414 protein-coding genes, 1 tRNA gene and 6 pseudogenes (2 of these 421 cut by a window edge) are annotated in these 451,932 nt (G+C 67.3%); 198 read left to right on the forward strand and 223 right to left on the reverse strand.

All coding sequences use genetic code 11. From position 1 onward, the window contains the following. On the forward strand, positions 1–72 hold the 3' end of the coding sequence (locus AB4850_RS29950) for a DEAD/DEAH box helicase (protein WP_414443028.1). 1,419 nt of this gene lie to the left of the window's left edge; 72 of the gene's 1,491 nt are visible here — the last part of the coding sequence; its start codon lies off the left edge, out of view; the stop codon is at positions 70–72. A gap of 170 nt (positions 73–242) precedes the next feature. On the opposite strand, the gene AB4850_RS29955 is transcribed toward AB4850_RS29950, so the two are convergent. The 3 genes from AB4850_RS29955 to AB4850_RS29965 form a co-directional block, all read right to left on the reverse strand. Continuing rightward, positions 243–791 (reverse strand): hypothetical protein, encoded by a 549-nt coding sequence (locus AB4850_RS29955; protein WP_414443029.1) that lies wholly within the window; start codon positions 789–791, stop codon positions 243–245. Positions 792–840: 49 nt separating this feature from the next. After that, positions 841–1,668: a ferritin-like domain-containing protein gene (locus tag AB4850_RS29960; RefSeq protein ID WP_414443030.1), complete on the reverse strand. Its 828-nt coding sequence runs from the start codon at positions 1,666–1,668 to the stop codon at positions 841–843. A gap of 343 nt (positions 1,669–2,011) precedes the next feature. Next, a complete protein-coding gene (locus AB4850_RS29965) occupies positions 2,012–3,652 on the reverse strand; it encodes a gamma-glutamyltransferase family protein (RefSeq protein ID WP_414443031.1) in 1,641 nt (546 codons plus the stop codon). 193 nt (positions 3,653–3,845) lie between these two features. Between AB4850_RS29965 and AB4850_RS29970 the strand changes: the two genes are divergently transcribed. Then, positions 3,846–4,628 carry a DeoR/GlpR family DNA-binding transcription regulator gene (locus AB4850_RS29970; RefSeq protein WP_414443032.1) on the forward strand — a complete coding sequence of 261 codons (783 nt, stop codon included), beginning with the start codon at positions 3,846–3,848 and terminating at the stop codon, positions 4,626–4,628. A gap of 361 nt (positions 4,629–4,989) precedes the next feature. Further along, positions 4,990–5,187, forward strand: coding sequence for a phage tail assembly chaperone (locus AB4850_RS29975; RefSeq protein WP_013699317.1), 198 nt, complete (start codon positions 4,990–4,992; stop codon positions 5,185–5,187). A 141-nt stretch (positions 5,188–5,328) separates the two neighbouring features. On the opposite strand, the gene AB4850_RS29980 is transcribed toward AB4850_RS29975, so the two are convergent. After that, complete coding sequence (locus tag AB4850_RS29980) at positions 5,329–5,700, reverse strand: hypothetical protein (RefSeq protein WP_414443033.1); 372 nt, start codon at positions 5,698–5,700, stop codon at positions 5,329–5,331. Between the two features lie 151 nt (positions 5,701–5,851). On the opposite strand from AB4850_RS29980, the gene glpD reads away from it, so the two are divergent. The 3 genes from glpD to AB4850_RS29995 all read left to right on the forward strand — a co-directional run bounded on the left by glpD (position 5,852) and on the right by AB4850_RS29995 (position 9,872). Then, on the forward strand, positions 5,852–7,402 hold the full coding sequence (glpD, locus tag AB4850_RS29985) for a glycerol-3-phosphate dehydrogenase (RefSeq protein ID WP_414445656.1): 1,551 nt from the start codon (positions 5,852–5,854) through the stop codon (positions 7,400–7,402). 126 nt (positions 7,403–7,528) lie between these two features. Then, positions 7,529–9,031 (forward strand): glycerol kinase GlpK, encoded by a 1,503-nt coding sequence (glpK, locus tag AB4850_RS29990; RefSeq protein ID WP_414445657.1) that lies wholly within the window; start codon positions 7,529–7,531, stop codon positions 9,029–9,031. A 124-nt stretch (positions 9,032–9,155) separates the two neighbouring features. After that, positions 9,156–9,872 (forward strand): MIP/aquaporin family protein, encoded by a 717-nt coding sequence (locus AB4850_RS29995; RefSeq protein WP_414443034.1) that lies wholly within the window; start codon positions 9,156–9,158, stop codon positions 9,870–9,872. Between the two features lie 271 nt (positions 9,873–10,143). On the opposite strand, the gene AB4850_RS30000 is transcribed toward AB4850_RS29995, so the two are convergent. Beyond that, positions 10,144–10,812, reverse strand: coding sequence for a helix-turn-helix domain-containing protein (locus AB4850_RS30000; RefSeq protein WP_414443035.1), 669 nt, complete (start codon positions 10,810–10,812; stop codon positions 10,144–10,146). 513 nt (positions 10,813–11,325) lie between these two features. Here AB4850_RS30000 and miaB point away from each other — a divergent pair. From miaB to lnt, 6 genes are all read left to right on the forward strand, one after another. After that, a complete protein-coding gene (miaB, locus tag AB4850_RS30005) occupies positions 11,326–12,699 on the forward strand; it encodes a tRNA (N6-isopentenyl adenosine(37)-C2)-methylthiotransferase MiaB (RefSeq protein ID WP_414443036.1) in 1,374 nt (457 codons plus the stop codon). Between the two features lie 34 nt (positions 12,700–12,733). Further along, positions 12,734–13,783, forward strand: coding sequence for a PhoH family protein (locus AB4850_RS30010; protein WP_414443037.1), 1,050 nt, complete (start codon positions 12,734–12,736; stop codon positions 13,781–13,783). Positions 13,784–14,034: 251 nt separating this feature from the next. After that, positions 14,035–14,826 carry an rRNA maturation RNase YbeY gene (ybeY, locus tag AB4850_RS30015; protein ID WP_414443038.1) on the forward strand — a complete coding sequence of 264 codons (792 nt, stop codon included), beginning with the start codon at positions 14,035–14,037 and terminating at the stop codon, positions 14,824–14,826. A 108-nt stretch (positions 14,827–14,934) separates the two neighbouring features. Beyond that, positions 14,935–15,492 carry a gamma-glutamylcyclotransferase gene (locus AB4850_RS30020; RefSeq protein WP_414445658.1) on the forward strand — a complete coding sequence of 186 codons (558 nt, stop codon included), beginning with the start codon at positions 14,935–14,937 and terminating at the stop codon, positions 15,490–15,492. Positions 15,493–15,679: 187 nt separating this feature from the next. Next, on the forward strand, positions 15,680–16,564 hold the full coding sequence (locus tag AB4850_RS30025) for an HlyC/CorC family transporter (protein ID WP_414443039.1): 885 nt from the start codon (positions 15,680–15,682) through the stop codon (positions 16,562–16,564). 37 nt (positions 16,565–16,601) lie between these two features. Further along, complete coding sequence (lnt, locus tag AB4850_RS30030) at positions 16,602–18,230, forward strand: apolipoprotein N-acyltransferase (RefSeq protein ID WP_414443040.1); 1,629 nt, start codon at positions 16,602–16,604, stop codon at positions 18,228–18,230. Between the two features lie 37 nt (positions 18,231–18,267). Here the strand turns inward: lnt and AB4850_RS30035 are convergent, their stop codons facing one another. Beyond that, the gene (locus AB4850_RS30035) at positions 18,268–19,944 is read right to left on the reverse strand and encodes a tetratricopeptide repeat protein (RefSeq protein ID WP_414443041.1); all 1,677 of its coding nucleotides are present in this window, start codon (positions 19,942–19,944) and stop codon (positions 18,268–18,270) included. A gap of 363 nt (positions 19,945–20,307) precedes the next feature. Here AB4850_RS30035 and glyQ point away from each other — a divergent pair, with 363 nt between their 5' ends. The 5 genes from glyQ to AB4850_RS30060 all read left to right on the forward strand — a co-directional run bounded on the left by glyQ (position 20,308) and on the right by AB4850_RS30060 (position 25,758). After that, complete coding sequence (gene glyQ / locus AB4850_RS30040; protein ID WP_414443042.1) at positions 20,308–21,312, forward strand: glycine--tRNA ligase subunit alpha; 1,005 nt, start codon at positions 20,308–20,310, stop codon at positions 21,310–21,312. A 16-nt stretch (positions 21,313–21,328) separates the two neighbouring features. Beyond that, positions 21,329–23,428 (forward strand): glycine--tRNA ligase subunit beta, encoded by a 2,100-nt coding sequence (gene glyS, locus AB4850_RS30045; protein ID WP_414443043.1) that lies wholly within the window; start codon positions 21,329–21,331, stop codon positions 23,426–23,428. A 37-nt stretch (positions 23,429–23,465) separates the two neighbouring features. After that, positions 23,466–24,020 carry a D-glycero-beta-D-manno-heptose 1,7-bisphosphate 7-phosphatase gene (gmhB, locus tag AB4850_RS30050; RefSeq protein ID WP_414443044.1) on the forward strand — a complete coding sequence of 185 codons (555 nt, stop codon included), beginning with the start codon at positions 23,466–23,468 and terminating at the stop codon, positions 24,018–24,020. 70 nt (positions 24,021–24,090) lie between these two features. Further along, a complete protein-coding gene (locus AB4850_RS30055; RefSeq protein ID WP_414443045.1) occupies positions 24,091–24,870 on the forward strand; it encodes a lysophospholipid acyltransferase family protein in 780 nt (259 codons plus the stop codon). 45 nt (positions 24,871–24,915) lie between these two features. Then, positions 24,916–25,758, forward strand: a complete 843-nt coding sequence (locus AB4850_RS30060; protein WP_414443046.1) for a M48 family metallopeptidase — start codon at positions 24,916–24,918, stop codon at positions 25,756–25,758. Positions 25,759–25,839: 81 nt separating this feature from the next. Here AB4850_RS30060 and gloA read toward each other — a convergent pair whose 3' ends face one another. From gloA to AB4850_RS30085, 5 genes are all read right to left on the reverse strand, one after another. Further along, complete coding sequence (gloA, locus tag AB4850_RS30065) at positions 25,840–26,241, reverse strand: lactoylglutathione lyase (protein WP_414443047.1); 402 nt, start codon at positions 26,239–26,241, stop codon at positions 25,840–25,842. An 86-nt stretch (positions 26,242–26,327) separates the two neighbouring features. Continuing rightward, a complete protein-coding gene (rsmA, locus tag AB4850_RS30070) occupies positions 26,328–27,149 on the reverse strand; it encodes a 16S rRNA (adenine(1518)-N(6)/adenine(1519)-N(6))-dimethyltransferase RsmA (RefSeq protein ID WP_414443048.1) in 822 nt (273 codons plus the stop codon). Positions 27,150–27,186: 37 nt separating this feature from the next. Then, the gene (pdxA, locus tag AB4850_RS30075) at positions 27,187–28,170 is read right to left on the reverse strand and encodes a 4-hydroxythreonine-4-phosphate dehydrogenase PdxA (protein WP_414443049.1); all 984 of its coding nucleotides are present in this window, start codon (positions 28,168–28,170) and stop codon (positions 27,187–27,189) included. 11 nt (positions 28,171–28,181) lie between these two features. After that, entirely contained in the window at positions 28,182–29,537 is a 1,356-nt protein-coding gene (locus tag AB4850_RS30080; protein WP_414443050.1) for a peptidylprolyl isomerase, read from the reverse strand. A gap of 58 nt (positions 29,538–29,595) precedes the next feature. Beyond that, positions 29,596–31,956 carry an LPS-assembly protein LptD gene (locus AB4850_RS30085; protein WP_414443051.1) on the reverse strand — a complete coding sequence of 787 codons (2,361 nt, stop codon included), beginning with the start codon at positions 31,954–31,956 and terminating at the stop codon, positions 29,596–29,598. A 237-nt stretch (positions 31,957–32,193) separates the two neighbouring features. Here AB4850_RS30085 and AB4850_RS30090 point away from each other — a divergent pair, with 237 nt between their 5' ends. Together AB4850_RS30090 and murU are read left to right on the forward strand one after the other, a co-directional pair. Next, positions 32,194–33,261 carry an aminoglycoside phosphotransferase family protein gene (locus AB4850_RS30090; RefSeq protein ID WP_414443052.1) on the forward strand — a complete coding sequence of 356 codons (1,068 nt, stop codon included), beginning with the start codon at positions 32,194–32,196 and terminating at the stop codon, positions 33,259–33,261. A gap of 49 nt (positions 33,262–33,310) precedes the next feature. Further along, positions 33,311–34,057, forward strand: coding sequence for an N-acetylmuramate alpha-1-phosphate uridylyltransferase MurU (gene murU / locus AB4850_RS30095; protein ID WP_414443053.1), 747 nt, complete (start codon positions 33,311–33,313; stop codon positions 34,055–34,057). A 4-nt stretch (positions 34,058–34,061) separates the two neighbouring features. Here the strand turns inward: murU and AB4850_RS30100 are convergent, their stop codons facing one another. Next, entirely contained in the window at positions 34,062–35,930 is a 1,869-nt protein-coding gene (locus tag AB4850_RS30100; protein WP_414443054.1) for an ABCB family ABC transporter ATP-binding protein/permease, read from the reverse strand. Between the two features lie 146 nt (positions 35,931–36,076). Here AB4850_RS30100 and AB4850_RS30105 point away from each other — a divergent pair, with 146 nt between their 5' ends. After that, positions 36,077–36,475, forward strand: coding sequence for an acyl-CoA thioesterase (locus AB4850_RS30105; RefSeq protein ID WP_414443055.1), 399 nt, complete (start codon positions 36,077–36,079; stop codon positions 36,473–36,475). 27 nt (positions 36,476–36,502) lie between these two features. Here the strand turns inward: AB4850_RS30105 and AB4850_RS30110 are convergent, their stop codons facing one another. Beyond that, the gene (locus AB4850_RS30110) at positions 36,503–37,210 is read right to left on the reverse strand and encodes a nitrate reductase associated protein (protein WP_414443056.1); all 708 of its coding nucleotides are present in this window, start codon (positions 37,208–37,210) and stop codon (positions 36,503–36,505) included. On the opposite strand from AB4850_RS30110, the gene fdhD reads away from it, so the two are divergent. Beyond that, complete coding sequence (gene fdhD / locus AB4850_RS30115) at positions 37,201–38,028, forward strand: formate dehydrogenase accessory sulfurtransferase FdhD (RefSeq protein WP_414443057.1); 828 nt, start codon at positions 37,201–37,203, stop codon at positions 38,026–38,028. The genes AB4850_RS30110 and fdhD overlap by 10 nt on opposite strands. A 61-nt stretch (positions 38,029–38,089) precedes the next feature. On the opposite strand, the gene AB4850_RS30120 is transcribed toward fdhD, so the two are convergent. From AB4850_RS30120 to AB4850_RS30155, 8 genes are all read right to left on the reverse strand, one after another. Beyond that, complete coding sequence (locus AB4850_RS30120) at positions 38,090–38,857, reverse strand: enoyl-CoA hydratase (RefSeq protein WP_414443058.1); 768 nt, start codon at positions 38,855–38,857, stop codon at positions 38,090–38,092. A gap of 100 nt (positions 38,858–38,957) precedes the next feature. Continuing rightward, positions 38,958–40,157: an acetyl-CoA C-acyltransferase gene (locus tag AB4850_RS30125; RefSeq protein WP_414443059.1), complete on the reverse strand. Its 1,200-nt coding sequence runs from the start codon at positions 40,155–40,157 to the stop codon at positions 38,958–38,960. A 19-nt stretch (positions 40,158–40,176) separates the two neighbouring features. After that, positions 40,177–42,612, reverse strand: coding sequence for a 3-hydroxyacyl-CoA dehydrogenase/enoyl-CoA hydratase family protein (locus AB4850_RS30130; RefSeq protein WP_414443060.1), 2,436 nt, complete (start codon positions 42,610–42,612; stop codon positions 40,177–40,179). Between the two features lie 127 nt (positions 42,613–42,739). Then, entirely contained in the window at positions 42,740–44,527 is a 1,788-nt protein-coding gene (locus tag AB4850_RS30135; protein WP_414443061.1) for an acyl-CoA dehydrogenase C-terminal domain-containing protein, read from the reverse strand. Positions 44,528–44,582: 55 nt separating this feature from the next. Continuing rightward, positions 44,583–45,182, reverse strand: a complete 600-nt coding sequence (locus tag AB4850_RS30140; RefSeq protein ID WP_414443062.1) for a TetR/AcrR family transcriptional regulator — start codon at positions 45,180–45,182, stop codon at positions 44,583–44,585. A gap of 250 nt (positions 45,183–45,432) precedes the next feature. Continuing rightward, the gene (gene clsB / locus AB4850_RS30145) at positions 45,433–46,707 is read right to left on the reverse strand and encodes a cardiolipin synthase ClsB (protein WP_414443063.1); all 1,275 of its coding nucleotides are present in this window, start codon (positions 46,705–46,707) and stop codon (positions 45,433–45,435) included. After that, positions 46,704–47,180, reverse strand: a complete 477-nt coding sequence (gene nudB, locus AB4850_RS30150) for a dihydroneopterin triphosphate diphosphatase (RefSeq protein ID WP_414443064.1) — start codon at positions 47,178–47,180, stop codon at positions 46,704–46,706. The genes clsB and nudB overlap by 4 nt, the downstream gene beginning before the upstream one ends. 274 nt (positions 47,181–47,454) lie before the next feature. Beyond that, a complete protein-coding gene (locus AB4850_RS30155; RefSeq protein WP_414443065.1) occupies positions 47,455–48,393 on the reverse strand; it encodes an AEC family transporter in 939 nt (312 codons plus the stop codon). A gap of 154 nt (positions 48,394–48,547) precedes the next feature. On the opposite strand from AB4850_RS30155, the gene AB4850_RS30160 reads away from it, so the two are divergent. Continuing rightward, positions 48,548–49,417, forward strand: a complete 870-nt coding sequence (locus AB4850_RS30160; RefSeq protein ID WP_414443066.1) for a LysR family transcriptional regulator — start codon at positions 48,548–48,550, stop codon at positions 49,415–49,417. A gap of 126 nt (positions 49,418–49,543) precedes the next feature. Here the strand turns inward: AB4850_RS30160 and aspS are convergent, their stop codons facing one another. From aspS to AB4850_RS30210, 10 genes are all read right to left on the reverse strand, one after another. Then, positions 49,544–51,346 carry an aspartate--tRNA ligase gene (aspS, locus tag AB4850_RS30165; protein WP_414443067.1) on the reverse strand — a complete coding sequence of 601 codons (1,803 nt, stop codon included), beginning with the start codon at positions 51,344–51,346 and terminating at the stop codon, positions 49,544–49,546. Positions 51,347–51,398: 52 nt separating this feature from the next. Then, on the reverse strand, positions 51,399–52,049 hold the full coding sequence (locus AB4850_RS30170) for a DUF502 domain-containing protein (RefSeq protein WP_414443068.1): 651 nt from the start codon (positions 52,047–52,049) through the stop codon (positions 51,399–51,401). Between the two features lie 67 nt (positions 52,050–52,116). Continuing rightward, positions 52,117–52,482 (reverse strand): FmdB family zinc ribbon protein, encoded by a 366-nt coding sequence (locus AB4850_RS30175; protein WP_414443069.1) that lies wholly within the window; start codon positions 52,480–52,482, stop codon positions 52,117–52,119. 99 nt (positions 52,483–52,581) lie between these two features. Further along, positions 52,582–54,159, reverse strand: a complete 1,578-nt coding sequence (gene ubiB, locus AB4850_RS30180) for a ubiquinone biosynthesis regulatory protein kinase UbiB (protein ID WP_414443070.1) — start codon at positions 54,157–54,159, stop codon at positions 52,582–52,584. A gap of 13 nt (positions 54,160–54,172) precedes the next feature. Next, positions 54,173–54,817 (reverse strand): SCP2 domain-containing protein, encoded by a 645-nt coding sequence (locus AB4850_RS30185; RefSeq protein WP_414443071.1) that lies wholly within the window; start codon positions 54,815–54,817, stop codon positions 54,173–54,175. Between the two features lie 122 nt (positions 54,818–54,939). After that, entirely contained in the window at positions 54,940–55,971 is a 1,032-nt protein-coding gene (locus tag AB4850_RS30190) for a TIM44-like domain-containing protein (RefSeq protein WP_414443072.1), read from the reverse strand. A 42-nt stretch (positions 55,972–56,013) separates the two neighbouring features. Next, complete coding sequence (ubiE, locus tag AB4850_RS30195; protein ID WP_414443073.1) at positions 56,014–56,745, reverse strand: bifunctional demethylmenaquinone methyltransferase/2-methoxy-6-polyprenyl-1,4-benzoquinol methylase UbiE; 732 nt, start codon at positions 56,743–56,745, stop codon at positions 56,014–56,016. Positions 56,746–56,811: 66 nt separating this feature from the next. Then, the gene (locus AB4850_RS30200; protein WP_414443074.1) at positions 56,812–57,225 is read right to left on the reverse strand and encodes a gamma-butyrobetaine hydroxylase-like domain-containing protein; all 414 of its coding nucleotides are present in this window, start codon (positions 57,223–57,225) and stop codon (positions 56,812–56,814) included. Beyond that, positions 57,222–57,665 carry an HIT family protein gene (locus AB4850_RS30205; protein ID WP_414443075.1) on the reverse strand — a complete coding sequence of 148 codons (444 nt, stop codon included), beginning with the start codon at positions 57,663–57,665 and terminating at the stop codon, positions 57,222–57,224. Before AB4850_RS30205 ends, AB4850_RS30200 begins: the two co-directional genes overlap by 4 nt. A gap of 32 nt (positions 57,666–57,697) precedes the next feature. Next, a complete protein-coding gene (locus tag AB4850_RS30210) occupies positions 57,698–61,732 on the reverse strand; it encodes a DUF3683 domain-containing protein (RefSeq protein ID WP_414443076.1) in 4,035 nt (1,344 codons plus the stop codon). Positions 61,733–62,216: 484 nt separating this feature from the next. Between AB4850_RS30210 and ilvA the strand changes: the two genes are divergently transcribed. Next, positions 62,217–63,740 carry a threonine ammonia-lyase, biosynthetic gene (gene ilvA, locus AB4850_RS30215; RefSeq protein ID WP_414443077.1) on the forward strand — a complete coding sequence of 508 codons (1,524 nt, stop codon included), beginning with the start codon at positions 62,217–62,219 and terminating at the stop codon, positions 63,738–63,740. A gap of 17 nt (positions 63,741–63,757) precedes the next feature. Beyond that, the gene (gene queF / locus AB4850_RS30220; protein WP_414443078.1) at positions 63,758–64,582 is read left to right on the forward strand and encodes an NADPH-dependent 7-cyano-7-deazaguanine reductase QueF; all 825 of its coding nucleotides are present in this window, start codon (positions 63,758–63,760) and stop codon (positions 64,580–64,582) included. Between the two features lie 74 nt (positions 64,583–64,656). Here queF and AB4850_RS30225 read toward each other — a convergent pair whose 3' ends face one another. From AB4850_RS30225 to AB4850_RS30240, 4 genes and pseudogenes are all read right to left on the reverse strand, one after another. After that, a complete protein-coding gene (locus AB4850_RS30225) occupies positions 64,657–65,043 on the reverse strand; it encodes a RidA family protein (protein ID WP_414443079.1) in 387 nt (128 codons plus the stop codon). 139 nt (positions 65,044–65,182) lie between these two features. Then, positions 65,183–66,658, reverse strand: a complete 1,476-nt coding sequence (locus tag AB4850_RS30230) for an N-acyl-D-amino-acid deacylase family protein (protein WP_414443080.1) — start codon at positions 66,656–66,658, stop codon at positions 65,183–65,185. Between the two features lies 1 nt (position 66,659). Next, positions 66,660–66,887 (reverse strand): annotated as a pseudogene (locus AB4850_RS30235) (transcriptional regulator); the annotation flags it as partial. A gap of 2 nt (positions 66,888–66,889) precedes the next feature. Then, positions 66,890–67,879 (reverse strand): MurR/RpiR family transcriptional regulator, encoded by a 990-nt coding sequence (locus AB4850_RS30240; RefSeq protein ID WP_414443081.1) that lies wholly within the window; start codon positions 67,877–67,879, stop codon positions 66,890–66,892. A gap of 119 nt (positions 67,880–67,998) precedes the next feature. Between AB4850_RS30240 and AB4850_RS30245 the strand changes: the two genes are divergently transcribed. Beyond that, a complete protein-coding gene (locus tag AB4850_RS30245; RefSeq protein ID WP_414443082.1) occupies positions 67,999–69,279 on the forward strand; it encodes an amino acid deaminase in 1,281 nt (426 codons plus the stop codon). 124 nt (positions 69,280–69,403) lie between these two features. Continuing rightward, entirely contained in the window at positions 69,404–69,985 is a 582-nt protein-coding gene (locus AB4850_RS30250) for a DJ-1/PfpI family protein (protein WP_414443083.1), read from the forward strand. Between the two features lie 64 nt (positions 69,986–70,049). Here the strand turns inward: AB4850_RS30250 and AB4850_RS30255 are convergent, their stop codons facing one another. Together AB4850_RS30255 and AB4850_RS30260 are read right to left on the reverse strand one after the other, a co-directional pair. Further along, a complete protein-coding gene (locus AB4850_RS30255; RefSeq protein ID WP_414443084.1) occupies positions 70,050–70,556 on the reverse strand; it encodes a MarR family winged helix-turn-helix transcriptional regulator in 507 nt (168 codons plus the stop codon). A 50-nt stretch (positions 70,557–70,606) separates the two neighbouring features. After that, on the reverse strand, positions 70,607–72,202 hold the full coding sequence (locus AB4850_RS30260; protein WP_414443085.1) for an MFS transporter: 1,596 nt from the start codon (positions 72,200–72,202) through the stop codon (positions 70,607–70,609). A 115-nt stretch (positions 72,203–72,317) separates the two neighbouring features. Between AB4850_RS30260 and AB4850_RS30265 the strand changes: the two genes are divergently transcribed. Next, positions 72,318–73,202, forward strand: a complete 885-nt coding sequence (locus tag AB4850_RS30265; RefSeq protein WP_414443086.1) for an EcsC family protein — start codon at positions 72,318–72,320, stop codon at positions 73,200–73,202. Here AB4850_RS30265 and AB4850_RS30270 read toward each other — a convergent pair. After that, positions 73,184–74,146: an alpha/beta hydrolase gene (locus AB4850_RS30270; protein WP_414443087.1), complete on the reverse strand. Its 963-nt coding sequence runs from the start codon at positions 74,144–74,146 to the stop codon at positions 73,184–73,186. The two genes, AB4850_RS30265 and AB4850_RS30270, sit on opposite strands and share 19 nt — an antisense overlap. Before the next feature lie 55 nt (positions 74,147–74,201). Next, entirely contained in the window at positions 74,202–74,636 is a 435-nt protein-coding gene (locus AB4850_RS30275; protein ID WP_414443088.1) for a CHRD domain-containing protein, read from the reverse strand. 417 nt (positions 74,637–75,053) lie between these two features. Between AB4850_RS30275 and AB4850_RS30280 the strand changes: the two genes are divergently transcribed. After that, on the forward strand, positions 75,054–76,358 hold the full coding sequence (locus AB4850_RS30280; protein ID WP_414443089.1) for an NAD(P)/FAD-dependent oxidoreductase: 1,305 nt from the start codon (positions 75,054–75,056) through the stop codon (positions 76,356–76,358). A gap of 54 nt (positions 76,359–76,412) precedes the next feature. Here the strand turns inward: AB4850_RS30280 and AB4850_RS30285 are convergent, their stop codons facing one another. The 8 genes from AB4850_RS30285 to AB4850_RS30320 form a co-directional block, all read right to left on the reverse strand. After that, a complete protein-coding gene (locus tag AB4850_RS30285; RefSeq protein ID WP_414443090.1) occupies positions 76,413–77,972 on the reverse strand; it encodes a DHA2 family efflux MFS transporter permease subunit in 1,560 nt (519 codons plus the stop codon). 35 nt (positions 77,973–78,007) lie between these two features. Further along, a complete protein-coding gene (locus tag AB4850_RS30290) occupies positions 78,008–79,237 on the reverse strand; it encodes an EmrA/EmrK family multidrug efflux transporter periplasmic adaptor subunit (protein WP_414443091.1) in 1,230 nt (409 codons plus the stop codon). A 91-nt stretch (positions 79,238–79,328) separates the two neighbouring features. Continuing rightward, positions 79,329–80,858: an efflux transporter outer membrane subunit gene (locus AB4850_RS30295; protein ID WP_414443092.1), complete on the reverse strand. Its 1,530-nt coding sequence runs from the start codon at positions 80,856–80,858 to the stop codon at positions 79,329–79,331. Positions 80,859–80,981: 123 nt separating this feature from the next. Further along, positions 80,982–81,449, reverse strand: coding sequence for a MarR family winged helix-turn-helix transcriptional regulator (locus tag AB4850_RS30300; protein WP_414443093.1), 468 nt, complete (start codon positions 81,447–81,449; stop codon positions 80,982–80,984). Then, positions 81,446–81,850 (reverse strand): MarR family winged helix-turn-helix transcriptional regulator, encoded by a 405-nt coding sequence (locus AB4850_RS30305; RefSeq protein WP_414443094.1) that lies wholly within the window; start codon positions 81,848–81,850, stop codon positions 81,446–81,448. Before AB4850_RS30305 ends, AB4850_RS30300 begins: the two co-directional genes overlap by 4 nt. Before the next feature lie 212 nt (positions 81,851–82,062). Further along, entirely contained in the window at positions 82,063–82,977 is a 915-nt protein-coding gene (locus AB4850_RS30310) for a LysR family transcriptional regulator (RefSeq protein WP_414443095.1), read from the reverse strand. 338 nt (positions 82,978–83,315) lie between these two features. Continuing rightward, complete coding sequence (locus tag AB4850_RS30315; protein ID WP_414443096.1) at positions 83,316–84,650, reverse strand: MFS transporter; 1,335 nt, start codon at positions 84,648–84,650, stop codon at positions 83,316–83,318. Positions 84,651–84,686: 36 nt separating this feature from the next. Further along, positions 84,687–85,571, reverse strand: a complete 885-nt coding sequence (locus AB4850_RS30320) for an isocitrate lyase/PEP mutase family protein (RefSeq protein ID WP_414443097.1) — start codon at positions 85,569–85,571, stop codon at positions 84,687–84,689. 227 nt (positions 85,572–85,798) lie between these two features. Between AB4850_RS30320 and prpR the strand changes: the two genes are divergently transcribed. Continuing rightward, on the forward strand, positions 85,799–87,766 hold the full coding sequence (prpR, locus tag AB4850_RS30325; protein ID WP_414443098.1) for a propionate catabolism operon regulatory protein PrpR: 1,968 nt from the start codon (positions 85,799–85,801) through the stop codon (positions 87,764–87,766). 86 nt (positions 87,767–87,852) lie between these two features. Here prpR and AB4850_RS30330 read toward each other — a convergent pair whose 3' ends face one another. Beyond that, a complete protein-coding gene (locus tag AB4850_RS30330) occupies positions 87,853–88,437 on the reverse strand; it encodes a single-stranded DNA-binding protein (protein ID WP_414443099.1) in 585 nt (194 codons plus the stop codon). A 79-nt stretch (positions 88,438–88,516) separates the two neighbouring features. Then, positions 88,517–89,707, reverse strand: coding sequence for an MFS transporter (locus tag AB4850_RS30335; protein ID WP_414443100.1), 1,191 nt, complete (start codon positions 89,705–89,707; stop codon positions 88,517–88,519). A gap of 227 nt (positions 89,708–89,934) precedes the next feature. Between AB4850_RS30335 and uvrA the strand changes: the two genes are divergently transcribed. Together uvrA and AB4850_RS30345 are read left to right on the forward strand one after the other, a co-directional pair. Continuing rightward, positions 89,935–92,805 carry an excinuclease ABC subunit UvrA gene (gene uvrA, locus AB4850_RS30340; protein WP_414443101.1) on the forward strand — a complete coding sequence of 957 codons (2,871 nt, stop codon included), beginning with the start codon at positions 89,935–89,937 and terminating at the stop codon, positions 92,803–92,805. A 179-nt stretch (positions 92,806–92,984) separates the two neighbouring features. Further along, positions 92,985–94,070, forward strand: a complete 1,086-nt coding sequence (locus tag AB4850_RS30345) for an AI-2E family transporter (RefSeq protein ID WP_414443102.1) — start codon at positions 92,985–92,987, stop codon at positions 94,068–94,070. Between the two features lie 55 nt (positions 94,071–94,125). Here the strand turns inward: AB4850_RS30345 and purU are convergent, their stop codons facing one another. The 5 genes from purU to AB4850_RS30370 all read right to left on the reverse strand — a co-directional run bounded on the left by purU (position 94,126) and on the right by AB4850_RS30370 (position 99,373). Then, positions 94,126–95,007, reverse strand: coding sequence for a formyltetrahydrofolate deformylase (gene purU, locus AB4850_RS30350; protein ID WP_414443103.1), 882 nt, complete (start codon positions 95,005–95,007; stop codon positions 94,126–94,128). A gap of 118 nt (positions 95,008–95,125) precedes the next feature. Then, positions 95,126–95,977: a DUF4743 domain-containing protein gene (locus AB4850_RS30355; protein WP_414443104.1), complete on the reverse strand. Its 852-nt coding sequence runs from the start codon at positions 95,975–95,977 to the stop codon at positions 95,126–95,128. A 9-nt stretch (positions 95,978–95,986) separates the two neighbouring features. Continuing rightward, positions 95,987–96,601 carry a LysE family translocator gene (locus AB4850_RS30360; RefSeq protein ID WP_414443105.1) on the reverse strand — a complete coding sequence of 205 codons (615 nt, stop codon included), beginning with the start codon at positions 96,599–96,601 and terminating at the stop codon, positions 95,987–95,989. Positions 96,602–96,684: 83 nt separating this feature from the next. Further along, the gene (locus tag AB4850_RS30365) at positions 96,685–97,251 is read right to left on the reverse strand and encodes an adenine phosphoribosyltransferase (RefSeq protein WP_414443106.1); all 567 of its coding nucleotides are present in this window, start codon (positions 97,249–97,251) and stop codon (positions 96,685–96,687) included. A gap of 118 nt (positions 97,252–97,369) precedes the next feature. Further along, positions 97,370–99,373, reverse strand: a complete 2,004-nt coding sequence (locus tag AB4850_RS30370; RefSeq protein WP_414443107.1) for a monovalent cation:proton antiporter-2 (CPA2) family protein — start codon at positions 99,371–99,373, stop codon at positions 97,370–97,372. 150 nt (positions 99,374–99,523) lie between these two features. Here AB4850_RS30370 and kdsD point away from each other — a divergent pair, with 150 nt between their 5' ends. The 11 genes and pseudogenes from kdsD (at position 99,524) to AB4850_RS30425 (ending at position 108,776) form a co-directional block, all read left to right on the forward strand. Next, complete coding sequence (kdsD, locus tag AB4850_RS30375; RefSeq protein ID WP_414443108.1) at positions 99,524–100,507, forward strand: arabinose 5-phosphate isomerase KdsD; 984 nt, start codon at positions 99,524–99,526, stop codon at positions 100,505–100,507. After that, the gene (locus tag AB4850_RS30380; RefSeq protein ID WP_414443109.1) at positions 100,507–101,046 is read left to right on the forward strand and encodes a KdsC family phosphatase; all 540 of its coding nucleotides are present in this window, start codon (positions 100,507–100,509) and stop codon (positions 101,044–101,046) included. Before kdsD ends, AB4850_RS30380 begins: the two co-directional genes overlap by 1 nt. Positions 101,047–101,049: 3 nt before the next feature. Then, entirely contained in the window at positions 101,050–101,664 is a 615-nt protein-coding gene (gene lptC, locus AB4850_RS30385; RefSeq protein WP_414443110.1) for an LPS export ABC transporter periplasmic protein LptC, read from the forward strand. 18 nt (positions 101,665–101,682) lie between these two features. Continuing rightward, the gene (lptA, locus tag AB4850_RS30390; RefSeq protein ID WP_414443111.1) at positions 101,683–102,354 is read left to right on the forward strand and encodes a lipopolysaccharide transport periplasmic protein LptA; all 672 of its coding nucleotides are present in this window, start codon (positions 101,683–101,685) and stop codon (positions 102,352–102,354) included. After that, positions 102,351–103,127: an LPS export ABC transporter ATP-binding protein gene (gene lptB, locus AB4850_RS30395; protein WP_414443112.1), complete on the forward strand. Its 777-nt coding sequence runs from the start codon at positions 102,351–102,353 to the stop codon at positions 103,125–103,127. Before lptA ends, lptB begins: the two co-directional genes overlap by 4 nt. Before the next feature lie 198 nt (positions 103,128–103,325). Next, complete coding sequence (locus AB4850_RS30400; protein ID WP_414443113.1) at positions 103,326–104,840, forward strand: RNA polymerase factor sigma-54; 1,515 nt, start codon at positions 103,326–103,328, stop codon at positions 104,838–104,840. Positions 104,841–104,993: 153 nt separating this feature from the next. Continuing rightward, the gene (gene hpf / locus AB4850_RS30405) at positions 104,994–105,359 is read left to right on the forward strand and encodes a ribosome hibernation-promoting factor, HPF/YfiA family (RefSeq protein ID WP_414443114.1); all 366 of its coding nucleotides are present in this window, start codon (positions 104,994–104,996) and stop codon (positions 105,357–105,359) included. A 126-nt stretch (positions 105,360–105,485) separates the two neighbouring features. Beyond that, positions 105,486–106,042, forward strand: a pseudogene (locus AB4850_RS30410) (PTS sugar transporter subunit IIA). 128 nt (positions 106,043–106,170) lie between these two features. Continuing rightward, the gene (gene hprK / locus AB4850_RS30415; RefSeq protein WP_013699410.1) at positions 106,171–107,139 is read left to right on the forward strand and encodes an HPr(Ser) kinase/phosphatase; all 969 of its coding nucleotides are present in this window, start codon (positions 106,171–106,173) and stop codon (positions 107,137–107,139) included. 73 nt (positions 107,140–107,212) lie between these two features. Beyond that, positions 107,213–108,106 carry an RNase adapter RapZ gene (gene rapZ, locus AB4850_RS30420; RefSeq protein WP_414443115.1) on the forward strand — a complete coding sequence of 298 codons (894 nt, stop codon included), beginning with the start codon at positions 107,213–107,215 and terminating at the stop codon, positions 108,104–108,106. 34 nt (positions 108,107–108,140) lie between these two features. Then, the gene (locus AB4850_RS30425) at positions 108,141–108,776 is read left to right on the forward strand and encodes an LON peptidase substrate-binding domain-containing protein (RefSeq protein ID WP_414445659.1); all 636 of its coding nucleotides are present in this window, start codon (positions 108,141–108,143) and stop codon (positions 108,774–108,776) included. 39 nt (positions 108,777–108,815) lie between these two features. Here AB4850_RS30425 and mutY read toward each other — a convergent pair whose 3' ends face one another. After that, complete coding sequence (gene mutY, locus AB4850_RS30430) at positions 108,816–109,913, reverse strand: A/G-specific adenine glycosylase (RefSeq protein ID WP_414443116.1); 1,098 nt, start codon at positions 109,911–109,913, stop codon at positions 108,816–108,818. 7 nt (positions 109,914–109,920) lie between these two features. Further along, complete coding sequence (mutM, locus tag AB4850_RS30435; RefSeq protein WP_414443117.1) at positions 109,921–110,748, reverse strand: bifunctional DNA-formamidopyrimidine glycosylase/DNA-(apurinic or apyrimidinic site) lyase; 828 nt, start codon at positions 110,746–110,748, stop codon at positions 109,921–109,923. 88 nt (positions 110,749–110,836) lie between these two features. Between mutM and AB4850_RS30440 the strand changes: the two genes are divergently transcribed. The 8 genes from AB4850_RS30440 to hisC all read left to right on the forward strand — a co-directional run bounded on the left by AB4850_RS30440 (position 110,837) and on the right by hisC (position 118,020). Beyond that, positions 110,837–112,699 carry a tetratricopeptide repeat protein gene (locus AB4850_RS30440; protein ID WP_414443118.1) on the forward strand — a complete coding sequence of 621 codons (1,863 nt, stop codon included), beginning with the start codon at positions 110,837–110,839 and terminating at the stop codon, positions 112,697–112,699. Between the two features lie 8 nt (positions 112,700–112,707). Further along, positions 112,708–113,334, forward strand: coding sequence for a lipoprotein insertase outer membrane protein LolB (gene lolB / locus AB4850_RS30445; RefSeq protein WP_414445660.1), 627 nt, complete (start codon positions 112,708–112,710; stop codon positions 113,332–113,334). Between the two features lie 32 nt (positions 113,335–113,366). Further along, a complete protein-coding gene (gene ispE, locus AB4850_RS30450) occupies positions 113,367–114,245 on the forward strand; it encodes a 4-(cytidine 5'-diphospho)-2-C-methyl-D-erythritol kinase (RefSeq protein WP_414443119.1) in 879 nt (292 codons plus the stop codon). A 52-nt stretch (positions 114,246–114,297) separates the two neighbouring features. Further along, positions 114,298–114,374 (forward strand) — tRNA-Gln (locus AB4850_RS30455). Between the two features lie 45 nt (positions 114,375–114,419). Then, positions 114,420–115,376, forward strand: coding sequence for a ribose-phosphate pyrophosphokinase (locus AB4850_RS30460; RefSeq protein WP_414445661.1), 957 nt, complete (start codon positions 114,420–114,422; stop codon positions 115,374–115,376). Between the two features lie 185 nt (positions 115,377–115,561). Further along, entirely contained in the window at positions 115,562–116,176 is a 615-nt protein-coding gene (locus AB4850_RS30465; RefSeq protein ID WP_414443120.1) for a 50S ribosomal protein L25/general stress protein Ctc, read from the forward strand. An 86-nt stretch (positions 116,177–116,262) separates the two neighbouring features. After that, complete coding sequence (pth, locus tag AB4850_RS30470; protein WP_414443121.1) at positions 116,263–116,868, forward strand: aminoacyl-tRNA hydrolase; 606 nt, start codon at positions 116,263–116,265, stop codon at positions 116,866–116,868. Between the two features lie 84 nt (positions 116,869–116,952). Beyond that, positions 116,953–118,020, forward strand: a complete 1,068-nt coding sequence (hisC, locus tag AB4850_RS30475; RefSeq protein ID WP_414443122.1) for a histidinol-phosphate transaminase — start codon at positions 116,953–116,955, stop codon at positions 118,018–118,020. A gap of 134 nt (positions 118,021–118,154) precedes the next feature. On the opposite strand, the gene AB4850_RS30480 is transcribed toward hisC, so the two are convergent. The 3 genes from AB4850_RS30480 to rsmD form a co-directional block, all read right to left on the reverse strand. Continuing rightward, positions 118,155–118,424, reverse strand: a complete 270-nt coding sequence (locus AB4850_RS30480; protein ID WP_414443123.1) for a YfhL family 4Fe-4S dicluster ferredoxin — start codon at positions 118,422–118,424, stop codon at positions 118,155–118,157. Between the two features lie 65 nt (positions 118,425–118,489). Next, entirely contained in the window at positions 118,490–118,990 is a 501-nt protein-coding gene (coaD, locus tag AB4850_RS30485) for a pantetheine-phosphate adenylyltransferase (protein ID WP_414443124.1), read from the reverse strand. A 111-nt stretch (positions 118,991–119,101) separates the two neighbouring features. Next, positions 119,102–119,716, reverse strand: a complete 615-nt coding sequence (gene rsmD / locus AB4850_RS30490) for a 16S rRNA (guanine(966)-N(2))-methyltransferase RsmD (RefSeq protein ID WP_414443125.1) — start codon at positions 119,714–119,716, stop codon at positions 119,102–119,104. Between the two features lie 178 nt (positions 119,717–119,894). Between rsmD and ftsY the strand changes: the two genes are divergently transcribed. Continuing rightward, positions 119,895–121,118 (forward strand): signal recognition particle-docking protein FtsY, encoded by a 1,224-nt coding sequence (gene ftsY, locus AB4850_RS30495; RefSeq protein ID WP_414443126.1) that lies wholly within the window; start codon positions 119,895–119,897, stop codon positions 121,116–121,118. 62 nt (positions 121,119–121,180) lie between these two features. Here ftsY and maiA read toward each other — a convergent pair whose 3' ends face one another. After that, the gene (gene maiA, locus AB4850_RS30500) at positions 121,181–121,825 is read right to left on the reverse strand and encodes a maleylacetoacetate isomerase (RefSeq protein WP_414443127.1); all 645 of its coding nucleotides are present in this window, start codon (positions 121,823–121,825) and stop codon (positions 121,181–121,183) included. Between the two features lie 175 nt (positions 121,826–122,000). Here maiA and ybiB point away from each other — a divergent pair, with 175 nt between their 5' ends. Both ybiB and leuA read left to right on the forward strand, forming a co-directional pair. Continuing rightward, positions 122,001–122,981 carry a DNA-binding protein YbiB gene (ybiB, locus tag AB4850_RS30505; protein ID WP_414443128.1) on the forward strand — a complete coding sequence of 327 codons (981 nt, stop codon included), beginning with the start codon at positions 122,001–122,003 and terminating at the stop codon, positions 122,979–122,981. 481 nt (positions 122,982–123,462) lie between these two features. Beyond that, positions 123,463–125,115: a 2-isopropylmalate synthase gene (gene leuA / locus AB4850_RS30510; protein ID WP_414443129.1), complete on the forward strand. Its 1,653-nt coding sequence runs from the start codon at positions 123,463–123,465 to the stop codon at positions 125,113–125,115. Positions 125,116–125,303: 188 nt separating this feature from the next. On the opposite strand, the gene AB4850_RS30515 is transcribed toward leuA, so the two are convergent. Next, on the reverse strand, positions 125,304–125,690 hold the full coding sequence (locus tag AB4850_RS30515) for a nuclear transport factor 2 family protein (protein WP_414443130.1): 387 nt from the start codon (positions 125,688–125,690) through the stop codon (positions 125,304–125,306). Between the two features lie 39 nt (positions 125,691–125,729). Beyond that, positions 125,730–126,302, reverse strand: a complete 573-nt coding sequence (locus AB4850_RS30520) for an acyloxyacyl hydrolase (RefSeq protein WP_414443131.1) — start codon at positions 126,300–126,302, stop codon at positions 125,730–125,732. A 365-nt stretch (positions 126,303–126,667) separates the two neighbouring features. Between AB4850_RS30520 and rpoH the strand changes: the two genes are divergently transcribed. From rpoH to cydX, 5 genes are all read left to right on the forward strand, one after another. Continuing rightward, a complete protein-coding gene (rpoH, locus tag AB4850_RS30525; protein ID WP_414443132.1) occupies positions 126,668–127,603 on the forward strand; it encodes an RNA polymerase sigma factor RpoH in 936 nt (311 codons plus the stop codon). A gap of 361 nt (positions 127,604–127,964) precedes the next feature. Beyond that, the gene (cydP, locus tag AB4850_RS30530) at positions 127,965–128,234 is read left to right on the forward strand and encodes a cytochrome oxidase putative small subunit CydP (RefSeq protein WP_414443133.1); all 270 of its coding nucleotides are present in this window, start codon (positions 127,965–127,967) and stop codon (positions 128,232–128,234) included. Continuing rightward, positions 128,224–129,798 carry a cytochrome ubiquinol oxidase subunit I gene (locus AB4850_RS30535; RefSeq protein WP_414443134.1) on the forward strand — a complete coding sequence of 525 codons (1,575 nt, stop codon included), beginning with the start codon at positions 128,224–128,226 and terminating at the stop codon, positions 129,796–129,798. Before cydP ends, AB4850_RS30535 begins: the two co-directional genes overlap by 11 nt. Before the next feature lie 37 nt (positions 129,799–129,835). After that, positions 129,836–130,972 (forward strand): cytochrome d ubiquinol oxidase subunit II, encoded by a 1,137-nt coding sequence (gene cydB, locus AB4850_RS30540; RefSeq protein WP_414443135.1) that lies wholly within the window; start codon positions 129,836–129,838, stop codon positions 130,970–130,972. Between the two features lie 28 nt (positions 130,973–131,000). After that, positions 131,001–131,120: a cytochrome bd-I oxidase subunit CydX gene (gene cydX, locus AB4850_RS30545; protein WP_414443136.1), complete on the forward strand. Its 120-nt coding sequence runs from the start codon at positions 131,001–131,003 to the stop codon at positions 131,118–131,120. Positions 131,121–131,231: 111 nt separating this feature from the next. Here the strand turns inward: cydX and nagE are convergent, their stop codons facing one another. From nagE to nagA, 4 genes are all read right to left on the reverse strand, one after another. Continuing rightward, positions 131,232–133,037 (reverse strand): N-acetylglucosamine-specific PTS transporter subunit IIBC, encoded by a 1,806-nt coding sequence (gene nagE, locus AB4850_RS30550; protein ID WP_414443137.1) that lies wholly within the window; start codon positions 133,035–133,037, stop codon positions 131,232–131,234. Between the two features lie 84 nt (positions 133,038–133,121). Continuing rightward, a complete protein-coding gene (ptsP, locus tag AB4850_RS30555) occupies positions 133,122–135,707 on the reverse strand; it encodes a phosphoenolpyruvate--protein phosphotransferase (protein WP_414443138.1) in 2,586 nt (861 codons plus the stop codon). Between the two features lie 15 nt (positions 135,708–135,722). Next, positions 135,723–136,730, reverse strand: a complete 1,008-nt coding sequence (locus tag AB4850_RS30560) for an SIS domain-containing protein (protein ID WP_414445662.1) — start codon at positions 136,728–136,730, stop codon at positions 135,723–135,725. Beyond that, positions 136,723–137,826, reverse strand: coding sequence for an N-acetylglucosamine-6-phosphate deacetylase (nagA, locus tag AB4850_RS30565; RefSeq protein ID WP_414445663.1), 1,104 nt, complete (start codon positions 137,824–137,826; stop codon positions 136,723–136,725). Before nagA ends, AB4850_RS30560 begins: the two co-directional genes overlap by 8 nt. Positions 137,827–138,353: 527 nt before the next feature. Between nagA and AB4850_RS30570 the strand changes: the two genes are divergently transcribed. Continuing rightward, positions 138,354–139,142: an IclR family transcriptional regulator gene (locus tag AB4850_RS30570; RefSeq protein WP_414443139.1), complete on the forward strand. Its 789-nt coding sequence runs from the start codon at positions 138,354–138,356 to the stop codon at positions 139,140–139,142. A gap of 61 nt (positions 139,143–139,203) precedes the next feature. Further along, a complete protein-coding gene (locus AB4850_RS30575; RefSeq protein WP_414443140.1) occupies positions 139,204–140,451 on the forward strand; it encodes an MFS transporter in 1,248 nt (415 codons plus the stop codon). 28 nt (positions 140,452–140,479) lie between these two features. On the opposite strand, the gene AB4850_RS30580 is transcribed toward AB4850_RS30575, so the two are convergent. The 4 genes from AB4850_RS30580 to AB4850_RS30595 form a co-directional block, all read right to left on the reverse strand. After that, complete coding sequence (locus AB4850_RS30580) at positions 140,480–143,692, reverse strand: error-prone DNA polymerase (RefSeq protein ID WP_414443141.1); 3,213 nt, start codon at positions 143,690–143,692, stop codon at positions 140,480–140,482. A 4-nt stretch (positions 143,693–143,696) separates the two neighbouring features. After that, positions 143,697–145,178: a Y-family DNA polymerase gene (locus AB4850_RS30585; RefSeq protein WP_414443142.1), complete on the reverse strand. Its 1,482-nt coding sequence runs from the start codon at positions 145,176–145,178 to the stop codon at positions 143,697–143,699. Further along, complete coding sequence (gene imuA / locus AB4850_RS30590) at positions 145,108–145,824, reverse strand: translesion DNA synthesis-associated protein ImuA (protein WP_414443143.1); 717 nt, start codon at positions 145,822–145,824, stop codon at positions 145,108–145,110. Before imuA ends, AB4850_RS30585 begins: the two co-directional genes overlap by 71 nt. A 202-nt stretch (positions 145,825–146,026) precedes the next feature. Next, positions 146,027–146,842, reverse strand: a complete 816-nt coding sequence (locus tag AB4850_RS30595; protein WP_414445664.1) for a MetQ/NlpA family ABC transporter substrate-binding protein — start codon at positions 146,840–146,842, stop codon at positions 146,027–146,029. A 272-nt stretch (positions 146,843–147,114) separates the two neighbouring features. Between AB4850_RS30595 and AB4850_RS30600 the strand changes: the two genes are divergently transcribed. Beyond that, on the forward strand, positions 147,115–147,405 hold the full coding sequence (locus AB4850_RS30600; protein WP_414443144.1) for a YciI family protein: 291 nt from the start codon (positions 147,115–147,117) through the stop codon (positions 147,403–147,405). A 25-nt stretch (positions 147,406–147,430) separates the two neighbouring features. On the opposite strand, the gene AB4850_RS30605 is transcribed toward AB4850_RS30600, so the two are convergent. Genes AB4850_RS30605 through AB4850_RS30625 form a run of 5 tightly spaced genes read right to left on the reverse strand, consistent with a single transcriptional unit; the run spans position 147,431 to position 151,561 of the window. Beyond that, positions 147,431–148,057, reverse strand: coding sequence for an SCO family protein (locus tag AB4850_RS30605; protein WP_414443145.1), 627 nt, complete (start codon positions 148,055–148,057; stop codon positions 147,431–147,433). Positions 148,058–148,064: 7 nt separating this feature from the next. Further along, entirely contained in the window at positions 148,065–148,967 is a 903-nt protein-coding gene (cyoE, locus tag AB4850_RS30610) for a heme o synthase (RefSeq protein ID WP_414443146.1), read from the reverse strand. 15 nt (positions 148,968–148,982) lie between these two features. Continuing rightward, complete coding sequence (locus AB4850_RS30615; RefSeq protein WP_414443147.1) at positions 148,983–150,092, reverse strand: COX15/CtaA family protein; 1,110 nt, start codon at positions 150,090–150,092, stop codon at positions 148,983–148,985. A gap of 37 nt (positions 150,093–150,129) precedes the next feature. Beyond that, on the reverse strand, positions 150,130–150,789 hold the full coding sequence (locus tag AB4850_RS30620) for an SCO family protein (RefSeq protein ID WP_414443148.1): 660 nt from the start codon (positions 150,787–150,789) through the stop codon (positions 150,130–150,132). A 46-nt stretch (positions 150,790–150,835) separates the two neighbouring features. Further along, positions 150,836–151,561: an SURF1 family protein gene (locus tag AB4850_RS30625; RefSeq protein ID WP_414443149.1), complete on the reverse strand. Its 726-nt coding sequence runs from the start codon at positions 151,559–151,561 to the stop codon at positions 150,836–150,838. Between the two features lie 87 nt (positions 151,562–151,648). Here AB4850_RS30625 and AB4850_RS30630 point away from each other — a divergent pair, with 87 nt between their 5' ends. Next, the gene (locus AB4850_RS30630) at positions 151,649–151,858 is read left to right on the forward strand and encodes a twin transmembrane helix small protein (RefSeq protein WP_206129766.1); all 210 of its coding nucleotides are present in this window, start codon (positions 151,649–151,651) and stop codon (positions 151,856–151,858) included. Between the two features lie 24 nt (positions 151,859–151,882). On the opposite strand, the gene AB4850_RS30635 is transcribed toward AB4850_RS30630, so the two are convergent. From AB4850_RS30635 to AB4850_RS30670, 8 genes are all read right to left on the reverse strand, one after another. After that, positions 151,883–152,743, reverse strand: coding sequence for a cytochrome c oxidase subunit 3 (locus tag AB4850_RS30635; RefSeq protein WP_414443150.1), 861 nt, complete (start codon positions 152,741–152,743; stop codon positions 151,883–151,885). An 85-nt stretch (positions 152,744–152,828) separates the two neighbouring features. After that, positions 152,829–153,017, reverse strand: coding sequence for a DUF2970 domain-containing protein (locus AB4850_RS30640; protein ID WP_414443151.1), 189 nt, complete (start codon positions 153,015–153,017; stop codon positions 152,829–152,831). A 44-nt stretch (positions 153,018–153,061) separates the two neighbouring features. Further along, a complete protein-coding gene (locus AB4850_RS30645) occupies positions 153,062–153,643 on the reverse strand; it encodes a cytochrome c oxidase assembly protein (protein WP_414443152.1) in 582 nt (193 codons plus the stop codon). A 36-nt stretch (positions 153,644–153,679) separates the two neighbouring features. Then, positions 153,680–153,820, reverse strand: coding sequence for a cytochrome oxidase small assembly protein (locus tag AB4850_RS30650; protein WP_414445665.1), 141 nt, complete (start codon positions 153,818–153,820; stop codon positions 153,680–153,682). A 57-nt stretch (positions 153,821–153,877) separates the two neighbouring features. After that, on the reverse strand, positions 153,878–155,485 hold the full coding sequence (gene ctaD, locus AB4850_RS30655; protein ID WP_414443153.1) for a cytochrome c oxidase subunit I: 1,608 nt from the start codon (positions 155,483–155,485) through the stop codon (positions 153,878–153,880). Positions 155,486–155,539: 54 nt separating this feature from the next. Further along, entirely contained in the window at positions 155,540–157,165 is a 1,626-nt protein-coding gene (gene coxB / locus AB4850_RS30660; protein WP_414443154.1) for a cytochrome c oxidase subunit II, read from the reverse strand. 44 nt (positions 157,166–157,209) lie between these two features. Then, positions 157,210–157,686 (reverse strand): DUF2244 domain-containing protein, encoded by a 477-nt coding sequence (locus AB4850_RS30665; protein ID WP_414443155.1) that lies wholly within the window; start codon positions 157,684–157,686, stop codon positions 157,210–157,212. A 235-nt stretch (positions 157,687–157,921) separates the two neighbouring features. Further along, positions 157,922–158,884: a methyltransferase domain-containing protein gene (locus AB4850_RS30670; protein ID WP_414443156.1), complete on the reverse strand. Its 963-nt coding sequence runs from the start codon at positions 158,882–158,884 to the stop codon at positions 157,922–157,924. An 82-nt stretch (positions 158,885–158,966) separates the two neighbouring features. On the opposite strand from AB4850_RS30670, the gene AB4850_RS30675 reads away from it, so the two are divergent. Beyond that, positions 158,967–159,764 (forward strand): ComF family protein, encoded by a 798-nt coding sequence (locus AB4850_RS30675; protein ID WP_414443157.1) that lies wholly within the window; start codon positions 158,967–158,969, stop codon positions 159,762–159,764. An 82-nt stretch (positions 159,765–159,846) separates the two neighbouring features. Then, positions 159,847–160,317, forward strand: a complete 471-nt coding sequence (trmL, locus tag AB4850_RS30680; RefSeq protein ID WP_206129623.1) for a tRNA (uridine(34)/cytosine(34)/5-carboxymethylaminomethyluridine(34)-2'-O)-methyltransferase TrmL — start codon at positions 159,847–159,849, stop codon at positions 160,315–160,317. 37 nt (positions 160,318–160,354) lie between these two features. Here trmL and AB4850_RS30685 read toward each other — a convergent pair whose 3' ends face one another. The 5 genes from AB4850_RS30685 to AB4850_RS30705 form a co-directional block, all read right to left on the reverse strand. Beyond that, the gene (locus tag AB4850_RS30685) at positions 160,355–160,876 is read right to left on the reverse strand and encodes an O-acetyl-ADP-ribose deacetylase (RefSeq protein WP_414443158.1); all 522 of its coding nucleotides are present in this window, start codon (positions 160,874–160,876) and stop codon (positions 160,355–160,357) included. A 278-nt stretch (positions 160,877–161,154) separates the two neighbouring features. Next, positions 161,155–162,153: an NAD(P)H-dependent glycerol-3-phosphate dehydrogenase gene (locus AB4850_RS30690; RefSeq protein ID WP_414443159.1), complete on the reverse strand. Its 999-nt coding sequence runs from the start codon at positions 162,151–162,153 to the stop codon at positions 161,155–161,157. Positions 162,154–162,181: 28 nt separating this feature from the next. Beyond that, complete coding sequence (secB, locus tag AB4850_RS30695; protein WP_414443160.1) at positions 162,182–162,652, reverse strand: protein-export chaperone SecB; 471 nt, start codon at positions 162,650–162,652, stop codon at positions 162,182–162,184. 119 nt (positions 162,653–162,771) lie between these two features. Then, the gene (grxC, locus tag AB4850_RS30700; RefSeq protein WP_414443161.1) at positions 162,772–163,032 is read right to left on the reverse strand and encodes a glutaredoxin 3; all 261 of its coding nucleotides are present in this window, start codon (positions 163,030–163,032) and stop codon (positions 162,772–162,774) included. Further along, positions 163,029–163,451, reverse strand: a complete 423-nt coding sequence (locus AB4850_RS30705; protein WP_414445666.1) for a rhodanese-like domain-containing protein — start codon at positions 163,449–163,451, stop codon at positions 163,029–163,031. The genes grxC and AB4850_RS30705 overlap by 4 nt, the downstream gene beginning before the upstream one ends. Positions 163,452–163,588: 137 nt before the next feature. Between AB4850_RS30705 and gpmA the strand changes: the two genes are divergently transcribed. The 3 genes from gpmA to AB4850_RS30720 all read left to right on the forward strand — a co-directional run bounded on the left by gpmA (position 163,589) and on the right by AB4850_RS30720 (position 167,083). Continuing rightward, positions 163,589–164,335, forward strand: a complete 747-nt coding sequence (gene gpmA / locus AB4850_RS30710) for a 2,3-diphosphoglycerate-dependent phosphoglycerate mutase (protein WP_414443162.1) — start codon at positions 163,589–163,591, stop codon at positions 164,333–164,335. Between the two features lie 272 nt (positions 164,336–164,607). Further along, positions 164,608–166,167, forward strand: a complete 1,560-nt coding sequence (locus tag AB4850_RS30715; protein WP_414443163.1) for a S41 family peptidase — start codon at positions 164,608–164,610, stop codon at positions 166,165–166,167. 163 nt (positions 166,168–166,330) lie between these two features. Beyond that, on the forward strand, positions 166,331–167,083 hold the full coding sequence (locus AB4850_RS30720; RefSeq protein WP_414443164.1) for a HesA/MoeB/ThiF family protein: 753 nt from the start codon (positions 166,331–166,333) through the stop codon (positions 167,081–167,083). A 76-nt stretch (positions 167,084–167,159) separates the two neighbouring features. Here AB4850_RS30720 and ptsP (AB4850_RS30725) read toward each other — a convergent pair whose 3' ends face one another. The 7 genes from ptsP (AB4850_RS30725) to AB4850_RS30755 all read right to left on the reverse strand — a co-directional run bounded on the left by ptsP (AB4850_RS30725) (position 167,160) and on the right by AB4850_RS30755 (position 174,585). Further along, positions 167,160–168,983 (reverse strand): phosphoenolpyruvate--protein phosphotransferase, encoded by a 1,824-nt coding sequence (gene ptsP / locus AB4850_RS30725; RefSeq protein ID WP_414443165.1) that lies wholly within the window; start codon positions 168,981–168,983, stop codon positions 167,160–167,162. Positions 168,984–169,138: 155 nt separating this feature from the next. After that, positions 169,139–169,408, reverse strand: coding sequence for an HPr family phosphocarrier protein (locus tag AB4850_RS30730; RefSeq protein WP_414443166.1), 270 nt, complete (start codon positions 169,406–169,408; stop codon positions 169,139–169,141). A gap of 80 nt (positions 169,409–169,488) precedes the next feature. Continuing rightward, a complete protein-coding gene (locus tag AB4850_RS30735) occupies positions 169,489–169,959 on the reverse strand; it encodes a PTS sugar transporter subunit IIA (protein WP_414443167.1) in 471 nt (156 codons plus the stop codon). A gap of 176 nt (positions 169,960–170,135) precedes the next feature. Then, positions 170,136–171,092 carry a glutathione synthase gene (gene gshB / locus AB4850_RS30740; RefSeq protein ID WP_414443168.1) on the reverse strand — a complete coding sequence of 319 codons (957 nt, stop codon included), beginning with the start codon at positions 171,090–171,092 and terminating at the stop codon, positions 170,136–170,138. Between the two features lie 41 nt (positions 171,093–171,133). After that, on the reverse strand, positions 171,134–172,423 hold the full coding sequence (gshA, locus tag AB4850_RS30745) for a glutamate--cysteine ligase (RefSeq protein ID WP_414443169.1): 1,290 nt from the start codon (positions 172,421–172,423) through the stop codon (positions 171,134–171,136). A 286-nt stretch (positions 172,424–172,709) separates the two neighbouring features. Continuing rightward, positions 172,710–174,209: an ammonium transporter gene (locus AB4850_RS30750; RefSeq protein ID WP_414443170.1), complete on the reverse strand. Its 1,500-nt coding sequence runs from the start codon at positions 174,207–174,209 to the stop codon at positions 172,710–172,712. Positions 174,210–174,246: 37 nt separating this feature from the next. Next, the gene (locus AB4850_RS30755) at positions 174,247–174,585 is read right to left on the reverse strand and encodes a P-II family nitrogen regulator (protein WP_006398175.1); all 339 of its coding nucleotides are present in this window, start codon (positions 174,583–174,585) and stop codon (positions 174,247–174,249) included. Positions 174,586–174,943: 358 nt separating this feature from the next. Between AB4850_RS30755 and AB4850_RS30760 the strand changes: the two genes are divergently transcribed. Together AB4850_RS30760 and AB4850_RS30765 are read left to right on the forward strand one after the other, a co-directional pair. Next, positions 174,944–175,201 carry an accessory factor UbiK family protein gene (locus AB4850_RS30760; RefSeq protein ID WP_206131574.1) on the forward strand — a complete coding sequence of 86 codons (258 nt, stop codon included), beginning with the start codon at positions 174,944–174,946 and terminating at the stop codon, positions 175,199–175,201. Between the two features lie 128 nt (positions 175,202–175,329). Beyond that, positions 175,330–176,880, forward strand: a complete 1,551-nt coding sequence (locus AB4850_RS30765) for a YifB family Mg chelatase-like AAA ATPase (protein WP_414443171.1) — start codon at positions 175,330–175,332, stop codon at positions 176,878–176,880. Positions 176,881–177,197: 317 nt separating this feature from the next. On the opposite strand, the gene AB4850_RS30770 is transcribed toward AB4850_RS30765, so the two are convergent. After that, positions 177,198–177,794: a hypothetical protein gene (locus tag AB4850_RS30770; protein ID WP_414443172.1), complete on the reverse strand. Its 597-nt coding sequence runs from the start codon at positions 177,792–177,794 to the stop codon at positions 177,198–177,200. Between the two features lie 283 nt (positions 177,795–178,077). Between AB4850_RS30770 and AB4850_RS30775 the strand changes: the two genes are divergently transcribed. Continuing rightward, on the forward strand, positions 178,078–178,614 hold the full coding sequence (locus AB4850_RS30775; protein WP_414443173.1) for a TlpA disulfide reductase family protein: 537 nt from the start codon (positions 178,078–178,080) through the stop codon (positions 178,612–178,614). Between the two features lie 107 nt (positions 178,615–178,721). On the opposite strand, the gene AB4850_RS30780 is transcribed toward AB4850_RS30775, so the two are convergent. From AB4850_RS30780 to AB4850_RS30815, 8 genes are all read right to left on the reverse strand, one after another. Continuing rightward, positions 178,722–180,086 carry a sigma-54-dependent transcriptional regulator gene (locus tag AB4850_RS30780; protein ID WP_414443174.1) on the reverse strand — a complete coding sequence of 455 codons (1,365 nt, stop codon included), beginning with the start codon at positions 180,084–180,086 and terminating at the stop codon, positions 178,722–178,724. Positions 180,087–180,128: 42 nt separating this feature from the next. Beyond that, entirely contained in the window at positions 180,129–182,165 is a 2,037-nt protein-coding gene (locus AB4850_RS30785; RefSeq protein ID WP_414443175.1) for a sensor histidine kinase, read from the reverse strand. A 1-nt stretch (position 182,166) separates the two neighbouring features. Continuing rightward, the gene (locus tag AB4850_RS30790) at positions 182,167–183,453 is read right to left on the reverse strand and encodes a dicarboxylate/amino acid:cation symporter (protein WP_414443176.1); all 1,287 of its coding nucleotides are present in this window, start codon (positions 183,451–183,453) and stop codon (positions 182,167–182,169) included. Between the two features lie 387 nt (positions 183,454–183,840). Next, positions 183,841–184,230 carry a type II toxin-antitoxin system RelE/ParE family toxin gene (locus AB4850_RS30795; protein WP_414443177.1) on the reverse strand — a complete coding sequence of 130 codons (390 nt, stop codon included), beginning with the start codon at positions 184,228–184,230 and terminating at the stop codon, positions 183,841–183,843. 7 nt (positions 184,231–184,237) lie between these two features. Continuing rightward, entirely contained in the window at positions 184,238–184,546 is a 309-nt protein-coding gene (locus AB4850_RS30800; RefSeq protein WP_414443178.1) for a type II toxin-antitoxin system Phd/YefM family antitoxin, read from the reverse strand. Between the two features lie 108 nt (positions 184,547–184,654). After that, positions 184,655–185,800: an acyl-CoA dehydrogenase family protein gene (locus AB4850_RS30805; RefSeq protein ID WP_414443179.1), complete on the reverse strand. Its 1,146-nt coding sequence runs from the start codon at positions 185,798–185,800 to the stop codon at positions 184,655–184,657. A gap of 16 nt (positions 185,801–185,816) precedes the next feature. Then, positions 185,817–187,019: an acyl-CoA dehydrogenase family protein gene (locus AB4850_RS30810; protein ID WP_414443180.1), complete on the reverse strand. Its 1,203-nt coding sequence runs from the start codon at positions 187,017–187,019 to the stop codon at positions 185,817–185,819. A gap of 57 nt (positions 187,020–187,076) precedes the next feature. Next, entirely contained in the window at positions 187,077–189,224 is a 2,148-nt protein-coding gene (locus AB4850_RS30815; RefSeq protein WP_414443181.1) for a 3-hydroxyacyl-CoA dehydrogenase NAD-binding domain-containing protein, read from the reverse strand. A gap of 149 nt (positions 189,225–189,373) precedes the next feature. On the opposite strand from AB4850_RS30815, the gene AB4850_RS30820 reads away from it, so the two are divergent. Both AB4850_RS30820 and AB4850_RS30825 read left to right on the forward strand, forming a co-directional pair. Then, positions 189,374–190,279 (forward strand): LysR family transcriptional regulator, encoded by a 906-nt coding sequence (locus tag AB4850_RS30820; RefSeq protein ID WP_414443182.1) that lies wholly within the window; start codon positions 189,374–189,376, stop codon positions 190,277–190,279. Between the two features lie 180 nt (positions 190,280–190,459). Continuing rightward, positions 190,460–192,490, forward strand: coding sequence for a gamma-glutamyltransferase family protein (locus tag AB4850_RS30825; protein WP_414443183.1), 2,031 nt, complete (start codon positions 190,460–190,462; stop codon positions 192,488–192,490). A gap of 50 nt (positions 192,491–192,540) precedes the next feature. On the opposite strand, the gene AB4850_RS30830 is transcribed toward AB4850_RS30825, so the two are convergent. The 6 genes from AB4850_RS30830 to AB4850_RS30855 all read right to left on the reverse strand — a co-directional run bounded on the left by AB4850_RS30830 (position 192,541) and on the right by AB4850_RS30855 (position 197,732). Next, positions 192,541–193,518: an ABC transporter permease gene (locus AB4850_RS30830; RefSeq protein ID WP_414443184.1), complete on the reverse strand. Its 978-nt coding sequence runs from the start codon at positions 193,516–193,518 to the stop codon at positions 192,541–192,543. Then, on the reverse strand, positions 193,515–194,312 hold the full coding sequence (locus AB4850_RS30835; RefSeq protein ID WP_414443185.1) for a taurine ABC transporter ATP-binding protein: 798 nt from the start codon (positions 194,310–194,312) through the stop codon (positions 193,515–193,517). The genes AB4850_RS30830 and AB4850_RS30835 overlap by 4 nt, the downstream gene beginning before the upstream one ends. A gap of 24 nt (positions 194,313–194,336) precedes the next feature. Continuing rightward, positions 194,337–195,371 (reverse strand): taurine ABC transporter substrate-binding protein, encoded by a 1,035-nt coding sequence (gene tauA, locus AB4850_RS30840; protein WP_414443186.1) that lies wholly within the window; start codon positions 195,369–195,371, stop codon positions 194,337–194,339. 218 nt (positions 195,372–195,589) lie between these two features. Continuing rightward, positions 195,590–196,573, reverse strand: coding sequence for a lipoyl synthase (lipA, locus tag AB4850_RS30845; protein ID WP_414443187.1), 984 nt, complete (start codon positions 196,571–196,573; stop codon positions 195,590–195,592). Continuing rightward, positions 196,566–197,321, reverse strand: a complete 756-nt coding sequence (gene lipB / locus AB4850_RS30850; RefSeq protein WP_414443188.1) for a lipoyl(octanoyl) transferase LipB — start codon at positions 197,319–197,321, stop codon at positions 196,566–196,568. Before lipB ends, lipA begins: the two co-directional genes overlap by 8 nt. A gap of 84 nt (positions 197,322–197,405) precedes the next feature. Next, positions 197,406–197,732, reverse strand: a complete 327-nt coding sequence (locus AB4850_RS30855; protein WP_414443189.1) for a DUF2917 domain-containing protein — start codon at positions 197,730–197,732, stop codon at positions 197,406–197,408. A gap of 101 nt (positions 197,733–197,833) precedes the next feature. Between AB4850_RS30855 and AB4850_RS30860 the strand changes: the two genes are divergently transcribed. Continuing rightward, entirely contained in the window at positions 197,834–198,862 is a 1,029-nt protein-coding gene (locus AB4850_RS30860; RefSeq protein ID WP_414443190.1) for a transcriptional regulator GcvA, read from the forward strand. A gap of 74 nt (positions 198,863–198,936) precedes the next feature. Here AB4850_RS30860 and AB4850_RS30865 read toward each other — a convergent pair whose 3' ends face one another. The 10 genes from AB4850_RS30865 to AB4850_RS30910 all read right to left on the reverse strand — a co-directional run bounded on the left by AB4850_RS30865 (position 198,937) and on the right by AB4850_RS30910 (position 208,247). Beyond that, complete coding sequence (locus tag AB4850_RS30865; RefSeq protein WP_414443191.1) at positions 198,937–199,248, reverse strand: YbeD family protein; 312 nt, start codon at positions 199,246–199,248, stop codon at positions 198,937–198,939. A gap of 33 nt (positions 199,249–199,281) precedes the next feature. Continuing rightward, the gene (locus AB4850_RS30870) at positions 199,282–200,190 is read right to left on the reverse strand and encodes a D-amino acid aminotransferase (RefSeq protein WP_414443192.1); all 909 of its coding nucleotides are present in this window, start codon (positions 200,188–200,190) and stop codon (positions 199,282–199,284) included. A 205-nt stretch (positions 200,191–200,395) separates the two neighbouring features. Beyond that, on the reverse strand, positions 200,396–201,703 hold the full coding sequence (locus AB4850_RS30875; RefSeq protein ID WP_414443193.1) for a D-alanyl-D-alanine carboxypeptidase family protein: 1,308 nt from the start codon (positions 201,701–201,703) through the stop codon (positions 200,396–200,398). A 342-nt stretch (positions 201,704–202,045) separates the two neighbouring features. Then, the gene (locus tag AB4850_RS30880; RefSeq protein WP_414443194.1) at positions 202,046–202,678 is read right to left on the reverse strand and encodes an alpha/beta hydrolase; all 633 of its coding nucleotides are present in this window, start codon (positions 202,676–202,678) and stop codon (positions 202,046–202,048) included. A gap of 34 nt (positions 202,679–202,712) precedes the next feature. Next, complete coding sequence (locus AB4850_RS30885) at positions 202,713–203,033, reverse strand: (2Fe-2S) ferredoxin domain-containing protein (RefSeq protein WP_414443195.1); 321 nt, start codon at positions 203,031–203,033, stop codon at positions 202,713–202,715. A 106-nt stretch (positions 203,034–203,139) separates the two neighbouring features. Beyond that, entirely contained in the window at positions 203,140–204,336 is a 1,197-nt protein-coding gene (locus AB4850_RS30890; RefSeq protein WP_414443196.1) for a VanZ family protein, read from the reverse strand. Between the two features lie 40 nt (positions 204,337–204,376). Next, a complete protein-coding gene (locus AB4850_RS30895; RefSeq protein WP_414443197.1) occupies positions 204,377–205,006 on the reverse strand; it encodes an ABC-type transport auxiliary lipoprotein family protein in 630 nt (209 codons plus the stop codon). A gap of 193 nt (positions 205,007–205,199) precedes the next feature. Next, the gene (locus AB4850_RS30900; RefSeq protein WP_414443198.1) at positions 205,200–206,147 is read right to left on the reverse strand and encodes an MlaD family protein; all 948 of its coding nucleotides are present in this window, start codon (positions 206,145–206,147) and stop codon (positions 205,200–205,202) included. Positions 206,148–206,163: 16 nt separating this feature from the next. Next, positions 206,164–207,087 (reverse strand): ABC transporter ATP-binding protein, encoded by a 924-nt coding sequence (locus AB4850_RS30905; RefSeq protein WP_414443199.1) that lies wholly within the window; start codon positions 207,085–207,087, stop codon positions 206,164–206,166. Beyond that, positions 207,087–208,247, reverse strand: coding sequence for an MlaE family ABC transporter permease (locus AB4850_RS30910; RefSeq protein WP_414443200.1), 1,161 nt, complete (start codon positions 208,245–208,247; stop codon positions 207,087–207,089). The genes AB4850_RS30905 and AB4850_RS30910 overlap by 1 nt, the downstream gene beginning before the upstream one ends. A gap of 335 nt (positions 208,248–208,582) precedes the next feature. Here AB4850_RS30910 and AB4850_RS30915 point away from each other — a divergent pair, with 335 nt between their 5' ends. The 4 genes from AB4850_RS30915 to AB4850_RS30930 all read left to right on the forward strand — a co-directional run bounded on the left by AB4850_RS30915 (position 208,583) and on the right by AB4850_RS30930 (position 211,691). Then, complete coding sequence (locus AB4850_RS30915; RefSeq protein ID WP_414443201.1) at positions 208,583–209,149, forward strand: hypothetical protein; 567 nt, start codon at positions 208,583–208,585, stop codon at positions 209,147–209,149. A 210-nt stretch (positions 209,150–209,359) separates the two neighbouring features. Continuing rightward, positions 209,360–210,301, forward strand: a complete 942-nt coding sequence (locus tag AB4850_RS30920; RefSeq protein ID WP_414443202.1) for a biotin--[acetyl-CoA-carboxylase] ligase — start codon at positions 209,360–209,362, stop codon at positions 210,299–210,301. After that, positions 210,298–211,158: a type III pantothenate kinase gene (locus AB4850_RS30925; protein ID WP_414443203.1), complete on the forward strand. Its 861-nt coding sequence runs from the start codon at positions 210,298–210,300 to the stop codon at positions 211,156–211,158. Before AB4850_RS30920 ends, AB4850_RS30925 begins: the two co-directional genes overlap by 4 nt. A 167-nt stretch (positions 211,159–211,325) precedes the next feature. After that, positions 211,326–211,691 carry a hypothetical protein gene (locus AB4850_RS30930; RefSeq protein ID WP_414443204.1) on the forward strand — a complete coding sequence of 122 codons (366 nt, stop codon included), beginning with the start codon at positions 211,326–211,328 and terminating at the stop codon, positions 211,689–211,691. 19 nt (positions 211,692–211,710) lie between these two features. On the opposite strand, the gene rfaE2 is transcribed toward AB4850_RS30930, so the two are convergent. From rfaE2 to AB4850_RS30955, 5 genes are all read right to left on the reverse strand, one after another. Further along, positions 211,711–212,196 (reverse strand): D-glycero-beta-D-manno-heptose 1-phosphate adenylyltransferase, encoded by a 486-nt coding sequence (gene rfaE2 / locus AB4850_RS30935; RefSeq protein ID WP_414443205.1) that lies wholly within the window; start codon positions 212,194–212,196, stop codon positions 211,711–211,713. Positions 212,197–212,287: 91 nt separating this feature from the next. Beyond that, on the reverse strand, positions 212,288–213,157 hold the full coding sequence (locus tag AB4850_RS30940; RefSeq protein ID WP_414445667.1) for a ferritin-like domain-containing protein: 870 nt from the start codon (positions 213,155–213,157) through the stop codon (positions 212,288–212,290). A 400-nt stretch (positions 213,158–213,557) separates the two neighbouring features. Continuing rightward, positions 213,558–214,841 carry a patatin-like phospholipase family protein gene (locus tag AB4850_RS30945; RefSeq protein ID WP_414443206.1) on the reverse strand — a complete coding sequence of 428 codons (1,284 nt, stop codon included), beginning with the start codon at positions 214,839–214,841 and terminating at the stop codon, positions 213,558–213,560. Between the two features lie 30 nt (positions 214,842–214,871). Then, a complete protein-coding gene (locus tag AB4850_RS30950) occupies positions 214,872–215,705 on the reverse strand; it encodes a PhaM family polyhydroxyalkanoate granule multifunctional regulatory protein (RefSeq protein ID WP_414443207.1) in 834 nt (277 codons plus the stop codon). Positions 215,706–215,842: 137 nt separating this feature from the next. Beyond that, on the reverse strand, positions 215,843–216,835 hold the full coding sequence (locus AB4850_RS30955; protein ID WP_414443208.1) for a fumarylacetoacetate hydrolase family protein: 993 nt from the start codon (positions 216,833–216,835) through the stop codon (positions 215,843–215,845). Between the two features lie 148 nt (positions 216,836–216,983). Here AB4850_RS30955 and AB4850_RS30960 point away from each other — a divergent pair, with 148 nt between their 5' ends. From AB4850_RS30960 to metH, 7 genes are all read left to right on the forward strand, one after another. After that, positions 216,984–217,814 (forward strand): IclR family transcriptional regulator, encoded by an 831-nt coding sequence (locus AB4850_RS30960; protein ID WP_414443209.1) that lies wholly within the window; start codon positions 216,984–216,986, stop codon positions 217,812–217,814. Between the two features lie 182 nt (positions 217,815–217,996). After that, a complete protein-coding gene (locus tag AB4850_RS30965; RefSeq protein ID WP_414443210.1) occupies positions 217,997–219,280 on the forward strand; it encodes a DUF3108 domain-containing protein in 1,284 nt (427 codons plus the stop codon). 240 nt (positions 219,281–219,520) lie between these two features. Continuing rightward, positions 219,521–219,778, forward strand: coding sequence for a DUF3567 domain-containing protein (locus tag AB4850_RS30970; protein ID WP_206127732.1), 258 nt, complete (start codon positions 219,521–219,523; stop codon positions 219,776–219,778). A gap of 214 nt (positions 219,779–219,992) precedes the next feature. Then, positions 219,993–221,063, forward strand: coding sequence for a homocysteine S-methyltransferase family protein (locus AB4850_RS30975; RefSeq protein ID WP_414443211.1), 1,071 nt, complete (start codon positions 219,993–219,995; stop codon positions 221,061–221,063). A 24-nt stretch (positions 221,064–221,087) separates the two neighbouring features. Then, positions 221,088–222,185 carry an AAA family ATPase gene (locus AB4850_RS30980; protein WP_414443212.1) on the forward strand — a complete coding sequence of 366 codons (1,098 nt, stop codon included), beginning with the start codon at positions 221,088–221,090 and terminating at the stop codon, positions 222,183–222,185. Beyond that, complete coding sequence (locus AB4850_RS30985; protein WP_414443213.1) at positions 222,185–222,856, forward strand: DUF4276 family protein; 672 nt, start codon at positions 222,185–222,187, stop codon at positions 222,854–222,856. Before AB4850_RS30980 ends, AB4850_RS30985 begins: the two co-directional genes overlap by 1 nt. 52 nt (positions 222,857–222,908) lie before the next feature. Further along, positions 222,909–225,626, forward strand: a complete 2,718-nt coding sequence (metH, locus tag AB4850_RS30990) for a methionine synthase (RefSeq protein WP_414443214.1) — start codon at positions 222,909–222,911, stop codon at positions 225,624–225,626. Between the two features lie 119 nt (positions 225,627–225,745). On the opposite strand, the gene AB4850_RS30995 is transcribed toward metH, so the two are convergent. Beyond that, positions 225,746–226,069, reverse strand: coding sequence for a DUF1840 domain-containing protein (locus AB4850_RS30995; protein ID WP_414443215.1), 324 nt, complete (start codon positions 226,067–226,069; stop codon positions 225,746–225,748). Positions 226,070–226,269: 200 nt separating this feature from the next. Here AB4850_RS30995 and argS point away from each other — a divergent pair, with 200 nt between their 5' ends. The 5 genes from argS (at position 226,270) to AB4850_RS31020 (ending at position 232,281) form a co-directional block, all read left to right on the forward strand. Next, the gene (argS, locus tag AB4850_RS31000; RefSeq protein WP_414443216.1) at positions 226,270–228,054 is read left to right on the forward strand and encodes an arginine--tRNA ligase; all 1,785 of its coding nucleotides are present in this window, start codon (positions 226,270–226,272) and stop codon (positions 228,052–228,054) included. 87 nt (positions 228,055–228,141) lie between these two features. Then, on the forward strand, positions 228,142–228,942 hold the full coding sequence (locus tag AB4850_RS31005; RefSeq protein WP_414443217.1) for an SPOR domain-containing protein: 801 nt from the start codon (positions 228,142–228,144) through the stop codon (positions 228,940–228,942). Between the two features lie 54 nt (positions 228,943–228,996). Beyond that, the gene (locus tag AB4850_RS31010) at positions 228,997–229,638 is read left to right on the forward strand and encodes a thiol:disulfide interchange protein DsbA/DsbL (RefSeq protein WP_414443218.1); all 642 of its coding nucleotides are present in this window, start codon (positions 228,997–228,999) and stop codon (positions 229,636–229,638) included. A gap of 28 nt (positions 229,639–229,666) precedes the next feature. Beyond that, on the forward strand, positions 229,667–230,440 hold the full coding sequence (locus AB4850_RS31015) for an SDR family oxidoreductase (protein WP_414443219.1): 774 nt from the start codon (positions 229,667–229,669) through the stop codon (positions 230,438–230,440). A 251-nt stretch (positions 230,441–230,691) separates the two neighbouring features. Continuing rightward, the gene (locus tag AB4850_RS31020; protein ID WP_414443220.1) at positions 230,692–232,281 is read left to right on the forward strand and encodes an ABC transporter substrate-binding protein; all 1,590 of its coding nucleotides are present in this window, start codon (positions 230,692–230,694) and stop codon (positions 232,279–232,281) included. A gap of 53 nt (positions 232,282–232,334) precedes the next feature. On the opposite strand, the gene AB4850_RS31025 is transcribed toward AB4850_RS31020, so the two are convergent. Then, positions 232,335–233,423 (reverse strand): MBL fold metallo-hydrolase, encoded by a 1,089-nt coding sequence (locus tag AB4850_RS31025; RefSeq protein ID WP_414443221.1) that lies wholly within the window; start codon positions 233,421–233,423, stop codon positions 232,335–232,337. Positions 233,424–233,728: 305 nt separating this feature from the next. Between AB4850_RS31025 and aceK the strand changes: the two genes are divergently transcribed. The 10 genes from aceK to bioB all read left to right on the forward strand — a co-directional run bounded on the left by aceK (position 233,729) and on the right by bioB (position 245,071). Then, on the forward strand, positions 233,729–235,528 hold the full coding sequence (gene aceK / locus AB4850_RS31030) for a bifunctional isocitrate dehydrogenase kinase/phosphatase (protein WP_414443222.1): 1,800 nt from the start codon (positions 233,729–233,731) through the stop codon (positions 235,526–235,528). A 41-nt stretch (positions 235,529–235,569) separates the two neighbouring features. Then, on the forward strand, positions 235,570–236,346 hold the full coding sequence (gene can, locus AB4850_RS31035; protein ID WP_414443223.1) for a carbonate dehydratase: 777 nt from the start codon (positions 235,570–235,572) through the stop codon (positions 236,344–236,346). Continuing rightward, entirely contained in the window at positions 236,333–237,526 is a 1,194-nt protein-coding gene (locus AB4850_RS31040; RefSeq protein ID WP_414443224.1) for an acetyl-CoA C-acetyltransferase, read from the forward strand. The genes can and AB4850_RS31040 overlap by 14 nt, the downstream gene beginning before the upstream one ends. A gap of 55 nt (positions 237,527–237,581) precedes the next feature. Continuing rightward, positions 237,582–238,259 carry an SDR family oxidoreductase gene (locus AB4850_RS31045; RefSeq protein WP_414443225.1) on the forward strand — a complete coding sequence of 226 codons (678 nt, stop codon included), beginning with the start codon at positions 237,582–237,584 and terminating at the stop codon, positions 238,257–238,259. Next, on the forward strand, positions 238,253–238,684 hold the full coding sequence (locus AB4850_RS31050; RefSeq protein WP_414443226.1) for a YchJ family protein: 432 nt from the start codon (positions 238,253–238,255) through the stop codon (positions 238,682–238,684). The genes AB4850_RS31045 and AB4850_RS31050 overlap by 7 nt, the downstream gene beginning before the upstream one ends. A 117-nt stretch (positions 238,685–238,801) precedes the next feature. Then, positions 238,802–240,097, forward strand: a complete 1,296-nt coding sequence (locus AB4850_RS31055) for a dienelactone hydrolase family protein (RefSeq protein WP_414443227.1) — start codon at positions 238,802–238,804, stop codon at positions 240,095–240,097. Between the two features lie 528 nt (positions 240,098–240,625). Further along, the gene (bioA, locus tag AB4850_RS31060; RefSeq protein WP_414443228.1) at positions 240,626–241,969 is read left to right on the forward strand and encodes an adenosylmethionine--8-amino-7-oxononanoate transaminase; all 1,344 of its coding nucleotides are present in this window, start codon (positions 240,626–240,628) and stop codon (positions 241,967–241,969) included. 67 nt (positions 241,970–242,036) lie between these two features. Then, complete coding sequence (bioF, locus tag AB4850_RS31065; protein ID WP_414443229.1) at positions 242,037–243,242, forward strand: 8-amino-7-oxononanoate synthase; 1,206 nt, start codon at positions 242,037–242,039, stop codon at positions 243,240–243,242. Next, positions 243,239–243,955, forward strand: coding sequence for a dethiobiotin synthase (bioD, locus tag AB4850_RS31070; protein WP_414443230.1), 717 nt, complete (start codon positions 243,239–243,241; stop codon positions 243,953–243,955). Before bioF ends, bioD begins: the two co-directional genes overlap by 4 nt. A gap of 36 nt (positions 243,956–243,991) precedes the next feature. Then, positions 243,992–245,071, forward strand: coding sequence for a biotin synthase BioB (bioB, locus tag AB4850_RS31075; protein ID WP_414443231.1), 1,080 nt, complete (start codon positions 243,992–243,994; stop codon positions 245,069–245,071). Between the two features lie 95 nt (positions 245,072–245,166). On the opposite strand, the gene AB4850_RS31080 is transcribed toward bioB, so the two are convergent. The 7 genes from AB4850_RS31080 to AB4850_RS31110 all read right to left on the reverse strand — a co-directional run bounded on the left by AB4850_RS31080 (position 245,167) and on the right by AB4850_RS31110 (position 250,471). Beyond that, on the reverse strand, positions 245,167–245,490 hold the full coding sequence (locus AB4850_RS31080; protein WP_414443232.1) for a hypothetical protein: 324 nt from the start codon (positions 245,488–245,490) through the stop codon (positions 245,167–245,169). Beyond that, positions 245,487–245,873, reverse strand: coding sequence for a hypothetical protein (locus tag AB4850_RS31085; protein ID WP_414443233.1), 387 nt, complete (start codon positions 245,871–245,873; stop codon positions 245,487–245,489). The genes AB4850_RS31080 and AB4850_RS31085 overlap by 4 nt, the downstream gene beginning before the upstream one ends. A 4-nt stretch (positions 245,874–245,877) precedes the next feature. Continuing rightward, positions 245,878–246,645, reverse strand: coding sequence for a hypothetical protein (locus AB4850_RS31090; protein ID WP_414443234.1), 768 nt, complete (start codon positions 246,643–246,645; stop codon positions 245,878–245,880). Positions 246,646–246,655: 10 nt separating this feature from the next. Continuing rightward, the gene (locus tag AB4850_RS31095; RefSeq protein ID WP_414443235.1) at positions 246,656–247,324 is read right to left on the reverse strand and encodes a M35 family metallo-endopeptidase; all 669 of its coding nucleotides are present in this window, start codon (positions 247,322–247,324) and stop codon (positions 246,656–246,658) included. A gap of 94 nt (positions 247,325–247,418) precedes the next feature. Further along, positions 247,419–247,940 carry a PAAR domain-containing protein gene (locus AB4850_RS31100; protein ID WP_414443236.1) on the reverse strand — a complete coding sequence of 174 codons (522 nt, stop codon included), beginning with the start codon at positions 247,938–247,940 and terminating at the stop codon, positions 247,419–247,421. Positions 247,941–248,375: 435 nt separating this feature from the next. Next, entirely contained in the window at positions 248,376–249,086 is a 711-nt protein-coding gene (locus tag AB4850_RS31105; RefSeq protein ID WP_414443237.1) for a copper homeostasis protein CutC, read from the reverse strand. Between the two features lie 80 nt (positions 249,087–249,166). Beyond that, positions 249,167–250,471: an EAL domain-containing protein gene (locus AB4850_RS31110; protein WP_414443238.1), complete on the reverse strand. Its 1,305-nt coding sequence runs from the start codon at positions 250,469–250,471 to the stop codon at positions 249,167–249,169. 278 nt (positions 250,472–250,749) lie between these two features. Between AB4850_RS31110 and AB4850_RS31115 the strand changes: the two genes are divergently transcribed. After that, on the forward strand, positions 250,750–252,429 hold the full coding sequence (locus AB4850_RS31115) for a Na+/H+ antiporter (protein ID WP_414443239.1): 1,680 nt from the start codon (positions 250,750–250,752) through the stop codon (positions 252,427–252,429). Between the two features lie 57 nt (positions 252,430–252,486). Here the strand turns inward: AB4850_RS31115 and AB4850_RS31120 are convergent, their stop codons facing one another. Both AB4850_RS31120 and AB4850_RS31125 read right to left on the reverse strand, forming a co-directional pair. Then, positions 252,487–256,095 carry an indolepyruvate ferredoxin oxidoreductase family protein gene (locus AB4850_RS31120; protein ID WP_414443240.1) on the reverse strand — a complete coding sequence of 1,203 codons (3,609 nt, stop codon included), beginning with the start codon at positions 256,093–256,095 and terminating at the stop codon, positions 252,487–252,489. A gap of 297 nt (positions 256,096–256,392) precedes the next feature. Beyond that, positions 256,393–257,412, reverse strand: coding sequence for a sulfate ABC transporter substrate-binding protein (locus AB4850_RS31125; RefSeq protein WP_414443241.1), 1,020 nt, complete (start codon positions 257,410–257,412; stop codon positions 256,393–256,395). 125 nt (positions 257,413–257,537) lie between these two features. On the opposite strand from AB4850_RS31125, the gene AB4850_RS31130 reads away from it, so the two are divergent. Together AB4850_RS31130 and dapA are read left to right on the forward strand one after the other, a co-directional pair. Beyond that, the gene (locus AB4850_RS31130) at positions 257,538–257,741 is read left to right on the forward strand and encodes a hypothetical protein (protein ID WP_414443242.1); all 204 of its coding nucleotides are present in this window, start codon (positions 257,538–257,540) and stop codon (positions 257,739–257,741) included. Positions 257,742–257,868: 127 nt separating this feature from the next. Further along, positions 257,869–258,774 (forward strand): 4-hydroxy-tetrahydrodipicolinate synthase, encoded by a 906-nt coding sequence (gene dapA / locus AB4850_RS31135; protein ID WP_414443243.1) that lies wholly within the window; start codon positions 257,869–257,871, stop codon positions 258,772–258,774. 68 nt (positions 258,775–258,842) lie between these two features. Here the strand turns inward: dapA and AB4850_RS31140 are convergent, their stop codons facing one another. After that, positions 258,843–259,802, reverse strand: coding sequence for a LysR substrate-binding domain-containing protein (locus AB4850_RS31140; protein WP_414443244.1), 960 nt, complete (start codon positions 259,800–259,802; stop codon positions 258,843–258,845). Positions 259,803–259,897: 95 nt separating this feature from the next. Here AB4850_RS31140 and AB4850_RS31145 point away from each other — a divergent pair, with 95 nt between their 5' ends. Both AB4850_RS31145 and AB4850_RS31150 read left to right on the forward strand, forming a co-directional pair. After that, entirely contained in the window at positions 259,898–261,214 is a 1,317-nt protein-coding gene (locus AB4850_RS31145; protein WP_414443245.1) for an MFS transporter, read from the forward strand. Positions 261,215–261,341: 127 nt separating this feature from the next. Next, on the forward strand, positions 261,342–261,770 hold the full coding sequence (locus AB4850_RS31150; protein ID WP_414443246.1) for a hypothetical protein: 429 nt from the start codon (positions 261,342–261,344) through the stop codon (positions 261,768–261,770). Between the two features lie 45 nt (positions 261,771–261,815). Here AB4850_RS31150 and AB4850_RS31155 read toward each other — a convergent pair whose 3' ends face one another. The 3 genes from AB4850_RS31155 to AB4850_RS31165 all read right to left on the reverse strand — a co-directional run bounded on the left by AB4850_RS31155 (position 261,816) and on the right by AB4850_RS31165 (position 264,366). Beyond that, on the reverse strand, positions 261,816–262,757 hold the full coding sequence (locus AB4850_RS31155; protein WP_414445668.1) for a nucleotidyl transferase AbiEii/AbiGii toxin family protein: 942 nt from the start codon (positions 262,755–262,757) through the stop codon (positions 261,816–261,818). After that, entirely contained in the window at positions 262,757–263,488 is a 732-nt protein-coding gene (locus tag AB4850_RS31160) for a type IV toxin-antitoxin system AbiEi family antitoxin domain-containing protein (RefSeq protein WP_414443247.1), read from the reverse strand. Before AB4850_RS31160 ends, AB4850_RS31155 begins: the two co-directional genes overlap by 1 nt. A gap of 233 nt (positions 263,489–263,721) precedes the next feature. Further along, positions 263,722–264,366: an RBBP9/YdeN family alpha/beta hydrolase gene (locus tag AB4850_RS31165; RefSeq protein WP_414443248.1), complete on the reverse strand. Its 645-nt coding sequence runs from the start codon at positions 264,364–264,366 to the stop codon at positions 263,722–263,724. Positions 264,367–264,582: 216 nt separating this feature from the next. On the opposite strand from AB4850_RS31165, the gene AB4850_RS31170 reads away from it, so the two are divergent. From AB4850_RS31170 to AB4850_RS31185, 4 genes are all read left to right on the forward strand, one after another. Continuing rightward, positions 264,583–265,539, forward strand: a complete 957-nt coding sequence (locus tag AB4850_RS31170; RefSeq protein ID WP_414443249.1) for a 2-hydroxyacid dehydrogenase — start codon at positions 264,583–264,585, stop codon at positions 265,537–265,539. Positions 265,540–265,637: 98 nt separating this feature from the next. Further along, positions 265,638–266,564 carry a hydroxymethylglutaryl-CoA lyase gene (locus AB4850_RS31175; protein WP_414443250.1) on the forward strand — a complete coding sequence of 309 codons (927 nt, stop codon included), beginning with the start codon at positions 265,638–265,640 and terminating at the stop codon, positions 266,562–266,564. Between the two features lie 39 nt (positions 266,565–266,603). Beyond that, the gene (locus AB4850_RS31180; protein WP_414443251.1) at positions 266,604–267,110 is read left to right on the forward strand and encodes a YbaK/EbsC family protein; all 507 of its coding nucleotides are present in this window, start codon (positions 266,604–266,606) and stop codon (positions 267,108–267,110) included. Then, positions 267,107–267,310: a DUF1289 domain-containing protein gene (locus tag AB4850_RS31185; RefSeq protein WP_414443252.1), complete on the forward strand. Its 204-nt coding sequence runs from the start codon at positions 267,107–267,109 to the stop codon at positions 267,308–267,310. The genes AB4850_RS31180 and AB4850_RS31185 overlap by 4 nt, the downstream gene beginning before the upstream one ends. 269 nt (positions 267,311–267,579) lie before the next feature. Here AB4850_RS31185 and AB4850_RS31190 read toward each other — a convergent pair whose 3' ends face one another. Further along, a complete protein-coding gene (locus AB4850_RS31190) occupies positions 267,580–268,476 on the reverse strand; it encodes an alpha/beta fold hydrolase (protein WP_414443253.1) in 897 nt (298 codons plus the stop codon). A 290-nt stretch (positions 268,477–268,766) separates the two neighbouring features. On the opposite strand from AB4850_RS31190, the gene AB4850_RS31195 reads away from it, so the two are divergent. Beyond that, on the forward strand, positions 268,767–269,726 hold the full coding sequence (locus AB4850_RS31195; protein WP_414443254.1) for an NAD(P)H-dependent flavin oxidoreductase: 960 nt from the start codon (positions 268,767–268,769) through the stop codon (positions 269,724–269,726). A 105-nt stretch (positions 269,727–269,831) separates the two neighbouring features. On the opposite strand, the gene AB4850_RS31200 is transcribed toward AB4850_RS31195, so the two are convergent. From AB4850_RS31200 to AB4850_RS31210, 3 genes are all read right to left on the reverse strand, one after another. Then, positions 269,832–270,800 carry a LysR family transcriptional regulator gene (locus AB4850_RS31200; RefSeq protein WP_414443255.1) on the reverse strand — a complete coding sequence of 323 codons (969 nt, stop codon included), beginning with the start codon at positions 270,798–270,800 and terminating at the stop codon, positions 269,832–269,834. Positions 270,801–270,981: 181 nt separating this feature from the next. After that, positions 270,982–272,058, reverse strand: a complete 1,077-nt coding sequence (locus AB4850_RS31205; RefSeq protein WP_414443256.1) for a porin — start codon at positions 272,056–272,058, stop codon at positions 270,982–270,984. Positions 272,059–272,424: 366 nt separating this feature from the next. Next, positions 272,425–272,949, reverse strand: a complete 525-nt coding sequence (locus tag AB4850_RS31210; RefSeq protein WP_414443257.1) for a peptide-binding protein — start codon at positions 272,947–272,949, stop codon at positions 272,425–272,427. Between the two features lie 394 nt (positions 272,950–273,343). Between AB4850_RS31210 and AB4850_RS31215 the strand changes: the two genes are divergently transcribed. The 6 genes from AB4850_RS31215 to AB4850_RS31240 all read left to right on the forward strand — a co-directional run bounded on the left by AB4850_RS31215 (position 273,344) and on the right by AB4850_RS31240 (position 280,409). Then, positions 273,344–274,345: a bile acid:sodium symporter family protein gene (locus AB4850_RS31215; RefSeq protein WP_414443258.1), complete on the forward strand. Its 1,002-nt coding sequence runs from the start codon at positions 273,344–273,346 to the stop codon at positions 274,343–274,345. Positions 274,346–274,584: 239 nt separating this feature from the next. Then, on the forward strand, positions 274,585–276,438 hold the full coding sequence (locus tag AB4850_RS31220) for an EAL domain-containing protein (RefSeq protein WP_414443259.1): 1,854 nt from the start codon (positions 274,585–274,587) through the stop codon (positions 276,436–276,438). Between the two features lie 306 nt (positions 276,439–276,744). Then, positions 276,745–277,782, forward strand: a complete 1,038-nt coding sequence (locus AB4850_RS31225; RefSeq protein WP_414443260.1) for a LacI family DNA-binding transcriptional regulator — start codon at positions 276,745–276,747, stop codon at positions 277,780–277,782. Beyond that, the gene (locus tag AB4850_RS31230; RefSeq protein WP_414443261.1) at positions 277,779–279,059 is read left to right on the forward strand and encodes an AGE family epimerase/isomerase; all 1,281 of its coding nucleotides are present in this window, start codon (positions 277,779–277,781) and stop codon (positions 279,057–279,059) included. The genes AB4850_RS31225 and AB4850_RS31230 overlap by 4 nt, the downstream gene beginning before the upstream one ends. After that, on the forward strand, positions 279,056–279,964 hold the full coding sequence (locus AB4850_RS31235; RefSeq protein WP_414443262.1) for a carbohydrate kinase family protein: 909 nt from the start codon (positions 279,056–279,058) through the stop codon (positions 279,962–279,964). The genes AB4850_RS31230 and AB4850_RS31235 overlap by 4 nt, the downstream gene beginning before the upstream one ends. A 223-nt stretch (positions 279,965–280,187) precedes the next feature. Then, the gene (locus tag AB4850_RS31240; RefSeq protein ID WP_414443263.1) at positions 280,188–280,409 is read left to right on the forward strand and encodes a hypothetical protein; all 222 of its coding nucleotides are present in this window, start codon (positions 280,188–280,190) and stop codon (positions 280,407–280,409) included. Between the two features lie 42 nt (positions 280,410–280,451). Here the strand turns inward: AB4850_RS31240 and AB4850_RS31245 are convergent, their stop codons facing one another. Together AB4850_RS31245 and AB4850_RS31250 are read right to left on the reverse strand one after the other, a co-directional pair. Continuing rightward, a complete protein-coding gene (locus AB4850_RS31245) occupies positions 280,452–280,646 on the reverse strand; it encodes a DUF2905 domain-containing protein (RefSeq protein WP_414443264.1) in 195 nt (64 codons plus the stop codon). 8 nt (positions 280,647–280,654) lie between these two features. Beyond that, the gene (locus AB4850_RS31250; RefSeq protein WP_414443265.1) at positions 280,655–281,845 is read right to left on the reverse strand and encodes a class I SAM-dependent methyltransferase; all 1,191 of its coding nucleotides are present in this window, start codon (positions 281,843–281,845) and stop codon (positions 280,655–280,657) included. Between the two features lie 13 nt (positions 281,846–281,858). Here AB4850_RS31250 and AB4850_RS31255 point away from each other — a divergent pair, with 13 nt between their 5' ends. The 6 genes from AB4850_RS31255 to AB4850_RS31280 all read left to right on the forward strand — a co-directional run bounded on the left by AB4850_RS31255 (position 281,859) and on the right by AB4850_RS31280 (position 287,948). Continuing rightward, positions 281,859–282,641: an SDR family NAD(P)-dependent oxidoreductase gene (locus tag AB4850_RS31255; protein ID WP_414443266.1), complete on the forward strand. Its 783-nt coding sequence runs from the start codon at positions 281,859–281,861 to the stop codon at positions 282,639–282,641. A gap of 60 nt (positions 282,642–282,701) precedes the next feature. Continuing rightward, the gene (locus AB4850_RS31260) at positions 282,702–283,106 is read left to right on the forward strand and encodes a dihydroneopterin aldolase (protein WP_414443267.1); all 405 of its coding nucleotides are present in this window, start codon (positions 282,702–282,704) and stop codon (positions 283,104–283,106) included. Further along, a complete protein-coding gene (ttcA, locus tag AB4850_RS31265) occupies positions 283,103–284,080 on the forward strand; it encodes a tRNA 2-thiocytidine(32) synthetase TtcA (protein WP_414443268.1) in 978 nt (325 codons plus the stop codon). Before AB4850_RS31260 ends, ttcA begins: the two co-directional genes overlap by 4 nt. A 132-nt stretch (positions 284,081–284,212) precedes the next feature. After that, complete coding sequence (gene glmU, locus AB4850_RS31270; protein WP_414443269.1) at positions 284,213–285,574, forward strand: bifunctional UDP-N-acetylglucosamine diphosphorylase/glucosamine-1-phosphate N-acetyltransferase GlmU; 1,362 nt, start codon at positions 284,213–284,215, stop codon at positions 285,572–285,574. Positions 285,575–285,666: 92 nt separating this feature from the next. After that, complete coding sequence (gene glmS / locus AB4850_RS31275; RefSeq protein ID WP_414443270.1) at positions 285,667–287,484, forward strand: glutamine--fructose-6-phosphate transaminase (isomerizing); 1,818 nt, start codon at positions 285,667–285,669, stop codon at positions 287,482–287,484. 125 nt (positions 287,485–287,609) lie between these two features. Beyond that, positions 287,610–287,948, forward strand: coding sequence for an antibiotic biosynthesis monooxygenase family protein (locus AB4850_RS31280; protein WP_414443271.1), 339 nt, complete (start codon positions 287,610–287,612; stop codon positions 287,946–287,948). A gap of 30 nt (positions 287,949–287,978) precedes the next feature. Here the strand turns inward: AB4850_RS31280 and AB4850_RS31285 are convergent, their stop codons facing one another. Then, positions 287,979–288,377: a RidA family protein gene (locus AB4850_RS31285; protein ID WP_414443272.1), complete on the reverse strand. Its 399-nt coding sequence runs from the start codon at positions 288,375–288,377 to the stop codon at positions 287,979–287,981. Between the two features lie 115 nt (positions 288,378–288,492). On the opposite strand from AB4850_RS31285, the gene AB4850_RS31290 reads away from it, so the two are divergent. Continuing rightward, positions 288,493–289,431 carry a LysR substrate-binding domain-containing protein gene (locus AB4850_RS31290; protein WP_414443273.1) on the forward strand — a complete coding sequence of 313 codons (939 nt, stop codon included), beginning with the start codon at positions 288,493–288,495 and terminating at the stop codon, positions 289,429–289,431. 21 nt (positions 289,432–289,452) lie between these two features. Here the strand turns inward: AB4850_RS31290 and AB4850_RS31295 are convergent, their stop codons facing one another. Genes AB4850_RS31295 through AB4850_RS31305 form a run of 3 tightly spaced genes read right to left on the reverse strand, consistent with a single transcriptional unit; the run spans position 289,453 to position 292,324 of the window. Next, positions 289,453–290,445 carry an NAD(P)H-quinone oxidoreductase gene (locus AB4850_RS31295; RefSeq protein WP_414443274.1) on the reverse strand — a complete coding sequence of 331 codons (993 nt, stop codon included), beginning with the start codon at positions 290,443–290,445 and terminating at the stop codon, positions 289,453–289,455. A 35-nt stretch (positions 290,446–290,480) separates the two neighbouring features. After that, complete coding sequence (locus tag AB4850_RS31300; protein WP_414443275.1) at positions 290,481–290,828, reverse strand: carboxymuconolactone decarboxylase family protein; 348 nt, start codon at positions 290,826–290,828, stop codon at positions 290,481–290,483. A 53-nt stretch (positions 290,829–290,881) separates the two neighbouring features. After that, the gene (locus AB4850_RS31305; protein ID WP_414443276.1) at positions 290,882–292,324 is read right to left on the reverse strand and encodes an NAD-dependent succinate-semialdehyde dehydrogenase; all 1,443 of its coding nucleotides are present in this window, start codon (positions 292,322–292,324) and stop codon (positions 290,882–290,884) included. Between AB4850_RS31305 and AB4850_RS31310 the strand changes: the two genes are divergently transcribed. Then, a complete protein-coding gene (locus AB4850_RS31310; protein WP_414443277.1) occupies positions 292,323–292,532 on the forward strand; it encodes a hypothetical protein in 210 nt (69 codons plus the stop codon). The genes AB4850_RS31305 and AB4850_RS31310 overlap by 2 nt on opposite strands. 94 nt (positions 292,533–292,626) lie before the next feature. Further along, on the forward strand, positions 292,627–293,571 hold the full coding sequence (locus AB4850_RS31315; protein ID WP_414443278.1) for a LysR family transcriptional regulator: 945 nt from the start codon (positions 292,627–292,629) through the stop codon (positions 293,569–293,571). Positions 293,572–293,583: 12 nt separating this feature from the next. On the opposite strand, the gene AB4850_RS31320 is transcribed toward AB4850_RS31315, so the two are convergent. Continuing rightward, entirely contained in the window at positions 293,584–294,375 is a 792-nt protein-coding gene (locus AB4850_RS31320) for an AraC family transcriptional regulator (protein WP_414443279.1), read from the reverse strand. 91 nt (positions 294,376–294,466) lie between these two features. Between AB4850_RS31320 and AB4850_RS31325 the strand changes: the two genes are divergently transcribed. Next, on the forward strand, positions 294,467–295,438 hold the full coding sequence (locus AB4850_RS31325; RefSeq protein WP_414443280.1) for a DMT family transporter: 972 nt from the start codon (positions 294,467–294,469) through the stop codon (positions 295,436–295,438). 19 nt (positions 295,439–295,457) lie between these two features. Here the strand turns inward: AB4850_RS31325 and AB4850_RS31330 are convergent, their stop codons facing one another. Both AB4850_RS31330 and AB4850_RS31335 read right to left on the reverse strand, forming a co-directional pair. Beyond that, on the reverse strand, positions 295,458–295,937 hold the full coding sequence (locus AB4850_RS31330) for a DMT family transporter (protein WP_414443281.1): 480 nt from the start codon (positions 295,935–295,937) through the stop codon (positions 295,458–295,460). Continuing rightward, a complete protein-coding gene (locus AB4850_RS31335) occupies positions 295,934–296,374 on the reverse strand; it encodes a DMT family transporter (RefSeq protein ID WP_414443282.1) in 441 nt (146 codons plus the stop codon). The genes AB4850_RS31330 and AB4850_RS31335 overlap by 4 nt, the downstream gene beginning before the upstream one ends. A gap of 159 nt (positions 296,375–296,533) precedes the next feature. Between AB4850_RS31335 and AB4850_RS31340 the strand changes: the two genes are divergently transcribed. Beyond that, entirely contained in the window at positions 296,534–297,427 is an 894-nt protein-coding gene (locus AB4850_RS31340) for a LysR substrate-binding domain-containing protein (protein WP_414443283.1), read from the forward strand. Positions 297,428–297,435: 8 nt separating this feature from the next. Here the strand turns inward: AB4850_RS31340 and AB4850_RS31345 are convergent, their stop codons facing one another. After that, entirely contained in the window at positions 297,436–298,113 is a 678-nt protein-coding gene (locus AB4850_RS31345; RefSeq protein WP_414443284.1) for a TetR/AcrR family transcriptional regulator, read from the reverse strand. A 112-nt stretch (positions 298,114–298,225) separates the two neighbouring features. Here AB4850_RS31345 and AB4850_RS31350 point away from each other — a divergent pair, with 112 nt between their 5' ends. Together AB4850_RS31350 and AB4850_RS31355 are read left to right on the forward strand one after the other, a co-directional pair. Continuing rightward, positions 298,226–299,518, forward strand: a complete 1,293-nt coding sequence (locus tag AB4850_RS31350; RefSeq protein WP_414443285.1) for an NAD(P)/FAD-dependent oxidoreductase — start codon at positions 298,226–298,228, stop codon at positions 299,516–299,518. A 134-nt stretch (positions 299,519–299,652) separates the two neighbouring features. Next, entirely contained in the window at positions 299,653–300,789 is a 1,137-nt protein-coding gene (locus AB4850_RS31355; protein ID WP_414443286.1) for an alpha/beta fold hydrolase, read from the forward strand. Between the two features lie 179 nt (positions 300,790–300,968). On the opposite strand, the gene AB4850_RS31360 is transcribed toward AB4850_RS31355, so the two are convergent. The 3 genes from AB4850_RS31360 to AB4850_RS31370 all read right to left on the reverse strand — a co-directional run bounded on the left by AB4850_RS31360 (position 300,969) and on the right by AB4850_RS31370 (position 304,566). Next, positions 300,969–301,874 carry a proline dehydrogenase family protein gene (locus AB4850_RS31360; protein ID WP_414443287.1) on the reverse strand — a complete coding sequence of 302 codons (906 nt, stop codon included), beginning with the start codon at positions 301,872–301,874 and terminating at the stop codon, positions 300,969–300,971. Positions 301,875–302,156: 282 nt separating this feature from the next. After that, positions 302,157–303,695, reverse strand: a complete 1,539-nt coding sequence (locus AB4850_RS31365) for an amino acid permease (protein ID WP_414443288.1) — start codon at positions 303,693–303,695, stop codon at positions 302,157–302,159. A gap of 70 nt (positions 303,696–303,765) precedes the next feature. After that, positions 303,766–304,566, reverse strand: a complete 801-nt coding sequence (locus AB4850_RS31370) for an SDR family NAD(P)-dependent oxidoreductase (RefSeq protein WP_414443289.1) — start codon at positions 304,564–304,566, stop codon at positions 303,766–303,768. Between the two features lie 200 nt (positions 304,567–304,766). Between AB4850_RS31370 and AB4850_RS31375 the strand changes: the two genes are divergently transcribed. Further along, the gene (locus AB4850_RS31375; RefSeq protein ID WP_414443290.1) at positions 304,767–305,753 is read left to right on the forward strand and encodes a helix-turn-helix domain-containing protein; all 987 of its coding nucleotides are present in this window, start codon (positions 304,767–304,769) and stop codon (positions 305,751–305,753) included. Positions 305,754–305,879: 126 nt separating this feature from the next. Then, positions 305,880–306,341 carry an N-acetyltransferase family protein gene (locus tag AB4850_RS31380; protein WP_414443291.1) on the forward strand — a complete coding sequence of 154 codons (462 nt, stop codon included), beginning with the start codon at positions 305,880–305,882 and terminating at the stop codon, positions 306,339–306,341. A gap of 152 nt (positions 306,342–306,493) precedes the next feature. Here AB4850_RS31380 and AB4850_RS31385 read toward each other — a convergent pair whose 3' ends face one another. After that, positions 306,494–306,919: a helix-turn-helix domain-containing protein gene (locus AB4850_RS31385; protein WP_414443292.1), complete on the reverse strand. Its 426-nt coding sequence runs from the start codon at positions 306,917–306,919 to the stop codon at positions 306,494–306,496. Further along, complete coding sequence (locus AB4850_RS31390; RefSeq protein ID WP_414443293.1) at positions 306,916–307,215, reverse strand: type II toxin-antitoxin system HigB family toxin; 300 nt, start codon at positions 307,213–307,215, stop codon at positions 306,916–306,918. Before AB4850_RS31390 ends, AB4850_RS31385 begins: the two co-directional genes overlap by 4 nt. 526 nt (positions 307,216–307,741) lie before the next feature. Between AB4850_RS31390 and AB4850_RS31395 the strand changes: the two genes are divergently transcribed. Next, entirely contained in the window at positions 307,742–308,290 is a 549-nt protein-coding gene (locus AB4850_RS31395; RefSeq protein WP_414443294.1) for a hypothetical protein, read from the forward strand. A 119-nt stretch (positions 308,291–308,409) separates the two neighbouring features. Continuing rightward, positions 308,410–309,072, forward strand: coding sequence for a GntR family transcriptional regulator (locus tag AB4850_RS31400; RefSeq protein WP_414443295.1), 663 nt, complete (start codon positions 308,410–308,412; stop codon positions 309,070–309,072). Between the two features lie 76 nt (positions 309,073–309,148). On the opposite strand, the gene AB4850_RS31405 is transcribed toward AB4850_RS31400, so the two are convergent. From AB4850_RS31405 to argG, 8 genes are all read right to left on the reverse strand, one after another. Continuing rightward, positions 309,149–310,462, reverse strand: a complete 1,314-nt coding sequence (locus tag AB4850_RS31405; RefSeq protein ID WP_414443296.1) for an MFS transporter — start codon at positions 310,460–310,462, stop codon at positions 309,149–309,151. Positions 310,463–310,556: 94 nt separating this feature from the next. Next, positions 310,557–311,399, reverse strand: coding sequence for a class II aldolase/adducin family protein (locus tag AB4850_RS31410; RefSeq protein WP_414443297.1), 843 nt, complete (start codon positions 311,397–311,399; stop codon positions 310,557–310,559). Between the two features lie 147 nt (positions 311,400–311,546). Then, positions 311,547–312,584, reverse strand: a complete 1,038-nt coding sequence (locus AB4850_RS31415) for a PDR/VanB family oxidoreductase (protein WP_414443298.1) — start codon at positions 312,582–312,584, stop codon at positions 311,547–311,549. 73 nt (positions 312,585–312,657) lie between these two features. Then, positions 312,658–314,202: a Rieske 2Fe-2S domain-containing protein gene (locus AB4850_RS31420; protein ID WP_414443299.1), complete on the reverse strand. Its 1,545-nt coding sequence runs from the start codon at positions 314,200–314,202 to the stop codon at positions 312,658–312,660. Positions 314,203–314,599: 397 nt separating this feature from the next. Then, positions 314,600–314,971 carry a DUF779 domain-containing protein gene (locus tag AB4850_RS31425; RefSeq protein WP_414443300.1) on the reverse strand — a complete coding sequence of 124 codons (372 nt, stop codon included), beginning with the start codon at positions 314,969–314,971 and terminating at the stop codon, positions 314,600–314,602. A 106-nt stretch (positions 314,972–315,077) separates the two neighbouring features. Further along, on the reverse strand, positions 315,078–315,536 hold the full coding sequence (locus tag AB4850_RS31430) for a MarR family winged helix-turn-helix transcriptional regulator (protein WP_414443301.1): 459 nt from the start codon (positions 315,534–315,536) through the stop codon (positions 315,078–315,080). A gap of 256 nt (positions 315,537–315,792) precedes the next feature. Beyond that, positions 315,793–316,344, reverse strand: coding sequence for a hypothetical protein (locus AB4850_RS31435; RefSeq protein ID WP_414443302.1), 552 nt, complete (start codon positions 316,342–316,344; stop codon positions 315,793–315,795). A gap of 146 nt (positions 316,345–316,490) precedes the next feature. Then, the gene (gene argG / locus AB4850_RS31440) at positions 316,491–317,843 is read right to left on the reverse strand and encodes an argininosuccinate synthase (RefSeq protein ID WP_414443303.1); all 1,353 of its coding nucleotides are present in this window, start codon (positions 317,841–317,843) and stop codon (positions 316,491–316,493) included. Positions 317,844–318,180: 337 nt separating this feature from the next. Between argG and AB4850_RS31445 the strand changes: the two genes are divergently transcribed. From AB4850_RS31445 to AB4850_RS31495, 11 genes are all read left to right on the forward strand, one after another. Beyond that, positions 318,181–318,555: a hypothetical protein gene (locus tag AB4850_RS31445; RefSeq protein WP_414443304.1), complete on the forward strand. Its 375-nt coding sequence runs from the start codon at positions 318,181–318,183 to the stop codon at positions 318,553–318,555. Between the two features lie 116 nt (positions 318,556–318,671). After that, a complete protein-coding gene (locus tag AB4850_RS31450) occupies positions 318,672–319,595 on the forward strand; it encodes a LysR family transcriptional regulator (protein WP_414443305.1) in 924 nt (307 codons plus the stop codon). 10 nt (positions 319,596–319,605) lie between these two features. After that, on the forward strand, positions 319,606–320,280 hold the full coding sequence (locus tag AB4850_RS31455) for a response regulator transcription factor (RefSeq protein WP_414443306.1): 675 nt from the start codon (positions 319,606–319,608) through the stop codon (positions 320,278–320,280). A gap of 316 nt (positions 320,281–320,596) precedes the next feature. Next, on the forward strand, positions 320,597–323,842 hold the full coding sequence (locus tag AB4850_RS31460; protein ID WP_414443307.1) for an efflux RND transporter permease subunit: 3,246 nt from the start codon (positions 320,597–320,599) through the stop codon (positions 323,840–323,842). Continuing rightward, positions 323,832–325,022 carry an efflux RND transporter periplasmic adaptor subunit gene (locus AB4850_RS31465; protein WP_414443308.1) on the forward strand — a complete coding sequence of 397 codons (1,191 nt, stop codon included), beginning with the start codon at positions 323,832–323,834 and terminating at the stop codon, positions 325,020–325,022. Before AB4850_RS31460 ends, AB4850_RS31465 begins: the two co-directional genes overlap by 11 nt. Then, positions 325,015–326,583, forward strand: coding sequence for an efflux transporter outer membrane subunit (locus AB4850_RS31470; RefSeq protein ID WP_414443309.1), 1,569 nt, complete (start codon positions 325,015–325,017; stop codon positions 326,581–326,583). Before AB4850_RS31465 ends, AB4850_RS31470 begins: the two co-directional genes overlap by 8 nt. 164 nt (positions 326,584–326,747) lie before the next feature. Next, positions 326,748–327,191, forward strand: a complete 444-nt coding sequence (locus AB4850_RS31475; protein WP_414443310.1) for a DoxX family membrane protein — start codon at positions 326,748–326,750, stop codon at positions 327,189–327,191. Beyond that, entirely contained in the window at positions 327,188–328,111 is a 924-nt protein-coding gene (locus tag AB4850_RS31480; RefSeq protein WP_414443311.1) for an alpha/beta hydrolase family protein, read from the forward strand. The genes AB4850_RS31475 and AB4850_RS31480 overlap by 4 nt, the downstream gene beginning before the upstream one ends. A 46-nt stretch (positions 328,112–328,157) precedes the next feature. Continuing rightward, positions 328,158–329,024, forward strand: a complete 867-nt coding sequence (locus AB4850_RS31485) for an alpha/beta hydrolase (RefSeq protein WP_414443312.1) — start codon at positions 328,158–328,160, stop codon at positions 329,022–329,024. A 229-nt stretch (positions 329,025–329,253) separates the two neighbouring features. Next, positions 329,254–329,649: a MarR family winged helix-turn-helix transcriptional regulator gene (locus AB4850_RS31490; RefSeq protein WP_414443313.1), complete on the forward strand. Its 396-nt coding sequence runs from the start codon at positions 329,254–329,256 to the stop codon at positions 329,647–329,649. A 74-nt stretch (positions 329,650–329,723) separates the two neighbouring features. Continuing rightward, positions 329,724–331,031, forward strand: coding sequence for a chloride channel protein (locus AB4850_RS31495; protein WP_414443314.1), 1,308 nt, complete (start codon positions 329,724–329,726; stop codon positions 331,029–331,031). A 241-nt stretch (positions 331,032–331,272) separates the two neighbouring features. Here AB4850_RS31495 and AB4850_RS31500 read toward each other — a convergent pair whose 3' ends face one another. Next, complete coding sequence (locus AB4850_RS31500) at positions 331,273–332,448, reverse strand: porin (RefSeq protein WP_414443315.1); 1,176 nt, start codon at positions 332,446–332,448, stop codon at positions 331,273–331,275. Positions 332,449–332,778: 330 nt separating this feature from the next. On the opposite strand from AB4850_RS31500, the gene AB4850_RS31505 reads away from it, so the two are divergent. Continuing rightward, a complete protein-coding gene (locus tag AB4850_RS31505; protein WP_414443316.1) occupies positions 332,779–333,078 on the forward strand; it encodes a hypothetical protein in 300 nt (99 codons plus the stop codon). A gap of 130 nt (positions 333,079–333,208) precedes the next feature. Then, positions 333,209–333,364 (forward strand): hypothetical protein, encoded by a 156-nt coding sequence (locus AB4850_RS31510; RefSeq protein ID WP_414443317.1) that lies wholly within the window; start codon positions 333,209–333,211, stop codon positions 333,362–333,364. Positions 333,365–333,456: 92 nt separating this feature from the next. Here AB4850_RS31510 and AB4850_RS31515 read toward each other — a convergent pair whose 3' ends face one another. From AB4850_RS31515 to AB4850_RS31530, 4 genes are all read right to left on the reverse strand, one after another. Continuing rightward, positions 333,457–334,149 (reverse strand): response regulator transcription factor, encoded by a 693-nt coding sequence (locus AB4850_RS31515; RefSeq protein ID WP_414443318.1) that lies wholly within the window; start codon positions 334,147–334,149, stop codon positions 333,457–333,459. Between the two features lie 64 nt (positions 334,150–334,213). Beyond that, a complete protein-coding gene (locus AB4850_RS31520; protein ID WP_414445669.1) occupies positions 334,214–335,527 on the reverse strand; it encodes a sensor histidine kinase in 1,314 nt (437 codons plus the stop codon). Positions 335,528–335,627: 100 nt separating this feature from the next. Then, positions 335,628–336,305: a response regulator transcription factor gene (locus AB4850_RS31525; RefSeq protein ID WP_414443319.1), complete on the reverse strand. Its 678-nt coding sequence runs from the start codon at positions 336,303–336,305 to the stop codon at positions 335,628–335,630. Between the two features lie 273 nt (positions 336,306–336,578). Continuing rightward, positions 336,579–336,821, reverse strand: a complete 243-nt coding sequence (locus tag AB4850_RS31530; protein WP_414443320.1) for a hypothetical protein — start codon at positions 336,819–336,821, stop codon at positions 336,579–336,581. A gap of 335 nt (positions 336,822–337,156) precedes the next feature. Here AB4850_RS31530 and AB4850_RS31535 point away from each other — a divergent pair, with 335 nt between their 5' ends. Beyond that, positions 337,157–337,459: a DUF4148 domain-containing protein gene (locus AB4850_RS31535; protein WP_414443321.1), complete on the forward strand. Its 303-nt coding sequence runs from the start codon at positions 337,157–337,159 to the stop codon at positions 337,457–337,459. Further along, complete coding sequence (locus tag AB4850_RS31540; RefSeq protein WP_414443322.1) at positions 337,456–337,788, forward strand: DUF4148 domain-containing protein; 333 nt, start codon at positions 337,456–337,458, stop codon at positions 337,786–337,788. Before AB4850_RS31535 ends, AB4850_RS31540 begins: the two co-directional genes overlap by 4 nt. Positions 337,789–337,936: 148 nt before the next feature. Here the strand turns inward: AB4850_RS31540 and gor are convergent, their stop codons facing one another. Both gor and AB4850_RS31550 read right to left on the reverse strand, forming a co-directional pair. Beyond that, complete coding sequence (gor, locus tag AB4850_RS31545) at positions 337,937–339,298, reverse strand: glutathione-disulfide reductase (RefSeq protein ID WP_414443323.1); 1,362 nt, start codon at positions 339,296–339,298, stop codon at positions 337,937–337,939. Between the two features lie 257 nt (positions 339,299–339,555). After that, positions 339,556–340,680, reverse strand: a complete 1,125-nt coding sequence (locus AB4850_RS31550; protein WP_414443324.1) for a porin — start codon at positions 340,678–340,680, stop codon at positions 339,556–339,558. Between the two features lie 248 nt (positions 340,681–340,928). On the opposite strand from AB4850_RS31550, the pseudogene AB4850_RS31555 reads away from it, so the two are divergent. The 4 genes and pseudogenes from AB4850_RS31555 to AB4850_RS31570 all read left to right on the forward strand — a co-directional run. Continuing rightward, positions 340,929–341,012 (forward strand): annotated as a pseudogene (locus tag AB4850_RS31555) (IS5/IS1182 family transposase); the annotation flags it as partial. Between the two features lie 299 nt (positions 341,013–341,311). Continuing rightward, a pseudogene (locus AB4850_RS31560) lies at positions 341,312–341,510 on the forward strand (hypothetical protein); the annotation flags it as partial. Between the two features lie 163 nt (positions 341,511–341,673). After that, complete coding sequence (locus AB4850_RS31565) at positions 341,674–343,590, forward strand: phospholipase D-like domain-containing protein (protein ID WP_414443325.1); 1,917 nt, start codon at positions 341,674–341,676, stop codon at positions 343,588–343,590. A 62-nt stretch (positions 343,591–343,652) separates the two neighbouring features. Continuing rightward, positions 343,653–344,948 carry an IS701 family transposase gene (locus AB4850_RS31570; RefSeq protein WP_414442002.1) on the forward strand — a complete coding sequence of 432 codons (1,296 nt, stop codon included), beginning with the start codon at positions 343,653–343,655 and terminating at the stop codon, positions 344,946–344,948. A gap of 124 nt (positions 344,949–345,072) precedes the next feature. On the opposite strand, the gene AB4850_RS31575 is transcribed toward AB4850_RS31570, so the two are convergent. Beyond that, a protein-coding gene (locus AB4850_RS31575; protein WP_414440148.1) for an IS5 family transposase occupies positions 345,073–345,884 on the reverse strand; the annotation gives its coding sequence in 2 pieces (ribosomal slippage) (positions 345,073–345,545 and positions 345,545–345,884; 813 coding nt in all). A gap of 93 nt (positions 345,885–345,977) precedes the next feature. Here AB4850_RS31575 and AB4850_RS31580 point away from each other — a divergent pair. The 3 genes from AB4850_RS31580 (at position 345,978) to AB4850_RS31590 (ending at position 350,051) form a co-directional block, all read left to right on the forward strand. After that, positions 345,978–347,285 (forward strand): sel1 repeat family protein, encoded by a 1,308-nt coding sequence (locus AB4850_RS31580; protein WP_414443326.1) that lies wholly within the window; start codon positions 345,978–345,980, stop codon positions 347,283–347,285. 75 nt (positions 347,286–347,360) lie between these two features. Continuing rightward, positions 347,361–348,668, forward strand: coding sequence for a sel1 repeat family protein (locus AB4850_RS31585; protein ID WP_414443327.1), 1,308 nt, complete (start codon positions 347,361–347,363; stop codon positions 348,666–348,668). A 75-nt stretch (positions 348,669–348,743) separates the two neighbouring features. Next, positions 348,744–350,051 carry a sel1 repeat family protein gene (locus tag AB4850_RS31590; protein WP_414443328.1) on the forward strand — a complete coding sequence of 436 codons (1,308 nt, stop codon included), beginning with the start codon at positions 348,744–348,746 and terminating at the stop codon, positions 350,049–350,051. 227 nt (positions 350,052–350,278) lie between these two features. On the opposite strand, the gene AB4850_RS31595 is transcribed toward AB4850_RS31590, so the two are convergent. From AB4850_RS31595 to AB4850_RS31605, 3 genes are all read right to left on the reverse strand, one after another. Then, positions 350,279–350,638 (reverse strand): glyoxalase superfamily protein, encoded by a 360-nt coding sequence (locus tag AB4850_RS31595; RefSeq protein ID WP_414443329.1) that lies wholly within the window; start codon positions 350,636–350,638, stop codon positions 350,279–350,281. Positions 350,639–350,819: 181 nt separating this feature from the next. Further along, positions 350,820–351,347, reverse strand: a complete 528-nt coding sequence (locus tag AB4850_RS31600; RefSeq protein WP_414443330.1) for a chromate transporter — start codon at positions 351,345–351,347, stop codon at positions 350,820–350,822. Continuing rightward, the gene (locus tag AB4850_RS31605) at positions 351,344–351,949 is read right to left on the reverse strand and encodes a chromate transporter (protein ID WP_414443331.1); all 606 of its coding nucleotides are present in this window, start codon (positions 351,947–351,949) and stop codon (positions 351,344–351,346) included. The genes AB4850_RS31600 and AB4850_RS31605 overlap by 4 nt, the downstream gene beginning before the upstream one ends. 103 nt (positions 351,950–352,052) lie before the next feature. On the opposite strand from AB4850_RS31605, the gene AB4850_RS31610 reads away from it, so the two are divergent. Then, the gene (locus tag AB4850_RS31610; RefSeq protein WP_414443332.1) at positions 352,053–352,931 is read left to right on the forward strand and encodes a transcriptional regulator GcvA; all 879 of its coding nucleotides are present in this window, start codon (positions 352,053–352,055) and stop codon (positions 352,929–352,931) included. A gap of 33 nt (positions 352,932–352,964) precedes the next feature. Here AB4850_RS31610 and AB4850_RS31615 read toward each other — a convergent pair whose 3' ends face one another. From AB4850_RS31615 to flgB, 13 genes are all read right to left on the reverse strand, one after another. After that, entirely contained in the window at positions 352,965–354,269 is a 1,305-nt protein-coding gene (locus AB4850_RS31615) for a solute carrier family 23 protein (RefSeq protein ID WP_414443333.1), read from the reverse strand. 248 nt (positions 354,270–354,517) lie between these two features. Further along, positions 354,518–355,747, reverse strand: a complete 1,230-nt coding sequence (flgL, locus tag AB4850_RS31620; protein ID WP_414443334.1) for a flagellar hook-associated protein FlgL — start codon at positions 355,745–355,747, stop codon at positions 354,518–354,520. A gap of 14 nt (positions 355,748–355,761) precedes the next feature. Then, complete coding sequence (gene flgK / locus AB4850_RS31625; protein ID WP_414443335.1) at positions 355,762–357,753, reverse strand: flagellar hook-associated protein FlgK; 1,992 nt, start codon at positions 357,751–357,753, stop codon at positions 355,762–355,764. A gap of 121 nt (positions 357,754–357,874) precedes the next feature. Further along, positions 357,875–358,627 (reverse strand): flagellar brake protein, encoded by a 753-nt coding sequence (locus AB4850_RS31630; RefSeq protein WP_414443336.1) that lies wholly within the window; start codon positions 358,625–358,627, stop codon positions 357,875–357,877. Positions 358,628–358,926: 299 nt separating this feature from the next. Further along, entirely contained in the window at positions 358,927–359,916 is a 990-nt protein-coding gene (flgJ, locus tag AB4850_RS31635) for a flagellar assembly peptidoglycan hydrolase FlgJ (protein ID WP_414443337.1), read from the reverse strand. Beyond that, positions 359,916–361,121, reverse strand: a complete 1,206-nt coding sequence (locus AB4850_RS31640; RefSeq protein ID WP_414443338.1) for a flagellar basal body P-ring protein FlgI — start codon at positions 361,119–361,121, stop codon at positions 359,916–359,918. Before AB4850_RS31640 ends, flgJ begins: the two co-directional genes overlap by 1 nt. A gap of 5 nt (positions 361,122–361,126) precedes the next feature. After that, positions 361,127–361,801: a flagellar basal body L-ring protein FlgH gene (gene flgH, locus AB4850_RS31645; protein WP_414443339.1), complete on the reverse strand. Its 675-nt coding sequence runs from the start codon at positions 361,799–361,801 to the stop codon at positions 361,127–361,129. An 18-nt stretch (positions 361,802–361,819) separates the two neighbouring features. Further along, positions 361,820–362,608, reverse strand: coding sequence for a flagellar basal-body rod protein FlgG (gene flgG, locus AB4850_RS31650; RefSeq protein WP_414443340.1), 789 nt, complete (start codon positions 362,606–362,608; stop codon positions 361,820–361,822). Between the two features lie 25 nt (positions 362,609–362,633). After that, positions 362,634–363,386 (reverse strand): flagellar basal-body rod protein FlgF, encoded by a 753-nt coding sequence (flgF, locus tag AB4850_RS31655; protein ID WP_414443341.1) that lies wholly within the window; start codon positions 363,384–363,386, stop codon positions 362,634–362,636. Positions 363,387–363,417: 31 nt separating this feature from the next. Then, a complete protein-coding gene (gene flgE, locus AB4850_RS31660; protein ID WP_414443342.1) occupies positions 363,418–364,665 on the reverse strand; it encodes a flagellar hook protein FlgE in 1,248 nt (415 codons plus the stop codon). A 35-nt stretch (positions 364,666–364,700) separates the two neighbouring features. After that, positions 364,701–365,468, reverse strand: coding sequence for a flagellar hook assembly protein FlgD (locus tag AB4850_RS31665; protein ID WP_414443343.1), 768 nt, complete (start codon positions 365,466–365,468; stop codon positions 364,701–364,703). Positions 365,469–365,542: 74 nt separating this feature from the next. Further along, positions 365,543–365,968, reverse strand: coding sequence for a flagellar basal body rod protein FlgC (flgC, locus tag AB4850_RS31670; RefSeq protein WP_414443344.1), 426 nt, complete (start codon positions 365,966–365,968; stop codon positions 365,543–365,545). 46 nt (positions 365,969–366,014) lie between these two features. Beyond that, on the reverse strand, positions 366,015–366,503 hold the full coding sequence (flgB, locus tag AB4850_RS31675; RefSeq protein WP_414443345.1) for a flagellar basal body rod protein FlgB: 489 nt from the start codon (positions 366,501–366,503) through the stop codon (positions 366,015–366,017). A 215-nt stretch (positions 366,504–366,718) separates the two neighbouring features. Here flgB and flgA point away from each other — a divergent pair, with 215 nt between their 5' ends. The 3 genes from flgA (at position 366,719) to AB4850_RS31690 (ending at position 369,175) form a co-directional block, all read left to right on the forward strand. After that, entirely contained in the window at positions 366,719–368,203 is a 1,485-nt protein-coding gene (flgA, locus tag AB4850_RS31680) for a flagellar basal body P-ring formation chaperone FlgA (RefSeq protein ID WP_414443346.1), read from the forward strand. 129 nt (positions 368,204–368,332) lie between these two features. Beyond that, the gene (gene flgM, locus AB4850_RS31685) at positions 368,333–368,665 is read left to right on the forward strand and encodes a flagellar biosynthesis anti-sigma factor FlgM (RefSeq protein WP_414443347.1); all 333 of its coding nucleotides are present in this window, start codon (positions 368,333–368,335) and stop codon (positions 368,663–368,665) included. Positions 368,666–368,734: 69 nt separating this feature from the next. Beyond that, on the forward strand, positions 368,735–369,175 hold the full coding sequence (locus AB4850_RS31690; protein WP_414443348.1) for a flagella synthesis protein FlgN: 441 nt from the start codon (positions 368,735–368,737) through the stop codon (positions 369,173–369,175). Positions 369,176–369,287: 112 nt separating this feature from the next. Here the strand turns inward: AB4850_RS31690 and AB4850_RS31695 are convergent, their stop codons facing one another. The 4 genes from AB4850_RS31695 to AB4850_RS31710 form a co-directional block, all read right to left on the reverse strand. After that, the gene (locus AB4850_RS31695) at positions 369,288–370,535 is read right to left on the reverse strand and encodes a multifunctional CCA addition/repair protein (RefSeq protein WP_414443349.1); all 1,248 of its coding nucleotides are present in this window, start codon (positions 370,533–370,535) and stop codon (positions 369,288–369,290) included. A gap of 58 nt (positions 370,536–370,593) precedes the next feature. After that, positions 370,594–371,223, reverse strand: a complete 630-nt coding sequence (locus tag AB4850_RS31700) for a glutathione S-transferase family protein (protein ID WP_414443350.1) — start codon at positions 371,221–371,223, stop codon at positions 370,594–370,596. Positions 371,224–371,398: 175 nt separating this feature from the next. Next, entirely contained in the window at positions 371,399–372,364 is a 966-nt protein-coding gene (locus AB4850_RS31705) for a complex I NDUFA9 subunit family protein (RefSeq protein WP_414443351.1), read from the reverse strand. Positions 372,365–372,495: 131 nt separating this feature from the next. Continuing rightward, positions 372,496–374,448: a transglycosylase SLT domain-containing protein gene (locus AB4850_RS31710; protein ID WP_414443352.1), complete on the reverse strand. Its 1,953-nt coding sequence runs from the start codon at positions 374,446–374,448 to the stop codon at positions 372,496–372,498. A gap of 20 nt (positions 374,449–374,468) precedes the next feature. On the opposite strand from AB4850_RS31710, the gene AB4850_RS31715 reads away from it, so the two are divergent. After that, entirely contained in the window at positions 374,469–375,071 is a 603-nt protein-coding gene (locus tag AB4850_RS31715) for a 5-formyltetrahydrofolate cyclo-ligase (protein ID WP_414443353.1), read from the forward strand. Positions 375,072–375,129: 58 nt separating this feature from the next. On the opposite strand, the gene AB4850_RS31720 is transcribed toward AB4850_RS31715, so the two are convergent. Next, positions 375,130–375,666, reverse strand: a complete 537-nt coding sequence (locus AB4850_RS31720; protein ID WP_414443354.1) for a winged helix DNA-binding protein — start codon at positions 375,664–375,666, stop codon at positions 375,130–375,132. 134 nt (positions 375,667–375,800) lie between these two features. On the opposite strand from AB4850_RS31720, the gene pxpB reads away from it, so the two are divergent. The 3 genes from pxpB to pxpA are packed head-to-tail and all read left to right on the forward strand — an operon-like array spanning position 375,801 to position 378,354. Beyond that, on the forward strand, positions 375,801–376,457 hold the full coding sequence (pxpB, locus tag AB4850_RS31725; RefSeq protein WP_414443355.1) for a 5-oxoprolinase subunit PxpB: 657 nt from the start codon (positions 375,801–375,803) through the stop codon (positions 376,455–376,457). After that, entirely contained in the window at positions 376,454–377,569 is a 1,116-nt protein-coding gene (locus AB4850_RS31730; RefSeq protein WP_414443356.1) for a biotin-dependent carboxyltransferase family protein, read from the forward strand. The genes pxpB and AB4850_RS31730 overlap by 4 nt, the downstream gene beginning before the upstream one ends. Before the next feature lie 32 nt (positions 377,570–377,601). Then, positions 377,602–378,354 carry a 5-oxoprolinase subunit PxpA gene (gene pxpA / locus AB4850_RS31735; RefSeq protein WP_414443357.1) on the forward strand — a complete coding sequence of 251 codons (753 nt, stop codon included), beginning with the start codon at positions 377,602–377,604 and terminating at the stop codon, positions 378,352–378,354. Between the two features lie 481 nt (positions 378,355–378,835). Here pxpA and AB4850_RS31740 read toward each other — a convergent pair whose 3' ends face one another. The 9 genes from AB4850_RS31740 to AB4850_RS31780 form a co-directional block, all read right to left on the reverse strand. Then, on the reverse strand, positions 378,836–379,984 hold the full coding sequence (locus tag AB4850_RS31740) for a TraB/GumN family protein (protein ID WP_414443358.1): 1,149 nt from the start codon (positions 379,982–379,984) through the stop codon (positions 378,836–378,838). After that, positions 379,977–380,993: a peptide ABC transporter ATP-binding protein gene (locus AB4850_RS31745; RefSeq protein WP_414443359.1), complete on the reverse strand. Its 1,017-nt coding sequence runs from the start codon at positions 380,991–380,993 to the stop codon at positions 379,977–379,979. Before AB4850_RS31745 ends, AB4850_RS31740 begins: the two co-directional genes overlap by 8 nt. After that, positions 380,990–381,985, reverse strand: coding sequence for an ABC transporter ATP-binding protein (locus AB4850_RS31750; protein ID WP_414443360.1), 996 nt, complete (start codon positions 381,983–381,985; stop codon positions 380,990–380,992). Before AB4850_RS31750 ends, AB4850_RS31745 begins: the two co-directional genes overlap by 4 nt. Positions 381,986–381,987: 2 nt before the next feature. Further along, a complete protein-coding gene (locus AB4850_RS31755; RefSeq protein WP_414443361.1) occupies positions 381,988–382,899 on the reverse strand; it encodes an ABC transporter permease subunit in 912 nt (303 codons plus the stop codon). A gap of 4 nt (positions 382,900–382,903) precedes the next feature. Next, the gene (locus tag AB4850_RS31760; protein ID WP_414443362.1) at positions 382,904–383,914 is read right to left on the reverse strand and encodes an ABC transporter permease subunit; all 1,011 of its coding nucleotides are present in this window, start codon (positions 383,912–383,914) and stop codon (positions 382,904–382,906) included. A 118-nt stretch (positions 383,915–384,032) separates the two neighbouring features. Continuing rightward, positions 384,033–385,649, reverse strand: a complete 1,617-nt coding sequence (locus AB4850_RS31765) for an ABC transporter substrate-binding protein (protein ID WP_414443363.1) — start codon at positions 385,647–385,649, stop codon at positions 384,033–384,035. Between the two features lie 289 nt (positions 385,650–385,938). Further along, the gene (locus AB4850_RS31770; protein ID WP_414443364.1) at positions 385,939–387,252 is read right to left on the reverse strand and encodes an MFS transporter; all 1,314 of its coding nucleotides are present in this window, start codon (positions 387,250–387,252) and stop codon (positions 385,939–385,941) included. A 180-nt stretch (positions 387,253–387,432) separates the two neighbouring features. Further along, positions 387,433–387,741 carry a high-potential iron-sulfur protein gene (locus tag AB4850_RS31775; RefSeq protein WP_414443365.1) on the reverse strand — a complete coding sequence of 103 codons (309 nt, stop codon included), beginning with the start codon at positions 387,739–387,741 and terminating at the stop codon, positions 387,433–387,435. Between the two features lie 206 nt (positions 387,742–387,947). Next, positions 387,948–388,928 (reverse strand): AAA family ATPase, encoded by a 981-nt coding sequence (locus AB4850_RS31780; protein WP_414443366.1) that lies wholly within the window; start codon positions 388,926–388,928, stop codon positions 387,948–387,950. 372 nt (positions 388,929–389,300) lie between these two features. Between AB4850_RS31780 and AB4850_RS31785 the strand changes: the two genes are divergently transcribed. The 6 genes from AB4850_RS31785 (at position 389,301) to AB4850_RS31810 (ending at position 395,261) form a co-directional block, all read left to right on the forward strand. Further along, a complete protein-coding gene (locus AB4850_RS31785; protein WP_414445670.1) occupies positions 389,301–389,864 on the forward strand; it encodes a hypothetical protein in 564 nt (187 codons plus the stop codon). 3 nt (positions 389,865–389,867) lie between these two features. Next, positions 389,868–390,677 (forward strand): endonuclease/exonuclease/phosphatase family protein, encoded by an 810-nt coding sequence (locus AB4850_RS31790; RefSeq protein ID WP_414443367.1) that lies wholly within the window; start codon positions 389,868–389,870, stop codon positions 390,675–390,677. Between the two features lie 266 nt (positions 390,678–390,943). Further along, positions 390,944–391,714 carry a ferredoxin--NADP reductase gene (locus tag AB4850_RS31795; protein ID WP_414445671.1) on the forward strand — a complete coding sequence of 257 codons (771 nt, stop codon included), beginning with the start codon at positions 390,944–390,946 and terminating at the stop codon, positions 391,712–391,714. Positions 391,715–392,141: 427 nt separating this feature from the next. Continuing rightward, positions 392,142–392,981, forward strand: coding sequence for a sensor histidine kinase (locus tag AB4850_RS31800; RefSeq protein WP_414443368.1), 840 nt, complete (start codon positions 392,142–392,144; stop codon positions 392,979–392,981). Positions 392,982–392,990: 9 nt separating this feature from the next. After that, positions 392,991–393,653, forward strand: coding sequence for a response regulator transcription factor RqpR (rqpR, locus tag AB4850_RS31805; protein ID WP_414443369.1), 663 nt, complete (start codon positions 392,991–392,993; stop codon positions 393,651–393,653). 204 nt (positions 393,654–393,857) lie between these two features. Continuing rightward, complete coding sequence (locus AB4850_RS31810) at positions 393,858–395,261, forward strand: amino acid permease (RefSeq protein ID WP_414443370.1); 1,404 nt, start codon at positions 393,858–393,860, stop codon at positions 395,259–395,261. An 86-nt stretch (positions 395,262–395,347) separates the two neighbouring features. Here the strand turns inward: AB4850_RS31810 and AB4850_RS31815 are convergent, their stop codons facing one another. Beyond that, on the reverse strand, positions 395,348–396,079 hold the full coding sequence (locus AB4850_RS31815) for a PepSY-associated TM helix domain-containing protein (protein ID WP_414443371.1): 732 nt from the start codon (positions 396,077–396,079) through the stop codon (positions 395,348–395,350). A gap of 366 nt (positions 396,080–396,445) precedes the next feature. Between AB4850_RS31815 and AB4850_RS31820 the strand changes: the two genes are divergently transcribed. After that, positions 396,446–398,071, forward strand: a complete 1,626-nt coding sequence (locus AB4850_RS31820) for a rhomboid family intramembrane serine protease (RefSeq protein ID WP_414443372.1) — start codon at positions 396,446–396,448, stop codon at positions 398,069–398,071. 320 nt (positions 398,072–398,391) lie between these two features. On the opposite strand, the gene AB4850_RS31825 is transcribed toward AB4850_RS31820, so the two are convergent. The 5 genes from AB4850_RS31825 to fliE all read right to left on the reverse strand — a co-directional run bounded on the left by AB4850_RS31825 (position 398,392) and on the right by fliE (position 401,514). Continuing rightward, entirely contained in the window at positions 398,392–398,724 is a 333-nt protein-coding gene (locus tag AB4850_RS31825) for an EscU/YscU/HrcU family type III secretion system export apparatus switch protein (RefSeq protein ID WP_414443373.1), read from the reverse strand. Next, complete coding sequence (locus AB4850_RS31830; RefSeq protein ID WP_414443374.1) at positions 398,721–400,202, reverse strand: flagellar hook-length control protein FliK; 1,482 nt, start codon at positions 400,200–400,202, stop codon at positions 398,721–398,723. Before AB4850_RS31830 ends, AB4850_RS31825 begins: the two co-directional genes overlap by 4 nt. Before the next feature lie 58 nt (positions 400,203–400,260). After that, a complete protein-coding gene (locus AB4850_RS31835) occupies positions 400,261–400,593 on the reverse strand; it encodes a flagellar protein FliT (protein WP_414443375.1) in 333 nt (110 codons plus the stop codon). Then, on the reverse strand, positions 400,590–401,027 hold the full coding sequence (gene fliS, locus AB4850_RS31840; protein WP_414443376.1) for a flagellar export chaperone FliS: 438 nt from the start codon (positions 401,025–401,027) through the stop codon (positions 400,590–400,592). Before fliS ends, AB4850_RS31835 begins: the two co-directional genes overlap by 4 nt. Positions 401,028–401,172: 145 nt before the next feature. Beyond that, complete coding sequence (fliE, locus tag AB4850_RS31845) at positions 401,173–401,514, reverse strand: flagellar hook-basal body complex protein FliE (protein ID WP_414443377.1); 342 nt, start codon at positions 401,512–401,514, stop codon at positions 401,173–401,175. 289 nt (positions 401,515–401,803) lie between these two features. Here fliE and fliF point away from each other — a divergent pair, with 289 nt between their 5' ends. Genes fliF through AB4850_RS31875 form a run of 6 tightly spaced genes read left to right on the forward strand, consistent with a single transcriptional unit; the run spans position 401,804 to position 408,672 of the window. After that, positions 401,804–403,600, forward strand: coding sequence for a flagellar basal-body MS-ring/collar protein FliF (gene fliF, locus AB4850_RS31850; protein ID WP_414443378.1), 1,797 nt, complete (start codon positions 401,804–401,806; stop codon positions 403,598–403,600). Further along, complete coding sequence (gene fliG / locus AB4850_RS31855; RefSeq protein ID WP_414443379.1) at positions 403,590–404,585, forward strand: flagellar motor switch protein FliG; 996 nt, start codon at positions 403,590–403,592, stop codon at positions 404,583–404,585. Before fliF ends, fliG begins: the two co-directional genes overlap by 11 nt. Further along, positions 404,578–405,261 (forward strand): flagellar assembly protein FliH, encoded by a 684-nt coding sequence (gene fliH / locus AB4850_RS31860; RefSeq protein WP_414443380.1) that lies wholly within the window; start codon positions 404,578–404,580, stop codon positions 405,259–405,261. The genes fliG and fliH overlap by 8 nt, the downstream gene beginning before the upstream one ends. Before the next feature lie 7 nt (positions 405,262–405,268). Next, entirely contained in the window at positions 405,269–406,738 is a 1,470-nt protein-coding gene (fliI, locus tag AB4850_RS31865) for a flagellar protein export ATPase FliI (protein WP_414443381.1), read from the forward strand. Between the two features lie 2 nt (positions 406,739–406,740). Next, the gene (gene fliJ, locus AB4850_RS31870) at positions 406,741–407,202 is read left to right on the forward strand and encodes a flagellar export protein FliJ (RefSeq protein WP_414443382.1); all 462 of its coding nucleotides are present in this window, start codon (positions 406,741–406,743) and stop codon (positions 407,200–407,202) included. Positions 407,203–407,220: 18 nt separating this feature from the next. Beyond that, positions 407,221–408,672: a flagellar hook-length control protein FliK gene (locus tag AB4850_RS31875; RefSeq protein WP_414443383.1), complete on the forward strand. Its 1,452-nt coding sequence runs from the start codon at positions 407,221–407,223 to the stop codon at positions 408,670–408,672. A gap of 10 nt (positions 408,673–408,682) precedes the next feature. On the opposite strand, the gene AB4850_RS31880 is transcribed toward AB4850_RS31875, so the two are convergent. Then, the gene (locus AB4850_RS31880) at positions 408,683–410,335 is read right to left on the reverse strand and encodes a GMC family oxidoreductase (RefSeq protein ID WP_414443384.1); all 1,653 of its coding nucleotides are present in this window, start codon (positions 410,333–410,335) and stop codon (positions 408,683–408,685) included. A 218-nt stretch (positions 410,336–410,553) separates the two neighbouring features. Between AB4850_RS31880 and AB4850_RS31885 the strand changes: the two genes are divergently transcribed. Together AB4850_RS31885 and AB4850_RS31890 are read left to right on the forward strand one after the other, a co-directional pair. Then, entirely contained in the window at positions 410,554–412,230 is a 1,677-nt protein-coding gene (locus tag AB4850_RS31885; protein ID WP_414443385.1) for an isovaleryl-CoA dehydrogenase, read from the forward strand. Positions 412,231–412,271: 41 nt separating this feature from the next. Next, positions 412,272–413,690 (forward strand): coniferyl aldehyde dehydrogenase, encoded by a 1,419-nt coding sequence (locus AB4850_RS31890; protein ID WP_414443386.1) that lies wholly within the window; start codon positions 412,272–412,274, stop codon positions 413,688–413,690. A 64-nt stretch (positions 413,691–413,754) separates the two neighbouring features. Here the strand turns inward: AB4850_RS31890 and AB4850_RS31895 are convergent, their stop codons facing one another. Next, the gene (locus AB4850_RS31895) at positions 413,755–414,786 is read right to left on the reverse strand and encodes a serine/threonine protein kinase (RefSeq protein WP_414443387.1); all 1,032 of its coding nucleotides are present in this window, start codon (positions 414,784–414,786) and stop codon (positions 413,755–413,757) included. A gap of 39 nt (positions 414,787–414,825) precedes the next feature. Beyond that, positions 414,826–415,038, reverse strand: a complete 213-nt coding sequence (locus AB4850_RS31900; RefSeq protein WP_414443388.1) for a hypothetical protein — start codon at positions 415,036–415,038, stop codon at positions 414,826–414,828. 383 nt (positions 415,039–415,421) lie between these two features. On the opposite strand from AB4850_RS31900, the gene AB4850_RS31905 reads away from it, so the two are divergent. The 4 genes from AB4850_RS31905 to AB4850_RS31920 all read left to right on the forward strand — a co-directional run bounded on the left by AB4850_RS31905 (position 415,422) and on the right by AB4850_RS31920 (position 418,684). Then, the gene (locus AB4850_RS31905) at positions 415,422–416,693 is read left to right on the forward strand and encodes an MFS transporter (RefSeq protein WP_414443389.1); all 1,272 of its coding nucleotides are present in this window, start codon (positions 415,422–415,424) and stop codon (positions 416,691–416,693) included. 373 nt (positions 416,694–417,066) lie between these two features. Further along, the gene (locus AB4850_RS31910; protein WP_414443390.1) at positions 417,067–417,984 is read left to right on the forward strand and encodes a DMT family transporter; all 918 of its coding nucleotides are present in this window, start codon (positions 417,067–417,069) and stop codon (positions 417,982–417,984) included. A gap of 139 nt (positions 417,985–418,123) precedes the next feature. After that, on the forward strand, positions 418,124–418,312 hold the full coding sequence (locus tag AB4850_RS31915) for a hypothetical protein (RefSeq protein ID WP_414445672.1): 189 nt from the start codon (positions 418,124–418,126) through the stop codon (positions 418,310–418,312). A gap of 165 nt (positions 418,313–418,477) precedes the next feature. Further along, positions 418,478–418,684, forward strand: coding sequence for a DUF3185 family protein (locus AB4850_RS31920; protein ID WP_414443391.1), 207 nt, complete (start codon positions 418,478–418,480; stop codon positions 418,682–418,684). A gap of 93 nt (positions 418,685–418,777) precedes the next feature. Here the strand turns inward: AB4850_RS31920 and AB4850_RS31925 are convergent, their stop codons facing one another. Continuing rightward, complete coding sequence (locus AB4850_RS31925; protein WP_414443392.1) at positions 418,778–419,548, reverse strand: phytanoyl-CoA dioxygenase family protein; 771 nt, start codon at positions 419,546–419,548, stop codon at positions 418,778–418,780. A 363-nt stretch (positions 419,549–419,911) separates the two neighbouring features. Here AB4850_RS31925 and AB4850_RS31930 point away from each other — a divergent pair, with 363 nt between their 5' ends. Then, positions 419,912–420,271, forward strand: coding sequence for a hypothetical protein (locus AB4850_RS31930; protein WP_414443393.1), 360 nt, complete (start codon positions 419,912–419,914; stop codon positions 420,269–420,271). Between the two features lie 276 nt (positions 420,272–420,547). On the opposite strand, the gene metK is transcribed toward AB4850_RS31930, so the two are convergent. Then, positions 420,548–421,738 carry a methionine adenosyltransferase gene (gene metK, locus AB4850_RS31935; protein WP_414443394.1) on the reverse strand — a complete coding sequence of 397 codons (1,191 nt, stop codon included), beginning with the start codon at positions 421,736–421,738 and terminating at the stop codon, positions 420,548–420,550. Between the two features lie 261 nt (positions 421,739–421,999). Here metK and AB4850_RS31940 point away from each other — a divergent pair, with 261 nt between their 5' ends. Beyond that, a complete protein-coding gene (locus tag AB4850_RS31940) occupies positions 422,000–422,890 on the forward strand; it encodes a lipid A biosynthesis lauroyl acyltransferase (RefSeq protein ID WP_414443395.1) in 891 nt (296 codons plus the stop codon). Here AB4850_RS31940 and AB4850_RS31945 read toward each other — a convergent pair. Continuing rightward, positions 422,884–424,143: a LysR family transcriptional regulator gene (locus AB4850_RS31945; protein WP_414443396.1), complete on the reverse strand. Its 1,260-nt coding sequence runs from the start codon at positions 424,141–424,143 to the stop codon at positions 422,884–422,886. The genes AB4850_RS31940 and AB4850_RS31945 overlap by 7 nt on opposite strands. Before the next feature lie 217 nt (positions 424,144–424,360). Here AB4850_RS31945 and AB4850_RS31950 point away from each other — a divergent pair. The 4 genes and pseudogenes from AB4850_RS31950 to AB4850_RS31965 all read left to right on the forward strand — a co-directional run. Continuing rightward, positions 424,361–425,140 (forward strand): annotated as a pseudogene (locus AB4850_RS31950) (amidohydrolase family protein); the annotation flags it as partial. Between the two features lie 37 nt (positions 425,141–425,177). Then, a complete protein-coding gene (locus AB4850_RS31955; RefSeq protein WP_414443397.1) occupies positions 425,178–426,089 on the forward strand; it encodes a hypothetical protein in 912 nt (303 codons plus the stop codon). 91 nt (positions 426,090–426,180) lie between these two features. Further along, positions 426,181–427,539: a C4-dicarboxylate transporter DctA gene (dctA, locus tag AB4850_RS31960; protein ID WP_414445673.1), complete on the forward strand. Its 1,359-nt coding sequence runs from the start codon at positions 426,181–426,183 to the stop codon at positions 427,537–427,539. A gap of 140 nt (positions 427,540–427,679) precedes the next feature. Further along, on the forward strand, positions 427,680–428,720 hold the full coding sequence (locus tag AB4850_RS31965) for a porin (protein ID WP_414443398.1): 1,041 nt from the start codon (positions 427,680–427,682) through the stop codon (positions 428,718–428,720). Between the two features lie 27 nt (positions 428,721–428,747). On the opposite strand, the gene AB4850_RS31970 is transcribed toward AB4850_RS31965, so the two are convergent. Then, positions 428,748–429,050, reverse strand: coding sequence for a HigA family addiction module antitoxin (locus AB4850_RS31970; RefSeq protein WP_414443399.1), 303 nt, complete (start codon positions 429,048–429,050; stop codon positions 428,748–428,750). Between the two features lie 361 nt (positions 429,051–429,411). Between AB4850_RS31970 and dapF the strand changes: the two genes are divergently transcribed. The 8 genes and pseudogenes from dapF (at position 429,412) to hslU (ending at position 437,850) form a co-directional block, all read left to right on the forward strand. After that, complete coding sequence (gene dapF, locus AB4850_RS31975) at positions 429,412–430,278, forward strand: diaminopimelate epimerase (RefSeq protein WP_414443400.1); 867 nt, start codon at positions 429,412–429,414, stop codon at positions 430,276–430,278. A gap of 69 nt (positions 430,279–430,347) precedes the next feature. Continuing rightward, complete coding sequence (locus AB4850_RS31980; RefSeq protein WP_414443401.1) at positions 430,348–431,058, forward strand: DUF484 family protein; 711 nt, start codon at positions 430,348–430,350, stop codon at positions 431,056–431,058. 11 nt (positions 431,059–431,069) lie between these two features. After that, positions 431,070–431,990: a tyrosine recombinase XerC gene (gene xerC / locus AB4850_RS31985; protein WP_414443402.1), complete on the forward strand. Its 921-nt coding sequence runs from the start codon at positions 431,070–431,072 to the stop codon at positions 431,988–431,990. A gap of 188 nt (positions 431,991–432,178) precedes the next feature. Beyond that, entirely contained in the window at positions 432,179–433,435 is a 1,257-nt protein-coding gene (locus AB4850_RS31990) for a class I SAM-dependent rRNA methyltransferase (RefSeq protein WP_414443403.1), read from the forward strand. Positions 433,436–433,598: 163 nt separating this feature from the next. Continuing rightward, positions 433,599–434,702: pseudogene (locus tag AB4850_RS31995) on the forward strand (CobW family GTP-binding protein); the annotation flags it as partial. Between the two features lie 554 nt (positions 434,703–435,256). Continuing rightward, positions 435,257–435,673 carry an RNA polymerase-binding protein DksA gene (gene dksA / locus AB4850_RS32000; RefSeq protein WP_414443404.1) on the forward strand — a complete coding sequence of 139 codons (417 nt, stop codon included), beginning with the start codon at positions 435,257–435,259 and terminating at the stop codon, positions 435,671–435,673. 282 nt (positions 435,674–435,955) lie between these two features. Further along, on the forward strand, positions 435,956–436,492 hold the full coding sequence (hslV, locus tag AB4850_RS32005) for an ATP-dependent protease subunit HslV (protein WP_013699714.1): 537 nt from the start codon (positions 435,956–435,958) through the stop codon (positions 436,490–436,492). 14 nt (positions 436,493–436,506) lie between these two features. Next, positions 436,507–437,850 carry an ATP-dependent protease ATPase subunit HslU gene (gene hslU, locus AB4850_RS32010; protein WP_414443405.1) on the forward strand — a complete coding sequence of 448 codons (1,344 nt, stop codon included), beginning with the start codon at positions 436,507–436,509 and terminating at the stop codon, positions 437,848–437,850. A gap of 91 nt (positions 437,851–437,941) precedes the next feature. Here hslU and AB4850_RS32015 read toward each other — a convergent pair whose 3' ends face one another. From AB4850_RS32015 to AB4850_RS32025, 3 genes are read right to left on the reverse strand one after another with little or no spacing between them, the layout of a single operon-like run. Then, complete coding sequence (locus AB4850_RS32015; protein WP_414443406.1) at positions 437,942–438,484, reverse strand: response regulator transcription factor; 543 nt, start codon at positions 438,482–438,484, stop codon at positions 437,942–437,944. A 28-nt stretch (positions 438,485–438,512) separates the two neighbouring features. Continuing rightward, complete coding sequence (locus AB4850_RS32020) at positions 438,513–439,796, reverse strand: ATP-binding protein (RefSeq protein ID WP_414443407.1); 1,284 nt, start codon at positions 439,794–439,796, stop codon at positions 438,513–438,515. A 12-nt stretch (positions 439,797–439,808) separates the two neighbouring features. Further along, positions 439,809–440,066, reverse strand: coding sequence for a hypothetical protein (locus tag AB4850_RS32025; RefSeq protein ID WP_414443408.1), 258 nt, complete (start codon positions 440,064–440,066; stop codon positions 439,809–439,811). A 249-nt stretch (positions 440,067–440,315) separates the two neighbouring features. On the opposite strand from AB4850_RS32025, the gene argB reads away from it, so the two are divergent. The 3 genes from argB to slmA are packed head-to-tail and all read left to right on the forward strand — an operon-like array spanning position 440,316 to position 442,713. Then, positions 440,316–441,215 carry an acetylglutamate kinase gene (argB, locus tag AB4850_RS32030; protein ID WP_414443409.1) on the forward strand — a complete coding sequence of 300 codons (900 nt, stop codon included), beginning with the start codon at positions 440,316–440,318 and terminating at the stop codon, positions 441,213–441,215. Beyond that, complete coding sequence (locus tag AB4850_RS32035; RefSeq protein ID WP_414443410.1) at positions 441,212–442,039, forward strand: pyrimidine 5'-nucleotidase; 828 nt, start codon at positions 441,212–441,214, stop codon at positions 442,037–442,039. Before argB ends, AB4850_RS32035 begins: the two co-directional genes overlap by 4 nt. Continuing rightward, positions 442,006–442,713 (forward strand): nucleoid occlusion factor SlmA, encoded by a 708-nt coding sequence (gene slmA, locus AB4850_RS32040; RefSeq protein WP_414443411.1) that lies wholly within the window; start codon positions 442,006–442,008, stop codon positions 442,711–442,713. Before AB4850_RS32035 ends, slmA begins: the two co-directional genes overlap by 34 nt. 78 nt (positions 442,714–442,791) lie before the next feature. Here slmA and AB4850_RS32045 read toward each other — a convergent pair whose 3' ends face one another. Both AB4850_RS32045 and AB4850_RS32050 read right to left on the reverse strand, forming a co-directional pair. After that, positions 442,792–447,441, reverse strand: a complete 4,650-nt coding sequence (locus tag AB4850_RS32045) for an Ig-like domain-containing protein (protein ID WP_414443412.1) — start codon at positions 447,439–447,441, stop codon at positions 442,792–442,794. Positions 447,442–447,828: 387 nt separating this feature from the next. Next, positions 447,829–451,932, reverse strand: the 3' portion of a protein-coding gene (locus AB4850_RS32050) for an Ig-like domain-containing protein (RefSeq protein WP_414443413.1). 159 nt of this gene lie beyond the right edge of the window; only the last 4,104 of its 4,263 coding nucleotides appear in the window; its start codon lies off the right edge, out of view — the gene reads right to left on this strand; the stop codon is at positions 447,829–447,831.

The following is a 451,932-nucleotide window of genomic DNA, read 5'->3' on the forward strand; positions in this document are numbered from 1 at the left end:
GGCAGCGGCAACGGCAACGCCGGGCACGCCAACCGCAGCCGCACCTCGCGCAGCGGTTCGCGCGGCAACTGATCGGCGCCAAGCCGCGTCACGCGGCAGTGCACGGCGGCGCTACGCAAGCCGCGCCGCCGTGTGCCGTCAGGCTGTTTCTGTTTCGATAGCAGGAAGTGACGGGCGGGAAGCCGAACGGCACGAGCGCCAGGCTCGTGCCGCTTCCCGTCCACTAGGCCGTTAGCCGAGCGTCAACGCGGCGCGGCGGCCGCAATCAGCCGGATCTGCTCGATCTGGCGCGCCCAGCGCGCGACCACGGCGTCGCGCTTTTCATCGAGTTCGAACGTAATGCCCGAAGTCAGCCGCGCATAGCCGACGCGCTGCGCGTCGCCGCTGGCGAGCGTCGCGCGGAAGCAGGCCAGGCCCGCCACGCCGGTGCCGTCGTCGGCCGGGCGCTCGCCCGTCGCGCCGGCCGGTTCGACGCGCAGCCGTGCCTGGTAAAACGCGCCGTCGGCCACGAAACTCAGCACCGCAGCGCGCTCGCGCACCAGCAATTGCGCACCGCGCGAACTCGGCCACAGTGCGAGATACAGCGAACCGGCATCGGGCGCGTACAGCTCGCCGACGCTCAACAACGTGGTGCGTGCATCGGGCGGCTCGACCTCCCGATCGACGATCACCAGCGAGGCCGTGAACGGCAGCTTGCCGTCGAGCGCCGTGCCGTCGAACAGCGCGAGGCAGGCGGGCGGCCAGGCGTCGAACGTCCAGCGATCGAGCGCGGCGCGATCGGCCGCGCTCATGGCGGGCTCCGAAGGAAGGGCGCGAGCGCGCCCGGGACCAGGGCGGGGATCAACGGAAGAACACGTGCTGGGTCAGCTTGGTCAGCGGATATTGCAAGCCGGGCTGAATGCGCGACGGCAGATCGAGCGGCTTGAGCAGCATCTTCACGCACATGTCGGCCGACAGATGGCGGCGCACCAGCCGGTTGACGCGCACCACGCGCTCGCGGTTGTAGGCCGTATCGCGCACCTTCTCGGGATAGCGGATCGCGAACACGTGGCGCAGCGCGATCTCGGAATCCTCGTTGCGAATTTCGAGCAGGCGGCGCAGCAGCGCGCCGAGCACGGCCATCCGGCCATTGCCCTCGACCGCGTTGTACTTCTTGAAATACTTGAGGAAGTGCTTGTAGTGGCGAACTTCGTCCGAACGGATGTTGTTGGTGATTTCCTTCAGCACCGGCTCGTCCGAGCATTCGTTGATCGCGCGGTAGAGCGTGGCGGTGCCGGTTTCGACCACGCAGCGCGCCACCATCTCCAGCGCGCGCGTTTTCTCGAACGCTTCGAGCGAGCAGGTTTTCGAGTATTCGTCGAAGAAATTGTGGAACGCGAGATCCCAGTCGAACTCGGGCCACACGTAGCCTATATAGGCCTTCAACGCGCGGCCGTGCTGCAGCTCCTCGTGTTCCCACTGCTCGTTGAGCCAGTCGGCTACTTCGGGGTCCTCACCGAAAAATTGGCTCAAATTGCTCGTGTAGAGATCGGAGCCGCTCTCGATGAACGACGCCGCGCACAGCAGCAGCAGCAAGTCTTCATTGGCGGCGGCCTTCGTGCGGTCGATCCGCGTGAGGTCGATGTCTTCGATGCGCCAGGGCATCACATGCTTCGTTTCGGCCAGCATCGTAGCGCTCCCAAGCACTTTGCCCGATGGCGCGGCCGGCTGCGGCACGGCGGCGAAGCCGGCCCAGTGGCCGCACGGCCTATCGGACAAAGCGGATATGAATGAATTATTTCGATCTGGATCCGCTTATCTTAGCCGGAACTTCTCGAATGTGCCTTCAGTCACAGACCTCTCCCGCGACACGCAGTTCCGCGCTGCCTATTGCGCCGCATCAGGCAATTAATTCGAAAGTCGCTTGCAATTCAATTCGAATCTGCGAAAGCGCGTGATGGCGCGGTATTTTGGCGTCCTCTCCATGTTGGCGGGCACCTGCGACGCGCATCGCCGGTGCCCGCGCCGACCGTCAGAACCCGGCAGCCAGGCCGTCGCGGCGGCTGTCGCTGGCGGCCACGTAGCCGCGCTCGGGATCGTCGGCGTCGAGACGCCAGATGAACTGGCCCGAGCCGAAATCCATATACGGATCGTCGATCGACTGCATGCGGTGACCGCGCGCCTGAAGCCCGGCCGCCACCTCGCGGTCGAGCGTGGCCTCCAGGTCGAGCGTGAAAGCGCGGTTGACCTTCCAGCGCGGCGCGCAACAGGCGGCCTGCGGCTGCTGGCCGTAGGCGAGCATCCGCACGATGGTCTGCAAGTGCCCTTGCGGCTGCATGTCGCCGCCCATCACGCCGAAGCTCATGACGGCTTCCTGGCGGCCATCGCGCTCGCGCGTGAGGAACGCCGGAATGATCGTATGAAACGGCCGCTTGCCGCCCGCCACCACGTTCGGCGAGGCCGGGTCCATCGAGAAGCCGCAGCCGCGGTTCTGCAACGCGATGCCGTGGCCCGGCACCACCAGCCCCGAGCCGAAGCCCATGTAGTTCGACTGGATGAAGCTGATCATCATGCCGCGCTCGTCGGCCGCCGACAGGTAGATCGTGCCGCCCGAGCGCGGCATGCCCGGCGCGAAGTGCGTGGCGCGGGCCGGATCGATCAGCTTGGCGCGCTCGGCCAGGTAGGCGTCGTCGAGCATCTGCTCGGGCGTCACGTCCATCGAGCGCGGATCGGCCACGTAGCGGTAGACGTCGGCGAAGGCCAGCTTCATCGCCTCGATCTGCAGATGCTGCGATTCGACCGAATCCACCGGCATCGATTCGATATCGAAGCGCTCGACGATCCCCAGCGCGATCAGCGCCGCGATGCCCTGCCCGTTCGGCGGGATTTCATGAACCGTGTGGCCGCGAAACGACTTGCCGATCGGCTCGACCCATTCGGGGCGGTAGGCGCGCAGATCCTCGGCCGTCATCGCGCCGCCGGTGTCGCGCGCGAACGCGGCCAGCGCCTCGCCCGGCGCGCCCTCGTAGAACGCGCGCGCGCCTTCGCGGGCCAGCGTCCTCAGCGTGTGCGCGTGGCCGGCCAGCACCACGCGCTCGCCCACCTCGGGTGCCCGGCCGTGCGGCAGGAAGGTGTCGGCGAAGCCCGGCTGGTCGCGCAGCGCGGGCACCGCGGCGGCCCACTTGGCGGCGACGATCGAGGCCACCGAATGGCCGCGTTCGGCCAGCTCGATGGCCGGCTCCAGCAGGTCGGCGAACGGCAGCGAGCCGAAGCGAGCGTGCAGCGCCTCCCAGCCGGCGATCACGCCCGGCACCGTGACGGTGTCCCAGCCGCGCTGCGGCTGGCGCGCCAGGCCGTTGGCGTCCTCGCCATGGCGGCGGCGGAAATAGTCGGGGTTCCACGCGGCCGGCGCCACGCCCGAGGCGTTCAGGCCGTGCAGCTTCGCGCCGTCCCAGACCAGCGCGAACGCATCGCCGCCGAGCCCGCACGACACCGGCTCGACCACCGTGATCGCGGCGGCGGCGGCGATCGCCGCATCGACGGCGTTGCCGCCCTTCCAGAGCATCCGCAGCCCGGCCTGGGCGGCCAGCGGGTGCGAGGTCGAGACGACATTGCGCGCGAACACGGGCTGTCGGACGGACGGATAGGGGTTCTGCCAGTTGAAGCGGGTCATGCAACGGCTCCTGGAGAAAAAGGGAAAAGCGGGGCTCGGCGCGCCAGTGCAACCATCGGCCGCGCGCGCAAACTGCCATTCCAACGCGAATGCGCGCGCGGGGCAAGCCGGCACGCCCGTATCGCGAAAACGAAATGTTCGTTCGCGTGCTTGCTTACAATGGACATCCGTTTCACTTGCCTTCGAACGAACCATGACGACCCGCGACCCGCGCCTTTCGCTCAATGCCCGCCAGCAGGAACTGCTCGACTGGGTGCAACGCGACGGCTTCGTGACCGTCGATGATCTGGCCAACCATTTCGACGTCACGCCGCAAACCATCCGCCGCGACGTCAACTGGCTCGCCGATCTGAACCTGCTGCGCCGCTACCACGGCGGCGCGAGCCTGCCGACCAGCTCCGAGAACGTCTCCTACAGCGCGCGGCAGCGCATGTTCCACGACGAGAAACGGCGCATCGCGGCGCTCGCGGCCTCGCATATCCCCGATCAGGCCTCGCTGTTCATCAACCTCGGCACCACCACCGAGGAAGTCGCGCGCGCGCTGAACCGCCATCGCGGCCTGCGCGTGATCACCAACAACCTGAACGTCGCGAGCATGATGAGCGGCTATCCGGAGTGCGAGGTGCTGATCACGGGCGGCATCGTGCGGCCGTGGGACAAGGGCATCGTCGGCGAGCTGGCGATCGATTTCATCCGTCAGTTCAAGGTGGACTACGCGATCATCGGCACCTCGGCGATCGAAACCGACGGCACGATGCGCGATTTCGACACGCGCGAGGTGCGCGTGGCCGAGGCGATCATCCAGCACGCGCGCACCGTGTATCTGGTGACGGATCATTCGAAGTTCGGCCGCCCGGCGCTGGTCCGGCAGGGCCATCTGTCGCAGGTGCATGCGCTGTTCACCGACAAGCCGCTGCCCGAGGACATGACCGAGACGATCGCCGCGGCCGGCACGCAGGTGTACGTGGCCGATTGAGCCGAGCCGTTGCGCCGCCCGGGGGGCGCTCGCATCGCGCGTGCCCTCACCTGGCAGGCCTCGCCGATGCGTTGCCCCACCGCCCCGAAATCCCCCGCCCTGTGCTGCATCGCAGCGCAAACTTCAAGTGAAATCAAGAAGTTGCCGCGTCGAGCCGGCCGTTGGAATTGTGACGAATTGTCAATCGAATTATTTTTGGGGCCGCATTTGGGGTTCCCGAAACCGTTGACTACACTCCCAATCCCCGGCGTTCATGCACCGCGAACGCTGTCGTGAGCATTTCCCCCCGAGCCTTCCCTGCTGGGTAACGCGCCCCGGATGCTGTCCGGCCGTGAGAAGTACGGTTTGTCTGGAGAGAACGATGCTGAGTCCGCATGAATTCGCCACCCTGTTGCTCGTCAAGGACGCGCCCGATCAGGCCGAAATGGAACGCGACGAACTGGACGCGCTGCTGGAGCAGCAACTGGTTCGGCTGGAGGCCCTCGGTTCGGGCCGCCGCTACTGCGTGACCGAGAGCGGCGACGCCGCGCTCAGGTCGATCAAGGTCCGCTATTCCTGAACGCCACACCGGTTCCGCCAACATCGCGGCCGCCGTCTCCGGACGACGGCCGTTTTCGTTGCGGCGCTCGTTTTCAGGTTCGTTTTCATTCGAGCGCAGGCGCGCCGCGTGGGCGGCCCGATGCACGCCCGCGCCCGGCCCTCAGCCGCCGCGCAGCGTCGGATCGGCCTTCGAGCGCCAGGTGACGGCCTGCGCGCGCATCGTGTTCAGATAGTCGATCCAGCCAGTGCGCGCCGCCGCGTCGGGCTGCGCGCCGAGCGCCGCGTGATGCGTGGCCAGCCCGTTCGAAAACGCGCAGAAATCCGCCTCGCTCAAGCGGCCGTGCCGCTTCGCCACCCAGGCGTCGCCCAGCGCCGAATAGACGGATGCATTATCGCGGCCGTAATCGTGCGGCTCGCCGCAGGCCCGTTGCAGCGTGTCGAAGCTCGGCTGCGCGCCCCAGCCGCCGGGCAGCAACGCCGTCGAGCAGCCCGCGAGCAGCGCCAGCGCGCCGGCCACCATGATCTGACGCATGTTTCCTCCTCGGTGAAGACAATCCCGCCAGTATCGTCCGGGATGAAGTCGCGCGCTACCGACCCTCTTAAACGAACTTTACTTTTTCGCTTTTGTTCATTAAATTTCGAATTCGAAAATATCGAGTTCGACTATGGGACAAAGGGCAGCAGTGACCGAACAGACGCACTACGACGTACTCGTGATCGGCGGCGGCATCAACGGCGCGGGCATCGCGCGCGACGCGGCCGGGCGCGGCTGGTCGGTACTTCTTTGCGAACAGGACGACCTCGCCTCGCACACGTCCTCGTCCAGCACCAAGCTGATCCACGGCGGCCTGCGCTATCTCGAATACAAGGAATTCGGGCTGGTGCGCAAGGCGCTGCAGGAGCGCGAAACGCTGCTGCGCGCCGCGCCCCACATCATGTGGCCGCTGCGCTTCGTCATGCCCCACATGCCGAACCTGCGCCCGGCCTGGCTGATCCGCGTCGGCCTGTTCCTCTACGATCACCTCGCCCGCCGCGAACTGCTGCCCGGCTCGCACGGCATCACGATGGCCCGTCACGCGGCCGGCGGCCCGCTGATCGATTCGATCAAGCGCGGCTTCGTCTATTCCGACGGCTGGGTGGACGACGCCCGCCTCGTGGTGCTCAACGCGATGGACGCACGCGAGCGCGGCGCCACCATCCTGACGCGCACCCGGCTGATCTCGGCCGAACGCGCCGACGGCGAATGGCTCGCGCGCCTGCAACGCGCCGACGGCTCGAGCTTCGAGGTGCGCGCCCGCGCGATCGCCAACGCGGCCGGCCCGTGGGTGGGCTCGGTGCTGCACGGCGCGCTCGGCCGCGACGCGCGGCACAGCGTGCGGCTCGTCAAGGGCAGCCATATCATCACCAAGCGCCTGTTCGAGCACGATCACGCCTACATCTTCCAGAACCCGGACAAGCGGATCATCTTCGCGATTCCGTACGAACACGATTTCACGCTGATCGGCACGACCGACGTGGAATACCACGACGATCCGTCGAAGGTGGCGATCGACGGCGACGAGACGCAATACCTGTGCGACTCGATCAACCGCTATTTCAAGCAGAAGATCTCGCCGGCCGACGTGCACTGGACCTACTCCGGCGTGCGCCCGCTGCTCGAGGATGAAAACGCCGACAACCCGTCGGCCGTCACGCGCGACTACCGGCTCGAGATGGACCCGGGCCGGGGCGCGCCGCTGCTGTCGGTGTTCGGCGGCAAGATCACCACCTTCCGCAAGCTGGCCGAGGATGCGGCCGGCCTGCTCGGCGAAGCGCTCGGCTCGCCCGCGCCGGCCTGGACAGCAGGCCAGCCGCTGCCGGGCGGCGACATCGCCGACGCGCGCTTCGCGCCGTTCGCCGATGCGTTCGCGCAGCGCCATGCCTGGCTGCCGGCCGCGCTCGCGCGCCGTTACGCACGCGCCTACGGCACCCGCGCCGAACGCGTGGTGGCCGGCGCCCGATCGGTCGACGGGCTGGGCGCGGCGATCGCGCCGGGCCTGTACGAAGCGGAACTGCGTTACCTGCGCGATCACGAATGGGCGACCTGCGCCGAGGACGTGCTCTGGCGCCGCTCGAAGCTGGGGCTGCATGTCGCGCCCGGCACGCTCGACGCGGTCACGGCGGCGGTGGCGGCCTGGTTCACGGCCACCCGCGCGCTGGCCGCCGAACCGGCGCAGGTCCGCCCGGTTCACTGACGCACCGGCAACACCGAAGGCAGCAACGCGCGGCGCGCCAACCAGCCGCCGCGCGGGATCGACCGCAGCACGCGCCGCGACGAGGCCGGCGCGAAACAAAATTACTGACGAATGGAGATGAGACAGATGCAGGATCAATACATCCTCGCACTCGATCAAGGCACGACCAGCTCGCGCGCGATGCTGTTCGATCGCCAGGGCAACATCAAGTCGATTGCCCAGAAGGAGTTCGAGCAAATCTATCCGCAGCCCGGCTGGGTCGAGCACGACCCGCGCGAAATCTGGTCGACGCAGGCCGGCGTGGCCGCCGAGGCCGTCACGCGCGCCGGCCTGAACGGCACGTCGATCGCCGCGATCGGCATCACCAACCAGCGCGAGACGACCATCGTCTGGGATCGCGAGACAGGCCAGCCGGTCTACAACGCGATCGTCTGGCAGGACCGCCGCACCGCCGATTTCTGCGATTCGCTGAAGAAGGACGGCCTGGAGGCGATGGTGCGCACCAAGACCGGCCTGCCGATCGATTCGTACTTCTCCGGCACCAAGATCCGCTGGATTCTCGACAACGTCGAAGGCGCGCGCGAGAAGGCGAAGCAAGGCAAGCTCGCGTTCGGCACGGTCGACAGCTGGCTGGTGTGGAACTTCACGAAGGGCGAGCTGCATGTGACCGACGTGACCAACGCGTCGCGCACCATGCTGTTCAACATCCACACGCGCGAATGGGACGACGAGCTGCTGGCCGCGCTCGACATCCCGCGCAGCATGCTGCCCGAGGTCAAGGCGTCGTCGGAAGTCTACGGTCATACCAAGACCACCGTGTTCGCCTCCAAGCTGCCGCTGGCCGGCATCGCGGGCGATCAGCACGCGGCCCTGTTCGGCCAGATGTGCACCAGCTCGGGGATGGTGAAGAACACCTACGGCACCGGCTGCTTCCTGATGATGAACACCGGCGAGAAGCCGATCGAATCGAAGAACAACCTGGTCACCACGATCGCCTGGCAGATCGGCGATCAGGTCAACTACGCGCTCGAAGGCAGCATCTTCATCGCCGGCGCGGTGGTGCAGTGGCTGCGCGACGGGCTCGGCATCATCAAGTCCGCCACCGAGATCGAAAAGCTCGCGGCCAGCGTGCCGCACACCGATGGCGTGTATCTCGTGCCGGCGTTCGCCGGCCTCGGCGCGCCGCACTGGAACGCCCGTGCGCGCGGCTCGCTGTTCGGCGTCACGCGCGGCACCACCGATGCGCATCTGGCACGCGCCGCGCTCGACGCGATCGCCTACCAGTCGCTCGACGTGCTGGCCGCCATGGAAGCCGATTCGGGCCTCAGCATCGGCGAGCTGCGCGTGGACGGCGGCGCGAGCGCCAACAACCTGCTGATGCAGTTCCAGGCCGACCTGCTCGGCGTGGACGCGGTGCGCCCGCAGATCACCGAAACCACCGCGCTCGGCGCCGCCTACCTGGCGGGCCTGGCGACCGGCTACTGGGAGAACCTCGACGCGGTGCGCAGCCAGTGGCAGCTCGACCGGCGCTTCTCGCCGTCGATGCCCGCCGATCAGGTGAGCACCGCGCTGGCCGGCTGGCAGCGTGCGGTGCGCGCCGCCAAGACCTGGGCCGACGACAGGCGGTAAACTGCGCGCCCGCCGCCGCGTGCACCCGGCCCGCGCGGCGGGCGATACAAGCAGCCACCCTTCATAACGAGCAGGCGGACCGTGCAACGCGCGAGTCCGCCGCATTGGTAGAGAGACACTCGACATGTCACCTTATATTGCGGAGTTCATCGGCACGGCGATCCTCGTGCTGCTCGGCAACGGCGCCGTTGCCAACGTGCTCCTCGCGAAGACCAAGGGCCGCGGCGCGGACCTGATCGTCATCGTGATGGGCTGGGCGATGGCGGTGTTCGTCGCCGTCTACGTCACCGCGAAGTTCAGCGGCGCGCACCTCAACCCGATCGTCACCATCAGCCTCGCGCTGGCGGGCAAGTTCGCCTGGTCGAAGGTGGCCGGCTACGTGGCCGCGCAGATGCTCGGCGGGATGGCGGGCGCGCTGCTGGTCTGGCTCGCCTATCGGCAGCACTTCGCCAAGGAGGTCGATCCCGATCTCAAGCTCGCGGTGTTCTGCACCGCGCCGGCGATCCGCAGCGTCGCGCACAACGTGCTGACCGAGGCGATCTGCACGTTCGTGCTGATTCTCGGCGTGCTGTATCTGGCCGCGCCGCAAGTGGGGCTCGGCGCGCTCGACGCGTTGCCGGTGGGCTTGCTGGTGCTCGGCATCGGCATCTCGCTGGGCGGCCCGACCGGCTATGCGATGAGCCCGGCGCGCGATCTGTCGCCGCGCATCATGCACGCGCTGCTGCCGATTCCGGGCAAGCGCGACAGCGACTGGCGCTATGCGTGGATTCCGGTGCTCGGGCCGCTGGCCGGCGGAGCGGCGGCGGCCTGGCTGTATCTGGCGCTGCATCAGACGCACTGAGCGCCCGGTTCGCGGCGCGGGCGGGGGCATCGGTCGGCCCCCGCCGCGAACCTGCCTTGTTTGGCTTTCTTCGCTTCTTCGCTTTCAGCACCCGCCTTCGGCGTTCCGCCTCGGCCGCCTGCTTCAGGCGATTTCCTCGCTTCATCTCCGCGCCCAAAAACGACAACGCCGCCGCGCCGGTTGCCCGGCTGGCGGCGGCGTGCCCCGCACGTCGAGATCGAACGGCATGCGGCCGAAGCGCGATGCGCGTCGGCCACATGCAAAAACGCGCTTACTGCGGCAGATCCCAGCGCGGCGGCGTTTCCGCGTTGATCGTCACGCGAAACGCGCGCGCTTCCGAATCGCCGGGATTGCGCAGCGTGTAGGGCTGGTCGGCGTCGAACACGATCGCGTCGCCGGTCGCCAGCAACTGGCGACGGTCGTTGACGGCCACTTCGAGCGTGCCTTCGCTCACCACCAGGTTGATCGAGGTGCCTGGCGCGCGGCGCACGCCGGTTTCGGTATGCAGCGGCGCGACGCGCAGCTCGTGGAATTCCGCCGTGGCCGGCTCGCCTTCCGGATAGAGCGCTCGCGACGAGAAACGGCCGTTCGAGCCGATCACGCGCACCGCGCGCTCGGCCGGCAGATGCTCGAAGCCGAGCACCGCGTGACGGCGCAGGAACGCGGCCACCGACACCTTCAGCGCCGCCGCCACCTTGCAGAGCACCTTGATGGACGGCACGCTGCGGGCCGATTCGATCTGCGCGAGCATCGCCCGCGACACGCCGGACAGGCGTGCCAGCGCATCCAGCGACAGTTGCCGCTCGGCACGCAGCCGGGCCAGATTGACGCCGACCTGGCGCTCCAGCGCGTCGAACGATTCCTGCGGGGCGCCAGGCGCCGGCGTGGCCGCACGATCGGCGGCTTCGCGGTCGCGCACCAGCGCGAGGGATGAATGCATGGTTAGCCTCCAGCGCGCAGGATGCGCGCAGCGAACTTGATTGGAGGCAAGACTAGCATCGGGGTTGGGGGCGGCAAACGAAGTTATCTTCACACTGTTATCAGCATCGCAGAGGAATCGTCAGTGCCGGCAAGCCGTATGCGGCCGGCTTGGCCGGCCGATCGTGCCGCCCGGGTTCCATCGTCGTAACAGGGCCGGATCGCGCTTCGCCCGCCGCCGCCAACCGCCGCCAGCCGCCGCCGGTTACCGCCAGCCGTCGCGTCGGCGCAACCGCGCCGCCGCCGCACGGCGCGCACCTGCGACGGCCCGGAATTCCAAAAGCTATAATGGAAAGCTTTCCCCGACGGTAGATCCACCGGCGCCCGAGGCGCCTGCCGCGGCCGCCCGCCGCCTCGCCCTTGCCGCCTGCCGCGCCTCACGCGCCGCCCGGGCAACAGGCGGCGGCCCGGAGCCGACCGTCCCGACTCACCCGCATTGACGCCCCCAGGTCAACCACTGCGAACGGCGAACCCCATGACGAAAAAAATCTACATCAAGACGTTCGGCTGCCAAATGAACGAGTACGACTCGGACAAGATGGCCGACGTGCTCAACGCCTCCGAAGGCCTCGTGAAAACCGACCGGCCCGAAGACGCCGACGTGATCCTGTTCAACACCTGCTCGGTGCGCGAGAAGGCGCAGGAAAAGGTGTTCTCGGATCTCGGCCGGGTGCGCGAGCTCAAGGAAGCGAACCCGAACCTGATCATCGGCGTGGGCGGCTGCGTCGCCAGCCAGGAAGGCGAGGCGATCGTGGCGCGCGCGCCGTACGTGGACGTGGTGTTCGGCCCGCAAACCCTGCACCGCCTGCCGCAGATGATCGACGCGCGCCGCGCGAGCGGCCGCTCGCAGGTCGACATCACGTTCCCCGAAATCGAGAAATTCGACCACCTGCCGCCGGCGCGCGTCGATGGCCCGAGCGCGTTCGTATCGATCATGGAAGGCTGCAGCAAGTACTGCAGCTACTGCGTGGTGCCCTACACGCGCGGCGACGAAGTCTCGCGCCCGCTCGACGACGTGCTGACCGAAATCGCCGGCCTGGCCGACCAGGGCGTGCGCGAAGTCACGCTGCTCGGCCAGAACGTCAACGCCTACCGCGGCGCGCTCACCCAGGGCTCGCTCGACATTGCCGATTTCGCCACGCTGATCGAATACGTGGCCGACCTGCCCGGCATCGAGCGAATCCGCTACACCACCTCGCATCCGAAGGAATTCACGCAGCGCCTGCTCGACGTGTACGCACGCGTGCCGAAGCTCGTCAATCACCTGCACCTGCCCGTGCAGCATGGCTCCGACCGCATCCTGATGGGGATGAAGCGCGGCTACACGGTGCTCGAATACAAATCGCTGATCCGCAAGCTGCGCGCGATCCGGCCCGATCTGTCGCTGTCGACCGACATCATCATCGGCTTCCCCGGCGAAACCGAGGACGATTTCGAGAAGACCATGCAGCTCGTGCACGACATGAGCTACGACACCAGCTTCTCGTTCATCTACAGCCCGCGCCCCGGCACGCCGGCCGCCAATCTGCACGACGACACGCCGCGCGAGGTCAAGCTCAAACGCCTGCAACATCTGCAGGCCACCATCGAGGAGAACGTCGCGCGGATCAGCGCGTCGATGGTCGGGCGGGTCGAGCGGATTCTCGTCGAAGGGCCGTCGCGCAAGGATCCGAACGAGCTGGCCGGCCGTACCGAGAACAACCGCGTGGTGAATTTCCCCGCGCCGGTCGCCTCGCATCCGCGCCTGATCGGCCAGATGATCGACGTGCGGATCAACCACGCGTACCCGCATTCGCTGCGCGGCGAGCTCGTGCTCGCCCACGACGAAGCCAGCCGCGCCACCCACTGAACCGAGCGCCCAACCGAAGGAAGCCCACGCTACCTTGAAGCCGACCCAAGCCCTGGAATTCACCGCCCCGCGCGATGACAACGCGCGCCTCGCCAACCTTTGCGGCCCGCTGGACGAAAACCTGCGCCAGATCGAGCAGGCGCTCGACGTGACGCTGCAGCGGCGCGGCCACCGGATCTCGATCCGCGGCCGCGGCGCGAAGCTCGCGCTCGCCGCGCTCGAGAACTTCTACAACCGCGCGCGCGATCCGCTGTCGCTCGACGACATCCAGCTCGCGCTGGTCGAGACGCGCCACCTCGGCAACGGCGCGGCGGACAGCGCGCCGGACGTGCGCTTTCGCGGCGATCCCGACCGTCCGTTCGACGACGCGCCCGCGCTGGCCGCCGATGCCGACGCCCCCGGCGAGGAGCCGACGCCCAAGCTCTACACGCGCCGCGCCGACCTGCGCGGCCGCACCCCGGCGCAACGCGAGTACCTGAAGCAGATCCTCGCGCACGACGTGACGTTCGGCGTCGGGCCGGCTGGCACCGGCAAGACCTACCTGGCCGTGGCCTGCGCCGTCGACGCGCTGGAGCGCGACCAGGTCAAGCGCATCGTGCTGACGCGTCCCGCCGTCGAGGCCGGCGAACGGCTGGGCTTCCTGCCCGGCGATCTGTCGCAGAAAATCGATCCGTACCTGCGCCCGCTCTACGACGCGCTCTACGATCTGCTCGGTTTCGACAAGACGGCCAAGATGTTCGAGCGCCAGATGATCGAAATCGCGCCGCTGGCCTACATGCGCGGCCGGACGCTGAACCACGCGTTCATCATCCTCGACGAGGCGCAGAACACCACGCCCGAGCAGATGAAGATGTTCCTGACGCGGATCGGCTTCGGCTCGAAGGCCGTCGTCACCGGCGACACCACCCAGATCGACCTGCCGCGCGGCCACAAGAGCGGCCTGGTCGAAGCGCAGCAGGTGCTGACGCAGGTGCGCGGGATCGCGCTCACGCGCTTCACCAGCGTCGACGTGGTGCGTCACCCGCTGGTCGCGCGAATCGTCGAGGCCTACGACGAGTTCCACGCCCAGCACAAGGACGCCTGAGCGACCTGGGCACGCCTGCCGCCGGCGCCCCGGCAGCGGGCGAGCCGCGTGATGCGCATGAGGCAGGCAGCCGCGCGTCGGTCCGCCGCGGCCCTCCCGGCGCGGCCTTGCCACCACGAGCTCGCGCGCGCCACCCAGGCCCGCGCGAGCGCTGCGAAAGCGCAAAAACGCACCCTCCGGCACGCGCCGCGCCGGCCAAAACGCCTGGCCGTTTGGTGTATCCTCGTGCGGTTGCCCTCGACGCCGTACACATGAAATCCTCTCGCAAAGCCAACCCAGCCTCCCACCCGAGCGCGCCGCGCGTATCGCTGTTCGACGAGCGCGGCAAGGTCAAGACGGTCGACGCGCAAGCCCTGCGCATCGATTTCCCCGACGGCCGTTCGCTGATGTTCGATCTGTCCGGCAGTTCCGGCGAAGCCTCGGTCGCGATCGTCGCGCAGCACGCGGACATCTCGCAGCGCGCCATCCTGACGCTGCGCCCCGAGCACTACGACAGCCTGACGCTGTCGGTCGGCGCCGAAGCCGCACCGGAAGGCGATGACGATGACGATGACGGCGATTCGGACGACGAATCCGAGCCGGCGGGCGAGCCCGAGCTGGAACTGGTGGTGCAGTACGGCGACGAAATCACGGCGCAGGTGCGCAAGACCTTGCCCAAGCGCAAGCTGATCGCCGAATGGCTCGCCACCACGCTGTCCTCGGACGCCCAGCTCACGGTGCGCTTCGTCGGTGAAAAGGAAGGCCGCGAGCTGAACGGCGGCTACCGCAAGAAGGATTACCCCACCAACGTGCTGACCTTCGCCTACGAGCAGGCGCCCGACGGCACGACCATCGGCGATCTGGTGCTGTGCTGCCCGGTGGTCGAGAAGGAAGCGGCCGAGCAGAACAAGCCGCTGCAATCGCATTACGCCCATCTGCTGGTGCACGGCGCGCTGCATGCGCAGGGCTACGATCATGAACGCAGCGAGGAAGACGCGGCCGAAATGGAAGCGCTCGAAATCGACATGCTGGCCAAGCTCGGTTTCGCGAATCCCTACGAATAAGCGCGCCACCCGTCACCTCTTTCGAATCCGGCCGTGAGCACACCGATCCCCGTTCCCTCTGCGTATCCGCCGCCGATCGGCAACGGCAGGCTGCTGACCGACGACGAGATGGCCGTTTCGCTCGACGCGTCGTTGAGCGACTGGGACCGCCGCTCCGATCTTTGGCTGTTCGGCTATGGCTCGCTGATCTGGAATCCGGGCCTGCCGGTGGCCGAGCAGTTGCACGGCCGCGTGCACGGCTACCATCGCGGGCTGTATCTGTGGTCGCGCGTCAATCGCGGCTCGGCCGAACGGCCCGGGCTCGTGCTGGCGCTCGATCGCGGCGGCTCGTGCAGCGGCGTGGCGTTCCGCATCGCCGGCCCCACCGCCATGCCGCATCTCGAAACGCTCTGGAAACGCGAAATGCCGATGGGCTCGTACCGGCCCGCCTGGCTGCCGTGCACGCTCGCCAGCGGTGAGCGCGTGCGCGCGCTGGCATTCGTGATGCGCCGCGACGCGCCCACCTACACCGGCAAGCTGACCGACGAGGTGGTGCGCGCCGTGTTCGCTTGCGCCGAAGGCCGCTACGGCACCACGCTCGATTACGTCACCCGCACCGTGGCCGCGTTGCGCGAAAGCGGCATCCCCGACCGCTCGCTCGAATCGCTGCTGGCCCGCTGCGCCTGAGCCGGGTCGCTCTTTTCACGGCATTTTTTCCCGGGATGGGCGCTGCGCCGATTCCGGGTTAGGATGGGTCCGCGCCGCCAGGCAGGCCGTCGCGTCGGCCATTTGGCCGACACGGAAGCGCCGTGGCCTTGGTGTATCCTTGCCAACTCCGTGACAACGCGCCTGCGGTCCGCCCGGGCGCACCACCATGAACGATTCGTATCCCAGTCGAAAGTCCACCGACAAACCTCCCGAAAAGCGCTCGCTGCTGGAGCGCCTGACCGATTTCATCTCGCCCGAGCCCGAATCCCGCGGCGAGCTGCTCGAAATCCTGCAGGACGCGCACGAGCGCAACCTGATCGACGCCGATTCGCTGTCGATGATCGAAGGCGTGTTCCAGGTCTCCGACCTCTGCGCGCGCGACATCATGGTGCCCCGCGCCCAGATGGACGCCCTCAACATCGCCGACAAGCCCGAGGATTTCATCCCGTTCGTGCTTGAAAAGGCCCACTCGCGCTACCCGGTCTACGAAGAAAACCGCGACAACGTGATCGGCGTGCTGCTCGCGAAAGACCTGCTGCGCTTTTACGCGGAAGACGAATTCGACGTGCGCGGCATGCTGCGCCCGGCCGTGTTCATCCCGGAATCGAAGCGTCTGAACGTGCTGCTCCACGATTTCCGCGTGAACCGCAACCACCTCGCGATCGTGGTCGACGAATACGGCGGCGTGGCCGGCCTGATCACCATCGAGGACGTGCTGGAGCAGATCGTCGGCGACATCGAGGACGAATACGACTTCGACGAGGAAGCCGGCAACATCATCTCGGCGCCCGACGGCCGCTTCCGCGTGCGCGCGCTCACCGAGATCGCCCAGTTCAACGAACACTTCGGCACCGATTTCTCCGATGAGGAAGTCGACACCATCGGCGGGCTGATCACCCATCACTTCGGCCGCGTGCCGCATCGCGGCGAAAAGCTGCGGCTCGACAAGCTGATCTTCGAGATCCAGCGCGGCGATGCGCGCCAGATCCACGTGCTGCTGGTGCGCCGCGATCCGCTCGCCGGCCGCCGCAACGAATCGGCCGACGACTGATCGTCCCGCCGCCCCGTCAACACCCCTGCTCGACCCCATGGCCGAATCGTTCACGCCCCGCGCGCCGCGCGCCGCCACCTTCGCGGCGGACCGCCGCGCGCTGCCCCGTTGGCATTTCCCGGCGGCCCTGCTGGCCGGCGCGGCCAACACGCTGAGCTTCGCGCCCACGCCGCACGGCGGCTGGCTGCAACTGCTGGTGTTCGTGTGGTTCTTTGCGCAGCTCGCGCGCACCGGCACGCGCTGGCAGGCCACGCTGACCGGCGCGGCGTTCGGCTTCGGCAACTTCCTGACCGGCATCTGGTGGCTCTATATCAGCATGCACGTGTATGGCGAGATGGCGGCCTGGATCGCGGGCGGCGCGCTCGCGCTGTTCTGCTTGTACCTGTGCGTGTATCCGGCGCTGTCCGCGCTGATCTGGGCGCTTGCCTCGGGCCGGGGCGCGGGCCGCACGTTCGCTCCGAGCTGGCACGGCGCGTTGGCGTTCGCCAGCGCCTGGGCGCTCGGCGAATGGGCGCGCGGCACCGTGTTCACCGGTTTTCCGTGGCTCGCGAGCGGCTATGCGCAGGTCGATGGCCCGTTCGCCGGCTATGCGCCGGTGGCCGGCGTGTATGGCGTGGGCTGGGTGCTCGCGCTGTTCGCGGCGCTGGTGGTCAACGTGATCGTCAGCGCGCGCCGCGGGCGCGGCACGGCCTTGAGCGGCCCGCTCGCGCCGGCCACGCTGGCCGTGGCGCTGGTCGCGATCGGCCTGCTGCTGCCGATGGTGCCGTGGACCAAGCCCGAGAATCAACCGCTGCACGTGCGTCTGCTGCAAGGCAACGTCAAGCAGGACGTCAAGTTCGAGCAGGCCGGCATCGACGCCGCCATCAAGATGTACACGAAGATGATCACCGAGCGGCCGGCCGACCTGGTGGTCACGCCCGAAACGGCGATCGCGGTGATGATCCAGGATCTGCCACTGCCGTTCGCCAAGGCGGTGCGCAGCTTCGTCGACAAGACCGGCACCTCGGTGCTGTTCGGTGCGGTGGGCGACACGATCCTGCCCGACGGCAGCGTCGTCGACTACACCAACAGCCTGTACGGCGTGACGCCCGGCTCGATGGACATCTACCACTACGACAAGCACCACCTGGTGCCGTTCGGCGAGTTCATCCCGTGGGGCTTCCACTGGTTCGTCAACCTGATGAAGATGCCGCTCGGCGATTTCGCGCGCGGCGCGCTGGTGCAGAAGCCGTTCCTGGTCCACAACCAGCCGGTGATGGCCGACATCTGCTACGAGGATCTGTTCGGCGAGGGCATTGCCGCGACCGTGCGCGAAAACGCGCCGTCGCCAGGCATCCTCGTGAACGTGACCAACCTCGCCTGGTTCGGCGACACCATCGCACTCGACCAGCATCTGCAGATCGCGCGGATGCGCTCGCTCGAAACGGGCCGGCCGATGCTGCGCGCGACCAACACCGGCATGACGGCCGCGATCGACGCGCACGGCCGCGTGCTCGACCAGCTCAAGCCGTTCACGATCGGCGCGATCGACGTCACCGTGGAAGGCACTCAGGGCATCACGCCGTTCGTCGCGAACGGCAATGCCATCGTGCTGGGCGTGGCGCTCGTGCTGCTGGTGCTCGCCTTCGCGATCGGGCCGCGCCTGCGCCGCGGCGCGCGCGGCTGAACGCACGCGTAGCCGCCGCCACCAACCCGCTCACGCGTCAGCGGCCCTCATCGGCCGCATCCGACCACGCGCTGCCGGCCCCGGCCAGCGCGCGCAGGTCCTGCGCGACCGCGTCGAGCACCGGCGCCCATTGCAGGAACGCCGGCTGGCGATACAGCGTGGCCGACGGATAGAGCGGGCTGTCGCGCCGCTCCAGTTGCCACACCCAATGCGGATTCACGTCGAGCAGCACCCAGGTCGCCTGCCCCACCGCGCCGCTCAGGTGCGCCATCGACGTGCAGCATGTGATCACCAGATCGAGCGCGCCGACGTAGGCAGCCGTGTCGTCGAAATTCCGCCATTCGGCGCTGTGATCGACGATCGGCAAACCCGCCGCACGCGCCGCCTCCACCTCCGCGCCGAGGCCCGGCTGCAGCGAATGAAACGTCACGCCCTCGACGCCCGCGAACGCGGCCGCGTAACGCTCGATGCCAACGCGCCGGAACGGATTGCGCTGATGCGACGGGCTGCCCGTCCACGCGAGGCCGACGCGCAGCCGCTCGCCGGGCGCCGCCTCGGCCTCGAAGCGGGTGCGCCATGCATCGACGGCGCCCGGGTCGGCCGTCAGATACGGCACGTTGGCGCCGGCCGCCGCGTCGGGCAGGCCGAGTTGCCAGGGCACGCTGCCGATCGGCAGCTGGTAGTCGGCGGCGGGCAGATGCTCGATCGCGCCGTCGTTGCTGTACAGCTCGACATGCTGGCCGAGGCTGCGCGAGAGCAGCGCGCCCATCTGTGCGAACGAATTCCACACCAGCCGCCCGCCCTCGCGATGCACGCGCGCGGCCAGCAGCGGAATCGTGCGCGCCAGTTGCAGCAGGTCGCCCATGCCCTGTTCGCCCCACACCAGCAAGGTCTTGCCGGCCAGCGATTCGCCATGCCAGCGCGGCGCGGCCATGGCCGGGCGCGTGCCGCGCAGCTCGCTCGAACCGTGCCAGCGCGATTCGTGGCCGAACCAGCCGTCGGCGAAATTGCCGCGCACGAGCTGGATGATGCCGAGATTGAAGCGGAAGGTTTCGTCGTCGGGCGACAGCGCCAGCGCGCGCTGCGCGCAGCGCTCGGCGTCGTCCCAGCGCTGCGCTTCCTTGTAGGCGCACGACGCGTTGTTCTGGGCCAGCGCGCTGTCCGGCGCCAGTTCGAGCGCGCGTTCGGCCGCGGCCACCGAGCGTTCGAGGTCGTAACGCGCGCGGTAGGACACCACCAGGTTGATCCAGGCCTGCTCGTCGCGCGGGTTCGCCGCGACGGCCTGCTCCAGCAAGGCCAGCTCCTCGGCCGGATCGCCGCCCGTGATGCGCACCGCGATCGCCAGGTTGTTGCGCAGCGACGGCCAGTCGGGCATCAGTTCGAGCACACGCCGGTACGGCACGATCGCCTCGGCGTGACGGCCGCCCATCTGCAGCGCATAGCCGCAATTGAACGCCAGTGCGGCCACCTCCGGCTCGATGCGCCACACGCAGGCCGCGAACTCGGCCGCATCGCCGTAGCGCTGCTGTTCGAGCAGCGTGACGGTGAGCCGCGCGAGCGATTCGTAATCGAGCGCATGCAGCCGCGAGGCCGCGTCGAGCCAGAAGGCGCGCGCCTCGGTGCGGCCGGATTCGGTCGCCGCCACGGCTTCGCGGAGGAATTCGAGCAAGGACGGATAGAGCGGGAACTGCGGATCGACGGGCGGTCTGAACATGGCGGGCATGGGGGCCGGGCATCGGCGGACAGGGCAATGGAATGCATCTTACCGCGCTGTTATGCCGCATCGACAGCGACGTGCGCGACGCCTGCCCGCTGTATCGCGCATGCGCTCGCGACACGCTCACGAGGCACGCTCGCCGCCTCGCGCGAACGCGTCGCGCATCCGTGCGGCGCACCGCCATACCCCGCAAGATTCGCGCCTCGACACGCGTGCCGGCCGTTCCGGCGTCACGGTCGCGCCGATCCGGTAAAATTACGCGTTTTACGCCCATCCAAGCCGCGCACCGGACTGGAGCGCCGGTCCGAGTCGCCTCGCGCCAGCCCCCGTCGGAACGCCCAGCGCCTACGAAGGCCCCTCATGCTCACGTTTCAACAAATCATCCTGACGCTCCAGTCCTACTGGGACAAACAGGGTTGTGCCCTGCTCCAGCCCATCGACATGGAAGTCGGCGCAGGCACCTCGCACGTTCACACGTTCCTGCGCGCGATCGGCCCCGAGCCGTGGCGCGCCGCCTACGTGCAACCGTCGCGCCGCCCGAAGGACGGCCGCTACGGCGCGAACCCGAACCGCCTGCAGCACTACTACCAGTATCAGGTGGTCATGAAGCCGGCCCCGGAGAACATCCTCGATCTCTACCTCGGCTCGCTCGAAGCGCTCGGCTTCGACCTGAAGCAGAACGACGTGCGCTTCGTCGAGGACGACTGGGAGAACCCCACGCTCGGCGCCTGGGGCCTCGGCTGGGAAGTCTGGCTGAACGGCATGGAAGTCACGCAGTTCACGTATTTCCAGCAGGCCGGCGGCCTCGATTGCAAGCCGGTGCTCGGCGAGATCACGTACGGGCTCGAACGCCTCGCGATGTATCTGCAGAAGGTGGAAAACGTCTACGACCTGATCTGGACGGAGTGGGAAGAACTCGGCCCGAACGGCCCGGAACTGCGCCGCCTGACCTACGGCGACGTGTATCACCAGAACGAAGTCGAGCAATCGACCTACAACTTCGAGCACGCCAACGTCGATCTGCTGTTCACGTTCTTCAACAGCTACGAAGCCGAAGCGAAACGGATGATCGAGGCGAAGCTCGCGCTGCCCGCCTACGAACTCGTGCTGAAGGCCGGCCACACGTTCAACCTGCTCGACGCACGCGGCGCGATCTCGGTCACCGAGCGCGCGGCCTACATCGGCCGAATTCGCGCGCTGTCCCGGCTCGTGGCGCAGTCCTACTACGAATCGCGCGAGGCGCTCGGCTTCCCGATGATCGGCAATCCGGTGCGCGGCGTGCCGGGCCTCGCCACGGCCGCCGACGCGGCCCAGCCGGGCTGGGTTCCGCCCCTGAAGGCCGAACGCAAGATCGACAAGGACTGACGAGATTCCTCCCACCATGACGCACACCCATACCGCTCCCCTCCTCGTCGAACTGCTGACCGAGGAACTGCCGCCGAAGGCGCTCGCCCGCCTCGGCGACGCCTTTGCCGAAGGCCTCGCGCAGCGCCTCGCCGCGCGCGACCTGACCGACGGCGAACCCGTGTTCGAACGCTACGCCACGCCGCGCCGCCTGGCCGTGGTGATCCGCAACGTGCGCGCCGTCGCGCCGGATCGCCAGGTTCGCGAGAAAGTGCTGCCCGTGTCGGTCGCACTCGACGCCGAAGGCAAGCCCACCCCGCCGCTCGCGAAGAAGCTCGCGGCGCTCGGCCACCCCGACCTCGCCATCGATTCGCTCGAACGCGCCCAGGACGGCAAGGCCGAAGCGTTCTTCATCAACTACTCGGCGCCCGGCGCGCAACTGGCCGACGGCCTGCAGGCCGCGCTCGACGACACGCTCGCCAAGCTGCCGATCCCGAAGGTGATGACGTATCAACGCCCGGACGGCACCGACGTGCGCTTCGTGCGCCCGGTGCTGCGCCTGACCGTGCTGCACGACACGCAGGTCGTGCCGGTCACCGCGTTCGGCATCGACGCCGGCGACACCACGCTCGGCCACCGCTTCCTGTCGACGGGCGCCGTGGCGATCCGCTCGGCCGAAACCTATGCCGATACGCTGCGCGAGAAAGGCCGCGTGATCGCGCACTTCGTCGACCGCCGCGAATCGATCCGCACGGCGCTCGCCGCCCATGCCGAAAGCGACACGGTGGTGATGCCCGAAGCGCTGCTCGACGAGGTCAACGCGCTGGTCGAATGGCCGGTGGTGTATGCCTGCAACTTCGAGGACGAATTCCTGGACGTGCCTCAGGAATGCCTGATCCTGACGATGCAGACCAACCAGAAGTATTTCGCGCTGACCGATGCCGCCGGCAAGCTGCGCTCGCGCTTCCTGATCGTCTCGAACATCGAGACGCCCACGCCGGGCGACATCGTCGAAGGCAACGAGCGCGTGGTGCGCCCGCGCCTGGCCGATGCGAAGTTCTTCTTCGAGACCGATAAAAAGACCCGCCTCGCCGATCGCGTGCCGCGCCTGGCCAACGTCGTCTATCACAACAAGCTCGGCTCGCAGCTCGCGCGCGTCGAGCGGATCGAATCGATCGCCGCGCAGATCGCGCCGGCCGTCGGCGCCGATGCCGCACTCGCGCAACGCGCCGCGCGCCTGGCCAAGGCCGACCTGCTGACCGACATGGTGGGCGAGTTCCCCGAGCTGCAAGGCACGATGGGCACCTACTACGCGCGCCACGACGGCGAGCCGGACGAAGTCGCCGTCGCCTGCACCGAGCATTACCAGCCTCGCTTCTCCGGCGACACGCTGCCGGCCGCGCCGGTCAGCACGGCGGTTGCGCTGGCCGACAAGCTCGAAACGATCGTCGGCATCTGGGGCATCGGCCTCGCGCCCACGGGCGAGAAGGACCCGTTCGCGCTGCGCCGTCACGCGCTCGGCGTGCTGCGCCTGCTGCTCGAAAAGCAGTTGCCGCTCGACCTCGTCGAACTGCTGCGCACGGCCTACGCGAGCTTCGCCGGCATCGACGGCGTGGCCGATTCGACCGCCGCGATCTACGCGTTCTTCCTCGATCGCCTGCGCGGCATCCTGCGCGAGCGCGGCTACTCGACGGGCGAGATCGAAGCCGTGCTCGGCCTCGAACCGACGCGCGTCGACGACCTGATCGCCCGCCTCGATGCGGTGCGCGAGTTCACGCGTCTAACCGAGGCGGAAGCGCTCGCCGCTGCCAACAAGCGGATCTCGAACATCCTGAAGAAGTCGGAAGGCGGCGCGCCGGGCGAAGTTCAACCGGCCCTGCTGGCCGAGCCGGCCGAACAGGCGCTCGCCGCGCAACTGGCGGAAGTCACGCCGCGCGTGCAGTCGCAACTGGCCGCGCGCGACTACACGGGCGCGCTGTCGGCGCTCGCCGCGCTGCGCGCCCCGGTCGATACCTTCTTCAACGACGTGATGGTCAACGCCGAGGATCCCGCGCTGCGCGCGAACCGCCTCGCGCTGCTGTCGGCGCTGCATCAGCAGATGAACTGCGTCGCCGACATCTCGAAGCTCGCCGCGTAAGCGGCGCGCCCCACGTCACGCGCGCCAGGAGAACGTCATGCCCCACCGCAAGCTCGTCGTCCTCGACCGGGACGGCGTCATCAACGTCGATTCGGATGCGTTCATCAAGACGCCCGACGAGTGGATCGCGCTGCCCGGCAGCCTCGAAGCGATCGCACGGCTCAACCACGCGGGCTACCGCGTGGTGGTCGCCACCAACCAGTCGGGCATCGGCCGCGGGCTGTTCGACATGGCGGCGCTCAACGCCATGCATCTGAAGATGCACAAGGCTGCCGCCACGGTCGGCGCGCGCATCGACGCGGTGTTCTACTGCCCGCACACGGCCAACGACAACTGCGATTGCCGCAAGCCGAAGCCGGGCATGATGACGATGATCTCGGAGCGCTTCGAGATCGACGCGGACGAAACGCCGATCGTCGGCGATTCGCTGCGCGACCTGCAAGCCGGCGTCGCGGTCGGCTTCCGGCCGCATCTGGTGCTCACGGGCAAGGGCCGCAAGACGCTCGCGGCCGGCAACCTCCCCGAGGGCACGCGCGTGCACGACGACCTGCGCGCGTTCGCGCTCGATTTCCTGTCACGGGAGCCGGGCTGATCTGACGGCGCGCCACCCGTTCCACCGTTTCCGTCGTTTCCGCTGTTTCGCCTACGTCCGAACCAAGCCGATGCTCATCATCCGTTCCCTGTTGCTGTTTCTCTATCTCGTGCTGTACACGGTGCCGTATGCGACCGCGTGCTTCATCGCGTTCCCGTTCCTGCGCCCCGACGCACGCTACTGGATGGCGGCCGGCTGGTGCCGTTCGACGCTCTTCGTGGTGCGCGTGCTGAACGGCATCCGCTACCGCATCGAAGGCATGGAAAACCTGCCGGACGGCCCCGCCGTGCTGCTCTCGAAGCATCAATCGGCCTGGGAAACGCTGGCCTTCCCGGCGCTGATGCCGCGCCCGCTCTGCTACGTGTTCAAGCGCGAGCTGCTCTACGTGCCGTTCTTCGGCTGGGCGCTCGGCCTGCTGCACATGGTCAACATCAACCGCAAGGAAGGCAAGTACGCTTTCGACTCGGTGATCCGCCAGGGCAAGAAGCGGCTCTCGGAAGGCGCCTGGGTGATCATGTTCCCCGAAGGCACGCGCACGCCCACCGGCCGCCAGGGCAAATACAAGACGGGCGGTGCCCGCTTCGCGGTGGGCGCAGGTGCCCCGGTCGTGCCGATCGCCCACAACGCAGGACGCGTCTGGCCACGCAATTCGTTCACCAAGTATCCGGGTATAGTCACGGTGTCGATCGGCAAGCCGATCGATTCGCGCGGCCTGAGCCCCGACGAGTTGAACACGCGCGTCGAGCAATGGATCGAAGCGGAAATGCGCCGCATCGATCCCGAAGCCTACCGCCACGAAAGCGGTGGCGCGGACGGTGGTACACCTCCGGCACACGCCGCACGATCCTGATTCAAGGTTTCATTCATATTGCGTACTGCCAAACGAATCGATCTGATGCCCAAGCGTCCCAGGCCGCGGCCCGCCGTGGTCGCACTCGATCATCACCAACTCGATCTGCCGCTGTTCGACGGCCCGCCGCCCTCGCCGTCCGCATCGCCGTCGCCGGAGCGCGACCGCTCGCTGCGCAAGCTGACGCTCGACGGGCGCGTGCTCGAATACCGGTTGCGGCGCTCCGCGCGCCGCACGATCGGCTTTGCGATCGACGGCAGCGGCCTCACCATCACGGCGCCGCGCTGGGTCACGCTGGCCGACGTCGAGGCGGCGATCGCCGAGAAGCGCCGCTGGATCTTCGCCAAGCTGGCCGAATGGCAAACCCGCATCGAGCAACGCGCGCTGCCGCAGATCGACTGGAAGGACGGCGCGCGCCTTCCGTACCTCGGCAAGCCGGTGGAAATCGCCCTGGCCTCGGCCGACGGCACGCTCACCTACCATGCCGAACGCGCGGTGCTCGCGCTGGGGCTGCCCGTGCATGCCGACGCGCAACAGATCAAGGATCGCGTGCAGGGCTGGCTGCAGGGTGAAGCGAAGCGCGTGTTCGGCGAGCGGCTCGTGGTGTACGCCGAAAAGCTCGGCGTCCGCTACAGCGCCTACGCGCTGTCGTCGGCCTCCACGCGCTGGGGCAGTTGTTCGAGCGACGGCAAGATCCGCCTGAACTGGCGGCTCGTGCACTTCCCGATCTCGATCATCGATTACGTGGTGGCGCACGAGCTTTCGCATCTGCGCGAGATGAACCACAGCCCGGCGTTCTGGCAGACGGTCGAATCGATCTTCCCGGAATTCCGCGAGGCGCGGCACACGCTCAAGAACCATCCGCCCGAGTTGCTGCCGGCGCTATAAGCACCCGCTCACGCACCCCACAACGAAAAAGCGCCCCGCGGGGCGCTTTTTTCATCGGCAACTCAACTGCCGGCCAACCGTTCAGTCGCGCGAGCCGCGCGTGCCGGCCTGGATGAACTCGATCTTGTAGCCGTCCGGATCTTCGACGAAGGCGATCACGGTCTTGCCGTGCTTCATCGGGCCGGCCTCGCGCGTGACCTTGCCGCCCTGCGCCTTGATGGCGTCGCAGGCAGCGTAGGCATCGTCGACTTCGAGGGCGATGTGGCCGTAGCCGGTGCCGAGCTCGTACGACGAGGTATCCCAGTTATGGGTCAGCTCGAGCACCGTGCCCGTGGTTTCGTCCTCGTAACCGACGAAGGCCAGCGTGAACTTGCCTTCCGGGTAGTCGTGGCGGCGCAGCAGCTTCATTCCGAGCAGTTCCGTATAGAACTTGATCGAGCGGTCGAGATCGCCGACGCGCAGCATGGTGTGCAGCATTCGCATGATGAGGGACTCCGTGGGGACTGTTTTTTGGGAACGGCCGAATTTACCAGACCCGGCCGATGTTCGCCGGGCGCGCCGCGAACACCTTATGCGCGCGCAGCCGCCACGCGTTGCGCCAGATCGACGTATTCGGCCACGCCGACATCCTCGGCGCGACGCGCCAGATCGAAACCGAGCGCATCGAAATCCACCGTGTCGCGATACCCATGCAGCGTGTTGCGCAACATCTTGCGGCGCTGCGAGAACGCGGCCGTGACCACCTCGCCGAGCACCTCGACATCGACCGGCGCGATTTCGTGCGGCGCGTACGGAATCATCCGCACGATCGCCGAATCGACCTTCGGCGGCGGCTGGAACGACTCGGGCGGCACGTCGAGCATCTTGTCCATCACGTAGCGGTATTGCAGCATCACGGACAGGCGGCTGAACGCCTTCGAGCCCGGCTCGGCCACCATCCGCTCGACCACCTCGTTCTGCAACATGAAGTGCTGATCGACGACGCGTTCGGCAAACGTCATCAGATGGAACAGCAGCGGGCTGGAGATGTTGTACGGCAGGTTGCCGATGATGCGCAGCGTGGGCTTGTCGCCGGGCAGCGCCAGCGCGCCGAAGTCGAACGCCAGCGCATCGCCGGCGTGCAGTTCGAGCAGCTCGCCGAAGCGCTGCTTGAGGCGGCCGATCAGGTCACGATCGAGTTCGACCGCATGCAGCGGCGATTCGGCGGTGGCGAGGCATTCGATCACGGGGCCGGTGAGTGCACCGAGGCCCGGCCCGATTTCGACCATGCGCTCGCCTCGCACGGGACGAATCGTCCTGACGATCGAATCGATCACGCCGTGATCGACGAGAAAGTTCTGCCCGAAGCGCTTGCGCGCGAAGTGTCCCTGGTGCTGTCTGCTGTTCGACATCGAAAACGAAAAAAACGAAAAAGGTGTGACGGCTGCTTCAGCCGGCGCGACGGTGACGTGCCATCGCCACGGCGGTATCGAGCGCGGCGATCAGGCTGCCGCAATCGGCGCGGCCGGTGCCGGCCAGGTCGAGCGCGGTGCCGTGATCGACCGAGGTCCGCACGATCGGCAGGCCGAGCGTGACGTTGATGCCTTCGCCGAACGTCGCGTACTTCAGGACCGGCAGGCCCTGGTCATGAAACATCGCGAGCACGCAATCGGCGTGTTCGAGATGGCGTGGCTGGAACAAGGTGTCGGCCGGATACGGGCCGCGCGCATCGATGCCGCGCGCCTGGGCCTGCGCGAGCGCCGGCGAGATCACGTCGATTTCCTCGCGGCCCAGATAGCCGTTCTCGCCCGCGTGCGGGTTCAGGCCGGTCACGAGGATGCGAGGCGCGGCGAGGCCGAAATGACGGCGCAGGTCGCGATCGATGATGGCCAGCGTGTCGACCAGCCCGTCGATGGTGAGCGCGGCGGATACGTCCTTGAGCGGCAGGTGTGTGGTGGCCAGCGCGACGCGCAACGGCCGTTCGCCGGTGCCCGCCAGCATCATGACGACGCGCGCGGTGCCGGTGCGTTCGGCCAGGTATTCGGTATGGCCGGTAAACGGCACGCCGGCATCGTTGATGGTGCTTTTCTGCAGCGGCGCGGTGACGATCGCGTCGTACTCGCCGGCCGTGGCGCCGTCGATCGCGGCGTCGAGCAGGCCGAGCACATACGGGCCGTTGGCCGCATCGAGCCGGCCTGCCTGCGACGGCACGGCCAGCGGCCGATGCACGATGTCGACGCCGCCGCCGAGCACCGCCGGATCGACGCCCGCGGCCTGCGCGCGCTCGGCGAACAGGGCCGCGTCGCACAACACCGCGAAACGCGCATCGGGCCAGCGAGTGGCCGCTTCCGTCAGCGCCCGCGCGCACAGCTCGGGACCGACGCCGGCCGGCTCGCCGGTGGTGATCGCGATGCGCAGCGGGGCGTCGGACATGGCGGTACGGCTCAGTTCGCCAGCGGCGCGTTCTTGATCTGCACGTAGGACGAATCGCGCAGCTCGCGCAGCCAGTCGGCATACGCCTGCTCGGCCTTGCGCTGGCCGATCGCCTGACGGGCGATGTCCATCTGCTTCTGCACCGAGCCTTCCGCGTCGCGGCGGCCCAGCACCTGGATCAAGTGGTAACCGTATTCGCTGCGCACCGGCTGGCTGACCTGGCCGTCCTGAAGCTGGTTCATGGCGCGTTCGAATTCCGGCACCGTCTCGCCCGGGCTGATCCAGCCGAGGTCGCCGCCTTGCGAGGCCGAGCCGTCTTGCGAATAGGTGCGCGCGAAGTTGGCGAAATCGCCGCCGGCCTCGACCTGGTTACGGATGTCGATCAGTTGCTGGCGCGCCTGGGCTTCGGACTTGCCGTCGCCGACGCGCAGCAGGATGTGGCGCACGTGGGTTTGCACGATCTTCGGCGACGCGCCCGCGGTGCCCGCCGCCGGGCGACGGTCGACCAGACGCACGATTTCGAAGCCGTCCGGCACGCGGATCAGGGCCGGATTGACCTGGCCGGGACGCAGTTGCGCGACGGCCTGCACGACGTCGGCCGGCAGCGCGCTTTGCGACTTGAAGCCGAGATCGCCGCCCGTCTTCGCGTCCTTCGCTTCCGAATCGCTCTTGGCGAGCTTCTCGAAGTTCGTGCCCGAGGCGAGCGCCTGCTTGAGCAGCGCGTCGGCCTTCTTCTGGGCGGTGTCGATCTGCGCTTCCGGCGCGTTCTGCGGCGCGGCGACGAAGATATGCTCGAGCCGCACGTCCTGCTGCGAACCGGCGTTCGGGCCACGCTGGCTGGCGATGTAGGCCGCCACTTCGGAATCGGTCACGGTGATCTTGCTGTCGACTTCCTTCTCGCGCAGGCGCGACAGCAGCAGTTCGTTGCGCGCATCGCCGACGAACGTGCTCCAGGGCACGCCGAGCTTCTCGAGCTGGGCCTGGTACTGGTCGAGCGTCATGTTGTTGGCCGCGGCGAGCCGTTGCAGCGTGCTTTGCACGGTCGCATCGGTCACGGTGATGCCGTCTTCCTTCGCCTTCTGCAACTGGATGCGCTCCACCACCATCTGGTTCAGCACCTGCGAGCGCAGCTCGTCCATCGGCGGCACCGGCGAGTTCTGCTGTTGCAGGCGGCGCGAAATCAGGCTGACGCGCTGATCGAGCTCGCGGCCCGTGATCACGCCGTCGTTGACGACCGCCACGACTTCGTCGGCCAGCGTCGCGCCTTTCGCGCCGAGCGCCTGCGCGGCCGCCGGGGTGACGGACAGCAGCGACATGACGGCGACCAGACCGGACACGATTGCTGCGAAGCGAAGGGATTTCTTCATTGCCACGGAAACTCCATTGAAAGCAGGCTGGGCTCGCGCCGCAGCGGATGCGGACGCTTTAGTCATAGTTGCTGAATCGGGCCAGCGGCGGCGCCTGCGGCGGCAGCGGCGTGTAGCCCGGGACGCCTTCCTTGAAGGCGGCGACGAGGCCGTTGTCGACGCTCGTGAGCCCCTTGAGCGTCAGTTGGGCCATGAAGCGCGTCGCGGAGTTCTGCTGCCCCGACGTGTTCACGCCGTTCGCGATGCGCTGGATGCCGACGCCGAGCGCCCAGCAGTCGGCATCGTACTGGAAGCCAAGTAGACCGTCGACCACGCGCTTGCTGGCCAGATCGTAGTTGAACCGGCCGACCGCGTAGAGGCGGCGCGTGAGCGGCCATTGGCCCGAGATCAGCACCTGGTTGATCGGCTCGTTGTCCAGCGTGGTGTTGGCGCGCGTGTAGCGATAGGCAACGTTGATCACGCGGCGCTCGGCCGGGCTCCAGCCGAAGCCCACGCTCGATTTCACGAGCTGGTTGTTGTCCGCGTTGTACTGGAACGCCGTTTCCGACGCGAAATTCGCGCCCAGCTTGATCGACGCGCCGACGATCAGGTCCGAATGGCGGGCCTGGGTGGCGGCCTGGGTCTGGCCGAGCGTGACGCGCTGATCGGTGAAGTAGTACTGCTGGGCGATCACGAAGCGCGCGCGCTCGTCGCCCGTGGCCGGGTTCAGGAAACGCGTGGTGATCGCGGCCGTCAGGCGGTTTTCGTCGGCGATCCGGTCGTTGCCGACGAACGTGTTCGTCGTGAAGATCTCGGCAAGCCCGAAATCCGATTCGGCCGTGTCGAACAGCGGCGCGTTGAGCTGGTTGCGGTACGGCGTGTAGACGTAGAACAGGCGCGGTTCGAGCGTCTGGATGAAGTCCTGCCCGAACAGCCGCACCGAACGGTCGAACACCAGCCCGCTGTCGAGCGAGAGCGTCGGAATCGAGTAGGTGAAGCGCTTCGGCTGGCCCGGAATGCCGCCCGTCGTGGTGGTCAGGTCGTAGGATGCGATGTGCATCTGCGCCTTCGGCACGAAGAAGTAGCCGGGGCCGTAGACGCCGTACGACACGTACGGGTTGAACATCACGCGGTCGCCTTCCGGCTGATCCGCGGTGGTGATGCGGAACCGCGAGTAATCGGCTTCCGCGCCGAAATCGAAGCCGCCGACGTCGTACTTCGTGTACTTGACGTTCAACTGCGGCTCGCGGCCGTACGGCGCGATCGACGGCGGCAGCGTCTGCCAGTGCTGATAGCGCGCCAGCACGGCCCACGGGCCGTTGTTATACGTCAGGCCCGCTTCCTGTTGATACAGGGTTTGCGTGCCGTTGGCGAACTGGTTCGTCGAACCGAGGTCTTCCGGATAGGTGCTGTCCGAGACCTTGTTGTAGTAGATGTAGCCGCCGAAACCGCCGCCGAAGTTCTGCTGGTGCTGCCAGTAGATCGCGTAGCGGTTACGGTGCGTCAGGTGGTCGTCGGGCAGGTACTCGCCCGTCAGCGAGCCGGCGTAGTTCGGCGACAGATAGCGGAACTCGGCGCGCGTGAAGAAGCCGCGCTTGGAAATGAGCTCCGGCGTCAGCGTCAGGTCGCGGTTCGGCGCGATGTTGAAGTAATACGGCGTGGCCAGCTCGAAGCCGTTGGTCGAGCTCACCGAAACCGTGGGCGGCAGGAAGCCGCTACGCCGCTCGCCCGACAGCGGGAACGTCAGCCACGGGCTGGCGAAGATCGGCACGCCCTGGAAGAACAGCACGCCGTCGCGCGCCACGCCTTCGTCGGCACCGGTGTCGAATTCGAAACGGCTGCCCTTGATGTACCAGGCCGGGTTGTCGCAGTTGCAGGCCGAATAGGTGGCGTCGGTCAGCACCGAGCGCTCGCTGTCGAGCAACTCGCCCTTGGCCGCGCTGCCCGAGCCGCCGGAGCTCGTGAAGCGGTACTTCGGCGTGCTCATGGTGCCCTGGTTCGCCTCGACCTTCAGGTGCGCTTCCGGGCCGTAGAACGTCGATCCGTTGCCCGACACCGTGACCTTGCCGTAGGCATCGGCCATGTCGGTGTCCTGATCGTAGTGCAGCGCGTCGGCCTTCACGATGGTCGTGCCGCGCCGCAGCTCGGCCGAACCCTTGGCGGCGAGATCCTGATCGGTGGTGCCGTTCGTGTGGTCGGCCAGCACGAAGCCGGCCGGCTTGCTGCCGGTGCGCAGCGGATGCTCCTCGAGCTGCGGCACGAGGCGCAAATCCCACGGCGACGCGCCGAGCGGCTGCGGCACCGCGGCCGAACCCACGAGCTGCGCCTGCGCGACCACGGGCACGAAGCCCGGTACGGCGAGCAGGGCAACCGCGAGGCGCCGTTTGCGCGTCGCGGGCTCGCTGCGGGTGACAAACGGGAAAATCGGTTTAGGCGGCATCGATATCGGGCGAGTCGGCCCCGGAGGACCCCTGCGTTCGCACGTCGAGCCCCCCGCGCAATCGAACCGTGACTGCGTCGGACGCACACGAAGGGGGCGATCGGCGGGCAGCTCGACGGGCCGCAGGCGGGCTGCGGCCCCGCAACCGGCGGGGGATTGACACGGGACGCGTCAAAAAAGTCGTGGGGTATTATATGGCAAGACGTTCCCCCCTCCCCCGAGTTTCCGTTTCGTTCGATGACGCTCCCTTCCACCGCCCCCGCCTCGCCCACTCCCGACAGCACCGACCCGCGCCGCGACCAACTGCTCGCCTGGCTGGCCGGCTTCGGCAGCCGTTACGCGCTGGATCTCGCCACGCTCGCGCCAGCCTCGGCCGATGCGAGCTTCCGGCGCTATTTCCGGCTCGCGAGCGGCACGGCGGCCGGCGGCACGGTCATCGCGGTCGACGCGCCGCCGCCCGAGAAATGCCGCGAGTTCGTGCAGATCGCCGGCCTGCTCGAGGCGGCCGGCCTGCACGCGCCCCGGGTGCTCGAACACGATTTCGAGGCGGGCTTCATGCTGGTCACCGATCTCGGCACGGCCACCTACATCGGCGCGCTCGACCCCGCCGACACCGCCGCCGCGAAGCCGCTGCTGCGCGACGCGCTCGACGCGCTGATCCGCTGGCAGCTTGCCTCGCGCGAGGGCGTGCTGCCGGCCTTCGACGAGGCGTTCCTGCGCCGCGAGATGGAACTGATGCCGGAATGGTTCGTCGGCCGCCATCTGGGCAAGACGCTCGACGAGCGCCAGCGCGGCGTGCTCGACCGCACCTTCGCGCTGCTGGTGGCGAACGGCTTGTCGCAGCCGCAAGGCTTCATGCTGCGCGACTTCATGCCGCGCAACCTGATGATCGCCGAGCCGAATCCCGGCGTGCTCGATTTCCAGGATGCCGTGTGGGGGCCGCTGTCGTACGACGTCGTCTCGCTGCTGCGCGACGCGTTCATCAGTTGGGACGAGGAATTCGAGCTCGACTGCTTCGTCTACTACTGGGAACGCGCCCGCAAGGCCGGCCTGCCGGTCGATGCCGATTTCGGCGAGTTCTACCGCCAGCTCGAATGGACGGGCCTGCAGCGCCACATCAAGGTGCTCGGGCTGTTCCCGCGCATCCACTATCGCGACGGCAAGCCGCACTACCTCGACGATCTGCCGCGCTTCCTCGGCTATGCGCGCAAGGTTGCGCAGCGCTACCGGCCGCTCGCGCCGTTCGCGAAGCTGCTCGACGAACTCGAGGGGCAGGCGTCCGTCGAAGTCGGCTATACGTTCTGACGCGCATCCCGCTTCCGCTTCCCGCTCCAGCCTTCCAGCCCTTGCCCCGATGACCGTCAAGCTCGATACCGCGATGATCTTCGCCGCCGGACGCGGCGAACGGATGCGCCCGCTCACCGACCACTGCCCGAAACCGCTGCTCGAAGCCGGCGGCAAACCGCTGATCGTCTGGCAGATCGAGCGGCTCGCCGCGGCCGGCTTCACCACCATCGTGATCAACCACGCCTGGCTCGGCGAACAGATCGAGGCCGCGCTCGGCGACGGCTCGCGCTGGGGCGTGCAACTGCGCTATTCGCCCGAAGGCGAGGCGCTGGAGACGGCCGGCGGCATCGCCCAGGCGCGGCCGCTGCTCGACGGGCCGTCGCCGATCTTCGTGGCCGTCAGCGGCGACGTGTTCTGTGAATTCGATTACGCCTCGCTGCGCGAGCGCGCCGCCGCGATGGCCGCGCTCGACGCGCCGGGCCTGCACCTGGTGATGGTGCCGAATCCGGTCTTCCATCCGCACGGCGATTTCGCGCTCGACGGCCACGGCCGGCTGTCGCTCGACGCCGCCGATGCCGCCGATACCGACGCAACGCGCTTCACGTTCGGCAATATCGGGCTCTACGACCTGCGCATGTTCGCCGACCTGCCGCCCGGTACGCGCCGCGCGCTGACGCCCTATTACCGCGACACCATCGCCGCCGGCCGCGCGACCGGCGAGCGCTACGACGGCCTGTGGGAGAACGTCGGCACGCCGGCGCAGCTCGCCGAACTCGACGCGCGGCTGCGCGGTCGCGACCACCCCACCGCCTGAGCCCTCAGGCCCCGGGCACCTCGGGCGCCACCTCGCGCTGCTGCTGTTGCAGCGCCCACATCTGCGCATAGTGGCCGCCCGCGCGCACCAGTTCGTCGTGCGTGCCGCGCTCCACGATCCGCCCGCGATCCATCACGATGATCTGTGCGGCGTGCACCACGGTCGACAGCCGGTGCGCGATCACGAGCGTCGTGCGATGCCGCGCGATCTGCTCCAGCTCCTGCTGGATCGCGCGCTCCGAGCGCGAATCGAGCGCCGAGGTGGCCTCGTCGAACACCAGCACCGGCGGGTTCTTGAGGATCGTGCGCGCGATCGCCACGCGCTGCTTCTCGCCGCCCGAGAGCTTCAGGCCGCGCTCGCCGACGGTCGTGTCATAGCCGTTCGGCAGCCCTTCCACGAACGCATGGATGTGCGCGGCGCGCGCGGCCGCGATCACCTCCTCGCGCGTCGCCTCGGGCCGGCCGTAGGCGATGTTGTAGTGGATCGTGTCGTTGAACAGCACGGTGTCCTGCGGCACGATGCCGATCGAGGCGCGCAGCGACGCCTGCGTGACATCGCGCAGGTCCTGCCCGTCGATCGTGATCGCGCCGCCGGGGCCGCGCGGCAGATCGTAGAAGCGGAACAGCAGGCGCGACAGCGTCGACTTGCCCGAGCCGCTGTGACCGACCACGGCCGTGGTCGTGCCGGCCGCGATCGTGAAGCTGACATCGTGGAGGATCTGCCGCGCCGGCTCGTACGAGAAGTTGACATGCTCGAAGCGCACCGCCGCGCCACTCACCGCCAGCGCCGGCGCATCCGGCGCATCGGCCACTTCCTGCGGCGCGGACAGCAGCCCGAACATGCGATCCATGTCGGTCAGGCTCTGCTTCAGTTCGCGATAGACAATGCCGAGGAAATTCAGCGGGATGTAGAGCTGCAGCATGAACGTGTTGATCAGCACCAGATCGCCGAGCGTCAGGTGCCCGGCCAGCACGCCCTGCGTGGCGCGCCAGAGGATCAGCACGAGGCCCACGCCGATGATCGCCTGCTGCCCGAAATTGAGCAGCGACAGCGAGCGCTGCGAACGGATCGCGGCCTGCCGATAGCGTTGCAGGTTCTCGTCGTAGCGCCGCGCTTCCCATTCCTCGTTGCTGAAGTACTTGACCGTCTCGTAGTTGATCAGCGAATCGATCGCGCGCGAACTGGCTCGCGAATCGAGCTCGTTCATGGTGCGGCGATAGTGCGTGCGCCATTCCGTGACCTTGATCGTGAACACCACGTAGCCGGCCAGCGCACCGAGCGTGATGATCGCGTACCACGCGTCGTATTTCACGACGAAGAAGCCGAGCACCAGCCCGACCTCGATCAGCGTCGGCAGGATGCTGTAGAGCGAATAGGAAATCAGTTGCTGGATGCCGCGCGTGCCGCGTTCGATGTCGCGCGACATGCCGCCCGTCTGCCGGTCGAGGTGAAAGCGCAGCGACAGCCCGTGCAGATGCCGGAACACCTGCAACGCAAGCTGGCGCACCGCGCTCTCGGTCACCTTGGCGAACAGCATCTCGCGCAGCTCGGTAAACAGCGAGGTGGACAGCCGCACCAGCGCATACGCCACCACCAGCAGGCCGATGCCGCCCGCCAGCACGATCGGCGCCGACTGTTCGGCACGGCCGAGCGCCTGCAGATGCTGGACCGGCGCGAGGCCGTCGACGATCCGCTTCATGACGATCGGCACGCCGAGGTTGGCCAGCTTCGCGCCGATCAGACAGGACAGCGCGAGCAGCACCCGCCCCTTGTAGGTGGTCAGGTAGGGCAGCAGCGAGCGGATCGTCTGCCAGTCGTTGCGCGGCCCGGTGGCGGCCGGCGCAGGTTCGGAGGAAGCGGGGAAGCGACGCATGGGGGGGACGGTGCGCATGCCGTCGGCGCAAGGCCGGACACGCGCTTTCTCGTACAATTTCGGAAGCCTGCATTGTCGCAGAAGCCGATTCGCGTCGCTGCCCTCCGGTCGCGTCGCGCCGGCCATCACCGAGTGGAACCCCCGTCATGACCGAATCGTCGCCGCAACTCCCGCAACAGCAGCCCGCGCTGCGCGTCGTCCCGCAACCGTCCGAGGCGAACGTCCACGGCGACGTGTTCGGCGGCTGGATCATGTCGCAGGTCGACATCGCCGGCTCGATCCCGGCCAGCCGCCGCGCCAACGGCCGGGTGGCGACGGTGGCGGTCAATTCCTTCGTGTTCAAGCAGCCGGTGTTCGTCGGCGATCTGGTCAGCTTCTACGCGCAGATCGTCAAGACCGGCAACACCTCGATCACGATCGGCGTGGAAGTGTATGCGCAGCGCATGGGGCTGGCCGGCGAGGTGGTAAAGGTGACCGAGGCCACGCTGACCTACGTGGCGACCGATTCGGAGCGCCGCCCGCGCGCGTTGCCGCCGGTCGCCTGAGCTGGCTGCCGATCGCCGGCTGCCGGCTCAGGCCGGCGCCAGCGCGAACTCGCGCATGGCCGGGATGAAATCGTGGTTGAGCTTCGGCTTGCGCGACAGCTTGGCCAGCACGTAGCGCTCGAAGGCCCCAAGCGCGGCCCATTGCGCCGGCGACGGCGCGGGCAGGCAGGCCAGCGCGCACTGTGCAACCAGCGCCGAAGGCACTGCCGCCCGATTCGCCCAGCCGGGCGCGGGCTCCGGCTCGAACGTTTCGGCGGCCTCGACGCCCTGCGCGTGCAACAGCCCCGCGAGTGCCTCGCCGAAGCCCATGTCGAGCTCGGACTTGAGCTCGGACTCGGGCTCGGGCTCGGGATTTTCCCTGTCGGGAGCCATGTCCGGACCGGCGCCGGCCGCCACCGGGAAACGGGCCAGCCGCTTGCGCGCGTCGAGCGGCAGCCGCTGCCACTGATCGAGCGAGATCCGCAGCCCGCAACGATCCAGGTGAAAGCGCACGATCATCGGGATGAACGTGAAATCCTCCGACGAATCGATCTCGAAGCCGAACAGCAACGGCGCGTCGCTCAGTTCCATGCGTATTCCGGTAGTGAAAGGCCGAGTGGCGGGCGACGGGATTCGCCGCGATCCGGTATTGTAGAACCCGTCCGCGCGGCCGCGCTTGCCCGTGCATGCGTCGTGCCGGCACACCATGAATCTGCAGAACCCGCTGCCCCCCGCTGGAGCCTCCGTTGAACCCATCCCTCGAATCCCTCGAACCGAACGGCGCCGTCGAAGTCGCGATCTCGCGCTACCGCGGCGGCGAGATCGCCGGCACCGCCGATCACGTCGGCCAGGAATGGCCCGTCGCGCTGGTGTACAACGGCATCTCGCACGCGGTGATGATGTGCACGCCGCGCGACCTGGAAGCGTTCGCGGTGGGCTTCTCGATCTCGGAAGGGATCGTCTCGCGCGGCGCCGACATCAAGGATATCGAAGTGACGCTGCGCACCGACGCGGCCATTCCCCACGCGGAAATCCAGCTCGACGTGATTCAGCAGGCGTTTCTCGCGCTGAAGGACCGGCGCCGGGCGCTGGCCGGGCGCACCGGTTGCGGCGTATGCGGCGTCGAGAGCATCGACCTGCTCGACCTGGCCCCCGAACGCGTGCCCGTGACCGGCTTTCTCGATCGCCTGGCGCCCGACGCGCTGGCGCAGGCGGCACGCGCGCTGCCCGAGCATCAGGCGCTGACCAAACTGACGGGTGGCCTGCACGCGGCCGCCTGGTGCGACGCCACGGGCGCGATCCGCTGCGCGTTCGAGGATGTCGGCCGCCACAACGCGCTCGACAAGCTGATCGGCCATCTGGTGCTCGCGCGCGCCGATCTGACCGACGGCTTCGTGTTCCTGTCGAGCCGCGCCAGCTACGAGCTGGTGCGCAAGGCCGCGCGCGTCGGCATTCCGCTGGTGGCGACGATTTCGGCGCCGTCGTCGCTGGCGATCGCGATCGCGCGGGAAGCGGGCCTGCGGCTCGTCAGCTTCTGCCGCGAATCGGGCTACGTGGATTACGGCACGGCCTGATGTCACGCGCGGGTACGAGCCGGCCAATCATGGCCGGGCCGTACCCGCGCCTCCAACGCCTTCAGTCGAACTGACGGAAATCGGGCTTGCGCTTCTCGAAGAACGCGCTGATCGCCTCGCGCGCTTCCGGCCCGCGCAGCATCTCGCCGAAATGGCGCGCTTCCTCGTCCATGCGCTGCGCCACCTCGATCGCGCTGCCGGTGCGCTTGATCAGCGCCTTGGTCACGCGCAACGACGAAGCCGGCAACGCCGCCAGCTTCGCAGCCTGCCGCGCCGCGAACGCGTCGAGTTCGGCGGCCGGCAGCACGCGATTGACGATGCCGATGCGGTGCGCTTCGAGCGAGTCGAACGGCTCGCCGAGCATCAGCTTCTCGGCGGCGATCTGGTGGCCCGTCAGGCGTGTCAGCAGCAGGCTCGATGCCGCTTCCGGGCACAGCCCCAACTGCGTGAACGGCAGCGACAGCTTGGCCGTATCGGCCGCGTACACCAGATCGCAATGCAGCAGCATCGTCACGCCCACGCCCACCGCGATGCCCGGCACCGCCGCGACGATCGGCTTGGCCGCCGTGCTGATCCGGTCCAGGAACTGGAACACCGGCGCGTCGGGTGTGTTCGGCGGCGACTTCATGAAATCCTCGAGGTCGTTGCCGGCGCTGAAATTGCCGTCGCTGCCACGAATCAGGATCACGCGTACCGCGCTGTCGTCCTGCGCGCCGGCCAGCGCATCGGCCATCGCCTGATACATCGCCGCCGTGATCGCGTTCTTCTTCGCGGGGCGCGCGATCGTGATCGTCAGGACGCCGTCCGCGACGTCGGTCTGGATATCCATCTCACCGTCTCCTCGTATCTCGTGCGTAAAAATCTCGTGCGTAAAAAAGCGGTGCGCGAGCGTTTGCCCGCGCACCGCCGTGATCGGCTGCGAAGCCCGCTTACAGCCGTTCGATGATGCCGGCGGCGCCCATGCCGGTGCCGACGCACATCGTGACCATCCCGTACTTCAGGTTGCGGCGGCGCAGCGCGTGCACCACGGTGGCCGCGCGGATCGCGCCGGTCGCGCCGAGCGGGTGGCCCAGTGCGATCGCGCCGCCCATCGGGTTGACCTTCGACGGATCGAGGCCCAGGTCGCGGATCACGGCCAGCGATTGCGCCGCGAACGCCTCGTTCAGTTCGATCCAGTCGAGATCGTCCTGCTTGAGGCCGGCGGCCTTCAGCGCGGCCGGAATCGCTTCCTTAGGGCCGATGCCCATGATTTCCGGCGGCACGCCGCGCACCGCGAAGCTGACGAAGCGCGCCAGCGGCGTCAGGTTGAATTCCTTGAGCACCTTCTCCGACACGACGATCAGCGCACCGGCGCCGTCCGACGTCTGCGAGCTGTTGCCGGCCGTGACCGAGCCCTTGTTGGCGAACACGGTGCGCAGCTTGGCCAGGCCCTCCGGCGAGGTGTCGGCGCGCGGGCCTTCGTCGAGCTTGAGCTCGCGCGTCAGCACGTCGATTTCACCGGTGGAGAGGTTCGGGAAACGCTCGGTGATCAGGTACGGCGCGATCTCGTCGCCGAACTCGCCGGCCTGCTGCGCGGCGAACGCCTTGCGGTGCGATTCGACCGAGAACGCGTCCTGATCCTCGCGGCTCACCTTCCACTGCTCGGCCACGCGCTCGGCCGTCAGGCCCATGCCGTAGGCGATGCCGACATCCTCATTGCGATCGAAGATGTGCGGCGACAGCGACGGCTTGTTGCCCATCATCGGCACCATGCTCATCGATTCGCAGCCGCCCGCGATCAGCGCGTCGGATTCGCCCACGCGAATCCGGTCTGCCGCCATCGCCAACGCGGTGATGCCCGATGCGCAGAAGCGGTTGACGGTCACGCCGCCGACCGTGTTCGGCAGGCCGGCCAGCAACGCGCCCATGCGCGCCACGTTCAGGCCCTGCTCGGCTTCGGGGATAGCGCAGCCGATGATGGCATCCTCGATCAGCTTGGTATCGAGGCCGGGCACCTGGGCGACGGCCGCCTTGATCGCATGCACCAGCAACTCGTCGGGGCGCGTGTTCTTGAACGCGCCGCGCGGGGCCTTGCCGATCGGCGTGCGGCTCGCGGCGACGATGTAGGCGTCTTGCAGTTGTTTGCTCATTTGAAGCTCCTTAGGTCGCTCAGTTACGCACCGGCTTGCCGGTCTGCAACATGCCCATGATCCGTTCCTGCGTCTTCTGCGTGCCGAGCAGTTCGACGAAGGCGCGGCGCTCCAGCGCGAGCAGCCACTCCTCGTCCACCGTGCTGCCGGCTTCGACGTCGCCGCCGCACACCGCTTCCGCGATGCGGCTGGCGATGCGGTAGTCGTGCTCGCTGATGAAGCGGCCGTCGCGCATGTTGACGAGCTGCGCCTTGATGGTCGAGATCGCCGAGCGGCCCGCCACCGGAATTTCACGGGCCTTCAGCGGCGCGCGGTAGCCGGCATCGGCCAGCGCGCGCGCTTCCTTGCGCGCCACGTCGAGCAGTTCGAACACGTTGAGCACGATGGTGTCCGACGGCTTCACGTAGCCCATCGCACGCGCATCGTGCGCCGAGGCCGACACCTTCGCCATCGCCGCGTTCTCGAACGACTTGGTGACGAACTTCAGGATGTCGGTGGTGGCACCGGCCGCCGTGGCGGCTTCGGCCGCGCGCAGCGCCGCTTCCTTGAGGCCGCCGCCGGCCGGCACCAGGCCCACGCCCACTTCCACCAGGCCGACGTAGCTCTCGACGTGCACCACGCGCTTGGCGCTGTGCAGCATCAGTTCGCAACCGCCGCCGAGCGCGATGCCCGACACGGCCGCCACCACCGGCACGTTCGCGTACTTCACGCGCAGCATGCCTTCCTGGAACTTCTTGACGAACGGCTCGATGCCCTTCGCGCCGCCCATCATGAACGCGGGCATCGCCTCCTCGAGATTCGCACCGGCGGAGAACGGGCCGCCCGGCGTGCCGAGCTTCAGCGAGGTCGGCTGCCAGATCACCACGGCCTTGTAGTCCTTCTCGGCCAGCTCGATCGCCTGCACCAGCCCGTCGATCACGCCCGGGCCGATGGTGTTCATCTTCGACTTGAACGAGACGATCACCACGTCGTCCTGGCCGGCGCGCTCGTCCACCCAGGCACGCACCGAATCGGTTTCGATCAGCGTCTTGCCCCACGTCTTCGGATCGCGTCCGGCCTCGCCGATCAGCGGTGCGCGGAACACCTGGCGCTCATACACGGGCAGCGTCGAGCGCGGCACGAATTTGCCGGCGGCCGGCGACCACGAGCCTTCGTCGGTATGCACGCCGCCCTTCTCGGCCACTGCGCCTTCGAGCACCCACGACGGCAGCGGCACGTTGGCGAGCGCCTTGCCGGCCGCGATGTCTTCCTGCACCCATTCGGCGATCTGCTTCCAGCCCGCCGCCTGCCAGCCTTCGAACGGGCCTTCGCTCCAGCCGAAGCCCCAGCGGATCGCGAGGTCGACGTCGCGCGCGTTGTCGGCGATCGATTCGAGGTGGTAACCGATGTAATGGAACACGTCGCGGAACACCGACCACAGGAACTGCGCCTGCGGATGCGTGGACTCGCGCAGCAGCTTCAGGCGCTCGGCCGGCGGGCGCTTGAGGATGCGGCCCACGGTTTCGTCGGCCTTTGCGCCGCCGTCCACGTAGCTGCCCGATTTCGGATCGAGCACCTTGATCGCCTTGCCTTCCTTCTTGTAGAAGCCCGCGCCCGTCTTCTGACCGAGCGCGCCCTGCTTGACCAGCTCGGCGAGCACCGGCGGGGTTTCGTACACGGGGAAGAACGGATCGTCGGCGAGGTTGTCCTGCATCGTCTTGATGACGTGCGCCATCGTGTCGAGGCCCACCACGTCGGCAGTGCGGAACGTGGCCGACTTGGCGCGGCCCAGGCGCGCGCCGGTCAGGTCGTCCACTTCGTCGAAGCGCAGGCCGAACTTGGCGGCCTCGGTGATCACCGCCAGGATCGAGAAGATGCCGACGCGGTTCGCGATGAAGTTCGGCGTGTCCTTGGCGTGCACCACGCCCTTGCCGACCACGCTGGTCAGGAAGGTTTCGAGCTGGTCGAGGATCTCGGGCCGCGTGTGGGCGGTCGGGATCAGTTCGACGAGGTGCATGTAGCGCGGCGGATTGAAGAAGTGCACGCCGCAGAAGCGGGCCTTCAACTCGTCGGCAAAACCATCCGACAGCGCCGTGATCGACAGGCCCGAGGTGTTCGACGCGAAGATCGCGTTCGGCCCGATATGCGGCGCGACCTTCTTGTAGAGGTCGTGCTTCCAGTCCATGCGCTCGGCGATGGCCTCGATCACGAGGTCGCACTCGGCGAGCTTGGCGATGTCGTCTTCGTAGTTGGCCGGTTCGAGGTATTTCGCGTCGTCCTTCACACCGAACGGCGCGGGCGACAGCTTCTTGAGATTCTCGATCGCCTTCAGCGCGATGCCGTTCTTCGGGCCTTCCTTGGCCGGCAGATCGAACAGCAGCACCGGGACGCGCGCGTTGACGAGATGCGCGGCGATCTGCGCGCCCATCACGCCGGCGCCGAGCACGGCGACCTTGCGAATGATGAAATTGCTCACGGGATTCCTCCGGATGGAAACGCGCGTCGTGCCCGGCGGGCTGGGAGTCGGACGACGCGGCGTATGAGAGTGCGAGGTGTGCCCATGGCGGCAGCGCATGACTTGCGCCGCCGCCATGGGCCGGGCATCAGAACAGCGCTTCGTCGACTTCCATCAGCGTCTTCGAGCCGGCGCGCGCGGCGCGGATCGTGGCTGCCGTTTCGGGCAACAGACGCGCGAAGTAGAAGCGCGCGGTGGCCAGCTTCGACTTGTAGAACGGATCGCCCGATGCTTCCTTGTCGAGCGCGAGACGCGCCATGCGCGCCCAGAAGTACGAGAACACCAGATGGCCGGCCGTACGCAGGTAGGGCACCGCGGCGGCGCCGACTTCGTCGGGGTTCTGCATCGCCTTCATGCCGATTTCCATGGTGAGCTTCTGCAGCTTTTCACCGATGTCGGCGAGCGGATTGACGAACTCGGCCATTTCCGGCTTGACGCCTTCGGCTTCGACGAACTCGGCGACGATCGCACCGAACTTCTTCAGCTTCGCGCCCATGTCGCCGAGCACCTTGCGGCCCAGCAAGTCGAGCGCCTGAATCGAGTTGGTGCCTTCGTAGATCATGTTGATGCGGGCGTCGCGCACGTACTGCTCCATGCCCCACTCGGCGATGAAGCCGTGGCCGCCGTAGATCTGCATGCCGTGGTTGGTGCACTCGAACGCGTTGTCGGTCAGGAACGCCTTGATGATCGGCGTGAGCAGCGCGACCAGATCGGCGGCTTCCTTGCGGGCCGCTTCGTCGCCGTGCGACAGTTCCTTGTCGATCTGCAGCGCCGACCAGTACGTGAAGGCGCGCGCGCCTTCGGCGTAGGCCTTCTGCGTGAGCAGCATGCGGCGCACGTCCGGGTGGACGATGATCGGATCGGCCGCCTTCTCGGGCGCCTTCGGGCCGGTCAGCGAACGCATCTGCAGGCGTTCCTTCGCGTAGGTCAGCGAGTTCTGATAGGCGATTTCGGTCAGGCCCAGGCCCTGCATGCCCACGCCGAGGCGCGCCGCGTTCATCATCACGAACATCGCGTTGAGGCCCTTGTTCGGCTCGCCGACGAGCCAGCCCTTCGCGTTGTCGAGGTTCATCACGCAGGTGGCGTTGCCGTGGATGCCCATCTTGTGCTCGATCGAGCCGCACTTGATGCCGTTGCGCTCGCCCGGTTCGCCCGACGCATCGGGGATGAACTTCGGCACGATGAACAACGAAATGCCCTTGGTGCCCTGCGGGGCGTCCGGCAGGCGCGCCAGCACGAGGTGGACGATGTTCTTCGACATGTCGTGCTCGCCGCTCGAAATGAAGATTTTCGTGCCGGAGATCACGTAGGCGCCGTCGCTGGTGGGTTCGGCCTTCGAGCGCAGGATGCCGAGATCGGTGCCGCAATGCGGCTCGGTCAGGCACATCGTGCCGGTCCATTCGCCCGAGACGAGTTTCGGCAGGTATTGCTGCTGGAGTTCGGGGGCGCCGTGCGCATGCAGGCATTCGTAGGCGCCGTGCGACAGGCCGGGGTACATGGTCCAGGCCTGGTTCGCGGAGTTCATCATTTCGTAGAGCGCGTTGTTCACGAACGCCGGCAGGCCCTGGCCGCCGTAGTCCGGATCGCAGCCGAGCGCGGGCCAGCCCGCCTCGATGTACTGCGCGTACGCTTCCTTGAAGCCGGTCGGCGTCTTGACCACGCCGTCGCCTTCATATTTGCAGCCTTCGCGGTCGCCCACCTGGTTGAGCGGGAACAGCACCTCGGCGCAGAACTTGCCGGCCTCTTCGAGCACCTGATTGATGGTGTCCGCGTCGAGATCCGCGTGTTTCGGCATCTGCTTCAGTTCGGCTTCGACGTTCAGCAACTCGTGCAGCACGAATTGCATGTCGCGCAGCGGGGCAACGTACTGTCCCATGACTCTCTCCAAAGATAGGGCAATGGCTCGAGCCTCGCGCGGCGTCACTGCGCCGCTACCGGCTCTCGCTCTGATACGAAACGATCGTCTTTTCCAGCGCGGCCCAGGTCAGGCGAACACCGTCCGGCAGATGCAGGAAACGGGCGTCGTGATGCAGGCCGAGCGTGAAGCTGTACAACTCGAAGAGCATCACGTCCGGATCGGTATCCGGGCGCAGATGGCCTTCGTCCTTCGCCTGCGAAATCGCGCGCAGCAGCGCCGCACGCCAGGCCGTCACGCTCGCGATCAGTTGCTCGCGCACCAGGCTGTCCGGCCGGTCGTCGTACTCCACCGCGCCGCTGATGTAGATGCATCCGGTCGTCACTTCCTGGATGCGCTTCTCGATCCAGCGGGCCAGCATCGCACGCAAACGCGGCAGGCCACGCGGCTCGCGCAGGCTCGGAAAGAACACCTCGCTCTCGAAGCGGCGGTGATACTCGCGCACGACCTCCACCTGCAGGTCCTCGCGCGATCCGAAATGCGCGAACACGCCGCTCTTGCTCATCTGCATGCGCTCGGCCAACAGGCCGATCGTCAGACCTTCCAGCCCGTCACGGCTGGCGAGGTCCAAAGCTGCTTCGAGTATCGCGGCACGCGTCTGTTCGCCTTTTCGCATAAGCTTGATGTCTAAACCGTTCACGGGTGATCCAGAAAATCGAACGGCCGTACTATTATTGAGTGCGGCCGTCGTTCAAACAAGGAATTAATTAGAAACCGGTGTCTAACCGCCCCGCTATTGTTGTCAGGTTCGGGCGGAACCGGAAGCAGGGCTTGTCCGCCCCTGCCGGAGGCTTGCCGACGCCCGCACTGTAAGCCGCCCGTCACGCAACGAACGGGCCTGGCGGCGGCGCGATGGCCGGCGGCGGCTAGTCGTAGCTGCCCACCGTCAGCAGCTTCATCGACCAGCGGTACGCGTTGTACGCCAGCCAGTTCAACATCCGCTCGCCCACCGGGCGCGCCGCAAATCGGGCCGGATCGATTTCACGACCGTCGGCAAAGGCCGCATCGATCGCCTCGCGCAGCGCGCGGATCTCGTCGTCGTGCTTCACCAGCACCACGTTCGCTTCGTTGTTGAGCATCAGGCTCAATGCATCGAGATTCGACGAACCGACCGTGGCCCAGTTGTCGTCGACCACCGCCACCTTGCCGTGCAGCATGGTCTTGTCGTACTCGGCCACTCGCACGCCGGCGCGCAACAACGCATGATAAAGGAACGGCACCGCGGTATCGAGCGCGGCAAATTCCTTGCGCCCAATCAGCACGCGCACCTCGATGCCGCGCCGCGCGGCGTTGGTCAGCGCCCGCCGCAGCTTGCGGCCGGGCATGAAATACGGGTTCGCCAGCACCACCGATTGCCGCGCACGGCCGATCGCGGCGAGGTAGGCCTTCTCGATCGCGCGCCGGTTCAGCACGTTGTCGCGCGCCACGAACGCGACGCTCGGCTCGGTGATATGGCGCAGCGCCCCCGCCTTGATCCAGCGGTGGCTGCGCATCCAGCGCCGGAAGCGGGCCGCGAACGCCTCGCTGGTCACCACCGGCGGCGCGTATTGCGCGTAGCGCTTGTGGCCCATCCGCACGCGGTACCACTGCACCTCGAACGCGGCGCGGATGTCGGCCACGGCCGGCCCGGCCAGTTCCACGGCGAAATCCCAGCGCGCGAACGGCAACGTCTCGCCGTTCTGGTCGAAGTCGTCGACGATGTTGATGCCGCCGCAGAACACGTAGGCATCGTCGACGCAGGCCAGCTTGCGGTGCGTCCGCGAGAAGCCGAAGCGGCCGAACAGGTAACGGTTGTAGATCCGGTGCTCGATGCCGGCCTCGGCCCATTGCTCGAACAGCGGCAGGCGCGCCGTGCCGATGCCGTCGGTGATCACGCGCACGTGCACGCCGCGCGCGGCGGCGCGCAGCAGCGCGTCGGACACCAGGCGACCGGCAGGATCGTCGCAAAAGATATAGGTTTCGAGCAATACCGACTGCGAGGCGGCATCGATACGGCGCACCAGCAGCGGGAAAAATTCTGCGCCGCCCGTGCAGAGCGTGACGGTGTTGCCGGACGAGAACGCGAGCCGCGACGACGAGCCGCGCTCCTGCAGGAACAGGTCCCGCAACTGGGCCAGACGCAGCCGTTGGCTGCCGCTCATGCCTCGCGCGCCGCGAGGCGCTCGGGCAACTGCAGGATCGCTTCGGCGTTGGACGGCGAGTAGCAGCGCTCGGCCGCCTCGCGATACGGCAGCCAGACGTAGTCGGTGTGCTCGCGCGGCGACAGCGTGACGGCAATCCCGGCCGGCACTTCGAGGCTGAACCAGTGCTCGGTGTTGCGCGTGACGCCCGGCGCGTAGCGGTGGAGATAGTGCGGATAGATCGCGTAGTCGATCTGGTGGCGCCAATCGTAGAGCGCCTCGGCCGGCACGGCGGCGCTGCCGACCACGATGCCCGTCTCCTCGCCTACCTCTCGCGCGGCGGTGGCGCCGAGCGGCTCGTCGAGCCAGTCTTTCGCGCCCGTCACCGACTGCCAGAAACCGGGTTGATCGGCGCGCTTGATGATCAGCACGTCGAGCGCGGCGGTGTGGATCACGACCAGAACGGATTCGGGGATTTTCGGCGGCTTCGTCATGACTTGCGGGGCTTCGGCCAACGCGCGTCGAGTACGGGCGGCGGCCAGGCGGGGCTTCGGAACCGGCAGACTGTACCGCAAAACGGTGGCCGGCGCGTGTCGAAGGCGCCCGGCGCGACGGCCAGGCGCCGTCGTATCGCACGGGCGGCGGGGCTGACCGGGAGGCATCGGCAAGCCGCCGACGTGACGCGCCGTATCCGCTTGCGTGGCCGGTCAGACGTCCGTTTCTTCGCCCGGCTGATGCATTCGCTTATGCGCTCGCTTATGCACCGGTTTATGCGCGCGGCACGACCGTCAGCAGCACCGTCAGCGTGACGATCGATGCGATCGTCGAGAACAGGATCGTGCGCGAGGTCACCTGCGGCTCGCGCCGATAAAACTCGGCCAACATGAACGGCCCGGTGCCGGTCGGCAGCGCCGCCAGCACCACCGACATCGACACCAGCACCGGCGGCAGATCGAACACGCGCGCGGCGAGCCACCAGGTCAGCGCCGGCTGCCCCACCAGCTTGATCACGGTCAGCAGCAAGGCGTCGGGCAGCACGCCGTGCGCCGGCCGCTTCTCGGCGAGGAACAGCCCGAGGCTCACCAGCGCGCACGGGCTGGCCGCGCCGCCGAGCAGCTTGAGGAACGTCTCGACGCTGGCCGGCGGCACGACATGCGCGGCCGACACGAGCGCGCCGACGATCGGCGACACGATCAGCGGGTTGCGACCGAGCGAACCGAGCACCTTCAGCGCGAGCCGGTGCGGCGCGCGCTCGCTTTGCAGGCCCACCTCGATCAGCACGATCGCGAAGCCGAACAACACGCAGGCAACGATGATCGTGGCGATCGTGGTCGGCATCAGGCTGGCCGGACCGAACACCAGCAGGCACAGAGGAAAACCGATGTAGCCGGTGTTCGGATAGGCAGCCGCGATCGCGTCGACGCTGGCGTCGGCGAGCGGCCGGCCGCGCCAGAGCCGCACCGCCAGCACCACGAGGAACAAAGCCGCGCAGGCAATCGAGAACGCGGCGATGAAGCGTGGCTGGTCGAGCTGCGCCCAGGTCGCATGCGCCATCACGTCGAACAGCAGCGCCGGCAGCGCGAGCCAGACGACGAAGCGGTTCAATTCCGACGCGGCGGTCGGGCCGAGCAGGCCACGCCGACGGCACAGGAAGCCGGCGAGAATCAACGCAAAGATGGGAAGCAGGATGGGCAGCGTGGCGAACACGGCAAGACTCGACGAGAAAAACGAAAACTGGCCGGCACACAACGCGACACGGGCACACGACGGCGCCCGGCGGGCCGGAAAGCCGCGAGGGTAACTCGCCAACTTGATACAATCCAATGCGATTTTTAGGTCGATTCCATACCTTTTTTGCATCGTGATCGATATCAAGCCGCTTCGTTACTTCGTCGTGCTCGCCGAAACCGGCCATTTCGGCCGCGCCGCGACACGGCTGAACCTGTCTCAGCCACCGCTGTCGCGCCAGATCGCGGCGCTCGAAGCCTCGCTCGGCGTCACGCTGGTCGAGCGCGGGCCGCGCGGCGTTACGCTGACGCCGGCCGGCGAGCGCTTCCGCGACGACGCGAAGGCGATCCTCGCGTCGATCGAGCGCGCCGCGCATCACGCGCGTGCCGCAGCCTCGGGCGCGGCCGGCAAGCTGACGATCGGCTTCACGATGTGCGCCGCCTACAGCGTGGTGCCGCGCTACGCGCGCGAATTCGGCGCGGCCTGGCCCGAGGTGGCGCTGCACCTGCGCGAAACCGTCTCGAACGATCTGGCCGAACAGGTGCTGAACGGTCATATCGACGCCGCCATCCTGTTCCCCGGCTCGCCGCTCGCGGGCCTCGAACGGCGCACGGTGGTGACCGAACCGCTGTGCGTCGCGCTGTCGCGCGACCATCCGCGCGCCCGGGCGCGCAAGCTGCGGATCGCCGAACTCGCCGACGAGCCGTTCGTGGCGGCCGTCGAGATCGTGTCGCCCACGCTGCGCGCGGCGATCGTCGATCACTGCCGGCAACTGGGCGGCTTCGAGCCGAACATCCGCCTCGAGGTTCAGTTGCAGCAGACCGTGCTGGGGCTGGTGGACGAAGGCGTGGGCGTGGCGCTGGTGCCTGCCTCGATGCAGCGCGCGCAATGGGCCGGCGTGGTGTTTCGCCCGCTGGTCGATGCGCCGACCATCGAGCAGGCACTGGTGTGGTCGCCGTCGAACCGCAACCCGTGTCTGGCGCGCTTTCTCGCGCTCGCCTGAGCGCCCGCGCCCGGCTCGCAGCAATCGACAAGGACAATCGGCGGCAGCAGTAAAAAACCCCTGCCGGCGTTACCACCGGCAGGGGTTTTTGTCTTGCGGCGCCGCGCTTCACGCGGCGCACGGCACTCAGGCCTTCGGCTGTTCCGGCTGGCGCAGACGGATATGCAGTTCCTTCAGTTGACGCTCGTCGACCGGGCTCGGCGCCTGCGTCAGCAGATCCTGCGCGCGCTGGGTCTTCGGGAATGCGATCACGTCACGGATCGAATCGGCGCCGGCCATCATCGTGACGATGCGGTCCAGGCCGAACGCGATACCGCCATGCGGCGGCGCGCCGTATTGCAGCGCGTCGAGCAGGAAGCCGAACTTCGCCTGCGCTTCTTCCGGGCCGATCTTCAGTGCGCGGAACACCTTGCTCTGCACCGCTTCCTGGAAGATCCGCACCGAACCGCCGCCGATTTCCCAGCCGTTCAGCACCATGTCGTAGGCCTTCGCCAGGCAGCGGCCCGGGTCGGTTTCGAGGTATTCGAGGTGCTCGTCCTTCGGGCTCGTGAACGGGTGGTGAGCGGCCACGTAGCGCGCATCGTCCTCGTCGTACTCGAACATCGGGAAATCGACCACCCACAGCGGTTTCCAGCCTGATTCGAGGAGGCCGTTGGCCTTGCCGAATTCCGAATGGCCGATCTTCAGGCGCAGCGCGCCGAGGCTGTCGTTGACGACCTTCGCGCGGTCGGCCGCAAAGAAGATGATGTCGCCGTCCTGCGCGCCGGTGCGCTCGAGGATCGCGGCGATCGAGGCGTCGTGCAGGTTCTTGACGATCGGGCTTTGCAGGCCGTCGCGGCCCTTGGCCTTTTCATTGACCTTGATCCAGGCCAGGCCCTTCGCGCCGTAGATGCGCACGAATTCGGTGTAGCCGTCGATGTCGCCGCGCGTCAGTTCGCTGCCCTTCGGCACGCGCAGCGCCGCGACGCGGCCGTCCTTCGTGTTGGCCGGTGCGCTGAACACCTTGAAGTCGACGTCCTTCATCGCGTCGGTCAGCTCGGTGAATTCGAGCTTCACGCGCAGGTCAGGCTTGTCCGAGCCGAAACGCGCCATCGCTTCCGAATACGGCATGACCGGGAACGTGGCGGCCAGTTCGGCGCCGATCGTCGTCTTGAAGACGTGACGGATCATTTCCTCGAACAGATCGCGGATTTCCTGCTCGCCGAGGAACGAGGTTTCGCAGTCGATCTGCGTGAACTCGGGCTGGCGGTCGGCACGGAGGTCTTCGTCGCGGAAGCACTTGGTGATCTGGTAGTAACGATCGAAGTTCGCAACCATCAGCAACTGCTTGAACAACTGCGGCGACTGCGGCAGCGCGAAGAACTGGCCGGCGTTGGTACGCGACGGCACCAGGTAGTCGCGCGCGCCTTCCGGCGTGCTCTTGGTCAGCATCGGCGTTTCGATGTCGATGAAGCCTTGCGCATCGAGGTACTTGCGCACTTCGATCGCCACGCGGTAGCGCAGGCGCAGGTTGTTCTGCATGTGCGGGCGGCGCAGGTCGAGCACGCGATGCGTCAGGCGCGTGGTTTCCGACAGGTTGTCGTCGTCGAGCTGGAACGGGGGCGTGATCGACGGGTTCAGCACCGTCAGTTCCTGGCACAGCACCTCGATCTTGCCGCTCTTGAGGCCGGCGTTGATCGTGCCGTCCGGACGGCCGCGCACGAGGCCCTTGATCTGAATACAGAACTCGTTGCGCACGCCTTCGGCCGCCGCGAACATCTCCGCGCGATCCGGATCGCACACCACCTGCACGAGGCCTTCGCGATCGCGCAGGTCGATGAAGATCACACCGCCGTGATCGCGGCGGCGATGCACCCAGCCGCACAGCGACACGGTTTGACCCAGCAGGTGTTCGGTCACGAGACCGCAGTATTCAGTTCGCATCGACATGATGTTTGCTTTCGTTCGGTTTGATCAACGGGGCGCAACGCGCGCCCAGGCATTACAGCGGAGGTTCGACGGGCGGACGCGCGGGTGCGGGCACGGGCACCGCCGGCGCGACGACACCCATCGAGACGATGTACTTCAGCGCGGCGTCGACCGACATGTCGAGTTCGACGACTTCGCTTTTCGGCACCATCAGGAAGAAGCCGGACGTGGGGTTCGGCGTGGTCGGCACGTAGACGCTCACGTACTCTTCCTTCAGGTGATTGACCACGTCGCCGCCCGGCGCACCGGTCAGAAACGCGATCGTGTAGGAGCCGCGCCGCGGGTACTCGATCAGCAGCGCCTTGCGGAACGCATTGCCGCTGCTCGACAGCAGCGTGTCCGACACCTGCTTGACGCTGGTGTAGATCGGCCCGACCACCGGGATGTGACGCACCACGGCGTTCCACCAGGTGACGAGCTTCTGGCCGATGAAGTTCTGCGTGGCCAGACCGACGACGAAGATGAACGCCAGCGTCAGCACCGCGCCGATGCCCGGCAGGTGGAAGCCGAGCAGACGCTCGGGTTGCCACGATTCCGGCAGCAGCAGCAGCGTCTGATCCATGATGCCGATCACCGACCCGAGCACCCACAGCGTGATCGCGAGCGGGACGAGAACCAGCAGGCCGGTCAGGAATACGGTTTTGAGGGTCGTCTTCTTCATCATCTGCCGTCAGGTAAAGCGCGCCGCTGCCGGCACGAACTGGCCGCCACCCGGGCCGGGCGGCGGATGATCAGGTGTCGCTGGAGGCAGCCGGCGCGGCGCTGGCCGGGGCCGCGCTCGCGGCCCCGGAGGGCGCTGCAGCGGCGGGCGCCGCTGCAGGAGCCGCCGCGCCGTCGGCCGGCTTGGCCGCCTCGCCGCTGCCCGACGACTCGCCGCTTGCCGCGCCGGCAGCCGGCGCGCTGGCGCCGCCCGAGCCGCCCCGGAAGTCGGTCACGTACCAGCCCGAACCCTTCAATTGGAAGCCGGCGGCCGTGACCTGCTTGCGGAAAGCATCCTTCCCGCACTCAGGGCACACGGACAACGGCGCGTCGCTCATCTTCTGGAGCACGTCCTTCGCGAAACCGCACGCATCGCAACGGTAGGCGTAAATCGGCATGATCTTTTCCCGCGGAAACTAGAAACGTCTTGCAAAACCTTGAATTATATCCGAAAGCCCGGATCGCTCCGTGGCATCGGACGCCGTGCCGGCCGCGCGTCAGGCGCCGGCCGCCAGCAGAATCAGCACGCGTGCAGCGATCGCGCCGACGCCCACTGCGATGCCGAACACGAGCAGCGCCTGCAACAGCCGGTTGGTGCGCTTCTGCTCGAGCAGGATCTGCTGCATCAGTTCGTCATTGGCCGAGCGCGGCGAATCGTGCCGCTCGGACAGCGCGTGATGGATCAGGCGCGGCAATTGCGGCAGCGTCTTGCTCCACTGCGGCGCCTCGACCTTGAAGCGCTCGTACCAGCCGCGCAGCCCGATCTGCTCGGTCATCCAGCGCTCCAGATACGGCTTCGCAGTCTTCCAGAGATCGAGTTCCGGGTCCAGCGAGCGGCCCAGGCCCTCGACGTTCAGCATGGTTTTCTGCAGCAGCACCAATTGCGGCTGGATCTCGACGTTGAAGCGGCGCGAGGTGGAGAACAGGCGCATCAGCACCTGGCCGAGCGAGATGTCCTTCAGCGCGCGATCGAAATACGGCTCGCAGACGGCGCGAATCGCGCTTTCCAGCTCCTCGACGCGCGTATTGGGCGGCACCCAGCCCGATTCGAGATGCAACGTGGCGACACGGTGATAGTCGCGCTTGAAGAACGCGAGGAAATTCTGCGCGAGATAGTTCTTGTCGAAATCGGACAGCGCGCCGACGATGCCGAAATCGAGCGCGATGTACCGGCCGAGCTGCTTCGGATCGAGGCTCACGAAGATGTTGCCCGGGTGCATGTCGGCGTGGAAAAAGCCGTCGCGGAACACCTGCGTGAAGAAGATCTCCACGCCTTCGCGCGCCAGCTTCGGAATATCGACGCCGGCCGCGCGCAGCACCTCGACCTGGCTGATCGGCACGCCGTTCATGCGCTCCATCACGAGCACCGAGTTCGAGCTGTAATCCCAGAACATCTCGGGCACCAGCAGCAGGTCGAGCCCGGCGAAATTGCGGCGCAACTGGCTGCCGTTGGCGGCCTCGCGCATCAGGTCGAGTTCGTCGTGCAAATACTTGTCGAATTCGGCCACCACCTCGCGCGGCTTGAGGCGCCGGCCATCGGGCCAGAGCCGCTCGGCCCAGATCGCGATGTCGCGCAGCAGCGCCATGTCGGAATCGATCACCGGCAGCATGTTCGGCCGCAGCACCTTGACAGCCACTTCCTTGCCGGCGTGCTCGCCTTCCTTCAGCTTGGCGAAATGGACCTGGGCGATCGACGCGCTCGCGATCGGCACCGGATCGAATTCGTCGAACACCGCGCTGATCGGCGCGCCGAGCGATTTCTCGACCAGCGACATGGCCAGCGCCGAATCGAACGGCGGCACCTGATCCTGCAGCCGCGCCAGCTCGATCGCGAAATCGGGCGGCAGCAGGTCGCGCCGCGTGGACAGCACCTGTCCGAACTTGACGAAGATCGGCCCGAGGCTTTCGAGCGCGTGTCGCAGGCGCACCGCGGGCGGGTCGGAGAAGCGGCGGCCGATGGTGGTGATGCGCAACAGCAGCTTGACGCGGCGATCGTCGATGCGCGACAGCATGACCTCGTCGAGACCGAAACGGATCAGCGTGTAGACGATTTTGATGAAACGAAAAATGCGCATGCGTGACGGTCCTTCAGTGCGCGCCGCGCGAGCTGTTGCCCGCCCGTGCGCCCAATCCTTGTTCGAGTCGTTCGACCCGCTTCTCGACACGGGCCAGCGCATCGCGGGCCCGCGCCAGTTCGGCATCGAATTCGGTCAGCGCGGCACGCCGCACGACCTGGGGATCCTCGTCGAGGAAATATTCGGTCAGCGAGCCGAGCAGATTGCGGCCGGTACGGCGGGCCTGATCGGCCGCCGAGCGCACCAGCGTGGCGATCCGGTAGGCGGCCGCGTCGCCCACCACGCGCGCGAGATCTTCTTCGGGCTCCCAACGCAGATGTTCGGCGAGCTTGGCCAGTTGCGTGGCGAATTCGGCATCGCCTTCGAGCTTGACGTGCTTCATGACGGCGGCTTGGCCGCCCTGCACGAAGGCCGTGACAGCATCGAACGGCGAGCGCTGCGCGCCACCGAGCGCGATCGAAACATCGACCTGCGGCGCCTCGTGCGCCTCGACGGCCGCGAAATACCCGTCGGGCTGCACCAGCAGCACGAGCGTGACGGGGGAAAATTCAAGTCTGGCGGTTTTCCCTGCGTAGGGAATCAGGCGATCGCGCGCCCAGGATTCGCGGGCGAGCAGATGGTTGACAGCAGCAGCGACAGACTTGGCGGCAAAGGTCATCGGACTGAGTAAAAAAACCCGCGCAGGCAGGGTGCCCACGCGGGTTTCTATTGTAACGTCGGATCGGCTCTGCCCCGCTCCAGCTTCGCGCCGGATCGAGCGAAGCCGGGAATCCGCGGCGCTCAGTGCAGGTTGATCTGCTGGATACCGGCCAACAGCCAGCCTTCGTTGCCCGATTTCGTCAGGTTCCACACTTCCTCGAACGGCTCCGGACCGGCGTTGGCCGATTCGCGAATCAGGCCGTGGAAGCGCACGCTGGCTTCGGACTGGCTGCCGTTCTGCTCGGCACTGAGCAATTCGGCATCGAGCTGCACCACATCCGTCTGGTTCTTGCCCGCACCGCGCGAGGACAGATCGACCTTCACCTCGGCGAACATTTCCGGCGTGGTGAATTCGCGGATGTCGGCCATGTTGCCTTCGTCCCAGGCCGCCTGCAGGCGAATGAAGTAGACCTTGGCATTGCGCACGAACGCTTCGGTGTCGAAACCGGCCGGCACCGACGGTGCCGCCATCGCGCCCGCTGCCGCGCCTGCCGACGCACCGCCGAACACGCCGGCCGCCTCGTTCGCATAGCTGCTCGACGAAGCCGGTTGCGGCTGTGCCGAATAGCTCGGGCTCGCTTGGCCGCCGCTCGCATTCGAGGAACCGGTGTCGTAGCCACCGCGGTTCATCGACGAACCCGCGCCCGCGTAGGCCGGTTCCGGCTTGCGGTTGCGATTCATGATCTTGCGCACGATCCAGATACCGATGAAGGCGAGCAGCGCGATGATGATCACGTTCGCCATCATGCTGGCGAACGCGCCGCCCAGGCCGAAGTGCGACAGCAGCGCCGCGATGCCGAGGCCGGCGGCCAGGCCGGCGATCGGCCCGAGCCAGCGCGAGCGGTTCGGCTGCGCGGCCGGAGCCGGCTGCGCGCCGCGCTGGGCCGGCGCGGCCTGTTGCATCGGCTGCTGCGCCGGCGGCGTGGCCTGACGTTGCTGGACCATCTGGGATTGGCGACCCATGCTGCGCCCGCCGCCCATCCGCCGGGCTTCGGCATCGAGCGACGCGAATGTGCCGGCCATCAGCAGGCCGACCATGAACAGCGTGCCGATCCGTCGTGCCCACGGCCCCGGCTGCTTGCTGCGGTTGTTGAACGAACGGGAATCAGACATCACCATCTCCAGATTGAAAGACAATTGTATGGATAGAACCCCTTAATACTTGGTTCCCAGGTGTAACGCTACCACGCCACCTGACAAATTGTAATATTTGACAGCATCGAGGCCGGCCTGTTCCATCATCGTCTTCAGGGTGTCTTGATCCGGGTGCATCCGGATAGATTCAGCAAGATACCGGTAACTTTCAGCATCTTTCGCGAACTTGTCGCCAAGCCACGGTAATACTTTGAAAGAATACACGTCATAGGCTTTTTTCAACGGCTCCCAGACTTTCGAGAATTCCAGCACCATCACGCGGCCGCCCGGCTTCGCCACACGGCGCATCTCGGCCAGCGCGGCGTCCTTGTGCGTCATGTTGCGCAACCCGAAGGCGACCGTCACCAGATCGAAGTGGTTGTCCGGAAACGGAATTTTCTCGGCGTCGCACAGCAACGACGGCGTCACCACGCCCTTGTCGAGCAGGCGGTCGCGGCCCACGCGCAGCATCGATTCGTTGATGTCGGTATGCCAGACTTCGCCGGTCGGGCCGGCCGCCTTCGCGAACGCCTTGGTCAGGTCACCCGTGCCGGCGGCGATATCGAGCACCTTGTGGCCGGGGCGCACGTTCGCCTGCGCGATCGTGAACGCCTTCCAGGCGCGGTGCATGCCGGCCGACATCAGGTCGTTCATCAGGTCGTAGTTGCTCGCGACCGAGTGGAACACCCCCGCCACCTTTTTCGCCTTGTCGCCCTCGTCGACGGTTTCGAAGCCGAAATGGGTTTTGCTCATCGCGTGAATCCTCTGGAAATGGCAAGACGGCGCCGGATGCGGCGCCGTCGGTTCAGTCGGTGATGGTCAGTGGCAGTGGCCGCGCGAGGCGCCTGCCTGCGGCATCGGGGCATCGCGTTCGACGCCCGCCGCCTGCAACTTGTCGAAATACTCGCGCCAGAGCGCGTCCTGGTGCGTGGCCAGCTCGTACAGCAGATCCCACGAATAGATGCCGGTGGAATGGCCGTCCGAGAAGGTCGGCTGCAACGCGTAGTTGCCCACGCCTTCGAGCGCCGTGATCGTCACGGTGCGCTTGCCGGTTTGCAGCGTTTCCTGGCCGGGGCCGTGCCCGCGCACTTCCGCCGACGGCGAAAACACGCGCATCAATTCGAATGGGATGCGGTAGCTGTCGCCATTCGGATACTGCAATTCGAGCACGCGCGATACCGCGTGCACGACGACGCCGGACGGTACCGGCGTGGTCGGCGTCAAGCCGCTCATGAATCCCTCGCGTTCAAAACCTGTTCGATTTCCTCGTGCACCGCATTGTGCAGCAGCGTGGCCTGCGCCGTGCGCAAGCGCAGCAGCGCGTCCGACACCGAGCGCTGGCGCGGCGCCCACACCGGCTGCGGAAAGTGCGCATCGTTCGAGAAGCGCGGAATCACGTGCCAGTGCTGGTGCGGCACCTGATTGCCGAGGCTCGCCAGATTGACCTTGGTGGGCTGCATCACACGCCGCACCGCGCGCTCGACCGCCGCAACCACGAGCATCAGGTGTGCGCGCTCGGCCGCGGTGAGATCGGAGAACTCGGCGACATGCGCGTGCCAGATCACACGGCAAAACCCGGGGTAATCGGTTTCGCCGGACGCCAGCACGACGCGCAGCGCATCGTCCTTCCACAACAGCTCGCCGCCGTCTTCCCGGCAGAATACGCAATCCATCGTCAGTTCCTTGCTGATCGGACGCCCCGACTTTACACCAGGACCCGCTCGATGCCGCCGTTGTTCGCGTGGCTCACGTAGTCGGCCATCCAGTTCTCGCCGAGCACGTTGCGGGCGATTTCGACGACGATGTAATCGGATTCGATGTTGGCGTCCTCGTTGTAGCGCGACAGGCCTTGCAGGCACGACGGGCAGCTGGTCAGGATCTTGACCTGCGTCTCGCCGGCCGGCGCAGGCGCCGCGGCAGCGGCGCTCACGTCGTCGCCCGACACCACCGGGATGTTGCGCAGGCGCGCCGCACCCTTGCGGATCTCTTCTTCCTTGCGGAAACGGATCTGCGTCGAAATGTCCGGCCGCGTCACGGCCAGCGTGCCCGATTCGCCGCAGCAGCGGTCGTTCTTGGTGATCGTGTAGCCGTCGTTCTCGGCGCCCATCAATTCGTTGACGAGCTTGACCGGGTCCATCGTCTTGATCGGCGTATGGCACGGGTCGTGATACATGTAGCGCGTGCCGGCCACGCCTTCGAGCTTCATGCCCTTTTCGAGCAGGAATTCGTGGATGTCGATGATCCGGCAGCCCGGGAAGATCTTCTCGAATTCATAGCCGGCCAACTGGTCGTAGCAGGTGCCGCACGACACCACCACCGTCTTGATGTCGAGGTAGTTCAGCGTGTTGGCCATGCGGTGGAACAGCACGCGGTTGTCGGTGACGATCTGCTCGGCCTTGTCGTACTGGCCCGAACCGCGCTGCGGATAGCCGCAGCACAGGTAGCCCGGCGGCAGCACGGTCTGCACGCCCGTTTCCCACAGCATCGCCTGCGTGGCCAGGCCAACCTGCGAGAACAGCCGCTCGGAACCGCAGCCCGGGAAGTAGAACACCGCTTCCGAATCGACCGTGGTGGTCTTGGGGTTGCGGATGATCGGCACGATCTTGTTGTCTTCGATGTCGAGCAACGCGCGCGCCGTCTTCTTCGGCAGGTTGCCCGGCATCTTCTTGTTCACGAAGTGGATCACCTGCTCCACCATCGGCGGCTTGCCGGTGGTGGCGGGCGGGCGCGCCGTCTGCTTCTTCGTGACCTTCTTGAGCACGTCGTTGGCGAAGCGCTGCGCCTTGTAGCCGACGCCCATCATCACGCCGCGCGCGGCGTTGATGGTTTGCGGATTGGTGGCGTTCAGGAAGAACATGCCGGCGGCCTGGCCCGGATTGAACTTCTTTTTGCCCATCTTGCGCAGCAGGTTGCGCATGTTCATCGTCACGTCGCCGAAGTCGATCTTGACCGGGCACGGCGTGACGCACTTGTGGCAGACCGTGCAGTGGTCGGCCACGTCGTTGAACTCGTCCCAGTGCTTGATCGACACGCCGCGGCGCGTCTGCTCCTCGTACAGGAACGCCTCGACCAGCAGCGAGGTGGCGAGGATCTTGTTGCGCGGGCTGTAGAGCAGGTTCGCGCGCGGCACGTGGGTCGCGCACACCGGCTTGCACTTGCCGCAGCGCAAGCAATCCTTGACCGATTCGGCGATCGCGCCGATGTCGGACTGCTGCATGATCAGCGATTCATAGCCCATCAGCCCGAAGCTCGGCGTGTACGCGTTGCGCAGATCCGCGCCCTGCATCAGCTTGCCCTTGTTGAAGCGGTCGTGCGGATCGACGCGCTGCTTGTAGGCGCGGAAATCCTTCAGCTCGTCGTCGGTCAGGAATTCGAGCTTGGTGATGCCGATGCCGTGCTCGCCGGAAATCACGCCGTCGAGCGAGCGCGCGATGTCCATGATGCGCGCGACCGCCGCATGGGCGTCCTGCAGCATCTCGTAATTATCCGAGTTGACCGGCAGGTTGGTGTGGACGTTGCCGTCGCCCGCGTGCATGTGCAGCGCGACGAACACGCGCCCGCGCAGCACGCGCTTGTGGATCGCCTGCGCTTCGTCGAGGATCGGCTTGAACGCGCCGCCGTTGAAGATGTTGCGCAGTTCGGCGCGCAGCTCCTGCTTCCACGACACGCGCACGGTGCGATCCTGCGTGACGTGGAACACGTTGGCGTCGGGCTGGGCGTCGGCGCGCGCGGCGAAGGTGTCGCCAAGCTTTTCATAACCCAGTTGCACGAGGTAGTGCTGGGCCTCGCGCAGCGGCATGTCGAGCCGGTCGCGCAGGAATTCCCAGCGCGAGCGCACCTGCTTGAACAGGTCGAGCGCCTGTTGCACGCGATCCTCGAGCAGTTCGGCGCTGGGGATCTCGTTGGCGTCGTCGCTCTTGCCGAGCGGCAGGTCGCCGGTACGGAAGAGCGCTTCGAGCGCATCGAGAATTTGCAGCTTGTTCTTCAGCGACAGCTCGATGTTGATGCGCTCGATCGCATCGGTGTACTCGCCCATGCGGTTGAGCGGGATCACCACGTCTTCGTTGATCTTGAACGCGTTGGTGTGCTTCGCGATCGCGGCGGTACGGCTGCGGTCGAGCCAGAAGCGCTTGCGCGCCTCGGCGCTGACGGCCACGAAGCCCTCGCCGCTCTTGCCGTTGGCCATGCGAACCACCTCCGAGGTGGCGGCCGCCACCGCGTCGGCGTCGTCGCCGACGATGTCGCCGATCAGCACCATCTTCGGGAACGCGTTGCGCTTGCTCTTGGTGGCGTAGCCGACCGCGCGCAGGTAGCGTTCGTCGAGATGCTCCAGGCCGGCCAGGATCGCGCCGCCCTGCTTCGACGTTTCGAACAGGTAATCCTTGATTTCGACGATGCTCGGAATCGCTTCGCGCGCCTGGCCGAAGAATTCGAGGCAGACCGTGCGCGTATGGGCCGGCATCTTGTGCAATATCCAGCGCGCCGACGTGATCAGGCCGTCGCAGCCTTCCTTCTGCACGCCCGGCAGGCCGGCCAGGAATTTGTCGGTGACGTCCTTGCCGAGGCCTTCCTTGCGGAAGCGCTTGCCTTCGATCTCAAGCATTTCGCTGCGCAGCAGCTTCTCGCCCGGCGCATACGCGCCGTCGAACCACTTCAGTTCGAAGCGGGCCACGGCGATGTCGTGGATCTTGCCCTGGTTGTGATCGTGGCGCGTGACTTCGAGCCAGTTGCCGTCCGGGTCGACCATCCGCCACCAGGCCAGGTTGTCGAGCGCGGTGCCCCACAGCACGGCCTTCTTGCCACCGGCGTTCATCGCGACGTTGCCGCCGACGCAGGATGCATCGAGCGAGGTCGGATCGACCGCGAACACGTAGCCGGCCGCCTCGGCTGCCTCGGTCACGCGACGCGTGACGACGCCGGCACCCGAGAAGATGGTGGCCACCTTGTGCGCGACGCCCGGCAGTTCGGTCTGCTCGACCGCACCCAGTTGTTCGAGCTTTTCGGTGTTGATCACGGCCGAGAACGGCGTGAGCGGCACGGCCCCGCCCGTGTAGCCGGTGCCGCCCCCGCGCGGGATCACGGTCAGGCCGAGTTCGAAGCAGGCCTTCACCATCCCGGCGATTTCGGCTTCGGTGTCGGGCGTGAGGATCACGAACGGATATTCGACGCGCCAATCGGTGGCGTCGGTCACGTGGGAAACGCGCGCGAGGCCGTCGAAGCGGATGTTGTCCTTCTGCGTGCAGCGGCCCAGCGCCTTGGTGGCGCGGCGGCGCAGGTCGGCCATCTGCTCGAACTCGCGCGCGAACGCGTCGACCGCGCCGCGCGCGGCGACCGTCAGCATCGCGACGCGCGAGGCACGCTCGCGGGCCGCTTCGTCGCCGTGCTCGGACAGGTCGGCCTGACGGCGCTTGTCGATCTCGGCCAGGCGGTGGCCGAGCGCGTCGATCAGCATCTGGCGGCGCTTCGGGTTGTCGAGCAGGTCGTCCTGCAGGTAAGGATTGCGGCGCACCACCCAGATGTCGCCGAGCACTTCGTACAGCATCCGCGCCGAGCGGCCGGTGCGGCGCTCGCCGCGCAGGTCGGCGAGCGCCGACCAGGCGTCCTCGCCGAGCAGGCGGATGACGATCTCACGGTCGGAGAACGACGTGTAGTTGTACGGGATTTCGCGCAGACGCGGCGTCAGGTCGGCTGCGACGGCGATTGCCGCGCCATGCGGATCGAAAACTTGTGGTGCGTTCATGTTCGGACGAGTCGGAGGGCCGGCCGTGCGGTCTGGGCACGGCTGAGGCATGCGCGTGGAGCGCGGATCTGGGGAAAATCTTCTGTTACCAGGCTAGCAACTATGCGCGGGGCCCGTGCCAAGCGTCTGTACGCTAGGCCCCGGCCGGCCGATACCTGGCGGCACTCGGAGCCATCAGCACGATCGCGCGCAGTGCGCGTGCCGAGCCGCCGAGGGACAGGCTGCCCGCGGAGACGGCTTCAAATGGGCGGTCCGATACTGCCTTTTCATCTTCCGATCCTTGATTCAAAACGGAATTCTAACCCATGATCGGCGCGAGCGTGGACGCCCGAATCGGCCGCAATTCCCGGCCCGGCGGCGCGGGCCGGGAATTGCCCACCCGTCCGGTCGGTCGTGAGGCTCACAGGCCCGCCCGAGCGGGGTTGGGGCTAAAATCCCGACTTTCCCCGCTTTTGCCGCGCCGGCCGATACCCGCGCGACCGTCATGGCTGCTCACGACTACCTGAAGAAAATCCTCACCGCCCGCGTCTACGACGTGGCGGTCGAAACCGCTCTCGAACCGGCCCGCAACCTGTCCGCCCGCGTGCACAACCGCGTATTCCTCAAGCGCGAGGACAACCAGCCGGTGTTCTCGTTCAAGCTGCGCGGCGCCTACAACCGCATGGCGCATCTGTCGACCGAAGCGCGCGAGCGCGGCGTGATCACGGCCTCGGCCGGCAATCATGCGCAGGGCGTGGCGTTTTCGGCGGCCCGGCTCGGCGTGAAGGCCGTGATCGTGGTGCCGGTCACCACCCCGCAGGTCAAGGTCGATGCGGTGCGCGCCCACGGCGGCGCGACCGTCGAGGTGATCCAGTTCGGCGAATCGTACAGCGACGCCTACGCGCACGCCGTGCAGGTGCAGAACGAACGCGGCCTGACCTTCGTGCACCCGTTCGACGATCCGTATGTGATCGCCGGCCAGGGCACGGTGGCGATGGAAGTGCTGCGCCAGCATCAGGGGCCGATCCACGCGATCTTCGTGCCGATCGGCGGCGGCGGTCTGGCGGCCGGCGTTGCCGCTTACGTGAAGGCGATCCGTCCCGAAATCCGCGTGATCGGCGTGCAGACCGACGATTCCTGCGCGATGGCGCAGTCGATCCGCGCCGGCGAGCGCGTGACGCTAGCCGAAGTCGGCCTGTTCTCGGACGGCACGGCGGTCAAGCTGGTCGGCGAGGAAACGTTCCGGCTGTGCCGCGAACTGCTAGACGACGTGATCACCGTGGATACCGACGCGCTGTGCGCCGCGATCAAGGACGTGTTCCAGGACACCCGCAGCGTGCTGGAGCCGGCCGGCGCGCTGGCCGTGGCGGGCGCCAAGCGCTATGCCGAGCAGGCCGGCATCGAAGGCGAAACGCTGGTGGCGATCACCTCGGGCGCGAACATGAACTTCGACCGCATGCGCTTCGTGGCCGAACGCGCCGAGGTGGGCGAGGCGCGCGAAGCGGTGTTCGCCGTGACGATTCCCGAAGAACGCGGCAGCTTCCGGCGCTTTTGCGAGCTGGTGGGCGAGCGCAGCGTGACCGAATTCAATTACCGGATTGCCGACGCACGCTCGGCGCACATTTTCGTGGGCGTGCAGACGCGCCGCCGCGGCGAATCGGCCGAGATCGCCGCCAACTTCGACGCGCACGGCTTCGTCACCGCCGACCTGACCGGCGACGAACTGTCGAAGGACCACATCCGCTACATGGTCGGCGGCCGTTCGCCGCTGTCGCACGACGAGCGGCTGTTCCGCTTCGAATTCCCCGAGCGGCCGGGCGCGCTGATGAAGTTCCTGTCGGCGATGGCGCCGAACTGGAACATCAGCCTGTTCCATTATCGCAACCAGGGCGCCGACACCAGCTCGATCCTGGTCGGCCTGCAGGTGCCGGCCGCCGATCACGAAGCGTTCGACCGCTTCCTGGCCACGCTCGGCTATCCCTCCCACGAAGAAACCGCGAACCCGGCCTACCGGCTGTTCCTGGCCTGACCGCCGCGAGACGATCGATGACTCCCGAACACTCCCCCCTCGGCAAGGCTTCGGCCTACACCACCGCCTACGACGCCTCGCTGCTGTTTCCGATCCCGCGTGCCGGCGCGCGCGAGCAGATCGGCATCGGCGCGGCGCTGCCGTTCTTCGGCACCGACATCTGGAACGCCTACGAACTGTCGTGGGTCAACGCGCGCGGCAAGCCGCAGATCGCCGTGGCCACGTTCTACGTGCCGGCCGAATCGCCGAACATCGTCGAATCGAAATCGTTCAAGCTCTACCTCGGCTCGTTCGCGCAAACGGCGTTCGACTCGGTCGACGCCGTGCGCGACACGCTCAAGCGCGACGTGTCGGCCGCCTGCGGCGCGACCGTGTCGGTGCAACTGGCCTCGCCGTCGGCGTTCGCCAAGCTGAAGCTCGAGGAACTCGACGGCCAGTCGCTCGACCGCCTCGATCTCGATACCGACATCTACCATCCGGACCCGTCGCTGCTGTCGGCCTCGCACGACGAATCGCCGGTGGAGGAAACGCTGGTATCGGACCTGCTCAAGTCGAACTGCCCGGTCACGGGCCAGCCCGACTGGGGCAGCGTGCAGGTGCATTACGTGGGCGCGCCGATCGATCAGGCCGGGCTGCTGCGCTACCTGATCTCGTTCCGCAATCACACCGGCTTTCACGAGCAATGCGTCGAGCGGATCTTCGTCGACATCCTGCGCGAATGCCGCCCGGTGAAGCTGGCCGTGTACGCGCGCTACACGCGCCGCGGCGGCCTCGACATCAACCCGTTCCGCACCAACTTCAACCAGCCGATGCCCGACAATGCGCGCACCGCGCGCCAGTAAGCGAGCCCCCATACAAAACGCGGCGGCGCGAGCCTTCGAGGCCCGCGCCGCCGCGTTTTCTCATGCTGCCCGGCTTACTTGAAGGGCGGCTTGTAGGCGATGCAATCCACCTCGACCTTGCAGTCGATGACCATGCTCGACTGCACGCAGGCGCGTGCCGGCGGATGCTCGCCGAAGTACGAGATGAACACCTTGTTGAACGACGCGAAATCGCGCGCGTCGTCGAGCCACACGCCGCAGCGCACGACGTGTTCGAGGCCGTAGCCCGCTTCCTTGAGGATCGCGATCACGTTCTCGATCGTCTGCTTCGACTGCGTGACGATGCCGCCTTCCACCACCTCGCCGTTGACCATCGGCGTCTGGCCCGACACGTACAGCCAGCCGTCGGCCTCCACCGCCTTCGCGAACGGCATCACCTGGCCGCCGGTTCCCTTCGCATCGCCCACACCGTAACGCTTCATCGTTTTCTCCTTCGGTTTGCTGGTTCGGGCCGCGCGTTCGCCGCGCGGCCGGTTCGCCCGGCGCACGCAACGCGCCGGCCATTTCGGTTCGGCCGGGCGCCGCCCGCTGGCAGCGGCGCGCCCGGCCGGATTCGGTGGTTCAGAACGCCGCGTCGCTGAGCGCGCGCGTGCCGCGCTTCACGAAGCGGCCGGCGCGCGCGCCGGTGGGCGCGCCATCGCGCCAGGACAGCACGCCGTTGACCCACACGGCGTCGATGCCGCGCGCCGGTTGCTGCGGCGCTTCGAACGAGGCGACGTCGATCACGGTCACCGGATCGAACAGCACCAGATCGGCGTGATAGCCGATCTGCACCTCGCCGCGCTTGTCGAGACCGAGGCGGCGCGCCGCCAGCGAGGTCATCTTGCGCACCGCTTCCTCCAGCGGCAGCAGCTTCTCGTCGCGCGCGTAATGGCCGAGCACGCGCGGGAATGCGCCCCAGAGCCGCGGATGCGGCAGCGGATCGTTGGGCAGGCCGTCGGAGCCGACCATCGTCGACGGATGCGACAGGATCCGGCGCACATCGTCCTCGGACATGTTGTGATACACCGCGCCGGCCGGCTGCAGGCGGCGCGCCGCGTCCTGCTCGGGGATGCCCCATTCGGCGGCGATCGCGGCGATCTTCTTGCCGGCCATTTCGGGATGCGGCTCGGACCAGGTGATGGTGATCTCGATGTCGCCGGTGACCTGCTTGAGGTCGAGCGTCGACGAGCTGCGGCTGTACGGATAGCAGTCGCAGCCGACCGGCTGGATGCGGCGCGCCCGGTCGAGCGAGGCCAGCACCTCGGCGCTGCGCCCCCAGTTCGACGGCCCGGCGCACTTCAGATGCGAAATCACCACCGGCACGCGCGCATGGCGGCCGACGCGATACGCCTCCTCCATCGCGTCGAGGATCGCGTCGAATTCGGTGCGCATGTGCGTGGTGTACAGCGCGCCGGCCAGCGCGAGCGGCTCGGCCAGCGCCATGACTTCCTCCACCGGCGCGGCGAACGCCGAGCCGTAAGCGAGGCCCGAACTCAGGCCGAGCGCGCCGTTCAGCAGCGCCTCCTCGAGCTGCACGCGCATCGCGGCGATTTCCTCGCCGCTGGCCGCGCGGTCGAGCCGGTCCATCTGATTGTTGCGCAGCGCCGTGTGGCCCACCAGCGCGGCCACGTTGACGGCCGGCTGCGCCTGGTCGACGGCCTCGGCATAGGCCGCGAAGGTCGGATATCGAAACGCCTCGCGATCGCCGAGCAGGTTCATCGGATCGGGCGGATCGCCGCGCAGCGCCACCGGCGACGCGCTGATCCCGCAATTGCCGACCACCACCGTCGTCACGCCCTGCGAGATCTTCGGCAGCATCTGCGGCGCGCGGATCACGTGCGTGTCGTCGTGCGTGTGGACGTCGACGAAGCCCGGCGCGAGCACGCGGCCGTTCGCTTCGATCACGTCCTCGGCCAGCCAGCTCGACAAATTGCCGATCGCCACGATGCGGCCGTCGCGGATCGCCACGTCGCGCTGCGCGGGCGGCGCGCCGGTGCCGTCGATCAGCACGGCATCGACGATCAGCGTATCCGCGAGTTCGGGATGGGAATGCATGTCAGTCTCCGAGGGGTTGTCGGTCTCCGCCGCCACGATGCACGTCGAGCGCGTGCTTCATGCGGCGCAGCGTCTCGCGGCAGCCGTCGCCGAGCCGCAGCGCGACCTCGGTGACGAGCACGTCGAGCGCCATCATCATCGCGTAACGCGAGGTGGACGGCTTGAAGATGAAATCGGTTTCGAACGCGACCACCGGGATCAGGTCGTCGGCCAGTTGCGCGAGCGGCGAGGTCAGTCTCCGAGGGGTTGTCGGTCTCCGCCGCCACGATGCACGTCGAGCGCGTGCTTCATGCGGCGCAGCGTCTCGCGGCAGCCGTCGCCGAGCCGCAGCGCGACCTCGGTGACGAGCACGTCGAGCGCCATCATCATCGCGTAACGCGAGGTGGACGGCTTGAAGATGAAATCGGTTTCGAACGCGACCACCGGGATCAGGTCGTCGGCCAGTTGCGCGAGCGGCGAGGCCGGCGCGGTCAACGCCACGATGCGCGCGCCATAGCGCTTGGCCAGCGCGCAGCTTTCGAGCAGCTCGGGCACGCGGCCGGTGACCGACAGCGCCACCACCACGCAGGCCTCGTCGACCGTGCTGGCCACCATGCGCTGCAGCAGCGCGTCCTGGTAGCTGGCGACGGGGCGGCCGAAGCGCACCAGCCGAAAGCGCAGTTCGTCGGCCAGCGCCGTGGAGCCGCCGCCCTGCCCGAACACGTAGATCATCCGTGCGCGCGCCAGCGCCTCGGACGGCGCGTCGAACGCGGTTTGCCGCAGCAGCGCGTGATGATGTTCGAGCGTCACGCGCACGTCGTCGTACACGCGCGAGACGCCCGAGGCCGGCAGGCCGTCGCGCGCGTCGGCGGCGTCGCCCTCGCCGGGAGGCGCAAGGAAACGCCGGCCCACCGCGGCAGCCTGCGCGAGCCGCAGCTTCAGTTCGCGCACGTCGCGACAGCCGACTGCCTTGGCGAACCGCGTGACGGTGGCCACGCTGACCTCGGCCTGCGCGGCGATCTCGCCGATGCTGGCATGCGCGGCGGCGGTCAGGTCGTCGAGGATGCGCGCGGCCACCTTGCGTTCGGCGTCGCGCAGCGCGGGCGCGCACTCGGCGATCCGTGCCACGATATCGAACGCGAGCTGGGCCGTGGCCGGCACGGCGGGTTCGGCCGCGAGGGGCTCGGCGGCATGGTGCGGCGCAGCGAAATCGCGGGCGTCGTGGCGCGAATCGGCATTCATCGGTTCAATGGCAGAATGGGTTCGTGTTAGTAAATAACATCACCGGGCGGATGCTACTTTCTGTACTATCCTGCCGTCAACTTCGATACAAACATGACGAGACGATGGAGCACTCGAAGATGAAAGTTACAAACTATCAGGAAGCCACGATCCAACCGACCGGTAAGGGCCTGGGCCGCGTGCCGAGCGCGAGCGTGCAGTTGTCGGACGCCGCGCGGCTCGAATGGAACCTGCTCGAGGAAGACGTCAGCCTGCCGGCGGCGGTGCTGTACGCCGATCTCGTCGAGCACAACCTGAAGTGGATGCAGGCGTTCGTGGCCGAATACGGCGTGAAGCTGGCCCCGCACGGCAAGACCACCATGGCGCCGCAACTGTTCCGCCGCCAGATCGAGACGGGCGCCTGGGGCATCACGCTGGCCACCGCGCATCAGACGCGCGCCGCGTATCACGGCGGCATCGACCGCGTGCTGATGGCCAATCAACTGGTCGGCAAGCACAACATGGCGATCATCGCCGAGCTGCTGTCGGACCCCGATTTCGAATTCTTCTGCATCGTCGATTCGGCCGAGAACGTCGAACAGTTGGGCCGCTTCTTCGCCGCCGCCAACCGGCCGCTGCAGGTGCTGCTCGAACTCGGCGTGCCGGGCGGGCGCACCGGCGTGCGCGACGCCGCGCAGCGCACGGCCGTGCTCGAGGCGATCGCGCGCCATGCCGACACCATCAAGCTGGCCGGCATCGAGGTGTACGAAGGGGTGCTCAAGGAAGAAGGCGAGGTGCGCGCGTTCCTGCAGGACGCGGTGGCGCTCGCACGCGGCTTCGCGGCGGAAGGCCGTTTCGCGCGCTCGCCGGCTGTGCTGTCGGGCGCGGGTTCGGCCTGGTACGACGTGGTGGCCGACGAATTCGCGCAGGCCCAGGCCGACGGCGTGATCGACGTGGTGCTGCGCCCGGGCTGCTACCTGACGCACGACGTCGGCATCTACCGCAAGGCGCAGAACGACATCCTCGCGCGCAACCCGGTGGCCAAGCGGATGGGCGAGGCGCTCAAGCCGGCGCTGCAACTGTGGGCCTACGTGCAGTCGATTCCCGAGCCGGATCGCGCGATCGTCGCGCTCGGCAAGCGCGACGCGGCGTTCGACGCGGGCTACCCGGAGCCGGCGCGCCACTACCGCCCCGGCACCGAGGCCGCGCCGCGCGCCGTGACGCCGGCCGACGGCTGGGAAGTGACGGGCATGATGGACCAGCACGCCTACCTGAAGATCGCGCCGGGCGCGGACGTGAAGGTGGGCGACATGATCGCGTTCGACATCTCGCATCCGTGCCTGACGTTCGACAAATGGCGGCAGATCCTGGTGGTCGACGGCGATTACCGCGTGACCGACGTGATCGAAACGTACTTCTGAGCCCCGCCCGGCTGCCCCGGCGCCCGCACTCGCATTGAGCGCGCGCCAGGGTGGCGGCCCGTCACGACGCCGCCCCGGCGCGAGGCGTACACTGCCCGCTCGTCTTCAACTCGCGGAGCAGATGATGGCAGCCAAGCAGATCCTCTTCCTCACCGGCGATTTCGCCGAAGACTACGAAACCATGGTGCCGTTCCAGGCGCTGCAGGCCGTCGGCCATACCGTGCATGCGGTGTGCCCCGGCAAGCGCGCCGGCGACAAGATCAAGACGGCGATCCACGATTTCGAGGGCGACCAGACCTACACGGAAAAGCCCGGTCACCACTTCACGCTGAACGCGAGCTTCGACGAGGTCGATGCGGCGCGCTACGACGCCATCGCGATCGCGGGCGGCCGTGCGCCCGAATATCTGCGTCTCGATCCCAAGGTGATTGCGCTGGTGCGCGCGTTCGTCGAAGCGGGCAAGCCCGTGGCGGCGATCTGCCATGCGGCGCAACTGCTGGCGGCCGCCGACGTGATCCGCGGCAAGAAGATTTCGGCCTATCCGGCCTGCGCGCCCGAAGTGCGGATGGCGGGCGGCGAATACGCCGACATTCCGGTCGATGCGGCCGTGACCGACGCGCCGTTCGTCACCGCGCCGGCCTGGCCCGCCCACCCGGCGTGGCTCGCGCAATTCCTCAAGCTGCTGGGCACGCGCATCGAGCTTTGACACGGCGGGGTGGAATGCGGCGTGCTCTGCACCGTCGCGCCTCGCACCTCGCACCTCGCCCAACTCAAGCCGCCGGATTCGCTCCGGGTGCGGCCGGCACGGTGCCGGACTCCGGCGCATCGGCCTGCCCTACCCCCGGCGCGGCGCCCACTTCCGCAATCCGCGCCTCCAGCATCGCCAGCGCGCCCGACAGCGCATTGAGCGCCTCGTCGGGCAGCGCCGACATCGTTTCGTCGAGAAACGCCACGCGGCGCGGCATGCATTCGTCGAACACGGCGCGCCCGTCCGCCGTCAACGTGACGTTGGTCACGCGGTTGTCGCGCGGGTCCGGCGCGCGCGCGATCCAGCCGAGCGCCTCCATCGATTTCAATTGACGCGTCAGCGCGCCCGGATCGGTGCGCACCAGCTCGACGAGCCGCTTCTGCGAGGCCATGCCGTTTTCGTTATGCAGCGCGATCAGAATCCGCCAGCGCGGCATCGGCTGGCCGACATGCGCCTCGAAGGCGGACAGGAACGCGCGATAGGTGCGGCCGAATTGTTGAAGAATCGCGACGCGGTCTTGAGCTTCCATGTATCGAACGACAGTAACGGTGGATTCGGTTGATTCGTCGACCCCGCCGCTCATTCGGCGACGACGGTCGGTTCGATCTTGCTGCGCAGCCGGATCGGCGGCACGCGGCAACTCTGCCAGACGGACAGCACGGCCACCACGGCGGCGACCGCGATGCCGAGATGGATGGCCCCGACCAGCGAGGTGCGCGCGGTTTCGAGCAGCAGCGGGCCAGGGTGGCCCTGCTGCACGAGTTCGGCCACCACGCGCGTTTGCGCGGCGCGATCGATCAGGATCTGCGGGTCGGACAGTTGCCCGAACCACTGCATCGCGCGATCGCTGCCGAGCGCATCGCGCACGCCGCCGGCGTACATCTGATTGACCAGCGTGCCGGTCAGCGCGGTGCCGATCATACCGCCAACCATGCGCAGCGATTGCAGCAGCGCGGTGGCGATGCCCAGATGCTCGCGCCCGGCTGTCTGCTGCGCGAACACGGTCAGGTTCGGCAGCACGAAGCCCAGGCCGATCCCGCCCGCCACCATGACCGCCAGCAGCAGCCCCTGCGGCGTGGTGTGCGACGACAGCGCCACGCCCGCACAGGCCACCGCGAGCAGAGCGAAGCCGGCCGGCAGCATCGCGTTCGGGTTCGGAATGCGCGTGACGATGCGGCCGTTGAGAATGCTGCCGATCGTGATGAACACCACCAGCGGCGTGATCACCACGCCGGCCGCCTTCGGCGACATGCCGAAGCCGCCCTGGAACAGCAGCGGCGCGAAGAACAGCAGCGAGAACATCGAGAAGCCCGCCAGGATCGCCAGCGAGAACAGCATCGCGAGCGAGCGGTTCGCGAACATGTCGAGCGGCAGCAGCGCGTGCGGGCAGCGCTTTTCCCAGCGCCACAAAGCGAAGCCACCGGCCACCGCGATCAGCAGCAGCACCGCCGGCCAGCCGAAAAAGCCGCGCTTGGGCAGCCATTCGACGAACAGTTGCAGCGAACCGAGCACCACCGCGATCAGCAGCGCGCCGGGCCAGTCGAGCCGCATCTTGCCCTCGTGCTTGGCGTGACGCAGGTGCGGCAGGTAGCGGATCACGAAATACAGCGACAGCAGCCCGAACGGCAGGTTCACGTAGAACACCGAGCGCCAGCCCCAGAACTGCGTGAGGAAGCCGCCGAGCGACGGGCCGATCGCGTTGGCGATGCCGAACGCCGTGCTCATCAGCACCTGCCAGCGCAGCCGCACCATCGAATCGGGGAACAGGTCGGGCACGCAGGCGAACGCGGTGCCCACCAGCATGCCGCCGCCGATGCCCTGCAACACGCGTGCGAACACCAGGAAGGTCATGCTGCCGGCCATCCCGCACAGCATTGAGGCCGCCGTGAACACCACGATCGAGGCGATCACGAACGGCTTGCGGCCGTAGTAATCGCCGAGCCGGCCGAAGATCGGCACGGTGATCACCGAGGTCAGCAGGTAGGAGGTGGCGACCCAGGCGTACAGATCGAAGCCGCGCAACTCGGCGACGATGGTCGGCAAGGCGGTGCCCACCACGGTCTGGTCGAAGGCGACCAGCATCGTGACGAACGACACGCCCAGCATGGCTAGCAGGGATTCGCGGAAGGGCAGGACTTGCCCGCTCGAATGGTGGGCTCGGGTATGGACGGCCATCTTTTGCTCACGCAACGTTTGATGAGTCAACAATTTCGAGATACTACCATGCATGCGGTAGGCTACGCAGACGCAGATGGCCCCGCGAACGCATCAGGCACCCCGTTGGAGGGATATGGAACCGATTTTTCACCCTGTCGATTCGACACTGTCGCCCGAGGATCTCGACACGCTGCGGCGCGCGAAACTGGCGCTCGAAAGCCCGTCGCTGACGATGAAGCTGACCAGCGTGGTGGGTGCGCCGATCGAGAAGATGATCGCGCGGCTGCCCGGCTTCGCCACCGACAAGATCAACGACGCGACCGAGCTGGCGCTGCGCAAGTGCCTGCAACTGGCGCTGCGCACGCTCGGCAGGTCGAGTGGCGTGGCAAGCATCGGGGAAACGTCCGACAAGCCCAGCAATTTCCTGCACAAGCTGGCCGTGGCCACCACCGGGGCGGCGGGCGGCGCGTTCGGGCTGTTCGCGCTGCCGGTGGAGCTGCCTGTCACCACCACGCTGATGTTCCGCTCGATCTGCGACATTGCGCGCAGCGAGGGCGAGGATCTGGCCTCGATCGACACGCAGTTGCAGTGTCTGGCCGTGCTCGGCATGGGCGGCGGCTTCGCGAACGCCGGTACGGCGGCTGGCAGGCAAGGCGGCGAGGTGGATCCGGACGCCGAGCGCGACGCCGATTTCGGCTATTTCGTGCTGCGCGGCGCGCTGGCGCAGGCGGTGTCGAAGGCGTCGTCGGAGATCGCCTCGAAGGGCTTCGCGACGCATGGCTCGGCCGCGCTGCTGCGGCTCGTGCAAGTGATCGCCTCGCGCTTCTCGGCGCAGGTCACCGAGCAGATCGCCGCCAAGTCGATCCCGGCGCTGGGCGCGGTGCTCGGCGCGACCGTCAACACGCTGTTCATGGATCACTTCCAGCAGGCGGCGCACGGCCACTTCGCGGTACGCCGGCTCGAACGCAAGTACGGACTGCCGGCGGTGGAGGCCGCCTATCAGGCGATCGCGACCTGAACCTGCTGCGGGCGGCGCGACGTCACGCGGCGCACGAACGCGGCCGCGTCGTCGAGCGCGCGGCCCGACTCGGGTACGTACGGCACGGCCATCTGCCAGACGTGCGGCATGCGCGGCCACACCTGCAGCTCGACCTCGACGCCGGCCGCCTGCGCACGCTCGGCGAAGCGGCGCGAATCGTCGAGCAGCACTTCGGTGCTGCCGGCCTGGATCAGCAGCGGCGGCAACCCGGCCGCGTCGGCGTAGAGCGGCGATACATAAGGATCGGTGGCGCTGGCGTCGCCCACATACAGGCGCGCGGCACGGCCCAGCGCGGCGCCCGCGAACATCGGATCGGCACCGTCGTTGGTCACCAGCGTCGCGCCGGTTGCCGCCAGGTCGGTCCACGGCGAGAACAGCACCGCGCCGGCCGGCAACGGCGCGCCGCGATCGCGCAACGCCACCAGCAGCGCCAGCGCGAGGCCGCCGCCGGCCGAGTCGCCGGCCACCACGATCGAGGCCGGATCGATGCCCGAGTCGAGCAGCGCCGTGTAAGCCGCCAGCGCATCGTCATGCGCGGCCGGAAACGGATGCTCGGGCGCGAGCCGGTAGTCGGACGAGAAGGTGCGCGCGTTGGCCCGCGAGGCCAGCGCGAACACGAGCGGGCGGTGCGTGGCCGGCGTGCAGAAGTAATAGCCGCCGCCGTGGAAATACAGCAGCGTCGGTGATGAAGCCGAGGCCGCCGTGCCCACCGGTTCGAGCCATTCGCCGCGCAACGGGTCGCGCGGCGCACCGCCTTGCGCATAGCATTCGCGCAGCCGCCAACCGGCCGGCACGCGCGTGGGGAACGGCCGCCGACGCTCGGCCAGATCGCGCGCATGCGCCACGTCGATCACGGGCGACAGCGTCTTCGGCCGCACCCGCCGACGCAATATCCAGCACGCCAGTTCGGACTGCCAGCTCATCGGTTCTCCTTGCTGTGTGGTGGGGGCTTGCTTGAGCAATTTCGCGTGCCGGCGTTCAGCTCGCCGGCTCGATCTGCCCGCGGATTTCGCCCGTCGGATGCGCCTGGGTGTGGATGTTGAAGTACCACTTGCCGGCCATCAGCTCGGTCACCTGGCGGTCGTCGAGCATGGCCGAGCCCTTGATCGGGCTCGCGAGCGCCTCTTTCGCGATCGGCACCTGCACGCCGGCGTTCTGGCCGACCGGCGCGGGGCCGTGGAAATGCGCGGCGGTCGCCGGGCCGCTCAGGCCGCCGTAGGTCACGGTCCAGACCAGCGTGTGGGTGCTGGTGTCGAAGCTGGCATCGAGCGTGCCCGAGCCGCGCGTGGCGGTGGGCGGCACTTCGCTCGACGGCTGCAGGTTGGCGACGAGCTTCGCCGTCTCCGCATGAGCCGCCACGCTGGCCAGCGCGCCGAGCAGCATGCCGGTCGTCAGGAAACGCAGGATTTGCATGGGATCTCCAGGTCGTGGATGTCGCGTGCCGCACCGGCCCCGCTGCTGCGATGGTAGACGATCGCCGGGCCGCGCGGCGAACGCCCGATGCGTCGCGATACCGAAGGCCGTTCGCGCATCGTACGCCACACGCCGATCGTTGCAGGCGGGATGGCCTTCGGGGCGATGTGCAGGATGCCTGACGAGATGCGACGACGGCATTAGCGCCGATACGGCGTGCGGTGAGCGCCGCTTTTACGTCTGCGCCCGGCATCCGTGCGTTCCGCCCGCGCACGTTTGAAATCCTCGCCCGGCCCGCATGCCGAGCCGCACATGGTCAGGAACCGCATCGCGACTCGCTACCGACCTGATCCAGTCCCCCACCCCGACAATCGGCCAGATTGCCGGACGCCGCGTCGCGTGAGACGATCCCCACCCATGACACCGACCTTCCTCCAGCATGCGGACACGCTCGCGCGTGATTCGTACTACGAAGCCACCGCCACCCGCCCGGCCGCCGACGATCCTGTGCTCGACAGCACGCTCGACGCCGACGTGTGCGTGATCGGCGCGGGCTTCTCGGGCCTGTCGGTCGCGCTCGATTGCCGCGCGGCGGGCCTGAGCGTCGTGGTGCTCGACGCCTACCGCCCGGGCTGGGGCGCCTCCGGCCGCAACGGCGGGCAGGTGATCGGCGGCTTCGCGAACGACCACGAAATCGTACGCCAGCTCGGCGACGACGGCGCACGCGCCGCATGGCGGCTCTCGTTCGACGGCGTCGAGTTGATCGCCGAGCGGATCGCCCGCTACGGCATCTCGTGCGACTTCACGCGCGGCTACCTGACGCTCGCCACCAAGCCGCGCCGCGTGCCCGAACTGCGCGCCTGGATGGACGCCGCGACGCAGCGCTGGGGCCACCCCGCCCTCACCTGGCTCGACACCGACGCGATCCGCGCGCGCGTCGCCTCGCGCCTCTATCTGGCCGGCGTGCACGATCCGCTGTCGGGCCACCTGCATCCGCTCAAGTACTGCCTGGGCCTCGCCGACGCGGCGCGCCGCGAGGGCGCGCAACTGTTCGCGCATTCGGCCGTCACCGGCGTCGTGCGCGGCGAACGGCCGGTGGTGCGCACCCGTTCGGGCGAGGTGCGCTGCCGCTTCGTGGTGTCATGCGTCAACGCCGGCCCCGGCGGCTTCCTGCCCGAGCCGATCGAGGCGCGCATCGGCCCGGTGCCGTCCTACCTCATCGCCACCGAGCCGCTCGGCGCGGCACGCGCCGATGCCCTGATGCCGGGCCGCGAGGCCGCCTGCGACAACAACGTGTTCCTCGACTATTACCGGCTGTCGGCCGATCACCGGATGGTGTTCGGCGGCCGCGCCACCTCGGCCGGTGCGGCGCCCGAGCAGCTCTCGGCGTCGATCCGCGCGCGCATGATCGAAGTGTTCCCGCAACTGGCCGACGCGCGCATCGATTACCGCTGGGGCGGCTTCGTCGACGTCACGCGCAACCGCGCGCCCGACATCGGCGCGCTCGATCCGAACTACTTCTATCTGCAGGGCTTCAGCGGCCACGGCGTGGCGCTGACGGGCATCGCAGGCCGCGCCGTGGCGCGCGCGATCGCCGGCGAACGCACGATGTTCGACCTGTTCGCGCGGCTGCGGCACCGGCGCTTTCCGGGCGGCCCGGCGTGGCGGCAGCCGGCGCTCGAACTTGGCATGCTCTGGCATTCGGTGCTGGAACGCTTCTGAAACGACCACGGCCCGCAGCCGAAACGCTGCGGGCCGTTTTTCATGCCGTGACGCTCAGTGCGCGCCGCCGCCATCCGCCGCCGGTGCGCCCTTGGCCTGGCGTACCGGCTTGGTGATCCAGATCAGCGGAATGATCAGGATGAAGATCACCGACGAGATGAAGAACACGTCGTTGAGCCCCATCACCAGGGCCTGCCCGTCCACCGACAGATTGAACAGCGCATGCGCCGTGTCGCTGCCCACATGCAGCGACGACTGCATCGAATCGATCGACTGGTTGTAGATCGGATTGGTCGCGTTGGCCTGCTCGGTCAGCCGCTCGTGATGCAGCACCGTGCGGTTGTTCCAGAGGTTGCCGATCAGCGAGGTGCCCACCGCGCCGCAGAACATCCGCGCGAAATTCGACAGGCCGGCCGCCGCCGGGATCTTCTCGGGCGGCAGCCCCGACAGGATGATCGACGTGAGCGGCACGAAGAACAACGCCATCGGAATGCCCTGCAGCAGCGTGGGCAGCACGAGGTCCCAATTCGACACGTCGGTGTAGAAGCGCGTGCGCATGAAGAACACGCCCGCGAACAGCACGAAGGCCATCGTCGCGATCACGCGCGCGTCGCTCTTGGGCAGGATGCGCCCGATGAACGGCGTCAGCACGATCGCGAACACGCCGAGCGGCGCGGTGGTCAGCCCCGAATCCACGGCGCGGTAGCCGAGCGATTCCTGCATCCACTGCGGCAGCACCACCAGCGTGCCGAAGAACATCGCATAGGCCACCGACAGCGCCACGGTGCCGCCCGCGAAATTGCGCTGCTTGAACAGCCGCAGATCCACCACCGGGTTCTTCGCAGTCAGCTCCCAGATCACGAAGAACGCGAAGCCGATCGCCGCGACCACCCCGAGCCCGACGATGAACGGCGAACCGAACCAGTCGAGATCCTTGCCCTTGTCGAGCATCACCTGCAGCGAGCCGACCCAGACGATCAGCGCGATCAGCCCGACCGTGTCGATCGGCAGCTTGCGCGTGACCGATTCGCGATCGCGGAAGATCGACCAGGTGACCGCCGCCGCGAAGATGCCGACCGGGATGTTGATGTAGAAGATCCACGACCAGTTGTAGTCGTAGGTGATCCAGCCGCCGAGCGACGGCCCGGCGATCGGCCCGACCAGCGTGGTCATGCCCCACAGCGCGAGCGCCGTGGACGATTTCTGCTTGGGCCACGCGCCGAGCAGCAGCGCCTGCGAGAGCGGCGCGAGCGGCCCCGCCACGGCGCCCTGCAAGATTCGCGCGCCGAGCAGGAACGGCAGGTTCGGAGCCAGCCCGCACAGCCACGAGGACAGCACGAACAACAGGATCGCGGTGACGAACAGGCGTACCTGGCCGAAGCGCTGCACGAGCCAGCCGGTCAGGGGAATCGACACGGCGTTGGCCGCCGCGAAGATCGTGATCACCCACGTGCCTTCATCGACGGACACGCCGAGGTCGCCCGAAATGGTCGGGATCGCGACGTTCGCGATCGACGAATCGAGCACGTTCATGAACATCGCGAGCGACACGGCCACGGTGCCGAGCGCGAGCTTGCCGCCTGTCAGCGGACCGGGAGAGGAAGGAGCATTCATCGAGTCGTCCGGTGGTTGCCGTCAGCCATCCCGCCTCAGGCGAGCGGCTTGCGGTGCGCCGTGGCGGCGGCCGCGGCCGGCGCAGCCGCCGGGCGGCCCGGGCCGCCGGCCGCGTTCTCCGCGATGATACGGGCGATTTCGGCATTGGCCTCGTCGCCGTACTTCGCGAACACGTCGGTCTGGTAGACGGTGTTCTGCACGCCGCCCAACTGGCCGCCGCTCTCGTCCTGGATGTTCACGTCGACCTGCATCGACAGGCCGATGCGCAGCGGATGCTGTTCGAGCTCCTTGGGATCGAGCGCGACACGCACCGGCAGGCGCTGTACCACCTTGATCCAGTTGCCCGTGGCGTTCTGCGCGGGCAGCAGCGAGAACGCCGAGCCGGTGCCGGCCGAGAAGCCCACCACCTTGCCGTGATACTTGACCGACGAGCCGTACACGTCGGCCGTCACCTCGACCGGCTGGCCGATGCGCATGTGCGTCAGTTGCACTTCCTTGAAGTTCGCGTCCACCCAGATCTGGCCGAGCGGCACCACCGACATCAGCGGCGTGCCGGGCGAGACGCGCTGGCCGACCTGCACCGAGCGCTTCGCCACGTAGCCCGTGACCGGCGCCGGCAGCGTGTTGCGCGCGTTCGCCAGATAGGCGTCGCGCACGCGCGCGGCGGCGGCCAGCACGTCCGGATGGTTGCTGACGGTGGTGTTGGCGGTCAGCGCCACGTTCGCCGCGAGCTGCTGCTTGGTGGCGTCGAGCGAAGCCTGCGCGGCTTTCACGGCGTCGCGGGCGTGCGAGATTTCTTCCTGCGAGACGGCGCCCGTCTGCGCGACCGCGACGCGGCGGCGCAGGTCGTCCTGCGCCTTCGACAGATCGGATTCGCGCTGCGTGACCTGGGCGCGGAACTGGTCGTCATCGGCGTACATGCCGCGCACGCGGCGCACCGTCTGCGCGAGGTTCGCCTCGGCCGATTGCAGCGAGATCGCCGCGTCGGCCGGATCGAGCTTGACGAGCGGCTCGCCTTGACTGATCGATTGCGTGTCGTCGGCGTTGACCGCGATCACGGTGCCGGTGACCTGCGGCGTGATCTGCACGATGTTGCCGTTCACGTAGGCGTCGTCGGTGTCTTCATGGAAGCGCGCGACCAGGAAGTAGTAAAGGCCGTAGGCGACAGCGGCGATCACGACCACGACGGCGAGCAGCGCCATCATCCGCTTGCGCTTGCCGTTCTGCGCGGCGGGCGCCGCGGCTTGTTGCTGGGGTTCGCTCATCGCGAGGTTCTCCGTCTGCGCCCGTCACGCCGCGCTGCGGCGCGACGGGCTCTGCTTGTCGATTCGAATTGGAACTGGAACTGCGGGAAACTCAGCCGGCGGCCGGGGCCGATGCTGCCGTGACGGGCGCGGCGGCGGGGGCCGGGGCCGACGCCGCATCCGGCGCGGCGAGCGGCGAACCGCTTGCGTCGAAGCCGCCGCCCAGCGCGCTGATCAGGCCGATCTGCATGTCGCGGCGGCGCATCACGAGGTTCGTGACGGTCTGCTCGGCGCTCAGGCGGTTGACGTCGGCACTGAGCACCAGCAACTGCGGCGCGAGGCCGGCCTTGTAGCGCACCACGGCGAGATCGTAGGCGCGCGCCGAGGCGTCCAGCGCGCGCTGCGCATCGCCCATCTGCCGGTCGATCGAGCGGATCGTCGCCACCTGCGTGGCCACGTCGTTGAGCGCGCCGATCAGCGTCTGGTTGTAGTTCGCGACGTTCAGATCGAAATCGGCGTAGCGCCCTTTCAACTGCGCGCGCAAGGCGCCGGCATCGAAGATCGGCAGGTGCACGGCCGGCCCGAACTGCGCCTGGCGGCTCGCGAATTTCAAGAACTGGCCCCAGCCGAACGCATCGAAACCGAAGCCCGCCGCGAGATTCACGTCGGGGAAGAATTCGGCCTTCGCCTCCTTCACGTCGTGCATCGCCGCTTCCACCTGCCAGCGCGCGGCCACCAGGTCGGGCCGGCGCGCCACCAGGTCGGCCGGAATGTTGCCGGGCAGATCGACCGCCCCGCCCGGCTTCAGCACCGGCACGGCGATCTTCAGGCCGCGGTCCGGGCCCTTGCCGAGCAGCGCCGCCAGTTGATAGCGGGTGACGGTGATCTGGCCGTCGAGATCGGACAGCGAGGATTGGCTGGTCGCCACGTTGCCGCGCGCGGTCTGCCGCTCGACGTTGGTGTCGAGGCCCGCGCCCACGCGCCCTTCGGTGATCTTGCCGACCGTCTGGCGGTTGTCGATCTCGCGCTGGGCGATGTCGCGCAGTGCATAGAGCTGCGCGAGCTGGTTGTAGCTGCGCGCGACCGACACGGCGAGCGTCACGCGCGCCTGCTGGAATTCGGCCTGCGCCGCCCGCTGCTGCGACACCGCCGAGCGCAGCCGCTGACGGTTCTTGCCCCACAGGTCAAGCTCCCACGTCGCGCTCGCCAGCACGTTGTTCTCGCTGTACCAGCTGCCGCCATAGGGCGGCGGATACAGGCCGTTGCCCGAATACAGTTCGCGCGTCCAGGAATAGCTGCCCTCGACCTTCGGCATCAGCGCCGCGCGCGACGTCTCGATATACGACGACGCCTTGGCCAGCCGCGCCTGTGCCTGCGCGATAGTCGGGTTGCCGTCGAGCGCCTCGGCGATCAGTTGCGGCAGTTGCGGATCGCCGAACTGCTGCGCCCAATCGAGCGTCGGCCATTGGCCGCCCTCGGCGGGCAGGCTCTGGGTCGCTTCGAGTTGCGAGGCCGGCTCGATCTGCTTGTCGCTGTGGATGCCGATGTAGTTGGCGCAACCGGCCAGGGCGAACGCGGCAACGGCCGACAGCGCCGCCGCGCGGATCGCGCGCAGCGGCATCGGCTTGGCCCGCGCGCTCATCGTGCGGCTCCGCGGCGCACCGTCGTGCCTGTAACGAGTTTCATAAGAACAGCTCCCCTGGATTGATGGACTAGACAACTAATAGGACGCACGACGAGGACCCAATACGCACCGCGCGCAAGCTCAAACGCCGTTTTCGAGGATGCGGTGCAGCATCCGCTTCAACGAGCCGACTTCCTCGGGCACCAGGCCCACGAGCGCTTCGTCGATCACGCCGGCATAGAGCGCCGGCATCGCCTCGGCGAGCGCGCGGCCCGTTTCGGTCGGCACCAGCCGCACGATGCGTCGATCGTCGCGATCGCGCTCCCGGGTCAGCAGCCCGCGCACTTCGACGCGGTCGAGCACGCGCGTGATCGCGCTGGCGTCCACGCAGCAGTCGCGGGCGAGATCGGCGGCCGTCTCGCAACGGCCGGCGGCCAGCAGGTACAGCATCTTGCCCTGCACGCCCGTCACGCCGAGTTCGGCCTGCGCGCGCTGGTTGATTCGCAGCGCGAGGCGCGCGTGGGTTTGCGTGAGCAGGTAGCCGAGGCTCGCGCCGAATTCGTCGGCCGGCACGGTCAGCGCCTGCGGCGGCAATTGCAACGGTTTCATGCAGGCGCTCCCCCGGGCACGCATTCGCGTGCTGCGGCAAACAGTTCGACATCGAGCGCCTGCGCGCGCCGCAAGCCGAACCGGCTCTCGAACACGGCCTGCGCGGCACGCCAATGACGCATCGCGTCGCCCAGCTTGCGCTGCCCTTCGAGCGTCAGCGCAAACCGCTGCCGACGCGCGCCCTCGCTCGGCGCCTGAACGATCAACGCCGCGCCCAGCAACGGTTTCAGCGTGCGAACCAGCGTCGTGCGGTCGGTTGCCGTGGCGCGCGCCAGCTCCGCCATCGTGGTGCTCACCGAATCGCCGAGCGAGCGGAGGATGCAGAACTGCGAAAGCGTGACGCCGGCTTGCGACAGATACAGCTCGTAAAACCGCGAGACATGTCGCGCGGCCTGACGCATCGCAAAACAATGGTCTGTTTCGGAAGATTCTCTGTGCATGCGCACAGACTAGAGATGAGGGGCCGGGTCAGCAATGCCATGGAAAGCAATCAATTATCACTGTCGCGACAAGAATCGACCCGGCAAGCATTTAATACGTTCACGACGCTCGCGGCCCCGAGGCACGCCATTTGATCCGGATGAATTTGGGCGAAACGCCCGCCTGGAAAGGCTCAGCGCGGGACGGGCGGCGACGCGGTTTCGAAGAACGCGACCGTATGCTCGATGAAGCTGCGGACTTTGGCCGGCATCAATGTACGGGAACTGTAAGCAAGCCGGATCTCTGCGCCCATGTCGACCAGCGAATAGTCCGGCAGCACCGGCACCAGCCGGCCCGCCTCGCGGTCGGCCGCCACCACCGAACTGGGCAGCATGCCGATCCCGAAACCTTGCAGCACCATGCCGAGATTGAACGGCGCGTTGTTCGATTCGATCTCATAGCGGAACGGCACCGTCAGCGTCTCGCCGTCGACGCCGAAGCGCAGCTCGGGCTTGCGTATCGAGGTGGAGAACGCCACCACCAGGTGGTCGGCGATCTGCGACGGGTGGGTGGGCGCCGAATGGCGCGCCAGGTAATCGGGCGAGGCCACCAGTTCGAACGGGATCAGCTCCATCAGGCGCGTGACGACGGTGTCCGAGGTCAGCATGAACGGCAGCAGCAGGCCGATGTCGTAGCCTTCCGCAACCAGATCGACCGGCCGTTCGGCCAGCGTCACGTCGATGTTCACCTTCGGATACTTGAGCTTGTAGCTGGCGATCAGCGGCTGCAGCCGGTGCATGGTCGCCGTTGCGTGCGAGATCACGCGCAGCACGCCGGTGGGCTCGCGTGCCTGCGTGGATGCGCCCTCTTCCAGCGCATCGAGATCGGCGATCACGCGCACGCAACCTTCGTAGAACTGCTCGGCCGCTTCGGTCAGCGAGATCTGCCGCGTGGTGCGATTGAACAGGCGAACGCCGAGCCGTTTCTCGAGCGCGGCGATCGCACGCGACACGACCGGGGTGGACAGGCCGAGCATGTCGGCGGCACGGGTAAAGCCGCGCGCCTCGACGACCGAACAGAAGATACGCAGGCTATCGATATATTCCATGACGACGTTTCCGGGTAGCGTGCGCGATTCGACACGGCTCGCGCAGGATCGCCACGCGGTAGTGTCGCTGCGTCCAGGGCGGACGGCAGAGCGGCATTTTATCGTTTCCCGACCGGAGCCGCCGGGCCTCGAATCGGGAGGGCAGCATGCCCTGCCCGTGATGACGGATCAGAGTCGAAAATATTGTGATGGAGAACGAAACAACATCGGCGTGACGCCGCACGTCCGTACGGCACCACGAGCTTGTTTCGGAGACCGATGCAATCACGCCGGTCTTCCGGCGCGCCCAAACGATGCGGCAAACCGGCCCGGCGCTCGGATGCCCATTCGGTTTGCCCTCAGGCAGCGGCCTGCCTGACACGCGTTTCCGGCATGCGCAAATAGACGATCAACGAGATCGCCGCGCAGGCCGTCACGTACCAGTAGAAGTACTGTTCGTGGCCGCTCGCCTTGAACCGCAGCGCGACGAATTCCGTGGTGCCGCCGAGGATCGCCGTGGTCAGCGCGTACGGCAGGCCCACCGCGAGCGCACGAATCCGCACCGGGAACAGCTCGGTTTTCGCCAGCATGTGCACGGACGTGAAGCCGCTCAACATCACGAGCCCCGCGAACGACAGCAGGAATGCGATCAGCGCGCTGTGCGTGTGACTCAGCGCCGTAAACAGCGGCACCGAGAACAGCGTCGTCGACAGGCCGAAGCAGATCAGCACGGCGCGCCGCCCGAACACATCGGATGCAAGCCCGAACAGCGGCTGCAACGGCATGTAGAGCAGCAGCGCGGCGGCCGACACCAGCGTGGAGGTTTCCTTCGTCAGGCCCACCGTGTTCACGAGGTATTTCTGCATGTACACGGTGAACGTGTAGAAGCCCACCGTGCCGCCGATCGTGATGCCGATCGCCAGCAGGATCTGCGGCCAATGATCGAGCAACTGCCGCGCCACCGACGGGCCGCCCTCGCGCGCGGCGCGGCGGAACGCATCCGATTCGGTCACGTTGCGGCGCATGTACAGCGCAAACAAGGCGAGCGCGCCGCCGATCAGGAACGGCACGCGCCAGCCCCAGCGTTCGATCTGCGCGCCGCTCATCAGCAGGTTCTGCATGACGAGCATCAGCGCGAGCGCCACCAGTTGCCCCGCCACCACGCTGACCTGCAGGAAGCCCAGATAGAAGCCGCGCCGGTTCGGCGGCGCGATTTCGCTGAGGTACGTGGCGCTGGTGCCGTATTCGCCGCCCATGCTGAGGCCTTGCAACAGCCGCGCCGCGATCAGCACGAGCGGCGCGAGCACGCCGATCGTCGCGTAATCGGGCGTCACGGCGATCATCAGCGAACCCACGCACATCGCCGTCACCGACCAGGTCAGCGCCTTCTTGCGCCCGTGCCGGTCGGCATACAGCCCGACCAGCCAGCTTCCCAGCGGCCGCGCCACGTAGCCCACCGCCGCGATCGCCGCGGTATTCATCAGTTGTACTGTCGGCTTGTCGCTCGGGAAGAACGCCTTCGCGAAGTAAATCGAAAAGATGCTGTACGCGAGAAAGTCGTACCACTCGATCAGGTTGCCGGCCAGGCCGCCGACGATCGAGCGGATCGTCGGGGCCGGCGCCGATGCGGCCGCTGTCGCGTGCGCCGCCGTACCGGGCGCAGCGCCGATCTCAAGATCCCGCAGGTTCGTCATGTTGTCTCCTCTTATATGTGCTCCGGATCGTCGAGTTCAGCCCTTCGGGGCGTACTCGCGATCGAGCTGGTCGTAGAACGGCTTGTTGACGAGGCGCTGGCGCTCGGCGAACGGCGCGACGATCGACGGATCCTCGTCGAGCCGGCCGTTGGCGCTCAACTGGCCGAGCGCGCGCTGCATGCCGACCAGCGCGCCTTGCAGCGCCGCGTTCGCGTACAGCACGAGCGCGTAGCCGAGGCCGGCCAGCGTGTCGCGCGACTGCACCGGCGTCTTGCCGCCGATCACGATGTTGATGAGCTGCGGAGCGTCGATCAGCTTCGGCAAGCGCTCGATGTCCTCCAGCCGCTCGGTCGCCTCGATGAACAGGATGTCCGCGCCGGCCTCGATCAGCGCGTGGCCGCGCTCGATGGCGTCCTCGATGCCGTGCACGGCCGCCGCGTCGGTGCGCGCCATGATCAGCAGGTTGGCGTCGTCGCGCGCATCCACCGCCGCGCGGATCTTGCCGACCATCTCGCTGCGGCCGATCACTTCCTTGTTGTTGAAATGGCCGCACTTCTTCGGCATCACCTGATCCTCGAACTGGATCGCGTCCGCGCCGCTGCGCTCCAGCGTGCGAACCGTGTGACGCACGTTCAGCGCGTTGCCGAAGCCCGTGTCGGCATCGACGATCAGCGGCAGGTCGACCGCATCGCGCACCCGCGCGGTGTGTTCGGCGATGTCGCTCAGGCCGATGAAGCCGAGGTCCGGCAGGCCGAACGACATGTTGGTGACGCCCGCGCCCGTCAGGTACAGCGCCTCGAAACCGGCATCCTCGATGACGCGCGCGCTCATCGCGTTGAAGGCGCCCGGCACGAGCAGGCCGCGGCGTTCGTTGACCTTGGTGCGGAACGCGGCGCGTCGCACGTTTGCGGAGGAGGACATGGCAAGTTCCTGATGATGAAGGTGGGTTGGTCCGGCCTGTGATTGCGAAAAACGTGCCAATGGCGTGTTTCGGCGTGGAGCACGGCGGGAAGCGACCTGGCGGGGCCTGACGGCAGCGAATGGCGACCGGATTTCGCTCGATGCGTTTCATGGCAAAATCCGCGAAACGTTTTCGAGCGCATCGAAACGTTTCACGAACGTTCCACCTTCATTTCGCCGTCACGCCCATGTCCTCGCCCAATTCGCCCCCGCGCCAGGGCCGACCGGCCATCGCGCTCGTCAGCATCAGCCGCCTGCAGCATCTGTTCGCGACCGTCGCGCCGCGCTACGACGATCAGGCGCGCCTGATCTATATCCGCGAGGGCTATGGCAACGCCGTCGCGGCCTTGCAGCCGGCCATCGAGGCCGGCACGGTGGATGTCGTGCTGGCCGCCGGCTCGAACGGCGCGTATCTGCGCGACAACCTGAACGTGCCGGTGGTGGTCGTGCGCGTGAACGGCTTCGACGTGCTCGCGGCCATCACGCACGCCAACGCCACCTGGCCCGGCGAAGCGATCGGGCTGGTGCTGCACGAGAGCATGTCGCACGAGTTGGCCGACCTCGGCGCGTGGCTCAAGCTGCGCCTGACGCAGCGCGCCTACCGCACCGTCGACGAGGTGCGCACCGCCGTCGAAACGCTGGCCGCGTCGGGCTGCCGCGTGATCATCGGGCCGGGCATGGCCTGCGATCTGGCGCAGGCGGCCGGCCTCGAAAGCGTGTTCCTGTACTCGCTCGGCGCGGTGGGCGAGGCGTTCGAGCGCTCGGTCGAACTGGCGCGCGTGAGCCGTCAGAAGGAATCGAAGCGGGTACGCCTGAACACCATCGTTTCGCACCTGCGCGACGGCGTGGCCGCGTTCGACGATGCCGGGCAGCTCGAAGCCGTGAACCCGGCGATGCTCCACTTGCTGAACCTCGATCGCGGCAGCGACGTGGCCGCGCAGCTCGAACGCGCGGTCGGCCCGCTGCTGCGCGAGGTGGCCAGCAGCGACGCGCCCGTCGACGAGCGGATCCAGCAGATCGGCGGACGTTCGCTGATCGTCGGCGGCGTGCCGATCGTCGAGCAGGGCGTGCGCTCGGGAACGGTCGTGACGGTGCAGGACGCGCTCGTCGCGCAGCGCATCGACCGCTCGCTGCGCACGACCCAGCGCCCGCGCCATCTGGTGGCCCGCTACGAGCTGGGCGACCTGGTGGGCGAATCGGCCGCCATGACGCGCGTGCGCCGGCTCGCGACGATCAGCGCCCGGCACGACGCCACGGTTCTGTTGACCGGGGAAAGCGGCACCGGCAAGGAGCTGGTCGCGCAGGGCATCCACAACGCAAGCTCGCGGCGCGGCAATCCGTTCGTCGCGTTCAACTGCGCCGCGCTGCCCGACGGGTTGATCGAGAGCGAGCTGTTCGGCCACGAGGAAGGCGCGTTCACCGGCGCGCGACGCGGCGGCAAGCCGGGCCTGATCGAGACGGCTCACACCGGCACGCTGTTCCTCGACGAGATCGGCGAGATGCCGGCCGCGCTGCAAAGCCGGCTGCTGCGCGTGTTGCAGGAGCGCGAAGTGATGAAGCTCGGTGCGAGCCGCGCGACGCCGGTGGATATCCGCGTGATCGCCGCGACCCACCGCGATTTGCGCGCGATGGTGGCGGAGGGGAGCTTCAGGGCCGATCTGTATTTCCGGCTCAACCTGCTGAATATCGCGCTGCCGGCGCTGCGCGAGCGGCGGGAGGATATCGCGGCGCTCGCGCGGCACCTGTTGCGGGCGACGGCCGCGCGTTACGCGTTGGCGCCGGGCTCGGTCGAGCGCGTGCTCGCGTGGTTCGCGCCGTATTTCGTGCGTTACGCGTGGCCGGGGAACGTGCGGGAGCTGGAGAACCTGCTGGCGCGGGCGGCGCTGTTTGCCGAGGGGGATGAAGGGGATGCGTCGATGTCGGCGTTGTTGGCCGAGATTTTTCCGGAGTTCGGGGCGGAGGATGGGCCGTTATCGCCGGAGCATGAAGAGGACGCGACGCGCGACGGGGTTCAGGCTCGGCCAGCGCCGGTCACGCGCGAGGACATCGAGCAGGCGCTCGCGGCGCATGGCGGCAATCGCGCCGCGGCGAGCCGGGCGCTCGGGATCGGACGCACGACGCTGTGGCGGATCTTGAAGGCACCGTCGTCGGCTTGAGGAAGGTGCAGCGACGTCACGGCAGGCAATAAAAAAAGCCTCGATGCGCAATCGAGGCCTTTCTACAACAGATGGCGAGTTGCCGATCAGAACGGGATATCGTCGTCCATCTCGTCGAAACCGCCGCCCGACGGCGGCTGGCTCTGACGGCTCGAACCACCACCGCCACCACCGCCGCTGCTGCGCGCACCGCCACCACCACCGGATGCACGGCCACCGCCACCGCCGCGCTCCATGTCGCCGCCGCGGCTGCCGCCACCACTGCCACCGCCATAACCGCCACCACCACCGCCGCCGTAGCCATCGTCACCACCACCGCCGCCACCACCCGCGCCGCCACGGCCGCCGAGCATCTGCATCTGGTCCGCGACGATTTCGGTGGAGTAGCGATCCTGGCCGTCCTGACCTTGCCACTTGCGGGTACGCAGGCGTCCTTCGATGTACACCGCCGAGCCCTTCTTCAGGTACTCGTTGACGATCTCGGCCAGACGGCCGAAGAACGCCACGCGATGCCACTCGGTCACTTCCTTGAATTCGTTGCTTGCCTTGTCCTTGTAGCGATCGGTGGTGGCAAGACGAATGTTCGCCACGGCATCGCCGCTCGGCAGGTAACGCACTTCGGGGTCGGCGCCGAGGTTGCCGACGAGAATGACCTTGTTGACGGATGCCATGTATTTCTCCAAAAGATTCGAAACCGGCCGGCGCGAAACCCACGCGGCGGCCGGCGAAACAGGCGCCGCGCGACGCCCGTCAGGCCTTGCGCGGCGGCTGTTTCATGCTGGCGGCGATTATAAGCCAGACCGCAACCAGGGCAGAGCACGTATAGAACACCTCGTTCGCCCCGCCCGTCTTCAGCAGCCAGCCGCCCACCACGCCGCCCAGCGCCAGGCCGATCGATTGCGTGGTGTTGTAGACGCCGGTGGCCGCGCCCTTGCGCGAACCCGGTGCGAGCTTGGACACGAGCGAAGGCTGCGAGGCCTCGAGAATGTTGAAGCCGAGGAAGTACACGAACAGCACCGCCGCGACGATCACTATCGTATGCGGGGTCGAGCCGAGCAACAACTGGCCGATCAGGATAGACGCGATGCCGCCGAGCAGCACCGGCTTCATCTTGCCGCGCTTCTCGGCCACGATGATGGCCGGCACCATCGCCACGAAGGCCAGCCCCATCACCGGCAGGTAAACCTGCCAGTGCGAGGCCACCGGCAGCCCGGCGTCGACCAGCAGGCGCGGCACGACGAGGAACAGCGCGGTTTGCGTGGCATGCAGCACCAGCACGCCGAAATTCAGGCGCAGCAGCTCGGTGTTGCGCAGCACCTCGGCGAACGGCGCCTTCACGTGCACCGGCGGCTGAGGCGCGTCGGGCACCACCCAGAACACCACGCCGATCGCCAGCAGCGAGAGCACGCCGACGATCGTAAACAGCCCGTTCATGCCGACCCAATGGAACACGATCGGCGCACCCACGATCGCCACCGCGAACGACACGCCGATCGAGCCGCCGACCATCGCCATCGCCTTGGTGCGGTTGCGCTCCGAGGTCAGATCGGCGATGAACGCCAGCACCGCCGACGATACCGCCCCCATTCCCTGCACGACCCGGCCGACGATGATCCACGTGATGTCGTGGGCAAACGCGGCGATGAACGCGCCGAGCGCGAATACCAGCAGGCCGAACGCGATCACCGGCTTGCGGCCGAAACGGTCGGATGCCCAGCCGTAAAGGATGTAGAACATCGATTGCGTGACGCCGTAGGCGCCGAGCGCGAGGCCGACGAGCAGCACGTTGTCGCCGCCGGGGATGGTTTTCGCGTAGACGGAAAACACCGGCATGATCATGAACAGGCCCAGCATGCGCAGCGCGAAGATCGCGGCAAGCGAGGCGGTCGCGCGCATTTCGGGCGCGCTCATGCGAGCGGAGGAAGCGGACGGATTGGACATCGGGGGAAGCGGGTCGATTTGAGCGGGCATCCGCCCGATAGGCGGGCGGCGGGGATAAGGCCGGCTCCGAGTCGCGCCGCCAGGTTGCCTCGCCTGCGCCGCAAGCTGCGCAGCGCGTGCTCCGAAACACCTGCGCGGCAGGCGAAACGAGAGCCGGGAGCCCGAAACGACGGTCTCGAAAAGCCGTTATAGTAGCAGGTTTGGTTTCCTCCTCTTTCGCCAGGTTCATGGAACAGATCCGTATCCGTGGGGCACGCACCCACAACCTGAAGAACGTCAATCTCGACCTGCCCCGCCACAAGCTGGTGGTCATCACGGGGCTGTCGGGATCGGGCAAATCGTCGTTGGCGTTCGACACCCTTTATGCGGAAGGGCAGCGGCGCTACGTCGAAAGCCTGTCCGCCTACGCGCGGCAGTTTCTTCAGTTGATGGAGAAGCCCGACGTCGACCTGATCGAGGGTTTGTCCCCGGCGATTTCGATCGAGCAGAAGGCGACGTCGCACAACCCGCGTTCGACCGTCGGCACCGTCACGGAAATCCACGACTACCTGCGACTTTTGTACGCACGCGTCGGTACGCCCTACTGCCCCGATCACGAGATCCCGTTGCAGGCGCAAAGCGTCTCGCAGATGGTCGATGCGGCGCTGGCGTTGCCGGAAGACACCAAGCTGATGATCCTCGCGCCGGTGGTCGCCAACCGCAAGGGCGAGCACGCGGAGCTGTTCGAGGAGATGCAGGCCCACGGTTTCGTGCGGTTCCGGGTGCGCTCGGGCGGCGGCACGGCCAACGAGGGCGTGGCGAAGATCTACGAGGTCGAATCGCTGCCGAAGCTCAAGAAGAACGACAAGCACACCATCGACGTGGTGGTCGACCGCCTGAAGGTGCGCCCGGACATGAAGCAGCGTCTGGCCGAATCGTTCGAAACGGCGCTGCGCCTGGCCGACGGCCGCGCGATCGCGCTCGAGATGGATACCGATCACGAACACCTGTTCAGCTCGAAGTTCGCCTGCCCGATCTGCTCGTATTCGCTGCAGGAACTCGAGCCGCGCCTGTTCTCGTTCAACAACCCGATGGGCGCCTGCCCGGAATGCGACGGCCTCGGCCAGATCACGTTCTTCGACCCGAAGCGGGTGGTGGCGCATCCGTCGCTGTCGCTGGCCGCCGGCGCGGTCAAGGGCTGGGACCGGCGCAACCAGTTCTACTTCCAGATGCTGCAAAGCCTGGCGGCGTTCTACGAGTTCGATATCGACGCTGCCTTCGAGGATCTGCCCGAAAAGGTGCGCAAGATCCTGCTGTACGGCTCGGGCAAGCAGGAAATCCCGTTCTCGTACATCAACGAGCGCGGTCGCACGACGATCCGCGAGCATGTGTTCGAGGGGATCATCCCGAACCTGGAGCGCCGCTACCGCGAGACCGATTCGGCCGCGGTGCGCGAGGAACTGGCCAAATACCAGAACAACCAGCCGTGCCCGGCCTGCGACGGCACGCGCCTGCGCCGCGAGGCACGCTTCGTGCGCATCGGCTCGGGCGAGCAGGCGCGCGGCATCTTCGAAGTGAGCGGCTGGCCGCTGCGCGACACGCTCGGCTATTTCGACGGCCTCAAGCTCGACGGTTCGAAGGCCGAGATCGCCGACAAGGTCATCAAGGAAATCGTCGCGCGGCTCACCTTCCTCAATAATGTGGGCCTCGATTACCTGTCGCTCGAACGCAGCGCCGAAACGCTGTCGGGCGGCGAGGCGCAGCGCATCCGGCTGGCCTCGCAAATCGGCTCCGGCCTCACGGGCGTCATGTACGTGCTCGACGAGCCGTCGATCGGCCTGCACCAGCGCGACAACGATCGCCTGATCGCCACGCTCAAGCACCTGCGCGATCTCGGCAACTCGGTGATCGTGGTGGAGCACGACGAGGACATGATCCGCACGGCCGATTACGTGGTCGACATGGGGCCGGGCGCCGGCGAGCACGGCGGCGTGGTGATCGCCGAAGGCACGCCGAAGCAGGTGCAGGCCAACCCGGCCTCGCTGACGGGCCAGTATCTGGCCGGCAAGAAGTTCATCGAATACTCCGACGAGCGCATGGCGCCCGACGAGGACCGCATGCTGCGGATCGGCGACGCGCACGGCAACAACCTCAAGCACGTCTCGCTCGACCTGCCGGTGGGCCTGCTGACCTGCATCACCGGCGTGTCCGGTTCGGGCAAGTCCACGCTGATCAACGACACGCTCTATCAGGCCGTCGCGCGCCACCTGTACGGCTCGTCGGCCGAGCCGGCGCCGTACGAATCGATCGAGGGCCTCGAGCATTTCGACAAGGTCATCAACGTCGATCAATCGCCGATCGGCCGCACGCCGCGCTCGAACCCGGCCACCTACACGGGCCTGTTCACGCCGATCCGCGAGCTGTTCTCGGGCGTGCCGGCCTCGAAGGAGCGCGGCTACGATCCGGGCCGCTTCTCGTTCAACGTCAAGGGCGGGCGCTGCGAGGCCTGCCAGGGCGACGGCGTGCTGAAGGTCGAGATGCACTTCCTGCCCGATGTCTACGTGCCGTGCGATGTCTGCCACGGCAAGCGCTACAACCGCGAAACGCTCGAAGTGCTGTACAAGGGCAAGAACATCAGCGAAGTGCTCGACATGACGGTCGAGCACGCCTACACGTTCTTCAACGCGGTGCCGGTGGTGGCGCGCAAGCTCAAGACCCTGCTCGACGTGGGCCTGGGCTACATCCGGCTCGGCCAATCGGCCACCACGCTGTCGGGCGGCGAGGCGCAGCGCGTCAAGCTTTCGCTGGAGCTGTCCAAGCGCGACACCGGCCGCACGCTCTACATCCTCGACGAGCCGACCACCGGCCTGCACTTCCACGACATCGCGCTGCTGCTCGAGGTGATCCACCGGCTGCGCGACCAGGGCAACACGGTCGTCATCATCGAGCACAACCTCGACGTCATCAAAACCTCCGACTGGGTCATCGACCTCGGGCCGGAGGGCGGCGCGGGCGGCGGGCAGATCATCGCCCAGGGCACGCCCGAGCAGGTCGCGAAAACCAAGGCCAGCTTCACCGGCAAATACCTCGCGCCGCTGCTCAAGCGCCCGAAGCAATAAATTCGCGGTCCCCACCGCCGCCGTGGCCTCTCCGGCCCGGCGGCACGTTCATTGCTCCCCTGTTCCCGGTATCCGCAGCGGCATTTTCCGCCGTCAATCGTTGCTATACTCGCGCGATGCGGGCGGCGTGCGTCTTGTCCACGAGCGCGCGAACCGTACCGACCGAAACAGGAACCGTCATGGAGAAGCACACCGAGTCGACGCGCGACGCCCCGTCACGCGAGCCTCATCTGCGCAGTGTCAGGCTGACGAGCGACTTCAGCCTGCCGAAGCTGTCGGCGATCGAGATCGGCAGCTACCTCCTCGCCGCACTGGGCCTGTTCCTGGTGCTCCATCTGAAGCTGCTGTCGGGCCTGCTGGCCGGGCTGCTGGTCTACCAACTCGTCCACACCATCGCACCGGCCATCGAGCGTCACATGTCGAGCGGGCGCGCGCGCTGGCTCGCCGTGGTGCTGCTGTCGGTGGTGATCGTCGGCGGGCTGGCCGGGCTCACGGCCGCGATCATCGAGCACGTCGAGCACACGGTGCCGAACCTGCAGGGCCTGATGGGCCAGATGATGCAGATGGTCGACCAGGCGCGCGGGCGCGTGCCGGGCTGGGTCGCGAACGTGCTGCCGGTGGATGCCGAGCAAATGAAGGTGAAGGCCACCGGCCTGATGTCGAAGCACATGGACCAGCTCCAGCAAGGCGGCAAGAGCGCCGCGCGGATCTTCGGCCATGTGCTGTTCGGCATGATCATCGGCGCGATGATCGCGATCGGCGTGGATCGCAACAAGGCGCGCCGCCCGCTTTCCACGGCGCTGCTGACGCGCGCCGGGCTGTTCGCCGATTCGTTCCGCCGCATCGTGTTCGCGCAAATCAAGATCTCGGCGATCAACGCCGCATTCACCGCCATTTATCTGCTGGCCGTGCTGCCAGTCGTGCACGTGAAGATGCCGCTGTCCAAAACATTGGTGCTGATCACGTTCATGGTCGGGCTGCTGCCGGTGATCGGCAACCTGATCTCGAACACGATGATCGTGGCGGTGTCGCTGTCGGTGGGCGTGGGCACGGCGATCGCGTCGCTTGCGTTCCTGATCGTGATCCACAAGCTCGAGTACTTCCTGAACGCGCGCATCATCGGCGGCCAGATCGAATCGCGCGCATGGGAATTGCTGCTGGCGATGCTCGTGATGGAAGCGGCGTTCGGCGTGCCGGGCGTGATTGCCGCGCCGATCTTCTATGCCTATATCAAGCGCGAGCTGTCGACGCTGCGCCTGATCTGACGAAGCGAGGGCGGCGCGTACCGCCCTCGCGCCCTCGTTGGTTCAACTCTCCGAATTAACGGAACACCACCGTCTTGGTGCCATTCAGCAGAATCCGGTGCTCGACGTGCCACTTCACGGCACGCGCGAGCGTCACGCATTCCACGTCGCGGCCGATCGCCGTCAGTTGCTCGGGCGTCATGCTGTGGTCCACGCGTTCGACTTCCTGCTCGATGATCGGGCCTTCGTCGAGGTCGGTGGTCACGTAGTGCGCGGTCGCGCCGATCAGCTTCACGCCGCGATCGAAGGCCTGGTAATACGGCTTCGCGCCCTTGAAGCTCGGCAGGAACGAGTGATGGATGTTGATCGCGCGGCCGGCGAGCTGCTCGCACATGTTCGGCGACAGGATCTGCATGTAGCGCGCCAGCACCACCAGGTCGGCCGAATGCTCGCCGATCACGTCCAGCACGCGCGCTTCCTGCGCGGCCTTGGCCTCGGCCGAAGCGCCGGCCATCAGCGGGAAGTGATGGAACGGCACGTCGTAGCTGGCCGCCAGTTGATAGAAATCCTTGTGATTCGACACGATCGCCACGATATCGATCGGCAACTGGCCGGTGCGATAGCGGAACAGCAGGTCGTTCAGGCAATGGCCGATCTTCGACACCAGGATCACGACGCGCGGCTTGGCCCGTGCGTCATGCATTTCCCAGCGCATCTCGAAGCGCTCGGCGAGCGGCGCGAAATCGGTGCGCAGCGTGTCGAGCGTGGCGTCGACATCGCTGCCGGTGGCCTGGTCGAAATGCACGCGCATGAAGAATTCGCTGGTGCGGCTGTCGCCGAACTGCGCGGAATCGACGATATTGGTATCGCGTTCGAACAGGAAGCCGGATACGGCGTGCACGATGCCGTGCTTGTCGGGGCACGACAGTTTCAGGATAAAGCTATGGTCGGTCGACATGACCGCACCTCCATCGTTTGAAGCGGTTGAATCCATGCAGCGCCCGCAGCAAGGTGCGGGCGCCGGTTGTTTCGGTGTGCGAGGCCTGAAGCCTGTGCTGCGCAGTGCCGCGCCGGCTTCAGGCCTCGCGCGGCGGCGCGAACAGCGCATCGATGCCGGGCACGGCATCGGCGGCCAGCGCGCGATGGCGCAGCAGGCTGTCGAGGATCGCGAGGCTCGCGTCCATCGTCGCCTCGCCGGCCGTGAGCCAGCCGATCACCTCGGCCGCATCGGCCAGCCGGTGCTCGGCCACTTCGCCGTCCTGGTTGCGCGGCACGAAATCGTGCGGCAGCGGCAGGTCGTAGACGAAGATCTGCTCGGCCTGAGTGCCCTCGGGAATCTCGCAGAGCACATGCACGGTGCGGCCCGCGATCGCGCGGGCGGCCAGCGCGGCTTCGATGCCGGCTTCTTCCCAGCACTCCTTGGCCAGCGTGTCCTCGACGCCGAGGCCCCAGCCGATGCCGCCCGCCACCACGTTGTCGAGCATGCCCGGATCGGTCGCCTTGGTGTCGCTGCGCCGCCCGATCCACATCCGCAGCGGCTGCGCGGGTGCGTATTCTACGATGCCGTTCAGGTGCACCGCGTAGGTCAGCGTGCCGAAGAAGCGCGACGCGGCGCGCTCGATATAGGCAGCCGGCGGCGCGTCGAAGTGATTGCGGATCGCGTAGATCTCGTTGCGCCAGCCGGGAATCCGACCTTCGGCAGCCAGCGCGCCGATCACGCTGGCGAGCGCCATGCTGCGCGTGTCGGGCGTATCGAGCGCGGCCGCGAGCGCGACGCGCGAAGCGTCGATCTCGAACACGTCGGGCCAGCGGCGCAGCGCGTCGAGGTCGCGGCGGCGAATCCAGCCGAAGCGTTCGCCGGCGATCACGAACGGCACATGCGCGGCTGCATCGAAGCGGCGCGCGGCGGCAATGCAGGAAAACGTCATGGCAGCGGCTCAGTCCTTGAACGCGATGCGCAGGCCGAGCCCGATGAACGTTGCGCCCGCCAGCCGGTCGAGCCAGACACCCGCACGCGGCCGGCGCTTGAGCCAGGCACCGAGCAGCCCCGCGCACAAGCCGAACACCGAGAACACCACCGCCGCCTGCGCCATGAACAGCAGGCCCAGCTCGAACATCTGCAGCGACACCGGCTGCGCGCCGCCCACATCGACGAACTGCGGCAGGAACACCACGAAGAACAGCGTCACTTTCGGGTTCAGCATGTTGCCGATCACGCTCTGCCGGAAGATCGTCAGCAGCGGCTGCGGCGCGCGCGCGTCGGCCGTGGCCAGGCCCTGGCTGCGCAGCGCCTTGATGCCGATCCAGATCAGGTAGGCCGCGCCCGCGAACTTCAGAATGTGGAAGGCCACCGGCGACGAACGCAGCAGCGCCGCCACGCCGAACGCGGCGAGCGTGGTGTGGAACATCACGCCGGCCGCAAAGCCGAGCGCCGACACGAGGCCGGCGGCGCGGCCCTGCGAGATGCCGCGCGCGAGCACCTGAAGGTTGTCGGGGCCGGGCGCGACCGTGATCGCGACCGAGGTGGCGAGGAACAGCAGGAAGTTCGGCATGACCGGGCTAGCTCGCTGGAAGATATCGGGAAAATCGGAAATCGGGGAAAGGAAACACCGTGTTACCGGCGCTCGGGTCACGTTCAGTGGCCCGGAAACTCCGTCACCGTATAGAGCGGCAGGCCGGCGCCGCGCAGCAGCGCCGAGCCGCCGAGGTCGGGCAGATCGATGATCGCCGCACCCTCCACCACCGTCGCGCCGAGCCGCTCGAGCAGCTTCTTGCCGGCCATCATGGTGCCGCCCGTCGCGATCAGGTCGTCGACGATGATCACGCGGTCGCCCGGCTGGCAGGCATCTTCGTGGATCTCGACCGTCGCGCTGCCGTATTCGAGCTCGTACGATTCGGATTGGGTCTTGTACGGCAGCTTGCCGACCTTGCGGATCGGCACGAAGCCGATGTTCAGCTCGTAGGCGACGATCGGCGCGATGATGAAACCGCGCGCGTCCAGCCCGGCCACGTAATCGAGCTTGGCGCCCACGTAGCGCTCCACCAGCAGGTCGATCAGCACGCGCAGCGCCTTCGCGCTCTGCAGGATCGGGGTGATGTCGCGAAACTGCACGCCCGGCTGCGGCCAGTCCGACACCGTGCGCACATGGCGGCGGACGAACTCGGCGGGATCGGGCGACACGCCCGACGGCTGGTGGCTCATGAACTTCTCCGAAACAACGGCGGGCGAAAGCGCGCGCCGTTCAGGCAAATTGGATTGAGTGAATCGAGGGCCGGACCGATGGAGGACAACGCACCGGCAGCGCGCCGATCCGGCAGGCTCAGGCGGCCTGACCACCCTCCCGGCGCGTGCGCGACAGCCGTTCCTCGGCCATCGACAGCGCTTCCGGCAAGCCGCGCAGCACGAGAATGTCGGCCGCGCGCAGTTTGGTGTCCGGGTCCGGCTCCACACCGCGAATGCCGTGCCGCCGGATCGCCGTTACCTCCAACCCGAGCGCATACAGCCCGATCTCCTCGAGGGAGCGGCCGACCGCATCCGAGCGCGCATCGACCGGCACCGATTGTAGCCGCACCTGCTCGTGGTCGTCGTCGTCCGCGTCGTCGGCGCCGCGGAAATAGCCGCGCAGCAGGCTGTAGCGCGCATCGCGCATTTCTTCCACCCGGCGCACCACCCGCCGCATCGGCACGCCCATCAGCACCAGCGTGTGCGACGCCAGCATCAGGCTGCCCTCGACGATCTCCGGGATCACCTCGGTCGCGCCCGAGGCGAGCAGCTTTTCAAGGTCGGCGTCGTCCACCGTGCGCACGATCGCCGGCAGCGTCGGTTCGAGTTCATGGACGTGATGCAGCACGCGCAGCGCGGACGGCGTGTTCGCATAGGTGATCGCCACCGCCGCCGCGCGGTGGATACCGGCCGCGAGCAGCGATTCGCGCCGCGCCGCGTCGCCGAACACCACCGATTCGCCGGCCGCGGCGGCGGCGGCCACGCGGTCGGGGTCCAGATCGAGCGCGACGTAGGCGAGGCCTTCCTGTTCGAGCATCCGCGCCAGGTTCTGGCCCGCCCGGCCGTAGCCGCAGATGATCACATGGCCTTGCTGCTTGAGGCTTTGCGTGGCGATGCGGGTCATTTGCAGCGATTGCTGCATCCATTCCGTCGACGACACGCGCATCACGATCCGGTCCGCGTTCTGGATCAGGAACGGCGCGGCCAGCATCGACAGCAGCATCGAGGCGAGGATCGCCTGCAGCAGCGTCGAATCGACCAGATGGCGGTCGAGGATCAGATTCAGCATCACGAAACCGAACTCGCCGGCCTGCGCGAGCCCGAGCCCGGTGCGGATCGCCACGCCCGGCGTGGCGCCGAACAGCCGCGCGAGCCCGGTGATGGTGGCCGCCTTCAGCAGCACCTGGCCGGCGAAGAACCCCAGCACCAGGAACGGATGCTCCCAGATCACGCGCGGGTCGAGCAGCATCCCGGTGGTTACGAAGAACAGGCCGAGCAGCACGTCGCGGAACGGCTTGATGTCCTCTTCCACCTGATGGCGGTACGGCGTTTCGGAAATCAGCATGCCGGCGATGAACGCGCCGAGCGCGAGCGACAGCCCGAATTTGTCCGTGATGAACGCCGCGCCGAGCGTGACGAGCAACAGGTTCAGCACGAACAGTTCCTGCGAGCGGCGTCGGGCGACCACGTTGAACCAGCGCGTCATGAATTTCTGGCCGACGAACAGCAGCAGCGTGAGCGCCACCACGATCTTGACCGCCGCCAGGCCCAGCGTGACCGCCAGATCCTTCGACGATTCGCCGCCGAACGCCGAAATCACGATCAGCAGCGGCACCACGGCCAGATCCTGGAACAGCAGCACGCCGAAGATGTTGCGGCCGTGCTCGGTCTCGATTTCGAGCCGTTCGGCCAGCATCTTCGAGACGATCGCCGTCGACGACATCGCCAGCGCGCCGCCGAGCGCGATGCTGCCCTGCCACGTGATATGAACCCAATGCTCGAACGCGAAACCGAGCAGCACCGCCACCGCGAGCGTGACCACCACCTGCGCCAGCCCCAGCCCGAACACCAGCCGCTGCATCGCGCGCAGCTTGGCCAGCGAGAATTCCAGGCCGATCGAGAACATCAGGAACACCACGCCGAATTCGGCCAGATGCTCGGCCCGCTCCAGATCGCCGGCAAAACCGAGCGCGTGCGGGCCGACAACGATGCCCACGGTCAGATAACCGAGCATCGGCGGCAGGTTCAGCGAGCGGAACACGACGACCCCCACCACTGAAGCCAGCAGCAGCAGGAGCGTCATTTCGAGCGGGGAAATCACGTGCGAAGGATCCTCGTTCGTCAGGGCGTCGCGACAGGCGAACGCGGGTGGGGCCGCCAAGGGCAGCTCGATGGGCGAGGACAGGACTCCGTCGGGAGCGCGGCTCCAGCACCCGGCGCGGCGAACAAACGCCTTTGTTATACTCCGCGCATGATAGCGAAAATCAATGATGACCGGGCGCTTGCGCTCGCCCGCGACGTGCTCGACATCGAGGCGGATGCGGTACGCGCATTGCGTGACCAGCTCGACGGAGAATTCGTCGGCGCCGTCGGCCTGCTGCTGAATTGTCGCGGCCGCGTGGTCGTGTCCGGCATCGGCAAATCCGGGCATATCGCCCGCAAGATCGCCGCCACGCTGGCCAGCACCGGCACCCCGGCGTTCTTTGTCCATCCGGCCGAAGCGAGCCATGGCGACCTCGGCATGGTAACCGCCGATGATGTCTTCATCGCGATTTCGAATTCGGGCGAATCGCAGGAGCTCGTCGCGATCCTGCCGCTGATCAAGCGGCTCGGCGCCAAGCTGATCGCCATGACGGGCCGGCCGCAATCGAGCCTCGGCCAGTTGTCGGACATCCATCTGTATGCCGGCGTCGAGAAGGAAGCGTGCTCGCTGAACCTCGCGCCCACCGCCAGCACCACCGCCGCGCTCGCACTCGGCGACGCGCTCGCCGTGGTCGTGCTCGACGCGCGCGGCTTCGGCCCCAACGATTTCGCGCGCTCGCACCCGGGCGGCTCGCTGGGCCGGCGCCTGCTGACCCACGTGCGCGACGTGATGCGTACCGGCGACGAAGTGCCGATCGTGCGGCTCGACGCGACACTGTCCGACGCGCTGTTCCAGATCACCGCCAAGCGGATGGGGATGACCGTGGTGGTCGACCAGCACGACCATGTCGCCGGCATCTTCACCGACGGCGACCTGCGCCGCGTGCTCGAACGCGACGGCGATTTCCGCCGCCTGCCGATCGGCGACGTGATGACCCGCCACCCGCGCACCATCGCCCCCGACCATCTGGCGGTCGAAGCCGTGGAACTGATGGAGCGCCACCGAATCAATCAGATGCTGGTGACCGATCCCGACGGCGTGCTGATCGGCGCGCTCAACATGCACGATTTGTTCTCCAATAAGGTGATCTGATGTCCGCTGCTTCCGCCACGGCCGCCGAACGCGCGGGCCGCGTCAAGCTGATGATTTTCGACGTCGACGGCGTGCTGACCGACGGCGGCCTGCACTTCACGGCCGCCGGCGACACCATGAAGTCGTTCAATTCTCAGGATGGCCACGGCCTGAAACTGCTGCGCGAGGCCGGCATCGACACGGCCATCATCACCGGCCGCCGTTCGGAGATCGTCGCCGTGCGCGCCAAGGAACTGCGCATCAGCCATCTGTACCAGGGCGTCGAGCACAAGCTGACGGCGTTCGCCGAGTTGCTGCAGGCCACCGGCGTTTCGTCGGACGAATGCGGTTACATGGGCGATGACTGGCCCGACCTCGGCGTGATGACGCGCTGCGGCTTCGTGGCCGCGCCGGCCAACGCGCATCCGGACGTGCTCGCGCGCGCGCACTTCGTGTCCACCACCGGCGGCGGCTATGGCGCCGCACGTGAAGTGGTCGACACCATCCTGCGCGCCCAGGGCCGCTACGACGCGCTGCTCGCCGCCGCGCTGGGAGCCTGATTCATGTCGCAGCGGCTGCACCTGAGCTCGTTCCTGCCGATCGCGGCGCTCGCCGTGCTGGCGGCCGTCACCTACTGGCTGCTGCAGGCCACGCTGCCGCCGCCAGGCGAGAGCGTCGCGCGTCCGAGAACGCACACGCCCGATTACTTCGCCGACAACTTCTCGGTCACCGAGCTCGATCAATCGGGCGCGACGCAATACCGGCTGACGGCCGTCAAGCTGGTGCACTACGAAGACGACGAGACCAGCCTGCTCACCGCGCCGGCCATGCGCGCGTTCCAGCCCGGCAAGCCGGTGGTCACGGCCACGGCGCAGCGCGGCACGGTCAACGGCGATGTCTCTGTCGTCGATCTGTACGACAACGCGAAGATCCTGCGCGCGGCCGGCGCCGGCGACCCGCCGATGGAAGCCGATTCCCAACATTTCCGGGTGCTGGTCAACGACGATGTGATCGAGACCGAAAAGCCGGTTAAACTTCAGCGCGGTTTGTCGATCGCCAACGCGACCAACGGCATGAAGTACAACAATGTCACCCGGGTCATCGACCTTTACGGCAACGTCCGCGGCACGATCGCCGCGTCCGACTCCGCCGGCGGCCATTCCGGCCAATCCAAGTAACCCAGCTTGCGTGACTGCATGAACGAATCGTTCCCTTGTTTTTCCTCCGGCAGCGCGCGCCGCGCTGTCCGCGCAGGGCTCGCCGCGGCGCTCGTCGCGCTGACGCTCCCGGGCGTCGCGCCGCTCGCGCACGCGGAAAAAGCGGACCAGAACAAACCGATCCAGGTCGAGGCCGACAACCTCACCTATGACGACCTCAAGCAGGTCACCGTCGCCACCGGCAACGTCGTGATCACCAAGGGCACGATCCTGATCAAGGGCGATCGCGTCGAGGTTCGCCAGGATCCGCAGGGCTATCAGTACGCCACGGCCACCATGGCCGCCGGCAACAAGAAGCATGCATCCTTCCGCCAGAAGCGCGAAGGCCTCGACGAGTACATCGACGGCGACGCCGAGCGCATCGATTACGACGGCAAGCAGGACCTGACCACGCTCACGCGCAATGCCACCGTGCGCCGCCTGCAAGGCCTGACCACCGTGGGCGATACGGTCCACGGCAGCGTCATCACGTATGACGGCCAGCGCGACTTCTACACCGCCAAGGGCGGCAGCGACGTCGCCGCGCCGGGCAACCCCACCGGCCGCGTGCGCGCGATGCTGTCGCCGAAGAACGGCGGCCCGGCACCGCTGAACGGCGCCAGCGCCACGCTCGTGCCGTCGAACACCATGCAGGGAGAGTCGAACCCGTGACCGCCCTGCCGAACCGCCAGCCCGCCGGCACCACGAGCTCGCTCGTGGTCCGCAACCTGAAGAAGCGCTATGGCTCGCGCACCGTCGTCAAGGATGTCTCGCTCGACGTGAAAAGCGGCGAAGTGGTCGGCCTGCTCGGCCCGAACGGCGCCGGCAAGACCACCTCGTTCTACATGATCGTCGGCCTGGTGCCGCTCGACGCCGGCGACATCTCGCTGAACGGCAGCCCGATCAGCCTGCTGCCGATCCACAAGCGCGCCTCGCTGGGCCTCTCGTACCTGCCGCAGGAAGCCTCGGTGTTCCGCAAGCTGACCGTCGAGGAGAACATCCGCGCCGTGCTCGAACTGCAGCACGGCGACAACGGCAAGCTGCTGTCGAAGGACGAGATCGCCTCGCGCACCGAAGCGCTGCTCGACGAACTGCAGATCGCCCACTTGCGCGAGAACCCGGCGCTGTCGCTGTCGGGCGGCGAGCGCCGCCGCGTGGAAATCGCCCGTGCGCTGGCCAGCAACCCGAGCTTCATCCTGCTCGACGAGCCGTTCGCCGGCGTCGACCCGATCGCGGTGCTGGAAATCCAGAAGATCGTCAAATTCCTGAAGCAGCGAAACATCGGCGTGCTGATCACCGATCACAACGTCCGCGAAACGCTCGGCATTTGCGACCACGCCTACATCATCAGCGACGGCTCCGTGCTCGCATCCGGCGCGCCGCAGGACATCATCGAGAACGAGAACGTCCGCCGCGTCTACCTCGGCGAGCATTTCCGCATGTAAGCGGGCGCCGCGGCGCCGCCCGGCGCGCGGCCACCCACCAAGCACCCCGCCGGTCCGGGCGCGGCGCGATCGGCCGCGCGTCGCGGCCATGCGCCCGCACGACGGTGCGCGGGCGCACCACTCGCGATCTTCGTGTCATCCCGCCTCCCGCAACGCGCCGCCTACGTGGCAAACTTCAGGTAACGATTCCTTTTTGCCATGAAAGCCAGCCTCCAACTTCGCCTGTCGCAGCACCTCGCGCTTACGCCCCAGCTTCAGCAGTCGATCCGGCTGCTGCAGCTGTCGACGCTCGAATTGCAGCAGGAAGTCGCGATGGCCATCGCCCAGAACCCGCTGCTCGAGAACGACGAGTGGCTCGCGAGCCCGCTGCGCGTGGGTGCCGACGGCACGCTGATCCCGCAGGCGCCGCCGTCCTCGGCACCCGAGCCGATGCACGGCAACGGCTCGTCGAGCAGCAGCAGTTCGGATTCATCGAGCGAGCGATCGGACCGCGACGAGCGTAACGGCGACGATTACGACTCCTATGGATCCGACGGCGGCGATTCGAGCCAGTGGAACCTGGAAGATTACGGCCGCTCGTCGAGCGCCTCCGATGACGACGATCTCCCGCCGCTGCAGGTGCAGGAAGCCACGACCTCGCTGCGCGAGCATCTTTCGTCGCAGTTGCGCGTCACGCAGGCCGGCCCGCGCGACCGCGCGCTGGTCATGTTCCTGATCGAATCGCTGGACGACGACGGCTATCTCGGCGCGGCGCTCGACGAGGTCATGACCGACCTGCCCGAAGAACTCGAAGTGGATGTGGACGAACTGGGCGCCGCGCTCGCACTGCTGCACAGCTTCGATCCGGCCGGCGTCGGCGCGCGCTCGGCATCCGAATGCCTGCGCCTGCAACTGCTGCGGCTCGATCCGTCCCCCACGCGCTCGCTGTCGCTCGACATCGTCTCGCAGCATCTCGAACTGCTGGCCGCGCGCGACTTCACGCGGCTGCGCAAGCACCTGAAGGCCAACGACGACGAGCTGCGCGACGCGCATGCGCTGATCCGCTCGCTCGAACCGTTCCCGGGCGCCGCCTACGGCAAGTCTGAAGCCGACTACGTGGTGCCCGACATCATGGTCCGCAAGAGCGGCCAGAACTGGATCGCGGAGCTCAATCCGGAGGTGGTGCCGAAGCTGCGCATCAATCATCTGTACGCCAACATCCTGCGCAACAGCCGAGGCGATCCGAGCACCGGATCGCTGAAGCAGCAGCTCCAGGAAGCACGCTGGCTGATCAAGAATATCCAGCAGCGTTTCGAGACGATTTTGCGTGTCGCGCAGGCCATCGTGGAGCGTCAGAAGAACTTTTTTACGCACGGCGAAATTGCCATGCGCCCCTTGGTTTTGCGGGAAATAGCTGATACGCTGGGCCTACACGAGTCGACTGTCTCCCGTGTGACAACCGGCAAATACATGCTGACCCCGTTCGGTACTCTTGAATTTAAGTACTTCTTCGGGTCGCATGTTTCGACAGACACGGGGGGCGCTGCCTCTTCCACGGCAATCCGCGCCCTCATCAAGCAACTGATAGGAGCCGAAGACCAGAAATCTCCTCTATCGGACAGCCGAATAGCCGAACTGCTGGCGGAACAAGGGTTCGTGGTAGCGCGTCGTACGGTTGCGAAATATCGCGAAGCCCTCAAGATCCCGGCAGTCAATCTGCGCAAGTCTCTGTAGCCCGCTGCTTGCGGCGGGCGTTTTCCGGCCGCCGCGCTGTCGAAGGCATAGTCCGCCCAAGGCCAGCTCCGTCATCATCCGATCCCACGGAGATCGCCCTGCCGGCAGGCATAGCCTCTACATGCACCGGGGTCATCTGCATGGAGAAACACTATGAACTTGAAGATCAGCGGACACCATCTCGACTTGACGCCTGCCATTCGCGAGTACGTAATCACCAAGCTCGACAGGGTGTTACGGCATAGCGATCAGGTGATCGATGGCACTGTGATCCTCTCGGTCGACAACCATAAGGAAAAGGACAGGCAGCAGCGCGCAGAAATCAATCTGCATCTGAAGGGCAAGGATATCTTCGTCGAAAGCGCCAACGGCAGCCTGTATGCGGCGATCGATCTGTTGATCGACAAGCTCGACCGCCAGGTGGTCAAGCACATGGAACGTCTGCAGACTCACGCACACGAACCGATCAAGCATCAGCATCAACCGGTACTCGATCAGATCGAGTTGCCGCCGCAGTAAATCCGGCGCCTCGCGCGCCAGCAAAACCGCCCGTTCCGACGGGCGGTTTTTTTGTTCCACGCCTTGTCGGTATCACGTACGAACCGGATCGATCACGCCACACCAGGCGAACGTCCGTGCTCTATAATGTTCGGGTTATTACCGGGATGTGCCGGCAACCCGCTTCCCGACAGGGAACGTTCGTTTACCGCCGCGAGGAGACCCCAGGCCACCCCCTGCCTGTCAACATGAATCGCCTAGCCAAAATCCTGCCACTGGAGAACGTCGTCATCGACCTCTCCGTCACCAGCAAGAAACGCGTGTTCGAACAAGCCGGTCTGATCTTCGAAAATCAGAACGGCATCGGCCGCAGCATCGTCACCGACAACCTGTTCGCGCGTGAGCGTCTTGGCTCGACTGGCCTCGGCGAAGGCGTCGCCATTCCACATGGCCGCATCAAGGGTCTCAAGCATCCGCTCGCCGGCTTCGTCCGGCTGGCCGAGGCGATTCCCTTCGAAGCGCCGGATGGTCAGCCCGTCTCGCTCCTGATCTTCCTGCTGGTGCCCGAACAGGCCACCCAGCAGCACCTCGAGATCCTGTCCGAAATCGCGCAACTGCTGTCCGATCGCGAGGCCCGCGAACGCCTGCACACCGAACCGGATCGTAACGAGTTGCATCGTCTCCTCACTCAATGGCAACCTTGAGCTGATTCGGGCGGAAGGCTTCCCCGCGACGGGTGGCGCGTACCGCCCGGCCCTGCCGCCCGCAGCCGGTCCGGCGCCGCAGAGCGTCCGGCTTATTGGCGCACCGGCCATTTGGAGTGACGCACGCAATGGATACGTCCAGCATCAACGCCCAGAGCATCTTCGACGACAACGCAGCCATGCTCAAACTGAGCTGGCTGACGGGGCATGAAGGCTGGGAGCGCGGGTTTTCGGCCGAGACGGTCGGCAACGCCACTTCGAGCGCCGATCTCGTCGGCCACTTGAACCTGATCCACCCGAACCGGATCCAGGTGCTCGGTGAAGCGGAAATCGAGTACTACCAACGACAAACCGACGAAGACCGCTCGCGCCACATGGCCGAGCTGATCGCGCTCGAACCGCCGTTCCTGGTGGTCGCGGGCGGTGCCGCAGCACCGCCGGAGCTGGTGCTGCGCTGCACCCGCTCGTCCACCCCGCTGTTCACCACGCCGATGTCGGCCGCCGCCGTGATCGACAGCCTGCGCCTCTACATGTCGCGCATTCTCGCGCCGCGTGCCACGCTGCACGGCGTGTTCCTCGACATCCTCGGCATGGGCGTGCTGCTGACCGGCGATTCGGGCCTCGGCAAGAGCGAACTCGGCCTCGAACTGATCAGCCGCGGCCACGGCCTGGTGGCCGACGACGCCGTCGATTTCGTGCGACTCGGCCCCGATTTCGTCGAAGGCCGCTGTCCGCCGCTGCTGCAAAACCTGCTCGAAGTGCGCGGCCTCGGCCTGCTCGACATCAAGACGATCTTCGGCGAAACCGCCGTGCGCCGGAAAATGAAGCTGAAGCTGATCGTCCAGTTGGTCCGTCGCCCCGACGGCGAATTCCAGCGCCTGCCGCTCGAAAGCCAGACCGTCGACGTGCTCGGCCTGCCGATCAGCAAGGTCACGATCCAGGTGGCGGCCGGCCGCAACCTCGCCGTGCTGGTCGAAGCCGCGGTGCGCAACACGATCCTGCAACTGCGCGGCATCGATACGCTGCGCGATTTCATGGATCGCCAGCGTCTCGCCATGCAGGATCCCGACAGCCAATTCCCCGGCAAGCTCGTCTGACCGGCGCCGGCGCCACGCCCTAACGGGCCGGCGCGCCGGTGCTATGATGCATCGTCTGGTTTTTCGCCTCCCCATGCGCATCGTCCTCATCACCGGCATTTCCGGCTCCGGCAAATCCGTCGCGCTCAATGCGCTCGAGGATTCGGGCTACTACTGCGTCGACAATCTGCCGCCGCGCGTGCTGCCCGAACTCGTGCGCCATGTCAGCGACGACGGCCAGCAGCGGCTCGCGGTCGCCATCGACGCGCGTTCGAGCGCCTCGCTCGACGACATGCCGAACCTGATCCGCGAGCTGTCGCAACACCACGACGTGCGCGTGCTGTTCCTCAACGCCAGCACCCAGGCGCTGATCCAGCGCTTCTCCGAAACGCGCCGCCGCCATCCGCTGTCCGGTTCCCCTTCGCACGACGCCGATGTCGGCGTGATGTCCTCGCTGGCCGAGGCGATCGAACGCGAGCGCGAACTGGTTTCGCCGCTGGCCGGCTTCGGTCACGAGATCGACACCAGCAACCTGCGCGCGAACGTGTTGCGCACCTGGGTCAAGCGCTTCATCGAGCAGCCCGACGGCGATCTGGTGGTGATGTTCGAATCGTTCGGCTTCAAGCGCGGCGTGCCACTCGACGGCGATTTCATGTTCGACGTGCGCGCGCTGCCGAACCCTTACTACGACCGCGAACTGCGGCCGCTGACCGGGCTCGATCAGCCGGTCATTGCGTTCCTCGATGCGCTGCCGATCGTGCACCAGATGATCGACGACATCGAAAGCTTCATCGTCAAATGGCTGCCGCACTTCCGCGACGACAACCGCAGTTATCTGACGGTCGCGATCGGTTGCACGGGTGGCCAGCATCGCTCGGTGTTCATTGCGGAGACGCTCGCCGCGCGTCTGTCGCGGCAGGCGAACGTGATAGTGCGGCATCGTGACGCACCGGTGGATGCCGAAGCGTCATCGCGGCTCGTCAAGTAGACCGTCGAGCCGCTCCTCGCCAGGGGTGCCCGCCATGTCCTCGCTTTCGACCCAACTCGTCGATTTGCCGTTGTTCCCATTGCATACCGTGCTGTTCCCGGGCGGCCTGCTGCCGCTGAAGGTGTTCGAGGCGCGCTACGTCGACATGGCGCGCGGGTGCCTGCGCGACAACGTCCCGTTCGGCGTCTGCCTGCTCAAGAGCGGCCCCGAGGTCGCACAGGACGACCAGGTGGCGGTACCCGAAGCCGTCGGCTGCATGGCCGAAATCGTCGAATGCGATACCGGCGAATTCGGCATGCTGTTTTTGCGCACCGTCGGCACGCGGCGCTTCGCGCTGCTCTCGCACCGCGTCGAATCGAACGGATTGCTGGTGGGTATCGTCGACCCGCTGCCCGAGGATCGCCCGCTCGACGGCGAACAGGCGATCGCCCAGTTCGGCGCATGCGCGGAGGTGCTCGAACGGATCATCGCGGCGCTGCGCAACGTGAAAAACGCCGCGCTGCCGTTCCTTGAGCCGTTCCATTTCGACGACCCGACCTGGGTGTCGAATCGTCTCGCCGAAGTGTTGCCGCTCGAGTTGCGGACGCGGCAGAAGCTGATGGAGCTTCCCGACGCGGCCGCGCGCATCGACGCCGTGCATCAGGTACTCAAGCGCCACGACTGGCTATAAATGCGCGGTGCAACGGCACCGCGTACCGCACGCCCCTTCTCAGATCAGCGGCCCGCTCAGGGCGTCGAGCAGCTTGCGCACGGGCGCCGGCACGCCGTAGGCATCGAGCCGCGCGAGCGGCACCCACTCGGTATCGGCCTCGGCCGCGGCGGACTGCGTGCCCACCTCGGCAATGCGCGGTTCGATCTCGAGCCGGAAATGCGTGAAGGTGTGCACGAACGGCGCCAGCGCGCTGACGGTTTCGCCGCCGAATTCACGCACGCGTTGCAGTGCCGCCGCATCGCCATCGGCTTCGGGCAGGCTCCACAAGCCGCCCCAGATGCCGCTCGGCGGGCGTCGCTCCAGCAGCACCGCATCGCCGTCGCGCAGCACCAGCATCCAGGTGCGGCGCGTGGGCACCGCCTTCTTGGGACGCGCGGCCGGCAGCTCGCGCTGGCGGCCCGTCACGTTCGCGACGCAATCGGCCGCATACGGGCAGCGTCGGCATTCGGGCTTGCCGCGCCCGCACAGCGTCGCGCCGAGATCCATCAGGCCCTGCGTGTAGGCGCTGATGCCGGCGTCATCCTCGTCGCGCGGGAACAGGCGTTCGGCCAGCCCCCACATCTCGTTCTCGATGCGCTTCTCGCCCGGAAAGCCTTCCACGCCGAACACGCGCGCGAGCACGCGCTTGACGTTGCCGTCGAGGATCGGCGCGCGCGCGCCGAACGCAAACGACGCGATCGCGGCGGCCGTCGAACGGCCGATGCCGGGCAACTCGGCGAGCGCATCCGGCGACGACGGAAACTGACCGCCATGCTGCTCGACCACCACCTGCGCGCAGCGATGCAGATTGCGCGCGCGCGTGTAGTAGCCGAGGCCGGCCCATAGCGCCATCACGTCGTCCGACGGTGCGGCCGCGAGCGCGGCGACATCCGGAAAGCGGTCGAGAAAGCGCAGGTAGTACGGGATGACGGTCGACACCTGGGTCTGCTGCAGCATGATTTCCGACAGCCAGATCCGGTACGGATCGCGCGTGTTCTGCCAGGGCAGGTCGTGGCGGCCATGGTCGCGCTGCCAGGCGATGAGGCGGCCCGCGAAGCCGGCTTCGAGCGGGGTGGCCGGCGCAATCGGCGCCGGACGGGTGCGTGGGGGTTTCAAATTCGTTTCAACGCTGACAATTCGGACAGAAGTAGGTCGACCGCTGGCCCTGCACGATCTGGCGGATCGGCGTGCCGCACACGCGGCACGGTTCACCCGCACGATCATAGACAAAGCAGTCGAGCTGGAAGTAGCCGCTTTCGCCGTTGCTGCCGACGAAATCGCGCAAGGTGCTGCCGCCGCGCTCGATCGCATCGGCGAGCGTGGTGCGCACCGCCTCGGCCAGCCGCTCGTAGCGCGGCAACGACACTTTACCGGCGGCCGTGGTCGGACGGATGCCGGCGCGAAACAGGCTCTCCGACGCATAGATGTTGCCGACCCCGACCACGATGTCGCCGGCCAGCAGCGCCTGCTTCACCGAAACGGTACGCCCGCGCGTGCGCCGGTACAGCAGCGCGGGCGTGAAGGTCGGCGAGAACGGCTCGACGCCGAGCGTCGTCAGCAGGTGATGCTCGTGGATGTCGCCCTGCTCGCGCGGGTGCCAGAGCACGGCGCCGAAGCGGCGCGGGTCGCGAAAGCGCAGCACGCATTCGTCGAAGATCCAGTCGATGTGATCGTGCTTGGCGGCGGCGGGCGGCTCCCCGCCCGGCAGCACGCGCAGCGTGCCCGTCATGCCGAGATGGACGATGAACCAGCCGGCATCCACCTCGAACAGCAGGTACTTGCCGCGCCGCTCGACGCGCAGCACTTCGCGCGATTCGAGCGCGGCGGCAAGATTTTCGGGGACGGGCCAGCGCAGCATCGCGGTGCGCACGTCGACGCGCTTGACGCGTCGACCGGCGACGAAAGGTTCGATTCCGCGACGTGTAACCTCGACTTCCGGCAACTCTGGCATGGTTTTGTGGTCTGTGTGTGGCTAATGGCGATCGTGCGCGTATTGTAGCGAGCGCGTTACAATCGTCCGAAACCTCGAACGGATTTCCATGACCTTGTCCTCGACGCTGTCTTCGAAGCGCTCCGCCGCCCGTGCGCGCCGCGCGTTCGCCTTCCCGGTCCGCCGCGCACTCGGCGCCGCGCTGCTCGCCGCATGGGCGTTCGGCGCGCTGCCTGCCCACGCACAGACGCCGGCATCGGGCGCTACCGCCGCATCGCCAGCCGCAGCAACCGATGACGATTCCGCATCGCAGAGCGCGTTCTCGCCTGGCTTCCCGGACGAAAAGAAGGATCTGCCCGGCCTCCAGCTGACGGCGCAAATCGTCTATCAGGTGCTGGCCGCCGAGGTCGCACTGCAACGCTCCCAGCCCGCTCCTGCATACCAGACCTACCTCGCGCTCTCGCGCGACACGAAGGACCCGCGCATGGCGCAGCGTGCGACGGAAATCGCGCTGGCCGCGCAAAGCCCGTCCGACGCGCTGGCCGCGGCTAATCTGTGGCGCGAGTATGCACCCGATTCGAACCGCGCGGCGCAGGTCGATGCCGCGCTGCTCGTGCTGTCCGGCAAGCCCACCGACGCCGAGCCGCTGCTCGCGCGCGAGCTGGCCCGCACCAACGGCGACAACCGCGGCGATGCGATCCTCGCGCTGCAAGCGCTGATCTCGCGCGGCCCGAACCGCACCGATGGCCTGACGGTCCTGCAGGATCTGCTCAAGAACGACCTGATCCGCCCCGAGGCCCGCCTCGCGATCGCGCGCCAGCAACTGGCGACCGACGACAAGGCCGGCGCCGTCACCTCGCTGAAGCAGGCGCTCGAACTGAAGGCCGACTACCTGCCGGCCGCGCTGATGCTCGCGCAAATGGGCCCGCAGGAGCGCGCGATCGGTGTGGCCTCGTTCGAGAAATTCGTCCAGCAGAACCCGAAGTCGCGCGAGGGCCGCCTCGCGCTGGCGCAGCTCTATCTCGCCGACAACCGCCTCGACGATGCACAAAAGCAGTTCGAGACGATGCACCGCAACGATCCGAAGGAGCCGGCGCCGCTGATGGCGCTCTCGCTGATCAAGATCCAGGAAAAGCAGTACGGCGATGCGCAGAAATACCTGAAGCAATACATCGACGTCGCGCAGAAGCGGCCCGACGCCGATGTCGGCCAGGCCTATGTTTATCTGGCGCAGTTGTCGGTCGAGCAGAACGACAACGCGCAGGCCTCGCAGTGGCTCGACAAGATCGATCCGGCCAGCCCGCACTACATCCCCGCGCAAGTCACGCGCGCGCAGATCCTCGCCAAGCAGGGCAAGGTCGACGACGCGCGCAAGGTGCTGGCGAGCCTGCAAATCAGCGATCCGCGCGATGCGGCCGTGATCGCGCGCACCGACGCCTCGCTGCTGTTCACGGCCAAGCGTTACCGCGAAGCCGCCGACCGCCTCGCGCAAGCCGTCGATGCGTTCCCGGACGATCCCGACCTGCGCTACGACTACGCCATGGCCAATGAAAAAATCGGCCAGTACACCACGATGGAACAGCAGTTGCGCCTGCTGATGCGCATGCAGCCGGACAACCCGCAGGCCTACAACGCGCTCGGCTATTCGCTGGCCGACCGCAACCAGCGCCTGCCGGAAGCGAACCAACTGGTCGAAAAGGCCGTCGCGCTGGCGCCGAAGGATGCGTTCATCATGGACAGCCTCGGCTGGGTCAAGTACCGGATGGGCGATAACGCCGCTGCCGAGAAAATCCTCACGCAGGCCTACACGCTGCAGCCGAATGCCGAAATCGGCGCCCACCTCGGTGAAGTGCTCTGGAAGAGCGGCCAGCAGGACAAGGCCCGCGACGCCTGGCGCGCCGCGCAAAAGCTCGAACCGGACAACGAGACGCTGCTCAACACGCTCAAGCGTTTCGAGGTGAACGGGCTGTGAGCGTATCGATTCGCATGAAGGCGCCGTTCGCGCCGGCTTTCCGCCATGCCGCTGCCGTGCTCGCCACGGGCGCCCTGCTCGCCGGCTGCGCGACGCAGCCGGCCGGCCCCGCGGCCACCGGCTCGACCACGTCCCCCACCGCCGACGCGATCACGACGCAGGCCGCGCACGCGTACACGGGCCGATTCGCGGTTCGCTACGACGACCGGCTCGGCAAGGAACAGAACGCCTACGGCAATTTCAACTGGCAGGAAACCGGCAACGTCATCACGCTCGAGTTGCGCAGCCCGCTGGGCCAGACGCTCGCCGTGGTGCGCTCGTCGCCGCAGCGCGCCTCGCTCGAAATGCCGGGCCGCGCGCCGCGCTTCGCGGGCGATGTCGGCCAGTTGATGCAGGACACGCTCGGCTTCGCGCTGCCGCTCGACGGCCTGCGCTACTGGATGTTGCCGCAGCCGGCGCCCGGTTCGCCGGCCGACGTCCAGCGCGAGGATGCCACCCGCCTGAAGCAGATCCGCCAGGACGGCTGGACCATCGACTATCTGGCCTATGCCGATGCGCCGGCCACCGGCGTCAAGCGGCTGAACCTGACGCGTGCGGAACCGCCGCTCGATATCAAGCTCGTGCTCGACCGCTGATTCCCGTTCTTTTGCCAAGAAGTCCCGCCAGCATGACCGATACTCCCCGCGCCCTGCGCGACTGCCTCGCCCCGGCGAAGCTGAACCTGTTCCTGCACATCACCGGCCGCCGCCCGGACGGCTATCACGCGCTGCAAACCGTGTTTCAGTTGCTCGACTGGGGCGACACGCTGCACTACACGCTGCGCGAGGATGGCGTGGTCCATCGCGTCACCGAGGTCGATGGCGTGCCCGAGGCGAACGACCTCGTGGTGCGCGCCGCGCGCCTGTTGCAAGCGCATACGGGCACGTCGCTCGGCGTCGACATCGAAATCGACAAGGTGCTGCCGATGGGCGCCGGCCTCGGCGGCGGCAGTTCGGACGCTGCTACCACGCTGCTGGCGCTGAACCGCCTCTGGCAACTCGATCTGCCGCGCGCCGAACTGCAGGCGCTGGCGGTCAAGCTCGGTGCCGACGTGCCGTTCTTCGTATTTGGGAAAAATGCGTTCGCGGAGGGTATCGGCGAGGCGCTGGAGCAGGTAGAATTGCCGCCTCGCTGGTTTCTGGTTGTGACGCCTCGCGCTCATGTACCGACCGCTGAAATATTTTCAGATGAGTCGTTGACAAGAGATTCGAAACCCATCACAATTACGGACTTTCTTGCACAGCAAACCAGCAAGGGTTGGCCAGATAGCTTCGGCCAAAACGACATGCAGGCAGTTGTGACAAAGAAGTACGCGGAAGTTGCAAAGGTAGTCAAAGCGTTGTATGATTTGACCCCTTCGCGGATGACCGGCTCTGGAGCCAGTGTCTTCGCGGCGTTCGGCAGCAAGGAGCAGGCGAAAGCAGCACAAGCCTCGCTACCCGCTGACTGGAACAGCGCAGTTACCGGAAGTTTGGGTGAACATCCACTCTTTGCTTTCGCGTCATAAGTTTTGCTGCATCGGATGTCCTACACTTCCGGTGAAGCTCATAGTTGAGTGTAGGGGAGTCGCCAAGTTGGTCAAGGCACCGGATTTTGATTCCGGCATGCGAGGGTTCGAGTCCTTCCTCCCCTGCCAAGTTTTCCTCAGTTATTCCCGCCCCCAGCCCGAAGCAGGTTCATGATGAGCAGCCATGACGGCCTGATGGTTTTCACTGGCAACGCGAACCCCGCGCTTGCGCAGAAAGTCGTCGACAAACTCGGTATCCCTCTTGGCAAGGCCATGGTCAGCCGTTTTTCCGACGGTGAAATCCAGGTCGAAATCCAGGAAAACGTGCGCGGCAAGGACATCTTCGTCCTGCAATCCACCTGCGCGCCGACGAACGATAACCTGATGGAACTGATGATCATGGTCGATGCGCTCAAGCGCGCATCCGCCGGCCGGATCACCGCTGCCATCCCCTACTTCGGTTATGCGCGTCAAGATCGCCGCCCGCGTTCGGCGCGCGTCGCGATCTCGGCGAAGATCGTCGCGAACATGCTGGAAATCGCCGGCGTCGAGCGGATCATCACGATGGATCTGCACGCCGACCAGATCCAGGGCTTCTTCGACATTCCGGTCGACAATATTTATGCCACGCCGATCCTGTTGGGCGACCTGCACAAGCAGAATCACCCGGATCTGCTGGTGGTATCGCCGGACGTCGGCGGCGTGGTCCGTGCCCGCGCACTGGCCAAGCAACTGAACTGCGATCTCGCGATCATCGACAAGCGTCGTCCGAAGGCGAACATCGCCGAAGTGATGAATATCATCGGTGAAGTCGAAGGTCGCACCTGCGTGATCATGGACGACATGGTCGATACGGCCGGCACGCTCTGCAAGGCAGCACAAGTGCTGAAGGAACGCGGCGCGAAGCGCGTGTTCGCCTACGCCACGCACCCGGTGTTGTCGGGTGGCGCGGCAGCGCGTATCGATGCGTCGGAACTCGACGAACTCGTCGTGACCGACACCATCCCGTTGAGCGCGGAATCGCTCGGCAGCAAGAAGATCCGCGCCCTGTCGAGCGCCGATCTGCTGGCCGAAACCTTCGCGCGCATCCGCCGCGGCGATTCGGTGATGTCGCTGTTCGCCGAGTCCTGATCCCGGCTCGGATCTCATCGGGCCTGCCCCGGCGGCGATCCGCACGAATTCGGTAGTTCGCGAAAAGCGAAGCGTCCGCGCTTCGCTTTTTGCACAATCGGCCCGGTAGGACGAAACCCGGGCCGCGTCTTTGGGCCGCAAGGCCTGTTCAAACTGCCTGGTCGCGGGCAGCAATGGAGAATCACATGAAAGTTGTCGCTTTCGAGCGTACTCTGCAAGGTACGGGTGCGAGCCGCCGCCTGCGTAACACCGGCAAGACCACGGGTATCGTGTACGGCGGTGAAGCAGCCCCCCAAATGATCGAACTCGATCACAACGCCCTGTGGCACGCCCTGAAGAAGGAAACGTTCCACGCTTCGATCCTCGAGCTCGAAGTGGCAGGCAAGACGGAAAGCGTCCTGCTGCGCGACGTGCAATACCACCCGTTCCGCCAGCTCGTTCTGCACGTCGATTTCCAACGCGTCGACGCAAAGAAGAAGCTGCACACGAAGGTGCCGGTCCACTTCCTGAACGCAGAAACCAGCCCGGCAGTGAAGCTGTCGAGCGCGGTCATCTCGCACGTCATCGCTGAACTGGACATCGAGTGCCTGCCGTCGGCCCTGCCGGAATTCGTCGAAGTCGATCTGTCGAAGCTGGAAGCCGGCCAATCGATCCACGCGAAGGACATCGCCCTGCCGAACGGCGTGGCGCTGGTCGCTCACCTCGACGCAGAAAACCCGGTGGTCGCAACCGCGACGATCCCGGCTGCTGTCGTGTCGGACGAAGCCGCTGCTGGCGAAGGCGAAACGCCGGCTGCCTAAGCCCGCTTTCGCACCGTTTCGTAACGGTAGAAGCAACCCGCCGCGGCCTGCCCGGCGGGTTTTTTCATTTTTGCGGCTCACACATCATGATCAAACTGATCGTCGGCCTCGGCAATCCGGGCGCCGAATACACGGCGACGCGCCACAACGCGGGCTTCTGGCTCGTCGATCAACTCGCGCGCGAAGCGGGCGCCACGCTGCGCGACGAACGGCGCTTCCACGGCCATTACGCCAAGGCCCGGCTCTACGGCGAGGAAATCCACCTGCTCGAGCCGCAGACCTACATGAACCGCTCCGGCCAGTCGGTCGTGGCGGTCGCGCAATTCTTCAAGATCCTGCCCGACGAGATCCTCGTCGCGCACGACGAACTCGATCTGCCGCCCGGTTCGGTGAAATTCAAGCTCGGCGGCGGCAGCGGCGGCCACAACGGCCTGAAGGATATTTCCGCGCACCTGTCCTCGCAGCAATACTGGCGGCTGCGGATCGGCATCGGCCATCCGCGCGACCTGATTCCCGAGGGCGCCCGTGCCGGCGCCAAGCCCGACGTGGCGAACTTCGTGCTGAAGCCGCCGCGCCGCGAGGAACAGGACGTCATCGATGCATCGATGGAGCGCGCGCTCGCCGTGATGTCGATCTTCGCCAAGGGCGAAACCGAGCGCGCCGTGATGCAGCTGCATCGCAACAGCGCCTGAACCCCCTTAGCAAGTCCGGTCACGCCGATGCGCCCGAGGCGCGCGGCGTGCGTTAAGCTGCACGTTTTCAGTCAGGAGTCCGTGGTGAGCCGTTATTGGAGCAATATCGTTCAGCAGCTCGTGCCCTACGTGCCGGGCGAACAGCCGGCGCTGGCGAACCCCGTCAAGCTGAACACCAACGAGAACCCGTATCCGCCGTCGCCGCGCGTCCTCTCCGCGATCGCGCGCGAACTGGGTGCCGACGGCGAATCGCTGCGCCGCTATCCCGATCCGCTCGCGCGCAACCTGCGCGAAACCGTCGCCGCGCATCACGGGCTGACGCCGGATCAGGTGTTCGTCGGCAACGGCTCCGACGAAGTGCTCGCGCATACGTTCCAGGCCCTGCTCCAGCACGACCGCCCGATCCGTTTCCCGGACATCACCTACAGCTTCTATCCGACCTACGCGCGCCTGTACGGCGTCGAGTACGAAGCCGTGCCGCTGGCCGACGATTTCTCGATCCGCGTCGAGGATTACCTCGGCGGCAACGGCGGCGTGCTGTTCCCGAACCCGAACGCCCCGACCGGCCGCGCGTTGCCGCTGGCCGAGGTCGAGCGGATCGTCGCGGGCAACCCCGACGCGGTGGTGGTGGTGGACGAAGCCTATGTCGATTTCGGCGCCGAATCGGCAATCTCGCTGATCGCGCGCCATCCGAACCTGCTCGTGGTGCATACGGCATCGAAGGCGCGCTCGCTCGCCGGCATGCGCGTGGGCTTCGCGTTCGGCGATGCGGCGCTGATCGAGGCGCTCAATCGCGTCAAGGACAGCTTCAATTCCTATCCGCTCGACCGGCTCGCCCAAGTGGCGGCGCAGGCGGCATACGAGGATCGCGAGTACTTCGATGCGACCTGCGCGCGCGTGATCGACAGCCGCTCGCGACTGACGGCCGCGCTGACGAGCCTCGGCTTCGAGATCGTGCCGTCGGCGGCGAACTTCGTGTTCGCGCGCCATCCGGGCCACGACGCGGGCCAGCTCGCCGCCGCGCTGAAGACGCGCGAGATCTTCGTGCGCCACTTCCGGCTGCCGCGCATCGATCAATATCTGCGCATCACGGTCGGTACCGACGCGGAATGCGAGACGCTGGTCGCCGCGTTGCGCGAACTGATCGGCTGAATACGAGGCGCAAGCGGGCACAGCGCGTTATCCACGCACAGGCACAGCGGGCGCCTGTGCGCCCGTTTTGCCGCGTTCGAATCGTCTGGAAAGTATCGAAGAAAAGCGTGAAGCCGGCATCGGCCGGCTTCACGTCAGGATGCGCCGTTCTCGCCCGTGGCGGCGGTCAGCGCATGGTATTTCACCATCAACTGATCCTGCGTTTCCGCATGCTGCGGATCGCGCGGAATGCACTCGACAGGGCAGACCTGCTGGCACTGCGGTTCGTCGAAGTGGCCGACACATTCGGTGCACTTGCCCGGATCGATCACGTAGATGTCCGGACCCATCGAAATCGCGCCGTTCGGGCACTCGGGCTCGCACACGTCGCAATTGATGCACTCGTCGGTAATCATCAAAGCCATACTGGTCTCGCTTCCGCCGGCATCGCGCCGGCACATGCTGCTGGGCCGGCAACGACGCTCTCGCGTCAGGCCGCCGGCCCCTGGCCCATCGCGGCCACTTTTTCCGTCAGCCATTTCTCGACCGACGGGAACACGAACTTGCTGACGTCGCCGCCCAGTTGCGCGATCTCGCGCACGATCGTGCCCGAGATGAACTGATACTGGTCGGACGGCGTCATGAACATGGTTTCGACATCGGGCAACAGATAGCGGTTCATGCCGGCCATCTGGAACTCGTACTCGAAATCGGACACGGCGCGCAGGCCCCTGACGATCACGCGCGCATTGTTGGTACGCACGAAATCCTTGAGCAGCCCGGTAAAGCCCATCACCTTCACGTTCGGATAATGCCCGAGCACTTCGTTCGCGATCTTCAGGCGCTCTTCGAGCGAGAAAAACGGCTTTTTCGCCCGGCTGTCGGCCACGCCGACGACCAGCGTATCAAAAATGCTCGATGCGCGCCGCACGAGATCCTCGTGCCCGCGCGTCAGCGGATCGAACGTACCCGGGTACACGGCGACTACCATGTCGCTCCTCCTGTGAACTTTCAATAGGGGCCGCAGCAATAGCGATCTCGCGCCGCCGCCATCCTGGGCACACGTCGCCGAACCCGCGCGGCGCCTCGTTTGGAACGCGCATTATTCATCATTTTCGCGTTGCAGCAAATGATAGTGGACGGCGCCGGCCTTGCCGTCGCGCTCGACCCGCCAGCCCGCCAGCGCTTCGTGCCCGGCCGGATCGAGCGGCTCGCCCGCTTCGACGTAAAGAAAACCACCGGGAGCGACGAGCTTGACGGCGAGCGCGAGCGCGCGTTCGAACAACGCGGCATCGTCGAACGGCGGATCGAGGAACACCACGTCGAACGCGCCCGGCGTGAGGCCGGCCGCGAGGCGCAGCGCATCGGCTTCGGCCACTTCCACCGTACGCGCCGCCAGCTTCTCGCGGGTCGCGCGCAGTTGCTCGGCCGCGCGCGAATTGCGCTCGACCATGACCACGCTGGCCGCGCCGCGCGAGGCGGCCTCGAAGCCGAGCGCGCCGGTGCCGGCGAACAGGTCGAGGCAGCGGCGGCCGTCCATGTCCTGGCCAAGCCAGTTGAACAGCGTTTCGCGCACGCGGTCGGGCGTCGGGCGCAGGCCGTCGAGATCGAGCACCGGCAACGGCGTGCGTTTCCACTCTCCGCCAATGATGCGGACCGCGTGCGGCTTGCCGCGATTGGCGCTGGAGGACGAGCGGGCGGAGGACGGACGGGGCATACGAAACCGGCTGAAACGGGTAATCGGGGCGGGCCGCTGGCCCGGAACAGGCGCACGTTACCACAGCCGGCCGCGCGCCTCGCCGCTGCCCGCGCGGCGCGCCTGATAAAATCACGCGTTTCGAGCCACCGGCCGAGGCCGGGCCTCCCCGCTCCCCTTTCCCCCAAGCCAGCAGACCATGTTCAGCTTCTTCAAACGATTGATCGGCTCGAAGGCCGACGACGCGTCACAAGACGCGCCGGCCGACGAGCAGACCGGCGCCGACGCCCCGGCCGTCGAGGCCGCGCCCGACGCGCCGCGGCCTGCCGAGTCGCGTGCCGACGCAACACCGGCCACGCCCGCCATGCCGGCCGCTCCGGCGCCTGTCGTGGCCCAGCCGGCCGCCCCGGTGGCTCTGGCGCCGCAAGTCGCGCCGCCCGCGGCGAGCACGCCTACGGCCCCCGCACCGCGCGCCGACAACACCGCAGTCGAAATCGTCCCGCCGCCAGCGCCCGAACCGGCCGCCAAGAAATCGTGGATCGCGCGGCTGCGCTCGGGCCTTTCCAAGACGAGCTCGAACCTGACGAACGTGTTCGTCAGCACCAAGATCGACGAAGACCTCTACGAGGAACTCGAAACCGCGCTGCTGATGTCCGACGCCGGCGTGGACGCCACCGAATACCTGCTCGGCGCGCTGCGCGAGCGCGTCAAGGCACAGCGCCTGACCGATCCGCAGCAGGTCAAGGCGGCGCTGCGCACGCTGCTCGTCGAATTGCTCCAGCCGCTCGAGAAATCCCTGATGCTCGGCCGCGCGCAACCGCTCGTGATGATGATCGCGGGCGTCAACGGCGCGGGCAAGACCACCAGCATCGGCAAGCTGGCCAAGCATCTGCAGAGCTTCGATCAATCGGTGCTGCTGGCCGCCGGCGACACGTTCCGCGCCGCCGCACGCGAGCAGCTCGCGATCTGGGGCGAGCGCAACAACGTCACGGTGGTGCAGCAGGAAAGCGGCGATCCGGCCGCGGTGATCTTCGATGCGGTGGGCGCCGCCCGCGCGCGCAAGATCGACGTGGTGATGGCCGATACGGCCGGCCGCCTGCCGACGCAGTTGCATCTGATGGAAGAACTGCGCAAGGTCAAGCGCGTGGTCGGCAAGGCGCAGGCCGACGCACCGCACGAGGTGCTGCTCGTGATCGACGCGAACACGGGCCAGAACGCGCTCGCACAGGTCAAGGCCTTCGACGACGCACTCGGCCTGACGGGCCTGATCGTCACCAAGCTCGACGGCACCGCGAAGGGCGGCATCCTGGCCGCGATCGCGCGCCAGCGGCCGGTGCCGGTGTACTTCATCGGCGTCGGCGAGAAGGTGGAGGACCTGCAACCGTTCAGCGCCGAGGAATTCGCGGACGCGCTGCTCGGCTGATTCCGCGCCGGCAGGTTGTGCCCCCACGAGGACGCCCCGACGTCCTCGTGGCCGTTTACGCGTTACTCGGCGTCCGGCTGCACGTCGGGCGCGGCCGCACGGAATGCGTCGAGCGTCATCGCGTGCGCGTGGATGCGCACGAGCGTCGGATACGGCGCCAGATCGACCTCGAAGCGCTGCGCGTTGTAGATCTGCGGGATCAGGCATAGATCGGCCAGCGTCGGCGTATCGCCATACGACAGCTTGCCGGTGCGCGGATCGCCGGCCAGCCGCGCTTCCAGCGCCGTGAAGCCCTGCTCGATCCAGTGGCGATACCACGCGTTCTTCGCGTCGTCGGGCACCCCGAGCGTCCGCTTCAGGTAGCGCAGCACGCGCAGGTTGTCGAGCGGATGGATCTCGCAGGCGATCTGCAAGGCGATCGCCCGCACATGCGCGCGGTCGGCCGGCGAGCGCGGCAGCAGCGGCGGCTCGGGCACCGTCTCGTCGAGATATTCGATGATCGCGAGCGACTGCTGCAGCGTCGTGTCGCCGTCGACCAGCGTGGGCACCAGCGCATCGGGATTGAGCGCGCGGTACGCGCCCTGCAACTGCTCGCCGCCGCCGCGCAGCATGTGCACGGGGTGATAGTCGAACGGCAGCCCCTTCAGGTGCAGCGCGATGCGCACGCGATACGACGCGGAACTGCGGAAATAGCTGTACAGCTTCATCGGTTGCTCCTCCCGGATGCGATCCGTCATTGTGCCGGCGCGGCGCCCGCCGCCGTGCAAGCCGCCGCCGCGCGTTTGCCAGAATGCCGCAAATGCGGTATTCAGTGGGCTTCCCGCCTACCCGGGCCGGCGCGCGCCAATGCCGCGACGCGCCGCCCCCAGCCGCCAAGCCTCGATGACCGACGTCCGCCCCCATTCCGCTCCGACCGAACCGTTTCCGTGCGCCCGCTTCATCAAGGAGATCGGCCGCGGCCCGCACGGCGCCCGCGCGCTGTCGACCGACGACACGTTCGCGCTCTACCAGGCGATGCTCGACGGCCGCGTGTCTGACGTCGAACTCGGCGCGGTGCTGATCGCGTATCGGCTCAAGGGCGAATCGGCCGACGAACTGGCCGCGATGCTGGCCGCCGCACATGCGTCGTTCGCGCCGCTCGCCGTGCAGTCGGGCGCCTACCGGCCGGTGTCGATTCCGAGCTACAACGGCGCGCGCAAGCAGCCGAACCTGGTGCCGCTGCTCGCGCTGCTGCTGGCGCGCGAGGGCGTGCCGGTGCTGGTGCACGGCGTGAGCGTCGATCCGGGCCGCGTGACGAGCGCCGAAATTTTCTCCGAACTGGCGATGCCGGCGGCCGCCACGCCCGCCGAGGCCGAACGCGATCTGGCCGAGCGCCGCACCGCGTTCATGCCGCTCGACGCGCTCGCGCCGAAACTCGCGCGCCTGCTCGGGCTGCGCCGCGTGCTCGGCGTGCGCAATTCCACGCATACGCTGGTCAAGCTGTTGCAACCGTTCGCGCCGCTCGGGCTGCGGCTCGTCAACTACACGCACCCGCCGTATCGCGACAGCCTCGCGCAGTTGTTCCGCGAGCACCCCGACGCGGCCGCGGGCGGCGCGCTGCTGGCGCGCGGCACCGAAGGCGAGGCGGTGGCCGATACGCGGCGCCAGGTGCAGGTCGACTGGCTGCACGACGGGGTGTGCGACACGCTGATCGAACCGGAACGCTCGTCGCCCGATGCCCCGGCCGTCGATCTGCCCGAATCGAAGGACGCGGCGACCACCGCGGCCTGGACGCGCGCCGTGCTGAACGGCGAGACTCCGGTGCCGGACGCACTCGCACGGCAAATCGACACGATCCTGCGCGTCGCTCGCATCGCCGGCTGAACGGTCGCCCGGCTGCGGCCGGTGCGCTGGCGGCCCAGCCCGCTCGGGCCCGACCGCCGCCGAGCCAAGCCGCGTCGGTCGGCCGTCTGTCCGAATCGCACGGCTATTCGACCGATTCTCGACAACCCGCCGCCACACCACCGATTGACAACGCGAAACGACTTCGAATACAGTTGCTGCCATGCGTTGCTTTCCGAACCCCCTCCGAATTACTTCCGGCCGCCTAGCGCGGTCGCTATCGCTACGACTAGCGTAAAGCTGTCGTAGCGCCGTGCATCCCGCACGGTCCCCCCTGAGCAGTTCTCGCAGCACCTTCTCGCCGTACCTAACCCTGTAGTCGTCAGCCGTCGTTCGTCCATCCGTCGAATGGCCGCGAAGATCCGCCGCACCGTCACGCGACCTCGCGTACCCGTGCGCAGGCAGCGTCACCGAATCCGTTGCCGCCCCTCTTCGCTCGCGACTGAATCGCCTTGAGGCCAAGATGAAGCGCAATCCCGCAGACAAATACCGCCCGTTCGAACCCGTCCGCCTGAACGGCCGCAAGTGGCCGAGCCGCACGATCGAACGTGCGCCGATCTGGATGAGCACCGATCTGCGCGACGGCAACCAATCGCTGATCGAGCCGATGAGCATCGAACAGAAGCTCGAATTCTTCGAGATGCTGGTGGCGATCGGGTTCAAGGAGATCGAAGTGGGGTTCCCGTCGGCCTCGCAGACGGATTACGACTTCGTGCGCAAGCTCATCGACGAGAAGCGGATTCCGGACGACGTGACGATCGAGGTGCTGGTGCAGTCTCGCGAGGATCTGATCGTTCGCACGTTCGAGGCGCTCGACGGCGTGCAGCGCGCGATCGTCCATCTCTACAACGCCACCTCCCCGTCGTTCCGCAAGATCGTGTTCGGCTTGTCGAAGGACGACGTCAAGGCGCTCGCCGTGAACGGCACGCGCATGATCAAGGAACAGGCGCAGGCCCGCCCCGGCACGCACTGGACCTACCAGTATTCCCCCGAAACCTTCAGCATGACCGAGCTGACCTTCGTGCGCGAAGTGTGCGACGCCGTCGCGCAAACCTGGCGGCCGACGCGCGATCACAAGATGATCGTGAACCTCCCGGCCACCGTCGAGGCCGCCACGCCGAACGTGTTCGCCGACCAGATCGAATGGATGGACCGCAACCTCGGCTACCGCGACAGCATCGTGTTGTCGGTGCATCCCCACAACGACCGCGGCACGGCCGTTGCCGCCGCCGAATTGGCCTTGCTGGCCGGCGCGGATCGCATCGAGGGCTGCCTGTTCGGCAACGGCGAGCGCACCGGCAATGTCGACCTCGTCACGCTCGCGCTGAACCTCTACACGCAAGGCATCGACCCGGGCCTCGACTTCTCCGATATCGACGCGGTGCGCCGCGTGGTCGAGCGCTGCAACCAGTTGCCGGTGCATCCGCGCCATCCGTATGCCGGCGACCTCGTGTTCACTGCCTTCTCGGGCTCGCACCAGGACGCGATCCGCAAGGGCTTCGCGCAGCAGCAACCCGACGCAATCTGGGAAGTGCCGTACTTGCCGATCGACCCGGCCGATCTCGGCCGCAGCTACGACGCCGTGATCCGCGTCAACAGCCAGTCCGGCAAGGGCGGCGCCACCTACCTGCTCGAACGCGGCATGGGCTTCACGCCGCCGCGCCGCGTGCAGATCGAATTCAGCCACGCCGTGCAGACGGTGGCCGACCAGTCCGGCGAGGAAGTGACCGGCGACGCGATCTGCGCGCTGTTCCATCGCGAATATTTCGAAACCACCGGGCCGGCCGCGCGCGTCGGCGGCACGATGAGCTGGGAGCGGCACGAGATTGCGGCCGGCGGCCCGATCGCGAGCGACGCGACGGCCGAAGCGGTGGTGGCCCATGCCGCGGCCGCCTTCGCCGGCGCGGCGGGCGCCGCGATCGAAGTGGCTTCGGTCGAGACGGTACGCGCTGCCGACGGGCGCACGGCCGTGTTCGTCGGCATCAGGATGGGCGATGCCGCCATGCGCTACGGCGTAGGCGCGCACGAGGAGCCGGTGGTCGCGGCGATCGACGCGGTGGCCAGCGCGATCAACCGCTCCGACTGGCACTGCTCGGATCACCGCGCCGCGGCCTGATTTCACGGGCCGACTCGCGCCCCGAATACGGCAGGCCGACCGGCCGCACACGGTCGGCACGCAATGCGCAACCGACATGCAGGCCGGGCGATCCCCGGCAGGCAGGAATGGAAAGGCGGCCCGACAGGCCGCCTCGATGAAACCGCAGGGATGCGACGAGCATCCGCGTCACCCGCGAACGGCGGGATCTAGGTTTCGGTTGCGCAGCGCGTTGCGTGCCAGGCGAGCAAGCGCCATTGGCCGCTTTCCCGGGCCTGCAGCGAGGTGTAGGCGATCGGAAACACGATCCCGCCGTTGTTCGCCTCGAGCTCCACGATCACCCGCCCGGTCACGACGAACGCGTCGCCGCCCACCGGCATCACCTCCTGCGACTGCACCTCGATCTGGCGATAGCGGCGGCGTCCGGCCAGGATCGCGTCGATGAACTGCTGTTTCGACTCGCGCTTGCCGTTGGTGTGCACGTAATAGACGTTGTCCGACAGCAGGACGTCGAGCGCCTCGCCGTCGCCGTCGACCATCGCTCGAAACCGGTCGCGCTCGAGCGTCCGGATCGCCTCCATCTGCTGCTCCACCATCGCCGCACTCCCCGGCCTCGCGCCCGTGGCGCATGCCACTCAGAAGTTGTACTGCAAGTAGATTTGGCTGAAATTTATACCAGGATTCGGTTCTTTGATACTGGCGTTTGATTCGTGCTGGAAACGGAAGCCTGCCAGGTATTGCTGACGGGAGCCGAACTGCGCACCGACGCCCACCATGTCGGCGAACTGGAACGCCGACGACATCGTGTAATCGGTGGCAATCGTCGGATGAGTCAGCAGCCGCACGCCCACACCACCCTCGATGAACGGCCGCACGTAGCCAGTGCGTTTGATGAAGCGGACCACCGGCGTGAAGCCGAATTCGCCGATGTTGCCGTGCACGGTGTGATCGCCGCCGTAATGCCAGTAGGACACATGGCCTTCGGCCACGAAGGTGAAGTGCCAATCGCCGACCTGCCACCACGACCAGCCCGGGTCCCACACCACGCCAAGATCGACCTTCTTCATGTCGTGATCGGCGATGCCGCCTCCCAGTTGGACACCCCAGCGGTCGGCCATGGCCGAGGTCGAACCACCCGCCAGTACGACTGCCAGCGCCACGCTTGGCAGCCATCGTCCCGTTCCGGGACTGTTCTTCTTGTTCTGCATTCGCCACTCCAGATTCCGGGGTTGAATGGAGCATCGGCAACGCATCACGCCGCCGACTCAAAAAACGAAGTGCATCTTAGGGTAAAGGGGATTTCTTATCGGCATCGTCCTTCGAAATAATTTTCTTCAAAAATAACAAGAATCAAAATTACATCCCAAAAGTTCCATGAATCATCGCCAATTTGAATCAGCAGCAACCCTGACAGGAACGGTGTACTATCAATATGGATTTTTTGATAGACATCCCGGAACTCGAATGGCCCTGTCGCCTCTAAGTGTTTAGCACTCACTTGGCGAGAGTGCTAAGATGAGCTTGGTGGAATCGCCTAGTAACGGGGAATGTCCCTGATTCCAAAGGAGTTTAAGTGAGCAACGCTCTGACCCTTCCGAATATTTTTGGCTCGGCGCCTGCGAAAGCCTCATCGGCAGGTTCGCTGGCGCTCGCGTCCCAATCGATGCTGCCGGGCCAACTCGGCAATATCGACGCCTATATCCAGGCGGCCAACCGGATTCCGATGCTGACGCTCGAAGAAGAGCGTCAATACGCCACGGAATTCCGTGACCAGAACAACCTCGATTCGGCTCGCCGGCTGGTGCTGTCGCACCTGCGGCTGGTCGTGTCGATCGCGCGCAACTATCTGGGCTACGGGCTGCCGCACGGCGACCTGATCCAGGAAGGCAACATCGGCCTGATGAAGGCCGTGAAGCGCTTCGATCCGACTCAGAACGTCCGCCTCGTTTCGTACGCGATCCACTGGATCAAGGCCGAGATCCACGAGTACATCCTGCGCAACTGGCGCATGGTGAAGGTCGCCACGACCAAGGCGCAACGCAAGCTGTTCTTCAACCTGCGCAGCCACAAGAAGGGCTTGCAGGCGATGACGCCCGAGGAAATCGAAGGCCTCGCGCAAGAGCTGAACGTCAAGCGCGAAGAAGTGGCCGAGATGGAAACGCGTCTGTCGGGCGGCGACATCGCGCTCGAAGGGCAGGTGGACGACGGCGAGGAATCGTTCGCCCCGATCGCCTATCTGGCCGATTCGCATAACGAACCGACGGCCGTGATCGCCGCGCGCCAGCGCGACCGTCTGCAGACGGATGGCATCTCGGAAGCGCTCGAATCGCTCGACGCGCGCAGCCGCCGCATCATCGAGGCGCGCTGGCTCCATGTTGACGACGACGGTTCGGGCGGCTCGACGCTGCACGATCTCGCCGCCGAGTTCGGCGTGTCGGCCGAACGCATCCGCCAGATCGAAGCCAGCGCAATGAAGAAAATGCGCGCCGCACTCGCCGAATACGCGTAACGCCCAAGGCACGCTGCCCGGCCTCGTTTGATCGAGCCCGCTGTCGCAAGACAGCGGGTTTTTTGTTTTGGGCTGCACGACAGCGCCGCCATCCCCGCTCCGTTTTTCCTGACGCTCGTCGGGTGCCATCCTATAACTAGAAATATTTGGCATTCCATAGGATTGTTTCGAATCAGATTCGCGATTCAGAGCAAGCCTTGCGGCACATCAAATACAAATCGCCATTTCGCGACCGTCCGCCGCAGATTAAATCGCAATTATCGCAGCGCACAATTTTAAAATTTTAATGTCCTTCCGCGTGCGCCAAACGGCGTGACGAACGATACCCAACCGGCCTATCCAGGGCGCTGCTCAACCGATCATGTCGCTGCTTCTCACTCCCAAGCCCACACCGCGCGATGCCCCGCGCACGCTGCGCACACGCCTCGTCGCCTGGGCCAAGGGGCCGACGCTCGTGCGCGACCTGTCGGCCGTGCTGGCCATCAAGCTGGTTCTTCTGATGGCGCTCAAGTACGCCTTCTTCAATCACCCGCAGGCGGATCACATGCAATTGCCGCCGGCCGTCGTCGCCGCACGCCTGCTCGGGCCAACCACCCCTGATTCCCCCAAGGGAGACCACCATGATCAGTAGCGAAGTCGTCGATCTGTCACGACTGCAGTTCGGCATCACAGCGCTCTACCATTTCCTGTTCGTTCCACTCACGCTCGGCATGTCCTGGCTGCTCGTGATCATGGAAACCGTCTACGTCATGACGGGCAAGCAGGTCTACAAGGACATGACGCAGTTCTGGGGCAAGCTGTTCGGCATCAATTTCGCGATGGGCGTGACCACCGGCATCACGCTCGAATTCCAGTTCGGCACGAACTGGTCGTACTACTCGCACTACGTCGGCGACATCTTCGGCGTGCCGCTCGCGGTCGAAGGGATGATGGCCTTCTTCCTCGAATCCACGTTCGTCGGACTGTTCTTCTTCGGCTGGAACAAGCTGTCGAAGGTCAAGCACCTGATGGTCACGTTCCTCGTGGCGGTCGGCTCGAACCTGTCGGCGCTGTGGATCCTCGTCGCGAACGGCTGGATGAACAACCCGGTCGGCGCGCAGTTCAACTACCAGACCATGCGCATGGAGCTGTCGAGCCTGGCCGACGTGCTGTTCAATCCGGTCGCGCAGGTCAAGTTCGTGCATACGGTGTCGGCCGGTTACGTCACGGCGTCGATGTTCGTGCTGGGCGTGTCCGCGTGGTATCTGCTGCGCCGCCGCGACACGGCCTTCGCGTTGCGCTCGTTCGCGGTGGCCGCCGGCTTCGGGCTGGCTTCCACGCTGTGCGTGATCGTGCTCGGCGACGAATCGGGCTATACCACCGGCGAAGTGCAGCAGGTCAAGCTGGCCGCGATCGAATCGGAATGGGAGACGACCCAGGCACCGGCCGCACTCACGTTGTTCGGGATTCCGAACCAACAGACGCAGCGCACCGATTACGCGATCCGCATTCCCTATGTGCTCGGGCTGATGGCCACCCGCTCGATCGATCAACCGGTAGTGGGCCTCAATGATCTGATCAAGCGCAGCGAGGATCACATCCGCAGCGGCATGATCGCCTACGCTGCCCTGCAGAAGCTGAAGGCCGGCGACACCAGCGAGGCCACGCGCGCCAGCTTCGACGCGCACAAAACCTACCTCGGCTACGGGCTGATGCTCAAGCAGTTCACGAGCAACGTCACAGATGCCACGCCGCAGCAGATCGCCGAGGCGGCGAAGAAAACCATCCCGCCCGTCGCGCCGGTGTTCTTCTCGTTCCGGCTGATGGTGCTGCTCGGCGTGATGATGCTCGTCACCTTCGTGCTGGCGTTCTGGTTCTGCGCGCGGCGCGAACTGCTGAAGCCGCAGCGCCGCTGGTTCCTGCGCTGGGCCGTCTGGGCGATTCCGCTGCCGTGGCTGGCCGCGGAGTTCGGCTGGGTGGTGGCCGAAGTCGGGCGCCAGCCGTGGACCATCGCCGGCATCCTGCCGACGCATCTGTCCTCATCGAGCCTGACGCCCACCGACCTCTACCTGAGCATCGCCGGTTTCGTCCTGTTCTACACGGCGTTGTTCGTGATCGAGATCACGTTGATGTTCAAGTACGCGCGCCTCGGCCCGTCGTCGCTGCACACCGGCCGTTACCACCACGAGCAACGGCACACGGCCCCGGCCGCCTGATGCGCGCCCTCTCACCGAAACCGAACAAGGAATCGTCATGGATTACGCAACCCTGAAGGTGATCTGGTGGGTGCTGATCGGCACGCTGCTGATCGGCTTCGCCCTCACCGACGGCTTCGACATGGGCGCCACCGCGTTGCTGCCGTTCCTCGGCAAGACCGACGACGAGCGCCGCATCGTCATCAACACCGTCGGCGCGACCTGGGAAGGCAATCAGACGTGGCTGATCACGGCCGGCGGTGCGATGTTCGCGGCCTGGCCGATGGTGTATGCCGCGTCGTTCTCGGGCTTCTACTTCGCGATGCTGCTGGTGCTGTTCGCGCTGTTCTTCCGGCCGGTCGGCTTCGATTACCGCAGCAAGCGCAGCGATCCGCGCTGGCGCGCGGGCTGGGACTGGGGCCTGTTCATCGGCGGCTTCGTGCCGGCGCTGGTGTTCGGCGTGGCGTTCGGCAACCTCCTGCAAGGCGTGCCGTTCTCGTTCGACAGCGACCTGCGCGTGACCTACACGGGCAGCTTCTGGGCGCTGCTGAACCCGTTCGCGCTGTTGTGCGGGCTGGTATCGCTGACGATGCTGGTCGCGCACGGCGCAGCGTTCATCCGCATGAAAACCGACGGCATCATCGCGCGCCGTGCAGCACGGGCGCTGCGCATCGCGGCCATCGTCGCGATCGTGTTGTTCGCGCTGGCCGGCGCGCTGATCTGCACGTCGATCGGCGGCTATCAGATCACACAGGCAGCGCCGTTCGATACCGTGGCCAACCCGCTGCTCAAGCAGGTCGCGGCCGGCCACGGCCTCTGGCTCACCAACTATCACACCTACCCGTGGATGACGATCGCGCCGGCCATCGCGTTCCTCGGCGGCGTGCTGGCCGCCCTGCTCGCCTGCTCGCGCTTCGAGAAAACGGCGTTCATGTCCACCAGCCTGCTGATCATCGGCGTGATCCTGACGGCCGGCTTCTCGATGTTCCCGTTCATCATGCCGTCGTCGCTCGATCCGCGCAGCAGCCTGACCGTCTGGGATTCGACCTCGAGCCACCTGACGCTCGGCGTGATGCTGGGGGCCGTGATCGTGTTCCTGCCGCTGATCCTGCTTTACACGAGCTGGGTCTATCGCGTGCTGCGCGGCAAGATCACGACGCAGGTGATCAAGGACAACAACCATTCGATGTACTGACCGAAACGCTCTCTACCGGAGATACGACATGTGGTATTTCACCTGGATCCTCGGCATCGGCGTCGCGCTGTCGTTCGGCGTGATCAATGCGATGTGGCTCGAATCGCACGAAGCCCACGAGGCGCATGAGAAGGGCGGCGATCGCTGATCGCGGTGCCTCTCACTCGCCGACCGCGCATCGCTTGAACGATGTGCGGCCGTGAAAACGCAGAAGGCGCCCGAGGGCGCCTTCTGTCATGACACGCTGCTAAAAAAGCGCTCAGGCCGGCTGTACCGCAGGGCCGCCGGTGCCTTGCGACGGCAGACGCGTCGACAGTTGCTGCGCGTAGCGCGAGGCGGCCGTACCACAGACGATGTGGAACGTATCGGTGGACACCCAGGCCACGTCGACGCTCGACAAACGTTCGCGATCGACGGCCGACGGGTCGCGCACCACCACGCGCAGCCGCGTCGCGGCCACCGTTTCGAGCGACAGCACGTTGGTCGCGCCGCCGAACACGGCCAGCCAGCGCATCGGATCGGGGTCGAGCGGGCCGGGCTCGCTGGCCGGCGCCGCTGCGGCGGGCGCCGCCACCACGGCCGGCGTCGGCGCAACGGCCGCGGCCGCGCCGCCGCCTGTTGCATTGGCGATCGCGGTGCGGATCTCGTCGGCGATCAGGTCCGCTTCCGGCCCGATGATCACCTGCACGCTGCTGCCGCCACGCTTGAGCACGCCGCGCGCGCCGATCGACTTCAGGCCGGCTTCCGACACCTGCTCGGGATCGACCACCGACAGACGCAGGCGCGTCGTGCAGGCATCGACGACCGACAAATTGGATGCCCCGCCAAGCGCCGCGATATAGCGCACCGCACGCGGCGCCGAGCTCGGCGCAAGCGCCGCGCCAGCCGGTGCGACTCCCGTTGCCCCGCCTGCCGCAGCCGGCACGCCCACCACCGGCACATCGGCCGTGGCCGGCTCGCGGCCCGGCGTCGCCATGTTGAACTTGCGGATGAAGAAGCGGAACAGCCCGTAGTACGCCACCGCATAGGCCACGCCGAGCGGAATCGCAATCCAGCCCTTCGTCGACAGCCCGTAGTTCAGCACGTAGTCGATCGCACCGGCCGAGAACGTGAAGCCGAGCTTCACGCCGAGCAACTGGCAGATCGCGAGCGACAGGCCCGTCAGCAGCGCGTGGATCACGTACAGCACCGGCGCGAGGAACATGAAGCTGAATTCGATCGGCTCGGTCACGCCCGTCAGGAACGAGGTCAGCGCCATCGAGAACAGCAGGCCACCCACCATCGCGCGACGCTCCTTCGGCGCTTCATGGAACATCGCCAGGCAGGCAGCCGGCAGGCCGAACATCATGATCGGGAAGAAGCCCGCCATGAAGCCGCCTGCGGTCGGGTCGCCGGCGAAAAAGCGGTGCAGGTCGCCCGTCACCGCCGCGCCGCCGCCCGGCGGCGTGAAGCTGCCGAACACGAACCAGGCCAGCGAGTTGATGATGTGGTGCAGGCCCGTGACCAGCAGCAGCCGGTTCAGGAAGCCGTAGACGAACGCGCCGATCGCGCCGGCCGTGGTCAGCCAGTGGCCGGCGGCGTCGATCACGTTCTGGATCGGCCCCCAGATATAGCCGAACACGATCCCGAGCACCACGCAGGCCAGCCCCGTGACAATCGGCACGAAGCGCTTGCCCCCGAAGAACGCGAGGTAATCGGGCAGCTTGATGTCCTTGTAGCGGTTGTAGAGCAGCCCCGCCACCACGCCGGCGATGATGCCCGACAGCACGCCCATGTTCAGCTTCGGGTCGATGTCCTTCATGATCGCGGTTTCGATCAGGTAACCGATCGCGCCCGCGAGCGCCGCCACGCCGTTGTTGTCCCGCGCAAAGCCCACCGCCACGCCGATCGCGAACAACAGCGGCAGGTTGTCGAACACCGTGCCGCCGGCGTCGGCGATCATCTTGATGTTGAGCACGTCCGACTGCCCGAGCCGCAGCAGGATGCCCGCTACGGGCAGCACCGCGATCGGCAGCATCAGCGCCCGGCCCAGGCTCTGTATTTTCAGAAACGGGTTCCCGTCCATTCAGACCTCCAAATCATCTCGTCTTTCGTTGTTGATGTATGTATTGCGAAGGGAACTACGGCGCGAATCGGGCTTCGGCAAGCGTCAATCCTGAGGCCAGATTTCGCGACTGGCCGCCCGCACCGCCTGCGCGGAGTTGAGCGACAACAGATCCTGGGCGCGCTGGCGGCACAGCGCGTAGTCGAGGCCGCGCACGCGCGCCTTGATGCCCGGCACCGAGACCGGATCGACCGACAGCTCGGTCACGCCGAGGCCGACGAGGATCGGCACCGCGGCCGGGTCACCGCCGAGCGCGCCGCACACGCCCACCCACTTGCCATGCTTCTCGGCACCGCGCACCGTCGCATCGACGAGCCGCAGCACGGCCGGATGCAAGCCGTCGGCGAGCGCGGCCAGATCGGCCTGGCAGCGGTCCATCGCCAGCGTGTACTGGGTCAGATCGTTGGTGCCGATCGACAGGAAATCCGCGTGCTGCGCGAGCTGGTCGGCCAGCAGCGCGGCCGACGGCACCTCGATCATCACGCCCACCTCGATCGGATCGGTGCGGCCCATGGCGCGCGCGAAGCCGTCGATACGCTCGCGAATCCGCACCAGCTCGACGGCGTCGGTCACCATCGGCAGCAGGATGCGCACCGCGCCGAGCGGCTGCACGGCAAGCAGGCCGCGCAACTGGTCGTCGAGCAGATCGGGGCGCACCTGGGCGAGCCGGATGCCGCGCAGGCCCAGCGCCGGGTTCGGCTCGGGCGGCAGCGTCAGGTAATCGACGTCCTTGTCCGCGCCGACGTCGAGCGTGCGGATGATCGCCGTGCGGCCCTGCAGCGCGTCGACGATCGACTGGTAGCTGTCGCGATGCTCGTCGGTGGTCGGAGCCGTCTGGCGGTGGATGAACATCAGCTCGGTGCGCAGCAGGCCGATCGCGTCGGCGCCGTTCTCGACGGCCGTTTTCGCGTCGTCGAGCGTGGCGATGTTGGCGGCCACCTCGATATGACGCGCATCGGTCGTGCTCGCGGCCTCGCCCGACTGGCGGCGGTTCACCTCGCGCACGCCGGCCAGGCGCTGGCGTTCGAGACGGGCGCGCTCGACGTCGAGCGCGGTGGGCGCATATTCGAGGCGGCCGGCGGTGGCGTCGACCACCACTTGGGTGCGATCGGGAATCGCGAACAGCGCATCGCCCACGGCGACCAGCGCGGGAATGCCGAGCTGGCGCGCGATGATCGCCGCGTGCGAGGTCGCGCCGCCGCGCGCCATCACGAGCGCGGTCACGCGCTGGCGATCGAGCGAGGACAGATCGGATGGCGTGAATTCCTCGGCGGCCAGCACGGCCTCGTCGGGCAATTCGCGCGCGGCGGTGCCGGCGGTCAGGCCGAGCGCGCGCAGCACGCGCTTCTCGATGTCGCGCAGGTCGGTGGCGCGTTCGGCCAGCAACGGATCGTCGAGGCCGCCGAGCACGGCGATCTGCGCACGGATCGTTTCGCGCCAGGCGAAGCCCGCGCTCTTGCCGAGGCTGATCTGGTCGCGGGCGGCGTCGATCAGCGCCGGGTCCTCCAGCAGCACGCGATGCACCGCGAAGATGCCCGCCTCGCCCACCGCGCCGCGCTGCGAGGCGCTGCGCACGGTGTGTTCGAGTTCGGCGTCGATGGCCGCGAGCGCGCTGTCGAGCAGGCGGCTTTCGGCGGCCGGCGTGCCGCTCGCCCGCTCGGGCGGCGTCAGGTCGGCTTCGTCCCAGCGCACCAGTTGGCCGACGGCGATACCGGGCCCGGCGCACACGCCGGCCAGCGTATTCGGATCGAGCGGCGTGCCGGGCGCGCGCGCGGCCATCTTCGGCGCCGGAAAGGCCTGACGCGCCGGGCGCGCCTCGACCTCGCCGTGCGCGGCGCGCAGCAGTTCCTCGGCGATCGCGTCGACAGCCTGCGCCGCCTGCGAGCCGATGCCCACCAGTTCGATCACGGCGCCCTCGCCCGCGCCGAGCGCGAGCAGGCCGACCACGCTTTCGATCGCGGCCCGGCGCTCGCCGAAATGCACATGCACGCGCGCATCGAGCCCGCGCGCCGCTTCACGCGCCCGCGCCGCCGGCCGTGCATGCAGGCCGCCCGCATGCGCGAGCGTGATCTGACGGCGTGCTTCCATCGCATCGGCCACGTCGCGCGCGGCCGCCGCCACTTCGGTCGACTTCGCGCGCAAGGTCAGCAGCGGCGTCTCGCCGGCCTTGACCACGCCGCGGCCCGCGCGCTCGACGATCTCGAACGCCTCGGCGTTCGCCACGGCGATCACCGAGACGAGGCTCGGCGCGGCCTGCGCCACGAAATCCTGATCGAACTCGACCAGCAAGTCGCCGGCCCGCACGCGCGCGCCCGCCTCGACCTTCGGCGTGAAGCCGCGCCCGCTCAGCTCGACCGTGTCGATGCCGATGTGCAGCAGCACTTCCGCGCCCTCGACGGTGGTGATGGTGACAGCGTGCCCCGTGCGCGCGAGATGCGTGACGATGCCCTCGCACGGCGCGACGAGCCGGCCGTCGAGCGGATCGATGCCGATCCCGTCGCCGAACATGCCGCCCGAGAACACCGGGTCCGGCACATCGGCAAGCGGCACGACCGGCCCGGTCAGCGGCGACAACAACACGAACTGGTCAGGGGATAGCTTTTTCAACTGGGATTCCTCGGCACGTCTCATCGTTCGTCTCGCGGTTCAATGCGTTTCGGTAACTTTGTTCAGATGGCGCGGCGCATCGGGGTCGCGCCCGCGCGCCACGGCAAGCTGCGCGGCCATCACGTAGAAGGACAGAATCGCGGCCACCGGATCGAGCGCCACGTGGGCCGCGCGTTCGAGCGGCAGCGTCGCATCGGGCGTGCCGTGCGGCGCGGCGAGCAGCACGCGGGCGCCGCGGGCGCGCATGTCGGCGGCCAGCGTCAGCAGGCCGGCCTGCTCGGGGCCGGGCGGGGCGAACACCAGCAGCGGATAGTCGCGGTCGATCAGCTCCATCGGGCCATGACGCACCTCGGCGCTCGAGAACGCCTCGGCCTGGATGCCCGAGGTTTCCTTGAGCTTGAGCGCGGCTTCCTGCGCGATCGCGAGGCCCAGGCCGCGGCCGATCACGATCATGCGTTCGGCGTCGCGCAACTCGTCCACCGCGGCGCTCCAGTCGAGCGCGCCGGCCTTGGCCAACGTGTCGGGCAACGCGCGCAGGCCCGTCATCAGCGCCGCGTCGCGCTGCCAGAGCGCGACGATCTGCGCCGACAGCGACAGCATCGCGATATAGCTCTTGGTGGCGGCCACCGACAATTCAGGGCCGGCGGCCACCGGCAGCGCGTGTTCGCACGCATCGGCCAGCGGCGACGGCAGCACGTTGACGGCGGCCACCGTGCGGGCGCCGGCGTCGCGCAGCGCGGCCATCGTATTGACGAGATCGGGGCTCTTGCCCGATTGGGAAAACGCGATCGCGAGCTGGTCGCGCACGCGCAGCGGCGCCTGCTGGAGCGTGGCCACCGACATCGGCAGCGATGCGACCGGCACGCCGAGGCGGCTCATGGTCAGGCTCGCGAAATAGCTGGCCGCGTGATCGGAGCTGCCGCGCGCGACGGTCAGCGCGACTTGCGGCGGCGTATCGAGCAGGCGCCCGACCAGCGCCTCGACGGCGGACTGGTCGGCCAGTTGGGTGGCCACCACCTCGGACGCCTGGCGCGCCTCTTCAAGCATATTCGACAATCGATTCTCCTTCGACGTAGGTTGCGCTCAGGTTCAGGTCGCGGTCGAACACCGCGACGTCGGCCCATGCACCGCGTGCGAGACGGCCGCGATCTTCGAGACCGAGGTAGTCCGCCGCGTAGCGCGACATGCGGTTCGACACGTCGGCCATCGGCAGCCCGAGCGAGACGAGATTGCGGAACGCCTGGTCCATCGTCAGCGTGCTGCCGGCCAGCGTTCCGTCGGCCAGGCGCACGCCGCCCAGGCATTTGGTGACGTGCTGGCTGCCGAGGCGGTATTCGCCGTCGGGCATGCCGGTGGCCGAGGTGCTGTCGGTGACGACGTACAGGCGCGGGATCGCGCGCAGCGCCGCGCGGATCGCGCCCGGGTGGACGTGCAGCAGGTCGGGGATGATCTCCGCGTATTCGGCATGGGCGAGCGCCGCGCCGACCAGGCCCGGGTTGCGGTGATGCAGCGGCGACATCGCGTTGAACAGGTGCGTGAAGCCGCAGGCGCCGTGCTTGAGCGCGGCCACGCCGTCCTCGTAGGTGGCGAGCGAATGGCCAAGCTGCACGCGCACGCCGCGCGCGGCCATCTCCGAGATGATCTCGATGTGGCCGGCAATTTCCGGCGCGAGCGTGACCACGCGGATCGGCGCGATCGACAGATAGCGCAGCACTTCGTCGAGCGCCGCCGAGACGGCCGCGTCGGGCTGCGCGCCGAGCTTGCCGGGGTTGATGTACGGGCCTTCGAGGTGCACGCCGAGCACGCGGGCCGCGCCCGGCGTGCGGTTGCGGGCGCGCTCGCCCAGTTGCGCGACGACGTTCATCAGTTCGTCGCGCGGGGCGGTCATGGTGGTGGCCAGCAGGCTGGTGGTGCCGAAGCGCGCGTGGGTCCGGCCGATCTTCTCGATCGCGTCGCCGCCTTCCATCACGTCGGCGCCGCCGCCGCCGTGCACGTGCAGGTCGATGAAGCCCGGCACGATATAGGGCGCATCGTTGGTGGTCGGATCGACAGGCCGGCCCGTCAGCGACGTGATCCGGCCGTTGCCGAATTCGATCGTGCCTTGGCGCCAGCCCTCGGGTGTCAGGATATTTCCGGTCAGCATCGCGTTCACTTGATTTCCGGTATGGCGGTTGCGAGAGGAAGCCGGCCGGCGGATCAGACGGACTTGGCATCTGACCTCGATCGCGGCGGCGGTGCTTGACGGGACCGTGCGGCGCGGCAGGCCGCTATCCCGTTTAAAGCGAGCCGATTATATAACCAAACTAATACCAGTCAATTTAGTGGGCTCCGCGCCCTGGATTCGCCGAAAAACCTTGCCACGAGCGTGTTTTAGTCGACTCATGGCGTTGTTTACTTAAGATTTTTTGGATCGGGATTTACCCCAATCCGTTCTCTGACGCTTTACGTACCGATTGGCAAACGAACGCCTTTCAAGGCCAACTAATACCAATATAGAACCAGTTTCCGATCTGGTATCGAACCTACGCAAGGCACACCGCATGGCCCCGGGGCGCGATCACGCATCGGGGCCGTCTTTCCACTGACCATTGCACATCCCGGGGCGTTTCGATAATCTGTTCTATCTGCTAAGTGATTGTTCTATCAGATAGAATTTCTGGAAACCCGATTATGGTCAGGGCGCGTGAAGCCACCCAATCTCCGCTCGGCGTCACGCCGAGCGGCATCGACGTGCTGGATCGCGCCGCCTCGATCCTGTTCGCGTTCCGGCGCGACGAAGCGCCCCTGACATTGACCGAGATCGCCGCCCGCACCGGGCTCTACAAGAGCACCGCGCTGCGGCTGCTCGGCGCGCTTTGCCATCACCGGCTGCTGATGCGCCTCGACGACGGGCGCTACCGGGTCGGCCCCGCCACGCTGGGCCTCGCGGCGATCTACGAATCCACGCTCGACCTGGCCGACGTGCTGATGCCGCTGATGCGGCGGCTCAACGAGGAAACCGGCGAATCGGTGTCGTTCCACGTGCGTGACGGCGAGCAGCGCGTCTGCCTGTATCGCATCAGCTCGCGGCACGTGCTGCGCGCCGAGGTCCAGCCCGGCGACATCCTGCCGCTCGAACGCGGCGCGAGCGGGCGCGTGCTGCTGGCGTTCGCGGGCGCGGCCGGCGAGCCGTACGACACGGTGCGCCAGTCCTTCCACTACAAGTCGGCCGGCGAGCGCGACCCCGAAACGGCCGGCATCTCGGTGCCGGTGTTCGGCGCGGCGCACGGCCTGACCGGCGCGCTCGGGCTGGTCGGCCCGATCAGCCGCCTGAACGACGCGGCCATGACGCGCTACCTGCCACTGCTGCTCGGCTATGCGGCGCAGGCCACGAACCGGCTCGGCGGCGACGACGGCCCATTGCTGGCCGCCGCGCAACGCCACGCCGGCACGCAGGACACCCCCGACACGCCGACCTGACGACGGCCGCCGCGCGGCCCGCAATGCCCGCCCCCATACGGATGACGAGGAAACCGACACGATGCCTTCATGGTTAAGAGAACTAAGCAAATCGGAGAAGCGCACCTTCTGGGCCTGTTTCAGCGGCTGGGGGCTCGACGCGATGGATACCCAGATGTACGCGCTGACGATCCCGACGCTGATCGCCCTATGGGGCATGACGCGCGGGCAGGCCGGCATTCTCGGCACCACGGTGCTGATCATGGCGTCGCTCGGCGGCTGGATCGCCGGCGTGCTGTCCGACCGCTACGGGCGCGTGCGCATTCTGCAGATCACCATCGCCTGGTTTTCGCTGTTCACGTTCCTGTCGGCCTTCACCGATTCGTTCTGGCAACTGCTGATCACGCGCAGCCTGCAGGGCATCGGCTTCGGCGGCGAATGGGCGGTGGGCGCGGTGCTGATCAGCGAGACGATCAACCCGAAGCTGCGCGGGCGCGTGGTCGGCGCGCTGCAGGCCGGCTGGGCGATCGGCTATGGCATCGCGGTGCTGCTGACCACGCTGCTGTTCAACACGCTGGCGCCGAACCTGGCGTGGCGCTTGCTGTTCGCGCTCGGCGTGGTGCCGGCGGTGCTGGTGCTGTGGATTCGCCGCAATATCGAGGACGCGCCGGTGTTCGTGCGCGAACAGGGCGGCGCGGCCGGCACCGCGCCGGCCGCGAAGGTCGGCATCTGGGATATCTTCCGCGGGCCGAGCCGCGCCACCACGATCAAGGCGATCCTGCTGACGTTCGGCATCTACGGCGGCAACTACGTGATGATCACCTGGCTGCCGGCCTATCTGAAGATCGTGCTGAACCTGTCGATCAACAACATCGGCGGCTATCTGGCGATCAACATCCTCGGCTCGTTCGCGGGGGCGTTCCTGAACGGCTGGATGGCCGACGCGTTCGGCCGCCGCAAGACCTTCATGATCATCGCGTGCCTGCAGGCGGTGGCGGTCGGCGTCTACACGATGGCGCCGATCAATCTCGCCGCCACGCTGGTGCTCGGCTTCGTGCTCGGCACGCTGCAATCGGGCACCGCCGCCGGCACCGGCGCGTTCCTTGCGGAGCTGTTCCCGACGCGCATTCGCGGCGCGGCGCAGGGGCTGTGCGGCAACGCCGGGCGCGCGATCGGCGCAGTGATGCCGACGCTGGTCGGCGTGGTCAGCCTGCGCACGGGGCTCGGGGCCGCGATGGGCGTGTGCGCCGGCTGCGCCTACCTGATCGTGGTGCTGGCCGCCTGGGTGCTGCCCGAGACGCGCGGGCGCGATCTGGCCACCGTCGAATGATCGGGATTGCAAACTAAAACGGCGCGGCTCAGTGGAATTCGCGGCTCGATGTCCGCAGCCCGCCGAGCAGCGGCGTCAGGTCCTCAAGATACTGGGCGATCAGGTGCCGCACCTCGTTCTCCGCTTGCCACACGCCGTACACGGCCAGCAGCTTCGCATCGAGCACCTCGCGGCGCTGCCGCTCGATCAGTTCGCGCCGCACGATCACGTTGACGCTGCCGGTTTCGTCCTCCAGCGTGACGAACAGCGTGCCCTTCGCCGTGCCCGGCATCTGCCGCGCGGTGACGATGCCGCAGGCGCGCGCGAGCCGCTTGTTGCGGTGCACGCTCAACTCTTCGGCCGACGCCAGCCGCCGCGCGCGCAATGCATCGCGCAGCAACGCCACCGGATGACGGTTCAGCGTCAGGCCGGTGGTGCGGTAGTCGGCCAGGATGTCGTCGGCTTCCGACGGCGCGCCCAGTTCGGGCCGCACCGGCTCGTCGATCGGCGCGGCCGCCAGCAGGTCGCGCGACGGCGCAGCCGCCACCGCCTGCCAGAGCGCATCGCGCCGGTTGCCGGCCAGCGTCGCGAACGCGTTCGCGGCGGCCAGCGCTTCGAGATCGCGACGCTCCATCCGCGCGCGACGCGCGAGGTCATCAACGCTGTCGAACGCTCGCACGGCACGCGCCGCCTCGATGCGTAGCGCGGCCTCCTTGCTCAAGCCCGCCACCAGCGACAAGCCGAGCCGCACCGCCGGGCGGCCCAGCGGCGGCGGCTCGCCGGGCAGGGCTTCGAGCGAGGCGTCCCGGTTGCTGGCCGTCACGTCGATGGGCCGCACCGTGACGCCGTGGCGCTTGGCGTCCTGCACCAGTTGCGCGGGCGGATAGAAGCCCATCGGCTGGCTGTTCAGCAACGCGGCCAGGAAGATCGCCGGCTCGTGGCATTTGAGCCAACTGCTCGCGTAGACGAGAATCGCGAAGCTCGCCGCGTGGCTCTCCGGGAAACCGTACTCACCGAAGCCCTTGATCTGCTCGAAGATCCGCTCGGCGAAATCGCGCGGATAGCCGCGCGCGTTCATGCCGTCCACGATGCGTGCGTAATAGTGTTCGAGCCCGCCCTTGCGCTTCCAGGCTGCCATCGCGCGCCTGAGCTGGTCGGCCTCGCCCGGCGTGAAGCCGGCCGCGATGATCGCGATCTGCATCACCTGTTCCTGGAAGATCGGCACGCCCATCGTGCGTTCCAGCGCGGGCTTCAGATCATCCTTCGGATAACTGACTTCCTCGAGGCCTTGCCGCCGCCGCAGGTAAGGGTGCACGGCCCCGCCCTGAATCGGCCCCGGCCGCACGATCGCCACCTCGATCACGAGATCGTAGTATTCCTTCGGCCGCAGCCGGGGCAGCATCGACATCTGCGCGCGCGACTCGATCTGGAACACGCCCACCGTATCGGCGTTCGAGATCATGTCGTAGGTCGGCTGGTCGGGCTCGGGAATATCGTCGATCCCGATTCGCTCGCCGCGCCACGCCTGGATGAAATCGAACGCGCGCCGCAGCGCGGTCAGCATGCCGAGCGCGAGCACGTCCACCTTCATCAGCCCGAGCGCTTCGAGATCGTCCTTGTCCCACTGGATCACGCGCCGCCCTTCCATCGCCGCGTTCTCGATCGGCACGAGCCGCGTGAGCTTGCCGCGGCTGATCACGAAGCCGCCCGAATGCTGCGACAGATGGCGCGGAAAACCGAGCAGCCGCGAGGCCAGCTCCGCCCACGCCCGGATGATCGGCACCTCGGGATCGAGCCCGACCGACGCGAAGCGCGCGAGCAGGTCGTCGCGGCCGTCGAACCAGCGGTGCTCCTTCGCCACGCGCTCGACCAGCATCGGATCGACGCCGAGCGCCTTGCCCGTTTCGCGCAGCGCGCCGCGCGGCCGGTAGGTGGAGACGGCCGCCGCCAGCGCGGCGCGATCCTCGCCGTATTTTTCGTAGATGTACTGAATGACCTCCTCGCGGCGCTCGTGCTCGAAGTCGACGTCGATATCGGGCGGCTCGTTGCGCTCGCGGCTGATGAAGCGCTCGAACAGCATGGTGCTGCGCTTGGGATCGACTTCGGTGATGCCCAGGCAATAACAGACCACCGAGTTCGCGGCCGAGCCCCGCCCTTGGCAAAGAATCTGCTGCTCACGCGCGAATTTGACGACATCGTAGACAGTCAAAAAATACGGCTCGTAGGTCTTTTCGGCAATCAGACGGAGTTCATAGCGAATGCGCTTGCGCACCACTTTCGGCACGCCGTTCGGAAAGCGCTCGACCGGATAGCGTTTATTTGCACCCCGCCACGTTTCCTGCGCCAGATACCTGGTCGGCGTCATGCCCTCCGGCACGATCTCGAGCGGATATTCGTATTTCAACTCCTTCATGTCGAAGCGGCAGGCCTCGACGATCCGGCAGGTTTCCGCCACCGCTTCGGATGGAAACAGTCGCGCGATCCGGTTGCGCGCGCGCAGGTGCTGCTCGGCATTCGATGCGAGCGCGTAGCCGCATTCGCCGACCGGCCGGCCGATGCGGATCGCCGTCATGGTGTCCTGCAGGGGCTTGCACGAACGCGCGTGCATGATCACGTCGCCGAGCGCGACGAGCGGCATCGCGCGCTGCGCGGCAGCGGCCTCGATCGTCTCGCGGTGCACGCCGTCGAGCGCGCGCCCAAGCTGCACCAGCCCGAGCCGCGCCTGCGCGCCGAACACACGCGCGCACCACGCTAGCTGCGCGTCGAGCACATCGGCGCGCACCGGATACTCGGGCACCAGGATCGCGAAGCAATCGGGCACGCCGCGCAGGTGCGCAAACGGCGGCGGCGGCGCGGCCAGCATGCGCGGCGTCAGCGTGTAGCTGCCCTTCTTCGGCGATTCCATGCGCCGCCATGAAATCAGCTCGGCCAGGTTGCCGTAGCCCTCGCGGTTGCGCGCGAGCAGCACCAGCCCGAACGCACCCGGGCCGGGGTCGCCGCCCGGCGCGACCACATCGGCCGTCACCTCGAAATACGCGCCGATCACGAGCGGCAGGCCGAGCGCCTTGGCGGCGACGTGCATGCGCGGCGCGCCGGCCAGCGAGCATTCGTCGGTGATGGCGATGCCGCGATAGCCGAGCTTCAGCGCGCGTTCGACCAGCTCGTCGGCCGACGACGCGCCGGTCAGGAACGAGAAATTCGAGCGGCAGAACAGCTCCGCGTAGTCTGGCAGGGGCAGGGGCAGCGCGGCCGAGGTCGCCATCGCGTCACCCGAACAGGCCGTGCAGGAACCAGCGCAGCTCGCCGCCCTCTTTGGCCTTGTAGATCCAGTAGCAGGCGCCGTCCGCGTCCTGCGCGACGTGATAGTCGCGCTCGACGTTGCTGCCGTCGAACCAGCCGCCCTCGATGCGCTCGTGCGTCGACATCAGGCGCAGCGGCCCGCGATAGCAGGGCCGGTTCTCGCGCATCGCCAGCGCCACCGGTTCGGCCAGCAGCCAGGCCGGGCGCGGTGCGGCGGCCGGCGCGTCGGGCATGGCGGGCGCACCGCCGCGCCTGGCCGGCATGTGCAGCGGCAGCCAGCGGTTCGCCGCTTCGGGCCGGTAATCGGCCGACGGCGCGGCGCGCAACACGTTGTCCGCGCCGAGCCGCGCGCCCAGCAGTTCGACCAGCCGCGCACGTTCCTCGTGCGTGCGGCCCGGCTCGGGAAACAGATCGACGGGCGGCGGCGCGACCGCCTCGACGCGCGTCGCCACGAGCCGCACCGCGATCACCGCGGCCGGCAGCGCGATGCGTGCCAGCCGCTCGCCGAGCACGCGCAGGCAGTGGGTTTCGTCGCGCGTCGGTTCGGCGAACGCCAGCGCGATCGCGGTGGGCGGCACGGCGGCGCGGCCGCGCTCGTGATCGAGATCGAGGCGCAGCGCCGACAGCGACAACTGCCGCGCGGACAGCCAGCCGCCGAGCTGCGCGACGAGCCGGCGCGCGACGAACAGCACCGCCTCGGCATGCTCGACGCGCTCGGGCAGTTCGAGCCGCACATCGAATTCGGGGGGAATCGGCAGCCACGCGAACGGCTCGGGCAGCTCGCCATAGGCGCGATCGAGCGCGGCCAGCAGTTCGGGGCCGCAGCGGCGTTGCAGGCCCGCGCGCGGCAACCTGCGCAGGTCGGCCAGCACCGTGCAGCCGAGCCCGTCGAACCAGCCGGCATACGGGCGCGCGGCCGGCATCAGCACGCACGGCAGCGCATCGAGCACGCGTTGCAGCGACGCATGGCGCGCCACCCGCCGGCGTGTGCCGCCGCGCCGCCAGGCACGCGCCATCAGCCATGCACCGCGGCCGGTGGGCGCGGCGCTCACACGCGCCGCATAACCGAGCGCCGCGAGCGAGGCGCGCACCTGGCGGCACAGCGACGGCAGGCCGCCGAACAGGCGCAGGCTCGGGCCGACATCGACGATCAGCGTCGCTTCCTCGTCGAGCGCGACCGACGGCGAGAAGCGCAGCAGCGCGAGCGCGACCGCGCGCAACGCGTCGGCCTCGCGGGCCGGATCGCGCTCCACCATGCGCGTGTCGGGCGCGAGCGTCAGCACGCCGCCGCGCTTCATGCCGGCACGCACGCCGCGCGCACGCGCCTTCGCATCGGCCAGCAGCACCACGCCCTGTTCGAGCACGGCGCGGCCGGCCTCATCCGCGAACGTCGGCGCGCACACGTCGAGCGACAGGCGCGGCAGATGGATGCCGAGCAAGACGCGCATAACGTCCCTCCACGATCGGCGACGGCAGCGCCAGTTCGAGCGGTGCGGCGCTGGCCGGCCCGCGGCGCTTGACGATCTCGACCGTCACGCCCGCCGGCGAAGGCTGCACCGCCAGCCGCAGCACGGCCGGCGACGGCTGCCGCGCGGCCGCGAGCGGGCGCAGCATGACGAACAGCGTGTCGCCCGCGCGCGCGGCCGCCAGATGCAGGCGGCGCAGCACGTCGGCCGGCGCGGCCTCCATCTGCCAGAACAGCAGCGCGCCACAGCATCCGGCCTTCAGCGTTTGTTCGGCTGTCCACAGGGCGTCGCGCCGATTGCCTGTGCGCAACCACAGCAGGGCATCGAGCGGCACGCCGAGCGCGGCGAGCGCCGCCGCGTGCGGCGGATGCGGCGGCGCGACCAGGGCCAGCGGCCGCCGCTCGGCCACCGTGCCGGCCAGCCCCGGCGCGAGCAGACGCATCTCGCCGCAGCCCGCATGCGGCACCAGCAGCTCGACGAGCGCGCCGACCGGCCAGCCGCCTCCCGGCAGCTCGGCCGACAGCGCCGGATAGCCGGTGCCGACCGTGCGCGCGCCGCCCCGGGCGAGCTGGGAGCCGCGCCAGAGCGAAGGATGCAGCGATTCGAGGGGAACGGAGGCGGACGACATTGGGCAGACGGGCAGGCGGTGTGAAGCCGACAATAACTGTATGTTTATACAGTATATGAGAAGCCGTCCGGCGAAGCATGATTTTCGAGAAACAATTTCAGGGGCCGGAAGCGGTATCGAAAGTGGTATCGCCAGCCGGCGCCGTAAACGACGAAAGGCCCCGAAGGGCCTCCCGGTCAAACCAGGGAAATGCGGCGGTCGCTCAGAACGACGGCACCATCGAACCCTTGAATTCCTTGAGGATATAGGCGCGCACTTCCGGCGACTGGTAAGCCGCGACGAGCTTCTTCACCCACGGCTGGTTCTTGTCCTGCGCGCGCACGGCGATCAGGTTCGCGTACGGGCTGGTCAGCGATTCGAGCGCGATCGCATCCTTGGTCGGTTGCAGGTTCGCGGCGATCGCGTAGTTCGTGTTGATCACAGCCGCATCCACATCGCCGAGCACGCGCGGCAGTTGCGCCGCGTCGAGTTCGGTCAGCTTCAGCTTCTTCGGGTTGCTCGTCACGTCGAGCACCGTCGCGTTGTTGCCGCCCGTGGCCGCACCGGCCTTCAGCTTGATCACGCCTTGCGATTGCAGCAGCAGCAGCGCGCGGTTCTCGTTCGACGGATCGTTCGGCACCGCGACCTTCGCGCCTTCCGGCAGGTCCTTCAGCGATTTGAACTTCTTCGAATAGACGCCGATCGGCGAGATGTAGGTCAGGCCCGCGCTGACGAGCTTGTAGCCGCGCTGCTTCACCTGGCTGTCGAGGTAGGGCTGGTGCTGGAAGCTGTTGGCGTCGAGATCGCCCGAATCGAGCGCCGCGTTCGGCTGCACGTAGTCGTTGAATTCGATGACCTTCACGTTCAGGCCTTGCTTCTCCTTCGCGACTTTCTGCACGACTTGCCAGACCTGCGCATCGGGGCCTGCGACCGTGCCGACCTTGATCACCTTGTCCTGCGCCTGCGCGCCGAACGACACACTCAGGGCCGCGCTGGCGGCGACGGCGGATACCACTTTCAGGAGATTGCGACGCTTCATCATTTGTTGTTCTCGCTTGCTGTATTGCTGTTGCTTTACCGGATATGAGCAGCGCGGCTCGTGGCCGCCCGCCCGTCAAGGATGCGAATGGTGTCACAGGATTCGCGCCAAGTGAAATACATCCCGCTCATATGGGTATGCCTGGCGGCGCGAATCCATGCTGCGAATCACCGCAGCAAATCGACGCGCGACGCACGAGCCGCGAAGCGGCTGTGCTACAAAGCAGATCGGCGCGGCGCACAGGCCGCCGCCCTCCCCGGACAGGACCCCGAATGTACGTCATCGATTTCCACTACACGGCCTCGCGCGATCGCATCGACGCGGCGCTCGACCGGCATCGCGCCCATCTGCAGATCCATTTCGACAGCGGCGTGTTCATCGCCTCGGGGCCGAAGGTGCCGCGCGACGGCGGCGTGATTCTCGCGGCGCGCATCGAACGCGAGCGGCTCGACGCGATCCTCGCCGAAGATCCGTTCGTACTGGAGGGGCTCGTGACCTACACCGTCACCGAATTCAAGACCACCCGCGTGGCGGCGGGGCTGAACCTGCCGGCACTGCCCTGAGCGCACGCCGGCTGCCGCCGCGTACTCAGCCGAGCAGCAGCTTCAGGTCGTGCACCCACGGCCCCGCGCCCTGCCCGTCCCGCACGAACAGGCGCAGCTTGCCGTCGGGATCGAACACGTAACTGGCCGCGGTGTGGTCCATCGTGTAGCTGCCGGGCGTCTTGCCCGGCGACTTCGCGTAATAGATGCGGAACGCCTTCGCGACCTGCTTCAGTTGCGTATCGTCGGCCGGCCGCAGCGCAACGAACGACGGGTCGAACGCGGCAACGTACTGCGCGAGCAGCGCGGCCGTATCGCGCTCCGGATCGACGCTCACGAGCAGCACCTGCACGCGTCTGGCATCGGGCCCAAGCGTCTGCATCGCCTGTGCGAGGTCGGCCATCGTGGTCGGGCAGATATCGGGGCAATGCGTGTAGCCGAACACCAGCACCACCGCGCGGCCCTTGAAATCGGCCAGCGTGCGCATCTTGCCGGCCGTATCCGGCAACGCGAAATCCTTGCCGAACTGCGTATTGCCGGTGATGTCGAGATTCTGGAAGGCGGGTTGCGGCTGGCAACCCGCGAGGCCGGCAGCCACGCCACCCGCCAGCAGGCAGGTTGCGGCGGCGGCAAGCAGGCGGCGCCGCCGCGCGAAGCGGGAAGGCGACGTCACGTGGCGCTCAGAAACCGAGAGCCGGACGCGCGTAATGGTCGATCAGCAGCGCCGCGAACAGCAGCGACAGATACACGATCGAATAGCGGAAGGCGCGGCGCGCGAGTTCGTCGGAGTAATCGACGTAGACCTTCCACGCATAGGCGAGGAACACCGCGCCGAGCACCACCGCGCTGGCCAGATAGACCACGCCGCTCATGCCCGAGATGAACGGCATCATCGTCACGACGAACAGGATCACCGTGTAAAGCAGGATATGCAGGCGCGTGAACTTCGAGCCGTGCGTGACCGGCAGCATCGGCAGGCCCGATTGTTCGTAATCCTTGACGCGATAGAGCGCGAGCACCCAGAAGTGCGGCGGCGTCCAGACGAAGATGATCAGCACGAGGATCCAAGCGTCGCCGGGGACGCTGCCCGTGACGGCGGCCCAGCCGAGCGCCGGCGGCATCGCGCCCGAGGCGCCGCCGATCACGATGTTCTGCGGCGTGGCCGGCTTGAGCAGCAGCGTGTAGATGACCGCGTAGCCGACGAACGTGGCGATCGTCAGCCACATCGTCAGTGCATTGGTGAACGTGTAGAGCGTCCAGGCACCGGCGCCGCCGAGCACGGCGGAGAACGCGAGGATCTGCGGCGAGGTGATCTCGCCGCGCGCCGACGGCCGCCAGGCGGTGCGACGCATCTTCGCGTCGATCTTCTGCTCGACGAGGCAATTGATGGCGAACGCGCCGCCGGCCAGCAGCCAGATGCCGATGGTGCCGCCGATCAGCACGCGCAACGGCACCATGCCGGGCGTGGCGAGGAACATCCCGATGACCGCGCAAAACACGGCAAGCTGGGTGACACGCGGCTTCGTCAGCGCGAAATACTGAGACAGGCGGCTGCCGGGGGACTGGGAAAGCGAGGATTCCATGGGCGCTTGGCGTCGTCAGGCGCGCGCGATGTCGCGCGTGGGGAGCGCGACGCGGCTGGAGCGACTTGAAAGGATTCGAAAGTTTAACATGATCAGCAACAGCAACAGGATCGCGGCCCCGCCGTTGTGGGCGACGGCGACGGGCAGCGGCCACTGCAGCACGATATTGGTCAGCCCCGTCACGAACTGGATCGCGACCACCAGCAGCACGCCGTCGGCGGGCCGCCGCAGCGACGCATAGCGGCGCATGCGCCACGCGAACGCCACCAGGAACGCGATCACGACGAACGCGAACGTGCGGTGGGTCCAGTGGATCGCCACCAGTGCGTCCTGCGTGATCGCCTCGCCGTTGCCGGCCATGCCGAGCGCGCGCCACAGATGGAAGCCGTGCGCGAAATCCATCGGCGGGACCCACTGGCCGTTGCAGGTCGGGAAATCGGTACAGGCGAGCACCGCGTAATTGGTGCTGACCCAGCCGCCCAGCGCGATCTGCACGACCAGCAGCAGCAGCGCCGCGAGCGCCGCGGCGCGATGGCGGCCCGCTTCCGGGTCGTACGCCGGCAGCGGCGTCATGCGCGCCGCGAGCCAGCCGAGCGAACCGAGCAGGGTCAGGCCGAGCAGCAGGTGGATCGTCACGATCACGGGTTGCAGCTTCATCGTTACCGTCCAGGCGCCGAACGCGCCCTGCACGAGGATCAGCAACAGCAGGCCGGTGGGCCACCACGGCGACACCGACAACGGCCGGCGCCGCGCGCGCGCCACCCAGGCGATCAGCACCTGGGCGATGATCAGCACGCCGATCGCCATCGCGAAATAGCGGTGAATCATCTCGATCCAGGCCTTCGACATGCTGACCGGCCCCGACGGCATCGCCAGATGCGCGGCCGAGATCGCCGCGTGCGCAATGAACGGCGACGAGGTGCCGTAGCAGCCGGGCCAGTCGGGGCAGCCGAGGCCCGAATCGGTCAGGCGCGTAAAGCCGCCGAACATCACGAGATCGAGCGTGAAGAAGGTCGTCATCCAGACGAGCTTGCGGAACTTGTCGTCGTCGGCCTTCACCCACACATAGGACAGGGGCAGAAGCGCGATCATCAGGCCGATCAGGCCGAGTTGCAGTAGGTACATCCAGAATTCTCGTTGCGCCGCGCAGCGTGGCCCGGCCTCAACCGATGCTCGACCACTTGAGCAGCTTCGTCACGTCGTTCTTGATCTTGCTGGGGTCGGGATCCTTCGGGAACCGCATCATCAGGTTGCCGCTCGGGTCGACCAGATAGATGTGATCCGTGGCGAGCGTGCCGGCATCGGCGGGCAGCCAGGCCTCGACCGCGGCGGGATCGACGACGAAGCGCCGCGTGTCCGGATAGGCCGACAGGAGCTTCGCGTCGACGGGCACGGCATCGCTGCGCAGCCAGACCGGGACGATCCGCTGCCGCTCGCCGCCTTGCGTCGCGCGCACCTGCCGCATGAAGTACAGTTTCCGGGCGCACGCATCATCGCACAAACCACCGTTTTCCATCACCAGCAGCCAGACGCCGCGCAGCGACGCGAGCGGCACCGTGCGGCCGGTTTCGTCGGTCGCCGTCAGGCCGGCCGGGATCGGCCGCTGCGGCGAGATCAGCGTGCCGTAGTTGGTGGAACCGCCACGGGGCTTGACGACGTAGTACGTGAAATAGGATGCGATGACCGGCGCGGCGCAGATCAGGAACAGCGCGAGCAGCACCCAGCGGCCGCGCCGCCACGAGCCATTCTGCGACGATGTGCCGCGCCCGGCTTGGGCCGGCGCCGGGCGGGAAGACGGGGTCGACACGGCATCGTTCTCCATACGAATCTCATTCGAAGTGCGACGCGACGCGCCGCCCGGTTCTGCTTCAGGTATCTCGAGCCACGCCCGAGGCGGTCTTGCGGGCCGCACGCCGCGCGGCATACAGGCCCGCCACGGCGGCAGCCGCCGCCATCGCCCACCACTGCACCATGTAGCCGTAGTTGCGGCCGACGTCCTGCGTCGGCTGCGGCCAGTCGCGCACCAGGCCGTCGTCGCCGTGGCTGGTCTGCTGGATCACGTAAGGCAGCAACGGCAGCCCCGTCTCGCGCGCGAACTCGGCAACGTCGAGGTTCTGCCGGATCGGCTGATGCGCGGCCGAGCCGCCGCTGCCGAGCTCGAACGCGCGCGACGCGTCGGCGCGCGCGATGCCCTCGATCGTCACCTCGCCCGGCGGTGTCGCGAACGGCGCGATCGTCGTGCGTTCGGCCAGATTGCGCGGCAACCAGCCACGGTTGACGAGCACGTAGGCGCCGTCGGCAAGCCGCATCGGCATCACCACATAGAAGCCGGGCTGATCGCGGTACGCGCGATTGTCGAGAAACACGGCGTCGGCCGCAATCAGGCGCCCGGTCGCACGCACGCGATGAAACTCCACCGCCTGCAGCGTCACCGGCGCATCGCCCGCGACGAACGGCGCCGCATGTTCATAACGCGTCACGTTCGCTTCCAGCGCTTCCTTCTGATGCGCACGATCGCGTTGCCAGAAGCCGAGCCGCACGGTCAGCGCAATCACCGCGAGAATCAGCAGCGCGGGCAGCCAATGCAGCTTCATCTTCGGACTCCAGAACATTCGCATCCGCTGGAGCGAAGTGCGATAATCGTCCGGTCGTCGACGAACCACCGGTCAACGGTAAGTGCCATGCACATCCTCGTTCCCATCGCGTTTGCGCTGATTCTCGCAAGCCTCGCGTCAGCCCTCTATTTCATGATGCACGACCGTGGCCACACCAAGCGCATGGTCTGGTCGCTTGCCACGCGCGTCGGGCTGTCGATCTCGCTGTTCCTGTTCATCCTGTTCGCGAACTGGATGGGCTGGATTCACTCGACCGGCATCCCGATGGGCCGCTGAAGCCGGCCCGCCCACGCCTCGCGCTTACGACAGCCAGTACACCACCACGTACAGGCCGAGCCACACCACGTCCACGAAGTGCCAGTACCACGCTGCGCCTTCGAACGCGAAGTGGTGATCGGCCGTGAAGTGCCCGCGCAGCATCCGCACCAGCACCACCGTCAGCATCGTGCCGCCGAGGAACACGTGGAAGCCGTGGAAGCCCGTCAGCAGGAAGAACGTCGAACCGTAAACCCCCGAGGCCAGCGTCAGATTCAGCTCGTGGTACGCATGAAAATATTCGAAGCCCTGCAGAAACAGGAACGAGACGCCGAGCACGATGGTGGCGGCCAGCCAGGCGATCGCCTTGCGGCGGTGATCCTCGCGCAGCGCGTGGTGCGACACCGTCAGCGTCGCGCCCGAGGTCAGCAGCAGCGCGGTATTGATGGTCGGCACCGGCCACGGCCCCATGGTGCGGAAGTGCCCGGCCAGCGCGGCCGGCCCCTCGTTCGGCCATACCGCACTGAAGTCCGGCCAGATCAGCCGGTAATCGAGGCTGCCGAGCTGATGCATCGCGATCTCGCGTGCATAGAACAGCGCGCCGAAGAACGCGCCGAAGAACATCACCTCGGAGAAGATGAACCAGCTCATGCTCCAGCGATACGACTTGTCGACGCGCTGGCCGTACATGCCGCCCTCCGATTCGGAGATCGCATCGCCGAACCAGTGATAGAGCACGAACAGCACCCACAGCAGGCCGAGCACCACCGTGATCGGCGCCCATCCGTGGCCGTTGATCCAGAGCGCCAGCGAACCGAGCATGACGAGCAGGCCGAGCGCCGCGCTGATCGGATATTGCGACGGATGCGGCACGAAATAGTAAGGGCTTTCGTTATGAGCGCTCATGCTTGATTCTCCACTTCAGTCCAGTTGAGTCCGGATCACCCGGACCGCCGCGCGAGCGCAACGCCTCGCACCGTTGTTCCTGCCGCTACCCCACCACCGCCCGCACGATCAGCAGCAACACGCCAATGAACAGCGCAGCCGCGACCAGTGCGACCAGCAGCACATGCAGCGGATTCAGCGATTGCGCGTCCGCCTCCAGATCGCTGCGCTTGCGCACGCCGAAGAACGACCACAACACCGCCTTGAACGTCTTGCCGATCGAGCCTTGCGTCATGACCTCTCCCGCCTGCATTGCATTCGCCGTGCAGCCCTGCCGCGTCACGCGCCCGGGCTGGCCTGCACGGCCGCCACCGGCGCCGGCTTGTTCAGTTCGAAAAACGTGTAGGACAACGTGATGGTTTTCACATCCTTCGGCAGCGCCTTGTCGATCACGAACACCACCGGCATCTTGCGCGACTCGTTGGCCTTCAGCGTCTGCTGCGTGAAGCAGAAGCACTCGATCTTCTTGAAGTACTCGGTCGCCTGCTTCGGCGCGTAGCTCGGGATCGCCTGCGCGACGACCGGCCGGTCCTGCCCGTTGGTGACTTCGTACACCACCGTCATCACCTCGCCCGGATGCACGTCGAGGCTGCGCTGCTCGGGCCGGAAGCCGAGCGGCCCGCGCGCGTTCGCATCGAGCTCGACCGACACCGTGCGACTCAGGTCGACCTGCGTGTTGCGCGCCTCGCGCGCGCTGACATCGCGCTGCACGAGATTGTTGATGCCGGTCGCCTGACAGATCGCGCGATAGATCGGCACGAGCGCAAAGCCGAAACCGAACATCAGCGCCGCCACGATCACGAGCTTGATCAGCATCGTGCGGTTGAACAGGCTGTCGGCCTCGGCGATCGATTTCGACATGGTGAGGAATCCTCTCTGTCTGGGCCGGCGTCTACATCATGAGGTCGAAGCGATCCACTGATTGGCGACGGCGGCAATGAAGAATACGGCGACCACGGCAAGCAAAATCAGGCCGAGGCGCTTGTTGCCCGCGCGGATCTGCGCGGGTGTGCGTGCTTGTGAAGAGTGGCGGGTCATCGGCTCGGGCGGGTGGTGGGCGCCGCCGCCCGGGCCGGGCGACCAGCGCATGGTGCGTCAGTCGACCGTCGGCGGGTGCTCGAAGGTATGGAACGGTGCCGGGCTCGGGACCGTCCATTCCAGGCCGGTCGCTCCATCCCACGGCTTGTCGCCGGCTCGCTCCAGTTCGCCCCCGCCGCGATAGGCGGGCAGCACCACCGCAAACAGGAAGTACACCTGAGCAAGACCGAAGCCGAACGCGCCGATCGTCGCCACCTGGTTGAAATCGGTGAACTGCGCCGGGTAATCGGCGTAGCGGCGCGGCATGCCGGCCAGGCCGACGAAGTGCATCGGGAAGAACGTGACGTTGAAGAAGATCATCGTCGCCCAGAAGTGGATCTTGCCGCGCATCTCGTTGTACATCCAGCCGGTCCATTTCGGCGACCAGTAGTACCAGCCCGAGAACAGCGCGAACAGCGAGCCGGCCACCAGCACGTAGTGGAAATGCGCCACCACGAAATAGGTGCCGTGATACTGGATGTCGAGCGGCGCCATCGCGAGCATCAGGCCCGTCAGGCCGCCGAACGTGAACACGAACAGGAAGCCGATCGAGAACAGCATGGGCGTCTCGAAGCTCAGCGAACCGCGCCACATGGTGGCGACCCAGTTGAACACCTTCACGCCGGTCGGCACTGCGATCAGCATCGTCGCGTACATGAAGAACAACTGGCCCGTGACCGGCATGCCGGTGGCGAACATGTGGTGCGCCCACACCATGAACGAGAGAATCGCGATCGAGGAGGTGGCGTACACCATCGAGCTGTAGCCGAACAGCGGCTTGCGCGAGAACGCCGGGATCACCTGCGAGACGATCCCGAACGCCGGCAGGATCATGATGTAGACCTCGGGATGCCCGAAGAACCAGAAGATGTGCTGGTACATCACCGGATCGCCGCCGCCGGCCGCGTTGAAGAACGAGGTGCCGAAGTGACGGTCGAACAGCACCATCGTGATCGCACCCGCCAGCACCGGCATCACGGCGATCAGCAGGTAGGCCGTGATCAGCCAGGTCCACGCGAACATCGGCATCTTCATCAGCGTCATGCCGGGCGCGCGCATGTTGAGGATGGTCACGACGATGTTGATGCCGCCCATGATCGACGAGGCGCCCATCAGGTGCACCGCGAAGATGGCGAAATCCATGCCCGGCCCCATCTGCGTCGACAGCGGCGCGTAGAGCGTCCAGCCGGCCGCCGTGGCACCGCCCGGCGCGAAGAACGAACCGACCAGCAGCACCGCCGCCACCGGCAGCAGCCAGAAGCTGAAGTTGTTCATGCGCGCGAAGGCCATGTCCGACGCACCGATCTGCAGCGGGATCATCCAGTTCGCGAAGCCGACGAACGCCGGCATGATCGCACCGAACACCATGATCAGGCCGTGCATGGTGGTGAGCTGGTTGAAGAATTCGGGGCGCATGATCTGCAGGCCCGGCTCGAACAGCTCGGCGCGGATGCCGAGCGCCATCACGCCGCCCGACAGGAACATCACGAACGAGAACAGCAGATACAGCGTGCCGATGTCCTTGTGATTCGTCGCGAACAGCCAGCGGCGCCAACCATGCGGCAGCGCGTGCGCATGCTCGTCGTGCGCGTGGTCTGCGGGTACGTCGTGTCCAATGCTAGACATGGATGTCTCCTAATTCGTATTCCGATGCCGTCGGTCAGGACGACGAACGGTGGCTCAGGCGGCCGGTGCGATCTGTACCCGTCGCGCTTGTCTGGCGTCGGCACCACCCGTGATCGCTTGCGGCTTTTGCAGCACGATGCGGCTCTCGGCCACGCCCGCGGCCTTGAGGGCGTCGCGCACGGCTTGCGCGCGGCGCTTGGCGAGATCGGCATTGGCAGCCGCCGACCCCGTCTTGTCCGTGTAACCCGACAACGTAAGCTTCGCATCGGCGTGCGCGCTCGCATATTGCGCCGCCGCATCGATCACGGCCTTGGCGTCGCCCGGCAGGTCGCTCTTGCCGGTGTCGAAATAGATCGCGGCGGGCAGCGCGGCGGTTTGCGCCGCATCCGCCGCACCGGCATCCGACGCGCCCGTTGCCGCCGCAGCCTGCACCGATGCTTCGGATGCCGATGCATTCGCGGCCGGCGCGTTGCCGGCGGCCGGTGCCGCGCCGCCTTCGGGCATCTTGCCGTTGCGCGCGTCGGTCACCTGCTTCGGCTGCAGCGCGTCGCCCATGTGGTTGCCCCAGGCATTGCGTTCGTAGGTGATCACCGAGGCCAGATCGACATCGGACAGCGACGCCCAGCTCGGCATCGCGCCCTTGCCGTGCAGCACGATGTCGAGGTGCCCGGCGATCGGGCCGGTGGCGATCTTGCTGCCGTCGATGGCCGGGAACGCACCGAGGCCCTTGCCGTTCGGCTGGTGGCAGGCCGCGCAATTGGCCTTGTAGACGTCCTCACCGTGCGCCATCAGCTCGGCGCTGGTCCAGACCTTGTTCGGATCGAGCGTCGCGGCAGCGGCCTTGGCCTTTTCGTCCTTGACCCATTTGTCGTAATCGTCCGCCGACACGACCTTCACGACCACCGGCATGTAGGCGTGTTCCTTGCCGCACAGCTCGGTGCAGGAGCCGCGATAGGTGCCGATCTTGTCGGCCTTGAACCAGGCGTCGCGCACGAAGCCCGGGATCGCGTCCTGCTTGACGCCGAACGCCGGCACGGACCATGAATGGACCACGTCGTTGGCCGTGGTGATGATGCGGATCTTTTTGTCGACGGGCACCACGAGCGGGTTGTCGACTTCCTGCAGGTAGGTATCGCTGATCGGCTGCTGGCCGTTCACTTCGCTGCGCGGGGTGGTCAGCGTCGACACGAAGCTGATGCCCTCGCCCGGCCCCTTCACGTAGTCGTAGCCCCACTTCCACTGATAGCCCGTGACCTTGACGGTCAGATCGGCGTTGGTGGTGTCCTTCATGGCGACCACGGCCTTGGTGGCCGGCAGCGCCATCAGCACGACGATCACGAACGGCACGATCGTCCAGATGATTTCGACGGTGGTGCTTTCGTGGAAATTCGCGGCCTTGTGGCCGCGCGATTTGCGGTGTGCGAAAACCGAATAGAACATCACGCCGAACACGCCGACGAAGATCACCGTGCAAAGAATCAGCATCATGGTGTGCAGGTCGTACAGTTCCTGCGCGATCTTCGTGACGGGGGGCTGGAGATTGATCTCGTTGACGCGCGGCCCACCGGGGCTGTCGCCGACGGCCAGGGCAGTGCCGGACGCGAGTAACCCGCCTACCGCCAGCAAACCAATGAGGGCGCGATTGATTGTTTTCATGATTTCCTTACCCAAAATTGTCATTCCTACCCTCCCCCCACCGCCCACGATGCTGGCGGCCGCCCCGATCAGCCGCATCGCCTCAACGACGCATGCAACTCACGAGCGAACTGGGCTCGCCGATATTGAGCGAGATACTGCCCGACCACGACGCTCTGCCCGCGCGACACGACCCTGACCGGATCGCGCGGCGACGCCCCCGGTTCGACCCGCACCCAGCACGGGTTGAACTCGAAGCGCGTCAGCTGCTCGGCGCTCATCCGCTCGATCAGCAGACGATGCGGAAACAACCTGATGCGTTCGTAATCGACTGCGTGACGCGCATAGATGGCGAATGCCGCGCCGACTGCCAACAACTCCGCGCCGGTGAACGGCAGCACGAGCCAGGCGCCGCGCCACCACAACAGCACGGCGATCGCGAGCGAGAACACGGCCAGCGACACGTAACACGCCACGAACTGGCGCGGCGAAACCGAACAATTGCGCTTGATGAGCCAATCCATCAAAACTGTTTCGGTGTCCGAGATACCTGTCGTTCCACTCATCGCTGCCTCTCGCGATCGGCATCGAAGCTGGCCCGAAACGGGCCTGCAGCCCTGTATTGCGGGGCGTTTACAGAATGGCAAACTGACGCATTATAGGCGTGAAAAACCGCATCTACAAGCAAGCCCCCGGCGCCGCCAAACCCATGCTGGACAAGCGTTTCAAGCATTTTAGGAGACTTTTTGGCGTCGTTTTCGAGCGCTAATTTCCGGCATAACGAAACCCCTCTTTACCGCATTAAATATTCTTGCGAGGGCCGCGTCCGATATCTTCCAGGCGCACGATTCCATGACCTTCCGCCGTCATGCGCGGCGTGGCTTTCCAGGCGTGTCCGTAGATCACTTCAAAGCTCAAGGCGATGGTGCCGTCGTCGCGCCGACGCGCTTCGAGCGCATCGACCAACGCACGATAGGCGCGTGCCGGCAGGCGTTCGCCCGCGCCGCGCGCGAACGGGTAAGCGCCCCAGCGCCGCACGTCGGCCAACAGCGAGGCGGCCGATTTGTAGGTGATCGTCAACGCTTCCTGATCCATCACGGGAATCTCGAAACCGCTTTCGACCAGCATGTCGCCGAGATCGTGCATGTCGACGAAGTCGATCACGTGTGGGCGCGGCGCGCAATCGGTAACGGCCTCAGCATCGGCATAGGCGGCACGCAATTCGCGCAGCGTATCGGGGCCGAGCGTGCTGAACATCAGCAGGCCACCCACACGCAGCACGCGTTGCCATTCGGGAAATACGAGGTCCGGGCGCGAGTGCCAGTGCAGCGCGAGATTCGACCAGACGAAATCGAACGCACTGCCCGCGAACGGCAACGCCGCGAAATCGGCTTGCGCGAGGCGCGGCCCGCGCTGGCCGAGCGCCTTCGACAGCGAGGCCGGGAGGAAACGCCGCCAGCTCGTATCGGCCGATTCCTGCGAGGCCGCACGCGCGAGCATCGCCGTGGATAGATCGACGCCATAGACAGGTGCCTCGGGAAATCGCGCGCGCAGCAGCGGCAGATCGTTGCCGACGCCGCAGCCCGCATCGAGCACGCCCGACGGATTCACCTTGATGTAGTCGAGACGTTCGCCCATGCGTTGGGCAATTTCTCGTGGCAGGAATGCAACCGCGTCGAAGGCGGCGGCACGGCGATCGAAGATCCGCTGCAGATGCCGGGGATCATTGGCCGGACGGCCGGAGGGTGCGGAAACGGAGGACATGTCGGGCAAACTGGCGAAGTGCGCGAAGTATACTCGCTCGCCTCGCGTGCTTCAGTACGAGCGGCCCGCGTGGAGAAACCCGATGAACATCACCGCCGTATTGCGCCGCAGCATGTCGGCCGGGCTCGCTGGGGCGCTGCGCATGGCTTGCCGACGCGCGATTGCCGTTGCGCTGCCGAATCTGTGTGCGTTGTGCGGCAATTCGTCACGCAACGTACTGTGCGAAGCCTGCGACGCGGCGTACTGGAACGAGTCGCGCCTGCGCTGTACCCAATGCGCGTTGCCGCTTGCTGCGCGGCAACCGCATCGGCGACGCGCGCCGGGCGGGCATCGCACCGATTACCGTTGCGACCGCTGCCGCGCCGCACCACCGCCGTTCGATACAACGCTCGCGCTGGCAGACTATCGCGCGCCGCTCGATACGCTGGTGCTCGATCTGAAGTTCCGCGCGCGGCTCGCCGTCGGTACGCTGTTCGGCGAGCGGCTCGCGTGCATGGCCGCCGATGCGCCGGCCGGCGACCCGCGGCCCGACGTGATCGTGCCCGCGCCGCTGTCGCGGCAACGGCTAGTCGAGCGCGGCTACAACCAGGCCTGGGCGATCGCACAGCCGCTCGCACGCGCTCTCGGCGTGCCGGCCGATGCACGGCTCGTGGCGCGCGCCGTGCACACCGCGCCGCAATCGCGGCTCGACGAAGCGGCGCGGCGCGCCAACGTCGCGCGTGCGTTCGTCGTTGCGGGCGAGGTGCGCGGGCTGCATGTAGGCGTCGTCGACGACGTCATGACATCGGGCGCCACGCTCGACGCGCTGGCCGCAAGGCTGAAGGCAGCGGGCGCGCGGCGCGTGACGAACTACGTCGCGCTGCGCACCGCGAAGGATTAGCGGGGCCGAAGCAGCTTGGGCAAGCGCCGGCCTCGCGCTGCAGAACCCCATCGCATCAAGCATCAACGAACTGGAAACGAACATGTTCAACGTCGTACTCGTCGAACCCGAAATCCCGCCGAACACCGGCAACGTGATCCGCCTGTGCGCGAATACCGGCGCGCGGCTGCATCTGATCGAGCCGCTCGGCTTCCCGCTCGACGACGCGAAGCTGCGTCGCGCCGGGCTCGATTATCACGAATACGCGCAGATGAACGTGCATCGCGACTGGGACGCGTTCCTCGACAAGGAAACGCCCGACCCGGCGCGCCTGTTCGCGTTCACCACGCGCGGCTCGGGCCGCTTCCACGATCACGCGTTCACGCCCGGCGACTGGTTCGTGTTCGGTGCGGAAACGCGCGGCCTCAGCGAGGCGCTGCTGGCGCGCTTTCCGAACGAGCAGCGCGTGCGTCTGCCGATGCGGCCCGGCAATCGCAGCCTCAATCTGTCGAATACGGTGGCGGTGGTGGTGTTCGAAGCGTGGCGCCAGGCCGGCTTCGAAGGCGGCGAGTAATTCGCCTGCCTCACGCGTTCACTTCACGCGCTTGCCGTCAGAGCCGCGCCAGTTCGGCGTTGTAGTGGTCGAGCATGTCGTCGCTGAAGCAGGCGAACACGATGCGCGTGAAGCCCGCCCCGGGCAGCATCGACACCACCGTGCTGACGGCGATCGCCGTGGCCACCTCGGGCGGAAACCGGTACGCGCCGCAACTGATCGCCGGGAAGGCCAGCGACGCGCAGCCGGCCGCGGCCGCCACTTCGAGCGAGCGCCGGTAGCACGCGGCAAGCTGCTCGGCCTCGCCCGACATCCCGCCGTGCCACACCGGGCCGACCGCATGAATCACATGTCGCGCCGGCAGCCGATAGCCATGCGTGAGCTTCGCGTCACCCGTCGCGCAGCCGCCCAGCGTCTGGCATTCGGCCAGCAGTTCGGGGCCGGCCGCGCGATGGATCGCGCCGTCCACGCCGCTGCCGCCGAGCAGCGATTCGTTCGCCGCGTTGACGATCGCGTCGACCGTCAGCGTGGTGATGTCGACGACACGCGCTTCGATGCGCGTCGAACCGATCGTGAGCATGCAAGCCTCCCATCGGGGGCAATCTCGATAAGGCAAGCGTAGGCGCGATGACGGCGCGACGCCAGAAACCGAACCGTTTGTTGCGCTTTACGCAGGCGGCAACATGGCAGTTCCGGTCGGAACACAGCAGCGCATTGCGCGACATTCAACGCCGATCGGCGTTCAATCAGGAAAATTGACGGAGATTCATCGGACATCTCCCATCCGATGATGGCAACCGGCCAGGCCTCGTTCAAGCCCGTTCCAGCGCACCGGGCGGCGCTTGCGGCCGCCCGAATTCATTCGGCCTTGGCGTCGCGGCGCAGCAGCCCGCTGACGGCATCGCGCGCGGCGACACCCTCGAACAGCACACTGCAGACCGCTTCGGTGATCGGCATGTCGATCGACTGCGCACGCGCCAGCGCCAGCACCGCGCGGGCGCAGCGCACGCCTTCGGCCACGTGGCCGAGCGCGGCGAGGATTTCGTCGAGCGACAAGCCGGCCGCCAGTTGCAAGCCGACCTTGCGATTGCGCGATAGATCGCCGGTGGCGGTCAGGATCAGGTCGCCCAGGCCGGTCAGGCCCGTAAACGTTTCGGCACGGCCGCCGAGCGCCACGCCGAGCCGCGACATCTCGGCCAGCCCGCGCGTGATCAGTGCGGCGCGCGCGTTCAGGCCCAGCCCGAGCCCGTCGGCGATGCCGGTGGCGATCGCCAGCACGTTCTTGACCGCGCCCCCCACTTCGACACCGACCACGTCGTCGCCGGTGTAGATGCGCATCGCGCCGTGATGGAACGCTTCGAGCGTGCGATCGCGGCACGCCGCCGAACTGCTGGCGACCGTCAACGCAACCGGCAGGCCCTGCGCCACCTCGCGCGCAAAGCTCGGCCCCGACAGCACGCCGTGGCTCGCATGCCCCGGCAGCGCTTCGGCGATCATCTGGTGCGGCATCAATTCCGTTTCGGCTTCGAAGCCCTTGCAGACCCAGATCACGTGCGCCGGCACGCGCGGCGCGGCGCGCATCGCGGCGCACAGCGCGCGCAGCCCAGCCACGGGGGCGCCGATCACGCAGAGCGCGTCGGCGGCGGCCGCATGATCGAGCGTGATCGCGAGATCGGGCTCGCAGCGCAGCGCGGCCGGCAACGGCACGCCGGGCAGGTAGCGGGAATTTTCATGATGGGCGGCCAGCCCCGAGAGGAGCGCGCGATCGCGCGCCCACAACAGCGTATCGTGCCGCGCGGCCAGATGCGCGGCAAGCGCGGTGCCCCACGCACCGGCGCCGAGAACAGCAACTTTCATAGACCCAGCACCGGTTCGTGGGAAGCGCTCAGTTCAGCGTCGCGCCGTTGGCGCCACCCTGCTGCTGGGTGATTTGCGCCAGACGTTGCTCGTAGAGCGCCTGGAAGTTGATTTCCGCGAGGTGGATCGGCGGGAAACCGGCACGCGTGATCGCGTCGGCGATGTTCGAGCGCAGGTACGGGAACAGGATCGTCGGGCAGGCGATGCCGACCAGCGGATCGAGCTGCTCTTCCGGGATGTTGCGGATGTCGAAAATACCCGCTTGCTTGGCTTCGATCAGGAACGCGACCTTGTCCTTCACCTTCGCCGTGACGGTACCCGACACGATCACTTCGTACACGCTTTCGGCCAGACGTTCGGCCTTCACGTCGACTTCCACTTCAACCGACGGCATGTCCTGCTCGAGGAAAATCGCCGGCGAATTCGGCTGCTCGAGCGACAGATCCTTCAGGTAGATACGCTGGATGTTGAAGAACGGCTGGTTTTCGACGTCGGACATGTTGGCTCCCTAAAAATGATATGACGGCGGCCGGTTTTGACCGACCACCCGATTGTCTTGACATGCCCGCACGGCACGTTGCCCCGCCCCGGCGCCCGGGAGGCGACATTCTGCCGGAATCAGGCGGCTTCCAGAAGCGGCAGCAGGCCGCCTTCGCGATCGAGTTTCGACAGGTCGTCGTAGCCGCCGACATGCGTTTCGCCGATGTAGATCTGCGGCACGGTGCGACGCCCGGTGCGCTCCATCATCTCGGCGCGGCGCGCGGGTTCCTTGTCGATCAGCACCTTCTCGATCAGCTCGACGCCGCGTTGCTTCAGCAGGCGCTCGGCCATCATGCAATACGGGCAGACCTGCGTGCTGTACATGACTACTTTGTTCACTTCGCCACTCCTTGTTTGACGACCGGCATGCCGGCCTTCTGCCACTCGGCAACGCCGCCTTGCAGTACATGGACTTCGCCGTAGCCGGCTTCGCGAGCGACCTTGGCCGCCTTGTTCGATTGCTGGCCGTTCTGGCAAACCAGCAGCAGCGGTGCGCTCTTGTTCTTGGCAACCTGGCCCAGCTTGGTCGAGAGCTCCGCGTATTCGACCGAGCGCGACGCCGGCAGGTGCCCGACCGCGTATTCGGCGGACGGCCGCAGGTCGATGACGATCGCGTTGCGGCGATTGATCAGTTGGGTCGCCTCGGCGCTCGACAGGCCGCCGCCCCCGCGACGCAGCGTCGGGAAGACCAGCAAACCACCCGAAACGAGCAGGATCGCGATGAGCGCAAGGTTGAAGTAATCGGTAAAGAACGTCACGGAGGATCCGCCGCTAAAAAGAGAAATCGAAAAGGACAATCCTGCCATTATAAAATAACCGCCACGACACGATGGCGCACCCGCAACGAACGCGCCTTCCGGCCCGCTTCCTCACTACCGACCTGCAAGCTATCGCTATGTACAAGCTCGTTCTCATCCGCCACGGCGAATCGACCTGGAACAAGGAAAACCGCTTCACCGGCTGGGTCGACGTCGACCTGACCGAGCAAGGCAACCACGAGGCGCGCCAGGCCGGCGTGCTGCTGAAGGAAGCCGGTTACGCGTTCGACATCGCCTACACGTCGGTGCTCAAGCGCGCGATCCGCACGCTGTGGCACGTGCAGGACCAGATGGACCAGATGTACCTGCCGGTGGTCCATTCGTGGCGCCTCAACGAACGCCACTATGGCGCGCTGTCGGGCTTGAACAAGGCCGAGACGGCCGCCAAGTTCGGCGACGAGCAGGTGCTCGTCTGGCGCCGCAGCTACGACACGCCGCCGCCGGCGCTGGAGTCGACCGACGAGCGCGCGCCGTTCGCCGACCCGCGCTACGCCAAGGTGCCGCGCGAGCAACTGCCGCTCACCGAATGCCTGAAGGACACCGTGGCCCGCGTGCTGCCGCTGTGGAGCGAGTCGATCGCGCCGGCGGTCAAGGCCGGCAAGCAGGTGCTGATCGCCGCGCACGGCAACTCGCTGCGCGCGCTGATCAAGTACCTCGACGGCATTTCGGATGCCGACATCGTCGGCCTGAACATCCCGAACGGCGTGCCGCTCGTCTATGAACTCGACGAGAACCTCAAGCCGATCAAGCATTACTACCTCGGCGACCAGGCCGCCATCGCGGCCGCGCAAGCCGCCGTCGCGCAACAGGGCAAATCGAAGTAAGCGCGGCGCCGGCACGACACAGTAGCGGTCGCGTCGGTCAGCCGCGTGTCAGGTTCGCGCCAGCCAGCCGCTTCACGCAGCGCGAATCGGCTCGAAACGGCGCGGCGGGGTCGTCGCAAATTCACGAGAACCCCGCCGCGCCGCCGCTGTCGAACCCGCTTCGTCATCGCTTCCGCCCGCAACGGCGAAGCATTCGAACGATCGGGGATATACTTGTCCGTCCTCACACCTTCAAGCCATAGCCACACGCGCTTTCCGACGCACACGATCCTATGCGAATGAAATTGAAGAATATCGGCCTCGTTGCCGCGGGCCTTGCCACCGGTGTTTTCGCGACGCTCCAAATTTCGGCGTCCGCCCAGCAAGCCACGATCACGACGCCGCTGCCGCTCGACCAACTGCGGCTGTTCGCCGAGGTGTTCGGCCAGATCAAGCGTGAATACGTCGAACCGGTCGACGACAAGAAGCTGCTGACCGCCGCGATCAAGGGCATGGTGTCGAGCCTCGACCCGCACTCGTCCTATCTCGACAAGACCGATTACCAGGAACTGCAGGAACAGACGAAGGGCAGCTTCGCCGGCCTGGGCATCGAGATTTCGCAGGAAGACGGCCTGATCAAGGTCATCTCGCCGATCGAGGACACCCCCGCGTTCCGCGCCGGCATCCGTCCGGGCGACCTGATCACCCGCATCAACGACAAGCCCGTACGCGGCATGACGCTCGACAAGGCCGTCAAGCAGATGCGCGGCGATCCGGGCACCAAGGTCACGCTGACCATCTTCCGCAAGACCGACGACCGCACCTTCCCGGTGTCGGTCACGCGCGCCATCATCAAGGTGCAGAGCGTGAAGATGAAGATGCTGGATCCGGGCTACGCCTATATCCGCATCACGAGCTTCCAGGAACGCACCACGCCCGATCTCGCAGCCCGCCTGCAGGACATCGCGCGTCAGCAGCCGAACCTGAAGGGCCTCGTGGTCGACCTGCGCAACAACGGCGGCGGCCTGCTGCAGAGCGCGGTCGGCGTGGCCGGCGCGTTCCTGCCGCCGAACTCGGTGGTGGTGTCGACCAACGGCCAGATCCCCGATTCGAAGCAGGTCTATCGCGACGATTACGACAACTACCGTCTGCCGACCTTCGATTCCGATCCGCTGAAGAACCTGCCGGCCGTCTTCAAGACTGTGCCGATGATCGTGCTGACCAACGCCTATTCGGCGTCGGCATCGGAAATCGTCGCCGGCGCGCTGCAGGATTCGCACCGCGCGCAGATCATGGGCAAGACCACGTTCGGCAAGGGCTCGGTGCAAACCGTGCGTCCGCTGACCGCCGACACCGGCCTGCGCCTGACCACGGCGTACTACTACACGCCGAGCGGCCGTTCGATCCAGAACAAGGGCATCGTGCCGGATATCCCGGTCGATCAGTTCGCCGACGGCGATCCGGACGACGTGCTCGTCACGCGCGAAGTGGATTACACGAACCACCTCGCGAACACCCAGGATCCGAACGAGAAGAAGGAACTCGAGGCCCGCGAACAGCGCCGTCTCGACCAGCTCCGCATTCTCGAGGAGCAGAACGACAAGAAGACACCGGAGCAGCGCGAGAAGGATCGCAACCGTAAGCCGGTGGAATTCGGCAGCGCCGACGACTTCATGCTCCAGCAAGCGCTGGCCAAGCTCGAAGGCAAGCCGGTTCAGGAATCGAAGTCGCTGCTGGCCGAAAGCACCTCGAAGCCGTTGACGGCAGCTGCAGCCGCGCCGTCGGCCTCGGCACCGAAGGTCACGACGCCGGCCAAGCCGGCGGCAGCCAAGCCGGCGTCGGCGACCAAGTAAGCCGGTCGCTGCGCCTGCAACGGGCCATCGCGGCGCTGCCGCGGTGGCCCGTTTCCTTTGGTGCGGCCGTCGGCCCGTGCCCGGCAGCCGGCAGGTGAACGCGCCTAAAATAGCGGCTGAAGCCAAAGCCAAGCACGGCGCCCAATCCGCAATCCGCCCCGCGATGAACGACGAACAACTGCTCCGCTATTCCCGCCACATCCTCGTCGACGAGATCGGCATCGAGGCGCAGCAGCGCTTTCTCGACGCGCATGCGCTCGTGATCGGCGCCGGCGGCCTCGGCTCGCCGGCCGCGATGTATCTGGCGGCGTCCGGCGTCGGCACGATCACGCTGGTGGACGCCGACACCGTCGACCTGACCAACCTGCAACGGCAGATCCTGCACGTCACCGAATCGATCGGCCAGCCCAAGGTGGCGTCGGGCCGTGAGGCGCTCGCGCGGCTCAACCCGGAGGTGACCGTGCACGCCGTAGCCGAGCGCGCCGACGCGGCCTGGCTCGATGCGACCGTGCCGCGCGCGAGCGTGGTACTCGATTGCAGCGACAACTTCGCGACGCGCCATGCGATCAACCGCGCCTGCGCGGCGCACGGCGTGCCGCTCTTATCGGGCGCGGCGCTGCGTTTCGACGGCCAGATCAGCACGTTCGATTTCCGCGATCCGGCCTCGCCCTGCTACGCCTGCGTGTTTCCCGAGGATCAGCCGTTCGAGGAAACGGCCTGCTCGACGATGGGCGTGTTCGCGCCGACCGTCGGCATCATCGGCGCGATGCAGGCGGCCGAGGCGCTGCGCGTGATCGGCGGCATCGGCGAGCCGCTCGTGGGCCGGCTGATGATGCTCGATTCGCTGCGCATGGAATGGAACACGATGCGCATCGCGCGACAGCCCGACTGCCCTGTCTGCGGCAACCGGCACTGAACGACGCGGCAAAAACGAAACGGCGGCGCATCGTTGCGATGCGCCGCCGTTCTGTTTTTGCCGCCGTGAACCGCGCTCAGGCCGCCATGTCGGCCTTCGGTTCCGCCGCCGACAACTGCTTGAGCGCAAGCTGCACGTCTTCCGGTTCGTAGGACGCCAGCACGTCGGCGGTGGGCTTCTCCAGCGCCTTCAGGTGCGCGCGCAGGATCTCCTGCTTGACCACCAGCAACTGGCTCGGATGCATCGAGAACTCGGTCAGGCCCATGCCGAGCAGCAGGCGCGTCATCGCCGGGTCGCCGGCCATTTCCCCGCACACCGACACCGGCACGCCGGCCCGCTTGGCCTCGCGCAGCGTGAAGGCGATCAGGTGCAGCACGGCCGGATGCAGCGGGTCGTACAGGTGCGCGACCTCGTTGTCGGCGCGATCGATCGCCAGCGTGTACTGGATCAGATCGTTGGTGCCGATCGACAGGAAATCGACGCGCTTGAGGAACAGCGGCACCGCGATCGCGGCGGCCGGAATCTCGATCATCGCGCCGACCTGCACGTTCGGATCGTAGGCCATGCCCGCATCGTCGAGCTGGCGCTTCGCCTCGCGGATCAGGTCGAGCGTCTGGTCGATCTCCTGCGCGTGCGCGAGCATCGGGATCAGGATCTTGACCGGCCCGGTGGCCGACGCGCGCAGGATCGCCCGCAACTGCGTGAGGAACATCTGCGGCTCGGACAGGCTCCAGCGGATCGCGCGCAGCCCGAGCGCCGGGTTCGGCGCCGTTTCGTAGCCTTCGTCGTGCGAATCGAGCGGCTTGTCGGCGCCCACGTCGATGGTGCGGATCGTCACCGGCATGCCGTTCATCAGCTCGACGGCGCGGCGGTAGGCGTGGAACTGCTCCTCCTCCTCGGCCAGCGCATGCACGTCGTTCATGAACAGGAACTCGGTGCGGAACAGGCCGACGCCCACCGCGCCCGCGTCCACGGCTGTCTTCGCGTCGTCGGGCAATTCGATATTGGCGAGCAGCTCGATCTTGGTGCCGCACAGCGTTTGCGTCGGCGAGAATTTCAGCCGCTGCAGCTTGCGCTGTTCGAGCGCCTTCTCCGATTGCCGGTACGAATATTCCTCGAGCACGATCGGCGCAGGATCGACGATCACGATGCCCTGATCGCCGTCGACGATGATCACGTCGTTCTGGCGAATCAGCGCGCTCGCGTGCTGCACGCCGACCGACGCCGGAATGCCGAGGCTGCGCGCGACGATGGCCGTGTGCGAGGTGCGCCCGCCGAGATCGGTGACGAACGCGCGGAACGCCTGGTTCTTGAACTGCATCATGTCGGCCGGCGCGATGTCGTGCGCGACCACGATCATGTCGTCCTTGCAACTGGCCGCGCCGCCCAGTGCCTGCGAGGCCGACGGCGCGCCGGCCAGCGCCTTCAGCACGCGCTCGACCACCTGCTGGATGTCGGCCTTGCGCTCGCGCAGGTACTCGTCCTCGATGTCGTCGAAATGGCCGACGATCACGTCGAGCTGCTCGGTCAGCGCCCACTCGGCGTTGTAGCGGCGGTCGCGGATCAGATCGATGGTTTCCTGCACGAGCATGGCGTCGTTGAGGATCATCGAATGGACGTCGATGAAGGCGGCCACCTCGCTCGGCGTCTCTTCGGTCAGGTCGGCGCGCAACGCGTCGAGCTCGCCGCGCACGGCCAGCAAGGCCGCGCGCAATCGGTCGACCTCGGCGTCGAGCTGCAGCGCCTCGACGAGGTAATGCGCGACGTCGAGCGCCGCCGGCGCGATCAGATACGCACGACCGATCGCGATGCCTCTCGAAACGGGAATTCCTTGCAGCGTGAACGACACGCGCACCTCCTGTGAGTCCGGTCTGCCGCGGCCCATCGCCGCGCTGCGCATATGACCCCGACTCGCGATTATAAATTCCGCACGCCCCGCGTGGCTGCATGCGCCGCACCATCCGCCAGCAATGATCTGTTGTCTGAATAAAGAGAAATGCCGCGTGAGATCACGCGGCATTCCGGATTCCGAACCAGGCCGGCAGCGAGCCGGCCTTACTGGCCTTCGCCGAACTTGTCGGCGATCAGCCCGAGCAGCGCCGTCATCGCTTCCTGCTCGTCCGGACCTTCGGTCTCGAGGGTCACCGTGCTGCCGATGCCGGCCGCCAGCATCATGACGCCCATGATGCTTTTCGCGTTGATGCGCCGGCCGTTGCGGGTCATCCAGACTTCCGACTGGAAGTTGCCGGCCAGTTGGGTCAGCTTGGCCGACGCGCGGGCATGCAGCCCCAATTTATTCACGATGGTCGTTTCTTGCTGAAGCATGGTGTTCCGTTCGGGTGGAGACAGCCGGCGCCCTCGCGCCGGCGAAGGGATGCCAAACGGCCGCGCGAGGCGGCCGTCGGCTAATGCGTTTCGGTTTGCGGCTTGGGTTCGGGCGGAATCGGAGCGCACTCGCCGCAGCCCAGGCCGGGACGCGGCGGCGGCGTGCCGGCCGCCACTTCATGAATGCCCTTGGTCGAGCCGGCCAGCGCCTTTTCGACCAGCGTGTCGATCGGCGTGGTGCGATAGCACACCGAGCGCACCAGCATCGGCAGATTGACGCCGGCGAGCACGCGCACGCCATCGAGCTTCGCGAGCTGGCCGGCGATGTTGGCCGGTGTCGCGCCATACATGTCGGTCAGCACCAGCACGCCGTTTTCCTCGCGCAGACGCGCGATTTCGGAATGAGCGTACGCCATGACTTGAGTGGGATCGCTGTCCGCCATCACATCGATGGCGCCGATGCGCGCGGGCAGCCCGCCATAGATGTGGGAAATGCACTCCCGCAATGCCGTGGCGAGCGGAGCATGAGCGATGATCAGGATGCCTGCCATGTCAACCTTGCAACAATGTCGGCCCGACCGCCGGACCTGGAACCACGAGTAGTAGTCCTACCGGGCGTGCGGGCATTGTAGCAGGCCGATTTCGGGGCCACTCCACATTGAAGTGGCCCCGCTAGATCCGGCGGCGGGGGACCTGCGCGGCCGCCGCCGGCAATACTCAGCAATCCTCAGCCGACCAGACGCTCCAGCGCGTCGACGAACATGCCGGCCACGTCGAAACCGGTCTGCTCCATGATCTCGCGGAAGCAGGTGGGGCTCGTGACGTTGACTTCGGTGAGCCAGTCTCCGATCGCATCGAGCCCGACCAGCAGCAGGCCGCGCGCAGCCAGCACCGGCCCGAGCGCGGCAGCGATCTCGCGGTCGCGCTCGGTCAGCGGCTGCGCCACGCCGATGCCGCCTGCGGCCAGGTTGCCGCGCACCTCGTTGCCCTGCGGAATGCGCGCGAGCGAAAACGGCACCGGCTCGCCGCCGATCAGCAGGATGCGCTTGTCGCCGGCCTTGATCTCGGGGATGAACTTCTGAATCATCAGCGAGCGGCGGCCGTCCTCGCCGAGCATCTCGACGATCGAGCCGAGATTCATGCCGTCGGCCTTCACGCGAAACACGCCCATCCCGCCCATCCCGTCGAGCGGCTTGACGATCACGTCGCCATGCTCGGCATGGAACGCGCGCAACCGCGCGGCGTCGCGCGTGACCAGCGTGGGCGCGACGAACTGCGGGAATTCTCCGATCGCGAGCTTTTCCGAATGATCGCGGATCGCCTGCGGGCGGTTGACGATCTTCGCGCCGGCGCGCTCGGCCACTTCGAGCAGCCAGGTCGACGTCACGTACTCCATGTCGAACGGCGGGTCCTTGCGCATCAGCACCGCGCCGAACGCGGTCAGCGCGCGCGATTCCGGTGCGGCGGCCTCGAACCAGGCATCGCGGTGCAGATCGGCCGGATCACCGACGATCGTCACGCGCCGCACGTCGGCCTCGACCGAACTGCCCGTCCAGGCCAGTTGCTGCGGCTCGCACGCGTAGATCGCGTGGCCGCGGCGCGCGGCCTCGGCCATCATCGAGTAGGTCGTGTCCTTGTAGATCTTGAAGCGATCCAGCGGGTCGGCGATAAAAAGAATGTCCATGCGAATCCTGTGATGTCGGGCGGTGGGTCGGCGGCGGCGCCTCAGACCTGAATCGCCTCGGGATCGGTCTTTTCGAGCTCGATCGACGAGGCGAGCAGGCCGAGCCGGGCCACCACGCCGTACATATAGAAGCGGTTCGGCGGTGCGGCGCCGGGCTTCGCGTGCGCGTCGGGCAGCGCGGTGTGCTCGAAACCGAGCGGCACGTAGTGCATGCCGGGCGCGTTGAGGTTCTGGTCGCGCTCGCGCGCCGAGTGGGTACGATAGAAGCCGCCCACCACGTAGCGGTCGATCATGTAGACGACCGGCTCGGCCACGTCGTCGCCGATCCGCTCGAACGTATACACGCCTTCCTGCACGATGACGTCGCTCACCGGCAGTCCGGCCTTGGTTTCGGACATCTGCGCGCGTTCGAGCTTGGTCATGCCGCCGATCTCGGAGGCATCGTGCACCGTCATCACGCCACGGCCCGCGGTGCCCGCATCGGCCTTCACGACCACGTAGGGCTTCTCGCTGATGCCGTACTCGCGATACTTGCGGGCGATCTTCTTGAGCACCGCGTCGATCGCGTCGGCCAGCGCCTCGCCGCCGTTGCCGGCCTGCCAGTCGATGTCGCCCACATGCGCGAAGTACGGATTCACCATCCACGGGTCGACGCCGACCATTTTCGCGAACTTCTTCGCGACGTCGTCGTAGCAGGCGAAGTGCGTCGACTTGCGGCGCACCGCCCAGCCCGCGTGCAGCGGCGGCAGCAGGTATTGCTCGTGCAGGTTTTCGAGCACGTCGGGAATGCCGCCCGACAGATCGTTGTTCAGCAGGATCGAGCACGGGTCGAAATTCTTCAGGCCGAGGCGGCGCTGCGAGCGTTCGAGCGGCTCCAGCACGATCTTCTGGCCGTCGGCGAGCGTGATCGGCGTGGTATCCGTCACGCTCGGGTCGAGCGAACCGAAACGCACGTTCAGGCCGGCCTGACGCATGATCGCGGCGAGCCGCGCGACGTTTTCGAGGTAGAACGCATTGCGGGTGGGCAGCTCCGGAATGACCAGCAGGCCTTTCGCATCCGGGCAAATTTTTTCAATCGCGGCCATCGCCGCTTGCACGGCGAGGGGCAGCACTTCCTGCGGCAGATTGTTGAAACTGCCGGGGAACAGATTGGCGTCGACGGGGGCGAGCTTGAAGCCGGCGTTACGCAGATCGACCGAACAGTAGAACGGCGGCGTGTGTTCCTGCCACTCGAGGCGGAACCAGCGTTCGATTGCTGGCGTCGCATCGAGGATCTTCCGCTCCAGCTCGAGCAGCGGACCGTTTAACGCCGTAACGAGATGGGGAACCATGAATCACTCGCGAACAGGAGAAAAAAGATTGTAGAGCAATTACTGCGCCCATTTGGGGATTGTTCCCGGGTTCGCAAGGTTGTCCAGTTCTTTTTCTCGCTATTGACCCGATAGGCGGAAGGGTTTTCCAGCCGGGCCGCGAGGCGCGCGAGGCGTGAGATGCTTGCGAAACCGCAGACGAAAAAAGACCCGCCGGGAAGGCGGGTCGAAGTCGCTGCGCTCATTCTGTTGGCCGGGCGGCGTTTCGCGGCGCCGCCCGGCGCATTACCGGTATGTGATGCGATGCTTACTCGACGTGTTCGCCGTGCAGAATGATGTCCAGACCTTCGCGTTCCTCTTCTTCCGTCACGCGCAGGCCCATCACCATGTCGATCACCTTCAGGATGATGAAGGTCACGATGCCGCTGTAGAGCAGCGTGATCAGCACGCCCTTGGCCTGAACCAGCAGGCTGCCGTCGAAGCCGCCGATGTCCTTGACCGCGAACACGCCCGTCAGCAGCGCGCCGAGGATACCGCCCACGCCGTGCACGCCGAACGCGTCGAGCGAGTCGTCGTAGCCCAGCTTGACCTTGAGCCACGTGGCCGACCAGAAGCAGACCACGCCCGCGGCAATACCGATCACCAGTGCACCACCCACGCCGACGAAGCCGGCTGCCGGGGTGATGGCCACCAGGCCCGCAACGGCGCCCGACACGATACCCAGCACCGAGGGCTTGCCCTTGGCGATCCACTCGGCAAACATCCAGCCCAGCGCGGCGCAAGCCGTGGCGACCTGCGTCGTCAGCATCGCGAAGCCGGCACGGCCGTCAGCCGCCACTGCCGAACCTGCGTTGAAGCCGAACCAGCCCACCCACAGCATCGAGGCGCCGATCAGCGTCAGGACCAGGTTGTGCGGCGCCATCGCTTCGCGGCCGTAGCCGACGCGCTTGCCGAGCACCAGGGCGCAGACCAGGCCCGCGATACCGGCGTTAATGTGCACCACCGTGCCGCCTGCGAAGTCGAGCACGCCGTCCGTTGCCAGCCAGCCGGTCGGTTCCCAGACCATGTGGGCGATCGGCACGTACACCACCAGCGACCAGATCGTCATGAACACCAGCATCGCCGAGAACTTCATGCGATCGGCGAACGCGCCGCAGATCAGGGCCGGCGTGATGATCGCGAACGTCATCTGGAACACGACATAGACCGATTCCGGAATCGTCGTGGCCAGGTGGCTGACGGTCAGCGTGGTCGCCGTGTCGCCCTTCACGTAGCTCATGCCCGAGAGCAGGACGCGCGAGAAGCCGCCGATGAAGCCGTTGCCCGGCGTGAACGCGAGGCTGTAGCCGATCACCGTCCAGAGCACCGTGATCAGCGCGGTGATCGCGAAGCTTTGCATGACCGTGGCGAGCACGTTCTTCTTGCGGACCATGCCGCCGTAGAACAGGGCCAGGCCCGGGATCGTCATGAACAGCACGAGTGCCACCGAGGTCAGCATCCAGGCGGTGTCGCCGGAGTTGATCTTCGAGGAATCCACCGAGACGGGCGCGGTCGGTGCGGCAGGAGCGGCCGGGGCCGAGGCAGCCGAGGCCGGTGCGGCGGCGGCCGCGCTGGCGTCGGGGGCGGCCGAAGCAGCCGGGGCCGGCGCAGGTGCGGCGCTGGCGGCAGGGGCGCTGGCGGCGGCGTCCGAAGCAACGGCAGCCGAGGCTGCGGCGGGCGCGGACGACGCATCGTCGGCCATCGCAGCACCGATGCCGGTCGCGACGAGCGATCCGGCCATCAGCAGTGACATCAAAAGTTTGCGCATCTTAGGTTTCCTCTTGTCGCTTGTCGTTCTGTTTGATTTACAGGGCGTCGGCGCCCGTCTCCCCGGTGCGAATCCGGATAACCTGTTCGATCGGCGTGACGAAAATCTTGCCGTCACCGATCTTCCCCGTGCGGGCTGCCCGCTCGATGGCCTCGACAGCCTGGTCGACGAGATCGTCGGACACCGCTGCCTCGATCTTCATCTTCGGCAGGAAGTCGACGACATATTCGGCGCCGCGATAGAGCTCGGTATGGCCCTTCTGGCGGCCAAAGCCCTTCACCTCCGTCACCGTGATGCCGGAGACGCCGAGCGCGGAGAGCGCCTCGCGCGTCTCATCGAGCTTGAACGGCTTGATGATTGCGGTAATCAGTTTCATGAAGTCCTCTCGCTTTCTGGTTGTCAGGTCGGAGGTCCGACCGAGCGCGTTCCGTAGGTAGCGGGAACACACTCAGCAACTCGCGTGCCAAGTCGCGGTCCGAATACGTTTCGGTCACCGAAAAGTCAGGCCCGGGCCGCCCGGAGCCTGCCCGAACGGCCAACATGGCGGCTCCTTGCTGGCGTGCGTAATCGAAGGTTGTTAGAGTGCACGGACGTCCGGGGCACCCGGCGCGCCGCAACGGGGCGCGCGATGCCCGGAAACGGGCTCACGGCACGCACCAAATCCGCTCATGCATGCATCGTGGGCACGAACGCAACGAAAATTGCACATTTTTTGTGCAGAGAAGGGGAATCTCATGAAGCAACCCAGCGACGTTTTCAATGATCTGCAGTCGCGCGTCAGCGATCTGCTGAAAAACTCGCCGGCCAAGGACGTCGAACGCAACGTGAAGGCCATGCTCACGCAAGGCTTCTCGAAGCTCGACCTCGTGACCCGCGAGGAATTCGACACGCAAACCCAAGTCCTGGCCCGCACCCGCGCGCGCCTCGAGGAGCTGGAGCGCCGCGTGGCCGACCTCGAACGCAAGCTCACGGAGCGCCCCTCGGGCCTCTGATCTTCCCGCCGCGGCCCACGCCGCGGCTCCCCGCTGTACCCGCCCGCGCCACGCCGGCAAGCGCGCACCTCAATGGAATCTCCCGCCGGGCGGCCCACCGCCCGCGGGCCTGCTCCTCGGAGTGCCTCATGTCGCTTGCCGTCGTGCGCTCGCGCGCGCCCGCTGCCGGCCGTGCGCCGGAAGTCACCGTCGAAGTCCATCTCGCGAACGGCCTGCCGTCGTTCTCGATCGTCGGCCTGCCCGATCTCGAAGTCCGCGAAAGCCGCGAGCGCGTGCGCGCGGCGCTGCAGAACTGCGGCTTCGATTTCCCGGTCAGGCGCATCACCGTCAACCTGGCGCCAGCCGATCTGCCCAAGGAATCGGGGCGATTCGATCTGCCGATCGCGCTCGGCATCCTCGCCGCGAACGGCGATCTGCCGCCGGCCGCGCTCGACGGGCGCGAATTCGCCGGGGAACTGTCGCTGACGGGCGCATTGCGGCCGATGCGCGGCGCGTTCGCGATGGCCTGCGGGATCGCACGCGGCGCGCTCGCGTCCGGCGGCCCGCTGCCGGCGCGCACGCCCGAGCTGTATCTGCCGCTGGCCAGCGCGGCCGAGGCGGCGCTCGCGCCAGGCGTGACCGTCTACGGCGCGGCCGATCTGCCGGCGCTCTGCGCGCATCTGAACGGCGCCGCCGACGCGCGCCTGAGCCCGATCGCCGTCTCGCCGCCCGATGCCGCACCCGACGCCACCGCGCCCGATCTGGCCGACGTGGTCGGGCAACAGGGCGCGAAACGCGCGCTCGAAATCGCGGCGGCCGGCGCGCATCACCTGCTGATGATCGGGCCGCCCGGCGCCGGCAAGTCGATGCTGGCCGCGCGCCTGCCGGGCCTGCTGCCGCCGATGACGGACGACGAAGCGCTGACCTCGGCCGCGCTGCTGTCGGCAAGCCGGCTCGGCTTCTCGCCCGCGCAGTGGCGCAGGCGGCCGTTTCGTACGCCGCATCATTCGTCGAGCGCGGCGGCGCTGGTGGGCGGCCGCAATCCGCCGCAACCCGGCGAGATCACGCTCGCGCACCACGGCGTGCTGTTTCTCGACGAACTTCCCGAATTCGATCGTCATGTGCTCGAAATGCTGCGCGAGCCGCTCGAAGCGGGCCGCATCACGATCTCGCGCGTGGCCCTGCAAGCCGATTTCCCCGCCGCCTGCCAACTGGTGGCGGCCATGAACCCGTGCCCGTGCGGCTGGCGCGGCGATCCGTCGGGCCGCTGCCGTTGCACGCCGGATGTGGCCGCGCGCTACCTGCGCAAGTTGTCCGGGCCGCTGATGGATCGCATCGATCTGCAGGTCGCACTGCCGGCGCTCTCCCCGGCCGAACTGGCCGAACGCGGCGTGACGCCGGCCGAGCCGAGCGCGGTCGTGGCGCAGCGTGTGGCCGCTGCCCGCGAGCGCCAGTTGGCTCGCCAGGGCAAGACCAACCAGATGCTCAGCGGCCGCGAAACGGACGCGTTCTGCCGCCTCGATTCCACCGGCGAACGTCTGTTACGCGAGGCGGGCGAGCGCTTCCATTGGTCCGCGCGAGCGTATTACCGGGTACTGAAAGTTGCGCGCACGATCGCCGATCTAGCCGGCAATACCGATCCGGACGCCGCCCAGATCGGCGAGGCGATCCGCTACCGGCGGGCTGTCGAGCTGGTTTGAACCGAAAAAACGGCCTGTCAAGACTTGACTTATACACATTTACCGGAATCGAACGTCGTCGCCGCCACGCATGCGGCGTGTCTGTAAGGGCCGATGCAAGGCATTGAATTGTCAATCGTTTTTTAAGAAACCAAAAACGATGAAACCCGTTTGAAAGCACCCGGCGCGGGCTGTGCCGGGGCGGGACGAGGGTTGTCAACAAAGTTATCCACACCCGCTGTGGATAGTGGAAAAGTCCAGGAAAATCCGGCGATTAGCGTGGCTTCCTGCGAGCAGACCTTCAATTCGTCAACAAATTGCGCGGTGCCGCGCATCCTTCAGTCGAGCTTGAACGAGCCGAAGAACGCGTCGAGCACGTCGGCCGGCAGCGGCGCGTCGGCGATCGCGACGGCCTGATAGACATGCGTGCCGCGCGCGACGAGCCGCGCCACCAGCGTCTTGCCGGCTGCCGCGCCCTGCGCGCCCGATGCCGCGCCGGCCGGCTTGCCGTTCACGGTCAGTTCGATGCCCGGCACCGTGCTGCCGGCCGCGAGCGGCACCGTCACCTCATGCCGGGCCGCGGGCGCATGCAGGTTGCGCGACAGCGCGGCGTACAGCACGTCGAGCGCCGCCTGCCGGGTGGCCGGGCGCGCATCGGACAGCATCACCGTGCCGACCGCGAACACCGCGCCGCTCACGTGCGCGGCCTGCATCCGCATCGTCATCGGCGCGCCACCGATGGTGATCTCGCGCGCGTCGAGCGTCGGCTTGGCCGGCAGGTCGATCGTGTAGCCGGCGTCGTTGTGAAGCGTGCGCCAGTCGAGCGCCGGGGAGCATGCGGCCACGAGCAGTGCCGCCATTGCGAGCACGGCCGAACGCCGCGCCTGGCGGCGGACCATCGTCATGCGGTGGGTGAAGAATTGGGGGGCAGACATGGATCGGCTCGACGGCCATCGGCAAGAGGAAATATCGAGCCGCCATTATCGTCGTCCGGCGCGGCCTCGTGCCCCGAAATGCCCGGCATAAGCGAACGACGCCCAAGCCGCGCCGCCGCTGCCCGGAAGCCGCGCCGGCCGTGCCATTCCGGGTATCGAGCCGAGCACCCTCCGCAACCGCTGGGGCGCCCACGCCTACCGATATCCGTCATGTTTTGAGGCTACAATGATCGCCGCCGTGCGCCTGTGCCGCGCGGCCCCGCAGTCTTCCGAGGTACCGACGATGAGCCAAGCCCCCGTTTCCCCCCGCCGCGCGAGCCCGCTGCGCCATGTCGCGATCGCGGCCGTCGCCGTGGCGATCGCCGTGGCCGGCTACTTCGCCCTGAACGGCAAGTCGAGCGTGCCGGACGCCACGTTCACGCTGCTGTCGGGCCAGAAGGTCTCCACCGGCGCGGATCTGAAGGGCAAGGTCTACCTCGTCAACTTCTGGGCGACCAGTTGCGAGACCTGCATGAAGGAAATGCCGCAGATGGTCGACACGTACAAGCGCTTCAAGGATCAGGGCCTCGAATTCGTCGCGGTGGCGATGAACTACGATTCGCCGGTGTACGTCTCGAACTACGTCAAGACGCGCCAGTTGCCGTTCAAGGTTGCGTTCGACGACGGCTCGCTCGCCAAGCAGTTCGGCAACGTCCAGCTCACGCCCACCACCTTCGTGGTCGACAAGGACGGCAAGATCCTGAAGCGCTACGTCGGCGAACCGCAATTCGCGGAACTCGACCAACTGCTGCAAAAGGCGCTCGGCAACAGCAACGCCTGAGCGAGCGTTCCACACCCGGTTCGGCAACAAGCCGGCCGCGCCTTCCTGGCGCCGCCGGCTTTTTTGTTGCCCCTGACCCCAACCCCGATCACCGAGTTCGCCCCGGTTCAGCGCTCGCTGTCGCCCTTGGTCGACAAACCGTAGCGCTTGATCTTCTCGTAGAGCGTGGCCTTGCCCAGATGCAGCCGGTCGGCCGTGGCGGCCACCGCGCCGCCTGTTTGCGTCAGCGTATCGGCGATCACGGCGCGCTCGAACTGCTCGACGCGCTCCTTCAGCGACTGCTCGCCGCCCGCCACGTCGCGCGCCTCGGCTGCGCCGCCCGCCTCCAGCACGCCCTCGGTCACGCCCAGCACGAAGCGGTCGGCCGCGTTGCGCAACTCGCGCACGTTGCCGGGCCAGTCGCGCTGCATCAGCCCTTCGCGCTGCCGATCGGTCAGGTGCGGCGCGGGCCGGCCGTAGCGCACGGCCGCATCGAGCATGAAGTGCTCGAACAGCGGCACGATGTCCTCGCGGCGCTCGCCCAGCGGCGGCAGCGCGATGGTCACCACGTTCAGGCGATACAGCAAGTCCTGCCGGAACGTGCCGGCCGCCACATGCTCGCTCATGTCGCCCTTGGCGGCGGCCACCACGCGGCAATTCACGCGAATCGGCTGGTTGGCGCCGAGCCGCTCCAGCACGCCGTCCTGCAACACGCGCAGCAGCTTGACCTGCAACGCCAGCGGCATGCTCTCGATCTCGTCGAGAAACAGCGTGCCGCCCGATGCGTATTCGAGCTTGCCGATCCGCCGCTTGGCCGCGCCCGTGAACGCACCCGGCTCGTAGCCGAACATCTCCGATTCGAACATCGGCTCGGGCAGCGCGCCGCAATTGACGGCGATGAACGGCTTGTCGCGGCGCGGCGACATCTCGTGCAGGCTGCGCGCGATCAGCTCCTTGCCGGCGCCGGTGTCGCCGTTGATCAGTACCGAGGCATCGGTGGGCGCGACGTTCGCGATCAGCCGGCGCACCTGCTCGATGGCCGGGCTGCGGCCGATGATGCGCGGCGCGACCACGCCCTGCACCGCCAGCTCGCGGCGCAGCGCCAGGTTCTCCAGCACCAGCTCGCGCCGTTCGAGGGCACGGCGCACCGTTTCGACCAGACGCTCGGCCGGAAACGGCTTCTCGATGAAATCGTAGGCGCCGTCGCGCATCGCCTGCACCGCCATGGTGATGTCGCCGTGGCCGGTAACAAGAATCACCGGCACGTCCGTCGCGCGCTCGCGGCATTGCGCGAGCAGTTCGAGGCCGCTCGCGCCGGGCAGGCGGATATCGGACACCACCACGCCCACGCGCTCGCCGAGGATCGCCTTCTCGGCCGCTTCGGCCGAGCCGAACCCGGTCACGTCGAACCCGGCCAGTTGCAGGCTCTGCACGGCCGCGCGACGCACGAGTTCGTCGTCTTCGATATAGATAACCTGGAGGCGGTTCGCCATGTGTGTCACCCGATGTGAATCGATATTGCGGACGGCGCCGCGCTAACGGCCGACGGCGAAAGCCTGCGGATGATGCGTGCGGGTGCGGCGCAGCGTCAAGACGAACACCGCGCCGCCTTCGGGCGCGTTGCGCGCGACCAGCGCGCCGCCGGCATCGCTCGCGATCGACGAGGAAATCGCCAGGCCCAGGCCCAGGCCGCGCCCCATTTCCTTGGTGGTGAAGAACGGCTCGAACAGGCGCGGCAGCAATTCGGGCGGCACGCCGGGGCCGTTGTCGGCCACCGTGATCGCGATGCTGCCCGCCGACGCCTCGATCAGCACCGCGATGCGCGGCGACGGCGCGCCGGCCACCGCGTCGAGCGCGTTGCCGAGCAGGTTGATCAGGATCTGTTCGAGGCGCAGGTCCTCGCAGATCGCGACCAGATCGGGATATTCGAGCGCGGGATCGAAGCGGCCATCCTGGCCGGGGTGCATCGCGTCGTCGATTTGCACGTCGAGCGTCACCGCCTGCAGGCGCTCGCGCAGCAGCGACGCGACGTTGCCGAGCGCCCGCGACACCAGCGCGCGTTCGTTGCGCGGCCGCGCGCGGCCGACGAACAGCTTGAGCTGATTGGTGATCTTGCCCATCCGCTCGGTCAGCGAGGCGATCGCTTCGAGGTTCTCGCGCGCCGCGCCCTGCTCGCCGCGGTCGAGCAGCACGCGCGTGTTGTCGGAGAAGCTGCGCAGCGCCGCGAGCGGCTGGTTCAGTTCGTGCGTGATGCCGGCCGCCATCTGCCCGAGCGCGGCGAGCTTGCTGGCCTGCACCAATTCGTCGTGCGCCGCGCGCAGTTCGAGCTCGGCGCGGATCCGGTCGCCCACTTCCTTCTGCAATTGCTCGTTGGCCTGCGACAGATCGACGGTGCGTTCGGCCACGCGCTGGTTCAGTTCGGCATAGGCGTTCTGCAACAGCGCGCGGCCGCGGATCATTTCGTTGACGCGCGCGCGGCGCATGCGCCAGTAGAACGCCAGCAGGCACAGCGAGATGAAGCCGAACGCCGTCACCACGGTGGCGTTGCGCGCATCGGTATCGACCGGCTCGATCGGCGCGAGCGTGACCAGTTGCCAATCGGGTTCGCCGAGCCGGCGCTGCGTGGCGAGGTAACGCGGCGCGCGCAGGCCCTTGCCGATCCGCACGATCTCCGCATCGCTGCCGAGCACCTTCTCCACGCGGATCGGCACCGGCGTGACGGGCTGCTGCGCGTACTGGCGCGTGGCGAAAATGGAATCGGCCACCGAGCCGGTCAACGGCTTGAGCGTGTGGTATTTCCAGGCCGGCACCGAGGACAGGAAGATCACGCCGTGATCGTCGGCCACCACCAGCGGCTCGGACGCATCGGCGCCCTGGAACCATTCGAGGTTGAGCTTGACGACGGCCACGCCGACGATGCGCCCGTTGCGGCGCACCGGTTGCGAGATGTAGTAGCCGGGATCGTGCGACACCGTGCCGATGCCGAAGAAGCGGCCCACGCCGCCCTTGATCGCATCGAGGAAATACGGCCGGAACCGGTATTCGGCGCCGACGAAGCTGTCCGGGTCGCGCCAGTTGCTGGCGGCCACGCAATGCCCGTCCGCACCGATGATGTAGATCGTGGTGGCGTGGGCGTGGTGATTGAGGTCGTCGAGGTAGCGGTTGGCGCGCTCGACATAGCCGGGGATGTTCGCGTTGGCCAGCACGTCCTGCACGAACGGGTGGCCGCCGAGCAGGTACGGCAGCGATTCGTAGCGGTCGAGCGTGCTCTTGAGCGCGCTCGTGGTGCGATCGACGCGCACCGCCGCGTTGCGGCGCAGGTCGTCGACGCCGCGCTGCCAGGTGATCGTCCAGGTCAGCGCGCAGGCGGCGGCCAGCAGCGCGACGAGCACGAGCAGAACGAGCAGGCGGCGCTTCACGTTCGCGATTTCCGGAAAATGGGAATCGCCTATTGTGGCATAGCCGCCCGGCCCAAATGCGGCGGGGCCGGCCCCGCCGCGCGCCGAAGCGCTACCGGAACCGGCCCCGCCGGGCAGCGGCGGCTGTTCGCGCGCCGCTGCGTCATGCTTCATCTCAAACCTTCGCGGTGGTGTCGCCGACCGACACTTCGCCGTTCAGCGCCGCACGCAGCTTGTTGCGGTCGAGTTCCTTTTCCCAGGCCGACACGACGATCGTGGCGACGCCGTTGCCGACGATGTTCGTCAGCGCGCGGCACTCGCTCATGAAGCGGTCGATACCGAGAATCAGCACCATGCCCGACAGCGGGATGGTCGGCACCACGGCCAGCGTCGCCGCCAGCGTGATGAAGCCCGCGCCCGTCACGCCGCTCGCGCCCTTCGAGGTCAGCATCGCGACCGCCAGCAGCGTGAGCTGCTGCATCCAGGTCAGTTCGATGTTGGTCGCCTGGGCGATGAACAGCACGGCCATCGTCATGTAGATGTTGGTGCCGTCGAGGTTGAACGAGTAGCCGGTCGGAACCACCAGGCCCACCACCGAACGCGAGCAGCCGGCCTTCTCGAGCTTCTCCATCAGTTGCGGCAGCGCCGCTTCCGACGAGCTCGTACCGAGCACGATCAGCATCTCTTCCTTGATGTACGCGACGAAGCGCAGCACCGAGAAGCCCGTGAAGCGGGCCACCGCGCCGAGCACCACCACCACGAACACCACGGAGGTCAGGTAGAACGTGCCGATCAGCTTGAGCAGCGGCACCAGCGAACCCACGCCGTACTTGCCGATGGTGAACGCCATCGCGCCGAACGCGCCGATCGGGGCGAGCTTGGTGACGATGTGGACGATGCCGAACAGCACGCGGCTGGTGCCTTCGATGAAGTCCGTGACCGCCTTGCCGCGTTCGCCGAGATTCGCGAGCACGCTGCCGAACAGCAGCGCGATCAGCAGGATCTGCAGGATTTCGCCCTGGCCGAACGCGTCGAACATCGTGTTCGGGATGATGTGCATCAGGAAGTCGACGGTCGACTGGCCGTGCGCCTTGGCGGCGTACGACGCCACTTCCTTGCCGTTCAGCGTGGCCGGGTCGATGTTGAAGCCCGCGCCCGGACGCAGCAGGTGCGTGGCGGCGAGGCCGAGCACGAGCGCGAACGTGGAGACGATCTCGAAGTAGAGCAGCGCCTTGCCGCCGACGCGACCGACCTTCTTCATGTCCTGCATGCCGGCGATGCCGCTCACGACGGTACAGAAGATGATCGGGCCGATGACCATCTTGATCAGCTTGATGAAGCCGTCGCCGAGCGGCTTCATGTCGATCGCGAGGGATGGGTAGTAGTGACCGAGGATCACGCCGACGACGATGGCGAAGATCACCTGCACGTAGAGCACTTTGTAGAACGGTTTCTTCTTCACGATGAGTCCAGTTTCCAGAAGGGGAAGTGAGCCTTGAGAATCGGCATCACGCGCGCGGGTGAGCGTCAGGGGAAGCCATGAGCCCGCACGGCGGCCGCGTCGCAACAAGCAACGGCCTTAGACCATCCGGGGGAAAGGAATTGGGTGGGGCACCATCGATTGTCTCCTTGCTGCTGTCGTTGTCCGGCCAAGGCTGGCCTTGTGGCAGATATACGCAAGCTCGATGCCAGGGCGCTAAACAAGATTAGGCCGTTGATTCGTTTATGTTTTTATGAATCGGCTGGCGCGCAGGAATCCGGGTTTCCGGAAATCCGGAAAGCGGGGTGTCCGGCAATCCGGACAAGTGGGGAGAATTGTGTCGGGGGGGAGCCGTGCGGCGGCTCCGGGTCAACCCGGAGGCCAGTGTTGCGGGAAGTCAAAGGACAGTTGAGCGTGGTGCCGTATCGACAGCAACAACACCTCGGAATCGATATGCACGTACAAGGCCAGATATCGCACCATCACGTATTCGCGAATCTCGACGTTTCCGATCAACGCGTTCAGCGTTCCGACAAGTTGCTCAAGACTGTTGCCGACCTCGATCGACCGAATTGGCCGATCGAGAAACACGCGCCCCATGGCGGGAAAGCGTCGCAGGTTCGGTACGACCGAATCTGTCAATTCATCGAGCAAGACATCGAACGACGCGTGCGCATCGACATCGCGCAGGAATGCTTCGATGACATCGAGATTGTCGATGAAGTGCTGGGTGAACCTGACCGAACAAGGCTGATGCATCGTGAATTCACCGATCCGCGGCCGTGCCGCCGGCGCGCCGCCGCTTCAATGCGGCCAGCGCGTCGTCTGCATCGTGAACCCTTCCTTGGACAATATCTTCGAGTCCTTTCCGGGCGTCATCGATCAGCAGGAGGTGAATGCGCTCGCGCTCAAGGTGATGGTAGTAATCGAGCCTGCGCGCATCGACAAGCGCGACATAGCTCTCGCCATTCTTGGTAATGATCTTCTCGTCGCCGCCGCGAACCTGATCCGCCAGCTCGGACAGGTTAGCCCGGGCTTGCGAGAGTGGAATGATGTCGAGTGTGGAAAAAGCCATGGCACCTCCTGAGCACCAAACTGTACAGAATTTCGTACATTTTATGCGTATTTTGGCTGCGACGTCGTGTCCTGTCTTCTGCCTTGTCGCAGCCGCACCGTCACGCCATCACTCGCCCTGCCCCGCCTCCACCCGCCTCCCCAACCCGATATACCGCGCCAGATGATGATCCTCGTCCCCCAGTTGGTGATCGATCATCACGAGCCGCTTCGCGTAATGCGCGAGCGGCAGCTCCCAGGTCATGCCGATCCCGCCGTGCAATTGGATCGCCTCCTCGGCGACGCGCGTGCCGGTGCGGCCGACCGTGAGCTTGGCGGCCGACAGCGCGCGCTCGCGCGTCACGCGCGGCGCATCGAGCGCCGCCGCCGCGTTGATCACGGCCGAGCGCGCCTGCTCGATCTCGAGCAGCAGGTCCGCCACGCGATGCTGCAACGCCTGGAAGCCGCCGATCGGCATGCCGAACTGCTGGCGCGTGCGCAGGTAATCGATGGTCTGCGCCTTGACCACGTCCATCGCGCCCACCGCCTCGGCGCCGAGCGCGAGCAGGCCGAGGCCGGTCACGTGTTCGAGCAGCGCGGCGCCGTCGCCGGACAGGCGCGCCGCGGCGTCGAGCGTGACGCCGTCGAGCCGCACCTCGGCCGCGCGGCCGCCGTCGATGCGCGCGAGGTCGCGCACGCTCACGCCGGCCGCCTCGCGCGGCACCACGAACAGCGCGAGGCCGGCCGCTTCGTCGTCGGCGCCATCGAGCCGCGCCGACACCACGAAGAACGCCGCCTGCGCGCCATGCTCGACCACCGCCTTCGCGCCGTCGAGCCGCCAGCCGTCGCCGTGCGCGGCGGCCCGCGTGCGCACGAGGTGCGGCTCGTAGTGGCCATCCGGCTCGCCGTGCGCGAACGCGGCGCTCGCGCTGCCGTCGATCAGCGCCGCGAGCCGTTCGCGCTGTGCCGCGCCGCCGCCGGCCGCGAGCGCCCGGCCGGCCATCAGCGCGCCGAGGAACGGCTCGACCACCAGCCCGCGCCCGAGGCATTCGAACACCACGGCGATGTCGAAGCCCGCACCGCCGAAGCCGCCGTCGGCCTCGGCGAACAGCGCGCCGATCACGCCGAGTTCGGCGAAGCGCCGCCACAGCTCGTCGCTGTAGCCGGCCTCGGAGCGCGCGATGCGGTCGCGCACCGGAAATGCGTATTGCTCGTCGATGAAGCGATTCAGCGAATCGGCCAGCATCCGGCGATCGTCGCTATGCGTGAAATCCATGGGGCCTCCGTGTCCGTTACAGTCCGACGATCGTCTTGGCGACGATGTTCTTCTGAATCTCGTTCGAGCCGCCGTAGATCGACAGCTTGCGGTTGTTGAAATACTGCGCGGCGGCGCTCGCCGCCTCGGGCGGACCGAGCGGTTCGACGTCGTCGGACTCGTCGGCTTCCAGCGCCGCGTCGGGGAACGGGATCGCGTACGGCCCCATCGCGCGCCGCATCAGCGACGAAATCTCCTGGCGGATCTCGGTGCCGCGAATCTTCAGCATCGAGCTTTCCGCGCCCGGCGCGCCGCCGCCCGCCACGGCCGCCAGCACGCGCAGGTTGGTGGTCTTCATGTTCTCCAGTTCGATCTCGACGCGCGCGAACCGCGCGGCGAACAGCGGATCGTCGGCGAGCGGGCGGCCGCCCTTGATGCGCGTCGCGGCCACGGCGCGCAGGCGCTCCAGCGCGGCCACCGAGAAGCCCACGCCGGCGATGTTGGTGCGCTCGTACGTGAGCAGGAATTTCGCGTAGGTCCAGCCGCGGTTTTCCTCGCCGACGAGGTTCTCGACCGGCACGCGCACATCGGTGAAGAACACCTCGTTGACCTCGTGCTCGCCGTCGAGCAGCACGATCGGCCGCACCTCCACGCCGGGCGTGTTCATGTCGATCAGCAGAAAGCTGATGCCCTCCTGCTTGCGCACGTCGGTGGCGGTGCGCACGAGGCAGAAGATCATGTTCGCGTAGTGACCGAGCGTGGTCCAGGCCTTCTGGCCGTTGACGACATAGTGATCGCCGTCGCGCACGGCGGTGGTTCGCAACGACGCCAGATCGGAGCCGGCGCCCGGCTCGGAATAGCCCTGGCACCACCAGTCGGAGCCGTCGAGAATGCGCGGCAGCCAGTGGCGCTTCTGCGCCTCGCTGCCGTACTTGATCAGCACCGGGCCGAGCATGTTGACGCCGAACGGCACGATGCGCGGCGCGCCGGCGATCGCGCATTCGTTGTCGAACAGGAACTTCTGCGCGACGCTCCAGCCGGGGCCGCCGTACTCGCGCGGCCAGTGGCTGGCCAGCCAGCCCTTTTCATGCAGGATCGCGTGCCAGCGCGCCATGTCGTCGCGCGTCAGGCGCCGCCCGCCATTGACCTTGTCCGACAGCTCGGGCGGCAGCGCGTCGGCCAGGAAGCGCCGCACCTCGGCGCGGAACGCTTCTTCTTCGGGGGAGAAATCGAGGTTCATCGGGTTGTCTCCGGTGAGGCGAAATGCGGGGGAAGGCCGGCGTTCGGCCGGCCCGGTTCAGGCTTTCGAATTCAAGCTCTCGAAGCGCGCGCCGCGTTCGGCCAGCTCGACCAGCAGCGGCGACGCCTTCCAGAACGCCGGATCTTCCTCGGCGTAGCGGCGAATGTCGGCCAGCACCGTGTCGAGGCCGAGCGTGTCGGCGTAATGGAGCGGGCCGCCGCGATGACGCGGAAAGCCGTAGCCGTGCACCAGCACCACGTCGATATCGAGCGGGCGCAACGCGATGCCCTCGTGCAGCACGTTGGCGGCCTCGTTGATCATCGCGGCCAGATAGCGGCGCACGATCTCGTCGTCGCTGAACTCACGCGGCACGATGCCCTTGGCCGCACGCGCGTCGGCCACGATCTGCTCGACCTCGGGGTCGGGCTGGCCGGTGCGCGCGCCGTCCGGGTAGCGATAGAAGCCGCGTTGCGTCTTCTGCCCGAACCAGCCGCGCTCGCACAGCCGGTCGGCGATCGCCACGTAGCGCAGCGCCGGATCGCGCGTGGCCGCGCGACGCTTGCGCGTGGCCCAGCCGATGTCGCCGCCGGCCAGATCGATGACCTGGTACGGCCCCATCGGAAAGCCGAATTCGCGGATCGCGCGGTCGATCTGGTACGGCGACGCGCCGTCTTCCATGACGAGGTCGGCCGCGCCGCGATACGCGGCCAGCAGCCGGTTGCCGATGAAGCCGTCGCACACGCCCGCGCGCACCGCCACCTTGCGCAGCCGCTTCGCGAACGCGAACGCGGTGGCCACCACGTCCGGGCGGACCTGCGCGGGCACCACGATTTCGAGCAGCTTCATGACGTTGGCCGGCGAGAAGAAATGCAGGCCGATCACGTCGCCGGCGCGCTCGCCCGCGCTGGCGGCGATCGCGTCGATGTCGAGATACGACGTGTTGGTGGCCAGCACCGCGCGCGGCTTCGTGACCTGCGCCAGTTCCTCGAACACGGCCTGCTTGACGGCCAGGTCCTCGAACACGGCCTCGATCACGAGGTCGACATCGGCCAGCGCGTCGTACACCGTGCTGCCGCTCAGGCGCGCGAGCCGTTCGTCGCGCGCGGCATCGGCGAGCCGCCCCTTCGCGACCAACGCGTCGTACACCTTCGCCACGCGCGCGCGGCCCTGCGCGAGCGCCCGTTCGTCGCGCTCGATCATGACCACGGGCAGCCCCGCGTCGAGCACGGCCACGGCGATGCCGGCACCCATCGTGCCGCCGCCGATCACGCCCGCGCGTTCGATCGGGCGCACCGCCGCGTCGCGCGCGCCCGGCACCTTGGCCACCTCGCGCTCGGCGAAGAACGCGTGGACCAGGCCCGCGCGTTGCGGGCTGTCGAGACAGGCCAGGAACAGTTGCCGCTCGCGCGCCATGCCCTCGTCGAACGGCAGCGTCAGCGCCGCTTCCACAGCCTCGACGATGCGTTGCGGTGAGAACAGCCCGTTCGCACGCTTGCCCAGCTCGGCGCGCGCCGCGTCGATCGCGGCCTGCGCGGCGGCGCGATCGGCCAGGCCGTCGGCGTCACGCGTGCGACGCACCGGCGCACGGCTCGCGAGCAGCGTCTGCGCATACGCCAGCCCTTCGGCCAGCGTGTCGTCGCTGGTCGCGAGCCGGTCGACGAGGCCCATCACGTAAGCGGCCGGCGCATCGACACGGCGCCCGCTCAACATCAAATCGAGCGCCGCCGCGGCACCGATCAGGCGCGGCGTGCGCTGCGTGCCGCCCGCGCCGGGCAACAGGCCGAGCAGCACTTCGGGCAGGCCGAGCATCGCGCCCGGCAGCGCGATCCGGTAATGCGCGGCCAGCGCCACTTCGAGCCCGCCGCCGAGCGTCGCGCCGTGCAGCGCGGCGATCACCGGCTTGGCGCTGTTCTCGATGCGGCCACACACGTCGGGCAGCGCAGGCGGCTGCGGCGGCTTGCCGAATTCGCGGATGTCCGCGCCGGCGATGAAGTTGCGGCCCGCGCCGACCAGCAGCACCGCCTCCACGGCGTCGTCGCCCGCGGCCGCCTCGATGGCGTCGAGCAGGCCGCGCCGCACTTCGGTGGACAGGGCGTTGACAGGCGGGTGATCGAGCGTGACGACGAGCACGGCGTCGCGGCGCTCGCGCGTCACGGTGCCGGTGGGGGAAGCCGAAGCGGCGGCGGAGGGATTCGAATCGGTCATCGCGTCTCCTGAGTAGTGACCTGCGGGCCGACGAGCGGCCCGACAGTCGTGTTGGGATTCTCGATTGATCGAGTCGAATTGACAATTCCCAGTTCCCTTTACAAGCTGTCAAATATCTTTTGACAATTCCCCTCACATCGGACCCCGCCATGGACATCAACGCGTTGACGCTGCTCGTCGAGATCCTCGACGCCGGCAACCTGAGCAACGCCGCGCGACGGCTCAAGATGAGCCGCGCCAACGTCAGCTACCGGCTCAACCAGCTCGAGAAATCGGTCGGCCTGCAATTGGTGCGGCGCACCACGCGGCGCATCGAGCCGACCGAAGTGGCGTTGCGGCTGGTCGAGCACGGCCGGCGCATCCAGCACGAGCTGCTGGCCGCGCAGGAAACCGTGGCCACGCTCGGGCAGGCATTGCAGGGGCGCGTGCGGCTGTCGGTGCCGAGCGGCTATGGGCAGATCGTGATGTCCGACTGGCTGATCGCGTTCAAGCGGCAATACCCGGGCATCGTGCTCGACGTGGTGTTCGAGAATCGCGTGGAGGATTTGCTGCGCGACGAGGTGGATATCGCCGTGCGCGTGATGGCCGAACCGCCGCAGAACCTCGTCGCGCGCGACATGGGCGCGGTGCGCTACGTCGCCTGCGCATCGCCCGGGTTCGCGGCCGCGCACGGCATGCCGGGCACGCTCGACGCGCTGGCCGGCGCGCCGCTGATCACCGCCACCGTGCTCGGGCGGCAGTTGCGGATCGCGGCCTACCTCGGCGCCGAGCGTCACGAGGTGCTGCTCGCGCCGACGCTGATCTCCGAGAACTTCCTGTTCCTGCGGCAAGCCGTGCTGGCCGGGCTCGGCGTGGGCATCGTGCCCGACTACGTGATCCAGGACGATCTGCGGCGCGGCGCCGTGGTGACCACGCTCGACGCGTACCGGCTCAGCATCTTCGGCACGCGCATGGCGATGCTCTACATGCCGAACCGGCACCACACGCGCGCGACCTCGACGTTCATCGATTTCATCCTCGACGCGGCGCGGCAATCGGGGCGCGCGGTGGAGTGAGGCGCGGCGGTGCGGTGGCACGGCACGATTCGAGGGATTCGACGAATGACAGGCGGGTGGGCAGGCAGCGACAATAGTCGGCCCGCGAGCGGCGCCCGATCCGCAATCGACCGGCGCGCAAGCGGGCCGCGCCGCGCGACGGCGCATCCTTCGACACCGCTGCTCTCCCCGAGGTACACGATGACCGACCGGCTTCGCCCGCGCCCGTCCCGCCTGCATCGCGCGCGCGCCGCCGCGCAACGCGCCGCCGTGCGCGTGCCGCTCGACACGTCTGCCCGGTTTGTCCTGTTTGGCCCGTGTGCCCCGCTCCACCGCCTCACCCATCGCGTTGCCCCGTTCGCCGCCGCGGCGCTGCTCGCGGCGCTTGCCGCGTGTTCGAGCACCGGTGCAGGCGGCCCGGGCGGCGCGGCGGCTTCGGCGGCTTCCGGCGCGACGTCGGCGCAGGCCGCCGGTGCGGCATCCGCGAGCACCGCCGCCGCGCCGCCGGCCTTCGGCGTGCGCACGGCCGAGGCGGCCAGCGGCTGGAACGACAAGCCGGGCTGGTCGGCGCAGCGCGAGATGATCGTCGCGGCGAACCCGTACGCGGCGCAGGCCGGCGACGAGATCCTCAAGGCCGGCGGCAGCGCCGTGGACGCCGCGATCGCCGCGGAACTGGTGCTGACGCTGGTCGAGCCGCAATCGTCGGGGATCGGCGGCGGCGCGTTCCTGCTCTATGCCGACGACAAGACCACCGACGCCTACGACGGCAGCGAAACCGCCCCCGCCGCCGCCGCCGAACACCTGTTCCTCGACCGCGACGGCAAGCTGCTGCCGCCCGCGCAGAGCGCGGCGGGCGGCCGGCCGGTGGGCGTGCCGGGCATGCTGCGGATGCTCGAACTCGCGCACCATGCGCACGGCAAGCTGCCATGGCGGCGGCTGTTCCAGCCGGCGATCCGGCTCGCCACGCAGGGCTTCTCGATCGGCCCGCGCCTGGCCGCGCAGATCGCGCGCGATCCGTGGCTGCGCAACGATCCGGCCGCGCGCGACTATTTCTACGAGAAGGACGGGCGGCCCAAGGCGGCCGGCACGCTGCTGCGCAATCCGGCGCTGGCCGCCGCGTTGCGGCAGATCGCGGCCGGCGGCGCGAACGCGTTCTACGGCGGGCCGCTCGCGCGCGACATCGCCGCAAAGGTGAGCCAGTCGGGCAACCCCGGCCTGCTGAACCCGCAGGATCTCGCGCGCTATCGCGCCGTGCCGCGCGCGCCGTTCTGCAGCGATTACCGCAAATGGACGTTGTGCGGGATGCCGCCGCCATCGTCGGGCGGCATCGCCGTTGCCCAGATGCTCGGCCTGCTCGACGGCCTGCCCGACTGGCAGCGCATCGGCGCGCAGCGGCCGGTGCCCACCGCGCTCGGCGTCGAGCCCACGCCGCAGGCCGCGCACCTGTTCAGCGAGGCCGGCCGCCTGGCCTATGCCGATCGCGCGCGCTACCTCGGCGACCCGGACCGCGTACCCGCGCCCGCCGGCGACTGGCAGCGGCTGATCGCCCCCACTTATCTGGCGCAACGCCTGCAACGGCTCGGCGACACCAGCCTCGGCCACGCCGACGCGGGCGTGCCGCCCGGCTCCTCGCTGGCCACCGCGTTCGGCGACGACGCCGACGCGCTCTCGCCGCCGCCCGCCGCGAGCGAACTGAGCGTGGTCGATCGCAACGGCGCGGTGGTGTCGATGTCGTCGAGCCTGGGCGACCCGTTCGGCGCGCGGCTGATGGTGCGCGGCTTCCTGCTCAACGACGCGCTGACGGGCTTCTCGCGACAGCCGCGCGATCACGGCCGGCCGCTCGCGAACCGCCTCGACGGCGGCAAGCGTGCGCGCGCCTCGCTCGCGCCCGAGCTGGTGTTCGAGCGCGGCACGCGCCGCGTTGCGCTGGCGCTCGGCGGCGCGGATGCGACGAGCGTCGCGAAGACGCTGATCGGCATCGGCGATTGGGGCATGACGATCCAGCAGGCCATCGCGCTGCCGAACCTCGGCTCGCGCAACGGGCCGACCGAAGTGGAAGCCGGGCGTGTGTCCGATACGCTGATCGATGGCTTGAAGCGGCGCGGCCACACGGTCGTCGCGACCGAACTGAACTCGGACCTGGCCGGTTTGCAGCGCGTGACGGTGGACGGGCAATCGCTGTGGATCGGCGGGGCCGATCCGAGACGGGAAGGCGTGGCGGCGGGGGATTGAGGGGAAACCAGGACAGGGGCGGCGGCGCAACGGCCGCCCGCCCCGTCTCCCTACCCGCGCCCCTTCCACGGCACCAGCCGCCGCTCCAGCGCGCGCATCGCGAGGTCGAACCCCCACGCGATCGCGCCGATCAGCACGATGCCCATCACCACCACGTCGGTGCGCAGGAAGCTCGACGCGTTGAGCACCATCTGCCCGAGCCCGGCCGTGGCCGCCACCATCTCGGCGGCCACCAGCGTGGTCCAGCCGAAGCCGATCGCGATCCGCAGCCCGGTCAGGATTTCCGGCAACGCGGCCGGCAACACCACGTGGCGCACCACCTGCAACGGGCTGCCGCCCAGCGAATACGCGGCGGCGATCTGCTCGTGCGTCGCACTGCGCACGCCGGCGCGCGCGGCCATCGCGATCGGCGCGAAGCAGGCCAGGAAGATCACGACGATCTTCGCGGTTTCGTCGATGCCGAACCAGATCACCACCAGCGGCAAATAGGCCAGCGGCGGCAACGGCCGATAGAACTCGAGCGGCGGATCGAGCAGGCCGCGCGCGACGCGGCTCACGCCCATCAGGATGCCGGCCGGAATGCCGAACAGCGCCGCCAGCGCGAACGCGCCGAATACCCGCAGCGCGCTCCAGCCCAGATGCTCGATCAACGGCACGCCACCCTGAAGCTGCCCGCGCCAGGCCTCGACGAACGCCTGCCAGACGGCGGCCGGCGACGGCAGGAACAGCGGCGGCACCCAGCCGAAATACGTGGCGGCCCACCAGAGCAGCGCCAGCCCGGCCACCGATGCCGCACTGAGCGCGGCCGTCGGCCCTTCGCCGGGGCGTCGTGCGCCGCGATGCGCGGTGCGGCGGCGCGGTGTCGTGGGGGCAACGCGCGGAGCCGGCCGCGTTGCCGCGTCGGCCGCACGCCCCTGCCCGGCGGCCGTGCGCGGCTGCGCCTGCCACGTCACCGTGCGCGAGCGCGTCCGATCGTCCGGATGTGGCGGCGCGCCGGCCTCCAGCGCGATGTCGTCGTGCGCGCTCATGCGGCCTCCTTCGCGCTCGTGCGCCCGTGCAGCAAACCGATCAGACGCTCGCGCCACGCGATGAAGTCGGGCGACGACTTCACGCCGCGCGCATCGCGCGTCTGCACGAAGCGCCGCGCGAACGGCAAGTCATGCGTTTCGGCGATGCGGCCCGGCCCGGGCGTCATCACCACCACGCGCGTGCCGAGAAACAGCGCCTCCTCCACGTCGTGCGTGATGAAGAACACCGTCTTGCCGGTGCGCGCCCACAGGTCGAGCACCAGCTCCTGCATCGACTCGCGCGTCATCGCGTCGAGCGCGCCCATCGGCTCGTCCATCAGCAGCACGCGCGGGTCGCCGGCCAGCGCGCGGGCGATGCCCACGCGCTGCTGCATGCCGCCCGACAGCGCGTACACGCGCGAGCGCGCATGCCGCTCCAGCCCGACCAGCGCCAGAATCTGCCGCGCGCGCGCCTCGCGTTCGGCGCGCGCCACGCCCTGAAAGCGCAGCCCGAGCGCGACGTTGCCGAGCACGTCGAGCCACGGCAGCAGCGCGTATTTCTGGAACACCACGCCGCGCTCGACGCCCGGCCCGAGCACCGGCTCGTCGTCGAGCCGCACCTCGCCGGTGGTCGGCGCAACGAAGCCCGCGATGCAGTTCAGCAACGTGGTCTTGCCGCACCCCGATGCGCCCACCGCCACCACGAACTCGCCGCTGTCGATCGACAGATCGACGTCGACCAGCGCCTGCGTGTCGCCGTGCCCGCGCTCCCCCGGATAGGCGACCGACAGCCGCCGGATATCGAGCCTGCTCATCGCGCGTTCCTCCGTAGCTCGCGCTCAGTGCGCGGCGGCCTTCACGAATTGCGGATCGACACCGACCGAGTAATCGGGCAGCACCGCCTGGATGGTCCCCTGCGACTTCAGGAACGCCGCCGTGGCCGCCAGCGATTTCGCCGCGCCCGATTGCGCGCCGCCGCCGAGCCAGGTCGTCGAGGCCTGTTCGGCCGCCGACGGGAATGCGTACAGCGCGAGGCTGGCCGGCACGTCGTCGGCATTCGCGCCCGACTCCTTCGCCACCGCGGCGGCCTGCGCCGAGCCCTTGCCCCAGGCGTTCGGATGCGCGCGGTAATCGGCGTCGGCCGCGGCCAGCACCTTCACGAAGCGCGCGACGAATTCGGGGTTGTCGTGCGCGAAGCGGCGCGTGGCGACGAAGCCGTCGAACGTCGCCTTGCCGGTGGCCTTCGCCACCTGGCCCGACGTGATCAGCACCTTGCCGTTCTGCTTCACTTTCGCCAGCACCGGATCCCAGATATAGGTCGCGTCGATGTCGCCGCGCGCCCACGCCGCCGCCACTTCGGGCGGACGCAGGTTCAGGATCTTGACCGAGTTCGGATCGACGCCGGCCTGCTGCAGCGCGACCAGCGCGTGGAAGTGGGAAGTCGAGACGAACGGCACGCCGATCTTGTGGCCCTTCAGGTCGGCCACGCTGTTGACGCCCGAGCCGTTGCGCGCGACCAGCGCTTCGGCATCGTTGATGTTGTCGAGGATCCAGAACAGCGAAAGATCCACGCCCTGCGACAAACCCGCCGCGATCGGCGCCGAGCCGGCTTCACCAAGCTGCACCGAGCCCGAGGCGAGCGCGCGGATCACGTCGGCGCCGCTGCCGAGCTTGCGGAACGTGACCTTGTAACCGGTGGCCTTCTCCACCTCGCCCGTCGCCTGCGCATAGCGCCACGGCACCACCATGTCCTGATACGCGATCACCACTTCCTTGTCGGCGGCCCGCGCCGGGGCGGCGGCGAGCGTCAGCGCGGCAACGGCGCCGGCAAGCGCGAGGGTCAGGACGGTGCGGACGGAACGGAAACGCGGCATGGCTTACCTCTCGGGTCGGATGCGGTGGTTCGAAAACGCCCGACTATAGAGACTTCATGCCCACGCGGTTCTATCGATTCCTGCGATGCAATTGACGCTGCTGACGCTATGCATTTCGCGCTGAAGCGGATGCCGCCGGCAATGACGCGACAGCCGCGCCCAAAAACGAAAAACCCGCCTCGCGGCGGGTTCTCGTCAAATCGGCCAAGCGGCGGGTGTCAGACCACGCCCGCGCCGTGCGCCTGCAGATCGGCGTGGTAGCTCGAACGCACCATCGCGCCCACCGCCGCATGCGTGAAGCCCATCTTGTAGGCCTCTTCCTCGTACATCTTGAAGACGTCCGGGTGCACGTATTCGCGCACCGGCAGGTGATGCTCCGACGGTTGCAGATACTGGCCGATCGTCAGCATGTCGACGTTGTGATCGCGCAGGTCGCGCATCACCTGCAGGATTTCCTCGGGCGTTTCGCCCAGGCCGACCATCAGGCCCGACTTGGTGGCGACGTCCGGATGCAGCGCCTTGAAATCCTTGAGCAGCTTCAGCGAATGCGCGTAGTCCGAACCGGGGCGCGCTTCCTTGTAGAGGCGCGGCACCGTTTCGAGGTTGTGGTTCATCACATCGGGCGGCGCGGCGTTCAGGATGCCGATCGCGCGGTCGAGACGGCCGCGGAAATCGGGCGTCAGGATTTCGATGCGGGTGTCCGGCGACTGCTCGCGCACCTGGCGGATGCACTCGACGAAATGGCCGGCACCGCCGTCGCGCAGATCGTCGCGATCGACGCTCGTGATCACCACGTACTTGAGCTTGAGCGCACCGATGGTGCGCGCCAGGTTGCCCGGCTCGTTCTCGTCGAGCGGATCGGGGCGGCCGTGGCCGACGTCGCAGAACGGGCAGCGGCGCGTGCACTTGTCGCCCATGATCATGAACGTCGCGGTGCCCTTGCCGAAGCATTCGCCGATGTTCGGGCAACTCGCTTCCTCGCACACCGTATGCAGGTTGTGCTCGCGCAGGATCGTCTTGATCTCGTTGAAGCGCGAACTGCCGGTGGCCGCCTTGACGCGAATCCAGTCGGGCTTCTTGAGCTTCTCGATCGGGATGATCTTGATCGGGATGCGAGCCGTTTTCGCCTGCGCCTTCTGCTTGGCGGTCGGATCGTAGGCGGCCGATTCGGCCGATGCCGGAGTTGCGATTACGTCAGTCATTCGTGTGTTCCAGTGCCTGCGGCAATACGGCGGCGGGGGCGCCGTCAAGGTTGGCGGTCAGACGGCGCACGAGGGTATCGGCCACGTTCCGCCAGTCGGCGACCACGCCGACGGCCGCCATGTCGACCGTCTCGAGTCCCGCGTAGCCGCACGGATTGATCGCGAGAAACGGAGCGAGATCCATCCGGACATTGAGACTGAGCCCGTGATAACTGCATCCGTTGCGAATTTTCAGACCGAGCGCGGCGATCTTTGCGCCCGCATGCGGCCCCGATTCCACGTAGATACCGGGCGCGCCCGCCTTGCGGACCGACGCGAGATTATACGCCGCGAGGGTCTCGATCACGGCCTGCTCGATCCGCTCGACCATCGGGCGGACCATCAGCTTGCGGCGGCGCAGGTCCACCAGCAGGTAGGCGACGATCTGGCCGGGGCCGTGATAGGTGATCTGCCCGCCGCGATCGACCTTGACCAGCGGCACGCCGCTGTCGGCCACCAGCAGGTGCGCCGGGTCGCCAGCCTGGCCGAGCGTGTAGACGGGCGGGTGTTCGACGAGCCAGATTTCGTCGGCGGTATCGGCGCCGCGCGCATCGGTGAACGCGCGCATCGCATCGAAGGTGGGCGCGTACGGCGCGCTGCCGAGCCAGCGCACCACGAGCGACGGCAGTGCCGTGCCGTTTTCGGACGGCGCGGCACTGCCGGAATCGATGGAATGGGGGGACAAGTGGGTGACCGGCGGCGCTGACATGGGCGCTGAGTTTACCGAAAACCGCCCCGCGCCGCCGGGCCTCGTACGCGGCCCGATCCGGCCCCGGTAACGCTTACACCGCGCTCACACCACGCGCCAGCCGTCGTGCAGCCGCGTCGAGACCCAGTTCGCCAGGCGCTTCAGCGCCGAGCGCGCCGCCTGGCACGGCGAGGGCACCACGCTGAACGCAACCTGCGCCGACGCCGGCCCTTCCACGCCGAGCCAGAGCCGCTCGCCGCGGCGCAGGCGCAGCGTCGCGCCGGGGGCCAGGAAGTAGTCGTCCACGTCCTCGCTGCGGGTAGCCCACACCGTGGCGCCCTGCACGGTCAGGCGCGTGCTGTGCGCCACCACCATCGGCACCGTTTCGCCAGCCTGGATCTCGAACACGACGTTTGTCGAAATTTCTCTCATGATGCGCTCCGGAAATCACATTGGAATGACTACAATCCTAGGCACATCAAGGGTTTACGCAAAACGATACGTTTTCACGTTCTTGTGAGAAAAATTAGCAAGTGGACCTACGCAAACTGCCTCCGCTCAATGCCCTGCGCGCCTTCGAGGCCGCCGCGCGCCATCAGAGCTTCTCGCGCGCGGCCGACGAGCTGTTCGTCACGCACGGCGCGATCAGCCACCAGGTGCGCTCGCTCGAGGAAGAACTCGGCGTGCCGCTGTTCACCCGCAACGGCAAGCGGCTCGCGCTGACCGACACCGGCGAGCGCTACGCGCTGCAGGTGCGTGCCGCGCTGACCATCCTGCACGACGCCACGCTCGACGTGCGCGCAACCGACCGGCGCAATCGGCTCGTGGTGTCCTCGCTGCAGTCGTTCGCCGCGCGCTGGATCACGCCGCGCATCGGCTCGTTCATCGATCGCCATCCCGATATCGATCTCGAACTGCAATCCACCAACTCGCTGACCGATTTCACGCGCGACGACGTGGACCTCGCGATCCGCTTCGGCAAAGGCATCTACCCGGGGCTGCACGTCGAGAAGCTGTTCGACGAGCTGTTCTTCCCGGCCTGCGCGCCCACGCTGAACGGCGGCGTGCTGCCGAAGGCGCCGGCCGATCTGGTGCACTACCCGCTGCTGCGCTCCGACGACGAACTCTGGCGCCCATGGTTCGACGCGGCCGGGCTCGACCGGCTGACCGAGCCGAAGCGCGGCGTGCTGTTTCACGATTCGTCGCAGCTGGTGCAGGCGGCCATCGACGGCCAGGGCATCGCGCTGGTGCGCCGCTCGATCGCCGCCAGCGAGCTGGCCGCGGGCCGCATCGTGCGGCTGTTCGACATCACCGGGCCGAGCCCGTGGCACTGCTATTTCGTGTGTCAGCCGAACCGGCTGAACCTGCCGCGCGTGCAGGCATTCCGCAACTGGATCCTCGAACATCTGGCCACGTTCGAGGCGGATTGGGCGCGCCTCGATGCGCAGCACGCGGCGCGGCACGAGCAGCACGATGGGCATGCGCAGCCGGAGGCGGTGCAGCGGGGAAAAACGGGGGAGGACGAAACGAACGATGCGGCGGGGGGAACAGCGGGGGGGTGAAACTGGCGAGCGAACCGAACCGGCGCGCGGCGCGGCGGCCGACGCCGCCACCCCGACACGCCGGAAAGCAGCGCTTAAAGCACGACCTTGACCATCGGATGGCCGGTCAGCGAGCGGTAGATGTCGTCGAGCTGCTGCTGGCTGGTGGCGCGCACGGTGATCGTCAGGCCCGTGTAGTTGCCGCCGCTCGACGAACGCTCCTCGATCTTCTCCAGATCGATTTCATTGTCGTGCACGGCCACGACCTTGAAGATCGTGTCGCGAAATTCGGGATGGGCCTTGCCCATGATCTTGATCGGGAAATCGCAGGGGAATTCCAGCAACGTGTCCTTCCTGGTATCGATCGCGCCAGTCAGTTCGACTGTCTTGGTCGGGTCGGTCGTCATAAGCTTCTCCAGAAAGAATCGATAAAAACGCGCTCAGGCGGCGGCCAGCTCGCGCGACTTGGCGCGCTGATAGGCCTCGTACAGCGCAATGTACACGGGGCCCGGGCGCCCGTCCTGCACCGGCAGATTGTCGAGCGACGTGACGGGCAGGATTTCCTTGGTGGCGGAGGTCAGCAGGATCTCGTCGGCCGCGCGCAGTTCGGCTTCGTTGATCTCGCGCGCGACGAACGGAATCCCGCATTCCTCGGCCAATTCCTCGACGAGCGCGTAGCGCACGCCCTCGAGAATCTTGTTGCTGCGCGGCGGCGCGAGCAGCTCGCCGTTCTTGACCACCCACACGTTCGACGACGACGCTTCGGTCAGGTTGCCGTCACGCAACTGGATCGTCTCGAACGCCTCGCGCTGCGCGGCATGCTGGGCCATCAGCACGCTGCCGAGCAGCGAGGTGACCTTGATGTCGGCGTGCAGCCAGCGGCGATCCTCGGCCGTCACGCAGCGCACACCGGTGGTGCGGATCTCGTTGCCGGGCAGTTCCATCGGGCTGACCATCATGAACACGGTCGGCACGATGCCGGCCGGGAACGCGTGGCCGCGCTTCGCCACGCCGCGCGTGATCTGCAGATAGACCTTCGCATGCGCATCGCCGAGGCTGTCGGCATTGGCCGCCAGCAGCTCGTCGATCAGCGCGCGCCAGCCGGCGTCGTCGCGCGGGTTCGGGATGTCGAGCTTCTTGAGGCTGCGGTCGAGCCGCGCCAGGTGCTGCGGCAGCCGAAACGGCCGGCGCGAGCCCTCGTTCAGATAGAGCGGCGCCACCTCGTACACGCCGTCGCCGAAGATGAAACCGCGATCGAGCACCGGCACGCGCGCCTCGGACAGCGCCACGCGCTGCTCCTCGGCATTGACGCTCAGATAGACGACGGGGTCGAAATCAGCTTGGCTCATGGCGATCAACGAAAGTGGATGAGGCGTTCGACACGATGGCGCGCCGCCGGGGTGCGATGTAGCGGCCAAATACAGCGGCCGAATGCAAAGGCTGGCCGCGAAACCGGAATGCAGGGCTTCGCGGCCAGCCCGAGCCGACAGCTTACCGCCGACGGCGACATGACGGCGCGGCGATGGCTCTCGGCCACCGCCGCCCCGCTCGTGCTTACTTCTTGGCGAACATCAGCAGGATCGAATCCCAGATGCGGCCGAACAGGCCCGCTTCCGGCACCGCCTGCAGCGCGACGACCGGGAACTGCGCGACCGTCTTGCCGTCGGCCACGAACTGCACCGTGCCGACCTGCTGGCCTTCGGCCAGCGGCGCGATCAGCGGCGTGTTCAGCGTGACCTGCGGCTTGATCGTGTCGCCCACGCCCTTCGGCAGCGTGACGAACTGATCCTTCTGCACGCCGACCTGCACCGCGTTGTCCTTGCCCTTGTACACGCGCGGCGTGGCCACCGCCTGGCCGCCCTTGTACAGACGCACGGCGTCGAACGCGCTGTAGCCGTAGTTCAGCATCTTCATGCTGTCGGCCACGCGGTCGCTTTCCTTGGTTTCGCCCATCATCACCGACACCAGACGGCGCGTGCCGCCATCGGCGCCCGGCAGCGCGCGCTTGGCCGAGGCGATCAGGCAGTAGCCGGCCGCTTGCGTGTGGCCCGTCTTCAGGCCGTCGACGGTCGGGTCGGTCCACAGCAGGCGGTTGCGGTTCGCCTGGGTGATGTTGTTGTAGCGGAATTCCTTGACCGAGAAGATGTTGTAGTAATCCGGGAAATCGCGGATCAGGCGCGCCGACAGCTTGGCCAGGTCGCCGGCCGTCGTGTAGTGCTGCGGATCGGGCATGCCGTTCACGTCGGCGAAGTGCGTGCCGGTCATGCCGAGCTTCTGCGCCTCGGTGTTCATCAGGTTGACGAACTGCGACTCGCTGCCGCCGACCAGCTCGGCCAGCGCGATGGCGGCGTCGTTGCCCGACTGGATGATCATGCCGTACACGAGGTCGTGCACCGACACGGGCTTCTCGGCTTCGATGAACATGCGCGATTCGTCGGTGCCGACGCGGCGCACGGCGTCGCTCGGCGTGACGATTTGCTCCATCGAGATCTTCTTGGTCGACAGCGCCTCGAACACCAGGTACGCCGTCATCAGCTTGGTCAGCGAGGCCGGCTCGACGCGTTCGTCCGCGTTGCCGGAAGCGAGCACCTGGTTGCTGCTGGCGTCGACCAGCACCCACGAGCGCGCGTTGACGCCCGGCGGGGGCACCGCGCCCGGCATGAAGGTAGCCGGCGCGCCGGTGGGCGCCGCAGCGGCGGCGGCGGCTGCCGCGGCCGCCTTCTTGGCAGGCTTGGCCTGCGCGACGGCAACCGTCGTCACGAGCGCGGCGGGCACCACGACGCCGAGCGCGATATTGCGCGCGGCAGCAGCGAAGGCGGTGGAGGAAGCGAGAGACTTGAGGCCTACGGAGGACAAACGCATGATCGATTCAGGCTGATGGCAGAAAGTGCTGCGCACGGGGCGCAAGATCGGGGAACCGGGACGGCGAGCGGTCCGGCCGGCACCTGGGCGGAGCCTGACACGGCGCGCGGAGTTGGACAGGCTGCGGCAGCGGCGGTTCGCGGCGCGTGGGTGACGCGGCGTCGCGGGACGCTGCCGCGCGCACCGCCGAGGGTGCCGCGCGACGCGGGCAAACCCGGCCATTATACGGGCGCGCGGCGGGCCGAAGCCGCCGTAAGCCGTTTCTGTCGTATGCGACAAACAGATGAAAGGCGCCGCGCCGTCGGCCCGATGCAAGCCGGCAAGCCCTCGCGCCGGGGCACGTCAACGCCAGGCGTCGACGATCACGCGCTTGAGGATATGCAGCTTGCGATGGAAGAAATGCTCGGCGCCGGGGATCACCACCACCGGCAGCTCCTGCGGCCGCGCCCAGTCGTAGACGGACGCGATCGGCACCGTGTCGTCGGTCTCGCCGTGGATCACGATGGTGTCCTCGGGCACTTCGGCCACCGCCCAGCGGCTCGCCGCCGTGCCGACGAACACCATGCGCTCGACCGCGTCGCCGCGCTCGCGCAACTGCCTGGCCACGTGCGACAGCACGAACGTGCCGAACGAGAAGCCGGCCAGCACCAGCGGCAGCGTCTCCTGCCCCGGCCGCGCGCGCATGTGGGCCAGCACCGCGAGCAGGTCGTCGGTTTCGCCCTGGCCGTTGTCGTGGGTGCCCTCGGTCTCGCCCACGCCGCGGAAGTTCGAGCGCGTGACGATGTAGCCGAGCTGCGTGAAGATGCGCGCCAGGGTTTGCGCGACCTTGTTGTCCATCGTGCCGCCGAACAGCGGATGCGGATGCGCGACCAGCGCGATGCCGCGCACGGGCACCTCGTCGGGCGGCAAATCGACGGCGATCTCGATGCGGCCCACCGGGCCGTCGATCAGGGATTTCTGCGTTTGGGCGTTCATGCGGCGTCCGGATACGGGTGAAAAGCGCGTGCGCTCAGATCTTCAGGCGGTCGACCACCTTGCCGTCGCGCAGGTGCGATTCGACGATCTCGTCGATGTCCTGCTTGTCGACGTAGGTGTACCAGGTGCCTTCGGGGTAGACCACCATCACCGGGCCTTCCTCGCAGCGGTCGAGGCAGCCGGCCTTGTTGATGCGGACCTTGCCCGCGCCGGACAGGCCCAGTTCCTTGACGCGCTTCTTCGCGTATTCCTGCATGTGCTGCGCATCGCAGTTCGCGCAGCTCGGGCGGTCCGCGCCGGGATCGCGCTGGTTCAGGCAGAAGAACACGTGATGCTGGTAGTAGCTGGCGTTCATGATGTGGGGGCCGCCCGCGTGCGTCGTGCGCCGCCGGCTGGATTGGGTAGGTGTCGGGAGGACCGATTATAGCGAGCGGTGGCCGCGCCTGCTGCCGCCACCGCCCTCACCGCGAACCACCGCCCTGCCCATCTCCACCGCCCGCGCGCCGGCGCGTGCGCCGCCCGAGCCAGCCGCGCTCGGCGTGCCACGCAAGCCACACCAGCGCCGCGTACGGCCAGCTCCACGCGAGCCAGCGCGCGATGCCGTTGAAGTGCAGATAGCGGCCCTGGCTCCAGCCCGACAGCGCGTAGTCGAAGAACGGATTCACGGGCAACAGGTTGACCAGCAGCAGCGACACGGCCAGCGCCACGGCGGCGGCCGTCGCACGCCACACCGCGCGCAGCCGCAGCGAGACGAGCGCCGCCGCCAGGCCGGCCGCAATGCCGCCGCAGGCGCCCGGCGTCGCCCAGTCGAACGACAGGCCGCTGCGCAACTGCAGGAAGGTGGCCGCCGTCTTCAGCATCAACGCCACCGCCACGAACGCCAGAGCAAGCCGCATGCGCGGCGCCTGGCGGCGCATCGTCAGCGACGCCAGCGCCAGCGCCGCATACAGGCCGAGCCCGGCCAGCACGACTTCCCAGGCGCTGTCCGACAGGCGCGCGTCGATCGCGTCGGGCCAGATGTCGAGCCGCCAGTGCGCCGGCGCCCAGGCCAGCAGCGCGTCGCGCATCGACAGGTCGGCGCGGTCCCACAGCTCGCTCGGCCAACTGCCGATGCCGAACAGGAACGGCGACGGGAACAACACCGCGAACGGCCAGAGCGCCGACAGCAACATCGGCGTGGCCGCGTCGCGCTCGAACCATGTGTCGCGCAGCCGCCGCATCACCCCGCGCTCGACCAGCGCGGGCACGACCGGCGCCGCGATGGCCGCGCCGAGCAAGGCGCCGAGCGCGTTCGCGCCGAGATCGAGATTCGACGCCACGCGCGTCGGCAGGTAGGTTTGCAGCGCTTCCATCGAACCCGACACGAGCGTGCCGAGCAGCGTCGCCAGCAGCGCGGCCGGCACGCCCTTCACGCGCGGGTACAGCGCGGCGACGGCAAGCGCACCGAGCGGCAGGTAGCCGATCACGTTGGTGATGACATCGAAACCCGTCCAGTAGCGCGGCATCGGCGCGAACAGGTAATCGAACGGGCCGACGCCAAGCGAGCGCCAGCCGAGAAACGGGTACAGCGAGGCATAGACGACCAGCGCCGCATAGGCCGCGAACAGCCGCCGCCCCAGCGACGACGGCCCGCGCGACGGCGCAGCGGCGGGCGTCATCGCGGCGGCTCCGTGCGACGGGAAGCCGGCCGCGCGCGCGTCATTGCGGCCCGCTGGCCTGCACGGCGAGCCACGCCACCAACTGCGTGACGAGATCGTTGCTGGCGGCCGCCAGCGCGCTCGCGCCGCCCGCCGCATCGGGCGAACTGGCCGGCGCGCGCGCCACGAACGTGCGCTGGCCGAGCAGCGTGCCGTCGCGCGTGAGCGTGGCGCGCACCGACACCTCGCCGTGGCTCTGCGACTGGCCGTCGAACACCTGCTCGAACGTGTTCAGCTCGACGCGCAGCACCGCCGCCCGCACCGCATCGCCGCCGTCGAGCACCGCGCCGCGCGCCGACAGCGCGGCGCGCAGGCGCTGCGTCAGCAGTTGCGCCGGCGGCGCGGTCCAGCGGCTGTCGCGATAGGTGTCGATGCGCTGCGCATCGACATAGGCCAGGCGGTAGACGAACTTGTCGGTATCGAACGCATCGGGCGCACGCACATCGAGCACCTTGATCACTGTGCCCGAGGCGGGCGAGGCGGTCAGCGTGGACGGGTCGAGCGGGCCGAGATCGTAGCGGATGTTCGACATGCGGGCGGCGTCGCTCGCGCAGCCGGCGAGCAGCGTGAACGCGAAGGCGGCGCCGAGCGCAGCGCAGCGACGGGCCAGGACGGGAGAGAAGCGTGACATCGCGGATTCCTGCATGGTCGTGATTGCCTTGACGGTGGCCGCGTCGTGACGGCCGTCGGTTGCTACGGCCCCCGCACGAGGCGGCGGCCCGGTTTCGGTGACGGATTGCGGAGCGTGGTTCGACGCCGCGCGCGGCAGCCGGTGCTCGACAGGCTACGGGCACGGCGGCACGCCGCCCGCCCCGCTCGCGCGTTCAACGGCCGGCCGGCTGCGGCCAGGTGAAGCCGGCCTCGCCCGGGCCCGGCAGGCCGGCGCTGGCGCCGAACAGCAGGCTGCGCGGGTTACGGGTGAACGCATCGGCCGCATCGCGCACCGTGCGCGAGGTATCGCCGATGTTCATGCTCAACGCATTGACGCGCGGCAGCGTCTCGTAACGCACGCTCGCATTCAGTTCGGACAGCGTCTGATTCATCGAGGTCAGCGCAGTTCCCGCCTGTTCGGCCGCCCGGCCGGCGCGGTCGAGGTTGGCGACCAGCGGGCCGCGCGGCGCGAGCAGCGCATCGGCCGACGCCAGCGCCTGATTCATGCGACGGGTGGTTTCGGGCAACTGCGCCGTGACCGGTTCGAGCGAATGCGTCAGCGTGCTGACGCCGTCGGCGGCCTGCTGCACGCTCTTGGCCGTCGATTCGAGTTGCTCGCGCATCTGCGGCGACAACATGGCGTTGACGGCCTGCGCGGCCACTTCCATCTGCTTGAGCAGCCCGTCGCCGCGCTTCTGGAGCTGGTCCAGCAGGCTCGGGTGGAGCGGGATCTGCGCGATCGCCTTGTCGGAGGTCGGCAGCGGCGCGGGATCGGTGCCGGTGTCGTCGAGCTGCACGAACGCGATGCCCGTCACGCCCTGGAAGCCGAGGCTGCCGTAGGTCGAGCGCGTGATCGGCGCGTCCTTGTCGACCAGGATGCGGATGTCGATCTCGCCCGGGTGCGTCCGGTCGAAATGAATCGACGCCACCTTGCCGACGCCCAGCCCGCGATAGCGCACGTCGGCATCGGGGAACAGGCCCGTCACGTTGGTGCGCGCGACGAGATCGTAGGGAATCCGTACCGAGCGGTCGACGTTGAACCAGAACACGGTCGCGATGATCGCGAGCAGCAGCCCCAGGGTGAACAGCCCGGCCCAGAATGCATGTGATTTGTTTTCCATTCGCGATTCCTTCCAGTTACAGCTCGACGCTGGAGAGCGCCGGCTCGAGCGCCGCCTTCGGCAGCTTGGCACGCCGCTCGGGCGGCAACGCCTGCAGCGCACGACGGCCGCGCAGTCCGAGGAAATATTCCTTGATGAACGGGTGATCGACGCTGGCCGCCTCCTCCACCGGTGCGGCCACCAGCACCTTGCGGTCGGCGATCACCGCCACCCGCGTCGACAGCGCCACCATCGTATCCAGATCGTGCGTGATCATCACGACAGTCAGGCCCAGCGTGCGGTGCAGCGTGGCGATCAGGTCGACGAATTCGTCGGAGGCGCGCGGGTCGAGCCCGGCCGTGGGCTCGTCGAGAAACAGCAGCTCCGGCTCCAGCGCGATCGCGCGCGCGATGCCGACGCGCTTGATCATCCCGCCCGACAGCGCCGACGGCATCTTCGAGGCGTGCTTGCACGGCAGGCCCACCATCTCCAGCTTCAGCATGACGATCTCGTGCAGCAGATCCTGCGGCACCCGGCCCAGCTCGCGCAGCGGCTGGGCGATGTTGTCGAACACCGTCAGCGACGAGAACAGCGCGCCTTGCTGAAACAGCATGCCCGAACGGCTGCGCATCACGCGCGCGGAATCGGTGTCGAGCGCGGCGAGGTCCTGGCCGAACACTCGCACGGTGCCCGAGGTGGGCCGCTCCAGCCCGAGGATCTGCCGCACCAGCGTGGTCTTGCCGGAGCCCGAGCCGCCGACGATCGAGACGATCTCGCCTTGCCGCACGTCGAAATCGAGATGTTCGTGGATCACGTTGCGACCGTAGCGCTTGGTCAAGTCGCGCACTTCGATCACGTAGTCGGGCGCGCCGTCGCCCTCGGTGGCCGTGCGCATCGCGGCGGCGGCGGTGCCGGCGTCGGCTGCATCGGCCTGATCGGCGGAAGTCGGCCTGTCGTTCATCATCCGAGCCCCACGTTCTGGAACAGGATCGCGAACACGGCGTCGGCGAGGATCACCACCGTGATCGAACTGACCACCGAGGTGGTGGTGCCTTGACCGAGGCTCTGCGAATTGGCCTTGATGCGGAAGCCGAAATGGCAGCCCACCAGCGCGATCAGCATGCCGAACACCACGCCCTTGCCGACCCCGATCCACAGGTTCGCGATCGGCACCACGCTCGGCAGCGAGCGCACGAAGAAATTGACGTCGATGCCGAGCACCAGCTTGGCCGCCAGCGCGCCGCCCGACAGCGCGACGATGTTGGTCCACATCACCAGCAGCGGCATCGCCACGCCAAGCGCCACCACCCGTGGCAGCACGATCCGCAGCCCGTGCGGAATGCCCATCACGCGCATCGCGTCGAGTTCCTCGGTCACCCGCATCACGCCGATCTGCGCCGTGATGGCGGAGCCGGAGCGCCCGGCCACCAGGATCGCCGACAACACCGGCCCCAGCTCGCGGATCACCGACAGCCCGAGGATGTTGACGATGTAGCGGTTCGCGCCGAACTGCTGAAGCTGTTGCGCCGACAGGTAACTGAGCACGATGCCGATCAGGAACGCGACCAGCGCGGTGATCGGCAGCGCCTTGGCCCCGGCGTTGTAGACGTTCGCCGAGATTTCCGTCCACGGCATGGTTTTGGGACGGCGCAGGATCGAGCCGAAATCGAGGATCACGCGCCCGAACATGCCGATCGCGCCATACAGATGCTCGCCGAACTGCATCAGCGACAGGCCGAAGCGCGTGATCGGATCGTGTCGCACCACCGGCTCGGGCGCCTCGCGCGCCTCGTCGAGCCGCTGGATCCGTTCGAAGATGGTGCGCTGGTTCGCGGTGAGCGCCAGGCCGGTCGGCAGCCGGTGGCCCCAGACGCGCCAGAGCGCCTGGCCGCCGACGTGGTCGAGCCGCTCGATCGCCGAGAGATCCCAGCGGCCGCCCGGCCCGTCCTGCGCACCGCCGTGCGACAGATCGTGCGCAAGCTCGCGCGCGAGCTTTTCCGCGCGCCGCACCACGGCGCCGCGGTTGCGGGCGAGGGCCAGCGCGGTCCATTGCCCGGACAGGCGCACGGTCTTGCCGCCGCCGGTATCGACCGACAAACCCGGTGGTGTCTGGAAGTCCAAGGAACGGGCGTCCCCAAAAAAAGTGACAGCGGCCATTGTATCGAACCCCATCTGCGCGCGCGCCGGAAGCTGGAGCGCAGTTGCCCGCCAGAGGAAATCCTCCCGCTTTCGATCCGCCGGATTTCATTTCGACGTCACGAATGCTTTCGATACTTGACGTCGCTTCCGGCCAACGGCATTCGCGCGCCGTTGATTCCGCCCCAAAAAAACAGACAGGACATTCCGATGCGTTTCGATTCGCCGTCCGCCGCCATGCAGGCGCTCGTCAGCCGTTTCCCGGGCGACATCGACAGGGGCACGTCGCCCGACCCGACCAACGCAATCGACCTGATGCAATGAAGACGACGATGCGCAGTTTCACCACGCTCAACGCGGGAGGCGCATCGACGGCCGTCTCCACCGCCCACGCCGCCCCGACGCACGGTTTCGCACGCGCGGCTCGCTTCACGCTGCCGACCACCGGCATGCTGCTGGTGGCCGCACTGCTGGCGGCGGGCGTGGCGGCCGCCGGCTGGGACGGCAGCGCCAGCCGCGCCGATCGCGTGCAGATCGAGGCATGGCGCGCGAGGGTGGCACAAGCGAACGAGCCACGCGCGATGCAGCAGTTGCGCGAACTGGCGCGCGACGGCCGCGGCGACGCGCAGGTCGCGCTCGGCACCGCGCTGCTTGGCTCGCACGATACGGGCCTGCGCGACGAGGGGCTCGGCTGGCTCGAAACCGCCGCCGAGGCCGATCCGGCGGCGCACGACGGGGCAACGGCCGCGACGGTGCGCGAGGCCCGCTTCGAACTCGACAAGGCGCGCGTGTTCGGCAATGGCGGCGTGACGCGCGACGAGGATGCGTATCGCGCGCCGTGGCGCGAAGCCGCGCGTGCACCGAAGCATCCGGCGAGCGCGCCTTGAGCGGCACGGAAGGCGGTGCGGCGAGCGCAGCTCGGCCTCGCCGCGTTCTAGTCTTCTGATCCAGCCCCGTCGTTTCGGCGCTCCGGATCACCCTCGGCCCGCACGCCTCGCCGCGTGCGCCAACACCCCGTCACCTGCCTGGGCCGGCGCCGTCGGCGCGACACGCGCCGGATCGATCCCGCGCGCGCCGGCTCTCGTACAATAGCCGCCATGACAGTCTCCCCGCCCCTTCCCGACGACGCGCGGATCGATCCGGCGCGTGCGCACGCGCTTCCCGCCTCGGCTCCCGAACCCTGGCCGCTCGACATCGTCGACGCCACCGGCTCGACCAACGCCGACCTCGCCGCACACCTCAAGACGCTGCCGCGCACGCGCGCCGCGCTGCCCAGGCCGATCGTGCGCGTGGCCTACGAACAGACCGCCGGCCGCGGCCGCCAGGGCCGCCCGTGGTTCGCGTTGCCCGGCAACGCGCTGTTGTGCTCGGTCGGCTGCGTGCTGCCGCGCCCGGTCGATGCGCTGGCCGGCCTGAGCCTCGCGGTGGGCGTCGCGCTCGCCGAGGGCCTCGGCACGCTGCCGCTGCGCGGCCAGCGCGTGCGCCTCAAATGGCCGAACGACCTGCTGCTGACCGACGGCGACACGCCGCTCGGCAAGCTCGGCGGGATTCTCGTCGAAACCGTCTGGAACACCGCCGACGCCACCGCCATCGTGATCGGCTTCGGCATCAACGTGCGGGGCGCCGAAGCGGTGGCCGCCGAAGTCGATGCGCTGCGTGCGCGCGACGCCACGCTGGCCGGCGCGTTGCCGCCCGCCGCGCTGTCGGCCGCCTGCCCGTCGGCGAACCTCACCGATACGCTGGCCGCCGTGCTCGACCCGCTCGCCACCGCGCTCGAACATTTCTCGGCGGCCGGCCTCGCGCCGTTCCGGCAACGCTGGGCCGCGCTGCACGCGCATGCGGGCCGCGAGGTGGTGCTGCTCGAACAGGGCCGGGAAGTGGCGCGCGGCATCGCCATCGGCATCGACGAAACCGGCCAGTTGCTGCTCGACACGCCCGACGGCGAACGCGCGATCGCGGCCGGCGACATTTCGCTGCGCGAATCGGGTGAGGTGGGTGCCGTGGGCCATGGCGGCATCGGTGGCGAGGTCGCGCCATGAGCGAACTGGCGCTGCTCGTCGACGCGGGCAACAGCCGGATCAAATGGGCGCTCGCCGACGCGGGCGGCCGGATCGTCGCGACGGCGGCGTTCGACCATGCGAGCGAAGCCGACACGACCCCGGAGGCCACGGTGGCCACGCCGGTCGATTCGGCGGCGATTCCCGCCTGGCCCGGGCATCCCGCGCCGCGCGGCGCGTGGGTCTCCAATGTGGCCGGCGCGGCGCTCGGCGCGCGCATCGACGCGCTGATCGAGGCGCGCTGGCCCGGCCTGCCGCGCACGCGGGTCGCGGCGCGCGAGGCGCAATGCGGCGTGACCAACGGCTATGCCACGCCGTCGCAACTGGGCAGCGACCGCTGGTGCGGCCTGATCGGCGCGCGCGCGGCCTATCCGGGCGAGGCGCTGCTGATCGCCACGTTCGGCACCGCCACCACGCTCGAATCGCTGAACGCCGACGGCCGCTTCACCGGCGGCCTGATCGCGCCAGGCTGGGCGCTGATGATGCGCGCGCTCGGCCAGCACACCGCGCAGTTGCCGACGCTGTCGACCGACACGGCGCAGCGCCTCGTCGGCGAACTCGGCAGTACGCCGGGCCGCCTGCCGTTCGCCGTCGACACGGCGCATTCGCTGTCGGCCGGCTGCCTGTATGCGCAAGCCGGGCTGATCGAACGCGCCTGGCGCGACCTGTCGAACGATGGCGCGCAGCCGGTGCGGCTGCTGCTGTCGGGCGGCGCGGCCGACGCCGTCGCGCAGGCGCTGACGGTGCCGCACACCCGGCACGATGCGCTGGTACTGTCGGGGCTGGCGAGAATCGCCGCGGAAGCCGGCGCCACGCCGCAAGAACGCGGCACGGCCTGACCGGGCCACCGCACGGACGCTTCACCGGGCGCGCAGGACCCAAGCAACAGCAATTAGCAGCAGACAATACCAAGCAACATCGAGCAACACGGAACCATGCGGAACATGCCGGGCGCGGGACCGGGCCGGGCACACGAACGACTGACGGTCGAAGGAGAGCTGGGGCGATGCTACGTTGGATTATCTCGATTTTGGTGGTGGCGAATCTGATCGCCCTGGCGGCGCAGCAAGGCCTGTTCGGTCCGCAACCGGCGGCCGGGCCACGCGAGCCGTCTCATCTGACGCAGCAGGTGCACCCGCAGGCGCTGCGCGTCGCCGCTACCGTGCAGGCCGCCGAAGCGCCGACCGTGGGCGGGCCGATTGCCTCGCCGTCGGTCGAATCGATGTTGCTCGGGGCATCGTCTGCAGAAGCGGCTTCCGCGACGGCGCCGGGCGCGTCAGATGCCGCATCGGCGCCCGCCGCGAGCGCCGCCGCCACGTCGGCTGCCCCAGCCACGTCCGCCCCGCCCGCCGCCTCCGCCCCTCACGCCTGACGCGCTGCGCGCGCCGGGCTCAAGCCTGGTGCGCGCGCACCTTCTTCAGCAGCGACGTGGTCGAGCGCTCGAACTCGAACGGAATCGCCAGCGCCGTGCCGCCCCAGCCGCGCACGAGCGCCGATTCCGGCAGCGCATCCATGTCGTAATCGCCGCCCTTCACGAGGATGTCGGGCCGCACCGCCGCGATCAGGCCGATCGGCGTCTTGTCCTCGAAACCCACCACCCAATCCACGCATTCGAGCGCGGCCAGCAACGCCATGCGATCTTCCTGACGGTTGATCGGGCGATCGTCGCCCTTGCCGAGCATGCGCACCGACGCATCGCTGTTCACGCCGACGATCAGGCACGCGCCGAGCGCCTTCGCATCGGCCAGATAGGTGACGTGGCCGCGGTGCAGGATGTCGAACACGCCGTTGGTGAACACGACGGGCGCGTTCAGCGTGGGGCGCAGCGCGGCAAGCGCCTCGCGGGTGATGAATTTGCGTTCGAAGGCGGCGGGCATCGGGATTTCGGCTCCGGTCAGCGGAAGAATAAAAAAAGCCCGCGCGAAATGGCGGGCTTGGCAGCCTTGGCGGGCGGCGAACGGCGCCGCGTCAGGCGGCTTGCGTCGCGCCGGCGTCGGGCGTTGGCGTTTGCAGGCGAGCCGTGACTTCCTTGCGGTAGCGGTTCAATTCCTGCGCCGTCGCGAACGTGCGCTCGAACAGGATCGACAGGTTGTGCAGGATACGGTCGACCACCTTCTTTTCCCAATCGCCGTCGAAGCGGATCTGCTCGTCAAGCCAGCGCTCGAGCCATTCCGGATCGGGCAGCCGCGACTGGATCGTGTCGCGCGGGAACAGCGCCTGATTCACGTGCAGGTTGGTCGGGTGCAGCGGCTTTTCGGTGCGACGCGCCGACGCCATCAACACGCCGATCTTCGCGAATGCCGAACGCGCGACATCGCCGCAGTTCACCATCGCCTTCTTCATGTAGCGCAGATAGGCGCCGCCATGACGCGCTTCATCGCGCGAGATCGTTTCGTAGATGTGCTTGATGACCGGCTCGGTGTGCCACTCGGCGGCACGGCGATACCAGTGATTCAGACGAATTTCGCCGCAGAAGTGCAGCATCAGCGTTTCGAGCGGCGGCGCCGGATCGAACTCGAAGCGCACCGCGTGCAGCTCGGCTTCGGTCGGCATCATTTCCGGCTTGAAGCGGCGCAGGTATTCCATCAGCACCAGCGAATGCTTCTGCTCCTCGAAAAACCAGACGCTCATGAAGGCCGAGAAATCGCTGTCGTGATGGTTGTCGCGCAGGAACATCTCCGTGGCGGGCAATGCCGACCATTCGGTGATCGCGTTCATCTTGATCGTCTTGGCCTGCTCGTCGGTCAGCAGCGACGCGTCGAACCGATCCCAAGGGATGTCCTTCTCCATGTCCCAGCGGACGGCTTCGAGCGATTTGTAGAGTTCCGGATAAAGCATGGTGTTCATGGTCCCACCCCTGTTGCGCAATGCGACTTCAAAACGTGACTGTTGGGCCGAGCGACCACAATTCGGACGCTCACCTGACGAAACGGTAATTTTACGCGCTAAACCGAGCGCCGGATGCAAGCGCATCGGCACATTTATTTGCGGCAGCGCAACCGCTTGTGGGGCGATACGTGCGACGCCCGAACCCATCGAGCTTCGCACGCACCCTGAGAGAAGGCCGGCTCAAGGCCGGCTGTCGTTGTCGGGACCGTGCGCGCAAGCGTCAGGGACGGATCGCGCCGCCAGCACCCGTCTGGATGATTTCGGCGTCGGCGATGATAGCACGCACCTGTGACGGATCCGAGACATGGGTGCGGCAAAGAGTCGCTAAAAAGACACCCCGCACACGCGGCTATCGGCCCTCGCGCCGGTCGAGATTTCGTTCGGATATCGAACCGATTGGTGTGACGAAAGGCACCCCAGCGCGGCTGCCGGCCGACCTGCCGATGCCGGGCGCCGCGCCGGCGTTCTGCGCATCGGCCGAAGCGATCCACGCGGCCAGCGTGTCGCGCTGGCGCATCGCGTCGGCGCGCCCGAGCGCGATCAGCTCGCGCGTGAATTCGGCCTCGAACAGCAGATAGCTGGCGAACGACGCGCCGGCCGGCCGATTGCCGCCGATGCCGCCGAGCAGCGCACGCACCGTGGCGGGCAGCCGCCGCACATGCTTGGCCGCAATCAGCTCGATGCGCTCGGACGGCGCGATCGCGAGCACGTCCACATGCCGCCAGCCGCTTTCGGGCTCCACCTGACGCGGCAGATGCTCGACCACGCGGTTGATGTGCTCGATCCGCTCGATGTCGGTGCCGATCGAATCGAGAAACACGCTCGCCAGCACCTGCTGGCCGATCTGGGCGAGCGACGGATAGCCGTGCGTATGCGCGATCTCGCCGTTCGCCGCCGGCACCTCGGGCCGCGCGGCCGCCGCCCCCACCACCACGATGCGGTCGGCGCCGAAATGGATCGCCGGCGACAGCGGCGCGATCTGGCGGATCGAGCCATCGCCGAAATACTCGACGCGGCCATCGATCACGAGCGGCACCGCCGGAAACACGAACGGGATCGCCGACGAAGCAAGCAGATGCGCGGCCGACAGATCGACCATCCGCGCCGTACGCTGCGCGCGCCGCCATGCATGGATCGGCTCGCTGCCCGCGTAGAACGTCAGATGCCGGCCGCTCGTATAACTGAGCGCCGTGACCGACAGCGCATGCAGCCGGCGCGTGCCGAGCATCTGGTTGATCCGGTGCACGTTCAGTTCGCGCTGCAGCAGATGCGCGAGCGGCGCGTTGTCGAGCAAGCCGCGCGGCGACTGGTGCGCGGCCCAGCCGATGCTCATCGCGGCCAGCCAGCGCGCCCCGGCGCCGGCCACGCCGAGCCAGTCGGTGCGGTAGATCATCTCGGCGCGCAGGTGCTCCCAGAACGCGAGCAGGCGGGCCGCGCCGTGCGGGAAATCGTCGGCGTGGCTGGCAACGGCGGCGGCATTGATCGCGCCGGCCGACGAGCCGCAGACGATCGAGAACGGCAAGTCGCGGCGCGCCGGTTCGGCCTCGCGCGCGATCTCGGCCAGCGCGGCGAGCACGCCGGCCTGATAAGCGGCACGCGCGCCGCCTCCCATCAGCACGAGCGCGAGCCGCATCGGCGCCTCAGTCGATCAGCGCGGAGCGCATCAGACGCTCCGTTTGCGAGCGGGTTTCGACGCGGGCGGCGGTGCATCGTCGGGGGCCGCGCTCGACGATGCGGCGGCCGCGCGCGGCTTGGCCGGCGCCGCGCGGCGCGTGACGGGCTTGCGCGCGGGCGAGGCGGGCGCCGCCTTGGCCGGCCCCGCCGCCTTGGCCGGACCGGCAGGCGCGGCGGCCTGGCCGGCGGCGGCAGTGAAAGCGGCGGGCGAGAACGGCGCCGCGGCGGCACCCGGCTGGGACGCCGCGAAACTGGCGATCTGATTGAATTGGGATTGCAGCAGGTTCCACCAGTTGGACGGATCGAAGGCCTCCGCGCCGGGCACCGCCCCCGGCGTCGCGCCTTGGGCGGGTGACTCGGCCTGAGCGGATTGAGACCCCTGAGCGGCCGGTTCGGCTTCGGCCGCCGGTTTCGGCGGCGGCGCGCCCCACGGCCGCGCGACCGGCGGCGGCTCGGGCGCATCCTTCGCGACGGCCGCCTCGGCCGCCGCCATCGATTCCTGCGCGAGCGCACCGAACGCACGCAGCGTGGCCAGCGTCGCGCGCTGCACCTCGAGCGCCTGGATCGCCGATTGCAGCATGCCGAGGTTGAGCTTCAGCCACTGTTCGACGGCGCGCAAATCGGTAATGCGCTTGTCGAGTTCCTCGACGCTCGACAGCGGCGACATCATGTCCGACATCGCCGACAGCGACGGCGGCATGCCGGGCGGCGTGGCCGCGCCGAACGGCGACATCCGCATCATGTCCCACATCCGGTCGAGCATCTCGGACGGGTTGAAACCTGCGAAACCGGAAAACGGATTGGAGCCGGGCGTATCGGTCATGCAACCATCCTTCGTGACGGGTTCGATGAAAACCAGCGGCGCACGCGCGCGCAAGTTTCGATCATAGCGCGCATGGATGAAGCGTGAGCGGCCGCGCGGGCCGGGGTTTACGCACCCGCTGGCGGGCGCGGCGGCCCTCAGGCCTGCCCATCGAGCGGCGACACGGCCTGCTCGATCGCGCCGAAGATCGACTTGCCCGCCGCGTCGAGCATCTCGATGCGCACGCGGTCGCCGTAGCGCATGAAGTCGGTTTGCGGCGCGCCGTGCTCGATGGTCTCCAGGCAACGTTTCTCGGCGATGCAGCAATAGCCGCGCTTCGCATCGCGGTTCGAGACGGTGCCCGAGCCGACGATCGCGCCCGCGCGCAGGTTGCGCGTCTTCGCCGCGTGCGCGATCAGTTGCCCAAAGTGAAACGCCATGTCCACGCCGGCCTCGGGCTGGCCGACGCGCTTGCCGTTCCAGCTCACCAGCAGCGGCCGATCGACGCGGCCTTCGCGCCAGTGCTCGCCGAGTTCGTCGGGCGTGACCGCCACCGGCGAGAACGCCGTCGACGGCTTGCTCTGGAAGAAGCCGAAGCCCTTCGAGAGCTCGGCCGGAATCAGGTTGCGCAACGAGACATCGTTGACGAGCATCACGAGCCGCACGCTCTTGAGCGCTTCGTCGGCTCGCGTGCCCATCGGCACGTCGCCCGTCACCACCGCGACCTCGGCCTCGAAATCGATGCCCCATTCCTCCGACGCGCAAACAATGTCGTCGTGCGCGCCGAGGAAATCGTCGCTGCCGCCCTGGTACATCAGCGGATCGGTGTGGAATTCGGGCGGCATCTCGGCGCCGCGCGCGCGGCGCACCAGCTCGACGTGATTGAGGTAGGCCGAGCCGTCGGCCCACTGGTAGGCGCGCGGCAGCGGCGCCATGCAGTCGGCGGGCTCGAACGCGAACGCGCGACGGGCACGGCCGTGGTTGAGCGCGTCGTACAGTTCGCGAAGCTGCGCCGCGTGGAACGCCCAGTCGTCGAGCGCGCGCTGCAGCGTCGGCACGATCGTGTCGGCAATCGCGGCCGTTTGCAGGTCGCGGGACACCACGATCAATTGGCCGTCGCGCGTGCCGTCCTTCAGCGAAGCGAGTTTCATGGTGCTGGATACCGTGTAGTGACGATGGAGGGAATCTATTTTACGATGGTGAATCTGTGCGGCGAAGCCCGCGCGGCCAGCCCGCCGGGCGCGCCGTGCCTGCCCCGCATTCTCCCCCTTCTCCCTCTTTTCGCCCTGCACGCTGCCCATGTCCGACCACGACGACCTGACCGACGACCCCGCCGAGGAAAAAGTCCGCTCCGGCATCCAGTCGATCGAGGTCGGCTTCCGGCTGCTCGACGTGCTGACGCAGGAGCCGCGCGCGATGATGCTGCGCGACCTCGCGCAGCGCGCGCAGATGAGCCCGGCCAAGGCGCATCGCTATCTGGTCAGCTTCCAGCGGCTCGGCGTGGTCGCGCAGGACCCCGTCTCGGGGCGCTACGAACTCGGCGGCTTCGCGTTGCAGTTGGGGTTGGCGCGGCTTGCGCGCGTCGACGGCGTGAAGCTCGCGCGCGTGGCGCTCGCCGCATTGCGCGACGAACGCGACCTGACGGTCGGCATCGCCGTGTGGGGCAACCAGGGGCCGACCGTGGTGCACTGGATGGAATCGAGCCACCCGGCCAAGGCGTCGCTGAAGCTCGGCGACGTCATGCCGTTGCTCGGCTCGGCCACCGGCCTGCTGTTCGCCGCCTACCTGCCGCGCGGCAAGACCGGCGCGATGATGGAGCGCGAACTGGCCGACGCGCGCCGCGCCGCGCATCGCGACGGCCCGCGCACAATGGCCGAGGTCGAGACGCTGCTGGCCGACGTGCGCACCCATCAGGCCGCGCGCGTGCAGGGCGTGCTGCTGCCCACCATCCACGCGTTCTGCATGCCGGTGTTCGATTCGCTCGGCGAGTTGTCGCTCGGCCTGATCGCGCTGGGTCACGACGGCGGATTCGATGTGGCGTGGGGCGGCGAGATCGATCTCGCGTTGCGCGAATGCGCGCAGAAGCTGTCGTACGAAATCGGTTACAGCGCGACGCCGCGCGAGGCTTGAGCCCGGCTTGCGCTGAATCGCCTGCGCGGGCGGGTTGGCGAACGATCGTCGCGATGCGCTGTCCGATCGGCTGGCACACAGGCCCGCCCGGAGCCTGCGAGGCACGCCGCTTGCTCCCGCGCTCGCTGCCGTACCGCCGTTCATCCCATTCATCCCTTCCGCAACCAACCCGTTCCCGATCGATGCCCGCTCCGTTCCCGTCCGACTCGTCACGCCCGAAGCCGCGCCACACGCTGCGCATCGTGCTGACGCTCGCGCTGGTGGTGGTGCTGCACGCGCTGGCGGGCCTGTGGTTCGCCGGCTATCGCGCGCCCGCCAACCCCGACACGCGCGACGACACGCCCGTCGAAGTCGAATTGCTGAAACCCCAGCCGATCGAGCGGGCGCCCAAGCCGGCGCCGCAACCGGCAGCCCGACCCGAGCCGGCCAAGGCGGCAAAGCCCGCACCCGCGCCGGCGCACGACGACGCGCCGGTATTGACCACCGCGCAGCCCTCGCCCATCACCACTGCGTCTGCCACGCCTGCCGCACCGGGCACCGCCGCGAGCGGCTCGGGCACCGGCGCCTCGGCCGCCAGTGCCGCCAGCGCCGCCGTAGCCGCGCCCACTGCTGCGCCGGGCGCGAAGTTCGTGCCGCCGCCATCGGGCGACCTGCGTTACGGCGCATACTTCAACGGCAACCTGAACGGCACCGCGACGATCCACTGGGTCAACGACGGCAGCCGCTACCGTCAGCGCATCGAGATCCCCGTGCCGTTCGTCGGCCCCTACGTGTACGAGAGCCTCGGCCGCTTCGACGCGTTCGGCGTCGCGCCCGACCGCTACACCGAGCAGCGCGGCCGCCGCCCGGCCGACATCGCGATCTTCAATCGTCAGACCAGGCAGATCGTGTTCACGCGCACGCCCGATTCGCTCAAGCTCGCCGACGGCACACAGGACCGCTTCAGCCTGCTGATGCAGTTGTCCGGCCTCGTGCACGGCGCGCCGGACGTCTACAAGCCGGGCGTCGCCCGCGAATTCTTCGTGATCGACAACAACAGCGGCGAAACCTGGCCCATCGTGACGATCGGCGACGAAACCATCCGCACCGCCACCACGTCGCTCGAAACGCGCCACTTCCGCCGCCTGCCGCGGCGCGCGGGCGATACGCGTCGCATCGACATCTGGCTCGCGCCGTCGCTCGACTGGCTGCCGGTGCGGCTCGTGCAGACCGAGCCGAACGGCACCGAGATCGAACTGCTGTGGCAGGGGCGCGGCGCGCCGACGATCGGGCTCGGGTATGACGAATCGGCGGCGGCGGATGCCGAGCCGGCTTCGGCCCCGGAACCGGCGTCGGCCGCATCCGACTTGCCAGTCGCCTCGACTGCGTCGCCCACGTCGGCTGCGTCGCCGGCATCGATGACCGCCGCCACCGAAGCCCCGCCCGCCCCCGCACCGGCCTCCACGCCCGCCTCGCCATCCCGGTAATTTCGACCGACTCCACAAGTTTTTTTGCTTCCCGGTAAACTTGCGACACACTGTTGACAATGTTTTGCAACGTGACTCGCAGACGAGAGGAGAATCGGAAACGTTTCATCGAAATCGGTCTCTGACCGATTGCGCCCAAAGCCACACGCGGGCGTGCAGCGCCAACCCCTTGAAACCGGCCAGGCCCGCCCCATCTTTGGAGCATTCGGCCTGAAAGCCACAGCGAAGAGGAGTGCCGCCATGCAAATGATCTACAACAGCCCCAACTACTGCGTAGTCGAATTTCCTCCGCAGCTCGGTCACCACGCCATGAATTCGGGCGGCTACGAGATTGTGGACAAGAATGCGCAGCGCGAGATCTTTATCGAAGGCGAACTGGCGGCACGTTTCCGCGACCATGTCCGGCAACTGATCGAGGACGAGCCCTCGCTCGACGAAGTCGATGAATTCCTCGGCCAGTTCGACAGCCTGATGACCCAGCCGGTGGTGCTGCACTAGCCGGTTCGCGTGCCGCCCCGGCGGCGCGCAACGGATGCCGGGCCGGGCGGCCGCACTCTCCCGCCTGCCCCGCACCTCCGCACTGCACGACCGAACCCCCGCCCGGCTTGCCGCGCGGGGGTTTTCATTGGGCGCGCAATTGTCCGCCACGCCGGGCGGCGCAGCCGCGCACCCGCTACAATGGCGGTTTTCCCTACATCGCCGCCCGCTCGCCATGCCGACCAAGCCGTCCATTCGTCTCGCCCCCGCCGCGCCCTACACGCGCGGCGCCGACCTGCCCGCGCTGCTGCAAAGCCGGATCCTGATCCTCGACGGCGCGATGGGCACGATGATCCAGCAATACAAGTACGACGAAGCCGCCTATCGCGGCCCGCGCTTCGCCGATTTCCATCGCGACATCAAGGGCAACAACGAGCTGCTGTCGCTGACGCAGCCCGACACGATCCGCGAGATCCACGATCAATACTTCGCGGCCGGCGCCGACATCGTCGAAACCAACACGTTCGGCGCCACCACCGTCGCGCAGGCCGACTACGAGATGGAGCATCTCGTCGTGGAAATGAACGTCGAATCGGCGCGTCTCGCCCGCGAGGCAGCGCTCAAGTATTCGACGCCGGACAAGCCGCGTTTCGTTGCGGGCGCCATCGGCCCGACGCCGAAAACGGCCAGCATCTCGCCCGACGTCAACGATCCGGGCGCGCGCAACGTCACCTACGACGAACTGCGCGATGCGTACTACCAGCAGGCCAAGGCGCTGCTCGACGGCGGCGTGGACCTGTTCCTGGTCGAAACGATCTTCGACACGCTGAACGCGAAGGCCGCGCTGTTCGCGCTCGACCAGTTGTTCGAGGACACCGGCGAGCTGCTGCCGATCATGATCTCGGGCACCGTCACCGACGCGTCGGGCCGCATCCTGTCGGGCCAGACCGTCGAGGCGTTCTGGAATTCGCTGCGCCACGTGCGCCCGCTCACGTTCGGCCTGAACTGCGCGCTCGGCGCGGCGCTGATGCGCCCGTACATCGCCGAGCTGGCCAAGCTCTGCGACACCTACGTGTCCTGCTACCCGAACGCGGGCCTGCCGAACCCGATGGCCGACACCGGCTTCGACGAAACGCCCGACGTCACCTCGAGCCTGCTGCGCGAGTTCGCGCAGGCCGGCCTCGTGAACCTGGCCGGCGGCTGCTGCGGCACCACGCCGGCGCACATCGCCGAAATCGCCAAGGCGCTGGCCGACGTGAAGCCGCGCCGCTGGCCGACGCATTACAGCGAAGACGAAGCCGCCTGACCGATTGCGGCCAAGGGAATCGACATGCCCACCGTTCAAACGCTCACGATCACCGGCTACAAGTCGATCCGGGAGTTGCACGACTTCGAGTTGCGCAATCTCAACGTACTGATCGGCGCGAACGGCGCGGGCAAGTCGAATTTCATCGGGTTCTTCCGGCTGCTGGCGGAAATTGCGGAGCAGCGTCTGCAGGTGTTCGTGCAGAAGCAGGGTGGGCCAGACACGCTGCTGCATTATTCGCGGCAGGTGACGGACCGGATTTACGCCGATATCCAATTTGGCGACGGGAACTACACGTTCTTTCTGATTCCCACGAACGATAATCGTCTGATATTCGAGCGAGAGTTCGCCAGCGTCACCGATGAACGCGGCAAGCCGAACTTCAGCCTCGCCTTCCTCGACGGCAACGCCGAATCTCATCTGACCGAGTCCCGGAATCAGCACACCGCCAATACCGGTGCCAGCCTGATCGCGACCATCAAAAGCTGGCGCATCTACCATTTCCAGGACACCAGCGAAACCGCGAAGGTCAAGCAGCCGCACGCCCGGAACGACACGCTGCGTTTGAAGGTGGACAGCGCGAATCTCGCCGCTTACCTGCACATGCTTCGCACGAAGCACGCGTCGCACTATCGGTTGATCGTCGAAACGATCCGCCTGATCGCGCCGTTCTTCAGCGATTTCGTACACCGCGACGACGATGCGGCCACCATCGAACTCGAATGGACCGAGCAGGGCAACCCCGACACGCCGTTCAAGGCGCACATGCTGTCGGACGGCACGCTGCGATTCATCTGCCTCGCCACCTTGCTGCTGCAACCCCACGAGCTCATGCCGTCGACGATCCTGATCGACGAACCCGAACTGGGCCTGCATCCGTACGCGATCAGCGTGCTGGCCGACATGCTGAAGCGCGCGTCGGAAAATATCCAGTTGATCGTTTCCACGCAGTCGGTCGAGTTGCTCAACTGCCTCGATCCGGAAGATGTCGTGATCGTCGATCGCAAGGACAACGCTTCGACGTTCACCCGCCTCGATGCGGACGCACTGCAAAGCTGGCTCGACGATTATTCGCTCGGCGATCTGTGGAAGCAGAACGTCCTGGGCGGGAGGCCGGCGTAATGGTCGAGTTGATCATCGTCGGCGAAAGGCCGACCGAGGAGCGCTTCGTCACCGACGTGCTCAAGGACATCCTGGCGCTCAACGGAATCTACGCGACACCCCGGCTCATCAAGACATCCCCGCAGGGCAAGGGCGGCGGCCTGAACCTCGATCGCGTGCGCCGCTTCGTCGTGCACACGTTGCGCGAGCGCACCAACACGTTCGTCACGACGCTGTTCGATCTGTACGGGCTCGACCCCTCCTTCCGCGGCGTCGAGGACACGAAAAATCGCACGCCGTCCGAGCGTGCACAGGCGATCGAGGCCGCACTGCATGCCGATATCGTCGAATCCGCCCAGTGTCGCCCCGAGCGCTTCCTGCCGCATATCCAGCCGCACGAATTCGAAGCGCTGCTGTTTTCCGACGTCCATCGGCTCTGCGAAATCGAGCCGACCTGGGCCGCCAGCGCACCGCAACTGGCGGAGATCCGAAACGCGAAGCCCGATCCGGAATGGATCAACGATTCCCGGCACACCGCACCGTCGAAGCGGCTCGAGATTCTCAACCCGAACTACCGGAAAACGATGCATGGCCCGCGCTCCGCGAAGCACATCGGCCTCGACCGCATCCGGCAGGAGTGCCCGCACTTCGGCCGATGGTTCGAGCGCCTGCTCGCGCTGAAACCGCTCTGACCACCATGCAATCCGTCTCCTCGAACGCTCACCGCATTTCACCCTACACGCCATGACCGACCACACCATGCGACTTGCCGGCCTCGAGCCGTTCAACGTCACCCAGGGCACCCTCTTCATCAACGTCGGCGAACGCACCAACGTGACCGGCTCGAAGGCGTTCGCGCGGATGATCCTGAACGGCCAGTTCGACGAGGCGCTCGCGGTCGCGCGCCAGCAGGTCGAGAACGGCGCGCAGGTGATCGACATCAACATGGACGAGGCGATGCTCGATTCGAAGGCGGCGATGGTCCGCTTCCTGAATCTGATCGCGTCCGAGCCGGACATCGCGCGCGTGCCGATCATGATCGATTCGTCGAAGTGGGACGTGATCGAGGCCGGCCTGAAGTGCGTGCAGGGCAAGGCGATCGTCAACTCGATCTCGCTGAAGGAAGGCAAGGAACCGTTCATCCACCACGCAAAACTGATCCGCCGCTACGGCGCGGCCGCCGTGGTGATGGCGTTCGACGAAACCGGCCAGGCCGATACCTACGAGCGCAAGACCGAAATCTGCACGCGCTCGTACCAGGTGCTGGTGGAGGAATGCGGCTTCCCGCCCGAAGACATCATCTTCGACCCGAACATCTTCGCGGTCGCCACGGGCATCGAGGAGCACAACAACTACGCGGTCGACTTCATCGAAGCCACCCGCTGGATCAAGCAGAACCTGCCGTACGCGAAGATCAGCGGCGGCGTATCGAACGTGTCGTTCTCATTCCGCGGCAACGACCCGGTGCGCGAGGCGATCCACACCGTGTTCCTGTATCACGCGATCCAGGCCGGCATGGACATGGGCATCGTCAACGCGGGCCAGCTCGGCGTGTACGCCGATCTCGACGCCGACCTGCGCGAGCGCGTGGAAGACGTGGTGCTGAACCGCCGCGACGACGCCACCGACCGCCTGCTCGAAGTGGCCGACAAGTTCAAGACGGGCGCCGCGAAGAAGGAAGAGAACCTCGAATGGCGCAACCAGCCGGTCGAGAAGCGGCTCGCGCATGCGCTGGTGCACGGCATCACGAACTTCATCGTCGAGGACACCGAAGAATCCCGCGCCAAGATCCACGCCGCCGGCGGCCGCCCGATCAACGTGATCGAAGGCCCGCTGATGGACGGCATGAACGTGGTGGGCGATCTGTTCGGCCAGGGCAAGATGTTCCTGCCGCAGGTCGTGAAATCGGCGCGCGTGATGAAGCAGGCCGTGGCGCACCTGATCCCGTTCATCGAGGAAGAAAAGCGCCTGCTCGCGGAAGCGGGCGGCGACGTGCGCGCGAAGGGCAAGATCGTGATCGCCACCGTCAAGGGCGACGTGCACGACATCGGCAAGAACATCGTGTCGGTGGTGCTCCAGTGCAACAACTTCGAAGTGGTGAACATGGGCGTGATGGTGCCGTGCAACGAGATCCTCGCGAAGGCGAAGGTCGAGGGCGCGGACATCATCGGCCTGTCGGGCCTGATCACGCCGAGCCTGGAGGAAATGGCCTACGTCGCATCCGAAATGCAGCGCGACGATTATTTCCGCGTGAAGAAGATCCCGCTGCTGATCGGCGGCGCGACCACCTCGCGCGTGCACACCGCCGTGAAGATCGCGCCGCATTACGAAGGCCCGGTGGTGTACGTGCCGGATGCGTCGCGCTCGGTGTCGGTGGCGTCGAGCCTGCTGTCGGACGAGGGCGCCACGCGCTACCTCGACGACCTCAAGAGCGAATACGACCGCATCCGCGACCAGCACGCGAACCGGAAGCAGACGCCGATGGTCACGCTGGCCGAGGCGCGCGCCAACAAGACCAAGGTCGACTGGTCGAGCTACACGCCGGTCAAGCCGAAGTTCATCGGCCGCCGCGTATTCAAGAACTACGACCTGGCCGAGCTGGCGAACTACATCGACTGGGGCCCGTTCTTCCAGACCTGGGACCTGGCCGGCCCGTACCCGGCGATCCTCAACGACGAGATCGTCGGCGAATCGGCGCGGCGCGTGTTCTCGGACGGCAAGTCGATGCTCTCGCGCCTGATCCAGGGCCGCTGGCTGACCGCGAACGGCGTGATCTCGCTGCTGCCGGCCAACACCGTGGGCGACGACGACATCGAGATCTACACCGACGACAGCCGCACCGAAGTCGCGATGCGCTGGAGCAACCTGCGCCAGCAGAGCGTGCGCCCGGTGGTGGACGGCGTGATGCGCCCGAACCGCTCGCTGGCCGATTTCATCGCGCCGAAGGAATCGGGCGTGGCCGACTACATCGGCCTGTTCGCCGTGACGGCCGGGCTGGGCGTCGAGGCGAAGGAAAAGCAGTTCGAGGCCGATCACGACGACTACAGCGCGATCATGCTGAAGGCGCTGGCGGACCGCTTCGCCGAAGCGTTCGCCGAGGCGATGCACACGCGCGTGCGCCGCGAGCTGTGGGGTTACGCGGCCGGCGAGACGCTCGACAACGAAGCGCTGATCGCCGAGAAATACACCGGCATCCGCCCGGCGCCGGGCTACCCGGCCTGCCCGGACCACCTCGTCAAGCAGGCGATGTTCGACGTGCTGCGCGCCGAGGAGATCGGCATGAGCGTGACCGAATCGCTGGCGATGCTGCCGGCGGCGAGCGTGTCGGGCTTCTATCTGGCACACCCCGACAGCACGTATTTCTCGGTCGGCAAGATCGGCAACGACCAGGTGGCCGATTTCGCGGCTCGGATGTCGCTGTCGGAGAAGGATGCGCGGCGGGCGCTGGCGCCGTTGCTGTAAGCGTTTTCAGCGGGACGAATCGTCAGACCAATGACGAGACGGCCCGCCGAATGCAAAAAAGCCCGCCATGAAAGCGGGCTTTTTGCCGTGCCGCCGCGGCGGCTGCGGAGCACGGGGGCTCAGAACCCCCAATGCACGTCCGCGTTCTGCGCCTTCGCCGCGCGCAGCATGCCGAGGAACGGCGCCACGCGTTGCGCGACGCTCGGCGCGACTTCGTGGTGGGAGTGGTCGGTATCTTCTTCGTGGAAATGGCCGCCGTGCTCGGCGCTGGCGCGGCGGGCCTGGTCGGTCACCGCCTCGAGCTTCGCGATCGCGCCGTCCAGCTCGTCGTGGGTGATCACACCGCGCTCGCCGAGCGGCTTGCCGACGATGCCCAGTACATACACCGCGAAGTCCTTCAGCACGTCGAGATCCTGTGCCGCCTTGCTCTTGAACGTAATCATGATCGCAATATCCTTTCAGCTTTTGTTGTGCTTGCCGGCTCGTCGGCCGGCTGGCGCGGGGGTAAATGGGTCGCGCCGACGCTTTGCGTCTGAGCGGCATATTAGCACCTGTTAAAATTCAGCGATCCCTGAAACGCGCGCCGCCGGGCGCGCCGCCGGCCGGCCTCCCGCGGCCGCCGACAACGACCACTCCCGACAGCATGCTGCCTGCCCAAAAACACATTCTCGAAACCCTGCTCGCCGATTGCGTGACGCAGGTCGTCCAGGCCCTGAAAGGCGACGCCGAAGCCGCCTTCGTCACGCCCGCGATCGCGCTGGAGCGCCCGAAGGCCGCCGCGCACGGCGACGCGGCCTGCAACGTCGCGATGCAGCTCGCCAAGCCGCTCGGCACCAATCCGCGCCAACTGGCCGAGAAGATCGTCGCCGCCATCGGCACGCATCCGGCCGCGGCCGGGCTGGTCGAGGCCGCGGAAATCGCCGGCCCCGGCTTCATCAACCTGCGCCTCTCCGCCGCCTCGAAGCAGGCCGTGATCGGCGCGGTGTTCGCCGAGCGCGAGGCCTTCGGCCGCTCGGAACACGACGCCGGCCGCCGCGTGCTGCTCGAATTCGTCTCGGCCAACCCCACCGGCCCGCTGCACGTCGGCCACGGCCGCCAGGCCGCGCTCGGCGACGTGCTGGCCAACGTGCTGGCCACCCAGGGCTACGCGGTGCACCGCGAGTTCTACTACAACGACGCCGGCGTGCAGATCGGCAACCTGGCGCTGTCCACGCAGTGCCGCGCGCGCGGCCTGAAGCCGGGCGACGCCGATTGGCCCGAAGCGGCCTACAACGGCGAATACATCGCCGACATCGCCCGCGAATACCTGGCCGGCGCCACCGTCGAGGCCAGCGACGGCGAGCCGGTCACCGGCAAGGGCGACATCGAGGATATCGAGGCGATCCGCAAGTTCGCGGTGACCTACCTGCGCCGCGAGCAGGATATCGACCTGAAGGCGTTCGGCGTGCGTTTCGATCAGTACTACCTCGAATCGTCGCTGTATCAGGAAGGCCGCGTCGAAAGCACGGTGAAGGCGCTGGTCGATGCTGGCATGACCTACGAACAGGAAGGCGCGCTGTGGCTGCGCACGACCGACGAAGGCGACGACAAGGACCGCGTGATGCGCAAGACCGACGGCACCTACACGTACTTCGTGCCGGATGTCGCCTACCACGTCGCCAAGTGGCAGCGCGGCTTCACCAAGGTCATCAACATCCAGGGCTCGGACCACCACGGCACCATCGCGCGCGTGCGCGCCGGCCTGCAGGGCCTGCACCTCGGCATCCCGAAGGGCTATCCCGACTACGTGCTGCACAAGATGGTCACGGTGATGCGCGACGGCCAGGAAGTGAAGATCTCGAAGCGGGCCGGCAGCTACGTGACGGTGCGCGACCTGATCGAATGGTCGGGCGGCGCGACGCCGGGCTCGGAAACCTCCCCCGAGCAACTCGACGAAGCCACCATCACGCGCGGCCGCGATGCCGTGCGCTTCTTCCTGATCTCTCGCAAGGCCGACACGGAATTCGTGTTCGATATCGACCTGGCGCTGAAGCAGAACGACGAGAATCCGGTGTATTACGTGCAGTACGCGCATGCGCGGATCTGCTCGGTGCTCAACGAGTGGAAATCGCGTCATGGCGCCGACGAGTCGATCCTCGGCAGCGCGAATCTTTCCCTGCTCGACAGCAAGGCCGCCATGTCGCTGCTGCAGAAGCTGGCGGAATTCCCCGACATGCTGACGCACGCGGCCGGCGAGCTGGCCCCGCACGCGGTCGCGTTCTACCTGCGCGACCTCGCGGGCGAGTTTCACTCGTTCTACAATGCGGAGCGCGTTCTGGTCGACGACGAAGCACAGCGCACCGCACGCATCGCGCTGCTGGCCGCGACGCGCCAGGTGCTGGCGAACGGCCTCGCGGTGCTCGGCGTGTCGTCGCCGAACAAGATGTAAGCACCGGGCCGGCAACGGCGGCCGTGCGCTCGCGCGGCCGCGCCACCCATCCCGTTTCACGACTTCTTTTAGCAGGTGACTCAAGCAATGGCAAAACCGCGCCGCACGTCGAAACCGTCGAAACAAGCCGGGGGAACCTTTCTTGGCATCGTGCTGGGCCTGATTGTCGGCCTCGCGATCGCCGTGGTGGTGGCGCTCTACATCACGCGCGCGCCGTCGCCGTTCGTGTCGAAGGTGGCGCCGCCCGCCGACAGCGGCGCCAGCCAGCCGCAATTCGATCCGAACCGCGCGCTGCAAGGCAAGACGCCGGGCCAGCCGGTCACGCCGCAAGCCGCCCAGCCGGCCCCGCCGAACACCGCGCCGGGCCAGGCCGCGAACCAGACCCAGCCGCCGCTGCTGCCCGAGCCGCAGATCGTCGAAGTGCCGGGCACGAACAACGGTTCGTCCTCGTCGGACAGCAACGGCGTGGCCGTCGCGCCGAAGCCGGCCGACAACAATCCGGTCACGCCGCCGCCCGCGAAGAAACCGCAAGCGCCGGCCACGGCCGCCAACCCGGGCAGCAGCACGGGCACGCAAGCGCCGAAAACCGCCCAACAGCAGCCGCCGAAGGCCAGCTCGACGCCCGCCGCCGCCAACCCGGCCGACGCCAACAGCGGCTACTTCCTGCAAGTGGGCGCCTACAAGACCGAATCCGATGCCGAGCAGCAGCGCGCGCGTCTCGGCTTCCAGGGCTTCGAGTCGAAGGTCTCCAAGCGCGATGTCAGCGGCGTCACGTACTATCGCGTGCGAGTCGGCCCGTTCAACAAGTTCGAGGAGATGAACTCCGCACGCCAGCGGCTGTCCGATGCCGGTGTCGATACCGCGGTGATCCGCTTCACGAAACAGTAAGCCAGCAAGCCGGCCGCCCGCGGCCGGCCCCACGCAACCGTTCGAAACCCCAACATGAAAAAACTGCTCAGCACGCTGTTCCTGTCCCTGAGTCTCGCGGCGGGCCTCGTCGCGCAGGCCGCGTCGGCCGCTCCGGTCGCCGGCAAGGACTACGAAATCATGAAGTCGCCGCAGCCGGTGTCGGCGCCGGCCGGCAAGGTCGAAGTGATCGAGTTCTTCTGGTATGGCTGCCCGCACTGCTACGAATTCGAGCCGACGCTCGAGGCGTGGGTCAAGAAGCAAGGCAACAACATCGTGTTCAAGCGCGTGCCGGTGGCGTTCCGCGACGATTTCCTGCCGCACACGGGGATGTACTACACGCTGAACGCGCTCGGCGTGGCCGAGAAGGTCACGCCGGCCGTGTTCAACGCCATCCACAAGGAAAAGAACTATCTGCTGACGCCGCAGGCGCAGGCCGATTTCCTGGCCACGCAAGGCATCGACAAGCAGAAGTATCTGGCCACCTACAACTCGTTCAGCGTGCAAGGCCAGGTCAAGCAGGCCGGCGAACTGGCCAAGAGCTATGCGATCGACGGCGTGCCGACGGTCGTGATCCAGGGCAAGTACAAGTCGGGGCCGTCGTACACGGGCAGCATCGACGGCACGGCGCCGGTGCTCGACTGGATCGTCCAGCAGGTCAAGGACAAGAAGCTGTAAAACCCCTCCTACCGCTCGGGACGCCGGCATGACCGCTCCACTCAAGGTCTTCATCACCGGCGCATCGAGCGGCCTCGGGCTCGCGCTCGCCGCTGCCTACGCACGGCAGGGCGCGACGCTCGGGCTGGTTGCCCGCCGCGCCGAGGCGCTCGCCGATTTCGCGCGGCAACATCCCGCCCTCCCCGTTTCGATCCATCCCGCCGACGTGCGCGACGCCGAGGCGTTGCAGCGCGCCGCCGAAGCCTTCGTGGCCGAGCACGGCTGGCCCGACGTGGTCATCGCCAACGCCGGCATCAGCAAGGGCGCAATCACCGGCGAAGGCGATCTCGCGGCGTTCCGCGAGATCATGGATATCAACTACTACGGCATGGTCGCCACCTTCGAGCCGTTCGTCGCCGAGATGAAGGCGCGGCGGCGCGGCACGCTGGTCGGCGTGGCCAGCGTGGCCGGCGTGCGCGGGCTGCCCGGCTCGGGCGCCTACAGCGCCTCCAAGTCGGCCGCGCTCAAGTACCTCGAAGCGCTGCGCGTCGAGCTGCGGCCCTCGCAGGTCGGCGTGGTGACCATCGCGCCCGGCTACATCCGCACGCCGATGACCGAGCACAACCCGTATCCGATGCCGTTCCTGATGGACGCCGACCGCTTCGCGGACCGCGCGCTGCGCGCGATCGCGGCGCAAGACGCGTTCCGCGTGATTCCGTGGCAGATGGGCGTGGTGGCGAAAATTCTGCACGTCGCGCCGCGCTGGCTCTACGACCGCGTGTTCGAGAAGGCGCCGCGCAAGCCGCGCACGCCGGGCGAATAACCGGCGCGGCCGCAGCCGCGCCACCGCCCCGCCCCCGATGCACCGGAAAACAACAGCGCGCGGCCGGCCCGGCGCCGATCCCGATGCGTCCGCAACCGTCGTCTCCGCCGCCACGGCGGCCGCGCCGCGATCGCCGCGCGCCTTCCGACACGCTTTCACACCTCGCCCGCTTTGACGGTATCCTAGTTGCCCGGCGCCCGGCCGCGAGCCGCCGCGCCAGCCGATAACAGACCAAGCCCGTGGGAGATCTCATGCGTTTCACGATGTTCGCCGCCGCCGCGCTCGTCGCCGCCGCCCCTCTCCTCGCCACCGCGAAGCCGCTCACGGTCTGCACCGAATCGAGCCCGGATGGCTTCGACGTCGTGCAGTTCAACTCGCTCGTCACCACCAACGCATCGGCCGACGTGATCTTCAACACGCTGGTGTCGTACGACGAAGCCACCAAGAAGGTCACGCCGGCACTGGCCGACAAGTGGGACGTCAGCGCCGACGGCCGCTCGATCACGTTCCATCTGCGCCCGAACGTGGCGTTCCAGACCACCGACTACTTCAAGCCCACCCGCACGCTGGACGCCGACGACGTGGTGTTCACGTTCGAGCGCATGCTCGACAACGACAACCCGTGGCACAAGGTGGCCGGCGCGAGCGGCTTCCCGCACGCGCAATCGATGGGCCTGGTGAAGCTCGTGAAAGCGGTGTCGAAGGTGGACGACCACACGGTGAAGTTCGAGCTGAACGAGCCGAACGCCACATTCGTGCCGATCCTGACGATGGGCTTCGCGTCGATCTACTCGGCCGAGTACGCCGACCAGTTGCTGAAGGCCGGCAAGCAGCAGGACCTGAACGCCAAGCCGATCGGCACCGGCCCGTTCGTGCTCAAGAGCTACACGAAAGATGCCGTGATCCGCTACGACGTCAACCCGACCTACTGGGGCGCCAAGCCGAAGGTCGACCGGCTGATCTACGCGATCACGCCCGACGCGACCGTGCGCGCGCAGAAGGTGAAGGCCGGCGAATGCCAGATCGCGCTGTCGCCGAAGCCGCAGGACGTGGCCGCCGCGAAGAGCGACAAGGCCGTCACGGTGGTCCAGACGCCCGCGTTCATGACCGCGTTCGTCGCGCTCAACACCGAGCACAAGCCGCTCGACAACCCGAAGGTGCGCGAGGCGCTGAACCTGGCGTTCGACCGCACAACCTACCTGAAGGTGGTGTTCGACAACACCGCGACGCCGGCCGTGAACCCGTATCCGCCGAACACCTGGAGCTACGCGAAGTCGATCTCGGCCTACCCGTACGATCCGGCCAAGGCCAAGCAACTGCTCGCGCAGGCCGGCTTCCCGAACGGCTTCTCGACCACCATCTGGGTGCGTCCGACGGGCAGCGTGCTGAACCCAAACCCGAAGGCCGGCGCGGAACTGCTGCAGGCCGATTTCGCGAAGATCGGCGTGAAGGCCGAGGTCAAGGTGATCGAATGGGGCGAGCTGATCAAGCAGGCCAAGCTCGGCCAGCATGACATGTTGTTCATGGGCTGGGCCGGCGACAACGGCGATCCGGACAACTATCTGTCGCCGCTGTTCAGTTGCAACGCCGTGAAGTCGGGCATCAACTTCGCGCGCTACTGCGACCCGCAGCTCGACAAGCTGATCGCCGACGGCAAGGACACCGCCGACGTGGCCAAGCGCACCAAGGCCTATGAAGCGGCGCAGAAGATCATCCACGATCAGGCCGTGTGGATTCCGCTCGGCTATCCGACCGCCTATGCCATCACGCGCCCGAACGTGAGCGGCTATCACGTCAGCCCGTTCGGCCGCCAGAACTTCGGCGACGTCTCGGTGCAGTAAGTCTCTCGGGCGGGCGGCGGATCGTGGTCCGCGGCCCGCTCGTCTGCCGTTCCTCAGCGTGGCGCGCCCGCGCTGCGGAACCGGAACACCCCATCCCCGCCCGTCTCGCGCACCAGCTCGCCGTCCAGCCAGAGCAGGTGCAAATGCGCGATCGCCTCGCCGAGCGCGAACGTGAGCTGATGCACGTCGAGCTCGCGGCGGCGGAACATGATCGGCACGATGTCGGCCGCGCTCGTCGGCTGTTCGGCGCAAGCCTGGCGCACTTCATCGAGCCGCGCCGCGTGATGCTCCCGCAACTGCTGGATGCGCGTGCGCACGCCGCGAAACGGCTTGCCGTGAGACGGCAGCGCCAGCGTGTCCTCGGCCATCGGCTCGTAGCGGGCCAGCGAATCGAGGTAGAGCCGCAGCGGATTCGCTTCGGGCTCCAGATCGAATACCGACACGTTGGTCGAGATGCGCGGCAGCACCATGTCGCCCGAGATCAGCAGCTTGTCGTCGGCGCAATGCAGCGCGCAGTGCTCGGGCGAATGGCCGAAACCGGTCACCACCTCCCAGCGGCGCGCGCCGATCGTCACCGTGTCGCCGTCGCGCAGCCGGCGGTAGCGCGACGGCACCGCGGGCACCAGGTTCGAGTAGTAGCTGTTGCGGTTGCGCAGCGTGTCGAGCTTGGCCTCGTCGGTCAGGCCGTGGCGCGCGAAGTGCTCGGCCGCCGCCGGGCCGCCCGCATTCGAGCCGTTGCCGGCCGCCATCACGTTGCCGAACAGGTATTCACCGAGCGTCATCCAGAGCCGCACCTGCCAGCGGTGGCGGTCGCCGCCCTCACACAGCCAGTTCGCCAGCCCGAGGTGATCGGGGTGGCAATGCGTGACGAGCACGCGCAGCACGGGCAGGCCATCGAGGTGGGCATCGAACACCTGCTCCCAGTGGCGGCGGATATCGTCGGACGCGATCCCGCAGTCGATCACGGTCCAGCCGGCCTGCCCGTCGATCTCGTCGCGCAGCAGCCAGAGGTTGATGTGATCGAGCGAGAACGGCAGCGGCATGCGCAGCCAGCGCACGCCCGGCGCGACTTCGAGGAAGTCGCCGGCGGGCGGCAGCGTGTCGGCGAACGGGTAGTCGAGTTGGTGTTCCAGGGCGTTCATGGCGTCTCGTCTGTGGTGTGCGGGCTTGCGCCGGAATCGGCGGCGGGGAGTGGGTCGATTCTAGCGCGGGTGGTGCGGCGCCGTTCGGGCGGCGCCTCGGCCGTCGGCAAACGCACCGGCGCGGCAAAAATATTTCCCGCCACGATCGCCCCCGAACCCGGCCGCTTGCCGGAAGATGCCGGCATCCGCCGCGAACCTCGCCGATCCGGCCCCGTACCGCCCCCGTCACGGCCGCGCGCGCCTTAGGTTTCCGCCCGGCGCGGCGGTAAAATGGCGGCTCGCCCAGCCACGAGCACGGACGGCCCATGCACCACTTTCCCAAACTGCTATCGTCGCAAATCGGTTTCGATGTCGCCCAGACGATGCTGGAAAACTTCGATCGCCATTACCGGATCTTCCGGGATGCGGCCATTGAAGCGAAAGCCCGGTTCGAGGCCGGTGACTGGCATGGCCTGCAGGCGCTGGCGCGCGAGCGCATCACGTCCTACGACGCGCGCGTGCGCGAATGCGTGATCCTGCTCGAAGACGAATACGACGCCGCAACCATCGACGACGAAGTCTGGCAGCAGATCAAGCTTCACTACATCGGCCTGCTGACCACGCACCTGCAACCCGAGTGCGCGGAAACCTTCTTCAATTCGGTGTGCTGCAAGATCCTGCACCGCTCGTATTTCCACAACGCGTTCATCTTCGTGCGCCCGGCGATCTCGACCGAGTACCTGGAGAACGCCGCGCCGGCCGCGAAGCCCACCTATCGCGCCTACTACCCGGCGCGCGACGGCCTGGCCGCCACGCTCGAACGGATCGTCACGAACTTCCAGCTCGCGCCGCCGTTCGAGGATCTGGCGCGCGACACGGCGTGCCTGATGCACGCGATCGACGACGAATTCGGCGCGTTCGACGAGGCGGCCAACTTCCAGATCCATGTGCTGTCCTCGCTGTTCTTCCGCAACAAGAGCGCGTGGATCGTCGGCCGCATCATCAACGGCGATCGCACGCTGCCGTTCGCGGTGCCGGTGCGTCATGCCGAGAGCGGCGCGCTCGCGCTCGACACGGCGCTGCTGCGCCGCGAGCAGTTGCAGGTGGTGTTCAGCTTCGCGCACTCGTATTTCCTGGTCGACATGGACATCCCGTCGGCCTACGCCGGCTTTCTCGGCACGATCATGCCGGGCAAGCCGAAAGCCGAGATCTACACCTCGCTCGGCCTGCAGAAGCAGGGCAAGAACCTGTTCTACCGCGACCTGCTGCATCACCTCTCGCATTCGAGCGACCGCTTCATCGTCGCGCCGGGCATCAAGGGGCTCGTGATGCTGGTGTTCACGCTGCCGTCGTTCCCGTACGTGTTCAAGGTGATCAAGGATCGCTTCCCGCCGCCGAAAGACACCTCGCGCGCACGCATCATGGAGAAGTACCAGCTCGTGAAGCGCCACGACCGCCTCGGGCGCATGGCCGACACGCTCGAATATTCGAGCGTCGCGCTGCCGCTCGCGCGGCTCGACGACGCGCTGCTGCGCGAGCTCGAACAGGAAGTGCCGTCGCTGCTCGAATACGAGGGCGACAGCGTCGTGATCCGGCATCTTTACATCGAGCGCCGCATGACGCCGCTGAACCTGTATCTCCAGCACGGCAGCGACGCCGAGGTCGCGCACGGCGTCAGGGAATACGGCAATGCCGTCAAGGAGCTGATTCAGGCGAACATCTTCCCCGGCGACATGCTCTACAAGAACTTCGGCGTGACGCGCCACGGCCGCGTGGTGTTCTACGACTACGACGAAATCGAATACCTGACCGATTGCGCGGTGCGCCGCGTGCCGCCGCCGCGTCACGAGGAAGACGAAATGTCGGACGAGCCGTGGTACTCGGTCGGCCCGCGCGACATCTTCCCCGAAACCTACCGGCCGTTCCTGCTCGGCGATCCGCGCGTGCGCGAGGCGTTCCTGGCCCAGCACCCCGATTTCTTCGAGACGGCGCTCTGGCAGGACAGCCAGGACCGCGTGACGCGCGGCGAACTGCCCGATTTTTTTCCTTATGACCCGTCGCTACGCTTCAGCGTGCGCTACCCGGCGCGCTTCGCGCGGCCCGACAGAGCGCCACGCGCCGCGTAAGACGACGGCCCGATATCCACTCCCCAGCACGGACCCCCGCGATGAACGCCAACACTCACCCGCTCTCCCACCTGTTCGACAACAACGAAGCCTGGGTCAAGCGCAAGCTCGCCGACGATCCGCAATTCTTCGAACGCCTGAAGGACCAGCAGGCGCCGGAATATCTCTGGATCGGCTGCTCCGATTCACGCGTGCCGGCCAACCAGATCATCGGCCTGCCGCCCGGCGAAGTGTTCGTTCACCGAAACATCGCCAACGTGGTCGTCCACACCGATCTGAACTGCCTGTCGGTGCTGCAGTTCGCGGTCGACATCCTGAAGGTCAAGCACGTCATGGTGGTGGGCCACTACGGCTGCTCGGGCGTCAACGCCGCGCTGAACAACCGCCGCGTGGGCCTCGCCGACAACTGGCTGCACCACGTGCAGGACGTGCGCGACCGCCATGCCGCGCTGCTCGACGAATGGCCGGTGGGCGAGGCGCGCTACCGCCGCCTGATCGAACTGAACGCGATCGAGCAGGTGGTCAACGTGTGCCGCACCACCATCGTCAACGACGCCTGGTCGCGCGGCCAGCCGCTGACGGTGCACGGCCTCGTGTACGGCGTGCACGACGGCCGCATGCGCAACCTCGGCATGGCCGTGTCGTCGCCCGACGAGCAGACGGGCGTCTACCAGCGCTGCATCGACGCGCTGTCGGCCGGGCGCGCGCGCGGCGAGGAGAACGACAACGACATGGTGACGGCCGACGCGGCCCAGCTCACCGATGTCGCCGAACAAGTCGCGGCTACCTTGAAGGAGACCAAGCATGACAACTGCTGATCAGGACCCCGTCGTCATCGCCGCGGCGGCCCGCACGCCGATCGCGGGCTTCCAGGGCGTGTTCGCCTCGCTCGCCGCGCCGCAGCTCGGCACCGCCGCGATCGCGGCGGCGCTCGAACGCGCGGGCGTGGCGCCCGAGCAGGTGAACGAAGTGCTGATGGGCTGCGTGCTGCCGGCCGGCCAGGGCCAGGCGCCGGCCCGGCAGGCCGCGCTCGGCGCGAAGCTGCCGCTCGGCACCGGCTGCACGACGATCAACAAGATGTGCGGCTCGGGCATGCGCGCGGCGATGTTCGCGCACGACATGCTGCTGGCCGGCTCGGCCGAGGTGGTCGTGGCGGGCGGCATGGAGAGCATGAGCAACGCGCCCTACCTGCTGCCGAAGGCGCGCGGCGGGATGCGCATGGGCCACGGCCAGGTGCTCGACCACATGTTCCTCGACGGCCTCGAAGACGCCTACGACAAGGGCCGCCTGATGGGCACCTTCGCCGACGAATGCGCGGCCGAATTCGGCTTCACGCGCGAAGCGCAGGATGTCTACGCCATCGAATCGCTGGCCCGCGCCAGGCACGCCAACGAGAGCGGCGCGTTCGGCTGGGAAATGGCGGACGTCACCGTGCCCGGCAAGAAGGGCGACACCGTGGTGTCGCGCGACGAGCAGCCGTTCACCGCAAACCCGGACAAGATCCCCACGCTGCGCCCCGCGTTCGGCCCGAACGGCACCGTGACGGCCGCCAACGCCTCGTCGATCTCCGACGGCGCGGCCGCGCTCGTCATGATGCGCGCGTCGACGGCCGAGCGGCTCGGCGCCACGCCGATCGCCCGCGTGGTCGGCCACAGCACGTTCGCGCAGGCGCCGTCACGCTTCACCACGGCCCCGGTCGGCGCGCTGCAACGGCTGTTCGAGCGCACCGGCTGGCGGGCCGCCGATATCGACCTGTTCGAGATCAACGAGGCGTTCGCCGTGGTGGCGATGGCCGCGATGCGCGAGCACGGGCTGCCGCACGAGCGCGTCAACGTCAACGGCGGCGCCTGCGCGCTCGGCCACCCGATCGGCGCCTCGGGCGCGCGCATCCTCGTCACGCTGCTCGGCGCGCTGCGCGCACGCGGCGGCAAGCGCGGCGTCGCCAGCCTCTGCATCGGCGGCGGCGAAGCCACCGCGATGGCCGTCGAACTGATCTGAACCCGATCCGATTCACCGGGCGGGGTGCGTGCCCCGCCAGCAAGGAGCTCTCCTGATGAAAACCGTCCTGATCGTCGGCGCCTCACGCGGCCTCGGCAGGGAATTCGTCCGTCAATACCGGCACGACGGCTGGAACGTGCTGGCCACGGCGCGCGACGCCGCCTCGCTCGACGCACTGCGCGCGCTCGGCGCCACGGCGCACGCGCTCGACGTGACCGACCCCGCCCAGCTCGCCGGCTTCGGCTGGAAGCTCGATGGCGAACGGCTCGACACCGCGGTGGTGGTATCGGGCGTGTACGGCCCGCGCACGCAAGGCGTGGAAACCGTCGACGCGGCCGACTTCGACGCCGTGATGCACACCAACGTGCTCGGCCCGATGCAGTTGCTGCCGATCCTGCTGCCGCTCGTGGAAGACGCGCGCGGCGTGCTCGCGTTCGTGTCGAGCCAGATGGGCAGCACCGGCGACATGCGCGGCACCACCGGCTGGCTGTATCGCGCCAGCAAGGCCGCGCTCAACAACGTGGTGCGCGCCGCCGCGCTGCAAACGCGCGAGGCGGCCTGCCTGTCGCTGCATCCGGGCTGGGTGCGCACCGACATGGGCGGCGAGGCCGCCGCGCTCGACGCCGACACCAGCGTGACCGGCATGCGCCGCGTGCTGGCCGACGCCGCCGCCGACATCGCCCGGGCCAACGGCCGCTTCTTCCAGTACGACGGCGAGGAACTCGCGTGGTAAGCCGCTCGCCCGAACGTCCGGCTGCGTGCCCGTGCGGCGGCGCGCAACCGGGCCGCAAACCCGAGCGCGCACCGCAATACGCGGCCTGTTGCGGCCCCCTGATCGACGGCGGCACGCCGGCCCCCAACGCGTGGCAACTGATGCGTTCGCGCTACACCGCCTACGTGCTCGGTGCGTCCGATTACCTGCGCGCCACGTGGGATCCGGCCACCTGCCCCGCCGATCTCGACGGCGAAAGCGGCACGCGCTGGCTCGGCCTCGACATCAAACGTCACGTCGAACAGGATGCATCCCACGCGCTCGTCGAGTTCGTGGCGCGCTTCAAGCAAGGCTCGCGCGCCCATCGCCTGCACGAAACCAGCCGCTTTTCCCGCGACGAACACGGAATCTGGCGCTATATCGACGGCGATGTAAGCGAACGCTGATTTCACGCCGCCGTCACGGAACGCAGATAAGGAAAGGGTTTTTACTGCGTTGCACAAGCTGAATTTGTCGGGCTAGGATGGATCCGGTTTCAAACGAATCGGGTCATAGGTCACGACATGGCGTGGAGCAAGGTGTTTGCAGGTTGGATGGCGGCGTGCGTGCTGTCGGCCGCCCAGGCCGGCACGCTTGCCACGCCCGAAACGTCCGTGCCGGCGGCCGGCGTTTCGTCTTCAAACGTTGCGGGCGCGCTGGCCGCTGCCGAACGTTTCGACTACAACGAACCGGGCCTGCCGCAAGTCACGGCCGACATGAACGAGCAGATCATCCGGATTCCGGCCGATCACAACGGCTCCGTGATGCTCGAAGCCACCGTCTTCAAGCCGAACGGCCCCGGCCCGTTCCCCCTCGTCGTCTTCAATCACGGCAAGAACCCCGGCGATCTGCATGATCAGCCGCGCAGCCGGCCGATCGCGTTCGCCCGCGAGTTCGTGCGTCGCGGCTATGCCGTGGTCGCGCCGAACCGCGAAGGCTTCGCGGGCTCCGGCGGCACCTACGTGCAGGAAGGCTGCGACGTCGAGCGCAACGGCATGGCGCAGGCGAGCGACGTGAGCGCCACCGTCGATTACATGGCCAAACAGTCGTACGTCGATGCGAACCGCATCGTCGTGGCCGGCACCTCGCACGGCGGGCTGGTCTCGCTGGCCTATGGCACCGTCGCCGCGAAGGGCGTGCGCGGCATCATCAATTTCTCGGGCGGCCTGCGCCAGGACCTCGGTGACGGCTGGCAGAAGAACCTGGTCGGCGCATTCGATTCGTACGGCGAGCAAACCCGCGTGCCGTCGCTGTGGATGTACGGCGACAACGATTCGGTCTGGTCGCCGGCGCTGGTCGAGAAGCTGCGCGAAGCCTACGTGTCGCACGGCGCGAGCACGCTGTTCGTCGATTACGGCGTCTACAAGGACGACGCGCACCGCCTGATCGTCGATCGCGACGGCGTGCCGGTGTGGTGGCCGTCGGTCAACGCGTTCCTGGCCGAGCTGCATATGCCCACCACGGTGCTGTACGCCGTGGCCTGCCCGCACACGCCGTCCGCCTCGGGCTACGCCTCGATCGACGCCGTGAACGCCGTGCCGTTCCTCGATGCGGCCGGCCGCGACGGCTACCGCCACTTCCTGAGCCAGCATCCGAGCCGCGCGTTCGCGGTGTCGTCGGAAGGCGCGTGGTCGTGGGCCGAAGGCGGCGACGATCCGATGGCGCTGGCGCTCGACAACTGCCGCCAGCAAGGCACCGGCCCGTGCCGCCTGTACGCGGTCGACAATTCGGTGGTCTGGCGCAGCAACGAAGCCACCGCCACGGCGCAGGCCGTCGTGCCGACCGATCCGGTCGTGGCGCGTCCGCTGGCCAGCCGCTAACGCCTGCGCTGCTTCTCGGCTCGCGTTCAGTTCCGCTTCACGCCTTCGCACCTTCGCACCGTTTCGTATCGCTTTCCTCGCGCGGCCGTTCCCGGCTGCGCCTCGTCTTGCCCCTCGATCCTTTCCCAAAGCTTTCATTGCGTACGTCACCCGCGCGGGCGACGGTCGATCCATCCCCTTTTCACCAGCGCTCCACCCTCGCCGCATCGCCCGTTTTCCGTTGATCGAATGCACGCGGATTGCCGTCGCTATCTCCGGCCTTTTCGAGACATCACACCCGAACCGTCGCCAGCGTCCCGAAACATCGCCGAAACCATGCCGGACAAGGCTTTGCCGGTTTGTAACCGATGCTGCGCCAGGCCCGGAATCGCGCTAATCTCTGGCCCGTTTTGGTTTTGCACGCAGGCGCGTGCGCGGCCGCCGTCGAAGCCCGACGCGCCCCGACCGCCATCGCCGATTCGCCCGCGCGGCAGCCTTGGGCGCCGCCCGCCCGAATCCCGCCGCGCCGCGTCCCGTTCCGGAGCCGTCTTGAGCACACACACCGATGACTGGGTTGCGCGCAGCCTGCGCGCAGTCTGGCACCCCTGTACGCAGATGAAGCACCACGAGCGCATGCCGCTCGTCCCCGTCGCACGCGGCGCCGGCCCCTGGCTGTACGACCGCGCCGGCGCACGCTACCTCGATGCCATCAGCTCGTGGTGGGTGAACCTGTTCGGCCATGCGAACCCGCGCATCAACGCCGCGCTGAAGGCGCAGCTCGACACGCTCGAACACGCGATGCTGGCCGGCTGCACGCACGAGCCGGCGATCGAGCTGGCCGAACGGCTGGCCGCGCTCACGCAGCACACGCTCGGCCACGCGTTCTTCGCCTCGGACGGCGCCTCGGCCGTCGAGATCGCGCTGAAGATGAGCTTCCACGCCTGGCGCAACGCCGGCCGCGGCGAGAAGCGCGAATTCGTGTGCGTGGCGAACGGCTATCACGGCGAGACGATCGGCGCGCTCGGCGTGACCGACGTGGCGCTGTTCAAGGATGCCTACGACCCGCTGATCCGCCACGCGCACGTGGCGGCCTCGCCCGACGCGCGCCAGGCCGCCCCCGGCGAGACCGCCGCCGACGTGGCCGCGCGCGCGCTGGCCGATGTCGAAAAGCTGTTCGCCGAACGCGCCGGCACGATCGCCGCGCTGATCGTCGAGCCGCTCGTGCAGTGCGCGGCCGGCATGGCGATGCACGATCCGTCGTACGTGCGCGGCCTGCGCGCGCTGTGCGACCGCTACGAAGTGCACCTGATCGCCGACGAGATCGCCGTGGGCTGCGGCCGCACCGGCACCTTCTTCGCCTGCGAGCAGGCCGGCGTGTGGCCCGACTTCCTGTGCCTGTCGAAGGGCATCAGCGGCGGCTACCTGCCGCTCTCGCTGGTGCTGTCGCGCGACGCGATCTACGAAGCGTTCTACGACGACGACACCGCGCGCGGCTTCCTGCACTCGCATTCGTACACCGGCAACCCGCTGGCCTGCCGCGCGGCACTCGCCACGCTCGACCTGTTCGCCAGCGACGACGTGCTGGCCGCCAACGTGCGCAAGTCCGCGCGCCTGGCCGCCGCGCTCGCGCCGCTCGGCGAGCGCGACGAGATCCGCCATCTGCGCCAGCGCGGCACGATCTTCGCGTTCGACGTGGCGCTCGACGCCGAACAGGCGCGCGGCTTCTCGCGCCGCTTCTTCGAGCAGGCGCTCAAACGCGAACTGCTGCTGCGCCCGATCGGCACCAGCGTCTATCTGATGCCGCCTTATGTGCTGGACGACGGCGAACTCGATTGGCTCGCCGCGCAAACCCAGGCGACGCTCGACGCCACGCTCGCGGAGGTGCGCGCATGAGCACGCCGAACCTGCTCGCCGCGCAAACCCCGGCGACGCGCGACGCCACGCTCACGGAGGTGCGCGCATGAGCCAACCCAACCTGCTCGCCGCGCTCGAACGCGGCCTGGCCGAGATCGACGCGCAAGGGCTGCGCCGCGTGCGCCGCATCGCCGACACGGCGTGCAGCGCGCACATGACGGTGGACGGCCGCGAGATCGTCAGCTTCGCCAGCAACGATTACCTGGGCCTGGCCGCCCATCCGGCGCTGGTCGAGGCGTTCGCCGAAGGCGCGCGCCGCTACGGCTCGGGCAGCGGCGGCTCGCACCTGCTCGGCGGCCATTCGCGCGCCCACGCACGGCTCGAGGACGAGCTGGCCGCGTTCTCCGGCGGCTTCTGCGACGCGCCGCGCGCGCTCTACTTCAGCACCGGCTACATGGCGAACCTCGCCGCGTTGACCGCACTGACGGGCCGCGGCGCGGCGATCTTCTCCGATTCGCTGAACCACGCCTCGCTGATCGACGGCACGCGGCTCTCGCGCGCCGACATCCACGTGTATCCGCACGGCGACGTGGACGCGCTGGCCGCGCTGCTCGCGGCCTCGACGGCCGACGCCAAGCTGATCGTGTCCGACACGGTGTTCAGCATGGATGGCACGATCGCCCCGCTGCCGCGCCTGATGGCGCTGGCCGAGGCGCACGGCGCATGGCTCGTGATCGACGACGCGCACGGCTTCGGCGTGCTCGGCCCGCAAGGGCGCGGCGCGCCGGCCGCGTACGCGCTGCGCTCGCCGAACCTGATCTACGTCGGCACGCTCGGCAAGGCCGCCGGCGTGGCGGGCGCGTTCGTGATCGCGCACGAAACCCTGATCGAATGGATGATCCAGCGCGCGCGCAGCTACATCTTCACGACGGCCGCGCCGCCGTCGGTCGCGCACGCCGTGTCGGCCAGCCTCGCGCTGATCGGCGGCGGCGAAGGCGAAGCGCGCCGCGCGCATCTGGCCGCGCTGATCGAGCGCACCCGCACGATCCTGCGCAACACGCGCTGGCAGCCGATCGATTCGGCCACCGCCGTGCAGCCGCTCGTGATCGGCGAGAACGACGCCACGCTGGCCGCGATGCGCGCGATGGACGCGCACGGCCTGTGGGTGCCGGCGATCCGCCCGCCCACCGTGCCGGCCGGCACGTCGCGGCTGCGGGTGTCGCTGTCGGCCGCGCATTCGTTCGAGGATCTGGCGCGGCTCGAAGCGGCGCTGGCCGAGGCCGGTGCCGACTTGGCAGAGGCGGCGGCATGAGCGCGCTCTCCTGCTTCGTCACCGGCACCGATACCGAAATCGGCAAGACCTTCGTGTCGGCCGCGCTGCTGCACGGCTTCGCGCGGCACGGCCTGCGCGCGGCGGCCATGAAGCCGATCGCGGCCGGCGCGGAGGAACGCGACGGCGTGCTGCACAACGAGGATGCCGACCAGCTCGACGCCGCCGCCAACGTGGCGCTGCCGCCCGCGATCCGCACGCCGTTCATGCTGAAGGCGCCCGCCGCGCCGCATATCGTCGCCGCGCAGGAAGGCGTGACGCTCGACATCGCGCCGATCGTCGCCGCCCATGCGCAGGCCTGCCGGCAGGCCGACATCGTGGTGGTGGAAGGCGTGGGCGGGTTCCGCGTGCCGCTCGGCCCGACCGGCGACACCGCCGATCTGGCCGTCGCGCTGCAACTGCCGGTGGTGCTGGTGGTGGGCGTGCGGCTCGGCTGCATCAACCACGCACTGCTGACCGCCGACGCGATTGCCGCGCGCGGCCTGCGCATCGCTGGCTGGGTCGCGAATCGCGTCGACCCCGCGATGCTGTACGCTGACGAGAATATCGCCACCGTCGCCCAGTGGCTCGACCGCGAACACGGCGTGCCGCTGATCGGCGAGATCGCCCATATGACGCCGCCCGCGCCCGACCAGGCCGCCGCGGCACTCGACATCGACCGGCTGCTGACGGCGCTGCGCGCCGCGCGGCCCTAACCATTCGTTCCCCGCTCTTACCGAGGACTCCCGACCATGAGCCAAGCCCACACCGTCGCCACGGACGCCGCCAAGACGCCCGACGCCGTGACCATCGCCGCGCCGACCTCGCCGCGCTGGCGCGTCGCCGACGTCGTCAAGCTCTACGAACTGCCGTTCAACGATCTGCTGTTCCGCGCGCAGCAGGTGCACCGCGAGCATTTCGACGCGAACGCGATCCAGCTCTCTACGCTGCTGTCGATCAAGACGGGCGGCTGCGAGGAAGATTGCGGCTATTGTTCGCAGTCCTCGCATCACGAAACGGAACTGAAGGCCAGCAAGCTGATGGATGTCGGCGCCGTGCTGGAGGCTGCCGCCGCCGCCAAGGCGAACGGCGCGACGCGCTTCTGCATGGGCGCCGCGTGGCGCAGCCCGAAGGAGCGCCATATCGAGCCGCTGGCCGAGATGGTGCGTGGCGTGAAGGCGATGGGCCTCGAAACCTGCATGACGCTCGGCATGCTCGACGACGGCCAGGCCGAAGCGCTGTCCGAAGCCGGCCTCGACTACTACAACCACAACCTCGACACCTCGCCCGAGTTCTACGGCCAGGTGATCTCGACGCGCACCTACCAGGACCGTCTCGACACGCTCGACCGCGTGCGCGACGCCGGCATCAACGTGTGCTGCGGCGGCATCATCGGCATGGGCGAATCGCGCCGCGAACGCGCCGGCCTGATCACGCAACTGGCGAACATGAGCCCGTACCCGGAATCGGTGCCGATCAACAACCTCGTCGCGATCCCGGGCACGCCGCTCGAAGGTACCGCGCCGCTCGATCCGCTCGAATTCGTGCGCACCATCGCGGTGGCGCGGATCACCATGCCGAAGGCGATGGTGCGTCTGTCGGCCGGCCGCGAGCAGCTCGACGATTCGATGCAGACGCTGTGCTTCATGGCCGGCGCGAACTCGATGTTCTACGGCGACCAGTTGCTGACCACCAGCAACCCGCAGGCGCAGAAGGATCGCGAGTTGCTGGCGCGGCTCGGCATGCGCGCGGAAGCGGCGCAGCAGATGCCGGTGGACACGGCGGCCGACGCGGTGAAGTGCGCGCACGCGCCGGGGCCGGTGGCGAACTGAGTTTGCTGTTTGGCTTGAATGGGATCGGCGCACAGGGGTTGGGGTGCGCCGGTTTTGTTGTGGGGGCTGAGCTGCTTATGTCTACGCAGTGCCAGTCAAAAAAAGGCTCGGTAGACAAACCACGAAAAGTAGAAGCCGAACGTCGTGAACAGCAAGCCGGCGAACACGGCTATCCATGTTACTGGCCGCCACCGCCACCCCATGCCGACAAAGGCAGCGATGGCATAAACCACGGCGGGTCCGACAATCCATGCGACATACAGGGCAGCAATCCACCAGGGTACGTCGCAGGCATCGAGTTCGTAGCAACTGTGATACGGCTTGACCGGCCAGTCGATGCTGCCGGCCCAACCGCTCATCGCCCGTGCAGCAACGAGCCCAAGCGCGGCTGCGAAGAGAGTCGCGGCTAGTCGCTTCACTTCATGCTCCAGAACAGGGTTTGCTTCGATTTTCCGAGATCGGAAAGGCCTGGGACGCCGCTGGCGGTTGTCGGTCGAATCGCCATCTTGCTGCTCGTTCTGGCTGTTATCGGCATGCGGAATTCAGGCACCCGATCATGACAGGCCAGCACCTCGACAACGTGAGTGGCCTCCAGCACAATGTCGCTCCAATCTCCCCCAGCATCCGGTGAACTTAACAAAGCGCCGTTGCTCTCAACGCGCATCAATTGATCGATATGCTTCCTTGGGAATTTCCTGACAGGCTGCTTCGCGTATCGATGCGTCGCTATTGCATAGAAGGTTAGAAAAACCTTTTCTCCTTCCTTATCAATCACAATACCCGCCAGAGAATTCTGGCCCATCAGCCTATCGATCTGCATCGATCTTCAACTCAATTTTGGTGTGCTCGGGACCAAGTAACTGCATACGCTCGGTGCGACCTTGATCGTCAGTCATCCCGATGTACTCCCGCGCGCTGGTCGTCACGCGGTAGCAAACCTTTGAAAGAGATTTTTGTTTGCCGTACCTATCGCCGCCGGTCAGGATCAACGATTTTTCCTCAGTTTGCGCGGCCCATCTCTCCGTTTCGATAATACGGACCTTCTCGGGCTCATATTTATTTCCGCAAACAAAACTGCTGCTTCCGGTTGCCGAATCCGGAGTATCGGGTGTTATCGCATGGCTGACGACACCCTGTAGATTAGGAATATTGCACAGGTTCTGGCATCCCGAAGGCGGACAATTGGGAACGAACTCGACACCGATTTGCCATTTGTCGTCTGGATCCTCCCTACCTTCGTTCAGCGCGATGACGCGTTCGCGAACGTATATTTTTTCCTTTTCCATACCCAACATCATCAAGAACGCCTTGATTTTTTTTCCTCGCAAAGCGGCCAGCTCTTCTGGATTCCGTTCGGTTTCAAAAGCCGCCGCATCCACCTCCACACTCGCTCCCTCTTTTGTCCATTCCCTTGCCGTCAGATAGTGGCGAACTATAGAAAGACGGTCATCGTTACTCACCTCTACCGCATTAGGCGGCAATTGCATGTTGTCTTGAAGAAAGACTGAACAGGCATGCGATTGCAGCGAAATTGCAACGACGACCACACCCAAAGCATAATTAATGAATTTCATGTTGATATGCTTAGTGGCGCGCCAATATGTACCACGCAATACTGTCCGCGTTGTGTATCGATCGATCCGCGTAATCGCGGGCCAACCACGTACAACTTGTGTATCCGTATCCCCCTGGAACATCCAAGGAACCAAACGTATCGGCGAAATGGGTGCATTCGTGGACTATCGTCAGTTGCATCGAAGACAATTTAGATGCAGATTTTTGAGGTAAATCACAGAAATTTCGATTGATTGCGATGGTGTGCGATGCGGTATCGGGCGCACATACATGCGCAACCTCTCCATCGAGATTTTTACTGCCAGGCACACAGCCTGTCGCTTTGTCCTGCTCGGAATCCACACGCACAAAATTTCTTGCGCCCAGCCCATTCATAACGAGGACAAGCGCCTTTAAGCCACCCACGAGCTTGGCTCGGATATCTTCGCCCGCATATCCAAACCATCGCTTCACCCTCGTTTGCGCATCGAAAGACCAGCCGGACAACTCCTGAATTCTGAGCTCAATCAGCTTGACGGCATCGTCACGCAAGGTCAGCACAATCCTTCTAAATTCCGCATCGGTCATGTTGTAGCAGATCGCCGGGCCACTTGTATCTACGGCAACCGTAACCATTGAATCCGGGTCGGCGTTCGTGACTGCCGAATCGTGAACAGTTACAAACTCATATTCCGACATGCAATAGCTCCCTGCAATTGAAAAAGCAATGTCACTTATTTTAAGCGCCATTCATTTCGATGAGCTTCTTCAAGAATTTCAGGCATCTCTATGACTAAGCAATTTGCAAAGATAGCCGCTGTGGATCGTCCGTCGATATGCGTCGCGTACATCCCCGAGAATCCGTTATCCCGCTCGCAATTACGACCGGACCGACACACACCTGATAACGCACCCCTGCTAGTTTCCGGCCCGCATTGTCCGTCAGTGTAAATTGTTCGTCATACTGTACCGGCGCGGACCGCACGACAGGTGCACTGTTTTTCATAACAGAATTCATCGTGCTGCCTTGCTCACTTGTCAGAGTCAGGAAGCACATGGCATCGCCACTCGCAATCACGCGATTCCTTCCGCACGGACATAGCACCTTGTCGCCGTGAATGACGGCGACCCGGTTGTTCTCCGATATTCCGTCACCCGTGCCGAAAACCTTGAACAGGCCTTTGCAGTTGCCGCAGGTCGCCTCGTCGCCGTGCAACGCAATATGCTTTCCGTCCTCAAACATCGTCGAGGAAAGCGCGATAACGAATCCGCCTGTCGTTGTCTGATCACCGTGCCGAACCAGGGGCGCATTCATAGTCGTTCTCGCTATTAGATTCTTTCTTAATTAATCAAAGTCTTAAAATACCAATCGCCCGAATCCGGATTATGGATCGCACCTTGGTCCATCGAATATTTTCGAAGCTCGTCGAGTCGATAAATAACCACACAAATACCTTCGAGTCAAAAAATTTAAATCGAGACAAGTTAATCGCGACAATTTTTCGCACCCATTCGGGTGGATTCAATTCATTTCCCATCAAAAATTGGTCTGCCACCAACGCTGGCCAATTCGTCGACTCTGAATAATTCGATTCTGCTCGTGCTGCAAGACGCCGAAACCGAAACGAAGCGGTTGAGTTCTCAGAAAGCGGGCATATCGACGCATCAATCCCGACAAGGTGCCGATGAATCAGAAGAAATCGGTCAGATCGCGGTAACAGGGGAGATTGCTAAGTGGACACCCGCCGCATCACCGCCCCACCCCATCCAGCGTCGCCCGCACCTTCGCCACCAACCTCGCATCCACCGGCCCCCAGGTCTCGCCGCGCTCGCGCACGCCCGAGCCAAGATGCACGGCGCGCACACCGGTAATCCGCACGAATTCGCCGATCGTCTCGACCGTCAAGCCCGCGCCCGCCAGCACTTCGCACGATTGCCCCACGGCGCGTCGCGCAAGCCGCGTGACCGCATCGCGCCCGGCCAGCACCGACGGGTGCCCGCCCGAAGTCAGCACGTTCGTGACAGCAGGCGTCTTCAACAAGATATCGAACGCGGCGTTGAGATCGCGCGACACGTCGAACGCGCGATGGAACGTGATCGGCTTGCCGCCGGCCGCCTCGACGATACGCGCCAGCGCGGCGGTGTCGATATCGCCCTGCGCGTTCAGCGCACCGAACACGATGCCCGAAGCGCCGGCCGCCACCGCGGCACGCGTGTCGCGTTCGAGGATCGCCAGTTCGTCCGGCGCATAGACGAAACCGCGCGCATGCGGGCGCACGATCACGTTGACGGGAATCGCCACGGCGGCCGTGACGGCCTCGATCAGCCCGATGCTCGGCGTCAGGCCGCCTTCGGCCAGGCCGGTGACGAGTTCGATACGATCCGCGCCCGAGCGCGCAGCGGTTTGCGCGTCGGACAGCGTGGTGGCGATGACTTCGAGGAGGATCGGCGCGGCAGGCATGGAGGCGGCTCCGGTTGGGTCGGCGGAACCGGCATCGTAACCGAGAAGCCCCCCGCACCTCGCCCCGCGCCGACCTCAGCTCAGGTGGCCCACGCCCCCTCGTGCCAATCGATATCGCCGCACAACACGCGCACCGCATCGTCCACCCGCACCGCGATCGACAGCGTCACGCACGGCAGCGCCTCGTTGATCGACAGATACGGCTTGGTCACATGCACGCGTTGCGGCTCGGCGATCGCCGCGCGGAAATACGGCCGCCGCAGCCAGTTCGCGCCCTGCGCGTCGGCGAGCGGCAGGAAGCGCGTCTCGTGCGACGCGCGGTCGGCGCGCAGCACCACGTTGCGGCCGGCCTGACGGCCATGCGCGTCGAGCAGGAAGCAGCGCGCCGCGTCGTCGAGCGCGAGGAAGTTCCAGCACACCTCGTCGAGCGATTCGCCGGCCGCGAGCCGCTCGGCCGCGCGTTCGAACGCACGCAGATACGGCGCGATGCGCTGCGCGTCGCGCCGCTCGCGCGCCTCGGTCTGCAAGCGGTAGCGCTCGGTCAGCTCGCCGATGCAGGCCGAGGCGGCAGCGCCGTCGGTCAGCCCCGCGGCCGGCCGGCCGAAGAAATAGCCCTGCACGAAATCGGCCTCGCAGGCGAGCGCGACCTGCGCGTCGTGCTCGGTTTCGATGCCCTCGATCAGCACCAGCTTGCCGGCCTCGTGCAGCAGCGTGACGAGCCCGTGCAGGATCGCGATCTGCCCGCTGCGATGCTGCGCGTGCGACAGCATGATGCGATCGAGCTTGACGATGTCCGGGTTCAGTTGCCAGATCCGTTCGATGTTCGAATGGCCGGCGCCGAAATCGTCGAGCGCGATCAGGAAGCCGTGCCCGCGAAATTCCTGCACCGCCTCGGCGAGCCGATCGAGATCGTCGGCGCGCTGCTCCAGCACTTCGAGCACCACCCGGCGCGGCGAGATGTCGAGCCGCTTCAGGTTCGCGAGCAGCGCGGCGGCCTGGAACGGATCGGTCAGCACGCCCGGGTGCACGTTCAGGAACAGCCACTCGCGCTCGGCGCCGAGCAGCGAGAAATTCTCGAGGTGCAGCGCCTGCGCGAGCCGGTCGACCTGCATCGCCTCGCCGCGCCGCGCCGCCTGCCCGAACACGTCGAGCGGCGACACCGGCCGGTCGAGCGCATCGTGCGCGCGCAGCAGCCCCTCGTAGCCCACGGCGCGCTGGTGCGACAGGCTGAAGATCGGTTGGAACATGCTCGACAGCGCCAGATCGCGGTGGCTCGACGCCGCCCGCTCGAAGCCGGACGTCACCTCGCGCTCGAACCGGTAGGGCGAACCCGACGACACCGGGGCCGTCATCGCCAGCGGCCGTTCCTGCTGCATGGTCAACATGCGACGTCCCTCCTGATGGCCGCCGCCGTTGCCGGCACGCGACCCGTTATCGATCCGCTGCTCATCATTGCACCCTCGGTCATTTCGCCGTGTTGTCGTCAGGTATAAGCAAGCTCCGTGCTCACTGGCAAAAACCGCCCAAAGCCGCGCCCGCATTGACTCGATGCACCGTGCCGTTATCTCAAAAGCACCAATTCGGTGCGCATCGGCACGACGCCGTTCATCTCCGCGCGCTACACTCGCCCGGTCCCCCGCCTTACGAGAACCCGACTTTATCGATGGAAATCGTCTTCACCGTCCTGATCCTGCTGCTCGCGGTCGCGCTGTCCGGCATCGTGATCCGCCTGCTGCCCTGGCGCCCGCCGCTGCCGCTCATGCAGATCGCCATCGGCGCGCTGCTGGCCTGGCCACGCCTGAAGCTGCATGTGAGCTTCGATCCCGAAATCTTCATGCTGCTGTTCATCCCGCCGCTGCTGTTTGCCGACGGCTGGCGGATTCCGAAACGCGAGCTGTACCTGCAACGACGCGCGATCCTGATGCTGGCGTTCGGGCTGGTGTTCATCACGGTGGTGGCGGTCGGCTATTTCGCGCACTGGCTGGTGCCGGGGCTGCCGCTGCCGGTGGCGTTCGCGCTGGCCGCCGTGCTGTCGCCCACCGACGCCGTGGCGCTGTCGGGCATCGCCGGGAAGGGCCGGATTCCGCCGCAACTGATGCACATCCTCGAAGGCGAGGCGCTGATGAACGACGCGTCGGGCCTGGTGGCGCTGAAGTTCGCGATCGCCGCCGCGCTCACCGGCGTGTTCTCGCTGCGCGAGGCATCGCTCGATTTCGTGCTGGTCGCGACCGGTGGCCTGGCGGCGGGCGCGGCGCTGGCCTGGCTGTTCAGCCTGCTGTCGACGCGCTTCCTGAACGCCGCGCAGGAAGGCGACCCGGCGCCCGGCATCGTCATGACGTTGCTGATCCCGTTCGCGTCGTACCTGATCGCCGAGCATTTCGGGCTGTCGGGCATCCTGTCGGCCGTGGCGGCCGGGATGATGATGAATTACACGAGCTTCTCGCGCAGCAGCACGGTGGCCGCGCGGGTGCGCGCCGAAAGCACCTGGTCGATGATCGAGTTCGTGTTCAACGGCATGGTGTTCATCCTGCTCGGCCTGCAGATGCCGCAGATCATCGGCCGCGCGCTGGTGTCGGCGCACCACGAGAGCGACGTGCTGGTGGCCGCGATGATCGGCTACGTGCTGGCGATGCTGGCCGCGCTGTACGCGATCCGTTTCACCTGGATCTGGCTGCTGCGCTGGATCGCCAGCCAGCGCGCCGCGCGGCGCGGCATGACCGGCGCCATGCCCGGCTTTCGCACCCTCGCGCTGATGACGGTGGGCGGCGTGCGCGGCGCGGTCACGCTGGCCGGCGTGCTGTCGCTGCCGGTGACGCTCGGCAACGGCACGCCGCTGGCCGGGCGCGACACCGCCATCTTCATCGCCTCGGGCGTGATCCTCTGCTCGCTGCTGGTGGCGGTGGCGGGCCTGCCGCTGCTGCTGCGCGGCCTGCGCTCCACCCCGAACCCGCACCTGCGCGAGGAACGCGCGGCGCGCGCGACGGCGGCTCAGGCGGCGATCCGCGCGATCGACGCCACGCACGACACGCTGATCGCCGATCTCGACGAAGCCGATGCCGCGCGCTGCACCGACATCACCGCGCGCGTCATGGATCTCTACCGCCGCCGCCTCGATAGCCTCGACGACGACGACAGCGACGACGCCGCCACGCTGCGCGCCGAAGCCAAGCAGGCCGAACGCATGGAGCTGCAGATGAAGCTCGCGGCGATCCGCGCCGAGCGCGCGGCGCTGTACCGGATCCGCACCGAGCAGAAGATCAACGACGTGACGCTCGCCAAGCTGATGCGCGAAATCGACCTGTCGGAGACGGCGCTGACGACGCGCAAGAAAGGGCTGACCTGAGCACGACGGCCGCGCGTTGCCCGCGCGGCCGTCGTTTTTTAGCCGCGCTCCTCCGGCTTACTTCGCCGCAACCACCACCGGAATCCCGCGCAACGCGCCCGCGCCCTTGATCGCGTCGATCGCTTGCGCGACCGCCGCGCTCGTCGCCGCCTCGATGCCCGCCTGCAAGGCCAGCGCCGGTTCGGCGCGCTTCATCGCGGCCACGCCCGCCAGCTTCACCGGCCCGTAGCCCCGCACCTTCGCGGGCAGCGCGGCAAGCGCCGCCACGGCCTGCGCGTTGCCGTCCTTGCCCTCTTTGCCATCTTTGCCCGCGTTCCCCGCTGCCAGCGCCGCGAACGCGCGCGTCATGGTGACGGCGTAATCGTCGGCCAGCGCGCGCTCCATGCGGCGCTCGGCGGTGCGGCCGAACGGATCGAACGGCGTGCCGCGCAGGCCGCGGCAGCGCGCCAGCACGCCGAGCACCGGCCACATCCAGCCGCCGAAACGCTGCTTTTTCGGGCGCTCGCCGTGCGCGGCCTTCGTGGTGGCGGGCGGCGCCAGATGGAAAGCGATCCGGTAATCGCGGCCGGCCACGCCGTCGAACTGCTCGCCGAGCGCGGCGCGGAAGCTGCCATCGCTGTAAAGCCGCGCCACTTCGTATTCGTCCTTCACGGCCAGCAGCCGGTAGAACGCGGTCGCCACGGCCTCGGCGACCCGTGCGTCGCCGGTGGCGCGCGCGGCGTCCACCAGCGCGCGGTAGCGCGCCACCACGCGCCGGCCGCCGTAGGCATCGAGCCGCGCCGCGCGATCCGCCACCAGCGCGTCGAGCGTGCGCGGCGCGGCGGCGGCCCGCACCGGATGACGCGCCTGCCACAACGCCTCGAGCCCGGCCGGATCGCCCGCCGCCATCCGCCCGATCGAAAACGCCAGCCGGTTCGCGGCCACCGCCACGCCGTTCAGTTCGAGCGCGCGCATCAGCGCCGCCAGCGACACCGGCACCAGCCCGTGCTGCCACGCGAAGCCGAGCATCAGGATGTTCGCGCCGATCGAATCGCCGAGGAAGCGCGAGGCCAGCGCCTGCGCATCGCATTCGGACACGCGCGCGTCGCCGGCCGCGTGATGCATCTTGTCGAGCAGCGCATCGGCGTGCAGGCTCGCGTCGGGGTCGCGCACGAACGCGGCGTTCGGGATCGGGTGCGTGTTGACAACGATGCGCGTGCGATCGTGGCGCACCGTCTGCAAGGCCTCGGCGCTCGCGCCCACCACCATGTCGCAGGCCAGCAGCAGGTCGGCCTGCTGCGTGTCGATGCGCACCTGGTTCAGCCACGCGTCGCGCGCGGCGATCCGCACGTAGGACAGCACCGCGCCGCCCTTCTGCGCGAAGCCCATGAAATCGAGCACCGACGCGCTGTTGCCCTCCAGGTGCGCGGCCATGCTGATCAGCGCGCCCACCGTCACCACGCCGGTGCCGCCCACGCCCGTCACCAGCATGTCGTAAGGCGCCGCATCCAGCCGCGCGGCGGGCGACGGCAGCGCCGCCACGCGCTCGGCCAGCGCGGCCTCGTCGAACGCGATGCCGGCCGCCTTCTTCAGCGCCGCGCCCTCGACGGTCACGAAGCTCGGGCAGAAGCCGTTCACGCACGAATAATCCTTGTTGCACGACGACTGATCGATGCGGCGCTTGCGGCCGAGCGGCGTCTCGACCGCCTCGACGGAAAGGCAATTCGACTGCACGCCGCAATCGCCACATCCTTCGCACACCTGTTCATTGATGAACGCGCGCCGGGCCGGGTCGGGATACGCGCCCTTCTTGCGGCGGCGGCGCTTCTCGGCCGCGCAGGTCTGGTCGTAGATCAGCACCGTCACGCCGTCGGTGTCGCGCAGCTCGCGCTGCACGGCGTCGAGCGCGTCGCGATGATGGAAGCTGGTGCCGCGCGGAAACGCGTCGCGCAGGCCGTCGTATTTTTGCGGCTCGTCGGACACCACCACGAAACGCGACACGCCCTCGGCCTCCACCTGCCGCGCGATCTGCGGCACCGACAGGCTGCCGTCCACCGGCTGGCCGCCGGTCATCGCCACCGCGTCGTTGTAGAGGATCTTGTAGGTGATCGTGGCGCGCGCGGCCACCGCCTGCCGGATCGCCAGGAGTCCGGAATGAAAGTAGGTGCCGTCGCCGAGGTTCTGGAACACGTGGCGGGTGCGCGTGAACATCGCGTGCGCGGCCCAGTCCACGCCCTCGCCGCCCATCTGGATCAGGCCGGTGGTGTCGCGCTCCATCCACGACGCCATGAAATGGCAGCCGATGCCGGCCTGCGCGACCGAGCCGTCCGGCACCCGCGTCGAAGTGTTGTGCGGGCAGCCCGAACAGAAATACGGCGTGCGCTTGACCGCATCGGCCGCGTTCGACAGGATGGCCGGCGCGATCAGGTCCACCACGCGCTCGCGACGGTCGAGCGCCGGGCGATGCCGCGCCAGCCAGTCGGCGAACACCGGCAGCACCCGCGACGGGCGCAGCTCGCCGAGCGCGGACAGCAGCGGCGCGCCAGCGGCATCATGCTTGCCGATCACGCGCGGCCGCGCGCCCGCGCTTCGGTTGTATAAATGATCCTTGATCTGCTGCTCGATCACCGGCCCCTTCTCCTCGATCACCAGCACCTCGTCGAGCCCCTCGACGAAGCGCTCGAGCCGCGTGGTTTCGAGCGGAAACGACAGGCCGACCTTGTAGATGCGCACGCCGGCCGCGTCGAGATCGGCGGCGCTCAGGTCGAGCCGCCGCAGCGCTTCCATCAGGTCCAGATGCGCCTTGCCGCAGGTCACGATGCCGACGCTCGCGTGCGGGCTCGGCGCGATCCAGCGATCGATGCTGTTCACGCGCGCGAAGTGGCGCACCGCGTCGAGCTTGGCCGCGAGCCGCGCCTCGATCGTCAGGCTCGGCAGGTCGGGCCAGCGGTTGTGCAGGCCACCGGCCGGCGCGTCGAACGGCGGCGGCTCGGGCCAGTGCGTGACGAGCGCGTCGAGATCGACCGTCGAGCCCGATTCGACCGTCTCCGAGATCGCCTTGAAGCCCACCCACGCCCCCGAGAAACGCGACAGCGCCCAGCCGTACAAACCGAATTCGAGCATGTCGGCGAGATTCGACGGGTTGAGCACCGGCATCTGCCAGCCCATCAGCGCGAAGTCGCTCTGGTGCGGCATCGACGACGACACGCAGCCGTGATCGTCGCCCGCCACCACCAGCACGCCGCCGTGCGGCGACGCGCCGTAGGCGTTGCCATGCTTGAGCGCGTCGCCGGCACGATCGACGCCGGGGCCCTTGCCGTACCACATCGCGAACACGCCCTCGACGGTGCGCTCGGCATCCGCCTCGACGCGCTGCGTGCCGAGCACCGCCGTGCCGCCCAGTTCCTCGTTGATGGCCGGCAGGAAGCGCACGCGGGCCGCGTCGAGCAGGGCCTGCGCCTTCCACATCTGCTGATCGACCATGCCGAGCGGCGAGCCGCGATAGCCGCTCACGAAGCCGGCCGAATCGACGCCGTGCGCCGCGTCGCGCTGGCGCTGCATCAGCAGCAGGCGCACCAGCGCCTGAGTGCCGGTCAGGAACACGCGGCCGTGGGTGGCGCTGAGGTTGTCGGTGAGCCGGTAATCGGCGAGGGCGGGCGTGCCTTCGGTGGGCAATCGGGCGGTCATGGGGCTGTCTCCGGATGTCGGCGCCGGCGCGCCGATTGGGCATGGCCGGGGCGCGGCGGTTTTTTCGCTATTTTTTGCCGGCCCGCGAGAAATGTTTTTCCTGATCCCCTGGCCGATCGGCCGATTCGAGAAAATTCACCGAGGTTTTCAATCGATATCGAGTGAAATTTCGCTCAGGCTTTGTGCATTCGGGGTTATTGCAACGCACCAATGAAAAAGGCGGAAGCGCCTGCGCGCTCCCGCCTTCTCGCCTTTTCCGCGTCCTTCTGCGTGCTGCCGTCTGCTGCGATCCGGCGCTTACTTCCGGTCGACGATGATCTGGTCGAACGTGCCGCCGTCGGCGAAGTGCGTCTTCTGCACGTTGTCCCAACTGCCGAAGATCTGCTCGACGCTGAACGTCTTGAGCGTCTTGAACTCGGCCGCGTGCTGCTTGAGCACGGCCGCGTCGCGCGGGCGCAGGTGATGTTTCGCGATGATCTCCTGCCCGGCCGGCGAGTACAGGTAATCGAGGTAGGCCTGCGCGACCTTGCGCGTGCCCTTCTTGTCGACCACCTTGTCGACGATCGCCACCGGCGGCTCGGCCAGGATGCTGGCCGACGGGTAGACGGCGTCGAACTGCTCGCCGTTCGCGCCCGCATCCATCAGCGCCACTTCGTTCTCGAACGTGACGAGCACGTCGCCGATATCGCGCTGCGTGAAGGTGGTGGTCGCGCCGCGGCCGCCCGAATCGAGCACCGGCACGTTGCGGAAGATCGCCTTCTCGAAATCGACGGCCTGCGCGTCGCTCGCGCCCTTGAGCTTCTGGTAGCCCCAGGCGGCCAGGTACGCATAGCGGCCATTGCCCGAGGTCTTCGGGTTGGCGATCACGACCTGCACGCCGGGCTTGGCCAGGTCGCTCCAGTCGTGGATCTGCTTCGGGTTGCCGTGACGCACCAGGAACACCATGGTGGTCGAATACGGCGAGCTGCTGTCGGGCAGGCGCTTGCGCCAGTCCTTCGGCAGCAACTGGCCGCGATCGGCCAGCAGGTCGATGTCGTTCGGCTGGTTCATGGTCACCACGTCGGCCTGCAGGCCTTGCAGCACCGACAGCGCCTGCGCGCTCGACGCGCCGTGCGACTGGCGGATCGAGACCGTCTCGCCGGTCTTCTGCTTCCACGCCGCGATGAAGCCCGCGTCGATGTCCTTGTACAGCTCGCGCGTCACGTCGTACGACACGTTCAGCAACGCGGTGTCCGCGTGCGCGGCCGGTGCGGCCGTGACCAGCATCGCCACCGCCCCCGCGATCAGCCAGCGGCCGATCCCTTGCGTCTGATTCATCGAGTCCTATCCCCTGTGTGGTCTGTCAGCCATTGGTAAACGGCGATTGTAGCCAGCCCGGCGCGCGCGCCCTAAGACTCCTTCGTGCTTAGGTCACAACCAAAAGTCATTTGGCGGGTTCCCGCGTGGAGGCCGAGGATGCGCGGTTCGCGCTGGTCAACGCGCGAAGGCCGATGCTAAGATTGCGGCTCGTTTCTTCACGGTTCACGTTCATGTCGTCGTTCGCGATGCCTTCGTTCCCGCGCCCTGCCACCCTCGCCCGCTCGTTCGATGCGGCCGTGGTTGCGCGCGCGGCCGTGTTGAAACTGAAAAAACGACTTCTCGACTGACGGGGAGTCGCGTCCCGTCAGGCGAAAGCCGGACGGGAACTCTCTCGGGCCTCAAGGCCCGCCTCATACCCCGGTCCGGCGCCCGCCGGCGGAACGTTTCCTTCACCACGTTCCCACCGAGGTTTGCATGTCCATCGATTTTTCCGGCATCTGGCTGCCGATCGTCACACCGTTCACGTCGCGCGAAGGCGAGGCCATCGATCACGCGTCGCTCGCGCGTCTCGCGCGGCATTACGTCGAGGCCGGCATCGCCGGCTTCGTCGCCTGCGCGACCACCGGCGAGGGTGCGCTGCTCGACGACGCCGAACAGGCCGCCGTATTCGCGACGCTGCGCGCCGCCGCGCCGGGCGTGCCGATCGTGCTCGGCCTGTCGCACAGCGCGACGCGGGGCGCCGTCGCACGCGCCCGCGAGCTGGCCGCGCTCGCGCCCGACGGCCTGCTCGTCACGCCGCCCACCTACGTGCGGCCGACGCAGGACGGCATCCGCCGTCACTTCGAGGCCGTCGTGCAGGCCGCCGATCTGCCGGTGCTCGTCTACAACATTCCGTATCGCACCGGCGTAAACATCGAACTCGACACGCTGAAGGCGCTGGCCGAGGATGCGCGCGTCGCGGGCATCAAGGAATGCGGCGGCTCGATCGACCGGATGATGCGGCTCGTTCACGAGACGCCGCTGCGCGTGTTCTCCGGCGACGACAACCAGAACTTCGCGGCGCTCTGCGTGGGCGCGCACGGAGCGATCGCGAGCGCTGCGCATCTGTTCCCCGAGTGGCACGTCCGGGCTTACCGATGCGTGCATCAGGGCGACTGGGCCGGCGCGCGGCGGATCGCGGTCGCGTTGCAGCCGCTGGTGCGGGTGCTGTTCGAGGAGCCGAACCCGGCGCCGGTGAAGGCGGCGCTGGCGGCGCAGGAGCGCTGCGCGGACGGCTTGCGCTTGCCGTTCGTGCCGGCCAGTGAAGGGCTGCGTGCGCGGATGCGGGGAGTGATCGAGGCGGTGGAGGCGGGGTTGAGGGGGATTGAGGGCGGGGTTTGATCGTTGGCGCCGAGCGCCGGCGACGTCGGCAGGCTCGGTGCGCCGATCATCCATGCACCCGCGCCCGCTCAAACCGCCAGCGAATCCTCGGCGACCTCATCCGAATCCGCCGCGCGGCTCACCGCCTGCCGGACGATCCGCATCAGTTGCTCGGCGGTCGGCGTGCGCGATTCGGCGCGCCGCAGCAGCACCAGCGGCAACGGCGGCAACTCCGGCAAGCCTTGTGCGGCGGCATCGAGCGGCCGCACCGATGCGGGCAGCCCGTAACGCGTGCGCACCGTCACGCCCAGCCCTGCCGCGGCCGCCGCCCACAAGCCGGCCAGGCTCGGGCTCGTGAAGGCGATCCGCCAGCGCAAACCGGCGCGATCGAGCGCCGCGGAGCCCGCCGCGAAGAACGCGCAGGGCCGATCGAACGCAACCAGCGGCAACGGCTCGCCGTTCTCGCGCCACGCGTCGGCGGCGGCCCGCGCGGCGGGCGAGGCCGCGCCGGCCCAGCACATCGGCGCCATCGCGATCAGCTCGGCCTCGATGCCCTCGCGCGCCGCCACCGAGGTGGCCGCGGGGTCGCCCCAGACCAGCGCGAGATCGAGCTGCCGCGCGTCGAGCCGTTCCAGCAGTTCGGTGTTGCGCGCCACGCGCGCCTCGATGCGCACCAGCGGATGCGCGCGCGCAAAACGCCCGAGCACGTCGGGCAGCAGGCTCTCGCCGAAATCCTCCTGCATGCCGATCCGCACCCAGCCGTCGAGCGTCGCGCCGCGCACCGCCGAGGCAGCCTCGTCGTTGAGCTCGATCAGCCGGCGTGCATAACGCAGCATCGCCTCGCCGGCATCGGTCAGCGCCAGCCCGCGCCCCGCCTTGCGGAACAGCGGCGCGCCGGCCTGCGCCTCGAGCTTGCGAACCTGCGCGCTGACCGCCGACGACGAACGCGCCACCTGATCGGCCGCCTTCGCGAAGCTGCCGAGATCGATGCCGGCCACCAGACTGCGCAGCGCGGCGATGTCGAAGTTCGTATGCGACATGGCAATCATCCTGATTTATCGAACGATTCAAACAAAACTTTCTGATTTTCAGCATGAATCTACGAGGCGACACTGACGGCGTCAACCACTCCCGGACCCGCACCATGCGCCTCTCTTTCTCGACGCCCGCCCGAGCCCCGCTCGCGCGGGCCGCGCACGCCGAACGCGGCGAGGCGCATCGCTGGCGCGTGCTGGCCGTCGGCGTGCTGGCGAACGTCGCGTTCTCGGCGGCGGCGGCCGGCATCCCGACTACCGCGATCTCGCTGCGCAGCGCATATCGGCTCGACAACGGCGCGCTCGGCATCGTGATCGGTGCGCTCGGGTTGGGCGTGGCGGTGTTCGAGGTGCCCTGGGGGCTGGCCGCCGACCGCTGGGGCGACCGTCGCGTGCTGCTCATCGGGTTGGCCGCGATGGCGGCCATGCTGGCGACGATGGCGGCCGGCATGGTGCCGCACGGCGGCTGGACGCCGCCGCTCGCGTGGCTGGTGGCCGCGATGGCGTTGACCGGCCTGACGGGCGGCAGCGTCAATGGCGCGAGCGGCCGGGCCGTGATGCGCTGGTTCCGCGACAACGAACGCGGCCTCGCGATGAGCATCCGGCAGACCGCCGTGCCGCTCGGCGGCGGCCTCGGCGCGGCGCTGCTGCCGCCGCTGGCCGCGCACGCGGGCTTTGCGGCCGTGTTCGGTGTGCTGGGCGGGTTCGTGGCGCTGGCGGCGCTCCTGACGTGGCGCTGGCTGCATGAGCCGCTTGGAGATGAGGCGACGCCGGTTGGTGGGACCGCTGGGGCCACCGGGGCTCGTAGCGCCGTCAATGCCGCCGGTGCCTCCGCCACTCAACCCCTGCGCGATCCGACGCTGCGGCGTCTCGTGCTCGGCATCGGGTTGCTCTGCGCGCCGCAGTTCGCCATCCTCAGCTTCGCGACGGTGTTCCTGCACGATTTCGCCGGCTTCAGCACGGCGCGCATCGGCATCGCGATGGTGACGATCCAGCTTGGCGCCATGGTGTCGCGCGTCTGGAGCGGACGCGCGACCGACCGGCGCAGCAACCGGCGCGCGTTCGTGCGCGGCACGGTCGGGCTGGCGCTCGCGCTGTTCGCGGCGCTCGTCGCGGCCACGTTCGCCGCCGGCGAAGCGCGTTCGGCGCTGACCATCGATCTCGCCGCGCTGCTGTTGGTGGCGGCCGGCATCGCGGTTTCCGCCTGGCACGGCGTGGCCTATGCCGAACTGGCGACGATGGCCGGCGCGCAGCGCGCGGGAACCGCGCTCGGCATGGCCAATACGGTCGTCTATGCCGGCTATTTCCTGACGCCGCTGGCTATCCCGGCCTTGCTGGCATGGGGCGGCTGGCAACTCGTCTGGTTGGCCGCCGCCGCGGTCGTGCTGCTCGCGCTGCCGTGTTTCCCTCGCGCGGCCGCCCGCTGAGGCGACGAGGATCGAGCGGCGGGACGCTTCATACGCGCTTCACACGCCCGTCGCACCGGCGGGCGATACTGTGCGCCCCGCCCGCGCCGCTGCCCGCGCGCCGGCGAACCCGCCAAGGAGGTAATCGATGTTCCGACCGGCTGCCGCGTCCGTCCTGTTGATCGCGCTGGGGCTTGCGGCCTGCAGCGACGATTCGCATCACGGCGCCTCGACGTCGTCCGATGCGGCGGCGAACCTGCCCGCCAGCGGTGACGGCAACGCCAGCGCGTTCAACGGTGATGCGTCGGCGGCATCGAGCGCCGCGCCCGCGCCGGCCTCGGGCCAGCCGCCGCTCGCGCCGCCGGTGGTGCATTACCCGCCGAGCGACGACGCGGCGTCGGGCGCCATGCCGCCCGCACCACCGCCGCCGGGCGGCCCGGGCGACCCCGGCACGCCGGCCCCGCCGCCGGGAAATGCACCGAGCGGGGACGGAAATGGCAACGCGAGCCCGCCGTCGAACATTGCGCCGAGCCAGTTGCCTGCGCCGAATTCGGGATCGAGGCCGTCGCGGGGGTGAGTCGGCAGATGCTGACTGAATCGGCGACGCACCGCCGGCACCGGTTCAACGCTCGGCATCCAGCGCGGCGAAATGCTCGCGCAGCAACAGTTCCTGCTGCGCAAAACCTTCCGGCTTCTTCGCTCTGAGCTTCTCGAGGTTGTGCAGCTTCCATCGAATCGCCGGCAATTCGCGCAAGTGCTCGCAGGGCATCAAGGACCAATCAGGCTCGGCTCGCGCCAACGACAGCAGGAATTCACGCTGACGCTCCGTCAGCGCAGCCGGCAATTCGCGATGCAGTCGCGCCTGCGTGGCTTCGAGCGCATCGAGGCCGACAGGTTCGACGGTCATCCCGACGAAATCGGCCTCGTAGACGCGCGCCATCGGGCGTCGGCCGGCAAACAACACTTCGTGCATGGGCCGGTTGTGCCCGGCAAGGTACGCGACGAACGCATCGACGATATCGTCACGCAAGCCGAACCCCTCGTACATCCGCATCACGTCGAACAGATCTCGCGGATGCTGGCGATCGAGCGCCGCAACGAGCTTGCTTCCGTACAGTTCGGACTCATGAAGCGTCGGCACCGTGACGCGCGTGGCAAACAAGGCTTCCGCAGCAGGCACGAGGGGCCGCATGACGGGTTCGAGCAAGGTGCCTCGAAACACGTAATTGACTTCCACCTTGACAGACACATCGCCGGAAATCACGGTGAGCTTGACGTCCTCGCCCTTGGCTTTTCCCGATGCGCTCGAGGTTCTCGTCGCATGCCCCTCGGCCTCGATCTGCGCACTCGCGCGCCCCAGCTCTTCGGCAATTGCACCGATCGCCTCCTCGCGCGACAAGCTCCGGTCGGTCACGACGACATCGATGTCGACCGACAGGCGCGGCATGTCCTGCACGAACAGATTGAGCGCCGTGCCGCCTTTCATCGCGAAACGCGGCGTATCGAAGATGATCGGCGCGATGCCGAGCATCAACCGGACCGTGCTTGCGTAGATCTCGTCCATCATGGTTTGAGTGTCAGCCGCTCCCCGTTTGGTGTTCTGTTCGACCATCGTTTGCCCGGCCCCAGACGATCGACATGTTTTTGCAAACCGTCGGCCCAGGAAAAGCCGGCTTCGAGCCCCAGATCGCGCACCAGGCGCACCACTTTCACCCGAGTGCAGTGGCTCAGGAACGCATCCAGCACATCGCGGCGGAGATTGCGCAGGCCGACCATCAGATTGCGCGCCTCCTCCAGCGACTGGCCCTTGCCGACATCGCTGGCAAGCTCCAGCACCGCGCGCTCCGGCACCGAAACCAGCACGCCCGGATCGCGGGCCGGAAGCGGCTGCAAGCCCGTCTCATAAGGTTGACGCTCGTCGAACAACGCGGTCGTCTGGTACGAATAGGGCTGATGCTCGGCCACCCAGGCGGGAAAGCGATACGGCTTCTGCCCCCACAAGACGACCGTCTCGCGAAACGCCAGGTTATGACGCACGCCTTGCCATGCAAGCGCCGTCTTGCCGCCCACATGAAGGCCCGGTATGCGCCGGCTCAAGTAAGCGATCGTGCCATCCCCTGCGGGCTTGTCGCCGGTCAGCAGGTAGGCGCCCTGCGACAGGCGCTGCAGCCAACCGGCTTTGACCATATGTGACGCCAGCGCGGCGCTGACGCCCCATGCCCGAAGCATGTCGGAATCGATCGGGAAGCCTCGCGGGCTTTCCTGCATCAGCCGTTGGACGGAATTGTTGCTCATTGAAGCGCTCGTTGCGTTATCTGATTGCAGTATATACAGCAATCATTTGATAATTTGCAATTTTTTAACGCATCGACGCAGCACCGGTTTCATTCACAGCCCGTAGGGCCGACGTTATTTTTTTGCAGAAAATGGCAGATACATTTGATTATCTGCAATCAAAAAACGCAACCCCAAAGCAAAACGGGCAGCCCGCAGGCCACCCGTCCCCAATCCAATCCCCGTCCCCCGCCTCAAACCGCAAACGCGAAATTCCGCTCCCCCGCTGCCCTGAACACATCGCTCCGCGCCTCTTCATGCGCCTCGCGAAACCGCAGCGGCGCGGCGCAATGCACGAGCGTGTCGATGAAATACTTGGCGCGCGGCCACGGCCCGAAGCCGGCCGCGGTATTGATATGCCCGGCATCGCCGAGATTGACGAACGCGCTGCCGAACTGGCGCGCCAGCTCGCGCGCGTCGCCAAGCGTCATCCATGGGTCGGTCTCGCTGCCGATCAGGATCGACGGCACCGGCAGGCGCCGTGCCTCGAACGCACCGGCAAACGCGAATTTCTGCGGGCTGGCAGGCGCGACGAACAGCACGCCGGCCACCACCGAGGGGTCGAGCGCGAGATCGCCGTGCAACAGCGCATGCGCCGTCGCGAGACAGCCGAAGCTATGAGCGGCCAGCACGACCGGGCCGCGTTCGCGCGCAAGCGTGTCGCGCACCGCGCCGGCCCAGCGCACCAGATGCGGCGCTTCCCAGTCGTCCTGCTCCACGCGCAGCGCGCGCGCGAACTGCCGTTCGAGCCAGCTTTGCCAATGCGCTCCCTCGCTGCCGTGCAGGCCGGGCACGGTCACCACACGCGGCGGCCACGTCGATTTGCTGCAGATGGACATCGCTTCCCCCTCGCTTGCGGGCGAACCCGTTTCCGATCGTTTGACGCACCGATTGTCGGCCGCGCCTCGCGGGCGGCGAACCAATTTTTCCTGCTTTGCAATTTCGACGCTGCGGCGTCGGGCCGCCCGACGCCGTAAAATGGCCGTTTCCCGCGCGACGGGGCCAGATGCCGGCTTCGCGCCCCCCTTGCGCAACCCGCCGGCACCCAAGCACTCATGCAGATCCTGTTCCACGACACCCAAGATTCGTTCGCCGACTGGCGCGCCGGCATCGAAGCCGCGCTGCCCGGCGCGACGCTGCGCGCCTGGCAACCGGGCGACGCCGCCCCGGCCGACTACGCGATGGTCTGGCGCCCGCCCGCCGAATTGCTCGCGCCGCGCGCGGGCCTGAAGGCGATCTTCAATCTCGGCGCCGGCGTGGACGCGCTGCTCGACTTCGAACGCGAACAACCGGGCACGCTGCCGGCCGGCGTGCCGCTCGTGCGGCTCGAAGATACCGGCATGGGCCAGCAGATGATCGAGTACGTCGCCTACGGCGTGCTGCGCTATCTGCGCCGATTCGACGACTACGCCGCGCTCCAGCGCGAACACCGCTGGCAGCCGCTCGATGCGCACCCGCGCGAGCAGTTCGTGGTGGGCGTGCTCGGGCTCGGCGTGCTCGGCGCGCAGGTCGCGCGCGCCCTGGCCGGGCTCGGCCTGACCGTGCGCGGCTTCAGCCGCGGCGCGAAATCGCTGGACGGCGTGACCACCTTCCACGGCAGCCCGCGCCCCGGCGACGCCGGTTTCGACGCGTTCTCGCAAGGCCTCAAGGTGCTCGTCAACCTGCTGCCGAGCACGCCCGACACGCACGGCGCGCTGCACGCCGGCGTGTTCGCGCAACTCGCGCCCGGCGCGTTCGTGATCAACGTCGCGCGCGGCGCGCATCTGGTCGAGCCGGACCTGCTCGACGCGCTCGCCTCGGGCCAGCTCGAAGGCGCGCTGCTCGACGTGCTGCACACCGAACCGCTGCCGGCCGAGCATCCGTTCTGGGCGCATCCGCGCATCACGATCACGCCGCACGTCTCGGCCGAAACCGAGCGCGACGGCGCGGTCGCGCAGATCGCCGCGAAGATCCGCGCGTTCGAGCGCGGCGACGCCGTCACCGGCATCATCGATCTCGCGCGCGGCTACTAGCCGCCGCACCCGCCGGGCCGCGCGGCGCGATCCGCCGCCGGGCCGCCAATCGCACCCGGCGCACGTACCGCGTGCGCCACCGAACGATGGAGACAAGCATGACCACCCCCACAGCCGTGAAGATCGTCGAGGTCGGGCCGCGCGACGGTCTGCAGAACGAAAAGACCTTCGTGCCCACCGACGTGAAGATCGCGCTGGTCGATCGGCTCTCGCATGCAGGCTTCCGCAACGTCGAAGCCGCGTCATTCGTGTCGCCGAAATGGGTGCCGCAGATGGCCGACGGCGCCGAGCTGATGGCCGGCATCGCGCGCCGCCCCGGCACGCTCTATTCCGCGTTGACGCCGAACCTCAAGGGCCTGGAGAACGCGCTGGCCGCGCGCGCCGACGAGGTCGTGATCTTCGGCGCGGCCAGCGAGGCGTTCTCGCAGAAGAACATCAACTGCAGCATCGCCGAGAGCATCGCGCGCTTCGAGCCGGTCGCGCTGGCCGCGAAAGAAGCCGGCGTGCGGCTGCGCGGCAGCGTGTCGTGCGCGCTCGGCTGCCCGTATCAGGGCGAGGTGCCGGTGGCCGCCGTGATCGACGTGGTCGAGCGCTTCGCCGCGCTCGGCTGCGACGAGATCGACATCGCCGACACCATCGGCGTGGGCACCGCCGCGCAGACGCGCGCGGTGCTGGCCGCGGTCGCCCGGGTGTTCCCGCGCGAGCGGCTGTCGGGCCACTTCCACGACACCTACGGGCAGGCGCTCGGCAACATCTACGCCGCGCTGCTCGAAGGCATCGAGATCTTCCACGCCTCCGTCGCCGGCCTGGGCGGCTGCCCGTATGCGAAGGGCGCCACCGGCAACGTCGCGACCGAGGACGTGCTGTACCTGATGCAGGGCCTCGGCATCGAGACCGGCATCGACCTGATGGAAGTCGTCGAGGCCGGCGACTTCATTTCGCGCGCGCTCGGCCGCGCCAACGCCTCGCGCGCCGGCCGCGCGCTGCTCGCCAAGCGCGGCGACGCGCAAGCGGCCAGCGCCTGATCGCCTCCCCGCCCTTTCACTCTTCATAGCGACCGACTCATGCCGACTCCGACCCCAGCCGACCAGCTTCCCGAATCCGCGCGCCGCGTCGCGCAACTGTTGATCGAGCGCGGCCACGCGAAGGGCGTGGTGGTGCTCGACGAAACCGGCCGCACCTCGGCCGAAGCCGCGGCCGGGCTCGGCTGCGACGTCGCGCAGATCGCCAAATCGATCCTGTTCCGGCGCAAGTCCGACGGCGCGCCGGTGCTGGTGGTGGCGAGCGGCGCGAACCGCGTGGACGAGAAGAAGGTGGCCGAGCGCGTCGGCGAGATCGGCCGCGCCGATGCGAAGTTCGTGCGCGAGAACACCGGCTATGCGATCGGCGGCGTCTGCCCGATCGGCCATCTGGTCAAGCCGGTGATGCTGATCGACGCGGATCTGTTCGCCTACGATGCGCTGTGGGCCGCGGCCGGGCATCCGCACGCGGTGTTCACGCTGTCGCCGCAGGAGCTGGCCGACCTGACCGGCGCGCCGGTGGTGGACGTGGCGCTGCGCGAGCCGGCGTGAGCCGCGCGAGCCGCGATGACGCCGAGGTGGCCGGGGTGGCGTCCCCCTGCGTGGGCGTGTGCCGGGTCGATGCGAAGGCGAACTGGTGCACCGGCTGCCGGCGCACGCTCGACGAAATCGCGGCCTGGCGGGATCTGGATGCGGACGGGAAGCGGGAGGTGTTGAGGCGGGTGGAGGGGCGGTGGTTCGATGAGCGGTGAGCAACGCGCGCCGAACAAAAAAAAGCCGTTCAACCAAGAATTGTTGAACGGCGCTCAGAGTCGAATCCCGTTGACGTGATCAACGATGAGCCCATCATACGAGCACCGATTTTGCGTCGGCATCGGGAGTTTCCCTACAGATCGAAATCCACGCGCCGCGCGGCGTTCGGATCGGTTTTTCGGTGCGAGGAAGTCACCGCGAAAGCCCTGCGACGCGTCATGAAAACGACACCATCGCTCGCCCCCGTTCACCGTCCGCATCGGCTCGATCAGCCCCCCGCCTCCCCCGCCTCGAAGAACGCCAGAATCTCCTCCAGCAACACCCCCGGCGCTTCCTCCGGAATGTAATGCCCGCATTCGAGCGCGCGTCCGCTCACGTCGCGCGCCACGGCGCGCCATTCCTCGAGCGGATCGAAGCAGCGCGCCACCGTGCCGTCGGCGCCCCACAGCACGCGCAACGGGCAGGCCACGCGCGTGCCGCGTTCGAGATCGGCGCGGTCGTGGTCGAGATCGATGGTGGCCGACGCGCGGTAGTCCTCGCACATCGCATGTACCGCGCCCGGCTGTTTCAGCGCCTGCCGGTAGGCATCGAGCGCGGCCGGCGCGAACGGCGCGAGGCCGGCCGAGCGGCTGCCCATCACGCGCTCGACGTACGCCTCGGGGTTGCCCTCGATCAGCATCTCGGGCAGCGGCGGCGGCTGAATCAGAAAGAACCAGTGGAAATAGGCGGTGGCGAACGCACGATCGGTCTTTTCGTACATCGCGAGCGTCGGCGCGATATCGAGCAGCATCGCGCGCTCGACCACTTCGGGATGATCGAGCGCCATGCGGTGCGCGACGCGCGCGCCGCGATCGTGCGCGCACACGCAGAAGCGCTCGTAGCCGAAGTGGCGCATCACGGCGATCTGGTCGGCCGCCATCGCGCGCTTCGAATACGTGAGGTGCGCGGCGTCGCCCTTCGGCTTGGACGACGCGCCGTAGCCGCGCAAATCCGTGGCGATCACGGTGAAGCGTCGCGCCAGCGCGGCCGCGACGCGATGCCAGATCATGTGGGTCTGCGGATGGCCGTGCAGCAACAACAAAGGCGGGCCGGAACCGCCCTTGACGCCGAAAATGTCGACGTCATCCACCGTCACATTGAACGATGCAAACTCGTCAAACGACATGGCGATAGTCTCACTGATCGGGTGGTGGTAGCCGCCATTGTAGGAGCCGGGTGCGGCGCGAACAGGCGCTAGCCCACGCAAACCGTAGAACCCGAACACTCATTCGATACGAACGTTCGATGCATCGCTCTACAATGGCACGACCGTTCGTATTAATATGCGACGACCGGCGCGCACGGGCGCGTGCATCGTCCTGCACACCGTGCCCGACACGCGCCGCGCCGCCTCGCTACACTCATGCAGCCGCCCGCGAAACACGCAGGCGCAAGACGATCCAGGAGACTCCCACCATGGCCCTGCCCGCCGTCCTCCAGCGCCTGTCGCTGCCCGTCATCGCCTCGCCGATGTTCATCGTCAGTTATCCCGAACTGGTGCTCGCGCAGTGCAAGGCCGGCATCGTCGGTTCGTTCCCGGCGCTCAACGCGCGCCCGGCCGAATTGCTCGACGCATGGCTCACACAAATCGAGGACGGCCTGGCCGCGCATCGCGAAGCGCATCCGGAGGCGGTGATCGGCCCGATCGCGGTCAACCAGATCGTCCATCAATCGAACGTGCGGCTCGAACACGACGTGCGCGTCTGCGTCGATCACCAGGTGCCGATCTTCATCACGAGCCTGCGCGCGCCGTCGCCCGAGATCGTGCAGGCGGTGCACAGCTACGGCGGCATCGTGCTGCACGACGTGATCAACCTGCGCCATGCCGAGAAGGCGCTCGAAGCGGGCGTGGACGGCCTGATCCTGGTGGCGGCCGGCGCGGGCGGCCATGCGGGCACCACCTCGCCGTTCGCGCTGGTGGGCGAGGTGCGCAAGCGCTTCGACGGCCCGATCGTGCTGTCGGGTTCGATCGCCAACGGCGGCGCGATCCTGGCCGCGCAGGCGATGGGCGCCGACCTCGCCTACATGGGCACGCGCTTCATCGCCACGCAGGAAGCGCACGCGGTGGAAGGCTACAAGCGCGCGATCGTCGACGCGAAATCGGCCGACATCGTCTACACCAACCTGTTCACGGGCGTGCACGGCAACTACATCCGCGAAAGCATCGTCAACGCGGGGCTGGACCCGGACGCGCTGCCCGAAGCCGACAAGTCGAAGATGAATTTCGGCAGCGACAAGGCGAAGGCCTGGAAGGACATCTGGGGCGCGGGCCAGGGCGTCGGCTTGATGGATGACGTGCCGAGCGTCGGCGACCTGGTCGCGCGGCTCGCGCGCGAATACGACGACGCGAAGGCGCGGCTCGGGATTCGCGTCTGACCCGGCGCTCGGCGCTTCGGCTCGCGCGATGCGATAAAAAAACCGGCTGCGAGGCCGGTTTTCTCATTCACGACTGCGTACGCGTACGCAACAACCGCGCGGTGTTCAGCTCACCGCGACACGCTTCAAACGCGGCGCGGCAGCTTCCGCCAGATAGGCATCGACGGTCGGGCACAGCGACTGCCCCGAGAACCGGTCGGCCAGGAAATCGACGAACGAGCGCACCTTCGCCGACACATGCCGGCGGCTCGCGTACACCGCGTAGATCGGCAGCTCGCGCGGCGGCATCACGTCGAGCAGCAGCGGCACGAGGCGGCCGGCTTCGATGTCGTCGCCGATCACCTCGGTGCCGAGCATCGCGATGCCGCTGCCGTCGAGCACCGCCACGCGCAGCGCTTCGAGGTGATTGATGATCAGGTTGCCCGACAGCGTCACGCGCGAGGCCGCGGCCGATTCGAACGCGAGCGAATCGATCGAGGTCGGGCCGCTGTCGCGGCGCAAATAATTGTGATGCTCGAGATCGGCCAGCGTGGCGGGCGTGCCGTGTTCTTCCAGATAGGCCGGCGAGGCCACCAGCAAAATGTGCGCGGTGGCGATCTGGCGCGCGACCAGCGACGACGACTTCAGGCCGAACGGCGCGGCGCGCACGGCCACGTCGTAGCCTTCGTCGATCAGTTCGACGACGCGATCCGACAGCGTGATCTCGACGGTCACGTCCGCGTAGCGCGCCGCGTACGCGGTCACGGCCTGCATCACGTGGCGCAGGCCGAACGCCGACAGCGTGGTCACGCGCAAGCGGCCCTGCGGCACGATGCTCGCCGCGCCGACCGCCTGGCCGGCCTCGTCGAGTTCGGTCAGCGCCTGCACGAGGCGCTCGTAGTATTCGCGCCCGGCTTCGGTGGGCGCGACGCGACGGGTGGTTCGATGCAGCAGCCGCGAGCCGAGCTGCTGCTCGAGATGCATCACGTGCTTGCTCGCCATCGCAGCGGACATTTGCATCCGCTCCGCCGCGCCGACGAAGCTGCCCACTTCGACGACGTAGCGAAACACATTCATGCTGACGAGGGTATCCATACCAAAGCTCGCGATCCAGTTGACTTCAATAGGCTCAATTGGAAGCGACTGTAACAAAGGCTGACGCGGCAAAAGGTCAACAAACGCAAAACGCCGCGTAATTCCCCAGTTTCGCTACAGAACTGCTCGGCAACGGCAAAAAATGCCGAACGGGTGTTGCGTGCCGTACACGCATCGGCGTTCAGAAGCGCACGCGCATGCCGCCGCCGAACGTGTAGCCGGTCGATTGATTCGACAGGTGATCGTACATGTAGGCCGCGTAGAGATCGGTGCGCTTCGAGAGCGGATAGTCGTAGCCGAGCGCCCAGGTCTGATGCGTCTGGTCGAGGCCGCCCGCGTCGCGCGAATACGCGTACGACGCCAGCGCACTGCCCGCGCCGACCGGCACCGACACACCGCCCTGCGCGGTGTTTACATGCCAGCTCCCGGTCTGCATGTCGTTCTTCGTATACATGTACTGCCCGTACAGCTTCATGAACCTGAGGTCGTAGCTGACGCCGAGCTGCGTGACGCTCTGGCTCTTCATGCCGGCCACCAGCGAGCCGAGGTCGGTCGGGCTGTTGTTGAAGTTGACGTACTGATACACGGCCGTCGCGGCGAACGCGCCGCGGTAGTACTGCATCTGGCCGCTCCATTTCTTCGCGCCGTTGCTGCCCGCCTGGTTGCCGAGCGCGTACATCGCGCTCGCGCTGAAGCCGTTGAAATCGGGCGACGTGTACGACACCGCGTTGTTCCAGCCCGAATCGCCCACCACGCCCTGATCGGTGGTGTAGGTCGGGAACGTGCCCAGGCCGAGGAACACGTGATAGACGATCGGCGAGAACTCGTACGAATCGATCAGCGGGTTGAACAGGATCGTCGAGATGAACAACTGCGTGGTCAGGCGCCCGGCGCGCACGGTGCCGTACGGCGTTTCGAGGCCGACATACGCATTGCGCCCGAAGAACGTGTCGCCGTCGAAGCGGCCGTACTTGCCGCTTTGCGGGCGGAAGAAATCCTCGAACGTGAACAGCGCCCGGTAGCCGCCGCCCAGATCCTCGGTGCCGCGCAGGCCCCAGTACGAGGTCGACATGCCGCCGCCCTGCACGCCCCATGCGCGTTCGTTACCGGGGAATTTCTGCGCGCCGACCCACGCGTCGACCTGCCCATACAGTTGCACGCTCGATTGTGCCCGAGCGGGCACGGCAACCGAAAAGCAGGCCGCAAACGCGGCGCAAGCGACAGCACCGGACGCAGTCCGGCGAGCGAAAGACTTCATGAGATCTCCGAATCAATTCGTTGGGAACCGGTGCGCGTATCGTTGTTTGGGCTGCATGCGCACGGTGAAGCACGGCCATCTTCATGGACCGATAAGCCGGTCAAAAATGGGCGGACTTATGTTCGGTATAGCGGCGTCGCGATTGCCGGTGGCGCGGGTGCGGGTGCCGGCCCGCCGACGCGGTGCGAAAGATGGCGCAAGCAGCGAAGCACCCAAAGCGCGAAGCGCCGCGAACGAAAGACGGCGCGACGGCGGCGCCTATGCGTCAGCAGGCGTGCAAAAGCCCGCCGACGGAGGCGCGATCAGGAAGGAAAGAGGAGAGAGAAACAGACAGCGCGACGCAGCCGGAGAGCCCGGCCGCCCGCATCAATTGTTGCGGTAGAACGACGAGAAGAACGTGTTGCGCGCGCCGCCGCCTTCCTGCTCGCGCGGTTGCGGTGCCGGACGGCCGCCGCGTTCCTCGTTGTAGCGCGCCACGTCGGCGCGGATCGACCCGCTGCGCATCGGCGCGTAGTTGGAACCGGGGCGCTGCATCGATTCGGCGTTGGCGCTGATCGGGCGATACGGATTGACGGGCGCATACCGCCCCTGCTGGCCCGACTCGTGGCCGTAGACGTGCGCTTGACCGTGCCCGTATTCGTGCCCGTCGCGCTGGCCGTACGACGGCGCCGTCACCGGCCGCAGCCCCCAGCGAGGCCCGCCGCTGCTCACGCCCATGCGCGGTTGCGCGTACGGCGCACCCGCCCCGCCGTGCGCGAACTCGCGATGCGCCCCGCCGCCACCGCCCGGGCCACCGTGCGGATGGGCGAACGCAAGCGAGGCGCACAGCGCTGCTGCCGCGCCCGCCATCCATCGCCCGATATTCCGTTTTGCCCGATCCACGTTCGTCATCCCTTGTGCGCTCACTAACCGCGTATTGCTGGTTCCCTATTTAGGACGTGAGCTTTCAGCAGTAATTTATGGGCATGCCGTTTTTGTGTCGAGCCGAAAAATGTTAGGCCGGCGGCACCGATGTAACACCGTGTTACCCCGGCCTTTTTTCAGATTTTTCGTAAGTTTTTCAAGGATATTCAAGGCCGCCACGATAGGGTTTTCCTGAAAGGTTTTTGCGTAAAAAATGGATGGTGCAATCCAATTTCTTATGAACGGCTTTCATCAATCGATTCTCGAAATGAATTTGCCTATTGAATAGGCAACCGGGACAATACGCGCCGGAGCGCGTCGGCCGACAGACCACGGCGGCGCGCCTCGCACCCGCTCCTCCGTTTCCGTTCTTGAGATGCCGATGGCCCGTCCCCGTTTTCTTCCCGACAATTTCACGCTGGCCCTGGTCGGCACCGTCGTCTTCGCCAGCCTGCTGCCGTGCCGCGGCCAGGTTGCGCACGCCGCCAACTGGGCGACCAACATCGCCATCGGCCTGCTGTTCTTCCTGCACGGCGCGAAGCTGTCGCGCGAGGCGATCGTGGCCGGCGCGACGCACTGGCGGCTTCATATCGTCGTGATGCTGAGTACCTTCGCGCTGTTCCCGCTGCTGGGCCTCGCGCTGCGCCCGCTGCTCTCGCCGCTCGTCACGCCGGCGCTGTACGCGGGCGTGCTGTTCCTCTGCACGCTGCCGTCCACGGTGCAGTCGTCGATCGCGTTCACCTCGATCGCCAAGGGCAACGTGTCGGCCGCCGTGTGCTCGGCGTCGGCGTCGAGCCTGCTCGGCATCTTCATCACGCCGGCGCTGGTCGGCGCGATGCTGACCACCCAGTCGGGCGCGGGCCATTCGGCCTGGAGCACGGTGGGCAGCATCGTCATGCAGTTGCTGGTGCCGTTCGTGGCGGGCCAGTTGCTGCGCCCGGTGATCGGCAACTGGATCGAGCGCAACCGCGGCGTGCTGAAGTTCGTCGATCAGGGCTCGATCCTGCTGGTGGTGTACGTGGCGTTCAGCGAGGCCGTCAACGAAGGCCTCTGGCACCAGATCCCGGCGGCGGCGCTCGGCGGCCTGCTGGTGGTGTGCGTGGCGCTGCTCGCGATCGCCCTGGGCGTCACGGCGCTGGTCAGCAAGCGGCTCGGCTTCAATCGCGCCGACTGCATCACGATCATCTTCTGCGGCTCGAAGAAGAGCCTCGCGTCGGGCATCCCGATGGCGAAGGTGATCTTCGCCGCGCATGCAGTCGGCGCGATCGTGCTGCCGCTCATGCTGTTCCACCAGATCCAGTTGATGGTGTGCGCGGCGCTCGCGCAACGCTGGGGCGCGCGCGACACCAGCCTCGACGACGCGGGCCACGCCGGCCGGCATTGATCGCACCCCAAAATTTGCTGCACGCCTTCTATTACCCATAGTCATTTAATAACTAAAAATAAAATGACTATGGGTGCATCGGGCCTTTGCGCGAGCCGGTGCGAAGGCCTGGCCTCGTACCCGACGCGAACGGGGCGGCACGCCGGAGCCGTCATAAAAAATTCACTGCTCCGGGGCCGGTGGCGATTGTTAAATTGTGTGTCTCGACGCCCGCCTGCCCTCGTCTGCCCGCCCCCCTCATGCCTCCGCCTCTGTCCGTTGTCGCCGAACCGGCGCGCGTCGCCGACCTGCTTGCCGCCGGCGCGCTGAGTGCGCAATTCCAGCCGATCGTCGCGATTTCCGGCGGCGCCATCATCGGCTACGAAGGGTTGGTGCGCGGGCCGGCCGGCTCGCCGCTCGAAATGCCGGGCGCGCTGTTCGCGCAGGCCGCGCGCGAGGGTTGCTCGCTCGAACTCGAACTGGCCGCGGCCACCGCTTGCGTGAACGGCTTCGCCGCCACCGGCCGGGACGGCCAGTTGTTCGTCAATTTCAGCGCGCATGCGATCGTGCAGCTCGCACGGCATCGCGAGCGCGTGCTGTCGGCCATGCCGGCCAACCGCATCGTCGTCGAACTGACCGAGCAGCATCCGGCCAGCGACCTGCCCGGCCTGCCGGCGGCGCTCGCCGAATTGCGCGGCTCGGGCGTGTCGTTCGCGCTGGACGATTACGGCACCGCCAACGCCAGCATGAGCGCCTGGGTGCGGCTGCGGCCCGACATCGTCAAGATCGACCGCTTCTTCATCGACGGCATCGCCAGCGACCCGCGCAAGTTCGAGGCGGTCAAGGCGATGCAGCATTTTTCGGCGGCCACCGGCGGGCTGCTGATCGCCGAAGGCATCGAATGCGCGGCGGACCTGATCGTGGTGCGCGATCTCGGCATCGATTACGGCCAGGGCTTCTTCCTCGGCCGCCCGGCGTACATACCGGCCGAACACACCGCCGAGGCCGCCCGCGACGCGCTGCGCGCCTCGCACATCGCGGTGTTTCCGGGCGTGGCGCGCACCACCGCCGGCACGCGGCCGGATGCGACCGTCACCGACAAGATGCGCGTGATCGCGCCCGCGCTGCCGAGCCACGCGACCAACAACCAGGTGCTCGAACTGTTCCAGCGCCGGCCCGACCTGCACGCGGTGGCGGTGGTCGAGAACGAGCGGCCGATCGCGCTAATCAACCGCCGCGGCTTCATGGATCGCTACGCGTTGCCGTATCACCGCGAGGTGTTCGGCAAGCGGCCGTGCCTGCAGTTGGCGAACGACACGCCGCTGATCGTCGACAACGCCACCACGGTCGAGCAACTGACGACGCTGCTGGCCAACCACGACCAGCGCTACCTGACCGAAGGCTTCATCATCACCGACCACGGCCGCTACGCCGGCCTCGGCACGGGCGAGAGCCTGGTGCGCGCGGTGACCGAAGTGCGCGTCGAGGCCGCGCGCTACGCGAACCCGCTGACGTTCCTGCCCGGCAACATCCCGATCAGCTCGCACATCGCGCGGCTGGTGGGCAAGGATGCGGCGTTCCACGCCTGCTACGTCGATCTGAACCAGTTCAAGCCGTTCAACGATCAATACGGCTACTGGCAGGGCGACGAAGTGTTGAAATTCGCGGCCGCCGTGCTGGCGGACGTGTGCGACCCAACCCGCGACTTCCTCGGCCACGTGGGCGGCGACGATTTCCTGGTGCTGTTCCAGAGCGACGACTGGCAGGCGCGCGCGCAACGCGCGATCGACCGCTTCGACGAGGGCGCGCAGCGCTTCTACGCCCATGCCGACCGGCTCGCGGGCGGCATCCACGGCGAGGACCGGCGAGGCAATCCGGCGTTCTTCGATTTCGTGACGATGGCGATCGGCTGCGTGCGCGTGCCCGGCACGCGACGCTACCGCAGCGACGAGATCGCCTCGGTGGCCGCGCTCGCCAAGCGCCGCGCCAAGCACCACCCGGGGCACCTCTACGAGATCGACGTGGACGAAGGCCGCGCCTGGCTGCGCGCGCACGGCGAACAGCCGAAGGCCGTGCCGTCCGGCCCGCCGCCAGCCGAACCGCTCGACGACTGAGCCGTATTGCCGGCCGAACTATTCGGCGCCTGAGCCGCACTGTCGGCGAACGACTCGACGCCTGCGCCGCTCCGTCGGCCGACGCGTCGCTTTCCGCTCCGCACCGCGCGGATTTCGATCGCCTTTCCGTGTTCACTTCCCCAGCACATGTTTAGCAAACGTCATAAACACGTGCGCACTGTTTATCTCCAAATAAACCCCTAATTTACGGGTATTCACCGACTTCTCTCCGGCATTCCCGAACATTTTCAGCCGAAATTTTTACTATACAATCGCTCGCACCCTAAACACTTTGGTCTGGCGAGCATGGGCACCACTATTCGCGATGTGGCTCAAGCGGCGAACGTATCGATCGGCACGGTTTCGCGCGCACTGAAAAACCAGCCCGGCCTGTCCGAGGCGACGCGCGAGCGCATCGTCGCGGTGGCCGCGCAGCTCGGCTACGATCCGGCGCAGTTGCGGCCGCGCATCCGCCGGCTCACGTTCCTGCTGCACCGCCAGCACAACAACTTCGCGGCGACGCCGTTCTTCTCGCACGTGCTGCACGGCGTCGAGGAAGCCTGCCGCGACCGCGGCATCGTGCCCGCGCTGCTGACTGTCGGCCCGACCGACGACGTGCTGCGCCAGATGCGCCCGCACGCGCCCGACGCGATCGCCGTGGCCGGCTTCATGGAACCCGAAACGATCGACGCGCTGGCCGCCACCGGCCGCCCGCTCGTGCTGATCGACATGTGGGCGCCGGGCCTGCGCTCGGTCAACATCGACAACGCCGCCGGCGCCTCGCAGGCGATGCGCCACCTGTTCGACACCGGCCGCCAGCGGATCGCGTTCATTGGCGGCTCGCTCGCGCACCACAGCATCGCGCAGCGCGCGCTCGGCTTCCGCCGCGCGTTCTTCGAGGCCGGCCTGCTGTTCGATCCCGCGCTCGAAGTCACCATCGACGCCGGGCTCGACCCCGACACCGGCGCCGCACGCGCCATGGAGCGCATCCTCGACGGCAGCGCGCCGCGCCCCGACGCCGTGTTCGCGTTCAACGACGCCGCCGCGCTGGCCGCGATGCGCGTGTGCCTCGCACGCGGGCTGCGGGTGCCCGAGGACATCGCGTTCGTCGGCTTCGACGACATCCTCGGCGCCGCCCACGCCGCGCCGCCGCTCACCACGCTGGCCGTCGACAAGGAAGCGCTGGGCCGCCGCGGCGTCGAGCTGCTGCTGGCCGACGCGCCCGAGCACACCGAAATTCGCCTGCCCGTGCGGCTGATCGAACGCGCGAGCAGTTCCGTCGCGGCGCTGACGCCGCGCCTCTTCACCACGGACACCCCCGACATTCCCGCCATCGCCTCATGACGACACCCGCCTTGCCGCTCGCGCCGGACACGCCGGCGCCGCGCGTCGCGAATTTCCGCGACGCCGGTTTCCTGCTTTCCCACGTGGAGCACACGCTGCGCTTCTACGCCCCGACCGTGTACGACGAGACGGGCGGCTTCTTCCATTTCTTCCGCGACGACGGCACGATCTACGACCGCACCACGCGCCACCTCGTCAGCAGTTGCCGCTTCGTCTTCAACTACGCGATGGCGTACCGCCAGTTCGGCGGCCGGCAACACCAGGATTACGTACGCCACGGCCTGCGCTTCCTGCGCGACGCGCATTGGGACCCGGTCAACGAAGGCTACGACTGGGAGCTGGAATGGCGCGACGGCCGCAAGGTCGCGGTGCGCGACGGCACCCGCCACTGCTACGGCCTCGCGTTCGTGCTGCTGGCCGCCGCGCATGCGGTGATGGCCGGGGTCGACGAAGGCCGCGCACTGGTCGCGCACACCTTCGATCTGATGGAAAAGCATTTCTGGGATGCGCCCGGCGGCCTCTACAAGGACGACGCCACGCCCGACTGGCAGGTGTCCGGCTATCGCGGCCAGAACGCCAACATGCACACCACCGAGGCGTTGCTGGCCGCCTACGAGGCCACCGGCGAGGTGCGCTACCTCGATCGCGCCGAACTAGTGGCGACCCACATCACGCAGCGCCAGGCGGCGCTGTCGCAAGGCCTGGTGTGGGAGCACTACCACGCCGATTGGTCGATCGACTGGGATTACAACAAGGAAGACAGCACCAACATCTTCCGGCCGTGGGGCTTCCAGCCCGGCCATCAGACCGAATGGGCCAAGCTGCTGCTGATCCTCGAACGGCACCGTCCGCTCGACTGGCTGCTGCCGCGCGCGATCGAGCTGTTCGACGCCGCGTTCGCGCACGCCTGGGACAGCGAGCACGGCGGCCTGGTGTACGGCTTCGGCCCCGACTACACGGTGTGCGATCACGACAAGTATTTCTGGGTGCAGGCCGAGACCTTCGCCGCCGCCGCGCTGCTCGGCGAGCGCACCGGCAGCGAGCGCTTCTGGGATTGCTACGACGAGATCTGGCGCTATAGCTGGCAGCATTTCGTCGATCACCGCTACGGCGCCTGGTATCGCATCCTGACCTGCGACAACCGCAAGTACAGCGACGAGAAAAGCCCGGCCGGCAAGACCGACTATCACACCATGGGCGCCTGCTACGAGGTGCTCAACGCATTGCCCGGCGCGAACGGCGCCGCCATCCCGCATCGCAAGGAGATCGCACAATGAGCGGCGCCTCGTTTCCCCATTTCGTGTCGGCCGGCGACATCCTGACCGACATGGTCCGGCACGGCGCAGCCCAATGGACCTCGGTGCCCGGCGGCGCCGGCTGGAACGTGGCGCGCGCGGTGGCGCGGCTCGGCGTGCCGAGCGCGGCGGTGGGCGCGCTCGGACGCGATTGCTTCTCCGACGTGCTGTGGCGCGAGAGCGAGGCGGCCGGCCTCGACCTGCGCTTCCTGCAGCGCGTCGAGCGCCCGCCGCTGCTGGCGATCGTTCATGAGACGCAACCGCCGTCATACTTCTTCATCGGCGAGAACAGCGCCGACCTGGCGTTCGATCCGGCCGCGCTGCCGGCCGGCTGGGAAGCGCCGCTGCAATGGGCGCACTTCGGCTGCATCAGCCTGGTGCGCGAGCCGCTCGCCGGCACGCTGATCGCGTTGGCCGCGCGCCTGCGCGAGCAGGGCGTGAAGATCAGCTTCGATCCGAACTACCGCAACCTGATGACGGCCGGCTACCGCCCGACGCTCGAGACAATGGTGAAGCTGGCCGATCTCGTGAAGGTGTCCGACGAGGATCTGCGGCACCTGTTCGACGGCGACGAGGCCGAGGCGATCGCGACGCTGCGCGCGCTGAACCCGTCCGCCACCGTGCTGGTCACGCGCGGCGCGCAAACGGCCACGCTGTACGCGGGCGAGGCGGTGTTCGAGGCGCAGCCGCCGCGCGTCGAGGTGGCCGACACGGTGGGCGCGGGCGATGCGTCGATCGGCGGCCTGATCGTCAGCCTGATGAACGCGCCGCAGCGCGGCTGGGCCGAGCACCTGGCGTTCGCGCTGGCCTCGGGCGCGGCCGCCTGCCGTCACACCGGCGCGCACGCGCCGACGCTCGACGAGGTCGTGGCGCTGCTGGCGCCCTGAGTCACCCGCGCCAGGGGCCGGAGCGTAGCGCGAGAACCGCGCGTTCCGGCCCTTCGTCAAGCCGTTCCGGCTGCCTGTCGCCATCCTCCTCGATCCGCTCGAATTGCCCGCCAGGCAAGGCATTCGGCTTGCGGCGACCGCCTCGACAACGCGCCGACATCGCCGTCTGCAACCCTGCGCGCGCGATGCTAGGATGAACGTTCCCATTCTCCGGGAGACCTTCATGAACGGCATCCGCATGACGGCCCGCGGCTATACGGCGAACGCCTATACCCGTGCGGCGGAAGGCGGCCGCTTTCGCGGCTACGTGATCCTGTCGCGCTCGGACGGCGACTTGCCCGACAACACCGAATACGAGACGGACACCGTCCGCGCGAGCGAGCGCGAGGCGCTCGACGACGCGGAGGCGCTGGTCCGGCGCATCGTCGGCGAGTTGTCGCATTGATCGAAAGGAGGTCGCGGCGCGCCCGAACGGCGCGCCGCCGCGTCACCAGAGCTTGGCGATCACCGAGAGAATCATCATCAGCACCAGCGTGGACATGAACGGGAACGGATAGCTGCGCGAGCCGAACCGCAACGTCACGTCGCCCGGCAGCTTGCCGACGCCGAGCTTCGACAGCCACGGCCAGGAGCGCGACAGCAGCATCACCGCCACGAACGACACCAGCAGCCAACGGAACATCGCGCCCCCTACAGTGCGTGCGAGCGTTCGCCGCGTGCGAACGCTTCCAGGCCGTCGATGCCGCGCCCGAACGCGATCACCTTGAACAGCTCGCCCATCTCCGATTCGGAGATCAGCTTCTGCACGGCGTTGGCGGCGGGCAGGAAGCGCGCCGCGTCGGACGGATCGAGTTCGGACAGCACATCGGTGATGCCCGCGTTGAGCAGGAACCGCCCTTGCGACGTATAGCCGAGCAATTCCGCCCCGGCCGCCACGCCGGCTTCGTGGATGCCGGAAAACTCGACGTGCGCGGTGATGTCCTGCAGGCCCGGCCAGACGAACGGATCGCCATGCGCGCGGTGGCGGTAATGGCACATCAGCGTGCCCTCGCCGCGCTGCGGGTGGTAATACTCGCGCAGCGGAAAACCGTAATCGATGAAGAACGCCGCGCCGCGCCGAAGCATGGTGCAGACGGTGCGCGTGAAGGCGCGCGCCGCCGCGTGGGTTTCGCTCAGGTAGCCGGCCGGCAGATCGAGCGGCTCGAGCAGCGCGATATCGGCCGCGTCGCGCAGCGGGCGATCCTCGAACACGAACGCGCGCTCGGCGTTCACCGCCACGCCGCGCTCCAGCCAGCCCGCCTCGCCGCTTACCACCAGCCGCACCGGCATCGCGTCGAGCACCTCGTTGCCGACCACCACGCCCTCGAACGCCTCGGGCAGCGCATCGAGCCAGACCACCCGCGCCGCCAGCGCCTCGGGCAGCAGCGCCTCGACGGTATCGCGCTGGCGCTCGCGCAGCTCGCCCGACAGATCGACGATCTCGTAGCGCTCGGGCGGCGTGCCCATTTCGTCGAGCGCGGCGATCAGCCCCGCCGCGAGCTTGCCGGTGCCGGCGCCGAACTCCATGATGCGCTGCGTGCCGCTGGCCGCCAGCGCTTCGGCAACCGGGCGCGCGAGCGTGTACGCGAACAGCGGCGAGAGTTCGGGAGCGGTCACGAAATCGCTGCCGTCGTCGCCGCGCCGGCCGAACTTGCGCGCGCCGCCGCTGTAATAGCCGAGGCCGGGCGCGTAGAGCGCGCGATCCATGAAGCGGGAAAACGGCATCCACCCGCCGATGGCCGCGATCTCCGCGCGCAACGATGCCGAGAGCGTTTCCGACTGCGCGAGCGCGTCGGGGCCGGGAACAGGTAAACTAGCGGGTTCGTGAGCTTTCGGGTTCATCCCGGCATTGTAAATGACCGATTCCGCCGCAACCTCCGCCGGCGCAGCACAATCCGCGCCCGCGGCGCGCGGCGCGCGGGTCGCGCTGATCACGGGCGCCGCCCATCCGGGCGGCCCCGGCGAGATCGGCCGCGCGCTCGCGCTGGGCTTCGCGCGCCGGGGCTGGGACGTCGCGCTGGCCGTGGAAGCCGAGGCGGCCCGCCCGGCCGCCGCGCGGCTCGCCGCCGAAGTCGAGGCGCTCGGGCGTCGCGCGGCGGTGCTGCTGGCCGATCTGTCGGACGAACGCGCCGCCGCGTCGCTCGTGCCGGCCTGCATCGATGCGCTGGGCCGGCCCGGCTGCATCGTCTGCCAGGCCACGCCCGATCCGGCGGCGGCCCCGGCGGACGACGCCGCCAGCGCCGGTTACGGCGCGCTGCTGGCCGCGTACGCGCGGCAGGTGGCGGCGCCGGTGGTGCTGGGCCGCGCGCTGGCCGAGGCAACGCCCGAGGCCGCGCGCGATGACGAAACGCTGCGTGCGGCGCTGATCCATCTGCTCGACGACGCGCTGGTTCATCCGGCGCCGCAACGGCTCTCGCATGCGCTGGCGCAGGCCGCGCTGCACCGCGCGACGGTCGCCCAGGCGCTGGCGCTGGCGCCGAAGGTGCGGGTCGCGGCGCTGGTGCGCGGGCGCGCGCCGCACGCCGACGAGCTGGCCGAGGCAGCCTGCTACCTGGCCGGCGCGGCCGGCGTGACGGGCGCCACGCTCACGGTGGACGGCGGCGAGCATCTCGCCCCGCCCGACGGCCGACAACCCTGACAGGCGCTCGCCCGGCGCCCCGATTTCGCGTGTTCGCACGCCCCTTTGACTGGAACGACCATGTTTTCCGCCCTCCTGCACCCCAGGCTCGCCGACTGCCGCAGGCTTTACCTGCGCAACCATGCGGTTTCCATGCGGATCGGTGCGTTCGAGCACGAGAAGCGCGGCGAGCAGCGCGTCGTGATCAACATCGACGTGTTCGTGCCGCTGTCGCTCACCACGCCGGTGCAGGACAAGCTGCGCGAAGTGATCGACTACGATCTGATGAAGCAGGCCGTCGCGCATTGCATCGCCGACGGCCATATCCATTTGCAGGAAACGCTGGTCGATTCGATCGCCGCCCGCCTGCTCGCGCACGATGCCGTGCGCGCGGTGCGCGTCTCCACCGAAAAACCGGACGCCTACCCCGATTGCGACGCAGTGGGCGTCGAAGTCTTCCGCATCAAGGACGAGGAGCGAGCATGAATGCGCCCCATACCCCCGAACAACACGACGCCGTCGAGGCCGCCGAAGCCGGCCGCCCCGTGCTGACCCGCCGCGAACAGAAAGCCGCCTACGAGAACAACAAGCTGCACAAGCGCATCGTGCGCCAGGTGGGGCAGGCGATCGGCGATTACAACATGATCGAGCACGGCGACAAGGTGATGGTCTGCCTGTCGGGCGGCAAGGACAGCTACGCCATGCTCGACGTGCTGATGAGCCTGCGCGAGCGCGCGCCGATCGATTTCGAGATCGTGGCCGTCAACCTCGACCAGAAGCAGCCGGGCTTCCCCGAGCACATCCTGCCCGAGTATCTGCGGCAGGTCGGCGTGCCGTTCCACATCGAGAACCAGGACACCTACAGCATCGTCAAGCGGCTGGTGCCCGAGGGCAAGACCACCTGCTCGCTGTGCTCGCGGCTGCGACGCGGCATCCTGTACCGGGTGGCGGGCGAACTGGGCGCGACCAAGATCGCGCTCGGCCATCACCGCGACGACATCGTCCAGACCTTGCTGCTGAACATGTTCTACGGCGGCAAGCTCAAGGGCATGCCGCCCAAGCTGCAATCGGACGACGGCAAGAACATCGTGATCCGTCCCCTTGCCTACGTGAAGGAAACCGATCTCGAGAAGTACGCCGAGCTGCGCGAATTCCCGATCATCCCGTGCAACCTGTGCGGCAGCCAGCCGAACCTGAAGCGCGCCGAGATGAAGGCGCTGATCCGCGACTGGGACAAGCGCTTCCCGGGCCGCGTCGAGAACATGTTCAACTCGCTCGCCAAGGTGGTGCCGTCGCACCTGATGGATACCAGCCTGTATCCGTTCGCCGGTTTGCGCGCGAGCGGCCAGGCCGACCCGGACGGCGACATCGCGTTCGACGAAGACCCGTGCGGCACCGATGCCGCCGCGCCGGCCGGCGGTGCCCAGGCGATCTCGATCGTCCAGTTCGACGATCTGTAACGATGGTTCACGATTGCCGCGAAAGGCCCGCCCGGCGGGCGTTTCGCGGCAAAATCGGGGCCCTTCGGCCGCCGTTCGCCGGCAGCCTGCATGCTAGAATTCTCAATTCTGAACACTCCACATGCGGGCGCCATGAATATCGTGATTTTGGCGGCAGGCACCGGTAAGCGGATGCGCTCGGCGCTCCCGAAGGTGCTCCATCCCCTGGCTGGCAAGCCACTCCTCTCCCACGTCATCGATACCGCCCGCACGCTCGCGCCGTCGCGCCTGGTGGTGGTGGTCGGCCATGGCGCCGACGCGGTCAAGGCCGCGGTCGACGCGCCCGACGTGCAATTCGCCCTGCAGGAACAACAGCTCGGCACCGGCCACGCGGTCCGGCAGGCGCTGCCGCTGCTCGATCCGGCCGTGCCCACGCTGGTGCTGTACGGCGACGTGCCGCTCACGCGCGCCAGCACGCTCAAGCGCCTGACCGACGCCGCCACCGACTCCCGCTACGGCATCCTGACCGTCACGCTCGACGATCCCACCGGCTATGGCCGGATCGTGCGCGACGCGTCCGGCAACGTCACGCGCATCGTCGAGCAGAAGGATGCCTCGCCCGAGCAGCTCAAGATCGCCGAAATCAACACCGGCATCATCGTCACGCCCACCGCGCAGCTCGCGATGTGGCTCGGCGCGCTCGGCAACGACAACGCGCAGGGCGAGTACTACCTGACCGACGTGGTCGAGCAGGCCATCGAGGCCGGCTTCGAGGTGATCACCACCCAGCCCGACGAGGAATGGGAAACGCTCGGCGTCAACAGCAAGGCGCAGCTCGCCGAACTCGAACGGATCCACCAACGCAATCGCGCCGAGGCCCTGCTGGTCGACGGCGTGACGCTGGCCGATCCGGCGCGCATCGATATCCGCGGCACGCTCGACTGCGGCCGCGATGTCTCGATCGACGTGAACTGCGTGTTCGAAGGCAAGGTCGTGCTGGCCGATGGCGTGTCGATCGGCGCGAACTGCGTGATCCGCAACGCCACCGTCGGCGCGGGCACCCGCATCGACGCGTTCTCCCACATCGAAGGCGCGCAGATCGGCGCGCAGGCCGTGGTCGGCCCCTACGCGCGGCTGCGGCCCGGCGCGTCGCTGGCCGACGAGTCGCACGTGGGCAACTTCGTCGAGATCAAGAACGCCGTGCTCGGCCACGGCTCGAAGGCCAACCACCTGACCTACATCGGTGATGCCGACATCGGCGCGCGCGTGAACATCGGCGCCGGCACGATCACCTGCAACTACGACGGCGCGAACAAGTTCCGCACCGTGATCGAGGACGACGTGTTCGTCGGCTCCGACACCCAGCTCGTCGCGCCGGTGCGCGTGGGCCGCGGCGTCACGATCGCGGCCGGCACCACCGTCTGGAAGGATGTCGGCGAGGGCCAGCTGGTGCTCAACGACAAGAAGCAGACGGAGAAATCCGGCTACGTGCGCCCCACCAAGAAGAAGGGCTGAGGCAGGCGCCCGCACCCTTGTTGCTTACCCGGTTTTGAACGTTTCGAAGGCGCACCTGAACTGCGCCTTCATCATTTGGAGGATCGATCGTCATGTGCGGCATTGTCGGCGCAGTTGCGCAACGTAATATCGTTCCGGTGCTGATCGAAGGTCTGCGCCGGCTGGAATACCGTGGCTACGATTCGTGTGGCGTGGCCGTGCTCGAGAACGGCGCGCCCAGGCGCGCACGCAGCACCGCGCGCGTGGCGGATCTCGACGCCCAGGTACGCGACACCGGCTTCGAAGGCTTCACCGGCATCTCGCATACGCGCTGGGCCACGCATGGCGCGCCCGTCACGCACAACGCGCACCCGATCTTCTCGTCGGATACCGTCGCCATCGTGCACAACGGCATCATCGAGAACTACGAAACGCTGCGCGAAGGGCTGCGCGCCAAGGGTTACGAGTTCGTCTCGCAAACCGACACCGAAGTCATCGCCCACCTCGTGCACAGCCTGTATCGCGGCGACCTGTTCGCCGCGGTGCGCGAGACCGTCGCGCAACTGCACGGCGCCTACGCGATCGCCGTGATCCACAAGGATCAGCCCCACACCGTGGTCGGCGCCCGCCAGGGTTCGCCGCTGGTGGTGGGCTTCGGCGACGGCGAGAACTTCCTCGCCTCCGACGCGCTCGCGCTGGCCGGCAGCACCGATCGCTACACGTTCCTGGAAGAAGGCGACGTGTGCGAACTGTCGCTCACGGGCGTGAAGATCGTCGACCGTGCCGGCGCGCGCGCCGAGCGCGAAGTGCGCGTGGTCAGCGCCTACGGCGGCGCCGTCGAGCTCGGCCCGTATCGCCACTTCATGCAGAAGGAAATCTTCGAGCAGCCGCGCGCGATCGCCGACACGATCCCGCCGATCGAAGCGTTCGACTCGTCGCTGTTCGGCGACAGCGCGGCCGCCGCCTTCGCCGAGATCGACAGCCTGCTGATCCTCGCCTGCGGCACCAGCTCCTACTCGGGCATGACCGCCAAGTACTGGCTCGAATCGATCGCGAAGATCCCCACGCAAGTCGAGATCGCCAGCGAGTACCGCTACCGCGATTCCGTGCCGAACCCGCGCCAACTGATCGTCGTGATCTCGCAATCGGGCGAGACCGCCGACACGCTGGCGGCGCTCAAGCATGCGCAATCGCTCGGCCACAAGCACACGCTGGCCGTGTGCAACGTGGCGACCAGCGCGATGGTGCGCCTGACCGAGCTGCAATTCCTGACGCGCGCCGGCACCGAAATCGGCGTGGCTTCCACCAAGGCGTTCACCACGCAACTGGTGGCGCTGTTCCTGCTGGCCGCGACGCTCGGCAAGCTGCGCGGCCATGTGGATGCGACGCGCGAAGCCGACTACATCCGCCAGTTGCGCCACCTGCCGGCCGCGCTGAACAGCGTGCTGGCGCTGGAGCCGCAAATCATTGCGTGGTCCGAAGAGTTCTCGCGCAAGGAAAACGCGCTGTTCCTCGGCCGCGGGCTGCATTACCCGATCGCGCTCGAAGGCGCGCTGAAGCTCAAGGAAATCTCGTACATCCATGCCGAGGCCTACCCGGCCGGCGAACTGAAGCACGGGCCGCTGGCGCTCGTGACCGAAGCGATGCCGGTGGTGACGGTCGCGCCGAACGACACGCTGCTGGAAAAGCTGAAGTCGAACATGCAGGAAGTACGCGCGCGCGGCGGCGAGCTGTATGTGTTCGCCGATGCCGATACGCATATCGTCAACGACGAAGGGCTGCATGTGATTCGGATGCCTGAGCATTACGGGCCGCTGTCGCCGATCCTGCACGTGGTGCCGTTGCAGTTGCTGGCATATCACACGGCCTGTGCGCGTGGGACGGATGTGGACAAGCCGCGGAATCTGGCGAAATCGGTGACGGTGGAGTAAGGCGGGGGCGGTTGGGATTTTGTTGGTTGAAAAACCGGGGCTTCGGCCCCGGTTTCATTTTCAGGCACGGCACGGCAGCAGCACGACAGCCGCCAAGCCGCACGCACCTTCACCGGAATTGCCGCATGTACGCATCCACCTTCATTTTCCGTCCCGGCCAGTACGACGAAGCATTCCATAGGCTCGACCAGCAGATTGCCGAGATCGCCCGGGGCATTCCCGGTTATCTCGGCGAGGAAGCATGGCAAAACGCCGACGGCACGCTGATTCAGAACGTCTATTACTGGAGTTCGGAAGCCGCGTTGAAGCAATTGATCAGCCATCCTGCGCACCTGGCGGCCAAACAGCAGCAAGCCCGCTGGCTGGACGGCTATCGCGTCGTCATCGCGAAGGTGCTGCATCAATATGGCGACGGGGAACTGCCGATGTTCACCGACACCTCGGCTGCGGCAGCAGCCGACTAGCGCACCGCAATCCGCCTCATGCGGGTGCCTTCAATCTGCGCCTCGCAACTTCGCCACCACCTTGATCTCCACATCGAACCCATAAAGCCAGGTCACCCCCACCGCCGTCAGCGCCGGGAACGGCGCCTCGCCCCAATACTCCGGCACCACCTCCCACACCTGCTCGAAGATCGTCTGCGGGTCCACCATGAACACGGTGACATCCTGCACATCCTCGAAGCTGCAACCGGCCGCGGCCAGCACCGCGTTGAGATTATCGAAGGCGCGCCGCACCTGGGCCTTGATTTCGGGCTCGGGCGAACCATCTTCGCGGCTGCCGACCTGGCCTGACACGAACAGCAAACCATTGGCGCGCACGGCGGCCGAATAGCGGTTTCGTTCGTAGAGGGCCTGGCGGCCGGCGGGGAATACGACATCGCGTCGGGTCATCGAAACGCTCCTGCGGTTGAGATCGGATTCGACACCTTACGGCGCTTGCCCCTCGCCGATAAACGGGCAACACTGGCCTTCACTGTTTGCACTCCCCACACAATCAGGATCCCTCATGGACAGGTTCGACGCGATGCAGGCCTTCGCACGAGTCGTGGAAACCGGCAGCTTCACGCGCGCGGCGCTCGCCTTGCACATGAGCAAGACCACGGTCAGCCAGCTCGTCCAGCAACTGGAAGCGCGCCTGCGCGTGAAGCTGCTGAACCGCACCACGCGCAAGGTGGTGGCGACGGCCGACGGCGCGGCCTACTACGAACGCGTGCAGTTCCTGCTGGCGGCGCTCGACGACGCGGACACGGCCCTCTCCCACGCCACCACCGCGCCGCGCGGCCGCCTGCGCGTCGACGTGCCGAGCCCGTTCGCGCGCCTGCTGCTGATCCCCGCGCTGCCGGCGTTCCAGGCACGCTATCCGGACCTCCAGCTCGAACTGGGCGTGAGCGACCGCCATGTCAGCCTGATCGACGAAAGCGTCGATTGCGTGATTCGCGGCGGCACGTTGCGCGACACGTCGCTGGTGGCCCGGCATATCGCCGACCTGCCGCTCGGCGCGTATGCCGCGCCCGCGTATCTGGAGCGTCACGGTGTGCCGGCCCATCCCCAAGAACTGGAGGACGGCGCGCATCGGATCATCGGCTACCGCCAGGCGCGCACCGGCAAGGCTCTCCCCTACACGATGCGGCGCACAACCGAGGAACGGGAAGTGCACGGCCGCCACGTGCTGATCGTCGACGACGGCAACGCCTACCTGGCGGCCGGCCAGGCGGGTATGGGCGTGTTGTGGCTGCCGCGTTACATGGCGTCGCAACCGGTGGCAGCCGGCGAACTGGTGCCGCTGTTCGAGGATTGGGAGATCCAGCCGATGCCGCTTCATATCGCCTACGCGCCGAACCGCCATGTCAGCCGCAAGCTGCGCGTGTTCATCGACTGGATCGTCGAACTGATGCACGTGCACGTGCCTGAGGTGACGCTGCCGCAGGCAAAAACAAAAAGCTGAACACGGCGCGCGCCATTCCCCTCACACCGCCCCCATCGTCAAAATAATCTTCCCGACGTTCTCCGACGATTCCATCCGGCGATGCGCATCGGCCGCGCGCGCCAGTTCGAACGTGCTGTCGACCACCGGCTCCAGGCTCGCGCCGCCGGCAAACCGCTCCAGCCAGTGCTCGCGAAAGCGCCGCACCATCGCGTGCTTTTCCTCTTGCGCACGCGATTTCATCACCGTGCCGATGATGCGCAGATGCCGATACAGAATCTGCTCCAGCGCCACGCTGACCTCGCCGCCGCCACCCAGAATCCCGACCTGGATCAGCCGCCCGCCATGCGCCAGCGAAGCCACGTTGCGCGAAAAGTAAGGCATCCCGACGAAATCCACCACCACATCCACGCCGCGCCCGTTGGTGCGGCTCGCCACCACCTCGGCGAAATCCTCGCTGCGGTAGTCGATCACGTGATCGGCGCCCAGTTGCAGCACGCGCTCGTGTTTCGACGCCTCGGCGGTGGCCAGCACGGTCGCGCCGGTCGCATAGGCCAGTTGCACGGCAGCCGAACCCACGCCGCCTGCCGCCGCATGAATCAGCACCGAATCGCCGCGCCGCAGGCCGCCCAAGTGCAGCAGCGCCTCGTGCGCGGTCACGAACACCTCGGGGATCGCGGCGGCGTGCACGTAGTCGAGCGCGTCGGGAATCGGCATCGCCATGCGCCAGTCGATGCGTGCAATCTCGGCATACGCACCGCCGCCCACCACGCCCATCACGCGGTCGCCGATCGCGTAGCCCTGCACCGCGCCGCCGACGCCGATCACCTCGCCGGCGATCTCCAGCCCCATGATCGTGGAGTCGCCGAAGTTCGGGCGGCCGTAGCCGCCGCGACGATGGGTCAGGTCGGCGCGATTGACGCCGGCGGCATGCACGCGCACGAGCAGGTCGTCGGGGCGGATCTCGGGCGTGGGCGCGTCGCTCAGTTGCAGGACGTCGGCCTCGCCGAACGTTTCGAATTGGATGGCTTTCATGGTGAATCTCCGTGGGTTCTGAATGGATGGGCCGCTCATTCGGCCGACCGGGGCGCGGTGCCGGACGTGCCCAGCGTGGCCTGCGCCGCAGCCGAAGCGGAGATCGCGGCCGGAAATCCGGCATAGAACGCGAGGTGCGTGATGGCCGCGCTCAACTCCGCGTACGTGAGCCCGTTGGCCACCGCGCGGCGCAAGTGCGCGGGCAGTTCGTCGGCGTGGCCGCCCGCGATCAGCGCGGCAACGGTGACGAGGCTCCGGTCGCGCGGCGACAGCGCGGCATCGCCCCAGATCTCGGGAAACAGCACCGCGTCGACGAATTCGGCGAGCTTCGGCGTAAAGGCGCGCGCGGCTTCGCGCGGGCTGGTGAAATCGGCGTTCGACATGACAGGAATCCTTATTAATATTCGAGGGAACCGGCGGCGCAAGTTACGTGCGATCAGACCTGGCTGATGAACTTGTGCGTGAGGTAATACTCGATGCCTTCGGCGCCGCCTTCCGAGCCGTGCCCGCTTTCCTTCATGCCGCCGAACGGCAACTCGGTCGAGACAATCCGGTACTGGTTGATGCCGATCATGCCGGCGTCGAGGCCGTCGGCCACGTCGATGGCGGTGCGCGCGTTGCTCGTGAACGCATAGGCGGACAAGCCGTAAGGCAGGCGATTCGCTTCGGCCAACCCGTCGGCCAGCGCATCGAAGCGCATCAGCACGGCGATCGGGCCGAACGGCTCCTCGTGCATGACGCGGGCGTCCATCGGCACGTCGGCCAGCACGGTGGGCTCAAAGAAATAACCGGGGCCGTCGATGCGCTTGCCGCCCGCGAGCACGGTCGCGCCGCGCGCCACGGCATCGGCCACGAGTTCTTCCATCTTCGCAAGCTGTCGCGGGTTCGCCAGCGGGCCGACCTGCGTGCCGGCATCGAGCCCGTTGCCGATCTTCAGCGCGTTCGCAGCCTGCACGAAGCGTTCGGCGAAACGGTCGTAGGCGTCGCGCTGGATCAGGAAGCGCGTCGACGAGATGCAGACCTGGCCGGTGCCGCGAAAGCGGTTCGCGGCGCCATCGACAGCCGCCTTCTCGATATCGCCGTCGTCGAACACCAGCACCGGCCCGTGGCCGCCGAGTTCGAGCGTGATCGGCTTGACGCCTTCGGCCGCGCGTTGCGACAGCAATCGCCCGATCGGCACCGAGCCGGTGAACGTGACCTTGCGGATGATGGGTGAGGCGATCAGGTGCTTCGACACGTCGTCGGGCACGCCGAACACCACTTGCAGCACGCCGTGCGGCAAGCCCGCATCGTCGAGCGCACGCGCCAGCGCCAGCGCCGTGGCGGGACTTTCCTCGCCCGGCTTGAGGATCACGCTGCAACCGGCCGCGAGCGCGGCCGAGAGCTTGCGCGCCGGCGTGATGGCCGGGAAGTTCCAGGGCGTGAACGCGGCCACCGGGCCGATCGCCTGCTTCTTCACGAACTGCTGCACGCCGGGGCGGTTCGACGGCACCACGCGGCCATCGATGCGGCGCGCTTCCTCCGCGAACCATTCGAAGTAATCGGCGGCGCGCAGCACCTCGTCGCGGCTTTCGTGCAGCGGCTTGCCTTCCTCGAGCGTCATCAGCGTCGCGATGCGCTCGCTGCGTTCGCGAATCAACTCGGCGGCACGCTTGAGTACCCGCGCCCGCTCGGCTGGCACGGCCCGTCGCCACGCGTCGAAGCCGCGTTGCGCAGCTTGCAGCGCACGGTCGAGATCGGCGGCGGTGGCGAGCGGCACGCGCCCGAGTTCCTGTTGCGTGGCGGGATCGATGACGGGCGCCGTGGCGCGGCCGCCTTCGTTCTCGCCGATCCAGGCACCGTCGATGAACAGGTGCAGCGGCGTGTAAGTGGCATTCATGATGGATTTCCTCGATGTGAACCTGGGCAGGATCGCTAATCAAATTCGAGCGGGGCTCGACGACGGAACCCAGTGTAGGGAGCGGGTCCGATGCGATACAGGGCATCACAATGAAATCAATCTTCGCGCTGGAGGGAAAATCGGCAGCAAGCTCGGGAAAATCGCCGGAAACCCAACAACGGCCTGGCTTTCCGGCTTGCGGCGCTGATCGACACCCGTTTTGCGCTTGCCTTACCATGCCGCATGGCGGCCCGAATCGCGCCGCATCCGTGTGGAATGCCAACCAAAAAGGAAGCCGAGGCGTGGACAAATTCTCCAACATGTCGATGTTCGTGAAGGTGGTCGAAATGGGCAGCTTCACGGCGGTCGCGAACCATCTGGACACCACCGTCGGCAACATCTCGCGCGCCGTGACAGTGCTGGAAGAAGGGCTCAACACGCGCCTGCTGCAACGCTCGACGCGTCGCCTCTCGGTGACCGACGCGGGCCGCCGCTTCTACGAGCGCAGCGTGGCGATCCTGGCGGACATCGCGCACGCCGAGGCCGAGGCGCAGGACGCGCTGACCGACCCGCGCGGCCTGCTGCGCGTGCATGCCGTGCCGGGCCTCGGGCGCGGCCTGGTCGCGCGCGCCGTGCTGGCCTATCGAGAGGCCCACCCCGAGGTGTCGGTCGACCTGTTGCTGTCGCAACGTTTTCCGAACCTGCTCGAAGAACAGCTCGACGTGGCGATCGTGATCGCGCGCACGCTGCCCGATTCGGCCTACGTCAGCCAGCGCATCGGCGCGAGCCATTGCATCCTCGCGGCGTCCCCGGCCTATCTGGCCGCGCACCCGGCGCCCGAACGGCCCGAGGATCTCGTCGATCACGCGTGCGTGCTGCTGTCGACGGTGGATTACGCGGCGGACGAGTGGCAGCTGGAAGGCCCGGATCGCCAGGCGACGTTCCGCCCGGCCGGGCCGCACTTCGGCGTCAACGACATGGACGCGATGGCCGCCGTGTTGCGCGACGGCGCGGGCATCGGCGTGATCGCGGCGTTCTCCGCCATCGAGGACCTGCGCCGCGGCACGCTGGTGCGCGTGCTGCCGGAGTACCGCACCTCACAACGCGGCGTGTTCGCGGTTTATCCGTCGCGGCAATTCGTCGATGCGAAGATCAAGCGCTTCATCGACGTGCTGAAAACGCAGGTCGGCGAGCCGCTCGACCACTACGCGCGGGAGCTGGGCATCGCGCCCGACGAGAAGGCCTGAACCCGGCGCGACCTAGCCGACGAATCGTTTCGGGCTGGCCCCGGTCAGCCGCCGGAACATCGCGATGAACGCCGACGACGACGCATATCCCAGGTCCAACGCCACCGATTCCACGCTCTGCCCCTGCCCGAGCAAGGGCAGCGCGGTCACGAGCCGCAGCCGTTGCCGCCACTCCGTCAGCGACATGCCGAGTTCGCTCTGGCAGCGGCGCATCAGCGTGCGCTCGGTCAGGTTCACGCGCGCCGCCAGTTCGGCCAGCGTGCGGTTGTCGGCCGGATCGTCGCGCAGCCAGCCGAGCACGGCGCTCAGTTCGACGTCGTCGGTGCGCGGCACGAAGCTGCCGGTGGTCCGGCACATCAGCAACTGATCGACCAGCACGCGCAACAGCCGCGCGCGGCTCGGCGAATGGCCGCCGGCGTGCGTGTCGTCGCGCAGGTGCTCCAGGATCGAACGCAGCAGCGGCGTCACCATCACGGCGCACGCGCTGTCGGGCATGCCCCGGCACAGGTCGCGGCGGATATACACCGAGCAATGCACGGCCTCGTGGTGGTTGAAACCGGTGTGCCCGGTTTCGGGCGCGATCCACAGGCCCAGATGCGGCGGCGTCAGGAAATGCTGCGCGCCGACCGTGACCTCGGCGATGCCGCTGAACGAATAGACGAATTCGCCCCACGGATGGCACAGATCCGGATACCGGCCGTGCGCGGGCATGTGCTCGGTGCGGAAGAACACCGGCACCGGCATGGTGTCGGTGAACGGCGGCACGCGCACGTGCGCGGCCGGATGCGGAATACCGCGTTTCATGCTCTGGCGTACTCGCGCGATTGAATGTCAGTTTTGCACTATATCGCACGAAACGGGTTCGCCAATACTGTCAGCCTCACACTTCGGAATCATGGCCATGAGGAAAGCGGTCGACACCCGCGCCACGCTGATGATGATCGCACTCTGCCTGATCTGGAGCTTTCAGCAGGTGGCGATCAAGCTGACGGCCGCCGATGCCGCGCCGATCCTCCAGGTCGCACTGCGCTCGGGCGCGGCGGCGGTGCTGGTATGGCTTTACGGGCACTTCGTCGCGCGCGAGCGCTGGCTGCGCGGCGGGATGCTGCCGGCCGCGCTCGCGGTCGGCGTGCTGTTCGCCGCCGAATTCCTGCTGGTGGCGCAGGGGCTCGCGCGCACCAGCGCCTCGCATGTCGTGGTGTTTCTCTACACCGCGCCGATGTTCGCCGCGCTGGGCCTGCATCTGCGGCTGCCCGACGAGCGCCTGAGCCGGCTGCAATGGAGCGGCCTGGGGCTGGCGTTTCTCGGCATCGCGCTGGCGTTCCTGGTGCCGAGCCTGTTCGACGGCGGCGTGCGGCACGGCATGACGTCGTGGATGCTCGGCGACCTGTTCGCGCTGGGCGGCGGCGTGGCGTGGGGGCTGACCACCGTGGCGGTGCGCACCAGCCGCATGAGCGAGGCGCCGGCCACGCAAACCCTGTTCTATCAGTTGTCCGGTGCATTCGTGATTCTGCTGCCGGCCGCCAGGCTGTTCGGCGAGACGCACTTCCACGGCAGCTCGGCGCTCTGGGCGAGCCTCGCGTTCCAGACGCTGTTCGTCTGCTTCGCGAGCTTCCTGATCTGGTTCGCGATGCTGCGCCGCTATCTGGCCGCGCGCCTCGGCGTGCTGTCGTTCATGACGCCGATCTTCGGCGTGGCGTGGGGCGTGCTGCTGCTCGACGAGCGCCCGAGCGCCGCGTTCATCGCCGGCGCGGTGCTGGTGATGGCCGGGCTCGTGATCGTCAACGGCGAGGCATGGATCGCACCGTGGCTCGCGCGGCTCATGCGATCCGGCGCGAACCGCTCGCGCGGCGCACGCCAATCGTGAGCGGCGCGCGCGCGACGAATCACGCGCTCGCCTTCTCCTTGGCGACCTCCACTTCGGTCGCGTTGCTGGTGTAAATGAAGTAAAGCGCGATCGCCAGGCACACCGCCGCGAGGCAGCGCGACGTGGAGAACGGGATCGCGTGGTTGCCCATCCAGCCGAAGTTGTCGATCAGGATCGACATCAGCAACTGCCCGAGAATCACCGCGACGGTCGCCACGGCCGTGCCGATGCGCCCCACCGCGAACGCCATCGTCAACACGTAGATCAAGCCGAGGAACGAGCCGAGCAATTGCCACTTGGGCACGTCGAACAGCGTCAGCGCGTGCTTCGGCTCGAACAGCACCACCAGGATCGCGCAGAACACGGTGCCGACCAGGAACGTCAGGAACGTGGTGCGGATCGCGCCCTGCTCGGCCGCCAGCCGGCCGTTGACCGCCACCTGCGCACTGAGCAGCGCGCCGCCGATCACGGCCAGCACCACCATCAGGATCACGATCATGATTGACCTCCCGCGATCAGCACCAGCGCGGCGACGACGAACAGCAGCGCGATGCACTTGCGCGCATTGACACGCCGCCGCGGCGCGCCGAGCCAGCCGTAGTGATCGATCAGCAGGCTCTTGCCGACCTGCCCGGCCAGGATGCCGGTCATGGTCATGGCGATGCCGATCACCGGCGTGACGATGGTCAGGACAACGACATAGCCCGGCCCGAGGATGCCGCCGGTCAGTTGCCAGCCCGGTGCGCGCAGGAACGGCGCCGGATTGCGCGGCCCCCAGAACAGCATCATCAGGTACATCAGCGCGGCCTCCACGCCGAACAGGCACAGGCTGGCCCAGTAATGCCCGACCTCCCGGCCGAGCGGCCCGAGCAGGGCGGCCTCCACCGAAAGGCCCATGCCGGCCACGATCACCAGCAGGATGGAAACGAGTTTCATGTGGTCACGTCGAACGTCGATCGACGCCGCACGGCCGGCCCGCGGCGCCGGATGAATGAAGGGAACCGGCCGACCTGAAGCGTAACGCCGCGCCGGCTGAAGAAAAACCGGCTAGAGTTCCGAAGATATCGGACAAACTTTCTCAAATCGGGGCGGCGCATGGATTCGCTGACGAGCATCGGCTTTTTCGTTCAGGTCGCGGACACCCGCAGCTTTTCGGAGGCGGGCCGCCTGCTCGGCGTGTCGCCGTCGGCGGTCGGCAAGAGCGTGAGCCGCCTCGAGGCGCAACTGGGCGTGCGCCTGTTCCATCGCAGCACCCGCAGCGTCACGCTGACGGCCGAAGGCGCGCTGTTCCTGGAGCGCAGCCGGCGCATTCTGTCGGAGGTGGAAGCCGCGCAACTGGAACTCTCCAAAACGCGTCGTGCGCCGCAGGGCCGGTTGCGCATCAGCGTGCCGCTGGTCAGCAGCCTCGTCATGCCGATGCTGAACCGCTTCATGAAGCGCTACCCCGAGATCGAACTCGATGTCGATTTCTCGAACCGGCTGGTCGACATCATCGACGAAGGCTTCGACGCCGTGATTCGCACCGGCGAGCCGGCCGATTCGCGTTTGATGTCCAAGCCGATCGGCGCGTTCCGGCTGCTGCTGGTGGCTGCGCCGTCCTATCTGGCGGAACGCGGCGCGCCGCGCACGCCGCGCGACCTGTTGCAGCACGCGTGCCTGCATCACCGCCTGCCGAGCACCGGGCGCCGCGAGGCCTGGCCGGTCGACTGGCAGGATGCCGACCTGGAGGCGCAGCTACCGGCGGCGATGACGTCGAACACGATCGAGCCGCTGTACGACGCCGCCCACGCCGGGCGCGGCATCGCGTGCCTGCCCGATTTCATGGTGCGCGAGGCGCTGAGGAAAAAGGCGCTGACCGCCGTGCTCGAACCGTATGTCGTGCATCACGGCACGTTCCGCGTGCTCTGGCCGTCGAGCAAGCATCTCGCGCCGAAGCTGCGCGTGTTCATCGATTTCGTCGGCAAGGATCTGTTCAAGGCGAAGGCCTGAACGCACGCTCACGCGCCAAGCAGGTTCATCGCCGTGGCCAGCACCGCCTGTTGATAGCGCTCGCGCTGCTTCGGCAACGGCGTGAAGGCGGCCAGCAAGTGCTCGTAGGACACCGTGGTGCTGATCGCGTTGACCAGCATGAAGAAGCTGAGGTCGGCGTCCGCCACCGCGATGTCGCCGGCGCGCGCGGCGTCGGCCAGCAGCGGCACCAGCGCGTCGCGGCAGGGCCGCACCAGCTTGTCGATCAGGATATCCAGACGATCGCCCTGCGCCGTGGCGGCCGTCGAGAAGAACATGCCCAGATCGGGCTCGGCGAATACCTCCCGCACCAGCAGCGCGATCGCCTGCTCCAGCCGCTGCCGCGCCGTCAGCGGCGTGCCGTCGAGCGCGCGCAGCGCCGCGACGAATGCTTCGGTGTGCTCGGCAATATGCTCGACCACCGCCAGCCACAGCGCCGCCTTCGCGCCGAAGTGATGGGCGATCAGCGCCGCATCCACACCGCATTCGCGCGAGATCTCCCGCACGCTGGTGGCGTCGAAACCGCGCCGGGCGAACGTGCCGCGCGCCGCGCGCAGGATCGCCTCGCGCCCCACCGACGCGCGCGCCACCGGCCGGCCGCGTGCGCGTTTGTTGTTTTCCGCGGCCGCTTCGTGCGCCGCGCTATCCACGTCCTTCACTGCCTTCATCCTTCGTTTGTTTCGGAATTCACAACATATTTAAGCGCCGCGAAAGTTTGACGCAGCCGATACGCATCGATAGGATTCGCATAATTCATCAACTGTTGAATTAAATCAATCCGTGAAGACATCCAAGCGCGTTGTGATTGTAGGAGGGGGGATCGCCGGCATCCTGCTGGCGACCAAGCTGGGCCAGCAGGCGCGCGGCGGCGATGCGCTCGACGTCACGCTGCTCGACAGGAGTCCGACACATATCTGGAAGCCCATGCTGCACACCATCGCGGCCGGCACGCGCGACGTGAACCAGCAGCAAGTGAGCTTCATCGCGCATGCGGCCGCGCATGGCTATACCTATCAGCCCGGTGAAATGCGCGGCCTGGATCGCGAACGCCGGTGCATCGAGGTGGCCGAGCTGCTCGGGCCGAACGGCGAATGCGTGCTGCCGGCGCGCAGTATCGGCTACGACGTGCTGGTGCTGGCCTTGGGCAGCCATGCGAACGATTTCGGCACGCCCGGCGTGGCCGAGCACGCCCACTTCATCGACAGCCAGCAGCAGGCCAGCCGCTTCAACGAGATCCTGCGCGCGCGCCTGTTCAAGAGCATCGCGCGCGACGAAGCGTTCCGCATGGCGATCGTCGGGGCCGGCGCGACCGGCGTCGAGCTGTCCGCCGAGATGAGCCGGCTGCTCGAAATCGCGTCCGGCTATGGCGATCCGACCGTGCGCGATCGGCTCGAACTCACGCTGATCGAAAGCGGGCCGCGCGTGCTGGCCGCGTTCCCGCCCGCCATCTCGGATCAAACCGAAGCCGTGCTCACGAAGATGGGCTTTCGCGTGATGACCGCCACCCGCGTCACGGGCGCGACCGAAGCGGGTTATCAGCACGGCGACGACGGCTTCGTGCCGGCCGACCTGATGGTATGGGCGGCCGGCGTCAAGGGGCCCGATTTCATGGCCGGCTTGGCGGGCCTCGACACCACCCGCTCGAACCAGGTGATCGTCGGCCCGACGCTGCAATCGCGTGTCGACGAAACCATCTTCGCGCTGGGCGATTGCGCGAGCCTGCAACTCGACGGCGAAGAACGCCCGCTGCCGCCCACCGCGCAGGTCGCCACGCAGCAGGCCGAGCACCTGGCCGCCGCGCTGCCCGGCTGGTTCGCGGGCGGCACGCTGCCGCCGTTCGCCTACCGCAACTTCGGCTCGCTGGTGTCGCTGGCCGATTACGATGCGTTCGGCACGCTCGGCCAGTTCGGCCTGTTCAAGGGCGGCAACATTCGCGGGCGCCTCGCGCAATTGAGCCACGCGATGCTGTACCGGCGTCATCAGCAGGCGCTGCACGGGTTCGGCAGGGCGTCGCTGTTGTGGGCGGCCGAGCGCATGAACGGGCTGGCGCAACCGAAGATCCGGCTCGCCTGAGCGGTGCCATTTTCCTGTTTCGTTTGAAGGTCAATTCACCCGCCGGCCCATAGCGGGGAAAACGGTCGCGCGGCAACAATCGGGATTCCCGTGCTTTGTGCTTCACTGTGCGCTTCACGCTCCCGGATGCCCCGATGACGATCCTCCCTCGCCTGCTCGCCCGCGCCGTTCGTTCACCTCGTTTCGCGCGTCGGCTGCCGCTGGCCGCGCTGCTGTTGTCGGCTGCGCCGCTGCTGTCCGTCGGCCCTGCGATGTCGGCTCAAGCCGCCGAACCGGCCAGCACTGCAGCACCTCACGCCGCCAGCGCGGCCAAGGCCGACGACGGTCCCGTCTACGGCGCGCAACTCGAAGGCTTCGATTACCCGTATCCGGTCTCGCATTTCAGGTTCCATTCGCAGCGCCAGGAATTGCAGATGGCCTACATGGACGTGCCGCCCGCCGCCGGCAAGGCCAACGGCCGCACCGCCGTGCTGCTGCACGGCAAGAACTACTGCGCGGCCACCTGGGGGCCGACCATCAAGGTACTCAGCGACGCCGGCTACCGCGTGATCGCGCCCGACCAGATCGGCTTCTGCAAATCGAGCAAGCCGGACAGCTATCAGTTCTCGTTCCAGCAACTCGCGCTGAACACCCACGCGCTGCTGCAATCGCTCGGCATCGAGCAGGCCACGGTGATCGGCCACTCGACGGGCGGCATGCTGGCGATCCGCTATGCGCTGACCTACCGCGACGCCACGCAACAGCTCGTGCTGGTCGATCCGATCGGCCTGGAAGACTGGCGTGCCAAGGGCGTGCCGCCGGTGTCGGTCGATCAGTGGTACGAACGGGAATTGCACACGAGCGCGGAGCGCATCCGCAACTACGAGCGCACCACCTATTTCGCCGGGCAATGGCGCGAGGCCTACGAGCCGTCGGTGCAGATGCTGGCCGGCATGTACCGCGGCCCCGACCGCGCGCGCGTGGCGTGGAATTCGGCGCTGCTGTACGACATGATCCTGACGCAGCCGGTGGTCTACGAACTGCCGCAACTGCAGACGCCGACACTGCTGATCGTCGGCGACAAGGACAACACGGCGATCGGCAAGGAGTACGCACCGGCCAAGCTCCGCCCGACGCTCGGCAACTATCCGGTGCTGGCCAAGCAGGCGGCCGCGGCGATCCCGCACGTGCGTCTCGTGGAATTCCCCGATGCGGGGCATGCGCCGCAGATGCAGGACCCGGCGCAGTTCCATGCGGTGCTGCTGAAGGGCTTGGCGGAGCCGGCGCAATGAGGTGTTTTGGGGCCTCTGCGCTGGCCGTGGTACTTGCGCAGCAGAACGAAGCAGTTTCGTAACGTGACCGCGCGCCCCGCCGCGACGGCCATCGCGGCGTTGGCCGGATGAGCCGCCGCGCCGCTCGCGGGCGGCGGCACATTCATCCGGAGCGGGCGGTCACATGCGAGCGCCCGTGCCTACCGGAACAACGCCGCCACCACATAGCCCGCGATACGCGGGTTCTCCTTGATCCGACGCACGCTGTAGCCGTACCAGTCGATCCCGTACGGCACATACACGCGCACCCGGAAGCCGCGCTCGCGCAGCCGGTCGCGCAACGGCTCGCACACGCCCAGCAGCATCTGGAATTCGAAGCGCGAGGCGTCGATGCGCTCGCGCTCGATCCAGGCCACCAATCGCTCGATCAGCTGCACGTCGTGCGTGGCGATGCCGACGAACGCGCCCGCCTCGATCGCCGCCACCACATGCTCGAAGAACGGCCCGTTGATCGCGCGGCGGTCGTGCGCGGCCCCTTCGACCAGGTGCGACGCCGCCTCGGCATAGATGCCCTTGCAAATCCGCATCCGGCTGCGGCGCGCGGCGAGCGCCGGCAGATCGTCATGCGTGCGCCGCAAATACGCCTGCACCGCGATGCCGACTGGATGGCCCGCCGCTTCGAGCGACGCGAACAGGTCGAGCGTGCGCTGCGTGCAGCTCACGTCCTCCATGTCGATGCAGGCTTGCAGGCCGTACCGGGCGGCCTCGTGCAGGACGCGCTCGACCCGTGCCACGCAGCCGGGCGCGTCGAGCAGCAGGCCAAGCGCGGTCAGCTTGATCGACAGTTCGGCGTGCAAACCGTCTGCGCCGAGCGCCGCGATCAGGTCGAGATAGTCGCGCGTCATCGCATCGGCCTGCGCCGCGGTGGCGGCGGTTTCGCCGAGCACGTCGATGGTGGTGTCGAAGCCGGCCGCATCGAGCGCGCGGATGCGCGGAACGGCGTCATGCAAGGTATCGCCCGCGATGTAGCGGCGGGAAATCTTGCGGATCAGCCAATGAGGAACGAACGGGATGGCGCGCGCGGCCATCGTATTGAAAATACGCATGTCTGGGTCTCGTGAAAACGCATGCGCCGGAGCCCGACCATGGAAGGTCGAACCGGGGCGCGGTCACCGGACGGTGCAATACCGTCAGGCAGGACTGCCAGGCCGATGCGGTGAAGGCATCGGCGCCGGCGTCAGTGCGTTGTCGAAGGAGGCCAGGCTGCTGCGTACATGGTGGCAGTGTTTAGCTGTGCAATATAAACGGGGTGAAGCGGCGGGCGATGCAACGCCCGCAAGCGCAGCGATCGTATCACGCGCCGCCGCAGCGTGCCGAGCGGCCCGCGCTCATTGCTCCCCGAGCCGCTCTTCCATCCCTTCGAGCGCCAGCTCGCGCTCCTTCGACAGCCCGCCCAGCGGCGGCCCGGCGAAGCTCTTGCGCACGCCGCCCAGATACCACACGCCGAGCAGCAGCACGAGCAGCGCCGCGATCACGTAGATCACCTTCTCGTTGGGCGGCTGGATGCCGACATAGGCCAGCACCAGCGCGCCGATCACGGCCGCCACGGCGAATGGTTTGGACAGCCAACCAAGCTGGAACGGCCCCTTCTGCGTCCAGGTGCGCCCTTCCGCGAAGATGCCGGCCGCGATCGGCATGGCGTACGAGATGAACAGGAACACCGCGCTGCCGGCGCTCAACACGCTGAACGCATCACCGTACAACGTGATCAGGATCGCGAGGATCGCCGAGACCCAGATCGCCGTGCCCGGCGTGCGGTGCAGCGCGTTGACGCGACGCAGCCACTTCGAGCCCGGCAGGCCGCCATCGCGGGCGAACGCGTACATCATCCGCGAGGTCGAGGTCACGGCGGCCAGCCCGCACACGTAGTTGATGAAGAACATCAGCAGCTCGATCACCAGCCGCAGCGGCGTGGGGATCGGCGCCAGGATCGCCTGGAAGAAGCCGGTGCCCTGCTTGACGGCGTCGGCCACGTTCGGCATGACCAGCACGAACGAGCACACCATCACGTAGCCGAACGTGGTCGACCAGAACACCGAGCCGATGATGCCGCGCGGCACGTTGCGCGACGCGTCGCGGGTTTCTTCCGAGGTGTGCGCCGAGGCGTCGAAACCGGTGATCGTGTAGGCGGTCAGCAGCAGGCCGGACAGGAAGGCCATCGCCATCGTCTGCTTCGGCCACATGCCGCCGTCGGTACCGGTGAAGTTGGTGAACGTGGTCAGGCGCGACAGGTCGAGCTTGACCGGCGAGTAGTAGAGCAGCGCCGCAACCAACAAAATCGTCACCACGAAGATCAGGTATCCCGACAAATCGGTGATCAGGCTCGTGAGGCGGATGCCGCGATGGTTGAGCAGCGCCTGCGAGGCCGTGATCACGGTGAGGAACAGCGTTTGCGCGCCCCAGCCGAGCGAATCGGGCGACACGCCGAACAGCGGCGCAATCAGCGTCTTGAAGAACGGATCGTAGGTGCCGTAGTTGATCGCGGCCACCACGAACACCAGGCCGAGCAGGTTCAGCCATGCGGTGAGCCAGCCCCAGGTCTTGCCGCCGAGAATCGAGCCCCAGTGATACAGGCCGCCGGCCGTCGGATACGACGAGGCGATCTGCGCCATCGCGGCCGCCACCACCATCGCGAACAGCGAGCCGAGCGGCCAGCCCAGCCCGATCGATGCGCCGCCGGCCGCCGACAGGCCCAGTTGGAACGACGTGATGCCGCCCGACAGGATGCAGATCAGCGAGAACGACACCGCGAAGTTCGAGAACGCCCCCATCCGGCGCGACAGCTCCTGCGCGTACCCCATCTGGTGCAGCAGCCTGACGTCGTCGTCAGCGGGGCCGGCCGGGGCGGCCGTGTGTTTGATGTCCATGACGAATCCTTTTCATGTACGCGAGCGGCCTTGCCGCGCGCGGGATGCCCGATAGCCGATGTCGTTGCGCTCAGGCCGCCGTGAAGCAGTTGTCCACATACAGGTGCGCGCCGTTGACGAACGACGCATCGTCGCTCGCCAGGAACAGCGCGGCCTGCGCCACTTCCTCGGGCGCGCACAGCCGCCCCTGCTGCGCCGACAGCGCCGCCTCGCTCGCGTCGAACCCGTATTGCGCCAGCGCGCTGATCTCGCGCTGCCCGTGCGGCGTGTTGATGAAGCCCGGATTCACGGCATTGCAGCGAATGCCGCGATCGCGATATTCCACGGCGATCGCCCGCGCGAACATCGCGCACGCGCCCTTGGTGGTGCAATACAGCACTTCGAGCGGCGTGGCCGCCACCGACGAGATCGACGCGGTGCACACGATCGAGCCGCGCCCCGCCTCCAGCATGTGCGGCAGCACGGCCCGCGTCATCATGAACATGCTGCGCACGTTGACGTCCATGAGCCAGTCGTAGTCCTCATCAGTCGTGTCGAGGAACGGTTTGACGACGATGCTGCCCGCGTGATTGAACAGCACGTCGATGCGCGCGAAACGCTGCACCACGCCGGCCACGGCGGCGTCCACGGCGTCGCGCCGCGACACGTCGGCCGCAAAAAATTCCGCCACCCCGCCCTCGTCGCGAATGCGCGCCACCACCGCCTCGCCGGCCTCCACGTTGCGGTCGATCACCGCCACCTGCGCGCCCTCGCGCGCGAACAGCAGCGACGCCGCGCCGCCGGCTCCGGTCGCCCCGCCCGACACGATCGCCACCTTGCCGGCCAGCCGCTCGCGCCCGGCCGGGGTGGTGCCTTGCTTGCCCATGCTCATTCGATGCCTCCCGATGTGATGATGGCAACACGGTAGGCGCACCGAAATGGCGCGACTATCCAGAATTGGCAAAATGTCGATGGCAATCCGAAATAGTCGGCCGCACGGTGCGGGCATGGCGTGTGCGGCTGCTCCGCTATTTTGGCGGGCCTACACTGGGCCTCACGGAATGCGGCCCTCACGCGACAGCCAATTCAGAAATGGGTTTCGATCTCACCACTGCCGTTGCCACCCACACCTGCCGCAGCGTCGAGGAGCAGGCGTCGCTGCTCGACGCCTGGAACCAGAGCTATTGCCAGATCTCGCGCGGCAGCTTCGACGGCTCGATCGTCTCGTTTGCCGCCGGCAGCGTGCGCATCCATGTCGAGCGCCTGAACCGCACCGTCTATCAGCGCGGCGAGGTGGCGCGCGACCGCATCGCCGTGGGCATTCCGTTCCAGCTCGAAGGGCATGCGCTGTTGTGCGGCGAGACAAGCCATCGCGACGCGCTGCATGTGTTTTCCGGCAGCAACGGTTTCGAATTTCTGTCGCCGGACCGGCACCTGGTGGTGAACCTCGAAATCACCGCCGCCGACACGCGCAGCGACAGCGTGCGCGAGCAACTGCGCGAGATCGGCGAACGGCTGGCCGGCCGCGCCGGCATCCGCAACGCCGAGCCGCTGCGGCTCGACGCATTTCGCACCACGTTGGCGCAGATGCTGTCGGCGATCCAGGACACGCCGGCGCTGCTCGACGATCCGCAGGTGGCCGCCTCGCTGGAGCGCAGCGCCGTGTTCGGGCTGGCCGACGTGCTGCCCGACCCGCTCGCACACGACGCCGCCGCGGCCACGCGCACTCACCTCACGCATCGCACCGCGCGCCACTGGCAACTGGTGCGCGCGGTGCGCGAGCTGGTGGAGGGGTCGCCCGACGGCCCGCTGACCGTGGCCGAATTGTGCGTGCGATTGCGCGCGAGCCGCCGCACGCTGCAATACGCGTTCGAGGCATCGCTCGGCGTCAATCCGTTCACGTACATGCGCGCGGTGCGGCTCGGGCATGCGCGCCGCGAATTGCAGCGCGCCGACACCGTGACCGAGGCCGCCACGCGCTGGGGCTTCTGGCATCTCGGCAACTTCTCGAACGAATACCGCGAACAGTTCGGAGAACTACCTTCCGAAACCTTGCGCCGGCATCGCGGGCACGGTTGAGGCGGTGGCCGGCGCATCGCCGACTCTCGCGTGGCTCCATGAATTCGCCACCGGCTGGTGCTCAGCAAACGCGCGACGCGCTCCTATACTGGCCTGCCATCGAATGCCGCCCAGGAGCGCTTTTTCATGAACGATTCACTCGTTGTCCGCGACGCACGCCCCACCGATTTCGCAGCGTGGCTGCCGCTCTGGGATGGCTACAACGCGTTTTATGGCCGCTCGGGCGACACCGCGCTGCCGCGCGAGATCACCGACCTGACGTGGCGGCGCTTCTTCGACGGTTACGAGCCGATGCGGGCGATGGTGGCGGAGCTGGATGGCGCGCTCGTCGGCCTCGTGCATTTTCTCTACCACCGTCACACCACACTGGCCGGGCCGATCTGTTATCTGCAGGACTTGTTCACGCTCGATGCGGCGCGCGGCAAGGGCGTCGGGCGCGCGCTGATCGAGGCCGTGTATCGCGAGGCGAGGCGCGACGGCGTCGAGCGCGTGTATTGGCAGACTCATGAAACCAATGCGACGGCGATGAAGCTGTACGACCAGGTGGCGAACAAGTCGGGATTTTTGGTTTATCGGCAGCAGATGTAGGCGGCCGGGACGCGTTGCGTTATCGGTTTTACCGTCGCTCGATCCTGAGCATGTGTTCTCGCACACCCTCGGGCCGCACGCAGCATGCATCCGACAAGCGCATGCTGGCGGGGTTGGGTCGGATTTGGGGAACGCCACGTCGCCCGCCAGGTTCAGACGAACACGCTCATATCGGTGCCGAAGCGCTCGGCCAACGCCTTCGCGACGTTTTTGCTGATCGCGCGGCGGCCCGCGAGGATGTCGCTGATCAGCGTCGGCGAGGCGATGTCGGCCAGATCCTTCTGCTTCAGGCCGTGCGCTTCCAGCAGATAGCGCAGCACCTCGCGCGGCTCGGCTTTCGGCAGCGCCACCTGACGCGACTCCCAACCCTCGATCAGATCCGTGACCAGATCGAAAAGGTCGTGCAGCGGACCTTCGTCTGCCTCGAGATGCAGATGATCGGCCAGCTCGTTGGCCAGCGCGACCATCTTGCGATGATCGCCTTCGTCGCGAATCGGCTTGAGAAAGACCTGCTCCTGCAAAGCGGACCAGGTTTTGGCAATGGCGGGAAAACCTCCCGAGAGGCGTTGAGTTTTCATTTCTTTCTATTTTTCCCTGTCCATGCGTCGTATTCCTTGTGCGTCAGAACATGGCGGATGAACAACTTTTGCCGATCGAAATGAATGGCGGCAACGACTCGACACTTGTTGCCTCCCACGTTGAAAACATAGAAGCAGGCAGGAACGTAATCAACGGTACCGAACGTCGTCTTCAGGCTGGCCAGATCGTCGGCCTTGCACTTCAGCGCCAGTGTGTACCAGATCTGAAGCGAACTTTTCGTTGCGGGGTGCTTGGCAATGAATTCATCGACTGCCGTTTTCGAAATGACACGCATGCTGGCGTTCCTTGTCAAACGTTTCGACGTCGTTTATGGCCTTCTCCGTAATAGGGGCACACCCCTGAATGACCGACCCTTGCAGACGCCGATGCTGCATACGCGGAAACGAGTGTATTCGCAAAACGTGAACTTCGCAAATTGAGAAGTTCACGAGTTCGCCAACATATCGTGTGGGGAGGCAAGCGGCGCTGATACGTATCAAACCCACTCATCGTATGCGCATCCAGATCGAGCGCCCGTGCTTTCGGCAGCGCGCCGCGATCGACAAGGCCGCTACCGCCGCAAGGCACGCGAGGGGCGGTCAGCAGGAGAGACCACGGTCAATCCATCTGCATGCCTGATCGATGCCGCCGAAGCGCACCGCATAGGCGCTGCGTGTTTCTCCCGATGTCCGCCGCGCGCCCGCCCCGATACTCTCTGGATACAGAGTTCGGCATTCGGTAGACGATTTCACCGATCCCTCAAGACCATCCACGCCGCTCTGCTCCCCCACGATTCGCCCACCCACCGCCGAGGACGCGCGATGAAGATGCCGGATTGCCTGTTTGGCCGCTCCACGAGCACCGACCTCGACGAACCGCTGCTGCTGGGAGAGACCGGCTTCTCGTTCGCCCGTACGCAACGCCCGGCCGCGCCGCTCGCGCAGTGGGCGCACGGCGGCGTGCCCGCTGCGGCGCGTGCGGCGTTGCAGGCGCAGGCCGGCTTCGCCGACCCCGAAACGCTGTCGTACGTGCCGCTGGAGCGCGATTCGCTCGGCGGCGTCGAGGCCGAATGGATTCTCGCGCGCGCCGCGGCCGGCCTGCTGTCGATCTTCGTGCGCGACGCGCGCGGCGGCGAGGCCGGCCAGTTGCTCGACGACATGCGCTTCGCAGTGGCCGAGGCGCGGCGCTTCCGCGCGGCCGCCGCGCTGGTGTTCGTGCAGCAGGCGCGCGGCGGCGACCTCGCGCGCTGCCTCGACGCGGTGCGCGCCGCGTGCCAAGCGGATGCGATCATCAAGCCGGGCCGCCTGCACGCCGCGCCGGCCGGCACGGACGACCTGCCTGCCTGGTTCTGCTGCCTTCCGGCAAACTGAGGCGGCAAGCCGCCACGCCCCGCCGAACCGCCCGCCTGCGCTTGCGCGCAACACCCCGCCGCCGCCCCTCTTCCGTGCTGGTAAGCTAACGGTATTCTGTATCCATAGATGCCGTGACCATGCCAGCGAAACTCTTGAAAATCCAGGCGCGCACCGATTACGTCGACGAGGTCTATCGCGTGCTGCGCGACGCCATCACCGAAGGCTCGATCGCGCCGGGCACCCGTATCGTCCAGGAAGAAATCGCCGAGCAGTTGTCGGTGTCGCGCTCGCCGGTGCTGCAGGCGTTCCGCCTGCTGAAGAAGGACGGCCTCGTGGAAGACGCGCCGGGGCGCGGCCTGCAGGTCGCGCCGCTCGACGCCGAACGCATCGGCCATCTCTACGAACTGCGCGGCGCGCTCGACAGCCTCGCCGCCCGGCTCGCGGCGCGCAAGCGGGTCAAGCTCGACAAGGCGCTGATCGCCACCGGCCGCAAGCTCTCGAAGGGCGACGACATCAAGGCGATGATCGAGGCCGACATGGCCTTTCACAGCGCGATCTACGCCGCCTCGGGCAACCCGCTGATCGTCGATAACGCGCAGTTGCACTGGATGCTGCTGCGCCGCGTGATGGGCGCCGTGCATCGGGTGGCCGGCCAGCGCAAGAGCGTCTGGGACGAGCACGCGGCGATCGCCGAGGCGATCGCGCAGGGCGACGAGGAACTGGCCGCGAAGCTCAGTAGTCAGCACACCGAATATGCGCGCGAGAACCTCGTGCACAACATGGCCGAAGCGGTGGCCTGAACGAACGCGCGCCGGCGGACACATAGCCCGCCGGCGCGATGACATCAGGATGCGTTGACGCCACGCATCCTTTCCCTCAAGCCCGCGTGCGACGCGAATTCACCAGCGCGGGCGGCACCAGCAGCACCAGCACCCCGCCCACCACCAGGCTCGCCGACAGCACCAGCACGCCGGCACCGGCCGATCCCGTGGCGTTCTTGATCACGCCGATCAGCGACGGGCTGACCACGCCCGAAATGCTGCCGACCGAGTTCGCCAGCGCAAGGCCTGCCGCCGCTGCCGCGCCGCCGAGAAACGCGGGCGGCAGCACCCAGAACTGCGAGATCGTCGTCATCACGCCCATCGTGCCGATGGTCAGGCCGATCATCGCCAGCGCGGTGGAATGCGCGAACGCCACGCTCAGGCCCAGCCCGAGCGCGCCCACCAGCCCCGGCACGATCAGGTGCCAGCGCCGCTCGCCGCTGCGATCCGAGCTCTGGCTGACCAGCACCATCGCGATCGCGCCGGCCGCATACGGAATCGCGGTCAGCAGCCCGACGTTGAGCGGGTTCGACACGCCGCTCGACTTGATCAGCGTCGGCAGCCAGAAGCTCACGCCGTACAGCCCCATCGTGTAGAAGAAATAGATGCCGCTGACCAGCAGGATCTTCGCGCTGAACAGCCCCTCGCGCACCGACTGCAACGCGCCCTTGGGCGCCTCCTCGCGCAGCTTGCGCTCGATCGCGGCCTTCTGGTCGGCATCGAGCCAGTTGGCGTCGGCCACCTTGTCGTCGAGGAAGAAGAACGCGATCGCGCCGAGCACGATGGTCGGCACGCCTTCCAGCAGGAACAGCCACTGCCAGCCGGCCATGCCGTGCGCGCCGCCGAGCTGCGTCATGAGCCAGCCCGACAGCGGCCCGCCAACCACGCCCGACATCGGAATGCCGGTCATGAACAGCGCCGTCACCTTCGAGCGGCGTGACGGCGGAAACCAGTACGTCAGGTACAGCACGATGGCCGGAAAGAAGCCGGCCTCGGCCACGCCGAGCAGGAAGCGCATGACGTAGAACTGCGTGGCCGTGTGCACGAACATCATGCCGGCCGACAGCAGCCCCCAGGTCACCATGATCCGCGCGATCCAGCGCCGCGGCCCCACGCGCAGCAGCATCAAGTTGCTTGGCACTTCGAACAACAAATAGCCGATGAAGAACACGCTGGCGCCGAAGCCGTAGATCGCTTCGTTGAAGCCGAGATCGGTCAGCATCTGGAGCTTCGCGAACGCGACGTTGATGCGATCCAGGTACGCGGCGAGATAGCAGAGGAACAGGAACGGCACGAGCCGGACGGTCGCTTTCGCGAACGCCGACGACTCGCCGCCTTCCATATACGCGGCAGGGCTGGGGGAACTCATGGTTGTCTCCTGAGGGGCCTGGCAAATGCCGGCCGGGCGGGCGCCATCTTGGGAGCGTCTCCGCCGGCCGGTGTGGGGGTTCAACCGGCGCGAATCAGTCGAACATGTCCGGCTGCGTCGCGACCAGGTCGTTCCAGAGCGTCTGGAAGTGGAGCCAGCCGATGTATTCGCTGCCCACGTGTTCGCGGCTGTAGCGCGCGCTTTCGGGCTTCACTTCCCTCGGCACCACGCCGGTCGCCTCGATCATCAGTTGCTGGCGGCAGCAGCGTTCGAGCGCGATGAACCAGAACGCGGCGGCATCGATGCTGTGGCGGCTCGCCGTCAGCAGGCCGTGGTTCTGGTGGATCGCGGCCTTCACGCCGGCGAACGCGTTGGCGACCTTGTTGCCGCCCTTCACTTCCACCGCCACCTTGCCCGCTTCCTCGCCGATCACGACGTGGTCTTCGAAGAACGCGGCGGCGTCCTGCGAGATCGGCGCGAGCGGCTTGCCGAGCGCGGCGAACGCAGTGCCGTACACGGTGTGCGCATGACACATCGCGACGATGTCCTGGTGCTGCTCGTGCACGGCGGCATGCAGCACGAAGCCCGCGCGGTTGATCGCGTATTCGCCTTCCACCACGCGGCCGGTGTGGTCGGCGCAGATCAGGTTCGACACCTTCACCTGCGCGAAATGCACGGCCATCGGGTTGGTCCAGTACAGGCCCGGATGTTCGGGATCCCGAATCGTCAGGTGGCCGGCGAAGCCGTAATCAAAGCCGTGCTGCGCGAACGCGCGGCAGGCGGCCACGAGCCGCTCCTTCAAGTGCTGGCGATGCGCCGCGTGCGATTCGAACGTCGGCAGTTCGGGAAAGATCAACCCTTCCTGATCGGGTTGGTAGATCGACACCTTTCCCGGCTTGACGATCGATTCGGCCGGGCGTTCGGCGACTGTGGACATGAGATTGCCTCCTTCGACATAGTGGGGTGACGAGATGCGGCGCGGCCTCCCACTTCCTGCCCTGCGCCGCCGATACCGTTGTCGTCTGTCGCGCGACTTGCGTCGACAAACGAACGCTGTTCATACAAACATGAACCACATTCATACTCAGAGATCGAGCACGAGCCGCTTGCCGGCCGGCAGCGACACGCAGGCGGTCAGGTGATCGCGGCGCTCATCCTCGTCGAGGATGGTGTCGTTGTGCTGCACCTCGCCTTCGAGGTAGCGCAGCTTGCAGGTCGCGCACAGGCCCGCGCAGCACGAGGTGGGCACCACGATGCCCACCGCGCCGAGCGCATCCACCAGGCTCTCGCCCGCCTTCAGCATCACCACCTGCCCGGTGCTCGCGATCGTCACCTCGCATTCGCCAGCCGCCGAATCGCCACCGCCCGCCTCGGCCTTCGGCCGTTCCGGTGCCTTGAAATGCTCGAAGTGCACGGTGCCGGCCGGCCAGTGCGCGGCAGCTTCGGCGCAGGCCGCCATGAAGCCGGCCGGGCCGCAGTAATACACGTGCGTGCCGGGCATGTGGCGCTTCAGCAGTTGCTTCACGTCGAAGCGCAGGTGGTCCAGCCCTTCGTCGTAGTGATCGTGCAGCTTGCCGGCGCGGCGCATCGCGTCGAGTTCGGGGCCGAATGCGGCGCCCTCGGCGTTGCGCGCGCAGTAGTGCATGTCGTACGCGATGCCGCGCGCGTCTAGCTCGTGCGCCATCGCCTTGATCGGCGTGACGCCGATGCCGCCCGCGATCAGCACGACGCGCGCGGCGTCGCGCGCCAGCGCGAAGTGATTGCGCGGCCGGCTGATCGTCACGATGTCGCCGGCGCGCAGTTGCTCGTGCACGGCGCGCGAGCCGCCACGGCCGTTCTCGTCCTTCAGCACGGCGATCACGTAGCGGTGCCGTTCGCCCGGCGCATTACTGAGCGAATACTGGCGAATCACGCCCTGCTTCAGATGGACATCGATATGCGCACCGGCCTCGAACGGCGGCAGCGGCGCAGCGCCCGGGCTGACCAGTTCGTAGGAATTGATGCCGCGCCCTTCGTAGCGCACCTGCCTGACCCTCACGTCGAGGGTGTCGGCGGCCGCGTCGCGCGCAGCCTCTGCCGCCTCCTGCGCGGGGGCCAATGCGGCTTCCAGTTCGGTTTCCATGCGGTGTTTCCTTGTGCTTGGCAGGCGGCGCGCTCGCGCGCGGCGAGCGCGCCGCCGGTAAGGCGCTGGCGTGTCAGCGCTTCAGCGATTGCTCGAGATCGTCGAAGCGGCCCCGCACGAACTCGGCGCGCTCGGCGCCCTTCATCGGTTCGCTCTGCGTCAGGATCTCGACCACCGACTTCAGCACCTTGCGCCGGCGCGCCACTTCTTCTTCGACGGTTTCGCCCTCGGCGATCTCGAACACGTTGCCCGAGCAATAGCTGTTCGGTGCGCCCGCCAGCTCGCGGAACCATTCGGTGAAGCCCTGCGCCGACGACGGCGGATTGGTGCCGCGCACCGCGTCGCGCAGCATCTTGCGGAACTGGTAGAGGCCCGCGTCGAAGCGGGTCGGATGTTCGAGCGCATGCACGGCGATCGGGCGCTGGCTGATGATCGCCTCGTAATCGCCCGGCGCGTACTGCGCCTGCTTGTAGTGCGCGCGCTCGCGGTGGTTCGGCGGGATCGGCGGCAGCTCGTCGAGCTTGTACTGGCCGAAGCGCTCGGGGCGGCGCATCGCCACCTGGCCTTCGAGGAAGTCGATCGACTCGTAGCCCACCAGCGCCTTGTTGCCCACGCCGCGCGTGTCGATGCCCGGCCCCATCACGCGCCAGCCGATCATCTTGCTGTTCTCGTCGTCCACCGGCACCGTCCAGCGAATGATGTGGAAGCGGCTGAACAGCTTCTTCTGCGAGCCGTCCTCGGACGTGTAGGCGTGCAGGCTCAGGTTCGGCAGCACCTGATGCTGCACGCGCACGAACAGGCGATCCTTGTCGACGCGGCGCGCGCCCGCGCAGGCGAGGCTTCGGCCGCCCTGCACCGGCACGAAGTTCATGTCGGGCGCCACTTCCATCGAGGCCGCGCCGACCTCGTCGAACGTGGTGCCCTGGAAGTGCCCATCCACCACGCTCTTGCCCGCGTGCAGCGCGGCCGTGTGGTAGTTGTCGGCCGCGTTGTCCTGCACCTGCAGCCAGTTGCAATGCTGGAAGTTGCTGTACGGCACCAGCTCGTCGCCGTCCATCACCGTGAAGTCGCCTTCCCATTCGGGGAACGGCGGTTCGTCCTCGGGCGGCCCCATGTAGGCGAACACCAGGCCGTTGCGCTCGACCGCCTTGTAGGCGCCCTGGCGGATCGAGCAGGCGAACTTCTCGGCCTCCTTCTCCTCCCCCTTCGGGAACGGCACGTGCAGGCAGGCGCCGTCCACGTCGAACACCATGCCGTGATAGCAGCACATGATGCCGTGCTCCTGGATCGAGCCGTATTCGAGCGATGCGCCGCGGTGCACGCAGTGCGCATGCAGCACGCCCACCGCGCCGCTCTTGTCGCGGAACGCCACCAGTTCCTCGTTGAGGATCTTCAGGAAGCGCGGCGTATCGGTCAGTTCGAGCGACATGCACACCGGGTGCCAGAAGCGCCGCATGAATTCGCCGGTCGGCGTGCCCGGCCCGGTTTCCGTCAGCTCGGGATCGTGATCGGGAATCTTGTTCGTGTAGTAGCCGCCGTAGGGAATCAGTTTCCTGGCAACCGGCGCGGCTCCGCCGGCGGTGCGCGGCTCTTCCAGTTTGTCCGATTTGACGCTCATGACTTGCTTCCTCCAGTGATTGATGGGGATCGTGCCGCTTGAATTCTTTTGAACTCTGAACTCTGTATACAGAGCGTAGTGTTCTGAATCCGGAATGTCTGTATGGGTTAACACCGAGATCGCGCTTGGCGTGCGCGCGCCGACCGTGGCGAACGGCGGCTGCTGTGCGTTGGTGCGGGCGGGTGCAAGGCGCGGCAACGCGACGGCGCTGCGGCGCGGAACAACGTGGAGGAAACGAGAGAAAGCGGGGAAGGATGAAACGACGGCGACGGCGGCTCGGGGTCGTCACGCGGGCACCGCCCGCCCCTGCCGCCGAGGGTGACGCCCGGGCGCTGGGCTGCTCGGGCCGCCGGGCTGCCGGGCTGCCGGGCTGCCGGGCTGCCGGGCTGCCGCGACGCTAACGCACCGCGTCGAGCCGGCTCAGTTCGTCTTCGGTGAACAGCCGCGAGCGCGTCAGGAAGCGCAGGCCGCTGGTGCCTTCGAGCGAGAACATGCCGCCGATGCCGGGCGTCACGTCGATGATCAGTTGCGTGTGCTGCCACGACGCGTACTGCGAGTCGCTCATGTAGAACGCCATGCCCTCGATCTCGCCGAGGCGCACATCGCCGCCGCCGACGATCAGTTCGCCTTCCTGAAGACACATCGGCGCGCTGCCGTCGCAGCAGCCGCCCGACTGGTGGAACATCAACTGGCCGTGCTTGCGGCTCAGTTCCTGGATCAACTGGCGCGCGGCGTCGGTGGCGACGACGCGCGGTGGCGAATCGGACATGGTGTCTCCTCCCGGCGCGGTGCGCCAACGGTGGCGAGCGCCGGCATGCCGGCCGCCGCCCATCCGTCCGATATTAGGCAGCGCCGCCGCGCTTCGACAGGCCGGGTTAACCCGCCGCCGGGTGGGCGTCGGCGTCGGCGTCCGGCCGAGGTTCATGGAGCGCTTCGAGCGCCAGCACGAGTTGCTTGCTGGCCGTGCCCTGCAGGTATTGCTGCACGTCGCCCTCCACACGCGCCTGCGCCGCCTGCCAGTGCGGCTCCGCGTCGCGCAGTTTGGCCGTGCCGCTTTCGCTCAGGCGCGCGACCTTGAAGCGCGCATCGCCTTCGGAAAACACGGTCACCCAGCCCGACTGGATCAGCACCTTCATGTTGCGCGAGATGGTGGTCTTGTCGAGCATCGTGATGGTGGCGATCTCGGTGAAGGTGGCGGATTCGAGCCGAGCGAGCACGCGCAGCAGCGCGAATTGCGTGGCCTTCAGGCCGGTGGGGCGCAGCACCTGATCGTAGATGCCGGTCAGCGCGTTGGCCGCGCGCCTGAACTGGATGCAGTAGCAATCGGGAAGCATGGATCGACATGTCGACGCCGCCGTGGGCGCCGTCGACGGACAAGGGTGAAGTTACGCCGACGTTACACGCGACGTCGGGCAACGTCAAAACGATTTAACATTCGGCTCGCACGCTACGCCGTGCCGCAGCGCTGCCTCGGGGCCGCATCGCGGTGTCGAAGCCGGACTCCGAACCGTTGCAGCGCCACGGGCTCGCTCCAAGGCACGGGCGGCACGCGGCGGCACGAGAAACCCGAAGCGTCCCGGCCTCTGCCCCTTACAGCATCTCCGCCAGCACCGCCGGATCGCCGGTCTGAATCCGCAGCCGCCGCGCCTGACGCGGCATCACGACATACATCGCGCCGAGTATCCCCACGCACAGCATGACGAGTTGCAGCAGCAGCATCCAGCCCGGCGAGGCCGCCACCACATGCTTGAACGGATACGCGAGCAGGTTGCCGGCGAGCGATACGACGATGGTCCAGCCCCAGGTGGTCAGCCCGAGCATCACCGCCTGCCGGAAGCTGTAGCGCTCCGGCACCGTGAGCCCATGCCTGGCGAACGCGCGGCGCGTCATGTAACCGACGATCGGCAGACTCAGCACCACGACCGCCGCCAACAGCCCGAATATCACCAGCACGGCCAGGCCGAACGCGCCGTTCTCCCCCAGCTTCGGCACCATGCCATGCCGCGCCGTCAGGTAGAACACGAACAGGAGCACGATCGCGCCGAGCCAGATCGGCAAGGTCGCGAGCGTGGCGCGCCAGAAGTACGACCACCACACGGCAAGACGCTGGAAGAAGGACAACGGAGGATGCATGGTGAACATCGCGGCCTCGATTGGATTGTGATTGGAGTCGGACAGCTTGATGCAACGCGGCGCACACCCCGTGCCGCGACCTCACGCGAACCGGCCCGGCGGCGCGTCTCTCACGCGCGCCGCCGGGCCGGGGTACTGCATGCCGCCAGCCGCGCTTACTCGCCGGCCTTCTTGTCCTGCACGTCCTGCTTGATCTGCGGCAGCGCCGACGTCTCGCCCGGCGTCAGCAGCCCGACTTGCGAATACACGCGCAGCTTGTCGCGCGTGTCGGTGATGTCGAGGTTGCGCATCGTCAGTTGGCCGATACGGTCGCGCGGCGAGAACGTCGAGGCGACCTTCTCCATCGACAGGCGCTCCGGCGCGTAGGTCAGGTTCGGCGAACGCGTGCTGAGGATCGAGTAGTCGTTGCCGCGGCGCAGTTCGATGCGCACTTCGCCCGTGATGGCGCGCGCCACCCAGCGTTGCGCCGTTTCGCGCAGCATGATGGCCTGCGGATCGAACCAGCGGCCTTGATACAGCAGGCGGCCGAGGCGGCGGCCGCTTTCGCGGTACTGCTCGATGGTGTCTTCGTTGTGGATGCCGGTGACGAGGCGCTCGTAGGCGATGTACAGCAGCGCGAGACCCGGGGCTTCGTAGATGCCGCGGCTCTTCGCCTCGATGATGCGGTTCTCGATCTGGTCGCTCATGCCGAGGCCGTGGCGGCCGCCGATGCGGTTCGCTTCGAGCAGCAGTTCGACCTGGTCGGTGAATTCCACGCCGTTCAGCGCGACCGGGCGGCCTTCCTCGAAACGCACCGTCACTTCCTCGGCGGCGATCTTCACGTCGTCGCGCCAGAACGCCACGCCCATGATCGGGTTGACGATCTTGATGCCCGAATCGAGGCTTTCGAGATCCTTCGCTTCGTGCGTTGCGCCGAGCAGGTTCGAATCGGTCGAGTAGGCCTTCTCGGCCGACATCTTGTAGCCGAAGCCGGCCTTCGTCATGAATTCCGACATTTCGGCACGGCCGCCCAGTTCGTCGATGAACTGCTGGTCGAGCCACGGCTTGTAGATCTTCAGATCGGGGTTGACGAGCAGGCCGTAGCGGTAGAACCGCTCGATGTCGTTGCCCTTGTACGTGCTGCCGTCGCCCCAGATGTTGACGCCGTCTTCCTTCATGGCGGCCACCAGCATGGTGCCGGTCACGGCGCGGCCAATCGGGGTGGTATTGAAATACGTGACGCCGGCCGTGGAGATGTGGAAGGCGCCCGATTGCAGCGCGGCGATCCCTTCGGCCACGAGTTGCGCGCGGCAATCGATCAGGCGGGCGTTTTCGGCGCCGTATTCGCGGGCACGCTGCGGAATCGAATCGTAGTCCTCTTCGTCCGGCTGGCCGAGGTTCGCGGTGTATGCGTACGGCACGGCGCCCTTGATGCGCATCCAGTGCAGCGCCGCGCTGGTGTCGAGGCCGCCGGAGAACGCAATACCGACCTTCTGGCCAGTCGGGAGATTTTCAAGAATCGTGGTCATGACGGAAAACCGTTAAATCGTGATCGAAAGGGAATGCGCGTAACCCGTAAGTATCGGCGGTGCCTGATTATGAGGCAAGTTTTGTCGCGCCCCGGGGAAACCGTTCGAAATGGGGGCAAATCGGCCAAAATCGCGCTAAATCGGCCCCGCCCGCGCATTTTTCACCGGATTTTCGCCGATTTCCGCACCGCCGGCCGCTCATGCGCCGATCGGCGCCGCGCGCCGGCCCGCCCGTTCTCCTTAAACAAAGTTTCATCCGGCGATACGGTTGTTTCAGAAATGGAGCCAGGACGCGGTCCGATAATCGCTGCATCGTGACCTGGACAGGGAGCCGGAAATGACGCGTCCGATGAGCATCGAACTGATCAACGAGTACGGCAAGAGCGCCGTGCTGGTGTCGATCGACAAAGCCTCGGTGATCCTCGATCCGGCCGACGTGGACGCCGTGATCCAGTACCTGAGCCTGCTGCGCGCCTCGATGCAGCCGCCGGTGCCGGAAGCGCCGCTGCGCTCCGAGCAGTACGTGGTCGAGATGGACCCGTGCTGGTACACCGAGCAGCACGCGCTGTACGGCGGCGCGGTGCTGTTCCTGCGCCACACGGGCCTGGGCTGGAGCGGTTTCGCGCTGCCGCCGCTGAGCCTGGAGCGCCTGCACGAATCGCTCGGCCGCCATCTGGAAGATGCGCGAGAGGCCACCAGCCTGCCCAACTGAGCCGGCCCGCGGCCCTCACCCCGCCGCGATTCTGAAAAAAGCTTCATGTTCCGGGCGCGGTGTTGTTAACGCGCCCCACCGATCATGAACGCACCGCAAATGTTGCCCGTACAACCATGAACCAGCTCCAGGCGATGCGCGTCTTTACGCGTGTAGTGGATCTCGAAAGCTTCAACCTCGCCGCGCGTCAGCTCGGCATGTCGGCCGCGGCCGTCACGCGCAGCGTCGGCATGCTGGAGGCGCACCTGAACATGCGCCTGCTGAACCGCACCACGCGCAGCCTGTCGCTGACCGAGGCCGGCCGCGAATATCTCGACGGCTGCCGCGTGATCATCGAAAAGCTCGACGAGGTCGAATCGAACCTCGTGCGCGCCACCCGCGACCCGCGCGGCACGTTGCGCGTGGCCGCGTCGATGAGCTTCGCGGCCGGCGGCCTGGGCGAGCTGCTGGCCGGCTACCGGCTGCAACACCCGCGCGTCGGCTTCGACGTGACCACCTTCGACACCCACATCGACATGGTCGAGGGCGGCTACGACGTCTGCTTCTCCGACGACCGCCGGCTGGTCAGCGCCACGCTGGTGTCGCGCTCGCTGACCACGGTGCGCGAGGTGCTGGTGGCCTCGCCCGAATACCTGGCGCGCCACGGCACGCCGGCCGACCCGGCCGCGCTGAACAACCACAGCCTGCTGACCGTGTCCGACGGCGCCGCGCGCACCTGGGAGTTCGCCGATCACGACGGCGTGTGCCGCGTCTACACCGGCCAGGCGCTGGCCTCCAGCGGCAGCGCGATGGTGCGCGTGGCGGCATTGAGCCACATGGGCATCGCGCTGCTGCCCGAGCCGCTCGTCACACCCGATATCGAACGCGGCGAGCTGGTCACGCTGCTCGACCACTACGCGGCCAACGGCGGCCCGCGCAACATCTCGATTCTTTATCCGGGCCGGAATTATCTGTCCATGAAGGTGCGCAGCTTCATCGATTTCTCGGTGGGCCGCTATCGCGGCGCGGACCGCACCGCCCCCTTGCGCGCCGTCGCCTGACTCGCATCACATGTCGAAAATCCTGACGATCGAGGACGATGTCCTGATCGCCGACAGCATCGCGCGCCAACTGAACGCGCAGGGCCATACCGTCGACGTGGCGCGCACCGGCCGCGAAGGCATCGCCAAGGTGATGGCGGGCGAGTACGACGCCGTCACGCTCGACCGCATGCTGCCCGATCTCGACGGGCTGACGATCCTCTCGACGATGCGCGGCGTGGGCCTCGACACGCCGGTGCTGGTCATGAGTGCGATGTCGGAAGTCGATCAGCGCATCGCGGGCCTGCGCGCGGGCGGCGACGACTACCTCGTCAAGCCGTTCTCGCTCGACGAGATGGTGGCGCGACTCGAAGTGCTGATGCGCCGCCGGCCGCGCAACGCACACGCCGAAACGGTGTTGCGCGCCAACGGCATCGAGCTCGACCTGGTGCGCCGCAGCGCGGCGCTCGGCGCGCACGAGCTGGACCTGCTGCCCACCGAATTCCGCGTGCTCGAATTCATGATGCGTCACGCCGGCCGCGTGCTGACGCGCACGATGATCTTCGAGGGCGTGTGGGGTTGCCGCTTCGATCCGGGCACCAACCTGATCGACGTGCACGTGGGCCGGCTGCGCCGCAAGATCAACAAGCCCGGCGAAGCGCCGCTGATCCGCACGATTCGCGGCGCGGGCTACATGCTCGGCTGATCGGCATTTTTTTTGCGCCGCTCGCACGGCATTCCGCTGTCCGGTTGCGCACACAACCATCTTGTCGAACGCCGCCACGCGACGTTATCGCAGCGTTTTTCACGCTCGATTTCATCCCCGCTTCATGTTCGCGTGCCAGCGCGCCGCCCGCTGCCGCACCCCGCGCCGCCGCCATGAAACTTCTTTCATGTTTTTAGCGACCGGCTGTTAGGGCGGCCTCCCCAGAATGCAGTCGTCGGCGCCTGTCCGTGTTTTCCCGCATGCGGCGGCGCCCGCGCCAACCCACCGAACGACGCTTTCTACGGAGCAGCATCACATGCTGAAAATCGTCCGGCTCGCCCTTGTCCGGCCCTACACGTTCATCGTGCTGGCGCTGCTGATCTTGCTGGCTGGCCCGCTTGCGGCATTACGCACGCCCACCGACATCTTCCCGGACATCCGCATTCCGGTGATCAGTGTCATCTGGAATTACTCAGGCCTGCAGCCGGACGACATGTCCGGACGGATCGTGACGTACTACGAACGAACGCTCGGCACCACCGTCAACGATGTGCAGCACATCGAATCGCAATCGTTCCGCAGCTTCGGCATCGTCAAGATCTTCTTCCAGCCGACCGTGGACATCAGCACGGCAACGGCGCAGGTCACCTCGGTGTCGCAGACGGTGCTCAAGCAGATGCCGCCCGGCATCACGCCGCCGCAGATCCTGAACTACAACGCCTCGACGGTGCCGGTGCTGCAAATCGCGCTGACCAGCAACACGCTCGACGAACAGAAGCTCGAGGATTACGCCGAGAACTTCATCCGCCCGCAGTTATTGTCCGTGCCCGGCGTGGCGATCCCGACGCCTTACGGCGGCAAGACGCGCGAGGTGCAGATCGACCTGAACCCGCAGGCGCTGCAATCGAAGGGCCTGTCGGCGCAGGACGTGGCTCACGCGCTCGCGCAGCAGAACCAGATCATTCCGGCCGGCACGGAAAAAATCGGCCGCTTCGAATACAACATCAAGCTCAACAACAGCCCGCTGGCGCTGGATGCGATCAACAACCTGCCGATCAAGTCGGTGGATGGCACGACGATCTACATCCGCGACGTGGCGCACGTGCGCGACGGCTTCCCGCCGCAGACCAACATCGTGCGCGTGGACGGCCACCGCGCGGTGCTGATGAGCATCCTGAAGAACGGCTCGGCCTCCACGCTCGACATCATCGCCGGGGTGAAATCCAAGCTGCCGCTGATCGAGCAGACTTTGCCGCCGGGCCTGAAGCTGGTCACGCTGGGCGATCAATCCACCTTCGTGAAGGGCGCCGTGAGCGGGGTGGCGCGCGAGGGCGTGATCGCCGCCGCGCTCACCTCGCTGATGATCCTGCTGTTCCTCGGCAGTTGGCGCTCGACGCTGATCATCGCGGCCTCGATCCCGCTGGCGGTGCTGTCGGCCATCGCGCTGCTGGCCGCCACCGGCGAAACGCTGAACGTGATGACGCTCGGCGGGCTCGCGCTGGCGGTGGGGATTCTGGTCGACGATGCCACGGTGACCATCGAAAACGTCAACTGGCACCTGGAGCAGGGCAAGGACACGCGCACCGCGATCATCGACGGCGCACGCCAGATCGTGATGCCGGCGCTGGTGTCGCTGATGTGCATCTGCATCGTGTTCGTGCCGATGCTGATGCTCGACGGCATCTCGCGCTTCCTGTTCGTGCCGATGGCGAAGGCGGTGATCTTCGCGATGATCTCGTCGTTCGTGCTGTCGCGCACGTTCGTGCCGATGCTCGCGCAATACCTGCTCAAGCCGCACGCATCGGGCGGCCACGCCTCGGGCGAGCTGGCCGCGATGATGGACCCGCACGGCGGCCCGCATCACGCGCCGCCGTCGCGCAACCCGCTGGTGCGCTTCCAGCGCGCGTTCGAACACCGCTTCGAGCGCATTCGCGGCAGCTACCGCGTGCTGCTCGGCCTCGCGCTCACGCGCCGCAAGCCGTTCGTGATCGGCTTCCTCGCGATCGTGGCGGTGTCGTTCCTGCTCGCGCCGTGGCTCGGCCGGAACTTCTTCCCGACCATCGATTCGGGCGAGATTTCGCTGCACGTTCGCGCGCCGGTCGGCACGCGGGTGGAGGAAACCGCCGCCGAATTCGACCGCATCGAGAACACCATCCGCGCCACGATTCCGCCGTCGCAACTGCGCGAGGTGATCGACAACATCGGCCTGCCGAAGAGCGGTATCAACCTGACCTACAACAACAGCGGCACGATCGGGCCGCAGGACGGCGACATCCTGATCTCGCTGTCGAAGGATCACGCGCCCACCGCCGACTACGTGAAGACGCTGCGCGAACGGCTGCCGCGCGACTACCCGGGCACCACGTTCTCGTTCCTGCCGGCCGACATCGTCAGCCAGATCCTGAACTTCGGCGCGCCCGCGCCGGTGGACCTGCAGGTGGCCGGCCCGAACCAGGCCGCGAACCTGAAGTACGCGCAGGAACTGTTCCGCAAGCTGCGCCTGATCCCGGGCGTCGCCGACCCGCGCATCCAGCAGGCCACCACCTATCCGCAGTTCACGCTGGCGGTGGACCGCACGCGCGCCGATCAGCTCGGCATCACCGAGCAGGACGTGACGAACTCGGTGGTGGCGTCGCTGTCGGGCACCAGCCAGGTGGACCCGACCTACTGGCTCAACCCGAAGAACGGCGTGTCCTACCCGATCGTCGCGCAAACGCCGCAGTACCGCATGACCTCGCTGTCGGCGCTGCAGAACCTGCCGGTGACGGGCGCGAGCGGCCAGTCGCAGTTGCTCGGCGGCCTCGCCACGGTCACGCGCGGGATGGGCGACGCGGTGGTGTCGCACTACAACATCGAGCCGCTGTTCGACATCTACGCGAACACCCAGGGCCGCGATCTCGGCGCGGTGGCGACCGACATCAACCAGATCATCAAGGCCACCGCGAAGGATCTGCCCAAGGGCTCGACCGTCACGCTGCGCGGCCAGGTGCAGACCATGAACGATGCGTTCGCCGGCCTGCTGCTGGGCCTGGTGGGCGCGATCGCGCTGATCTACCTGCTGATCGTCGTGAACTTCCACTCGTGGGCCGATGCGTTCGTGATCGTCTCGGCGCTGCCCGCCGCGCTGGCCGGCATCGTCTGGATGCTGTTCGTCACGCACACGCCGCTGTCGGTGCCGGCGCTGACCGGCGCGATCCTCTGCATGGGGGTGGCCACCGCCAACGCGATCCTGGTGGTCAGCTTCGCGCGCGAGCGGCTCACCGAAACCGGCAACGCGCTGGTGGCGGCGATGGAAGCCGGCTTCACGCGGTTCCGCCCGGTGCTGATGACGGCGCTGGCGATGATCATCGGCATGGCGCCGATGGCCCTCGGCCTCGGCGACGGCGGCGAGCAGAACGCCCCGCTCGGCCGCGCCGTGATCGGCGGCCTGGCCTGCGCCACGCTGGCCACGCTGTTCTTCGTTCCTGTCGTGTTCAGCCTCGTGCACCGTCGCGATGCGCTCAAGCACGACGCGTCCCGCGATTCTTCCCATTCCGCGTCCGGAGCCAAGCATGTCCACTGAGATCGATATCAAGTCGCCGAAACGGCTGCCCAACCTCAAGCTCGTCGCCGCGATCGCTGCCCTGGTCGCGATCGGCGTGGTAGCCAGCGGCATCGTCGGCCGCCTGCATGCCAAGGAACAGATGACGACCTGGTCCGCCACGCAGTCGGTGCCGACGGTGGTGGCCTACACGCCGTCCACCGGCGGCGACGGCTCGGCGCTGGTGCTGCCGGGCCATCTGTCGGCGTTCGAGAACGCGCCGATCCACGCCCAGGTGTCGGGCTATCTGCACGCCTGGTACGCCGACATCGGCGCGCATGTGAAATCCGGCCAGTTGCTCGGCCTGATCGACACGCCCGAACTCGACCAGCAGCTCCAGCAGGCGCGCGCCGATCTGCAAAGCGCGCAGGCCAACGAGAAGCTGGCCGCGTCCACCGCCGCGCGCTGGACCAAGATGCTGCAGCAGGATTCGGTGTCGCAACAGGAAACCGACGAGAAAACCAGCGACCTCGCCGCCAAGCAGGCGATCGTCGCCGCCGCGCAGGCCAACGTCGGCAGGCTTGATGCGCTCGAAGGCTTCAAGCGCATCACCGCGCCGTTCGACGGCGTGGTCACCGCGCGCAAGACCGATATCGGCCAGTTGATCTCGGCCGGCAGCGGCACCGGCCCCGAGCTGTTCGCGGTGTCCGACGTGCATCAGTTGCGCGTGTACGTGAGCGTGCCGCAGAGCGAGGCCGCCGCGATCCATGCCGGCATGCACGCCACGCTGACCGTGCCCGAGCATCCGGGCGAGACGTTCCAGGCCAAACTGGTGGACACCGACGATTCGATCGCCGATTCCACCGGCACCCTGCTCGTGCAGTTGATGGTGGACAACAGCGACGGCAAGCTGATTCCCGGCGAATACACCGAGGTGCATTTCGCCCTGCCGAAGGACGGCCACACACTGACGATTCCGGCCAGTTCGCTGATCTTCCGCCAGAACGGCCTGCAGGTCGCGGTGATCGGCAAGGACAATCACGCACTCCTGAAGAATGTGACGATCGGCACCGATCTCGGCACGCACGTGCAGATCGCCACCGGCCTCGACGCCGACGACCGCGTGATCGACAACCCGCCCGATTCGCTGTCGTCGGGCGATCCGGTGCGCCTGAGCGCGCCGGGCGGCGCTTCGACTTCGACGGAGCAGGCGCATGGTTAAACGTAGGCTTTGCGCGGTGCTGGCCGGCATCGCGTTCCTCTCCGCCTGCTCGTTCGCGCCGACCTATCACGCGCCCGCCACCGCGCTGCCGACGCAATTCAAGGAAGCGGGCGGCTGGCAGACGGCCCGGCCCGCCGACCGCATCGAACGCGACGGCTGGTGGAAGGCGTTCCGCGATCCGGTGCTCGACCGGCTCGAAGTGCAGGTGGCCGCCGCCAACCCCGACGTGGCCGCCGCGATGGCGCGTCACGACGAGGCCGGCGCGCTATTCGATCAGGCCCGCTCGGGGCTGTTCCCGACCCTCGGCCTCGGCGCGGGCATCTCCAGCAACCGCGCGTCGAACACGCGTCCGCTGCGCGGCGCGACGCAGCCCGACGTCTACGGCGACAACACGCTGGAGGCCGGCTTCGACTACGACCTCGACCTGTGGGGCAAGGTGCGCAACGAGGTGGCCGCCGGCCGCGCCACCGCGCAGGCCAGCGCCGACGATCTGGCCTCGGTGCGCCTGAGCCTGCAGGCCAGCCTCGCCAGCGCCTACTTCAGCCTGCGCGGGCTCGATCAGCAGCAGAAGCTGCTGGCCGACACCATCGACACCTACCGGCACGCGCTGAAGCTCACGATGAGCCGCCACGCGGGCGGTATCGCGTCCGACCTCGACGTGTCGCGCGCGCAGACGCAGCTCGATTCCGCGCGCGCCTCGGCAGAGGACGTGCGGGCGCGCCGCGCGCTTTACGAGCATGCGATCGCGACGCTCACCGGCGTGCCGGCCTCGACGTTCTCGCTGGCCGCCGACCTGAGCACCGCGCACCTGCCGTCGATCCCGGCCGGGCTGCCGGCCACGCTGCTGCAACGCCGGCCCGACGTGGCCGCCGCCGAGCGCCGCATGGCTGCTGCCAACGCGCAGATCGGCGTGGCGCGCGCCGCGTTCTTCCCCGACATCACGCTCGGCCTGGTGGGCGGCTATCAAAGCTCGGGGCTGGGCCACTGGCTCAGTGCGCCGAACGAGATCTGGTCGATCGGGCCGAGCCTGATGATGACGCTGTTCGACGGCGGCCGCCGCCAGGCGATCACCGATCAGGCGCATGCGAAGCTGGCCGAGAACGGCGCGAAGTATCGCGCGGTGGTGTTGCAGGCTTGTCAGCAGGTGGAGGACAACCTGGCGCTGACGCATCACCTCGGGGATGAGGCGGATCGGCAGCAGGAAGCGTTCGATGCGGCAGAGCGGACGTTGGCGCTTTCGATGTCGCGGTATCGCGATGGGGTGGTGAGCTATCTCGATGTGGTGACGGCGCAGACGACCGAGCTGAATACGAAGATCGCGATGCTTGAGCTGGATACGCGCCGGCAGTTGGCGGCGGTGGGCTTGATTGCGGCGATTGGCGGCGGGTGGTCTGGCGAAGGCGCCGACGGCTCCGCGATGGCGGATGCGCATGGCGGCGCTGCTGCCGGTGCCGCGCCTGCGGCGGCGTCGGGCGTGGCTGCGGCCGTGCCGGTGGCGGCTTCGTCCGCGGCGCTTTCCAACTCGAACTCGACCGGCGCGCGAGACGCTACACGAATCTGACTTTCCCCCTCCTGCGGCATGTGTGGTGCGTGCCGCGCTTTTGGGCGTCCGCCGGTTTCGGTGGACGCTTTTTTTGGCCCGGAACGCCATCAACACGGCGACGCGAAGCGGGGGGCGAAGCGGGGCGCGAAACGTGCAATCATGCCGGGACCGTTAATTGCACGATGTTCGCCACCGCCATCCAACAAGCGTGCCTCCGGATGCCCGACTACCGTTCCCGCAGCCCCTTGCCCCGACGTCTGGTCCTCGGATTCGTCGCGCTCTGGTTTTCGATCGGCGGCGTCTGCCACTTCATGTTTACCGACGCGTTCGCAAGCATCGTTCCCCCGTCCATACCGTCGCCGTACGCGATGGTCTACCTCAGTGGTTTCTTCGAACTGCTCGGCGTGATCGGTCTCGTCTCGCGGCTTACACGACGCTACGCCGGTTGGGGCCTTGCCCTGCTGACCGTGGCCGTGACGCCCGCCAATGTCTATATGTGGCAGCACGCGACGCTTTTTCCATCGGTTCCACCCGGTCTGCTGTTGGCGCGCCTGCCCTTCCAGGCATTGTTGATCGTGGGGATTGTCTGGGCCACGTGCGATCGTCGGCCGGGAGACCTCGCTTGAAAACGGCGCACGGATTCAAACACCTGCTTCAAACGCTGGCCTTGGCGGCATTCTTTGCCAATCGCTGCCTGGCAGCGCCTATGTCATTGGATGCCTACCTCGCGATAACGGCGCCGCCCGCCACGACCGTTTTTCACTACGGCCCCGCGCCTTCCCAGATCGTCGCCTTTTATCGCCCGCGAGGCGCAGGACCGTTTCCCGTCGCCATTCTGGTTCATGGGGGATGCTGGCAAAGCCGATACGGCGGACTGCCGCAAATGGGGGCGATCGGTGCACTCCTGGCCGAACACGGCATTGCTGCGTGGAATGTCGAATATCGCCGCGTCGACGAACCCGGCGGCGGATATCCCGGCATGTACCAGGACATGGGCGCTGCCATCGATTTATTGCGCAGCCGGGCGTCCGCCCTCGATCTCGATGCGAGCCGCGTGCTTGCCATCGGGCATTCGGCGGGCGCGCAACTCGCACTGTGGGCGGCCGCCCGCTCGCATTTGCCTCCGCACAGCAGTCTGCATGTCCCCGTCTCGCTCCCCATTCCGACCGTCATCAGCCTCGGCGGATTCGGCGATCTCGAGCGCGATGCGAATGCGATTCGCCAGGCATGCAGGGTCGATGTGGCAACGCTGACCGGCTCGCCCGACGACAGGCGAAACGATGTTTTTTCCGACACGTCTCCCGCTGCGTTGCCATCCGGCACGGCGCGTGTCATTGCCATCCATGGTGCGGACGATACGATCGCGCCGCCTGCGCTCGCGCAAGACTATGTGTCGCGTGTACGGAAGGCTCACGGCCAGGCCAGGTTGATCGTGGTGCCGGACAGTGGGCATCTGGACGAAGTGTCATTGACCTCGCCCGTGTGGCCGATATTGAAAAAGGAAATTCATGATGCCTTGCAGTTTTCTCAACCGGCGGCACGGTAATCACCTGCATCGGACAAAGCGCGATCGTGCGCCCTCGAGCTCGCCCTTGCGCGCGTTGCGTCTATTGATCGTGATGGCCTTGCTCCCGGGCTTGAACGCCTGCGTCAGCAGCTTGAATGCGCTTTCGGCAGGTCACGATCTGACGATTGCGCATGACGTCAAATACGGCAGCGATGCGCGTCAGGGCATGGATGTCTATACGCCGAGGGATGCCGAACCGCACGCCGGAAAGGGGCGGCCGGTGGTGGTGTTTCTGTATGGCGGTAGTTGGCAGGACGGCAACAAGAAAGACTATGCCTTCGTCGCGGCCGCCCTGACTCGTCACGGCTGCGTGACGTTCGTGCCGGATTACCGCGTCTACCCGCAAGCGCGCTATCCCGACTTCCTGGAAGATGCCGCCCGCGCGGTCGCCTATGCGCGCGCCCACGCGGCGCAGTATGGCGGCGATCCCTCGCGCCTGTTCCTGGTCGGGCATTCGGCCGGATCGTATAGTGTCGCCATGCTCGCGCTCGATCCACGCTGGCTGGGTGCAGTCGGACTCGACCCGGTGCGCGATATTCGCGGCGCCGTCGGGTTGGCCGGCCCGTACGATTTCCTTCCCTTGCAAGATCCGATACTGGAAAAGATCTTCGAGAATCCGGGCGGCCTTGCCGTGACGCAACCCATCAACCACGTCAGCGGAACCGCACCGCCGATGCTCTTGATCGCAGGCCGAAACGACAAAATCGTCGACCCCGGCAATACCGACCGGCTCACCGCCCGCATACGCGAGAAAGGCGGTCAGGTGGAAGAGATCATGTATGACCGAGCAGGGCATCGCATCATCATCGGCGCGTTCTCGCGTGCATTGCGCTTTCTCTCGCCCAGCTTCTCCGATACGACGCGCTTTATCGATCGGCACGACACGCCCTGAACGCAAGGAACGGGCATCGTCAGTGGATTGATGCGATCACGTTGGCCGAGGTCGCGATGCAAGCGACGACATGCAGGTCGTTGATTTCCACGCGCACCTTCGCCAATACTCGGCCGGGCATCCCCATGCCCCGCCCCGCCAAGCCTCGATAAACTACGCACCCCAACCGACGCCGCAACGAGCCCTCCATGAACCGCACCGCTACCAGCCGCAAACCCGGCGTCCCCGCATGACCCCGCCCGACAAGCAGGACCTGGAGGCCATGTCCTCGTTCCGCCACGAACTGCGCAAATTCCTGCGGGCTTCCGAGGAAATCGCCAACGCGGCCGGCATCACCACCCTGCAATACCAGTTGCTGCTGCATGTGCGCGGCTTCTCCGGCCGCACCTGGGCCAGCGTCGGCGAACTGGCCGAACGGTTGCAGGCCGCACCGAACGGCACCGCCGCACTGGTGTCGCGCTGCGAAACCGCCGGGCTGGTCGAGCGACGCGCCAGCGACGCCGACCGGCGGCTCGTGCAGGTCCACCTCACGCGCAAGGGCGAACGCTGCCTGCTCGACCTCGCCGCGCAGCACAAAGCACTCTACGGCGCATTCGGCTGGGTCTTCGCGAACCGAGGAGACTGACCCCAAGCCATACCCAGCCGGCCCGGTCAGACATTTATGTCACAATGTGCCTCTTTTCCCGGCCGGCCCCTCCCATGCGCTTACCTGCCCTTTTCGACCGCCGCACGATCGTGCGCGGACGACGCCGATGGCTGCACTTCGGCCTGTTCTGGATGGGGGCCGTGGCCACCGGGCTGGTGGCCGTGCTCTATGCGCGGCTGATCGATTTCGGCTACGACCTGTTCCAGCGCATGCACGCCGCGCACTTCTGGCTGCCGCTATTGGTCACGCCGGCCGTGTCGGCGCTCGGCGTGTGGCTGACGCGGCGCTGGTTCCCCGGCGCGGAAGGCAGCGGCATCCCGCAGGTGATCGCCAGCCTGCACGACGTGCGCGGGCTCGGCCCTCGGCTGCTGACGCTGCGAATCCTGGTCGGCAAGATCGGCATCTCGTTCCTGGCCATCCTCGGCGGCTTCACGATCGGCCGCGAGGGGCCGACGATCCATGTGGGCGCGTCGCTGATGTATTCGATGCGGCGCTTCTACCCGGCGCGGCTGCGCAGCATTTCCGGCGTGGCGATCGAGCACAAGCTCGCGCTGGCCGGCGCCGCGGCCGGCCTGTCGGCCGCGTTCAACGCGCCGCTGGCCGGCGTGGTGTTCGCCATCGAGGAGTTGTCGCGCAGCTTCGAGCAGCGCACCAGCGGCGTGCTGATCACCGCGATCATCTTCGCGGGCGTCGTCTCGCTGGCCTTGCAGGGCAATTACGTCTACTTCGGCACCATCGCCATCGACGGCCACCTGCCGAACCTGCTGGCGGTGGCGGTGGTGCTGGTCGGCGTGCTGACCGGCACGCTCGGCGGGCTGTTCTGCTGGCTGCTGCTCAACACGCCGCGCTGGATGCCGGAGCGGCTGCTCGCGCTGCGGCAGAACCGGCCCGTGCAGTTCGCTGCCGTATGCGGCCTCGTCATCGCGGTGATCGGCGTGGCCAGCAGCGGCCACACGTTCGGCAGCGGCTACGCCGAGGCGCGCGGAATGCTGGAGGGGCACGCGCAGGTGTCGGCCGTGTATCCGCTGATCAAGATGGCGTCGATGATCGGCTCCTACCTGCCGGGCACGCCGGGCGGGCTGTTCGCCCCGTCGCTGGCGATCGGCGCGGGCGTGGGCAACACGCTGCACCTCGTGTTCGGCCAGATGCAGTTGCCGATGCTGATCGCGCTCGGCATGGTGGGATATCTCGCCGCCGTCACGCAAAGCCCGATCACGGCGTTCGTGATCGTCATCGAGATGATCAACGGGCACGCGCTGGTGATTTCGTTGATGGCGACGGCGTTGATTGCGAGCCAGACGTCGAAGTTTTTTGCGCCGCCGTTGTATGAGGCGTTGGCGCAGCGGTATATGAAGCGCTGAGGGAAACGCGCCCGCTCCCATAAAAAAACCCCATGACGCAACCGCGTCACGGGGCCGAAGATCACCGCCATCCACTCGCCACACCATTACCGCCGGCAAAACAAGAGAGACGGAAACCGCACTACCGGCGCACCCGGTCGCTCGACCGGACACGCCGCCACCTAAGCGCGCGAATCGATCGATCCTCGCGCAAAGCCGGGCGGCACGCGCCGCCCGGCCTGCTTCAACCGGCGAGGACCGGTCAGAACTTGTGACGAATGCCGGCTGCCACGACAGCCTGGCGGTTGTTGCTCGACGCCGCGAAGTTGAAGATGCCGGCCTGGCCCAGCACCGACACGCCATCCACGCCGCTGACCTTGCGATACACGCCTTCGAGGTACAGGTCGGTGCGGCGCGACAGCGCGTAATCGGCCTGCAGCATGAACTGGTTCCACTTCGGCGCCAGCGTGCGGCCGGCGTTGTCGAAGCGGCCTTGCGTGTAGGTGTACGAACCACCCAGCGTCAGGGCCGGTGTCAGGAAGTAGCGCGCATTCAGTTCATAGTTGCTGAACGTGAGCAACTGGCCGTTGACGCTGCCGTACGAGCCGCCTTCCGAAATTTCGTTCGGGTTGTTCAGGATCGTGCGCGTGTAGACGAAACCGACGCTGGCCTTGTCGAACGCGTAGCGTGCGCCCGCGCCGAAGGTGCGCCAGCGGCCGCCCACCAGCATCGAATCGCCATCCGCGCTGCTCAACGCGCCGCCCGTGTTGGCCGGCGTGTTCACGCCGCCCGGGTTGTTCGATTGCAGGTAGCCCACGCCCAGGCTGACCGGGCCGTTCGCATACGCGGCGCCGACGCTGTACGCGTTGTTGTTCGACATCCCGCCGCCCATGTTGCTGAAGGCGTAGGCGCCGCCGAACGAGAATCCACTGTAGTTCGCACTCCGGAACTTGATGGAGTTGTTCATGCGCGTGTCGTTCGCGAGGTTGTCGTTGTCGAACGGGTGGTCGGCGATGTTGCCGCCGAAGCCGGAGCCGGTCGCCGACAGCGGCGCGACGTAATCCACCAGGAAGTCGTACTGACGCCCCAGCGTGACGGTGCCCCACTGGTTGCTCGACAAGCCGACGAATGCCTGACGGCCGAACTCGTCACCGCCGTTGCCGAGCTTGCCGTTGTTGACGCTGAAGCCGTTTTCGAGGGTGAACACCGCCGACAGGCCGCCGCCGAGGTCTTCGTTGCCGCGCAGGCCCCAACGCGAGGTGCTCACGTTGCCGCTCTGCACGCTGTAGGACGGGCCGCTGACGTTGCCCGATTTCTGGTTGCTGATGTAATCCAGGCCTGCATCGATCGTGCCGTAGAGAGTCACGCTGCTCTGCGCATGAGCGGCGGTCGAAAGCAGGCACGCGAGCGCCGCCGGGATTGCCAGATATTTCTTCATGATGATTTCGCTAGAGTGGGTCGGTCTTCTCGCACCGCTAGCCGCGTGTGGAATGGCCGATCCGTACGCGGTGCGATGGCGCACAATTTAGGCAGTGCGCGTGACAGGGCGGTTATGAAAATGCCCTGAAAAATGAAGCCTTTTTCATCTTCGCGATACCCGCGATTCATGTCGTTCCCGACAGCCTGGCCGCCACGCATGAATTTCTTTTCACGTTGCGTATGCCGAACCGCTATCGCCCCCCCTCTATGCTTCTTGTCAACCCGACGCGCAGCGCAAGAAAGATTGCGCCGGGGATGAACCCAGTCATCAATCATGAGGATAACGAACATGAATTCCGCGAAGATCGCCGCCGCCGCGCTGCTTGCCGCGCTTGCCATCCCCGCCTTTGCCAACACAGTGTCAGGGCAGGCCGCCACGACCACGCAGAGGGTGCCAGCCGCCAGCAAGGACGGCGTGCCGGGCGGTGCCGCAAGCACCTGGACGGCGCAGTCGGGCACCCAGACCTATGCGCAGCCGTACGGCCAGCCGACCCATGAAATGACCCGCGCCCAGGTGTATGGAGAACTGGTGCATGCCGAACAGGACGGCCAGCTCAAGTATCTGAATTCGACGCTCTATGCACACTGATGCACGCCGCTGCACGGCCGGCCTTCCGCGCGCGTTGCACCATCCCTCGCACCCGCCGGCCGGCCCGCAGGCACCGCGTTCGCATCACGCCTCCCGCTCCTCGCTGCCGTCATCGCCCCACTCGCCCAACATGAAGCTTCGTCCTCTGCTCGTTCGCACCGCCCGCCTCGCGCTCGTCGCGATGGCCGCCGGTGCCGTGCTGTCCGGCTGCGCCGCCGCACGCCCCAATGGTCCCGGCGATTGCGTCGGCCCGCCCGATTTCTGCGTGCCGTTCTTCGGCTCCTGATCATCGCGGCCCATGCAACAAGGGCGCGCTGCCGGCTGGCAGTGCGCCCTTGTCGTTGGTAACGAGGCGGTTTTCTTCGTGCGACGCGCGCGTCAGGCGTCCGGCAGCGTCACCTGATAGCCGTAGCGGCTGACGGTATCGATCTTCACGTCGGGCAGATGGCGCGCGAGCTTGCGGCGCAGGCGCGACACCACGAGGTTCACGCTCGACGGATCGACGTCCTCCTTGTCCTGCCACACGTAGCGAATCAGTTGATCGCGCGGCACCGGCGCGTTGGGGCTGCGCATCAGGCATTCGAGCAGCAGGAATTCGCGGCGCGTGACGGCCAGGCGCAGCTTGCCGTCCTTCAGTTCGCGCGACAGCGTGTCGAACGTGGAACTGGCGGCCGCGGCGGCCAGCGGGCCGTCGGCTTCGCGCGGCACGCCGAGCCGTTGCAGCGCCTGCAGGCGTTCATGCAATTCGAGGAACGAATACGGCGCGCCGAAGCACGCGTCGGCACCGGCGCGCAGCGCGCGAATCCGCTCGCTGGCCGACGCCTGGCCGAGCAGTACCACCAGCGCCGCGCCGCCGCCATCGGCAACGAAGCGTGGCAGCGCATCGATCAACGCGGCATCGCTGCCGGGTTCGAGCGCGGTCGTCACGATCGCGTCGAACGCTTCCTGCGAGGCCAGGAACAGGCCGTCGCGCAGGTCGTCGGCGCGTTGCAGGCTGTGGCCGCTTTCCTGCAGCGCCTTGTGCAGCCATGCGGCTTCCGGATGCGGCGAGGTCACGAGCAGGATGCGCACGATCAGCGGCCCCCCGCACGTGACGAGAACAGCGGCAGCGAAACTCGCGCGATGGAGAACGGCGTCATACCAACGTCCTCGGCCAGCATTCGATGGTCACGCGCGTGCCCGGATCGGCGCTGCCGATGCGCAGCGTGAAGTCGTGCACGTTGATCACCGTCGACACGATGCTCAAGCCCAGCCCGTAGCCGGCCTGATGCCCCGTGCGAGTGCTGCGGTAGCGGTGCTGGAGCACGGCCTCGCGTTCGTCGGGCGCGATGCCGGGGCCGTCGTCCCACACGTCGATCTGCGGGCCTTGCAGCCGCTGCCGCACTTCGAGCCGCACGATGCCGCCCGAGGCCGAATATTTGAGCGCGTTGTCGAGCAGGTTGGTCAGCGCCTCGAACAGCAACGCGCGATCGCCGTGCACCGGCGTCACGCGTTCGGTCAGCACTTCGAAATGAATTTCGCGGCTTTCGGCGAGCGGCTCGAACAGCTCGCCGACATCCACCACCAGCGCCTGCAGATCGACTTCACCGAAACCGCCGCGCCGTTGCAGCGAGCCGATCTCGGCGATTCGCAGCATCGCGCGAAAGCGCCCGAGCAGCGCGTCGGTTTCGTTGCGCGCGCGCGAGACGAGGCTCGCGAGCGCGGCGTCGTCGTAGGTGCCGGCGCGTTCGGCCGCATGCGCGAGCAGCGTGTGAACGTGCGCGAGCGGCGTGCGCAGGTCGTGCGCGATGCCGTCGCACACGCCCTTGACCTCGTGCATCAGGCGCTCGACCTCGGCCAGCATGTGATTGACGAGGTGCGACAGCATGTCGATTTCGTCGCGCCCGCCCACCGGCAGGCGCTGCGCGAGATCGCCGCGCGCGATGTGCTGCGTGACCTGGCGGATCGCCCGGATGCGCCGCATCTGCCGCACGCTGAGCACCAGCCCGCCGAGCAGGCCGGCACCGAAACACAGCACGCCGCCCACCACCAGCGCGTTGATGATGGCGGTGCGAATGGCGAGGATATGCGTGAGGTCGCGCGCCAGCACGAGCCGGTAGCCGTTGGGCCGCGTCTCCGCCATCGCGCGCACCACCGGCGCGACCTGGTCGCCGGCGATCTTGAGCGTGTGCGACAGCGTCTGGCCGTTGCGGTCGGCGGCCAGCTCCGCCGGGAATTCGAGCACGTCGCCGGCCACGTGCCGGCCGTCCGGCGCGAACAGCCCGTAGTAATTGGTGTGCATGCGCTCGTGTTCGAGCCGGCGATGGATCGCGCCCGGCAGATCGGCGTCGGCCATCGAATCGAAATAGATCATCTGCCAGTCGATCACGACGTCGGTTTCGCTCTTCATGTCGTGCGTGGTGCGCGAGGCGATCACGCCGAGCAGCAGCATCACCGACACCGAGAACATCACCGCATAGACGATGACCAGCCGGAACGTACTCGAATACCAGCGCAGCGCACCCGATCCGCCGGACGCGCGGCTTGCTTGTTCGCTCACGATGGATGGCTCACGACAGGATGTAACCGGCGCCGCGCACGGTCTGGATCATCGGGGCGGCGTCGGACGGATCGATCTTCTTGCGCAAGCGCCCCATGTGGACGTCGATCAGGTTGGTGCCCGGATCGAAGTGATAGCCCCACACGGCCTCGAACAGCATGGTGCGCGTGATGGTCTGGCCCGCGTTGCGCATCATGTATTCGAGCACGCGGTATTCGGTGGGCAGCAGGGCGATCTCCACGCCGTCGCGCATCGCCTTGCGGCCGATCAGGTCGAGCGTGAGCCGGCCGACCGACAGCGTGGTTTCCGATTGGGCCGGCGCGGTGCGGCTGCGGCGCAGCAGCACTTCGAGACGCGCGGCCATTTCCTCGGGATCGAACGGCTTGGTGAGGTAGTCGTCGCCGCCGGCCCGCAGGCCGCGCACGCGTTCGTCCACGTCGCCCAACGCGCTGAGCATCAGCACCGGCGTACGCACGCCGATGCTGCGCATGGTGGTGACGATGGTCAGGCCGTCGACGCCCGGCAGCATGCGGTCGAGCGTGATGACGTCGTAATCCTCGGTGAGCGCACGCGCCATGCCGTCGCGGCCATTGGCGACCCATTCCACGGCGAAGCCGCGATCTTTCAGTTCGCCGACGATTTCATTCGCAGTGATGTCATCGTCTTCGATAGTCAGGACTCGAAACATTGTCGTCCCGCCTGCCGCGAGGGAAGGCGGCACCGGCGATTCGTGATGAGAAGAGAGCGATGTTGCCATATCCGACCCGGGCGTTGAGCGGCCGTCGTGCGTCGACGGCTCTCGGCGCAGGCTACACGCGCGCGCGTGGCAAAAGGGTATCGGCTTCATTAAAGATTCTTCATGCGGCGTGCACGCGCCGCCGCCGCGCCATGGCCGGCGCGGTTCATCCGCTCTTCATCGATCGCGCGCGGCGTGTCGCGCGCGCCACATGTCGGCCCGGGGTCAGCCCGGATCGGCCGCGAGCGCGCCAGCGCCGGGCCACCCTCGTGCGACGTTGCGTCGCATATTGCCGGCCGCGCGGCGGCGCGCGTCCTCGATCGCGCGATATTGGCGCTCGACCCTCGCGTGATCGAGCACCACATCGGCCACCGGGCCGCCGCTGCCCTGCACCTTCGCGTCGGCCAGTGCGCTCACGCACAGCGCGACGGCGGCCAATCCGATTGATCCGATGGTTCGCACGTTCACGCTCGTCTCCTCGTCTGCCTGGGTTCCGGGCCGGCGATGCTTCGGGATGCTTGAGGTTTCGTCGAGCTTGCCCGTGCGCGCCGGCGGTTTCAGCCGCTGCTTCCATCACGCTCCGAACGATACGCGAGCGCACCTGAAGCAACGCTGGCAGACACGTGAAAGTTATTTCAGCGAGCGGGCGGGGGCGACGATGAAGGAAGTTTCATGTCCGCTCCACCGTTTCGACAAACGCCCTCCACTAGTCTGCATTCCGTGATCTCGGCGATGCCACGCCGGATCGGACAACCCGGCCGGCACCGATACCGCCGGCCCAACCCGGATCAAGGAGCGAACCCATGAACACGCCAATCAAGAACCTGAAACGTGCCCTGCTGTGTGCAAGCCTGATGGCCGTCGGCGTCGCCGCCCACGCCGCGCCGCTGACGACCCAGCAATGCCACGACTACCCGTTCGTGAAGACCAGCGCGCCGGTCACGCACAAGCAGATCGTCAACGAGCTGTCGGAACTCGAATCGGTCGGCTACCAGCCCTCGGCCGGCGACGACAACGACTACCCCGACGACATCGACACCGCCCAGCAAAAGCTGACGCAGAAGTACCAGCGCGACTGCGTCAAGCACACGGGCGCGGCCTCGTGAACACGGCGGCGCGCATCGCGCGAGCCGGCGCCGCGGCGGGCCTGATGGCCGCCGGCGCGGCCGCGCATGCGCTGCCCCTGACGGCCGGGCAATGCGCGAGCTACCCGTTCACCACGCCGCAGGCCATGCGCTCGCACGCGTTGACCCGCAGTGACGTGACCCGAGAACTGGCCGAATTGAAAGCGGTAGGCTTCTCGCCCACCGAGGTCAACGGCAGCGATTTCCCCGACGCCGTGCGCACCGCACGCCGCAGGCTGCTGCGCGAATACCGTCGCGACTGCGGCGGCACGCTGGCGGCGAATTCGCCCGATCCCGCGCGCTCGCGCTGAACGCCAGGGCCACCGCCCGGTTTGCCTGCCGCCCTCGATATTTCGTCATACGAAGTATTATCGACAGGCCGCGTGCCGGAACACCGGTCACGCAACACGCTCGACAACGCGGCGCGCACCACGCGCCCCGCCCTCGCTGATTACACCGTCACGCCGGATCGGGCGACTTCGTGCGCAGCGTCACGAACTCCTCGGCCGCGCTCGGATGGATGCCGATGGTCGCATCGAACTGCGCCTTGGTCGCGCCCATCCGCACCGCGATCGCGATGCCCTGGATCGTTTCGGCCGCATCCGGGCCGATCATGTGCGCGCCGAGCACGCGCTGCGAATCGCGCGCCACCACGAGCTTCATGAAGATCTTTTCATCGCGGGCCGTCAGCGTGTGCTTCAGCGCGCGGAACGAGGTCTTGTAGATGTCGACCTCGCCATGCTCGGCGCGCGCTTCGTGTTCGCTCAGGCCCACCGTCGCCAGCTCGGGATGACTGAACACCGCCGACGGAATCGCGCGATGGTCGGCCTCGACGCGCTGCGCGCCGAACAGGTTGGCGGCCAGCAGCGCGCCGTCGCGCGTGGCCACCGGCGTCAGTTGCGGGCGCGAGGTCACGTCGCCGATCGCGTGGATCGACGGCACGTTGGTGGCCGAGTAGGCATCCACATGGATCGCGCCGCTCGATTCGCAGGCTACGCCGGCCTGTTCGAGGCCCAGGCCCTGCGTATTCGGATGACGGCCGGTGGCGTACAGCACCGCGTCGTACGGGCCGTGCGGCGTGCCGCCGATGTCGAGCGTCAACGCGCCGTCAGCGCCGCGCACGATCGAATTGACCTGCGCATGGGTGTGGATCGCCACGCCGTGCTTGCTCATTTCCTCGTGCAGCACGCGGCGCAGGTCGTGATCGAAGTGGCGCAGGATTTCGTCGCCGCGATAGAACAGGTCCACCTGCGAGCCGAGGCCCTGGAAGATGCCGGCGAACTCCACCGCGATATAGCCGCCGCCCACCACCGCCACGCGCTTGGGCAGCTCGGGCAGATCGAGCGCCTCGCGCGAGGTAATCGCGTGCTCGATGCCGGGGATCTGCGGCAGCGTCGGCCACGAGCCGGTCGCCACGCCGATGTGCTTCGTCGTGATGCGCTTGCCGGCGATCTCCACCGTGTGCGGATCGACGATCGTCGCGCGGCCTTCGTGCATCGTCACGCCGGCATCGGTCAGCAGCTTCACGTAGATGCCCGACAGCCGGTTGATCTCGCGATCCTTGGCGGCGATCAGCGTGGGCCACGAGAATTCGCCGGGGCCGAAGGTCCAGCCGTAGGCCGCCGCGTCCTCGACTTCGCCGGGGAAGTGCGACGCGTACACCAGCAGCTTCTTCGGAATACAGCCGCGCAGCACGCAGGTGCCGCCGATCTGCTCCACCTCGGCGATGCCGACGCGCGCGCCGAGCGAGGCCGAGATGCGCGCGAGCCGCACGCCGCCGGAGCCGGCGCCGATCACGAACAGGTCATAGTCGTAGTCCATCGAAACGCTCCCCCATATTGTCGAGCAGGCACGATAGCAAGTTTTGGCGGCACGCGTGCGACGTGCCCGCGAGCCGGTCGGTGTCCCTACATGAGACAGACATCGACGGCGAAAGCGGACCCGAAACGGGGGCGTAAACAGAGAAACGGGGACGTAAACGACACCGCCCCGGTGCCGGCGCGACCTGCATCGCGCAAAACCGGGGCGGAGCGGCCGAAGCCGGTGCCTGAATCGAGCCGGCGCGAGGCCGGCCGGGATCAGAAGATGTTGCGCAGGCCGATCGAGATGCCGGTCTGGTTGTTGCGGCCCGGCAGTTCGACGGTTGCGGCGCCGGTGGCCTTGTTGAAGTCCACGGTGCCGTAGATTTCGGTGCGCTTGGACAGCGCGTATTCGGCCACGCCGACCACCGCGTAGCGGTTGCCGGTGCCGAGCACGCCGGTCGAGACCGTTTCGTTGCGGCCGTGGTCGTAGTAGAACGCGCCCGTCAGCGTGACGGTCGGGGTCGCTTGCCAGGCCAGGCCGGCGTAAGGGCCGTCGTCGATCCGGCCGGTACCCTTCAGCGAGGCGATGCCCGGCACCACGGCTTGCTGCGCCAGCGTCGAATCCACGAAACCGGTGTCGTCCTTCGAGCGCAGGTAGCCCGCATACAGCTTCAGCGTGCTGAACGCGTAGACCGCGCCCGCGTGGAAGATGGTCTGCTTGTGGTTCGTGTTGTCGCTGTTCTGCTGCATGTCGGCGACCAGGTTCAACGGGCCGAACGCGTAGCCGAGCGAGAAGCCGTACATGCTGCCCGCGCCGATGTGGCCCGGGATCTGACCCGAGAAGCCGTTCACGCCGGGGGTGGTGGTATCGGTGCCGAACGAATACATCGCGCCGACCGACAGGCCGCCGAACTTGCCGTTGTACTTGACCGAGTTGTCCGCATAGAGGCCCGCGCCGAGCGACACCGGCAGCCATGCGTTTTCGAAGTAGTTGCCGACCGTCAGCGGATCGAACGTATCGGCCAGCAGATCGAACAGCAGCGTCTTCTGGCGGCCGAGCGTGACGGTGCCGTACTGGCTCGACAGGCCCACGTAGGCCGCGCGGTTGAACAGGCGCGAGGAGCCGGCGCCGCTTTGCAGATCGAAACCGCTTTCAAGGTTGAAGATCGCCTTCAGGCCGCCACCGAGATCCTCGGTGCCCTTCAGCGCGAAGCGGCTGTTGGTGATCGCGCCGTTGGTCATGTAGAGACGGTTGTCGTTCTTCGCGTTCGAGTTCGTCAGGTAACGCAGGCTGACGTCGGCGACGCCCCACAGCGTGACCGAGCTCTGTGCGTGTGCTTGCGTGCCGACGAATGCCAGCATCAGGCCCCCAACCAATCCCGCGATTTTGGTCTGCTTCATGAGCGATCCTTTTCTTTATCGTTGACGGTGTATTTGTGGTCCGGCGCCGCGCTGGCGGACCGGATGCGCATCGCGCGCTTCTGACGCGGACGGCGTGGGCCGCATCATAAAGTGACGAATGTAAGGAACAAAAAAGAATTGCTCGACGGCGGGCTCGGCTGTCGCCCGCGCGCAACGATCAGGGCGCGTGCGGATTGCGACGCGCGAGGATGCGCGTCAGGCAGGCGCGGCCTGGGGTGGCTGCGGGCACGGACCGGCGCAAGCTCGGCAGCAAGCACCACCTCATCGTCGACGCGCAAGGCGTGCCGCTCGCGGTCATCCTGAGCGGCGCATGGGATTTGCGGAACGCGAGCAAGGTCACATGTCCAATGTTTCAGCGGCCCGCGATTCGATAACCACAACGAAAAATAAGAATCTTCCAATTCGCTTTTAGTTCGTTGCTGATGTTTTTGCCATTTCCAATGGGCTAGCCTCTTGCGCTGCTGCCGGTGACGCAACACGTAAGGCCTCATGTCTCTCGCGGCCCAGCGCCAATCAGATCAATCCCGTCTCAAACGTCAGCCACTGCTGTTGCAAGGGTTCGGCTGCGCCGTTCGTATCGCTTGCTTGACCCTGCCCGGAGGAGTTTCGCATGTCGTCGATCCTGCCTACCCAAGCCTATACGTTGAAGCTCGCGCCACATCCGGCGCCGTTCTCCATGGGACGGCGTGAGCGAGCTGTATCGCTACGACATCGAATTCACGAGCCTGGCTGGCGGTGTCCCGATGGATCAGGTGATCGGCCGGCCGGCGAGATTCATCATCGCTCCGGTCTATCCCGACATGGAATACCGGGGCAATCCGGGCAATGGCGAACTGGCGAATCCGGGTTTCCATCATCACAAAAACAGCACGAACGCCGGCATCACTCCTGCGGGCGACCCCGTACAGCCCATCGCGAACGATGCAACGCGCTGCTCAACCTGCGTTCAAACGCCTCTTCCGAAGACTGACCATGGCCAATCCCTCAAAAATCGTGGTGCCGATTGCACGCAACGAGACATCGTCCGCGATGCTGTGTCTGCCGTGGTTTCTCGACATGATCCCGGCGGGCCCGCGCGGAACCGGCAAGAAGTCGGGCAGCGTTGCCGAGTTTCATCCGGTACCGGCGTCCTACAAGCCGCTTGTCAACGGAGAGGAGGCATTCGGCGCGCTGTACGACGCGATTCTGGCTGCCAGGCATTCGATCGACTATATCTGCTGGGGCTTTCAGCCATCGATGTATTTCCGGCGGGGCGGTGGCGATTCGCTCTGCATTGGTGACCTGCTGATCCAGAAGGCGCGCGAAGGCGTGAAGGTCCGCATTCTGTGCTGGGCCGATACGTTTGCGGTGGCGCAGAAGCTGGAAAATCCGAACCCGGGCTATGACCTGGTGCGCAGCGCGTTCACGCAAAACGAGAACACGACCCAGCTCGAATATGACCGGCAGTGGTATTACCTGGCTCGTATCACGCCGTCGCCGGCACAACGGGAACTCTCCGAATCTTTGCGGCGTTCAACTCGACCCGATGCTCAAGGCGCGAGCGCGAGACCGTGGGAGAACATTCAGGTGGTCACGCGCGACTTTTCCCTGTTTGATCGGCTGGAAATCATGTACCGCGAGTCGAGATTCCGCTCGGATACCAACGTCGGCAAGTTGGGGGTGATTGGCGGATATGGACTCGGTCCATCGCATCACCAAAAGACGGTGCTGGTTGATTACGAAGCGCCGAGTCAGGCCGTTGGTTTTGTGATGGGGCATAACACCCTCGACGCCTATTGGGATAACGATGCGCACAGCTATGCACGCATGCACGCGCGATTTGGGCGCAATGGAGAAACGCCGCGCCAGGATATGTCCGCGCGGGTGACCGGGCCGATTCTCGAGCATCTGAACGTGAATTTCTGCCGCGCCTGGCAGCGCAATGCGCATGTCGATCTGTTGAGCAAACGCAAGGCATTGGCCGCACAGCTGAGAGTGCGGCAGGAGTTGGGCACGCCGCTCATGGCGCAGATCGTCCGGACGCAGTCGCAGGAGGGCGTGCGCAACATCGAGGCGCTCTACTTGCAGGCGGCCAATAACGCCACGCAGTTTATCTACATCGAGAACCAGTATTTCCGGTGGGAGCCGCTTGCCGCGAAGATCAAGTCGGTTGCGCAGACGCACGTATCTGCAGGGCGCGATCCTGGCAAGCATGGCCCGCTGTATCTGTTCGTGGTGACGAATTCGACCGACGACGCGGTGGGAATGGGCACGGGTACGACGTACGACATGCTCGACAGCCTCGGGCGTGCGGACACCATGCCCAACGTGGCGCGGCTGGAGCGTGGCGAGCAACTCGGGATCGATGTGCAGCGTGCCGTCAACGAGGTCGCGGTGGCGCATTACGACCATGGCGCCAGTGGTCCGGTACGGCAGGACGCCGCGAGAAAGAAACTCCAGGAAGCGAAGCAGAAGCTTCAGGACAACGCCGATGAAAAAAATCCGATTCTGCCTCAAGACATTCCGGGGTTGAAAGTTCATGTCTGCACGCTGGTGGCGCCGGATTCACCGGCCAAGCAGTGGATGCCGGTGTACGTGCACAGCAAGATCATGATCGTGGACGACGTGTTCCTCACGCATGGTTCGGCAAATGTGAATTTGCGCAGTATGGAAGTGGATAGCGAGTTGAATATCTGCCATGAGCATTCTGGTGTGACGCAGGCGTTGCGGAGGAGGTTGTGGGAGATGCATACGAATGGGATGGGGGCGCAGGATTCGCCTGCTAAAGCATTTGATGCATGGGGGAATGTCATCAAGAAGAATGCTACTAATCAAGCCAAAGGTCTGACGCCAGAATCGTCGCTAGTTGGTTTCATGAGGACGTCAACGAGCCGACTTCGAGTGGACTAATCTTACTGTGTCAGTAAATTCATGCCACTATAGAAGCTCCTTCATCTACGGCGTGGGGAATGATGGACTGGGAGACGTCATTCGAGTTGTATCTGGGACATTTGTGCGAAGCGCTTGAGCATAACGATCGGGAAGCAGGATTGAGGGGCTATTGCCAAGGGCTGATGCTGCCAATTCGACGCAAGAGCGTCGAGCCGCTGGCGGCACATCTGGAACCGGAGCATGTGAGCGCGCGACACCAGTCGCTGCATCATTTCGTGGCGAAGTCGGGATGGTCCGATACGGCGCTGCTTGAGCAAGTGCGGCGTTGGGTGCTGCCGCACATGGACCCGACTGATGGGTTGTACTGGATCATTGACGACACGGGATTTCCCAAGAAGGGCAAGCATTCGGTCGGCGTGGCGCGGCAATACTGCGGCCAGTTGGGCAAGCAGGACAACTGCCAGGTTGCGGTGAGTCTGTCGGTGGCGACGGAAGACGCAAGCCTACCAGTGTCGTATCGACTGTATCTGCCGCGTGAATGGAGCGACGATCCCGCGCGACGACAGAAAGCAGGCGTACCCGATGAAATTGAGTTTGCAACCAAACCGGAGATTGCGACTGAGCAGTTGCGCGAAGCACGGCAAAGCGGCGCGCCCGACGGTATCGTGTTGGCCGATGCCGGCTATGGAGACGACACCTCGTTTCGCGAAGCCGTTAGCGAGTTCGGGCTGCAGTATGCGGTGGGAATTCGCTCGAACACGCGTGTATGGGCGCCGGGCACCGCTCCTCTACCGCCCGAGCCCTCCACGGGGAAATCGGGCCGGCCGCGTAGCTTGTTAAGGCGCGCGCCCGGACATGAGCCGATCGGAGTCAAGGATCTGGCCTCGACGCTCGATGCCTCGCGCTATCGCAACGTGATATGGCGCGAAGGCACGTGCGCCGCGCTCAGTTCGCGCTTTGCCGCCGTGCGAGTGCGTGCCTCACACCGCGATTATTGGCGGTCCACACTGCGCGATGAGGAATGGCTGCTAATCGAATGGCCTGAAGGTGATGCGGAGCCACTCAAGTATTGGCTTTCGACTATGCCCCCGGACACGACGCTCGAACGCATGGTTCATGTCGCCAAGATGCGCTGGCGTATCGAGCGGGACTATCAGGATCTCAAGCAGGAATTCGGCCTGGGACACTTCGAAGGGCGCGGTTGGCGTGGATTCCATCACCATGCATCGTTGTGTGTCGCCGCCTACGGGTTTCTTGTTGCTCAACGCCTCATTCAAGGCGACAGTAAAAAAAACTCCGCGATCCGCGACCCATTTGCCTTACCCTCGGATTACGTGCCACGCGGGTCCCCAGCGCGCGCAGCGCCACGTAGCTGATTCCATCACCACGCTGCGCTGGCGTATCGCCGCGTACATCGCGCGTCGGCTCCTGCGATGTCCGTTTTGTTCAGCGTTTAAGATTAATTTTTTGACACAGTAAGACTAAGAAGCTGTTGCGAAATTAGTTATCCAGAGATTTGAGACGTGTCCAGCAAATCAAGGCACAAGCCAAAGACATAAAGGCCTCGTGTACATGAGCGTAGCGTTCATAACGAATTTTGAGCCGTCGAAACGAGTGCAACCAGGCAATCGAACGCTCCACTGGCCAACGTGTTTTTCCCAGTCCACTGCCATGTGGCGCGCCGATTTTTGCGAGCATCGGCGTGATGCCGCGCTCACGCAAGCGCTGCCGATGGGGCTCAGAACTGTAGCCCCGGTCGCCTTGTATGATTTGCGGCTTGCGCAGCGGACGTCCCCGCTTGCCCCTGATGTGTGGAATGGCATCGACCAGCGCATCAAGCTGGGTAATGTCGTGACGGTTTGCTGCACTCAGGATGACCGCGAGCGGGATGCCTTGCGCGTCGACGATGAGGTGGTGTTTGCTGCCGAGCTTGCGCCGGTCCGTGGGATTCGGGCCGGTTTTTTTCCCGCCAGTACGGCGCGGATCGATGAGCTATCGACGAGCGCACGCGAGAGGTCGATTTCGCCACGGCGACGCAACTCGGCCAGCAACGTTTCGTGGATGCGTTGCCAGACGCCGGCCTGTTGCCACGCCACGAGCCGTCGCCAGCAAGCCGTGCCTGAACCACATCCCATTTCTTGCGGGAGTAGATTCCACGCAATGCCCGAGCGCAACACGAACACAATGCCTGCCAGCACCGCGCGGTCGGGTGTCGGTTTGCGGCCTGCATACTGGCGATTGCGTGGTGCTCGCACCGGCAGCAGCGGTTCGATGAGTGACCACAATTCGTCGTCTATCAGTTCTTTCGGCATCGCTTCCTGTTGGGCAAAACAAGACAGAAAGTTAACACCAAGTCGGAAAAGTTTAACAGACCCAAAACCTAATTTCGCAACAGCTTCTAAGTCATGAAAATAATTTTTATCGCGTTCTCTATCGCTTCATTACTTTCTGCTTGCTCGAACAAGGATAATCAATTGCCTTCGAAATCTGATATGGATCGTGTACGTGCGAATCTCGCCTTCGTCTGTGTGCACCAAGCAGATCACCTGTTGCCGCTCGATCCTCAGGCGGACGAGTTTTTTAAATACGGTCTGTATCTTGAGAAGCAGGACGGCCCCAAAGATTTCAATAGCGCCGCACGCTATTACCGGATCGCGGCTGCCTACGGTCACTACAAAGCTAATCAAAACCTACAACGGCTGGTTTCGCAAGGCTATGCGGATTCGCCGTACCCGGATGTGGAAACGATTGATCTGGTGGATCAACTGATCAAGGCAGGCGTGCCCGGTGGGTATTACGACATGGGCCACTACCTTGAGTTGGGCTATGGCGTAAAACAGGACGCTGATGCGGCACGACGATACTTTCGCAAGGCGGCGGACATGGGTAGCCCGGAGGCGCAGGCCTACATCGGCGATCTGCTGGCTCCGATAGATAGGTCACCCGACGTTGCTCGACAGATGCGCCAATGTGCCGCCGAACAAGAGCACGCAGATGCAGCTGACACCTTGGGTATGGATCTTCAAACTGACAAGCTCTTTCCGGAGGCTGTAAAAGCTTATCAAATGGCGGTGGCAGGGGGGGATCGGCTTGCTGCCTTGACGCTTGAGGAGGGATTTGGAGCGCCTCCTGAGACAAACGGATTGTATTACCTCGCGTTACCCGATGATCCGGAGCGATCCCGTCGATACGAGTTGATCTGGAAGTTCTTCGATCGCAACGACGGTCGCAACCCCAAAGTCCCGGACATCGACAAGATCGTTCCGCTGCCGCCCGCCAAGCTTCCAGCATGGGATGGCACATTCCAGTGGCAGAAAGAGCAGGACGCTGCGGTGCCACCACCCAAGCCGTCGGAAGAACTGCTCGACCAGCTTGCAAAGACCAAGCACCTCGATCCGGCAACTGGCTTGCCGCTGTCCACTGCTGTTTCGAAGACATCGTCGGCGGATGCGCCGACAGCGACGCGCGCACGCCTGCAGATCGGAACGACAGCGAGAGCGGGGGCACGCTGCCCTGAGGGCGGCGTATGGTGTGCCCAGATTCGTCCGGGGCTTCAGGCCAATACGACGCGGAACTTCAATCGAGGCGATGTCTTTCCGTTGCTCGATATCTACGAACCTCGTCCGCTGGCGTTGCTCGACAGCGTACTGGGAAAGCGCCGCTACACGACGGACGTGATTTGGAAGCTGATTTCTCATGGAAAAGAGGCGTGATGAACCGATCCGCTTGCGTGAGCGCCTTGGGTTTTATTCGTACGTCCACCCGCTGGTCGAGGGTGGGCTGAGGCTATGAAGCTCACTGTCTTGACAATCTGTCTGACGATCCTTGTGAGTGCCTGCTCGAACAAGGATCGTCAATTGCCTTCGCAATCCGATATGAACGGCGTTCGTGCGAACCTCGCCTTCGTCTGTGTGCACCAGGCAGATCACCTGCCGCCGCTCGACGCGCAGGCGGACGAGATTTTTAAATACGGCCTGTATCTTGAGAAGCAAGATGGTCCGAAAGACTTTAATAGCGCCGCACGCTATTACCGGATCGCTGCCGCTTACGGTCACTACAAAGCGAATCAAAATCTCCAACGTCTAGTTTCGCAAGGCTATGCAGATTCGCCGTACCCGGATGTCGAAACGATTGATCTGGTGGATCATCTGATCAAGGCGAGCGTGCCGGGGGGATATTACGACATGGGCCATTACCTTGAACTCGGCTATGGCGTGAAGCAGGACGCTGACGCGGCACGACGATACTTTCGCAAGGCAGCGGACATGGGTAGCCCGGAGGCACAAGCGTACATCGGCGATCTGTTGGCACCGATAGATAGGGCACCCGACGTCGCTCGACAGATGCGCCAATGTGCCGCCGAACAAGGGCATTCAGATACTGCAGACACCTTAGGCATCGATCTAAAAAATGACAAGCTCTTCCCGGAAGCTGTAAAAGCTTTTCAAATGGGAGTGGCAGGGGGAGATACGTTGGCCGCCTTGGCTCTTCAGGAGGGATTCGGGGCACCTCCTGAGACAAACAGGCTGTATTACCTCGCTTTATCCGGTGATCCGGAGCGATCCCGCCGGTACAAATTGATCGGAAACTTCATCGATCGCAACGACGGTCGCAACCCCAAGGTCCCGGACATCGACAAGATCGTCCCATTGCCGCCGGCCAAGCTGCCGGCATGGGACGGCACGTTCCAGTGGCAGAAAGAGCAGGACGCAGCAGTGCCACCGCCCAAGCCGTCGGAAGAACTGCTCGACCAGCTTGCAAAGGCCAAGCACCTCGATCCGGCAACGGGTTTGCCGTTATCGACTGCTGATTCGAAGACATCGTCGGTGGATGCACCGACAGCGACGCGCGCACGCTTGCCGATCGGAACGACGGCGAGAGCCGGGGCACGCTGCCCGGAGGGCGGCGTGTGGTGTGCCCAGATTCGTCCGGGGCTTCAGGCCGATACGACGCGGAACTTCAATCGAGGCGATGTCTTTCCGTTGCTCGATATCTACGAACCTCGTCCGCTGGCGTTGCTCGACAGCGTATTGGGAAAGCGTCGCTATACGACGGACGTGATCTGGAAGCTGATTGCTCATGGAAAAGAGGCGTGATGAAACGATCCGCTTGCGTGAGCGCCTTGGGTTTTATGCATACGTCCACCCGCTGGTCGAGGGTGGGCTGAGGCTATGAAGCGCACCGTCCTGACAATCTGTCTGACGATCCTTGTGAGTGCCTGCTCGAACAAGGATCGTCAATTGCCCTCGCAATCCGATATGGCTGGTGTGCGAGCGAATCTCGCCTTCGTCTGTGTGCATCAGGCAGATCACCTACCGCCGCTCGACCCACAGGCGGACGTATTTTTTAAATACGGCCTGTATCTTGAGAAGCAAGATGGTCCGAAAGACTTCAATAGCGCCGCACGCTATTACCGGATCGCGTCCGCCTATGGTCACTACAAAGCCAATCAAAATCTGCAACGACTGGTTTCGCAGGGGTATGCGGATTCGCCGTACCCGGATGTCGAAACGATTGACCTGGTGGATCAACTGATCAAGGCAGGCGTGCCAGGTGGGTATTACGACATGGGTCACTACCTCGAACTGGGCTATGGCGTGAAGCAGGACGCTGATGCGGCACGACGATACTTTCGCAAGGCAGCGGACATGGGTAGCCCGGAGGCGCAGGCCTACATTGGCAATCTGCTGGCTCCGATAGATAGGGCACCCGACGTCGCTCGACAGATGCGCCAGTGTGCCGCAGAACAAGGGCATTCGGATGCAGCTAATACTTTGGGTATCGATCTTAAAATCGATAAGCATTTCCAGGAGTCTGTAAAAGCTTTTCAAATGGCGGTTGCAGGGGGAGATACGCTGGCCGCTTTGGCTCTTCAGGAGGGGTTCGGGTCACCTCCTGAGACAGACAGACTGAATTACCTCGCGTTACCTGGTGATCCGGAGCGATCCCGCCGGTACAAATTGATCGGGAACTTCATCGATCGCAACGACGGTCGCAACCCCAAGGTCCCGGACATTGACAAGATCGTTCCATTGCCGCCGGCCAAGCTTCCAGCATGGGACGGCACATTCCAGTGGCAGAAAGAGCAGGACGCAGCAGTGCCACCGCCCAAGCCGTCGGAAGAACTGCTCGACCAGCTTGCGAAGGCAAAGCACCTCGATCCGGCAACCGGCTTGCCGCTCTCGACTGCTGATTCGAAGACATCGTCGGTGGATGCACCGACAGCGACGCGCGTACGCCTACCGGTCGGAACGACGGCGAGAGCCGGCGCACGCTGCCCGGAGGGCGGCGTATGGTGTGCCCAGATTCGTCCGGGGGTTCAGGCCGATACGACGCGGGACTTCAATCGAGGCGATGTCTTTCCGTTGCTCGATATCTACGAACCTCGTCCGCTGGCGCTGCTCGACAGCGTATTGGGAAAGCGCCGCTATACGACGGACGTGATCTGGAAGCTGGTCGCTCATGGAAAGGAGGCGTGATGAAACGATCCGCTTGCGTAAGCGCCTTGGGCTTTCTGCGTACGTCCACCCGCTGGTTAAGGCATGGCTTCCTGTCCGGCCAAACAAGACAGAAAGTTAACACCGCGTCGGAAAATCAACAGGCCAAAACACTAATTTCGCAACAGCTTCTTCAATTGTGCGGATGGTCATGCGGCGCGGCTTCAGTTCAGTTCAGTTCAGTTCAGTTCAGTTCAGTTCAGTTCAGTTCAGTTCAGTTCAGTGAAGCGCAGGCGGTTGCCGAACGGGTCCGCCACCGTCAGTTCGCGCCCCCACGCCTGCGTCTCGATGCCGGGCCGCGCGAAGCCATAGCGTTTCGCGATCAGTTCGGCATGCAAAGCATCGATGCCCGCCATCGGCACGAACACCGTCGAGCCGGGCGTGGCGTCGCCGTGATGCTCGCTCACGTGCAGTTCGAGATCGCCGCGCTTAAGCGCCATGTAAAGCGGCAGGCCCGGCTCGAAGCGGTGTTCCCACAACACCGTGAAGCCGAGGAAGTCGACATAGAACTCGCGTGCCTTGGCCTCGGAGAAACTGCGCAGAACCGGAATCGCGGAATGGATCTTCATCGAGGCCTCGAACGGTAAGAGAAGAGGTGCACGGCGGTTACGCGAAACGGGGCAACGCACCGCGAAAGAGCGATAGGGCGATACGGCCAACGGTATGCGTCGGCCTGCACGCGCCGAACCGCTCACATCGTACCGCCCGCCTCGCGCCGCGCATCGCCCCCCGCGCGCCGTCACGCCGCCGTCAAAACCACGCGCTCGCCAACCCGATCAACGCGCCGCCGCCCAGCAGCCACAGCGGATGCACCCTCGTGCGCCAGGCCAGCGCCGCGCAGGCGGCCGTAATCCCCCATTGCAGCGCGGTGCCGTTCGAGGCCTGCGAGATCAGCAGCGCGCTGGCCGCCACCAGCCCGGCCGTGACGGGCATCATGCCCTGCTGCACGTAGCGCCGCCACGGCCGGTCGCGAAAGCGCTCCCAGGCGTGCAGCACCAGCATCGTCACCACCGACGACGGCCCGAACTTCGCCAGCGACGCCACCAGCAGCCCCGACCAGCCCGCCACGTGCCAGCCCACCAGCGACACGATCATCATGTTCGGCCCCGGCGCGGCCTGCGCCAGCGCGAACAGCGCCGTGAATTCGGAGGCCGGCATCCAGTGATGCACCTCCACCACCTGCCGCTGCATTTCGGGAAGAATCGTGTTGCCGCCGCCGAACGCGAGCAGCGAAAGCTGCGAGAAGATGGCGGCCAATGCGCCCAGCGTGTCGCTCATCGCGCACCTCCTTGCTTGCCGGCCCCGCCGGCCTTGACCTGCATGTGTCCGCGCGAGGCGAGCCAGATGCTGACAGGCGTCAGCACCAGCATGGTGGTCAAGAGCGGCAGCCGCACCAGCGCGATCGCCACGAACGCCAGCAGCGCCACGCCGGCCGCGGCCGGCACATGGCGCAGCGGCTTGGCGACCTTGATCGCCATCGCCACCAGCAGCCCCGCCGCCGCCGCGGCCAGGCCGCCGAACAAGTGCTGCACGCGCGGGTCGCCCTGCGTCTTCGCGTAGATCACGCCGAGCCCCACCACCACCAGCGTCGGCCCCGCGATCAACCCGAGCAGCCCGGCCAGCGCGCCCGGCACGCCGCGAAAGCGCATGCCGATCGCCACCGACATGTTGATCACGTTGCCGCCCGGCAGGAACTGGCACAGCCCGAGCAGGTCGGTGAATTCCTCGGGCGTGAGCCAGCGGCGCTCGTCCACCACGGCGCGCCGCACGAACGGCAGCGCGCCGCCGAACGACACCAGCCCGAGGCCGAGAAAACCGAAGAACAGTTCGGCGATGCCGACCGCGCGCGGCGGGGCATCGTGCGAGACGGGTGAAGACATGGGGAATCCTGAATGATGGCAATCGATGCGGCGAGATTACGCCGGTCGGCGGCCTCGGCAAAACGATTTCTCGGCCCGCGCTTTGTGATCTACACTCACAAGCATGACACGCCAACTGCCCCCGTTCCCGGCGCTTCGGGCCTTCGAAGCCGCTGCCCGCCATGAAAGCTTCAGCGCCGCCGGCGACGAACTCCATGTGACTCACGGTGCGATCAGCCGGCAGGTCGCCGCGCTCGAAACCTGGCTCGGCCGGCCGGTGTTCCACCGCCACGGCAAGCGCGTGCGCCTGACCGAGGACGGCCGCCGCTACCTGGCGTCCGTCTCCGACGCGTTCGATCGCATCGCGCTCGCCACCGAGAAGATGCGCGACACCTCGCCCGCCCACGTGCTGCGCATCAACGCGCTGCCCACGCTAGCGATGAAGTGGCTGCTGCCGCGCCTCTCGCGTTTCCAGCGCGACATGCCGAACGTGGAGCTGAAGCTGTCCACCTCGAACGCGCCGCTCGACACGCTGGAAGGCCAGTACGACGTGGCGATCCGCACCGGCCCCGGCCGCTGGCCGAACCGCGCGGTCGGGCACTTTCTCGACGAAACGCTGTTGCCGGTCTGCACGCCCGCGCTGCTCGCGCGCATGCCGATCGCCCAGCCCGACGATCTGGCGCGCCACGTGCTGCTGCATTCGGATACGCGGCCGAGCGCGTGGCGCGACTGGTTCGCCGCCGCCGACACGCCGATGCGCGGGCGCAAGAAGCAGTCGTTCGATCACTTCTACCTGGCCTTGCAGGCCGCGGTGGACGGCCTCGGCGTGGCGCTCGGCCCGCTGCCGCTGATCGACGACGAACTGGCCGGCGGCCGGCTCGTCACGCCGCTCGACGGCCCGCGCATCGCCACCCGCAGCTACTGGTGGATCGCGGCGCGCGACGCGCCGCCGGTGGTCGCGAAGTTCTGCGCGTGGCTCGACGCGCAGGCGTCACGCCATTGAGGAAACCGAAACGAAGGAGCCCTGAGCCAGCGCTCAGACCACCGGCCCCGGCTCCTTCTCGCGCCGCAGCAGCGCGTACAGGATGATCGCGCCGAACGTGGCGGTGCCGATGCCGCCGAGCGCGAAGCTGCCGAGCTTCAGCGAGAAGTCGCCCGCGCCGAGCACCAGCGTGACGGCCGCCACGATCAGGTTGCGGTTGTCGGAGAAATCCACGCGGTTCACGACCCAGATCCGCGCGCCCGTCACCGCGATCAGCCCGAACACGACGATCGACACGCCGCCCAGCACCGGCCCCGGAATCGTGCGGATCAGCGCGCCGAACTTCGGCGAGAAGCCCAGCCCGATCGCGATCAGCGCGGCCACCGCGAACACCAGCGTCGAATAGATGCGCGTGACGGCCATCACGCCGATGTTCTCGGCGTAGGTGGTCACGCCGGTGCCGCCGGCGCTGCCCGACACCACCGTGGCGAGCGCGTCGCCGAGGAAGGCGCGGCCCACGTAGCGATCGAGGTTGTGGCCCGTCATCGCGCTGACGGCCTTCAGGTGGCCGAGGTTCTCGGCCACCAAAATCACCGCCACCGGCACCAGCAGCAGCATCGCGCGCGGCTCGAACACCGGCGCGGTGAAGCTCGGGATACCGAACCAATCGGCATGCGCCACCACCGCGAAATCGATCGGCGTGCCGAGGCCCATGCCGTTGGTGACGATCGCGTAGATCACATAGGCGATCAGCAGCCCGATCAGGATCAGCAGGCGCTGCATCATGCCGCGCGCGAACACCGCCACCCCGCCCACGCACAGCACCGTGACGAGCGCCATGACGCTGTCGAACGTGCTGCCGCTCACGCCCTTCACGGCGATCGGCGCGAGGTTCAGGCCGATCACGGCGACGATCGCGCCGGTCACGACAGGCGGCATCAGCGCCTCGATCCAGCGCGTGCCGATCGCCGACACCACCAGCCCGATCACGCCGTAGGCCACCCCGCAGGCGATGATGCCGCCCAGCGCGACGGGGATGTTGGCGTTCATGCCAGTGCCGCCGTAGCCGGTCACGGCGATCACCAGGCCGATGAACGAGAAGCTCGAACCGAGGTAGCTCGGCACCCGGCCGCCCACCACCACGAAGAACAGCAGCGTGCCGATGCCCGACATGAAGATGCAGAGGTTCGGATCGAAGCCCATCAGCAGCGGCGCGAGCACGGTCGAACCGAACATCGCCACCACGTGCTGCACGCCCATCGCGACCATCTGCGGCCAGGCCAGCCGCTCGTCGGGCGCCACCACGCCATCGGCGCCGCGCGCCGCGACGCGCCAGCGCGGGAAATAGGAATCGGCCATCGGCGGCTCTCCTCTCGGTTGTCGGTTTCGTGTCGTCATCGCGACATGGGGGGCGGCGGCCAGGCACGGCGCGCCGGATGCGGATCAGGCGCGAGTGTACGAAGCGGAAACGGGCCTGACAAGCCGGGGAGACTGCGAGGGGAGGAACGGCGGGGGGATGGCGGAGGAGAAGCGGGAAACGCGGAGAAACCTGGCCGACACCGCGCGCGGCGCCGGCATCGTTGCCCGGGCCGCTCGCGTGTCGTCGATCAGTTCAGATACTGGAACAGCGAGAGGTTCGCCACCGACGAGAACGCCTTCTGCGCGGCCGTCAGCGCGTTCTGCACCTGCAGCAACTGCGAGATGGCGGTCGGCATGTCGGCTTGCGACAGGTCGGACAGCGCGTTGGTGGTGATCGTCGAGCTGTTGGCGGTGACGGTCTGCATCGCCTTCACCTCCGATTCGCGGCCACCCACCGAGGCCTGCACGGTGGTGATGTTGGTCAACGCGTTCTGGATCTTCGCCATGCCGGTGGAGATCGAGTTCTGCAGCGTGGCGTTGGCCGTGGCGTCGCTGCCGGCGGGCTGCTTGAGCGCGGCGATCACCGAATCGAGCGCGCCGAACAGGTCCGTGCCGGCCTGCGGGGCGGGCGTCAGCGAGAACGTGTCGCCAGACGCCGGCTTGCCCGAAATCACGATGCTCTGGCTGCCGACCGTGATCGCGGTGCCGGCCGTGTACGTCTGCGCCGTGCCGGTGCTCGGCGGCGTGGTGGAGTTGTCGGTCACCGTGTAGGTGGGTGCTGCCGACGTGCCGCCGAACGTGATCGTGAAGTTGTCGTTGTTGGTGGGGTCGCCCGGCTTGCCGGCCGTGACCGTGCCGACCGTGCCCGAGCCGGTGTTGCCCGCGCCGCCGGCGGGCACCGCCACGCTGCCGACCGCCTGCACCGACAGGAACACGTTCACGCCGCTGTCGCCCTGCGACACGCTCTGCGTGTCGGAGATCTGCACGTTGCGCTGGCCGGTGTCGCCCGAGAAGCTCACGCCGCCCGCCGACGAATTGGTGAACGGCTGCGCCGTGCTCTGGAAGCCCGCGAAGATGTAGTTGCCGGCGCCGTCGGTGGTGTTCGCCAGGTTCAGCAGCGTGTCGCGCTGGCCTTGCAGTTGCGCCGCGAGCGCGGCGCGGTCGCTGTCCGACAGCGTGCCGTTGATCGCGTTGCTGAGTTTCGGCACGATCGCGTTCAGCGTGCTGGTCACGCTGCTCAGCGTCGAATCTTCCAGTTGCAGCGCATTGAGCGCGGTCGACTGGTTGGTCGAGTATTGCGACAGCGTGGCCGACGAAGCCGACAACTGCACGGCCTGCGCGGCCCCCAGCGGATTGTCGGCCGCCGTCAACAGCAGGTTCCCGCTCGCCACCTGCTGATACAGGGTGGAGATCTGGGATTCCTGGTTGTTCATCAACTCGATGTTCTGCGTATAGAACTGCGAAGTCGCGATGCGCATGATGATCGATTCCGTCAGTTGAAGATGCCGAGCAGCGTGGTGAACAGGGTCTGGGCGGTCTGGATGACCTTGGCGTTGGCCTGGTACATCTGCTGGTACTGCACCAGGTTCGCCGCTTCCTCGTTCTGGTTCACGCCCGACACGGATTGCTGCTGGGTGGTGATCTGGCTGACCACGCCGGTTTGCGCGGAACTGGCCGCACTGAGCCGCGCCGCGGTGTTGCCGACGTTGTTGACGTAGCTGCTGTAGGCCGTGGTCAGCGTGGTGGTGCCGCCGTCGAAGGCCTTCGAGGTGGCCAGCGACGACAGCAACTGCGCGTTGCGGCCGTCGTTCGAGGCGCCGCCCGGGGCGATCGTGAACGTATCGCCGTTGGACGGCGTGTCCGACAGCGTGACCGACACGTTGTTCATGACGCCGGCCGGCGGCGGCTGAACCGTGCTGGTGATGGTCAGCGTCGCGCCCTGGGTCGGGTCGTACGGCACTTGCGTGGTGCCGTCGGCGATCGTCACCGTGGTGGGCGGCGTGGTGCCGATCGTCACCGTGGTGCCGGCCGGGAAGCCCGTCAGCGATTTCGACGCCGAGTTGTAGGTCAGCGTGGTGGTGGACGACGGCATCTGATAGCCCGCCGTGACCGTGCCCTGGGTGATCTTGCCGCTGCCGGTGTTGCTGGCGCTGGCGCTGGCCGTCACCGGGGCGGCGGCGGCGATCGCCGAGCCGTCGGTGGCCGCCACGGCGAAGCCGTTCAGCGCGCCGCGGGTCGGCTCGATGGTGAACGAATCGCCGGCGTTCATGGTGCCGGTGGCCGACAGCTTCAGGCCGCCGAGCGTGGCCGGCAGCGAAGTGGCCGTGCCCACCACGTCGCCCGATGTCTTGTTCTTGAGCGTGTAGGTGGTGCCGTCGTACGACAGCGTGTAATCACTGTTCGGCGGCTGCTGGGCGTTGTCGAAGCTGGCCGACAGCACGCCGGTGCCGGTGTTGTTCAGGTTCGTGATGGTGGTGGGCGCGGGCACCGTGAACAGGTTGCCGCCCGGCTTGCCGTTCGCGTCGATGCCGAGCGCGTTCTGCGCGTTGGTCTGCGCGGCGAAGCTGACGGCGATCGCGCCGAGCTGCGCTTCGGCCGGGTCGAGCGTCTGGCTGCGGAACTGTAGCGCGCCGCCGATCGAGCCGCCCGTCACCGTGCTGTCGGCCAGCACCTGCGGCGTGCCGCCGGTGGTCGTCGAACTGCTCTGCACGGCCAGCGACAGCTCGCTCGGGTCCGATGCCGACGGCACCGTGGTCATCTGGTAGCTGGTGTTGCCGAGCACCAGCGGCTGACCGTTGCCGATCGTCACCGTGTAGCTGCCGTCGCTTTGCGTGGTGACCGTTGCGCCCACCAGTTGCGACAGGCTGGCGACCGCCTGGTCGCGCGTGTCGAGCAACTGGTTCGGCGGCTGGCCCGACGAACCCGCCACCGCGATCTGCTGGTTCAGCAGGGCGATTTGCGAGGTCAGCGCGTTGACCTGGGTGGCCGAGTTCTGCAGTTGCGAGTTGACCTGGGTGCGCAGCGCGTCGAATTGCGCGCCGGCGGAGGACAACTGGGCCGCGAGCGTCTGCCCGGCGCTGAACGCGGTGGCGCGCGTCGCTGCGCTCGCCGCGCCGTTGGCGACGTTCTGCAGACCGGTGAAATAGCTGGAGATGGCCGCGCCCACGCCGCCCGTCGGGCTGCCGACGTAGTTGTTCAGCGTGGCGACCAGCGACGAATACGAACTCAGCGCGCTGCCGGTGGTGTTGGCCGCGTTCAACTGGGCCGACAGGTACTGGCTGTACTGGCGCTGCACCGTGACGGTCGACACGCCGCTCGGCAGATAGCCGCTCGACGTGTACTGGCCATCGGTTTCGGCATACACAGGGCGCTCGACCGAATAGCCGGCGGTCGCCTGGTTGCTGATGTTCTGGCCGGTGACGTTGATACCCCATTGGGCAGCGTTGAGGCCGCTGAGTCCAATGTTCAGGAGATTGTTGGACATGAATGCCGGCCGCGCACGGCCTCCGGGAAAGGGACACCCGGTATAACGGCCGCAGCCGGCGGAAATTGAGGCCGCGCGCGCGAATTTCGGCGGCGGCCCTCGGGCCGGAAAGCGGCGTGCGTCAGCCCCGGGCGAGCTGGCGGCGCTTGACTTCGAGTTGCGTGATCAGACGTTGCAGCGTGTTCTCGGCGGAGCCCGGCAGCGACGCGAAACGGAAGCCCGCCTGATAGCGGCGCACCCCGTTCGGCACGTCGATGCTGCGCATCGACACCAGTTGCAGATCGAGCGACAGCTTGCCGTGCGTGGCCAGGCTCAGTTCGACGTCCGGCAGCGTCACGCCCGGATCGAGCGCGGCCGCGCGTTCGTCGGTGGTGCGCAGGCCGATGCCGCCGAGCGAGATGTTATCGATCTCGAACGTGAACGAATCGCCGTCGGGCAGCGTGCCGCGTGCGATGTACGGATCGAGCATCGGCGCATCGACGCGGAAATACTCGCGGCGCTGCACGAAATACAGCACTTCCGGGAACGCCGCGAGAAACGCCGGGCGGCCCTCGAAATCGACCTGGGTGGGCGTGCCGATCGAGAACTCCACACGTACGCCGTCGGGCAGCGCCTCGAACGCGCCGCGCTTGGCGGCCAGCAACTGGGCGTTCTGCGCTTCGAGCGCGCCCCAGTCGAACGTGAACGCGCCGCCGCGCACATCGACGGCGAGAATGCGCGTGACGAGCTGCCCGCCCGCATAGCGGACCGTGAGGAAATCCCCGCGATTCAGGAGGTTGCGCAACTGCACGCCAATTTCGAGCGGGTTGCGACGTCCGTAATCGGGAAGGGAATCGTCGTCCTCCGACGTGGCGGTCTGTGCTTCGGTGTTCATGGTGTTGGCTTGCCGGATGTCATCTTCTGCCTGGCGCCGGCTTGCCCGGTCGCACGGAGTGCCGGCGGCGTGCACGGCCGCGGCTTGCTCGACGCGGACCTCGAACGGCCCGCAGCGTCAGCGCAGAGTGTAGATCGAAATCGTTCGTAATTCTTTGGCTAAAAGTAAATTCAACAGGAGATATACCTGAAAACGCGTAGAAAATGTTGCCGAATTATCAATAAATTAAGGGTTAACCCTCGGTCAATTGTGCGTTCACGTTGCGCTCTGCGACATAAAGCGCCAGCACGTTGCGCGCTTTACACGATTTGACGCAATATCGAGATCAGCTTTTTGGCGTAATGCGGGTCGGTCGCATAACCGGCGCGCTGCATGCCGTTCGCAAAGCCTTCCGGCGTGCTCGCCGTGTTCAATACGCCGGCGTAACGCGGGTTGCTCTTCAGCATCGTGGCGTAGTCGGTCATCGCGTGCTGGTACGAATCGTAGGCACGGAACTGCGCCACCACGCGATGCGGCTGGCCGTTCACGTATTCGGTCGTGACGGCCGACACGGTGCGCCCGGTCCAGTTCTTGGTCGCCTTGATGCCGAACACGTTGTAGCTCGACTGGCCGTCGCGGCCGCGAATCTCGCGCTTGCCCCAGCCCGATTCGAGCGCGGCCTGGCCGACGATGAAGCGCGCCGGAATGCCGGTGGCGGCGCTGGCCGCCTGCGCCGCATCGGCCACCTTGCCGACGAAATGGTCCTGATCGGGCGACGCGCCGTTGCCCTTGACGGGCGGCGTCAACGCGCTCTCGGCCGAATAGCCGTTGCCGCCGAAATGGTTGTTGGCGCGCGCGCTGGCCAGCGCCTGCGCCAGCGCATTGCTGCCCGCGAGGCCGCCCTCGTCGTCGCCCATCGCGTTCATCGCGGCGCTCATGCCGCCCGCGCCCGCCGCGCCGCCGGCCGCACCGCCCTGCGCGCCGCCGAGGTTCTCGTTGCGCATCAGTTGCTTCATCAGCGCGTCGGCCACGCCGATGCCGTGCTTGGCCATCTGCTGCGAGAGCTGCTGGTCGAGCATCGAGGTGTAGAGCTTCGAGGTGTTCGAGTCGAACACGCCGTCCTGCGGCGTGGCATCGCGCATGCTCTTGAGCATCATCTGCGCGAACATCGCGTCGAACTGGGTGGCGACCTGCTTGAGCCCGGTGCCGGGCGACGCGTTGGCCTGCTGGCGCATCGCGTCGAAGCCCTGCAGGTCGAGCGCGAAGCGCTGGGTCAGGTCGGCGGAATTGGCATTCGGAAGATTGGCCATCAGATGATCTCCAGGTCGGCCCGCAGCGAGCCGGCGGCCTTCATGGCCTGCAGGATCGACATCAGGTCGGCCGGTGTCGCGCCGAGCGAGTTCAGCGCCTTGACCACGTCGGCGAGATTCGCGCCGGCGGTCACCATGCGCAGCGCGCCGTTATCCTGCTTGAGCTGGATCTGCGACTGCTGCGCCACCACGGTTTGTCCATTCGAGAACGCGCCCGGCTGCGACACCACCGGTTGCGTGTTGACCACCACCGACAGATTGCCGTGCGCGACCGCGCAGCTTTGCAGCGTGACCATCTGGTTCATCACGATCGAGCCGGTGCGCGCGTTGAGGATGACCTTGGCAGCCGCGCGATCGGGGCTGACCTCGAGGCTCTGCAGGCGGGCCATGAACGCCACCTGCTGCGCCGGATCGGCCGGCGCGGTCAGTTGAATCGTGCGGCCGTCGAGCGCGGTGGCGATGCCGGGGCCGAAGCTCGAATTGACCGCCGTGACGATGCGCTCGGCGGTGCCGTAATCCATGTCGTTCAGTTGCAGTTGCAGCATGCCGTTCATCTGCGCCAGCGCGTTCGGCACCGAGCGCTCGACGATCGCGCCGCCGGCGATGCGGCCGGCCGCGAGCTGGTTGACCTGCACGCGGCTGCCGTTGGCGCTCGCGCCCGCGCCGCCCACCGCCATGTTGCCCTGCGCCAGCGCGTACACCTGGCCGTCCGCGCCCTTCAGCGGCGTCAGCAGCAGCGTGCCGCCGCGCAGGCTCTTGGCGTTGCCGAGCGACGAGACGGTCACGTCGATCGCCTCGCCCGGCCGCGCGAACGGCGGCAGCGTGCCGGTCACCATCACGGCCGCGACGTTCTTGAGCTGGAGGTTCGACAGCGAGGCCGCGCCGCCCGTCGAGGTGCCGTTGTTGATCGAGATGCCGAGGTTCGCGAGCATGTTCGCGAGCGTCTGCGTGGTGAACGGCGTCTGGGTGGTCTGGTCGCCCGTGCCGTCGAGGCCCACCACCAGGCCATAGCCGATCAGCGGGTTGTCGCGCACGCCCTGGATCTGCACCAGATCCTTGAGGCGTTCGGCATGCGCCGGCCGAGCCGGCAGCAGCAGCATCGCGCAGGCCAGCGCCACCAGCGCGAGCCAGGCCAGATAAGGCAGGCGCGCCAGGCGCGGGGCGCGCGGCTGGGATGAAAAACGGAGGTTGGAACGGCGGGGCATCGGGGTCACCACGGCGCGACGTTGAGGAAGAAACGCTGCAGCCAGCCCATCGTTTCGGCTTCGTTGATATAGCCCTTCGCCGAGTATTCGATGCGCGCGTCGGCCACCTGGGTCGAGAACACCGAGTTGGCACCCGAAATCGAGGTGGGATTGACCACGCCCGAGAAGCGCACGTATTCGTTGCCCTGGTTGATCAGCATCTGCTTCTCGCCGCTGACCATCAGGTTGCCGTTCGGCAGCACGTTGGTGACGGTCACGGTGATCGTGCCGCTGAACGTGTTGGCGGCGGTCGCGCCGCCCGTCGCGGTGAACTTGTTGCTGCCGGTGGCCGACAGGTTCGCCTTGTTGAACAGGCCGCCCATGAAGCCGGCGGTCGGCACGTTGAAGTCGGTGCTGCCGCCGCGGTTGGCGTTGGCGCCCGACGACTTGGTGGCGTTCACGTTCTCGGCAATCATGATGGTCAGGATGTCGCCCACGTTGCGCGGCCGCTGATCCTCGAACAGCGGCCGGCCCGCGTAACCCGGGTTGAAGATCGAGCCGGGGGCCTGCATTTGCGGCGGCACGGGCGGCACCGCCGTCATCGGCTGTTGCGTGAGCGGCGGGTGCGGAATCTGCGCACAGCCGGTACACACGGCCAGGACGGCGAGTGCGGCAAAACGGAAAGGGCGAACCTGCTTCATGACAACCTGCCGTGCTCGTTAACTCTTCATCTGCGTGACGGTCTGCAGCATCTGGTCGGACGTCGTCACGGCCTTGCTGTTGATCTCGTAGGCACGCTGGGTCTGGATCATGTTGACCAGTTCCTGCACCACGTTCACGTTCGAGGATTCCACATAGCCCTGGTTCAGCGAACCGGCGCCGTTCAGGCCCGGCGTCGTGACGTTCGGCACGCCCGACGACGAGGTTTCGGCGAACAGGTTCTGGCCGAGCGCCTGCAGGCCTTCCGGATTGATGAAGGTTGCGACCTGCATCGCGCCGATCTGCGTCGAGGTGGCGTTGCCCGGCTGCGTGACCGTGACCACGCCGTCCGAGCCGATCGTGATCGAGGTGGCCGTCTGCGGCACCGTGATGCCCGGCAGCACCTGATAGCCGCTCGACGTGACGAGCTGGCCCTGCGCGTTGGTGTGGAACGAGCCGTCACGCGTGTAGGCGTTGGTGCCGTCCGGCATCAGGACCTGGAAGAAACCCTGGCCGTTGATCGCGACGTCGCGCGAGTTGCCGGTTTGCTGCAGGTTGCCCTGCGTGTAGAGGCGCTCGGTGGCGACCTGCTGCACGCCGGTGCCGAGCTGCAGGCCCGACGGCAGTTCGGTCTGCTGGGTCGAGTTCGCACCGGGCTGACGCACGGTTTGATACAGCAGATCCTCGAACACCGCGCGCGAGCCCTTGAAGCCGTTGGTGCTCACGTTCGCGAGGTTGTTCGAGATCACGTCCATCTGCGCCTGCTGCGCATTCATGCCGGTCGCGGCGATGTAAAGAGAGCGGTTCACTGTGTTTCTCCTGGAGACGCCGGGTTCAGCTGAAAGTGAGGATCTGGTTGGCCGACTGTTCGTTCTGGTCGGCGCTCTTGATCAGGTTCGTCTGCAGCTGGAAGGCCCGCGCGTTGTCGAGCATCGACACCATCGCGCTGACCGGATTGACGTTGCTGCCTTCGAGCGATTCCGCCGCCACCTGCACGGTCGGGTCGGGATCGGCCGGATTGCCGTCGCTGGTGCGGAACAGGCCGTCGTCGCCGCGCGTCATGGTGTTCGGGTCCGGGTTGACCAGCTTGAGCTGATCGACCATCGCCACGGCCTGCGGCGGGTCGCCGGCGGCCAGCACCGACACCGTGCCGTCCACGCCGATCGTCACCTTGGCGTTCGGCGGCACGGCGATCGGGCCGCCCTGGCCGAGCACCGGCAGGTTCGAGGCGTTCACCAGCTGGCCGTTCTCGTCCACGTGCAGGTTGCCGGCGCGCGTGTAGGCCTCGCTGCCGTCCTTGGCCAGCACCGACAGCCAGCCCGGGCCTTCCACCGCCACGTCCAGCGGGTTGCCGGTACGCGTGATGGGGCCGGCCGAGTAGTCGGCGCCCGGCGTCGAGCTGAGCACGAAGGTGCGGGTGGTATCCGGGTTGCTGGCCTCGCCGAAATTCATCGGCACGGCCCGGTAGGTCGCGAGTTGCGCGCGAAAGCCCGTCGTCGACGTGTTCGCGAGGTTGTTCGCGATCGTGGACTGCTGGTCGAGGGCCTGGCCCGCGCCCGTCATCGCTGTATAAATCAGTCGGTCCATGGTCGTCCGTCAGGAAATCGCGCGCCGCGCGTTACAGGTTGATCAGCGTCTGATCGACGGTCTGCTGGGTCTTGATCGTCTGCGCGTTCGCCTGGTAATCGCGTTGCGCCGTGATCAGGTTCACCAGTTCGCCGGTCAGGTCGGTGGTCGACGCTTCCGTCGTGCCGCCCTTCAGCGCGCCGTGGTTGGTGGTGCCGGCCACGCCGATCTGCGGCACGCCCGAGGCGGTCGTCTGGATGTACTGGTTGCCGCCGACGCTGGTCAGCCCGTTCGGGTTGTTGAAGTTGACCACCACCACCTGGCCCAGCGTCATCGTCTTGCCGTTCGAGTAGATGCCGCTGACGGTGCCGTCCGTGCCGACCGAGTACGAGGTCAGCGAGCCGGTCGGGAAGCCGTCGGCCACCAGGTTCGACGAGGCGCTCTTGCTGGTCGAGAACTGCGTCGAGGTCGACAGGTCCAGCGAGATCGCCTGCGGGCTCACCGCGCCGGTGCTGTTCGGCACGCTCAGCGAGAACTTGCCGAGCGAGGTGGTGGCCGCGCCGGTGGCGGCGCTGGTCGAGCTGACCAGCTTGCCCGAGCTGTTGAACGTCATCGAACCGATGTCGGTCGGCGTGGTGTTGTCGGCGCCCGCGTACACCTCCCAGGTGCCCGTGGTGGTCGACTTCACGAAGTACAGGTTGACGTTCTGCTGGTTGCCGAGCGAATCGTACGTTTGCACCGGCTGGCGCAGCGTGTAGCTGGTCGAATCGGTGTAGTTGAACGGCGTGGTGGTTTGCGTCGTGTCGGTCTGGCTCAGGTTGAACTGGCCCGTGATCGCGGTGGACGCCTGCGGGGAAATGTTGCCCTGCGGCGCCGACAGCGGCTTCAGCGAGGCGGTGTTGATGGTGCCGTCGGCGTTCACGCCGTAGCCCATCAGGTTCGCGCCGGCCGAGTTGACGATGTTGCCGTTCGCGTCGGCGTGGAACTCGCCGTCACGCGTGTAGGTGGTGGTGCCGTTGCTGCTGACCTGGAAGAAGCCGTTGCCCGAGATCGCCATGTCGAGCGGGTTCTGCGTGCTCGTCAGCGAGCCCTGCTGGAACACCTGCGCGACGGCCGCGAGCTGCGTGCCGATACCGATGCCGTTCGCGACCGCGGTCGACACCGAGTTCGCGTACAAATCCGAGAACTGCGCCGTGGCGGCCTTGAAGCCGACCGTGTTCGCATTGGCGATGTTGTTGCCGATCACGTCGAGGTCGTTCGACGCACCTTGCAAACCGCTCAAACCCTGTTGGTAACCCATGTTGGTCTCCGTCGGCCTGTGGCCGGATCAATCGATTAGGAAGAAGCGTTCGAGTCTTTCGACGAATCCGAGCCGCTGGAGCCGGAACCCGAACCGCTCGAAGCCGAGGACGACGCCGACGGGAAGATCGCGCCGATGTCGGACAGGCCGACGGTCGAGCCGTTCGACAGCGCCAGGCCTGCCGAGCCGTCGGCCTGGCGAACCACGCCCTGCACCTGGGCCACCGTCATGGTGGTGGCGTTGGCGGTGGCGCCGGTCGAATCCGTGTACGTCGCGCTGATCGTGTAGGCGCCATCGGCCAGCGGCGCGCCGGTCGAATCGGTCGGCGTCCAGGTCAGCGGCACCGTGCCGGCCGACTGCGCGCCTTCGTTGACGGTATTGACCACCTTGCCGGTCGAATCCTTGACCGTGATGGTCAGGTTCGACGCCGCGGTCGTCAGTTGCACGCCGAACGCCGTGGTGGCGCCGCCGGACACGTTCAGCGTGCTGCCCGGGGCGAGCACGTTCGAGCCGACCAGCAGGGCGGCCTGGGTCGACTGGCCGGCCGTGATCTGCGACGACAGCGAGGTCAGCGACGAATTGAGCTGGGCGATGCCGCTCACCGTGTTGATCTGCGCGAGCTGCGAGGTCATCTGCGAGCTGTCGACCGGGCTCGTCGGGTCCTGGTTCTGCAACTGGGTGACCAGCAGCGTCAGGAACGTCTGTTGCAGATCCGCCGCCGACGTGCCCGTCGAGTTGGCGTTCATGGTGTCGGTCGGCGTGTTCGTGACGGTCGTGCCGCTGCCGCTGATGGGGGTACTCATGTCCGGGTTGCCTTTCGCGAATGCGCTCGCGGATCGCTATGTCAGTTACGGGATTACGCGGAGAGCGTCGGCCTTCAGGTGCCGATCGTTAAAGTCTTCAACATCAATTGCTTGGCGGTGTTCAGCGTCTCGACGTTGGCCTGGTACGAGCGCGAGGCCGAGATCATGTTCACCATTTCCTGTACCGGGTCGACGTTCGGCAGCGTCACGTAGCCGTTCGCGTCGGCCGTCGGGTTCGACGGGTCGTAGCTGGTCTTCATCGGCGTCGGATCGTCGATCACCTGCTTGACCTGCACGCCGCCCACGCCCTGCCCCGAGCCGGTGCGCGCGCCGCCGATCGGCTGGGTCTCGAACACCACCTGCTTGGCGCGGTACGGCTTGCCGTCCGGGCCGGTCACGCTGTCCGCGTTCGCCAGGTTCGATGCGGTCACGTTCAGGCGCTGGGATTCGGCGGACATCGCCGAACCGGCGACGTCGAAGATATTCATCAGCGAAGGCATGGGAGTTCCTCGTGTGCGGCGTGGGTGACGAGCGGCGGGCGGCGGGTTAGCTGCCCGACTGGATCGCGGCGAGCATCGCCTTGATCTGGCCGGTGACCGCCGTCATCCCGGCCTGGTAATGAATGGTGTTGTCGGCGAACTGCACGCGTTCCGCGTCGAGATCCACCGTGTTGCCGTCCAGCGACGGCTGGCGCGGGATGCGGTACGACACGCGGCCGTAGTCGTCGCTCGGGCCGCCGGTGGCGCTCAGGGTGGTCTTGCCGCTCATGTGGCCGGCCTCGGTGGACACCAGCGTCATGCCGCTCGTCACGCCGGCCGGTTGCGTCATCGGCAGCCGCGACGCGTTGTCCGCGCCGGCCTGGCCGCTCTGGTGCGACAGCGCACGGCCCAGCGCCGCGCCGAAATTGACGTCGCGGGCCTGGTAGCCCGGCGTGTCGGCATTGGCGATGTTCGACGACAGCAGTTCCTGCCGGTACGCGCGCACGTCGAGCGCCTGGCGGTTGAACGCGAATTCGGAATCGAGTTTGTCCAGCATCGGGCATTCCTCCATCGGAAGCGGGGCGGCGTCCCGTCGCCACGACGCGCAGGACGCGGCAGGCACAGAGACGCTTTTCGATGACATGCATCGTAGGCGCGAGACGCAAGCGGCAATCGGAGGAATAACCGGCAAAGCCCCCCTCTATTCATCGTTTGCCGGATGGACCGTCTCCCTAGAATGCGATCCGTACCAACGGTTTTCAGGAGGCGGCGATGGCGACAGCATCTGGCCGTGTGCGCGGATTCGGCGCACGCGCCGCACGCCGCATGGCGGCCGCGCTCGGCCTGGCCGTGTTGCTGCCGGCCGCCGCGCTGGCCCAGACGGCCGGCGGCGACGGGATGATCGTGATCCCGGGCCGCGGCGAATCGGCCGAAGCGGCGCTGTCGAACGCCACCGCGCACGGCATCGCCAACCCGGCGCCGCGCGGCCCGTCGAGCCTGAACGCCTACAGTTCGGCCGACTTGCGCAACGCTTACGGCGGCGGCAGCGCCGCCTCGGGCGGCGCGCCGTCGCACGACATCGTATTGAGCGGCGATCCGAACGCCGCGACCGGCGTGGTGACGGGCGGCAACGCCGCGATGCGTGCAGCCGCCACGGCGCCGATGGCCGAGCCGCCGTTGTATCCCGACAACCGCGCCGCCATGCCGCAGGCGAGCCCGGCCGCCGCTCAATCGGCCACTCAACCGGCCGCGCCGAACGCTCAGGCCGGTTACGCGGCCGGCTATGCCGCCGGCATCGCGGCCGCCCGTCGCGCGGCGGCAGCCTCCGCGCTGCAAACCGCCCCGGCGGCACCTACCGCACCCACGCCTGCGCCGACCTCGGTCAAATCCGGTTACCAGCCCGCCGTCTATCGCGCGCCTGCCGTGCCGGCCCCGTCGGCCGCCGCTCGCGCGCAGCAAGTCGCCCCGGTGGTCGCGCAGGACGCGCCGCCCGCCACGAACGCGATGCGCTATGCCCGGCCGGGCATCCTGCGCGTGTCGGCACACCCGTCCGCCGTGCCGATCTCACCCGCGGCACCGGCCGAAACCGGGGCCGCGCCGCAAGCCGCCGCAGCCGCAGCGCCGGTCGCCGACGGCCAGCAGGACCCGGAGGCGATCCGCCAGGCCGCACTCGCGTTTCTGCGTCAGCAGACCGCCGGCCTGCCCGGCAAGGCGACCGTGACCGTCTCGCCGGCGTTCCCGCGCGGGCTGGCGGCCTGCACGACGCTCGAACCGTTTCTGCCGCCCGGCGCGCGTCTGTGGGGCCGCACCACGGTCGGCGTGCGCTGCGCCGGTGCGAAACCGTGGACGCTGTTCCTGCAATCGAAGATCACGGTGCAGGGCACCTATTACGTGGCCGCCCGCGCGCTGTCGCCCGGCGACGTGCTGACGGCGGCCGACCTGACGCCGCGCGACGGCGACCTGACCATGCTGCCGCTGGCGATCGTCACCGATCCGTCACAGGCAGTCGGCGGCACCGCCCTGATGCGCGTGGCACTCGGGCTGCCGCTGCGCCAGGACATGCTGCGCAGCGCCTCGGCGGTCAGCATCGGCCAGACCGTGCGCGTGGTGGTGGCCGGCCATGGGTTTTCGATTTCGTCGGAAGGCAGTGTGCTGAACAATGCGGGGCCAGGTCAGCAGGTGCGGGTGCGGATGGCCGAGGGGCAGATCGTGATGGGGGTGGTGAAGGACTCGGGGACGGTCGAGATTCCTTTATGATGGCCGTTCGGCCGAGGCAGCCGGAAAGATTGCAAAGTTTTGTTTCTGAAAGCCTTTACTGAGGATCGAGCGCTAAAGTTCGGCCCTGCGATGCCGTTATCTCGCTCAAATCGTTCAGGAAAGCCCATCGTGAAAATCGATTCCTCCTCCGCCTCCAATGTCCGCCCGGCGTCCACCGACGCCGCTTCGTCGCGCACGCAGGCCAGCGCCGCCGCTCCGGCCGCGCCCGCCGCGACCGACACGGCCTCCGCCAGCAGCGACGCCAACGTGAACCTGTCGTCCCTGTCGACCAACCTGCAATCCCTCGCGGCGTCCGGCTCGTCCGACATCGACACCGCGAAAGTCCAGTCGATCCGCGACGCGATCAGCAACGGTTCGCTGTCGATCGACACCGGCAAGATCGCCGACGGCATTCTGCAGACGGCGAGCGAACTGTTGCGCACGCCGCCCCAGCTCGGCTGACCGGCCGGCGGTGGGCGACGGCAATCGGCGCGCGGATGGTCCGCACGTCGGCGTTTTGAGCGAGACGCAATGAAAGAAGCACTGTTGGCGACGATCAACGACGAACACGCGACGGTCGAGGCTTTCGCGTCGCTGCTCGCCTACGAGCAACAGGCGTTGACGGCGGCGTCGCCGGCCGAAGCGCTGCCCGGCATCATCGAGCGCAAGACCGAGCTGGTCGAACGCCTCGCCACGCTGGAAAAGCTGCGCGACACCCAGCTCGTGGCCCTCGGCTATCCGGCCGGCCGCGCCGGCATCGACGCCGCCTCGGAGCGCGACCCGAGCGTCGCGAGCCGCTGGCGCCTGCTGCGCGACGCCACCGAGCGCGTGCGTCACGCCAATCTGAACAACGGCATGCTGATCCGCATCCGCATGGACTACAACGAGCGCACCCTGCAGGTGCTGCGCGCGCAACCGCCGCGCGCGGGCCTGTACGGCCCGGACGGCCGCGTCTCGGCGCCGGTTCGCTGAATCCGATTCGCTGAAATGACCGCCGGCGCAGGCAGCCTGGGCTGCCCGCGCCGGTTTTGTTTTGGGCCGCAGGTTGGGCGACAGCCGGGCGCTGCCCGGCCTGCCCTCGGCCTCACGCCTCCTCGCCGATCGCCAGTTCCCCCGCCACCGCCGCCACCCGCGCACGGTGCACCGCGTCCTTGATCCCTTCCGGGTTGCCCTTCATGCCGGCCGCCACCTGCCCGGCGTCCACGGCCCGCGCCGCCACCAGCGCGCGCCGCAGCCGTTCGGCCTGCGGATACGGCTGCGCCTCCAGCCCGAGCCGGCCGCGCGCATCCGATTCGCAGGCCTGCAGCATCTCGGCGAAGCGCGCCGGCTTGCGCAGCGCGTCGGCGCGTTCGAGCAGGCGCACCAGCGCCGCCGCGCCCATTCCCATCACCTGATGCAGATTGCCGTGCTCGCGCGCCACCAGCAGCGCCAGGTCGCGGCACTCGTTCGGCACGCGCAGCCGGTCGCACAGCGGCTTGAGCAGATCGACGCTGCGCCCTTCGTGGCCGATATGGCGCGGCAGCACATGCTCGGGCGTGGTGGCCTTGCCGAGATCGTGCGTCAGCGCGGCGAAGCGCACCGGCAGCGAATAGCCGTGCTTGGCCGCGTAATCGACCACCATCATCACGTGCACGCCGGTATCGACCTCGGGGTGATAGTCGGCGCGCTGCGGCACGCCGAACAGCGCGGCCACCTCGGGCAGAATGCGTTCGAGCGCGCCGCATTCGCGCAGCACCGCGAACATGCGCGACGGCTTCGCCTCCATCAGCCCGCGCGCCACTTCCTGCCACACCCGCTCGGGCACCAGCGCGTCGACCTCGCCGGCCGCCACCATCGCGCGCATCAAGGCGACGGTATCGGGCGCGACGGTGAAATCGGCGAAGCGGGCCGCGAAGCGCGCGACGCGCAGGATTCGCACCGGATCCTCGACGAACGCCGGCCCGACATGGCGGAACAGCTTCGCGGCCAGATCGGCGCGGCCGTCGAAAGGATCGACGACCTCGCCGGTCAGCGTGCCGTCCGGGCTGACCTCGCGCGCCATGGCGTTGACCGTCAGGTCGCGCCGGCCGAGATCCTCCTCCAGCGTCACATCGGGCGCGAAATGGAACTGGAAGCCGTGATAGCCGGCCGCCGTCTTGCGCTCGGTGCGCGCCAGCGCGTATTCCTCGTGCGTGCGCGGGTGCAGGAACACCGGGAAATCCTTGCCGACCGGCCGGTAGCCCTGCGCCGCCAGTTGCTCGGGCGTCGCGCCCACCACCACGTAGTCGCGATCCTGCACCGGCATGCCGAGCAGTTCGTCGCGGATCGCGCCGCCCACCGCATAAATCTTCATCCTGCTCCTCCATGACGCCCGGGCAGCCGCCGACGGCCGCCGCGCGTGCGTTGCATCGTCAGTCGAACACGCGCGTCTCGCGGCGCGCATCGTCGGCCCAGGCGGCCACCGCCGGATCGGCCAGCATCCGTTCGACATAGCCGGCCGCGATTTCGGACAGCGGCGGCGCATAGGTCACGAAGCGCAGCACGACCGGCGCGTACATCGCGTCGGCAATCGTGAATGCACCGAACAGAAACGGCCCGCCCGACGCGGCCAGACAGTCGCGCCACAGCGCATCGACGCGCGCCACGTCGGCCAGCGCGGCCGGCGACAGCTTGCGGCCCGGCAGCGTGGCGCGGATGTCGAGCGGCATTTCACTGCGCATCGCCATGAAGCCCGAATGCATTTCGGCCGACACGCAGCGTGCCCGCGCGCGGGCCGCCGGATCGGCCGGCCACAGCGCCTGCTCCGGATGGCGCTCGGCGAGCGTCTCGGCGATCGCGAGCGAATCCCAGATCGCGTGGCCGGCGTCGTCGATCAGGCACGGCACCTTGCCCGACGGCGACACCGCACGGATCTGCGCATCGGTCGCGGGCGTGCGCAGTTCGATCAGCGTCTCGTCGAAGGCGATCCCGAAATGGCGCATCAGCACCCACGGCCGCATCGACCAGGACGAGTAGTTCTTGTCACCAATGATCAGTTGCATGCTTGCCTCGTGCGGTTCGTTCAGGATTCAGGGGAAGGCGCCGGGCGGTGCGGCGAACGCGCGCAGCGCACTGCCGGGCAGGCCGACGCGGTCCGGCCGGCTCGGCTCGGCTCGGCTCGGCTCGGCTCGGCTCGGCTCGGCTCGGCTCGGCTCGGCTCGGCGGCAGCCTCCACCATTAACGGCGTGAGCGCCAGGCGTCGTGCCGCGTGCCGCCGACGCCCGCGCCGAGATACCCGGGCGCGACGCCCTCGATGCTGGCCGGCCGGATGCCGAGTTCGGGCGCGAGCGGCCCGTGCATCACGTTCGGCACGCGCATCGAGGCCAGGTTGTCGCGCGTGATCAGCGGCTCGCCGGGAAGACGCTCGAACACGGCCGCCTGCACGCGCGCGAGCGCATCGGGCAGCCGCACGATCCGTGCCGCGCGCCCGGTCAGCGCGCCGCAATAGCGCACCAGTTGTTCGAGCGTGTAGACGCGCGGCCCGCCCAGTTCGTAGGTGGCGCCACGCGCCTCGCGCAGGCTGCACGCCATGCGCAGCGCCTGCGCGACGTCGCCGACGTAGATCGGCTGGAACTGCGCGTCGGGCATCGCGAGCGGCAGCACCGGCAAGAACCGCTGCAGGCGCGCGAAGGTGGTCAGGAACGCATCGCCGGGGCCGAATACGACCGACGGCCGCAGCACCGTGACCGCCAGCGCCCCGCCGGACGTGTCGGCCGCCGCATGCAGCGCGGCCTCGCCGTCGCCCTTCGAGCGCAGGTACATGCTCGGGCCGCCCGGATCGGCGCCGAGCGCGCTGACGTGCACCAGCCGCGGCACGCCCGCCTCGACACAGGCAGCGGCCAACGCAGCGGGCAGCGCGACATGCGCCGCGCGAAAACCTTCACCGTAGGGATGACCGTGGCCGCCGTGCAGCGTGCCGACCAGATTGACGGCCGCGTCCGCGCCGGCCACGAAGCGCGCGAGCGAGCCGGCGTCGAAACCGCCGACTTCGACGATCTCCACGGCCAGCATCGCGAGATGCCGTGCGTGCTCGCGGCGTCGCGCCACGATCCGCACCGTGCAGCCGTCGCGCAACAGCGCGGCGACGAGCCGCGCGCCGATGAAGCCGGTGCCGCCGACGAGCGCGACGATGGGACGATCCATGAGCGAGCCTCCGTCAGATGTCGAAAACGCGCGCCATCGAGGCCATCAAACCGTAAGCCGTGCGGCTCCGCTGGGCGAGGAGCCGCACGGCTTACCTGGCGCTCGAGCCGCCATCGAGCGCGAGGCCGCGCTCAGGGCGCGACGAAGCCGAGCCGCGCCTTCAGCGATTCGGGCTTGCCCTCGAACAGCGCTGCGTAATAGGTGGTGTTCGACAGCACGTTCTTCACGTAATCGCGCGTTTCGTTGAACGGGATGGTTTCCGCGAAGATCGCGCCCTCGACCGGCTGCGTGAGCGCCTGCCGCCATTGGCGCGGCCGGCCCGGGCCGGCGTTGTAGCCGGCCGTGGCCAGCACGGCCGAATTGTCGAACTTCTGATAGATGTCCGACAGATACCAGGTGCCGAGCTGGATGTTGGTGTCGATGTCGTGCATCTGCGTGCGCGTGATGCCGCCCATGCCGAGCTTCTTCGCCACCAGCTGCGCCGTGGCCGGCATCAACTGCATGAGGCCACCCGCGCCCACCGACGATTTCGCATTGGTGATGAAGCGCGATTCCTGGCGAATCAGCCCGTAGGCCCATTCGATGTCGAGGCCGTTGGTCTGCGCATAGCGCTCGACGATCGGCCGGTACGGCGACGGGTAGCGCAGCGTGAAATCGTGCATCGCCGTGGTGCGGTCGGCGGTGTTGACGGTGCGATCGAGCATGTCGATGCGCTTCGCATACTCGGCGGCGGCCAGCAGTTGGCGATCCGTCATGCCGCGCAGCGGCCAGTTCCATTCGCGGTTGCCTTCGAGGCGCAGGTTCAGCGCGTAGAAGCGGCGCGCCAGCCCGAAGCCGGGCACCTGGCTCATTGCATCGACCTCGGCGTCGCTCACCGTGGTGCGCGGCGGGATCACGGTCTGCTGGCCGAGTTCCTCGGCCGACAACTGGCCGTAGAAATCGAAGCGGCCCGCCACCTGATCGAAATCGCGCCTGGCGCCGGCCGCATCGCCCGCCTGCTTCAGCGCGCGGCCGTGCCAGTACAGCCACGACGGTTGCGCGCGCAGCTCGTCGGGCATCTGCTCGACCGCCCAGCGCACCATCGGCCAGTCACCGGCCAGCAGCGCGGCGCGCACGCGCCACTCGTAGCCCTGCACCGACAGCGGCGCACCGGCCGACTGCTTGTAATACTGCACCGCCATCGGCGAGCGCTTGACCGCCGCCTGCAGGCCGATCTCGCCCCAGGCGATCGCCTGCTCCGACTTCGAGAACTGGCCGAGCGTGCCCATCATGCCGGCGGCCGCGTCGGGATCGTTGCGCGCCATGCGCGTGATCGCGATCAATGCCAACTGGCGCGAGGTGGCGTCACTGCCGACGCCGCGCGCAAGGAACAGCGGCGGCGCGCTGGCGGCCTGGTCGAGAGCGGCCGGGCGCGGGCCGAGCGCGTCGGCGATCTTGCCCGCCACGTTCACGTAGTTCTGTTCGTAGGCGAGCCGCGCCTGCGCCCAGACGTCGTCCGACGAGAACTGGTGATTGAGCGCGAGCGCCGAAATTAGGTCGACGCAGGCATCGCCGTAGTACTTCGGATCGACCAGCAGGTGCCGCGCCATGTCGGCCACGTTCTCGCCGCGCGAGGCGCGCGATTCGAGCGAGTAGCACTTGACCTGGGTATCGTCGTCGAGCACGAAGCGCTTGTACTGCTCGTCGAAGTTGCGCCAATCGTGGCGCGCGCCGAGCACGAGCAGGTAATCGTTGCGCATGCGGTCGGCGATCGCCTGGCCGTCGTTGCGCTGCAGGAAGCTCAGTACCGGCGCGTCGGGCGCATCGAGACGCGCGTGGCCCGACGTGTCGAACAACTGCGGCTTGATCTGGAAATAGTCGAGATAGGTGGGCGCCGGATAATTCGGAATCATCGCGGCAAGCTGCGCGGCGCGCGTGGGATTGTTCGCACGCGCGGCTTCGCGCAACTGGATGAAGATCTGGTCGTCGTTCGACGAAACGTCGTCGACGGGCTGGGCGGCGCAAGCAGCCGCCCCTGCGGCCAACACCACCGCCGACAGCGTGATGGCGGTCGCGCGATATACTCGGACGAGGCTGATGGACATCGATTTGACTGGAGCACGAAGTGAGCGAAAGCATAGCACGCCCCCCTGTCGCAAATCGCAAGCAAACGTTGCGCGAAACGCTCTCGCCGTTGCGTCGCGAAGCGAATCTCGACAAGGCTGCGAACGACGCGCTCGCGCACCGCATCCTCGATCTGCTCGGCAAACATCCGCTGCTCACGGTGGGCTTCTACTGGCCGCTGCCGGGCGAGTTCGATGCGCGCGACGCGATCGCCGAATGGCTGTTGGACGACACGCGTCGACGTGCCGCGCTGCCGGTCATCGCGCAGCCCTACACACCGCTCTCGTTTCGCACCTGGACGCCCGACGCGCCGATGCGCACCGGCCATCACCGCATCCCCGAACCGGCCGACGGCGCGCTCGTGGTGCCCGACCTGCTGCTGATCCCGTGCGTCGGCTTCGACAAGCGGGGCTTTCGGCTCGGCTACGGCGGCGGCTATTACGATCGCACGCTGGCCGCCTGGCCGAACGACGCGTTGCCGGTCACGATCGGCGTGGCCTACGAGGTGTCGGCGCTCGACGCGCTGCCGCGCGAATCGCACGATCGCCCGCTCGACTGGATCGTCACCGAATGCTATGCGTACCGGTCGGGCTCGACCGGCTGATCCGCCGCTTTCTTCGCTGCTCTTATTAGCCGCTTCATAGCCCGCTCCATAGCCCGCCTCATAGCGACGCGGCGGCCCGCGCCGCCGTGTCGTACAGCCCCGACGCGCTGCGCAGCAACTGCGCGGCCTCGCCGATCTGGGCGTTGGTCAGGCCGCTGTCGCGCAGCGTGTCGATCAGGCAGCGCTCGCGCACCTCGCGGTAGCGCTCGCACAGTGCTCGCCCCTCGGGCGTCACCGAGAACAGCACTTCCTTGCCCGATTTCTCGCCCACCACGTAGCCGCGCGCGGCGAGCTTCTTCAGCGCGTAGGTGGCGACGTGCGTATCCTCGATATTCAGCACGAAGCAGATGTCGGCCAGCTTCTTCGCGCGGTCGCGATGGCCCACGTGGTGCAGCAGCGAGACTTCGATGGCGGTCATGTCCTTCGCGCCGGCGGCCGCCATGCAGCGCACCATCCAGCGGTTGAACGCATTGCCCGCCATGATCAGCCCGTATTCGAGCTCGGACAGCTCGACGCTTTCGTTCGAGACGAGATGCTCGGCCGAGACGATCTGGGTCGGATGGCGCTGGGTGAGGTCGGTCACGTCGGGAACCATGGAGGACGAAAAACTGCCGCAGTGTACGCCAGATCGGCGGACGGCCCGGCCACTTTGCAAAATTCTTATCGATAAATTATCGATAATTTGTCGATGATGTATCATCGCCCCGAACCGATGCCCGCGAGCCTTCCATGACCGCTCCCCGTCTCTATCCGCTTGGCGATACCGCCGTCTGCTGCGAGGCGCCGCCGCCCGCCACGCTCGACTGCCAGCGGCGCGTCTGGGCGGTGGCCGCCGCCGCGCGCGCCTGGCCGCACGTGGTCGACGTGGTGCCCGGCATGAACAACCTGACGATCGTGTTCGACCCGGTCGAAACCTCGGCCGCCGCGCTGACGCCGCACATCGACGCCGCCTGGCGCGAGGCGGACCCGGCCGCCGCGCCGGGCCGCGAGGTGGAGATTCCGGTGAGCTACGGCGGCGAGGCCGGCCCCGATCTGGCGGCGGTGGCCGCCCACACCGGCCTCGCGCCGCGCGAAGTGGCCGAGCGCCACGCTGCCGGCGACTACGTGGTGTTCTTCCTCGGCTTCCAGCCCGGCTTCGCCTACCTGGGCGGGCTGGACGCCGCGCTGCACACGCCGCGCCGCACCGTGCCGCGCATCGAGGTGCCGGCCGGCTCGGTCGGCATCGGCGGCACGCAAACCGGCATCTATCCGGCCTCGGCGCCCGGCGGCTGGCAGTTGATCGGCCGTACCGCGCTGGCGTTGTTCGATTCTTCACGCACCCCGCCCACGCTGCTGCAGCCGGGCGACCGCGTGCGGTTCCGCGTGTCGGAGGTGCACGGCGCATGACCGCTCGCTCCGCCTCCGCCGGCATCGAAGTCCTGCGCGCCGGCCCGCTCTCCACGGTGCAGGACGCCGGACGCCGCGGCTTCCGTCATCTCGGCGTCGCGCTCGGCGGCGCGCTCGACACGCTGGCGCTCGAGGTCGGCAACCGGCTGGTGGGCAACCGGCCCGACGCCGCCGCCATCGAAATCACGTTCGGCCCGGCCGCGTTCCGCTTTCCGCGCGCCACCCGGGTCGCCCTCACCGGCACCGAATTCGGCGCGACGCTCGGCGAGCGCGCCGTGCATTCGTGGTGGAGCCTGCCGGTCGCGGCCGGCGAAACGCTCACGCTGCCGGCCGCCCAGCACGGCATGCGCGGCTACCTGTGCGTGGCGGGCGGCATCGACGTGCTGCCGGTGCTCGGCTCGCGCAGCACCGATCTGGCCTCGCACTTCGGCGGCCTCGGCGGGCGGCGGCTGCGCGACGGCGATCGCCTGCCGGTCGGCCCGCTCGGCGCGAACCTGCCCGCCTGCCTGGCGGCCGAGGCCCGCGAATTCGGCGTCAAGGCGCCGGCCTGGTGCGCCTCGCTGGCGCTGCCCGCGTTCGGCGAGGCGGCGCGGCGCGCCCACCGTGCCCACCCGCATGCGCCCCGCGCGCTGCCGGTGCGCGTGCTGCCCGGCCCGCAATACGGCGATTTCGCCACCGCCGCGCAGCAGGCGTTCTGGGACGAGGAATGGCAGGTCACGGCAAACAGCAACCGGATGGGCTATCGTCTGGCCGGCGCGGCGCTCGCGCGCGAATCGCGCGAGGAGCTGCTGTCGCACGCGGTGCTGCCGGGCACGATCCAGGTGCCGCCGAACGGCCAGCCGATCGTGCTGATGCACGACGCACAAACCACCGGCGGCTATCCGCAGATCGGCACGGTGATCCGCGCCGACCTCTGGAAGCTCGCGCAGGCGCGGCTGAACCTGCCGATCCGCTTCGTGCCGGCCACCGCCGAGGCGGCCCGCGACGCGCTGGCGGCCGAGCGCGCCTATTTGCGCCAGATCGACGTGGCGATCGAACTGCGCGAGGAAGCGCACCGGCGCCAGCTTCAGGCGGCCGCGACCGTCGCCCGGGCCGACACCCGGGCCGCCTGAACCGGCCTCCCCCTTTTGACGACGAGACCATCATGCATATCGATCTGAACGCCGATCTCGGCGAGGGCTGCGGCGCCGACGAGGCGCTGCTCGATCTCGTCACCTCCGCCAACATCGCCTGCGGCTGGCACGCGGGCGGCGCCCCGGCGATGCGCGATTGCGTGCGCTGGGCCGTCGAACGCCACGTTGCGATCGGCGCGCATCCGAGCTTTCTCGACCCGGAAAACTTCGGCCGCAAGGAGATGGACCTGCCGCCGGGCGAGATCTACGCCGGCGTCCTCTATCAATTGGGCGCCCTGGCTGCGATCACACGCGCCGAAGGCGGCCGCCTCGCCCACGTGAAGCCGCACGGCGCGCTCTACAACCAGGCCGCGCGCGATCCGCAGATCGCCGAGTCGGTGGTGGCCGCGATCCACGATTTCGATCCGACGCTGGCGGTGTTCGGGCTGGCCAACAGCGGCTTCGTGGCAGCGGCCCGGCAAGCGGGGCTGACGGCGGTGGAGGAAGTGTTCGCCGATCGCGGCTATCGCGCCGATGGCTCGCTGGTGCCGCGCAGCCAGCCGGGCGCGCTGGTGCACGACGAAGCGCAGATGCTGGCGCGCACGCTGGAAATGGTGCGTGGCCGGCAGGTTCAGGCGGTAACGGGAGAATGGGTGCCGCTCAATGCGCAAACCGTCTGCCTGCACGGCGACGGCCCACATGCGCTGGCGTTCGCGCAGCGAATCCGCGCGGCGCTGGAGCAGGCCGGGGTAATGCTGACGGCGCCGGGCACGGCCCACGCCTGAACGCCGCGAGGCGCGGTCGCGGCATCGAAGCGGCGGCACCAATAAAAAAAGCGCCCCCGGGCGCTTTACTTTTTTAATTCACGTTTTAAATAAACCGTGAATCGGATCAATTGAATGACGCCATTCAAAATCGTGTCATTCAATAATGTCGGAATCAATTACCGAATCAGAATCGGGACCTAAAATACGTCCGCCGCCGCCGGTCTTGCAACCCCGGCCGGACGGCGGAACGCCCAATTCCAACCACGCTTTCGCGTGCCTCGTAGTTCTTTGTTCATTGGCCTCGCGTACTGCCGGTGGCCGTTGCCGGCACGTCAATACGTGCCGGCAATGCCATCCTCGCGCTTTTTATGGTGCTGCTACCCCGTAGTGCTTGTCTTTTCGGATTTAAATCCGGTGTGGATTGGAGAATAGTTTTGACAATGTTTCATGTCAATCTCCAAATACGAAAAATCGGTAAGACTGTGGGTTTTCCCCATCATCAGTACGCGTCGACACGAAAACCTTGCCGCTTTAACAATTCGATCACACCTTTCGGGCCGCCCAGGTGCAACGCGCCCACCGCCACGAACAGCGGGCGGTTCGGCCCGGCCAAGGCGATCGAGCGTGCGGCGAAGCGGCGGTTGCGCTCGTACAGGATCTTGCCGTCGATGGCGTCGGCCACCGGCCGCGAGCGCGCCAGCCGTTCGGTCTTGGCGCTGGCCCAGGCGGCCAGCGCGTCGGCGTCGCCAATCCGCCACAGGCGGTGCAGCGCCTTCACGTCGTCGGCGTTCTGGGCCGGCGTCTGCACGATGTCCTGCGCCAGCATTTCGCGTTGTTCGGCCAGCGTCAGCCCGGTGAACGCCCGCATCTGCTCGGCGAGCGTTTCCAACCCCACCACGCGCGCGCCCTTTTTCTTCAGGAACACGTTCTGGAGCTGCGCCTCGGTGCCGTATTCGGTCTGCAACCCGGCGGAAATGGAATCGTAAGTTTCAACCACCAGCGCGGCCAGCCACGGCCGCATCCGGCGAATGCCGTCGAGCGCGGCGGGGTTGCCGCGCAGCCGGCCCGACAGGCGCTGCCAGAGCGGCTCGGGCAGCAGCTTCGGCAGGCACGGGTAGCGGCACACGCCGAACTTCGACACGTCGTCGGCCGATTCGAGCAGGTCGTCGGGCGACAGTTCGAGCGCCAGCACCGGCGACACCGCGAGCGCGGCCAGGATCGGCTGGCGAAACGGCTGGCCGGGCGGGTAGTCGATCGGGTCGCCCACATGCAGCGTGCCGAGCAGGTAGAGGGTGGTGCGCCCGCGCGTGGCGACGTAGAACGGCATGCGCGCCGGCTGCACGCGCACCGTGCCGCTCGACACGGTGGGATTGGGCGGCGGCGAATGGAAGCCCGGCAACGACAGCGAAGGCGGCAGCCGCGCGCCGCTCAACGGCGCATGGGCGCCGACGCCCTGCGCCTGCGCGGCCTCGCCGGGCCAGGCCAGGCCGGCCAGCAGGCAGGCGCCCGCCAGCACGACGCCGGCCACCGCCCTGGCACGGCGCGGCGCGGCCCGACGCGGCCCGCGCGCGTTGCGCTGGCCGCCCGACTGCGGCCGGCGCGCGGCCGATACCGAACCGCGCTGCGCCGCCGCCCTGGCTTCAGGCATTACCGTCACCCACCTCCTCGGCGCGATGGCAGGCCACCTGCCGTCCATCGACCTCGCGCAGCGCGGGCACCTCGGCACGACAGCGCTCGACCGCATACGGGCAGCGCTGGTGAAACGCGCAGCCCGACGGCGGATTGAGCGGCGAGGGCAACTCGCCTTCCAGCTTGATCTGGATGCGCCGGTCCGACTCGAAGATGGCCGGCGTGGCCGACATCAGCGCGCGCGTGTACGGGTGACGCGGCCGCGCATAGATGCTGGCCTTGTCGCCCAGTTCGGCCACCGCGCCGAAGTACATCACCATCACGTCGTCGGCCACGTGCTCGACCACCGACAGGTTGTGCGAGATGAACACGTAGCTGGTGCCGAACTGCTGTTGCAGATCCATGAACAGGTTCAGGATCTGCGCCTGGATCGACACGTCGAGCGCCGACACCGGTTCGTCGGCCACCACGATCTGCGGTTCGAGGATCATCGCGCGCGCGATCGCCACGCGCTGGCGCTGCCCGCCCGAGAACATGTGCGGATAGCGCTTGGCGTGCTCGGGGCGCAGCCCCACCGTGCGCATGATTTCGGCGATCCGCGCCGCGCGCTCGGTCGGGCCGAGCGGCGTGTTGATCGCGAGCGGCTCGCCGAGCGTCTGCTCGACGGTCTTGCGCGGGTTCAGCGAGGCGAACGGGTTCTGGAACACCATCTGCACGCGGCGGCGCAGCGCGGCGAGCGCGTCGCGGTTCGCGCCGGCCACGTCCTTGCCGTCGATCCGCAACTGCCCGGCGGTGGGCGCCTCGATCAGCGTGAGCTGACGCGCCAGCGTGGATTTGCCGCAACCGGATTCGCCGACCACGGCCAGCGTGCGGCCGCGCGCGAGCGTGAACGACACGCCGTTGAGCGCCTTGACGGTGGCCTGGCCGAACATGCCGCGGCGCACCGCGTAATGCTTGGCCAGCCCGTCGGCGGCCAGCACCACGTCGTCGCGGTCTGCCGCGCGCGGCTGTGCGTGGACTGCGTTCATCGTGCACCTCCCGACGGTTCGAGCGCTTGAAGATTCAACGGCCTGATGCAGCGCGCGCGCATCGCGACGTCGCCGGGCGCCAGCTCCACCAGCGCCGGACGCGCCTCGTGGCACGCGCCCACCATGTATTTGCAGCGCGGCGCGAACAGGCAGCCGGTAGGCCGGTCGTCGCGCCCCGGCACCATCCCCGGCAACGCGGCCAGCCGTTCGGCGCCCACGTTGTGCTCGGGAATCGCCGCGAGCAGCGCCTCAGTATACGGGTGGTGCGGCGACGCGAAGATGTCGGGCACGCGGTTGGTTTCGATGATCTCGCCCGCGTACATCACGGCCACGCGCTGCGCGACCTCGGACACCACGGCCAGATCGTGCGAAATCAGCACCAGCGCCATGCCGCGCTCCTTCTGCAGCGTCACCAGCAGATCCATGATCTGTGCCTGGATCGTCACGTCGAGCGCGGTGGTGGGTTCGTCGGCGATCAGCAGCTTCGGGTTGCAAGCCACCGCCATCGCGATCATCACGCGCTGGTTCATGCCGCCCGACATCTGGTGCGGGAACGTATCGATGCGGTTCTTCGCGTCGGGAATGCCCACCTGGTCGAGCAATTCGAGTGCGCGCTTCTTCAGCGCGTCGCCGCGCAACCCTTCGTGCAGCTTCAGCACCTCGCGGATCTGATAGCCGACCGTGTAGCTCGGGTTCAGGCTCGACAGCGCGTCCTGGAACACCATCGCGATGTCCTTGCCGATGATGCGGCGGCGCTGGCGCGCGCTGGCCTTGAGCAGATCCACGCCGTTGAACGTGACCTGGTCGGCGCTGACGATGCCGGGGGCGTCGACCAGGCCCATCAGGGCCATCATCGTCACGCTCTTGCCCGAGCCCGATTCGCCGACCACGCCCACCACCTCGCCCGGCGCGACGCTCAGATCGATGCCGTCGACGGCGGCGAGGCCGTTGAAATTCACCGCAAGATTGCGGATGGTCAAAAGGTCGCTCATGGTCAGGCCATCCGTTTCAGTTTCGGGTCGAGCGCATCGCGCAGGCCATCGCCGAGCAGGTTGATCGCCAGCACCGAGATCAGGATCGCGAGGCCCGGCATGGTGACGATCCACCAGGCGTTGTCGATGTAGTCGCGCGCCGAGGCCAGCATCGCGCCCCACTCGGCCGCCGGCGGTTGCACGCCGAGGCCGAGGAAGCCGAGCGCGGCGGCGTCGAGGATCGCCGACGAGAAGCCCAGCGTGGCCTGCACGATCAGCGGCGCGGTGCAGTTCGGCAGCACCTGCGAGAACATCAGGCGCAGCGTGCCGGCGCCGGCCACGCGCGAGGCGGTGACGTATTCCTTCTGCAACTCGCCGAGCGCCGAGGCGCGCGTCAGCCGCACATAGCCGGGCAGCGCCACGATCGCGATCGCGAACATGGTGTTGGTCAGGCCCGGGCCGATGATCGCCACCACCGCCACCGCCAGCAGCAGCGAGGGCAGCGCCAGCAGCACGTCCATCACGCGCATCACGGGCGTGTCGGCCCAGCGCTGGAAGAACGCGGCCACCAGGCCGAGCACCACGCCGGGGATCAGCGCCAGCACCACCGACACCAGGCCGATCCAGAACGACATGCGCGCGCCGTACATCAGGCGCGAGAGGATGTCGCGGCCGGCTTCGTCGGTGCCGAGCACGAAGCGCCAGTTGCCGCCGTCGAGCCAGGCGGGCGGGATCTTGACGAAATCGCGGTATTGCTCGATCGGGCTGTGCGGCGCGACCAGCGGCGCGAAGATCGCCACCAGCACGATCAGCAGCACGATCAGGCCGGCCGCCACCGCGCCGCGATTGCGCGCGAAGTGGTGCCAGAATTCTTGCAGCGCGAGCGTGCGGCCGCCAGCGGCGACCGACGGCAGCGCGTCGGGGAGTTCGCTCATCGGATTACCTCGTATGGCGGATGCGGGGGTTGAGCACGCCGTAGAGCAGATCGACGACGAGATTGACGATGATCACGAGCGTCGCGATCAGCAGGATGCCGCCCTGCACCACCGGGTAGTCGCGGCGGCTGATCGCATCGATCAGCCACTTGCCCACGCCCGGCCACGAGAACAAGGTTTCGGTCAGCACCGCGCCGGCCAGCAGCGTGCCGACCTGCAGGCCGATCACCGTCACCACCGGGATCAGCGCGTTGCGCAGCGCGTGCACCACCACCACGCGCGCCGGCGACAAGCCCTTGGCGCGCGCGGTGCGGATGTAATCCTCGCGCAGCACTTCGAGCATCGACGAGCGCGTCATGCGCGCGATCACGGCCAGCGGAATCGTGCCGAGCACGATCGACGGCAGGATCAGGTGGCTCACCGCCGAGCGGAACGAGCCTTCGTCGGGCGCGAGCAGCGCGTCGATCAGCATGAAGCCGGTGACGTGCGGGATGTCGTATTCCACCGCGATGCGGCCCGACACCGGGGTCCAGCCGAGCGCGGACGAAAACACCATGATCAGGATCAGGCCCCACCAGAAGATCGGCATCGAATAGCCGGTCAGCGCGGTGCCCATCACGCCGTGATCGATCACCGTGCCGCGCCGCAGCGCGGCGATCACGCCGGCCGGCAGGCCGATCACGAGCGCGAACACGAGCGCGCAGATCGACAGCTCGACGGTGGCCGGGAAGCGCGCGAGGAACTCGTCCATCACGCTCGTATTGGTGATGATCGACAGGCCCAGGTCGCCGTGCAGGGCACGGCCGATGTAGTGCAGATACTGCATCGCGAGGGGCTGGTCGAGGCCGAGGCGGTGCATCGCCTCGGCATGCATCGCCGGATCGACGCCGCGCTCGCCCATCATCACTTCGATGGGATCGCCCGGTATCAGGTGGATCAGCGCGAACGCAAGGATGGTGATGCCGATGAAGGTCGGAATCACCATGCCGATGCGGCGCAACACAAATCGCAACATGGCGGGTCTCGGGTGTCTGAAATCGTGGGGATGAAATGCAACCGGCGACGAGGGGCCGAGCCCCCCGTCGCCGGATCAATTATGGTGCAGCAACGTCAACGTGGCGAACCAGCGATGCTTACTTGACGCTCACGCCGTCGAAGCGGATATAGCCGAGCGGCTCGATGCGCTGGTCGACCACGTTCTTGGTGGTCGGCTGGTAGACGGTCGAGTTGGCGATCGGCGAATACGGCACCTGCTGCGCGAAGATCTGCTGCGCCTGCATGTAGATCTTGCTGCGCGCATCCTGGCCGTTGGTCACGCGGCCCTTCTGGATCAGCGCCTCGAACGACTTGTCGCACCAGCGCGAGAAGTTGTTGCCGTTCATCGCCGTGCAGCCGAGCAGCGTGCCGAGCCAGTTGTCGGGGTCGCCGTTGTCGCCCGTCCAGCCGATCAGCATGGTGTCCTGCTCGCCCGAGTGCGCGCGCTTGATGTACTCGCCCCATTCGTACGTGACGATCTTCGCCTTGACGCCGATCTTGGCCCAGTCGGACTGGATCATCTCGGCCATCAGCTTGGCGTTCGGGTTGTACGGACGCTGCACCGGCATCGCCCACAGCGTGATCTCGAAGCCGTTCGGGAAGCCGGCCTTGGCGAGCAGCGCCTTGGCCTTCGCGGTGTCCTGCGCCGGCATCTTCAGGTTCTTGTCGAACGACCATTGGGTGGGCGGCACCGGCGCATCGGCGGCCTGGCCCGCGCCCTGGTACACCGATTCGATGATCGCCTTCTTGCTGATCGCCATGTCGAGCGCCTGACGCACGGCCAGGTTGTCGAGCGGCTTGTGCTGGACGTTATAGGCCAGGTAGCCGAGGTTGAAGCCCGGCTGCGACGGCATCGCGATATTCGAATCGGCCTTCAGCGTCTCGATGTCGGCCGGACGCGGATAGCTCATCACCTGGCACTCGTTGCGCTTGAGCTTCTGCACGCGCACGCCGGCATCGGGCGTGATCGAGAAGATCAGCTTCGAGATCTTCACGTCGCCTTTCTTCCAGTAGTCGGGGTTGCCGTCGTAGCGGATGGTGGCGTCCTTCGTGTAGCTGCGGAACACGAACGGGCCGGTGCCGATCGGCTTCTGGTTGATGTCGGGCGCCTTGCCCGCCTTGAGCAACTGGTCGGCGTATTCGCTCGACAGGATCGACGCGAACTCCATCGCCATGTTCTGGATGAACGGCGCGTTCGGCTCCGACAGCGTGAACTTGACGGTGTACGGATCGACCTTCTCGACCTTGGTGATCAGCTTGTCGAGGCCCATGTCGGTGAAGTACGGGAAGCTGACCGGGTAGGCCTTGCGGAACGGCTGGTTCGGATCGAGCATGCGCTCGAACGTGAACAGCACGTCGTCGGCGTTGAATTCGTGCGTGGGCTTGAAGTAATCGGTGGTCTGGAACTTCACGCCGTGGCGCAGGTGGAACGTGTAGGTCTTGCCGTCCGGCGAGACGTCCCACGATTCGGCCAGGCCCGGTTCGACCGTGGTGCCGCCGCGCTTGAATTCCACCAGGCGGTTGTAGATGGTGAAGGTGGCGGCCGAGAAATCGGTGCCCGTGGTGTATTGGGCCGAGTCGAAGCCGGCCGGGCTGCCTTCCGAGCAATAGACGAGCGTCTTGTTCGGGATCTGCGCATGTGCCGCGCCGGCGACGCCGAACGTTGCCGCTGCAACGGTCGCGATCGCGACGTGCAACAGACGATTGGATTTCATTGTGATATCTCCAGGTCTCGTGCTGGCTGGAGCCAGCGTGCGGCGATCTTACTTGAGCTTACGCGCCGCGAACAAGCTGGCCAAAATGCGCTGGCAAACGCTTGGCGTGTGCTTGCCCGCCGATTTCCGGTGTGCTTGCGCGCGGCGCGCCCGGCCTGCTGCGACGCGGCAGCGCAGGCCGCCGCGTTTCGTCGAATCGCTAAACAACGCGCCGCCCGCGCCGAACACTTGCCGGCACAGCGCAACATCGGCGCCGAACCGTGCAAGAAATGACAGGACGCGCCCCGCCTCAGCGCTCGCCGCCCGGCACGACACGCGGCATGCAGGCCACCGCGACCACCGACAGCGCGAGGCCAGCCATCACGTAATAGGTCGGCGCAAGCGGCGTGCCCGTCTCGCGGATCAACCAGGTGACGATGAACTGGCCGAATCCGCCGAACAGCATGACGGCGACGTTGTACGCAAGCGACAACCCCGTGGAGCGCACGTTGGCCGGGAACAGCTCGGCCAGCATCGCGCCGAACGGCCCGTAGTAACCCGACAGCGTGATCGACAGGATCGCCTGCACCAGCACCAGCCGGCCGACGCTCGGCGCGGCGTCGAGCCAGATGAACAGCGGGTAGATCAGCACCAGCGTGGCGATCAGCGATGCCAGCGACAGCGCCTTGCGCCCGATGCGGTCCGACCACGCGCCGGCCAGCGGCGTGAGCACCGTCAGCAGCAGGCCGCCGACGATCACCGCGTAGAACGATTCCGCGTACGGCAGCTTCAGTTGCTTGACGGCGAAGGTGGGCAGATAGCTGATCAGCACGTAGATCGTCACCGTCAGCGCGATCACCGAGCCGAGCCCGCACAGCACCTCGCGGCCGTGCTGCGAGAACACCTCGCCGAGCGTGGCGCGGCGCGCGCTGCCGCGCGCGGCGATGAACGCGTCCGAATCGGCCAGATGGCGGCGCAGGTAATAGCCGATCGGGCCGATCAGCAGCCCGAGCACGAACGGCACGCGCCAGCCCCAGCCGCGCAGCGCCTCGGGCGACAGCCCGTGCGTGACGAGCGTGCCGACCAGCGCGCCCGCCAGCAGCGCGGCGGCCTGGCTCGACATCTGCCAACTGCCGTAGAAGCCGCGTTGCGACGGCGGCGCCGCCTCGATCAGCATCGCCGTGGCGCTGCCGAATTCGCCGCCGGCCGAAAAGCCCTGCAACAGCCGCCCGAACACGATCAGCAACGGCGCGCCGATGCCGATCGCCGCATACGTGGGCGCGGCCGCGATCACGAAGATGCCGCCCGTCATCAGCAGGATCACGAGCGAGAGCGCGGCCTTGCGCCCGGCGCGGTCGGCGTAGAGGCCGAGCACGATGCCGCCGATCGGCCGCATGAAGAACGCCACGCCGAACGTGGCGGTGGTCAGCAGCAGCGAGCCGTATTCGCTGCTGGTCGGGAAGAACAGCTCGGCGATCACCACCACCATGAAGCTGAACACGGTGAAGTCGTACCACTCGAGCGCGTTGCCGATCACGGCGGCGATCACCGCGCGGCGGCCGGGCGAAGCGCCGCCCGGGCGAGTGGGGTGGGCCGGTTGCGTCTTGTCGGTTGCCGAGGCCATGCGTCTCCCGTTGGTCGTGGATGCCCGGCGCGCGCCGCGCATGTGCGGAGGCGGGGCCGTGGTGTCAGCGAGTGTAGGGGAGCGATGGAAGCGATTACAAGCGGCGTAAAAAAACCCGGCGGGCGGAAGCCGGCCGGGTTCGCTGCGAAGCGGCGCGCGCAGCCTGGCTCGATCGGTGGTTCAGGCCATCTTCGTGAACGCGCTGCACCAGCCTTTCGCGGCCACATCCTTGCCCGGGAACGCGATGCAGCCCGCCGACGTGCTGCCCTTCTTGCCCTGGTACATCGAGCAGGCCGCGCAATCCTGGCCGGCGGCGAATTTCGGGAACTTGGCCTTGTCGACCTTCGACGCATCGGCCTTGTAGCCGAGCGCCACGGCGGTCGGATCGGTTTCGGACAGCAGCGGCGCGGCGAAGGCTTCGCGTGACAGCGCCAGCGCGGACATCGTGCCGATGCTGGTGATCAGGAAACTGCGACGGGACGTTTTCATGGGGACGTGCTCCAGCTTCTCGGTATGGGGGATGGCCGCTCTGACGGCGGCACGGCCGAAGCATAACGTTCCCGCATGGCATTTGCGCTGCCGAATGCCGAAGATAAACCAGCGCGAAAGCCGCGCGGCTTGCAGTGCGCTTTCAACGTCATGTGCCGGCAAGCCGCGCGATCTTCATTGCGACAAACACCACGCAAACCGCACGTTCAGAAGCCGATCGGCCGCCGCTTCGTCATGCCGTCGTCGGCGCGGATATCGTCGGCGCGCACCGCATCGCGGCCGTCGAGCCGCGCCGCGCCGAAGCCGTGCAGCAGCGCGCGGCGCATGGTACGCGGCGGCACCGCGGCCAGCGCCGCGAGCGCGTCCTCGCCCAGTTGCTCGGGGAAGCGCCGGCCCCACGCGTGCGTGCCGCGAATCTCGCCGTAGATCGTCTGCGCGATGCGGCGTGCGCCGGCCTCGTCGGGCGGCGCGATCTCGTACACGTTCATGCGGTTCAGGATCGGCTCGGGAATCGACGCGGCATCGTTCGCGGTGGCGATCCAGATCACGTTGCCGGCATCGATCGGCACCTCGGCGAACTCGTCGACGAAGCTGCTCGCCGTGTCGTGTTCGAGCAAGGCATAGAGCGCGCCGAGCGGGTCGTACTGCGCGTCGTTGCCGGCCTTGTCGATTTCGTCGATCGCGATCACCGGGTTCGAATAGCTGCCGTTGACCAGCGCCTCGAACACCTTGCCCGGCTTCGCGTTCTTCCATTGCGACGACGCGCCCGACAGCACCCAACCGGCCGTCAGCGAACTCATCGGCACGTAGTGATACGCGGTGCCGAGCATCTGCGCGAGCGCCTTGGCGAAGTGGGTCTTGCCGATGCCGGGCGCACCGAGCAGCAGGATCGGCATCAGTTCGAGCCGGTCCTCGGTTTCGAGACACAGCGCGACCTGCTTGCGCACGTCGTCGAGCGGGCCGGAGAAATTCGGCAGCGCCTCGGCCAGCGCGTCGAACGCGGGCATGCGCGTGGGCTTCACGCAAAAGCGCAGGTTGCCCGTCTTCAGCATCTTTTCGTAGGTGGCGCGCAGGGCCTCGCTCGCGCCGTCGTTCAGATCGTTCAGCGCCGTCTCGATCTGTTCGAGATCGTAGACCCGGCTGAACGACGCCACCGCCAATTCCTGCTTCACCATCGCCGTCGTCATCGCATACCTCCACTCGCCACGCCCGGTTGCCCCGGGCTCGCCACCGCTGCCGCCGTTGCTGCGCGGCACGCGGCATCAGACCCCACGCAGCCAGTGTTGGGCAGACAAAAGCCCCGCGCAAGCCAGCACTCGACGGCGTCTGCTGCCAAACCGGCAGGCGCTGCACGGTGCGACGAGCGCGCGTATCATCGACGATTCACCGCGTTGCGCGCCGGCCGTCCGCCGCCGCGCCGCCGGCTTCACGAGGAATTGCCGATGACCGAGCTTTCGCTGCTGACCGCCCCCTTCGCTGGCCGCACGCGCACCGCGCGCGGCGTGAAACCGAATGCCGCGCGGCGGGTCGAAAGCGTTTCGGGTTGGCTCGTGCGTTCGATGTCCTCGTTGCCTCGCTTCTCCGTTTTCGCTTCGGTTCGCGGTGCCGCGTCGTCCGCTGCCACGGCCGCCGCCGTGGCCGGCCTGCTCGCCGCCGCGCCGCTGGCCGCGCAGGCCCAAGCCGCGCCGGGCAGCCCCGCCGCCAGCAGCGCGCCGCAATCGATCGCCTGGGAAATCCGCGTGCAGCACGACGGCCAGACGGTCGACACGTTCCAGCGCACCACCACGGTCGGCCAGTCGCGCACCGACACCCACACCTATCCCGTCACGCTGCCGGCCAACTGCACCGGCCAGGACGCGTCGATCGTCGCCAAGGTCCGGCCCGAGCGCACGCGCACCGTGACGGTCGCGCCGCTCTACGTCGACGGCGGCACCGTCACGCTGCAGCTCGACGCGCAGGAAACGCTCGACGACGGCGACGGCTGCACGCTCGCGCCGCGCCAGATCTCGGCCAATCATCCGGGCCTCGCCGTCCATGCCGACACCTGGACCGACTGGGCGCCCGCCGACAAGAACGCGCACCTGCTTTACCAGGTGCGCGCCCACGTCGTGCAACAGGACTGAGTCATGCACGCCGCTTCCCAGGCCCTGCCGTTCGCCAAACCGCAATCGGCGCCGAACGAAATCACCGCGGTCAGTTGGAACCTGCACAAGGGGCGCTCGCCGCTCGGCTTCACCGCATGGAACGCGATGCGCCGCTGGGTCGAATCGACCCACGCCGATGTCTATTTCCTGCAGGAAGCGATGGCGCGCCGCATGCCGCGCCCGGTGCTGGCCGCCGGCTTCGGCTCGCCGATGGACGATCCCGATGACGACGTCTGGCACTGCCAGGCCACTGAAATCGCTCGCGCGCTCGACTGGCAGATCGCGCTCGGCCCGAACGTGTTCAAGCCTTCATGGCGGCACGGCAACGCGATCCTCTCGCCGCACCCGCTCGACCTCGGCGGCCGCTGGGATATCTCGGCGCACCGCTTCGAACGGCGCGGCCTGCTGGTGGCGCGCGCCACGCTGGCCGGCGCGGCGCCGATCACGCTGTTGTGCGCGCACCTGGCGCTCACGCGCGCGGCGCGGCTGCGCCAGATGACCTGGATCGCCCACTGGATCGAACATCACGCGCAGGACGGCCCGCTGATGCTGGCCGGCGACTTCAACGACTGGCGCAACGATTCGGTGCCGCTGTTCGGCGAGATCGGCCTGACGGAAGTGGCCACGCTGCTCGGCGAATCCGGCCGCACGTTTCCGGCCTTCTCGCCCGCGCTGGCGCTCGACAAGATGTTCGTGCGCGGCTTCACGCCGCTCGAATGGCGCGCCCCCACCGGCGACACCGCCTGGCTGTCCGATCACCTGCCCTACGTCGCGCGCCTGCGCGTGGATTGAGCCACCGGCGCCCGCCGGTGGCCGCGGTTGCCCGCCGTTGCCCGCGGTTGCCATCTCGCCCGAATCGACAGGATCGCGAAGTTTTTCGTTGCATTTCCGCGCCGCCGCCGGGGTCAAGCGCGTTGCTCTCCCAAGCAGGGTAAAATACGGGGTTCTCCAAACGTCTATTAACGGGTAGGCCTGCGCTTTCGAGAGCGACATGCCCGCCATCGGCCGGTCTGCGGATCGGGCCGGTGCCCTCGTTTTCCGTCTCGTATCCGTATTCCATGAGCAAATTCGATACCGCTACCGTCCTGTCCGTCCACCACTGGACCGATACGCTGTTCAGCTTCACCTGCACCCGCGATCAAGCCCTGCGCTTCAATAACGGCGAATTCACGATGGTGGGCCTCGAGGTCGACGGCAAGCCGCTCGCGCGCGCCTACAGCATCGTCAGCCCGAACTATGAAGAGCACCTCGAGTTCTTCAGCATCAAGGTGCAGGACGGCCCGCTGACCTCCCGCCTGCAGCATTTGAAGGTGGGCGATCCGGTCCTGATCGGCAAGAAGCCCACCGGCACGCTGGTCGCCGACAACCTGCTGCCCGGCAAGACGCTGTGGATGCTGTCCACCGGCACGGGCCTCGCGCCGTTCATGTCGATCATCCGCGATCCGGATATCTACGAACGCTTCGACAAGATCGTCCTGACGCACACCTGCCGCCTGAAGGGCGAGCTGGCGTACATGGATTTCATCAAGCACGATCTGCCGGGCCACGAATACCTTGGCGACATCATCAAGGACAAGCTCGTCTACTACCCGACCGTCACGCGCGAAGCGTTCGACAACGAGGGCCGCATCACCGACCTGATCGCCACCGGCAAGCTGTTCAGCGATCTCGGCGTGCCGTCGTTCTCGCCCGAGCACGACCGCGTGATGCTGTGCGGCAGCACCGCGATGCTGAAGGACACCACCGAACTGCTCAAGCAGGCCGGCCTCGTCGAAGGCAAGAACAGCACGCCGGGCCACTACGTGATCGAACGCGCATTCGTGGACTGATCCGCAGCCGCGGCTGTTTGTCACATGAAAAACCGGAGCCAGGCTCCGGTTTTTTATTTTCCCGCCTTATCCTACCGTTACAGTTTCTCACCTCAACGTTAAAAAACCGTCGTATTTCTGCGTTGTCAACGCTACGAAACGTTGTTTTTTTGCTCGAAATTTCTTGTCGGATTTTTCCGACAACGACCATAAGATTTTCAGCTATTTCCGAGGTAAAACGCCCCGTCCGGCGCGCCTCCCACATTTATTCTGAGTTAATATCCGTTGCGTTTTGACCTTTCGTATCAAACTTGCGAAGGGTCAAAACATATATTACAAAATGTAAATTTTGTTACTCGTATGGCTTTCTCGGCACAGCCGGAATTTGCCACCGCTACGTACCATTGGTAGTCCGAATCAACCCTCATTTTCAGCTGCAAGGAGTCGCATGGACAGGTCGCGTGTCGCATTTTCCGCGAACGCCGTACCCGCACCGGACGGCCGTCCGGCATGCGCCTCCTTGCTTGCCGACCCGATGTCCCCTGCCGGCGATCCCTCGTCCGCCCACCGCGCGCACCTGGCCGACCTGTCGGCAGAACTCGCCGCCGCCGACGAACACGCACGCCACCACCTGGCCCGCGAGCTGCACGACGGCCTCGGCGCCGACCTGACCGGCGCGCGCTTCGCCTTGGCCAATCTCGACACCTGGTTGCCCGACGACGCCCCCGACGGCTGCCGTCAAGCGCTGGCGCTCGCGCAGCAGGCGCTCGACGCGGCCATGGAGTCGTACCGCCGCGCGCTCGACAACGCCGCGCCGCAGCTCGACGCCGGGCTGGTGAGCACGCTGTCGGGCTGGGTCGGCGCGTTCGGCGCACGCACCGGGCTGCGCACCAGCGTGGTCTGCGCAGCCGACGCCCGGCTCGCGCAACTGACCGGCGACGGCGCATTGGCCGCGCTGCGCGTCACGCAGGAAGCACTCGCCAACGTCGCCCGCCATGCGCACGCACGCTCGGCCGACGTCCGGCTCGACGCCACCGCCACCCATCTCGAACTGAGCATCGCCGACGACGGCGCGGGCTTCGGCACGCATGCATTCCGTTGCGACGCAGGGCAAGACAGCGATCGCACCGGCCGCGGCCTCCTTCACATGCAGGCACGCTGCGCGGCGTTCGACGGCGCGCTCGCGATCGAAGCGCGCCCGAACGGCGGCACGCTGCTTCGGGCGCGCTTCGCGTGGTCCGCGCTGGCCGGGCGGCCGGTGGCGGCCGCGCAGGCTTCGGCGTCCTGAGGCACGACGATGGCGCTGAACCTGCTGCTCGTCGACGACCACGCGATCGTTCGCCAAGGCATCCGGCAATTGCTGATCGACCGCCGCGTCGCGCGCGAGGTGGCCGAGGCCGAAACCGGCGCGGAGGCGCTCGCCGCCGCCGACAAGGGCAATTTCGACGTGATCCTGCTCGATATCTCGCTGTCCGACATGAACGGCATCGAGGTGCTCAAGCGCCTGAAGCTCAAGCTGCCGTCCACGCCGGTGCTGATGTTCTCGATGTACCGCGAGGATCAATACGCGGTGCGCGCGCTCAAGGCCGGCGCGGCCGGCTACCTGTCGAAGACGGTCAACGCCGCGCAGATGATCTCCGCGATCCAGCAGGTCGCGGCCGGCCGCAAGTACGTGAGCCTCGCGCTGGCCGAGGCGCTGGCCGAATATGTCTCGTTCGAGAACGAGCCGCTGCCGCACGAGAAGCTGTCCGACCGCGAATATCAGACACTCTGCATGCTCGCCTCGGGCAAGCGCCTGACCGACATCGCCGTCACGCTGTCGCTGTCGGTCAAGACGGTCAGCGTCTACCGCACGCGGCTGCTCGAAAAGATGAAGCTGTCGAACAACGCCGAACTGACGTTCTACGCGATGAGCAACCGGCTGCTCGACATGACGCCGCCCGCCCCGCCCGGCGCTTGACGCGCCCGACGCCCGCGCCCAAGCCCGCAGATCCCGACGCCCCGAAGCGCGCTCCCCGCGCGCAAGCTCCTGTTTTCATTGGACGAATAGGTGCAACCCGAATTGGGCAACCGATCGGGATCGGATAAAATGCCGGGTTCTACTCAATACAACCCTCGTTCTCGGCCGCAGTCAGCCGTGCGACTCACGTCCAACACCATCCGCATGTCACTTCTTCGCAAGAAAAACGTCGACCAGATGATCGCCGGCGCGCAACGCGCCGGGCTCAAGAAGGCGCTCGGCGCCGTCGACCTCACGTTCCTCGGCATCGGCGCCATCATCGGCACGGGGATCTTCGTGCTGACCGGCACCGGCGCCGTGCAGGCCGGCCCGGCCCTGATGGTTTCGTTCATCGTGGCGGCCATCGCCTGCGGCCTGTCCGCGCTGGCCTACGCCGAATTCGCCTCGACCATTCCGGTGGCCGGCTCGATCTACACCTATTCGTACGCCACGCTCGGCGAGCTGGTCGCCTGGATCATCGGCTGGGATCTGATGCTCGAGTACAGCCTCGCGGCCTCGGCCGTGTCGGTCGGCTGGTCGGGTTATCTGCAATCGCTGCTGAAGGGCTTCGGCGTGGTGCTGCCCACCGTGCTGACGGCCGCCCCCGGCTCGGTGCCCGGCGTGCACACGATGTTCGACCTGCCCGCGTTCGCCGTCATGATGGCGATCACGGCGCTGCTGTCGGTGGGCATTCGCGAATCGACGCGCGTGAACAACCTGATGGTGCTCATCAAGGTGGCGGTGGTGCTGCTGGTGATCGCCGTGGGCGTGTTCCACGTGACGCCGGCCAACTGGACGCCGTTCATGCCGCACGGCTGGTCGGGCGTGTTCGGCGCGGCGGCCGTGATGTTCTTCGCGTTCATCGGCTTCGACGCGGTGTCGTCGGCCGCCGAGGAGGTGAAGAACCCGAAGCGCGACCTGCCGATCGGCATCATTGCGTCGCTGGCGGTGTGCACGGTGCTGTACGTGACGGTCGCGGCGGTGGCCACCGGCATCGTGCCGTCGGCGCAATACGCCGGCATCACGCACCCGATCTCGTACGCGCTGCAAGTGGCCGGCCAGAAGTGGGTGGCGGGCTTCATCGACCTGGGCGCCGTGCTCGGCATGCTGACCGTGATTCTCGTCATGACCTACGGCCAGACCCGCATCACCTACGCGATGTCGCGCGACGGCCTGCTGCCGCCGGTGCTGTCGCGCGTGCATCCGCGCTTCCAGACGCCGTTCATCGCGACCTGGGTGATTGGCCTGTTCTGTGCGCTGATCGCCGCGCTGGTGCCGCTCAACGTGCTGGCCGAGCTGATCAACATCGGCACGCTGGCCGCGTTCGCGATGGTGTCGATCGCCGTGATCGTGCTGCGCCGCACGCGCCCGGATCTGCCGCGCGCATTCCGCTGCCCGGGCGTGCCGTTCGTGCCGATCCTGGCGGTGGCCGCCTGCCTGTTCCTGATGCTGAACCTGAGCGCGGTGACCTGGAAGGCGTTCATCGTCTGGCTGGTGATCGGGCTGGTGATCTATTTCGTGTATTCGCGGCGGAATGCGAAGATCGCGCAGGACGGTGGGGCACAGTAAGCCCGCCGCCGTGTGCAACAAAAAGGCCCGTCATCGTGAACGGGCTTTTTTTCATCCTCGCGCCTACCAACCCACCCGAACCACGCTCAATTCAACCCCGCCACCAGCGCCGCGACGATCGAACCGCCCACCAGCACCGCGCCGATCGTGCGGCGCTTGTTCAGCTCGGTCCAGAGCAGCACGCCCGTCAGCGACAGCAGCACCATCGCCCCGGCGATCGTATCGACCAGCAGCACCCAGAAGATGTTCATGCCGACGCCGCGATGCAGGTTGGTCAGCGTCGTCATCAGCGAATTGTCGCTGCGCTTGACCGACACGAAGTTGTTGCCGACCCAGTATTCGGCGGTCACGTTCGCATTCGGCTTGAACAGCGAAATCTCCCAGCGCTCGGGCTGCATCACGCTGCGATCGCCCCAACTGACAGCCTGCGCCGGCTCCTTGCGGATGCGCGAGCGGCCACCGTCGAACTTCAGTTCATCGGTCAGCCAGGCCTGAAGCTTGGCCGGCGTCTTCGGCGCGGCGGCCGGCAGCGGCAACTGCACTTCCGTCACGCTCGGCGCGCCCGGCGAGATCCGCAGCGGCGGCGCACGGTGATTCAGCACGAAGCCGGTCACGCCGAACATCAAGCCCATCACCGCGCCCCACAGCCCCACCCAGCCGTGCACCTTGCGCAGCCACTTGATGAACGTGGCGCGCCGCGAACGCTGACGCCGCGCGGCCAGATCGACGTCGGCCAGCAGCCGCGCAGGCGCGGCATACGGCGTGGTGGTAGCAACGCCCGCGGGCAACGTGGATTCGATCGATTCGGGCGCGTTCAAGCTGACTCCAATGCCAATGCAACAAGGGTGGCCCGCGATTCCAATCGCCGGCCACCCAGTTCGATTTAAATGAGAATCGCTATCATTACACAACAATGTGACAGACTCAATGCGTCACGCTGACAACGGTGTAAGGGGAGTCGCCGCAGCCGCGCGGCGCCGTTATGTCGGATACCCAAAATTTCGCATTCCGATGCATTTTCGCCACGCGCAAACGTTACGACAGCGCTAGAATCCGACTTCATCCGAACGTGCCGCGTACCCGCCGGGGAATCACCGGGGCGCGTCGCCGGCCGCCTTGCGCGGCATGGCTTTCCATGGCGTCCGGATCGAAAAAACCAACAAGATAATCGGGGCCAGCGTTTCATGAACGACATCGCATCGACGCCAGGCATGCCTCCGCATGCGCCTGCCGTCCCTCCCGCTACGCACGCCAAGGCCACGCCGGCCGACACCTGCCGAATTCGCTTTTCCGTCCAGCCGCGCCCGCACGATTCGCTGCGGCGCCCGCGTCATGAAGGCTTTCCGGGGCGCGGCACGCTGAGCTTCGAGGCGAACGGCGCCGGGCTGTCGCTCGACGGCCAATCCGGCGGGCTCTTCACTACCGCGCCGTTTCACCTCGCGATCCCGCGCGCGCAGATCTTCGATGCCAGCAGCGCCGGCAAGCGCGTGTTCTTCGATCTGCACACGCCGGACGGCGTGCTCAGCGTGGTGCTGCTGGCGGCCGACGCGGACAGCGCCGCATGGATCGCGGGCCGCCTGCCGATGCAGGTCACCTCGGCGTTCTCGACCGAGCTCGATGCCCATGCCCGCTACACCGACCGGATGCACGCGCAGCCGGTCGCCTGGGCCACGTGGGGGCTGATCGCGCTCAACCTGTTGCTGTACGCGGCGATGGTGGCGAGCGGCGTCTCGCCGCTGAAGCCCGAGGTGCCGGCGATGATCGCGTGGGGCGCGAACTACGGCCCCGACACGCTCGACGGCGACTGGTGGCGGCTCCTGACCGGCGCGTTCGAACACTTCGGCGCGGTGCATCTGGCCGTCAACATGCTGGTGCTGGCGCGTTTCGGCCCGCTCGCGGAACGGCTCTACGGCAGCCAGCGCTTCGTCGCGCTCTATCTGTTCGCCGGGGTGTTCGCGAGCATGACGAGCGTGACGTGGAACGCGATGCAGTGCTCGGCCGGCGCGTCGGGTGCGATCCTCGGCGTGTTCGGCGCGGTGCTGGCCTATCTGCTGCGCCGTCGGCGCGAGCTGCCGGCGCTGGTGCACGACCATCAACGTGCGCTCGCGCTCGGCTTCGTCGCCTACTGCCTCTACAACGGCTTCACGCATCCGACGATCGACAACGCCGCGCATCTCGGCGGCCTGGTCGCCGGCTTCGCGGTGGGCCTGGCGCTCGCGCCGCCGCTGGACACCACCACGCGCGAGGTCACGGCCGGCGCGCAGGTGAGCCTGGCGGCCGGCGTCGGCACCCTGATGGCGATCGCGCTGGCCTACCCGCTCGTGCATCCGGGCCACGAGCGCGTGCTGGAGCTGCGCTTCGCGCGCGAATACATGGCGACGACGAACGCCTCGGCCGAGATCGGCACCGCGCTGGTGGCGCTGCAGCACGAGCCGATGAGCTCCGACGCGGAGCGCCTGGCCGTGTCGAACCGCGTGATGACCGACATCGTGCCGCGCTGGAACAACCTCTACGCGGCGCTGTCGAGCGTGCCGCTGCCGGACGGCTCGCCGTACCGCGCGCTGCGCGACACGCGCCTCGGCATGCTCGACAACGCGCGCCGAATGGCCAGCACCTACGCGCTGATGCTGGTGCGTTCGCCGCTCGAGCGCGATGCGATGGTCGAGCCGTACCGCGCGCTGCTGCTCGATCAGCACGCGCGCCGCAAGGATCTGCTGACCGAGGAACTGGCGCTGCATCATCCGGGGCGCGGCGCGCAGCGGCCGGCGGCGCCGGCGTTGGGCAGCAGCGGGGCGGCGGTGCGGTCTTGAAGCGGCGAATTTGCAGCAGGAAATGTGAAGCAGCGGCTGTGAAACGAGGGGTATAAAACGAGCGATGTGACCGGGGGAGGCGTAACGGTGCGTCTGCGCGAGCCACCGCGCGGGTTGAACGGCCTTGAAGCCGCGCCATTCGCCCGGCAATCCCCGCGGTTCGGCGGTTCGGCGGTTCGGCGGTTCGGCGGTTCGGCGGTTCGGCGGTTCGGCGGTTCGGCGGTTCGGCGGTTCGGCGGTTCGGCGGTTCGGCGGTTCGGCGGTTCGGCGGTTCGGCGGTGCGGCGGTGCGGCGGTGCGGCGGTGCGGCGGTTCAGCCCCTCACCGCTTCGGCTGCGGCAGCGCCGGAAACGCGCTGCCGTCGTCGGGCTGGCCGTCCTCGCGCGGCGCGGCGCGTTCGAGCGAATAGAGCCACGCCAGCAGTTCCGCCACGGCCTGATACAGCGCGGGCGGAATCCGGTCGTCGAGATCGACCTGCATCAGCAGCGACACCATCTCGGGCGCCGTATGCACGTACAGCCCGGCCTCGCGCGCCCGCGCGACGATCATCTCCGCCACCAGCCCGTAGCCCTTGGCGACCACGCGCGGCGCGCTGTCGCCGCCGTTCGGGTCGTAGACGAGCGCGGCCGCGCCCTTGCGCCGGTCGGCGCTCACAGCCAGGCTCCGTCGTCGAGGAAGCCGAACTCGTCGATGTCGTCGAAATCGCCGAGCGGACGGGACCCCGGCGCGGGTGCCGCGGGTGCGCCACGCGCGGCGGTAGCCTGCCCGTAGGCCGCCGCCGCGGCGCGCGACGCGAAGGTATCGAACGCATCGGGCGCGCTGTCCACGGCGCGGATCGACAGGCCGCCCAGTTCCAGCCCCGAAACCAGCAGACGCTGGCGCAACTGGTCGCCGTGGGCGTTGAGCCGTGCCGCGCCCTCGTTGGAAGCGCTCAAGCGCGCGACCACCTGCGAGCCGGTCAGCACCAGTTCGGCATCCACCGCGCCGAGCGATGGCAGCGACAGCACCAGCCGCGTGCGCCAGGCAAGCTGGCCATCGTCGCCCTGTGCGCCGCCGGCGTCGGGCTCGATGCTCCAGTCGAGCCGCGCGCCGGGCCATGCCTCACCGGCCCAGCGGAACTGGTCGGTGGCCAGCAGATCGAGCTGCTGGCGCACCAGCGGCAGCGTGGCCGGGTGGACGGTGGCCATCGCCGCCGCGTTGTTGGCGTTGGTCGCGCCGGCATCGGCCGCGCCGGGCGGGTTCGAGAGCGCGTCGAGCAGGCGGTTCGTGCCGTTGTCGGCCGCCAGCGACGCGTAGGCCGACGCGCCGCTCGCACCGAACTGGCCGGCCGGCGCGCCATGCGTGCCCTGCCCGGCGGCCGTGCCACCCGCCTGAGCCGGCGCGGAAGATGCGGAGGACGAGGATGCCGAGCCAGAGGACCCTGGCGAAGCGCCGCCGCCCGGAGTCCGCGCGCCGGGATCGCGCGTCAATTGCTGCTGCGGCTCGCCGGCGAGATCGGCGACCGGGCGCTGGCCCGCCAGCCACTGGGCGAGATGGGATTCGTAGAACAGGCCGCTGTCGGACACCGCACGCGCCAACGCGGCGGCCAGCGCGGCCACGGCCGCGTTCGCCGCCGCCGAGGCGACGGGCGCGGCGTTGGCGGCACCATTTGCGCCATTTGCAGCGTTGGCGGAACCCGCAGCATTGCCCACCCCTTGCGCGCCGGCATTGCCGGCCCCCGCCATCGCGGCGCCCGATGCCGAGCCGGCGCCATTCCCCGCACCAGCCGCCCCCGCTCCAGCCTGCGCCTGCGCCGCCGCTCCGCCATCCGCCGCCGCCGGCATCAGCAGCGCCGCGATCTGCGGCCCGGTCAGCAGCGGCACGCTGCCGATCACGACCGGCGTGGCGTCGCCACCGAAACGGGAGATCGCGTCGAGCGTCAGCGCGACGTTCGACAGTGCGGTCTGGGCGGAGGGAGCGGGCGGCGTCGTGGCCGGCAACGGCAGCGGCGCGGGCGTCGGCGTGCCGGGCGCACCGGCCGGCACGCCGACCTGCGCGGCCGAAGCGGCGGGCGCGCCGGCCGACACGCCTTCGAGCAGGCTGTCGATCCGGCTGACGAGCATGGCAGCGGTAACGGCGTCGATCCCGGTCATCGTGAGCTTGCGCGCGGCGTCACGCCGGCGTCGTGAGAGTGATGGCCGCCTGTCGCGTTCAGCGACGTGCCCGGTAGATATCCTTGAGCATCCGCGTCGAGCGGCCACCGTCGAACAGCGCCGACAGCCGGGCCACTTCGGGGCTCGCCAGATCGCGAATCGCCGCGTCATCGGCCAGGATGCGGCGGATCAGCGTGTACTTGTGGCCGCGTTCGGCCTGATCGAGCAGTACCCCTTCTTCGGCGACCCGGAGGCCGTCGACGAGCACCTGATACTCGGTCTGCAGCCCGTTGACCGCCGTCCAGTCGGCATCGCGGGCGGCCGTCAGCATCTGGCCGGATACATCCGCGATAGCCTCATAGAGGGCGAGGTAGGCTGCCTTGCGATTCATCGTGCGATTTCCGGCTGGGCTTGGGATGCCATCATGCGTGCGACTTCCGGAGCGATGCCGCTCCAGGCTTCCTCCAGCGTGGCGAGCAACCCGTCGACCTCGACGAGCATCGCATCGCTGGCCTTCACGTTCGCCTCGAGCAGGCGGCGCACGATGTAGGCGTAAAGGGCGTCGAGCCGGCCGGCGATCTCGCCGCCGGCCTCGACGTTCAACGACGCCTGCAGGCCGTTCTCGACGATCCGCATGGCCTTGCCGATCGCGTCGCCGCGCGCGCCGACGTTGCCGGCGCTCAGGTGCAGGCGTGCATGGGCGATCGCCTTGCGGGCGCCCTCGTAGAGCATGGCGATCAGGCGATGCGGAGACGCGCCCATCACCCCTGTCTCGACGCCGACGCGCGCGTAGGCGTTGGCTCCAGCGTGTCCTGGGGAAAACATGACGGCCCTCCTGTTGGTGCGATCGTGACGGGTTACGCGACGCCCGTCGAAACGGCACGTGTAACGCAGAGTAATAACGGCGTTATCGGTAAGGGCGAGGAAAGCTTTAGAGCGCGGGCCGTATCGGACGCAAAAAGAGGGTCGTTCAGACCGACATCTGCATGATGTCGTTGTAGGCGCTGACCAGCTTGTTACGGACCTGAAGCCCGAACTGGAAGCCGATGTTGGCCTTTTGCGCGTCCACCACCACGTCGTTCAGCGACACGTTCGGGGCGCCGAGTTCGAACGCCTTGGCCTCGTTGGCCGAGGTGACCTGCGCGTCGCTGATCTTGTCCAGCGAGGATTTCAGCGCGCTCGCGAAGCTGCTGGCCGTGGCCGCGCCGTTGCTGGCGCCGGTGGCCGCCGCACTGGCGCTGCCGGTGGCCTGGGCGGCCATCGCCTGCATTTGTTGGAGCGCCGAAGCGATTCCGTTGACGGGCGCAGTCATGAAGTCTCCGCAGAAAGAGTCGGGGTGACGGACCGGCGCCGGACCGGCAGGCTGGCACGCCCGATCCGGCCCCGGTGGTTCGCGACGGCCGCCCCGAGGGGGCAGCAAAACGGCGCGATGCCGGATTGCGAGCAAGGATAGCAAGCGCCCCCGGCGGCAAAGCCGGTGAAGTACGGGTAAAACTCGGTTCTTTTCGGCCGATGGGGGGTGGGCGCGAGCCGGAATAATCGCATCGTGTCATTGTCCGTCCGCTCGGCCGAGCGGCAGCCGCTGTGGAGAACCCCGAAGCATGGATTCGCAGGCCAATTCGCTGATCAACCCCGACGCGCGCACCGCCGTCGCCGGCACGCCGCCCAACGCGGCGATGCCCGGTGGCGCGCTGCCGGGCGCTGGCGCAGGCGCTGCCGACTTCGGTCTGGGCGGCTTTGCCGAGCGCCTGTCCGGCTTCTCGGGCCTGTCGCGGATGCGCACCAATCCCAAGCTGCCGTTCGTGATCATCACGGCGCTCGTGATCGCCGCCATCGTTGCGCTGGTGCTGTGGAGCCGCGCCCCGGATTACAAGGTGCTGTACAGCAACCTGTCCGACCGCGACGGCGGCGCCATCATTACTGCATTGCAGCAATCCAATACCCCGTATCAATTCACCGACGGCGGCGGCGCGATCCTGGTGCCGTCCAATCTGGTGCATGAAACGCGCCTGAAGCTGGCCGCGATGGGCCTGCCCAAGGGCGGCTCGGTCGGTTTCGAGCTGATGGACAACCAGAAGTTCGGCATCAGCCAGTTCGCCGAGCAGGTCAATTACCAGCGCGCGCTCGAAGGCGAGCTCGAACGCACCATCGCATCGATCAACGCCGTGCGCGGCGCGCGCGTGCATCTGGCGATCCCGAAGCCGTCGGTATTCGTGCGCGACCGCGAGGCGCCGAGCGCCTCGGTGTTCGTCGATCTGTACCCGGGCCGCGTGCTCGACGACGGCCAGGTGCTCGCGATCACGCGCATGGTGGCCTCGGGCGTGCCCGACATGCCGGCCAAGAACGTCACGATCGTCGACCAGGACGGCAACCTGCTGACCCAGCAGTCGTCGGCCTCGGGCCTCGACGCCAACCAGCTCAAGTACGTGCAGCAGGTCGAGCGCAACACCGAGAAACGCATCGACACGATCCTCGCGCCGATGTTCGGCGCCGGCAACACGCGCGCCCAGGTCAGCGCCGACATCGATTTCTCGCACGCCGAGCAGACCTCGGAGAGCTACAGCCCGAACGGCGCGCAGCAGCAGGCCGCGATCCGCAGCCAGCAGACCTCCAGCTCGACCGAGATGTCGCAAAGCGGCGCGGGCGGCGTGCCGGGCGCGCTGTCGAACACGCCGCCGCAGCCGGCCTCGGCCCCGATCACGGGCGCCAGCGGCGCGGCCGGCACGCCGCCGACCCCGGTCAGCGACCACAAGGATTCGACCACCAACTACGAACTCGACAAGACGGTGCGTCACGTCGAACAGGCCACGGGCGGCGTCAAGCGCCTGTCGGTGGCGGTAGTGGTCAACAACCTGCCGGTGGCCGACGCCAAGGGCCACGTCACCATGCAGCCGCTGACGGCCGACAAGCTCGCGCAGGTCCAGCAGCTCGTGAAGGACGCGATGGGCTTCGACGCCAAGCGCGGCGACTCGGTCAACGTGGTCAACAGCCAGTTCACCGAAATCGCCGATCCGCTGGCCAACGTGCCTTGGTGGCGCACCCCGGACATGATCGCGATGGCCAAGGACATCGCCAAGTGGCTGGGCATCGCCGCCGCCGCCGCCGCGCTGTACTTCATGTTCGTGCGCCCGGCGATGCGCCGCGCGTTCCCCCCGCCCGAGCCGGCCGCCGTTCCTGGCCTGGCCGCACTGGGCGGCCCCGACGAGCCCGCGCTCGACGGCCTGCCGGCGCTCGAATCGAACGCCGCCGGCGGCGCCTCGGACGATCCGGCCCTCCTCCCGTTCGAGGCGGACAAGCACCGCTACGAACGCAATCTCGAATACGCACGCTCGATCGCCAAGCAGGATCCGAAGATCGTCGCGGCCGTCGTGAAAAACTGGGTGAGCGATGAGCGCTGAAGGCCTGATGAAAAGCGCGCTGCTGCTGATGTCGATCGGCGAGGAAGAAGCGGCGCAGGTGTTCAAGTTCCTGGGCCCGCGCGAGGTCCAGAAGATCGGCGTGACCATGGCCACGCTGAAGAACGTCACGCGCGAGCAGCTCGACGAGGTGCTCAAGGAGTTCGTGGGCGAGGCCGAAAAGCATTCGGCGCTGTCGCTCGACTCCGGCGACTACATCCGCTCGGTGCTGACCAAGGCGCTCGGCGAGGACCGCGCCGGCGTGATCATCGACCGGATCCTGCAGGGCAGCGACACCAGCGGGATCGAGGGCCTCAAGTGGATGGACTCGGGCGCGGTGGCCGAGCTGATCAAGAACGAGCACCCGCAGATCATCGCGACCATCCTCGTCCACCTGGACCGCGATCAGGCCTCCGAAATCGCCTCGTGCTTCACCGAGCGGCTGCGTAACGACGTGCTGCTGCGGATCGCCACGCTCGACGGCATCCAGCCGGCCGCGCTGCGCGAACTCGACGAGGTGCTGACCGGCCTGCTGTCGGGCAGCGACAACCTCAAGCGCAGCCCGATGGGCGGCATCCGCACGGCGGCCGAAATCCTGAACTTCATGACGAGCACGCACGAGGAATCGGTGATCGAGAACGTCAAGTCCTACGACCCGGACCTGGCGCAGAAGATCATCGACGAGATGTTCGTGTTCGAGAACCTGCTCGACCTGGAAGATCGCGCGATCCAGCTGATCCTCAAGGAAGTCGAGTCGGAAACGCTGATCATCGCGCTGAAGGGCGCGCAACCGCCGCTGCGCCAGAAGTTCCTGGCCAACATGTCGCAACGCGCGGCCGAACTGCTCGCCGAGGATCTCGACGCGCGCGGCCCGGTGCGCGTGTCGGAAGTGGAGCAGCAGCAGCGCAAGATCCTGACGATCGTCCGCACGCTGGCCGAGAACGGCCAGGTGGTGCTGGGCGGCAAGGCGGAAGACGCGTATGTCTGAGCGCGCGCACGGCAGCGCCGCCACCCTCACCGCCTATCAGCGGTGGGAGATGGCCTCGTTCGACCCGAAACCGCCCCCGCCGCCCGAGGACAACAGCGAAGCCGCCGCGGCCGCGCTGGCCGCCGAACTGCAGCGCGTGCGCGACGCCGCGCATGCCGAGGGCATGGCGAGCGGCCAGGCCGAAGGCCACGCGCTCGGCTATCACGCCGGCCAGGAAGCGGGCTACGCGGCCGGCATCGAGGCGGGCCGCACCGAAATGCATATCGCGGCCGAGCATTTCGCGGCGCTCGCGCGCTCGTTCGGCGAGGCGCTGCAAGGGGCGCGCGACGCGCTGGCCGACGATCTCGCGCAACTGGCGCTCGATCTGGCGCAACAGGTGCTGCGTCAGCACGTCCAGCTCGACCCGAGCACCGTGCTGGCCGCCGCGCGCGAGGCGCTGGCCGCCGAGCCGGCGCTGACCGGCGCACCGCAACTGATCGTCGGCACCGCCGATCTGCCGGTGGTCGAAGCCTATCTGCAGGAAGAACTCGACACGCGCGGCTGGACCGTGCGCGTCGATCCGAACATCGAGCGCGGCGGCTGCCGCGCGCAGGCCGCCTCGGGCGAGATCGACGCGACCCTGCCCACGCGCTGGGAGCGCGTGGCCGCCGCGCTCGGCCATTCGAGCGAGTGGTAAGCCCATCATGACCCGCGCCGCCGACACCGCCCCGAAAGCTTCCGCCGCCGCCCAGGCCGCGGCCGCATCGGCGGCGGCTGCTGCGGCGCTCGCGGCCAATCCGCACGTCGCGCACTGGCGCGGCAAGCTCGACGCGATGCGCGAGCTCGGCGCGCGCGCGCTGCCGCTGCGCCCGAGCGGGCGCCTGACGCGCGCGGCCGGCCTGGTGCTCGAAGCGACCGGGTTGCGGCTGTCGGTGGGCGCCGAATGCATCATCGAATTGCCGGCCGGCAGCACGCTGCCGGTGGCCGAAGCCGAAGTGGTGGGCTTCTCCGGCGACCGCCTGTTCCTGATGCCGACCACCGCCGTGGCCGGCGTGCTGCCCGGCGCGCGCGTCTGGCCGCTGGAGCGCGCGCCGATCGCCGATCCGCTGGCCGGCGCGAAACGCCTGCCGGTGGGCTGGCAGATGCTCGGCCGCGTGGTGGACGCCTCGGGCCGCCCGCTCGACCGGCTCGGCCCGCTCGGCGCGGACATCGACGCGCCGCTGTCGGCCCCCACCATCAACCCGCTCGAACGCGAGCCGATCCACCATGTGCTCGACGTCGGCGTGCGCGCGATCAACGCGCTGCTGACGGTGGGCCGCGGCCAGCGCATGGGCCTGTTCGCAGGCTCGGGCGTCGGCAAATCGGTGCTGCTCGGCACCATGGCGCGCTATACCAGCGCCGAGGTGATCGTGATCGGCCTGATCGGCGAGCGTGGCCGCGAAGTGAAGGAATTCATCGAGCAGATCCTCGGCGAGGACGGCCTCGCGCGTTCGGTCGTGGTGGCCGCGCCGGCCGACGTCTCGCCGCTCTTGCGGATGCAGGGCGCGGCCTACGCCACCTCGCTGGCCGAATACTTCCGCGATCAGGGCAAGCACGTGCTGCTGCTGATGGATTCGCTCACGCGCTACGCGATGGCGCAGCGCGAGATCGCGCTGGCGATCGGCGAACCGCCGGCCACCAAGGGCTACCCGCCGTCGGTGTTCGCCAAGCTGCCGGCGCTGGTCGAACGCACCGGCAACGGCCCCGAGGGCGGCGGCTCGATCACCGCGTTCTACACGGTGCTGACCGAGGGCGACGACCAGCAGGACCCGATCGCCGATTCGGCGCGCGCGATCCTCGACGGCCACATCGTGCTGTCACGCCAGTTGGCCGAGGCCGGCCACTATCCGGCAATCGACATCGAGCAATCGATCAGCCGCGCGATGACCGCCCTGATCGACGAGCGCCACCTCGACCGCGTGCGCCGCTTCAAGCAGATGCTGTCGCGCTACCAGCGCAACCGCGACCTGATCGCGGTGGGCGCCTACGCGCCGGGCCGCGACGCCCACCTCGACCGAGCGATCGCGCTGTATCCGCGCATCGAATCGTTTCTTCAGCAGGGCTTTCGCGAATGCGCGCCGTTCGACGCATGCATGGCCGCGCTCGATGCCCTGTTCCCCGCCGAAGGAGGCTGACGATGGCTGCAAGCTTTCCGCTGCAAATCCTGCTGGACCGTGCCCAGGAAGAACTCGACAACGCCGCCAAGCAGCTCGGCCAGGCGCAGCGCGACCGCACCTCGGCGCAGGAGCAGCTCGATGCGCTGATGCGCTATCGCGACGAATACCACGCGCGCTTCGCCGAGGAGGCCAAGTCCGGCATGGCCGCCGGCAAGATGCGCAATTTCCAGTCGTTCATCGACACGCTCGACGCGGCGATCGGCCAGCAGCGCCGGATCGTCGGCGCCGCCGACGCGCGCCTCGATGTGGCCCGCCCGGCGTGGCAGGACCGCAAGCGCACGGTCGGTTCGTATGAAATCCTGCAGGCCCGCGGCGTCAAGCAGGAGGAGCACCGTGCCGCGAAACGCGAGCAGCGCGACGCCGACGAACACGCGGCGAAGATGCTGCGCATGCGCGCCGACGCCGCGCACGCTTCCGAATAATTCGACCGAGACACCGCCATGCCCGCTCTTTCCCTGACCGCATCGCTGCTCGACGCCGCCAGCGCCGTGACCCAGAGCACGCGCAGCAACGACGCCGCCAGCCAGGCCTCGACGCCGTTCTCGCAGACGCTGCAGCACAGCGTGGCGAGCCAGCAGCAGCAACAGCAGCCGAAGCCGGCCGCCAGCAGCACCGCGAACGCGGCAGCCAATGCCGCGGCGGCGGCCCAGGCTCAGGCGTCCAATACGGGCAGCACCGACACCGGCGTCGGCGGCGTGCATGGCCATCGCGGCCATCACGGCAAATCGGATCAGACCAACGGCTCGGACGACACCCAGGACGCGTCGCAAGCCGCGACGACGCCGGCCGATGCCGCCGCGCTCGCCGCTGCCGCCGCGATCCAGGCGCAATTGCAGGCGCGCCAGGACGGCACCACCGGCAATGGCAGCAGCGCCGACGCGAGCGCCGCGGCCACGGCCGCCGCCAACGCACTGGCCGCCAATGCCGCCAGCGCGGCCACGGCCAGCGCCACCGACGCAAAGGCAGCGGCGGCCGCGCAACTCGCAGCGGGCACGAACGCCACGGCCAATGCCACCGCCGCCACCGGCAACGGCATCGCCGACGCGCTGCACGCGGCGCTCGATCGCCTGACCAACGGCGGCGCGGCGGCCGCCGCGATCCCGGCCGCCCACGACGCCAACGCGGGCAACGGCGCCACCGGCAACAATGCCGGCGCGCAACTCGGCAACGGCAACGCGGGTGCTGCGATCGCCCACGCCGCCACCGACCGCAACCCGACCACCGCCGTCTCGCCGTCCGAATTCGCGGCCGCCGCGAACGCCTCGAACACGGCCGGCAGCGCGACCACCAGCACGCATACCGACGCCATGCTCGCGCAGGCCGACACCAGCGCCTCGCAATCGGCGCTGGCCGCCGCCGCCGCGCAGCAGGCCTCGCCGCTGTCGCAGACGAGCACCGCCACCACGGCCGGCGCGAGCGCCACCGAAGCGAGCCTCGCCGCACGCGTCGGCTCGCAGGACTGGACCGACCAATTGAGCCAGAAGGTGGTGTTCCTCTCGAGCGCGCATCAGCAAAGCGCCTCGCTGACGCTGAACCCGCCCGATCTCGGCCCGCTCCAGGTGGTGTTGAGCGTTGCCGAGAATCATGCGCACGCGCTGTTCGTGTCGCAGCATCCGCAAGTGCGCGAGGCGGTCGAGGCCGCGCTGCCGAAGCTGCGTGAAGCGATGGAATCGAACGGCCTGAGCCTGGGCAGCGCGAACGTCAGCGATGGCGGCGCCGGATTCGCGCAGCAGGACGCGCAACAGCAATCCTCGGGCGGAAGCGCAACGCGACGCGGCGGCGCGGTATACGGCGCGTCGGGCTCGGGCGCCGACGCCCTGGCCGGCGTTGCCGCGAGCACCTCGAGCGCCGCGACGCAGCAGCGCGTCGGGATGGTCGATACATTCGCGTAAGCGCCTCCGTTCAGTTGCCGGCCGCCACGGCCGACGGCTTGGCGCGGATCGTCTCGGGCGCCGCGCCGCCCCGGCGGGCCGCCGCGATGAATTCCGCGGCGCGCTCGCCGATCATCACCGACGGCGCATTGGTATTGCCGCCGATCAGCGTCGGCATCACCGACGCATCCACCACCCGCAAGCCCTCCACGCCCCGCACCCGCAATTGCGGATCGACCACGGCGCGCGCATCGCTGCCCATCCGGCAGGTGCCGACCGGGTGGTAGATGGTGTCCGCGTGCGCGACGATCGTGGCGCGCAGCGTTGCATCGTCGTCCGACGGATCGGTATACAGCTCGCGACCGCCCTGCGAGGCCAGCGGCTCGGCGGCGAGAATCCGCCGCATCGCCTTCGCGCCCGTCAGCAGCAGGTCGAGATCGCGTGCATCGCTGAAGAAGCGCGGGTCGATGCGCGGCGCATCGCGCGCGTCGCCGCTCGCCAGCGCGACCGTGCCGCGGCTTTTCGGGCGCAGCGCGCAGACATGCAGCGAATAGCCGAAGCCCCAGTGCATGTGGCGGTTGTGATCGTCGACCAGCGCGGTGCAGAAATGCAGTTGCAGGTCGGGCCGGTCCAGCCCCGGCTCGCTCTTGAGAAAGCCGCCCGCCTCGGCCACGTTGCTCGACATCATGCCGTCGCCCTTGCGCAGCCAGCGCAGCACTTGCGGCGTCATCTTCGCGATGCCGCGCACGCACACGCCCACCAGCTCCGACGAGTTCACGCGCTTGTTGATGATGAAATCGATATGGTCGATCAGGTTCTGGCCGACTTCAGGCGCGTCGTGCACCACCTCGATGCCGTGGCGGCGCAGTTCGTCGGCGGGGCCGATGCCCGAGCACATCAGCAATTGCGGCGAATTGAACGCGCCGGCCGAGACGATCACCTCGGCGCGCGCGCCCAGCGTTTCGACCTTGCCGCCGCGCGCGAGCGTCACGCCGGTCGCGCGCTTGCCGTCGAAGCCGATGCGCAGCACCGTGGCGCCGGTCAGGATGGACAGGTTCGCGCGCGGCCGATCGTACAGATAGGCGCGCGCCACGCTGCAGCGCGCGCCGTCGCGATGCGTGACCTGATAGAAGCCCACGCCTTCCTGCTCGGGGCCGTTGAAATCGTCGTTGAGCGGATAGCCGGCCGCGTGCGCCGCATCGATGAATCGTTGTGCGAACGGATTCTTGAAGCGCAGGTCGGACACCGTCAACGGGCCGTCGCCGCCATGCCAGGCGTTGGTGCCGCGCTGGTTGCCCTCGGCGCGGCGGAAGTACGGCAGCACGTCGTTCCAGCCCCAGCCGGTGCAGCCCAGCTCCGCCCATTCGTCGTAATCGAGCGGATGGCCGCGGGTGTAGATCATCGCGTTGATCGCGCTCGATCCGCCGAGGCCGCGCCCGCGCGGCTGGTAGCCGCGACGGCCGCCGAGGCCCGGCTGCGGTTCGGTTTCGTAGCCGTAGTTGGTGCCGATCTTGAACGGCACCAGCGCGGCGATGCCCACCGGCATGTTGACGAGCAGGTTGCGCTGATTGCTGCCGCCCGCTTCGATCAGCGCGATGGTCGCGTCGGGGCAGGCGTCGGCCAGGCGCGCGGCGAGGCTCGCGCCGCCCGAACCGCCACCGACGATTAAGTAGTCGTACTGCATGTCATGTCTCCTTCATGTCATGGACAGCGACCGGCTTCGGGTCGTTTTTCGCTTGTAATGTCCGCGCATTGTAGGAACGCGGCGCGCGGCGCGGCGCATCGAATCAAGAGCGATTCCTCTAAACGCCGGCCGCGTCCCGCCTTAAGATGGCCGGATTCGCCTCGCGCGACGGAGCGCGGTTCGATGCAGCCGCCTCCCGCGAAATGGGAGACACAGGAATGGATCAGCAGGTTCTGACGGCCACGCATCGAGTTACGAATCAGGCGCCGCCGCTCGCCGATTACAACGCGTTTGAAACCGACGCCGCGCTCGCGGCCGCCGTCCAACGGCACGGCGCGGGCTGGCATCGAACGGCGCTCGCGCAACACGGCGCCACGCTCACCACGCCCGACACGCTCGCGCTCGCCGAACTCGCCAATCGCCACACCCCCGAACTCGCCACGCACGACGCACGCGGTGAGCGCATCGATGCGCTCGAATTCCATCCAAGCTGGCACCAATTGTTGGGACTGCTACGCTCCGAGGGCGCACATGCGCTGCCGTTCGCCGAGCCGCGCACGGGCGCGATGGCCGCACGCTGCGCCAGCTATTTCCTGCATGCGCAGCTCGAATCCGGCTCGCTGTGCCCGCTGACCATGACGTTCGCGAGCATCCCCGTGCTGCAAAAGGAACCGGCCCTGTTCGACACGCTGCGCGACAAGCTCTACACGCGCGAGCACGACCCGCGCGACGTGCCGCTCGCGCACAAGCGCTCGATGATGATCGGCATGGGCATGACCGAGAAGCAGGGCGGCTCCGACGTGCGCAGCAACGAGACGCGCGCCTGGCCGCTCGGCGCGGGCGGGCGCGGCGAGTCGTACCGGCTGGTCGGCCACAAGTGGTTCTTTTCCGCGCCGCAATGCGACGCGCACCTGGTGCTCGCGCGCACCGGCGACCACGCCGGCATCTCGTGCTTCTACGTGCCCCGTTTCGCGCCCGACGGCCGCAAGAACGCCGTGCAGGTGCAGCGCCTGAAGGACAAGCTCGGCAACCGCTCGAACGCGAGCAGCGAGGTGGAATTCCTCGATGCCTACGGCGTGATGATCGGCGAGGAAGGCCGCGGCGTGCCGACCATCATCGAGATGGCGAACCTCACCCGGCTCGATTGCGTGATCGGCAGCGCCGCGCTGATGCGCGCCGCGCTCGTGCAGGCGATCCACCATGCGCGCCATCGCAGCGCGTTCGGCAAGCGCCTCGCCGAGCAGCCGTTGATGCGCAACGTGCTGGCCGATCTCGCGATCGAATCGGAAGCGGCCAGCACGCTGTTCATGCAGCTTGCCGATGCGGTCGAGCACGACGACGGCCAATCGGCGGAGGCGCGCGGCTGGCGTCGCATCGTCACGCCGGCCGCGAAGTTCTGGGTCTGCAAGCGCGCGCTCGAATTTACGGGCGAGGCGATGGAGGTGTGGGGCGGCAACGGTTATGTCGAAACCGGCCCGATGGCGCGCTTTTATCGCGAGGCGCCCGTCAACTCGATCTGGGAAGGCTCGGGCAACGTGATGTGCCTCGACGTGCTGCGCGCGATCGAGCGCGAGCCCGACGCGGCCGCCGCGCTGATCGCCGCCTGGCGCGCCGATCTGGCCGCGCATCCCGACGCGCTGCGCGCCCTCGACGAACTGACGCGCGCGTTCGCGCTGCCGCCCGACGAACGCGAAGCGTCGGCGCGCCGCATCGCGCAGCGCATCGCGTTGATCGCCCAGGCCGCGCTGCTGCACCGCCATGCGCCCGAGGCCGTGGCCGACGCGTTCGAGGCCACGCGCTTCGGCGCGGCGAGCCACGAATCGGGGCGCGTCTACGGCACGCTGCCCGCCCGTTTCGACCACGCCGCGCTGATCGAGCGCGCGTTCCCGGCCTGAGGTTCGGCCGCCATCCCGCCAGCCAAGAACAGGAGGAGACGATGAAGAACGACCTGCCCGGCCTCGCCACGCTCGACGCGTTGCTGCACGACCAGCGCGCCGCCTATCTGCGCGCACCGTATCCGTCGTGGGACGCGCGCGCGGGGCATTTGCGCGCGCTGCGCACGATGCTGATCGACCACGCCGACGCGCTGGCCGAGGCGATCAACGCCGATTTCGGCCACCGCGCCAAGCAGGAAGTGCTGCTCTCCGAAATCTGGATGGCGAAGGAAGAACTCGACGAGGCGCTGCGCCACGGCAAGCGCTGGATGCGCGCGCGCCGCAAGCCGATGAACAAGTGGCTGATGCCGGCGCGCGCCACGGTGATCCCGCAACCGCTCGGCGTGATCGGCATCGTGGTGCCGTGGAATTACCCGGTGCTGCTCGCGGCCGGGCCGTTGATCTGCGCGCTCGCGGCCGGCAACCGCGCGATCGTGAAGATGTCCGAACTGACGCCGCGCACCTCCGAATTGTTCGAAGTCCTGATTTCGAAGACGTTCTCGCGCGATCACGTGGCCGTGGTCAACGGCGATGCGGAGATCGGCGCGGCGTTCAGCCGGCTGCCGTTCGATCACCTGTTGTTTACCGGCTCCACGCAGGTCGGCCGCCATGTGATGCGCGCCGCCGCCGATCACCTGACGCCGGTCACGCTCGAACTGGGCGGCAAGTCGCCGGCCATCGTCGGACCGGGCGCGCGCTTCGACAATGCCGTCGATGCGATCGTCGCCGGCAAGACGTTGAACGCGGGCCAGACCTGCATCGCGCCCGACTACGTGCTGGTGCCGCGCGGCAAGGAAGAAGCATTCATTGCGCGGGCCCGCGCCCGCATCGCGAAGCTGTATCCGGATTTCACCCGCAACACCGATTACACCTCGATCATCTCCGAGCGGCATTTCGCGCGGCTCGACCGGCTCGCCGCCGAGGCGCAGGCCGCCGGCGCCACGCTGCATCCGCTGACCGACGCGAGCGCCGATCCGGCCATGCGCCGCTTCGCGCCAATCGCGATCACCGGCACGCCCGATGCGTCGCCGCTGATGCAGGAGGAGATTTTCGGGCCGCTGCTGCCGATCGTGCCGTACGACACGCTCGATCAGGCGATCGCCTACGTCAACGCGCGGCCGCGGCCGCTGGCGCTGTATCTGTTCGAGGAATCGCGCGCGAGCATCGAGCGCGTCATGCACCACACGATCTCGGGCGGCGTGTCGATCAACGAGACGCTGATGCACATCGCCTGCGGCACGCTACCGTTCGGCGGCGTGGGCGCGAGCGGAATGGGCGCGTATCACGGCTACGACGGCTTCGTGACGTTCTCGAAGATGAAACCGGTGCTGACGCAGTCGCGCCTGAACGCGCGCAACCTGCTCTCGCCGCCCTACGGAAAACGCTTCGCAGGGCTGATCAAGTTGATGTTGAAGTTCTGAGGGGGTATTCAGACGTGGCGGGCAGGACCGTTGCATGCGCAACGGCCTGCCCTGGCGCTCGGAATCAGACGGGCCAGAGCGGCCCTTCCTGCATCGCGCCGATCTGCTCGCGCAGTTCGAGCACGCGCTCTTCCCAGTAGCGATGCGTGTTGAACCACGGGAACGCGGCGGGGAACGCCGGATCGTCCCAGCGCCGCGCGATCCATGCCGAATAGTGAATCAGCCGCAACGTGCGCAGCGCCTCGACCAGATGCAGCTCGCGCGGATCGAATTCGCAGAAATCCTCATAGCCGGCCAGCAGGTCGGCCAGCGCCGCCGATGCGCCGGCGCGGTCGCCCGGCAGCAGCAGCCAGAGATCCTGGATCGCGGGCGCCATGCGACTGTCGTCGAAATCGACGAAATGCGGGCCGGCATCGGTCCACAGCACGTTGCTCGGATGGCAATCGCCGTGCGCACGCAGCAGGCGCACGTCGCCGGCCCGCTCGAACGCGGCCTCGACGCCTTCGAGCGCCAGCGACACCACCGTTTCGTAGGCCGCGCGCAACTCGGCGGGAATCATGTCCTGCGCGAGCAGGTAATCGCGCGGCTCGTAGCCGAAGCTGCGGATATCGAGCGTGGGCCGCTCGCGATACGACTCGGTCGCACCCACCGCATGAATCCGGCCGATGAAGCGGCCGAGCCATTCGAGCGTGTCGCGCCGGTCGAGTTCGGGCGCGCGCCCGCCGCGACGGTCGAACACCGAGAAACGAAACCCCTCGAACGCATGCAGCGTGTGGCCGTCGAGCGTGCGCGCCGGCACGGCCGGAATTTCGCGCGCGGCCAGTTCGGCCACGAACGCGTGCTCTTCGAGAATCGCCGCATCGGACCAGCGTTGCGGCCGGTAGAACTTCGCGACGATCGGCTGGCTGTCTTCGATGCCGACCTGATAGACGCGGTTCTCGTAGCTGTTGAGGGCGAGCAGGCGGCCGTCGGTGCGCAGGCCGGCGGGCATCAGCACGCTGTCGAGCGCATCGAGCACGCGCTCGGGCGTGAGGCCCGCAAAAGGAAGGCCGGCGCTGGCGCCGGCCGGGGTGGGTTCGATGGAGTCGTCGTGCATGCCGGCATTGTGCCCCGCGCGGCAGCGCTTGACGAGATCTCAGTGAATCGCCGCGCCCGCGGGCAACACCGATTCGCCGGTATCGATCAGGTCCTCGAGAAAGAAGGGTTCGGTGTTCAGTTCCTTCGAGTCGCCCGGCACGCCCGCGTACCAGGTCACCATCGCCATGTCTCCGAGAAGGCGCTGGACGATGCCGCGTGCCCCCTTCGGAACGGCGATATGCGTAGTGCAGACAATCGAACCGACATGCATGATGTTTCCCCGCTTCTAAAACCGGCCGGTGTGCCGGCCGCGAATACTGGAATGCGCCGCCCAAGGGCGAAAACACGACTCCGTTGTCAATCGATTCGCACTTCGATGGAATTGCGTCGATGCCCAATCACGTCACGGCGCTTGCCGCGATCCGGCCGCGGCGCCCCGAACGCGGGGCTTGACCGGCCGCACCGGAAAACAGACCGGCGTGCATCATCATAACCCGACTATCGTGACGGTCAGCAGAACACAAAAACATGCCTATTGCGTGACGTTGTTTGCAACACGAACGCCGCTGCATGCACGCGCAACCGCTTCTCGTGGGGGCGCGATCGCGGCAACCGGCGTATCGTGGCGGTTTGTTCGTTGTCTGGAGAATCAGCGTGACCGCTTCGCCCGGGTCGCCGGAGCCGGCCGCCAGCCGCTCCGCGCAGGCCGCCCCGCCCCCTTCCGTGCCACCCTATCTCGAGCGCGGCACGCGCGGCTACTGGCACGCGAGCATCGCGCTGCTGTTTGCCGGCTACACCACCTTCTCGCTGCTCTACTACGTGCAGCCGCTGCTGCCCGAGTTCTCGACGACGTTCGACGTCAGCCCCGCGCAGAGCAGCCTCTCGCTGTCGTTCGCGACGGCCGCGCTCGCGCTCGCGATCTTCGTGGCGGGCTTCGTGTCCGAGGGCTTGAGCCGGCACCGGCTCATGACGCTGTCGCTGACGCTCTCCTCGCTGCTGACTTTGGCCGCCGCGTTCGTGCCGCATTGGCATCAACTGCTGGTGCTGCGCGCGCTGACGGGCCTCGCGCTCGGCGGCGTGCCGGCGGTGGCGATGGCCTATCTCGCCGAGGAAGTGCATCCCGACGGCCTCGGGTTGGCGATGGGCTTGTACGTGGGCGGCACCGCGATCGGCGGAATGGCCGGGCGCGTGATCACCGGCGTGCTGGCCGAGCTGTTCGGCTGGCGCATCGCGGTGGCCGGCATCGGCGTGCTCGGCCTCGCCTCGATGCTCGCGTTCCGCGCGCTGCTGCCGCCGTCGCAGCACTTCACGCCGCGCCGCGGGCTGGGCCTCGCGCATCATCGCAGCGCGCTGGCGCGGCACCTGACGGGCCGCCGCGAGTTGCCCGCGCTGTTCCTGATGGCGTTCGTGCTGATGGGCAGCTTCGTCACGCTCTACAACTACATCGGCTACCGGCTGCTGGCGCCGCCGTATTCGATGAATCAGGCCACCATCGGCGCGATCTTCATCGTGTATCTGGTGGGGGTGTTCGCGTCGCCGTGGTCGGGGCGCATGGCCGATTCGCTCGGGCGCGGGCGCGTGCTAATCGGCAGCATCGTGATGATGGCGATAGGCGTCGCGCTCACGTTGCTCGCGCCGGTGGCGGCCATCGCGGCCGGCATCGCCTGCGTCACGTTCGGCTTCTTCGCGGGCCATTCGGTGGCGAGCGGCTGGGTCGGACGGCTCGCCAAGGAAGGCAAGGGGCAGGCCGCCGCGCTGTATCTGCTGTCGTACTACATCGGCTCCAGCGTGATGGGCTCGCTCGGCGGGCATGCCTGGAGCGGCTCGGGCTGGGCCGGCGTGACCACGCTGGTGGGCGCGCTGCTGGCGCTCGGCCTGCTGGCCTCGATCTGGCTGCGCACGCGCGAACGCGCCGGGGCCGCCTGATCGGGTTGCGCGGCAAGCGGTGCGCAACGCCGCCCGCTGGCACGCGCCACGCTTGCGGCGCACCACGCGCTGCGCTAACGTAGCGATTCGTCCGATTTACTACGGTTTCCGAAACATGCGGCTTCACGCGCCCGTCCACGTCATCGATTGCCTGCCGCCTCTGGCGCGGCGGCTCGTGCGTGCGCAAGCCGCGCCCCCTCCCCCTGTCGATCCGCCGCGCCTCGGCGCGCCCCCGCCGCTTCGCGCGGCCCGGCGCGGCTGACCCGCGCCGGCACGTTTCACTCACCGGTTCCGCCCGTTTCCCACGCTCGCGCTTCGCGCGGCGCGGGCACGCGCGCGACCGTCGCCGACTCCGATCGACACGGGATCTCCCATGCGTTTTCTGCAACGCGCGTTCGTCGCGCGCTTCACCACTTCTTCGTTCGTCCTGCTCTGGAGCAGCGGCGCCATCTTCGCCGAACTCGGCGTGCGCCATGCCTCGGCGCTGGCCTTCCTGATCGCGCGTTTCGCAGTGGCCTCGCTTGCGCTGGCGGCCATCGCCGGCCGGCGCGGCCGATGGTTGCCGCCGCGCGGCGGGCGCCGCATCACGGCCCTGATCGGCACGCTGATGGGCGGCTATTCGATCACGTACCTGTTCGCGCTCCAGCACGGCATCACGCCCGGCATGCTGGCCACGCTGCTCGGCGCGCAGCCGATCCTGACGCTGGCGCTGGTGGAGCGGCGCTGGTCCGTGCCGCGCCTGGCCGGCCTGCTGCTCGCGCTGACCGGGCTGGCGCTGGTGGTCTGGCACGGCCTCGACGGCGGCGGCGTCTCGCTGGCCGGCGTGGCGATCGCGCTGGCGGCGCTCGTCACGATCACCGCCGGCGCGCTGCTGCAAAAGCACAGCGGCGTCGCGCCCGCCGACGGCCTGGCGATGCAGAACGCCGTGGGCCTCGCGATGAGCCTCGCCTGCGTGCCGTTCGCGCCGGCCGGCGCGCTCGCATTCGAGGCCGGCTGGCCGTTCGTCGTCGCGGTGCTGTGGCTCGGCCTCGTGATCTCGGTGGCCGGTCAGATGCTGTTCTATCGATTGATGCGCGACGGCGACGCCGTCAACGTGACGAGCCTGTTCTACCTCGTGCCGGTGGTCACCACGCTGATGGATGCGATCGGTTTCGGCAACCTGCCGGGCCGGCTCGAAATCGCCGGGATCGCCGCGATCCTGGCCGGCCTGGTGCTGGTGTTCCGCCATGCGCCCGATCGAGCGATGCCGAACAAGAAAGCCATCGGTAATGTTTCGGAAAGCGAACGATAGGGCGGCGCGCGTACCTGTGCGCCGGGAAGTCTTTCCCCGAATCGGTAACAATCTGGAATGCGAAATGTGAGTTTTCCTTGCCTATACTCCAATCAACCGCCCGCATCACGATGAGCGGATTCGATCGAGGAGGGAGACAATCATGGGCTACTTCACCGTAGGCGATTTCATTCTTCTGATTCCGATGGCGCTTGCCGGCGCACTGTTCCTTGGCGCGGTTCCCTGCGGCACGCATCACGTCCGGCACAACCTGCTGCGCGTGATCGGCGCGATGCTCGGCGTGGGCGTCGCGTTGCTGCTGGTGGAGGGCTTGCCCGCGCTGATCTAGCGCGGCAGCGGATCATCGCGCATGCACGGCGCGCGGCCCTCGCGGCGCGCGCCGTGGCTTTCCCGCTTCGCTCTCGCGGCCGTCACGCCGGGCCGGACATGGACGTGCGCATCCCGGTGCCGCTACACTGCGGCGTCCTGACGATGCGTTCCTGCGAGGAAATCCATGACCCGAGCGATCTCGGTTGCCTTGATTGTCGGCGGCCTCGTGCTGCTGTATTTCGGCGGCCAGTCCTTCCATTCGTTCAACGACAGCCTGTCGCGCCTGTTCACCGGTTCGCCGGCCACCAAGACGATCCTGCTCGTCGCGGGCGGCGCCGTGGCGACGCTGGCCGGACTGATCGGCCTGGCGATGCCGGGCGGCAAACGCTGAACGCGCCGCCCCACCCAGCGCCGCACCATGAAAAAAGCAGCCGATTCGGGCTGCTTTTTTTATCGATGCGCGACGCACGCGCTGCACGTCACCTCACAGCCTGACATCCGGCTTCGATGCCGAGCGCGACCCGGCCACCGGCCGGTTGCTCTCGCCGTGATAGGTGTAGACGAGCGAGAACTTCACGCGATCGCTGCGGTTCTGCCCGGCCGAATGCAGCGTATTGCAGTGGAAGAACACCACGTCGCCCGGTTGCAGTTCGGGGCACACGGCACGGTCGATCATGGCCCGGTTGGCGGGCAGGTCGCCACGGAAGAACTTCGCGTCGTCGAACGCCTCGGCGCCGAACGTGGCCGTATGCGAGCCGGGCACGAGCCAGAGCGCGCCGTTCTCGTTGGTTTCGGCGCCCACCGCAAGCCAAACCGACACCAGATCGGCCCGCTCGAACGCCCAATAACGGAAATCGCGATGCCAGCCGGTCAGGCTGCCGTACATCGGATGCTTGGTCATCATGCAGTTGTGATGCACGCGCGAGAGCAGCGCCGTCTCGCCGAAATACGCCTGCATCCAGGCGGCGATCTCGGGCGCGGTGGCACGCGCGGCGAACGCCGCCGAACGGCCATGCGCGTCGAGCAGGCGGCGCACCGTCTTGCCGCCCGGCGCATCCTTCGATTCGGGCGCACCCGGATAACGCAGGTCGGCCTCGAATTCGAGCGGCTCGGCCGCCTCGTGCAACTCGCGCTCGGCCTCGGCCTTCAGCGCCGCGCAGGTTTCCGGCGCGACCAGCCCGCGGGCGATCACGTAACCGTGCTCGCGCAATGCTGCGATCTGCGCGCGAATCATCTCGGACTGCTGTGAAGACATGGTCGACTCGGTGTCGTTTTGATGAATCGATGATTGTATGACGGCGCACGATTCGGCGGAACCCGGGCCCGGGCGGCGCCCGGCCCTTTTTTCGCGAGTGCCTCGGAACTGTCGCGCCGCCCGCACGGACTAACCCCGCGAACGACATTCGGCGGCCCGGGACGGCCTCGGGCCTGCACGACTTCCTGGCGACACGGATCGCCGGTAGCCTGTCGCGGCCTGTCATTTCGACTGGCGCCGTCTTTTTTGGCATCCGCTACCATGCAGCGGTAAGTCGCCAGGGGCCACTTTTACTCAGGCGTCGGAATCCGGCCACCCGAAGAGGTCACCGATCCGGCCCTTTACGAGCCAAGTCACATCGTCATGTCTTTCAGCCTCACCTCCCGTCTGACCCGCGCCGCCAAGCGTCTCGCGCCGCTCGAGCCGCGCCGGATCGTGCGCACGCTGCGCCACCATCAGGCGCGCACGCGTGCCCTGGCCAGCCGCGCGGTCACGCCGTCCGCACCGCGCCTCGGCAGCGGCCTGCGCACGTGGCTGCACAACTTCCTGGCTGCGATGCGCGCCCACGCCAACACGCGCCGCCTCGGCCTGCCGGCGCTGCTGCGCAAGCCGTCGTCGCTGCGCCTGCTGACGCTGCGCCGTGCGAACGGCCCGCGCCGCCGCGTCAACCGCCCGCGTCGCCTGCTGGCCAGCGCAGGCTGGTTCGCGTTCGGCGCGCGCTGAAACGAAGTGGCCCGCCGCTTGAGGCGGGTACGCGGGGCCTTCGGCGGCATGCTCGGCTGCGGCAGCCTGGTCGGCCGCCTCAGCGCTTCTGCGATACGTATCGGCACGTCAGCGCTCAGGCGGCCCGAATCGAGCGTATCGCGCGATCCGGCCATGCTTCGGTAAAGCCTCCCGCCGCGCCAACGACACGCCGCCCGTCTCCGCATCAACAAAAAACCCCGGCCTGGACCGGGGTTTTCTTTTGCGCGCCGAAGCGCGCGGCCAGCGTGACGCGGCTTACGCCGTTTGCGCCACGACCGGCTCGACGCCGGCTGCCTCGGCGAGGATCAGCGCCTTGTCGGTCGCTTCCCACGTGAATTCCGGCTCCGAGCGGCCGAAGTGGCCGTAGGCGGCCGTCTTTTCGTAGATCGGACGCAGCAGGTCGAGCATCTGCACGATGCCCTTCGGACGCAGGTCGAAATGCTCGCGCACGAGCTTCGTGATGACGTCGTCGGACACCTTGCCCGTGCCGAACGTGTTGACCATCACCGAGGTCGGCTCGGCCACGCCGATTGCGTACGACACCTGGATCAGCGCGCGCGAGGCCAGGCCCGCGGCGACGATGTTCTTGGCGACGTAACGGCCCGCGTAGGCGGCCGAACGGTCGACCTTCGACGGATCCTTGCCCGAGAACGCGCCGCCACCGTGCGGGGCTGCGCCGCCGTAGGTATCGACGATGATCTTGCGGCCGGTCAGGCCGCAATCGCCTTGCGGGCCACCGATCACGAAACGGCCGGTGGGGTTCACGAGGAACTTGATGTCGCCCTTGATCAGCTCGGCCGGCAGCGTCGGCTTGATGATCTCCTCGATCACGGCTTCGCGCAGTTGCGGCAGGTCGATGTCCGGCGAATGCTGGGTGGACAGCACCACGGTGTCGATCGCATGCGGCTTGCCGTCGACGTAGCGGACGGTGACCTGCGACTTCGCGTCGGGACGCAGCCACGGCAGGCGGCCGTCGCGGCGCAGGTTGGCCTGGCGCTCGACCAGACGGTGCGACAGGTAGATCGGCAGCGGCATCAGTTCCGGCGTTTCGTCGCACGCGTAACCGAACATCAGGCCCTGGTCGCCCGCGCCCTGATCGAGGTTGTTGTCGTGCGCGCGATCGACGCCTTGCGCGATGTCCGGCGATTGCTTGTCGTAGGCGACCAGCACCGCGCAGCCCTTGTAGTCGATGCCGAAATCGGTGTTGTCGTAGCCGATGCGACGGATGGTGTCGCGCGCGATCTGGATGTAGTCGATGTTGGCGGTGGTGGTGATTTCACCCGCCAGCACGACGAGACCGGTATTGCACAGCGTTTCGGCGGCCACGCGCGAGTACTTATCCTGCGTGAGGATCGCGTCGAGGATAGCGTCGGAAATTTGATCTGCGACCTTGTCCGGATGACCTTCGGATACGGATTCGGACGTGAAGAAGAAGTCGTTTGCCACTTGAGTCAGCTCCTGTGTGGTTACGGTTGCATTCACGTAGCCAGCTTCGGAAGCGATTGAAGCGGCGACGCTTTAGCGGATTTCTTGATCCGGATGAGCGCTTTGGCCCTGCCGGCTTCGCCCCGCAAGTTGTCAGTTAACTCGGCGAAGCCCGTATTATAGCGACTTTATTCATCAGTCACGCAAGAGCCCCGACGTGCCGGCCCTCACGATCCTTCAGAACTCCCATCCTTTTCCGCCTGCCGCGCAAGCGCATGGAGCATGCGCATGCTAGGGCGCCTCGCCACCCGGCTCGCACTGCTTGTGCTGAAGCTGTTCGCAGTACTGCCTTACGGCGTGACGGCGCGCTTCGGCGACGGCCTCGGCTGGCTGCTCTATCGCATTCCGAGCAGGCGAAAACGCATCGTACATACGAATCTGAAACTCTGCTTTCCTGAGTGGAGCGACGCGCGGCGCGAGGAAATCGCCGGCAAGCATTTCCGTCACGCGATCCGCAGCTACGTCGAGCGCAGCGTGCAGTGGTTCGGCTCCGAGAAGAAGCTCGCCAAGCTGATCGAGGTGGACAGCGCGATCGATCTGACCGATCCGGACATGCCGCCCACGCTGCTGCTCGGCTTTCATTTCGTCGGCATCGAGGCGGGCACCATCTGGATCAACCGCGAGCTCCAGCGCACCTGCGGTTCGTTGTACCAACCATTTTCGAACCCGATCCTCGAGGTCGAGGCCAAGCGCGCGCGCAGCCGCTTCGATGCCGAAATGGCCGGCCGCGCCGACAGCGCGCGCATCGTGCTGCGCTGGCTGCGCGACCGCAAGCCGGTGATGCTCGGCGCCGACATGGATTACGGCGTGCGCAACTCCACGTTCGTGCCGTTCTTCGGGATTCCCACCTGCACGCTGACCGCGGTGGGCCGGCTGGCGAAAACCGGCCGCGCGCAGCTCGTGCCGGTGATCGGCGAGGTGCTGCCGAACTACAAGGGCTACCGGCTGCGCGTATTCAAGCCGTGGGAGAACTACCCCACCGGCGACGACGATCTCGATGCGCGCCGCATGAACGCCTTCCTCGAAGAGCAGATCCTGCTGATACCCGAGCAGTATTACTGGGTCCACAAGCGCTTCAAGACGCGCCCCGAAGGCCAGCCCGGCTTTTATTGAGCGACGCGCGCGGCGCACTCGTCGCGCAGGTAGCCGAGAAACGCCTGCTGCACCGCCGTGCCGAGCCAGTCGGCACGCAGCGTATAGCCCACCACCCGCCGCGCCTCCGGAGCTTCCAGCTCCAGCGCGGCCATCTCGCTGCCCGGAAACGCCTCGTCGATCTGCGAGCGCGGCAGCAGCGTGATGCAATCGCTCTCCGCCAGCATCGCCACCATCATCGCCAGCGAGCTCGTCTCGACCACCAGCGGCGGCTTCACCGTCAGTTGCGCGAGCAGCGCATCGATCACGGTGCGGCGCGGCACGTTGCGCTGCGGCACCACCCATTCGTACGCCGCCAGATCGCGCGTGGCCACCCGCTTGCGCCGCGCCAGCCGGTGGCCCTTGCGCACCGCGATCACGTACGGATCGGCGAACAGCTCGGTTTCGCCGAGCAGCCCCGTCACGCGCGGCTCGCGCAGCGCGCCGACGATCACGTCGAGCGCGCCGTTCTGCAATTCCCGCGACAGGCGCTCGTACGAGCCTTCGTCGACCGTCACGCGCGCCGCCGGATAGCGCGCGCGCAAGCGCTGGATCGCCCGCGCGACGCGGCGCGGCGGCAGCATCGGCAGCAGGCCGATCGCCAGCTTGCCGGTGAGCTGGCCGCGCGCGGCGGCCAGATCCTCGCGCGCCTGGGCGATCTCGACCAGCGCCACGCTGAGGCGGCGCGCGAACTCGATGCCGGCCGGATTCGCGGCCACGCTGTGCACGCGGCGCCGGTAGAGCGACACGCCGACCGTCTCCTCCAGTTGCCGCGCCGCGCGATGCACGGCCGGCTGCGAAATGCCGAGCCGCATGGCCGCCTCGGCCGCCGAACCGGCTTCGGAAATCGCGATGTGGCAGCGCACCTGCGCGTCGGTCAGGTGGCGGCACAGGTTCGCCGCATGGGCCGCGCCAGCCGTGCCGGCCTTGCTCGCCGTGGTCTCACCCACCAGCGCCGCGATGCCGCCCTCGATCTGGTCGAGCATGCGCCGCACGCGCCGCTGCAGGATCGCGCCGTCGGCCGTCAGCTCGCTGCCGCCGAAACCGCGCACGAACAACTGGCCACCGAAACTGGCTTCCAGCTTGGCGATCGCCAGGCTGACGGCCGGCTGCGTGCGTCCGGCGCGCGCCGCGGCCTGGCCGATGCCGCCCGCCTCGCACACCGCGTCGAACAGGAACAGCCGCCGCAGCCGCGACAGGTCGTCGTCGTGCGGATCGTCGTCGCGAATCGCCATCCGTCCCCCTGGGTCGTCTCTGTGGAAACCCCTAGCTTAACCAAAATTTATGTGCCAGGCCTCACTACATATTGCGGGCCGCGACGCCATCCGCCTTACAGTGGCAGCCATTCGTTCCACACCGATTTCAATCAGGAGACCGGACATGTCCGTCGTCATCGATACCCATACCCACGCCATTTCTCCGGATAATCAACGCTATCCGCTCGCGCCGGTCGGCGGCCATCAATCCGAGTGGTCGGCCAAGCGCCCAGTGACCTACGCCGGCCTGCTCGAATCGATGGATGCGGCCGGTATCGACCGCGCGGTCGTGGTGCAGGCATCGACGGTGTACGGCAACGACAATAGTTATGTGGTCCACGCGGTGCGTGCGCACCCGGACCGCTTCGCCGGCGTGTTCTCGATCGACGTGCTCGCGGCCGACGCCGTCTCGCAACTGCAGCGCTGGCTCGACGCCGGCCTGTCGGGCCTGCGCCTGTTCACCACCGGCAGCACCATGCCGGGCCAGGCCGGCTGGCTCGACGACGAGCGCTCGTTCCCGGTGTGGGATTACGCGCAGCGCCACGGCGTGTCGATCTGCCTGCAGATGACGGCGCAGGGCATTCCGGCGCTGCTGAACATGCTGGCGCGCTTCCCGGAGATCCGCGTGCTGCTCGATCACCTGGCGCGTCCGGACCTGGCCGGCGGCGCCCCGTACGAAGCGGCCGCGCCGCTGTTCAGCCTGGCCGAACATCGCGGCGTGTACCTGAAGCTGACCAACCGCACCATCGCCGAGGCCTCGCGCGGCGCATCGACGCCGGGCGAATTCTTCCCGCGCGTGCTCGACGCGTTCGGCGCCGACCGCATCGCCTGGGGCTCGAACTTCCCGGCCGCCGAGGGTTCGCTGCCGCAACTGCTGGCCGATGCGCGCGAAAGCCTGGCGATGCTGCCTGCGCCGGCGCGCGAGGCGATCTTCGGCGGCACGGCGCTGACCGTCTACCCGGCGCTGTCGCGCTGAGCGCGAGCCCGAAACGCCTGCATTCCGGAATCCGACGATGACCCGCACCTCGCCCGCCCCGCGCCTGATCACCGCGCTGAAAACCTACCCGCACACGCAAGCGCTGAAAACCGGTGCGTTGAGCGACCCGGCCGTCGACCTCGTGTTCGACGACGTCGAGCCGATCCACCGAGCGTTCGCGCCGATGGCGCGCCGTCAGGTCTACGACGTCAGCGAACTGGCGATCGCCACCTATTTGCAGGCGAAGGCCTACGGCAAGCCGCTGGTGCTGCTGCCGTTCGTGATCGCCGCGCGGTTCCAGCAAGGCTGCATCATCTACAACCGTCGCCACGGCGAACTCGACGTGAGCCGCCTGGCCGGCAAGAAGGTGGGCGTGCGCGCCTACACGCAGACCACCGGCATGTGGGTGCGGGCGATCCTCGCCGGCACCTACGGCGTGCCGCTCGAACAGATCGAATGGGTCACGTTCGAGGGCGCGCACCTGGAGGAATACCGCGAGCCGTCGTTCGTGCGCCGCGCTGCCGCCGACCAGAAGATGCTGGCGATGCTGCACGCGGGCGAGCTCGACGCGGCGATCTTCGGCAACGATCTGCCCGACGATCCCGATTTCGCGCCGCTGATCCCCGATGCCGCCGCCGCCGACCAGGCCTGGTACGCGCAGCACCGTTTCGTGCCGATCAACCATGTGGTGACGGTCACGCAGGCCGCGGCCGAGGCGCATCCGGAGGCCATTCGCGCGGTGTATAAGCTGCTGTGCGAAGGCAAGGCAGCCGCTGGCGGCGCCAGTGCCGGCAAGCCGGACAAGCTTCTGGCAGGCTACGAGGCGCTGCGCGGCCCGCTGCAGGAAACGATCGCGGCCTGCGAGGCGCAGCAGTTGCTGCCGCGCGCGCTGAGCGTCGACGAGATCTTCGCCGACAGCTACGCGATCCTCGGCGACACGGCGCGCTGACCCGCGCCGCCCCGCTTCGTACCCGCATCGGTATCACGCTTTTCGCATGTCGAGCGAACCCCAGTTCGCCGCCGCACCACCAGGAGACACCATGAGCTTGCCCGGCAAGTCCACCGCCACCGCGCCCCGCCGGCGCCGCCCGTTCTACCGCGACCTGTCGTTCCAGGTCATCGCCGGCATGGCGCTCGGCGTTGCCACGGGCTACGTGTTCCCGAAGTTCGGCATCAACCTGCAACCGCTGGGCGACGCGTTCATCCGCGTGATCCAGATGCTGATCGGCCCGATCATCTTCTGCACGGTGTGCAGCGGCATTGCCGGCGTGAAGGATTTCGGCAAGGTCGGGCGGGTGGCGATCAAGGCGCTGTTCTATTTCGAGGTGGTCACGTCGCTCGCGCTGGTGCTCGGGCTGGTGGTGATCAACGTGCTGAAGCCGGGCGTGGGCATGAACGTGGACATCCACAGCGTGCATTCGTCGGCCGTGGACGCCTACGTGGCGAAGGCGCACCACGTCGTGACCACCAGCGAATTCCTGCTCAACGTGATCCCGCACACGGCGATCAGCGCGTTCGCCAACGGCGACGTGCTGCAGGTGCTGTTCTTCTCGGTGCTGTTCGCGTTCGGCCTGGCGGCGATCGGCGAGCGCGCCAAGCCCGCGCTCGACCTGATCGATTCGGCCGCCGGCTCGCTGTTCTGGATCATCGGCCTGACCATGAAGGTCGCGCCGCTCGCCGCGTTCGGTGCGATCGCATTCACCGTCAGCAAGTTCGGCTTCGGCACGCTGCTGTCGCTCGGCAAACTGGTGCTGGAGTTCTACCTGACCTGCGCGCTGTTCCTCGCGCTGATCCTGTGGCCGATCGCGAAGCTGAACGGCTTCAGCCTGCTGCGCCTGATGCGCTACATCGGCGCGGAACTGCTGCTGGTGATCGGCACCAGCTCGTCGGAAACGGTGTTTCCGCAACTGATCGACAAGCTCGAACGGCTCGGCTGCGAAAAATCGGTCGTGGGCCTCGTGCTGCCGACCGCCTACACGTTCAACCACGACGGCACCTGCCTGTATTTCGCGGCCGCCGCCGTGTTTCTCGCGCAGGCCACCAACACGCCGATGAGCTGGCACGACCAACTCGTGCTGCTGCTGGTGCTGCTGCTGACCTCGAAGGGCGCGGCCGGCGTGTCCGGCGCCGCGATCGCGGTGCTCGCCGCCACGCTGGCCGCCTCGAACACGATTCCCGTCGAATCGATCGCGCTGATCCTCGGCATCCACAAGGCGATGTCGAGCGGCTTCGTGTTCACCAACATCGTCGGCAACAGCGTCGCGACGATCGTGGTGGCGAACTGGGAGAAAGCGCTCGACCGCACCGCGCTGCGGCGTGAACTGAAAGCCGGATTCCAGCCCGACGCCGCGCCGCTCGCGCGGCTCGACCGGGCCGAAGGCGGCCACGCCGGCCACTGACCTCGCACCAACCGGCGCCCAGGCGGGCGTCGGTGCAGCAAACGCAGCCCGATACGCTGCGAAATTAATTAGCCCTGCGAATAATAATGCGGTGTCGCGTCGCGGCGCACCGATGGGGCGTGACAACACGGAGACACACGGTGAAGACAAGGGTTTGGAGACACCTCGGGATGGGCCTGTCGGCCAGCACGGCGCTGACGGTGATACTGCCGGCGCACGCGCAGTCGAGCGTGCAGCTGTACGGCACGGTGGATGGCGGGATCCGCTATCAGACCAACGCGGCGAAGGGCGGCGGCACGATCTACACGATGAATTCGAACGGCTATTTCAGTTCGAACAAGCTCGACTTCCGGGGCCGTGAGGATCTGGGCGGCGGCTGGGATGCGCACTTCCTGCTGGAGAGCGGCTTCAACGTCGGCAACGGCCAGCTGGACAACACCACCAACACGCTGTTCCAGCGGCAGTCGTTCGTCGGCCTGGGCAACAAGAAGTACGGTTCGCTCGATTTCGGCCGGCAATACACGATCGCGCACGACATCATCAGCTACTACGATCCGTTCCACTTCCACTTCACGCCGATCCTGCCGCTGACGCAGGCGTCCGACGGCACGCGCAACAACAACGACGTGAAGTACAAGAACCACTTCGGCAACGTGCTGTTCGAGGTGGACAACTCGTTCGGCGGCGTGGCCGGCAATTTCGCCAGCGGCGCGGCGCACGCGGTGGGCCTCACCTACACGCTCGGGCCGGCCTCGCTCGGCGGGGTGTACGGGCACCGCAGCGTGCTGTCGGGCACCAACTACGCGGGCGACACCTACTACATGGGCGGGGCCAGCTACCGGCTCGGGCCGGTCGAGCTGTCGGGCGGCTTCATGTCGGAGGATCTGCAGACGCAGGGCGCGCCGCACCAGGTGACCAACAACGCCTTCGGCGGCCTGTCGTGGAACATCAAATCGACGATGGTGCTCTACGGCGGCTATTACCAGACCACGGTATCGACCGACAAGGCGAGCCGGCGCGGCCTGTCGATCGTCTCGCTGGCTTATCTGCTGTCCAAGCGCACCACGCTGTACGCGGAAGCCGACTACACCTCGTATCGCCATTCGGTGGTCAGCACGCTCAACCCGAACGGCGTGCCGAGCCAGACGGCCGTGACGATCGGCATCGACCATCTGTTCTGATGTAGCGCCAACGGGCGAGCGCGGCCTTCATTGCGGATGGGGGGCGCGCTCGACCTTCGGCATGCCTTTGGCGCGCGCTTGCACGAGGTCGTAGGCCAGTTGTTCGGCCAGCCAGAGATCGGCGCGGCCGCCGCGCTCGACGCCGAGCCAGCCTTCGATGCGCAGGGCCATTTCGGGGGAAATCGCGGCGCGGGCGTTGAGCACGCGCGACAGCGCCGCGCGCGTCACGCCGAGTTGCGCCGCGGCTTCGGTGACGGACAGGCCCAAAGCGGGCAACACATCGTCGCGCAAGGTTTCGCCGGGGTGAGGGGGGGTGAGCATGCGTGTCATTCGGGTAGCGGTTCAGTGATAGTCGCGAGGTGAAATCGCCGGCCGACGCCACGATTGGCATCCGGCGTCCGGAAGATCCTCGCCAAGAATTCAACGATTCTGCAAGCCCCGCCATCTCATAACCCTGCGCGATAGTGTCTCGTTCGCTGGCCGTCCGGCCGGCTTGCCGATGAAATCCCCCGTCATTGATTCGCACCCCGAAGCCCGCCAACCCGCTCCCATTCCCGCCCGGCAGTCCATGTATCATTCACGGTCAGGCTGACGCAGCGCGCGCGGCGTACCCGGCGCAGCGCCTCCCCGGCGCGCCGCCCGGCTCGATCGCGCCCCGCCAGCCCCGTCCGACAGGCAACCCTGGAATACCGTGAAACTTCCGTTCACCAAGATGCAAGGCGCCGGCAACGACTTCGTCGTGCTCGACGGCACCGCCGGCGACCTCGGCCTCACGCCGGCGCGCGTGCGCGCGCTCGCCGACCGCCATTTCGGCATCGGCGCCGATCAACTGCTGCTGGTCGAGCGGCCGAGCCTTGATGGCGTCGATTTCAAGTACCGGATCTTCAATTGCGACGGCGGCGAGGTCGAGCATTGCGGCAACGGCGCGCGCTGCTTCCTCAAGTTCGTGCGCGACAAGGGCCTGACCGACAAGCGCACGGTGCGCGTCCAGGTGCAGCACGGCGTGATCACGCTGACCATGCAGGAGAACGGCGAGGTGGTGGTCGACATGGGCACGCCCGTGTTCGAGCCGGCCCGCGTGCCGTTCGACGCGGCCGGGCTGGACGCCCGCCGCGAGGGCGCGGACACGGTCTACCCGCTCGACGTGAACGGCGCGACGCGCTGGATCTCCACGGTGTCGATGGGCAATCCGCACGCGGTGCAACTGGTGGACGATGTCGAAGCGTTCCCCGTGCTGGTCGACGGCCCCGCGATAGAGCGCCACGCGCGCTTCCCGCAGCGCGTGAACGCCGGCTTCATGCAGATCGTCTCGCGCCGCGAAGTGAAGCTGCGCGTGTTCGAGCGCGGCGCGGGCGAAACGCTCGCCTGCGGCACCGGCGCCTGTGCGGCCGTCGCGGCCGGCATCCGGCGCGGCGTGCTCGATTCGCCGGTTGCCGTCCACACGCACGGCGGCACCCTGACGATCCGGTGGGACGGCGCCCGCGACGACACCGCCCCGTTGACGATGGCCGGCCCCGCCGTGACCGTCTTCGACGGCGCGATCGAACTGGCTGCCTGAGCCCGCCGACCCGGCCCACCGCCCCGCCCCCCCGCTCCCGAACCCAAGCGCACCGGAACCGAACGCTTTATGAACGAACGCGACGTCGCCGACTACCTGCTCGCCAACCCCGAATTCTTCGCCCGGCACGCCGAACTGCTGGCGACGGTCAAGCTCGCGAGCCCGCACGGCCGGGCCGCGATCTCCCTGCAGGAACGGCAGATGGAGATGCTGCGCGACAAGAACAAGCTGCTCGACCGGCGCCTGGCCGAACTGCTGCGCTACGGCCACGAGAACGACGGCCTCGCCGCGAAGTTCGACCGCTGGAACGCCCGCGTGATCGCCGAGCGCGACCCGCACGCGCTGCCGCGCGCGATCGCCGGCGGCCTGGCCGAGGTGTTCGACGTGCCGCAAACGGCGCTGCGGATCTGGGACGTGGCCGACGCCTACTCGCAGGCCGAATTCGCGCGCCACGTCGGCGAGGAAGTGCGCCTGTTCGCCAACAGCCTGACCACGCCGTATTGCGGAGCCAACACCGGCTTCGAGGCCGCACAATGGCTCGCGCCCGTCGAGGCTTCGGCCGAGAGCGGGGAAGGCACCGCTGCCGCCTCGGGCTCGCCCGAATCGATCGCGCTGGTGCCGCTGCGCCCGCCCGGCGCCGACCACGACGCCAACGCGTTCGGCCTGCTGGTGCTCGGCTCGCCCGACACGCGCCGCTTCCACGACGGCATGGGCACCGATTTCCTGGCCCGCATCGGCTCGCTCGCCAGCGCCGCGCTCACGCGCCTGCTGCCGCACTGAGCGGCATCGCCATGACCGACGATCCGATCGCCGCCTACCTGTCGTACCTGCAGCACATCAGGCAGTTGTCGGAGCACACGCTGCGCGGCTACGCGCACGAACTCGACGCGCTCGTCGCGTTCGCGAACGGCCGGCCGCTCGCGAGCCTGGGCGCCGCCGACATGCGCGGCGCGGTGGCGCGCGCCCATGCGGGCGGCCTGTCGGCGCGCTCGATCGCGCACCGGCTGTCGGCCTGGCGCGCGTTCTACCGCTGGTATGCGTTGCGCGTGGAGATGCCGGCCAACCCGGTCGCCACGGTGCGCGCGCCGAAACGCCCGAAGACCTTGCCGAAGGCGCTGTCGGTGGACGACGCCGCCGCGCTGATGGAGTCACCGTTCCCCGACACGCCCGAAGGCGTGCGCGACCGCGCGATCGTCGAGCTGTTCTATTCGTCGGGGCTGCGGCTCGCCGAGCTGGTCGGCCTCGACGTGCATTACGCCCAGGGCGGCGGCTACCGGTCGGCCGGCTGGCTCGACCGCGCCGAGGCCGAAGTCACCGTGCTCGGCAAGGGCGGCAAGGAGCGCAAGGTGCCGGTCGGCCGCAAGGCGCTCGACGCGCTCGACGCCTGGCTCGGGCTGCGCGACGGCTGGGTGCGCGCCGATCCGCACCCGCTGTTCCTGTCGGTGCGCGGCAACCGGATGGCGCCCGGCGTGGTGCGCGAGCGCGTCAAGCGCGCCGCGCTCACCGCCGGCATCCCGGCCAACGTCCATCCGCACGTGCTGCGCCATTCGTTCGCCACCCATGTGCTGCAATCGAGCGGCGACCTGCGCGCGGTGCAGGAGTTGCTGGGCCACGCCAGCATTTCGGCCACCCAGGTCTATACCTCGCTCGACTTCCAGCATCTGGCGAAGATCTACGACAGCGCCCACCCGCGCGCGAAGAAGCGCGACTGACGCCGCCGGCGGCCGGCGCGAGCCGAGTCCGGCGCACCGGCCGTGTGCCGGTTTTGCGCGGGTTCAGCACCCGTTCTTGCCCACGTTCTTGCGCCCGTCGCCCACCCGTTTTGCACTGTTTTGCGCCCCGCGCCCGTGTTTTCACCTGCTTGACCGCCGCGCCCCGCGCGGCCCGAATCGATACCGACATGCAAACCGTTACGCTCAAACCGTCGAAAGACAAATCCCTGCTGCGCCGCCATCCGTGGGTCTACGCCAACGCGATCGACCGCGTGGACGGCAAGTCGCCCGCGCCCGGCGCGACCGTCATCGTGCGCTCGCACGACGGCCGCTTTCTCGCGCGCGGCGCCTACAGCCCGCATTCGCAGATTCGCGTGCGCGTCTGGAGCTTCGACGAGGCCGAGCCGATCGACCACGCGTTCTTCAAGCGCCGCGTCCAGCGCGCCGTGGCGCACCGCCAGACGATGGTGACCGGCACCGACGCGGTGCGCCTGGTGTTCGGCGAGGCCGACGGCCTGCCCGGCCTGGTGGTCGACTATTACGTGGACGACGGCTTGCCGCACGCGCTGCCGCTCGGCCAGTCGCCCGACGCCACGGCGCCGGCCACCGAGCGCCGCGGCCAGTTGGTCTGCCAGTTCATGGCGGCCGGCGTCGAGGCCTGGAAGGAGGCGATCGTCGCCGCGCTGACGGCCGCCACCGGCTGCCCGAACGTCTATGAGCGTTCGGACGTGTCGATTCGTCAGAAGGAAGGGCTGGAGCAGATCACCGGCGTGCTGGCCGGCGACGCGCCGCCGCCCACGCTGATCGCGCGCGAAAACGGCGTGCGGTATCACGTCGACGTGCCGAACGGCCACAAGACCGGCTTCTACGTCGATCAGCGCGACAACCGCGCGCTGGTCGGCCAGCTGTCGCGCGAGCGCGACGTGCTGAACTGCTTCTGCTACACCGGCGGCTTCTCGCTCGCGGCGCTGGCCGGCGGCGCCCGCCGCGTGGTGTCGATCGATTCGTCGGGCGACGCGCTGGCGCTGGCGCAGCGCAACGTCACCGCCAACGGCCTCGACCCGGCGCGCGCCACCTGGCTCGACGCCGACGCGTTCAAGACGCTGCGCCGCCTCGCCGACGAAGGCGAGCGCTTCGACGTGGTGGTGCTCGATCCGCCGAAGTTCGCGCCGGCGCGCGAGCACGTGGACCGTGCCGCGCGTGCCTACAAGGACATCAACCTGAGCGGCTTCCGGCTGCTGCGCCCGGGCGGCCTGCTGTTTACCTATTCGTGCTCGGGCGCGATCGACATGGATCTGTTCCAGAAGATCGTGGCCGGCGCGGCCGCGGACGCGCGCGTCGATGCGCGCATCCTCAAGCGGCTCGGCGCGGGCGTCGATCACCCGCTGCTGACGGCGTTCCCGGAAGGCGAATACCTGAAGGGCCTGCTGTTGCAAATCGCCTGAGCGCCCCGATCTGCGGAATCCGCCGCGCGTATAGGGCCGAACGGCCGAGGCGCGCGGTCTTGACAACTATGTTTCAATAAGTGGTTATGCAGGCGCGGCGGCAAGCCGGCGCCGCAATGGCATTGCGCCGGGGCCGTCCCGGCTTTGACCCCGTTTCCCAAACAAGGCGATCGACATGGCCACTCCCGTCACCATCCTCACCGGCTTCCTCGGCAGCGGCAAGACCACGCTGCTCAAGCGCATCCTGAACGAACAGCACGGCATGAAGATCGCCGTGATCGAGAACGAGTTCGGCGAAGAGAACATCGACAACGAAATCCTCGTGCAGGACAGCAACGAGCAGATCATCCAGATGAGCAACGGCTGCATCTGCTGCACGATCCGCGGCGATCTGGCGCGCGCGCTCGGCGATCTGGCCGCCCGCAAGCGCGAAGGCAAGCTCGATTTCGACCGCGTCGTGATCGAAACCACCGGCCTGGCCAACCCCGGCCCGGTCGCGCAAACCTTCTTCATCGACAGCGAGATCGCCGACGATTTCCTGCTCGACGCGATCATCACGCTGGTCGACGCCAAGCACGCCAACGCGCAGCTCGACGAGCACGAAGTGGTGCAGCGCCAGGTGGGCTTCGCCGATCGCCTGTTCATCACCAAGGCCGATCTGGTCGACGAGGCCACGCTCGCCGGCCTCAAGCACCGCCTGATGCACATGAACCCGCGCGCGGCGATCCGCCAGGTGAATTTCGGCGAAGCCGACATCAAGGAAATCTTCGATCTGCGCGGCTTCAACCTGAACGCCAAACTCGAGATCGATCCGGATTTCCTGGTGGAAGACGATCACGCGCATCACGATCATGGCCATGACCACGGTCACGACCATGGCCACGATCACGCGAACTGCGATCATGACCACGGCCATTGCGATCACGATCACGGCCACGGTCACCAGAACCACCATCACGCGCACCACGACGACAAGATCAAGTCGTTCGTCTACCGCAACGATCGCCCGTTCGATCCGAACAAGCTGGAGGATTTCCTCGGTGGCATCCTGCAGATCTACGGCGAGCGCCTGCTGCGCTACAAGGGCGTGCTGTACATGAAGGGCGTGGATCGCAAGGTGGTGTTCCAGGGCGTGCACCAGATGATGGGCAGCGATCTGGCCGCGAAGTGGCTGCCGGTCGACAAGAAGACCAGCAAGATGGTGTTCATCGGCATCGATCTGCCGCAAGACCTGATCACCGACGGCCTCGACGCCTGCCTCGCGTAACGCCGCGAGCCACCGGCCGGGCCACCTCGCGGGCCCGGCGGCACAGTCAATTCCCCCGCCCCCTCCCGCATTTCGTCGCAGCCGCCTGACCATTGCCGGCCGCCTTTCCCTCGCCTTTCAACGCGCCCGAACGTTCGCGTCATTGTCGTTTTTACAGGGCAGGCACATGATTTGATCGCGTCATCGCTTTTTCGCGTTCCGCAGGTTATATTTTTAGGATATCCGGGCGGCGCGACCGCGGAATCCCCCCTATGCGGAACTGCGGAGCGATTCAGTTACAATACGTGCCCACTGGACGCGGCAGCATCAGGCCCGGTTCTTGCATGACTTATCGGGCAACACCGGCATCGCCACCGCCGGCCGGCCTCGAGCGGGCGGCGGAACACGCGACGCAGCAAGCGGGCCGGCACCAGGAGGTACCTGAGCGAACCGGTACCGGAGGCTTTCGGCCCCGACACGGCAAATGATTGGCAAACCATGACAACGGCCGTTGCGGGTAATCCCAAAGTGCGGGCAATCTCTCTCGATTTGCCGCACATTGAAGAAGCAAGCAGATGACGAACAAACTCTTGACCGAAGCCGAAATCCTGAAGATGAGCGACAAGGATTACATGAATGCAGATCAGCTCGCATTCTTCAAAAATCGGCTCGAACAGTTGCAGGCGGACATTCTCCGCAATGCAGGCCAGACGACCGAGAATCTGCGCGAAACGGTGATCGTTCCCGATCCCGCCGACCGCGCGACGATCGAGGAAGAACACGCGCTCGAACTGCGCACGCGCGATCGCGAGCGCAAGCTGCTGAAGAAGGTGCAGCAGTCGCTGGCTCGCGTGGATTCCGGCGATTACGGCTGGTGCGAGGAAACCGGCGAGCCGATCGGCATCCCGCGCCTGATCGCCCGCCCGACCGCCACGCTCTCGCTCGAAGCGCAAGAGCGCCGCGAGCTGCGCCAGAAGCTGTTCGGCGACTGATCCCGCCCGGCGCGGCGGCTTCCCGCGCCCACTCACGCTGCTTCGAAACAGCGCGCGGCTTGCCGCGCGCTTTTTGTTTTGGTGCGCCCGCCATGCCTCGCAGCACGCTCCCGTGTGCCCGTTTCGCCCCCCCGCTTCACCGAATTCCACTCTTGATATCGCCGCGCGTGCCCTAACATGGTCTGAATACGCGTGGCGCGCCCGACGGCTGCGCCGCGTGTCGCCAGGGCGGCGGTGCGCCTGCACCTCCGCGTCCTCCCCGGATTCTCTGAAGGAACGCAGATGGAGCAATATCACGGCACGACGATCGTTTCCGTGCGGCGCGGCGAGCAGGTCGCGCTCGGCGGCGACGGCCAGGTCACGCTCGGCAACATCGTCATGAAGGGCGGCGCGCGCAAGGTGCGCCGCATCTACAACAATCAGGTGCTGGTCGGTTTCGCCGGCGGCACCGCCGATGCGTTCTCGCTCCTCGACCGTTTCGAAGCCAAGCTCGAAAAGCACCAGGGCAACCTGACGCGCGCCGCTGTCGAACTCGCCAAGGATTGGCGCACCGACCGCATGCTGCGCCGCCTGGAAGCGATGTTGATCACGGCCGACAAGACCACCACGCTCGTCATCACCGGCAACGGCGACGTGCTCGACCCCGAAGGCGGGATCTGCGCGATCGGCTCGGGCGGCTCCTACGCACAGGCCGCGGCGCGCGCGTTGGCCGAGAACACCGAGCTGTCGCCGGGCGAGATCGTCAAGAAGGCGCTGACGATCGCCGGCGACATGTGCATCTACACGAACCACAGCCACATCATCGAAACGATCGAGTAAGGAAGGACGCCGACATGAGCACCATGACCCCTGCCGAGATCGTCTCGGAACTCGACAAGCACATCATCGGGCAGAACAAGGCGAAGAAGGCCGTGGCCGTCGCGCTGCGCAACCGCTGGCGCCGCCAGCAGGTGGCCGAGCCGCTGCGCCAGGAAATCACGCCGAAGAACATCCTGATGATCGGGCCGACGGGCGTCGGCAAGACCGAAATCGCGCGCCGTCTGGCCAAGCTGGCCGATGCGCCGTTCATCAAGATCGAGGCGACCAAGTTCACCGAGGTCGGCTACGTGGGCCGCGACGTGGACAGCATCGTGCGCGACCTGATCGAAATCGCCATCAAGCAGACGCGCGAAACCGAAATGCGCAAGGTGCGCTCGAAGGCGCAGGATCTGGCCGAGGACCGCATCCTCGACATCCTGCTGCCGCAACCGCGCGCGGTCGGCTTCGGCTCGAACGGCGACACCGCCAACGACGACAACAACGTCACGCGCCAGACCTTCCGCAAGCGCCTGCGCGAAGGCGCGCTCGACGACAAGGAAGTCGAGCTCGACATCGAGCAGCCGCAGGCCGGCATGGACATCATGGCGCCGCCGGGCATGGAAGAGATGACCGAGCAGATCCGCTCGATGTTCTCGAACATCGGCGGCGGCAAGAAAACGCGCCGCAAGGTCAAGATCAAGGAAGCGCTGAAGCTGCTGACCGACGAGGAAGCGGGCAAGCTGCTCAACGACGAGGAAGTGAAGACCCGGGCCGTGCAGAACGTCGAGCAGAACGGCATCGTGTTCCTCGACGAAATCGACAAGATCGCGTCGCGCAACAACGAAGGCGGTGGTGGCGAAGTCTCGCGTCAGGGCGTGCAGCGCGATCTGCTGCCGCTGGTCGAAGGCACCACGGTCAACACCAAGTACGGCATGATCAAGACCGATCACGTGCTGTTCATCGCGAGCGGCGCGTTCCACCTGTCGAAACCGAGCGATCTGATCCCCGAGCTGCAAGGACGTTTCCCGATTCGCGTCGAACTCGATTCGCTGTCGGTGGAAGATTTCGAATCGATCCTGGTGGCCACCGACGCCAGCCTCGTCAAGCAATACCAGGCGCTGCTCGCCACCGAGGACGTCAAGCTCGAATTCGCCGACGACGGCATCCGCCGCCTCGCCGAGATCGCCTACTCGGTCAACGAGAAAACCGAGAACATCGGTGCGCGGCGCCTGTATACGGTGATCGAGAAGCTGCTGGAAGACGTGTCGTTCGCGGCCGGCAATCACGCGGGCGAAGCGCTGACGGTGGATGCAGCCTATGTCGACCGCGCGCTCGGCGAAGTGTCGCGGGATGAGGATCTGTCGCGCTACGTGCTGTAAGCGTCGCGTCGGCCAGGCAAACGGGCGGCTCCGCGCAAGCGGGCCGCCCGTTTCGTTTTGGCGCGCCGAGCCGGCGCGCCGACGGGGATGCTTATTGCCGCACCGGCCGCTTGGCCAGCTTGCGTTGCAGCGTGCGACGGTGCATGTTCAGCGCGCGCGCCGTGGCGGAGATGTTGTTGCCGTTCTCGGCCAACACGCGCTGGATGTGCTCCCATTCGAGGCGGTCGACCGACAGCACGACCGGGTTCTCGAGCGCGTCCTCGGCCTGCACCTCGGTGGCGTTGGTCTGCAACGCGGCGAGGATCGATTCGACGTTGGCCGGCTTCGACAGATAGTTGTCCGCGCCGTCCTTCACGGCCTGCACGGCCGTGGCGATGCTGGCATAGCCGGTGAGCACCAGGATGCGCGCGTCGGGCTGCAGATCGCAGAGCGGCGCGATCAGCGACAGCCCCGAATCCTCGCCGAGATGCAGGTCGACCGTGATGAACTCGAATTTCGACGCACTCGCGAGCTTCAGTGCCGCATCGCGAGAATGCGCCTGCTGTACCAGATAGCCGCGCCGTTCGAGCCCTCGGGCCAGCGTGCCGGCAAAAACTTCGTTGTCGTCGATCACCAGAAAGTGGTTGTCGCTCATCGTTGTTCTCCTTTGTATCAGCGATAGGTTATGAGGCCTGCGCGGGTTCCGCCGACGAAACGGCGCCGCGCAGCGCGGGCAGCCGCAGCAGCGCGCGCGTGCCGCGCGGTGCTGCGTCGAGCAATTCGATCGTGCCGCCCAGGCGCGCGGCGGCGCTGAACGCCAGATACAGGCCGACGCCATTGCCGCCCTGGGTGCTGTCCACCGGCGCCGTGCCGAGCGATTCCCGCAGGGACGGCGGGATGCCCGGGCCGTTGTCGACCACCTCGAACACGATGGTGTCGCGATCGGACTGGCGCGTGAGCCTTGCCTGCAGCGTCACGCGGTCGCGGCTCGCGCGGGCCGCGTTGTCGAGCAGGATGGTGAGGATCTGCCCGATCGCCACCGTATCCTCCAGCTCGGCACCGGCCGGCCCCGCGCCGAGCTGCTCGAATTGCACATGCGGATGGCGCAGCCGCCAGTGACGGCCGAACGTGTCGAGCCAGTTGGCCACGTTCTCGCGCGTGGCCGGCCCCGAGGCGCGGCTGCGCAGCCGCGCCAGCGCCGACGTGCACTGCGTCATCTGTTCTTCCAGCACCTTGAGGTCGGCGTCGTACGGCGCGAGCCGGGCATCGATGCGCGCCGCGTCGCGCAATTCCTCGGTCAGCATCGCAATGGTGGACAGCGGCGTGCCCATTTCGTGGGCCACGGTGGCCGCCTGCACACCGAGCGCGACGGCCCGCTCGTCGCGCAGCAACCGCTGCTGCGCCTCGCCGAGCGCCGCGTCGCGTTGACGCAGCGCGTTCGACATGCGCGCCACGAACCAGGCGATCAGGCCGACCGACACGAGGAAGTTCACGCCCTGCCCGGCGCGGTAGTAATCGAACAGGTTGGCCGGGTTGTCGAGATCGAGCGGCACCGAATTGAAGCCGAGCGTGAAATAGCAGGCCACCGAGAACGCCGCCAGCCAGACCATCAGGTGCCACGGCAGCACGGCGGCGGCGATCGCCAGCGAGGGCAGGTACAGCGAGACGAATGGATTGGTGGTGCCGCCCGACAGGAACAGCAGCGCCGTGAGCGCGCCGATGTCCACCCACAACTGGCCCATCAGCTCGAAATTGGTTTCGGGGCGGGCACGCAGCACGCGCAGCCAGGTCAGCGCGTTGAACATGACCTCGAGCGCGATCACGCTCAGCATGGCCGGCAGCGGCAGGTTCGCGCCGAAAAAGGCCTTCGCCACGGCGATCGTGACGAGCTGGCCGACGATGGCCAGCGTGCGCAGCCAGAACAGGTTGCCGAGATTGACGCGGCCAGTGGTGGTGATTCGTTGCATGATCGGCGCAGTTTACTCCGTCGCGTCGCTATGGCCCTTCCAGCCGGGGCTGCACGGGGCGGCCGCCACCTGTCTGGCGAGCGCGCCCGCCAGACAGGCGGGACACAGGCACCGGCCGGCCGGGGCCGCCAGCGGCGGCAGCGCCGCGCACCAGCAGGTGAACGGCTCGGCCTCGGCGGCCGCGCTCACCGCAGCCGCGCCGCAATCGAACGCGGCGGTGCACTGTGGGCAGCGGCGCGAGGCGGGTACGGTGGTTGCGAAGCTTGGCATGGTGGCGTGAGCGGCTCCGGAAAGGAATCCGTCAAGCATAGCGCGGGCGGCCGAGATTGCTTCGGCTGGCCACCTTCGATTGTGCCCTTTTGTCGCGGAAAAACCGCGCGAAACCCGAGCCGCCGCAGGCTTCGGCCAAATGGCCGAATTGGCCAAAAACCGCATGCTGCACTGCGCCAGTTGTGTACAATTCGCCGTGTTTCGCCCGTCCCGTTTCAGTATCAACCGCCCCGAACACGAGTCTGAGCCATGTCCGATCCTCTCGACCTCTCGCAGATCGCTCCCACGCTGAAAGCCGAAATTCTCGCGCAGGCGCTGCCGTATATTCGCCGATATCACGGCAAGACCGTGGTGATCAAGTACGGCGGCAACGCAATGACGGAAGAGCGACTGAAGCAGGGCTTCGCGCGCGACGTGATCCTGCTGAAGCTGGTCGGCATCAATCCGGTGATCGTCCACGGTGGCGGCCCGCAGATCGACACGGCGCTCAAGAAGATCGGCAAGCAGGGCACGTTCATCCAGGGCATGCGCGTCACCGACGAAGAAACCATGGAAGTCGTCGAGTGGGTGCTGGGCGGCGAAGTCCAGCAGGATATCGTCACGCTGATCAATCATTTCGGCGGCCACGCGGTGGGCCTGACGGGCAAGGACGGCGGCCTGATCCACGCGCGCAAGCTGATGATGCCGGATCGCGACAACCCCGGTCAGTACATCGACATCGGCCAGGTGGGCGAGGTCGAGGCGATCAACCCGGCCGTGGTGAAGGCGCTGCAGGACGACGCGTTCATCCCGGTCATCTCGCCGATCGGCTTCGGCGAGGACGGCCTGTCGTACAACATCAACGCCGACCTGGTGGCCGGCAAGCTGGCCACGGTGCTGAACGCCGAGAAGCTCGTCATGATGACGAACATCCCGGGCGTGATGGACAAGGAAGGCAACCTGCTGACCGACCTGTCGGCGCGCGAGATCGACGCGCTGTTCGAAGACGGCACGATCTCGGGCGGCATGCTGCCGAAGATCTCGTCGGCACTCGACGCCGCCAAGAGCGGCGTGAAGTCGGTGCACATCGTCGACGGCCGCATCGAGCACTCGGTACTACTCGAAATCCTGACCGAACAGCCGTTCGGCACGATGATCCGCTCGCATTGAGCGGGCACCTTCCCGCCGGCGCGGCCAACCCGCCGGAGCCGGCGGAAGTCCTTGCAGCGGCGGTCGCCGTTGCGCCAGCCGCGCCGCGCCGGGCACGCCGTACCCGGCCGCTCGCCGGGCGGCCGGTCTGGCTGTTCGATCTCGACAACACGCTCCACCACGCCTCGCACGCGATCTTCCCGGCCATCAACGCCGCGATGACGCAGTACATCATCGACAGCCTCCAGGTCGATCGCGCCCAGGCCGATCACCTGCGCACCACGTACACGAAACGCTACGGCGCGGCGCTGCTGGGGCTGGCGCGTCATCATCCGATCGATCCGAACGATTTCCTCAAGGTGGTGCACACCTTCGCCGATCTGCCGTCGATGCTGCGCGCCGAGCGCGGGCTGGCACGCCGGATCGCCGCCCTGCCCGGCCGCAAGATCGTACTGACCAACGCGCCGGAACGCTACGCGCGCGCGGTGCTGGCCGAACTCGGCATCGAGCGGCTGTTCGAGCGCGTGATCGCGATCGAACATATGCGCGGCCGTCGCGCCTGGCGCGCGAAACCCGATGCGTCGATGCTGCGCGAGGCGATGCGCGACGCGCATGCGTCGCTGGCCGATGCGATCCTCGTCGAGGACACGCGCAGCCACCTGAAGCGCTACAAGCGGCTCGGCATCCGCACCATCTGGATCACCGGGCACCTTCCCGGGCATTTGCCCCGCGTCGGCAAGCCGCACTATGTCGATCGTCGTATTGCTTCGCTACAATCGCTGCGACTGAGCACACGATCGGGGCGACAAAAATGCAACCGACTGACCCGCGCGACGCGGCCGTAAACCACGACGAGACCACCACCGCCAACGCCCCGGCTACCGCAGGCGAACGCGGGCGCACGCGCCCCAAGCCCGGCGAACGCCGCGTGCTGATCCTGCAGACGCTGGCCGCCATGCTGGAAGCGCCGAAGCGCGAAAAAATCACCACTGCTGCCCTGGCGGCGCGGCTCGACATATCCGAAGCCGCGCTATACCGCCATTTCGCAAGCAAGGCGCAAATGTTCGAAGGCCTGATCGAGTTCATCGAGAGCACGTTCTTCGGCTTGATCAACCAGATCGTCGAGAAGGAGCCGGACGGCGTGCTGCAGGCGCGCGCGATCGCGCTGATGCTGCTGGGTTTCGCGGCGAAGAATCGAGGCATGACGCGCGTGCTGACGGGCGAGGCGCTGGTCGGCGAGCACGAGCGGCTGGCCGAGCGCATCGAGCGGATGATCGAACGCGTCGAGGCATCGGTGCGGCAATGCCTGCGCATCGCGCTGCTCGAATCGAACGCGCGCGACGGCGATGCGCCGGGCACCCCCGCCAGCGCGCCGCTGCCGGCCGGGTACGACCCGGCGACCCGCGCGAGCCTGCTGATCTCGTACGTGCTCGGCCGTTGGCACCGCTACGCGGGCAGCGGCTTCGCGACGGCGCCGGAAGAGCGTGCCGATGAGCAATTGCAGCTGATTCTGCGGTAACCCCTGCGCTAACGACAGGGCCCGGTCTTCGCATTCGCGAAGACCGGGCCCTGTTGCAACGTGCGGCGCGTCGAGCGGTCAGATCATGAGCGTGGTTTGCATCGCGGCATGCATCATCTGGTCGACATCCTGCGCGGCGTGGTGGGCGCCGGTGTAGCCGGCAACATCAAGCACCGGCCGCCCTTCGTTGCTCCCCGACGCGAGTTCCGGCATGCCGGGCACCTGCGCACCGCCACCCGCCCGAAACAGTTCCTGATGGCCCGGGTTCAGCAGGTCCGCCAACGACAGCTTCGGCGGGTTGTCACCGGCACCGTGAGCGACATGGGCGCCCACGTTGCTTGCATCGTGATCCATCCCATCGATCCCGTCCAACAACGCCGCAATCGACCGCGTCGATGCCATCGGACGGCTGATCGTGCCGCCAAAATCGAACGAGAACTCGGGTGACGTCAGCGTCCCGCCGTGGCCATCCGCCACGCTCGCCTTCAGCGTATGCGTACCCGGCTGCAGGTTGCCGGGCAACGCCATCGACCATGTGCCGTCCGTGGCCGCCGTGACCGTACCGATCGAGACATTGCCGTCGTAGACGGTCACCTGCGCCTGCGCGCCCGCGTGTCCGGACACGCTCGGCGATCCGTGCAGCACCACCGAGTCGATCACCGGTGCGACCGGCGATACACCGCTCACAGCGACACCATCGCGCACGAGCAGTTCGGCCTTCAGCGCATCGTTCCGATAGACGACATATTGCGCGCCGCCAATCACGAAATTGCCTGCACTGGCCCAGCCGCCCCCCACCAGATCGGGAATGCCGGCCAGCTCCACCCGGTCACCGGCGTTGCCCGTCACCCGCACCTGAGAGTAGCCGTCCTGGCGGAAAGCGTCCGGGTGGCCCAGATTCAGCACGTCGGCCACCGAGATCCGCAACGTATTGTCGCCCGAGCCGGTCAGGTCGATCACCTCGATGCCGCTGATCTTGTCGGTCGCGCCGCTGTTCAGCGCCGTGATATCCAGCACCTGATTCGCGCCTGTCAGTTGCAGCGTGTCGGCGCCCCCCACATGGCCATGCGCACCCGCGGCGGCACCCGAAAAATAACCGACATCCGCTACGGTGAATACCGTGTCGCTGCCCCCAGCGTAGTACGCCATATTGCCAGTGAGCGCGAGCAGGGTCGGTCTATCGACGAGCACGGGCCTATCGCTCGACTCAACGGAGCCGGAGAAGACGATGTTGTCCACCCAGTTCAGAGTCATCACCGGGTTTCGCCATTCTTCGTTGATTTCGACGCTCGCGAACTCCCTGCCGACATCGATAGTGATCCTCTGGTGCAGGCCGCCGCTGATCGTGTACGCAGGGGACGTATAAATCCAGTTGCCATTCTTGTCGTAGAAATACAGCCTGATGGACTCCTGCGTCGTCACGTCGCCCAGGTCGAACGACATACGCGTGGCCGACAGTCCTTCATGCAGATCCAGCCGCACTCTGCCGTTGAACACCAGTGCGCGCGTAAGCGGAGGCTCACTGGCAAAGTAGGTCGGCGCCCCGATATTGTTCCCCTGCAAAAAACCCGTATACCAATTCGTTTTGCTACTCCCCAGAGAGTCGACACGGGTCACGTCGAAATAGCGCGTGGATGCGCGGATTCCAGCCTGGCTCAAATAGGTAGCGGGCAACGAATTGAAATTCTCGCCAAAGCTACTTTGCGATGTGCTATGCCCGATACCGGTATACACGTAGTTATTGCCGGCCGTATCGATCATGGCCGCCAAAACCTGCTTCGCGCCCCTCACTGGCGCATAGAAGCTCGCCACGCCCGTGGCGAGTTCCGTCGGGCTCAGCACATGTTCGGACAGGCGCCCGTCGATCATCAGCGACAGCTTCCAGCCCAGCGCGACTTGCCCCGCGTTGAATTTCACCATCACCGTTTCGGTGTCGCTATTGAACGACGTCACGGTCGCCAGCCCCGTCGAGGTCTTCAGCGTGACCGCCGTGCTGTCCGTCTCGCCCGAATTGCCCGAGGTGTTCACCACGCGCGACTGGATCGCCCAATTGCTGGTGTGCGCATTCGGATCGACCGCAACCCACTTGCCGTTCGACTTCATCAACGCGTCTTGCCACGTGCTCCCGCCATCGGTCGAGATTTGTACCCGGTCACGCGCGCCGAGCACGCCCTCGATGTGACCGCTGATCAGCCGGCCCGCCGTGCCGTCGTTGGTCAGCCAATCGCTGTGAGATATCCCGCTGTCGCGCCCCACGTCGTCAACCAGCGCGTGTGCGGTCGGCTTATCAGGCCCGACGACGTAGTCGAAGCTCGATGACGATTGGCTCAGATTGCCGGCGGGATCCCTGGCCGTGGCCGTCAACGCATGGTGGCCGGCTGCCATGCCAGATGGCAGCCGGAGTGTCCATTGGCTGTCGGCGTTTGCCGTCGCGGTGCCGAGAAAGGTCGTGCCGTCATACACGTCGATGGTCGAATACGGCTCCGCATGACCGAACAGCGCCGCGGGCGTGCCGGACGACGCCTGATCGATGACCGGCGGCGGCGGCGGAGTCACGTCGACCTCGATGATGTACGCCTCCGACGGCACGCTCTGCCCGTCCGCATTGCTCGCCCGAGCCGACAGACGGACCACGCCTTCCGGCAGCGGCTCCTGCAATCGATACGTCCACGTGCCGTTCGAGCCGACCCTGACAGTGCCCACTTCGTTGTTGTCGACACGGATGTGGATGGTCGAGCCGACCTCACCGTGCCCGCTCAACACCGGGCGCGGGTCGTTCGTCAGCCCGGCTCGGCTGATCACGCCGGTGTGCGGCTCGACGTTGTCGGTCACGGAGTCGATGGACGGACGCGACGGCAGATTTAGATCCGGCTCGCCGGGCACCTCGGGGGCAACAGGGGCAACAGGGGCAACAGGGGCAACGGGGGCAACGGGGGCAACGGGGGCAACGGGAGCAACCGGAGCAACCGGAGCAACCGGAGCGTCCACTGGTGCGATCGACGATCCGACGCTCACCTCGACACCCTCGCGCACGAACACCTCGGCCTTCAGCGCATCGTTCCGGTAGACGGCATACTGCGCGCCGCCGATCACGAGCGTGCCTGCCCCGGCCCAACCGCCGCCTGCCAGATCGGGCATGCCGGCCAGTTCCACCCGGTCGCCCGCGTTGCCCGTTACGCGCATCTGGGAGTAGCCATCCTGGCGGAAGGCGTTCGGGTGGCCGAGATTCAGCACATCGGCTGTCGACATCCGCAACGTGTTGTCGCCCGAGCCGGTCAGGTCGATCACCTCGATACTGCTGAGCTTGTCGGTCGCGCCGCTGTTCAGCGCCGTGACGTCGAGCACCTGATTTGCACCCGTCAACTTCAGTGTGTCGATGCCCACACCACCATGCGCACCCGCGCGGACGCTCGAAAAATAGCCGACATCGGCCACGGTGAAGACCGTGTCGCCGCTCCCGCCGTAGCGCGAGATGGTACCGGTGAGCGCCTGCTCGGCCGGTGCATCGAGGATCGCGCCGCGATCGTCCCGATACGACGAGATATTGCCGATCGTATCGACCAGGGCCGCCGAAACCTGCTTCGCGCCCACGACCGGCGCATCGAACCTCGCCACCCCCGTGGCCAGCGCCGTCGCGCTCAACGCGTGTTCGTACATGCGGCCGTCGATGATCAACGACAGCTTGCTGCCCGGCGCGACCTGCCCCGGCGAGAATTTCACCGTCATCATTCCACCGTTGCCATCGAACGACACGTCGGTCAGCATCGCCGTCGAGGTCTTCAGCGTGACCGCCATGCTGTTCACCTCGCCCGGCTTGCCTGCGCTGCCCACCACGCGCGTCTGGATCGTCCAGTTGCCGGTGTGCGCATTCGGATCGACCGCCACCCACTTGCCGTCCGACTTCATCAACGCGTCTTGCCACGTGCGCCCGCCGTCGGTCGAGGTTTGTACCCGATCGTACGCGCCGAGCGCCCCCTCGATGTGCCCCTCCATCAGCCGGCCCGACGTACCGTCGTTGGTCTGCCAATCGTTGTGAGACGCCCCGCTGTCGCGCCCCGCGTCGTCCACCACCGCGCGGGCGGCCGGCGGTGTGGCGGCCACGAGGTCCGCGCGGTCGGCTGGCTGCTCCGACCCGACGACGTAGGCGACGCTCGCCGACGGCTCGCTTGCGTTGCCTGCCGCATCGCTCGCCGTGGCCGTCAACGCGTGCTTGCCGGCCGCCATTCCAGCCGGCAGCGGAAACCTCCATTGGCCGTCGGCACCGGTGGTCGCGGTGCCGAGCAAGGTCTTGCCGTCATGCACGTCGACCGTCGAATTCGGCTGCGCATGGCCGGACAGCGTGCCGGCCGATACGTCATCGATGATCGGCGCCGTGGGCGCCGGCGACGGCGTCGACGCCGCATCGACCTCGATCATGTACGCCTTGGACGGCATGCTCAGTCCCGCCGAATTGCCCGCCTGCACCGACAGACGGCACAAGCCATTCGACAGCGGCTGCGGCAATTGATACGTCCACGTTCCATCGGGGCCGACTGCGACAGTACCGACCTCGCCGCCTTCGGCGCGGACGTGGATAATCGAGCCGACGTCGCCGTGCCCGCTCAACACCGGGCGCGGGTCGCCGGTCACATCGGATGCGCCGATCACGCTGGTACGCGACCCGACGTTGCCGGTCACGGTGTCGATGGTCGGGCGGGAGGGTCGCTTGACTGCAGGTTGCTTTGCCATGGTCTAAAACACCTCTGAAATGGATTGCGACGAAGCTCCGGAGCGCGTGCCGAATCGTGCATCGACACGCTCGTGGCGCAAATCGAGGCGTAACGGCTCGACCAGCCCGGGGTCGCGGTTCGGAAGGGAGAGACTCGGGTCGTTACGCATAGCGGCCAAGCGTAACGACGACGCTTGCGCCGAGCCCTGATATGGGGCCAGCAAGACGCAAGAGTTTTGTAATGTACCGACGTGGGACGCATGTATCCAGGCTGGACACGGCCCTTGCTTGACCTGAATCGAACCTTGCGTTCTGCGAATTGATTCACTCGGTGATCCAACGACGAGGCCCGGTCTTCGCATTCGCGAAGACCGGGCCTCGTTGCACCGAGCGGCGGCGCGAGGCGGTTATGCCATGGCCATGGCTTGCTGCATCATCAGGTCGGCATCCTGCGCGGCGTGGTAGGAACCGGTGTAGCCCACCGGCTGCACGCCGTTGCTCCCCGACGCGAGTTCCTGCATGCCGGGCACCTGCGCACTGCCACCCGCCCGAAACAGCTCCTGATGGCCAGGGTTCAGCACGTCCGCCAAAGTCAGCTTCGGCGTATGGCCGTCGGTTCCCTGATCGATATGAGAAACCTCGTCGCTTGCGTCGTAATCGATCCCGCCGAACAACGCAGCGAGCGACCGCATCGGGCGGCTGATCGTGCCGCCATAATCGAACGTGAAATCGGGGGATGTCAGCGTCCCGCCATGGCCATCCGGCACGCGCGCCGTCAGCGTATGCATGCCTTGCTGCAGGTTGCCGGGCAGCGCCAGCGTCCACAGGCCGTCCGTGCCCGCCGTGACCGTCCCGATCGAGATATTGCCGTCGTAGACGGTCACCTGCGCCTGCGCACCCGCGTGTCCCGACACGCTCGGAAATGCATTCAGCACGACCGAGTCGATCACCGGCACCATCGGTGCGACCGACGATCCGCCGCTCACCGCGACACCATCGCGCACGAACAGCTCGGCCTTCAGCGCATCGTTCCGGTAGACGATATATTGCGCGCCGCCGATCACGAAATTGCCCGCGCCAACCCAACCGCCGTCCGCTAGATCGGGAATGCCGGCCAACTCCACGCGGTCGCCGGCGTTGCCCGTTACCCGCACCTGCGAGTAGCCATCCTGGCGGAACACGTTCGGGTGGCCGAGGTTCAGCACGTCGGCTGTCGACACCCGCAACGTGTTGTTTCCCGAGCCGGTCAGGTCGATCACCTCGATGCCGCTGATCTTGTCGGTCGCACCGCTGTTCAGCGCCGTGATGTCGAGCACCTGATTCGCGCCCGTCAGTTGCAGCGTGTCGGTGCCGACACCGCCATGCGCACCCGCGCCGGCGCTCGAGAAATAGCCGACGTTGGCCACGGTGAATACCGTGTCCGCGCTCCCGCCGTAATACGCCATGTCACCGGTGAGCGCTTGCAGGGTCGGCGGATTGAGAAACACCGGGCGAAAACCCGTATCGAAGTAGCCGGTGAAGACGATGTTGTCCACCCAGTTCATGCCGCACCCGGTCGATCGCCATTCTTCGTTGATTTCGACACGCGTGAATTCCTTGCCGACATCGATATCGACCTTCTGATGCACGCCGCCTCGGGCCGTATACCCACGGGACGTGTAAATCAGGCTGCCATTCTTGTCGTAGAAATACAGCCTGACGACCTCGCACGTCGTCATGTCGCCCAGGTCGAACGACATGCGCGTGGCCGACAGCCCTTCATGCAGGTCCAGCCGCACCCTGCCGGTTATCGACAGTGCGCGCGAGGTCGGCGCCTCGGCAATAACCGCAGCCGGATACGAGGTCACCGCTCGCCCCGTCAGCAAACCCTGTTTCCAAACGCCGCAAAGCGCGTCGATGGTGGTCACGTCGAAATATTGCGTGGACGCCATATTCCCTTTCCTGGGCAGGTAGAAGTCTCTCGACAACGATTCGAAATCTTCGGAAATGGTGCCTTGCGACGCATAGCTCTCGACGCCACGATACATCGAGATATTGCCGGCCGTATCGACCATCGCCGCGACCACCTGCTTCGCGCCCTGCACCGGCGCAGTGAACGTCGCCGTACCCGAGGCGAGCTCCGACGCGCTCAGCGTGTGTTCCGACAAGCGGCCGTCGATCATCAGCGACAGCTTCCAGTCCGGCGCGACCTGCTCCGGCGAGAATTTCACCGTCACCGTGCCGGCGTTGGCATCGAACGACACGTCGGTCGGCGTCGCAGTCGAGGTCTTCAGCGTGACCGCCGTGCTGTCTTGCTCGCCCGGCTTGCCCGCGGTGTTCACCACCCGCGTCTGGATCGCCCAATTGCTCGTGTGCGCATTCGGATCGACCGCCACCCACCGGCCGTTCGACTTCATCAACGCGTCTTGCCAGGTGCGTCCGCCGTCGGTCGAGACTTGTACCCGGTCGCCCTCGTTGAGCACACCCTGGATGTGCCCCTCGATCAGCCGGCCCGCCGTGCCGTCGTTGGTCAGCCAATCGTTGTGATATTCGCCGCTGTCGCGCCCCGCGTCGTCCACCACCGCGTGCGCGGTCGGCTGATCGGGCCCGACGGCGTAGTCGAAGCGCGACGACGACTGGCTCAGATTGCCCGCGGGATCCCTGGCCGTGGCCGTCAACGCATGGTGGCCGGCTGCCATGCCGGACGGCAGCGGGAATGTCCATTGGCTGTCGGCGTTTGTCGTTGCGGTACCGAGAAAGGTGGTGCCGTCATACACGTCGATCGTCGAATACGGCTCCGCATGACCGGACAGCGTCGCGGGCGTGCCGGACGACGCTTGATCGATGACCGGCGGTGGCGGTGGCGTCACGTCGACCTCGATGATGTACGCATCCGACGGCGCGCTCTGCCCGTCCGCATTGCTTGCCCGAACCGACAGACGGGCCAGGCCGTCCGGTAGCGGCTGCGGCAATCGATATGTCCACGTGCCGTTCGGGCCGACCCGGGTGGTGCCCACTTCGTTGCTGTCGACACGGATGTGGATGGTCGAGCCGACATCGCCGTGGCCACTCAGCACCGGGCGGGGGTCGTTCGTCAGCCCGGATTGGCCGATCGTGCCGGTGTGCGGCTCGACGTTGTCGGTCACGGTGTCGATGGTCGGGCGCGACGGCAGATTTAGATCCGGGTCGCCGGGTTCGGCGGGCTCCGGCACGATCGACGCGCCAACGTTCACCGCGACACCATTGCGCACGAACAACTCGGCCTTCAGCGCATCGTTCCGGTAGACGACATACTGCGCGCCGTCGAGCACGACATTGCCTGCGCTAGCCCAACTGCCGCCCGCCAGATCGGGCATGCCGACCAGTTCCACCCGGTCGCCCGCGTTACCCGTTACGCGCATCTGCGAATAGCCATCCTGGCGGAACGCGTTCGGATGGCCGAGATTCAACACGTCGGCCATCGACATCCGCAACGTGTTGTTGCCCGAGCCGGTCAGGTCGATCACCTCGATACCGCTGAGCTTGTCGGCCGCTCCGTTGTTCAGCGCCATGACGTCGAGCACCTGATTCGCGCCCGTCAGCTTCAGTGTGTCGATGCCCGCACCACCATGCGCTCCCGCGCGGTCGCTCGCAAAATAGCCGACATCCGCCACGGTGAATACCGTGTTGCCTTTCCCGCCGTAGCGCGAGATGGTCCCGGTGAGCGCCTGCTCGGTCGGCGCATTGAGCATCGCGCCGCGATCGTCCCGATACGAAGAGATATTGCCGGCCGGATCGACCAGCGCCGCTGAAACCTGCTTCGCGCCGATGACCGGCGCATTGAACCTCACCATACCCGTGGCGAGGTTCGATTCGCTCAACGCGTGTTCGTACAGGCGGCCGTCGATGATCAACGACAGCTTGTGGCCCGGCGCGACCTGCCCCGGCGAGAATTTCACCGTCATCATTCCGCCGTTGCCATCGAACGACACGCTGGTCGGCATCGCCGTCGAGGTCTTCAGCGTGACCACCGTGCTGTCGTCCGCCTTGCCCAGCTTGCCTGCGCTGCCCACCACGCGCGTCTGGATCGTCCAGTTGCTGGTGTGCGAATTCGGATCGATCGCAACCCACTTGTCGTTCGACTTCATCAACGCGTCTTGCCACGTGCGCCCGCCGTCGGTCGAGACTTGCACCCGGTCGTCGGCGCCGAGCGAACCCTCGATGTGACCGCTGATCAGCCGGCCCGCCGTGCCGTCGTTGGTCTGCCAATCGTTGTGAGACGCTCCGCTGTCGCGCCCTGCCTTGTCGACCACAGCATGTGCCGTCGTGGGGATGTTCGACGCCCCGTGATCGATGATCGAGGATGGCGGCGTCGTGGCGGCCGCCTCGACCTCGATCGTGTACGCCTTCGACGGCACGCTCAGCCCGGCAGAATTGCCCGCCTGCACCGACAGACGGCACAAACCGTCCGACAGCGGCTGCGGCAATTGATACCGCCACGTTCCGTCGGCGCCGACCTCGACGGTGCCCACCTCGCGACCCTCGGCACGGAC

The organism is Burkholderia sp. 22PA0106 (assembly GCF_047497155.1).
Lineage (GTDB): Bacteria > Pseudomonadota > Gammaproteobacteria > Burkholderiales > Burkholderiaceae > Burkholderia.

What these genes read in the sequence shown, in the direction of transcription:
- AB4850_RS31420 (WP_414443299.1), bottom strand. Translation starts at nt 314,202, where the DNA reads ATGAGCGTCAAATCGGACAAACTGGAAGAGCCGCGCACCGCCGGCGGA.
- AB4850_RS31550 (WP_414443324.1), bottom strand. Translation starts at nt 340,680, where the DNA reads ATGAAGCAGACCAAAATCGCGGGATTGGTTGGGGGCCTGATGCTGGCA.
- AB4850_RS31665 (WP_414443343.1), bottom strand. Translation starts at nt 365,468, where the DNA reads ATGAGTACCCCCATCAGCGGCAGCGGCACGACCGTCACGAACACGCCG.
- AB4850_RS31285 (WP_414443272.1), bottom strand. Translation starts at nt 288,377, where the DNA reads ATGACCCGACGCGATGTCGTATTCCCCGCCGGCCGCCAGGCCCTCTAC.
- AB4850_RS31700 (WP_414443350.1), bottom strand. Translation starts at nt 371,223, where the DNA reads ATGCAACTGATCATTGGTGACAAGAACTACTCGTCCTGGTCGATGCGG.
- AB4850_RS30905 (WP_414443199.1), bottom strand. Translation starts at nt 207,087, where the DNA reads ATGAACGACAGGCCGACTTCCGCCGATCAGGCCGATGCAGCCGACGCC.
- AB4850_RS31565 (WP_414443325.1), top strand. Translation starts at nt 341,674, where the DNA reads ATGGCCAATCCCTCAAAAATCGTGGTGCCGATTGCACGCAACGAGACA.
- AB4850_RS30635 (WP_414443150.1), bottom strand. Translation starts at nt 152,743, where the DNA reads ATGAGCGCTCATAACGAAAGCCCTTACTATTTCGTGCCGCATCCGTCG.
- AB4850_RS32020 (WP_414443407.1), bottom strand. Translation starts at nt 439,796, where the DNA reads ATGCAACGAATCACCACCACTGGCCGCGTCAATCTCGGCAACCTGTTC.
- AB4850_RS31025 (WP_414443221.1), bottom strand. Translation starts at nt 233,423, where the DNA reads ATGAACGCCCTGGAACACCAACTCGACTACCCGTTCGCCGACACGCTG.
- AB4850_RS30940 (WP_414445667.1), bottom strand. Translation starts at nt 213,157, where the DNA reads ATGCTTTATCCGGAACTCTACAAATCGCTCGAAGCCGTCCGCTGGGAC.
- AB4850_RS31010 (WP_414443218.1), top strand. Translation starts at nt 228,997, where the DNA reads ATGAAAAAACTGCTCAGCACGCTGTTCCTGTCCCTGAGTCTCGCGGCG.
- AB4850_RS30230 (WP_414443080.1), bottom strand. Translation starts at nt 66,658, where the DNA reads ATGCATTCCCATCCCGAACTCGCGGATACGCTGATCGTCGATGCCGTG.
- AB4850_RS29980 (WP_414443033.1), bottom strand. Translation starts at nt 5,700, where the DNA reads ATGCGTCAGATCATGGTGGCCGGCGCGCTGGCGCTGCTCGCGGGCTGC.
- AB4850_RS31895 (WP_414443387.1), bottom strand. Translation starts at nt 414,786, where the DNA reads ATGCACGACGACTCCATCGAACCCACCCCGGCCGGCGCCAGCGCCGGC.
- argS (WP_414443216.1), top strand. Translation starts at nt 226,270, where the DNA reads ATGCTGCCTGCCCAAAAACACATTCTCGAAACCCTGCTCGCCGATTGC.
- ftsY (WP_414443126.1), top strand. Translation starts at nt 119,895, where the DNA reads ATGTTCAGCTTCTTCAAACGATTGATCGGCTCGAAGGCCGACGACGCG.
- ttcA (WP_414443268.1), top strand. Translation starts at nt 283,103, where the DNA reads ATGAATGCGCCCCATACCCCCGAACAACACGACGCCGTCGAGGCCGCC.
- AB4850_RS30930 (WP_414443204.1), top strand. Translation starts at nt 211,326, where the DNA reads ATGCTACGTTGGATTATCTCGATTTTGGTGGTGGCGAATCTGATCGCC.
- miaB (WP_414443036.1), top strand. Translation starts at nt 11,326, where the DNA reads ATGACGAAAAAAATCTACATCAAGACGTTCGGCTGCCAAATGAACGAG.
- flgL (WP_414443334.1), bottom strand. Translation starts at nt 355,747, where the DNA reads ATGCGCATCGCGACTTCGCAGTTCTATACGCAGAACATCGAGTTGATG.
- argG (WP_414443303.1), bottom strand. Translation starts at nt 317,843, where the DNA reads ATGACCACGATTCTTGAAAATCTCCCGACTGGCCAGAAGGTCGGTATT.
- AB4850_RS31430 (WP_414443301.1), bottom strand. Translation starts at nt 315,536, where the DNA reads ATGCTTCCCGATTGCTACTGCATCCAGTTCAGGCGCGCGGCCAACGCG.
- AB4850_RS31800 (WP_414443368.1), top strand. Translation starts at nt 392,142, where the DNA reads ATGGACAGGTCGCGTGTCGCATTTTCCGCGAACGCCGTACCCGCACCG.
- AB4850_RS31910 (WP_414443390.1), top strand. Translation starts at nt 417,067, where the DNA reads ATGCGTTTTCTGCAACGCGCGTTCGTCGCGCGCTTCACCACTTCTTCG.
- AB4850_RS30170 (WP_414443068.1), bottom strand. Translation starts at nt 52,049, where the DNA reads ATGATGAAGAAGACGACCCTCAAAACCGTATTCCTGACCGGCCTGCTG.
- AB4850_RS31370 (WP_414443289.1), bottom strand. Translation starts at nt 304,566, where the DNA reads ATGAGCATGGGCAAGCAAGGCACCACCCCGGCCGGGCGCGAGCGGCTG.
- AB4850_RS31490 (WP_414443313.1), top strand. Translation starts at nt 329,254, where the DNA reads ATGACCCCGCCCGACAAGCAGGACCTGGAGGCCATGTCCTCGTTCCGC.
- AB4850_RS30020 (WP_414445658.1), top strand. Translation starts at nt 14,935, where the DNA reads ATGGCCGTTTCGCTCGACGCGTCGTTGAGCGACTGGGACCGCCGCTCC.
- AB4850_RS31880 (WP_414443384.1), bottom strand. Translation starts at nt 410,335, where the DNA reads ATGCAGTACGACTACTTAATCGTCGGTGGCGGTTCGGGCGGCGCGAGC.
- gmhB (WP_414443044.1), top strand. Translation starts at nt 23,466, where the DNA reads ATGCCCCACCGCAAGCTCGTCGTCCTCGACCGGGACGGCGTCATCAAC.
- AB4850_RS30440 (WP_414443118.1), top strand. Translation starts at nt 110,837, where the DNA reads ATGACCTTGTCCTCGACGCTGTCTTCGAAGCGCTCCGCCGCCCGTGCG.
- AB4850_RS31220 (WP_414443259.1), top strand. Translation starts at nt 274,585, where the DNA reads ATGCCTCCGCCTCTGTCCGTTGTCGCCGAACCGGCGCGCGTCGCCGAC.
- hprK (WP_013699410.1), top strand. Translation starts at nt 106,171, where the DNA reads ATGGATACGTCCAGCATCAACGCCCAGAGCATCTTCGACGACAACGCA.
- AB4850_RS31005 (WP_414443217.1), top strand. Translation starts at nt 228,142, where the DNA reads ATGGCAAAACCGCGCCGCACGTCGAAACCGTCGAAACAAGCCGGGGGA.
- AB4850_RS30260 (WP_414443085.1), bottom strand. Translation starts at nt 72,202, where the DNA reads ATGGCCGTCCATACCCGAGCCCACCATTCGAGCGGGCAAGTCCTGCCC.
- ubiB (WP_414443070.1), bottom strand. Translation starts at nt 54,159, where the DNA reads ATGCGCATTTTTCGTTTCATCAAAATCGTCTACACGCTGATCCGTTTC.
- AB4850_RS31390 (WP_414443293.1), bottom strand. Translation starts at nt 307,215, where the DNA reads ATGCGTGTCATTTCGAAAACGGCAGTCGATGAATTCATTGCCAAGCAC.
- AB4850_RS31085 (WP_414443233.1), bottom strand. Translation starts at nt 245,873, where the DNA reads ATGGGCCAGAATTCTCTGGCGGGTATTGTGATTGATAAGGAAGGAGAA.
- AB4850_RS30330 (WP_414443099.1), bottom strand. Translation starts at nt 88,437, where the DNA reads ATGGCATCCGTCAACAAGGTCATTCTCGTCGGCAACCTCGGCGCCGAC.
- nagE (WP_414443137.1), bottom strand. Translation starts at nt 133,037, where the DNA reads ATGGACGGGAACCCGTTTCTGAAAATACAGAGCCTGGGCCGGGCGCTG.
- AB4850_RS30380 (WP_414443109.1), top strand. Translation starts at nt 100,507, where the DNA reads ATGTCCGCTGCTTCCGCCACGGCCGCCGAACGCGCGGGCCGCGTCAAG.
- AB4850_RS30425 (WP_414445659.1), top strand. Translation starts at nt 108,141, where the DNA reads ATGTCCTCGCTTTCGACCCAACTCGTCGATTTGCCGTTGTTCCCATTG.
- AB4850_RS31745 (WP_414443359.1), bottom strand. Translation starts at nt 380,993, where the DNA reads ATGAACGCAGTCCACGCACAGCCGCGCGCGGCAGACCGCGACGACGTG.
- AB4850_RS30345 (WP_414443102.1), top strand. Translation starts at nt 92,985, where the DNA reads ATGGAGAAGCACACCGAGTCGACGCGCGACGCCCCGTCACGCGAGCCT.
- ptsP (WP_414443138.1), bottom strand. Translation starts at nt 135,707, where the DNA reads ATGAGACGTGCCGAGGAATCCCAGTTGAAAAAGCTATCCCCTGACCAG.
- AB4850_RS31345 (WP_414443284.1), bottom strand. Translation starts at nt 298,113, where the DNA reads ATGAAGGCAGTGAAGGACGTGGATAGCGCGGCGCACGAAGCGGCCGCG.
- AB4850_RS32045 (WP_414443412.1), bottom strand. Translation starts at nt 447,441, where the DNA reads ATGGCAAAGCAACCTGCAGTCAAGCGACCCTCCCGCCCGACCATCGAC.
- clsB (WP_414443063.1), bottom strand. Translation starts at nt 46,707, where the DNA reads ATGAGCGGCAGCCAACGGCTGCGTCTGGCCCAGTTGCGGGACCTGTTC.
- AB4850_RS30650 (WP_414445665.1), bottom strand. Translation starts at nt 153,820, where the DNA reads ATGACCCGCCACTCTTCACAAGCACGCACACCCGCGCAGATCCGCGCG.
- AB4850_RS31165 (WP_414443248.1), bottom strand. Translation starts at nt 264,366, where the DNA reads ATGTCCATCTGCAGCAAATCGACGTGGCCGCCGCGTGTGGTGACCGTG.
- AB4850_RS30980 (WP_414443212.1), top strand. Translation starts at nt 221,088, where the DNA reads ATGCCCACCGTTCAAACGCTCACGATCACCGGCTACAAGTCGATCCGG.
- AB4850_RS30760 (WP_206131574.1), top strand. Translation starts at nt 174,944, where the DNA reads ATGAAGCAACCCAGCGACGTTTTCAATGATCTGCAGTCGCGCGTCAGC.
- AB4850_RS31040 (WP_414443224.1), top strand. Translation starts at nt 236,333, where the DNA reads ATGACAACTGCTGATCAGGACCCCGTCGTCATCGCCGCGGCGGCCCGC.
- hpf (WP_414443114.1), top strand. Translation starts at nt 104,994, where the DNA reads ATGAACTTGAAGATCAGCGGACACCATCTCGACTTGACGCCTGCCATT.
- AB4850_RS30335 (WP_414443100.1), bottom strand. Translation starts at nt 89,707, where the DNA reads ATGTCCAATCCGTCCGCTTCCTCCGCTCGCATGAGCGCGCCCGAAATG.
- AB4850_RS31520 (WP_414445669.1), bottom strand. Translation starts at nt 335,527, where the DNA reads ATGTTCTCGGTGTCGGTGATGCTGCTGCTCGGCGTGATCGCCTCGCGC.
- AB4850_RS31325 (WP_414443280.1), top strand. Translation starts at nt 294,467, where the DNA reads ATGGCCATGAGGAAAGCGGTCGACACCCGCGCCACGCTGATGATGATC.
- AB4850_RS30085 (WP_414443051.1), bottom strand. Translation starts at nt 31,956, where the DNA reads ATGCCGCCTAAACCGATTTTCCCGTTTGTCACCCGCAGCGAGCCCGCG.
- AB4850_RS30285 (WP_414443090.1), bottom strand. Translation starts at nt 77,972, where the DNA reads ATGAATGCTCCTTCCTCTCCCGGTCCGCTGACAGGCGGCAAGCTCGCG.
- AB4850_RS30965 (WP_414443210.1), top strand. Translation starts at nt 217,997, where the DNA reads ATGCCCGCTCCGTTCCCGTCCGACTCGTCACGCCCGAAGCCGCGCCAC.
- maiA (WP_414443127.1), bottom strand. Translation starts at nt 121,825, where the DNA reads ATGAAGCTGTACAGCTATTTCCGCAGTTCCGCGTCGTATCGCGTGCGC.
- AB4850_RS30800 (WP_414443178.1), bottom strand. Translation starts at nt 184,546, where the DNA reads ATGGCTTTTTCCACACTCGACATCATTCCACTCTCGCAAGCCCGGGCT.
- AB4850_RS30985 (WP_414443213.1), top strand. Translation starts at nt 222,185, where the DNA reads ATGGTCGAGTTGATCATCGTCGGCGAAAGGCCGACCGAGGAGCGCTTC.
- AB4850_RS31445 (WP_414443304.1), top strand. Translation starts at nt 318,181, where the DNA reads ATGACGCGTCCGATGAGCATCGAACTGATCAACGAGTACGGCAAGAGC.
- AB4850_RS31695 (WP_414443349.1), bottom strand. Translation starts at nt 370,535, where the DNA reads ATGAAGATTTATGCGGTGGGCGGCGCGATCCGCGACGAACTGCTCGGC.
- AB4850_RS30755 (WP_006398175.1), bottom strand. Translation starts at nt 174,585, where the DNA reads ATGAAACTGATTACCGCAATCATCAAGCCGTTCAAGCTCGATGAGACG.
- AB4850_RS30720 (WP_414443164.1), top strand. Translation starts at nt 166,331, where the DNA reads ATGAACGACGAACAACTGCTCCGCTATTCCCGCCACATCCTCGTCGAC.
- AB4850_RS31720 (WP_414443354.1), bottom strand. Translation starts at nt 375,666, where the DNA reads ATGGTTCCCGACGTGACCGACCTCACCCAGCGCCATCCGACCCAGATC.
- AB4850_RS31610 (WP_414443332.1), top strand. Translation starts at nt 352,053, where the DNA reads ATGACACGCCAACTGCCCCCGTTCCCGGCGCTTCGGGCCTTCGAAGCC.
- AB4850_RS30465 (WP_414443120.1), top strand. Translation starts at nt 115,562, where the DNA reads ATGAAAGTTGTCGCTTTCGAGCGTACTCTGCAAGGTACGGGTGCGAGC.
- AB4850_RS32015 (WP_414443406.1), bottom strand. Translation starts at nt 438,484, where the DNA reads ATGAGCGACAACCACTTTCTGGTGATCGACGACAACGAAGTTTTTGCC.
- AB4850_RS30690 (WP_414443159.1), bottom strand. Translation starts at nt 162,153, where the DNA reads ATGAAAGTTGCTGTTCTCGGCGCCGGTGCGTGGGGCACCGCGCTTGCC.
- AB4850_RS31930 (WP_414443393.1), top strand. Translation starts at nt 419,912, where the DNA reads ATGTCTTTCAGCCTCACCTCCCGTCTGACCCGCGCCGCCAAGCGTCTC.
- AB4850_RS31105 (WP_414443237.1), bottom strand. Translation starts at nt 249,086, where the DNA reads ATGCCTGCCGCGCCGATCCTCCTCGAAGTCATCGCCACCACGCTGTCC.
- flgE (WP_414443342.1), bottom strand. Translation starts at nt 364,665, where the DNA reads ATGGGTTACCAACAGGGTTTGAGCGGTTTGCAAGGTGCGTCGAACGAC.
- glyQ (WP_414443042.1), top strand. Translation starts at nt 20,308, where the DNA reads ATGCTCACGTTTCAACAAATCATCCTGACGCTCCAGTCCTACTGGGAC.
- ctaD (WP_414443153.1), bottom strand. Translation starts at nt 155,485, where the DNA reads ATGTCTAGCATTGGACACGACGTACCCGCAGACCACGCGCACGACGAG.
- AB4850_RS30810 (WP_414443180.1), bottom strand. Translation starts at nt 187,019, where the DNA reads ATGAACCTCGATTTCTCCCCCGAAGAAGAAGCGTTCCGCGCCGAGGTG.
- cyoE (WP_414443146.1), bottom strand. Translation starts at nt 148,967, where the DNA reads ATGGAATCCTCGCTTTCCCAGTCCCCCGGCAGCCGCCTGTCTCAGTAT.
- AB4850_RS30785 (WP_414443175.1), bottom strand. Translation starts at nt 182,165, where the DNA reads ATGAAGCATGACGCAGCGGCGCGCGAACAGCCGCCGCTGCCCGGCGGG.
- AB4850_RS31570 (WP_414442002.1), top strand. Translation starts at nt 343,653, where the DNA reads ATGGACTGGGAGACGTCATTCGAGTTGTATCTGGGACATTTGTGCGAA.
- flgJ (WP_414443337.1), bottom strand. Translation starts at nt 359,916, where the DNA reads ATGGCCAATCTTCCGAATGCCAATTCCGCCGACCTGACCCAGCGCTTC.
- AB4850_RS30945 (WP_414443206.1), bottom strand. Translation starts at nt 214,841, where the DNA reads ATGCGGCTCGCGCTCGTGCTGATGGGAGGCGGCGCGCGTGCCGCTTAT.
- coaD (WP_414443124.1), bottom strand. Translation starts at nt 118,990, where the DNA reads ATGGTAGTCGCCGTGTACCCGGGTACGTTCGATCCGCTGACGCGCGGG.
- flgF (WP_414443341.1), bottom strand. Translation starts at nt 363,386, where the DNA reads ATGGACCGACTGATTTATACAGCGATGACGGGCGCGGGCCAGGCCCTC.
- dksA (WP_414443404.1), top strand. Translation starts at nt 435,257, where the DNA reads ATGACGAACAAACTCTTGACCGAAGCCGAAATCCTGAAGATGAGCGAC.
- AB4850_RS31780 (WP_414443366.1), bottom strand. Translation starts at nt 388,928, where the DNA reads ATGACGACGGCGATGGTGAAGCAGGAATTGGCGGTGGCGTCGTTCAGC.
- AB4850_RS31495 (WP_414443314.1), top strand. Translation starts at nt 329,724, where the DNA reads ATGCGCTTACCTGCCCTTTTCGACCGCCGCACGATCGTGCGCGGACGA.
- AB4850_RS30365 (WP_414443106.1), bottom strand. Translation starts at nt 97,251, where the DNA reads ATGAGCCACCAGCCGTCGGGCGTGTCGCCCGATCCCGCCGAGTTCGTC.
- AB4850_RS31330 (WP_414443281.1), bottom strand. Translation starts at nt 295,937, where the DNA reads ATGATCGTGATCCTGATGGTGGTGCTGGCCGTGATCGGCGGCGCGCTG.
- AB4850_RS30670 (WP_414443156.1), bottom strand. Translation starts at nt 158,884, where the DNA reads ATGTCCTCCGTTTCCGCACCCTCCGGCCGTCCGGCCAATGATCCCCGG.
- argB (WP_414443409.1), top strand. Translation starts at nt 440,316, where the DNA reads ATGTCCGATCCTCTCGACCTCTCGCAGATCGCTCCCACGCTGAAAGCC.
- AB4850_RS31255 (WP_414443266.1), top strand. Translation starts at nt 281,859, where the DNA reads ATGACCGATTCCGCCGCAACCTCCGCCGGCGCAGCACAATCCGCGCCC.
- AB4850_RS31235 (WP_414443262.1), top strand. Translation starts at nt 279,056, where the DNA reads ATGAGCGGCGCCTCGTTTCCCCATTTCGTGTCGGCCGGCGACATCCTG.
- AB4850_RS29970 (WP_414443032.1), top strand. Translation starts at nt 3,846, where the DNA reads ATGACGACCCGCGACCCGCGCCTTTCGCTCAATGCCCGCCAGCAGGAA.
- murU (WP_414443053.1), top strand. Translation starts at nt 33,311, where the DNA reads ATGACCGTCAAGCTCGATACCGCGATGATCTTCGCCGCCGGACGCGGC.
- AB4850_RS30890 (WP_414443196.1), bottom strand. Translation starts at nt 204,336, where the DNA reads ATGACGCCCGCCGCTGCGCCGTCGCGCGGGCCGTCGTCGCTGGGGCGG.
- hslV (WP_013699714.1), top strand. Translation starts at nt 435,956, where the DNA reads ATGGAGCAATATCACGGCACGACGATCGTTTCCGTGCGGCGCGGCGAG.
- pxpB (WP_414443355.1), top strand. Translation starts at nt 375,801, where the DNA reads ATGACCGCTCCCCGTCTCTATCCGCTTGGCGATACCGCCGTCTGCTGC.
- AB4850_RS31830 (WP_414443374.1), bottom strand. Translation starts at nt 400,202, where the DNA reads ATGACCGGGATCGACGCCGTTACCGCTGCCATGCTCGTCAGCCGGATC.
- AB4850_RS30110 (WP_414443056.1), bottom strand. Translation starts at nt 37,210, where the DNA reads ATGGGTTCAACGGAGGCTCCAGCGGGGGGCAGCGGGTTCTGCAGATTC.
- AB4850_RS30055 (WP_414443045.1), top strand. Translation starts at nt 24,091, where the DNA reads ATGCTCATCATCCGTTCCCTGTTGCTGTTTCTCTATCTCGTGCTGTAC.
- glyS (WP_414443043.1), top strand. Translation starts at nt 21,329, where the DNA reads ATGACGCACACCCATACCGCTCCCCTCCTCGTCGAACTGCTGACCGAG.
- AB4850_RS30780 (WP_414443174.1), bottom strand. Translation starts at nt 180,086, where the DNA reads ATGGCGAACCGCCTCCAGGTTATCTATATCGAAGACGACGAACTCGTG.
- AB4850_RS31100 (WP_414443236.1), bottom strand. Translation starts at nt 247,940, where the DNA reads ATGAATGCGCCCCTGGTTCGGCACGGTGATCAGACAACGACAGGCGGA.
- lipB (WP_414443188.1), bottom strand. Translation starts at nt 197,321, where the DNA reads ATGTCAGCGCCGCCGGTCACCCACTTGTCCCCCCATTCCATCGATTCC.
- AB4850_RS30580 (WP_414443141.1), bottom strand. Translation starts at nt 143,692, where the DNA reads ATGGCGACCTCGGCCGCGCTGCCCCTGCCCCTGCCAGACTACGCGGAG.
- lptC (WP_414443110.1), top strand. Translation starts at nt 101,050, where the DNA reads ATGTCGCAGCGGCTGCACCTGAGCTCGTTCCTGCCGATCGCGGCGCTC.
- flgB (WP_414443345.1), bottom strand. Translation starts at nt 366,503, where the DNA reads ATGCTGGACAAACTCGATTCCGAATTCGCGTTCAACCGCCAGGCGCTC.
- AB4850_RS31795 (WP_414445671.1), top strand. Translation starts at nt 390,944, where the DNA reads ATGAGCAAATTCGATACCGCTACCGTCCTGTCCGTCCACCACTGGACC.
- gpmA (WP_414443162.1), top strand. Translation starts at nt 163,589, where the DNA reads ATGTACAAGCTCGTTCTCATCCGCCACGGCGAATCGACCTGGAACAAG.
- AB4850_RS31925 (WP_414443392.1), bottom strand. Translation starts at nt 419,548, where the DNA reads ATGTCTTCACAGCAGTCCGAGATGATTCGCGCGCAGATCGCAGCATTG.
- AB4850_RS30080 (WP_414443050.1), bottom strand. Translation starts at nt 29,537, where the DNA reads ATGAAGAAATCCCTTCGCTTCGCAGCAATCGTGTCCGGTCTGGTCGCC.
- AB4850_RS30715 (WP_414443163.1), top strand. Translation starts at nt 164,608, where the DNA reads ATGCGAATGAAATTGAAGAATATCGGCCTCGTTGCCGCGGGCCTTGCC.
- AB4850_RS30125 (WP_414443059.1), bottom strand. Translation starts at nt 40,157, where the DNA reads ATGAGCAAACAACTGCAAGACGCCTACATCGTCGCCGCGAGCCGCACG.
- AB4850_RS30735 (WP_414443167.1), bottom strand. Translation starts at nt 169,959, where the DNA reads ATGGCAGGCATCCTGATCATCGCTCATGCTCCGCTCGCCACGGCATTG.
- AB4850_RS31020 (WP_414443220.1), top strand. Translation starts at nt 230,692, where the DNA reads ATGCGTTTCACGATGTTCGCCGCCGCCGCGCTCGTCGCCGCCGCCCCT.
- AB4850_RS31310 (WP_414443277.1), top strand. Translation starts at nt 292,323, where the DNA reads ATGATGGATTTCCTCGATGTGAACCTGGGCAGGATCGCTAATCAAATT.
- AB4850_RS31240 (WP_414443263.1), top strand. Translation starts at nt 280,188, where the DNA reads ATGAACGGCATCCGCATGACGGCCCGCGGCTATACGGCGAACGCCTAT.
- AB4850_RS30060 (WP_414443046.1), top strand. Translation starts at nt 24,916, where the DNA reads ATGCCCAAGCGTCCCAGGCCGCGGCCCGCCGTGGTCGCACTCGATCAT.
- AB4850_RS31395 (WP_414443294.1), top strand. Translation starts at nt 307,742, where the DNA reads ATGAAGATGCCGGATTGCCTGTTTGGCCGCTCCACGAGCACCGACCTC.
- AB4850_RS30575 (WP_414443140.1), top strand. Translation starts at nt 139,204, where the DNA reads ATGCCTTCATGGTTAAGAGAACTAAGCAAATCGGAGAAGCGCACCTTC.
- AB4850_RS30775 (WP_414443173.1), top strand. Translation starts at nt 178,078, where the DNA reads ATGAGCCAAGCCCCCGTTTCCCCCCGCCGCGCGAGCCCGCTGCGCCAT.
- AB4850_RS31175 (WP_414443250.1), top strand. Translation starts at nt 265,638, where the DNA reads ATGACCACCCCCACAGCCGTGAAGATCGTCGAGGTCGGGCCGCGCGAC.
- AB4850_RS31295 (WP_414443274.1), bottom strand. Translation starts at nt 290,445, where the DNA reads ATGAAAGCCATCCAATTCGAAACGTTCGGCGAGGCCGACGTCCTGCAA.
- AB4850_RS30875 (WP_414443193.1), bottom strand. Translation starts at nt 201,703, where the DNA reads ATGCGTTTGTCCTCCGTAGGCCTCAAGTCTCTCGCTTCCTCCACCGCC.
- AB4850_RS31740 (WP_414443358.1), bottom strand. Translation starts at nt 379,984, where the DNA reads ATGCCTGAAGCCAGGGCGGCGGCGCAGCGCGGTTCGGTATCGGCCGCG.
- AB4850_RS30315 (WP_414443096.1), bottom strand. Translation starts at nt 84,650, where the DNA reads ATGACGAACCTGCGGGATCTTGAGATCGGCGCTGCGCCCGGTACGGCG.
- AB4850_RS31500 (WP_414443315.1), bottom strand. Translation starts at nt 332,448, where the DNA reads ATGAAGAAATATCTGGCAATCCCGGCGGCGCTCGCGTGCCTGCTTTCG.
- AB4850_RS30360 (WP_414443105.1), bottom strand. Translation starts at nt 96,601, where the DNA reads ATGCCGAACTTCCTGCTGTTCCTCGCCACCTCGGTCGCGATCACGGTC.
- AB4850_RS31155 (WP_414445668.1), bottom strand. Translation starts at nt 262,757, where the DNA reads ATGGACGAGATCTACGCAAGCACGGTCCGGTTGATGCTCGGCATCGCG.
- AB4850_RS31365 (WP_414443288.1), bottom strand. Translation starts at nt 303,695, where the DNA reads ATGGACATCAAACACACGGCCGCCCCGGCCGGCCCCGCTGACGACGAC.
- AB4850_RS30305 (WP_414443094.1), bottom strand. Translation starts at nt 81,850, where the DNA reads ATGCGTCAGGCCGCGCGACATGTCTCGCGGTTTTACGAGCTGTATCTG.
- AB4850_RS30120 (WP_414443058.1), bottom strand. Translation starts at nt 38,857, where the DNA reads ATGGATATCCAGACCGACGTCGCGGACGGCGTCCTGACGATCACGATC.
- AB4850_RS30240 (WP_414443081.1), bottom strand. Translation starts at nt 67,879, where the DNA reads ATGAATGCCGATTCGCGCCACGACGCCCGCGATTTCGCTGCGCCGCAC.
- AB4850_RS31640 (WP_414443338.1), bottom strand. Translation starts at nt 361,121, where the DNA reads ATGCCCCGCCGTTCCAACCTCCGTTTTTCATCCCAGCCGCGCGCCCCG.
- AB4850_RS31945 (WP_414443396.1), bottom strand. Translation starts at nt 424,143, where the DNA reads ATGGCGATTCGCGACGACGATCCGCACGACGACGACCTGTCGCGGCTG.
- AB4850_RS30520 (WP_414443131.1), bottom strand. Translation starts at nt 126,302, where the DNA reads ATGCAGAACAAGAAGAACAGTCCCGGAACGGGACGATGGCTGCCAAGC.
- AB4850_RS31600 (WP_414443330.1), bottom strand. Translation starts at nt 351,347, where the DNA reads ATGAGCGACACGCTGGGCGCATTGGCCGCCATCTTCTCGCAGCTTTCG.
- bioF (WP_414443229.1), top strand. Translation starts at nt 242,037, where the DNA reads ATGAGCCAACCCAACCTGCTCGCCGCGCTCGAACGCGGCCTGGCCGAG.
- AB4850_RS30200 (WP_414443074.1), bottom strand. Translation starts at nt 57,225, where the DNA reads ATGAGCGGCTTGACGCCGACCACGCCGGTACCGTCCGGCGTCGTCGTG.
- AB4850_RS31505 (WP_414443316.1), top strand. Translation starts at nt 332,779, where the DNA reads ATGAATTCCGCGAAGATCGCCGCCGCCGCGCTGCTTGCCGCGCTTGCC.
- AB4850_RS30950 (WP_414443207.1), bottom strand. Translation starts at nt 215,705, where the DNA reads ATGACCGATACGCCCGGCTCCAATCCGTTTTCCGGTTTCGCAGGTTTC.
- AB4850_RS31095 (WP_414443235.1), bottom strand. Translation starts at nt 247,324, where the DNA reads ATGTCGGAATATGAGTTTGTAACTGTTCACGATTCGGCAGTCACGAAC.
- can (WP_414443223.1), top strand. Translation starts at nt 235,570, where the DNA reads ATGAACGCCAACACTCACCCGCTCTCCCACCTGTTCGACAACAACGAA.
- AB4850_RS31875 (WP_414443383.1), top strand. Translation starts at nt 407,221, where the DNA reads ATGCCCGCTCTTTCCCTGACCGCATCGCTGCTCGACGCCGCCAGCGCC.
- uvrA (WP_414443101.1), top strand. Translation starts at nt 89,935, where the DNA reads ATGGAACAGATCCGTATCCGTGGGGCACGCACCCACAACCTGAAGAAC.
- AB4850_RS31590 (WP_414443328.1), top strand. Translation starts at nt 348,744, where the DNA reads ATGAAGCGCACCGTCCTGACAATCTGTCTGACGATCCTTGTGAGTGCC.
- AB4850_RS31400 (WP_414443295.1), top strand. Translation starts at nt 308,410, where the DNA reads ATGCCAGCGAAACTCTTGAAAATCCAGGCGCGCACCGATTACGTCGAC.
- AB4850_RS30355 (WP_414443104.1), bottom strand. Translation starts at nt 95,977, where the DNA reads ATGACGTTTTCCTGCATTGCCGCCGCGCGCCGCTTCGATGCAGCCGCG.
- AB4850_RS31140 (WP_414443244.1), bottom strand. Translation starts at nt 259,802, where the DNA reads ATGATTGCCATGTCGCATACGAACTTCGACATCGCCGCGCTGCGCAGT.
- AB4850_RS31435 (WP_414443302.1), bottom strand. Translation starts at nt 316,344, where the DNA reads ATGTTCACCATGCATCCTCCGTTGTCCTTCTTCCAGCGTCTTGCCGTG.
- AB4850_RS31150 (WP_414443246.1), top strand. Translation starts at nt 261,342, where the DNA reads ATGTTCCGACCGGCTGCCGCGTCCGTCCTGTTGATCGCGCTGGGGCTT.
- AB4850_RS30460 (WP_414445661.1), top strand. Translation starts at nt 114,420, where the DNA reads ATGAGCAGCCATGACGGCCTGATGGTTTTCACTGGCAACGCGAACCCC.
- AB4850_RS30190 (WP_414443072.1), bottom strand. Translation starts at nt 55,971, where the DNA reads ATGTCTGATTCCCGTTCGTTCAACAACCGCAGCAAGCAGCCGGGGCCG.
- AB4850_RS30640 (WP_414443151.1), bottom strand. Translation starts at nt 153,017, where the DNA reads ATGACGCAAGGCTCGATCGGCAAGACGTTCAAGGCGGTGTTGTGGTCG.
- prpR (WP_414443098.1), top strand. Translation starts at nt 85,799, where the DNA reads ATGTCCTCGCCCAATTCGCCCCCGCGCCAGGGCCGACCGGCCATCGCG.
- slmA (WP_414443411.1), top strand. Translation starts at nt 442,006, where the DNA reads ATGCAACCGACTGACCCGCGCGACGCGGCCGTAAACCACGACGAGACC.
- metH (WP_414443214.1), top strand. Translation starts at nt 222,909, where the DNA reads ATGACCGACCACACCATGCGACTTGCCGGCCTCGAGCCGTTCAACGTC.
- AB4850_RS30175 (WP_414443069.1), bottom strand. Translation starts at nt 52,482, where the DNA reads ATGCCGATTTACGCCTACCGTTGCGATGCGTGCGGTTTCGCGAAGGAC.
- mutM (WP_414443117.1), bottom strand. Translation starts at nt 110,748, where the DNA reads ATGCCAGAGTTGCCGGAAGTCGAGGTTACACGTCGCGGAATCGAACCT.
- AB4850_RS31380 (WP_414443291.1), top strand. Translation starts at nt 305,880, where the DNA reads ATGAACGATTCACTCGTTGTCCGCGACGCACGCCCCACCGATTTCGCA.
- AB4850_RS30105 (WP_414443055.1), top strand. Translation starts at nt 36,077, where the DNA reads ATGACCGAATCGTCGCCGCAACTCCCGCAACAGCAGCCCGCGCTGCGC.
- rfaE2 (WP_414443205.1), bottom strand. Translation starts at nt 212,196, where the DNA reads ATGCCCGCCGCCTTCGAACGCAAATTCATCACCCGCGAGGCGCTTGCC.
- gshA (WP_414443169.1), bottom strand. Translation starts at nt 172,423, where the DNA reads ATGGTTCCCCATCTCGTTACGGCGTTAAACGGTCCGCTGCTCGAGCTG.
- AB4850_RS31375 (WP_414443290.1), top strand. Translation starts at nt 304,767, where the DNA reads ATGGGTTTCGATCTCACCACTGCCGTTGCCACCCACACCTGCCGCAGC.
- AB4850_RS30805 (WP_414443179.1), bottom strand. Translation starts at nt 185,800, where the DNA reads ATGGATTTCACGCATAGCGACGATCGCCGGATGCTGGCCGATTCGCTG.
- AB4850_RS29955 (WP_414443029.1), bottom strand. Translation starts at nt 791, where the DNA reads ATGAGCGCGGCCGATCGCGCCGCGCTCGATCGCTGGACGTTCGACGCC.
- AB4850_RS31360 (WP_414443287.1), bottom strand. Translation starts at nt 301,874, where the DNA reads ATGCGTATTTTCAATACGATGGCCGCGCGCGCCATCCCGTTCGTTCCT.
- AB4850_RS31260 (WP_414443267.1), top strand. Translation starts at nt 282,702, where the DNA reads ATGTTTTCCGCCCTCCTGCACCCCAGGCTCGCCGACTGCCGCAGGCTT.
- AB4850_RS30595 (WP_414445664.1), bottom strand. Translation starts at nt 146,842, where the DNA reads ATGAAGCGTCGCAATCTCCTGAAAGTGGTATCCGCCGTCGCCGCCAGC.
- AB4850_RS30795 (WP_414443177.1), bottom strand. Translation starts at nt 184,230, where the DNA reads ATGCATCAGCCTTGTTCGGTCAGGTTCACCCAGCACTTCATCGACAAT.
- AB4850_RS31210 (WP_414443257.1), bottom strand. Translation starts at nt 272,949, where the DNA reads ATGACGAACGTGGATCGGGCAAAACGGAATATCGGGCGATGGATGGCG.
- AB4850_RS30970 (WP_206127732.1), top strand. Translation starts at nt 219,521, where the DNA reads ATGCAAATGATCTACAACAGCCCCAACTACTGCGTAGTCGAATTTCCT.
- lptA (WP_414443111.1), top strand. Translation starts at nt 101,683, where the DNA reads ATGAACGAATCGTTCCCTTGTTTTTCCTCCGGCAGCGCGCGCCGCGCT.
- rqpR (WP_414443369.1), top strand. Translation starts at nt 392,991, where the DNA reads ATGGCGCTGAACCTGCTGCTCGTCGACGACCACGCGATCGTTCGCCAA.
- AB4850_RS31355 (WP_414443286.1), top strand. Translation starts at nt 299,653, where the DNA reads ATGACGATCCTCCCTCGCCTGCTCGCCCGCGCCGTTCGTTCACCTCGT.
- dapA (WP_414443243.1), top strand. Translation starts at nt 257,869, where the DNA reads ATGTCCATCGATTTTTCCGGCATCTGGCTGCCGATCGTCACACCGTTC.
- AB4850_RS31940 (WP_414443395.1), top strand. Translation starts at nt 422,000, where the DNA reads ATGCGCATGCTAGGGCGCCTCGCCACCCGGCTCGCACTGCTTGTGCTG.
- AB4850_RS31585 (WP_414443327.1), top strand. Translation starts at nt 347,361, where the DNA reads ATGAAGCTCACTGTCTTGACAATCTGTCTGACGATCCTTGTGAGTGCC.
- glmS (WP_414443270.1), top strand. Translation starts at nt 285,667, where the DNA reads ATGTGCGGCATTGTCGGCGCAGTTGCGCAACGTAATATCGTTCCGGTG.
- AB4850_RS31195 (WP_414443254.1), top strand. Translation starts at nt 268,767, where the DNA reads ATGGCCCTGCCCGCCGTCCTCCAGCGCCTGTCGCTGCCCGTCATCGCC.
- AB4850_RS31190 (WP_414443253.1), bottom strand. Translation starts at nt 268,476, where the DNA reads ATGTCGTTTGACGAGTTTGCATCGTTCAATGTGACGGTGGATGACGTC.
- aspS (WP_414443067.1), bottom strand. Translation starts at nt 51,346, where the DNA reads ATGTCGATGCGAACTGAATACTGCGGTCTCGTGACCGAACACCTGCTG.
- lnt (WP_414443040.1), top strand. Translation starts at nt 16,602, where the DNA reads ATGGCCGAATCGTTCACGCCCCGCGCGCCGCGCGCCGCCACCTTCGCG.
- AB4850_RS30225 (WP_414443079.1), bottom strand. Translation starts at nt 65,043, where the DNA reads ATGAAGCGTTACGGTGTGGGCGATGCGAAGGGAACCGGCGGCCAGGTG.
- AB4850_RS31710 (WP_414443352.1), bottom strand. Translation starts at nt 374,448, where the DNA reads ATGTCCATCAGCCTCGTCCGAGTATATCGCGCGACCGCCATCACGCTG.
- AB4850_RS30630 (WP_206129766.1), top strand. Translation starts at nt 151,649, where the DNA reads ATGCACATCCTCGTTCCCATCGCGTTTGCGCTGATTCTCGCAAGCCTC.
- AB4850_RS31970 (WP_414443399.1), bottom strand. Translation starts at nt 429,050, where the DNA reads ATGACACGCATGCTCACCCCCCCTCACCCCGGCGAAACCTTGCGCGAC.
- AB4850_RS31110 (WP_414443238.1), bottom strand. Translation starts at nt 250,471, where the DNA reads ATGTTGACCATGCAGCAGGAACGGCCGCTGGCGATGACGGCCCCGGTG.
- AB4850_RS29965 (WP_414443031.1), bottom strand. Translation starts at nt 3,652, where the DNA reads ATGACCCGCTTCAACTGGCAGAACCCCTATCCGTCCGTCCGACAGCCC.
- AB4850_RS30205 (WP_414443075.1), bottom strand. Translation starts at nt 57,665, where the DNA reads ATGGATTGCGTATTCTGCCGGGAAGACGGCGGCGAGCTGTTGTGGAAG.
- AB4850_RS30185 (WP_414443071.1), bottom strand. Translation starts at nt 54,817, where the DNA reads ATGACCTTTGCCGCCAAGTCTGTCGCTGCTGCTGTCAACCATCTGCTC.
- AB4850_RS30825 (WP_414443183.1), top strand. Translation starts at nt 190,460, where the DNA reads ATGACCGACCGGCTTCGCCCGCGCCCGTCCCGCCTGCATCGCGCGCGC.
- AB4850_RS31690 (WP_414443348.1), top strand. Translation starts at nt 368,735, where the DNA reads ATGAAAGAAGCACTGTTGGCGACGATCAACGACGAACACGCGACGGTC.
- AB4850_RS31450 (WP_414443305.1), top strand. Translation starts at nt 318,672, where the DNA reads ATGAACCAGCTCCAGGCGATGCGCGTCTTTACGCGTGTAGTGGATCTC.
- AB4850_RS31160 (WP_414443247.1), bottom strand. Translation starts at nt 263,488, where the DNA reads ATGAGCAACAATTCCGTCCAACGGCTGATGCAGGAAAGCCCGCGAGGC.
- trmL (WP_206129623.1), top strand. Translation starts at nt 159,847, where the DNA reads ATGTTCAACGTCGTACTCGTCGAACCCGAAATCCCGCCGAACACCGGC.
- dctA (WP_414445673.1), top strand. Translation starts at nt 426,181, where the DNA reads ATGAGCTTGCCCGGCAAGTCCACCGCCACCGCGCCCCGCCGGCGCCGC.
- AB4850_RS31230 (WP_414443261.1), top strand. Translation starts at nt 277,779, where the DNA reads ATGACGACACCCGCCTTGCCGCTCGCGCCGGACACGCCGGCGCCGCGC.
- AB4850_RS31885 (WP_414443385.1), top strand. Translation starts at nt 410,554, where the DNA reads ATGGATCAGCAGGTTCTGACGGCCACGCATCGAGTTACGAATCAGGCG.
- AB4850_RS31015 (WP_414443219.1), top strand. Translation starts at nt 229,667, where the DNA reads ATGACCGCTCCACTCAAGGTCTTCATCACCGGCGCATCGAGCGGCCTC.
- cydB (WP_414443135.1), top strand. Translation starts at nt 129,836, where the DNA reads ATGGATTACGCAACCCTGAAGGTGATCTGGTGGGTGCTGATCGGCACG.
- AB4850_RS31535 (WP_414443321.1), top strand. Translation starts at nt 337,157, where the DNA reads ATGAACACGCCAATCAAGAACCTGAAACGTGCCCTGCTGTGTGCAAGC.
- ispE (WP_414443119.1), top strand. Translation starts at nt 113,367, where the DNA reads ATGACCGATACTCCCCGCGCCCTGCGCGACTGCCTCGCCCCGGCGAAG.
- AB4850_RS30625 (WP_414443149.1), bottom strand. Translation starts at nt 151,561, where the DNA reads ATGAAGCTGCATTGGCTGCCCGCGCTGCTGATTCTCGCGGTGATTGCG.
- AB4850_RS30975 (WP_414443211.1), top strand. Translation starts at nt 219,993, where the DNA reads ATGCCGACCAAGCCGTCCATTCGTCTCGCCCCCGCCGCGCCCTACACG.
- fliE (WP_414443377.1), bottom strand. Translation starts at nt 401,514, where the DNA reads ATGACTGCGCCCGTCAACGGAATCGCTTCGGCGCTCCAACAAATGCAG.
- rapZ (WP_414443115.1), top strand. Translation starts at nt 107,213, where the DNA reads ATGCGCATCGTCCTCATCACCGGCATTTCCGGCTCCGGCAAATCCGTC.
- AB4850_RS30255 (WP_414443084.1), bottom strand. Translation starts at nt 70,556, where the DNA reads ATGGAAGCTCAAGACCGCGTCGCGATTCTTCAACAATTCGGCCGCACC.
- AB4850_RS31115 (WP_414443239.1), top strand. Translation starts at nt 250,750, where the DNA reads ATGGAAATCGTCTTCACCGTCCTGATCCTGCTGCTCGCGGTCGCGCTG.
- AB4850_RS30770 (WP_414443172.1), bottom strand. Translation starts at nt 177,794, where the DNA reads ATGTCTGCCCCCCAATTCTTCACCCACCGCATGACGATGGTCCGCCGC.
- AB4850_RS30250 (WP_414443083.1), top strand. Translation starts at nt 69,404, where the DNA reads ATGGCAGCCAAGCAGATCCTCTTCCTCACCGGCGATTTCGCCGAAGAC.
- AB4850_RS31525 (WP_414443319.1), bottom strand. Translation starts at nt 336,305, where the DNA reads ATGTTTCGAGTCCTGACTATCGAAGACGATGACATCACTGCGAATGAA.
- nudB (WP_414443064.1), bottom strand. Translation starts at nt 47,180, where the DNA reads ATGACGAAGCCGCCGAAAATCCCCGAATCCGTTCTGGTCGTGATCCAC.
- AB4850_RS31595 (WP_414443329.1), bottom strand. Translation starts at nt 350,638, where the DNA reads ATGAAGATCCATTCCGCGATTCCGGTTCTGCGCAGTTTCTCCGAGGCC.
- AB4850_RS30090 (WP_414443052.1), top strand. Translation starts at nt 32,194, where the DNA reads ATGACGCTCCCTTCCACCGCCCCCGCCTCGCCCACTCCCGACAGCACC.
- fliJ (WP_414443382.1), top strand. Translation starts at nt 406,741, where the DNA reads ATGGCTGCAAGCTTTCCGCTGCAAATCCTGCTGGACCGTGCCCAGGAA.
- ubiE (WP_414443073.1), bottom strand. Translation starts at nt 56,745, where the DNA reads ATGAGCAAAACCCATTTCGGCTTCGAAACCGTCGACGAGGGCGACAAG.
- flgH (WP_414443339.1), bottom strand. Translation starts at nt 361,801, where the DNA reads ATGAAGCAGGTTCGCCCTTTCCGTTTTGCCGCACTCGCCGTCCTGGCC.
- pth (WP_414443121.1), top strand. Translation starts at nt 116,263, where the DNA reads ATGATCAAACTGATCGTCGGCCTCGGCAATCCGGGCGCCGAATACACG.
- gshB (WP_414443168.1), bottom strand. Translation starts at nt 171,092, where the DNA reads ATGGACATTCTTTTTATCGCCGACCCGCTGGATCGCTTCAAGATCTAC.
- AB4850_RS31180 (WP_414443251.1), top strand. Translation starts at nt 266,604, where the DNA reads ATGCCGACTCCGACCCCAGCCGACCAGCTTCCCGAATCCGCGCGCCGC.
- fliG (WP_414443379.1), top strand. Translation starts at nt 403,590, where the DNA reads ATGAGCGCTGAAGGCCTGATGAAAAGCGCGCTGCTGCTGATGTCGATC.
- AB4850_RS31410 (WP_414443297.1), bottom strand. Translation starts at nt 311,399, where the DNA reads ATGTCCACAGTCGCCGAACGCCCGGCCGAATCGATCGTCAAGCCGGGA.
- AB4850_RS30855 (WP_414443189.1), bottom strand. Translation starts at nt 197,732, where the DNA reads ATGAGAGAAATTTCGACAAACGTCGTGTTCGAGATCCAGGCTGGCGAA.
- cydP (WP_414443133.1), top strand. Translation starts at nt 127,965, where the DNA reads ATGTCGCTGCTTCTCACTCCCAAGCCCACACCGCGCGATGCCCCGCGC.
- ybeY (WP_414443038.1), top strand. Translation starts at nt 14,035, where the DNA reads ATGAAATCCTCTCGCAAAGCCAACCCAGCCTCCCACCCGAGCGCGCCG.
- AB4850_RS31785 (WP_414445670.1), top strand. Translation starts at nt 389,301, where the DNA reads ATGTCCTCGTTGCCTCGCTTCTCCGTTTTCGCTTCGGTTCGCGGTGCC.
- gor (WP_414443323.1), bottom strand. Translation starts at nt 339,298, where the DNA reads ATGGACTACGACTATGACCTGTTCGTGATCGGCGCCGGCTCCGGCGGC.
- AB4850_RS31045 (WP_414443225.1), top strand. Translation starts at nt 237,582, where the DNA reads ATGAAAACCGTCCTGATCGTCGGCGCCTCACGCGGCCTCGGCAGGGAA.
- fliS (WP_414443376.1), bottom strand. Translation starts at nt 401,027, where the DNA reads ATGTTTTCCCCAGGACACGCTGGAGCCAACGCCTACGCGCGCGTCGGC.
- AB4850_RS31385 (WP_414443292.1), bottom strand. Translation starts at nt 306,919, where the DNA reads ATGAAAACTCAACGCCTCTCGGGAGGTTTTCCCGCCATTGCCAAAACC.
- AB4850_RS31090 (WP_414443234.1), bottom strand. Translation starts at nt 246,645, where the DNA reads ATGAAATTCATTAATTATGCTTTGGGTGTGGTCGTCGTTGCAATTTCG.
- AB4850_RS31760 (WP_414443362.1), bottom strand. Translation starts at nt 383,914, where the DNA reads ATGTTGCGATTTGTGTTGCGCCGCATCGGCATGGTGATTCCGACCTTC.
- AB4850_RS31775 (WP_414443365.1), bottom strand. Translation starts at nt 387,741, where the DNA reads ATGAAAACGTCCCGTCGCAGTTTCCTGATCACCAGCATCGGCACGATG.
- imuA (WP_414443143.1), bottom strand. Translation starts at nt 145,824, where the DNA reads ATGTCGTCCGCCTCCGTTCCCCTCGAATCGCTGCATCCTTCGCTCTGG.
- fliF (WP_414443378.1), top strand. Translation starts at nt 401,804, where the DNA reads ATGGATTCGCAGGCCAATTCGCTGATCAACCCCGACGCGCGCACCGCC.
- AB4850_RS30000 (WP_414443035.1), bottom strand. Translation starts at nt 10,812, where the DNA reads ATGCATTCATCCCTCGCGCTGGTGCGCGACCGCGAAGCCGCCGATCGT.
- AB4850_RS30925 (WP_414443203.1), top strand. Translation starts at nt 210,298, where the DNA reads ATGAGCGAACTGGCGCTGCTCGTCGACGCGGGCAACAGCCGGATCAAA.
- AB4850_RS30685 (WP_414443158.1), bottom strand. Translation starts at nt 160,876, where the DNA reads ATGCTCACGATCGGTTCGACGCGCATCGAAGCGCGTGTCGTCGACATC.
- AB4850_RS30515 (WP_414443130.1), bottom strand. Translation starts at nt 125,690, where the DNA reads ATGGTGGAGCAGCAGATGGAGGCGATCCGGACGCTCGAGCGCGACCGG.
- AB4850_RS30820 (WP_414443182.1), top strand. Translation starts at nt 189,374, where the DNA reads ATGGACATCAACGCGTTGACGCTGCTCGTCGAGATCCTCGACGCCGGC.
- AB4850_RS31340 (WP_414443283.1), top strand. Translation starts at nt 296,534, where the DNA reads ATGGATTCGCTGACGAGCATCGGCTTTTTCGTTCAGGTCGCGGACACC.
- purU (WP_414443103.1), bottom strand. Translation starts at nt 95,007, where the DNA reads ATGTCGACCGACCATAGCTTTATCCTGAAACTGTCGTGCCCCGACAAG.
- ilvA (WP_414443077.1), top strand. Translation starts at nt 62,217, where the DNA reads ATGGCTGCTCACGACTACCTGAAGAAAATCCTCACCGCCCGCGTCTAC.
- AB4850_RS30645 (WP_414443152.1), bottom strand. Translation starts at nt 153,643, where the DNA reads ATGTCGAAATCGATCGCCGAGGCCGACAGCCTGTTCAACCGCACGATG.
- AB4850_RS31250 (WP_414443265.1), bottom strand. Translation starts at nt 281,845, where the DNA reads ATGAACCCGAAAGCTCACGAACCCGCTAGTTTACCTGTTCCCGGCCCC.
- gloA (WP_414443047.1), bottom strand. Translation starts at nt 26,241, where the DNA reads ATGCGAATGCTGCACACCATGCTGCGCGTCGGCGATCTCGACCGCTCG.
- secB (WP_414443160.1), bottom strand. Translation starts at nt 162,652, where the DNA reads ATGTCCGACGTCGAAAACCAGCCGTTCTTCAACATCCAGCGTATCTAC.
- AB4850_RS30310 (WP_414443095.1), bottom strand. Translation starts at nt 82,977, where the DNA reads ATGGAATATATCGATAGCCTGCGTATCTTCTGTTCGGTCGTCGAGGCG.
- AB4850_RS30955 (WP_414443208.1), bottom strand. Translation starts at nt 216,835, where the DNA reads ATGAAACTCGCTTCGCTGAAGGACGGCACGCGCGACGGCCAATTGATC.
- AB4850_RS29995 (WP_414443034.1), top strand. Translation starts at nt 9,156, where the DNA reads ATGTCACCTTATATTGCGGAGTTCATCGGCACGGCGATCCTCGTGCTG.
- ptsP (WP_414443165.1), bottom strand. Translation starts at nt 168,983, where the DNA reads ATGCGCAGCGCGGCGATGGGCCGCGGCAGACCGGACTCACAGGAGGTG.
- AB4850_RS31470 (WP_414443309.1), top strand. Translation starts at nt 325,015, where the DNA reads ATGGTTAAACGTAGGCTTTGCGCGGTGCTGGCCGGCATCGCGTTCCTC.
- AB4850_RS31765 (WP_414443363.1), bottom strand. Translation starts at nt 385,649, where the DNA reads ATGAAATCCAATCGTCTGTTGCACGTCGCGATCGCGACCGTTGCAGCG.
- AB4850_RS30280 (WP_414443089.1), top strand. Translation starts at nt 75,054, where the DNA reads ATGACACCGACCTTCCTCCAGCATGCGGACACGCTCGCGCGTGATTCG.
- AB4850_RS31290 (WP_414443273.1), top strand. Translation starts at nt 288,493, where the DNA reads ATGGACAGGTTCGACGCGATGCAGGCCTTCGCACGAGTCGTGGAAACC.
- AB4850_RS31120 (WP_414443240.1), bottom strand. Translation starts at nt 256,095, where the DNA reads ATGACCGCCCGATTGCCCACCGAAGGCACGCCCGCCCTCGCCGATTAC.
- AB4850_RS31055 (WP_414443227.1), top strand. Translation starts at nt 238,802, where the DNA reads ATGGCGTGGAGCAAGGTGTTTGCAGGTTGGATGGCGGCGTGCGTGCTG.
- AB4850_RS30210 (WP_414443076.1), bottom strand. Translation starts at nt 61,732, where the DNA reads ATGAACGCACCACAAGTTTTCGATCCGCATGGCGCGGCAATCGCCGTC.
- AB4850_RS30895 (WP_414443197.1), bottom strand. Translation starts at nt 205,006, where the DNA reads ATGTCACGCTTCTCTCCCGTCCTGGCCCGTCGCTGCGCTGCGCTCGGC.
- AB4850_RS31335 (WP_414443282.1), bottom strand. Translation starts at nt 296,374, where the DNA reads ATGAAACTCGTTTCCATCCTGCTGGTGATCGTGGCCGGCATGGGCCTT.
- AB4850_RS31280 (WP_414443271.1), top strand. Translation starts at nt 287,610, where the DNA reads ATGTACGCATCCACCTTCATTTTCCGTCCCGGCCAGTACGACGAAGCA.
- rsmD (WP_414443125.1), bottom strand. Translation starts at nt 119,716, where the DNA reads ATGCCCCGTCCGTCCTCCGCCCGCTCGTCCTCCAGCGCCAATCGCGGC.
- AB4850_RS30035 (WP_414443041.1), bottom strand. Translation starts at nt 19,944, where the DNA reads ATGTTCAGACCGCCCGTCGATCCGCAGTTCCCGCTCTATCCGTCCTTG.
- AB4850_RS30295 (WP_414443092.1), bottom strand. Translation starts at nt 80,858, where the DNA reads ATGAGCGCGCGGGCCAAGCCGATGCCGCTGCGCGCGATCCGCGCGGCG.
- queF (WP_414443078.1), top strand. Translation starts at nt 63,758, where the DNA reads ATGACTCCCGAACACTCCCCCCTCGGCAAGGCTTCGGCCTACACCACC.
- AB4850_RS30570 (WP_414443139.1), top strand. Translation starts at nt 138,354, where the DNA reads ATGGTCAGGGCGCGTGAAGCCACCCAATCTCCGCTCGGCGTCACGCCG.
- AB4850_RS31920 (WP_414443391.1), top strand. Translation starts at nt 418,478, where the DNA reads ATGACCCGAGCGATCTCGGTTGCCTTGATTGTCGGCGGCCTCGTGCTG.
- AB4850_RS30880 (WP_414443194.1), bottom strand. Translation starts at nt 202,678, where the DNA reads ATGAACGCCCAAACGCAGAAATCCCTGATCGACGGCCCGGTGGGCCGC.
- glpK (WP_414445657.1), top strand. Translation starts at nt 7,529, where the DNA reads ATGCAGGATCAATACATCCTCGCACTCGATCAAGGCACGACCAGCTCG.
- AB4850_RS30750 (WP_414443170.1), bottom strand. Translation starts at nt 174,209, where the DNA reads ATGCGCAAACTTTTGATGTCACTGCTGATGGCCGGATCGCTCGTCGCG.
- AB4850_RS30960 (WP_414443209.1), top strand. Translation starts at nt 216,984, where the DNA reads ATGTCCGACCACGACGACCTGACCGACGACCCCGCCGAGGAAAAAGTC.
- AB4850_RS30275 (WP_414443088.1), bottom strand. Translation starts at nt 74,636, where the DNA reads ATGCAAATCCTGCGTTTCCTGACGACCGGCATGCTGCTCGGCGCGCTG.
- hslU (WP_414443405.1), top strand. Translation starts at nt 436,507, where the DNA reads ATGAGCACCATGACCCCTGCCGAGATCGTCTCGGAACTCGACAAGCAC.
- AB4850_RS30615 (WP_414443147.1), bottom strand. Translation starts at nt 150,092, where the DNA reads ATGTACCTACTGCAACTCGGCCTGATCGGCCTGATGATCGCGCTTCTG.
- AB4850_RS30270 (WP_414443087.1), bottom strand. Translation starts at nt 74,146, where the DNA reads ATGAGCTGGCAGTCCGAACTGGCGTGCTGGATATTGCGTCGGCGGGTG.
- kdsD (WP_414443108.1), top strand. Translation starts at nt 99,524, where the DNA reads ATGATAGCGAAAATCAATGATGACCGGGCGCTTGCGCTCGCCCGCGAC.
- AB4850_RS30560 (WP_414445662.1), bottom strand. Translation starts at nt 136,730, where the DNA reads ATGCTTGAAGAGGCGCGCCAGGCGTCCGAGGTGGTGGCCACCCAACTG.
- AB4850_RS30480 (WP_414443123.1), bottom strand. Translation starts at nt 118,424, where the DNA reads ATGGCTTTGATGATTACCGACGAGTGCATCAATTGCGACGTGTGCGAG.
- AB4850_RS30675 (WP_414443157.1), top strand. Translation starts at nt 158,967, where the DNA reads ATGAACATCACCGCCGTATTGCGCCGCAGCATGTCGGCCGGGCTCGCT.
- AB4850_RS31225 (WP_414443260.1), top strand. Translation starts at nt 276,745, where the DNA reads ATGGGCACCACTATTCGCGATGTGGCTCAAGCGGCGAACGTATCGATC.
- AB4850_RS31320 (WP_414443279.1), bottom strand. Translation starts at nt 294,375, where the DNA reads ATGAAACGCGGTATTCCGCATCCGGCCGCGCACGTGCGCGTGCCGCCG.
- bioD (WP_414443230.1), top strand. Translation starts at nt 243,239, where the DNA reads ATGAGCGCGCTCTCCTGCTTCGTCACCGGCACCGATACCGAAATCGGC.
- AB4850_RS31630 (WP_414443336.1), bottom strand. Translation starts at nt 358,627, where the DNA reads ATGAACACCGAAGCACAGACCGCCACGTCGGAGGACGACGATTCCCTT.
- AB4850_RS31245 (WP_414443264.1), bottom strand. Translation starts at nt 280,646, where the DNA reads ATGTTCCGTTGGCTGCTGGTGTCGTTCGTGGCGGTGATGCTGCTGTCG.
- AB4850_RS31170 (WP_414443249.1), top strand. Translation starts at nt 264,583, where the DNA reads ATGCAGATCCTGTTCCACGACACCCAAGATTCGTTCGCCGACTGGCGC.
- AB4850_RS31215 (WP_414443258.1), top strand. Translation starts at nt 273,344, where the DNA reads ATGGCCCGTCCCCGTTTTCTTCCCGACAATTTCACGCTGGCCCTGGTC.
- AB4850_RS31790 (WP_414443367.1), top strand. Translation starts at nt 389,868, where the DNA reads ATGCACGCCGCTTCCCAGGCCCTGCCGTTCGCCAAACCGCAATCGGCG.
- nagA (WP_414445663.1), bottom strand. Translation starts at nt 137,826, where the DNA reads ATGCTGACCGGAAATATCCTGACACCCGAGGGCTGGCGCCAAGGCACG.
- AB4850_RS31415 (WP_414443298.1), bottom strand. Translation starts at nt 312,584, where the DNA reads ATGGAAACCGAACTGGAAGCCGCATTGGCCCCCGCGCAGGAGGCGGCA.
- AB4850_RS31455 (WP_414443306.1), top strand. Translation starts at nt 319,606, where the DNA reads ATGTCGAAAATCCTGACGATCGAGGACGATGTCCTGATCGCCGACAGC.
- AB4850_RS30765 (WP_414443171.1), top strand. Translation starts at nt 175,330, where the DNA reads ATGTCGCTTGCCGTCGTGCGCTCGCGCGCGCCCGCTGCCGGCCGTGCG.
- flgK (WP_414443335.1), bottom strand. Translation starts at nt 357,753, where the DNA reads ATGTCCAACAATCTCCTGAACATTGGACTCAGCGGCCTCAACGCTGCC.
- pdxA (WP_414443049.1), bottom strand. Translation starts at nt 28,170, where the DNA reads ATGTCCGACGCCCCGCTGCGCATCGCGATCACCACCGGCGAGCCGGCC.
- aceK (WP_414443222.1), top strand. Translation starts at nt 233,729, where the DNA reads ATGCACCACTTTCCCAAACTGCTATCGTCGCAAATCGGTTTCGATGTC.
- AB4850_RS31580 (WP_414443326.1), top strand. Translation starts at nt 345,978, where the DNA reads ATGAAAATAATTTTTATCGCGTTCTCTATCGCTTCATTACTTTCTGCT.
- AB4850_RS31835 (WP_414443375.1), bottom strand. Translation starts at nt 400,593, where the DNA reads ATGAATCGCAAGGCAGCCTACCTCGCCCTCTATGAGGCTATCGCGGAT.
- AB4850_RS31755 (WP_414443361.1), bottom strand. Translation starts at nt 382,899, where the DNA reads ATGAGCGAACTCCCCGACGCGCTGCCGTCGGTCGCCGCTGGCGGCCGC.
- AB4850_RS31980 (WP_414443401.1), top strand. Translation starts at nt 430,348, where the DNA reads ATGAACGAACGCGACGTCGCCGACTACCTGCTCGCCAACCCCGAATTC.
- AB4850_RS31890 (WP_414443386.1), top strand. Translation starts at nt 412,272, where the DNA reads ATGAAGAACGACCTGCCCGGCCTCGCCACGCTCGACGCGTTGCTGCAC.
- AB4850_RS31605 (WP_414443331.1), bottom strand. Translation starts at nt 351,949, where the DNA reads ATGTCTTCACCCGTCTCGCACGATGCCCCGCCGCGCGCGGTCGGCATC.
- bioB (WP_414443231.1), top strand. Translation starts at nt 243,992, where the DNA reads ATGAGCCAAGCCCACACCGTCGCCACGGACGCCGCCAAGACGCCCGAC.
- AB4850_RS30320 (WP_414443097.1), bottom strand. Translation starts at nt 85,571, where the DNA reads ATGTCCTCCTCCGCAAACGTGCGACGCGCCGCGTTCCGCACCAAGGTC.
- AB4850_RS31770 (WP_414443364.1), bottom strand. Translation starts at nt 387,252, where the DNA reads ATGGCCTCGGCAACCGACAAGACGCAACCGGCCCACCCCACTCGCCCG.
- AB4850_RS30535 (WP_414443134.1), top strand. Translation starts at nt 128,224, where the DNA reads ATGATCAGTAGCGAAGTCGTCGATCTGTCACGACTGCAGTTCGGCATC.
- AB4850_RS30290 (WP_414443091.1), bottom strand. Translation starts at nt 79,237, where the DNA reads ATGAGCGAACCCCAGCAACAAGCCGCGGCGCCCGCCGCGCAGAACGGC.
- AB4850_RS30920 (WP_414443202.1), top strand. Translation starts at nt 209,360, where the DNA reads ATGACAGTCTCCCCGCCCCTTCCCGACGACGCGCGGATCGATCCGGCG.
- AB4850_RS31460 (WP_414443307.1), top strand. Translation starts at nt 320,597, where the DNA reads ATGCTGAAAATCGTCCGGCTCGCCCTTGTCCGGCCCTACACGTTCATC.
- AB4850_RS30265 (WP_414443086.1), top strand. Translation starts at nt 72,318, where the DNA reads ATGGAACCGATTTTTCACCCTGTCGATTCGACACTGTCGCCCGAGGAT.
- AB4850_RS31955 (WP_414443397.1), top strand. Translation starts at nt 425,178, where the DNA reads ATGACCCGCACCTCGCCCGCCCCGCGCCTGATCACCGCGCTGAAAACC.
- xerC (WP_414443402.1), top strand. Translation starts at nt 431,070, where the DNA reads ATGACCGACGATCCGATCGCCGCCTACCTGTCGTACCTGCAGCACATC.
- AB4850_RS30885 (WP_414443195.1), bottom strand. Translation starts at nt 203,033, where the DNA reads ATGAACGCCAGCTACTACCAGCATCACGTGTTCTTCTGCCTGAACCAG.
- AB4850_RS30730 (WP_414443166.1), bottom strand. Translation starts at nt 169,408, where the DNA reads ATGCTTCAGCAAGAAACGACCATCGTGAATAAATTGGGGCTGCATGCC.
- AB4850_RS31465 (WP_414443308.1), top strand. Translation starts at nt 323,832, where the DNA reads ATGTCCACTGAGATCGATATCAAGTCGCCGAAACGGCTGCCCAACCTC.
- coxB (WP_414443154.1), bottom strand. Translation starts at nt 157,165, where the DNA reads ATGACAATTTTGGGTAAGGAAATCATGAAAACAATCAATCGCGCCCTC.
- AB4850_RS31615 (WP_414443333.1), bottom strand. Translation starts at nt 354,269, where the DNA reads ATGGCCGATTCCTATTTCCCGCGCTGGCGCGTCGCGGCGCGCGGCGCC.
- fliH (WP_414443380.1), top strand. Translation starts at nt 404,578, where the DNA reads ATGTCTGAGCGCGCGCACGGCAGCGCCGCCACCCTCACCGCCTATCAG.
- AB4850_RS31750 (WP_414443360.1), bottom strand. Translation starts at nt 381,985, where the DNA reads ATGAGCGACCTTTTGACCATCCGCAATCTTGCGGTGAATTTCAACGGC.
- flgC (WP_414443344.1), bottom strand. Translation starts at nt 365,968, where the DNA reads ATGCCTTCGCTGATGAATATCTTCGACGTCGCCGGTTCGGCGATGTCC.
- leuA (WP_414443129.1), top strand. Translation starts at nt 123,463, where the DNA reads ATGAAGCGCAATCCCGCAGACAAATACCGCCCGTTCGAACCCGTCCGC.
- AB4850_RS30830 (WP_414443184.1), bottom strand. Translation starts at nt 193,518, where the DNA reads ATGAGCGCGCACGACGACATCGCGCTGGAGGCCGGCGCGCCGCCACAT.
- AB4850_RS31305 (WP_414443276.1), bottom strand. Translation starts at nt 292,324, where the DNA reads ATGAATGCCACTTACACGCCGCTGCACCTGTTCATCGACGGTGCCTGG.
- AB4850_RS30915 (WP_414443201.1), top strand. Translation starts at nt 208,583, where the DNA reads ATGAAGACGACGATGCGCAGTTTCACCACGCTCAACGCGGGAGGCGCA.
- rsmA (WP_414443048.1), bottom strand. Translation starts at nt 27,149, where the DNA reads ATGTCGAACAGCAGACAGCACCAGGGACACTTCGCGCGCAAGCGCTTC.
- AB4850_RS29975 (WP_013699317.1), top strand. Translation starts at nt 4,990, where the DNA reads ATGCTGAGTCCGCATGAATTCGCCACCCTGTTGCTCGTCAAGGACGCG.
- fliI (WP_414443381.1), top strand. Translation starts at nt 405,269, where the DNA reads ATGACCCGCGCCGCCGACACCGCCCCGAAAGCTTCCGCCGCCGCCCAG.
- AB4850_RS31730 (WP_414443356.1), top strand. Translation starts at nt 376,454, where the DNA reads ATGACCGCTCGCTCCGCCTCCGCCGGCATCGAAGTCCTGCGCGCCGGC.
- AB4850_RS31510 (WP_414443317.1), top strand. Translation starts at nt 333,209, where the DNA reads ATGAAGCTTCGTCCTCTGCTCGTTCGCACCGCCCGCCTCGCGCTCGTC.
- AB4850_RS30865 (WP_414443191.1), bottom strand. Translation starts at nt 199,248, where the DNA reads ATGACGACCGACCCGACCAAGACAGTCGAACTGACTGGCGCGATCGAT.
- AB4850_RS30300 (WP_414443093.1), bottom strand. Translation starts at nt 81,449, where the DNA reads ATGAAACCGTTGCAATTGCCGCCGCAGGCGCTGACCGTGCCGGCCGAC.
- AB4850_RS30900 (WP_414443198.1), bottom strand. Translation starts at nt 206,147, where the DNA reads ATGGAAAACAAATCACATGCATTCTGGGCCGGGCTGTTCACCCTGGGG.
- AB4850_RS30100 (WP_414443054.1), bottom strand. Translation starts at nt 35,930, where the DNA reads ATGCGTCGCTTCCCCGCTTCCTCCGAACCTGCGCCGGCCGCCACCGGG.
- AB4850_RS31300 (WP_414443275.1), bottom strand. Translation starts at nt 290,828, where the DNA reads ATGTCGAACGCCGATTTCACCAGCCCGCGCGAAGCCGCGCGCGCCTTT.
- AB4850_RS29960 (WP_414443030.1), bottom strand. Translation starts at nt 1,668, where the DNA reads ATGCTGGCCGAAACGAAGCATGTGATGCCCTGGCGCATCGAAGACATC.
- glmU (WP_414443269.1), top strand. Translation starts at nt 284,213, where the DNA reads ATGAATATCGTGATTTTGGCGGCAGGCACCGGTAAGCGGATGCGCTCG.
- AB4850_RS30025 (WP_414443039.1), top strand. Translation starts at nt 15,680, where the DNA reads ATGAACGATTCGTATCCCAGTCGAAAGTCCACCGACAAACCTCCCGAA.
- AB4850_RS30140 (WP_414443062.1), bottom strand. Translation starts at nt 45,182, where the DNA reads ATGCGAAAAGGCGAACAGACGCGTGCCGCGATACTCGAAGCAGCTTTG.
- AB4850_RS31125 (WP_414443241.1), bottom strand. Translation starts at nt 257,412, where the DNA reads ATGAATCAGACGCAAGGGATCGGCCGCTGGCTGATCGCGGGGGCGGTG.
- AB4850_RS30815 (WP_414443181.1), bottom strand. Translation starts at nt 189,224, where the DNA reads ATGACCGATTCGAATCCCTCCGCCGCCGCTTCGGCTTCCCCCACCGGC.
- AB4850_RS30995 (WP_414443215.1), bottom strand. Translation starts at nt 226,069, where the DNA reads ATGATTACGTTCAAGAGCAAGGCGGCACAGGATCTCGACGTGCTGAAG.
- AB4850_RS30600 (WP_414443144.1), top strand. Translation starts at nt 147,115, where the DNA reads ATGTACGTCATCGATTTCCACTACACGGCCTCGCGCGATCGCATCGAC.
- AB4850_RS32025 (WP_414443408.1), bottom strand. Translation starts at nt 440,066, where the DNA reads ATGCCAAGCTTCGCAACCACCGTACCCGCCTCGCGCCGCTGCCCACAG.
- AB4850_RS31405 (WP_414443296.1), bottom strand. Translation starts at nt 310,462, where the DNA reads ATGAGTTCCCCCAGCCCTGCCGCGTATATGGAAGGCGGCGAGTCGTCG.
- AB4850_RS31820 (WP_414443372.1), top strand. Translation starts at nt 396,446, where the DNA reads ATGAACGACATCGCATCGACGCCAGGCATGCCTCCGCATGCGCCTGCC.
- cydX (WP_414443136.1), top strand. Translation starts at nt 131,001, where the DNA reads ATGTGGTATTTCACCTGGATCCTCGGCATCGGCGTCGCGCTGTCGTTC.
- AB4850_RS31200 (WP_414443255.1), bottom strand. Translation starts at nt 270,800, where the DNA reads ATGGATACCCTCGTCAGCATGAATGTGTTTCGCTACGTCGTCGAAGTG.
- flgA (WP_414443346.1), top strand. Translation starts at nt 366,719, where the DNA reads ATGGCGACAGCATCTGGCCGTGTGCGCGGATTCGGCGCACGCGCCGCA.
- AB4850_RS31425 (WP_414443300.1), bottom strand. Translation starts at nt 314,971, where the DNA reads ATGTCCGATTCGCCACCGCGCGTCGTCGCCACCGACGCCGCGCGCCAG.
- AB4850_RS30585 (WP_414443142.1), bottom strand. Translation starts at nt 145,178, where the DNA reads ATGCGCGTCTTGCTCGGCATCCATCTGCCGCGCCTGTCGCTCGACGTG.
- AB4850_RS31900 (WP_414443388.1), bottom strand. Translation starts at nt 415,038, where the DNA reads ATGCATGTCGGTTCGATTGTCTGCACTACGCATATCGCCGTTCCGAAG.
- AB4850_RS30835 (WP_414443185.1), bottom strand. Translation starts at nt 194,312, where the DNA reads ATGAGCAGGCTCGATATCCGGCGGCTGTCGGTCGCCTATCCGGGGGAG.
- AB4850_RS30870 (WP_414443192.1), bottom strand. Translation starts at nt 200,190, where the DNA reads ATGAGCCAAGCTGATTTCGACCCCGTCGTCTATCTGAGCGTCAATGCC.
- AB4850_RS31705 (WP_414443351.1), bottom strand. Translation starts at nt 372,364, where the DNA reads ATGGATCGTCCCATCGTCGCGCTCGTCGGCGGCACCGGCTTCATCGGC.
- AB4850_RS30245 (WP_414443082.1), top strand. Translation starts at nt 67,999, where the DNA reads ATGAAAGTTACAAACTATCAGGAAGCCACGATCCAACCGACCGGTAAG.
- AB4850_RS31205 (WP_414443256.1), bottom strand. Translation starts at nt 272,058, where the DNA reads ATGAAGTCTTTCGCTCGCCGGACTGCGTCCGGTGCTGTCGCTTGCGCC.
- AB4850_RS30620 (WP_414443148.1), bottom strand. Translation starts at nt 150,789, where the DNA reads ATGGAGAACGATGCCGTGTCGACCCCGTCTTCCCGCCCGGCGCCGGCC.
- lipA (WP_414443187.1), bottom strand. Translation starts at nt 196,573, where the DNA reads ATGACTGACGTAATCGCAACTCCGGCATCGGCCGAATCGGCCGCCTAC.
- pxpA (WP_414443357.1), top strand. Translation starts at nt 377,602, where the DNA reads ATGCATATCGATCTGAACGCCGATCTCGGCGAGGGCTGCGGCGCCGAC.
- ybiB (WP_414443128.1), top strand. Translation starts at nt 122,001, where the DNA reads ATGACCGACGTCCGCCCCCATTCCGCTCCGACCGAACCGTTTCCGTGC.
- AB4850_RS31145 (WP_414443245.1), top strand. Translation starts at nt 259,898, where the DNA reads ATGCGCCTCTCTTTCTCGACGCCCGCCCGAGCCCCGCTCGCGCGGGCC.
- AB4850_RS31990 (WP_414443403.1), top strand. Translation starts at nt 432,179, where the DNA reads ATGCAAACCGTTACGCTCAAACCGTCGAAAGACAAATCCCTGCTGCGC.
- AB4850_RS30665 (WP_414443155.1), bottom strand. Translation starts at nt 157,686, where the DNA reads ATGAGTGGAACGACAGGTATCTCGGACACCGAAACAGTTTTGATGGAT.
- AB4850_RS30135 (WP_414443061.1), bottom strand. Translation starts at nt 44,527, where the DNA reads ATGGGACAGTACGTTGCCCCGCTGCGCGACATGCAATTCGTGCTGCAC.
- AB4850_RS31475 (WP_414443310.1), top strand. Translation starts at nt 326,748, where the DNA reads ATGTTCGCCACCGCCATCCAACAAGCGTGCCTCCGGATGCCCGACTAC.
- tauA (WP_414443186.1), bottom strand. Translation starts at nt 195,371, where the DNA reads ATGCCGCGTTTCCGTTCCGTCCGCACCGTCCTGACCCTCGCGCTTGCC.
- AB4850_RS31810 (WP_414443370.1), top strand. Translation starts at nt 393,858, where the DNA reads ATGTCACTTCTTCGCAAGAAAAACGTCGACCAGATGATCGCCGGCGCG.
- AB4850_RS30400 (WP_414443113.1), top strand. Translation starts at nt 103,326, where the DNA reads ATGAAAGCCAGCCTCCAACTTCGCCTGTCGCAGCACCTCGCGCTTACG.